Genomic DNA, 461,373 nt, shown 5'->3' with positions numbered 1-461,373 from the left:
TCCGTTCCCCATTGTAAAATCCAGTACATAGAGCAGTCTGCCGCGATGACTCCAACGGATCCGTTCACGAGAGCTGACTGTGCAGCCTGTGCACGTCCCGAAACTTGCTCGGCCAGAGCTGCACCGCCTCGAGTTATTCTTAAAACTCCCTGGCGATCGCCCTGAAGCACAACGTCTGGATCAAGTGCCGCTACCAACGAATCGAAATCGTCGGCGTGTGCAGCAGCATGAAAAGCGTCGACAAGTTCTCGTTGACGAGCAAGATCAGCTTCAGGCATTGTACCCGCTCCTCGCACTCTATGTCGTTCCCGGCTCACAAGTTGTCTGGCTGCGGTCTCGGATTTCCCCACAATAAGGGCAATCTCATTAAATGGCTATTGAAAACCATGCTAGTTCTTCAGTGGCCTCGATTGTTCCCTCCAAGGTTTTCATCATATATAAGTGTTCTACGAGTAGGTAAAAATCGGTAAAATTACGGTAAATAACGTACCCTCGCCAGGTTCGCTGGCGACTGAAATGCTTCCATGGTGCCGCTCGATAATTTTTCTGACGATGGCAAGTCCCAGTCCGCTTCCCCCCGATCCACGCTGTCTGGCGTGATCGGTTTTATAGAAACGCTCGAAGATCCGTTCCTGCTCCTCTTTCTTAATACCAATTCCGCTATCCTGGATGCTGATGACAACGCGATCCGTCTTGGCCGCAAGCTTTATTTGAATCGTTCCTTGATGCGGAGTGAACTTGATGGCATTGCCAATCAGGTTCGTCCACACCTGATTTAATTGATCCGCATCTGCAGATATTTTCACTCTGGGCAAATTCAAATCCAGCCCAAGCTCCTTCTCCGACCACTGGGGTTCGAAGAAAACGACCACGCGGCGAAGCTGCTCGTCGAGATCATATGTGGTGGGATGAAAGGGATGATGCTCTGATTCCAATGAAGCCAGCTTTAACAGGTTCTCACTTAGCCGAGACAAGTGCTCGCTTTCCCGCTCGATGATTTCCAAATAACGATGGCGTTCATCCTCCTGCAATGCCGATTGGCGGAGCGCCTTGGAGAATCCCCGTATTGAGGTCAGTGGCGACTGGATTTCATGCGATACGTTAGAGACGAAATCTTGCCTCATCTGCTCAAGCTGCTTCAACTCGCCCGCCATATGGTTGAAGCCTTCGGCAAGCAGACCGATCTCGTCACTTCTTTTTATATTCACATTCACGTTGAAATTGCCGCGCGCCAGCCGATTCGTTGCCAGTGTCAGCTTCTTGATCGGACTCACGATATACCGTGAAGCGACCAGTATGAGCAAACTTCCAATGAGAAGTACGATAAGCAAAGCAGTAATTATCGTGTTACGGGTCTGTTTCCTCGCTACCTCAGACACCTTGGGCGTTACGAAGAGGGCGTATTGCTTGCCGTTTACGCAAAGCGGGATGCCAATCATCAAATTCGTCGATTCCTTGAAGTCGGCGTAAATAAAATTCTTAGTTTCAATTTTGTAGATGTTCCCGTGCAGAACAGAGGTGACCCTTTGTTGATCCAGCTCTATCCTATCGTTATTCTTTTCAACCCCGAAGGAGGCCTGGTAACCGCTGTCGTCAAATAAGAACAAGGAATAGCTGTCATTGAATTGGGTACTGCCTTCAAGTAGAGTTTCCAATTTTATCGGCTGATACTCGTTGCTCATCTCAACAAGTTGGTTGCCCACTTTCAGCAAGCTAGCCTGCACCTCGGTTGTAATTCGGTTCGTATAAAGCAGCATGACGATGTGAAAAGTCAGGAATATACTGACGACGACGACGGCCGAGAACGTCAATACCAATCGTAGATAAAGGGTCTTGATCATGAGCCGCACACCTCGAGGCGATAACCGAGACCGCGAATTGTAGCGATTCTAAACTGATCGGTTAAGGGCTCGAATCGCTCACGCAACCGCTTGATATGAACGTCTACTGTTCTTTCGTCGCCTTCGAAATCCATCCCCCAGATTTGGCCGATCAGCTGCGTGCGGGTAAAGATTTGTCTGGGATAGCTGGCCAGCTTATACAGCAGCTCAAATTCTTTAAGAGGCAGTAAGAAGTGCTGCTCCTGCACGCAGACCTCGAAAGAGACGCGATCAATCGTCATATCGCCAATAGATATCAGCTGGGAAGAAGCGATCTTATATCGTTTAAGCAGCGCCTTCACCCTCATTACAAGCTCGACCGGATCGAATGGCTTGACGACGTAATCGTCCGTACCGAGCTGAAACCCTTTTAACTTGTGGGCCGATTCACTCTTCGCGGTAACCATCACCAGCGGAAGATCGCTAGAGTGACTGCGGAGCTCGCGGCACAAGTCCCAGCCATCCATGAGCGGCATCATCACATCTAGAACGACAAGATCGACTCGTGTCGATTCGATAAGCTTCAACGCTTCCTGTCCATTGCCGGCTTCAATCACACCAAGCCCTTCTCCAACCAAATATACGCGGATCAGCTCCCGTATATCCGGATCGTCATCGACAACCATAATCATCGCCATACTTTCCTCCCCCCTTGCTGCTCGAATACGAAGCAGTTTAGCTCTCTTTACAAATAAACTATCGATTCCTTGTAGCCCGCTTTATCACAAAGTAAATAATCTCTCCTTATCATGAGGCAACGATGATGATCTCGGAGATTAGGAAAAAGCCGAATGCGAAAACAGATGTTACTACGCGAACTATCGCAAGCCTCTCCCACCGTTCCACAAGAAACCGGAAGTTGCTTGGGGGAGCTTCAGGCCGCCACTCTAGTGCGGCGCTATTAATAGGAACCGTACCGATGAATGTAACTCCAAGCCAAATAATTAACATCATAATCCCGAGTAACCTGAGAACGAACGGAGTTCCGCTGTCACCTGTAAGAAGTGAAACTACTCCGAATAGGAGAGCCGGGAAATAAAATGATGGTGCTATGATGCGCAGTGTACGGATAAGCCCTTGTCGGACAATAATGTGCGAAGATTCTTCCAGCAGGTCCAGTGGACCTCGCATGCCAAATCGTACTGTAAATTCTGTACCTGCGAAGAGGCCAGCAAAGAAAATGCCGGCACAAGCAAAAATGGTATTTAACATAAGGCTAGTCACAGATTACTCATGCCTCCTTTAAGTTACTACTCTAATTCCGTTAACAGGTACCTTCATCATCGGTGCTTTTGCGGAACCAGTCATCATGTCACCGTTGACTGTCAGTTTGAAGGATACCTTCATCGGAAATGGTGAAGTCAAACGAGTCGTAAAGGTTACGTCGCAGCCATTAATTTTTCCTTGTTGAATCGGTTGTCCATCATAGGTGCCCGAAAGCTCTTCATTGTCGATAGCAAGCACAAGCTCGATATTATTTTCGCCACGTGGGGTTTTGAACGTAATTGTCCACCGTCCTTCTGTAGCGTGCAGGCTTTTCGTCGGAATGTGCAATACTTCGTTTGACTGGTTCCGTACGAGAGTTGTATCTGCTCCTTGTCGTAGGCGATAGGCTTCAGCCGCATCCCGGTATTGCTGATGCTCGGCCTCATGATCGGGCACCATACCGGATTTAGCTCCCTCGGGCGATAGAAACCGGAGGATCCCTGCATTGGCACCGACTGCATGTTCACTGGCACGTGGAAACATCTCTGATTCATATGCCGCGATGGCCTCCGCTACAGTTGCATGTTTGGCAACAGCATGTGCGATTTCGGCAGCGTCTAACATGGCGAGGTTGACGCCGAATCCTCCGAACGGTGCCATGGCATGAGCAGCATCACCTACAAGCGTTACACTACGGTTGCTCTTCCATGTAAGTGGCGTAGGCAGGATATGGATGGGTCGGTTCAGGTAGCCCGAATCGGTATCCGTTAGAAACGGGAGTAAGATCGAATCCCACTCCGAATACTCTTTAACTAGGTAACGACGGATTGCGTCGGTATCATCGAGAGAAATACCAGCATGAATATACCAGTCAACTGGTGCAAGCATTGCAATGTAGCCGCGGATATGTCCATTGCTATTACGCTGAACGACGAGTCCGTGACCTGCACCATCAGTGACGAACACATGGCCGGGACCGACAAGCTCGCTAAGTGCGGGATGATCGGTTTCTACGTCGGCGAAATCAATTTCGAGGTAAGAGACACCCGAATAGATAGGCTTTGCATCCGTGAGAAGAGGTCGGACCTTTGACCAAATTCCGTCAGCTCCAATAACCAGGTCAACCTCATCCATATGGCCGTTCTCAAATTCTAGGCGAATACGTCCATCATGGAGCTCAGTCGCGCTAACTAATTTGTGCCCCCAACGGATGGTGTTAGGTTTAAGATGTTCAGCGAGCATGGCACGAAGGTGGCCGCGATCGATCTCGGGAGCAGCAGAATCGTCTTCCTCTGGAACAAAAGATGCGACGAGCTTACCCGTGTGAGAAAGTCGTTTTTTTGCTTGTCCCTCCATTCTTGCACGTGCATGAAATGCTTCCTCGAGTCCAGCGTCTTCCAGTGCGATCTGCCCCGAATCCGCATGAAGATCAAGAGTACCACCAGCGTCACGGGAGTCAATAGACGTATCGATTTCGTACACAATTGGGGAGAAACCATATCCCTGAAGAATACGTGCGCTAGTGAGTCCAGCAGGGCCGCCGCCAATAATAGCTATGTGAGTGTCAGCAGAATTTTTCATGAGTATATATCCTCTCTTTGCCGGTTCAATTTATACACGGCTTTTTATAACTAAACGATCATTCGCATATAGTAACTTAACGACCGTTCGTTAACTAAATACTAAACGACTGTTCGTTAAGTGTCAAGGAATACATGAAAAGAACCATCTTAACCCAGCGCAGCAATGCTTCTTGGTACCGGTAAAAGCTTGACGAGGGTCAATTAGAAAGATAGTATGAGTTTAGATTTTAATTTTGGCTAATATTATGTGTAGGGAGTATATGTGTTGCTCCTGTTAAAGGAAGGAGCTAATATCATGAGCAACTCCATTTCGCCAGAGCGTCGTTCCGGCGAAGAAACGCGATCTCAGATATTGAGCATTGCTTTAAAATTTTTCATTGAAAAAGGGTACGAGAGAACCTCTACCCGAGATATTGCCGAGGCACTGGGTATGACAAAGTCTTCACTGTATTATCATTTCCGCAATAAAGAAGATATCCTGATTAGCCTTATTCAGCTGCGCCACACTCAGCTTGAGGAGCTGCAGGAATGGCTGGAAAACCAGCCGCTTGTTCCTGATCTACTCGAACGTACTGCACACCGATGGATTGAATGCACCACTCCTGAAAGATTACAGGTTATGATTCTCTCTCAAGCCAATCAGCCGATCATGCTCCGCCTCCATGAAACAGGTCAGGATATTCGTACTGGCTTTCAGGCTATCATCGACCGCTTCGTAGACAACAATAGCAGTGCTGAAGCACGTCTTTTGGTCCGCATGACCTTGGATACTATATCTTCTGCCCTGTCCGCTTCACGCGGCACGGATATCGACTTTTACGAAGTTCTCAGCGTAGCTCGGCAGACCGCATCGGCTCTCGCTAAACTGGCTGTTCGCGCTAAATCATCCGATCACCGTCAAAACCTGACAGACTGACTAAGAGTTTGCAATGTTAGTTATCTACACTTTAACGCTCAAATCATTTTCCGTACGTTCGTTGTTATTTTCGATACAAGTTAAAAGAGGTGTCTCCACATATGTAGAGATACCTCTTTTTTGAAAATATGAATTCAATTGAAACTAATTAGTAATAATTACTAATAATGCAGACCATAAATCTATTTTCTTCTATCGGCTAGCAATGTGATACTCGATCCATGGAAAATACGACGTTAGCGTGTCCGAAGCGATACCCGTCATTTCCATCACGATATATCGATCTGACTACTTTTTCTGACACCTACAATTTGATATAACACGAACTTTCTTATTATGGCATTTGCATTCAGAGCGTCTCTTAACGTTTATTTTTGCCATGACTAACCTTCTATGAACCGAACTCTTTTTAATAATCTTACTTAAGTCGCGATGTATTTGATTAAATATTTCATGATGAACTCTTTGATCATCGTCAATGCTCGTATGGTAGGCAAGAAGTGGAGCCTTATCCGTTTTACTGCATGGGATATTTGCTCCACTCCAAGTTCGCATGTATTTAACAGGTCTTTGCACTGCACCTGGCACACCTTGAAAACCACACGAAAAACCTTCTCGATCGGATGTACATGGCACTCTTAAATACGGTGGACAATCCGTTAATCCAGTAATGCCGTTATTTTGAAACCACTCAATGATCTTTTTCCCACGGGGCACATCTCCTGGTTTTTTTAATGTATTGGCAGGCCCGTATACTGGATCAACAAGACCAACAAAATCAGGGATTTTTAGAGTCACACTGGAGAGTCTACTTGCTGCCCACCCACCAAATGAATGTCCAATAAGTGCGACATACCTTGGGTTTTTAGTACGTCTAAGAATTTCTTTATTTATGTCACTTATTAAAGGAATATTTCTAGGGTTGCTGTCATTTTCTTGGTTCCATTTGATGTGAAAAATGTTGTTCGGATTAATCCCGTATTTTGCGGTGAGTTTTTCTCTTAAAGTGTCCCTTAGGCTGGTCATTCCATTGCTATTTCCACCACGAAAGCCACTAATGCACACTATGACAACATCTTCTGATGGCTTGTCAATATTATATACTGCTGAACGTGCTGATAGAGTAACGACTCTGGGGTTAAATAATGGCATACTAGACCCAGTTCTTCTGCTTTTAGCAACTAATCGTTTCATTTTTATTTTCAGCCTCCCAGACTTCTATAAGATGCTGTATCATACGTGGTGTTTTGACCAAGAGCAACTGTTACAAATGCGGATCTTAGTAACGTCTCTACAAGGCAGATGGTCAGCGCCCCGTCTCGGTGAGTGCAAGTTAATCAGTACGGACATAGATGACGGAGAAGGACGTCCACGATTGGGCGTCTTTCTTTTGTACCCTTACAGTCAAGTATCCTTGTTGTTGGAAAGCCACAATACGTTTTTTTGGATGACACCGATGCCGACTCCGACTATTTTCTTAATATTTCGTCACCGTCAAGTCATTGTGGGATGGTAAAAACCTCATGACATAACCAAAAAGCCGCCATTTAAGTTAGGCGACTTTTCATGTAACCCTGATTGTATTAGCTGTGCAAACCTCCTTCCAGACGAGGACGCTGACGATGGGGACCGATCGGGATCTGAATCAGACTCGTTTTGCCATGCTCAGCTAATTTGTACAGCTCATCACAGATAGCAGTATTAAATCCGAGCAATGGCCGCCCTCCCATATCCACGGTGGACGCCGCTAACAGTAAATTTTGTACAAGTATCCCCGCTTCCATCTGCTGAATGCGATATCCCCGATACCCTAGTACCGATTTGTTGTAGTCCTGTGCGCTTACCACATGCAGGCAGATGGGTACCTGAAACAAGTTGACGTTATTCATCGACATTCCCAGTTGCAGCCTCAGCCGATGATCTCCCGGACGTACCCGGCACAACAAATGGGCCGTGCTATCATAACGATAGGCACCGTCAGGAATGCCTTCAACGTTATACAAACAACAGTACAAGGAAATGCGAGCTGCATGATTTTCATTGGGAGCATTCAGGTCATTATAATAAGATAAAGAAGCCATCGCCTGTTGTAACAAAGCCGCCACTTCGGAATGGGTCACCTTGCTCAATACGAAATCCGATTCGGGTGAATACCGATTTTGGCAAATAGAGGTCAGATCATAGGATAACCGCTTCACGTGGGGCATATATACCGACTGTAGTCGGCTTTCAACATGCTTCGTCTCCCCAACATGTCGAAACGAACCTATGGAGTCCAGCATGGACGCTTCGTTCATCTGGGTCAGCATCGGGTACGCTTTGACTTTAAGCGACCGCTCAAAGCTTTCATGTCGAAGTTCCGGTAGTTCCCTGCACAATTGAACCGCAGAGTTCTCCCCCACTACATCAATCCCGTTGTGCAACCAAGATGTCATGGGCTTCGTCGAAAGTGGGATCACCGCATACACACTCTCATCCCTATCGGATATCCCAAGCAGATGATTAACCGCCCGATCCAGAAATTGAAAATACACCCGTGATTCGTAACCATACTGTCGGGTCACTTCAAGTAATTGAGCAATCATTACACCCGTATCCAATCCTTGCAATCGATAAGCAAAATTATTGTATTTATAAAAATTTTTCCAAAACATAACGGAAACCAAAACCGCTGCAAAACAGCCGGATATCTCACATCGACTTCCGAGTGCCTGATTCAGGTAGGCATCAAAGTTCCCCTCACGAAGCAATACCAGCCGATGGTGCGCTGCATCGTAATGATAGACACCAAGAGGAGAATCGGCCGTCTTCAGATATACATATAGCTCGTTTGGATACAACCCGCCGCCGGAAGGGACAAAACGCCGATACATCTGCAACGGGCCCAACTTTTGGTTCATGGAATGGGCCGCAGGGTATTGGCTCAATCGGGTCAGGCCGTATACATGCCATAGAAAATGACCGATTGTTGTCAGATCGGGATTGGCGGGCGATCGATTTCTATACAGCGACAACGGGATTTCCAGGGATAAAGGAAAGACTGGCAATCTGCGATATAGCTTATATGGAAGAGGCGCGTCATCCCAGTCCACTTCCCAGTCCTGAGGTCTGGACTCATTAGCATCCACATGGAGACTACGCAGGAATGTTTCCAGACTCATCTTCCTTCCTCCTCAGTCGTTTTAAGGGAACGGATGCGGATGTGGATTCAGTTGGTTCAAAAGCAGCGGCTGTTTGACATACCCGAGCAGCGCCGGTACCTTTAACACTCTGTCCAACCCTATCACACGGGTGAGATGTTGACCGAACGTCATTGGAAGCATGCCTGGAATCAGCACCTTCACGCAGTACAATTCATTTCGTTGTAATTCAGGCGTTGTCTGATCTACCACGATCACGTCGAGATTCAATCGGTGGAACGCCTGAAGAGCGTCCTTAAGGTCATCGGTCAAATCCGAATGCATCGGCACCCTATCGAATTCCTCCTGAAATGCCCGCAGAGGTCGGTTTTCTTCCAACAGAAATTGCAGACGATCTTCTGCTTCCGGTAAGCTGTAAAGCATCGAATGGTCTTCCATACCGGTCACCAGGGATGGGTCATACAGCATTTGCCTATACTGCTCCCGGTTTTCTTCGAACTTTCCATCGAGTGTCAACGTCATCCCCGATAATTCATGAACCGCACTTTTCGCAGCACGAACGGGGTCCGGGTGAGCTCCTGCAGCGCAAATCAGGTTGATTCCCTTTGACTTCATGTTTTTGGCCATTGCCCACACGCTTGGAATTCCATTTTCCATCGTTGCGTTATACAAATATACATCAAATCCGGCTACCGTCTGCAAGCGTTGGATCATGAGCTCCAGTTCCATATCCCCTGCAGAATAAGGATCCAGCCTCGGGAGCGGCAGTTCTGCGTACCAGGTCAACAGAAAAGAGTCGCGTTCCACCACTTCCATGATGCCGTAAAATATAGCCTCTTCTAAGCTTCCTCCCAATGCGCAGCCGTTGGACGTTTCATAGATAAATCCTTGACCACAGCTCGAACTGTAATATGCAAGCTGCTGCGGAATTAATATTGGATTTTGCCGCTCAAACGAATAGCCCCATACCCAATCGATCGGCTCGTCAGGATGAAATGGCTTGAAAGGAAAATGAGGCCGCTCATACTGTTCCTTCGCATACAAACCTACCGTAGCAGGATGAAGGGCATGCTCCGCCAGATTACGGTAACTGTCGTTGACCACCGGCCTTTTACCGCGGGGCGCCATACCGCAATATCGCTCCAAGCCCTCCATAATAGCAGTCAGTTCGCTTTCCGCATACGAGTGCGTACGGCCTGCTGTAGCTTCATCATGGTCGAACATCGGTAGATTTACACTCACATCAGCAAAAGGAGACATAAGATCAACCATTTTTCCATTCAAGAAGCCGGTCTTATAATCCAGATAATCTTTCACCAGAAAGCCTGCAAGTTCCTCTAACGACCGACTGCGGTAGCTTTTGGAGCTAATCTTGGGACTTGATTGAAGAGAGATGCGGGCCCTTGCTGGTGTATCTTCAGGCATATAGCTGCAAAATGGACAGAGTGGGTCCGGCAGAAAACAGTGGCTGGTGCTCCTTAATGTTTTCATATCCATGAAAAACACTCGTTCTTCCAAGCGGGAAGTGTTGCCCTGAAGCACATCCATCGTCTCTTTCACAATCAGGTGTGCCATCTGTGATAGTCCTGTACTTGATGACCAGGCGTCACGAGAATTCGCACCGGTCTTCAGACGCTGCTGCAGCATCCACGTCTCTTTGCGGTCACGTCCCGCCAAGAGGCGCCGAGTGTCAGCGCATTGTGTACACCCGGATAAATCAGGTCGGACTAGCGGTCCGATCACACCTTCGCCGAATGCAACAAAACCTCTCAGCCATGGAATAGCTTCTTTCCGGAAAAGCTCTTCCGCTTCCTGATGAACAGAGGGATGCCATGCATCGTGCAGCACCAAGGCGAAATCGACGTCTTCCTGTACTCCTCCCTTAAAGTCGCTCAGACATACAATCCTGCATAAGGCGGACAGCTCGCGGGTCACAAGATCCGCTAACCCTCCCTTTCCAATAACAGCCAGCCCTCTGTTCACCGGGACTCCCCCTCTCGCAGCAGCACGCCAAACACTCCTTTGAGTTCTTCTTGCAAAAACGGTTCTACGGCCAGATCCATAACAAAGAGCTGTTTGCCGTTCTTTTTCAATAGTTGTAAGGCATCCTGTAAAATTTCGGAATTTAAATTCCCTTCACTTGAGGGAATCACAAGGTCCACGGTATCCTTGCCAAATCTCAGGGATGAAGCTTCCAGCTCCAGCACCTGATTCGCAGGATATGCGGAATTATTTTGCACCTTCTGGAGTGCAGCTTGTAGTCCCTTCTGCAGCGCCATAGTTATATTCAAGTCCGTGCTGCCATACCAGTATTCCCCTGTACCGACCCATACTGCTGGGAAGCCCGACACTGGTTCTCCCAAGGCGATCACCGGCTCTCCCCTCATAGTGGTCAAAGCTTGTAAATAATACCGGCTGCGCTGATCCTCCACCCTATTTAACTGAACCCGAGTAACAATTTGCTCATGAACCTGCTGCATGGCGTGACGCTTGGCCAAATTGGCTTTTAATCCTCGCAAAACGCCTTCTGCTGCCGTTTCCCCTACACCGATTCCGACAACCTCTTGCGTGTTAAGGATGATGTCGGCCAATCGTGATACATAAGCTTCAAGCCCAAGCAGTCCCGATTCCCGCCGGGCTTCCTCGTGTGTCAATCCTGTACCGATCAGCTCCGGCAGCAAGTCAGCAGGACCCTGTGATAATGGATCAACCGTCTGAACACGACACTGCGAGAGTGGCAGCTGTCTCAAGTCCCCTTCTTCCCAAACATGGAGAATCCCTGATTGTGCCGAAGTCAATCGGTTCAAATAAGTCAGCAGTACACTTTTGTCCGCGTTCCCTTCACTCCCATCAAGCTGCAGCTTCAACTGAAGCTTCGATGCTTGAACCGTTCGGGCTTCCTCAAATCCATGAATCAGAGGATGCGGCATGAATGGGTGCCAACTGCCCTCCAACGTTTCCAGGTCCAGCAGAAAAAACGAATTTCTCAGCTCCGAATCCCCCGTAACGGTTTTAAACAGCTCGAACACAATCACATTGGCAAGCATCGCTCCCGCTGTAGATGAGAAAATGTGCAGCTCCGGGTCCTTAATAACGGCTGGCTGGTGGACCCGACGCCACGCTGATTCCCAGCACCCCTCCTCATCCGAATGTACAACCGGACCTGCCATCCCAGTCTGATGCAGGCACATTGCTGGCAGCAAAATCTTCTTCTCCGTTTTGCAAGCTGTATGGAGGTGCCGGAACTCCTCGATATCCCCCTCTTGAGATACATACAAAACCGATTGGAATGGCTGGACAACGTCCCTCCAACCGTCTGCTCCTTCCCTTTGTTTCATGATTTCCTTAAGAACCACATCAGGATCCGTACGGTGGGCCTGTTCTGCCAATTCCACAAGCCGTTCCCGGTTCGTCGGCACCGAGTCGGTTATCAGCATATTGATTTTAGGCAACCCTGACTCCATTAATGCGGAAATCAATGCAACGAAGATCGGACCTGACCCGACCGCTAATACGTCAGCCTGCCGATAACACTGAAACCGGTATGCGCCGGAATCGCCGATACTTTCTAAAAAGGCTATTTGTCCAGCGTACTTTTGGATAATCCCGTCCGTTAATTGATGCGTTAGGTCTTTACTTACATCCCGAACAAAGCCTTGTTGGTATAACACATTCGCGATTTCATAAACCCGTTCACGGTGCGTGTACGACAATCCGTCTGTCAAATCCTCCAAAGTATGTTCTCCACTGAACATAGGAACCAGCTTTTCAATCCACCGGTCGATCATCCCGCCCTCCATACGGAATGTGCCTACGTTATTACGGAAGTACACACCGTCGTTCGGAACAGGGAGAAAAAACGTGTCATCCTTAACTTTTAGGCGTGCAGCAGGGGTTAGACTTGTCATTTGTCTCCTCCTAATTGTTGCGAATTACGCTATTGTGGAACCCTCTCTTCATTATTGTATGTACGCTAATTCGTCCCACATGCCTTGCCTGTAATGAATAAATACCCCTGACAACCTGTTGTTGTAAGGGGCGGGCTCTTCTCGACAGCCGAAGCAATTTTATTTAACAACCCTGAAACAATAGAATTAACGACAACGATGAAAGCCGCCACATCCGCCACAGCGAAAGCCGCCGCATCCACCACAACGAAATCCACCGCATTGAAAACCGCCGCAAAAACCTACACAAGCGCCACCACAAAAACCACCACAAAAACCTACGCAAAAGCCCCCGAAGCCAACGCACAGCCGTGAAGGATCCACCTGATTGACGCCATTTGGATACTGAACTCCCGGGTACTGGCCCTGCTGGTTCCAAGGTGTCATCTCTCCAGCCTGAAACTGGGAAACACTTAATTGTTGAAGATCATTTTGAAATTGATTCATTGTAAAAGCCTCCTATAATTTTTTTTGTTCACAGATACAACCATGAAGGAAGGAATGAACATAACATACATTCAATCTATGGTAAATATCCGCATCTGTTACTGATTCAAACGCCCATTTTATGGGCATTTGTACCAAAGCAAGCTATTGTGGACAGAGGAACATAGCAAGAATCACCCAAATGAACCGATGTTTCGCGCAAATGAGTCTCTATAGGAATTGAAAGAAAGCTCTTATTGCTGTACAATTAGCCGTATTAAATGAGAATTATTCTCATTATTGTCTGGGAGGACAACCAAATGAGTATGGGTTTACATAATACGGAAACAGATATCGAGACCCTGTTCCAACAAACACTGCTTGAAGTCAGCGCTATCGAATATCTCGATTACGGTTCTTATCGGTCTGAAGAATCCTCAGAGCTTGACCACCATGTGCTGTTGTTTATTGTTGGGGGCAGCGGTGAAATGTTGTTACATGGTCAGATGCTGCAGCTTTCACGTAAACATGTGTTGTTACTGCTGCCCGGGATGAAAGCTGTAATCAACAGCATGCATCAGGCTAATCTAAAACTATATCGGGTCTCGTTTGAGCTATATCGCCAGTCCGAATCAACCGATTCTTACAGAGGGTATGAAAAAGAACGCTCCTTTCCCGTTCAAGGACAAATTGCGATACATCAGTATGGCTTATTTTCCAGGCTGATCAAGCTTTTATACGATAATCGCCACTCACTGGATGTGGCCATGAAGCTGCAGCAGTCCATTTACATGTACGCAATTTTGCGTATGCTGCTTAAAGAAGCACAGTCCGTGATTACCATCGATACCTGGAATGCGTTTGATCAGTCGGTACGCTATATGCAGGATGCTTATCACACGGATATTACTCTGGATAAGCTGGCCGACCTGGCAGGCTTGAATCCCTCCTATTATTCGACACTGTTCAAGCAAAAGATGGATAAAAGCCCGATTGAATACTTAACCGGCTTGCGAATGAACAGAGCCAAGGAACTGCTGCTGCTCTCACAAGACAAAATTCGCAATGTGGCCCGTGAGGTCGGTTACAAGGATGAATTTTATTTCAGCCGTCGGTTCAAAGCCCAGTATGGCGTCGCGCCATCCGTCTATCTAAAGCATCACCACAGCAATGTGGCCTCACTTTCTTACGCTTGCACTGATCATTTATACACACTTGGCATCGTCCCCTATGCGGCCAGAATCGATAAAGGACCGACTTCCATTACGGACCGTGTGTCGGAGCCGCTGGAAAGCTCCCAGTCCTGGGACATCTGGAGACAGAAGCTGATCCGGGCGAAGCCCGATATGATTATGTGCAAAGAAAATATATCCCTCCAGGCCAGAAACAACATAGGAGACATCGCCCCTATTATTGTGATCCCCTGGATGCAAAAGGATATTTTCTATCATATACAAGAAATTGCCCAGCTTGTAGATAAAGAGCAGGCGGCCAAGGAATGGCGGGAGCGCCACGAACAGCGAGTAGAGCTTGCACGCAAAAAAGTCGGGTCCGCTACCGGCAGTAAATCCGTTGTAATATGCACCTTTACCACCAATGGACTTCGAATATACGGTGCGCGCAATATGGGTCATGTTTTCTATCGTTCCTTGCAAATGCGCCCCCCTGAAAAGCTGCAAAGGCAAATCGATAAGTATGATATTGGAACCGGACTGGTATGGGTAGCCGCTTCTGCTGAGGAGATCGGCGATTACGAAGCGGATTACCTATTGCTTATCGCAAATTCAGAGCAGGAGGCAAGAGCTGGCATGAAGCAGCTTCAGGCCACTGAAGCATGGCTTCGTCATCCGGCTGTAAAGTCCGGCAGAGTGTTCTTCATGAGCTTCAATCAATGGCTGATTTACGCACCGGATTCAATTGACCGGCAGCTGGAAGAAGCTGTCGCCCTGTTGGCCGGTTCGGGTGGAAGGCAGCTCATCTAAAAATAATCCATGCAAAATAATCCCCCTTGTGTCATGGAATGCTTGTCACATTCCCTGTATAATCAACGAGAATGATTATCATTATTATAAGAGGAGGATCATGAATGAGATACGGAAAACAGCTTGGTATCGCCATCACCTATGTCATGATGGCTGTACTCATACTTGCCTGCGGCAGCACAGGCAGCAATCAGGCTTCAGGCTCTAACCCAGCTCCAACACCACCACCTGCTAGCACTCCGACTTCTGACAGCGCAGCAAGCGGGACTAAGGAAACAACAGCAGCCCCACAAGGAAACCGGATCATTAAGCATGATCTCGGAGAAACGACGATCCAGGGCACACCACAAAGGATCGTTGTGCTCGAGCTTGGTTTTATTGATGCACTTCTTGATGTAGGGCTGAAGCCTCTCGGTGTCGCTGACGATAACAAACCTAACCTGATTGTGGAGGATGCGCTCAAAAAGATTGAAGGCTACACAGCCGTCGGTATGCGAGCCCAGCCAAGTCTGGAGAAAATTAAAGTACTGAACCCCGATTTAATTATTGCCGATACCGATCGCCACAAAAACGTTTACGCGGAATTATCAAAAATCGCGCCGACCCTTTCACTCAAAAATCTTAATGCCAATTATCAGGAAACACTGGATGCTGCGGCAACGATAGGCATTGCTGTGGGTAAAAAAAGTGAAATGGACAAGGTCCTCGAAACCCATAAAGCCAAGCTGAAAGCATTACAGAGCAAAGCAGCCGGCATCAAAAAAAGTGTGCTGCTGATCGGCAACACGGATACGGAAATGACAGTCCGCCATGCTGAGTTTTTCTCATCACAGCTGCTGAGCACGATCGGATTTAACTATTTATTGAATAATAACTCCAAATTCGGAACGGTCGACCGTAATGTAAAAATGACAATTGAACAGCTGCTGGAGCTTGATCCGGACATCGTTATTTTAATGTCAGGTGATATTGACAAGAAAGATAAGGATGGCAATAGACCGGTTCATAAAGATCCCTTATGGCAAGAATTGAAAGCAGTCAAAACCAAACAAATGTTTGATGTGGATCGGTATGCGTGGTCTCTTCGTCGCAGTGTGCAGGGTGCTAATGTGATGTTGGACCAAACCGAGAAAGAGATTTTGAAGCTGAAATAACCACTAATAGGTGGTACACACTTTTATGAACAGATCTTTTGCTAATTTTGTCGGGAAGGAAGTATTGAAGTGAGCCGTCCAGCACAACAAGTTGCACCCTTATCTACCTGGCAGCAAATCGGCAAAGCCCTATGGATTTCAGCTGCCGGGTTAATCATCCTGCTCTTTGTCTTGTTTTTATCAGTCTCTTTGGGTTCGACCAACCTGTCACTCTCGACCATCTGGGCCTCCATCTTTCATAATGACGGCTCACGTGCACATATCATTCTCCAGAATGTGCGAATTCCGAGGATGATCGTAACGGCCTTTGTTGGAGCCAACCTGGCGGTCGCCGGCGCCTTGATGCAGGCTGTCACACGCAATGTGTTGGCATCCCCTGGCATATTCGGTATTAACGCCGGAGCAGCAGCAGCCGTCGTGTTTCTGACTGTTCAGGTCCCCTTTCTTTCCAGCGGCAATATGGTGTATGCAGCTTTTGTTGGTGGGGCTTCTGCGGCTGTCGTTGTCTATGCCATGGCTTCGGTCTTCAAGGGCAACCATATGGAGGTTCATCTTGCGCTTACTGGAGTTGCCGTTCAAGCGATACTCTCTGCGCTTACCCAGGGAATGATTATATTCAACGAGACACAAATGGATAGAGTGCTGTTCTGGTTAGCTGGTTCGGTGTCGTCGCGGAAATGGGAGCATGCCGAATTGATTATGTTATGGAGTGTGCCTGCTCTGCTCGCTGCGTTTTCCTTCGGGCGTGCAGCTTCCGTGCTCAGCCTGGGTGAGGAGCTGGCACGTGCGCTGGGGCAGCGGATTATGATCACACGAAGCCTTATGGCGATCATAGTTATCGTGCTGGCCGGAGTTTCTGTATCCATTGCCGGCCCGATCGGATTTGTCGGTTTGATTGTACCTCATATCGTCAGATATTTGATCGGGGTCGACTACAGGCTTGTCCTTCCATTATCCGCACTGTTCGGCTCGATCATGCTGGTGCTCGCAGATCTGGCTTCCCGTTACATCGTGTTTCCTTATGAAACACCCGTAGGTGTAGTAACTGCCTTAATCGGTACTCCTTTTTTTATTTATCTGGCTAGAAGACGTAAAAAGGAGGGGAAATAATGTCGTTTCCTGCCTCCAATTCGTTGCATAAATCCGTTAACCGACACGGCGCGGATCGCCGTAACTCTGCCATTATTACGCTTCTCATTATCGCTGTTGCGGTTAGTGTCATGATTAACATCGCCATCGGCGATGTGCGAATCCACCCCGAGCAATTACTCCGTATTCTTGCGGGCTCGGGCGATCCACAGCTAAGCTCGATCATTGTCAGCTATCGGCTGCCTCGGGTAGCACTGGCTCTCTTGGTCGGAGCCAGTCTGGCGGTAGCCGGTGTTATCGCCCAAGGTGTTATGAGAAATCCGTTGGCTGCTCCTGATACACTGGGACTAACCGGGGGTGCGGGACTGGCTGCGGTTGTTGTTACGCTGCTGCTACCGCATTCGGTGCCCTCTACATTAACTACAGCAGCATTTATGGGCGGCATTATTGCGGCCTGCGCGGTATATGCGTTAGCCTACCGGCATGGTATCATTCCGGTTCGGCTGGCGCTTGTAGGTGTCGCAATCAGCGCATTTTGTTCAGCAGGTATACAATTGCTGGTGTCCAAATCGCTGCCGAATGTCAATGCGGCTTTAATCTGGCTGAGCGGAAGCCTCTGGGGCCGAACGTGGGATCAGGTCCTTCATATGCTGCCCTGGGTAGCAATCGTCATTCCCTTGGCCTGGCTGATGGGGCTTCGGCTTGACATCATCAGGCTGGGCGATCTGTCTGCCAAAGGCTTGGGTATCCATCTTGAGGGAACCCGCGTCCTGCTGCTGGTCATGGCTGTTCTGCTGACCGCTGCCGCTGTTGCAGCTGCTGGAACGATCGGTTTTGTCGGACTCATTACTCCGCATATGGCAAGGCGTCTTGTCGGTGCCAGACATCGAGTATTAATACCGGTAGCGGCACTTTTGGGAGGCTTGTTGGTGCTGATCGCCGATGCGCTCGGCCGCGGACTCCTTCCGCCTCTGGAAATTCCGGCAGGCTTAATCGTATCGGTAATTGGTGGACCTTACTTTCTGTTCCTGCTCTGGCGTCATTCCAGACGCAGATAACCTGTTCCTATGTAAGCATATCTAACCATCCTAAGGAGGAATTATTAAATGCAATATGCTGTTCACTCATTTTCAGGACCAACTCTTACACTTTCCCAATTGATGGATACTGCCACAACCTACGGCTATGCAGGAGTAGAGCTGCGGGTCGGCGTTGGACATGCTCATGGTGTCGAGCTTTCTGCCGACTCACACCAAAGAGCAGAATGGAAACGTCTGGCTGTAGAGAGTGGAATCCCCATCATCTGCCTTGGCGTTTCGATCATATGCTCACGGCCCGATTCCGACAAAGAAATCGCTTCGGCCTTGGATTATATTAAGCTCGCCTCCGATGTCGGCGCTCCGGTCCTGAGGGTGGCTGGTGGCAAAATTCCTGCTGGCGGTACACGCGAGCAAACACTGGCCGCCATTGAGAGAGTGCTGAATGCCATCTTGCCATCTGCCCGTGAGCATGGCATCACGATTGCGATCGAAACCCATGATGATTGGTCAGATCCTGTACAGATGGCCAGCCTGATGCGAGCAGTCGATGATCCACAGGTGGTCGTCCTATGGGACGTACTGCACACGAAGCGTCGTGGACTGGCTGAGCCGGCGGAAGTCATCACCCATTTGGGGCCATGGATCCAGCATGTTCATTTTCACGATGCTTCATTTGATTCAGAGCACAAGGAACACAAGCCGATCGGAGAAGGTAATCTCGATTTTGCCAAAATTGCCGCTGCACTTCAAAGTATCCACTATAAGGGTTATGCCAGCGGAGAATGGTCCGGATGGGAGGAGCCTTACCAGACACATTTGCCTCGTGAACTGAAAGCCTTCCAATCCTTTGTAGAGCGCGCTGCCCATCCCTCTCTCGACTAGGATGAGCTTATTACACATATGTTGAAATTAATAAAAAGATTGCCAATTAACCGGTCCTCTGACCGACATCATTGGCAATCTTTTTAATATCAGTAGGGAATCACTGCGTCTTTCTTCCTTAGTCTCTTACCGTTATTCCATATAATACCCCGTTCAAAGGTAATGATCTTCCCGCTTTGACCTACGATCAACCAGGTATAGTCATCCTGTTCAGGTAACTAGCATTTATATTTCATTCCCGATACGGTGAGAGTACGGCGTTGGTTCCGATGGTCAATCACAGTAATAGTCTCGTCATGTTTGTCAATTCATAAATTCTGCAGCCGTGCAGACAAGCCAGGCTCCACTTTGTCCAAAAACGCCCTGGATGCTGCTTCTGTTTCCATTTTGCTTGGAAGCTCATCCATACATAAGCTTTGATCCAGCCATGAACTTTATACTTCTTGTATTTTGATGAAAAAGGATGAACATAAGGCAATGCACAAAACAACCGCCAGTGCTTCAAATGTTAGGAAGTAGCTTCCAATCTTCAGCAGGCTCAGTACGACAATCGGGCCAAGAGTTGCTCCTATGAATAAAATAAAAGAGTATAAGCTGATCGCGGTACCGCGTGCATGACCCGCAGTGCTTCCAACAAGCGAAATAAGCGTTGGAACCGTTACAGAAATCCCGCCAACAAAAATAACACTCATAACAATAAGAATGGATAGGTTAGAGCTAAATCCAACTATGGAAAGACCTGCTGCCGCCAGCCCCAATCCTGCCTGCAGTACCCTCTTCACGCCGAATTTGGCTACCAAACGACCTGCAAATAGAGATAAGATCATGCCTAAGATCCCCGCTGCACGTACCAGTAAAATCTGATCAGGATTTAATTGAAACGGGGTCTGCGTCAGGTAGCTTCCAAGCGCCGTATACATCCCTACAAACGAGAATAGTAGAGTCACGGTTATGATATAGCAAACAAATAGTGATTTTCGGAATAACACTGCTGCCATTTGTTTGAGTGGAGCTCTTGCACCTGCAGTTGTCTGATGAATTACTCCTTTGGGAACGAGTCTACCGAGCAGAATGGCACATAATAAATATAAACCTCCAAGAAAGTAAAACACATAAGGCCAGCCAAAGCTTTGACTAATGATACTGCTAAACAGCTGTCCAGCAATCCCCGCCAACAAAAAGCCAGTGCTTACAAACCCGATTGTGGTTACCCTTTTATGCGCAGGAAACATTTCCACAACATAGGCAAGTACAGCGGGGGCGAATGTTGCCGCAGCCAGGCCCTGTACCGCACGAAGAACAATTAAACTGGACAGGTTTGTCACGAAACCCAAGGTTGGCGTAATGAGTAATAACGCAACCAAACCGGACATCATCATTTGTTTGCGGCCATAACGATCAGATAAAGGACTGAATAATAAAAACCCTATTGCGTAAAAGAATGAAAACGCGCTGCTGGTCCATGCCGCTGTGGACGGTGTAACGTGGAAGCTACTTGCAAAAACAGATACCAATGGCAAGGTGATATATAAGCTGGACACAACAATCAGGCTGCACCATACAAGTATACCCGTCATCAAAGGATAGTTATTGGCAAGTGATTTACGTTGTTTTGCAACCCATTCCGTCATGAACAACCCCCTCTTTCATCTGAAGAAGCCCCCTTAATATGTCTAATGAGAAGGGGCTTCTTCTGAGCAAGCGATTATGCTTTCAATTTCAATTCAGTAATTCGACTGTTTTCCAAAAAGTCAGGATCAGCTGCGACAGCACCTGCCTGTCCCCAATTTATCAAGGGAGTGTCTCGCAAGATCACCAAGATTTTATCAGGCGGGATATTGAACAGCTTGTTTGTAACGACAGTCAACTCCTTAATCCATTCTTTCTTTTGTTCCTCGTTGAATCCTTCCCAGCAGTCAATATTGATAATTGGCATAACATCATCTCCCTTATTAGTCTAGCTAAATCAATTTAATAAATTAGCTGCATTTATTGTAACATATTTACAAACTAAGTCAATTATTTTCATGTGAGTAAATTAAAAAGAGTCACGATTTACGCGACTCTTCCTGTAATGGTGAATTAGATTTTCGAAAATGCTCTGAGTGTTGCTTATAATCCTTAACAGGACATATGAACCAAAGACTTTATGGCAGCAGTCCCATGTACATAAGCTCTGATGGATTAGCGGGGTTGTGGCCCAAGCCGACCCGATCTCCCGCACGCGGAATTTGGATTTTGGATACGATTGTTTCCAATGTCTTCTGGGATGTGCTCCCGTCGTTCTCTATCACATTCAACACGAGGACAACGACCGGATCGTAATTGATGAGCTTGCCCGTATCTGTTACCGATACAACAATGGCAGTTGCGCTAATCGGCACGGTGCCGCTTGATGCTAATTGTGCCTGTTTCGCCGATTCCAGGCTTTGGTTGATGAGATTCCTATGCTCCTTGGAAACCGTGCTTTTCATAAACAGCCCCGTCAATCCTTTATTCATCAGATTATCTGCCTGCTCCAGAGCATCCTGCGGTTTTTTATTTTTTCCGAATCCGAACATACGCATCACACCTCTCATTGTTTGGTTTGTCGTTGTATATTAAGTGTAAACGACCGTCATTAAGCTGACAATAGTATCAGCGACATACAAACAAGTCAGGGATAAGGCGATTTTTCCTGTTGTTCACGCTTCGCTTTTTTTCAAAAAGCGCTTATTTTGCAAAAATTTGGGTCTAAAACACCATTCATTGGTCCCTGTCGCTCCTAAGTTTTGTTTGCATTTTGTTTACATTGGACTGGAAGACCCCCCTCCTCCACTATTTCTTAACAAATACACAAGCTTCCGATAATACATAGATGATTCCTTGTAACGACGACCTTCCTCAGAGACGACTGCCAATGATTCATAAAGCTGCTCGAGACGCAATGCATGCTGACTGGCTTCGAAATAAGGCAAGCATTCCAGTGCCCGGCTTTGAAACATCTCCATATCCTCTAGCGCAAGCGCCAGTTGACTTTCATAAAAGGCCAGCTCCATTCTCTGATCCGTGCCTGTGTGGGAAATTCGCAGCAGCTCAATTCCTTGTGAAAGCAATCCCCAATTTTTCTGGGCAAAAGCGGCTTCACAGCGATAAATGGTTATAACCGGCTCGAGCAGCTGTTGGGATTCCACTGGCTCATTGGCGAGTATGGACTCGAATCGCGCGATTTCGTCCAACGCTTTATCCGACTCTCCCGTCATTGTTAGCATGACGATCCGATTGTTCATAATTGTCGTGTAAACATCACCCGGCTGTTGTAAATAAACGAGGTTAGCTTCGGCCATGGAAAGAGCACGTAATGCTTCCTGTACAAGCCCCATCGCAAAGCAGTAGCCGCTGTAAGCCACATACAGCCCGGATAGACGATGAAATAGTCGGTCATCAACAATTTGCCGCATCGTCTGCTCGAACACCTGCTTCGCCTGTTCGAACTGCTTCAGTAGAATGTATGCCTCCATCCTGATGTTTTGTACCGTCAGCCATATTTCCGTCCCCGGTTCCACAAGACTGTTCAAGCGTTGCACATCATTCAGCACGTCGTTGTAGCTGCTTTTGGAGCGAAAATGCTGGATTCTATATAGCAAAAGCGCTTTCTTCAAGGGCAACGGCAGATCGACTTCTTCGGACTTTCCGTATTTCTCTAAATAATGGTTCAAGTAGGACTGATGCAAATAGTCATAAGCGCTCTGATTGTTCATCTGTTGATAGTAGACAGCCTTCATTAAGGAAGTCGTCAGCTCGACGACGAGTGCATCATCCCGATCGTCTTGGGCATCCACGTAACTATCGGATACAGACTGCTCGGACATGGTCTGGAAAATATTCTCCGCCCGCTGCATCGTAGGCTCATCGGTTGCCGCCGCTTTGGTCAAATAGGTAACAGGGATGCCGAGACGGCCCGCGATTTGCTCCACCAAATCATCAGCGAATGGATACCTTCCTGCCAAAATGTTGGCAAAATGAGACTGCGTGACGAGTCCCTCCACGAGTTCTTTCCGTGATATTTGCTTCTTTTTGCACAGAAGCTCGATACGTTCCTTGAGCATGAGGCTCTCCCCCGCTTTCTGAAACCTATTGTACAAGCTAGCAGGTCCTAAATCCAAGTGCAAACAGTCCTATTCGTGGAATCATACGAGGACAGCAGAAAAAATCCCCGTATAGACACTGTAAAAGTGATACCTACGGGGAAAATCCGCTATTTATGCGTATGAACTACCATTGAGTACCAGAGTACAAATACTCCTCTTGTGGGGCATATCGTTTAGGAAAGCGTATCTTCGCTCTCCGAATTATCAGCCTGCATATGTTCTTGTCGGGCTTTATACAGCTGTTCTTTGGCATCCTGAACATCTTGGTCTTGATCAACATTACTATGTCTGGCTTCATTCAGTGCGTGTAATGCTTGATTCATAGCATTTTGGGCTTGTGTCCTTGCACTTTGTTCTTGTTCGTTCGTTTGTTGGTCTGTCATTGAACATTCCTCCTTCAAGTTTTACAGCAAAGTTAATATGGTCAAAATGTTCATTAGCAATTCATATTTTTGGAATTTGATGATTATTTAATTAAAGAAAGGTGGCGACTTTTTTGACAAAGACTACCACCATCCTTCAATCCGTTCAACCTAAAGAAGAAATCGATTCGGCAATTTGCTGTATTCGAGGAGCTTTTGCATCGGCTCGTCCGAATCTGTAATCGTCAAACCACCCGCAAGCCGGCCTTTCCTAAAGAATTGCTTATTGTTCTAAAGGGTCTGTAAAATTCACGAATGTCCTTAACCAGCAATTCCGGTTCTTCCAGTGCAGGAAAATGGCCACCGCGGGGCATTGCATTCCAGCGAGTTATATTCAGGTTGCGTTCAGCCCATTCCCTGGGTGGCAATAATATATCGGCTGGGAAAAGAGCGACGGCTGTTGGTACCTCTATGTGACCAAGAGGCGGCAAAGAATGCGAATTCTCATAATACATACGTGCTGTTGATCCTATAGTATTGGTAACCCAATAGATCATAATATGTGTGAGCAGTTCATCTTCGCTGAATCTCTGCCGCAGGTCACCCTTACAATCGCTCCATGCACGGAATTTGTCAATCATCCAACCAGCCAGACCTGCTGGCGAGTCGGACAGTCCGTAGGCAACAGTCTGGGGTCTTGTCGATTGAATGGAGATATAGCCACCTTCAAGGGCAAGCCATTCCTGAGCATTCTTCTTATATTGCAGTTCTTCCTCTGAAAGCCCTGCCGGATCTTGTGCAGTCATGAGATCTCTAATGATCCCGATATCGGTTAAGTGGATTCCGACAAGCAGCTCAGGATGGTTCGCCGCAAGATATCTGGTAACACCGGAGCCAATATCCCCGCCTGCAGCAGCGAATTTGTTATAGCCAAGTTCTTGTGTCATTAGTTTAGCCCACATCTCGGAGACATGAAAATTATTGACGCCACGATGGTCAGGACGGCCAGAAAAGCCAAACCCTGGCAGCGAAGGGACAATGACATCAAAAACGTCCTCAGGGTCACCACCGTGGGCAGCGGGATCAGTAAGAAACGGGATAATCTTCTGGTAACGCAGGTAACTGTCCGGCCATCCGTGAGTAAGGATTATAGGCAACGGATTAGGTCCTTTACCGCGCTCATGCACGAAGTGAACATCTATCCCATCAACATTACTACGAAATTGAGAAAAGCGGTTTAATTTCGCTTCTTGAACACGCCAGTCAAAATGGTCTCGCCAATAAGCAACGAGCGACTGTAAATAACTTAATTCAGTGCCTTGTTCCCAAGCGGAGTCTTCTAATTGATCCGGCCAGCGTACGTGATTCAGCCTGTATTGTAGATCGTCAAGCACTTCATCGGATACGTGGATTTGAAAACGTTCAACAGCCATAATGATTTCCTCCCACTAATCTTAATAGTTCAATCTTGACAGTTTGAGCAGCTGTTGTGGAAAATGTGGCTTATGGAATGTAGTCCTTCAGCTGCTCATTTTGGGTTGTTTCACAATCTAATTATAACCTTTGAATTTGTATGCTACACTGTTATAAGTGAAGCAACCAACTATACTATTTGATAGGTGAAAAAAATGCCGCAAATGGACCGACACAAAGAACGTACGGTGAAAATAGAATTTGTCGCAGTGGAGGATTTCAGTATTCTTCCTTATCCTGAACGGTATACGCTGATTTTTATTACGTCAGGAAGTATACATGGGATATTGAATGAACGTCCCATATCCATTAGCGCTCCTGGTGTCTTTTGCATGGCTGAGGACGATGATGTGCAAGTGATTGAAAAGATTAATGTATCGGCTCAATCCTTTAGTTTTCATCCCGAATTTCTTAACACCATTACTCTTATCGAAACGAAGGATTATTTTCCTGCAGCTCCCAGAATTCAAACTGGACTTCCCCTTTTTCAAAGGGAACATTTGTATACTGGTGTGCCTCGTGTAACCGAGAAAGCATACCCCCTATTGTTTGAATGGTTTTTCGTACTTGGCACCGAAGTGCAGGCGCAAAGTGATGCACTCTGGGTGTGCAGAATAAAAAAGTATCTCATCCAAATTTTAGGTTTGATGGAGGAATTAAATCAAAATAGTGAACATTCACCTGTCGATAAAGTATTAGATTATATACACACTAATTATTCGCGAAAGATTTCATTAAACGATTTGACGAATTGTGCTCATTTGAACCGTGTGACTCTGAATAAATTGTTTCAGGAGAGATGTGGAAAAACAGCATTTGGTTACTTGCTTACACATCGCTTAAAGGTTGCGAGTGATCTTTTGACACATACCGATATGAGCCTTAATGAAATTGCACATTCCACTGGATTCGAGTATGACACCTACTTTATCAAGCAGTTTACAGCTAGAAAAGGAATATCACCTACAACGTATCGAATTACATCCCGCAAGTTTGGTACTGCTCAATGACAACAGGCCTGTTGATTGAACATTTTATCGGGTTGACGGCTCTTTTTCTACCATTAAGGCCGCTATTTCACTAAAGGATCCATCTACCAATTTCATAAACGGTAATTTATGATATATTTTCAGACCATAATATACACCTTGTCTGTGTTTACGTATTAATTTAACTTGATCTGCAGGAGTAATGGTATAACCTAATTTTTCTAATACCTGAAACCCCTCATCCATTACGGAAATAGCTTGTTTTAATAGTTTCTTGTCCTTGGATGCCTTTTTCAAGTTACCGTCGTATAGATAGCTAATGGAGTTCAAAGCCACAATAGGGACGATATGCTTTTTAGCCAAGCATCCATACCTTCATGATAAGCTGACTTATATTTAACATGCTTAAAAGCATTTTCCAATACAGGCTTGAAAGGTATCTCACCATCTAGACTGCCCAGTATCATTTGTCCACCTCCGCGTATGCAGATAATGCGGCCGCTCTCTTCTCGGATTCCTCCGTTAAGCTGAAATCCAAAGACTACAGATTTTTCTACAGCGCTCATTTCCTTCAGGAGATTGCGCATGCCATGAGGATCAGCGTTATTACCAACAAGAACCATATTCCGACTCCGATTCTCAGCCAGAATAGGCAATACAGCAGGGAAATCATTGTATTTCATCACAACAAATACGAGATCATAGAGATCATCTGATTGAAGCGCATGGATGACTTTTACTTCATCGACAGTGATTTTACGCTGAAAATAATGGCGAATAACAAGTCCATCTTTATTCAATTGTTCAGCACGCTTCCCCCTGGCCAGTATTGTAACATCATTACCGCCGCGGACTAGAACATGAGCAAGATAACTGCCTAAAACTCCCGCGCCGAAAACTAATATTCTCATAGTTATAGCCCCTCCATTTAATTTAAACGATTGTTGTTTTTTAAACATTTGTTCGATATAGTCAAGTTATCAGCTTACACCACTATGGTAGGACTCTTCTGACGAACAAAGGCGTTCCTTCCTTCAGAAACCACTTACAAGAAATGATGAAACAAGGTATAAGGAAATGCATTGCCCTGTTCGGCAAAAGAGATAACAGAACAGTTATAGGCACATCTAGAGATTAATCGAGTGATCCCCCGTTCTGGTGTGCCGCCACACAAGCATGACCGATAACGCAAAAAAACTGCCGATCCCGGCAGCCTGCTAATTCAATAAACTCTTGACTGTAGATTTAATCCCATTGTAATTCTTGTTGGTACACAACCTGCTTGTTCCCCTCAACGATTTCACCGATAACATAACTTTTCAACCCGAATGCAGCTACGTGCTCCATCACACTTTGGGCTATTCCCGAATCTACAACCAGCACCAGGCCAACACCCATATTGAATGTGCGCAGCATGTCCTGTTCATCCACGTTCCCCATATTACGAATGATTTGGAATAAGGGCAGAATATCAATACGGGATAAGTCAATAAGCGCGTTCAACTGTTCCGGAATTACCCGGTTCAAGTTTCCTTCAATACCGCCACCCGTAATATGAGCCATTCCATGAAGTCCATCGATCCCAAACAAATCTCTCAGAGGTTTGTAATAACATAAGTGCGGCTTCATAATGGCATCCAAAAAGCTCTCATCACCTACCCACTGGTTTAGAACTTCAGGATGCTTGTCCATTATAGCCCGAACAAGTGTATACCCGTTCGTATGAACTCCATTAGACGCGACAGCTACAATAACATCTCCCTTGCGTATGGCTGACCCGTCTATGATTTTCGATTTGTCGACGATGCCAACAATACTGGACGTAAGTATATAGCAGCCTTTCTCCAGCACTCCCGGCTGGATCGATGTCTCGCCACCAGTGAGCACACAATCCTGTTCCTTACAAGCCGCAGAAACAGCGTCGACAATTTCGCTGATGGTTTCTTTATCGACAGCTCCACTAATGATTGCATCCTGAACTGCAAGCGGTTTGGCACCCATAACAATGATGTCATTGATCAAATGGTTAATCATATCGTAACAAATTGAACGTACCCGTCCATGTTGAAAAGCCAGCTTTTGCTTGGACCCAGGCTCCTCTGTTTTCATGACCAATACGGGATGATCGTACTCCGGAAATTTAAAATCGTACAGTGACGCGAACGCACCCAGCGAGTTTAATACGCGACTATCGTTCGTCTGCAGACTTTTAGCCATATTTCGCTTGACAGCATCGGTATCGTCAATATTAATACCGGTTTCTGCATAAGTGAGCTTGTCATTTCCCATTGATTTGCCGCCTCTCATTTACTTGTATTTCCAATTATAGTAACACACCTAATTAGTTAACAAAAGTTCTGGAGAAAGGCATCCAGAGCAAGCACGAACTTTAGTTTTTCGTCACAACAAACGAAACTACCGTGCCTTGACCTTGCTCGCTTTCGATTGTAAGACCTGTAAGCTAACCCGAAAGCAAGCTTCTACATAAGCAGTTTCCACAATCACGCGCACTCTTTTCTCCTCATTGTGTTGCATTGTCTACATATTTGCTAACATAATCGGTATATTTTTTTGATTTTCAGCAAGCCAAATCATTTCTTTTGCAAACCGAGCGGGAGGTACACTATGTTGATCCATGTTAGCATTGATCCACCATGTACTCTCCATATACCATAACAACTGTAATGAATAGGTTAAGTAACCCTCTTCCACGTTGCGTTCCTCCTTGTACCCTTCCATAAACGCTGCGGCCAGTGAGACTTCTATATGATCATCTACGGCACAGGACATCACAGCTCGAGCTACATCAAGCTGCGGATAGTCATATTTAAGTCGATCAAAATCCAGAATTGCCGTTAAACGGTTGTCATCAAATAAAAGGTTATCGACCCACAGGTCACGATGTGCCCATCCCAATTGAAGTAACTCCAGGATTTCCATATGCAAGTCTTCCGTTGCTTTTATTTGTGTTTCTATGTTGGCAAGTAAATGAGTTTTACCGGATTCCTTTGTTTTTACCCAAACTGAGTTCCAATGTGCTAAACGTTCCTCACGGCTAGGAGGGATAAACTGAGGGCTATTTTTAAAACCAATGGTCCCGTCGTTTAACAATCGATGCATTTTTCCTGTAGTTCGACCTAAATCGCATATTTGATGAACATTGGCTTTACCTGGCTCAATTAGCTTGCCCTGGCAATATTCCATCACCATGAAAAGTTCTCCATGATCCGACTCAAGCAATATTTTTTTGTTATACGATAACACATTGGGACACGCTAGACCTTTGTTATACAATCTAACCTGTTGAGAAAACGCAAACAACAGCTCCTCTGGTATATATTTTTTATATCTTTCCTTGTTATATTGTTTGAGTACAAAATCCCCGGCTTCAGTTTTTATTTTCCATTTTAAGTTTAGCCAGCCTCGTTTGATTGGAGTCGATTCAATTACATCCAAACCGAAGAAGCGATGAAATGATTGAAGCAGGTCATCCAAGATCATTTCCTCTGTCCATAATGTTCCCATTTGCCCAACTCCTAAATTTACAATGTCCATTTGTATATTCCTTATATAGACCACAATAACCTTTTTGATTAATACAATTTTTTTCATTATCCTGACCGTTTACCTCTTCGCGTCTAGTAGCTCATTGATTATTTGTCAGGATACATGACATCATTAACAGGTTATTCCGTCAAAAATGTAATCCAGAATTAATATTACGGCAAATCAGAACGATAATTACCACAAACAATAATATAAAAGTAAATAATAACGCTAAATGTTATATTGACAGATTTTAATTGAGCGTTTATGATAATTACATGTTATAAAACATGACTTAAAATCTTAACTGTTATTCTCTTGTATAAGCTCATTAATAGGTATGAGCGTCTCGACCAGGCAACCGTAAATTGCCCCAGGCTACAAGAGGCTGCATAAATTGGAGGTCCCTTTATTTCGAACGCCCATCCAGGCACCGAAGTATAAGGTCAGCTTCGTTATGCACCTCTTGCGTCTGGGGTTTTCCGCGTTAAGTTGCAAGACCCAATAATCCATGAGGTGATAAAAGATGAGTATGAATCCACAATTATCTGCTGAACCTGCCCAAATCCAACTCCCACGAGACTGTACATTCACACCTAATGACTGGCAGGTGCTTTCCCAATACTGGTTCCCGGTCGCTATTGCAAGCGATATTGCGGATAAACCTGTGGGTGTCACACTGTTGGATGTGAAGCTCGTCTGCTACCGGAGCCACGGCAAGGTCATTGTTGCTCGTGATCTTTGCTTCCATCGTGGAGCTCCCCTCAGCAAGGGCTGGGTGGAAAACGAAGAAATCGTATGCCCTTATCATGGCTTCCGCTACAATTGTGAAGGAACCTGCACCTCTGTTCCGGCACACCCGAATACCAAAATTTCACCAAAGCTGAAATTAATCGTGTACCCGACCGTCGAACGGTACGGTCTGATCTGGACTTCTCTGTCTTCTACCAGCGAGCAGATTCCGGATTTACCTGGATGGGACGATCCGGATTTCATCAATATTACACTGCCGAGCTTTGATATTGCAGGTTCTGCTGGACGCCAGATGGAAGGTTTTCTGGATGTATCACACTTCGCTTACGTACACATCGAGACCTTCGGAGACCGCAACAATACCGAGGTTCCGCAATATAAGGTCAAACGGGAGGGTGACCAGCTAATTGCCGACTATTGGAGCACCGTTAGCAATTATGGTAAAGGACAGGAAAATATCGCTGAAGAGGGATTCATGTGGCTGCGCGCATTCCGTGTTTTCCCGCCGTTTGCAGCTTCCCTTACCGTACATTTTCCAAACGACGGAAAGCTGATGATTCTGAACTGTGCTTCTCCGGTTTCGGCCCGCTATACTCGGCTTTTTTGTCCGATTTCTCGTAATTTCGACAAAAATGCTCCTGTAGAGGACACAATCAAGTTTAATTTACAGGTGTTTCAAGAGGACCGGGATATGGTCGAAGCACAGACTCCCGAAGATTTGCCGCTTGACCTCCAAGCCGAAGCCCATATACCAGCAGACCGTACATCCATCGCTTATCGGCAGCTGCTTAGTGAGATCGGGCTGGGAAGATCGTACACGTCTTAGGATGACTGATTCACACAATAGGTACAAAAAACCTCAAACCACTATTAACGTGGGTGAGGTTTTTTTGTAATTCCACAAAACCGAAAAGCCGACTTTTCACTTGGCATTTTCTTTAGAAAACAGTTAATGACAGCATTAAAATATTCGACTGTTCCAGCCTACCAGCTTGGCTATTGCTTCTACATGATAATAATCCCCGTAAATTAAAGAAACCTGGATATCACGCCCGGCTGGCTTATGTCCAGTAGCTTCCAGTAGAATACCTTCGTATTCCGGTTGGTCCAGTGTGCTATAATTGTGCGTCAAAGACAGCAGTATGGATTCAGCCGCAGTCCGGTATATCCAGCTCTCTTCAGCCGGAACCTGAGCCGCGATTTCGAGTAAACCGGATGCAGCAATGCTTGATGCAGAAGTATCTCTCGGCTCATTGGTGAAATCAGGAAGCCGAAAATCCCAATAGGCAACAAAATCATCAGGAAGGCAGCTCATAAAGTAGTGAGCCGTCCGTTTGGCGGCGCTCAAATACTTAACGTCTCCTGTATATTTATAAGTGTTGGCCATTCCATATATCGCCCAGGCCTGTCCACGGCTCCAGGATGATGTCGGCGAATACCCTTGGCCTGCCACGTATTCCTCGACATTTCCCGTATCCGCATCGAATACGGTGATGTGATGAGATGATCCATCCTCTCTGATCGTATGCTGCAAAACCGTATCCGCATGTGCACGTGCAATTTGTGCAAACCGGGGATCACCGAGCTCCTTTGAAGCCCAAAATAAGATCGACAGGTTCATCATCGTATCGATAATTGAAGCTCCCGGACGTGACGCCTGATTCTGAGCCCTTATAATGCCTCCGGCTAAATTAAACCTGCCAGCCAATATGTTCGCAGCCTGCAACCCTCTGCGCTTTGCGTCCGTGTCACCCGTCAGCTTGTATTTAATTACAGCCGTAGCCAGGAATTGAAACCCGACGTCATGATGAAAGCGGTTGTCCCGCATAAAGCATTGTTCTATTCGTTCATCCCAGGACCACGCTGCATCACGATATATCGCTTTGCCTGTCATATCGTTCAATATCCAAAGCATACCCGGCCAAAAACCGGAGGTCCACCAGTCCAAGGCAGCATCGTCGTAAATGCCTGAAACAGATACGTGAGGACTACGCTCCCCCAGCTGCTTTATCATACAGTCCACCTTGATTTGAATCCGACTCCAACAGTCTGACCAGGATTTCTCCTTAAGTTGGATCAAGTTATGATTCAATGTCAGTCCTCCTTTTTAATTTGCAGTTGTGCAGTCGAGCATCACATGAATCGTATCTCTCCTAAGTAAAGTCGCTGACAGATGATTTTAATTATAAAGCAACTCTTACATGGGGAATATCTACAATCCTCAGATGTTTTTGTCTGTTCTCACCTTCTTCAAGCCAAACACAACAACTATACGCAGCTCAAATGTGCCTCAACTTAGGAAAAGGAAAAGCGACGCTCCCTATGATTTAGGACCGTCGCTCACATTTGCCAAACTCTTATAACCATTCACACAACCCCTATCAGGCTGAGTGAATGGTTATTTGTATGTATCCTTGCGGGTTAGCGAGACTAACCAAAAGGATACTTATTACTTCGATGTAGAGATGTGCACGAGGTGTCCGTTTAATGCGGGATGCTATACCGAAGGAGCTAAGAGCAAAACGTATTCGGTGAGTTTTGACCCCCTCATAATTATCGTATTGATAATATCGATACGATATATTAACAAAAGGCGTATTTTGTCCATATGTGCACAACAAAAAAATCCCCTCAAGCTTAATGTCATTAAAACGTGACACTAAACTACTCGCATAAAGCCCAAAACCCTTGATATAGAGGAATTCAATGATCCTATTTTAATATCGCTATACATGGAATTTCAAAAGCAGTCTTAATTTTCTCCTTTTGCCGAACACTTTTTAGCAATGCATAAACTGTTGAAGAGAAGTCGGCTAACCTGCTGCCGGTTGCATATGCTTCTGGAAAATAGTACCTCGTAAACGACCATCCATTACCGGCGGGATATTCGCTCTTGTCTGGATCATCATAACAGGTTAATAGTGTTTGAATATCTTCTTCCGATCTTATACCGAAAAACTTATGTTCCATGGTCATAAAACGTTCTACAATTTGATCAGCATTTGCAGATTTAAAAATAATCTTCTGTGCGCTTAATTGTTGTAGTCCTACAAGATAAGTCAGCAATAAAGTTTTTTCTTTCTGCAGCTTGTTGTAGTAATCCATCAACCATTCGTAACGCTGTTCCGTTAGGCACTGGGCTTCATCAATTAGGGACACGACTACTTTATACCGATTTGATGTTCCTCTCTCCAGCATAAAGTTCATAAGTCTTTCACGCTTAGGAACCAATTTTCCATTAAAAGCGAATTTATATTTCATGTCATAAAGTATTGTTTCGATAAATTCTTCTTCCTTTACGATTTTAGGATGAAGACTTATTATATGGAAAATTGGTATTTCCTCACCAATTACTTTTGAGATATTCTCTATCAAATACTCGATCATATAGGTTTTTCCTAATCGAGGGCGACCGAAAATAATCGCACCTGTAACTCACTCTTCAATCCATTCACAGACAGATTGAAGAACAGTAATGATTTCATTCCCATTAGCGACAGGATTATCCTAACAATGCACATTCATTTTATATATTGGACATGAAAATACCGCTATTACATACAATGGGAAATGAAAATACCCCTAATATAAGCAGCTAGTAATATGACCATGTGTCGCTCGCAGCGCGGCTACCGTAGCTTAGCTATTTTTTCGAATAAATGAAAAAAGCAGTAGCCGCTGCCACTGCTCCCTAATTCTTGTTCTAACGTTTTCCCTTTAAGTCAATAACCGGCTAAGGAATTTATAACGACATTGATTTTGCTATGGGAAAAATCAAGAATTAAATCATGATGATTTAGTAGTTAAATATATTTTGGACAAATAACAAGGCAGTACCAAACTCTTCATGTCAAATGGAGTCGTATGTTACTTGGGAAAAAATATGGAAAGGTTGTACGAAATCATAGAGCGGAAAAAATCAGTAATATCTGGATAAGAAACCTCACCTCCTGCGCCTCTTTCATAATATAGGAGCGTTGCTTCACTTCTTCTAGCATCAACTGCTACTCGGATATTCGTTCGATAAATCATCCCGATTCTTAAAAGGAAATTAGGTTGTACCGAAATTTCACCGCCCAGATGGCCCAAAAATGTTCGGTATGGACGCCTCGAGTTTATAAACTCCTCCAACAACGGTCTCGAAGATGACGACTCCATTCTCCTGCCAGACATCGACCGGTGCTCCGTTAGCCGTTACCGCGACTTGGATGCTGCTACGCACCTTGCATAGGGCAGCGGCTTTACCAGAAACAACTCGAGCGGCTTGCAGCGCTCCTTCCGCCCACTCAATGTCGACCGAGAAGTCGCCTCTGGCGCGAAGACCTGTCACCTTCCCCGAATGCCACATCTGTGGTAGCGCAGGCAAAAGATGAATCTCGCCGGCATGGCTCTGAAGAAGCATTTCAGCGATCGCAGCCGCACCGCCAAAATTTCCATCGATCTGGAATGGCGGATGATTGTCAAAAAAATTTGGTAGCGTCGAATGCGTGAGAAGCGCGATAAGATTGTTTATCGCTTCCTCGCCATTCCTAAGCCTAGCCCAGAAATTGATGATCCACGCTCGACTCCATCCGGTATGGCCTCCGCCATTCACCAACCGCAGCTCCAGCGTGCGCAGTGCCGCTGCCGCCAGTTCGGGTGTACCGTCGGGCGTGATCTGGCTCCCGGGATGCAAGGCAAATAAATGGGAGATGTGGCGATGACCCGGCTCCGCCTCTTCATAATCTTCATACCACTCCTGAAGTTGGCCGTACCGTCCAATTTTCGACTGGGGAAGCTTCATCAGTACTCGTTGTAATTCCGGTCCTAGTGCCTCACTTTTCTGGATGCCGAGTGTCAGTTCGGTCTCTTGTACTGCTGTGAACAGTTCACGAATGATCTGCGTGTCCATCGATGGTCCGGCACATAGTACGCCAGATTCTCCGTTTGGAAGGATATATGTATTCTCCGGCGATACAGATGGGCAGGTAACCAGCTCGCCGCCCGGAGTTTCCACGACGTAATCGATCAAGAACAACGCAGCTTCCCGCAAGGTGTGGTACGCTCTGCCGAGAAATTCCACATCCATTGTAAATTGGTAATGCTCCCATAGATGCAGCGAGAGCCATGCGGCACCCATCGGCCAATACGTGGAGGGCAGCCATGTATCCTGTGGAGCAGTATCCGCCCAGATATCGGTATTATGGTGAGCAGTGAACCCCCTGCAGCCGTACATGACGGACGCCGTATGCCGGCCAGGTTCGCGCATCCGTTCCAGCAACTCAAAGAGAGGCTCGTGGCATTCGGAAAGCGCACACGATTCCGCCGGCCAGTAATTCATCTGCGCGTTGATGTTGATCGTATATTTGCTGTCCCACGGCGGAAGGAAGTGCTCGTTCCAGATGCCCTGCAAATTGGCGGGCAGTGAGCCAGGACGGCTGGAGGAGATGAGCAAGTAACGGCCGAACTGAAAATAAAGCGCAAAAAGGTCTGGATCGGACTCTCCACCGCTGAGCCTGTCCATGCGATGTGATAGGCTCACCCGTCCGATTTCCACGTCTTCCGTAACCATCGACAACGATACTCGTCCGAATAGTTCGCAATAGTCGTCTATGTGTCGCCGATATAGCGCTTGATAACCCAGACGGACGGCACTCTCCGCTTTCTCCCTTGCTTCTGCCAACGGATCAAGGAAACGGAATGTCGTTGCTGCGGACAGAACAAGTGTCACGCTATTTGCGTTCTCCACGACCAGGTGCTCGCCGACTGCTTTCACCGTGCCACCTTCAGCTGTTGCTCTCAGCACTACACCATACTGGCTGCCTCCCTCACCGCCGCAATTACCGCTCATCCAGATCGCGTTGTTTCCCTCTCGCCCGGCATGGTCAGCGTATCGCCAACGGCCACGCTCCAGGCGTGAGGTGAAACCGATTGCACCAGATCGATTTGCTGTAAGCCTCATGATAATTGCCTGATCAACGTAACTAGCAAAAAACTCGCGCCTAAATAAAACGCCGCCCTGACTGAAGGTAACCGAAACGGTACCTTTCTCCATATCTAGTGTACGCTCGTAATTATCCGGTTCGCCATCTGGAAGAGAGAAGTCAAGAAAAAGATGACCAAGAGGCAAATAATGCCGCTGTGATTCCGGCAAACCGGACAACGCCAAGACAGCGAGCCTCTCAGCTTCCTTCAACTTTCCTTCAAATATCAAACGTCGGATTTCCGGAAGATTTGCCTTTGCATCCGGATTATTACGGTCCCGTGATCCGCCGTACCAGACGGAGTCCTCGTTTAATTGCAATCGCTCCTGATGAGTCTGTCCATACACCATCGCTCCCAGCCTGCCGTTACCGATCGGCAGTGCCTCATCCCATTTCGTTGCCGGACTCTTAAATAACAGCTTAAGATCTGTCAACAGCTATCCCCTCCATCCGTAGATTCAGTCACTCCATCCTCACGATATGCTCCTGGAGTGATGCCCGTGTATTTTTTGAAAACCTTCGTGAAGTAATGCTTGTTCTCGAACCCTACCCTCTGTCCAATCACGTTTACAGGAAGATGCCAGCGAGCTTTCAGCAATTTCTGCGCTTCACGGATTCGCAGAGTGTTTAGATGATTTACAAAGTTATCACCAGTTTCCTTCTTGAACAATCTGCTGATATAGTGCGGATGAAGATTCATTAAATCTGCAAGATGCTCCAACGAAAGGTCCTGCATATAATGTCCCTCCATGTAAAGAAGGATCCGCTTGGCGTGAATTGTGTAATCCGAATCGGGAGGAAGATCCTCTGCAATTCTCGCCAGTAGATTCGCAATTTCATTCTTGTCAATCGGTTTCAATAAATAGTCCAAGACGCCCACGCGAAGTGCTCTACGAACATAATCAAAATCTTCATATCCAGTCAAAATAATAAATCGATCACACAATCCGCCTTCTCGAGCTTCCTCGATCAACTCAAATCCGTTTCTCTCCGGCATATTGAGATCCGTAACCGTGACATCCGGCAAATATGCCTGCATGACCACAAGTGCCTCAGAGACGTTATTTGCCACACGAACTTTCGTACCAGGAGGCGCCGCTTCATTAACAACCTTCATAAGACCCTTCAGAATCAGTGGCTCGTCATCGACAATCAGTATTTTCATCGTTTACTCGCCATCCCTTTTATCAATAATGATGGTCAGGCATGTGCCCTTTCCCTGTTCGCTTGTAAGTTCCAGCCGCGACGCGCCGCGATAGAAAGATTTGATACGCTCGCTAACATTGTAGAGCCCTAGCCCTCCCCCCTCTCCCTCACTCATTGGTTTCATCTCAATGTCCCGATACAATTTACTCTGAATGGTGTGCAATCTCTCTTGTGGGATGCCTGCCCCGTTGTCAATAATGTAGATACGAGTTTCATCCGCGGTTTCTTCTGCTTGAACCTGAATATGAACGGGCCGAATCACAGTTGACGCTCCGTGAACAATACTATTCTCAATAAGAGGCTGAAGCATGAATCTCGGACATGCAATTTTATCTGCATTCACATTAACATTAATTTCGTAGGTCAGCCTGTCAAGAAGCCGCATTTTATGAATGTTGAGATAAAAGGTTACCGTCTCAATTTCCCTCGCGAGCGCCGTTTCTTCCTTTTGAGAAGACAAGCTGTAGCGCATCAGTTTCCCGAACCAGAACGAGATGTTCGCTACCTCTTTGTTATTGGCGATTTCGGCGAGCATCCGGATCGTTTCCAGGGTATTATACAAGAAATGCGGCTTGATCTGCGCCTGAAGTACTTGATAGGCGGCTTCTTTATTTCGTAATTCAGCTCGATGGACGTTGTTGATAAGCTCATCCATTCGGTTGATCATGTTATTGTATGTGTTGATGAGAAATCCTATTTCATCTTGATTGTCATGGCGGTTGACAATCAACTTCATATTATCGTCACCAAGATTGCGCATATGTCTTGCAAGCCGAAGGATGCGCTTTGTGATGGTTGATGCAAGCAGATAGTAAGCAAAGGACAAGGCTGCCAGAAAAGCGAATATTGTTAAGATCAGTACAGCTTCCTTTTCTTTTACAGCGCGAAATACATCTTCTACCTTCCCCATAATGACGATTCGAACCCCAAGTTCCTTGATATCCAGTTGATTCACGATCGTTTGCCTAGTGATAACGTAAGCATTGCTTTCATTCGCTTCTAGCAGTTTCAGTGTTTTATCATCAAGTCTCGAAGTAGCTTCTCCATTGAAAAACGGCTTGCCGATCTCAGACAGTAAAGAGGACTTCCAGTTCCCTTCAACCCCTGCTGCTTTATAGAACCTATGAATCAAATCGCTGTTGATACGTATCTCTAGAAGTCCAAGTTTCTCGGTTATATTGTTATTATAAATATTCTGATAATAGATTAGCTGTGGTTCCGAAGCTTGTGGCTCGAGCAGTATCCACTTTCCATAACCCGGCTTCAACGAAAGGGAAATCTCATCAGCTTCTCCCCCCTGCAAGGATGTGTCGATAAACCGATCGGTGATTGTGAGTACCTGTTGCTTTATCTTATAAATTCTCAGCGATTCTATCTCCGGGTTGGAAAAAAAAGATTGTGTGAATATCGGATTGATATAACGTGTATAAGCAAAGATACTCTCGGCGTCCGATTCATAAAGGCCATCCAGATAATCAGTCACATATGGATTGTACTGTAGGAGACGATGGATGGATTGTATTCGTGTTAGATCTGCTTTCATATTTGAGTATGCTTGTTCCAGTATCTTTTGCCGGCTTTCAACGAATTGCTTTGTCAGATTTCCATAGATTTGATTGTAGTAGTAGTATCCAAAAACGATGACTGGAATAAAAATCAGTACGATGTAACCAACAATAATTTTACGGACTATGCTCATGATCACAGATACCTCTGCCTTCGGAATTTCCTTATAACCATATCATGAGCAACCAAAATCCGGTAGAGGCATAATTTCCTCTACCGGTTACCGTTTGCTTACTTGAATAAATCTTTCCTTTTCTGGTAGGTCTCATTAGCCCATTCAACGAGTTTTTGCAGTCCGAGCTGCTCTGCATTCTTGACCATGTTCTCGTAGTTGGCCATCGCTTCCTCCTCGGATTTGGCTAGATATACCTTGACCTTCTCGTTTTTGATCATTTCATCAATCTTGGTCCTCATTGTTCTCTCTTTTGAGTCCGGCCCTGCCTGAATCAGGCCAAGCTCAGGCTTATACTTGGTAATTTTCTTGATTTCCATGAGCGATTGGGTCGTCATCGTACCCGGTACGTAGCTCCACAGCCCTTCCGTTATGCCATCGTTATACAGATACCACCATTTAATCCCGTTGCTTTCGACAAATTGTCCGTTATTCGGATCATACTTCAGATTCGGATAACCTTCTTCGTTCCAGGTCCAATGCTCTCCCTCTATTCCGAACATCGTGAGCTTCTTACCTTCGTCGGTTGCCAAGTACTGCAGCAATTTGATCGACTTCTCAGGATTTTTATTTTTCTTCGTAATGAACGTACCTGCGAAGCCAACCCCTCCGCTGATAATTTTCGCATCACTCGACAGAGAGGTCGGCAGCATCTTGAATGTGAAGGCGCCCCCTTCTCGCTTGACCACGGCATTATCGCTGTCGGCGACACTCACCGTATACATGTGGGCAAACGCTCTACCGCTTGTCGCGTACTGATCGTCGATCTTATCGTTGGCATGTGCGAAGTTTTCCGCCATGATGTAGCCGCTTCGGTATAGCTTGTTCATAAACTTGAAATAATCCTTCATCTTCTGATGGCGAATGAAAAAGTCTACTTTGCCTCCTTGTTCGAACCAGGGGCTGCCAAAGGTCGCATCCACGCCAAACTGCATCAAAAAGTATTGCTCGATCCATTCCTTGTCCATAATCAGCGGTACCATGTCTGGATACTTATCCTTAACCATGCCCAGCACGTTGACAAAATCGTCCAACGTCTTAATCGGTGGGTTCCCGAGCTGCTTCAAGATATCCTCACGTACGGCAATGCCCGGATTGCCGTTGTTGCCAAGTGCGTATTTATTTGCCGCCCATTCTTCCTGAGTCGCGAAAGCATTGCGGATCGTATAGAAGTTGCCGTCATCCATCGTATGGATTGCAATCCGCGTCTTATCAATCTTAAAGTCAGGCGCATACTTTTCGATCAGCTCATTCCAGGGATAAGACAGTTTCGAGTCGGACAGCCGGCTAACGTTGCCATACGTAAACACTAAGTCCGGTAGATCTCCCGATGCGATCATCAGCGGCAATTGCTTGTCGTCCGTCGCTACTGTCACCTTCAGCTTAATTCCCGTCTTCTCGGTAATTTTCTCAGCGATTGGACCTTTCCACTCCTTGACAGGGTACCATGGTGCATCGATAAACAGTGTTAACTCCTCCGCCGTACTCCCCACGGAAGACGCATTGTTCTTTTCGGCTCCCTGGTTTGTATTCGAGCCACTGTTATTGTCCTTACTGCAGGCGGACAACAGCATCAGAACGAGTACAAATGCCAGTGCCGCGACAAGTACTTTGTAACCTTTTGTTTTTTTCAAGACGACCCCTCCAATGTTGTTGATTTGTATATTTAAAGCAAATGCTTTAATATCGATGCAAGCTTTCATCCTTTGACAGAGCCAAGCATGATTCCTTGGACGAAGTACTTCTGCAGGAACGGGTATATGCACACGATAGGCGCTATCGAGACGACCATCGCCGTCACCTGAAGCGAGAAGCTCGTTACTCCCGACGAGGAGCCGTTCGCGACTGCAAGCGCATCCATCGGCGAATTGAACTTGTTGATGATTTCCATCATGCGGTATGTGAGCGTACGCAGGCTCTCCGATTGTACAAAGTAAGCCGAATCCAGCCATGAGTTCCATTGACCTACGCCCATGAACAAGGACATCGTCGCGATGAGCGGCATCGAAACCGGCAGGACGATCCGGAAAAAAACGACAAATTCGCTCGCGCCGTCCATGTGAGCAGATTCCTTCAGTTCGCCGGGTATCTCACGGAAGAACGAGATAGCAATAAGCAGGAAGAAAGTACTGAGCATGGACGGGATGATATATACACCGAACGTATTCAGTAAACCGATCGAGCGTAGCACTACGTAGTACGGAATGAGGCCGCCGGAGAAATACATCGCAAAAATAATAACCGTGAAGTAAAATTTGCTGAATAACAGATTGCGATGTGAAAGACCATAAGCAACCAGACATGTAAATAGAACACCCAGCGTGGTGCCCAGCACCGTTCGGGAAACCGTAACCAGAAAAGCGCGAAACCATTTTGGATCTGCCAAGAATGTTTTGTAATTTTCTAAAGTAACACTTCGGGGCCACAAGTATACGCCTCCGAGAAGCGAATCGGCTCCCCTGTTGAACGATACGATCAGAACGTAGTAGAACGGATACAACATGGCGAGCATGATGATGAGTAGAACCACGTAGATCATGCTGTCTAGAAGAATGTCCTTCTGTTTTTGGTTATGTAGCACGAACGTTCCTCCTTTCACTAGAATAGGCTTGAATCCGACTTTCGCTTGGCGATGTAATTGCTGGAGAAGATCAACAAAACCGAGATGACGGATTGGATCAGGTCGATGGCTGCTGCGTATGAGAAACGACCATCCCGCAGGCCGACTTTAAATGCATAGGTCTGAACAATCTCCGAGGTTGGATTGTTGATGGTGTTGCCAAGAAGATACGCCTGCTCGAAGTTCGAGCCGACCAGACCACCGCCGAGAATACTTCCGATTGTGAGAATAAGTACGACAATGATCGTACCCTTCATGCCTGGAATCGTGATGTGGCGGATACGTGCCAGCCTTCCGGCACCGTCGATTTGCGCCGCTTCGTAAAGAGCCGGACTGATGCCAGTGATGGCCGCCAGAAAGATGATTGTCCACCAGCCCATCTCCTTCCACACGGCACTTCCGACCGCGAGTCCCCAAAAGTAGTTCGCATTGGTCAGAATGTCGAGCTGCTTGTCGATGAGACCAAGTCCCAAAAGCGCCTTGTTCACAAGTCCGACGTCTGCTGATAGAAAGAAAAAGGCGAGGCTGACGACGACAATCCAAGAGATGAAGTGAGGTAGGTAGCTGACCGTTTGCACTAATCGTTTGAAGGCCATGTGTTTCACTTCGTTAAGCATGATCGCAAAAATGATCGGCGCGGGGAAGGTGAAGATTACCTTCAGCAAGCTTAACACGAGTGTATTACGAACAATTGTTCCAAATTGATAATCATTTACGAATTCGTCGAAATATTTTAAACCGACCCATTCGCTGGTGAAAATGCCCTTAATGCCGGATGAAATGCTGTAATCCTTAAACGCCATGATGATGCCGAACATAGGCGTGTAGGAAAAAATCAGAAAGAAAATCATCCCTAGGCCAACGAATAAATGAAGCATCTTTTGCTGTTTAAACCGCTTCCATAAAAACGCTTTCCGATCGGCTTTGGCTGCGGGTCTTGCTAGCTGCGAATCCAATTCCATGTTCGTTCCTCCCTTAATCCCATATTACATCCCAGCAGTACTCACCGGTAAGCCAAAATTTTTGAGAAAGCGTTGTCAATTTTTGATCTAATCTCATCCGCACTAAAATGCGACTCCCCTCCATCGACACTATACCCGCCTGTGGCTCTAAGATCACTCACTTCACCCTACAGTTGTCTATATGCTTCCAGAAGACATTAACATTCAGTAATAGTAATATCATTAAATACTGCATCATAATTCGAATTTTCCCCTTTATATTGAAGACGTGCTTTTTTTTCAATTAAGGTTATTTTCCATTTATAACTACAATTCAACACTTATTGCACACTTTTCAGGGAGTTTCTTGTCGTTGGCACGCTTTGTAGGGATATTCATTTCATAAGAAAAATGTTAAGAATATCCCTACAAACACAAAGAACATTGATTTAACAAGGCTTCGTTAATGGTAAGCATTTTTTATTTGAGACGTTCTGAGTAGAACCTTTTCACTTATCGTTCGACGGTTCCTTAATATGCACCATAATTCTGACCAGATACTCCTCCGGATTTTGTAGCGACACCTCATCCTGCAAGTACTCCTCGTAAGCATCACCAAGCACAACATATTGTTTCTTCTCAATGTAATCAAAAATTTGCGGATAGATTTTATCTGTATCTCCATAATCCGCCCTAGTGTACGAAACCAAGTAGAACCCCTCCGGCATATATACTTTTTCTTGAAAATGAGTTGCCATGCGACTAAACATATGGGACACCATATCTCCGTCTCTCTTCAGTAAATCCTCCTTTTTAACAATTATGCCATTCGGATATCCGATTGGCGCATTCTCCCTCTGCAGACGCAGTTGAAAATCATCCCAGAGATATTCGGGAAATTGCTTCTTGGATGCGTGAACGCGGCAACTCAACAGCAAAGGAATCCTGGATTGCCAGATCACCTGGATATGGCTTGTGTTTACATTGATCGAAAGTTCAATATTCTCAGCTTGCATGATGATCATTTGTCGGGTTTGTTCAAGCTTGGCGATCTGCAATTGGATAATCTCTTCCTGTTTTCGCAGAAGTTCAAGTGTGCTAGCAGGAGTACGCTTGCCCAGATGCCCTCGAATTTCCTCAAGAGACATGCCAAGCTCCTTGAAGATATGAATCACACCGATCGTATCCAACTGGCTACGATGGTAATAACGATATCCGTTGTCGGCAACAAATGCCGGCTTGAACAGCCCAATACGATCATAGTAAATAAGTGTTTTGCGTGTAACATCTGACATTTTGGAAAAAGCACTAATGGATAGCATATCGGTTTGATACATGGCAACCTCCCAAAAAGAAAAACCTGATTGACTGTATAGTTACTATACAGTTTATAATAGCATCTATTGCTACACTTCATCTACAATGGATTGGGGAAAAAAGTTTTAACTACAAAAGAGGAGAATGTTTATGTTGGGAAAATTGCTCCGAAGCGTGAGAGATTACAAGAAGGATACATGGCTGACTCCCTTGTTTTTGCTTGGCGAGGTTGCAATGGAAGTCACTATTCCATTGTTTATGGCGGAATTAATTGATGGGGGAATTAGCGGTGGGAATATGAGTCTGATTGTGAAATATGGCTTGATCCTGGTGTTGTTTGCGCTGGTATCGCTTGTGTTTGGGGCACTCGCTGGCAAACACTCCGCAATCGCCATGGCAGGGTTTGGGAAAAACCTGCGCTACGACCTGTTTCGCCATGTCCAGCGGCTATCCTATTCCAATATGGACAAATTTTCAACCTCCGGCATCGTCACGAGGCTGACGACCGATATTACGCATGTGCAAAACGCCTTTTCAATGATCATAAGGATTGCGTTTCGCAGCCCTGTTATGATGATTTTTGCGACCGTAATGACCTTTGAAATCAGCCCAACCATTGCCGTATGGTTTTTAGTAGTCATTCCCGTTCTTGCGGTGGGGATGTTACTCATTATGAAGTATTCTTTCCCCATCTTCGAACGAGCCTTTGGCAGCTATGATGAACTAAATAAAGTCGTCCAGGAAAATGTCCGGGGTATTCGTGTAGTCAAATCCTATGTTCGGGAAAATTACGAGGTTTCAAAGTTCCAGGCCGTATCACAAAAGATATTCACGCAAATGGTCAAAGCGGAACGCATGCTATCTTATGAACTGCCACTTATGCAAGTCGTTCTTTATGCCGTGATGCTCCTCCTTTCATGGATTGGAGCCAAGCTGGTTGTCAGTGGCACAATGACGACCGGAGAGCTGACGAGCGTATTTGCCTACTCCATGCAGATTCTGATGAGCCTGATGACGCTCGGTATCGTAGTCATTGTGATCGCCATTGCCCGCGCTTCCACCAGGCGAATCAATGATTTATTAAACGAACAGCCTGACATTACGAGTCCGAATTCGCCAGTAACGGAATTGCATACGGGAGATGTGGAATTTCGCAACGTTTCGTTTCGTTACTCAACCAAAGTAGAGAAATACGCTTTATCCGGCATTAATCTTCGAATCCACTCGGGACAAACCATCGGTATCATTGGAGGAGCCGGCAGTGCAAAATCGACACTTGTGCAATTGATTCCACGCCTCTATGACGCAAGTGATGGCGAGGTGCTCGTTAGTGGAACGAATGTGAAACAGTACGATCTACACGTGCTCAGAAACCAAGTTGTGATGGTGCTGCAAAAAAATGTTTTGTTTGAGGGCACCATTAAGGAAAACCTTCTTTGGGGTAATGAATCGGCTACCGATGATGAGCTGATTGAAGCATGCAAAGCAGCCCAGGCCCATGACTTTATCTTGGCCTTCCCTAACGGATATGATACTCACCTGACTCAAGGAGGAAGCAACGTTTCCGGAGGTCAAAAGCAGCGGCTTTGTATTGCAAGAGCCTTGCTTAAAAAGCCCAAAATTCTTATCCTGGATGATTCGACCAGCGCTGTCGATACACGAACAGATGCAATGATCAGGAAAGTCTTCAAGGAAAGCATCCCCGACACAACCAAAATCATCATTGCACAACGCATCGCTTCCGTAGAGGAAGCAGATCAGATTATCCTGCTGCACGAAGGCAAAATGGTGGATATAGGCTCTCACCAGGAACTCCTGAGCAGAAGTGCTATTTATCAGGAGACTTATTATACGCAAACGAAAGGTGGTGGAGAATATGTCGGACAGCACGAATTACGGTAAAACCATTATGCGGCTATTGGCCTACTTCAGGTATTTTAAATTCAGATCTTGCCTGGTGTTGCTGTTCGTGCTGATTAGCGCCGCCGTATCGGTAGTATCTGCTACATTTTTAAAGCTGCTTATTGACGACTTTATCGTGCCTTTGCTGGGCGATCAAAATCCGGTGTTTGATGCCTTGCTGCAGGCATTAACGATTCTTGCTGTGGTCTACGCTGCTGGGGTCATCAGTACGTTTGCCTCCAAGAGATTGATGATTACGATCTCGCAACAAATCTTAAAAAAAATTCGCGACCATTTGTTCAGCCAAATGCAAAAGCTTCCCATTAAGTATTTTGACCGAAAAGCACATGGCGATATTATGAGCCACTATACGAATGATGTGGATACGCTTAACCTGATGCTGACCGACGGATTGCCACAATTGCTATCAACCGTTGTGACCATTTTAGCGGTGCTTGGGACTATGCTTTATCTCGATGTACCGTTAACGATTGTAGTGGTAATTGGCGCAATTGTGATGTTATGGGTGACCAAGACAGTGGGCACAAAAGCAACTAAGCACTTTTTCCAGCAGCAGGAATCGATTGGCGTTGTAGACGGTTATATGGAGGAAATGATACATGGTCAAAAAGTTGTGCAAGTGTTCAGCCGCGAGGATAAAGCAATTGAACAGTTTTCTCGATTAAACGAGGAATTGTTTAAAAACTCAACTACAGCAAATAAATATTCAAACATCCTGATGCCTATTAATGAAAATCTTGCAACCGTAATTTATGTGCTCGTTGCCATTGTCGGCGGAGCTACGGCGATATCTAGCTGGAATACAGGTTTGACACTGGGGAGCATCGCAGCCTTTCTGAGCTTGTCCAGAAATTTCACCATGCCGATCGCCGAAATCTCCTCGCAGATGCATATGTTTGTGGTGGCCCTTGCGGGAGCGCAACGGATTTTCAATTTGATGGATGAAAGTCCCGAAGAGGATGATGGGCGCGTGACGCTAGAAAAAAATCAGCATCATGCCGGATGGTCGTGGAGGCTGGGAGACGGTTCCGTTGTGGCTTTGAAGGGAAAAGTTGAGTTCAGGCAAGTATCCTTTTCGTATGGCGATAAAAAGCAGGTGCTTCAGGATCTAACGCTTTATGCTAAGCCTGGACAAAAACTTGCTTTTGTAGGTGCTACTGGTGCGGGGAAAACCACTGTTTCCAACCTGCTTAACCGCTTCTACGATATTACAGGAGGTGAAATCCTTTATGATGGCATCAATATTCAACGCATCCGAAAGGCTGATTTACGCCGTTCACTAGGAATCGTTCTGCAAGATACTCATCTTTTTTCCGGGACTGTGGCCGATAACATTGCTTACGGGCGCCTGGATGCGAGTGACGAGGAAGTAAAGAAAGCTGCCAAGCTGTCCCACGCTGCCAGCTTCATTGAACGCTTACCGGAAGGATATGATACCCGGCTGGATGGTAGCGGTAACGGGCTTTCCCAGGGTCAGAGCCAATTGCTGGCCATCGCCCGAGCGGCTATTGCTAATCCGCCTGTTATGATTTTGGATGAAGCAACATCATCAATCGATTCACGAACGGAAGCGTTAGTACAATTGGGAATGGACAACCTGATGGATGGCAGAACTGTATTTGTCATCGCTCACCGTTTGTCTACCGTACGGAATTCTGATGTGATTATGGTGATGGAAAAAGGCCAGATTAAGGAACGCGGTAACCACGATCAATTGATAGAGCAAAGTGGAATTTATCATCAATTGTATACGGGAGCTTTTGAATTGGAGTAACGGGAGTCCATGCAATTATCTCGCTTAAGTACCCGTTATCAAAATTAAGGAGTAGTTATAAATGACACAACAAAAAAAGAACAAACTACTAAAAATAATTTTACTCTTATTAGCCATTGTGTTGATTTTTCTATTTATTCGGTATGCCCCTGCTATTTTCGAAATATTATCATCCATGGATAATTTCAGAGATTTTATTCGATCTTCAGGAAACTGGGGGCCAGTATTGTTTATATTTTTCCAAATACTTCAAGTTGTGGTTGCTCCTATTCCAGGGGAAGTTGTGCAAATTGCAGGGGGATACATTTATGGTGTAAGTCTTGGAACACTTTATGCGACAATTGGCATGTTGTTAGGCGCAGCAATAGCTTTTTACTTCACTCGTTTTATCGGCCGTTCTTGGATTGAACGCTTACTAGAAAATAAGAAATACAAGTGGATGTCCGTTTTGAAAAATGAGAAAAAGCTGTCAGTATTTTTATTTATCTTTTTCCTTATTCCCGGCTTACCAAAAGATCTACTAGTATTTGTAGCAGCCCTTACACCGATCGGGTCTTTACGTTTCTTCACTTTGCTTCTTGTTGGACGTCTTCCATGGATCGTAGCCTCCGTTGTTGTTGGAACCACAATTCATCAGGAACAATATGGAGTCGCTGTCATTATTACACTCATCTCTATTGTTGCTTTCATGATCGGGTACTTTTACAAGAATAAATGGATTGAACTTTTTTCAAAATCTGAAAAGAAAGAAGAAAAATCGTAGTACGCATATGTGACGAAAAATTCATCACATAAAATATTTTTACCATGAGTCGAAGGAGATGAACTACACATGAAAATAATGGAAACCAATCGATTGAGGTTAAGAAATTTTTCCGTGACAGATGCTCATAAATTTTTGGAATATTCGGCTAATCCCAGAGTGAACTGCTTCCTTAGTGATAAAGTTTCGACATTGGAAGAAGCAGCTTTAGAGCTTCAAAAAAGAAGCTGTGAAGACTCTCATATTGCAGTCTGCCTGAAAGAGAGCAATGATCTAATTGGAGAACTATTCTATCTGACAGAAGAACCTGATACTTTTAGTATTGGGTGGAATTTCAATGCTAGATATGAAGGAGCGGGATATGTGCACGTGAAAGCGCGGAAGCTTTCTTCAATTATCTCTTTACGCAAAAAGAAGCAAGAAGGCTGTATGCGTATGTAGAGGATGATAACATGAGATCACAAAAATTATGTGAAAAATTATGTATGCGTAAAGAAGGTTGTTTTATAGAATTTGTTTCTTTTACTAATTACGAGGATGGGACACCAAAATATGAAAACACTTTTCAATATGCATTGTTAAAAAAAGAGTGGCTCAAAAATGTTTCAAACCGGAATGGTTTTGAATAGTTTGCGGGCACATGCATGAAACTCAACCATTCGGTCCCACGCGGTCAAAAGAGAAGATAATTAAAAATGACAGCGATTAAACATTTTGGAGTGACAAACATGAAGAAATTGATTCCGTCGATACTGACACTGAGTAATCTACTGCTAGGCTTCACTGCAATTTTGTTTACCTTTAAAGGCGAGATCTTAGCCGCTATATTGCTAGTGATGCTGGGATTATTCTGCGATTTTTTGGACGGTTACTGTGCAAGGAAGTTGAATGCCGTATCGTTGCTGGGTAAAGAGCTTGATTCACTGGCAGATCTTGTGACGTTCGCGGTTGCGCCTGCTATAATGGCTTATGTCGCTTCACTGCATGAGATCCGCATGTTTGGAGCTGCTTGCTGCCTGATTTACGTCTGCTGTGGCGCTCTGCGACTGGCGCGTTTCAATGCTACGCAAAGCCATATTTCTGGATTTGTCGGGATGCCGACACCACTGGCGGCCGTGTTCATGCTGCTGTTGACCGCGTCGCCGCGTCCGTCTGTTGTGGCGTTCGGCACCCTTCTGATTGGAGTATTGATGATCAGCAAGATTTCTTTTCCGAGTCTGAAAAAATGAACGCTGAAGTCGCGGAGGACCCAGTTTTGACGAAAGTTGTGTATTTCTTTTGTTCTTCCATTTTATTAAGTCCAATTATCCCATAAGGTTGGATTATCTATACTCTTTGTAGAGATAAACATATGAGATGGTAAGTCCCGTTACTAAAAAATATGCACTGAAGACCAAAACGCTTAACAAGAAAACCGGAACAGGCTCTCCCCTATAAAATCCGTCCAACCGAAGTTGTGGACTGTCGGTGATATAATAACCGCAATTGGTTCAGTTGGCTTAGTTATCCGGGCATATGAAGAACTCCCGAGTTCATCAAACCCCATGGTGCCAGAATTATATACCCATAATTTCCAATAAATAACACAGTTATTGATAATTGGATAGATTACTTAAATAGATACGCAACAATAAAGAAGAGCCGAAATTTTCCTTAGATTGAGGAACGTCGCTCACTTTTTCAACTGTGTTAAAGTAATGTGGAACTGACAACCACTTATCATAATCAAAAGAAGGACCCTTTATCTCCATTAAGCAGAACATGAACCGATACATATCACGGACAGGGGTTAAATCAGGGAAAGGCAGTACCGAACTGTATCCCCTCCTAAAACTATCTGCACCGAATTGATCAAGAGAACATTCCAAAAGAAAGAGTTCGTATTCACGCGGTCCTAGTACATAGGCTTCTGTATCCACTATTGCGCTTACTCTTCCCTAGTCCGAAAGGAATTGTCTTGGGTCCATATCTAACATGATGTATGATGAACTTTTCGGGATCGGTAATGCAGAGGCTAATGCGCAGTAATACTCTGTCTTTGGGTAACAGCATCATTAGAAAAGTAATATCAAGAGGAAAGAGTACGAATGGCTTGACTAAGTTTTTGAGGGAAATCCATTAAGGAATAACGATAGGTCTCGTTCAGGGCACCGCATTCATTGAATTCGCAGGCATGTATTTCAGCAATTGATCTTCCAAACTCTTCCATCATCTCGACTGGCTTATTTAAGAAATTTAAAGAAGAGCCCTGCGCTTTTTCTACGACTACAAATTGTCTTTCGCCAATTAATCCCTTTGAAAGAACTCGTGGCACAAAAAATTTGATTGTTGTTTGCTGTAAAAAAATATTAGTTTCTTCAATATCGTATGTATGACTTAATTCAATTCCGAATAAGTTCCTGCATACCCACAGAAACGGTGCTTCCACACTTTCATCCACTCCCGATGATCTTACAACATATTCACCAGAAATCGTATGGACAAGCCAGACATCGCTTGCATGGCCTCCTAAAGAAGACTGTGTAAGTATTTCTTCTTTGAAAAGTGATTGTAAATTCATATCGAGTACCTCCTGAGCAATACTATCCTTACTTTACATATCTGAATAATATTGTAATGAATTTTACCATTTAACCACGATTTTTACTAACATTTTTCTAATAATTTCACTATGATCATCTGGGACTACCATCTCACTCCATCTATATAACAGTCCAACACAAATAACCATTCACGTTACCTCCATCAGGCTGTGTGAATGGTTATTTGTTTATCGCCAAGCGGGTTAGAGAGACTGAGTCTACTTTTCCCCTACTGCTATCGGATTGTCCTTATAAGAAATCCAGTCACTCCAGCTGCCTGCATAGAGCTTCACATTCGTAAAGCCCGCTTCCTGCAGCGCAAGGACATTAGGCGTAGCGGAAATACCCGAGCCGCAATAAACAATGATCTCTTCTTCTCGCTCCAGCCCAGCGAAGTGCGCCTTCAGTTCTTCCGGCGATTTCCAATTTCCGTTCTGCTCCAGTCCGTCCTTCCAGAAGTAGTTAAGTGCACTCGGGATATGTCCGGCAATAGGGTCAAACGGCGCTTCCAGGCCCAGATACTGATTGGAATCACGGGAATCAACAAGCTTGATCCCATTGGTTTCGATAGCAGCCCGTACGGCATTCACATCTGCCAGGAGGTGTTCTTGGACAATAGGCTCCAGCGTACGTGATGTTAATGTGGGTTGTTCACTCGTCACGGATTGGCCCGCTTGGACCCATGCCTCATAACCGCCATCCAGTATGCGTACGTCTTCGACGCCTACATATTTCAATAGCCACCATAAGCGCGACGCTGCCGGTCCATTCACATCTTCATAAACAACTACCGTTGTTGATCGGTCGATCCCCAGATTTCCGAAAGTCTTCGCCAGATCTTCTGACGAGGGGATCGGGCTGCGCCCCCCATGCTCCTTAGGCGAATCGGTCAAATCACGTTTAAAATCAACGAACACTGCACCTGGCAAATGGCCTCTCTCATAAGCTTCCTTCCCATAAAGCGGTTCTTTCGGCGAAAAGCGAACATCTGCAACAACCGTATCTCCTGCTAAGATTCTTGAACGCACCCAATCAACATTTACAATGTTTGACATGTTCTTCTTAACTCCCTTCGGTTTATATCGTAAATTCAATGCTGTCTTCTGTCTTTACCTGATGAAGCGATGCATAGATGTCGTTTTGAATTTTCAGCAGCCCGGCATCGTCTCGTTTGCGCGGACGAGCCTGCGGTACCTGGAATATGGCATTAACTCGGCCTGGACGTGGCGATAAGATCACAACACGATCAGCCAGAAAGACGGCTTCTGCTACGTCATGGGTAATAAAAACTACAGTCTTTTTTTCCGATTCCCAGATTTGCAGCAGATCGTCCTGCAGCTGCAGCCTGGTGAGATGATCTACTGCACCAAACGGCTCGTCCATAAGCAGCACCTCAGGGCGATTAGCGAAGGCGCGTGCCAGACCCGCTCGCTGCTTCATACCGCCTGACAGCTGATGCGGATACTTTTGCTCGAATCCACTGAGCCCTACCATTTCCAGGTATCTCCGCGCGGCCGCACTTCGTTCGCGCTTATCCGTTCCTCTAATCTCCAGACCCAGTTCGACATTACGCTGCACCGTGCGCCACGGATAAAGCGAGGGATCCTGAAAAACGACTCCTCTCCGCTTATCCGTACCTTCCAGAGGACTGTCACCGAATCTCACATCTCCCTGGGTAGGCGCTTGCAGTCCTGCCAGAATCTCCAGCAATGTACTTTTTCCGCAGCCACTGGGTCCAAGAATGCAAAGAAATTCTCCGTCCTCAATAGCCAGGTTGATATCAGATAGTATTACCGCCGGCGCAGTCTCGCCGTATACCATCGACATATGGTTGATGGAGAACCCCGCCATACGCCCACCTCCTCTTCCTAATTATTTTTTGGGCACATAACGAAGATCAAGAATCTTGTCGATATCATATATCTGATCCTGGAAGCCTAATTCAAGCTGAGTTTGTTGGGTTTCCTGCAGTGACTGCTTGTTCACGTCAGGCTTGTTCTCCCACAGTACCATCTCACGCTCGAACGCTTTGTCAACCGCAGCTGGGTCAATCTTCACTTGCGTCAGGAAAAATTTCTTATACTCATCGAGATGGCTCTTGGCATATTCCTGGGATTTAAAATAAGCGCGCAGCAGCTTCTCCACCGCATCAGGATGCTTGGCAATAAAATCATTTTGGGATACCAGAACGCCTGTGTGGAAGTTCGGCAGATAATCCCATCCCTTGGCCAGCAGAGTTGCCTTACCGCTGAGCTCACTGAGGGAAACGAATGGCTCATGAATGATGGTGGCATCCACTTGTCCTGACGTCAGACTGGCGAACGCAGCATCGTTTACACCATTCGCAATCAGAGTAACATCATTTTTAGCAAGACCATGCTTTTTCAAAATTACTTGCGTATACACATCAAGCCCTGAGCCAAAAACGGCTGCTCCCACCTTTTTACCTTTTAAATCCTCAATTTTTTGAATTTCTGGACGTGCGATCAAATAAAATGCACCTTTTGTGCGGAACATGGAGGATACGATTTTGAGAGGCGCCCCTTTGCCCGCTGCTACTATAGCTTGTGTTGTGGCGAGATCGGCAATATCGATATCCTTGCTCGTCAGACCCGGAACTGGATTCTGGGTCGAAATGAATTCAACGTCCAGACCCTCTTCTTTAAAGAACCCTTTCTCTGCTCCGAATTGAACGGCCATGCCACTCACTCCATTGAAGGCCGCATACTTAACCTTCTGCAGCTGTTGGCTGCTGGTGGCAGGAGCAGAGGACGAATTGGAGGATGAACCCCCGGATGCTGGAGCTGCCTGAGTTGCGTTATTAGTTGCGTTGTTTCCGCAGCCTGCAAACAGGATTAAGGCAAACAGACTCATCAACATAGTTCCCATGCGTTTCTTGTTTCTTTTAACCATCCTATGATCTCTCCCTATGTGTGAATAAATCTGCAAATTTCTGTGAAACTTCAGTTTGACTTCCACTTGAGGACTACCTTTTTCTCCAGTAGATCGATGAGTGCGATAATAGCTACCGAGACAACCGTTACAATCGTAATAATGGCAAAAGCCTGCGCAGTGTCATACAACGACGTCGCCTTGACCAGAATATTCCCTAAACCGTCCTGCGATGCGATCATCTCGCCGAATAAGGCACCTACAATCCCGGTTGCTGCCGATACCCGCAGAGCCACGAAGATCGTTGGCGCAGCTGAGGGCAAAATAACCTTGATAATCGTTTGCCATCTGGAAGCCTGAAACACTCGCGCTACCTTCAGATGATTATCTGCCGTTTGCTTGATTCCGGTAATCGTGCTGAATGCAATCGTAAAGTAGCAAAACAGAAACACGACAGCGATCTTATGCGGAATACCAATACCCATCCACAGCATAATGAGCGGAATGATGGTAACCTTCGGCACAGCCATCAGAGCGGATAGAAACGGTCTGAATAAATCCTCCGCGTGTCGTACGAGTACAAGAAACATGCCAGTAGCAATCCCTAACCCTGCAGCTAACAAATAACCGATGAAAAATTCCTGCATCGTCACACGAAGATGGTGATAGATCTCACTATGGGTCAGCAGCACATAAATCTGCTTCACAACCTCTGTCGGCTCCGACAAATACAGTTTCCCTACGATCCCCATTCGAACAACTAGCTCAATAGCACCTAAGAGGAGCAGTGCGAGCGCGATTTGTCCAATGAGGATGATACCAAATCTTTTTGTTTTCTTGTTCTTCATCTCTAGCCTCCCTTGCGCCTTGAATCCCATGCTCCTTTGAGACGGGCTGCCCTACGTTCTCGCTTAATGATTTAGCTTTGTTGTAAAAGGCCTTTATGAGCGAAACGATTCTCGGGGCGTGCCAGTCCAAAATGATCGCGGAACGTGCTTCCCTCATATTCAGTACGGAACAATCCACGTCTCTGCAGCTCGGGCACGACAAGGTCGATGAACAGATTCAGACCATCAGGCATATAAGGCGCGCACAGGTTAAAGCCGTCCGCAGCCTCTCCTTGAAACCAATTCTCAATCTGATCGGCTATTCGCTCCGGTCCACCCACCAGAAGCAGATGTCCACGAACCGTAGCGGCAAAATAATGGAATAACTCACGGATTGAAATATCGTCATGACCTGATGCGTTCTGAGCCAGCTGTATGAAAGGTCTCGCCCCTTCTCCAGGCAAGGTAGACAGTGCCAGATCCGGCAGCGGACCATCGAACGGATACGCGGATAGATCGATGCCGATACGTGCAGACAATGGCTTCAAATCAAAATTTGTAACCAGAAGAGAACTTAGCTCCCGATATTTGGCATACGCCTCATCATCGGTCCTACCGACAATGGGCACCAATCCGGGCATAATGAACAGCTCGTCCTGCTTCCGACCGTACTTGGCCAGCTTGCTCTTAATTCCGGCATAAAATGCGCGGGCTTCCTCAAACAGGAATTGTCCGGTAAAGATGACATTAGAGAATTGCGCACCCAGCTCCTGACTCCGTTCTGAGGTTCCAGCTGATAAGAGTGGAAGCTGTCCCTGTGGTGGTCTCGCCACATTAAGCGGTCCAGCAACAGAGAAGTGGTCACCCTTATGATGAATCGCGTGAACCTTGCTTTCATCTACAAAGACGCCGGACGCCTTGTCCCTTATGAAAGCGTCGTCCTCCCAGGTATCCCACAAATCCTTCACGATTTGCACGAATTCATCAGCGTAATCATAGCGCTTCGTATTATCCCAATGCTTGTCACGGCTAAAATTTTGCGCTGCACGGGCATCGGCTCCCGTAACCACGTTCCAGGCTGTTCGTCCTTGGCTCAAATAATCGAGTGAAGCGGTCATCCGTGCAATGTGATAAGGCTCTGCATAAGTCGTGTTGGCGGTCACGATTAACCCGATTTTTTCCGTAACTGCGGCTAAATGGGCAATCATGGTGAATGGCTCCAGCCTGACCATCTGGGATGGGAATTGATACTGCATATCCGCACTGGATGCCAACGCGTCTCCAAGAAAAAAGAAGTCGAACTTTGCTGCCTCCAGACGTTGGGCCACTCCTTGCAGGAACTTGGGATCGAAAGCACCATCGGTTACCGATTCAGGAAGTCTCCAGCCTGCCGGATGGTAACCGGTCGAGAAAAGGAACAGGCCGAGATGAAGTTGACGTGGTTGATTTGAATGGCTCATAATGATTCATCCTCCTAACGAATTAATGAAATATTTTGTGAAAATTGGTCAATCGTGTTCAATTCTTCAATGGTCAGTCGTTGATCCGCAAATCGTAACGAATCGCGGACTTGCTCAGGCTTGGAAGCACCCAGGATTGCAGAAGATACGTAGCTGTGACTAAGTACCCAAGCGAGTGAAAACTGCGCTAATGTCCAGCCCCGCGCTTCAGCGAGCGGGCGAATGGCTTCAACGAGTTCATAAGCCGGATTCTTCTGCAAAAGCAGCTTCAGTCGCTGCTCTCCCGCTGCCAATCGTGTACCTTCCTGCGGTTGCTCACCCTGCTTGTATTTACCGGTCAGAATACCACGGCCAAGCGGACTGTAGACAATCATGCCAACCTTCTCCGATTCAGCGAATGGGACTAGCTCCTGTTCAATACCTCGTGAGATCAGACTGTATTCCGGCTGTACACTCTCGAACCGGCCCAACCGGTTCAACGCACTGATTCCATGCGCCTTGGCAAGCTGCCATGCCGCATAATTTGAGCACCCGATGTATCGGACTTTCCCCTGCTTAACCAGTTCATCCAGAACGCCAAGCGTTTCCTCTATTGGAGTGGCTGCATCAAATCCGTGCACCTGGTACAGATCAATGTGATCGGTCTGTAACCGACGAAGACTGTTTTCCAGTGCACGATAAATGTGATAGCGGCTCAAGCCTGAGTCATTCACACCCGTACCAACAGGTGCCTGCACCTTTGTAGCCAACACAATATCGTTTCTTCTCCCCTTCAAAAGCCGACCCAGGATCGCTTCCGATTCCCCAGTCCGGTTGGGATCACCAAGGTCCATGCCAGATCCGTATACATCGGCGGTATCTATTAGATTAATACCGGCTTCCAGCGCCTGATCCAGCACAGCTGCTGAGGCTTGCTCATCGATCCAGCGACCAAAAGCCATCGTTCCCAGACTGACCTCGGACACTTTGAGGCCAGTTCGGCCTAATTTTCTGTATTTCATTCGTAAGTACACTCCTTATACAACAAAATAAACAGCCAGAAAGACGCCTTGTTCCCATTCGCGTCTCTCCGGCTGTCCGGTAGAGTTCATATATTAGATTAATTATTCCGATGTGTTTAGTAGGGTAATAGCATGGAGTGATCCTATTGTCTATATGCTATAAGTTTCCTTATTCTCTCAGCATATCGGCTGCTGCTTGTTGTCCTTTACTTACAGCAAGCTCATAAGGCGTCTGTCCATCGGCATTTATAGCAGTTCGGTCTGCTCCGTGCTGCAGAAATATCCTGATTAGCGACTCACGGCCGAAGTAGGCTGCTACGTGAAGTGCGCTGTAGCCTAGCCGGATACTGCCTTCACATTTGGCGTTGACATCTGCGCCATGGCTGATCAGCAGCTTAATGACATGCTCGTAGTTGCCGAGAATCGCAGCATGGATCGCCGTGTTGTTCAGACTCCCGTCCTTGCTCCTGGCATTTACATCTGCACCCAGTTCGAGGAGCATTTTGACAATTTCCTCATTTCCAAAATGCGCTGCCATCGACAGCGGCATAAATCCATCTGGACTATATGCGGAGATGAGCTCGGGTGATTGCTCGAGCAATTCCTTAACCCGCCCTGTGCTACCGACCACCGAAGCTTCAAACACATCGAGCTCTGCACCGTTGTCGATAAGCAGCTCCTTGATATCGTTCGCACGCATGTAGGCAGCCATTAGAACAGCTGTTTCTCCCTTACTATTCGTAGCGTTCACGAGCGTAGAATCCTGATGAATCAGTTGGGTAACCTTCTCAAGGTTATTCAGCTTAACGGCCTCGACCATCTCATTGCGCAATTGCTGAACGTTGTCAGCAAGGAGTTGAGCCCTGCGCAATAGCTCCTCCGAAGATTGAATACCAACATTGACAAAGTGAGAGACAGCCCTCGATCGATTGGTCTCCAATCCTGAATCAACGAGCAGGTCCACCGCTTGAAGTGCCGTATCGTCCAATCTTATGGAGATTACGATACTTGGCTTTTTCTTAGCCATATACGCCTCCATTTAAACACTGTATTTTTGATTACAAAATTACAATATCACATTATCTCTTGAAATACTACCCCTTATTCACATTGTTTTACACGGAATTTGTGTGAAGATCGTTATACCTTGATCACAACAAAAGAATCGCACATGTGAAGCCGAAATACAAACAAAGCGGACTATATAACCATGTATCATTTTTAGCGAATGAAGTGTGATTGATGTTCTTAAAAAATCCTACATATTTAAAATCACCTATCGCACGAAGAAAGAAGACGGCTGCGCAAACGAAACACCCAACTCTTGTAAGGGTATTGGATACAAAGTAAGCTACAAAACCTCCTTGAACCAGAAGAATGAAACACACAACAAGAAGAAGCATAGCCACAAATAATGTACCCAGCCTACCAGGAACAAAAGCAGGTTTATACTCCCCCGCTCTCGAGGGTATAACGGCATGTGTACCCCAGCGACCCCCATATGCCCAATAAACATGCAGGATACTAATGATACCTAAAAGACTTACAGTTGATAAAGTCATCACAAATTTCAATTGAATGCCTCCCTGATCACCTTATTTCACTTTGCTCCATAGCCCTAACACAGTTTCCAAAAACATGAAGCCTACTAATAATTTCGTTTGCGGCCTTGGAAGTACACGAACTAAAAGAATTGAAAATATGAATATCAGTACATTATTGAATATGCAAATATAATTCAGCAAACTGGTTTCCAGCTTAACGTTAATCATGGCTAAATTAAGGCTAGCGTTTGAAATTACGGCCAACCCGCCACTTACGAACCATATCGATTCTTGGGTCATCGATTTGTATACTCGGGGTGTTATCCAGATGTGAATAATCCCCAAAAGCATAATCATCAGTGCTACAATCAGGTATAATGCTTGTATAGATAAGCTCCTTTCTACATTTTTTTGGGGTTTACTAGCAAACTTTCAAACATACGCATCCGTATGTTGATGGTTTTTTTATGTCCCTATGAATTGTACGACAACTCCTTAGGGACACGCAAAATCATATATTTTTTAATAGCATCGCAAACATTTTGCCAATATCAAAATTGGTATTAGCCTCAAACCGGGTCATCCATCCTACATAAATTAAATAAGTAAGTCTGGCCCTGTCTAATGCCTCTAAAGGTGCCAGACCTTGCTTTTGATACAGTATAGCCATAAAATTAATTCTTTGTTCCTCAATATCTACTAAACGAGATGCCACGAAAGGATCATGATGGGACCAACCATAAATGCCAATCTCAATTTGTTTGTCTCGAGAAATACTGATCTGAAGCAGCTGCTCCAATGAGGAGTTATTTTGCTCCATGCTTTGAATAATTCGTTTAGTTGCATGCTCCTCCCAAAAATCCAACATGGAATTCAGCAGTTCCTGTCGGTCCTGAAAGTAGTGGTAAAAACTCCCTTTACTTATTTTCAGCGTCCGAGCTAGTACTTCGACACGTACTTCATGGATTCCAGCTTCAGCTAATTTATTGAGTCCAGCCTTTACCCAGTCTTCCCTTGTTAATTGCATGATTCACCTCTAGATACGGTAGCGTATGTTTTTATAAGGTTACTCTTTCATTTTTATTTTGTCAATAGCGTATGAACCTCTCAACTTTGATTATGGAATTGTTCATTTAATTTCAGTCGCGCAGCAGCTTGATTCGTTACTTGGCTTCTCCTCACAGCACGTGGATGTTATTTGAAGGCTGCATACGCCTGTCTCTGGCAAGTCCAATTCTACGCTGCGGGCGGCCACCCAATCTCCGGTTAGACCTGCGACAACAGACCGAACCTGTTCATATCCTGTTGCCAAAAGAAAGGTTGGAGCTCTTCCATAGCTTTTTACACCGACGATATACAAGTTTTTCTCAGGCTGACTCAGTTCCTTTTCCCCATGAGGACGAACGGTTCCACAGCTATGCTCATTAGGATCGATCAGGGGAGCGAGCTCTGCAACACTTTCAATAGCAGCATCAATATTGATTCTAAGCTCTCTTAAGAAAGCAAAATCCGGTCTGCTACCTGTATTGCTAATAATTTCGTCTACGCCTACGATCTTATCGGCCTTTCCAGCTCCTATGACGTTAATCTGTCCATTCTCTAATTCAAAATTCCTGATATGAAACGGAGTCACGACATCAACAAATCCTTCATCCACCATTTTTTGTATGCGTGTCCCAAGGTCACCGCGGGCGGGGAGACTATCGTTATCTTGACCACCGTAAGCTTCTGTAACACTTTGTTTTCGCATAACCCAGGTGATATGCGTGCGCGGCTCCTCTATCTTTAAATCCTGAAGCTCCAGCAAGGTATTAATAGCAGAATGGCCTCCTCCTACTACAAGGACATGTTTACCTGCATAACGCTGCTTGTGCGATCCGAGAATATCAGGTATTCCATAAAAAAAATGCGCAGCGTTCGACTTTTCTGATTCGGTCCAGACTCCATCGGAGAGTGACGGATTCGGATGATCCCAGGTACCCGTGGCGTCGATAATAGCCCTTGCCTCAAATTGCTTAGGTTCTCCATCGATCTCCACATACACGGAAAATGGCAATTCATCACGGCCGCTTGTTTTTATTTTACTTAAGCCTTTTCTGCTAATGGCTTTAACGTTTGAATGATACCAAATATGATTTTTAATCTCGGGTATCTCCGCAAGTGGTGCTAAATAGGTCTCTACCAATTGTTGTCCCGTCGGAAGTCCAGCGTCGTCCGGGGCTTTCCAGCCATTCGATTCGAGAAGTTTTCTTGCGGCCTTATCCACGTTGTACTGCCAGGGTGAGAATAAACGAACATGCCCCCATTTTAAGATATTGGAGCCTACGGCAGCTCCTGCTTCAAATATCACAAAAGACTCACCTCGTAAGGATAAATGAGCCGCAGCTGCCAAACCCACTGGTCCCCCACCAATAATCGCAACTGGCAATGACTGCTCCGTATGCTGATTCCCCTTTACAATATCTCCTCCACAACAAGTCGCCTTCCCATTGTCCTGCTTGTTAGTTTCATAAAAGTTCATAATGATTCCCTCCAATTTTTATTTGCATTTTGCAAGTATTCATGAAAAAAATTACCCCAAAGGGGTTGTGCAGCATTGGCTGGATTTAGCCATGGCATCATTTAAAAGCTGGATCGAGCGAATGACGGTTTCTTTTTCAAAATCGTTCATGTGTGAAAAAACTTCATTCAGATACGCATTCATCTGTTGGTCAATCGTCGTTGCTACGTATTTACCTTCTGTCGTTAATGAAAGAACATATACCCTTCTGTCGTCAGGATCGGGTAACTTTTTTACCAGATTCATTTTGATTAATGCTTGAATCTGGCGACTGAAGGTCGTAATGTCGGTTCCCAATGCTTCTGCTATCTGCTGAATGGATGGCTTATGCTGATGGTCAATCTCATACAGGATGTGACTTTGAACTAATGAAATATCAACTCCACCGGCAGTACAGCAATTTTTATTGAGAAAACCAAAACGACGTGTCATGATTTGAAATAGTTCGCGAGTATTATCCATGGCAGCTCACCTCATGAATTAGTTATACAATATATATTTGCATTTTGCAAGTATTTAATTCCCCCTCACCTCTCGGGTTAGGGAGAATATTATGCACAGCCTCACATTCTATTCAATGAACTCATCCTCAAGTGTTCCATGAACAAGGACAACTTCGTTAACATCAAACTTATTCCCGTCCAAATCGAAAAATACAAAGTTGAAGCCGCAGCTGCCGCGGTCATGAAGTTGTTCGATTCTTACACCACTGGATTTCAGGTGGTCATGAAGCACTTCTATGCCACTCACCTCAAAGGTGAACCTGAACATTTCATTACCCAACTTATTAGGGAATTGGCTATCGATCTCCCCCTCTGTTTCAACCAAGTGCAGCCATTGTCCATCAGAAAGCTTCATAATTGCTTGAGCTTCTGCAGGATTGAAAGGTACTGCATATTCCAATCCAAAATGTTGCTGCCACCATTGAGCTGACTTGATCGGGTTGCTAACAGGCACATATACCGAACATATCCCCTTCAATGCAGTTCCTTGAAATACATTTGAAATTTGTGACATCCTCATCATCCCTTCAATTGTTTATTCGTTCTAGCTTAGGTTCAAACATCTTGTGTCACATCAACGGTATCCCTTGAAATCACTTGTAATCATCATGCTAAATTGGAATAATATGGGTTTATATGATCCTAATATGTATTCTATGACGAAGTGCTATTTCCTTTAATATATTCCTTTTCCAACAACAAAAAAGCCGCAATTTAAGCGACTTTTCTTCCATTTCATCAATTTTCCCTTTCCCCAATCCTCATGGGCACATAATTTCTGACGTATGATCCGACAAATCTAATCCTGCCTTTGTAAAATCCCTTGCAAGATCACCTCTAGCCCCCAACGAAACCGCTCTCCCGAGGAGAGTAGCTCGTCCCTCAAATTGGCAATCATCGGATATCGCATAACATCCAACGATTCATAAGAGGTTAAAATTGTATTCAGCGTTGTCCCTTTCTGATCACGGGAAGCTTGTTCGAATGCAACTGAAGTTGCATAGAGAAGTAATAAATCCACTCCCCATGCTGCGGACGTGGAACGAATTCCTCCTTCATGCAACCGCCCAAGGATATACTCCATGAGCGCTAACGAGTGTGATCCTACGGGAATCGTCGTTAGAGCGAGCTCGGCAATACCCGGAGATTCATATAGAACCGTTAGATACGAGTTCAGAGCATCGAACAGATTCGTTTTCCAGGATCCATCTTGAGCATCCGGCAATACGACTTTATCCAGCCCATAGTCCAACACATAAGCGCTTAGCTCCTGGAGGTTCGTGACATACACATATAGCGAAGAGGGACCTGTATCCAATGCTTTGGCGATTTTACGCATGCTCAGCCCGGACGAGCCTTCGTTCTTCAGTAATTCCAAGGCGGTCTTCACAATAAGATCTTTGCTGAGCGGCTCCTTGGCTGGCCGCGAACGACGACTGATTACGGTTCGATTTGAATTATTCATAATTCCCTTATAACATGTTCGTTTGAAATAGTAAACTATCAGCTGAAAGTTTCAATGATGATATTGGTACTAAACCCTGCATTTGTATGTAATAATTAATTTATATTCGTGTACCGGTTTATTATTAGGAGAGATATGTGAATCGGGATGGGTTGAAATAATTTGACTTCAATGAACATCACAATTAAAATTAGTTTAGTCAAACACTCATAAACCGTTATACTAAAACTAAGTTTTCCATACTTTTTCATTAGGAGTTCACACTATGAAACAGAAATCGACCATCTCGGATGTGGCCAAGTTAGCTGGTGTTTCCAAATCAGCTGTTTCTAAATATTTGAACAATATTCCGTATGTATCGGATGAAACACGCAAGCGTATTGAACAAGCGATTAAGGAATTGGATTATTACCCCAATAATTTCGCGAGAGCTCTGGTCCATAACTCGATTAAGCTGATTGGCTTGGTAATCTCCAATATTCATATCATGATTAATACCGAATTGATTAAATCCATTGAGGAAGAAGCCAATCAACTTGGTTATAACATTGTATTAGTTACTACGAATGATAATGAAGCGAACGATGAGCGCCTGTTGGAAATTTTAAAAGACCGGTTTCAGCATCTGGATGGTTTGATACTCGCCAATGCGAGAGAAAACCGACTGAATCTGGAAGCTTTAAAACAATCCTTCGAACACATTGTTATGGTGCATCGTCATGTTCCTACGGATTTTATTGATTATGTAGTCGTGGATAATTACACGGGTGGGAAACTGGCTGCCGAGTATTTGGTAAGGTTAGGTCACAAGCAAATTGGTATGATCCAGGGGCAAGAGGACATCTATCCGACTCGTGAAAGAGCACGCGGGTTCATTGAAGTGCTGCAGAAATATGAACTGTATAATCCAGAGTATATTATAGAGGGTGGAAAAACACTTGAGGATGGATACCGCGCTGCAGAAAAAATTATGCTATCGAATCATAAACCGACCGCAATCTTTGCGATAAGCGACGTGCTCGCTTTTGGCTTATTAGATGCCGCACGTGAGTATGGTTGGAAAATCCCCGAGGAAATATCACTCATCGGCTTTGACAATTTATTCTTCTGCAAATTGGCCAGAGTCCCTCTCACAACAATTGATTCTCGAATCAAAGAGCTCGGAACTCAAGCCGTGCAATTGTTGGTACAAAAGATTGAGGGCCAAATAGCAAAAGAAACGCTGCAGCAAGTGATGCTGGCTCCATCGTTAGTTTCGCGGGAATCCTGCAAAGAAATTTCACATCAATAATAAGTCGGAACCAGGCTTTCTGAGAAAGTATCCTGGTTCCGACTTGACGGTAGATGCTATTCACTTATAAAAATTTATCGATGTTTAAAATTCGCCGAGCGTTTACCGTAAAATGCAGCAATGCCCTCATGAATATCCTCACTTTTAAAGACGATTTCGCTCAGCTCTAACGATTTGGATTGTCCTGCGGCCGTTCCGGCCAGTAAACCATGATCTACTGCTTGTTTGATGCATTTCATAGCTACACCGGATCTTAGGGAAATCGTTAAAGCAAGCTCCATAGCTGCTTCCAGAGCCTTCCCCTCTGGAGCGATTCGGTTAATCAATCCCATACGAAAAGCCGTCTCTGCATTAATGGAATCCCCGATATACATTAGTTCCTTGGCCCTTGCCTCTCCAATCAATTGGGGCAATCTTTGCGTGCCTCCGCTCCCAGGAAATACGCCCAATTTACATTCTGGAAATCCAATTTGAGTCTGTTCCTCCATCACTCTGATATCGCAGCATAAAGCCAGTTCAGCACCTCCGCCCAAGGCAATTCCGTTGATAGCCGCAATGGTAGGGATCGGCAGCTTATCCAGCATATCGTATACGTAATTTTCGATGGCTAATTTGTCAACGATCACGGTGCCGGCCTTAACCAGATCAGCAAATTCTTTGATATCCGCGCCCGCACAAAATGCCCTGCTTCCTTCACCGGTAACGATAACAACGCGAATTTGGGGATCGGTCTCGATTTGTTTTAAAACTTGCGCAAGCTGAAGCGTCAACTCTCTTGATACCACATTTAATGGAGGATTGGATAATTGAATAACGGCTATGCCATTGGACTCCCGAATTAGCTTTATCGTATCACTCATCGATTATCTTGCCTCTTTTCCTTTTAATTCGTCTTTTAAATTCATCTGATTCGCGTTGAAAATTCGAGCATCCATCAAGGGAACCTCAGACGGTACGATAACTGGAAAATCGATTTTATCAAGAACATCACATTGAATATCCACTCCCGGTGCGATCTCCATCAGCATGATTCCATCCGGCGTCAAATCAAATACGGCTCGTTCTGTAATATATTTCGCTGTTTGTTGGCGCTCCAGGGCATACCCGCCGGACCATGTAATTTGCTCTACATCTTGAATGAATTTTTTAATGGAACCATCCTGATGGATGACCAATTTACCGTCTTCAATTCGAACATCGCTTTTTCCGGCTGTTAATGTACCTAGGAAAAATACTTTTTTGGCATTTTGGGTGATATTAATAAAACCTCCCGGGCCAACAATTTTATTGCCGAACCGGCTGACATTGACATTCCCATGCCGATCGACTTCCGCAAATGATAGAAATGCCAAATCCAGACCACCGCTGTCGTAAAAATCGAATTGATACGGTTGATCGATCATAGCCTCATAATTGGTCGCAGCTCCAGCGTCATTCCCCAAAGCAGGTACACCTCCAATTAAGCCTTGCTCGACGGTTAAAGTAAGATCGTTATAAAAGCCTTCTTCAGCTGCAACCAAGGATATTCCGTTCGCAACGCCAAAACCCAGATTCACAACAGCATCCTTAAACAATTCCATGGCTGCTCTACGGGCAATGATCTTTCTTGAATCAAGAGGAAGAACTGCTATTTCACTATCCAGCTTATGAATGTATCCGGCGTAGGCTGGGTCAAATTTCGTGACATATGTTTGCCAAGGCTCTTTATCAACCACAATATAGTCAACAAGAATGCCGGGAACTTTAACCTGCTTCCCCTGTAAGGTGCCATTTTTGGTGAGACGTTCCACTTGAGCAATCACGATTCCGCCCGTCCGACGCGCAGCCGTAGCAATAGATAGATTTTCACCGAATACGGCCTCGTGTTCCATTGTCAGGTTTCCCTTTTCATCAGCTGTTGTAGCCCGAATAAAAGCAACATCAATCTTGATGGTTTTGTACCGTAAATATTCTTTGTTATCAATTTCAACAACCTCCACTAAATCCGGACCTCGTTTGCTCCCTTGCTGTCCACCTTGCAAGCGAGGATCGATAAAAGTATGCAGTCCAGTTGTCGTAATTAATCCCGGACGTCCGCCTGCCATTTCCCTGGTCAATTGAGAAAGAACTCCCTGTGGGAATGTGTACGACTCGATTTCGCCCGATAATGCCATATCTGCAATCCGGGGACTATTGGTTAGCGTGCCGCATATTGAGCGTTTAATTAATCCCGAGTGCGCCAATCGATTCATTCCGGCTTCTTTCCAATCGCCTATCCCTACAGCATGGGCACATGTAAGGCTGCGCGGGAAACCAGATTTGACAAAACGGCCCTCAAGCCCTTCAATTAGCTTTTCAGGAACGGCATGACCACCTCCCGATCCCCCAATCCAAAGCGTATCATTGTCTTTAATTAGTGCTGCTGCTTCTTCGGTTTTGATAATTTGAACCATAACCTCCACTCCCTTACCATTTAATTGCAAGTAAATTCTTTATATTCCTTTAAAACACTGCGCATAATAATCAGACGATGAATTTGTGATGTCCCGTCATATATCTGACATATTTTAGCATCCCGCATGAACCTTTCTAAGGGGTATTCCTTGCTGTAACCGTATCCTCCGAAAATCTGAACGGCATTGGTCGTATGCATCATCGCATTGTCGGAGCAAAAATATTTGGCCATAGAAGCCTCTTTGGTATAAGGAATGCCGGCATCTCGATACTGAGCAGCTCGATAGAGTAAAAGTCTTCCCGCTTCAATCTCTGTTGCCATTTCCGCCAGCATAAAACCGACGCCTTGAAAATTTCCAATAGGCTGACCAAATTGTTTGCGATTAGCCGCATAATTCGACGCTAATTCAAAAGCTGCCTGGGAAAGACCTAACGCACACGCAGCTACATCAAGACGAGTACCATCAAGGCCGGACATCATAATTTTAAAGCCTTGGCCTTCTTCACCGAACATATTCTCCTTCGAAATCGTACAATCATCGAAATACACGGAGCTGACCGGTACGCCATGCTGTCCCATCATCGATTCTTTGGGACCTACCTTCAATCCCGGCGTCCCTTTTTCAACGATAAAGCAGGTGAGACCATGTACCCCTTTTGTGGGATCGGTTGATGTCAGGACAATCAGCATATCGGACACAGGAGCCAAAGTAATAAAACATTTACTGCCGTTAATGACCCAGTTATCTCCGCTTCTAACCGCACTCGTCTTAATACTCGCTGCATCCGAACCAGAATCCGGTTCCGTGATCGCAAAGCCTCCGATTTGTTTCCCACTGCTTAAAGCAGGAATCCATCGCTGTTTTTGTGCCTTACTACCAAATCGATGAAGAAGGCCAAGATGAAGATGAATAGCGCCTATAACGTTACTGACCGCTGCGCTTGCTCGAGATATCTCCTCATTGCACATCACGGATGCTAAAGTTCCGCAGTCAATCCCTCCTTCTTCTTCGCTGAGCTCCATACTTAAAATACCAAGCTCGCCGGCCTTTTCAACAATGTCAGGGAAAAATTCGTCCTTTTCATCGATTTCTTTGGCACGGGGTGCGATAACCTCTACTGCAAAATGACGGACCATGTCTCGAATTTCTTGATTCGTCTCATCTACTTGAAAATTCATCATACGACACTCCTTTAATTGACCATATGTTATTAACTAATCATTGACGGTAAACTCTGCCGATTTAGCGAAAGACGTAGTTACATGGTTAAAGCCTGATTGCTTTGCCAGCTCGTGAAGACTCGTAGATCGCCTCCAGTATAGTAAAGGTTTTGGCCGCTTCATCACCGGTAACAACAGGTGTGGATTGATTGCGAATGGCCGACCATACATCCTTATATTGTGCTTTCAATGAAGCAACAGATATGTTCCCATGATCCAAATTCGTCTCACCCTTTAATCCATGGGTTATACTTTTCTCCTGATCTAATCTGGAGCTGTAAAAGGAGACTTCATCTCCCACGATGCTGATGGAGCCAGAGCTTCCGAATATATCGAGTTGGGATGGATATCCGGGATAAGTACCTGTTGTAGCGCTTATCATCCCATGTGCTCCACTTTTAAATTTCAGGCAGGCTACCGCGGTATCTTCGACTTCAATGTCGGTATGAACAGCTCTGTCCGTAAATCCGAACACCGCCTCTACATCCCCCATATACCATAGCATCAAGTCGATGGTATGGATCGCTTGAACGACGAGAACTCCCCCGCCAGCCAGGCTTTTGCTTCTGTGCCATGAATCATAATAGGACTTTGGCCTATGCCAATGAACGGTGCAGTTAGCTGTGATAAGCTTGCCAAGCTTTTGCTGGTCGATTTTCTCACGAAGAAATAATGCCGAAGGGTCAAATCGATGCTGGGATACGACAGATAGTTGTGTTCCCTTTTGCTTGCACAAATCTACATACGTTTTTATTTTGTTCATATCAACGCCAACTGGCTTCTCAGCTAAAATATGCTTGCCGTGGCTGGCACAAAGCGAAATCAATTCCTCGTGATAATACGGAGGGGTTAATAACACCACCAGGTTGATGTCAGGATCTGAAACCAAATCGATACTATTCGGATAAGATTTCGTATTTGTTGATTCAGCAATACGCGCTGCCAACGAAACGTCGCGATCAGTAACGCCTATAAGGTTCAGATCGGGCAATTCCTGAATCGCTTGGATGTGCGCCTTGGAGATGGCACCACAGCCTATAAGACCAACACCTATTTTCTCTCCCATACGAATCCCTCTTTCTATTGAAGTATGTTGTACCACCGCAAGGGTGGTCTAACCCTCTACTTTTAGATTATCTTTTTGCATAATTCGTACGACTCCCGTGCTTTCGAGTTCGTTGATTTGCTCCATCCCATATCCAAGCTCCGTTAATATTTCCTCGGTATGCTCACCTAATCTTGGTGGCACTCTGGTGACAGCCGGAACCTTACCATCATATTTCACGGGATGTGCTAGAAGCTTCACCGTCCCTGCTCGCGGGTGATCAAAACTGACGAAGGAATCGTTCCATACGACCTGCGGATCGTTCATCACTTTTTCATAATTGTTGACTTCCGCATACCATATACCAATCTCATCAAACACTTGTGACCAATGATCGAAATCCTCCTTCTTCAGATGTTCCGTAACTCTGGAATTAATAAACTCACGCTTTTTGTATTGATCACTCGAAGTCCATTGCAGAAAATCATTGTCCGAAAAAGCTTTGGATAAATGACTCAATGAATTCATAGATAAACATATATGCCTGTCTGCCGTCTCATAAATGCCGTAAGGCGCTTGATGGAATTTCGTTGCAATACCCGAAGCACTCCGATCATAAAGTGTCGCATTGTTCGCAAAATAATTGATCGGTTCAATTTGCAAGTCAAGAGCTGCGCTGAGCAAGTTGCTTTCCACTTTTTTTCCGATGCCCGTTTTTGTTCTTTCATATAGCGCCACCAGCACACCCATTGCAGCCAATACAGCAGCATGTTGATCGACGATTGCCGTCCCGACCGGAATAGGCGGGTCACCGCTGCGTCCGCTTAGCATCGCCAATCCGCTCATTGATTGAATTAACAAATCTTGTCCAGGCCTATCTTTGTAAGGGCCAGAAGATCCAAAACCGGAGCATGAGCAATATACAATGCCCGGATTGAACTCGGATACCGCTTCATATCCGAACCCCAGCCGATCCATAACGCCTGGTCGAAAATTCTCGACGATCACATCCGCCTGCTTCATTAAATCCCAAATAATCGCTTTGCCTGCTTCATCCTTAAGATCGATACTTAAGCTCCGTTGGTTTCTTCCAGCCAGCAAAAAGAAAACGCTCTCAGAATGAATAAATGCTTCTGCCCCAGCCCATTGTCGCTCAAAGGCACCATTGACGTTCTCAATTTTAATGACATCTGCACCTAAATCACCTAAAATTTGCACTGCTGACGGGCCCTGAAGAAAGTGAGTGAAACTTAACAATTGAATATCCTTTAGCATGCGCCTCACCTCTATCACACATTTTTGTAACAGGACAAAACGGAATTTATTAGTAAACCGGTACACTACAATAGTGTAGTATTTTACTGTTTTACTGTCAATATTATTCTTTTGAACACTGATTATAAGGATCTTTCGACAATTTCCGTAATATCCAATGCTTTAACTGTGTTATCAGCTTCTTTGGCTTTGATCCCATCACTAAACATCGTCAGGCAATACGGACAATTTGACCCAATGATCGTCGGGTTCAGTTGAATCGCCTGTTCCGTCCGTTCGATGTTGATACGCTTCCCTTGCTTTTCTTCCAGCCACATCATCCCACCGCCAGCACCGCAGCATAATGCGTCCTGCCGGTTGCGTTCCATTTCAACGATCTCAATCCCGGGAATCATCCTTAAAATCTCGCGCGGAATATCATAGATATGGTTATAACGCCCAATATAACAAGAATCATGATAAGCAACGATTTCTTTGACTTCCTTGGTAGGTTGGATGCGTCCTTCCTGTAACAGCTTCCAGATAATTTCGGTATGATGAAATATTTCTGCCTTCAAACCAAATTCGGGATACTCATTTTTAAATGTGTTATACGTATGCGGGCATATCGTTACTATCTTTTTGATATCATAGAACCGGAAGACTTCAATGTTTTCCTGACATAGCTGCTGGAACAAGAACTCATTACCCATACGTCTAGCCGTGTCCCCGGAATTAACCTCCTCATTACCCAACACAGCGAACTTAATGCCGGCAACATTAAGAATCCTGGCAAACGATTGTGCGATTTTTTGGCTTCTGAGATCAAAAGAGCCCATAGACCCCACAAAGAATAAATATTCGAATTCGACAACCTCATCGATTATAGGAACCACGATGTCATCCCTTCCTTCTCGCCAACGAATCCTCTCATTCCTGTTAATGCCCCAAGGATTGCTTTGTCGCTCAATGTTTTGGAAGTACCGAGAAGCCTCTGACGGCATTTTCCCTTCAGTAAGCACCAAATATCTGCGCATATCTACAATCTTATCGACATGTTCGTTGGCTACCGGACACTGGTCCTCACAATTGCGACATGTTGTACATGCCCACAGCTCTTCCTCTGTAATGACATCTCCGATCAGATTTGCTGAAGCATTGCTTTGACTGGGAGCCATACCTGGAATCCATGGATTCCGGGAGGTGACCGCGGCTCCTTTATCCGTAAGGTGGTCTCTCATTTTCACAATAAGATCCATAGGAGATAGCGTCTTACCGGTACCCGAAGCCGGACACATATTCGTACAGCGACCGCACTCTACACAGGCATATAGATCAATAAGCTGATTTTGTCGAAAATCTTCAATTTTCCCAACCCCGTAAACCTCCTGCGTTTCGTCCTCAAAGCTAATGGTTGTCAATTGGCCTGCGGGCTTGGAGTCGCGTAAATAAATGTTAACTGGCGCAAAAAACACATGTGCATGCTTGGATTGTGGCACATAAACTGCAAACGCAAGCAGCGTGATCAAATGAACATACCAAAATACATAAAACCATGCTGCCGCCGCATGAGTGCTCATGCCTTGAAACAAAGAAGCAATCGCTGATGAGATCGGAGCCGCAAATGCGCCCGAATGTCCTAGCCAAAGTTGTTCAAAGGACAGGCTCATCAAGATGGAGAACATTAAAACCGATAGAAAGATAATGACTATTCCGGATTTGAATGTACGGTTCAATCGCTCCAATTTTTCGATATAACGCCGATAAAAAGCATACAGCGTAGCCAAAAGCACTAGAAAAGTTGTGATTTCCTGAAGGAAACTGAAATAGGGGTGTGTATCTCCCAGCGGATATTCGAACCCTTTGAAAAAACCTTTTAGAATCAGCTCCAGGGCTCCAAACTGTAAAATGATAAAGCCATAAAACATAATAACGTGCATCATTCCGCTTTTCTTGTCTTTTAATAATTTCTTTTGTCCGAAAACATTAACGAGCACTTCATGGATACGTTGTGCATAATCTTTTTGTAAATTCGCAGGTTTCCCCAATTTAATAAATGAAACACGGCTGTAGATCAAATTCGCGAATATATATAGCGCACAACCTGTTAAAAGGAGGACAACAACAAAGTTGAACAGGGATACCATACGTCCACTCCTTTCTTTCCCTTACAAAATGATTCTGAAATGTAAGCTTAATGGCTCAACTTTCGCAGCTTTTCCCTCAGGATAGGAATGACTTGAGATAAATCGCCAACGATTCCATAATCGGCGACTTTAAAAATCGGGGCTTCCGGGTCAGTATTAATAGCAACAATAGCTTTCGAGTTGGACATCCCTGCTATGTGCTGGATCGCGCCGGAAATCCCGCAGGCCAAATAGAGATCGGGGGTAACCACTTTCCCCGTTTGACCGATCTGTAATGAGTAATCGCAGTATCCGGCGTCACAAGCTGCACGTGAAGCCCCGACAGCACCTCCAACCACTTCGGCTAATTCGTAAAGTGGTTTAAAGCCATCTGCGCTCTTAACCCCTCGCCCACCCGAAACAATAATTTTCGCTTCGCTGAGGTCAATGCTGTCCGATGCTTTGCGGATGACACTTTTCAGCTCGGTTCGAACGTTTCTATGCTCGATAGCGTAGTTAATAATTTCTGCAGTACGACTCGTGTCAGGTTCCTCAATTCGGATGTTGTTGGGGCGTATGGTAGCCATAATAATCCCCTCTTTAATCCTTGCTTTGTGAAAAGCTTTACCTGAATAAATCGGGCTCGTACATACAACGGAGTCTCCATTTACCTCGATGTCAATACAATCGGAAATCAAGGCTGTTCCTATATGGGCTGCAAATAGCGGCGCTGCATCTTTGCCGATAGAGGTATGTCCGAGCAATATGGCATCCGGATTTACTCGGCTACTTATAGTCGCGAGTGCGTCACAACAAAGCTCAGTGGGATTGTTATCTTGTTGATTGGAGGAAACCGCGAATATTTGATCTGCTCCATAATGAGCCAATAGACTGAACAATTCTTGATTGTTATTATCGATGATAATTGCAGTAACTTTACCACCATCTGCCATCCTTTTTGCTGCACTGAGCACTTCCAGGGATACTTTTCTTAATTTCCCATCACGTATTTCGGTTACAACCAGAACGTTTTTTGTCATCTCTTTTCAATCCTTCCTATGGTTAATAACGTTAATTAATTCAGCTTTAATAGATTAGGAAAAAGTGCGATCAACTGGTCTACTTGCTCATCAGCATCGCCCTCCAGCAGTTTAACCTCACCTTTCTTCGGAGGCAAATACACATCAACATATTCTATCATCGAGTTCACATCCTCCGTGGAAAGACCCAAATCCTGCAGGGAATATCGATCGATGCTCTTTTTCTTCGCCTTCATAATACCTGGTAAAGATGGATAACGGGGTTCGTTTAATCCCTGCTGTGCAGTAATCAGGATAGGCAATGACGATTCTATGTTCTCCGTATTCCCTTCTGCATCTCTTTGTGCCAGCACCTTGTTTCCATCAATTTTCAAGTTCGTCACCGCAGAAATAAAAGCAATATCCAACTCTTGCGCTACACGGGGACCCATTTGTGTCGACCCATTATCAATGGTCATGTATCCACCCAGAATGATATCAAAGGACCCCTTTTTTTTAATTGCAGCAGCTAATATTTTGGACAATACGTAATCATCCTGTATAGACGATTCATCCTCTACACATACAGCGAAGTCAACCCCCATTGCCAATGCATGACGCAGAGCGCTATCCGTGCGAGCCGGCCCTATAGCCACAACTGTTACTTCTCCGCCATGGGATTCTTTTAACTGAAGCGCCTCCTCAACCGCATATTCATCATAAGGGTTAAGAATAAATTTGACCCCGTCTTCGTTAATTTTACCGTCTTGCAGCGTAATTTTTTCTTCCGTGTCTAAGGTTTGCTTGATTAATACGATAATATTCATTAAGACTCATCCTTTCTGACATAAATAAAATATTTAGTGTACCGGTTTACTAATTGTTATTTTTCTAGATTAAATAAACTAGATCAACGTACCCTTAGAAAAATAAAAATTTCGTTTAGATTACTAATCAGCGACGATGTTTAATTGTGTGATAGAAATATAAAATTTAGTAAACCGGTTTCCTCATCATTATATTTCGTGATGTTTTATGTGTCAATCCCCTTTTCACAAGATCAAACTAAAAAACCTCTGAAATTACAGAGGTTTTAGTTTGTATCTTATTATATTGCATTGAAGTATGATCTCACCGCTACTTTTTAGCTCCATAAGCGGACCCGTTATCCAATTGCTCCTGCCACTCCGGTGCTGCAAGTCCCGTCACCGTTCCATTCAGGAGAGGATCATTCGTAGTCTTCATCCAAACCTCCACCTTGTCTCGAAGCTCTTTCAATACCTGTTGGTATTCCGGAACGTGGACAAGATTGTTAGTTTCAAGAGGATCATCCTGCAAGCTGTACAGCTCCTCCGGCACATTAGGCTTGTAGTATTCCTCCCTTACGACTTGCCCCGAAAGGCTGCGGTGAATGTCTAGAGGAAGATAAACAGAAGGTCCGTCTTCAAAGTTGCGGATATATTTATAGCTTTCTGTTCTAACGCCTCTCATCGGATGGTATTGATCATGCCAGGTCAATTCGGAAAAAAAATGGTCTCTTGGCTTTACTTGTGTGTCCGACTTAAACAAACCGAGAAAGCTGCTTCCATCAAGCCCCTGAGGAATTTCCGCTCCCGCAAATTCAAGCAATGTGGGCATTAAATCTATATTACAAAGCAGCTGATTCATTACAAGTCCTCCGGCTATCTGTCCGGGATAATACATAATTAAAGCCGTTTCCAAGCCCGCATCCATCAGCGTCCCCTTCGCTCTCGGGAAGGCTATACCGTGATCAGTCGTATAAATCACAAGCGTGTTATCGCTCAATCCGCTTTCTTCCAATCCACGGAGTATGCGGCCTATGCTTTGATCCAGCACTTTGGCAGAGCCGTGCAGCAGCGCAAAATCTTCCCGAACCTGGGGTGTATCCGGCAAATAAGATGGCGGCACTACTCTATCCACCGGGTCAGCGACCGCTTCATATTCATCAAAATCCCGATGTGTTTCAAAAAAGCCCACTGACGCAAAAAAAGGCTTTTCATCCTTGGCTTCAGCTTTTTCATGTAAATAGTCCAAGACCCTGTCAGCGACTTGAGGTCCCCTGTCTCCAGGAACCGGCAGTACCTTGTCATAACCAAGTTTGGAGGTGGATGAGGTTAATCGGCTGTCCGGTTCGTCTATCGTTTCATGGCTGAAGCCAATCAATGCTGTTTCGTAGCCTTGTTTGCCGAGCTCCTTAGGCAAGGTCGCTACACCCGGATGCATTGAAAATCCCAAATGGGCTAAACCGATCATCCCATGGTTATGCGGATACAATCCGGTCAATATACTTCCACGGCTCGGACTGCACTGGGGAGCGGGGCAAAAATATTGATCGAAGCGTACCCCCTTTTCCGCCAAAGCATCAATCGATGGGGTTTCTACTGTTCGGCCATAGCAGCCCAAATACCTACCTGTATCGTGTGATATCATAAATAAGATGTTAGGTTTTTTCATTGTTTTGTCTCCTCTTGGCTGCTGCGGCGCTTTATTCTTTCACTGCACCGGAGGTTAAGCCTGAAATAATATGTCTTTGGAATATAAGCACCAGGATGACGATTGGTATCGTTACCGTTATGGCCGCTGCCGAAATCTCGCCCCATGGAAAAGTAAATTCTCCCTGGAACATCGCAATACCTACAGGTACTGTCATCATATCTTGTTTGGAGTTGATCGTTAAAGCGAAGAGAAATTCATGCCAGGCGTCAACAAACACAATAATCGCGGTTGTAAATAGTCCAGGTGCTGCGAGAGGAAGCAGGATTTTCCAAAAGGTTTGCATAATCGAGGCTCCATCGACCTTGGCCGCTTCCTCAAGCTCGTACGGTATTTTTTGAAAAAAGGTTGTCATATACCAAATGGATAATGGCAGCGCGAACGTCGTATAAGGGATAATAAGTCCCAAATAAGTATTCCGCAGACCTGTAGCCTGCATAAACAAAAAAATCGGAGAAATCGTGGCAATTTGCGGAAACATCGAAACAGCAAGCAGTACGCCCAAAAAGACAGATTTCCCCCAAAAGTGAAGCCGGGCAATCGCATATGCCGCAAAGGACGCGACGATCAGACTGTAAATCATGGTCAGACCTGCTATCGAAAAGCTGTTGAGCAAATAACGGCCAAACGGATGATTAACAAAAACGCGAACATAGTTATCCCATGTATAACCAGGGACGAATATATCAAAAGCATACGTTCCATACAGATACGCAGTTTGCTTAATGGAAGCCAGGAAAATCCACATGAAAGGAAACATGGCCGCCCCCACAAAAACCGTGACACCTAAATAGAAAAGAAAGCCTGCTTTTTTAACCATTGCGCATACCTCCTAACTCCCGCGTTTGCTGACTGCATCGGCGCCTAATATTTTTACATAGATCATACATATGATGGCGATACATAGAAACACGATAACAGACAACGCAGAGCCTGCCCCAAAGTTAAGCTCGGAAAACATCGTTTTGTAAGCATAGATGGATATCGATTCTGTCGAATTGGCCGGTCCGCCACCTGTCAGCACATAAATCAGGTCAAATACACGGAAGGCATCCAGTGTACGAAACATGACCGCAACGAGGATCGTGGTTTTTAAAGAAGGCAGCGTAATATGAATGAACTGTTTCCACCGATTCGCTCCATCAACCTGGGCCGCCTCATACAAGGAGCCGGATATGGTTTGAAGTCCCGCCAGCAGCAGTAGAGCGACAAAGGGTGACGTCTTCCACGTATCCGCAAGAACAATAGAGAACATTGCTCCAGACTTGGTAGACAGCAATGTACTCATTTGTGGTATAAAGCCCGTTTCAGCAAACAGCTTTGCCACAATACCGTTCTGACCATCGTAGAGAAAGTGCCAGATCATAGCCGAAATGGCAGTTGGTGTAGCCCAAGGGATCAGAACCGCCGCTCGCACAAGACCGCGTCCCCGGAAAGAACGATTGATCAGGAGTGCTATCAGCAGGCCAAACAGCATTTCCATCGAAACGGCATAAACCGTAAACAAGGATGTATTACCGATAGATTGCCATAGACGACTATCCGTCAGAAATTTTTTATAATGGTCCAAGCCGACAAAGTTCGGTTCGATAAAGGTCCCTTGGAGTGCGTTCGTTAATCCAATCGCATCGTCAGGCCGTTTCATCATTCCTTTTTCTTTCAACTGCACCAAGCTGCTGCGAATGACACTAAGCTCAGATTTCATCCGGGCTGCCTTGTCATTATCGAGTTTCATGTATTTCAGCTGCTCTGGTACCGGTTTAAAATCATATAATAGCCTGTCAATCTGCTCATACCTGTCTTTTATCGCCGGGTCTGTCTCCAATTCCTTGCGGATTTGTTCCGTTTTCAATCTTAACGGCTCTAATTCGGTACCCGCTCGGCCACCTGCACCCGCCTCGGTCTCCAGTGTTTTTAATAATATCGGTAAGGTTTCTGCGTATTTCTCCATATCCAACGCGTACACGGTATGAATCTCGCTTTTAGTCGGATCGTTTAACCGAATATCATATAAACTGATCCAGATGGAACGCATAACCGGCCAAATGGCAATAGCACAAATTAAAAGCACTGCGGGCAAAATCAATACATAGGCCGTCCTGCTTTCTTTTGTTAAACCGATTCGTTTGAACATTTCGGGGTCACCTGCCTTTAGCCGTATCGTAACAGGAAAAAATGAAGAGTCATCCTGCTGTATGACCCTCCATTCTATTGTTATTTCGCCTCTTTATCTTACTTCGCAGCAACTGCCTGCTTGATTTGTGTTTCCAGGTTAGTTAAAGTCTGTTCCGGTGTTTGCTCGCCTGCAATCGCTTTGGACACTTCCACTTGGATAATGCCGGAGATTTTTGCATATTGCGGTGTAATTGTCCTTGGAATCGCGCTGCTCAGACCGTTAACAAAATCACGATTCGCAAACAATGGGCTTGCTTTCTGCACGTCAGCATCGTCAAACAGTGGAAGATAGGTAGGCGTTTGTGTGCTGTTGATTGCGATTATCTTCTCCCCCTCAGCGCTGACCATGAATTTCAGGAACTCCCATGACTCCTTCGGATGCTTGGAGTATTTGTTAATTGCTGCAAGCCAACCTCCCAGTGCAGCCGCTGAACGCGCATCTCCTGAAGGAAGTGGAGCGATGCCAACATTGCCAGCTACCTTGGATACTTTCGGATCATTTGCTTGTGCGTATAAAGCCGGCCAATGGCGGGCGAACACAGCACTTCCTTCCATGAATGCGGTCAAGGTTTCTTTTTCCGTAAAGGTGTTCAGATTCGACGGTACTGCAGGAGACTTGGCGATTCTCACAAGCTGCTTCAATCCCTTAAGCGATTCTGGGCTGTTCACGGTTACATTGCCTTTATCATCGATAATTTTACCGCCGTAAGCACTAACCAGTTCTGTAAAACTGACCGATAATCCCTCATACTGCTTCGCTTGCGTAACAAAACCGTACTGAGTACCACCTTGGCCCTTCAACTGCTCTGCCTGCTTGATCAGATCATCCCAGGTTTTTGGTACGTCTTTCACCAAATCTTTCCGGTAGTACAACAACCCTGAGTTATTATAGCGTGGAAGCGCCCATTGCTGGCCGTTGAAATATCCGGATTCGACTCCTGCTTTAAGGTATTTGCTCAGATCTACATTATCGTCTTTGATCAACCGGTCAAGTGGAAGGATAAATCCGGCTTGTGCGAACTCCGCTGGCCATACCACGTCCAGATTGATAACATCCACCTCCGCCGATTTGCCGCCCAAAATCGTTACGAGCTGATCATGTGTTTGCGAAGAGTCATTCGGGAAGTCGCGCAATTCCACTTCAATATTAGGAAACTTTGCCTGGAACGCCGCAACTAGCTTTTTCGTTCCCTCGGTTTGATCTGCACCTTGTCCGAATACAATTTTCACCTTTTCAGCCGATGGTTTGGTTTCTTTCGTTGGACTGCTGTCTTGAGGAGCAGCTTGTTTGGAAGGAGCTTCTCCGCCGCAGGCAGCAAGCCCCGCAGACATGGATACAATTAATGCTGTGTTCAATAATTTGTTCTTCATTTGTTTTCAGACCTCCAAATTAGTTTTGTTTTCATTTTTATAAAAAAGAATGAAAGCTTCTCTGAAAAGCTTTTCAGAAACTGCAAGGCTCTTCATCAGAACCCCTTTCCAGTCTCCATTCTCAATTGCTACACCTGATTAAATTGTTTAACCGAATCCCGTTCCACGATCCAGTGGTTCATATAGGACCTCATTTCATCCAACGCAACGCCATTTATTAAACTGTCCAACATTTTAATTGCCTGCGAACCCATCTCATACAGAGGCTGGGCAACTGTAGTCAGCTTTGGGAAACACATTCCCGCCATCCGCGTGTTGTCAAAGCCGATTACTGAAACTTCATCCGGTATTTTCACCTTGTGTTCATGCAGATAGGAAATCGCCGCAAGTGCTCTTTCGTCACTAGTTGCAAATACGGCCGTCATCTCTGGGAACTTCGTATGTAATGCTTTCATCGCCTTGTAGCTGTCTTCAAAAAGGTATTTGCCATATTCAATGCGATCCTCCGGAACAAGTTCGATGTTATGTGCTCTATGAGCACGCAGAAAACCTTGAATTCTTGGCAAACCGGATATCGGATCGAGCATTGAACCACTGATCATTCCAATCTTCGTATGACCCTTCTTGATCAAATAATCAGTCGCATCATAGGCTGCTTGCTCGTCATCGACCTTGACCGATGGAATATCATACTCCAGACTGTGGGTAGCAGCAAGAACGATAGGGATATTTAAGCGTTTGAATACTTCATAGCTATCCGGAAATATAGGTTCACTGGTGAACACGATGCCGTCGATCTGCTTTTCGCTTAACACTTTCAGACTGGATAGCCTTCGCTCTTCATTATTATCCGTATTGCATATGATCAAGTTATTACCGCTTTCATGGGCCGCATCTTCCATACCCTTGATCACTTCCGCATAAAACAAGTTGGATATATCTGGAATGAGGACACCTAAAGTCTTCGTTCGTTTGTGAATCAGACCTATTGCCAAAGCATTAGGTGAATAATTCAGTTCCTTGACCGCCTGTAATACCTTATCGCGCTTATCTTTAACAACAATATCCGGATTATTCAATACTCTTGAGACGGTACTGATTGAGACATTGGCCATTCGGGCTACATCTTTAATGGTTGATTTCATTTAGTTTCACCTTATATTTGTAATGAAAAGCTTTTCACATCCATTATATCAAAGGTTTTTCGATTCAACCACTAAAATTCAGAATATAATTTGTTACTTAAGCAAGCTTCTATTCTTATACCAAGTATTATACTCGGTATTGTAAGTTTTTCAATAGGTAAATGAAATTTTTCCTTTTCACTTCTGTTTTCGCTGCTTGCGCCGTATTGGATTCTGATTTTCTAATAAACAAAAGCCCAGCCACAACACAAAAATAAAGTGTTAAGACTGGGTTTTGCTGCAGGTCAAAAACTCGTTTTTCCCACCATTCTAAAGGTTTTTACCTCTTGCATGCCTTGCAAGCTCTCTCCTTTAACCCGTATGAGTCCGTTTCTCCGACAAACGTCGATTAACAAATAGCATGAACACCCCTGCGGATACGAATACTGATACCGCACAAACGATGAACACAACCTTGTACCCGGTATATTGGGCAACCCAACCGAGAATGATCGAACCGAGTCCAATGCCGAGATCAAACGCGGTCATAAAAGAAGCACTGGCGACACCCCTTTTATCTGGAGGAGCTAGCGTAAGATTAGCCGCTTGAAGAGCTGGCTGCGCGGAACCGAAACCGATCCCGTAAAGAACGGCAGCGACAATAACACCGATCAGTCCGTTTGAGAAGCTCAGTACCACCAACGACAATGCTGTAACAATCAGGGCCGGCAATATCACATAGGCTTCGCCGAATCGATCGGAAAGTCTGCCTGCAACCGGCCTTGCCAGCGTTAGCGATACAGCGTATACCAAAAAGAATGTTCCGGAGTTTACCTGAATCGAAGCTCCGAATAACGGTAAAAAAGTCGTGATCCCGCCGTATGCGACAGCTACGAAGAAGAGCACTGCCGTAACGGGCAGTACGGATCTCTCGAATAATACGATCTTCCTATCGGTCGTTTGGGGGCTAAAAGGAATGCGGGTTGAAAAAACGAGTAATAATGCTGCAGCAGATAGGCCTGTTGCGAGTAAAAACAAGCCATGAAACGAGCTGTTCTCCAACACCCATATTCCCAGCATCGGACCTATCGCCATAGCGACCGTCATCGCCATGCCGAACCAACCCATGCCCTCCCCACGGCGCGAAGCCGGGATAATGTCCGTGATTGCAGTGCTGACTGCCGTCGTCGATAAAGCCCAACTGGCACCATGAAGCACGCGTAGAGCAAGTAAAATCGCCATTGTGCCTACCCAATCGTAAAGATACATCGAAAGGATAAAGAATAGCAGTCCCCAGATCATGAACGGTCTTCTGCCGTAACGATCCAGCAATCCCCCGACAATCGGACGAAAGACAACCGCCGTTAAAGTAAATACCCCTACCGCAAGTCCGACCTGCGATTCGTTGCCACCCATTTCTTTAATAAAAAGCGGCATTGTAGGCAAAAGCAAATAAAAACCCGTAAATAAGACCAGCATCCCCAACGTCATCTGGATAAAAGATTTCGTCCATATTCGTTCCATACGATCCTCCTTTTGACAAATGCCTTCATGTCCGATCATTCGTCCTGCTGTGTTCGGACTCGTTCGATTTCTTCCTTTATCCACTCGATTTCAACCTCGCCCAGACGCTTGCGATGATCGAATACCCGCAGCAGCTGGACGCGCTGCTTCTCAGGTTCCGGCTTTTGTATTAACAGATGCGACTCGAATTGTAATACATGTATTACGCTCCTCTCGAGAATAAGCAGATACTGTTTCAGACAAGCCAGGCGCACTTCTTTGTCCACATATTGAAAGTACACCATCTTGAACCGGAATGCATTTTGCGTTTCGGCATCCAGGATGAAATCAAGCGGCTCCGCCATCAACAGCTGAAAACGATCACGCCCTGCTTCGGTAATCTCATATATTTTTCTCGTTCGTCCTCCCTTCGTTTCCTCTTCGACCCGCAGATTGATCCATCCGCTTTCCGTCATGCGAGAGAGCAGTGGATACAAAGTCCCCGAACTGATCTTCCGACCAAGCCCGACCGCATTTTTAAGAACATCCTGCAGCATATAACCATGCTTCTCGCCCGTCATCAATTCTCCTAAGACAAACAATTCGTACAAGCCCGAATCACCACATTCCTATATGTGTCGTATCGATATATATTATATGTCGTATCGATATATTTATCTACTGTTTTTTCATTAAAAAAACGGCATCTCTGCCGTTATGGTATGAATATGAAAGGCAAATTATTATAAGCGCGATTTTCGAGCCGCCGCAAAGGATGTCGTACTTAGCCACAAGGCTCACACTGGTTATCACTATTTTGATCGAGGGAGTTGGTTATTTTACAAAGCATTGATTAATTTACCGAATATAGTTTAATATATTAATCAAACCGTTCATTTCATACCCTATAACCAGTTTACTATAGCAATGATACAAAGGAATACGATATATTTTGTTAAAATGACCTTAAAATTAAAGGAGGACATCCAAGTGGATCAAGTTGATAAACAAATCCTTTTCCATCTTCAAAATCAAGCAAGAATTTCGATGACAGAACTGGGTAAATCTGTTAATCTATCCCAACCTGCGGTAACAGAAAGAGTGCGACGCATGGAGGAAAAAGGAATTATTGAGGAATACCGCACCATCATTTCTCCCGAGAAAACGGGGAAACAAGCAGCTGCTTATTTCCTGTTTCAGACTAGAGAGTGTGATTCATTTCTCGAATTTGTCCGCACGTCTCCCCATGTCGCAGAGTGTCACCGGATAAGTGGGGAACACAATTATTTATTAAAAGTGATGACCGACTCCATTCGCTCTCTTGAACAGTTTGGCAATGACTGCAATAAATATGGCACGTACACGATTCTGATTGTCATGTCTTCACCTGTCGACCATAAACCTTTCATTCCAGCTGTTGAAGAATCAAATGAGCTCAACCATGCTTCTTTGAAGTGAACCCATGTTCTCTGGCGCTCCACGCTACCAGCAGAGCAAAGAGCAGCAAAATAAACAAGACCCACGGGAAGGAACGGACATCTATAGCTTCGAGTAAAATAGCGCCGATTAAGCCGCCCCCGCCGATGGCCAGATTCCATGCCGTTACCAGCATCGATTGGGCTACGTCTACACTCTCGCCAGCGGCTTCGGCCACTGCCGTTTGCAGCAGGGTACCCGCTCCGCCGAACGTCAGGCCCCACAAGGCAACCGCCAAATAGATCACAATAGGCTGACTGCTGCCAATGCCAAGCAGCATAGCGGCCAAGGCGAAAGCAGCAAGGCTGATCAGTACCAATCGACGCTGCATACGATCAATCCACATACCGGTAATCCAGAGCCCAACAATCGATGTCATGCCGAAAATAAGCAGTATCAAGTCAACGCGACGGGCAAGCCCGACCTGAGCAAGGTAAGGCGCAATATAAGTGTAAAGAATATTATGAGCCAGCACCCATACCAGAACAACAGCCAATACGGGGCGAATCCCCTTCATAACGAAAACTTTGTGGAGCGGTAATTTCTGTTCCGTTGACTGCCCTTCAAAGTCCGGCATCTTCCAGGATATCCAGGCAACCAGCAGTACAGTCAGCAGCGACATGATCCCGAACACTGTACGCCAGCCGACCATTGTGCCGAGGAATGTTCCGGCAGGAACACCGAGCGCCAGGGCGAGTGGCGAACCGACCATTGCCACTGCCAAGGCTCGCCCCTTGAGCGCATCCGGCACCATTCGACGGGCATAACCTGCTGCCATTCCCCATAAGACACCACCTGATACCCCAGCAAGGAAACGGGCAGCCAGCGTAAGTGTATAATTGGAAGACATAGCGGTGACGCTATTGAACACAAGAAAACCAACCATGATCAGCAGCAGCAGCGGCCGTCTCCGCCAACCTCTTGTTGCGGTTGTCAAAGGAATCGCGGCCAAGAGGGAACCGAACGCATACAAAGTAACTAGTTGACCAGCGAGGGCCTCCGAGATTCCCAGCCCTTCACTAATCTGGGGCAGCAAGCCGGCTGGAATGGTCTCAGTGAAGAGACAAATAAAAGCGGCCATAGCCAAGGCAAGTAAACCTGCCCATGGGAGACGGTCAGAAGACGTAGTGCTGGCGGTGGCACTTCGCGCGGCAGAAATATTGTGCTTTCTCAATTTGGAAACATCTCCTATTTAGATTTTGTGGATTAGTGAATCCATCTCCCAAGCGAGTATTCGCCGAGTAGGTATAAGTTTACAAAATAAATCCGCCATTTTACATACAGATATTAAGGCAATTATGACTCATGATCTACAATATTAAATTAAAAATTATACATTGACCTTTAATTTTAATGTTTTCTTATTAAAGGGCTTTCATCAAAAAAAGCTCAAGCGTCGTCTCCGCCTGAGCTTAGATATGTGTTTCCATTTCTCATACGAACTTCTGTGATCAAAGTCCTTGGGCCAAAACCCGTTTCAAGAACTTACCTGTGTAAGAAGCTGACACCTCGGCAACCTGCTCCGGTGTACCTTCGGCTACAAGCCGGCCACCCGCTGCACCTCCTTCCGGGCCAATATCAATCACCCAGTCAGATTCCCGGATTAGTTCCAAACTGTGCTCGACAACGACAACGGTATTTCCCGTTTCGACCAGCTTATTTAGCAGCACTTGAAGCTGTTTGATGTCAGACGGATGGAGGCCAGTTGTAGGCTCGTCCAACAAATAGAGTGTATGACTTTTGGACGGCTTACTCAGCTCTTTCGCCAGTCTGATCCGCTGTCCTTCCCCACCCGACAACGTTTTGACCGATTGGCCCCATTTCAGATAACCAAGCCCGACCTCACACAGCATCCCAATGATACCCGCAATCTTCGTCTCCGACTTGAGGATTGGCAGGCTTTCCTGCACCGACATATTCAGTAGATCCGAGATGGAGAAACCCTTATACTGGACGCTCAGCACCTCATCCGTAAACCTTCTCCCTTTGCAGTCGTGGCACTTTACCTCCAGATCCGGCAGGAAATTCATATCAACGGATAGCACACCCAAGCCTTGGCATGTCTCGCAACGACCTCCCGGAGTATTAAATGAAAAATGCTTCGAAGTCAGCTTTCGTTCCCTAGCTTCAGGCAATCCAGCAAACAACTGGCGCAGTTGTGTAAACACATCCGTATAAGTGGCGACATTCGAGCGTTGAATTCTCCCCATTGGCGTTTGATCAAAAATAACGATATTACCAACCTGCTCCAAACCCGTCATTTCTTTGCATCCCGTCTGCTCATTTCTTTTGGGATTTCCTTGTGCAAGGATATCGAATACAAGCGTAGATTTGCCTGATCCTGAGACCCCTGTTACGGAAACTAATCTGCCAAGTGGAAAGGAAACAAGCGGAATATGAATATTGCGAACCTGTGCCCCCTTGATCGTGATATATTGTCCACTCCCCTTCCTGCGGACGCGTGCAGAAGTCGGGAGACTTTCTTCTCTTAAATAAGCCCCCGTAACCGAAAGCTCGCTTGCTATCAAATCCTCCAGACTGCCTTGCCCTACTACGGTTCCGCCGTATACTCCAGCTCCAGGGCCGATATCGATAATGTGATCGGCAGCACGCATCATCTCGATATCGTGCTCGATAACAAGCACGGTATTGCCCAAATCTCGCAGCTCCTGCAGCACCCGAATAAGGCCAACTGTATCCCGGGTGTGAAGCCCCGTTGTTGGTTCATCCAGAATATACAGCACACCTGTCAAACCTGAACCAAGCAGCGATGCAAGCCGCAGCCGTTGTGCTTCTCCTCCGGACAGTGTTACGGTCTGTCGGTTCATAGAAAGATAGCTGAGTCCGACATCCATATTGCGTTTTAGCCTTGTAGGCATATCGTGGAGAATAGGCTCAAGCAGATGAAGCCCTTCGGGCGGAAGCGCCGCCTGCAATCCTTGGGTCCACTCGTATACATCACCGAGCGACCAATCCGAAACATCGGAGATTGAGGCGTCAGCTACATGAACTTGACGAATTTCTTTCTTCAGGCGAGCGCCAGAGCATCCTGGACATAGCTGTTCATGAAAAAAACCTCCGTCTTTTTCATGGCCGCTAGACTCACCCTCCTTCTCCTTGTAACGCCGCCACAAACCGGGAATGACACCTTCAAATTTAGTACCTTGGGCAGGCTTCACATTCGGATAATGGCGCTTGAATGCCTCGCTCTCCACTCCGTAGTACAGCAAGTCATGCTGAATATCACCGTATTCCTTCAAGGGCTGATCAGGGTCAAGGTCAAATCCATAATGCTTCGCGGCAGCCATTAATATGCGGATCTGTATATCCCGATGGACACCATTCAGAGAAGCGACTCCCCCGTCGCGCAAGCTGAGCTCCGGATTAAAAACCGCAGCTTCATTAATACTTGCCACATGACCAAGTCCACTGCAAGCTTCACAGGCGCCCTCAGGCTTGTTGAACGAAAAGTGGGACATTCCCAGCTTCTCAAGCTCTATATGGCAATGTGGGCAACGCATCATCCGCCGTTCCATGTCCTCGTCTTCCTCTGCCAGCAGTCCTGCAGGTTCAAAAGAAGGCGGGATGCTGCCGCTGCAAGAGGGACATATCCGATCACCCAGTCTGGAAAAAATAAAACGGACATACGTGTATATGTCTGTCACCGTCCCGACCGTTGAGCGCGGGTTGCGGTTGGTAACATGCTGTCCAACGCTGATGGAAGCGGACAAGCCTTCAATAGATTCGACCTTCGGCTTGCCGATCGAATCCGACGTCAAGCCCATGGATTCCATATACTGTCTTTGACATTCCCGCTGAAGCGTATCCATAGCCAATGTCGATTTGCCGGAACCCGATGGCCCTGTCAGCACAACCAGCTTGTACTTAGGAATCGAAAGCGAGACATTTTTCAGGTTATTCTCCCTTGCACCCTTGATAACAATGGATTCTTTCACAAAAATCCTCCTCATTTTATGCCTAGCCCCTTTGCAAATTAGCAAGAAGTTCGATAAAATAAACTCAATCAAATATACGTCCATCTAGTATCTTTGTTATCTAATATCTCGATAGTCAAGATATATATATATATATATATCTTAAAAGGAGGGTTTTCTTTTGTCAAGCGAAGACCAAGATCAACCAACAGAGTTGCAGGAGAATTTCACCTTACGCATGCGAGGCTTGGGAAACCGAACTGTATTATATCAACAGCATGTAGCTGCCTCTCTGGGGTTATACAATAATGATTTTTTATCCGTAGATATCCTGCACGAAAAAGGTCCCATCACCGCCGGTGAGCTCTCCAAACTAACCGGGCTTGCTACTGGCAGCGTCACTGCATTAATTGATCGGCTTGAAAAAAATGGTTTTGTTCGCAGGGAAAATGACCCCAATGACCGTCGCAAAGTGATTATTGTGCCTATATATGAAAATAAAGAAGAGGTCAGCAATACCTACCTCCCCCTTCACACTGCGATGGTTAAATTGGCTTCGTCCTATACAGATGATGAGCTTGAGTTCATCACACAGTTTCTTGGTAAAGCAAGTATGGTCCTTGAAGAGCAAATTCATCATCTCAGTTCCACGACACATAGCAAATCTTCTACCTGAACCTTATAACCTTATAAACCAAAATGGACGATATTCCGGATAGTCTCAATAACTTTGGTACATCAAAAGCCCTCATCCTTCTGGAATGAGGGTTGGCTGTCTATCTTCCAAGCCTCGAGTAGCGCATGATGGTGCGAAACATCCTCTTATCTGTAAGAGCATTGAAGATGTATTTATCCGGCGAGGTATTGACCTCAATTATCCACGGCTTCAATTTTCCATCAATTCCTATATCCACCCCGTATGACCGAAACCGTGGGAAAACGCCTCTCATATGTCTGCTGATCTTGACACTCAACGTCTTGAGTCCAGCTACATAGGTTACTTGCTTGTTTTTGGGCATAAAAGGGGCCAGCAATTCATGGGCAGGCATCGGCCTCCCACCGCTATGATAGTTGGTCACGACCTTATGGGGTCGAGCTAAGCGTCCCACAATTCCTGTTGCTTCCCACTTTCGCTCTGGACTGCGTTGTACCATGACTCGTAGATCGAACGGACGACCATGGAAGTGGAGTAATGGGATGCCTTTTTGAACGAGGTAGGTTTTCTTCCCCTTTTCTTTGACGAAAGCTGCATAGGCCCCATCGAACGTGGTATAGAATCGGCTTCGTGTGCCATTCTGCAGTCGATAGCCTTTTGCACTGCGAGACAATTTAAAAATACCAAAGCCCCCTGTGCCGTGGCTTGGTTTTAGATACACAGCACGATATTTCTCAAGCATCCCTCTTACGTTTGTTTTATTGACAAGGCTCGTCGGTGGCAAGTGATGGGCCAATTCCTTATTATTCATCAGCGCCCGATATTTTCCCAGCTTATTATTCCAGTACTTCAAGTCATCACCCCAAATCATCAGATATCTCCACGTTTTAGTTATATGCGGAATGTTATTCTGTGTTTGGACGTTTTGACTGTCTACCCGTGTATCCTTGTCATGATCGATCTTGAACTCAAGAGGAATTGCACTTCACCCTGCATTCGTATTACAGTAGTATCAAGCAATTGTTGTCGTTTCAGCTGCATACCTGGTTATATGTTCCCTGAATCCCTCTATATTGCCCACACTGCTACCATTTAACATTACATTCCACCTGAGGTTATGTAATAATTAAGGTAGCCTATATAAATCCAGAGTAAAGGAGTCCTGACCTATGCAAATATCTTCTTTTTTGTTTCCCAAAGATCATGTTGCTTATATTACCACCTCCATGTCCATGAAAGAAGCTATGGAACATTTGGAGCATCACCAATACTCGGCAATCCCCATCATTGACAGTGAAGGGAAGTATGTAGGCACCCTATCGGAAGGCGATTTGCTATGGAAGCTGAAAAATACCCCTGGCCTAGATTTTGATAATATGAATAGTGTCTCCGTAATTGACATCAAAAAACGCCTCAAGATCGAATGTGTTTCGATTAATGCACAAATGGAGGACATGCTGGCACTTGCGGCTGATCAAAACTTTGTACCTGTCGTAAACGATAATCGTGTGTTTATCGGTATTATTCGCCGTAAAGATATTATCGAATACTACACCAAAAATATTACCGATTAACATGGCATCTTTGATTACAGTCGATTCCGCTCTAATATTCCTAATACGGTCACTGCAACGAGGCTGCTGTTTCATTGGCAGCCTCTTGCATACATAAGATTGGTGAAATCAAGCATAATAAGTTGATCATTGAAAGTGAGGATCTGTGCAGCCTATGAGTATCGAATCATCGCGATTATTTATCGCCATTCCTATAGACGAACTATGGAAACAACAATTGACTCAACAGATGACAAGACTCCAACCCAAGCTTCCTTTTCAAAAATGGACACACCCTGAGGATTATCATATTACGCTGAAATTTTTAGGGGATACATCCGTTGAACAATACGAGCGGCTATCTAAACTGTTAACTCACGTTGCTGAAACGACCCAGCCCTTTCAACTAACGCTGACAGAATGGGGAACCTTTGGCCCTCACGCTTCACCCAGTATTTTATGGGCAGGTGTGGGAGGTGATCTGTTACCATTAATGAACTTACAGCAAAATATAGATAATAGTATGACTGAACTCGGATTCCTCAAGGAAAACCGCGATTTTCACCCTCATTTGACCATCGCTCGACGCTATAAAGGTGACTCTATCCCATTCTCTATTACAAATTTGGTCCCACACGTATCGGAGTCTACTTTGTACAAGTCGGTCAATGAATTTAAGCTATATGAAAGCCATCTTAAAAAAACACCGATGTACGAGCCCATTGCTTCTTTTACATTCAGTAAATAAAAGAGTCGCCGTTCTGCACAGCGACCCTCTACCTTACTTTTTCTTTGCAGCGATGAAAGCATCGACCTGTTTTTGAACCTCAACAATAATCCGATCCAAGCCTGCTGCTTTTTGCTTCTCAATATACTCGCTTACTGCTTTATCCGCATCTTTTACAGCACCGGCTTCAATCGCCCGGCCTAGTTCGTTTTGAACCTGATCGCGCTGCGCCAGCTCGTTCTTGATCTTGTCGCTGACCACAAAGAAGCCATCCAGCGGGTTCGTAATATTGCTTGGGTCGTTGGCGAATTCTGCCTCTTTTACCCAGAAGCCTTCTTTATAAGTCGGATTCGGTCTCATAAATTGCGGCTTCCAGAGCGCCCATTGCCCGCCCCATTCCATGTAATTACTTGTTGTGGCGTTCATCCCAGCCGGATAATTCGCTGTTTTGCCATCCAATATATAGTTTTTGCCTTCGACCCCATATTGCACGAGATCATACAGCTTTTGGTCTGTCTCAATCATATCCAGGAAACGAAGAACCAGATCCGGATGTTTCGAGTTTTTATTGATTGCTACAACATTTGCCAATGCTGTACGGTTCGGGAATTTTTTATCGGGATACAGCTGGGAAGATGAACGCTCAGACGATTTATCCGAGAAATTTTCTTCTGCATTTGCCCATTCGTGGGAGCTGTTAGCGAGCAGCATTTTACCATTTCTAAACTTAGGACCCGGATCTTCTTTATCAACCAGAACATCTTTATTAATAATGCCATCGAGATACCATTTCTGCGCGTATTTAGCCATGTCGCTGTAAGTTTTCGTTTGCTCCAAGGCTTTTACTTTAAAGGTTGAATCATTCAGCTCCACGACGAGCTGATTGCCCCCCTGCGCCGACAAATCATTCAACTCATCGCGCAATTCAAAGAAACCGGATAGCACAGTTGGAACTACAGGGAAAGCCACCTTCATGTCAGGGTAAGCTTTTCTGATTTGATGCGCCAAATTGTCGAGATCCTCCAAGGTTTTGATGGAACCCGGTGCTGGCTCAATACCCGCTTTTTTCGTTAAATCAGCCCGCCATTTCACAAAAGGCCTTTGACTCATTTTCATCGTCCATGGCAGTGCCACCACTTGCCCATTCACCGTAGCAGCCGCTAAAGTCCCTTGTTCTTGATACTTTTTATTCAAATTCGGCGCATATTTGGGAAGCAAGTCGTTAAGCCCCAGATACGCACCCTTGGAAGCCATTTGGCGGTAAGCCAACCAATCCCCATCGTAATTCATATCCCAATCATCACCGGATGCTGACATGACAAGCAATTTTTCTTTATAGGGGTCGCCAAAAGGTATTACATTCACTGTAAATTTAACATTTAAGCCTTTGGATTTCACATAGTCGCTGACAGCCTTCCATACTTCATCTGTACTTGACTTCTTATCCCCGCCAAAATAAAATTTCAGTGTGACCTCCTCTTCTTTGGATGTCGGCTTTTGGGTATCAGCTGCTGCTGTTGGTGTTGTTGGTGTACTCCCTGATGGTTTCGTATCACTGCTGCACGCGGTCAAGGTCACACCGCTCAGGAGCATGGTCGCTGCAAGCAGCGTAGTAAACGGTTTCTTGTTCATATGACTCTCCCCTTCAATTGATTGGATTCAATATACTAAACAGCGATGGCTGCAATAGCTTGGATTCATCCTTTAACGGCGCCTACCATTAAACCTTTGACAAAGTATTTTTGCAGGAATGGATATAGAAAAATGATCGGTCCAATCGTGATTACGGTTACAGCCATCTTGACACCCTCGGTAGGAAGTGTTGCCGATACCCGCTGCATTTCAGCCGAATTGGTGGAGCTTTTGAGAAACTCGACGTTGCTTACAATGGTCCGCAGCATAAGCTGCAGAGGCTGAAGCTTTTGATTATCGACGAACATAAGCCCAAGAAACCAGTCATTCCAATAATTCAAAGCGACGAATAAAGATATCGTTGCCAGTACCGGCTTGGCTAGCGGAGCTATAATTTGCAGCATGATTCTCCATTCGCTTGCACCGTCAATCTTCGAGGATTCAAAAAGCTCTTCCGGAATCGACTGCAAGAAATTACGAATCAGGAATAAATTAAAGCCTTGCGCCAGCGGTGGCAAAATCAATGCCCAAACGGTATCCTTCAAGTGCAGATAATTCACACAAATGATGTACCAAGGCACCAATCCCCCATTGAACATCAGCGTTAGCAGAGCAAAGATCGATAATGCATTGCGATACTTCAATGTTCTCCTTGCCATCGCATAGGCGCCGAGATAATTGACGATAACAGCCAGCACAGTGCCTACGATGGTTACGAAAATACTGATTTTATAACCATCAATGATACGTTCTGCACCCAGAAATAACATACGATAAGCGGTTAGATTGGGATGAAGCGGCACCAGTGTGTAACCATGCTTGGCTATGTCCGCCTCCGTGCTTAAGGAACCACTAATGACCATCACAAAAGGGATGAGACAGAACAAGCAAAATAGGGAAATCCATATCATCATGATAAGCTGAGAAAATTGAAATCGTTTCATTGTCATGAATCTAACATCCTTTGTCGTCAATTAGAACAGCGCGGAATCTTTATCGATTTTTCTGGCGATCAGATTGCTTCCCAGCACCAGGATGAAAGCGCCAATCGATTGCAGAAACCCGGCAGCAGCTGACATTCCGATATCACCGTTCACTCTCAGACCCCTGTATACGAAAGTATCGATGACGTCTGTGGTTGGATACAAGGTCGAAGCATCGCCAATAACTGCATAGAACATGCCGAAGTCAGCGTTCATAATCCGTCCGATAGCGAGTAATGTTAGAATAATAATAGTTGGCTTCAGCATCGGCAAGCTGATATAGCGGATTTGCTGCCATTTGTTCGCTCCATCGATTGCAGCTGCTTCAAAGTAAGAAGCGTCGATCCCCGTCAATGCGGCCAAGTAAATGACACTGCCATATCCTGTTACTTTCCAGCGCATAATCAACACCAGGATTGCCGGCCATAGGCCAGGATTGCTGAAGAAGTCTATCGGTTCAAATCCAAAAAACGAGATGATGGAATTGACAGCCCCAACATCTGTCAGCAGATTGTAAGTAAACACACCCACAACGATCCATGAAATAAAGTAGGGCAGAAACGTTAAGGATTGAGCTACTTTTTTGAATGCTTTGTTGCGGATTTCGTTGAGCAGCAGCGCCAGACTGACTTCAAATATCAATCCTGAGAAAATAAATAATAAATTCAGGAAAATCGTATTCCTTAGCGCCCGAAGCGCGTATTCGGAATTGAACAGGAATTTAAAATTGTTGAAGATCGGATTCGCCCAGCTGCTGCCAAATATGCCTTGAGTAAAATCGAAATTTTTAAAGGCAATGACGAGCCCTCCCATCGGCATGTAATTAAACACAAGAAGCAGCAGCCCAACAGGTACAAACATCAAGTAGACAGACCCATTCCTCGCCATTTCCCCCAGAAATCTCTTCGTCACACCCATTCTCTTCCTCTCCTATCCTAATCTCTCTATCATGAAGGTGTGTTGCTTGATGTCTTTATTGTACGGTCTGGGCCATTTATAAACTATGAGGCAGACTTAAACTTTCACCCCGCATTATTAGCCTGATGAATTGAATGTCCGCTGAAAACACAAATGACCCTTAAGCCGGCACTTTCTTCCAAAGTGTCCAGCTCGTGGGTCACCATCACTCCAAGTAGAGTTTCCTTCACTTCATTTGATCTCTGTATCCTGCTGCAGGATGGGATGCCTGATCGTTATATGCGTTCCTTCCATCGGCGCGGATACAATGCTCAGCCCATATTCTTCGCCAAAATAGAGCTTGAGCCGTTGATGCACATTCCACAATCCTACGCCCTGACGAGTCCCACTGCGCTCCTCTCCGATTCGGCCATCATGGATTTGTTGCAAAACCTGCTCTGGAATCCCTTTCCCGTTGTCTGACAGCTCGAAGATGAGCTGACCCCCATCACATTTACCGGTCAGTACGATCTTCCCCTTGTCCAATTGATCGCGTATCCCATGATGAATCGCATTTTCCACTAATGGCTGCAGCAGCAGACGCAGGACTGGCAGTTCCATCAAGCCCTCATCGACAAGCACCACAACGCGCAGCGGACGATCCAATCGGGCAGATTCAATGTGCGTATAGGCTTTCAAATGATCCAACTCTCTGCGTACAGTCGTCAATTCCTTCCCTTGATTCAAGCTGAGTCGCAAAAGATTTCCCAGCGAAGCAACCATTTCGCTAATATCAGCCATGTGATGAGACTCCGCTTTCCAACGGATGGATTCAAGCGTGTTATACAGGAAATGAGGATTGATTTGGTGACTGAGCACCTGAAATTCCAGTTCCTTCTTGACCTGTTCCGACACATATACTTCTTGAAGCAGCTGCTGGATCTTTTGTGTCATCTGAATGTAACCGTTGTAAAGCCACCCGATTTCATCCTGTCTGTTCGTTTGAACGAGCGTCGTTTGAAAATCACCCTGTTCCAGCTTTCGCATGGATCGAACCAGCCGCATAATCGGATTGGTAAAATGCAGCGTTATGTAGATGATCACACCCACACAGGAAACGATATAAGCCACAACAAATACGACCGTCAGCTTCGTTATTTCCTGAATGGGACTCATTAAAGTCGCTAGCGGAATGCTGCTGACCATGACCCAAGGCTCATCGGTTAAACGGGCATACGTAATCAGAGATTGGGAATTGCCAAGATTAATAATTTCGGTTCCTTCATTGTGTTGTTTAATGACATTTAATAAGGCAGCCGAATTGATATTGGAACCGATCAGCTCTTTCTTCGTGTGCGAGAGCACGCGTCCTTCATCATTGAGAATGAAAGACTCCTGCCCCTTGAGAGATTGTGGTGGCGTTACAAATCGATACATTTGATCTTCCAAAATATCTACCGCAATAATTCCCCGAGGTTCATTATCATACAAGCCTGTAAATTGTTTCATCCTCGTTATTAACGGTGTCGGGTAAAAAGACGGATTGTCTTGTGGTAAAAACAAACGCCAAGTTGGCTTTCCATGTGAAATTTCATCGCGGAACCATGCCTGCTCAGCTAAGCCGCTGCCATCATCCAAATTTTTAGTGAACGTCGGGTAGTCCTCCAGATGAACCGGATATATACGCAAACGGAACGCGCCTGCGCTGCCAAGCAGGAGTTGTTTCTGATAAATGAAGCTCGCCATCTCAACGGCTACATTGCTGTCCTCTTCCGGTGTTTGTGGTTTCGTATCCAGCAGCTGTTGAAGCTGTTTGGTTCCAATAATATCGTTGATGCTATTGTTTAAACCGTCTAGATAGGCATCAAAATTTTTCCGATTTTGCATGAAGTAAGCTATGTAGAAAGATTCACTGGCGTCCGATATGCCTTTAGTAGACTGATGATACGAATAATAGGAAAAAAATAAAAAGGGCGCAAGAATTAGACAAAAGAACAAAACGATAATTTTCCTGCGAAATGAGCCATTCGGTATGAGTCTTGAATTATTCATCCTGAATGCCTCTTAAGTTGCGATATTCCTTAGGCGTCATGCCTGTCGTTTTCTTAAACAATTTGGCAAAATGAACGGGATCCTTATAGCCTACAAGCTGTGATATTTGATAAATTTTATAACGAATATCGCCCAGCAGGTCTTTGGATTTCTCCATTCGAATATCCGTTAAATATTCCAGAAACGTGTTTTGTTTTTCCTTTTTAAATAACTTGCTAAGCCATACAGGCGTCACATACACTTGTTCTGCCACGCTTTGCAGGGTTAAGCTGTCTGCGTAATTTTTCTTCATATATTGCTCAGCTGTCATTAAGATCTGGTTATGCGATTGGGATAGCTGCCCAAAGCCACGGGACACTTCCATTAGATATCTCGTTGTCTGAATCTGAAGAGACTCCATCGTATCGTACTGCTCCAACTGCTCCCATAATGCTATGACATTATGCTCCCACCAGCAATCTTTATATCCCGCAGCCGATGCCTTTTTAAAAAATTCAAGCAGCCATTCAAAGGTCTTCTGTTGAATATCACGGATATTCGTATAGGACCAAGTACGAACCAACTCAGGGAATTCGTCCATCTGCTGCACAATTTCCTGCTCCGACCCATACTTGACGAGATCCAGAAGCGCATCCAGCTCGCTCAAATGAATCTCAGCGAATTCTTTATCCTCTCCATGCTCTCCAGTCATCAGGACCCGATTTCCACCATAGATTACTTTGTGCTCCAGTGTTTCCAAGGCCTCGTTGTAGATCATTGCCAGTTTGGAAAATTTGTCGGATGCCGCGCTCGTTCCGATACTGACGTTTACTTTGACATACTTATTAATACGTTCAATCAGAAGCTCTGCCAATTGTAGACTGGTTGTTGTGTCTTCCCCTTGTGTATGCTCTAACATAATGACACAGCGATCCTTGGCATCGCGAAAAATCGTAAATTGGCGTTGACTCTCCTCTTTCAACGTTTGCACGATCACATTGTCTGTGGCGAAAAGAACCAGCTCTTTTTCGTGTTTATACCGTTTGGATTGCTCGATGGCCTTCATATTATCAATTTCGAGCAGAAGCAGAACAACCGAGCTTTCCAGAAGCCAATCCAGATTCACACTCGTTAGGCGATGCCGAATACGCGAGTCCAGCTGGTTCTGGTTATCCTTCTTAATTAATTCTTGCAGCAGTTGTTCCTGGATGCGAGGCATCGCCTGCTTCACATTGTTTTCCAGAAAATCCTGATTGAATCTGCGAAGACGTTCTGCCCGTACTAGATCAACCGCTCTTTGTACGACTCCTTTCAATTCATCCAACCGAATTGGCTTTAATAAATAATCCATGACACCAAGCTGCAGCGCCTGTTTAACAAAATCAAAATCATCATAACCGCTGACTACGATTGAACTGCCCATAGGGAAGCCTTCGTTATACAGATGTTTTAGACATTCAATTCCCGACATTCGATTCATTTTGATATCAGTAATCAGAATATCGGGCCTCATATCACGAAAAATTTGGAGTGCTGTATCTCCGTCATCAGCTGCGATCACTTCATCAATACCGTAATCCGACCATGGGAAAACTTTTTTCAGACCTTCACGAATTTCTTTTTCATCATCCACAAGCAGCACTCTAATCATGATTCCAACTCCTAGTTGTAGTCCTTCCCCCTTTAACTATACCAACCAAACCGCTCATGCAAATAAGACAATATTAAATTTTCAAGGGGAATGCCAATCATTTGGGCGTCTTGTCCTCCTGGAGCCTGTCCTCAACTTTAAGCAAATGCGAGACTTTACCAAGACTCTTGTTAGTAACGACATCCAGCATTTCTTTTTTTAATACACGAACGTTTTCTTCGAGTGCTTTGGCTTTTACAATCAACGCCTCTGATGACTGCACACCTATACCAATAAACTGAGACGCTGCTTCCGAACGGCTCTGCGCGAGCCCTGAATTCACTAATAAATCCACTGCAGCCAACGAGGTGACATCCAACCTTACAGAAATGACGATACTTCTTTTAGATTTTTTACTCATCATTAACACCTTTGTCTAATAGTGTAACACTTATTACAAAATACTTTAGCACACCATCTATTAACTGTCAAAAATTTCCTTTTAAAAGTTTATCAAACATCGCAATCCTATCATTATCCAAATATTCACAAGTAGATTGTAGTTAAAAAATTCATTGCATATAGTCCCTTATTTGTGGAAATAATGTAAATACTTTACGTCTTTTCCCTGTATGGAGGTGCAGCATGCGGAAAAATCCAAATGATAACAGCCTACCGCCCAGTCATCCGTCCGCTCCACAGACAGATCCTGCTTCTGCATCAGAATCCCTGAACTCCAATGCTATTTCTTCGCGATTAGAAGACAATTTGAGGCGCATCGAAGATTATTTTGCCAATTGCAAGGATTTGAAGATTTTCCCTTGGGGCTATGGTCCGAAGCTGGAGCAAACGGCATTTTCTGTTTATTTCGAAACGCTGATCAAGCCCGATCATAAGAATTACCTTAAACAGACATTGCAAAATCTCGTTGCCCACGAGATCGGTCCCGCTACGACGGTTACGGTCGACAATTTGATTGATTTTTTTGAGAACGATGGAGTCGCCTCCCCCTCAGCTGAACTGATGGAAGATATGGATCAAGCCGTCAAAAGCATTCTGGATGGAGAAGTCGTCATCTTTTTTAATGGATGGAATAAAGCAACTGGTTATGTTGCCCTCGATGTGGAACAACGTCAGGCTTCTGAACCGATTACAGAGCCTGCTGTACAAGGCCCCCACGTAAGCTTCATTGAGAGTCTTGATCGCAATATCGGCGTCATTCGCAGCTTGCTTAAATCGCCAAACCTAAAATTCGAGTTTTTTACAGCAGGTCAGCAGAGCCAGCGAAAGGTATCGTACGGTTATTTGGATGGAACTGTGAATCCTGATACGTTAAGCGATTTCAAGCATCGTATGGCCAAAATCGATAAGGAAGAAATTCTCGAAGTTTCCTATCTCGAAGAGTGGATCGGGGATTCCCGCTATTCCCCTTTTCCGCAGGTTCGATATACGGAACGTCCAGATACTGCCATTACGGCTCTGCTGGATGGCAAGATCATCGCTATGGTGAATGGAAGCCCCTCTATGTTAATCTGTCCGGGTAATTTCGCAGAGTTCTTCATGACAAGCGAAGATTATTATTATCGAACGATTTTTTCTTCATTAATACGGTTGATTCGGGTAGCGGCCTTTATAATTGCTCTGATGCTTCCGAGTACCTACATTGCTTTGTCCACCTTCCATTCCGAGCTCATTCCAACCGTTCTGCTTCTTGCGATATTGAACACGCGGGAGGGAATTCCGTTTCCGGCTGTAATCGAGGCGCTCATTATGGAATTTTTCTTTGAACTGCTACGGGAAGCAGGTATCCGCTTGCCTCGGCCGATCGGCTCTGCCGTAAGCATCGTTGGAGCGCTGGTCATCGGACAAGCAGCCATACAATCGCAGATCTCATCCCCGGTTATGGTGATTGTCGTCGCCTTAACGGGCATCGCTTCCTTTGCGCTCCCTCAATACAATATGGCAATCGCGATTCGAATATTGCGGTTTCCGTTAATGATTATCGCAGCAACGTTCGGAGGACTCGGTATCATGGTCAGCTTCATACTGATTTACCTTCACTTGGCAACATTGACTTCTTTGGGACAGCCGTACCTTTCGTCAATAGCTCCGCTGGACATCAACAGACTGAGGGATGCCATTATCGTTTTACCGCAACGGGTACTGCTTCATTCGCCGCGTAATCGACACTTGCACAAAAAGACCTCAGAAGGGAAGAAGGTGCCGTGAAGCCGTTTTATTCCATTCTCGTTTCCTTAGTTATCCTTGGGTTGACCGCTGGATGCTGGGATAATAATGAATTGGACGAATACGGATATGTCCAAGCGGTGGCCATTGATCGGACCAAGGACGATCTCATCCAGTTAACGACCCTTTTCTATAATCCTTCAAGCAAGAAAGAAACGGGCGCAAGTGGGAAGCCTGCAGAGAAGGGCATCAATATCCAAACGAGCGGAGAAACGATCTTTGAAGCCATTAGGGACATCACGAAGAAGTTCGGACGCAAGCCCAAGTGGGATCATATGCGTGTTATTCTAATCGGAGAACAGTTGGCCAAAACCCAAAACATACGGGAAGTTCTTGATTTTTTCTCCAGAGACCAAGAACCTCGCGGCACGGTCCTCCCCTTGATTGCAGAAGGATCAGCCGGAGATTTTTTGAAAATTCAACCCTTTATTGAGCAGACTATTGGCCAACAATACAAAAAGATGGAAACCAGCGGTTCCCTTTATTCCGCCAAAACCTCCAGCATCCCGTTGTATGACTTGGCGATTCAATTGAAAAGTCCCTCTAAAACCTCCGCCATCCCTTACATTCATAAAAACGGCTCGCAAAATAAAGCGGAGGTATCTGGAGTCGCGTTTATCAAAGACGGCAAGCTGGTTCACATCCTTGAGGAGACGGATACGGAAGCGTTCATGATGCTGACAGACAAATACATGAGTGGGATACTGGAATTTCCTTGTATCAACATCGCCAAAGATCAAGTTCAAAACAAAGAATCGTTTGAAGTTCTCTCTTTCAACAGCAAAGTAACGCCTATAGTAGAAGATGATGTCGTGTCGATAGGGGTAAATATTCGAATCGAAGGAACTGTTGGAGAGCTGCGATGCTCCCTTTTAAAAACGAAAGAAGACGTAGAACGTTTCGAGCATACAATCACAGACATGGTCAAAAAACAACTTCAGCATGCGATCTCGATTTTCAAGCGACAGGAGCTGGACGCCATCGGAATCGGAAATCAAATTTACAGGAAAAATCCCAAGCTCTGGAAACGCCTTGAGCCGACATGGAATAAGCGACTTGCCCAAAGTCAATTCCAGATCGATGTGGATGTCGAAGTACTGAGTACTGGCATGAATGTAGGAACCCCGTTTGGAACAAAGGAGAAGTAGCCATGATTGGTAAATTAGTCTGCTTCTTGTTACTGGCTACCGCTATGCTTGTCTGCGACATACCAAAGTTCAGAGGAGCCTGCCCCCGCGATCGGCTTGTCTATGGGGCGATGCTGGCGCCTCTTCTTTATCTCGGTTTTCTATTTGTTACCACCAAGTCGTGGCCTAATCTTGACACCATCTTCAATCTATTAAATGGCCCGGCCAAGCAAATCGTCCAATGGCTTGATCCTGCAAAGTCTTCATAATGCACTAACCTGGAATCGGGAGGAACCTATGAATAAGCAAGAACGTGTTAGCTCTGTCCAGATGACCATGCTATTCCTCTTCTTTATGACAGGCTCTTCCATCGTCATCATCCCTGCGCCCCTGACGAACGTTGCCGGCAATGGAGCATGGATTTCTCTTCTGATCGCTTTGGCAATGGGAATGATCCTGTTAGCAGGCGTTCTTTATTTATATCGACAATTTCCGAATAAATCACTTATTGAATACAGTCGCATTACGCTGGGGAACGTATTAACCACGGTGCTGCTCATTCCACTTACCTGCGTGATGTTCTGGCATGTAGCTGGCATCGTGATTGAGATTGGAACCTTTTTTAAAAGCACGATGTTAAAAGAGACGCCTACCTATGCCGTAAACTCTCTACTATTCGTGACGATAGCTTTGACGGCGCTAGCTGGCATTGAGGTTATGGCCCGAATGGCCGCTGTCTTACTGGCTCTGATGTTTGGATTCATCGTCATCATCTGGGTGCTCGTCGGGAATTTGTTTCATCTGGAATACCTTCTTCCTGTCATGCCCGATGGGATCGGGCCCATTCTTAAAGCTGCATATATCGTTTATGGATTTCCCTATGCCGAGCTTGTGGTCTTTTCCATCATATTGCCTTACGTGCAGCAAGAGGATACATCTAAGGTCGGGAAGCACTTGTTTCTTGCGCTCATTGTTAATGCCATGACGTTGCTGACCTCGGTCATTTGCAGCATTATGGTACTGGGGCCTCTGTCAGGTGAACTCAAATATTCCTTATACCAGCTTGCACGGTTGATCTTTGTTCAGGAAATCATCGAAAGAATCGAATCGGTCATCGGATTCTCGCTTATTATCGGCTTTTACTTCAAAGCGTCCATCCTTCTGCTTATTCTTATGAGGGTTCTGTCGCAATGGCTCAGATTAAAAAACGAACGTTTCCTGGTCTTTCCCGTCGCTTTTATCTGCCTTCTGCTATCGCTCACTACCTATACCAAAGAATCCGCGCTTGAAGAAATCGTGAATACAACATGGCCGTTGCTTAATAATATCGCTTATATTTTTCCGCTCCTTCTGATCTTCATCGTTACATTAATTCGACAACTCAGCAGACGAAACAAAAATCAAGATGTATGAATTAAAGTCAGTATTGGATATGTGTCCAATCACCGACGAACAGCATACTATACTTCAAACCAACATTTGAGGTGAGTATAGTGAGTAAAAAAGCCACAAAGAAAAACACGCCACCCTCTTCGATAGATAAATATAAATTTAATATGAAGGTAGTTACCTCCGATGTCTGCAGCCGATGCAAAAAATGTGAACGTGGTCGTCGTTACCTGGAGGAGATGTCCCAGCCTGGTGCGATTGGTAAAGGAGTTCCGTGTATACTAACCAGGGGAAGAGCCTATGTGTAAATGGAGTATGCCGACTATACTTTAAAACGGTCGATAGACAGCTGCAGTTGTCCCGCCACATCACTTAAATGCCGGATCGAGCCTGTCATATGTCCCATGGATGCAAGCTGCTCTTGTGTCGATGCAAGAATATGCTGCGTGCCGTTCGCATTCGCTGCGGCAACCTCGGCAATCGCATGGATCGCTTGAGCAACGTGAACCGTGTCTGTTTCCATCTGGCCGGATACCTCGGTGACCTCTATCATTTCCTGATCGATCTCACCGATGGATTGAACGATGGAGTTGAACGACGCTCCCGCATGGTTCACGTCCTGCAACCCGGAATCGACAACCTTCGTACTTTCGTTCATGAGCATGGCCGCTTTCCGGGTTTCTTCCCGAATCGTTGCAATCAGCTCGACGATCGTTTCCGCCGATTGTGCCGATTGAATAGCCAAGCTGCGTACTTCCCCTGCGACGACTGCAAATCCTCTGCCCTGTTCACCTGCACGCGCTGATTCAATCCCGGCATTCAAAGCCAGCAGATTCGTTCTACGGGCTATATCGGTGATAAGCTCGATCGATTTCTCAATCTCCAAAGCCCTATCCTGAAGCCCGCCAACGACTTCATTCATCGAAGTCATCACCTTGTGAGCCTCGGTCATCTGCTTCATGGCCGTTCTTATCGCATCATGACCCTGATAAGCCGCTTCCTTTGCATGGTCTACGGTCAAGGACATATGACTGGATTTGACGGCAATCCTCTCGGCATGTCGTGAGATCACATCGATGATGCGAGAGCTCTCTGCTACGCTTATATGCTGCTTCACCGACCCGGCTGCGACCTCATGAACCGTGGTAGCAATTCGCTCTGACGCCTCCCCCGTTTCTGCAGCACTGGAATTTAACTGTACGGAATGCGTTGCGAATTGCTCCGCATGGGTACCCACCTGTTGAATAAGCTCACGAAGCTTATACACCATCTGATTGAATGATCCAGCGAGTTCTCCAAATTCACCCTTGGATCTGATCACGATTTGTCGGGTCAAATCGCCTTCCCCCTCCGCTATATCTTTCAATTGGCGGTTAACTACAGCCAATGGTCGGGAAATACGAGCGGCCAATATCATCCCGAACGTTAGCGCAATCAGGATCGCGGCGGCGCTGGCAATGACAATCATTTGACGTGTCGACTCAACAAGCTGCGCATTCGTCCGATAAGCTTCATTCATCAATTGCTCCTGCTGGTCAACGATTGTTTTGGTCACATTTTTGATTTCCGAGCCGGTCGGAAGCACTTCCAGACTAATGAGCCTTTTCGCTTCTTTCGGGTCTGTTTTCAGGAGCGCTGCGACTTTATCTGCCTGAGTCTGCAGCTTCTTATTCAGTTCCGAAATATCTTTCGCCGTTACCTTCCCTTCCTCCGACAAATTGTTTGACACTTTCCCCACCAGTTCGTTCAGATCTGCATTGGTCGATTGAAACCCTTGCAAGTACTGGCTCTCATTGACTACAAAATAAGCGTTAAGGAAATTCATTTGCTGAGCCGCGTCGAACTGAATAACATGTGAATCAAAGGCAGCACGTGCCTGTACCTCCACCAGTGCCGTATACGATTCATTGACCGTCTGTAAATACCGATAAGACATACCTCCAATGACACCGAGCAAAAGCGGAGCGATTAGAAAACCAATGATGATTTGTTTACCAATGGACAATTTCAACTTGTAACCCCCCGTGTCCAAATTCGTACAAGAACGATTAGATTGTGCTTTACATATCTTATCGCAATGCATGTAAAGTTTGTGTTAAAAAAAGAAACGCCAAGCCTGAGTGGTTCCAGAGCTTGGCGATTTCTTCTATTGGGCAATCAGTTCTTGACTACAATTTGTACAGAAGCTTCCTTAAGTATACCATCCAATTCCAGATCGGGAAGTCGATCGGAGATAATCCGATCTACAGCTTCAAGAGCCGCGAACGAGAACAAATCCTTCAACCCGTACTTCGTATGATCCATGACAATATTCACTTCTGAGGCATGCTCGATGACGAGCCGTTTAATTTCGGCTTCATGCATATTGGAATTACTAAAACCATGCTTGATCGATACGCCAGTGGTACCGATGAAGACACGGTCAAATGCCATTTGGGCAATGGAGCCTGCGGCAATAGGACCTACCAAAGTCGATGTTTTATCCAGAAGCATGCCTCCAACTACGATTGTAGAAATTTGCTTGGCCTGAAGCTCAGCGGCAATATTAAGGGCATTCGTGACGACGGTAATGCTCATTTCCGATTTCAAATATTTGGAAACTTGCAGCGTTGTTGAGCCGCCATCCAAAAATATCGAATCACCAGACTTAACTAGCTGAGCAGCTAGCTGGCCAATGCTCATTTTTTCATCCATCATGATACCCGTTCGATCCTGCAGTGCAATATCCTTGCCGACGAGAATGGCACCTCCGAATGTACGCCTAAGCAGTCCCATGAACTCAAGCTTTTCCAGATCTCTGCGCAGCGTCATTTCGGTAACGTCAAACGTATCCTTCAACTCAGCAATTTTTACTTCGCCGTCCAGAGCCATTCGATCCAAAATTTGCTGCTGACGTTGGTTGATGATTGGATTATGCGTCATGGTGAACCCCCGTTACTTTTCTTCAATCCCTCTATTATCCACGGAACTTAGATCAGGAGCAACCTTAAGCTATATTTCACTGTCTCACCGGGCTCCAGAAAGACAAGAGTTCCTTGCTCACGCTCTTTATGACGGCCTTCCACATGGCAGTTAGCAGGCTCTATGCCAAGCACATGGGTTCCAGCTCCTGGCATTTTCCATTGAACAAGCTTCGGTAAGGTGTCTGATGACCATTGAAGCGTAGCCTGTACCTTAGCATCCCCGTTATGAAAAGGGAAATGGTGATTGATAATTTGCACTTCCGGTTCGCCTTGCAATTCGTGATAATAGACTCGTTCTTGATAATTTGCATCCGGAGCGTGCCACTCCTTATAGCCATGAATCGAATTACCGTTTTCTCGCGCTTGCACATAGGTATCCTTGAAATGGATTTCTGTTTCTTCGCTTAACAATGGAAATCCGAAATTGAAATGGTAGAGGATCATATGCGGACAGCGCTGAAAGCCCATATTGCGTACTTCGTCCTGAATGAATATTTCGTTCTTCCCGAGACGACTGCTAATTTGGCGCGATAAGCGAAGACACCCTCCAAAGATCGAGGTTTCTTCCAGCTCGCCAGAAATGTTCATATCCATTTCGTCATCAGACCAGCTGCTTACAGCCGCGACCTGCTTTGCTATAGTATGGTGAATTCGACCATGCAAACCAAGGCTTTCCCCATCATCCTTACCAGATGAGCCTACTTGCATCAATCCGCAGGTCATAAGCAAACCACCGGATGCTGTTCGAAGCCAGCCGTTGTCAGCAGCATCATATAAAGCGGAGTGAGCATCCCCATTGGGAGATTGCCAGCTAATCGGCACTCCATGGAATTCAGCTAGAGAGATGTCCAAGCCCTTGGATGGGGTTACATAATAGGTCAAGCCCGCTCCCGTTCGTACCTGAATCTGCTCAACACCCGTTTCATTTCCCTCTATGCCTTTGAAGCGTTTAATACCAGCGATTTGTTCAATTTTGCCTACACGTGCTTCGAGTTCGCGTCTCGACCAGCTTTTTCCGTATAGAATCATGGGGTGATATCCTCTTATTCATCTTCCGTAACGATTGGTATCCGTTCGATACGGGGGTCTGTAAAGATATCATACTCATCACGGCTAGTGCTGGAAAATTCGGAGACAATCGCACCCAAGTCGCCCGCTTGAAACCAATGCTTAGTACCAGGATCTATCGTATATTGTTCACCGGGAAGTAATTCGATCTCATGAAACACGGTGTAATAAGGCTCGCTTCCTGGCGGAATCGTCGACTGGATGTTTGCCGCAGCTGCACCCTCGACATACAGGAATACTTTTCCTGAGCGGCAGCGAAAGGTTTCCATTTTGCCAGGATCATCGCCAACTGGTGGGTGTATATGCTCCGGGCACGTCTGGCGTGGAAACAATACTAATTCTTTAGCGCAGTAGCGGTCATTATTCACATAAGTAATGAGCTCCAAGCCTTGAATGTCAAGCTCGCCAAGTCCAAAACCCGCCACTTCAATATGCTCCTGCTCCTCTTTCGTTAATGCAATACCGCTAGACTTCAACATCGCGGCTGCACGCTCCTGCGCTTTACCCAATTCACTTCGTTTCATAGATGATCCCTGCCCTTCTCCACAGATTTGTGATGAGGTCCAACCCAAAGGCCATCCTCATTGTTGCTCCAATTATGCAAATTAAGCTTCATTTCATGCTTTGTCCAACCACTGCTGATTCGACTCCACACAACGGATCCATCCGGAATGCCACTTGTAGCATCTGCCTGTTCAACATTACACGCACCGACACCGACAGCGGTATGTAGTGTATCATCTAAAGTTAAACCCCTTATCAGGCCATGTAAAAATCCTGCAATCGTACAATCGCCGGCACCTGTGGTCCCCACAACATCCACCTTATAGCAAGAAGTTATCAACTCACTATTCGTCCAATTGACGAGATGTTCTTGAGCGGGTGAGCAGCGTCCCATAGTCAACAGCCGACTTTCATTGGACGTTGTTCGCACATACAAGCCATGCTCGCCAAGCTTCAGCACTACGATAGCAGCACCCATTTCCAGCAATTGCTCCGAAATTTCAGATAGGAGGGCACCACTTGCAAAGGGTAAAAGATCCCCAGACAGACATTCTTGTTGAAACTGTTCGTAATAATCAGGATGCAGCATATAAAGAATTTCCTCAAAACTCGGCAGAAACACATCGACATAGGGGAGTACTTTTGTAAATATAGCACGCCAATCGGCTTTACCCGCATTGGACTCAGGATCAGGCTTAGCCAAATCAAGCGATACGGTCAACCCGCTATCCTTGACCTTCTTTAGCAATAGAACCAATTCAGCACCATCATTTTCGTACATCCTGCGCATTAAAGGAGGGTATCCAAAATGAAACAAGCGTGCACTCTGGAGCTGTTCAGAAGTTAGGTCTGAAGCTGAATACGTATCGTTAGCTCCTGTTGAGTGCAGGAAGGTCCGGTCTATGTGTGGCGGGCTAATCACGATAGAGTAAGAGCTGTGCTCGTCAGGCGATACAATCATACCATCGACTAATGTCGAACTATGCTGTCTCAGCAGGTTTAGAATAGCATCACCGAACTGATCTTTACCGATTTTGCCCATTAACTTAACCTTGCTGCCCAGCCGGTGAAGCGCAATTCCCGTATTGGAGACAGCACCTCCCGTTGAAATGACGGCAGGACCTATATCCACCAGTTTACCAGGAACCAGCAAAGCCTCCATTCCAGCCTGCTTCTCGTAGATAGTCGGTATGATATCCAGACAGATGTGCCCCGCGACGATCACTTCTGCTTCGTTGCCACTCAAAGCTAATCCCTCCAGTCAATCGATATCGTTTGCCCTGTCCGGTTTGATTCCAATGCAGCTGTAAAAATCTTATGGCTGCCCGCTGCCTCTTCTGGAGTTGCACAGTAGAAAGGCTGCTGTGTATCCTTTCCATGCGCCAGTTCGTCACAAAAAGCTGCCCACATTTGGAGAATTGAATCCGAGAAGCCGAACTCAAAGATACCTCCGGTAATTGTGCCATACGCTGATTTATAGGGAGCATCTACTACATGCCATGCTTGAGGACCACCTGGTGTATACGGTAAGGAAGCTACCTGCTTAGGATTTTTCGTTGTAAATTCTGCAGAGAAATCCGTACCTGATATCCGAATAAACCACGTATTCGCATGACCCGGGGCAATCCGCTTGGTGGAGAGAATCATAGGAAACTGTTGGTTTTCAAGCTCCACCTCACAAGCAAGGATGGCATTGTCCCACGTCTCGCAGGGCACCATGTTTCCTTTACCGTCCGGTCGTTCCGGTATGATTTTGGACAATAAGGCTCTTACAGACTTCGGCTTCCAGCCATAACGCATCGGTAGGTGTAGGACATGCATGCCTAAATCCCCCATACATCCATATTCGCCATTGGTGGCGATTCGCCTTTTCCAGTTAATCACTTTTGTTGGGTCGAGATCGCTGGAATGCCAGAAGCCCGCTTCGACTTCAATAATTTTACCGAATTTATTGTCTTGGACCCACTGAAAGATTTGTTGAGCTCCCGGGTAAAAAGGAAATTCAGAGGAGCAGCGAACGATGACCTCAGGATGATTAATAATGGCTTCTGAAATAAGTCGGTTTGCTTGCTGGTCAATACCAAACGGCTTTTCTCCCAATAAATGCTTGCCTGACTCGATAATATCGATATAAATTGTCGCATGAAGCTGATGGGGAACCGCGCAATAAATGGCATCTACAGAAGGATTGGCGAGAAGCTCCTTATAGTCGGTGTATGCGGCTTCCACGCTTGAAATGTTATCCTGAAACCACTCCGTCGCCACAGAATTCGCATCGCATACAGCCACAATCCTTGGTTCAAAATCAACATTAGTAAGATGACACCAACGGGCTGCCGCGCTGGCAAATTCTTTCCCCATTAAACCGCAGCCAATAACCCCAAAGCGAATGATTTTTTTCGACATTTACTATGATCTCCTTCTCAATGTTATTGAGTTAATAAAGCCTGGGCTTGCTCTGCGGAGGCTCCGTGGTGGACAATCGACATCAGGGCTTTGGTCATACCCGCTGGATTCGGATGCTGAATGACATTGCGGCCATATACAATTCCTGAAGCGCCTTGCTTCATCAATTCTACGGTACGGTTCATAATTTCCTCATCGCTGGCTCTTCCACCGCCACGAACTAGTACTGGAATCCCGGAAGCAACTTCAATGACACGGTGATACTCTTCTACATAGTCACAAGGATCTGCTTTTATCACATCTGCGCCTAATTCAACAGCTTGACGCACAAGCGGCAAGATTTTGAGAATATCACCATCTACCATATAACCACCCTTATCTTGACTCGCCATAACCAAAGGCTCCACCATCAGGGGCATACCGTATTTCTCACATTCTGTTTTTAATAAAGATACGTTTTTAATGCATTGATAGTGCAGCTCTGGCTGATTAGGCAGCAGTAAAAGATTTACACACACCGACACCGCATCCATTCGAACAGCTTGCTCGATGGCCTTATCGATAAGCTCACTAAACAAGAAACGCGGCAGCACACTTCCATAAATATTAGCTACATCTGTACGAAGCACGAGCCCGGGCTTCTGGCTGCCATGGATCGATTGGAGGTGTCCAGCCTGGCCGATGCTAAGTTGAATACAATTGGGACCTGCTTCCACAATCGTTGCGATCGCTTGCTTCATATTCTCAATTCCAGCCAAAAATCCAAACTCGTTAAAAAAACCGTGATCAACAGCCACATCAAAGCATTTTCCTTGCGCACTGAACATACGATTTAATCTTGGTTTTAGTTGTAGCGACAATTAAATCCACTCCCTTAAACTCATAGTTTAAATTTATTAAAGTTCGATTATAACTTTAAATGTTTGTTTACAACATTATAATACGTTATTTTATAACATTCGTCTACAGAAAAAAATCACCCAGAATGAATCAGGGTGATCTATTAGTAACACTATCAATTAATGCCCGTACATTATTCGAATTCCAGGCAAATCGATGCAACCGAATAGGCTGGCACTTCGAATGTAACCGTCTTGCCGCTAGCCTGAATCGAACCATCGTTGGATACCTTGCGTTCGTTCATATCTACGTAATAAGCTGCTGATACGGCTTGGAACAGCTGCAGTGTTGCTGTCGTTCGCTGCCCCTCTGTTTCGTAAACACGGATGATCCACCGTTTATCCGTATCTTGCTCCGGCATTTTCACAGCGGCTACAACCACCTTGCCTTCCGTCAGCTTCAAAAAACTTCCGTCAAACGTCCGAGTACCTGTATGTGGAGTACCCGACAATACGTTGAACGGATGATTGAAACGGTATGCGGTTTCGATCAGTTCATGATCGCAGGCTGATTCCACAACGCATACCCCAATGCTGATTCGGTGATGATTACCGAGCTCCGGATACGGGTCCGGATCATAAGAGCTGCGGATTAATGAAACCGACAACGCATTGTCCGCCCCGCGAAACCCGTATTTGTTGTTTTTATGGATCATCGATATGACCGTTGCATCGACGGGATGAAAGGTGACCCGCAGTACGTCGTTTTCAAGCACATACTTATTCTCTCGTTCCACCCTCGGATCAGTTGGCAGAAAAGGATTCACCGAGCCTTCACCCTCCGAAATGGTGTATGTGCTATAACCGCATGCCGGGGCTTTGACATATACGAGCAGCCGCATGTAATGATGTCCCCAATATGGGTTAAAACCTTCATCGATCACTTGATGTGCAGTATCTCTGCCTTCGCTATCCCTGACAATCAGTGTTTTAATTGGGCTATTCCAATCCCAAAGTACGAATTCAGCAGTCTCCTCGCGGTTGTATACAGAGGGATTGAAGAAATGAACGATTCGCGTATTACCGCGGCCCCGTTCGACTTGCGTAATTTTGAACTCGCGTGTGCCATAACCGACACCTGCACCTTCGGACACCGTGAGCTTGTCTTCAGGTCCGCTCCATTGTGACGTATCGATCGTGGCGGCAATACTTTCAAGCGCAAGCTTACGGTTCGTGCTCGCGATCGCCATCGTATTTTGAAACAGACCGAGCGCATGCTCTCTGGTTTCGATGACACCGGAGCCGGGAAGAATATCATGAAACTGGTTGAACAGCACATTTCTCCAAGCTTCCTCATACGCCGCTCCCGGATATGCGGACCCCGTTGCAACCGCCGCCACCGAGCTGAACGTTTCAGCTTCGTTTAACGTCGCTTCTCCGATCCGATTTGCTGTCTTGATCCTTGTCTGTGATGTATAACAGCCAGTAAAGACGAAGTTGATTTCACCGGTCACGACAGGCAGCTTATCGGCAATCGGTTCGACGAGCTTATAATACTCACTGAAGGTGCCAAAGCGGATTTGAGGATAAATCGGCCAGTCGTTCATATCCATGATACGTTCCAAATCGCGTCTCGTCGGGCCGCCGCCGTGATCGCCAACACCGTAAACGTTCAAATAGGTTTTCAAGCCGGTTTGGCGGCAAATTTCCGGGACATACGATCCGAGAATGGGCTGTACGCTATCGTTATACCACGTCGGCTCACGATAAACGATAACCGACTTACCAGAAGGCGCTTGCCAGCGATATACAATGTGTCCGTCATTACCACGGCAGTGGTAGTAAAACTTAACGCCGCCGTTCGCCAATATTTCCGGCACGTTGACGCTGTGCCCGAATGTGTCCGGCTCAAAATCGAGATTTAGACTGTCCGGGTCTATATCGAATAGCTGCGACAAATATCGTTTTGTATAAAGCAAATGCCGGGCCAGACTCTCGCCGTTCGGCATATTTTTGTCTGCTTCCACCCAGTGCGACGCCGTCACTTCCCAGCGCCCTTCCTTAACACGCTTCTTGATCTCCTGCAGCATATCCGGCGCGTACTGCTCGACGATTCGATAAATGGATGCCTGTGATTGGGAAAATCTAAAATCGGGATACTCGTTCATCAAATTCAGCATCGTCCGGAACGTATCGATGGTAACTGCGACCGTCTCATCCCATGGCCACATCCAATTCATGTCGATATGGGCGTGTGCAGCGCAGATGATATCGTAACTTTTCGCTGCAGCAGCAAGCTCGCTCAGCATGCTCTCAACGTGCTGTGATGTATGCTTGCCAATGACACCCTCTTCGGCGATTTGTTGTTCTACATAGGATAGAGCCGCTTCAATCGGTTCATTGTACCTGTACCCCTCCACTTTAGAAACTTCATGAGCAAAGACCATCTGCGACAGGATACGCTCTCCCCAATAACCTGGTTTTGAGCTTATTTTTTCTTCCCAATAGGTTTTAGGCGCGTCTCCAAGAAGCTTCCTAAGCCGAGCGTCGATCGATTTCATATAATTCCCTCCACTATTTTGATTTCAAACATATCTAACATACAAATATACATATCTTACAACCTAAATATAAATCTAACAAATATACTTGTAAAGATTTATTTTTCAACCTCATACATTAGATATACTCGCTATTCACTGCTAAAAATACAACAAAATAAATTTGTATATTGGTATTATTTTTGATAGGATGTGTATGTATATTTTGGACAGAGGAGGCCCTACATTATGATACGTGAAGCGAAACGCGCTCCGCTGTACTCGCAAATCAGAGACTACATCCTTGAACATATTCATCAAAATAAATGGCAGGCAAATGATCGGTTACCCACGGAAGCGGAGCTGGCCAAGCAGTTCGGAGTCAGCCGATTCACCGTCAAAAACGCACTGTCCGATTTGGTTAAGGAAGGGTTGATTTACCGCATTCAAGGTAAAGGCTCTTTCATTTCGCAGGCTGTAGCTGATCAGGATAACATCTCTATGCCTCAGGAACGTGCGGTGGGAGCAGTAGGTGCATTCAGGCCCATTGTCTTTTTGACCCCCAGTATTCAAAGCTCTTTGTCTGCAAATATTTTGGCTGGAGCTGAAGAGTTGCTATCCGAGCATGGATATCCCATCATGTTCCGTTCAACACGGAATGATCAGGAGAAAGAGCGGCAATTACTGCAGGAGTGCTCCAGGATGGGAGCCAGAGGCTTCATGATTATACCGGTTGACGGTGAATCCTATAGCGAAGATATTTTGCGACTGACGTTGAATAAATTTCCGGTTGTCGTCATAGACCGTTACTTGCGAGGGGTCGACACGAATTGCGTCTGTTCGGACAATATAGGAGGTGCATATGACGCGACTTCCCACCTTATTGAACTCGGTCATTCCAACCTCGCTTTTGTCGCCCTGCACAATCGGTCAACTACGAGCCTGGAAGACCGTTTGACAGGTTTTGAAAAAGCGCTGACCCAGCATCACATTCCGATTGACCATCACCGCTGTCTGATCGAGTTGTTTAGCGAACATCCACCGAAGGCTGAACAAGGCGACACCTTTGTTGAACATAAATCTCTCGTTCGGTCTTTTTTGGAACGGAATCCCGATGTGACTGCCGTGTTCGCGGCGACGAACAGCAGCGGAATTGCAGTGCTCGAAGCGGCAGAGGAGCTTGGGATCAAGGTACCTGAACAGCTGTCCGTCATATTTTTCGACGATTACGAGCATTCTACGCTCTCTCGTATCCCGCCCAGCTGCGTCATCCAGCAGGATAAAGAAATCGGCGCTGCCGCTGCACAGCTGCTCATGTCTGTCATTGAAAATCCGCTGCTGGAGCGTAAGCAATTGACGCTGCCGACTCAATTGATACTGCGGAAGTCTACCGCCCGGGTAAGGCCATCATAAGTATCACACGATTAAAGCCTGATTTGTCAGCGGGACCTGCTGCATGAAAAAGCCACAATACGAGAATTATCGCATTGCGGCTTTTTGGAGATTCGTAAGGCATATACAGGAGACAGAACTATCTCCATTACAAGTAATGTTTAACTGGCACTTTTCAAAGCTTCTGCAGGCACTTTAATCTCAGTTACTTTGTTATGATTGGAAAAGGTATTGTCCATTTTCATATCCATGGAAATTTTTTGTCCTTGTTGGTCCATATCCATGGTCATTTCGACATTCATACTCATTGGGATATACTCATCTTTTTTGATAGCATACGTCATCTTCATACTCTTAATATTCATCTGCTCCATCATCGCATTCATTTGCGGATTATTGCTGCCTGAGCTGTTCATCAGCTTCTTAGCCAGCTCTTTAACGCTATCGCCGGATATCGTCGCGCTCATCACATAATTGCCTCCATCCTCTGTAACCTTTGTATCCTTGGTTATAGAGTTGAATTGCTCCAGCTGCTTATCCGGGCTTGCCTGATTTTTAATCGTTGCCATTAATTGATCCTTGGTGTTGTCAGGCAATTTAGTCCAGGTTCCCTGCGACTGCATGTATATTCCCTCTTGTGTGATGTATTGCTTAATGTCTTGAGTTTGACCATTGCCTGGCATCGCCATTTTGATTTCCTGGTACATGGCAATCGGCTCTTGAATCACATCTGTTTTCATATTCATATTTACTTTCTGATCTTGCTTCTTGCCGTCCACCGTAACGGAAATATTCTGATCCATCTTCGTATCCATGGAATAGCTTTTCAGCTTTTGACTGGCCTCCGATGTTTTTTTGATCAGTTCTTCGACTGTTGGCGTCCCTTTAGTTGTTTCAACCTTACTTGTTGCCGTTGGTTGATTCATGCCAGCCGCTGGCTGACTGGCCCCTGCAGGAGCAACTTCACCTTTTTGCCCACACGCAGTGATGCTCAGCAGCAACGGAACGGTTAATAACATTGATGTCCATTTTCTCAAAATAGTTCCCTCCCAAAATTTCTCTATGTAATAAGCTCCTTATGTATTTACCCCTATCAAATAAAACTAAACGGTAAATCCTACCAAATTGGTATTTACTTCTTGAACAATGCAAATAGACCCTGGAGCAGGGTCTTAGGATCTTTAAGCATTAGCTGTTTCGTTTAGTACGCGCGTGTTAGTCGTTGTCGATCTGTATTTACAAGCTTTTATCTGTGAATCGTATTAGTGCACGTATCGCATTAAAGTGCATGCCCTCGTGATAAAGTGTATAGTTTAAGAATTCACCTATTGTACTTAAAGTTAAACCACTGCCTGTTGTTAATGGTTCTTTCACTTGCTCGCCAAAGCGATTGGACAAGGTCACCTGAATCCGTTTCGGTTGCTCTGCAAGTATTTCAAGTAGTATGTCCAGTTTTGGAGGCCCCTCGTTCCAATCGGCTGGTTTGGTACCTTTTGCAAATAATCGACCATAATTATCAGGCAATTGCACAGGCTCACCAGCGTAATGAAAGGCAAATCTCTCTTGAACCAAATAAATATGTCCCAGATTCCATCTCACATTGTTATTAAACCCTTCTGGAATGAAATCCAGAGCTTTTTCTGATATTCCCTCCACAGCATCGATTGTAAGACGGCGTACAAATTCAAGTTGATTGAACACTATTTGTTCCATAGGATCCCCCATTCTTTAACCATAATACCAATAGTTTACCATATAACAAAGGTGAAGAGGGAAATCGTCCGTATTCAGGTACCACAATAGGTTCGGTAAGGTCGGTTTGATGGCTCAGGTAGTGTAGAGTAATCAGCCTGTTCAGGAGTGTGCGCGTATGGGTTTGAAAGCACATCAAGAAGTCGCTCCATCACGCTGTAGTCTCCTTCTTTCTCTGCAGCTTCCAGTGCTTCTTCGACCCGATGGTTGCGCGGAATTATCGCAGGATTGCTGTTTCTCATTAACTGATGCGAGGAAGCTTGTGATTCCTGCTGCCTGCCAAGTCTCGCCTGCCACAGCTCTTGCCACTGAGCAAATCTCTCGGTGCCAAACAGGATTATATCCTCCGTTTTATCAATAGTTAATGCTCGGAAAGTATTGGTGTAATCTGCACGGTATTTCTGCATCATACTTAATAGGTCTTCAATCAGTGATGCATCCTCTGGCTCTTCGTTAAACATCCCGAGTTTTGCCCTCATTCCCTTCAGCCAATTACGGTGATACAGCTCGCCAAAATTTGAAATCGCATCCTCGGCCAATTTGACAGCCTGTTCCTCGTTGACATGCAGCAGCGGCAATAGGCTTTCAGCCAATCTGGCAAGATTCCACACCGCAATATGCGGCTGATTACCATAGGCATAACGACTATTACTGTCAATAGAACTGAATACAGTGGCTGGATCATAGGCATCCATGAAGGCGCAAGGACCATAATCAATGGTTTCTCCGCTAATGGCCATGTTGTCGGTGTTCATCACCCCGTGAATAAAGCCCACAAGCTGCCAATTGGCAATCAGCACAGCCTGACGCTTGATCATTTCCTGAAGTAGGCTCAAATAGCGGTTCTCAGCAGCGTCAACTTCTGGAAAATGCCTTTGTAAGGCATAATCAGCCAAGGCCCGTAGATCCTCGTCATTCCCCCATCTTGCAGCGTATTGAAAGGTTCCGACTCGCAGATGACTGGCAGCCACGCGGGTCAGAATTGCGCCAGGAAGACCGATTTCGCGGTTTATGGTCTCACCTGTTGTCACCACTGCAAGGCTGCGGGTGGTAGCAATACCAAGCGCATGCATGGCTTCGCTGATGATGTATTCGCGCAGCATCGGTCCAAGCGCCGCTCGACCATCGCCTCCCCGGGAGTATGGTGTACGGCCTGATCCCTTAAGCTGAATATCCAACCGCTCACCTGATGGTGTACTCTGTTCGCCAAGCAGCACAGCTCGGCCATCCCCTAACATGTTAAAATACCCGAACTGATGCCCTGCATACGCTTGAGCAAGAGGCAAAGCTCCATCTGGGATCTGGTTGCCAGCAAGCACTGCTACACCTTCATTGCTTTGCAGCGCTTGGACATTCAACCCCATAGATGTGGCCAACGGATTATTAAGAATGATCAACTTTGGTGAGCGTGCAGGTGTTGGGTTGAATCTGGTATAAAATGAATTCGGCAGACGAGCGTAGCTGTTATCGAAATTCCACCCAGTTTCTTTTTCTGGTATTGCTTTATGTTCTGTCATTGTATCTCCTTATAATTTCCATATTTTAGAGTTTCAGTTTTGTTTTGCACGAAATATAAAATGACCTTACGTCATTCTGTCCGTTAAATCCTGAGCCGCGATAATTTGAAGAAACTTAACCCATCTAATCTACCCATATTGTAGCATTATATGAAATACACGCAAAATAATTTATGATGATGGGAATCAGCATCACAATCGACTTTCCATCCCTAAATGAAACAGAAAAAGGCCCCCATGTACGGTGAGAGCCTCTTACCTCCGATATTTTTAAGCTTCGTCAGTCTATCGGCCTTAACTCATATAAATCCTGTACATTGCATCCGACTGAGTTGGCTATGGAGATTGCCGTTTTTAGTGGCATCACTCTTTGGTTATCTATATAATCTAAAATGCGTTCAGGTTTGTAACGAAGCTGCCGCGAGAGTTCCTCTAATGTCATATCTGATTCGTTCAAGCGCTCCTGAAGCAAACAACGTCCCAACTCAAACTTCATCATACACCTCCTCAAAGGTACACTGTGTATATCAGATATCTTTGCCATTACAGCATATTTCAATTCGCACCATTCGTGTTACCGCTCGCTCGTCCATATCCACCTGTGCACAGTTTCACTTTCGTTCTTATCTTTTACCTACAAGAATTTCCCCTGCCTCCAGCTTTGTTAACTTTTCCAGATTGAGCGTTTGAATTTTTCCATTATCCAGCTTACGAATAGCTTCAATTTGTGTAGTTGTGGCTGGTTGATCGCGAATAAGAGAATACAGATTATCATAGGCAATCATTGTGGCAATCTTTTTGTCTCCGAGCTCGTCAATCAGACGGTACATACCTTCGATCGCTTGTTCCTCACTTTTCAAACCGAACCCCGAGTCTGTACTCAGTACAAAGCGGTCAGGGAATTCTTTCATAACGGGTATAAAATCTTTGAGCTTATTGGAACTTTCTGGATTAAATGCTGTGAACCCTGCGAAGAAATCAGCATACACATTAGGATATGTTTTCAAAAGCTCACGGATGTTGCCCGGAGAATTAAAGGCATTTGCATGCGCGAAAATAAAAGTCGTGTTCGGATAGGACGCTAATGCGTCTTTGAATTTCTCAATTACAAATCCGTTGGGAGGGTCGATATGAAGCAGGACGGGGGCTTTGTACTGGGCACACAGTTCATAAATTTGTGGCAAGAAGCCGTCCATCGGATCTTTCGTTTTCCAGGCAACCTTGGACAAAACCGGTGAATTTGTGGACGCGGCTGCAATTTCCCCGATTCCGAAATATCCTTTTTCCAGCATCGTGCGAGCGGCATCCACCCCTGAAGATTCAAGCAAGTTGATTCCGGAGAAAAAGGGAATGATGACTTCCGGGCGATCACGGTAGGCTTCCCACGCAATCTCATCTGTTTTTACTGCCGAGGGCTCAGAGACGTCACCGAATAAAACGATTCGATCGACCGCGGTCGTTTCCCACATATTTTTCATTCTGATATATTTATAATCGCTGGCATCATGATTATGAGCATCGATCAAAGGAATATCCCCATATGCTCTAATCAACTCTATTAAACTTTTATTCGCTGTTTGTGGAGCCGTATTTTCGGTTGTGACAGGCTTGGGTTCTGTTATAGGAATGATTTCCTGCGTTGCAGTAGTATCACTCAAAAAAAGCACCTTACCTAAAAGCACGGCACCGATACATGCAAAAAATAGGATGAGTAACAAATAAGAGATCTTTTTTTTCGACCGCACTTTATTCCTCCATTCTTTGGCAATATGAAAATTACATTTATTACCTTTACTTTAAAATTAATAAATACTTTTGTAAAGAAGTATTGTTGGTCACAAACTATGTATTCACTACAGCACAAAAAAAGCTATTCTTTTTGTACATAAAGGATAGCTTTTTTCGTTTGAGATATTCAGTCTATTAAAATGATTAGTCCAGGCAATATGTACTGTTATTCGCCGTAAGTCTTCGGATCCAGACGAAATGCAAGACCCTCCCAGTTGAAGTCACCGCACTCTCCTTTGAGTTGGTTTTCTTGAGCAACTTTTCGATAGAGCTGAAGCGCAGCTCTGTCGTCCAACAAGGAGGTGTCCTGGCCAAGGTGTTCCGACAGAAGTTGATGGCGTAACGCACGCACCACTTTCGGATCCCATATGGCAGCGTTCATCTCCGTATGACCAAAGAGCGAATTCGAGTGAAGATTGCAGGACCCAATTGTCGCCCATGCATCGTCCACCAGCATGATTTTGGCGTGTACATAGATATTGCTGCGCCCACCCTGACCATCGGGTCCGGCAATTCCGACAAGCGTGAAATTTTCATAGTCACCAAGTGCTTCTATGTGAGCAAAGAAGCCTTTGCGGTCCCGGTTCCGGCGGGCTGCGCGTACATATTCCTCGGGTTCGGCTGGAACGAGGACAACAACATCTACACCACGCTTAAGAGCTTCCTCAAGACTGACCGCTATCTCTGGAATCGGGAGTGCCTGATTCTCAATATAGATCGAACTGCTTGCAGCGTAGATTGCCTGATTGTACTGATCGAAGATAGTTCGCTCCCCTGCGGCGATATCGTAGGGAAGCCCTCCTGGAGTCGGGTGACTATCGTTGTAACGGCCCGCATGGACATTGCGCTGGATCTGTACGAGGCTGTCGCCTCGGGGATCCGTAACGTGCATCGGAAAGGACAGTTCATCATCTCCGTTGTGACCCCACACACCGTCTTCCAGCATTCTCTCGCTGGCCTCGTTCCATCTTTGGACGAAATTGTGGTGCACATCGGTCGCAGACGGTCCCATCACTTCGACGTAGACATCGTGACGATGACCTTCTCCCACGTGGCCGGGCTCGAAGGCTTTGAAAGTTGGATTAATTCCACCAACAAATGCTGTCTCGGACGGTTGGCCTGCATCTATCAGCCAAATTTTTTGGTGTTGGCAGTAGGCGGCGTGAGCACGGTCCCAACGGGCGCGGAAGCTCGAATAACGCTCATCAAGCATGTCACGGTCAGCAGGCGATCCAGCAAATGCTTGGCCATACCCACTGCTCTCTTGATTAGGGCGCCAAAAAATGATCCGAACGTCTAACCCACGTGCGACCGCCCGATCCAGCACATCGAACAGCGTGCCACGTCCGTCCGGCATCTGGTAATCCGGCGCCGCGAAGGTGATCGTGAGCCAGACACTGTGCCTCGCGGTCTCAACTGCCTCGCAAATCCGTCTGAAGGTTGGGGCGCTATCCACAAGAGGACGAACCACATTACCGTGCCGCGCGGGATAGGTGGCTGATATGATGCAAGCTATTTGCGGCTCGGAATCGGCTGTCGTTGAGACTTGGGGTTGGATCATAATATTACAGACTCCTCCTTTTAACTTCATACAGTTGATTTTCCATATCAAGCATAATCAACTTCGGTCAGCTTTTTGAATTTCCCCAAGTCTCACTAAATATCAGATCATTCAGGCCCCTGCGTTTTTCCCAATTGGCTGTCTCCAAAATCGGTTTCTCTGGATAATGGTCTGTATATCCTACCGATAGCAAGGCTACCGGGTCAATATGAGGTGGTATTCTCAAGATATCTCGAACATCATTTTTTTTATAGAAACTTACCCAGCCCATAGCCAAACCTTCTGCACAAGCCGCTAACCACATGTTTTGTATCGCACAAGCAACGGACATAATATCTGTCTCGGGTATCGAATTTCTTCCTAGAACATGAGAGCCGCCCCGAGTTGGGTCACAAGTCACGCAAATCGTATAAGGAGCCTGCTTGATCCCCTCGATCTTTAGACTTAGAAACTCGTCTTGTCGTGTCTCTTCATAATGAATTGCTAATGCCCTTCTCTCTTTATCTGCTGCCCAAGCCAAACGCTCTTTGACTTGATCAGTAGAAACTAGGATAAAATTCCATGGTTGCATAAACCCTACTGAAGGTCCATGATGTGCGGCATCCAGCAATTTCATTATGGTTTCTTCCGAAACAGGGTCCGGTAAAAATGTCCGCACATCCCTTCTCATATAAATACACTTGTACAAGGCTTCCTTTTCTTGTTCAGTAAACATCTTTTTACCCCCCGTCCTTTTCTTATGTTGCATGGAAGTAAAATAACAGCATTAATGTAAAAAGTAAAGAAACACTCCAGGCAGCCTTCAATTGTTTGATTACGATCAGATTTCCCTTCATCCCTACCCTAAAAATAGTGGTTCAGTCTAGTACAACCTTTGTACAGCCGCATAAAGTATATAAAAAAGGAGCTGAGTAGGATATGGAACATTTTAATTACACAAAAATCACTGCAAACTGCTTGGAATTGGCCCTTAAAGACTTAACGGAAGCCTTATATTTATATGAGCAGGAACAATACTTACTTTCTGAAAAAAGAATATTCGAGGCCATTTATAACGCTTCATCTGTACTGCATTTAATTGCCCTAGAAAGAAATGAAATCGCTTCGAATGATTAATCGTCAACAATTCATGGAAGCTTAACATGGTGAAGCACGCCTTGCAACTTCTCTGGAGGCTTCTGCTTCATTTCTTGTGTCAAGAAACAACGATTGCAGTTTGATACATAATGACATACCGACATTCCTTAAATTTGAAACCATTCCCTGTATATTCTATACTAAGACTAATCTATAATTATACTAACTAAATAGTTATACTTGAATGGACAACAAATTTGGAGGTATGGCCCTAATGAAAAAAAAGATTTCTATGATCGCCGCTGCTACTCTAGCCTTATCGATTATGGCTTCCACAGCAATGGCTGACACTTTAAAAACTACAGCCGATTACAAGGATCTGACGAATGTGGATAGTGCACTAAAATCCAAAATTGACGCGCTTCTGGCCAAGCAAGTATTCGAAGGCGTATCTAGCGACAGCTTTGGTATCACCCAAAATATGACCAGAGCCCAATTTGCCAAAGTCGCTTCATTAATCTTCGAACTTCCAATAGATTTAACCAACCAAACCTCCAGCTTCGCAGATGTTCGTGTCAGTGACGCTGCCAATGGTTGGGCTATTCCTTACATTGAAGCCGCTAAAAAAGCAGGACTCATTGATGGCATGACAGACACCACCTTTGCCCCAGGCGAGAATGTAACCATTGGACAATTAGATACTGTCCTTGTCAAAGGTCTTGGCAAAACCGTCAATACGTCATCATCTCCATGGTACACGGATGCTGTCAACCAAGCCACTTCATTAAGCATTCATCCTGGCGATAAGGTTGGCAGCGCAATAGCGACGCGTTCTGATCTGGTTGTCGGTGCCTATGGTTCTTCCCAGGCATTCAACGCGGCCAAGACTCCTACTCAGGGTCAAGGTCAGGGTCAAAATCAGTCACAAGGTCCAGCCATCCTCTCATCCAAAGCATCCGGCGACCAATCAATTGTCGTTACTCTGGATCAGCCAGTCGATACAGACCTTGCACTGTGGTCGATTAACAAGGAAGGTGCGGAGCTGTCCAAGACCGTAAGCTGGTCACTTGATAAAAAAACAGCAGCACTAAAATTGTCTAATACCGTTTTGAGTCCCGGCTCTTATATTATAACGTTAAGTGGTGACGGTCTTTCATCCATTCGGACCGTATCCAGTACACTTGCAATCGGTTCGTCAACAGCATCAGGTACGTTGAACTATGAGATTACAGGCTCATATGATCTGAGTAATGTTATTGACAGCGGAATAACGCAGGCAGCAACAGGCTTGTCCGGGTATACAACAAAAGCCGATGCAGAAAACCCTGTGTCCAGTAAATTTGCCAAAAAAATTACGATGAATGCAACCAATTCATCCGGTGAACAAATAGCAATACCCGGCATTATTCAATCAATCACTTCTTCCGATCCTTCCATAGTCAAGGCTGCTGTTTCATCCGATCATAAAGGATATATTCTTGGTAACAAAGCGGGTACAGCTACGGTAAACATCATTTACTCAACCCAGAACGGAGAAAATAAACAAACAGCCGTTTCCGTTCAGGTCAAAACTGATGCCGTGGCAGGACAAAAAATTGAAGCCAGAAAATCCTCCTATACCCATACTGCAACGGTAACCGGAGGAGTCTATTATGGTCTGTTTAACGCTTATGATAAAATGGATTTAAAGATTACCGACAATTATGGCATTGAATACGAGCAGAATGAAGCTCAAAACTATAACTTTGCACTTAACACATTTTTCAATCCGGAGGATATTGTCGGAAATCCGAGCAATGGAAGTGTGGGTACAGTCACAGTTGATACGGCTGGAAATGTGCTTGTTACCGGCAATGTAACCCGTTTTACTTTGGTAGCTATCCTGCCTAACGGGAATAGAGCCTACACGGATGTGACTGTTCGCAGTAACCAGTAACAAAGGACTGAATCAAAGCTATCTTCCAAAATAGCATAATGCACACTTCAAGAAATGTCGCTCTGATCTATCTAACCCGTTTGTATACAAAAATAAAGAAGCTCCCAGCCTCGCTGAGTGCTTCTTTATTTTGTGCTATTATTCATTCCTTTAACCCTTCACTGATGGTACTTCTCCTCTAAGACGAGTACGGCTTCGATAGCCGTTCGGCGTCAGAGCAGTAAACCGCTTGAAAATTTTAATAAAATAATTATCGTTCTCATACCCGACCTGCGTGCCGATTTCCGAAATCGTCATGTTGGACTGCTCCAGCAGACGTCTAGCCTCATCGATTCGAAGCTGATGAAGAAATTGAATCACGTTGCTTCCTGTTTTTTTCTTAAACAAGGTGCTGATATATTTCTCATCCATAGAAACGTGCTCAGCCAGCATCCTTAATGAAATCATGCTGCGAAAATTTTCTTTCATGTACGAGATCAGCTTATCCACCTCACGGTGCCCGGTGTCAGCCTGCTGCTGTGTATCTATCCGTGAAGGGGGTATCGACAGTCCGGAAGCCTGCTGCTTGCTTAACTCCACCTCAACCTTGACGAGCGCATCCATCAACGACTGAACATTCATGGACAGCTTAAGTATATAATTGGAAGCGCCATACTCTAACGCTTTCCGCACATAATCAAAATCACTGAGGCAGGACAGCATAATAAACCGACTGCCGATCTCCAGTTCTCTTACCCGCTGCAGCAGTTCCACACCATTCATTTTGGGCATAAGAATATCACAGATGATCAAATCAGGCAGATGCTGCTCAATAAAGCCCAGTGCTTCTTCACCGTTCCCGGCTTCGCCGATCACATTAAAGCCAAGACTTTGCCAATCCACAATCCGCCTGACCGATTCTCGAACGAACACCTCATCCTCCACCAGCAATACGGTCCACATGTTCCTCACCTCCTGATTTTGTGTACTATAGCCGCGTACGCCTGATCCGTAAGTTCCGCAGCACGGTCAACAATCCGCACGATTCACAGGCTATTAATTTTTGCCGTAGTACAATTTTAAATTCTTGATATCTACCAGGTACAATATATCGATCCCGTTAGCATTCCGCTCTACAGCCAGCCGTTCAATGGGCTTCCCGGGAGCAATCGATGTTGAAGTCCAGGTCGATCCGCTCGTATTGACTGCCATGAAAGCTCTATCGGTACCCGTATCGGTTACATAATATACTCTTTTATCCGATCCTGTCCAGGTTATATCAATAGCAGCTTTCGTTTGACTGGTATCATATACCGTTTGAACATTCCATGCACCACTGCTCACGTAGCCATACTTCACGGAGAAAATCGAGCTTCCGCTTTCCCGATATCGGTAAGCAACCTTGGGACTGTTTGATGAATCCACCGCCAGCTTTGCGCTCTGTACGCCGGGCCCGTCCGGAACCCCTGAGTCTGCAACGTAAATTTCGCTGCCAGTTAATGGTTGAATAATATCAACCGTTGCATTCGTTACAGGAAGGGTTACTGCCGATCCATTTGCCTTGGAGAAGATTCCTGTTGAAGGACTGTATTTTAAATAGGATAGCTCATGACGCAGTCCACTGGAAGGAAAGTTCGACCATTCGAACAAAATATGCAGATCTCCGTTGGAGTCAAAGACCAGATCATCCGGATATACCGATCTGTTCGCTGCTGATGCGATGACAGCCACTTTCCCCCATGTACTGGCACTGTTGTTCCAGCGGTACAAGACTCCGTTACGACGCGTATTGGCATCATCACTTCCCCGAACCATCAAATACAAATCACCATTCGGTGCTGTCGTCAATACGGGGTAGGTGACCTTGAGCGTCGAGTCCGGCATATCCGGTGAATGATATTGAGGACTACCGCCTACTGAATCCGAACGAAAATATCGCCAGGTGTTCGTATGCATAGAACCAAATACGTGGAATCTGCCGCTGCCGTCTCTGGCCATAGATGGTTGATTATGCCCAATATCATCGCTGTACTCAGCAGCCGTGGTTCCGTTCATTACCGGAATATTCGTCCAGCTTCCTGAATTATCTCTTCTGGCAATATTAATTTTATGTGTGCCTGCTGTGCTGCCTGGTGCATTGTAGGCCATATACGCATATTCGTTTCCCGTGACATAAGTATCCAGTGGTGTCCACCAGCCGGCCTGGTTGCTGGAATCAATCGAGTAAGGGACTTCCGTTAATACCGCCGCGGCGCTGCCTATACTTGCCGGCAACAGCAGGGTCATTAGAGTAGCAGTAACCACGAGCTTTTTACCTAATGTTAACCATTTCATTGTTCATACCTCCACTTGTTTAGTAAGAAGCCTATACTTCTACCAAATACGGGTGTACTCACCTCCTGGATTTACGATAAAAGCGTTTGCATGCTAGTCTTCTACAAAATAGATTCCACATAGCTGATTGCAAACTCATCGTATCACAGGAGAAATAAACGGGTTAAGTGTCAAATTCGTCTGGTTATAGAACAATATCCCGTGATTCCATAGTATTGTAGGATCAGATAGAACATTTTCCACAATGCTCCGTTTATCTTTCATCAGCTTGGACAGGCAGATTGCGCTCGTCAACATACGGCTCGGAAATCAGAAGCGGAAAATAAAAGCGTACCCGAGTTCCCTGCTCCAATACAACCATTTCAAGACCTGCGTTACTTTTAAATAACAGCGCCAGTCTTTCTTTCAGATTGCTGATCCCGATACCCCCTCGTTGGCGATCCGATTTAATCGTTTTGCTTGTAGGCTTCCCAGCTGATCCTGATCCATTATCCTCAACCTCAAGGTACAACTTTCCTTCTTTTCCATACGCTCTAATTGTAATAAGTCCCTTCTGCTCCCTTTCCATAAAGCCATGCTGAATACTATTTTCAACAAGTGGCTGTAGGCTTAGCTTGGGCAGCAGTGCATATTCCAGACCTGGCTCCACCTCGTATTGCACATCAAACAACTGCTTGTAACGAAAATTTTGGATATAAATATACGACTCCACCAGACCAAGCTCATCCTTCAAATAAATCAATTCGCGCTCTGAATTTAAGCCTGCCTCAAGTAATTTCCCCAAGGATACACAAATCTCGGCGATATCCGGCTGATTCTCAACCAATGCCAACCATTTAACCGTATTGAGTGTATTTAACAAGAAATGCGGATTCGTTTGCGAAAGCAGCATTTGGAACCTGACCGCTTCTTTGTTCCGTTCCTCTTCCTTAAGTCGCTGGATCAATTGCTCCATATCTGCCATCATCTGATTGAAGGTACGGGTTAGCTGCAGGATTTCCCCCTGGTATTTGGATTCAGGCAGCTGGACTCGAAATCTATTGTCTACTGCATTGGCCATCTTGCGCTGTAAATTGTGCAGTGGTTTGGTGATCGTAGACGCAATCAGCAATGTTATCGTAATAAAGGCCAACGTAAACGTGATCGATGCAGTAAAAAACGACTTCTTCAGACGATCTACTTCAGCATAAATCTGATTCATCTGCACACGCTTCATCATGTATTTATTGATTCGGGGCAGCTCCGTATAAATATGTAAGTACTCACCCTCCACGTAATAGCCTTTATGATCCAGCTTATGGCCTCCAGCAAGCCTCTCCGTCTTCTCGATTCTCCCGCTCTTGCTATCAGCAAGTATCGTTCCATCCGATTCCAGCAGCAAATACGTCTCTTCATTAAATTGGGTAGCTGCACGAAACCACTCATATACGTCAACACTTGCCCGCATAACAGCATATCGGGTTCCGTCTCTATCCCGCAGGGGTGTTGAATAAGTAAGCAGCTGAGGGCTTCGTGACAAATCACGGCTTACGTAATTCTTGTCCCAGTTCCAGACGTAACGATAAGGCTGCTGCAAGATTGCGGTATACCAGGGCTCCTGCGTCAATTGGCTATAGGACAAGCTCTCATTCGGTGTATAGGAGGCATAGACGTTACCGGAACCATCCAACAATGTATAATAAACCGGCGACAGGCTAATAAACAGACTGTTAATGATCGACTTGAATTTGGTATCAATCATATATACCCTTCGCAGACTGTCATGCTCATTAGGTTCACGAAGGATCGAGGTTACCAACACATCCTGCTCTATCAGCGTTACGGTTTTGTACACAACGTTCAGCAGATCCTCCAATGACTTCTGCAGCGTAGTCATCTGCTCCAGGCTTTGATCGGCGGTCTGCTTTCTCAAAACCCCTTCAACACTATTGAAATTGTAAACATTCAAAAAAGCATAGGGAAGCAGTATCAACATAACGAATGCCAGAAACAGGCGATTCTTGAGCGTTTTGGGAAATAAGGCAAACAGCTTGCTCGACACGGAATCAACCCCTTCCTGAAATTCAACCGACTTACATTTGTATCACAAGCTATTATAGCATGTCCGATCACTCCAGGAATCGAGAAAAACAAGCCCCCTTCAAGAAGGCCTGTTCCTGCATCTGAATCTCGTTATCCTTTTACAGCGGTACTGGATAAACCTTCAATAATAAATCGTTGACCGATTAAAAACACAACCAGCATCGGCAGTATGCCAGCTGCAGCCGCGGCCATCATCCCGTTATAATCGACGTTAAATTCGAGAATGAAATTTTGCAAACCAAGCGGCACCGTGTACAATTCGCGTTTAATAATAAAAACGAGCGCATTTTCAAAATCGTTCCAGTGCCAGGAAAAATCGATTACCGCCAGAGTAGCGAGCGCAGGCTTCGACAAGGGAAGCATAATACGTGTAAAAATCTTGAAATGTCCGGCCCCATCAATAAACGCCGATTCGGAAATATCCTTGGGGATCGAGATAAAAAACTGCCTCATCATAAAAACCCCAAATATCGTAATCATACCCGGTAAAATGAGCGCCCAATGTGTATTGAAGATACCCATCCATTTAAACATAATAAATTTGGGAACAAACAGCACCTGAGGTGGAATCATCATCATCGCCAGATACAGCATGAACAACGAATCTCTTCCTTTAAATTCCACTTTCGTGAAACCATAGGCTGCCAGTGCCGAGAGCAGTGTCGCCCCCGTCATGCTGATCAATGCAACCTTTAAGGAATTGAGATAGTACGGTACAAAGCTGTTGGTTCCCGTCCATACCTTGATATGATGCTCCCATACCAGGTGTGTAGGAATCCACTGAATCGGATATTCGAACACAGCTGCAGGTGTTTTGAAGGATGTCGAAATCATCCATATAAAGGGCAGCACCATAATGATAGCAAAAGCAGCCATCACGAGTGTGAGCAATCCTTTTTGCAAACCCCGGAGGGTGGATCTTCGATTTGTGGCAAGCACCGGGCTGCGTCGTGGAATAGAGTAATCAGCCTTGGAATTCATGATCAGACGAGCCTCCTTAATAATGTACCCATTTCTTTTGGCCAAACCATTGAACGCCCGTAATGACCAGAATCACTGCAAATAAGGCCCAGGACACTGTGGAGGCATAACCCATTTCATAATAACGGAACGCGGTTTTATAGACGTATAAGGATAAGATCAGCGAGCCATTACCCGGTCCGCCCTGAGTCAATGCTTCTATAATGCCAAAGGTTTTGATCGTCATAATTAATCCCGTAACCACAAGCATGAAGGTGGTAGGACTTACGAGCGGCAGCATAATGCTGAACACGCTTTGTCTAACCGAAGCGCCGTCTATTTTGGCTGCTTCCAACAATTCCGGTGAAATCTCCTGAAGTGCTGCCAAATAAATGATCATGTTATAGCCAAGCATAAACCAAATCCAAATGATGTCGATCGCGATCATAACGGTATCCGGTGAAGTTAACCAGCCTGGCGGGTGATCGAAGCCCAATTTCATTAGCATCATATTGATGGGACCTTGCTTCGGCTGAAATAACAGCATCCATACGAACGCCACCGCCACACCGCTCGTAATATACGGCATGAAATAGAGCGCGCGAAGCAGTGATTTCATATATACGGAACGATTGAGAACAACGGCAACCACAAAAGCTAATATGACGGAGATCGGCACACTAATAAGGAAAAAAATCGTGTTTTTCAGCGAGAGATAAAACAGTTCATCATGAAATAAACGCTTGATATTATCCAATCCTATAAAGTGATACGTCTTGCTCGTAAATTGCCAATCCGTAAACATCAGAACCGCAGAGAATATAGCCGGTATGATAAAGAATAGAAGCACCCCAATCAGGTTAGGCAAAATAAATGCATATCCGACCCATCGCTGCTTACTTCCCATTGATTCCACCCCAATCCGTCATGAGTGAATGTCGAGGGAAGAGTCGCTGCTCCCCCCTCGCTTCATTCGATTATTTTTTTGTTTGTTTGATATAATCATTATGTCTTCTGGCTATGGAATCCAGTGTACCCTTCACATCCTGCTTCCCTGTGAAAAACTTCTCATATTCCTCTTGACGTAAATCCAAGACCTGCTTCGGAAGCGAACGTGCATATTTCGGAACGTCGTTGAATAAAACCCTCTTTAACGACTCCTGATCATACGTTGCCGCATTATCTCCAAGCAGCAGCTTCATTACCTCATCCTGATTTACTGATTTGGAAGCCGGGAAACGTCCTCCAGGTACCATCGGAAGCATACCTCCGTCTGCATACCACTTAAGGAAGGTCCATGCTGCTTCCTTATTTTTGGATTTGGCATTGATCGATATCGAATCTCCGGTACCTCCACGCGAGATGAATTCTGCTGCATTGTCCGTTAATCGAGGTACTGGCGCAAAAGCGACTTTGAATGTTCTCGGGTTATCCTTCATATTATTCGAGCTGCGGAATATCCAGGTACCCGCATTCAGCATTGCAGCTTCACCCTTCAGGAAGACGGTATCCACTGGCATTTTTGAAGTTATTTGCTCAGCATATGGAGGTGTCGCACGGCCATCGGCCATCATGGCTTTCATCGTTTCCAGCCATTTGCCGTACAAGGCATGGTCCATATTGGAGGAACCATCCGGCTTTGTATACCCATACTTGACCGAAACAGAGTCCAGCGGATCCGGCAGCGGTTCCGTGTGCTGTACAAGACCATATCGCTTATCGCTTTTCAGCTTGTCCGCGTAGGCGCTCATCTCGGCCCAAGTCCATTCGGTCGGCACCTTGAGGCCAGCCTGATCAAGCAGGTCCTTGTTGAACCATACAAAGTAATGACTTTTACTGGTCGGCATGGCATAATATTTACCATTTATTTTCCATTCGCTGGAACCTTGAATCTTTTCTTCAATATTGTAGTCCGTGTAAGTGCCAAGATCTTGAGTAAATCCGGCATCAATCCGCCGCTGCAGCTGTGTCTGTGAGTAGTTAACAAACAAATCTACATCCTGCTCGGTCGCCAAAGCCGTATCCAGCTTCATATTACCTGCGTCATCGTTAACGTACCGCTCATATTTGACCTGAACATCGGAATTTTTGGCATTCCATGCGTCTACTACGCCTTGTGGGCCAGACTCTGCGGGTACGCCGCCCCACATCGTTAAGGTGATTTTTTCTTTCTTGGCAGTCGCAGTATTTGCAGCTGGTGCTGCTGTATTGGATGCTCCCCCTGAATTATCCATCCCTGTCGAACAGCCTGTTGCTGCGACCATACATGCCGCTATGGCAGCGATCATGCTGATTGTGTGATTTTTTTTCATTGAAACCCCTCCGGACCTATTATGGTTGTTTCCACAAATCAACTATAGCATTCACAACAGCAGCCTGATAATGAACAGTTTCTCTGGAATTGTAGAACAATCTCTTGGAACTATTTGCGTCAATAGAACGATTTCGTTATTTATACACTAATAATGAAGCCGAGGATCGACAAAAAGACTCCTGAATCCCACTTCGGGAACAGGAGCTGTGTTTAACCTATATAATGAAATTGAGCTTATTTTAGAGACTTTTATTAACCATATCCAAGGTATTATTTATAAACTCTTGATACGGCGTTCTTGGGAGCGGGCCTATATTACTAGCTGCCCTTGCCGCGCAGATCGAAGCTTCTTCGACTCTTCCAAGTTGCAAAAGGCAAATAGCCTTATACGCATCTGCGGTGTAGAGGATAGATAATTCAAGAGGGTAACTTATTGTGGTGGGCATTTCGAATTGGTCCAATTCTACTAAAGCGTCTTCCACCTGTCCTATTCCTAAAAGTGCTTTACCTTTTTCCAGATAATAATAGTCACTACCGATCTCACCCTTCAACAAGGTAGCAAACTCATTTAAATAAAAAAGGACTTGTTCATAATCCTTTGATGTTTGATTGTGATAATGAGCTTGAAGCAACAGCGTAAAAGCCAGCGACCTATCATTTTCGCTAAAAACAGCAAACTGCTCAGACTTCTTTATATAGTAAGCATAATCATTTTCATTGTTATGAATAAGGGATTGAAACGCTGCAATTCGAAAAATATCATCCATCTTGTAAAAGACCCTTTTCCTCTTGGACAGCTCAATTAAATGATTCAACCTAATCTTTCCTGATTTATAATCACCTACCCCGAAGAGCAAGACCACTTCAACGTAATTCGCTTCAACTTCAACTACCGTGTCAATCACCGCTGCTTTTTCATGATACTTTTTTTGTATACTTCGCAGCAATCTAAGAGCATCACCGTAATTACCCTTTTTAGCACGATTTTCTACCACATGTACTTTCGCTGTTACGCAATGACTAAATAGGGAAAGCTGCTCATAAATTGCCACTGCTCGTTCGATCAACATTTCTCCTTGTTCCTGATCGTTCTTAACAACCGTTCGGCCACCAATTTCTAATATTCTGGCAGACTCAAACGATGTTGGAAGCTGCTGATCAAACAAGCCTCGTGTCAAGTTAGTAATCTGCTCATCATTATTTTTGTGGAATGCTTCCTCTACTTGGTTAAATAAGTATTTCAACTCATCAGATGTATGATTTTCTAATAAATAATGAGGATCACAGTTCAACTGGCGTGCAATAAATTTTAAGCTCTCCATCGAAGGGTTCGCACGACCATTTTCAATCATGCTTAGCATTCCCTTCGTCATTTGATTACCAGCTAAATCTACAAGTGTCATGCCTCTTTCTAATCTTAATTTATGTATTCGTTTTCCAAGCTCAATCATTTGCAGCATTCCTTTTATTAGAATCGATTAGTTCAATTATATTAAACTTGACTTGAAAAGGAAATGAGTAAATGCTAAGATAAGTTCAATTACATTGAACTTGGAGGATTGGATATGAGCAAAGCTGCTCGAAATGAAATGGACAACAAATTAGATATTGGTGAAATCGAGCTTAATTATCAATTTTCAGGGGCAAGCAATGACGGTCCAACTCTTGTTTTTGATTCTGGATATGGTTGTGCTTTAGAAAACTGGAATTCAATCCGAGAAGACCTATCAAAGTTCTCAAAAATGTTTACTTATGATAGAGCTGGTATTGGTAAAAGTGAAAAGGACGACAGACCTCGCCATAGTCAGCAAAGTGTCGAAAATCTGCGAGCTTTACTTAGAAAAGCAGGTATAAAACCTCAATATGTATTAGTTGGACATTCATTTGGAGGACTAAATGTAAGATTATTCGCAAGTACATATCCGGAGGAGGTTGCAGGAGTAATCCTCTTAGACTCATGTCATGAGGACCAGAATAAAATAATGGCGCCTTTATTTTCAAAAGAAGTTCAGGAAGCTTATTATAATCAATTTGTTGTGGAAGGCTCATTTAACGAGGTCGAAGAAAGTCTGGAGCAAGTTCGTAGTGTTAAATCTCTTGGAAATCTTCCTCTTATTGTGTTAACGGGAGGTCTACAACCTTTTCATACGAAGGAATCTATGACTGTTTGGTTGAAATTTCAAAAAGAGCTTGCTGATTTGTCAACTCGTTCCCAACATATGATTGTTGAAGATGCCGGGCATGCAATCCATATAGATCAACCACAAGCAGTTGTTCATGCAGTTAGAGATATGTTAAAAATGGTATACAACACCAAGTAATTTTCTGTCCTATAACAAGCTGTCAGCGTTAGTTGTTATACCTAATTTAATCCCCCTCATGAACGTGTTTAGTAAAGTTCTATGAAGGGGATTTATTGCCTGCTCAAAGACTCACAGCGATTGATTTAAATATCTTTCCTTGACCGTGTTCATATGATGCAGCTCATGACCGGCAATAATGTAAGCCCACGCTTTAGTGGAGGATTCATTCCCATTAACAATGCCTCTTCTGGCCCATGCGTCCTCAGACAGCCCCCTGAGCAAAGTAAGAGTGGCCTGACGTACAACCGCGTAATCCTCCAAGAGATCTGACATAGGGCAGGTATCGAAGGAAGCACCGCTCATCAAATCATCCTGATCATAACCAGACAACGGCGTTTTGTCCCCTCTTGCAATGCGAAGCAGCCGGTAGCTCATGATCCGTTCGTTATCTGTAATATGGCCCAGTACTTCTTTTAGTTTCCACTTTCCGGGGGCATATTGGTAATTGGCTTGATCCTCCGTAATCGTTGAAAAAACATCCGTGGTACGCTTGAGGGATTGAGTAAGAATCTCTCGGATATTACCTTCTGGAACCAACTTCACATACCGCTCAAAATATTCGTTATACTCATCGTAAGCAGGCCGTATAGACATGAATGAATCCTCTCCTCAAAGGTTTTACCCAGTATATCATTTCATTGGGCCCGCTTGTTTAAAAAAGTAATTTTTCTTTAAAAGTAACAGTTTCCTGTGAAGTTTCATTGACTCGCAATTGAAACACATCAGGACGGCTGTAATGACCGACTGCATCAAAATCATAGCGGCTTTTCGGAACGAGAGCCATATCCAGATCTCCGAAAAGCAAGCCCTCTTTGTTAAAAAGCGGAGGCGCGACATAAGCGCCAAGCGGATTCACAATCGCACTCCCACCCCTTGACAAAATATCCGGATCATTCAAGATGTCCTTATAATAAGCCAGATCCTGAGGATAGCTTTCCTTGGTCACATATTGATTGCTGGAAAGAACAAAGCATCGGCTTTCAACAGCAATATGCTGCAGGGTCGCCTGCCAGGTATCGCGAGCATCAGCAGTCGGAGTAACCAAGATATCAATTCCTTTGGCATACATAGCCATTCTGGCGAGCGGCATATAATTTTCCCAACATATCAATCCACCGATCCGGCCAAAGGGCGTATCGATCACACTTAGCGTGCTTCCATCCCCCATCCCCCACAGCAGTCGTTCAGAGCCAGTAGGCATCAGCTTTCTATGCTTCCCCAGCAGCGTTCCATCCGGTCCCCAATAAGCGATTGAATTATACAGAGTAGACTGACTAAGGCCAGACTCCCTCTCGACGACTCCGACTACCAGATAAACACCGGCTTCCTTTGCTATTTCACCGATCAGCTCGGTATCCGCACCTGGAATCTGAATCGAGCTCTCCCAATATCGATACCAGTCCTCTCGTCCCTCAGGACTGCGGCTCCCGACACGGGTACCAAAGCTCAATCCTCTTGGATAACCCGATACGAATACTTCTGGAAACACCACAAGCTTCGCCTTTTCCTTGGAAGCAGCCTGGGTCCAAGAAGCAATCTTCGCAATAGCATCCGCCTTATCAAACAATAGGGGTGCAGATTGCACCACAGCTACGCGAACAACTTGTCGTTCTGTACGTTCTGTCATCAGATCCACTCCTTTTTCACCATCTTAGATGGATTTCATGGATCTGTAACCATCCACTCACTTGGTGTTTTCACCACCCATTTGGTAGAAGCACGCTGTAGACAAAGTCAAAGCAGGAAGCGGATGGGTTAAAAGCAGGCAAAATGGAGGGTCACGACTTCATTTGTACTTGATATAGTAAGAGTATAAAACACATGTGTCGGGGTGATCGCCAATGTCGCTATATATCTACTACTTGTTATTTGCCACCATCTTGTTACTGGCTACTGCTGCTACCTTTCTCGTCGGATTTTCGAAGAAAAACAAAGAAGGGAACCCCAAATATGATACTCGAACCAAAGGAAACTGGTCCCGACTGTCATGGATTTATTTGATTGTTATTGTATCGGGATATGTTGCATTTTTCATTTATATTGTCAGGCTGAACCCTTAAAAGGACTATACGATATCGAGCGGAATTTTCCGCGTCGGCTTTGGATAGGCAGCATCCAGCTTACTTAAGTCCTCTTCTGTTAGTTGAATGCGCGCTGCCTCAGCATTCTGGATGACATGCGCTTCAGAGGATGCCTTCGGTATCGCTATCACTTGGCCGCTTCGAATACACCAAGCCAGAAGCAGTTGAAAAGGATTTACCTGATGCCGCTCGGCAATTTCCTTAACGGTTGGATGGCCAATCAAACCTTTTCTTAAGGATCCGGCCTGTGCTAGCGGACAATAGGCCATTACAGGCATTCCATGCTCTTGCTGCCACGGAAGCAAATCATATTCAATTCCCCTTGAGCCCAGATGGTACAGCACCTGATTCGTCACACAATGCGTGCCCTTGCTTAGACGCGTAAGCTCCTTCATATCGGACGTATCCAGATTGGACACACCCCAGCGCAATATTTTGCCGTCTTCAACCAATTTCTCCATGCCTTCTATCGTTTCACTTAAAGGAACGCTGCCTCTCCAATGAAGCAGATATAGATCCAGACGATCGGTTTGCAAGCGCCGCAAGCTGTTGTCACAGCTTTGAACGATATGATTTAGGCCGGCATGATGCGGATACACCTTGGATACAACAAATACCCGATCCCTGATTCCCTGGATAGCTTCCCCGACAAGCAGTTCTGACTTTCCATCGCCATACATCTCAGCGGTATCGATCAGATTCATACCCAGCTCCACGCCAAGCTGCAAAGCTCTGATTTCTTCGCTTTTGTGAGATGGTCGATCCCCCATATACCATGTCCCTTGCCCAAGTCTCGGCACGATGGCACCATCGCTAAGGGGTATGCCAGCTATATTGTGGTTAGTCGTCATTGTTTGACCTCCGTATGAAAGAATGGTTATGCAATCCATTAAATCGATAACGTAATTTCGCAAGAAAAGCAGGCGCCACTGCTGCTTGATTGCTCAAGCCAGATACGGCCATTCATCAGTTCAACCAACTGCTTACTAATATAGAGTCCAAGTCCGGTTCCGGTTCCCGTATCGGATTCTGTGGAGTCTGCCACATGGATCTGGGTAAAGGTCACTGCAAGTAAATTAGCCTTTTCCTCAAGCAGGTCTATATTGGACTGCTCAGCCTCTTGCAGGCTCTTGGCGGTTTCCTCCAATTCAAGCACATTGGCAAAAAATATGGCCAGCGATTTCAGCAATGCCACATCTTGATCCCGGTACTGATAGTAATTATGATCAAACGCGCAAAGCGATCCAAAGATGTTCCCTCGCGGGGTAACGATTTTTACCCCCATAAACGAGCACCCCCCCACAAACCGTGTCGCATCCATATCTTTTGTCAACGGATGGGTTTATTGTCCTGAATGACCAAAGGGCCGACCGATTTTTCGATGACCAGATGACAATATGACTGCTCATTATCAACAATCAGACCTTCCTCAAGCATAGTCACTTCCCGATTAAAGGTTTTTAATACGGTTGTCGTTAACCTGTCATTAATCGCGATACAGAACGTATTGGCATTAATCATTTCGCTTGCAATCTGCATAACCTGCTCGGCAGATTTGTATAAGTTATTGGAGATTATCGATAAAATATCGATGTAATCCGTACGCATGGCAATCCCTCTTCCAAATTATCAAAACTTGTATTTATTTGGTGTAACGCGACTCCAGCCTGCGACCTGCATACCAAATCAAAGCAAAAACGAGCAGGATCGCAACCATTTTCCAAGGCTGCTTGATCAAATTCCCCAAGTCATGTCCTGCTACAGATACGATTAGGATCATGACAGCTTTCCCACTAGCTGTTGCTATCAGAAATACACGTCTCGGTAACTTCGATATACCCGCTACAATATTTACGAAAGCCGATGGTGTAAATGGGAAGCAGGCCAGCACAAAAATCGGTGTAAAACCATGCTGCTCCAGCCATCCGATAAAAGTTCCGGCTTTAGGATATTTGCGTTCAATAAAATTGCGAAATCGAACCCCGAACCTGCGAAAAAACAAAAACACACAAACCGCACCACTAACAACACCGATCCATGACCATAAAGCACCTTCCCACAAACCATAGGCATTTACATTGGCGATTATAATCGCAATTAGTGGCAGTACAGGGATTAGAGACTCTATGAAGGGTGCAAGAATCCCAGGTAAGGGACCCAACGCTTCGTAACGATTCAGATAATGCTCGACGTCTTCCCAAGTTAACCCGGCTAGTTGGTCTATCCAGTTCATGTTGCCTTATCCCCTCTTCTATCAGGCATCTGCTTCATCCGTACCGTATATCATTCATCATCTCGACATTTGCACATTGCTCTCTATAAAGTATACTAAAATAGTTGGACGACCATTACAAGCCCTTGATGTCAAGCGGCTAACAAAATAAGAGGGGATCATATACAATGAACATACTTGTGATGACCGCAGTTGAAGTTGAGAGGGATGCGGTGTTACGTGGACTTCATAATTGTTCGAGCTTTCATGTCGGCATTGCTGGTGTGGGAGCCGCATCGGCAGCTGCTCGAACCGCAACTTTATTAGCAGCAGCACCTTATGATCTGGTCATTAGTGCCGGTATTGCCGGCGGCTTTGCAGGTACAGCCGAGATTGGATCGCTCGTTATGGCTGATGAGATCATTGCCGCGGATCTCGGCGCTCAATCTGCAGACGGATTTCTCAGTCTCGATGAGCTTGGATTTGGTTCATCCCGCATCCAGGTGGACAAAGAATGGCCCCAACGGATCACTGAAGCGTTGCAGGGCGCAGGGCTTTCCGTTCACACGGGCCCTATTCTAACTGTATCCACCGTGACGGGTTCAACAGCAACCGCAACAGAGCTTACTAAGCGTATCCCTGGAGCAGCAGCCGAGGCCATGGAAGGTTACGGTGTGGCTATAGCAGCCCAATATGGCGGAGTTCCTTTTCTGGAGCTTCGTGCAATTTCCAATCCGGTAGGTCCAAGGGACCGCAGTGCCTGGCGTATCCAGGATGCACTACAAGCATTACAATCAGCCAGCAATGTATTAATGGAGGTATTAACATGAAAATCGCTTTTTCACCTTGTCCCAATGACACCTTTGTCTTTCATGCCTGGGTACATGGCCTCTTGCCTGGCGCGCCTGAGCTTGATGTGATGTATGCAGATATCGACATAACGAATGGACTGGCGGCACATGGAGGCGGACCGGAGGTTATGAAAATTTCCTACGCGGCATTGCCATGGGCTTTATCTGAATATGCTCTACTCCCTTGTGGAGGAGCACTCGGCAGAGGTTGTGGCCCACTCGTACTGAGTGCTGGTGGAGTGAACGCCATCAAAGACCCGGCAGCTTTGAAAGGTCTTAAGGTTGCCGTACCGAGTGAACGCTCCACTGCTTACATGCTGTTCCGCCTTTGGGCAGCTCAGCATGTACCTGGAGGCGTAGGTGAAATCGTAATCCTGCCCTTTCATGAAATTATGCCGGCAGTTCGGGATGGTCTGGTTGATGCCGGACTTGTTATTCATGAGGCCAGATTCACCTATCCTAATTACGGATTGAACATGTTGGTCGACCTGGGCAGCTGGTGGGAAGCAGATACAGGCTTGCCTATCCCACTCGGAGCGATCATTGCTCATCGATCTTTGGACCTGGCAGCCATCAGTAAATGGATTCGGGCTTCAGTGGAGTATGCGTGGGCACACCCAGAGGTTTCGCGCGACTATGTACTAAGCCATTCTCAGGAGCTTGCCCCTGAAGTAGCTCAAGCCCACATTGATTTATATGTTAATGAATTCAGTGCCGATTTGGGTGATGATGGATATGGGGCGATCACCGCACTGCTAAAGCGTGCTGCGGAAGAAGGCTTGGTTCCACATATGGATTGGGAGGCATTACGGTTGTTTAAAGATGTTTAAATAGAAATGGCTGCCAAGCATAATCGCTGGCAGCCTCTTTCTTTACAACAAGTTATGTAGCTTGTAATTTAAAGGAACATATCAAGCTATTAATTTTTGTTAAAAACCTCAGTCAATACAGGTACGATTTGTGATTTGCGTGAAACGACACCTTTTAGAACTGCTTTGTTATCGACCAACTTTACATTGTAGGCTTGCTCAACTGCTTGAGTGGAACCGCCCAATGCCAATGCAACGGAATCGTTATTTAAAATATCCGTAACTACGAATACAAACAAATCCAGGCCCTTGTCAGCAATAATTGTAGTAAGAGCCGCTTCCAGCTCAGGCTGACGAACCAGAATATCGTTCGTATCAACCGCATTAACTTGTGCAATTTCAACCTTGCTTGAGCCCATTTGGAATTCCTTGGCATCAAGAGAAATCAATTCAGCAATCGTTTTGCCGCTCAGATCTGCTCCTGCCTTCAACAGCTCCAAACCATAGCTTTCCAGGTTAATGCCTGCAATCTCGGCTAATTCACGTGCTGCAGCCACATCCTGCTCTGTGCAGGTTGGTGATTTCAACAAAAGTGTATCGGAAATAATAGCAGATACCATAAGTCCGGCGATTTCCTTGCGAATTTGCACGTTATTTTCTTTGAACAGCTTGTTCAATATCGTAGCTGTGCAGCCAACAGGCTCAGCACGATAGTACAAAGGATGACTCGTTTCGAAATTAGCGATACGGTGATGATCAATAACCTCAAGTACACGCACCTTATCAATATCGCTAACACTTTGCTGACGCTCATTATGATCGACGAGAATTACGCTGTCCGTTTCATTTGCTACGGTTTCAACCAACCGCGGCGCTTTTACCTGAAAATGATCCAGGGCAAATTGCGTTTCTCCACTGATCGTTCCTAACCGAACAGGCTCAACCTCAAAGCCAAGGCTTGTCTTTAAATCCGCATAAGCAATTGCCGAGCAAATCGTGTCCGTATCCGGGTTTTTGTGTCCAAATATAAGTGTTTTTGCCATCATCTTACTCCTCAGTTAAATTAATTGTCCATTTAATTATACATTTAAATACGTCATATTCCAATAGTTTTACAGAGTTCAAACGTTCTCATATCCGTCAATAATCATCTCTAAGGCTCCTGTTTCGGCGTCCATAATAAAACCATGTACAGGAACATGAGCTGGAATCAGTGGGTGGTTACGGATAATTTTGACACTATGCGCCACACCTTCCTCCGGGCTGTTAAAGCCCCTCAGAAAACGTTCCATCCGAATACCGGAGTTTTCCAGCGTGGAGAGTACGGCATCGGAAATGCCGCCAGCACGAAATTTATCAACCATCTTTCCCGTGTCCAAGTTGGTCATACCGCAATTGGTATGTCCGATGACCAATACTTCCTGAGCTCCCATTTCATATATAGCAATCAAAATACTGCGCATGGCGCTGCCAAAGGGCTGCGTGAGAATAGCGCCGGCATTTTTAATAATTTTCGCGTCACCATTGCGAAGATTCAGTGCCTTGGGTAGTAATTCAACAAGACGTGTATCCATACAGGTCAAAATCGCTATTTTTTTATCAGGATATTTGTCCGTTAAATACTCTTCATACTGCTTCTGTTCAACAAACTGCTTATTAAATTCCAAAAAGCTAGAAACTATCGTCATATGCTCTCTCTTCTCCTTAAATCCGATTATACACTAGCGTTTCTGACTACATTAGCCATCATGGCTGCATTGGGATATTGAACCTTCTCATACTGCTGAACGACTCGCTCAATATCCACCGGTACTCGTACAATCGAAGTTTGAACAACTCCCTCTGTAATTTCCACCGTTGCATACGAAGCCATCGCCAGCTTGTCGAAGGGTAAACCTACACTACCGGTATTCATAATCATCTTACCATTTAAGTATCGAATATAAGGCTTATGGATATGTGCGTAAATAAAAATTTGCGAGCTTGCTTCCTGCATGAGCTTGGATTCAACAATAGCATCATCTGCACCTGGTAGAACAACATCAAATAGACTATCCGGCGTCGCATGGAAGGCCTTAATTGTGATTCCATCCACAGTGAGACTGAGCTCTGTCGGCAATTGGTTTAAATAATCGATATCGGCAGCCTCAAGCTGAGAAACGGTCCAATCCCTTTCCCGGTTCATCATTTCTATGGCTTTAGCTGGCACCTCTCCTTCACGAACGCCGCGGACAACCCATTCATCTGCATTTCCTTTGATAACCTCTGTGTTCAGGGATCGAACCAAATCCAGTGACCGCCTGGGCTCTGGGCCGCGATAACAAAGATCCCCCAGTACATAAATACGATCGATCTCTTTCTTTTGGATATCAGCCAACACACTGTCTAACGCAAGCGCGTTACCATGAATGTCTGCTATAAAAGCGATTTTCATTCCTTTATCCTCCTTTCTGTTTCTGTTATGGTTCTGCTCCTTTGCAGCCAACTCCTAATGATCGCGGCATTCGCTTCCGGAGTCTGACTTATCGAGTTGATCGTGATCTCGGCTTGCTCCGGCGGCTCATAGACGTCTGTAATTCCTGTAAAATGTTCAATTTGATGCTGTCGGGCCTTCCTATAAAGTCCCTTTGGATCTCTGCGTTCACACTCTTCAAGTGGACAATCGACGTAAATCTCCACAAACTGTTGGAGCTCCTTGCGAGCATATCGTCTCATTTCATGATAAGGGCTTATCGTCGAAACGACAACTGTAATTCCGTTGCGTGACAGCAGCTTGGCGATATAAACGATACGTCGAATATTTTCCATACGATCCTCGCGGGAAAATCCAAGCCCACTCCCGTACGAAGCTCATCACCATCCAAGAGCTCAACCTTCCGTTGATCCTTGCGCAGGGCATCCGTCAACGCCAATGCTGTTGTTGTTTTACCTGAACCGGATAAGCCAGTGAACCAGCATATCCAGCCTTCTTGTGCAGCTTCCTGTTTCAAGATAATACTCCTTAATGTGCAAATGACTCGGGAATCCGCTCCAACAGACTGGCTCCATAGACCGCTTGCAGCGATAACTCAGGCATATGCACATACCCGATGTAGCAACCGCATTGTTTGAGCTGACACGGCCTTTCCTTGGACAATGCAGCCAGCCCGTCCCGATATAAATGTCCGATCATTCGTTTATCCTTGTAGCAGCGTTTGACTTGTCCTGAGCCTAATACGAAGAACACATCCTGCCCCGTTCTGCACCTTCGTCCCAGGCTGGCATAGTCCGCCAGATTATGCTCAAAATACGGATCAACAGCTTGCAAAATCGCTACATCCTCAGCCGTATAATAACGAGATTTGTCTTTAAAAGCATTCACCCATAGGTAAACATCCTCAGGCAGTGATCTACGCATGGACTGAATAGCTTCAAAATACGGCTTTAGCCCCACTGTACCTACGCTGAACGAAATTCCCTGTTTATACAGCTGCATCCCCTGCGACAAAAATCTCGATTCCGTCGTTTGCTCAGGATGATAGGTTGCCCAAAAAGCGGCTTTTTCCCGATTTAATTCGGTCATCCAGTCCAGCTTGACAGACAAATTGGTTTGAACAGCCACTTTGTCCACATGCTCCATATGCGATAGTTCAACCATAGCCTCTCGGTACCAGCGATGAACCAATGCTTCACCATACGGATTGAAAAAAATCGAAAACCGTGATCCGCTTCCCGCCTGCCCCTGGATCCATCCTACAAATCGCTGCAGCTGAGCACGATCCTGAGCAAGCACCTCGGCACTATCGGTCGTTTTGCTAAAGGGACAGTAAGGACAGTCATAGTTGCACGAGGATAAAGCACCACGATAATAGAGTGTACTCATAATAACACATGCTCTTTCATTAAATCCTTGACTTCACCCGAAATAAACCAATCTCCTATAGCATCTGAATAGGCCAAGCCCTGATCCGTTAACAGAAGAATGCCATTCGCAGTTTGAGCCAAATCGCTTTTGATAAGCAGGTATAATTCCGGATAATCGTTCAATGCACCCGTCCCAAAGCGCTGCTCATAGGAAGCGAGCTCCAAACCCTCGCGATGCAGGATTGCTTTCAAAATAAATCGACGCTTCTGCTCGGCAATATTCAGCACAAATCCAAAATCCGCCTTAGTGTAATCGGTAGTAGCTACATAATCGGCAATGATGCTCTTCGTAGCCTTGTAGCTGACACCATATCGAGAAGCATAATGGACATTCCTTGTGTAGGAACGAGCGCCGCAGCCAAGCCCGATCATCCCCTCCTCCTGACAGCTGAAGGGAAGCAGCTCTTTAACAGGGGCCGCATCCGGTTTGGCAAACCTACGCATCGAATATTGGACGTATCCTGCACTCGCTAACCTATCACAGGCCGCCCGGTAACAATCCATTCGAATATCGTGTCCGCTTGCCGACACTTGTTCAGGTTTCAAGAACGTATTCTCACGTGTGTAGAGCGGATAAATAAAGATTTCCTCAGGCTCGTACGCAATTGCACTGTCCAGCGAATACAGCCACGATACCATGGTTTGCCCAGGCAATCCATAAATCAAGTCGAGATTAAGGATTGGAAAATCAGCTTGCTTCAAGAGCTCAAGCGCTCTGACAACCTCCGCTTTTTTCTGTGGACGATGTATGGCTGTCGTTTCCGTATCGGTAAAGCTCTGAATGCCCATGCTGACGCGATCCACCGTTCGCTGCTTCAGCAGCCTTATGCGGCCCTCGGTTACCGTATCCGGCGAAGTCTCAACAGATATCGAGGTTCTGCTCAAGTCCAATCCCATCACTTCTTCGGCGATCACAAACAATCGATCGAGCAGCACTTCATTCAATAAGGTCGGTGTTCCTCCGCCGATTGCAAACCGCGAAGCGGGACGATGAGTAACGAACGGTGCCCACTGGCGGGCTTGTCGTTCCAAAGCCGCAACATACTGCTCATGTACATCATCACGACGGTCAGGCAGTGTGAATAAATTGCAGAATCCGCAGCGCATTGCACAAAAAGGAATATGCATATACAAAAAGAAAGACTCACCCTGCTCCTTCTCCCATAGCTCGGACAATGATAATGGAGGATCAAGCTCGCGATAAGTTGTTTTATGAGGGTAGGCATAGAGATAGGATAAATAGGGATCAGCCATCAGCTGTTTCTTCCACAGTTCAAGATCAAGCTCTTTTTGAATAGGAAGCATGTTGTTCTCCTTTCATCACTATAATTGCGGGTCCAATATTTTTTGCAGCTCCTCTATAATACAAACTCCCTGTAAGGGACTGTCCATACAACATCGTGCGCAAGCCTGTGACCATTATAGCCACCCTCGCCAAAAGCGGTTCCGTGATCAGAACAAACGATGCAAAAAGTCGGGCCTCTGCTGCGCATGGCGTCCATAAGTGGACCAAGCTGAGCATCGACATAACGCAATGCGGCTCTTTGGGTTTCGGGCGAATCCTGTCTCGCGCCAGGCACAAAGTAATGATTAGGACCATGGATAGCCGATACATTCATAAACAAAAACAAACGTTGCTCCCGGTCATACTTGCCAATCAGCTTCAATGCATGGTTCACCTGGTGCTCGGTAGATCGGGGTTGAGTAACGCCAAAGGTTTGACGCCAATAGCTTTCCTGAAAATAGGACGGAAGCACTTTGGCTAAGGGTACTTTTTTTGTAAAAAAAATAACGCCCCCGATACAAATCGTCCGATATCCGGCGGATTGTAAACCCGATACGATATCGGGCGTATCAAATAACCAGGTATTCGGCTGTGTCTTGAGTCCTGTTCCTTTGGAATGAAATAACCGCGTATGCTCCCTTTTATTCGTCGTTGCCGGTGTCGGCAAAAAACCTCCAAAAAAAGCATGATGAGCGGCATAAGTGAAGCTTCCTGGCGTGTGCCTCTTCTCCCAAGAGCCTGATCCACATAGATTCGGACAGTTGTGCTCCTCGAGCTTGGCTACATCATAACGTAAAGTGTCCAGTGTAATAAAGAGAATGTCATGTGTGCCAACAATCTCGTTCATATTGATCATACAGATTTCATCCTTTATAGATACAAGTCATTTCCCATTCATAGGTGCTGCATCCGTTAAATTGCACATCATATACAAGATCACCGAACGGGTTGATGTCAGCGATGTATGGCTTAAGGGAGTCACGTGATAACAGAACATCGATGCCCGCAACGAAGGAAGATGGGAATAGAGCCATCGTTGCCTGAGCAATCTCTTCAATACGATCGATAGTTTCCGGTGTAAGGCCTATGTCAGCAGGGTCTGCACGATCATTGCGCAAATGCAGATTGGTGATGGGTGTACGACTCAGACGGGCAACCCTGTGACAAGCCTGCCCACCTACAACCAGCTGACGAATGTCAAATACTTGCTTGTGCAGCGCAGCTGGTGCAGAAGCTTTCTCAATCCAGCGCTCGACATGAACACCCTGCTCACATAGCCAATTCACAATAGTTTTGATGATTGTGGTATCGGTATATTTTCTTAATGAGCCTGCGTTATAGTAGACGGGTTGCTGGTCACGATACTCCTGACCAATCGTCGTAACCATAACCTCGGCACCCGTGGATGGATTTATCTGATAAGCCGCTATACCTGATGCCGAAGAGCCAAAGGCCAGCTTAATAAAAACACGGTGCATTCGACCGGTCCGCATAGCTTCCCTAAGCTCTTCATAATTACCGATGCTGCCCAGAGCTGCAGGTATGGGCGGGACCGGAACACCATGAGCTGTGAGAAGCTGATGACAGCGGCGTTTATCAAACATCAGGGCAATTTCTGCCGGGTCATTCATCCAACGAACGGATGGCGACAGCGCTTCGGCCTGCTGCTTGATCTGGTGCAGGAGTCTACAGAAACCACGAAACCATTGGGCAGGGTGGTAAATGCGTCCCTGCTCCTGAATAAGATAACGCGCCTCTTGTGGGGAAATCCGTGCTGCAGTACTTAAATGGTGCAGCGGATGAAAGGCATCTAAAGCAGCAGCGGATTGATATAAAGCCTCTGTTGATGGATCCATTCGATTCCCTTCCTCCGCACACACCGCTCCAAGCGCAATCAGCTCCCGTTCTACTTCGAATTGCTCGCCAGGAGAATCGAGGCGAATTAGAGGCAGTTGCTTGCCGTCCTGTAAATAAGGCCGTAATAACTCTCCTGGACTTCCCTTATACCTCAACCAATCGAGATAGGAAATGAGATGAGCTGGAGGAAGTCCAAGACGGGTACGAGCCTTTTGTAAGAAAGACGTTCTTTTATTCCCTGGATTTCCGATAACAATCAGCTGACGGTTCGTTTCCAAGCAGTTCGACACTTTACTCAGTTACTGCCGGATAACGCCAATCATCCTCATCGGCACCACCCTGCTCGTCACTAACATCAACCTGAATGCCTGATTCCTTCCAACGCTTGATCATCGCTTCAGACATGTAATGATAACTTAAATTGAGGAATGAGAGCTTTTGAATCCGGCTGCTGACAAGGAGAGCTTCCGCTCCGATATCGCTTAAAGTTCCTTGTGATAAATCAAGGGTATGAAGTTGGTCCAATATGGGAGCATCCGCGATCGCAATCGCAATTTCATCTTGAATTTCACTGTTCTTCAGACCCAGATAAGTAAGCTTGGGGAACAGCGCTTTGCTCATAAATGGTTTCAGATCGTCCAGGCTGCCATTCCATCCATAATTGTCAACGCCCAAATATAATTCCAGCTTTTTTAATTCCGGCAGCTCGGCAGTCTGGATGTCTTGGATCACTTCCAGAGGCAGTCCCCCACATATGATTATAAGCTCCTCCAGGTGAGCATGCTTTAGCTGAGTCAGCCGCAGACCCTCGCTGCCTTGAACGGTAAAGGACTGCAGCTTCGGATAAGCGTCCAGCAGCGGTGTGAGATCGGATTGCTTGATCCAGGAAATCTCACACTCTTCCCCTTCCATATCGCCAATAAACAGCTTTGTCAAATTCGGAAATTGCTCACGCGCCTGAATAATGGCCTGTGCCAAAGCACTTGAATCATTCTCGTAAGCATCCCCCCAGGAGCCTATAATCAAGGAATGCAGCTCTCGACTTTCTGGTTTGACGGCAAGTTCCTCAATTAATTTTTCCATCGTCTGACCTTGTTCGTGATCATCATAGTCAAGCACTAATCGGACTTCAGTCATTAATAGTACCTCCTTGGAAATGCGGTTTTTGAACTCTGAAATACGGTGTTGCTTCTATTTATGTTACCTGCTGATCATCTGCAAATCAAATTTTACCAATCTCGCTGCCACCTCTACAGCTGATCGATAATATCGCTCGCTATTAAGGAAGCCATATAGGGTCTGCTGCTCGCCGCGCGATCTCCGGCTGAACCATGCAAGTAGACACCGAGAGCGGCCGATTGCGTGGCTGACATGCCTTGAGCGAGCAGTCCGGCTATGATTCCTGCCAACACATCTCCTGTACCTCCAGTAGCCATTCCCGCGTTACCGGTACGATTAATGTATATCTCACCTTCTGGAGTAGCGACAACAGTTCGCGCACCTTTGAGAACTAGGGTAACGCCAAACTTCCAGGCAAAGGAGCGTGCGGTTTCAATTCGGTCTCCTTGAATTTCAGGAATCGATTTACCGCACAGACGAGCCATTTCTCCGGGATGTGGTGTCAAAATAACAGGAGCCGATCGCCGCGACAGGGCATCTAGTCCGATGGAGGTACCCAGCATATTCAAAGCATCAGCATCCAGAACAAGCGGGCAAGTTGTATGTTCCCAGATGTCCCGGAGCCAATGGGTATCATTGTCAAAGCGTCCTATACCCGGTCCGAACACGATCGCGGCCTTATTTGCTGCCAGCTCAAGGATCCATTGTGTGGAAATCTTCCCCCAATCACCACGGCCTTCATCAGCCATGCCTCGCATCATAATCTCTGGAATTTGTCCCAGCATCCCATCAAGCAGACTTTCTGGCAGCGCCCAGGTCACCAAGCCACTTCCTGCTCGCAGGGCTGCTTTGGAGCACAATAAACCTGCACCACTCATAGAGCGGCTCCCTGCAGCGACAAGTACATGCCCGAAGGTACCTTTATTGGAATTGGAAGCACGCCGTCTATAGCTGCTCAGACCCAGTGTATCCGAGAGCAGTGGCTCTTCAATTCGGTAAGTACGAACCTTCAATTGTTCGGCTGCAGATTGCGGGATTCCGATAGAACGAACACTCACACGCCCTGCCTGCTCTACACCTGGCTCCTGCTCCAGTCCACGCTTGGGGAAGGCTAATGCAATGGTGCAGGTGGCGCGAATACAAGCATCATGCACATACCCTGTGTTCGGATCCAGCCCACTTGGAATATCGACAGCATAGATAGGAAGGTCGCTCTCATTAGCCTCTAGAATAAGTTTTGCAACGACTTCACGCGGCGCTCCACGGCTGCCTGTGCCCAGTAATGCGTCGATAATCAAATCATAGCTGTGCCATTGAACACATAATTCTGCGTAAGTAGAGGAAGGAATCCGCAAATTATGGACGATATCTCTCTGTACTGCCGCTTCATCCACAAAGCCTGCTGGATCTGTCGCGTAGATGATTTCCGCCTTATGTCCAGCTTCCTGTAAATGCCTGGCAGCGACAAGTCCATCCGCACCATTGTTGCCTTTGCCAACCAACACTGCAATACGTTGAAGCCGCTCACCTGCATAAAGCGATACCTCCTCGGCAACCGCTCTTCCTGCGTTTTCCATCAGCACCATAGCCGGGATGCCGATTTGTTCTATCGTATATTGATCAATAGCTCTCATTTCCTGCGAATTGACGACATACATGCTTGTTGCCCCTCCTCTGTAACATCAATCCTCGTAATAGGCCAATACTGAGCTCTCGCTAATACATGTACCTGTACTGGTTCCCTCAAAAATTTCTTTCATCGAGCCAGGTTTATCGAAATTAAACACATAAATGGGTAAATGAAAGTCCCGTGCCAATATAAAAGCTGATTGATCCATAACCCGCAAATCATGGCTAATCACATCATTGTAATGCAGTGACTTGTACTTCTGCGCATCCTTATGAAGCTTTGGATCCTGATTATAAACACCATCCACACCCTGCTTGGCAACCAGAATCGCTTCACAGTTTACCTCGATGGCTCTTTGCACTGAGGGATAATCCGTCGTGACATATGGCTGTCCATTACCACCTGCAAAAATCACGATAAAACCCTTTTCCAAATGGTGAATGGCTTTTAAACGAATATAAGGCTCGGCTACGGAGGTAACCGGAATTGCTGCCATCACTCTGACCTCAGAGCTGGTTTTGGCTTTAAGAACGCCTCTGAGCATCAGACTGTTAATCACAGTTGCCAAAGTGCCGATATTGTCAGCCTCTGCTCGTTCAATGCCCCAATTTTCACCCATATTTCCACGAAATATATTACCCCCGCCAATCACGAGGCAAACCTCGACGCCCATACGCAATACCGTCATAATTTCATTGGCTATATGCTCAAGCCGCTCAGGATCAAAACCAAATTCACTCTTGCCAGCAACGGCCCCGCCGCTAAGCTTGATCAAAATTCTTTTATACTTCACTAACCATGCACCTCCAAAAAATTTTCATACTGCTCGGGCGCTGCTGATTGTTAAGGGTACATAAAAATAAAAGACACTCAAGCAATAAATGCCTGTAGTGTCTCCAATGGAATATAAAAGGGAATGAAAGGAATATGAATACAAATAGCCTTGCTCCACACGACTTTATCCCATATGGCTTCAGAAGGCTATCCATAGTCCCACACCTTTCCCGCTTGACGAATTCGTATATTATTTATTGTAAATTGAAGCTTATAAAACGTCAAATTTTGCTTGTTGATTGTCATATTGAATCTTCCAATCAAGATGTCAATAACCTGATTATGTCATTCGATTTTGAGATATGATAATCTCCATGTTATGATTAATACGAAGAAACTGTACCATCTGTTCAAAATAGCTTAATGAGGGGACAACGATGATAGGTCTAAATTTGGTCATGATTTTGGTATTACTATTAGCAACAGCATTTTTTGTTGCCGCAGAATTTGCATTTCTCAAAATCCGCCCAAGCCGGGTAGATCAGCTCGTTACCGAAGGAAACAAGAAGGCTCGATCCGTTAAACGTGTGATTAGTAATTTGGATGGGTATTTATCCGCATGCCAATTAGGCATCACCATCACGGCACTCGGTCTCGGTTGGCTCGGTGAACCGACCGTAGAGTTAATTTTACATCCACTTATCGGACCTATCGGGCTTCCTTCTCAGGTCGAAGCCACACTCTCCTTCCTGATCGCTTTTGGACTCGTCACCTACTTTCATGTCGTACTGGGTGAATTGGCTCCCAAATCGATAGCCATCCAAAAAGCGGAATCCATCAGCTTCATGCTGGCGGCACCTATGATCGGGTTCTACAAAATCATGTATCCGTTTATTTGGCTGCTGAATGGCTCAGCTACTCAATTTATCAGACTGTTCGGCATGAGACCTGCGAATGAGCATGAGGATGCCCACTCTGAGGAAGAACTGCGGATTATTTTGAGCGAAAGTCTGGAAAGCGGAGAAATTAACCAAACCGAATACGGTTACGTAAGCAGGATCTTTGAGTTTGATGAGCTGAAAGCCAGAGAAATCATGGTCCCCCGCACCGAAATGGTCTGCTTATTCCTAAATAATACCCTTGAAGAAAACATGAATATAATTAAAGAAGAGCAATACACTCGATTCCCGGTCGCTGGAGAAAGTAAGGATGACATTATCGGGATGATCAATACGAAGCAATTTTTCTTAAAATATATCGATACTCCCCAAATCAACCTGCTTGATCTGATCAATCCGGTTGTGTCTGTACCTGAATCCATGCCTGTCAAATCTTTGCTCAAAGAAATGCAGAAGCAAAATGCCCACATTGTCATGCTGCTTGACGAATACGGCGGGACGGCAGGCATGATTACGATTGAAGATGTGCTGGAGGAAATCGTCGGAGAAATCCGTGATGAGTTCGACTCGGAGGAACGGCCAGAGATAGAGCGTATGGGTGATCAGCGTATTATTGTCGATGGCAAGGTACCTATTGGAGACATCAATGACATTTTCGGCAGCGATTTGGATCAAAGCGAATTGGATACCATCGGCGGCTGGCTGTATGCCAAGCATCCGCTTTTAAGAGAAGGCATGGAATGGGAATTTGATGTCCTGCACTTCAAGATTTTGAAAAAAGACGGACTGAGCTTTCGCAAAATTGAAATCAAACCGCTTGGCAAAAAAGAACCGATTTCTATTGATCACAAATGAATTGAATAGATGGCAAAAAGAGCCTGATCTCATCTGAGATTTGGCTCTTTTTTAGGTATGCGGATAAATCCCCTGTTAGGTTGACTAAGGCAGAAAATATAACAAAATCATAAAGAAATGCAGAATCGATCCACCAAGCACAAACATATGCCATACAGCATGGTGATAAGGAAAGCTTCTCCACACATAAAACACCGTGCCGAGCGTATACAACAGACCGCCAATGACAAGCAAGGTCATACCTGCCGTGGGGAGTGCCGCAGACATCGGATTCCAGAGAAACACAACAATCCAGCCCATCGCAATGTAGATCAAGGTCGAGGTAAACAAAAATTTTTTGGTGAAAAACGCTTTAAATACGACCCCTGCCGCGGCGATTGCCCATATCATAATTAACAATGCCCAACCGAGCGTTCCATGAATAACCGTTAGCAAGATCGGCGTGTACGTCCCGGCAATGAATACATAGATGAAGGAATGATCCAGCACTTCAAATACATCCTTGGCTCTACCCGCAGGAAGGCTGTGAAGCATGGTCGATGCGACATACAGCAGCAGCATGCTTACGCCATAGATTGTGAAGCTGGTTACGTGCCAGGCTGTTCCCTTTGAAGCAGCAAACACAATCAACACGACAAGTCCAACCAAGCTAAGTAAACTCCCGATACCGTGTGTAACGGCATTTGCAAGCTCTTCTCTTTTGCTATACGTATGTGTCATTGCCATCTGTGGATCGCCTCCTTTATTATGTTAAAGGGTCCAATTGAACCGCAGCCTGCTTGCCGCTCAGTTGAATGCCGGTTTGCTTGCGCCCTGCAAGCTTTAAATCGTCTATCAGGCTCTCCAGCAGCGTCTTGGCCTCTGGTCCTTCCTTACCCTGGATACGTACGACCAGCAGCACCGCATCTCCGGATTTGAGGATACGTTCCGCCTGTTGTTTTTTCGTATCATAATCATGAGCTTCAATATGCGGAGTCAGCCGGATTTCCTTCACCTTGGGAGCTTGCTCCCGCTTACGCTGCTGCTGCGCCTCTTCCCTCGCCTTACCCGCGCCCACCAGCTTGCAAGGCGGCGGACTGCTCATCATCGATGTGCATACCAAATCCACTTTAAGCTTCTTGGCGAGTGCTAATGCATGTGAGGTTGGCATCACGCCCAGGTCCTCACCATCGATTCCGGTTAGCTGCACCTCGGATGCTTTTATCTTTTCATTCATGATCATTAGGCAACCACCTGAACTTTCGTTATAATGAGTAAGCATATCAAATTGAAGGGAGCTTATCCATGAGCCAAAAAGAATTGGAAGAGCAGCTTATCCGCAATTACCAGCGCGACGAATCGTTGATGGTTCATATCTTTGCCCAATGGTGCGTTAATCACGACCTCGACCCTGCCGATCTGTACAGACGTGCCTATCCTGAGCAAGAAGCGAATCCATTATTGCAGCAAGTTCAAGATTTGATCGTGCCGAAGGAAGAAGCCGGCGATATTCCTGATGAAACCTTGCTCGGTGTCTTATCGTTGTTCGGTAATGAGGAGCTTGCTTTTATTGTAACCGAAGAAATCGCACGACGCAGCCAACGATCCGAATAATTTTTTACAGAAATAGCTAACTTCGATAAGCCTTCACTTTCATGATTATTGCCGATGCAGCTTACGATATTCATGTGGCGTCAGCTTGGTCAGCTTTTTAAACATACGTCCAAAATGGGCGATATTCTCAAAGCCGACACTATCGGCGATATCAATGATTTTACGGGTAGATTCACGAAGCAGTAATTGAGCCTCACGAATTCGCGTCATATTTACATACTCTATAAAGGTAAAGCCGGTTATTTCTTTAAAGGTACGACTCATATAATACGGACTCATATAGAATTGCTCCGACATACCTGAAAGCGTCATCGGCTGCGCATAGTTTTTATTAATGTATTGGACGATCTCCGAGATTTTGCGATGCAAGGGGCTCGCGTGCTCGAAAGGCGCTGCTTCGTTGCGCTCCGCATAACGGCTGGAGAACAGCAGCAGCTCTACCAGCAGCAGCTTGATATAGGTTTCAAAGCCGGTTGCTTTCTCCTTGAGCTCCTTATCGAGCTTATCCAGCACGGAGCGCGTAAATATCTGGTCCTGCAGCTTGAGGCTGAGTACATGCGCAGGCTGCTCAAACACATTAAATAATGAAGGATGATATAAGGATTGATCCTTGTCGATAAACTTATCGCTAAAATTGATCACAACCCGTTCATGTCCCGGCTCTCCGACATCTGAGGTTTTGTGAACATCATATTTATTAATAAATACCAGATCACCCGGGCCGATCAAGTAAGAACGGTCTTTAATGAAATAGGTCCGGTGACCTGATAGCAAATAATAGATTTCATAAGTGCTGTGAAAATGGTTATTTCGCTCAAACAGCTCCGTGCGTTTAATATGCTGCATATAAAAATCGCCTTCCTCTGACCCATAGGTAAGGGAAACCGTCTCGCTCATCTTGCTTCACCGCTTTCTATCCTAGCTGCTAACCCCTCTATTGTAACAGAAAGAACGGTTCGATCATAGCAAGATATGCATACAAGGAGATAAAACAGACAAAATAGGTAAAGATTATAAACTGATTTTGCGTTATGATCGAGTTACTCAATTATTGAAGGAGGCTCTATTCATGAGCACATATCAACCCATTGTCGACGCTCTGCAAAAAGGCAGTGTAGACGGCATCGAAATCCCTGCCAGCTTTAAAGTGTATCCGCATTCATTTGCCGAATCCGGTGCCGTTAAAATCGTCCTAGTTAAACATGAAGCGACCAAATATTTGGTTTCCATTGGTTCTGGTCCCCTATTCGATGAGTTGCAAGGTGAAATTGAAGGCGGCGCCAAAATCAGTCCGTTGACCCATGAGAACCGTCTCGTAATTAACAAATTTTTTGACTATACCGTACCGCGTGCATTTGGTACACAGGTTGCAACGATTGGTCTGGGCGACCGTCTTGGTATTGCTTCCCCAGGACATATCAAAACTGTTAAAGGCCATGATATCCGTCCGATTCTGGCTCAACAAAGCATCCGTGAGTTGAATCTCACCGGTCGTGATTACAAGCAAGTGGTTGATGCGGCATGCTTCGCTGTATTCCAGGAAGGCTACAAAGACGGCTTTGGTGCTGACGGCGATCACTTGAAAGTTGAAGCAGATATTGAACTGGCACTTGGTCTTGGCTTTACGATGCTGACACTGGATTGCTCTGAATATATCGATAATTCTATTGAAGGCTTATCTGCTGATGAACAGGCGGACAAGTATGCTCAGCTTCCAGAAGCAACGCGCAATCACTATGAAAACCGTTACCTGAATGAAAGCTTTCAAGTAGCTGGCTCCTCTGTAACTTTTGACAAAGCAACCTTGATCAAGAACGTATTGATCTATGGTCCTGCCGTTGATTTTATGGAGCATATTTACAACACCTATATTAAAAATGCCGGTCGTGAGATCGACTTTGAAATTTCAATTGATGAGACTGCGACACCAACAGATCCGGAATCCCACTTTTTGGTGGCCAAGGAACTGTATGCCCGCGGCTTAACGATTTACAGCATGGCCCCGCGCTTTATCGGTGAATTCCAAAAGGGAATCGACTACATCGGTGATATCGCAAAATTTGAGGAAGAACTGATCATCCATGCCGGAATTGCTGATGATTTTGGTTACAAGCTGAGTATTCACTCAGGCAGTGACAAATTCAGCGTATTCCCATTGATCGGCAAGCACACCAAAGGACGCTTCCATATCAAGACTGCCGGTACGAACTGGCTCGAAGCTGTCAGAACTGTAGCCAAAGTGAAGCCGGACCTGTACCGTAAGATGCACCAATACGCTTTGGATCATTTTGAAGAAGCAACTGTTTACTACCATGTTACGACCGATCTAAGCAAAATTGTTCCACTTAATCAAGTTGCCGATGCAGATTTGGCCGATGTATATATGAACGAGAACAATGCGCGTCAAGTAATTCACATTACGTACGGAATTTTGCTGCAAGCGAAGGATGCACAAGGTAATTCCCTGTTCAAGGACGAGTTCTTCAGCACATTGAATGAGCAAGAGGATGCTTTTGAGCAGTCGCTGATCTCCCATATCGGCAAGCATTTGGAGCTCTTAGGTAAATAATCATATCTGAATAAGGCGGTGTACAGGCTCATGAAGAAATTTTTAGATGAAAACTTTTTGCTAACGAATGAAACGGCCGTTCGCTTGTATCACGATTATGCAAAAAAACAGCCGATTATCGATTACCATTGTCACTTAAGCCCGCAAGAAATTTATGAGAACAAAACATTCAAGAACTTAACTGAAGCTTGGTTGTATGGCGATCATTACAAGTGGAAAGCTATGCGCGCGAATGGTGCTACGGAAAACCTGGTAACAGGCGGCGAAGGCACGAGCGATTACGACCGTTTTCTGGAATGGGCCAAGACTGTTCCGATGACTATCGGTAACCCGCTTTATCATTGGTCACACCTGGAGCTTCAGCGTTTCTTCGGCGTCTACGATCTGATCAACGAAAAGAATGCACCTGCAATCTGGGAAACTGTTAACGCGCAATTGAACGGAGAAGGCTTTGGAGCCAGAGATCTGATCAAAAAGTCTGACGTCAGAGTGATCTGCACCACTGATGATCCGACCGACTCCTTGGAGTATCATATTAAAATCAAGGAATTAAATGATTTTGACGTTGCTGTCCTCCCTTCCTTCCGTCCGGATAAAGGTCTGGAAATTAACCGTCCTACCTTCGTTCCTTGGGTACAGAAGCTGGCTGAAGTTGCCGGACAACCGATTGGTGATTACGATCAGCTCTTGACTGCTCTCGAATCCCGGGTTCGTTTCTTTGACTCCATCGGCGGGCGCGTTTCCGACCATGCCTTGGACTATGTTGCCTATGCAGACACGACCAAGGAGCAGGCAGCAGCCATATTTGCCAAAGCGCTTCAAGGGGCTTCCGTAAGTCTTGAAGAAGAAAAACAATACAAAACGTACACGCTCGTATTTTTGGGTAAGCTTTACTCCGAGCTCGGATGGGCCATGCAGTTCCATATTAATGCACACCGTAACAACAATGTACGGATGTTCAATAAATTGGGTCCCGATACCGGTTTCGATTCCATTAACGACAGCTCAACGGCACAACCGATTGTTCGTCTGCTTGATGCATTGGATAGCGACGATGCCTTGCCAAGAACGATTTTGTATTCCTTGAATCCTAAAGATCATTATGTGTTGGGTTCGATTATCGGGAGCTTCCAAGGCGGAGGTATTCCGGGGAAAGTTCAACTGGGTGCAGCCTGGTGGTTCCTCGATACAAAGGATGGTATGCTGGAGCAAATGCAGGCATTGGCCAATCTTGGCCTGCTGAGCCGTTTTGTCGGGATGCTTACAGATTCGAGAAGCTTCCTGTCTTATACGAGACATGAATACTTCAGAAGAATTCTGTGCGATATGATTGGAAAATGGGTGGAAGATGGCGAAGCTCCAAACGATATCGAGCTGCTGTCCAGTATGATTGAAAATATTTGCTATAACAATGCCAACCAATACTTTGGTTTTGGCAAATAAAAAAGCTTGTGCTGCACGATACTTGAAAGTTGCGGGTATCGTGGCAGGCTGTGCCGCACAAGCATCGTGAAATAAGACTGTCGCAATTTGATATGCTCCCCTTTAAGTAGACAGGTTTTTTTAAAAAACCGGCTACTTAAAGGGGAGTATTTCTTTGTCAAAGAAGAAAAAGCAATACGCGCGCTCTACCCCTCAGCATGTGGCTGAGAACCTGCTAAAACGAGAGTTCCACGGCAATAACCTTATTTCCTATGTACTGGGGCATTCGAACAACAACAAACTGGTATTTGAAACGCTGGACCAGGCGCTTGGGGCTGTACCGGGCTTTTTATAATAATGAGCGATTTCAGGCAAAATTAAACGACCTCAGTCCCGTGGAATTCAGGGCTAAGGCCGCCTACCAGACATAAGGACATATTTTTCAAGCCTTTTCGTTTTTCAGACCATCTTAGCTTTCCACAATATTAGAATCATTTCTCTTCGCTCTTTGCCAATCTTGCATGTATTTTCCCAAGCAATCGATCCATGACAACCGGCTTGGTATCGAAATCATCGCATCCCGCTTGGTATGCTTCCTTTTCATCTCCTGCCATTGCATGAGCTGTTAAAGCGATGATCGGAATACCCTTCGTTTCAGGAGAATTCTTGAGCATTCGGGTTGCCTCCCACCCATCCATAACAGGCAAACTCATATCCATCAAAATCAGATCAGGGTGTTCCTTCATCGCCAAATCAACGCCTTGCTTGCCGTCTTCAGCTGTGATAACCTGATACCCTTTGCGGGTCAGACGCCGAGACAGCATATCGCGATTCATCTCATTATCTTCGACCAGAAGAATAATATTCATAGGGATTAAAGCCTCCTAATTCTACGTAATAGATCAACTTCGAGCTTGCCAAGCGCTGTGTTGGCTAGCTATTCTTATTCGCGGTGGTAGTAATGAATTGGCGAATTTCCGCCAGCAACGATTTGTGATTAAACGATCCTTTTTGAATGACGCTCTTCACATAACCGTTCAACTTTAACCGATCTTCCGCTGTGATTGTCTTGGCGGTTAACACCACAATCGGAATTTCGCTCCAAGCATCCTGTTTACGAAGCTCTGCAACGAATTGAAAGCCGTCCATTTCCGGCATCATCAAGTCAAGTAAAATCAATGTAGGTATTTCTCTGGCGATACAATCCAAAGCGATACGACCATTTCCAGCTTGAGTAACCGCATACCCCTCTTTATGCAACAGCTTTGTCATCAATTCGCTTGTCGTCGCATCATCCTCAATCACCAGAACAGATTGCAAGGCACGATTCGAGACATACTTGTCCATCACATCGATCAGCCGTTCCCGCTGCACCGGCTTCGTCAGAAATTCGGAAGCGCCGAGCGTGTAACCCAAGTGTTTATCATTTGTCATCGACCAAATTACGACGGGGATGTCCTGCAGTTCCGGATCGCTCTTAAGTGCCGACAATACGCTCCACCCATCCATACTTGGCATGAGGATATCCAGACAGATCACCTTGGGGCGAAGCTTCTTGGTCAGACGAAGCCCTTCCTGACCGCTTTCGGCAAATGCCATTGTCCATCCCTCTTTGTCGAGATATCGTCGCATCAATTGCTGGTTGAAGGGCTCGTCATCGATGAGCAGAATGCTCACTTGACTGGCTTCTTCTTCCTTCTCGCGATAGGCTACAGACGGTTCCTCGATCTCCTGTCCGGCGGGAGAAACAGGAAGCCAGCACGTAAATGTACTGCCAGACCCAAGTTCGCTTTCGACAGAAATTTCGCCCCCCATGATGTTGCAGAAGCTTTGACTGATGGCTAGCCCAAGACCGGTGCCTCCATATTTGCGTGTCGTCGAGGAATCAGCTTGTGTGAAAGGCTGAAAAAGCTTTTCCACTTGCTCGGGTGTCATACCAATTCCCGAATCCTTGATACGGAAGCAGTAACCCGATTTGTTATCTCTTGTTTCGCGGTATACATCGAAGTCGATCGTGCCATCCTTTGTAAATTTGCTTGCATTGCTTAACAAATTGATTAAAATTTGCCGCAGCTTCGTCACATCTGTTGTCATCTCGCTTTCTATACTGCGAGTTTCCAACTGATTTCCATTGCCTTCAATAAGTGGTCTGACCGTCGTCATCACATCCTGAATCAAATCCGTCAAATCGCAGGTCTCGAAGTACATCTCCATTTTGCCAGCCTCGATTTTCGAGATATCCAAAATATCGTTGATCAGGGCGAGCAGATGGTTACCCGATTTGCTGATTTTCCCAAGATCCTCCACAAATGTTGGCTCGCCAAGTTCTTCCGCTTCTTCCTTCAGCATTTCGCTGTATCCAATGATAGCATTGAGCGGTGTTCGCAGTTCGTGACTCATATTGGCTAGAAACTGGCTTTTGACCCTGTTCGCCTTGATGGCTTCATCATGGGCTTTCTCCAGCTGGGATGTGCGTTCCGCCACCAATTCCTCCAAATGGTCGTTCAACTGCCGTAGCTCCTGATTTATGATATAAATTTCATCTGTTTTTTCCTGAATTTCCGAGTCTTTATGGGAAAACCGTTTGGAGATAAATATCCCGAGCAGAGACAACCCAAGCGTAAACAATGTACCTCCTGAGATGAAATAAGCCAGCCACTTTTGCTCCAGGACCCTACCGGAGGATAAAGCCAATTTATCTCCAAAATGAAAGTTGGCTGCCATCATTCCCGTATAATGCATGCCAACGATCGCGGCGCCCATTATTAAACCACTTCCGAGCTTTTTCCAAACTTCACTGCGATCTCCTCCTTTGTGAAAATAAAACGACAACCATAATGCAGCGTTGGAGGCCGCAATTGCGATAACGATGGAAAGTGCAAAGTAGAAAGGATTATACGTGATATCGACCTGCAAAGCAGCCATTCCAATGTAATGCATCGCTGAAATGCCAACGGCAAGCAGCATGCCGCCGCCAAGCAATTGACGCAATGTCAGATGACTGCGACCAACAACATTTAAAGCAATGAAGGACGCGGTGATCGCTACCACCACGGACAACAGAACAAGCCAAAGATCATAAGTGACCGGAACAGATAATGAAAAAGCAAGCATTCCAACGAAATGCATCGACCAGATGCCCATCCCCATGGCAACTGCGCCGAACAGGAGCCACAACCATCGGTTTCTCCCTTGAGATGTGCTGATTCTCCCTGCCAAATCAAGAACGGTATAGGAAGCAACAACAGCTACGACGTAAGAAAAAACGACAAGTACCGTATCGTACGAGCCATGAACATGTTCCACTCGACATCCCTCACTTCAATATGTAAAAAATAACTATACTCGAAAATAAGATCCATTCTAAATGATACAACAACGATTTGAAACATTTATGAAACTGCCTCGAACCGTTCTCAACGGGACAAAAAAGGCTTTTTCCACAGTGTCAGCAGACAAAGGTTGGCTATATATAGTAGCCTTGAATCTCCTTCCAATCGTTGTCCATCAAATTATCGAGCTGTCCCTTTGTTTCGAGGCCTTCTGCAATCAATTCCATATTCAGATGCTGTGCCATCGAAATAATTGTAGCCACAATTGCTGTATCGTTCTTGTTCACGGTAATATTCCGGATAAAAGTACGGTCTAATTTGAGCTTGTTAATGAGGGAATAGGTTTAAAAAACTGAGCGAACTGTAAGCCCGTGCCAAAATCATCCAAACTGATCCGGATTCAAACCCGGTTTCCTCAACGCCGGATATAGGCAACCAGATTGGATTGATAGAATTGCTTTGATAGAATTGCTGGGACGATAAATTAACCGAAACGGGGATGAGTGGCATCCTGCCTCATGTCACTCCCGCATTTGCCGGCAAGCTTCTCGCAATACCCAGGTCCCCAAATCATAAATCATTCCTGTCTCTTCCGCAATGGGGATGAACATACTTGGAGATAATATACCTCTGGTTGGATGCTTCAATCGTGACAGAGGCTTCAACCCCGATCATTAGATTATCCCACTGTTCGAATCTGCGGCTGGTAGTAGAGCAGAAACTCGTCGCGTTCGGTGGCTGACCATCGGCGTTTCTGGATCGAATAGCGGGGATCCAGATCCACTTCCTGACGAAGCATCTTTTTCAGAAGCTCATATTGCTTTTCTTCCGAGCATCGATCTTCCAAGCGATCATAGAGACGCATCAGTTCAAAATGACAGAACTACAGCCAGCCAAAAGATCTCAGCGTTCGCAGACGCTCTACGGTAAGATGCCCTCTCCATTCGCATTCACCTGCAGTGCTGACAGCGAGCCAGCTTATCGGCCACCCTCCGTCTGGCTGCTGCTGGCTAACCAAATAAGAGAGATGCCGTTCTATGTCTGAGGTGGAGACCACTTGTGCGGCATAGCTGTTCGGGGATGGCACCCAATCCAGCACTTTGTGCACGTATCCCTCGGCTTCAGTATCCCGTTCAATAATGTCCGGTTGAGCCAGCCACTTTTGAATAGATGTTAAATGTGCTGCTGCCCGTTCATACTCTGGTGTATGCTCCAGAAACGAGATCCACTGCACGCCGTCATGATAATCAGAAGGCAAGCCCTTGTTCATCTCCTTCCAAATAAAATCCGTCGCGTTCTGAAACCACTTCTCTTCATAAATATCGGTTAAAACTGATTGCTTGTATAGCAGGCCCATGATACGTCCTGTCGGGTTCATATGAGCCTGACTGTCCTGATCCGTGTTCCACCATGGTGCGTGAGGATAATCGTTAATATGGCAGAAAGCCAACGGAAAGCCCCCTGTTGGTATGCTATTCGCTTGTAAAAAGCCGATCACCCCTTTCAGTATGGAAGGGTCAAAGCATTCGATCTCGTCCATGAGGATCAATGCTGATTCAGTCGGGACAGGCTGACTGTGTGGGCTGCGTATATCCGGCTCAAGCCCTTGCCCAAACCCTCCATCCGGGTTCTGATAAGCAGCCAATGCGGCTAATACAGCTTCTTTTGAACCATTTTCAAAAAAATATTCGAACCGTCGCCGATCCAATAATCGTCCATTTTGATATATAAATAATTTAGCTTGAACTAATAAATCCGAGGGTACACGCATAGCTGACAGCTCCTTTTTACGAAAAATATCATACACAGTCTTAAGTTGTATCGATTTCATATTGCTGATACAGCTGTTTAGCTAGCTGACCAATCTTCTGACGCAATATCTCTGGCTCCATAACCTCTGCATGCAAGCCTATCGAAAAAAAGAACCGTATCGCCCACTCCCATTCGGATGCCGGACATGCAAAGTCAATTTCCCATACGTCATCGCTGATCCATCGGACCATCTCACCAATGTGGGCATCCTGTTCTACGACCAGCATTCCTTTGTAAGTAAGCCTGGCCACTATTCTTATCGGATTATTGTCCGCAGGAGTTGCATTGCGCGCTGTGACGTGTCCAGGTTCACACTGGAGTTGTTTTGGAGGGTCCATTTCCTTAATCCTGTCAAACCGATCTACCCGAAACAAACGGTCCTCCTGATGAGTTAAGGAATACGCCTCACAGTACCAGAACCCATTGGCTGCATATACCCGTTTGGGTAACAAGTGGAGCCAACGTTGGTGGTTCGAAGAACGATAGAAAACTTCCAGCCATCTGGATTCCGACATCAAAGCCAGTAGTGACGTCAAATGTGGAGTTTTAAAGCTGCGTGCAGGCACTTCCATTTCCAGCTTCTCCAGAATCGGTTCAATCTGCTTAAGGATAGTCTCGGGAATCAAGGCTCGAATTTTGTCCATGATAGTAAATCGCGCTTGATTAAAAGGTGTATCCGCCATTCGGATCATTGCCTTTAATGCAAAAAGTACAGTTAACGCTTCCTGCGTATCCATTTGCAGAGGAGGCAACTGGAAGCCTTCCATCAGACGAAACCCACCCTTAGGCCCGGCCACCGCATACAGTGGGATTCCCATCTCGGATAATGCCTGCATATCTCGTAAGATGGTTCTTTTCGAGATTTCAAACTTGTCTGCTAACGATTGTGCCGTTTCGTTTCGCTGCTGCAGCGCGATCAGAATCGCCATCAATCTATCTAATCTTCTCAGAAACTGTTCCTCCTTCAACATCATTACCGTAAGAAGTACAGTGAATATACCCGCTATGTGGTCGAGCGCTCGCAATCGGTTTTCATTCCTGCACATCCAGCATACCATTCGATTGGTGACATCATAGATGTCATCATTAACGAAGTCCATATAAGAAAACCTCCATCGAGGCCTTTCAAAGATGAGCGACCGCGGTTCAGAGGTAGGTTTTCTTGAAACATAAGAATCCTTCAGCTCCGCTGAAAACTTATAAATTCTTATGTTATAAGAAAAGCTTCTGATCGGAGCCTATTCGGTGAAGATACATTCGTGTTATAAATGTTGCTTTTCTTGCGAGATATCTCTAAAAAAAATAGCCGTGGCACTAAAGCTCACAGGCTACATCCTTCTCATCATCCGTCTGTACCCATAATAATCGATCCACACTGCTAACAGAACGCCCACCGCGTATCGAACTAAATCCAGCTTTAGAAAACCTTGTCCCAATATTAAAGCTCCAATAAAGGTATGTCTGATCTCATTAATCCAATCTGCCTGATACAGTTGGCTAAATTCAATGGCACAACAAAAGATCAAACTAATCATAACAGCAACGATCAAAGGTTTGTCTATAAATATAAATCGAAATCCAAAATAAATCATGCTTGCCCAGCATACATCTCCGGCATGCTCCACAATAAATACAGGCAACGCCTCGGGAAATTGTCGGGAACCCATCCCCAACAGGATTACGATCAGAATTGAGCTTATATAAAAAATTCTTGCCTTCATTGCATTCAACTCACTTTTGGTTAGTTAGATCTCGATGACAATCCTGCCGCGAATTCGGCCATCCAAAATTTTCTCGGTATACACTGGAATCTCTGTCAAACGTATCCTGCTGCTGCCAATCTGATTCAGCTTTCCACTTGATTTTAAATCTACGGCAATTTGTTCCCATAAGGGGTACCTTCGTTCAATGGGATAGTGAACCGAATCAATTCCGAGCAAATTCGCACCACGTAAAATAAAAGGATGCACCGTTGTCGGAAGATCGCCCCCTCCTGTCAGCCCACTTACAGCCACTGAGCCGCCATACTGCAAGGATGCGAGAATATAGGCAAGCGAGCTGCCACCTACTGGATCAACAGCAGCGGCCCATGCCTGCTTCTCAAGCGGTCTGCGAGACGCCGGATTGAGCGCTTCCCGGCTGATGATCTCACTCGCACCCAAGCTCCGCAAGTAGTCATGTTCCGCTTCCTTGCCTGTGGAAGCTGCCACCTGATAGCCGCGTGCGGCCAGCAGGGCAACCGCAAAGCTGCCAACACCACCTGTGGCACCGGTAACCAGTACGGTTCCACGCTGCGGATTCAGCCCATTATACTCCAGACGTTCAATGGATAACGCGGCTGTCAGACCGGCTGTACCAATCATCATCGCTTCGTCCAGCTCCAATGCAGGAGGAAGCGGCACAACCCAATCGGCAGGGACGCGGGCAATGCTGCTGAAACCACCGCTATGGGATACTCCGAGGCCAAATCCGGTTACGATCACCTTCTGATCTGTGGAAAATCGCGAATCCGTCGAAGACAAGACGGTACCTGCAAGATCGATACCTGGTATGTGCAAATAGCTGCGAACGATACCGCCATTCGCCATACAAGCCAGACCATCTTTATAGTTCAAGCTGGAATAGTGCACACGGATCACAACTTCGCCCTGTGATAGATCCTCCAGCTTCATCTCCTGCAAACCGATCTTGAAATCATCCCCCTGCTTATCAACTACCAGCGCTTCAAAGCTGTTAGTGTCCATAACAAACCTCCCTATAGTTTTTCGTGCATTGGAATTTAATGTACCTACAGTTCAAATCAGATAACTTTATATATGGTAATTATATCAACTTCTAGCTGAATGTACATTTGCATCGCTCATTTCATCTTACAGAGCTTTACAACTAAAATATAAAAAGACGTACTCCATCTACCATCTGATCTCGCTTCTTAGATGATGGTTTGGGGCACGTCTATTTTTCAACCCATATTATCGATGGGTAAAACTCGTTCTTGGCTAAACTGGATTCGCATCTTCCTCGACAGCAAATTCAAAATCATCCATATCAAAGATGTGAACCGGTAACCGCGCTTCAATAATTCTGTCTACCAAATCCGGCTGATCCGTCATAATGGGAGCTTTCTCGCGCAAGGAGGTCAATATCAGCTCCGTCTCAATAGGGTCAAACTCTTCACCGTACTCTGTATTATCGTAGGCATTCACCACAGTAAACGAAACATTGTCGTTGAATGGCAAAGGCGGACTTTTTCCCCAAGGTGTGGCTAAGGCGCGCTCCAGCTTTTTCTTGTTAAAAGGCTCCTCGAGCATCGCAATTAACTCGCTAATTTTCGAGCGAACATGTGCCTCATCAATAGATAAAGGCATCACAGGTTCCTTGCTTTCTATCATTTCGTACAATTCACTTATCGTTGTATAAGGAACCAGGTATTCCACGGCCTGACTCGGCACGAGCATTTCTCCGTACACGGCAATCATTACAGCCTCAATCACAAAACGCTTGCGCAAAACTTTGTCCCCCTTAAAATGGATGAAAATCTCATCGGTCACACAGACTATAATCTCATCATTATAGCACAAGGAAGACAAGTTCGCAGAACGTTTGTGTGTTCGGCGGCACCACACCGACTTAAAACGGGAAGGACTGGTAACCTCCATCAACTTGGTTTAACTTGATTTCCTATAAATCTCGGATAACAGACGGACCAATCGGCCTTATCCCATCTTCAAAGTGCGGGGACAATCCGCATATTGCTGAAACTCATGAGAAATAGGATCCCACCCTTTAACGGTGAGATCCCTAATGAAAAGTCCTTTAGTGGTTTTACAATTGTTCCAGCAGCTTAGCCAAATTGCTGATCGAGCGTGCCGATGCCTGCCTCTGATCCTCGTTCCCTTCATACTCGACGGACAACCAGCCCGTATAACCAGCACGTTTCAAACTGGATAACACAAACGGTAGATCGACGTCTCCTTCTCCGGGAACCTGACCGGCATACACGTCTCCACTAAGCGAAGTATACGTTCTGCCCTTATGCTCACTTTCCGTAATTTTCTTGAAATCCTTCAAATGGACATGAGATACCAAATCAATCAGCTCGACAATAGCTCCATTCGGCTGCTCGTCTACGAGCAGGAAGTTCCCCGTATCAAAGGTTTGACGCAAATATGGGGAACCGACCTCAGCTATGATTTTGGATACCTGTTCAACCTTACCGGCAAACAGGCCATGATTTTCCAGGCATAGCGTAATTCCCTTGGTTCCGGCATAAGCTGCAGCCTCTCTCAAACCATCCAGTATCCAATCCTTGGCTTGCTCGAAGGTCATATCTCCCGACTTATCACCTGAGAATACACGTACAACCTTTGCTCCCAGCAGTACAGCCATATCGACGCTTGAGCAAATATCCTGAACCTGCTCCTTGCGCTTCTCCTCATCAATTTGCGCCAGATTATTGCTAGCCCCAAAGCAGGCCAACTCCAAGCCATTGCGTCTGAGTGCCTCTTGCACGGGTTCAATATCTGTATCCGAATTCCAGAACATACTGAGAAGCTCCACACCATTTGCACCTGTTGATGCAGCATAATCGATGAAATCGGCGTTCGTCCACGTTTTATCATAAAAGCTCTGATGGCAGCTCCATGCGCTTAATGCTATCTTCATCTATACGTGCCTCCTGTCTATTGATAATTACGAATAAAAGTGACTGCTTTGCGAATATCCACCTCGGGCTGGTCGCCCACTTCACGCTCTATTGTCAAATAACCTGTATATCCGATTTGCTGCAGCGCTTGAAAATATTCCGCGAACTTGACTTGTCCTTCTCCTAATGGAACTTCCTCAAAAGCTTTGCCGGACGCTGCCAATTGGGCAATATGCTCATGTGTCATTTGGCTGTAACCCAAATACCCGTATACTTCCTTCGGATCGATTTCCCGAACCCTGATTCCGTCCTTCACATGCGTATGCACGATATAATCCTTTAGCAGCACAACTCCCTGAACGGGATCATCTCCAGTCACCATCACCATATTGGCCGGATCAAAATTGACAGAAACCCCGTTTTGTGTCAGCGAATCCAGAAAAGTCTTTAATCTGGCCGCAGGCTCCGGACCTGTCTCAATAGCAAAATAGGCATTCATCCCGTGCGCATAGCTACTCAGTTCCTCGCAAGCGGACTGCATGGCCGCATAAATCCGATCATTCGGATCCTCAGGCACAATCCCGATGTGAGTAGTCACTATATTCGTTCCAAGCTCAAGCGCCAGATCGAGAATTCGCTTTGATTGCTCGATCTTAACAGGATTCGCCGCTGCATCCTGAAAGCCATGGCCTCCCAGATCTCCACATAATGCCGAGATTTCCAAACCTAATGAATCGATATAGCTTTTGAGCTCACGTCGAGCCTGCGCTGATAAGCCCGCTGGATCCATCTCACCAGAAACCGCGTAAATCTGCACGCCATCGGCACCAACCTCCCGCGCTTTCTTTAATCCTTCACGAACGCCGATCCCAAAGCTATCGACGATGACTCCGACTTTGTTGGTAAGCTTCATATCTTGAGCCCTCCTTCATCTATTTTTCCAATTACTTTAGAACTGTATTTCCTTACCTTCGGCTGCGGATTGATAGATCGCACTTAATATTTTAATCATCTCGACGCCATCCTCTACTGGACATATCGTTTCCGTGCGGCCGCGGCAGCAATCAACAAAATGAGCAATCTCCGCATTAAAGCCAGGCTGGAATTGAAAGCTGGGATGATCGATCTGTGGAGTTATATTGATAATCGTATTCAGCTGCTCGGATATGATCTGAAGCTCAGGTTCGATCTCTGCTCCACCCTTATCTCCGTACAGTTTAACAGTGAGTTCATCCTTGCGCGCATGCAACGTAAAGCTGACATCCACCATTAACGACGCTCCATTGTCAAAGCGGATCAGTGCATTCGCCAGATCCTCTACATCATTATGCTCAGCATTGAAATCAGCTGCCTTGTAATAGGATAAATTGTCAATATGCGCGCGGTTTCCAAGCTTGCGGTATGTATTGCCGCTAACCGACTTTACCTTCGGCTTGCCCATCAAATACCAGCATAAATCGATCACATGCACCCCAAGATCGATCAACGGTCCACCACCAGAGCGTTCACTATCCGAGAACCAGCCGCCAGGATTACCAAGTCGGCGCAAGCAGGAAGCTTTTGCATAATAGATTTCACCCAATTGCCCGGCGTCCACAAATTTACGCAGAGTCTGTACATTCGTGCCATAACGTCTGACATAACCGACCTGAAGTACCTTACCAGAATCATGAACTGCCTTTTGCACATTTAGCGCTTCTTCTACCGTCTTGCAAAGAGGCTTTTCACATAACACATGTTTCCCCGCTTCCAGAGCCGCAATGGCAATCTTCGCGTGCATGTGATTCCAGGTACAGATGCTGACTGCCTCAATATCGGGATTTTGCAGTAGCTCCATATAATTCGTATACGTAGTACCCGCACCATAACGTTCTGCCTTTTCCTGTGCTCTCGTTTCATTCAAATCACAGATTGCGATTAATTCAACTTCCGGGTGTACGGAATATGCGGTCAAATGGGCCTCGGAAATCGATCCGGCACCGATAACGGCAATTTTCAATTTAGACATGGCGTCAGCTGCCTCCAATGTATGTTACAATAGGATGAATACCTAACAACCATACCATGGAGCCGAGATGGAGTGAATGCACAAAGTGACACGATTCATGGATTATATGATCAGTCCACAGCCACTTCGGACCATTGACTGCAAAGTCGATTCAAGTAAGCTGTATGTTCAATCTCTGAGAATAACCAATGTCGGTCATCTTCCTGGAAGAACGATGATTAGACAGCAGGCCACTTTCAGTAAATGGGCGATTGTTTATATTACTGGGGGTAAAGGAAGCTATCAGGTGAACGATGGAGTCCGGCAGCCTGTTGAGCAGGGAAGCTTGTTCTGGTTCTATCCGGGCGCCGAATTTCATTATGGTCCTGATCGTAACGGGTATTGGGATGAGTTTTATTTTACAATTGAAGGTACTCGCATTCAGGAATGGATCGATCATTGGGGAATCAAGCGGGATAAGGTACTGAAGGTAGGTACAGATGACGCCCAATACAATAAAATTGAACGTATCTTTTTATTGATGGAAAGCGGTGTTCCGGCAAGTATTGATCGGGCATCCCTGCTGCTTGAATCGATGCTGTACGAGTTCATCTTGAACGCTAACGAGCAGCCGGAGAGCAACAGGATGCATAAAATGATCCCGATCATGGACGATATTTCAAATTTTCTTAACGAACCGATTGATGCTGACAAAATAGCGAAGCGGCACCACATCTCCGTATCCACACTGCGCCGCAACGTATCTGAATATACAGGTTATCCGTTTAATGAATATGTTCATCGATTAAAAATTGCTGAAGCCAAAAATATTTTGATTAATTCTGAGCTGTCCATCAAGGAAATTGCTCATCAATTGGGTTATACGGACGTCTTTTATTTCTCTCGCCTATTCAAGCAGTACGTGGGCGTTGCCCCAAATACGTACCGCAAGCATATGTAAGCAAGACAGAAGATTTGCAAATAATCATGAGTCTAAGTTAGCTGCAAAATCCATTTGTCCACGGCGTAAGCGATACCGTCTTCACGCAGTGAGCGAGTGACGAAGCTTGTTTTTTGCTTCAAGGTATCATCAGCATTACCCATAACGATACCAAGGCCAACTTCCTCAATCATTTCCCAATCGTTAAGCCCATCGCCAAATGCTGCAGCTTCATTCGTGGAAATACCTAGATGGTCAAGCAGCCTTTGCAAGCCGATTGCTTTATTCATGCCACCAGGATTAATGTCGAGTGCCCAGGAACGCCAGCGGTGCATATAATAGGTGTTACTTTCTTCACCCACATAGAGGGACTCATCCTGTTCGTTACAAAATACAATGCATTGATATATATCAGGCACATCCTGATTAAATTCCAACAGGATTGGATTCATGAAGCCGATCTCCTGCTGAGCTTGCAGAAAATAGGGAGCATCCTGACGATTTGTAAACATTTTCTCTGAGCCATACAACAGAAGCGTTTGGTTCAAACGATCAGCTTGCTCAAGCCACTCGCGTACAGTATCTTTGGCGAAGGCACTGCCGAAGACGGTTTCTCCTCGATAACCTATATGTGTGCCGTTGCAGGTAATAGCCCAATCGATACCAAGCTCCTCGCGCAGCGAAGCCATTTCGTACTCACTACGACCTGTACATAAGGTAAGAATTATACCTTGCTCTTGTAAACGCTGAAGCGCCAAACGGGTCGATTCGGGCAAATAATCCCGGTCCCGCAAAGTTCCATCCACATCAAATGCTACAAGCTTGATCATCTCTGCCACCTCACCTATCTATAAGGCTTATATCTATAAGCTGATCTTATTATAGCAGAGATGTCGCTTGTCAGGAACGATAGATTAAGCTCATGCTTGAACAGGAGGATGGATAACTTCTTCTGCAAGTGTACGCATCTGATCCAGATGCTCCCAGGGCTCGCCATCGCCCAGATAAGTAAGTGACAGTGGACCACGGAATCCCGCATCTACCAGCAGCTTCATGCAGCGGCGAAAATCTGCCGTATCGATCGTACCGTTATCATTAAGGGCCGCTTTGACGTGTACAGTCTCAGCAAGTGGCAATACGTCAGCAAGCTGCCGATATTTGTCCTCTTCGAAGTTGCCGAAGTCTGCCGTAAAGCCAACCTTGGCATCGCACAAATCGAGGAAATAACGGCAGTTCTCAGAGGTTGACAGCAGCTCATCCAAATTTTCGGTCATGATCCGGATTCCCAGCCCTGCCGCATAGTTGGACAGCTCCACAAAGCCTTCGGCGGAGCGTTTAAGCGCTGCTTCATCATTGGCAAATGATTCACCGGCCGCAATACGAACCCGGTGGGCCCCTGCTTTGGCCGCAATGTCCAGCCATGTTCGGCACCATTCGAGATCAGCCGCGCGGCGGACAGGATCGACCGACGACAGATCCGCATAGTCGAGCAGCAGCGAAGCGAAGTCTACACCTGCCTGCTGAAACGCGGTTCTTAATTGTTCAACATACAGCGTATCCGTTTGCGGAAATTGCGAATAGCTAACCTCGGCAGCGGTATATCCTTTTTCTTTCAATGTGGCAGGCAGATTCAGCAGCGACAAGACTTCTGGCTGTTGCTCAACCTTTGTCCTAAGCTGCTTGCCAGCTTCGTCCCATTCTGTCATTGTTAAGGTTCCAAGCTCACTTTCCAGACTAAACGTATTTATTGACCAAAATGCCATTTTGAATCCCCTCCTGTTTGTAATCAGCAAGCGTGTTATACTATTATTACTACTATTAACCCTCAAGGAACAAAATCATTCACAAAATAGAGATTGCTTACGAATATTGTGAATAGCAGGAGGCGCTATGATGGATACCCATACCTATAAACGTTATAACAAAGAACAGCAGCTACAAAAACAATCCTCAGGGAATTTATATAAAGGCCGTGATTCCATTCTGCATCGAGATGTGATGCTCTATATTTCGGAATTTAATGAGAACGAAGGTCCACGTCTGGATGTGATTCAATCGATCAAGGATGGCTCACAGTTGCCGGAAGACCGCTTTATGCATGTCTGGGATATTGAACTCGATTCACATTCGATTATGATTGTACTGAAGCCTGAGCTCGGCTATTTTTTGGAAGAGGAGCTTGAATCACATTCCTTAAGTGTATATGAAATACTTGTTCTCATTCGCACTCTTGGGCAAAGTATGCAGGATGCGGCCAAGGATGGCATCTCTGGCTTTTCGGTTCATGCCAACAACATTTGGATTCAAGGCGCGAATCAGCCTATCATTATTAACTATTGGAGCAACGAAGATCCGCTCTGGAGTGAAGCCGGAGGATTGGGGCGTTTGCTGTATCAGTTGATCGCAAAAACTTCTATTATTCCCGCTAATGTGGAGGCTATGGGGCTGCTGCTCGTAGATGCTTTAGGCAAAATGCCTGTGGACGAAAAAGAGGTCATAATCAAATGGATTCGTGCTGCCGTTCTCGATCGCAAGAGCTTGACAGTGCTGCTGAAAGGCCTTGATCAAATGCTGCTAACGTATCCTGAACATCTGGATATGGAACGGACTCTTTCCGAAAAAAAGCTGATCCCGCCTATCCCACCCGATCCTGATCTGACGAAGAAAATGGCCGCGGTTCAATCGCCTCAGGAGCAATTTCAAAGCCGTTCGTTTCAGGATACTATCATTAGTCCACCTAAATCGGCTCCATACCAGGCAAAACCCGTTCAACAGCAAGCCAGACCCGTTCAACACCAACCACAATCCGATCCTGAGGAACTGGAGACTGCTGTACGACGTAGTGGAACTAAAAAGAAGTGGATCCTTGCAGGCCTTATCATTCTTGTTCTACTGATTGCAGAAATGTTAACTGTACATTTGCTTAGAAAACCCGATCAGCCATCGAATCAGCCAGTGGTTGTCGAAAAACCAGCCGTTCCGAATCCGACTCCACAACCGACCACTCCGACGCCTGCACCTGCCACTCCAAAGCCGGTCAACGAAGGGGATATCGTAGTCGTTCCGAATTTAAAGGATATGCCATTAAAAGAAGCGGAAGCACTTCTTCTCGCAAACAATTTGCGTTATCAATTTTTCCTGGAGGCTAATGAAGCATCAGCAGGTAAAGTCATGAGACAAGATCCTCCGGCGAATCAAAATGTGGAAAAAGGCACTGAGGTTACCTTTTACGTGGGGAAATAAGAAAAGCTCTATCGAGGCCTTTCAAAGATGAGCGACCGCGGTTCAGAGGTAGGTTTTCTTGAAACATAAGAATCCTTCAGCTCCGCTGAAAACTTATAAATTCTTATGTTATAAGAAAAGCTTCTGATCGAAGCCTATTCGGTGAAGATACATTCGTGTCCAATAGGTTGCTTTTCTTGCAATATCAGAATATTCAGCTCTGCTGAAAACTTGTAAATTCTGATATTATAAAAAAATAGCAATAGCGAGCAAGGTCAGTGTCGATATGCCTGGCCTGCTTTGCTATTGCTTGATAGGCTCCATGTTAAGTCCGCCCTTGATACGCAGCGAGACGAGAGGCTCTGGCTGAACCGGCAGCGAATCTGTCCGACGAAAGCGAAATCTTTTGCCGACTGCTGCCAATATCAGGGTTGCTTCCATCATGGCGAAGTTAGAGCCGATGCAGCTTCGCGAGCCCCCGCCAAACGGAAAATAAGCAAACCGCGGCCAAGATCCTGCTCCCTCTGCGAATCGTTCAGGACGAAACGTCAGTGGATCCTCAAATACATTCCCATTTCGATGAATGGAATAGGGACTGATTAGAAAGGAGCTGTGCGGAGCAAAGGTCTCACCCAGCATCGTCACTTCACGTTCGGCTTCCCTCAATATGGTCCAAGCTGGTGGGTACAGACGAAGTGCCTCTTGAATGATTTGGTTCGTATAGGTGAGCTTGCGGTACTGCTCCATAGCTGAGCCTACGGTCAGCTCGACATTCTCCAGCTCTTTGTGAAATTTGGCCTCCACCTCTGGGTGCTCGCCCAGTGAATACCAAATCCAGGTGAGCAAATTCGCGGTTGTCTCATGTCCGGCCAGCAGCATGGTCATCATTTGATTGCGCATTTCCTCTATCGGTATGCCCTCACCGTTCGTATCCTTCGTATCCATCAGCAAGCCCAGCAGGCTTAACTGATATTTGTCGGGATGGATTTGGGCATCATTAATAACTTCATAGACCATCGTCTCCAGCGTACGAATGGCTCTTCGATGCACAATATTTCCCGGAGTGGGCATACCTAGCGGCATAATAAAGGGTGAAAATAAAGTCCGTGCAGAGCGCTCAATCGTATCATTCACAGCTGCAGCCAGCTCCGATTTGCGTTCCTCCAGATCGGTGGCAAACATCGTCTGGGCTATTACCGTCAACGTAAGCTGCATCATCGTATCACTGATGGAGAGGGTTTGTCCTTCTGTGAGCCGGTTAGCGAACGCTTCTGCTTCCCTGAGTACGATTTGGGCATACGACTGAATGCGTTCCTTGTAAAATACAGGCTGCATATACTGACGCTGCTTCTGGTGACGCTCATGCTCTGATGTAAGAAGTCCATCCCCTATCGTTCTGCTCAATACCGAGGAAGATCGTCCTTTAACGAAAAAGGCGTCCTTGCTGACGAGAATTTCATGGACAAACTCTGGCGAATTCACAATATAGGCTGGCCGTTTGCGTCCATTGCCCAAGTAAACCATATCGCCGTCATGGAGAGTGCTCTCCAGCAGATGAAGCGGATCCTTTTGAAATGCCATAAACACCTGCAATCGGGACTTATCGATTTCTGTGACTCGGCTTATGGTCGTCGCCTCCTTACTCTGCTTGGCCGCAATAAGCAACAACATCCTTGTAGGATAAGCTTCCGCCAAAAATATCCAAAGCGCTGCCTACGGTTATATCCATATTTCCATGTACAATGGATCTGAACAGCTCCAAATCTTCCATCGAACGAGCTCCACCCGCATAGGTTGTCGGAATCGTTACCCAATCAGCCAAATGACGAACCAGACTTTCATGAATGCCTGTACGTTTGCCTTCTACATCGACCGCATGAACAAGAAATTCATCACAATAGCTTGCCAGCTCACGTATATTTGCTTGATTCACTTCAAAGCTGCTGAACGTTTTCCATTGGTTCGTTACTACATACCATACCCCGTCTTTAGCTTTGCAGCTTAGATCGATGACAAGTTTTTCCTTGCCTACAGCTTCTACAATCCGACGCAAATTATGCATGTCCAGCTCGCCATCACGGAAAATGTATGAGGTCACGATCACATGCGACGCACCTTGCTCCAGGTAGGAAACTGCGTTATCCACAGTGATGCCTCCACCAATCTGAAGACCACCCGGATAAGTGCCAAGCGCCTGCTTAGCCGCCTCTTCATTACCGCCGCCAAGCATGATCACATGCCCGCCCCGCAGTTGATCCTGTTGGAACATGGAGGCATAGTGCGCAGAATCGTACTCGGAAACGAAATTTTCTACAACATCATGGTTAGCCGCACTTAAAGTTTCACCTACTATTTGTTTGACCTTACCTTGGTGTAAATCAATACAGGGCCGAAATTTCAAATTAGTTACCTACCTTCTATCTGATCATGCTGTTCATCCTGATCACTCTGTTTATATTTGTAATCATAATTGTGGAATCGACGTGATTATAACCGCGATGCTTTCTTGGGAACACTAAGCTGCTGCCAATCCGCATCCTTGATCTGCTTGCCGATATACACAATTTGTCCCACATGATAACCATAATGTTGAATCTGTCTGGATATGGCCTGAATCACGTTATGTACCTCTCCGCGTATTGTGATGTTACTCAGCAGGTCTTCTTCCTTCAATTCTTGTAAGGTCTCAAACGTAAGCTCCCAGCCTGAGCGCCAAGCTTCCAGAAGTGCTTCGCGGGTATCATAACCTTCTTCAAACTCGGCATCCCGATTACGGCTTGGCTTTTCCCCATCTGTGGTAAGAAAATCGGTCCAGCGTGAAAGCATGTTTCCATGGAGATGTTTAACGATAATCGCTATGGAATTCGATTCAGGACTTGGTTTCAAGTGCAGTTCCTCATAGGATAATTGCAATAATGTTTTATAGCCCAGCCTCTCTGCACTCTTGAAGGTATCGATAGACGTTTGCAATAATATGCTGCCTATACTCATGTTTCCCTCTCCTTGATACCGTATTTTCCTATCTATCCTATCATACTATGTCAGGCCAAATATAGAAACTACAGCAAGAAAAAACCGGAGAATCCTGCAGCCGATTACAAGAGCGATGCGTTCGCCTTGATTCCAGCCTGATTCTCCGGCTTGTTTTATTATAACTTCCCCCTATGAGTCCAGGGATATTTGGTTTACCAGCCTAACGATTTCTTGCCTGCTTCCAGTGCCGTTACGATTCGTTCCACATCATAGATGCTTCCCCGCCAAGTGCCGCCGCTAACCGCTTGCAGTGCTGCCCATAATCGGGTATCATCCGGCAGTTTCGCATCGGGAGCCAGATCAGGATGCGGGTCACGAGCCTGAAGAATGAGCGCACCCTCCTCCGGACTGACGAGATCATCGCCGTGACCGATAAAATGGACGCTGCCTTCAAGGGTATCACGGTTCACTACGATATCAATCGTATCGCCATTACGCAGCTTCCCGATCGGACCACCAGCAAGTGCCTCGGGTCCGACATGACCAATACAAGCTCCTGTTGATACCCCCGAGAATCGGGCATCAGTAATGAGCGAAACGTATTTGCCAAAAGGCAGATGCTTAAGCGCTGATGTTAATTGGTAGGTTTCTTCCATTCCGGTTCCAGAAGGACCGCGACCGATCAGCACCATAATATCACCAGCCACTACGCCTCCGCTTTTAATGGCAAAGATCGCTTCGCGCTCAGAGGTATACACCTTTGCTTGGCCGCGGTGACGATAAACACCATCCTCACCAACAACGGATGCATCGATAGCTGTTGATTTAATTACTGAGCCTTCCGGAGCCAGATTCCCCATCGGAAAGGTTACGGTTGAAGTAAGCCCTCTTCGTTTGGATTGCTCTGGTGTCATAATGACATCATCCGCTTCAACACCATCGGCATCCAGCAGCAGCTTCTTAAGCGCTTGCCGACGCTCGCTCGTTTCCCACCAATCGAGAACCGTCGACAGCTTTTCCCCTGTAACTGTCATTACATCCACATCCAATACACCGAGCCTTCTTAGATGCAGCATCACTTCGGGTACGCCACCCGCCAGAAATACGCGTACTGTCGGATGATAATCCGGTCCATTCGGCAGCACACTGACCAAACGCGGAACCGATTTATTGATCTTAATCCAATCCTGAACCGTAGGCACAGGCAGCCCCGCCGCATGGGCAATGGCCGGAATGTGCAGCAGCAAATTGGTCGAACCGCCAAAAGCGGCATGAACTGCCATCGCGTTGCGGATAGCCGATTCCGTCAAAATATCCTTCATCTTGATACCCTTGGCTTCCATCGCCATCATAGCTCGTGCGGATTGGCGGGACATCTCCTTCCAAATCGGCTGACCAGAGGGAGACAAGGCTGCATGCGGAATGGTCATGCCAAGCGCCTCAGCAACGACCTGGGCCGTTGCTGCCGTTCCGAGAAACTGACAGCCACCTCCTGGGGTTGCACAGGCGCGACAGCCCAAATCGGCTGCATCTTCCAGCGATAGCTCCCCATTCGAATAACGGGCGCCTATCGTCTGAATCTTGCCTGCATCCTCGCCATTTGTTGGAGGGAGCGTCACACCTCCTGGAACTATAATGCAAGGCAAATCATGTATACCAGCAAGCGCCATCATCATCGCGGGCAGCCCTTTATCACAGGTCGCTACGCCAATGACCCCTCTGCGGGTCGGTAATGAACGAACCAGCCGTCGAAAAACGATAGCCGCATCATTACGGTAAGGCAATGAATCGAACATTCCGGTCGTTCCCTGGGAACGGCCATCGCAGGGATCGCTCACATAGCCGGCAAAAGGCAGACCGCCGTTATCGGCGATCTCATTAGCTGCTTCTTCCATAAGCAGACCTATTTCCCAATGGCCCGTATGATAACCAAGAGCAACCGGAGTCCCATCATCCTTACGGATTCCACCTTGCGTGCTCAGCAGCAGAAACTGCTTGCCACTCAGGCGAGAGGGCTTCCAGCCCATTCCAACATTTTGCGAGAGCCCGAATAAATCACCGCTCGGTGAATTCAGCAGCATCTCCCGTGTTAACGGAAGCGAGCCCTCGGGACCGGAAGCATGGGTATGAATTTCATATATTTGCGAATGGTCGGTGCCCATAATCTGATTTAACTGCTCACTCAATGTGGAACCCTTCTTTCCTGACGTTCTGTACAGTATGGATATCCTTCCATATGCAGCTCTATGATTAAAATTATTTGGGCAGGATGACTAGGATTTTAAAAATACGGTTTTTATCGCAGTGAAAAATTCAATAGCCGCTTGACCCTGCTCACGTGAATGTGAGCTTGATTGTTTCATTCCACCGAATGGAGCTTGCAGCTCAACACCAGCTGTTTCCGCATTAATTCTTACCAGACCTGCATCCATATCCTGAATAAAGGCCAATATATTGCTAATGTTTTGTGTGTAAATCGAGGCGCTGAGTCCATAATCGGAGTCATTAGCCAGTGCAATCGCCTCTTCCATCGTGTCGACCTTGATTAAAGCGAGCAAAGGTCCAAAAACCTCTTCGCGGGCAATGGCCATATCTGGTGTTACTTTATCGAATACCGTAGGTTGAATATAGAACCCATCGGCCAGATCCGCCTGATCAGGACGTGCGCCTCCAACAAGCAGCTCTGCGCCTTCGGCAATCCCTTTTTCAATGTAAGAAACAACGGTATTTAGCTGATTTTCATTCGCACAAGGTCCTAACCAGGTTCCCTGCTCCAAACCATGACCTACCTTCAAATCCCTAACTTTGGTAACGAGCTTGTCTTTGAACGCTTCATAAATCCCGCTCATCACAATAACCCGCGAAGTCGCTGTACATTTTTGCCCAGTTGATTTGATACCGCCGCTGATCGTACCATCTACTGCCAAATCCAGATTCGCATCGTCCGCGATAATGACCGGATTTTTCCCGCCCATTTCCAGCTGATACTTGGCACCTCTCGCCAATGCTGCTTGACCGACGCTTTTACCTACCTGATTGGAGCCGGTAAAGGTAATGCCGTTAACATCTTTATGCTCAGCAAGACCTTGACCGATAACGGAGCCGCTGCCTGTAATTAAATTGATAACGCCTGCCGGAAGACCCGCTTCAGCAAAGCATTCGATGATTTTGGCTGCAGTAACTGCAGTTTCTGTTGCGGGCTTGAGAACAACTGTGTTTCCGTAGATCAACGCAGGTGCCATTTTCCAAATGGGAATCGCCACCGGGAAATTCCAAGGTGAAATGACACCGACCACACCAAGAGGAACGCGGGTCGTGAACATGAGTGCTTCGCTATCTGTAGAAGGAATCACATCGCCGATTTTACGCATGCCTTCTCCGGCATAGTATCGTAGAATCGCTACACCACGAGCGGTTTCACCTTTGGCTTCCGGCAACGTTTTGCCCATTTCTCTGGTCATCGATTCAGCAACCTCATCCAAGCGACGTTCGAGTACGTTGGCCGCTTTGAATAAATAATCGCCTCTTGCTGCACCGGAGAGCTTTCTCCATGCTTTGGCCGCGGCTTTCGCTGCAGCTACGGTTTCGTTCAAATCCTCGGCGGACGAGGATTGGACATAACCCACCACTTCATGGCGGCTCGCCGGGTTGATACTCGAAATGGTTTTGCCTGTAGAGGCTGCTTTCCATTCACCATTGATATAATTCAAATAGGTTTGTTCGCCTGCAAATGTTCCCATCGTAATTCCTCCTTAGAATTGTCATTGGTTAGAACGGATAATTGGATTAAAATGGCGTATTCGGTGTAATTGGTATGGATTAGTCCGCGCTTTTGACTGGATTGATCAAGGTACCAATACCGGAAATTTCAATGTCGATACGGTCCCCATTTGCAAGTGTAAATTCATTAGGAGGCACAATGCAAGTTCCGGTCAGCAATACGGTTCCGGCAAAAACCTCGTTGTCCCTCACCAGAAAAGATACCAGCTCCTCCAGCTTCCTTTTTAGCTGACCTGTACTGGCTGTACCCTCTACAACCTTTTCCCCATCACGGTAAATGGTACTGGTGATTTGGAATTGATAAGGATCAGCAACTGCTTCCTTCAACAGTATAGCTGGTCCAATTGAGCAAGAACGCTTCCACATCTTGGCCTGAGGTAAGTACAATGGATTCTCACCCTCGATATCCCTGCAGCTCATGTCATTACCGATGGTATAGCCCAATATCGTGCCAACGCTATCCAATACGAGTCCAAGCTCCGGCTCTGGAACCTGCCACTCCGAATCGCTGCGAAGCTGAACATAATCGCCAGGCCCAACTGTGCGTGCAGCCGTCGATTTGAAGAAAATTTCCGGACGTACCGCATCATACACTTTGTCATAGAAGGTCGATGCGTCCATTTTGCCACCTGTTGCTTCATAGTTACGTGCCTCACGGCTCCGTTCATAAGTAACACCAGCAGCCCATACCTCGGGGGCTTCGATGGGTACGAGCAGTTCAAGCTGATCAAGCTTCTCTGTTACAGGTGATTTACCCGAAACCAGCGCTTGCACAAACTCCAGAATCGACTTTCCTGCATCCCTTGCTTCGTTTACTAATGAAATAAAATCAGCTTGCTCCAGATTATACACCGCTTCATGTTCGTTCACAGCTGCTAGTTGTGGTAAGGATTGTGCATTCGTATATCGGATAATTCTCATCGATAACTCCCTCTTCCATTCGAAATTGATTTTTGTTAAAGCTAAAATGCGATTTTGTTTGACATTATAAAACACAGTTTTCGATTCGTTTTAAAATAAAATGCCTATTCAGGCATTCATGAATCCTAAGGACGATAACCCATAAGCTTGGAAATCGTCTTCGTTTCTTGCAGGAGCAGTTCAATCAATTGTTGAAACTGGCTATCGTCTACAGCAGATAATAATGTGGATACGCTCATAGCCGCTGCGACTTGACCATTATGATCATAGATTGGAGCAGCAGCGCAACGTACGCCTGGCTCGTTCTCCTGATCGTCTACCGCATAGCCCTGACTTTGGATCCTGGAGAGCTCAGTGAGAAAAGCTTCCTTATTCGTGATCGTTAAAGAAGTTTGAACGACATAGCTGTAATCCTTCAACAACAGCTCTATCTCTTCTTGTTTACGAAAAGCGACTAAAGCCTTCCCAACGGCACTACTGTGAAGCGGCACTCTACGACCTATTCGTGAGTAGCGGATCGCTGCCTTCTCACCCTCAACCTTATCAATATAGACACCTTCCTTGCCATCCAAAATAACGAGATGCGTGGTTTGTCCGGTTTGATCGGTAAAAGCGGCAAGATGCTTACGTGCTAACGACCGAATATCAAGCCGCTGCAGCAGGAGCTGACCCTTTTCCAGCAGTCGCATGCCAAGCCGGTACTTGCCTGTTTCCTCATCCTGTTCGATATAGCCGTGTAACTGTAAGGTTTTCAACAGCGAATGCACCGTGCTCTTGTGAAGGTCCATCCGGTTGCTGATCTCGGTGATCTTCAATTCAGTTGTGTACTCATCGAACAAATCGAGAATGTTTAAAGCACGGTCCAGGGATTGAATAATTGGCATGGCTACTCCTTACGATTCAACCAAGTGTTTTATAATGTAGAACGATGGTTGATATTATGCGATACGTTTATCATAAACAATATTTTGTTTTCTTTCAAGCTTTTTTAAAAGACAATTTCACATCCGTTTGGGTGTTGGTAATCCTAGCACCTGTAAGGCTTGATGTAACGTATCTTTGAATCTCTGAGTAAGCCACAGGCGAAGCTCACGCTGCTCCTCAGATGCTTTCATTATTGGGCAGACGCTATAAAAGTTGTTGAACGTAGAAGCCAGTTCGAAAGCATAGCTGCAGATCAAGTTAGGGGCAAGCTGGTTGATCGATGATTGCAGAGTTTCGGGCCAGTATGCAAGCTGTCTGAACAATAGCTGCTCCTGAGGTTCCAACTCTGACAAGCGGTTGGAGTCTGGTTGTAACGGAAATCCGTTAGACAGATGCTGAGCCTTAGCCGCCTTGTCCAGAATGCTATTAGCTCTTGCATACGAATACAGCAGATAGACACCAGAATTACCGGATACCTCTGTAGCCTGCTGTAGATCAAAGACTACTTCAGTCTGCAGATGATACTTTAGCAAATAGTAACGAATCGCCGCTGCTGCTATCGATCTGCTCGACAAACCTTGTTTTCTTTTACGCTTTGAATGAATAATGTGCTCCATCTGATCCAGCAGGTCGGATACCTTAATTCCGATTCCTTGACGACCCGACATCGCGTATGAGCTTTTGCCATCCGAGATATCTACACCCAAGCTTGCGGCTGTTTCCGGGCTTAGCGATACGACTCCATAGCTTACATGCTTTAATTGCTCGGCTTGCTTCGGATAACCGAGTACTTCAAGAGCCAGCTTCACCATGGCTTGTGGATATTGCTGTCGCTGATCAATGACATTGATCACGGTATCCGCTCGACCAAATGTTTTCCTGACACCCTTTGGATGTGTTGTCCACACACGCTCGGCGAATTTGGTATAGGTAAAATCCTTTTCAAGAATACCGAATTTCCACATATGGTAGGCAATATCTTTAGCTGTATACGTTAAAATCCCGTTCGATCTGACCAATACTTTATCTGCCTGATAATCCGTATCTCCACCCGCCTCCGGCAACTCCTCTGATTGCTTGAGCACCCAACAACCGCTCAGCTTCCCCACCGTGACTTGACGAAATACAGCCGTCTGCTGCAGCAAATCAAACGTTGATGCCCAGAAACCTTCTCTCACAATATTGCTTTCCCAAACCAGCACGTCATATCCAATGCCAAACTGCTTCATTTCATCCAACTGCTCGCGAACGATACGTTCAGCAACCAAAGAACCGATCCATGCCATATTGGAATGCCCCGCTTCCAACTGCTGCAGCACCTGAACACGTGCTTCCTGCAGCTCCGTGTTGACCTTATAAGCTTGATTAACCTTTGCGTACGTATCCCAACAATAATCTCCAAAACGAACATGAGCTTGCTCCACAGACGTATTCAGAATCCCGACCACCGTATCTGCTAATTGATTACCCAGATCATCAATATAATTATGAACCTCAACCTCATGTCCTGCGTATCTCAGCATGCGGGCCAGTGCATCCCCGATGCAGGAGTTTCTTAAGTGGCCGATATGAGCTGATTTGTTAGGGTTGATCGATGTGTGTTCGATGAGCACCTTGGATCCTGAGCCATTCGGGGCTTCGATTTGATTGGCTGCCCAAACGGTCCAATTCAGATGAAAATTTAAAAAACCGGGTGCTGCCACTTGAATCTGTGCAACCATTCCCCCTATATTCCCTTTCTGCTCCAGCCTTTGCTGAAGCTCCTCAGCAATGTGCAGGGGGGATTTGCGTAAAGCTTTAGCCAGCTTCATGGCAATGTTCGTACTGTATTCTCCATGCTCAGGGTACATCGGATGCTCAATTTGGATATTCAGCTCAGGTTCAGGTTCAATTCCCTGTGCAGCCAGCATTTCACGTACATGCAGTTCAATTTCAGAGCTCAATATCGTGTTTAACATATCTTATTCCTCCTTATTTATGGCTAAAACACAAAAAGCCCCCGTCTCTAAATAAGAGACGAGAGCTCGCGCTTCCCGTGGTACCACTCTAAGTACTGGTCCTCTGTCACAAGGCCAATCACTCTGCTGATAACGGCAGTTACCGGATCCTCCTACTTGGTTGTGTTCGGAGGACCATTTCCCGAGTCCGCTTCATTCCAATCATCCGTACCGGATCTCACCTATTCCGGCTCACTGTGACTCTTTGTCTGGAATTACTGTCTCGTTCATTAATATTGGGATATCGTAAAAAGCATACATTGTGGCAATAGCGTCAAACTGTAATATCTGAGTATTTCTTAAATTTGTTGGCTAATCTCAAATTTGAATTATACATATTTATACATGAAGTATATCTGTATGTCAAGCCGTTATTCAGAGCTCTACTTACTTAAGTGATTATCAAGGAATTTTAACATCGCCTGATAGAAGTCAACTCGATTGGCATATGTCTGGAAGCCATGACCTTCATCATTTTTAATCATATAAGGGGCGTCAATACCACGCTGACGTAGCGCCAATACGATCTGATCCGACTCGCTCTTCTTTACCCGTGGATCGTTGACGCCTTGAGCGAACATGATCGGTGTTTTAATTTGGTCGGCATGCAGCAAAGGCGATCTGTCCTCCATCTGCTTCTTATCCTTCTCAGGATCACCAACCTGCTTGTACAATTTTTGACGATCAGGCTCCCAGTAAGACGGCATCGTATTAAGGAAGGTGAACAGGCTGGAAGGCCCCATATAATCAATTCCGGCGGCATACAAATCAGGGGTAAACGTTACTCCCGCCAATGCTGCGTAGCCTCCGTATGACGCACCATAAATTGCGATTCGCTTCGGATCCGCGTACCCTTGCTGTGTCAACCAGCTCACGCCATCGGTAATATCATCCTGCATCGATTTGCCCCATTGCTTGTCCCCAGCCAACTTGAATTCCTTACCGTAGCCTGTAGAGCCGCGGAAATTCATCTGCAGGACGCCGTAGCCGCGATTAGCTAACAGTTGAACCTCACTATCGTATCCCCATGAATCACGTGCCCAAGGTCCACCATGTGGAAGGATGACAAAAGGCAAGTTGGTGCTACCGGTTTTGGGTAATGTCAAATAGCCATTGATTGTATACCCATCACGCGATCTGTAGGAAATCGGCTTCATTTCAGCCATCTGCTCTTCTTTGATCCATGGTTTGCTATCTGCGATTTTATCCAGTGTGTCTTTCTTGCGGTCATAGTAGTAATAGGCTCCCGGCGATTTGTCGCTGTAGGTTCTGAGCAGCACCTTCGTATCCGGCAGAGGATTACCCAAAATCTGGTACGATTGATTGGGAAGCTTATTTGCAATCATTACATTTAACCGCTCGTATTCCTTGTCCAGATACTCATAGTAGACTTTGTCGGTCTCATATTCAACGGCCAATATCGCTTCCTTCTGGTAGGAAATGATAATATTGGTCACATCGGCCTTCGGATTTTCATAAACGGTATCGCCCATTTCTTTGGTATTCATGTTGTACTTGACCAAGGCCAGCTTGTCCCTGCCAATATTAGATAAAGCAAACAGTTGGCTGTTATCAAACGAAAACATAATGGGAATGAAGGAATCTCCATAATTCAGCTTCAATATGGGTTTAAATGGCTGAGCAGGTGTCTCTCTGTACAGCATAGACGTATTAATACCATCTGTATCCATGGCCACCCTGACTTCTCCATACAAGTCTGTAAGCCAACTGGTTACATTGCCAGGATTTTGAGCGACAATTTCCATTGCACCTGTTTTGACATTCAATCGATACACATCAAAGCGCTGCGAAGACCTTTCATTCATGCTGATTAAGATATCAAATTCGTGGCCCCTCATGTAAGATAACGACTCCATATATTGGGCTCGTACCTGATCAAAGGGGGTCAAGTCCTTTTCATCCGTCCCATCCGCATTTACTACGTGAATATGATGATCTTCCGTTCCGTACATATCGGTTATGTATAAAATTTTATCATTGCTAAACCACAAAAATCCAATGATATCTCGGTTGGTCAAGCTGGTGATACGTGTTTCCGAGGCTTCTTCCCCAGTTTTTTTCAAATAGATGTGTGTCTGGTTGTTAGCTGTCTTCAGGTAGGCCATCTTCTTGCCATCAGGTGACGACTTGAAGCTGGACTGTGCAGATCCCCTCAGAAAATCATCAAGTGGTAATTCATTATCCTTCAACGTGACCGTTGAAATCGCTCTGCTGAGAAACAGGACAAGCTGTGCTCTGGTTACCTTGTTCTTCGGCATAAATTCCAGCTGCTCGGTGATAAAGTGTTGTTTGAGTCTGACGACATCGATAAAGTGACTATCGCCTATGGCCTTTTCGTCCTTGAACCATATGTTCATATGGTTATCCTTAAGCTGAAAAGCTCGTGCCAGCAAGCTTGCCATTTGCTCACGGGTTAATGGTTCCTCCGGACTAAATCGACCTTGATCGCCTTGTACAATGTCTTTTTCCTTCAAGGCATTAACTGCCATGGCGTAGGGACTTGAGGCTGGGACATCTGTGAATCCGTTCAAGCTGTTAGGCTGTCTAAGCTTTAAGGCTTTACTGAGCCACACGGCAGTGACACCGCGCGTAATTTCCACATCCGGTTGAAATAAGCCCTGCTCATTCCCTTCGATGATTCCGCTCTCTGTAAGCTTGGCAATTTCTTTACTTGCGTAATACTCGGCGGGAACATCCTTGTAAATGGTCGGTGCTGCATAAGCTTGACCACTTAACGGTCCCACAAGGGTCGATAGAAAGACTGTAATCAGACCCATAGATAAACATGCTGCCAATGAACGGATCATACGATACCCCTTTTGCAAAAACATATTTGTAAGCATGTACATTATAATAAAATTTACACAATTTTGATAGATTGTTTTATTATCTGGTAACCATTCAAACGAACAAATACCCTTAACATCTCCTAGCGAAGGTGTTAAGGGATTATCACTTCTCCAACCTATAGCTACAGCTTCAATCTCTCAATATGTTTGGCTTGGATAGGGCTGTGTGTAATAATACGGTTGCGCGGGAAGTTGATACCCGATTGGGTTGTGCTGCCCATGATTGGGTTGCGGCTGTTGGGTATAGGCTGGATAAGGCTGCGGTTTACCAGCCATGCTCCCGTGAACCTGAGAGGGGTTGCAGTCTCTCGGTGGGCCAATGAAGACTGAATCATTAATTGGGGCAAGCGTTTGTTTAACTGCAGCTTCATTCAAGCAATAGGTATGTGCCAGTACATTGGCAGGCGTTAATCTCAGAATGTCAGATCCCAGTATCACTTCAGGAACCGGTGCATCAAAGATCGCCAACAAATGAGTGTTATCAACCGAGGCAATTTCGTAATGCCACCAGCCTTGGGGGACATTCGCCACTTGACCTGGTGTTATCGGAAAATTGAGCAGATCATTGGTGAACGGATTGATTATTGAGACAATTGCTGCACCCGAGATACAATAAACAAGCTCTGCAGCATTTTGATGATAGTGAGGCTCAACTACATTACCAGCACTGAGAAAAATATCAAGCAGTGATGTATTCTCCAATGTATTCAGCTGCTTGTTGGACAGTACATTGATGTAGTTACGAGCATCCTTTCTAAAAAGCGTGCTATTATTTACGTCAAAGCTGAACTGTACGGATGGGGACTTGTAATCCATATATAAAGTCATTCAAGCTCCTGCCCTTCTCTAATTAAGTAATGGTGACTTACTTATGTGGATAAGGTATGCAGATGCCTATAAGTAGGTGCAGATTAAACCGTATGTGATCAGATGAAGGCTCGTCAGTTTCTATATATAGGTCAGGTTCAGTTCAATCCCAGCATTTGGGAATTGTTTTAACCTTATTCGTTCTTGTAAGTAAACGCTGCAGTCGACTTTTTTTCTTCTTATCCGCCAGCATTTTTTTGGCAGCTTGCATCAGAATCATTTCCCTGAACTCATTGTTACGCTTCATACCTTTAAGCTCTTCAAAAAAAGTAGGTCTCATTGCGGTTCCCTCCTGTTGTGCTGGTTCTTCTAACGAATAGAACACATGTTCCCTTTCTGGATTATACACATAAACTCTCATTTAATCAATAACTATCGTCCCCAAAAAAGCGCCATCCAGCTTATCACCGGTTCTGTACGCCTTAAGGAATTAACCAATATTGACAATCATTTGACTCGCGTGCTACTTTTTATGAGAGTTTATTGTTGCTCAAATAGATAGAGACTGGAGGTAACGATCATGGATTTGGGTTTAACCGGAAAAGTAGCACTCATCACAGGGGGCAGTAAGGGAATTGGACTTGGAACTGCCTTGGCACTGGCTGCTGAGGGAGCACGTGTAGCCATATGTGCACGCAATGAGGACGATTTGCGTACAGCAGCACAACAGATTGTGGAAAGAACCGGTGCAGAGGTGCTCTATATCCAAGTGGATATTACCTCTGAAGAGGACTGCAAAAAAGCTGTACAAGAAACTGTGGATCGCTTTGGCAGTTTGGATATTCTGGTGAATAACGCAGGAACGTCTGCAGCTCGTCCTTTTGAAGAAGTCGAATCTGAAGGCTGGGCTTATGATTTGGATTTAAAGCTATTCGGTGCAATTCATTGCTCCAAGGCAGCCATTCCCCATATGCGAAAAGCGGGAAAAGGCGCGATAATTAACATCTCTACCTCATCTGCCAAGACCCCTTCCGCTTCGTCTTTACCGACTACAGTCAGTCGTGCTGCCGGAATGGCTCTAACCAAAGCAATGAGCAAGGATCTGGCCTCTGCCAATATTCGAGTGAATGCCGTCTGCATCGGGATGATCCGGAGTGATCAAATCGAAAAGGGCTGGAAAAAGCAGCACCCTGAGCTGACTTGGGAGCAATTCTCACTGCATCCGAATCATCAAATTCCGATGGGTCGCATCGGCGAAACCGAAGAAGCGGCAAAAGTTATCACATTCCTGGTTTCAGACGCGGCTTCCTATGTAACAGGAACCTCGGTTAATGTGGATGGCGGCAAAGGCGCTGCGCTTTAAGCTCTGGCATATAATAGCAAAAACCTTCCATGACCGTACATAACGGAAGGAAGGTTTTTTCAGCTTGGTTCACGATTCAGTTTACGATTCAATAGCGGGGATAATCCAACCTCATAACATCCAGAAAAGGAATCCATTTAAAGCCATCCTCCAGATTGACTCGTATTTGACGCTTTCTGGGGTCTAACTCCACAATAATCCCTACAACAGGCTCTTCCACGCCCCAGACGGTCAGCATGACCTGCTCCTTATTATCCTTGGCCTCTACAATCTGGTTTCCCAGGTCCTCGAGCTCGAATTCATCGCGTGTCGGTCTTTTTTGTTTCGCTTTTGCCACCACTCACATCTCCTCATAGCCCTGCAGCCCTAATCACTCTATATTACAGAACACCAACTATGTTATCAATGTTAATTTTTTGTGGTCAGTTCAGGTCGCATCCGCTCATCATCAATAAAGCTGTGTCTGCTATGCTCAAATAGGTTCACTCCGGAACCTGCCATCTCCTGGATTAGCATTCATACTCCGAATAAATAAGCCGGCCCGGACATAGGATAGGATTAAAAAGGAGTTGGCCTATGGGCAACAAAGAAAGGAGCACGGATATGGCTATTGATATTAGCGTAGTTGCGGCAAGTGCGGCTTTTGTGACTCTGACTTTTTATCTGATTCGCATATTGCAAAAAGGAATGACGTCGCTAGACGAAACCAACAGGACCTTAGCCGAGGTCCGAACAGCTGCCCATGATCTTACAGGAGAGGCCAAGCAGCTCATCCATACGGCCAACCAAATTTCCCGGGATGTAAAAGGCAAAATAAAAACGGTAGAGCCCTTGTTGGAATCGGCTCATGATATGGGTGAAGCCCTGCACAGTGTAACCCACTCGGTTAAACAGGCCGCTGCCGTATTGGGAAATGAGCTGACACCCAAAAGTCAGGGTGCCAACAACAAGGTTCAAATTAAAGTCAGATAGTAAGAACGGAACATTGTGATAAGCTGAACCAACCAGGAGGTTTCCATGATCCCTACGATTCTTGTTCAAGTTGCACTCATCATCATCATTATCCGGTCTTTATATGTAGTGATTCAAAAAGCAAATTTACCGAGCAAATTTTGGCTTGATATTTTGTTCCATATCTCTGTGGCCCTTATCGCTCTACATTTTTTGTTATAGTCGGATTCTGAGCTACGACTCCGGTGCATAAGAAAACGAGTGCAGCTTATTCACCGGATCTCCCTTGCCAATGTATTACGCGAGTACACAGCCTTTGAATCAGACTGGGCTCATGACTGATCATCAGGATACCCAGGTTGCGACGCTCGGCAATGTCCATCACAGTATGCCAGATTTGCGCCTGTGTGATGGCATCGAGCATCGTGGTCATCTCGTCCGCGATCAAAAACCGCGTCTGCGGCCCCAAGGCTCTCGCCACACAAAATCGCTGAAGCTCTCCACCGGACAGCTCATTAGGCCAACGATCCAGCCACTCCTCCTCAATACCGAGCATGTGCAAAAATGCCGAGTCTGGCAGCCAGCCCTCCCGAATCGTCTGACGCATGCGCCAACGCGGATTGACAGCCTTTTCCGGGTGCTGGAACACCAACTGCACCGGCTGAACACCACTTGCTGTAAGCGGAGTTCCATCACAGGTGACACTGCCGGTCTGCGGTTTATCATAGCCGGCAAGCAGACGAGCAAGCGTAGTTTTACCGCTACCGCTCGGTCCAACAAGACCGACCACTTCACCCTGCTTGATGCTGATATCAATCTCCTTGACAATCCATTCTCCCCGTCCATAGCGAAACCCAAGATTCTTTCCCTCAAGAAGCATGAATGCACCTCACTGAACCACCACGAATATGACGTGTCTCCGGACGTAGACGACTACACTCATCAGAGGCATGATCACATCGTGGAGCAAACAAACACCCTACTGGCAAGGACCCCGCAAGCGGTTGTGAACCAGGAATCGGCTTAAATTCATTTTGCGGAAGTGACTTCCATAACGCCTGTGTGTAAGGATGTCTAAGCTGCTCGCCACTCCCGCTAAAATCTGCTGCAAGAGCCATCTCCATGATCGTCCCCGCATACAATACCGCTACTTTATCCGCTACTTGCAAAGCCGATTCGATATCATGCGTGATTAACAGGATACCGCAGCCTTCGTCGGCAAGCTCTCTAAACTGGCGCAGTGTTTCCTGGGCAACATCCTGATGAAGCCCTGGTGTCGGCTCGTCTGCTATGATCAATCGGGCACCGCTAATCACAGCTGTGGATAGCAGAACGCGTCGCGCCATACCGCCTGAGAGTTGGAACGGGTACATCCGTTCCACATCGTCCGCTAATTGATAACGAGCAAACACTTTTCTTTGTGCATCCAACGACAACGTCTGCTGATCCACCGATGAACGCACCTGCTCTCCCACCCGCATAAGAGGATCGAGATAATTAACAGACTGAGGGACCAAAGCGATTTCCTTTCCTCGTAGAGCTACCTGCCTGGCAGCGTCCAATGGCTCTCCATTATAGCGCAGGGTACCCGTCACACTCGCATTTCCAGGAAGAATACCCATGATCGCATGAGCGAGCAAGCTTTTGCCAGAACCGCTGGAACCAACAACCGCAACGATCTCTCCTTCTCCAATCGAAAGCTGCAGTTCATGAATGACCTCGGTTGTACGTTGACGCAAAACGCTTGTATAGCGGGTAAAAGCAATACTTAATTGGTCAATTTCAAGCAGTGCCAAACGTGACACCTCCTAAAAGTTTTCGTAGAAAACTTACTTCCCTGCTTACTCCTGCGATTGGCGTGGGTCCACGAGTACACGTAATTGCTCGCCCACCCTATCAAACGAACGGACAACCAGCAGTAAACAGATACCAGGGAAAAATGCCAACCACCACATGCCAGTCGACAAATAACGCATGGACTCGGATAAAATGATGCCTATAGCTGGCTGATGTGGCGATAGACCCAAACCGATAAAGGTAACTGCCGCTTCATGTAGAATAGCATGTGGGAATAGCAGCAATAATCCGACGAGCAGCTGCGGAAGCAAATGCGGGAATATATGACGGGACGCCACCCACAGGCGAGATTTACCAAGCTTACGAGAGATCAGTACATACTCGGCTGACCGAAGCTGCAGTACCTCTGCACGAATAATACGCGCAAGGCTCGGCCAATGCGTGAAGGCAATTCCGATAATAATCCCCTTCATGCCACCACCAAACACGAAAGCAATAAGAATAAGCGAGACCAAATGCGGCACACTTAAAAACAAATCAATCAACCAAGAGACAATCGCGTCCGCAGTCCTTCCCATTGCAGCCGTCAGCCCGAGTATGGCGGCTATTAAACAGCTGCATGCAGAAGCAATAAAACCAACTTGAATACTTATGCCAAGCCCCATGACCGTTCGTGAGAACATATCTCTTCCCAACCAGTCTGTGCCGAACAAATGAGCGAATGATGGCGACAGGTTTCTGTTTGCCAAATGTGTATCCAATACCGCCGAATCTACCAAATAACCACCAAGCCAGGCACTCAAAATAAACAAAGAGACAAGTCCACTATAAACAAACGAACGCTTTCTGCGATTCACACGAATTTTAACAGGTGCGCGGGATGGTATGTCACTCCATGATCGACTCATCGGCTCCCTCCTGCAGCAAGCCTTGGGTCCACTAACCGATAGATCAGATCTGCTACCGCATTACCGGTAAATACGAATAATGAACTGCACAGCACCATGCCCAGCAGCAGCGGTACATCGCCCCGCAGACCAGCTTCTACAGTCGCTTGTCCCAGCCCCGGATACGCAAATACTTGCTCTGCCAGAACAGCACCTCCAAACAGCTCACTGAAAGAGGTGAATTGTAAGGAAATCGCAGGAAGTGCGACATTACGTAATCCATGTCTCCAAAACAAACGAAAACCGGATTCCCCTCTCGCTCTCGCAAAGAGCACGTAGTCGCTTGTCAACACCTCATTCAGCTTTTGTCGTGTATGTAGAGCAATATTGGAAATACCAACCACACTTAAGGTCAATGCCGGTAAAATCATATGCTGAACTCTATCGGCGAAAGTAACATCTTCGGCCAGCACACCTGCAGGCACGCCCAGACCGACCGGAAACCATCCTAGCCAGACTGCAAAAACAATCAATAACAATAACCCTAGCCAGAACGTTGGGGTAGAAGCCAAGGTATAACAGTACCATTTGATCAACCTGTCTATCCACTTATCCTTGTTCATAGCCGCAACTGTGCCAGCGACAAATCCAATCACACCTGACAACAACCACGATACGCCCATGAGCGCTACCGAGTTCATAAACCTTTCCCCAATGACTTCCACTACCGGAATCCGGTGGATCATCGATGTGCCTAGATCACCACGCAGCAGCGCCGAGCCCCAGCGCAGAAACCGCTCTACAGGAGGCTTATCCAACCCCCAATATTCGGCAATCAGCACACGCTGCTCAGGACTTACCTTCATAGCATCCGCGCCCACATAAGCTTGTATAGGATCAATAGGCGATTGCTCAACAAGCCAAAACGAAATCACACTGACAGCGAACAAAAGGGATAAAAGCCGAATCGCCTTCCGTCCCCAAAATGCTGCTGTACGGTTCTGCAGAATCCAACCCTGCTTCTCTATTCCTTCCATCTCCAATCTTCGATGTTATCAGTCACAGGCCAACCATGTCCATGTGGATGAATCTTTTGCTTGCCTATATCGAGCTTATCCTTCACCAGGTACAAATGATCGACATTCACGAGCCATGCCCAGGACGCGTCTCCTTTGGCGCTTGAGCCGGTTTTACCATCCCACTGCGACTTCTTCCAGTTATCCCACGCCGCTTCCTCCGTTCTTGCCAGCATCGCTTTATTCATCCATTCATCTACGGTCGGGTTGCTGTAATAACCTGTATTGTAATAATCAGCACCTTTATATTTACTGCTGTACAAATTATACATTTCCAGAGGGTCACGACTGCCCCAGCCAAACATCACGGCGTTTGAATACATCATTTTTCCGATGTCATCCCAGCTTTTACCCTCGACATTGATCTTGATCCCGATAGGCTTGATCATATCAGCGGCAGCCAGTGCAAGTGATTGCCGGGAAACATCTCCTGAAGGATACACCAATGAAAATTGCGCTTTTAAAGCATCCTTTTCAACAATGCCATCCCCATCGGAATCCTTCCAACCCCCATCTGCTAACAGCTTCTTCGCCTCGTTCACATTGGCATCAGCGAATACCGTTTCAGGGTTCCACCAAGGTAAGCCATCATTCACTGTATAAGCGGGTGAACCGTAGCCTTCGAGCACCCCTGTAACGAGTGCTTTTCTGTCCAAGGCAACATTAATTGCTTTACGAATGGATAGATCTGCCGTCACGTCATTACCAACGGCAATGCCTTCCTTCGTTTTTTGTCCGGATTTTACATAAGGAAACATAATGCCGCGGTTATCTACGGTTTTTAGCGCTTCAAGACGCATACCCTCAATCTTTTGCTTGCTAAATGCTGATGGAATATAGGATACATCCACTTTTCCTGCCTTTGCAGCCGCAAACGAAGCGTCTTCATTTAGAAATAAAAATGTTATTTTTTTGAAAAATGGCTTCTTCCCGTAATACTCAGTGTTCGCCTCAACAATGACCTGCTGTCCTTTGTCCCATTGAACCAGCTTAAAAGGACCTGAGCCAACCGGATGGCTTGCGTAATCCTTGCCGTATGCATGCTTGGGCACAATTCCTGTTGAAACGAGCAAAGAAATGAAAGTTGATTGTGGTTCTTTAAGCTTGAACGTTACGGTAGCTTCATCCATAGCCTTAACACTTTCCATATTGGTCAAATCGATGGCTGTACCGCTTTTGGCTGCTGTTTCAAAAGTGAATTGCACGTCTTCAGCGGTTAGCGGCTTGCCATCTGAAAATTTGGTGTCCTTGCGCAGCTTCACGGTCCAGGTTTTGCCGTCACTGCTAATTTCATATCCGGTGGCCAGATCATTCTCAATCTTCATTTCGCTATTCCTATTAAGCAGCGTGCTTTGGAACAATGGCGAGCCGTAACGACCCCAGCCTGTCGTAGGATCGAATCCGCCCTCCGGCTCCGCACCAACGGATAGAATGAGTTGATCCTTAGCGTTACTTGTTGGGTTGGCGGCCTTTTCTTTGGTATTGGACATACAGCCAGATACCATCATGCAGCCTGCAAGCAGCACCATCCCCATCCATTTACTTGTCTTCAGTTTCACTTCAAACACTCCTTGTCCTTATGGTTCTTTATATGTATCGTGTTACGAACTTCATAAATTGTAACACACTTTTGGAATAAGGGCACTCTTTTTTCAGTCAAAGCTCACATAAACTCACGGTGTTCCTCACATAGAAAAACATCTCACGCCCTGATACAGGTGAATGAGATGTTAGTTATATGATAGTATTCAGTTTTTGTTGGTTAAGCTGTCTTTATTTTATAAGCTTTTCTTATCTAATGAGCTCCAGCAGCATCTCATAATGATCAACGACCTCATACTTGAAGTGCGCGGTATTAATCTTCTCAAAATGTTTTCGGGCACATTGGATCTTGGCATTCTCTGTCCCTCTAATGTCCATAGAGCTCATGGAACCCTTGGTCTCGGCTACCAAGTACATCACTTTCGACACCCCTTTGTTAAACACGATCGCCCAATCGGGATTGTAATCGCCAACAGGCGTTGGTATGAAAAAACCTTTAGGCAGCTTGGCAAAGACGTAAACTTCCTTGCTGACATCCAGCTCTTGGGCAAACTTTTTTTCAATCTCCGAATCGGTAACGATATAATCATAAATGTGACGATTCACTGACATTGCATTGAGACCAGCTTGTCCGCTCTTTGGATTCATCGTGAAGATAGCGGAATCAAAGGTTTCATTAACTACATCATACGTAATTTGTTTAATAATTGCTGTCGCCTTTTGTTCATTGATCAGCCTTGATGCCCGGATAATAAACGCCTCAGGATTTTTTCTGAACAAAAGAAACGTCTCAGGCTGGATACCCCTTATCATGTTAACGATCGTTTTCCGGGTCAGCCTTGTTTCGTTAACGAGCTTACCGATCAGATCATATTTAACCTGTGACGCTGTACGGGGTTCAACCGTTTGTGTGTAGGTTTCGTGAAGCTCAAAGCCCTCGCCTATCTGCAGCTGCTCTTTGGAGCGAATCGCTCCTAGCCCGCCATGCTCAACCCGGTAATAGGCCTCAGGAACAGTAAGCTTTGTATCCAATTCATACACACATTGCTGAACAAGCTCTGCCGAATCAAAATTTACCGTATACGTGGTCTTATATCGAATTCGATTCCATAGCTCCTGAAACTCTGGTGTATAGAAATTAGGACTCAGCTGCAATTGTTTGATATTGTTTGTGCGATCATTGTTGATCCAATCGGCCGGGAGATCTGAATAAATCGTCGCCACCCAATCCATAACAGTTTGCTGGTATGCATGAAACTCTTCCGGAAGCACAACACGATTATTCGCTGCAGCCTCATAATAATCGTGGGTAAGCTCATCGTCATCATTGATGTAGTTACTCCTGATGAATGATTTGTTCAGCCTTTTGGCAAGTGATTCATCAATTTGTAGGGTTTCACCAAGATCATTAATCAATAAATGACCGAGGAAAAATGAAACATCTGCTTTCTGCGGCCTGTCCGACAGGATCGAGGCAATTTCACTCTGAAGCTGCCGGGCAAACGAATCGTACGATTCACTGGCGACAATCGTCAATACATTGATATCATGAACATCGATCCCTGGCATCGAAGCATCTATACGATCACCATATTGGTTGACGCACAGCCTCAAGCCCCTGCCAACCTCCTGGCGTTTTTTCATCATGGAATCACTGTGCTTTAATGTGCATATTTGAAAAACATTCGGATTGTCCCAGCCTTCCTTGAGCGCTGAGTGAGAAAAAATAAACCGGGTCGGTTCCTTGAAACTGAGAAGCCTTTCCTTATCCTTCATAATGAGATCATAGGCATCGGCATCATCCGAATCGGTTTCTCTAGCCGCTACCTTGGAATCCACGAACCTGCTGCTTTTTTTATCAATCGAAAAGTAGCCTTTATGCGTCTGCTGCACCCAAATGCTGTCAAGATATTGGATATATAGCTGCTGATCCGTATGTTTAACCTCATCATTCATGACGTTAGCATATTCCTCTTCAAAAATCCGTATATAAGCGCCGCTGACTTCCTTACCATCCGAGTCATACTGACGATACTTGGCAACCTCATCGATAAAAAACAAAGACAGCACCTTAATTCCCTGATGAAATAGCACCCGTTCCTTTTCAAAATGGGATTTGATTGTTTCACGGATCTGGATTCTTCTGAAGCTCAATTCATCGATATCTCCCAGAACCTCTCCTGCGGACAGAGTTATCCCGTTCGTAAAGCTAATTGTGTTGCGGACTCCGTTGATCTCGGTTAGGGTGTATCCTTTGTAAACTTCAAGGTTGTTGGACAGTCGGTAAAGATCATCGCCAGCCTTCATCCTGCGAGTTACCCGCTTCGAGCCGGTTTTGGTTTTCTGTTCCAACTCTATCCTCACAGCGGGTGCCTGCTTGTGACTCAGATCCAGACCTTCCACGTACACATAAGCTTCAGTTCCGGCCATACCTTTAACGGAAATGCCTTTGACGTTGATTTTTTTGACGAGCTTTCTGTTATAAGCATCCAACGCATCCAAACGATAGATTTTGTTAAATTCCTGATCCTTCCGATGCGTTGCCGAATATCTCACCGTAAACAGCGGCTTAAATTCCTTCAACCCTTCCTTTGTCTTTTCCCCTTCGACTGATTGTGGCTCGTCGATGATCAGTATCGGATGGGTTGAGGCTATAACGTCTATCGGTCTCCTGGATTGGAACTCGTCGAGCTCCATATGAATTCTTCTCGCATCCTTCCCCCTTGCAGCGAAAGCTTGCGAATTAATAATCATCACATTGATACCGGGATCACTCGCAAAGCTTTCGATTTGGTGAAGCTGCCTGGAGTTGTATATAAAATAGCGGGCCTTTTTCCCGTACTCAGCCATAAAATGATCTTCCGTAAGCTGGAATGTTTTAAATACACCCTCGCGAATCGCTATCGAGGGAATGACGATAATGAACTTGCTCCAGCCATACTTTTTATTAAGCTCAAACATCGATTTGATGTAGGTATACGTTTTACCTGTACCCGTCTCCATCTCAATCGTCAGATTGTATTGACCTTCAAGCTTACCTGAGGGCTTGAGACCGCGATGAATCTGCACTTTTTGGATATTGGCCAGAACCTGCGGAGGCATCAGCTCGATCTGATTATTTTTAATTCCTGTATGCGGGGTAGCTTGGGTCTCCCACATCATCTGCTCGATCGCAGGCGGTTTTCCCGGATCCAAGGTAAATCGGGACACAACGCTCGGCTGTCCATCAAAACAGTCTACCACACACTGTACAGCATCCGTCTGGAATTGCTGATGTTTGAACTTAAGCTTCACGCTTCACTCACCTGCCTATATGACTTTAATCTCGGTGCCCGCGGATAGAGATTTGAACATTTCCTCGACATGAACCCGATCGGCATCACTTGCAAACGAGCTGTCGCGAAATACGGCCCGAATTGGCTTCTCTTTAGCAATCTCCTTCATCACGTTCCGTGTAATCCGTTCCTCAAAACAGCAGACGAGCGAATTTCCAGCGACCAGATACACCTGCCTACCCTCGATCACCTTGATGACCATTGGCAAAGACAGCTCCAGTCCCAATTCAAGCATCACCTGAATCAGCAAATCCTCGTTTGAACGATCTTCCTTGATATTGGATTCCAGCTCAAGCACAAACTGCTGTTCCAACTGCTCCGGCACGTAATAAACCTCTTTCATATTGGAAGAATCGATCCGATATACACGAAATCCATAGTCGATTACTGCATCGGTTTCTACTTTAATTTTACGGGCAGCTCTACGTATTCGTTCTTTCCCAATGTCACATATCGTCTCATAGCCAGCACGCCGAGCCTCGCTGCGATCCGCACAAGGTTCTGGGAGCTGCACCAAAATATATTTGCGATTCCCCCCATCCTCTGCATTCAGCTGCATGACCGCATCCGCTGTTGAGGCCGAACCCGAGAAAAAATCAAGTACGATATCGTCATCGATCGTTCCCGTTTTCAACAAAATTTTTAGCAAAGAGGTAGGCTTGGGAAACTCGAACGTGTCTTTGTCAAAAAGCGCCTTCAATTCTTTGGCCGAATCGAATGAAAAACCTCCATTTTCAATAATGGTAGGCAGCGTTACACCGTCTCTAACCTCCGACAAATATCTTTTCAAATAAGGCGCACCTGAATTTTCTCTAAAACCAATTCTCCCGTCAGCCAGCAGCTCATCCATCTTTTCTTTATTGTACAGCCAGCACTTGTTAGCCGGCGGCATAAAGCCCTCTCCGGTCTGTGGATGGAGGATAGGATATATACAGCTTTCTACAAGTCTTCCGCCCTTGCCGTTCGCACTCAAATCCGAAGCGACCCACCGACCCCTGGGATCATGGTCCGGATTGCGATATCTGGCATTCAGTTCCTCGGAACGAGGTTGCAAGTATAATTGCACCTGACTCGCATTTTTGGCATACACGACGATATATTCATGATTTCTACCGATAATCCGATCATTGGGAGGTGTCGCTCGACGTTTCCATACAAGCTGTTCAATAAAATTCATTTCTCCGAATAGTTCATCGCACACCTTTTTCAAATTATCCACTTCATGATCATCTACCGATATAAAGATTACACCCTGTTCATTTAACAAATTTCTGGCAAGCTTTAATCTTGGATAAATCATCGTAAGCCAGTCGCTATGGAATCTTCCGTTAGACTCTGTATTGTGAAAATACCGAAGCCCTTCACCATTAACTTGACCAGATGCCTCGGCATACTGCTCGACCGTCTGGCTGTAATCATCTCTATAAATAAAATCGTTTCCTGTATTATAAGGAGGATCTATATATATGCACTTGATTTTGTTCAAATACGATTCCTGCAGGAGCTTCAATACATCCAGATTGTCACCTTCGATATACATATTATGGGTATTATTCCAATTTGAACTATCCGCTTGAATCGGACGAAGTGTTTTCTCAACCGGTTGATTGGCCTGAAGAATTGCCTCTTTCTTACCAGGCCAGGTTAGCTGATAACGCTCTTTCTCGCCTTCAACAATGTGGGGTGACAGCTCCTGTTTTAACAGATCAAAATCTATCACACGCCTAAGTATGCCATCTTCACCCTTGACTTCAGTCATGACATTCGGAAACAGTTGTGCGATGGCATTCGTATTTATTTGTTCCGTACCCTGTGGCTTCATCGTAAGCTTATCCATAGTTACCCTCCTCGCTTGTATAATATAACAAAAGCTTATTATTGAACTTCTCGAAGTCATAATGATACATTCGTGTTATAATGTAGCTTTTCTTGCGAGATAAGAATCGTTCAGCTTCGCTGAAAACCTATAATCCTTATCTCTAAAAAAAAGCCAGCCTGTGAAGGTTGGCTTTTTTCATTATATCCCATTCTCCAGCTCAAGTGTCACCGCTTCGATCATATTGACAAACGAGTTTAATTCCTCGGAAACCGCCGCCTGATCGCGCGCCTGAGCCGACGTTTGCTGGGTATCGTGCATGACTTCATTTAACACTGTGGATATATCCTCCAAGGTCCCTTTGATCAAATCCAGCGAGTCCTTGGAATGTGCTGCAAGCTTGCGAATCTCATTGGCCACCACGCCAAACCCTTTTCCATGGTCTCCGGCATGAGCTGCCTCGATAGCGGCGTTAAGCCCGAGCAAATGGGTCTGATCGGAAACCTCCTGAAGCAAGTTGCCTACCGAATGAATTTCGCCAATTTTAACCTGAAGCTGCTCAACCTTGTTCAATGCATGATCTTGAATCTCTGCACTCAAATTAGCCGAGTTCGATACGGACAAGCTGCTTTCGCTCAGCTCTACGATCATCGTTGCAAGCTCCTGGACTGCCTTATTCACCTTAACAATTGTTGCTTGCCTATCGTTGGATAATTCTTGTATTTTCTGCTTTTCATCGGCTTCATAAGCTTCCAGGACGAGCTGGGAATCAAAGTTAAACATCTTTGAGAGGGACAATATGATCTGCATCCAATTGTCAGGAGCAACGATTTTAAAATTACTCACAGCAATATCAAGATAAAGCATATAAGTGCCCAAATACCAGTCGGTCGTTAATCCAATGCGGGAGTGAATCTTACCAATATGTATTCTTCTCTCAATAAATTCTGTGTCAATAACCCCTTCTACCATCGATAAAAAGTACCATCTCTGCGTTTGCTTGAGGCGTTCAATCGTGCTGTTGGCATTAATTATTTTAACTAGCTCCGGTTGTAGATTCACTTGATCATACAGCTTATCGACGACAATTTCGACAATTGCCTGAAAATGTTCATTTTGACTTTTCAAAAAAGTCAAGTCGTTCTCTGTGATACCCGTATAGGCAAGCTGTTTCCTTCTTCTCTCGTCAACGTGAATCATGCACATACCTCCTGAAATCATGAAAGATACCCTTTCAAACTTACACTAGTATATAAGATTTACTAGAGCGGATGCAATCTAGATTTGAAAATGCTCCCAGCATCGGCAGTGCAAATAATTGTTTGAATGTTCTGAATATAGATTAAGTAATATAATCAGGACATCAACCACGATAAATCGTCATATAGTAAATTATGGCAAGGGAGGTGTGAGAACGATGCTAAATGAAGATGCATTATTCACTGTTGTGACAGAAGATCAAACGTATCTTTTTGAAACAGAAGAAGAATTTTACAATTTTATGTCAGATACCAACTCACTGCTTTCCATCAATCGGATCGAAAAACACGAAAATTAAATCAACCCGAATAAAAGCCATGTTTTTCTACAATATGTAGAAATCATGGCTTTTTTAGTACCTGCTGAAACAGACGTTGGACACTGGAGGGATTTATTTTAGCTTGCTGAGTGCTAACAAGAGTGTAACAGCTTCTGCACGGGTTGCTCCTGCGTTGGGTGCATACAGATTATTGCCCCGTCCGCTAATAATCCCTTTGCTGGACGCGGCAGCAACCTCCGCATATGCCCATTGTGGAATATCTCCTTCATCGGCAAAACTCAGCTTCTGGCTGGTATCACGCTGCAATCCGAGCGCACGAACGATCATAACAGCAATCTCCGAGCGAACAATATTACGGTTAGGTCGAAACGTATTATCCTCATAGCTGCCGATAATGCCCGCCCCAACAGCCTGCTCCAGATAAGAACGGGACCACTCTGGAATTTGGGTGCGATCCGAGAAAGCGAGCTCAGCTTTTTTCCCTTCCAGCTTCAGAGCACGGCCGAGCAGCACAGCAAACTCGGAGCGGCTGATTTCCCCATCAGGATGGAATGATCCATCCTCATAGCCGCTCACAATCCCTTGTGCTACCGCCTGTTCGATCGCAGTCTGAGCCCAATGGCCGTTAATATCGCTTAAAGCTGGTTTAGTCACAGCTTGTTCACTATCCTTTGCTTTTACGTTGTTATCAACCACTGGCTTCTGTTCAATAGGAGCTGAACCTGCAGGAGTATCTGCTTTAGATGAAGGACCGGAGCTCCCTTCAATCAGCTTGGCGCTGTCTTTGTCAATGGAAATCTCAATGTCGTATTCATGAAAATAGTTGACCTCGGCCCAATCGATTTTTACCCATGCCTTCAGCTTTTTGGAAAGATCAGTAACCTCGAATCTCACATCTCTTGTATTCTTAGCTTCGTTCGTTCCGACAATCTCCGCATCTTTCAGCGTCCCGTTATGCTCGACTTTGAATGCGGTGATTTGTTTTCCCTGCTTCAACGTCACCGTCATGTAATATTTACCGCCAGCGACTGTTAAGGTTCCTGGTGTTATCACATAATCCTGCATCACTGATGCCTGTTCTGTACCAAATTTCTTAATCATATAGGAGATCTTATAGCTTCCGTCTTTTATTGCACCGGTACCTACACCTGTACCGACCTCAGCAGCAAATGCTTTATCGTACGAAATCGAATCGGGCAAGCCCGCAACAGGTAGTGCCATCGCCAACAGCGATGCCAAACACATCCCACACATAACCTTTTTAATTGAATGACTCATCGTTAACACTCCTCAAAACTAATGAATGGATCGTTCTCTCAGCACACCATGAATGACTAGCCGACCCTCGACAGCATCCAGTGTATAATCACAGGTAGATAAAGTAAGAATCGGTTCAGGCTCGTTCAATACGATATCCGTTTTGTGTATCGATTTGTTCTGGACGCTGTGCAAAAATGACAAGTAATCGGCATCGTCAGAAAAAGCTGTTTCAATATAATTGAAATCGGTCGTCGTATAATAGAAGGAAAAAATCTCAACATTATAGCTTTTGTACAACGTATCGTAACGAAATGTACGATGATTATCGAAAAAATATCGGTCTCCATAAGCCTTCAAAGCCCCAAACATCGAGCCGTTTTTCATCCGATGTCCATACAATATGGTGTTCATGTCATTCGCCATTATGGTATTGCGATAATCCATAAAGATGCTGCCTGATCTGGAAGCTTCTTTTTTATAATTACGATCCAAATAATAATCGTTATCCTGCGCCTGAACGATCGGATCATCGACCGATGTCCCCGCTATGTTCAACCAACCTACAATATCCGTGTTCACATCCAGCAAGCCGCGGAAAGCAGGACGAATCTCGGGAACAGACACATCTTTTGCAGCTGCTTCAATACGAATATCCTCCAACGTTTCGCGGTTCGTAACGACTTGCTGGTAGTAAATTTGTCTGGCCTGTGCAGCCAGCTCTTCTTGCTGCTGATAACCGAGAAAGATACGACCCAGCGCGAACAGGCAAAAAACAAACATACCCAAACTCAGTATAGTCAGTGCCCTGTGAACACTTACGGTTCTCATCAAGACATAAACCGGTTTGTACATATTTCCAGCGCCACCTTCTTAAATGCCAAGCGGCACCATATACAACCCGGCATCTGTGTCCTCTCTGACAATAACATCGACTCCGTATATTTGCTTGATTGTCTCCACAGAAATTACCTCGGCAGGCGACCCTTTTCTCACAATTTGTCCATCCTGCATCACGATGATGCTGTCGCTATAACGAATGGCTTGGTTAATATCGTGCAGTACCATGACGATCGTCAATCCGTAATCTACATTCAGACTTTTAATTAAATTCAAAACCTCAAATTGGTAATAAATATCCATATAGGTCGTTGGCTCATCGAGAAACAAAAAAGGTGTGCTCTGCGCGAGCGACATCGCTATCCATACTCGCTGCCTTTCTCCACCCGATAATTGATCAATGGTCAAATTCCTTTTGGCTAGCAGGTTAGTGCGGGTTAGCGCCTGCAAGACTGCTTCAGTATCCTCATCTGAATGGGGAGCAAACATGCTTTTATGCGGCAGGCGTCCAAAACCGACAAGCTTCTCAATAGTTAAATCCGATGGAGCATCGTTGTGCTGATGTACAACGGCAAGTTTTCTGGCGAGTTCCTTGGGTTTGTACGTGTTAATAAACTTGCCATCCAAAATCACATTCCCGCTGCGGGGCTTATGGTTATTGGACATGATGCCAAGAAGCGTAGACTTGCCGCATCCATTCGTGCCGATAATCGTGGTGATTTTCCCGATCTCGATGCTGCTGCTCACGGATTTCAGATGATCGTTTTTTTTGTCATAAGAAAATGTGACCTCTTTAATGTCCATGAGTCTGCCCACTCTTTCTCAGTAAAAATATTAAAAAAGGTCCACCGATTACCGTCATAATAATAGAAGCTGGAACCTCCGAAGGTGCCAATATGGTACGTCCAAGCGTGTCAGCTGACAAAATAAGAAGTGCACCAGCCAGAGCCGAAAAAGGAATCAGCAGCTTATGGTCAGAGCCTACCAATATTCTGGCGATATGTGGAATTAACAAGCCTACAAAGGCGATTAAACCGCCAATGGCTGTTGCGACAGCTGCAAGCATCACCGCTACGATCGAAATCAGCAGACGTGCTTTTGTTACATTAAGGCCAAGGTTCTGGGCGGATTTATCCTGCAGCGACAGCAGGTTGCACCAGGAATACAGCAGCATCGCTAACACCAGTCCGATTGAACCATAGAGGACCATGATTTGTACATCGCCCCATGTTTTCATCGCAAAAACCGATGTGGTAGCCTGATTAATGCTCGTAACGGCATAGCTGCCTCTGTAATTGAACGACTGCCCCAGACCCGTAAAGGTTGCATTGACCGCAATTCCGACCAGAATGATTCGAATTGGGGTTAAACCCGATTTCCAGGACAAGGAATACACAAGAAAACAGGCGATAGCCCCTCCTATAAAGGCAGCCAAAGGCAGCCAAAAAAAGAACTGCGGGAACAGGGTTACAAACAGCAGCGACAGGACACCCGCTCCGGAAGAAATCCCGATAACGCCGGCATCGGCCAAGGGGCTCCGCATAACTGACTGCAGCAGCACACCAGACACCGCAAGGGCTGCGCCTACGAATACGGCGATAATAATTCGCGGTAGCCGCAAATCTTTAATGATCTGTACACTTTTATTTGTTCCACTGAACAAACCCTGTATAAGCTCCAGGCTCCCTACCTTGATACTGCCGGTAGTTGCTGATATAAGGGCAGCTGCCACAAGTAAAATAATGACGATAATCATACTCAACCATGCTTTGCTCATTTCAAACTTCCTTTATTGGCAAAATCGTAAACGTTCGTATTCATGGGTACAGCATCGGCATCAAGGCGTCCAGAGCCTGGACAGCAGCTAAATTACCGGTAGTACCAAATAATTCCTCAGGTAAATCGTACACCCTGTTCGTCTGTACAGCTGCAAAATGTTTCCAGATATCATTTTTCTTAAATTCCTTGTCAAACATGATGACCACTTCATCGGGCAGCCCGTGAGCAGCGCGTAGAATGACATCGGGGTTGGCCTTCTGTAAATATTCGGTGTTGGAAGCGAGATATTCAACCTTCTCACCTTGAACAATATTTTTGCCTCCTGCAAGCTTGACAAGATCACCGATATAGGAATTTTCCGTAGCAACCAGATAGCTGCCTGGAACGCCCAGCAATATGAGGACGGAAGGCTGCTTTTTACCCTCAGATTGTTTCCTGATAGCAGCAAGTTTGTCATTAAACTTCGCTATTATCGCGTCAGCTTGCGCCTTGCGATCATATTTATTTCCAAGCGCCTGAATTGCACTGTTCATTTTGTCAACGCTGGTCAAATCCATAAAGTTCGCTCCGACACCGGCATTTTTAAACACAGGCGCCAAATCATACTCGAGTGTCGTGACCGACAGCACGTCTGTAGGATCAAGCGATTTGACGACTTCCATATTGGGACTCATCGGATTGCCTACCTGTGTTACACCTTCATACCGTTTCGGCAAGCTTTTGTAGCTCTTGGGTATGCCCACCAGATCAACGCCGAGCGCATCCATCATTTCAGTTGCCGCCACGGTTGTCGCAATAACGCGATAGGGTGCTGATGAACTCTTGGCATCAGGGGACACTGCCTCCGATACAACATCATTTGTGGAACAGCCTGCGGTTATTAACAATACAAGAGCGATTAATGCTGCGCTTATTCTTGTACGCATTCCAGTTCTTGTCTCCTTTACCGCTGCAGAACGGTCATCGACTCGCCTACAGTTTAAAATTCACGAGGACACCGGATTTCCGGTATCCCCGTTTACTTGCTATTCACTTTTCAACTTCTATGACTTACTTGGCGTGATCCAACATCGCCAGAATCAGTGTGACAGCTTCCGCTCTTGTCGCTTGATCCTGTGGAGCAAACAGGTTGTTATCCCTGCCGTTAATAATTCCTTTCTTGGCTGCAGCCGCAACCGGGGCAGAAGCCCAGTCCGGAATTTGCCGTACATCTGCAAATGTTGGTGCTTCATTGGTATCAAGAGGGAGCTTTAATGCCCGTGCAACCATAACTGCGATTTCCGAGCGTGTAATTTTCCGATCAGCACGGAATGTGCGGTCTTCATAGCTGCTAATAATTCCAGCTCCAACCGCTTGTTCCAAGTAAGGCTTCGCCCATACTGGGATGTTATTGTTATCGGCAAAGTTAAGTTCTGTACCGCTGCCCTCCAGCTTAAGTGTACGACCCATCATCACAGTAAATTCGGCACGGCTGATCTCACCGTTAGGACGGAAGCTTCCATCCTCGTACCCGTTGACGATACCAAGTGATAAGGCACGCTCTACGGACGCCTTGGCCCAATGATTCTGAAGATCACCAAAGCTGGAACCGGAAGCTGGCAGTGTACCACCGTTCGGGTTAGTTGCAGCTTGATCCGGCTGTGCACTTACCTTGTTGCCAAGTGCCTCGATATCGAACACAAGATCGATATCTTCCAATTCAACCTTTTTCTTTAGTGTCGGAACATATCCCTCTTCCGCTTTTTGAGCTTTATCCACCTCGTCCTGGTGCTTCTGCAGCTCTTCTTCTGTATGAGGCACAATGAGACTAAGCTGAGCATGGATAGGCGCAGTCAAATCCTTAGGTTCAAAGCTGACAACGCGTGAGTCCGCCGATTCGTCCTTGCTTAATACTGCTGCCGCTTGAAGTACCTTTTGCATCGTTGTTTCGGTACCGGATTTGTTAGCAACAGCTTGATCTTCCTCTACCTTGAAATCGTCCACCAGCTTATGCTTGGTTATCGTCAGCTTCACGCTTTTCTTGTCGCCCTTGACTACAAGCTTGGCAGGATACGCGACCACATTGCTATATTTGGATTCAAGGCTGTTTTTATACTGCAGCATTTTGTAATCCAGATCATATTCTCCGTCTTTGAGCGATGCGATAGCCGCACCCGCACCGCCACCAAGCACTGTATCTGCACTAACCTTCGTCATGCTTGATTTATCAAAAGCAATATCTATATCGTACTCGTGAAAATAATTCATTTCCGCCCAGTCGATTTTTACCCACCCTTTGAGCTTCGATGACAAGTCCTTCACTTCGAACTGTACAACCCGGGTATTGTTGACATCATCCCTGCTGATCACAGTAGCATCAGTCAATGAACCACCGCTATCCGTCTTAAACGAAGTAATCTCCTTGCTCTGCTTGAGCGTGAATGAAAAATATTGCTTGCCGCCCTGAACGGTCAAAAGTCCTGGTGTGATTACGTAATCCTGCATCACTGAACGTTGATCGGTTTCATATTTTAAAATCTTATAGTTTACCGTATATTTACCGTCAAGGACCGGATTGGACACGACACCACCGCCGCCACCTCCGGTACCACCTGTGCCGCCCGTTCCTCCAGTACCGCCACCACCTGTACCTGGATTAACCGGATCCGGTGTAATCGCGCTTACTGGAGAAACAGTGCTGAACTGCAGCTTATAGGTTGTTTCCGTTCCGTCAGCAGCCGCCAGTGCAAGAGCATATATAGCAGTCAAATCATCGACTTCCAGCTGTAAGCTGGTCGTAGTATCATTCGCCAACACTTTCACTATACCTGACTGTTTGGCTGCATACTGCGGTGTAATCTCTTTCTTAAAGGTTCCGTCAGAGTTGTATTGCGTAATTTTCTTGGCGGTTACACCGCTTTTTAATTTAAAGGTCGCTGTTTTCTTACCATTCTGTACTTTCAGGCTGCCCGCATTTTCCACATAATTGCCTATCGGGGCCGCCCCAGGATTATCGGAAGTAGCTGAGAATCCGAAGCTGTATTGACCGTCCTTAACTGGCTTCGTCAAATCAATTGTAATGCCCGTGATCCCGATTTCTACATCGTATTCATGGTCATAGAGGAAGGTCGGTGTTACCTGCCAGTAGATTTTGACCCAGCCGTCCAACCGCTTTGTCAAATCAGCCACTTCGAATTGTACAACTCTTGTATTTTTCGTCGCATCACTGCTCACCACTACCGCTTCAGTTAGTGCTCCATTCTGTTTCGTTTTGAAGCTGGTAATTTCAGCGCTTTGCTTCAATTCGAACGACGCGATTGCTTTACCGCCTTGAACCGTCAGCTTACCGCTGGTCTTGTCTACATAGTCGTACATAACGGAAGCCTCATCGGTCCCTTTTTTATAAATCTTATAGCTCAACTGGTAATCCCCATCCGGCAAAGTTCCCGATACGTTAATGACCAACGCCTGGAACTGTTCGAATGCACTTTGCAGAGCAGTTTTGGCATCATTCAGCTGCTGCTGCGTTGCCGTCAAATTGGCAGCTACAGCCTTGGCTTGTTGAATCGCTGCCAGCAGCGTACTTTTGGTGCCTGCCGGGTATTGACCACCCGCACTTCCCTCGATGGCTGCGTCATGTGCTTCCTGGACGCTGGCAATCAGAGAATTCAGCGCGCTTGCTGCTGGTGCATCGCTAAACCCAATCTCGACATCGTACTCATTGTCATACAAAAATGTTGGATTTACTTGCCAATAAATTTTAACCCAGCCGTTTAATCTCTTAGTCAAGTCTTTATTGACTTCGAATTTAATCAAACGTGTGTTGTTAACAGGATCAATACTCACGATTTCCGTTTCCGCCAAAACGCCAGCATTCTCGGTCTTAAACGATTTGATTTCTTCACTTTGCTTTAAAACAAAGGAAACATACCTTTTATCAGCAGCAACCGTTAATTTCCCGCTTGTTTTATCTACGTAGTCATACATAACTGAATTTTCATTAGTGCCTTTTTTGTAAATCGTAAAGTTAATCGGATAGTCACCGTCTGCTAAATCAACAGGTGCGGCAACAACTGATAATTTGAATTTAGCCAAAGCTTGCTGCAAAGCGAGCAGTGCTGTTGCCGTCTGTGCTTGTGTACCATTTAAGTTGGACGCTTCAGAACTGGCCGTGTCAATGGCTGACTGTATAGCAGTTTTGGCCACTGCGGGATATTGGCCCGGCTCTGTGCCTGCTGCTGCTGTTTTATTAAAAGCGGAAGCAGCAGTTATAGCTTGCGATAGCGCACTGTTATCCACATTGTTAAAGTTCAAACGAATACTATGGGTTTGATCATAATTCTGTGCAGGCACCACTGTACGCACTTGGGCATCGACGAGTGCTGATAAATTGTCGACTTTAAATTTAACAATTTTCTTATTAGCTGTGGGATCCGAGCTTACAGTAATTGCATCTACGAAACTACCATTTTGCTTGATCTTGATTTCAGGAACCGATGCACTGTTATTTACCGTTAAGGATGCGTAAACCGAGCCATCCTCTTCCGTGGTCAGAGTCGCCGGCTTCGCCAAATAACTTTCCATAGCGGAGAAAGCATTGTTTGTTGCATGAACGGTTGAGTAATATATCGTGTGTACAGCTGTCAATTTGAAAGCATCAACTGCAGTTTGTAGTGCTTTTACAGCCGCTGTTATTTGCGGCCTTTGAGCAGCTAGATTGTTTCCAACAATTTCTGCAAGACCGATTGCCTGCAGCAGCTTGGTCTTGGCACTTGCGGGATATTGCCCGATTCCAGTACCTACTACAGCTGAACTATTCAACTGCTTGGTAGCAGTAATGGAAGCATTTAAAGCCGTAAGCTGATCGGCGTTGTAGCTGATGTAGACATTTTTAGTTACACTGTTAACCGTGTAATTGAACCATGTGAAACCTTGCCATTTGGAATCATCCGCAGAAGGATGTCTTGTGTATATCTGTAAAGTTTTATTATTCGTATCTGAACTGCTGTTTACCAATGGCGCATCTGTAAAATTAAGAGCTCCATATAATCCTGCTGAATTAGGCTGCGAGCGTTGTATAGCAATTTGGCCTGCAGGATTTAAAAACGTGATATTAGCGTAGGTCTTATAATAAGGAGCTACTTTTTGTTCCAGCAAGATGGCTGTTTGCTTAAAATCATTAGAATAAACAGAACGTGTAGTAGTTGCACTAAGTGTATCCAGTACAATTATATTGGTAGCTGCCGAAGCATGATATTGTTGTGCTTTTGCAATATCAAATTGAGTTTTTAACGTATTGTATCCAGTAACTACACTATCAGCAGTAGCGTTGGTGTTATCTCTAAGAGTCGCAGCGTCTGTAATTTTACTAGTAAGCGTGCTAATAACTGTAGAATCGTATTCCCCGTCGGATGAAACCGTGCTTCCTCCTCCTTCGGCAGTTCCGGATATTTTAGCTGCTGCTTTAAACGCTTCAGCTTCAATAATCAGTTGCTTCAAGCTTTCCTTGTTAACAACTGCTCCAGGAGTTGTCGTCTCCAGCTTGCTAATATCCAATTCTAATCCCACGTTGTACCAATAGTTATACGTTGGATTCATATTAAAAATATTTTGCTTGTCGTCAATATGCATTAAGATATCCTGTATTTTGCCGATATCCTCAATATCCACTTGTACTACGATGTTGTTGGCATCAGCAGCTTGCCTGGTTGTTACGGGCTGATAACCTTCTATACCAGTAATAACGGGTGTTTTACCCGCTTCTTCTTTGATTGTTGCCTTATCCTTACCTGCAATTCGCGAACCAAGGTAGGCAAATGCAGTATAGTCCGTCTTTTTAATCTCATGCTCCAGCTTCGCCTTGCCATTATTTACAATTAATTTCCCTGTATTCGGTATCATAAAAAAGTTGGCAGCTGAGGTTTCCGTGGTTCCGTTCTTGATGTATCTATAGGCAATAGGGTATTCCCCGTCAGCTACTAGAGTCGCAGCGTCGGCCGTCGAAACCGGTCCTATATGTAGGGCAGACAGCAATAAAACGAAGGCGATCAGTATTGCCATTGTTTTCCTGAATGATTTGGTCAATTCAATTACACTCCTTAAACATTCTATATGAATCATATTTTTGAATTCTGCTTTGTTTTGTTTGTATTGTATAAGAATAAAAATGTCATTATCGACTTAAATGCAAAAACTTAATCTTCCTTGTTAATCAAAATTACCTCGTAAATATGTAGATGGATAACATCATGAGTAAAGAACGGCTCCAATACATGCAAGCCATTCTTTACTCCGTACAGGGTTAGCAGCTATTGATAGCTACTGTGTTAGTCCTACAGCCATTCAATAAATAAATCCATATCTCCACTATGAGGACCAGCATTAATTCCAAGCTTCACAGGCAGAGTCTCAGTGAAATCAGCAACAGTAAACGTGAACGAAATGACACCAGATACTGATGTATCAGGAGTAATAGTTACATAACCAGAACCGCTATCTACCTTTAAGCCAGTAACAACAGAGCTGTCATAGGAGACTTTAACGGATGATCCGGTAATAACTGCATCCGAAGTGAATGAATTAGCATGAGAAGAAGGATTTCCGGATGAATCCAAAAATTGATAGTTGGAAGCAGCAGCGAAAGCAGGAACAGCCAGAGCAAACACCAGTACGAACAGAGCTAGCATCGATACAACGGATTTTTTCATGGATCTCATCATTAGTAAACACTCCCTTAGATAATTTGGTTTAGTTTGTAATTTGCTACAAATGAACGACGGCAACTGTTATTCTTGCTTTCAAATGAATTTCCCTCTTCGATCCCCCTTTCCTGAATGCAATTATGGGTGCCACAGAAAAGTAAGTTTAAAGATAATGATAATCATTATCAACAATGATGTAAAAAAAAACTTCTGCGACTGAGGTACTTGATTACCGCGTTATAAGCAGGCACCTCTTTTACTCATTTCGTCGATAACGTGTACAGCGTCCACCGACAACCCAATTTTATACATAAATAAAATATTATGTCAATCATTAATTTTTTATTGATTTACCTGCCGGATCTTCTTGTTTTTACTGTATACCCTAGGTATAAACCTGACAATAACAGCAGAACAGTCAGTAAAACAACCGGAGCCGTATCTCCAGTCTGGGGATTTGTTATTTGACTACGCGAGCCTGTGGAGTCGCCAGCTTCTGCAGTTTTATTGGACGAGTCCTTCGCCGAAGCCTCGACCGCTGGTGACTTTGGTGCCGGAGTCACTACCTTGGATAGAGCGGTAGTGCTTACGCTGGACACAGCTGCTGCAGGATTGCTTTGGGGAGATGCTGTTGAGGCCGAAGTGGCCGGAGCTTCCGCCTTGGGGGCTGCCGAACTGTCCGCTGCTACACTTTTAATGCTTTTTTCGTCCACCAAAAAACGAATCGTATAATCATGGTCATAATCGATGGATTCAACAGTGACATGAATTTTTGAAATAATCGGCTTGGACAAATCAGCAACTTGAAAACGGGTGGCTCTCTTGTCTTCAGCACTGTCACTACTAATGATTTTCGCATCTGTAAAGCTCGTATTGTTCTGCACCTTAAACTGAGTCACCCATTTGCTGTGATTGATAGTAAGCTGCATTTCGATCTGGCCATTTTTCACAAATACAGTTGCAGGCTTTTCGAAATAATCATTTGCCATCGATGCGGAATCATTTTCCGCTTTGGTTACCGTGTAATTTAACGTGTACGTACCATCCGCCAATGCAGCCTCCGCTTTAGGCAGACTAAACAACATCAACATACTGAGAACTGTAAAGCATACAATTTGCAATCGCCAACTTGTTTTCACAATCTAATCTCCTTCTCGATAATAAAACTTAATAAATACTCACTTTTGGCTGTAGATTCAATTCAATGATACCGATAATCATTATCAATGTAAACACAAAAAAATAACCGATAATCGGTTTATCAGATTGAATTTATGGTATCAGCCCCCTTATGTACTCATATGTTCACAATATGATACCGGTGGAAAAATAATACAAATTTGATGATAGCTTACTACGCTCTGCCTTGTCAATCCATATCCACCAATATAAATTTGGAACAAATTGCCACAAAACGATTGACAACGATAATGAGATTGATTATCATTCTCCTTGTGAAGGGGCAACGCTACTCGTTTCCCATATTATCATTTGTTCTAATTTTTTGCTATTGAATTCTGAATAGGAGGACGCTTTTTTTATGAGAAAACCTTTGCTGATGCTTGTATTGGCCGCTGCCCTCAACGGACTAACGGCCTGTGCATCGGCTCCGTCTGCGGACCTTGGGTCTGCGCCGGGTGTGAAAGAAGGTTCTACCCCATCGAAGGGGAGTACCCTAATTATCAAGGATTTTGCCGACCGCAGCATAACCTTTCCCAGCGCACCTCAAAAAATTGTCGCTCTAGCAAACGGTGAAATGGATATCGTCTATGCGCTAGGGGGGACGCTGGTAGGACGCCCAACCGCAACAGTTCCCGCAGCGCTGCAAGCGGCCCAAAGTGTAGAACAGGTTGGTTCCACACATGGGCTTGATCTGGAAAAGATCGCGCTCCTCAGTCCGGATGTTGTACTCGGTAATCATCCGTTGAATACCAAAGATATACCGGGTGTTGAGGGTGTAGGCTCCAAGATGGTATTGACCAGCGCCAATTCGATTGATGACATCAAGAAGCAAATCGGTTTGTTCGGTCAGCTGCTGCAGAAAGAAGACAAGGCCAAGGAGTTAACTCAAGCCATTGATCAAAAATTGCAGGAGCTCAAAACCACTCCAAGTACAGCTAAAACGAGGGTACTGATGGTGTATGGGGCACCGGGCACCTATATGGCCGCTCTTAACAATTCATTAAGTGGCGATATACTCGTATCTGCCGGTGGTGAAAATATTGCCGCAGACTACCCCAAGCTTGACAATTATCCCCAGTATGCGCAGGTGAATACTGAGAAGATAATGAAATCAAATCCGCAGTTGATCGTTATTATGACCCATGGAAGCCCGGAGAAAGTGAAGGATGGATTTATGAAAGAGATGCAGCAAAATGCGGCCTGGAGCAGTCTAGATGCCGTGAAGAACAACCATATTGAGATACTTCCCGCTGACCTGTTCGGCACGAATCCCGGCACCAAAGTTGTCGAGGCACTCGATCTGATGAGCAAACGGCTGCAGGCGGCCAAGTGACAACGATGAATCAAAAGCAGCGAAGCTCCAGAAGAAAGCTGATCATCATTGTTATTCCCGTTCTTCTTATCATTGTCTCCTTCTACGGCTTGACCTATGGCTCGGTACCGATATCGCTTCGAGACATATGGGCGGTATTCACCAACGGCGGACAACCGATTCACGAAAAAATCATCATGAATCTAAGGCTGCCCCGTGTATTAATCGGGATTTTAACGGGTGCATGTCTGGCGGTCTCCGGTGCGCTGCTGCAAGGTGTGATGAGAAATCCTTTGGCTGACCCGGGAATTATCGGCGTATCCGCTGGCGGTGGTTTGGCAGCCGTCATCACTATGATCGTACTGCCACAGTTCAGCTATTTGCTGCCGCCTCTCGCCTTTGTCGGCTCTTTTGCGACTGCACTGCTCATTTACGGTCTTGCCTGGGATAAAGGCTCGTCACCACTGAAAATCATTTTGGCTGGTGTTGCAATTAATGCGCTGCTCGGGGCTGTCATGAACGGCATCATGGTATTTTACAGTGATCGCGTTCAAGCCGTTTTGCCTTGGCTGGCAGGGGGACTAAGTGGACGAAGCTGGCACCATCTTGGATTTATGGCCCCGTATGCGATCATTGGGCTTTTGCTGTCGCTGTTGACAATCAAATCGGCCAACCTGCTGCTGCTGGGGGATGATTCAGCCAAGCTGCTCGGTATGAAGATTGAGATGCACAGAGTCCTGCTAATCCTGTTGGCTGCTTTTTTATCTGGAATTGCTGTCAGTGTTGCCGGTCTTATCGGTTTTGTGGGTTTAGTGGTGCCGCATGCTATCCGCCTGCTTACAGGAGAGGATTACCGCTATTTGCTGCCACTGTCGATGCTTGGAGGCGCCGTACTTGTCGTGTTGTCCGATACGATTGCTCGTTCATGGTTCGATCCCCTGGAGCTTCCTGTTGGTATACTGCTGGCCTGCCTGGGCGCCCCGTTCTTTTTATATTTGCTCAAGAAACGGAGAATCGTATAATGTCGGCAATCCTTACTGACCGAATCCAGCTTGATGTAGGCGCGTTTCAGCTGCAGCATATCACCGTATCGATTCCAAAAGGAAACGTGACTGCCATCGTCGGTCCGAACGGCTCTGGTAAATCAACGCTGCTGAAAATCATAACCCGGTTGCTTGAAGCCGATTCGGGAACTGTGAAGATAAACGGCAAACTGGCGCATACTTACAAATCGGCTGAAATGGCGCAAACCGTTGCCATGCTCACCCAGTCGAAAAACGGGCTGCCCGAGATGACAGTCAAGGAGCTTGTCGCTTACGGCAGAGCTCCCTATAAACGGTTGTTTGATCGCATGACCGACGAAGACCACGGAATTGTGGACTGGGCTATGCAAACAACCGGGACCAAAAAACATGAAGACCGAATGTTCCATACATTGTCTGGTGGTGAGCAGCAAAAAGCACGCATTGCTATGGCATTAGCACAAAAAACGACGATTATTTTGCTGGATGAGCCTACCACATTCCTGGATATTGCCCACCAGCTGGATTTGATGGAAATGCTGCAAACCATCAACCGGGATTACGGAATAACCATCGTTATGGTGCTTCACGACCTCCAGCAGGCAGCCCACTATTGTGACTACATAATCGCCATGAAAAATGGAAGGATCGCGGAAACGGGCAAACCGACTGAGATTATTTCATCACATTTTTTGGAAAGTATTTATAACGTTCAGGCAAAAGTCAGATTTGAAGACGACTATCCCGTCATTATTCCTTTAAAAACATTATCAAACTCTAGGAGGCTATAATATGATTATTATTACAAACACATCGCAAATTACGAAAGGAAACGCCCACTTGCTGATCGAGCGTTTCGACAAGATCGGTAAAGTGGAGTACATGAGCGGCTTTTTGGGATTGGAAGTGCTGCTGACTGAAAACACGAAGGAACACGATGAGGTTACGGTCGTTACCCGTTGGGAGAAAAAAGAGGATTTCCATGCATGGACAAAAAGTGATGCCTTTAAAGAGTCGCATGCCCACGGTAGGGAAATTCCGGAATATATCGTCTCCAATAAAATTTCATTCTATGAAGTAAAAATCGTCAGACAGCCGATTGCTGCTGCTCAATAATATGTAAAGTTATCAAGTTATACATAAAAGATCCTTTCCTACAGGAGAGGATCTTTTATACATGTTTCTCCAGCAAAATACTAACTTTCAGATTAGCCAATTACTTCAGCTTACTCAGAAGATGATCTGAAAGCTTCTTCTGTTGGCTCTGTAGTCTCTCCACAATGGCTGCATATTGTACCGCTTTCTCACCTATATCCTCGGCTGTGTGCACTTGTAATCTTTCTGCAAATTGCACGAATGCTTCTTCTCCTCTTGGAGAAACACCATTCAGCAATTGTTTACAATCGATAAATCCACGCCAAAGCGGCCAAATACATTCCCTTGGATAGCCCATGGAGATCATGGTCTGAATGCCGAGAACATGGTACTCACGCTTAACTAATTGAACCTCTGGGCACAGACTGGCTACATGGGAATATAAATCACTCAACAGCCGATTCCATTCTTCAACCTCTACAGCCGTTATCGCATCCGCTCCCAAACAACGCAATATCGATTCACTAACATCAGGCAAGCCGCACAATAGACTGGTTTGGGTTATTTCCATCAATCCTTTGCGCGCAGCGCTAGGCGGGCGCAAGTCTATTGAATCCAGCAGTCCCACCGTCGGGCCAACAACCGTTCTTACAAAGTCAAATGCATGATGATTATCTTTATTATTCTTGCAATATATAGGGTCTAACCAATTATTCGCATGTACGGTCAACTCCGATAAGGATCGTTCAATCGCTGCCTCTACCCATTGCGCATTTCGCAGCAGCCCTCGCGTTTGTTGCTGAGGATTGGAGAATCTGCCTTCTTTCTCCCACAAAATGTGAGCACGGTTCAAAGATACAATAACCGAAAGACGCATGGTCTCAGGTCGTGACAAATCTCCCCAAAAATAATTGGCCATCTCTATCGTAATTCCCGCCTCCTGAAAGATACTATGTGGATTCAGACGCGGATCGTTGATGCTATCGTTTTTGGTACCATGCCAATTAATATCAATATCTGAATGGGGCAATTGAGTGTCTGGATTCCAAATGGAACCCGTCAGGATAAATCCGTCGATACCAGGATGAAGTGAAATAATGTCTTGAATTAAGTTCTCGACGAGATGTGCCCGACCAGGTGGTAAAGCTTCAGTGTGGATGAATACTGTCATTTAAACTCTCTCCAATTCTGAATGTAAAATATTACCATTAACTTACTGCCATATGTATCTTCCTTCAATAAACAGCAGTGTACCACGCACTAAACCCGCCTCTTCATCCAACAAAAAAAATAATTAGAATTCTAACTATGATACAAAAAATTTACTCGGGGTTATTCTTAATGTGTTGTAGATGATTGGTCATCTTGTTTAACAACGTGCTCAGCTGTAGCTTTTCTTCCTCCGTGAAACAAGATAAAGGATCAAACTTCTCCTCCTCTTGCAGCGCTTGGTTCAAAGACGCTAGCTTGTCTCGTCCTTCCTCCGTGATCTCAATGTTAACCATCTTTCTATTTGTCGAATCCTTACTCTTTCTAACCCAGCGCTGCCGCTCTATGTTGTTAATAATGACGGTTGCGGTAGGACGATCACAGTAAAGCAGCTCAGCAATTTGCGAAGGGTTTAGACCCGTTTTAACGACAAGTTTGCGCAGTACATACTGCTGCTTTAATGTGATTTGATGAGGTACAAGCTGCTTTTGTAAATATCGCTGCCACGTTAGGAAATTGACACCTATGCGAGACATTATAGAAAGTTTATCTGACATTTCGTATGGACTCCCCACAGTTAGTGTTCTAATCATAATATACAATATCCTAAATAAGAGCACAAGACAAGACGTGAGGAAAAAGAGTTGAACGTATAAGCCTGTTTTTACATATATTTAGCCAGTAAAAACTAACTTAAATTGTTAGTCTAAAAAACAAAAAAAGCCTTGATATACAAGACTTTTTTCTTTATATGCGGTCGGCGGGATTTGAACCCGCACGTCCATGGGACACTACCCCCTCAAGATAGCGTGTCTGCCGTTCCACCACGACCGCTTATTCACAATAATGACGAGGATTACCATTTCATCAGTCTGAGCTATATGCCAAGCGCTGCGCTTACACTTTCTCATGACCGAATTAGACTATATCATATTTGCTGACACAATAGCAAGGGGCCGCATATTAGTTAATGATGGCAAGCCTTTCACACGAAATAGCCCCTGCCTGCCAACGAACAGGAGGGGCTATCTAGTAGTTCCGCTTTATGATAATCCACCCTAGAATGTGCTATTTGGTGTCGTGCTTGCGCACCAGCGGGAGTCTCGCAGAAATTTCAACAAAATATCCTTAGCCTTATCCGTATTCATACTATATAGAGCATCAACAGCTGTCGCACGTACATATCGGTTCTCATCATTCAAAGCATGAGCAATAACCGGTATTGCGTTTTGAGCCTTCGAGCCCATTTTGGTCAGAGCCATCCCCGCCATAAACCGCACTTGGTCGTCCGCATCCTGAATACCAAGCTCAAGTCCCTTAACAGATGGCTCGGATGCACTTCCTATGAGACCAATCGCCTCGACCGCGTTCCTGCGGACAATTTCATTCTGAGCATGCATAAGCTCCACCAGCTTCGGTACCGCTTCAGTCGCTGCCTCCCCCATCTCACCTAGCGCAAACACCGCGCAGCCCACTGCTTGAACATTGTTGCTATCCAAAATATGCATAAGCCCTTTCACAGTCGCCTTACCTGCTGATGACGCTCCATAGGCAGCCGCACGCGATACGTGAACCGAATCATCTAGCAATGCCTTAAGTAATTGATCTATTCCCGCTTCGCCAAGACGAGCCAATCCGTAAGCAGCATTCAATGCCACAGGCTCAAAGGCATCATTCAAAGCTTGAGTCAAGCCGTTAATTACTTCATTCGATCCATTACCTGACAAGCCCAATTGATCAGCCGCTCGCACGCGAATCGCCTTATCTTCACTTTCTAACTCGTTCAACCAGCCTGCAAGCTGCTCCTGTGAAGCATCACTCTGTGTCACATCGTTCTCTTTGCCAAGCAGCCAATTCCACGTATCCCGCCAAATCACTTCATGCTCATATATGGGAGAGGTGTAGGATTCCGGATTTACCCAAGTGTCAGCATCTTCATGATGATCCCAGCTGGCTTTAGTTGGTGCTAGTCTGCGCATGAATTGGAACTTAAGCATGTAACGATCCTTACCGGCGATGTTAGCATTGGCCCGATGCCATATATCATAATGCACCAAAGCAAAAGTTCCCGCGCGGCCAGTCGCTTTCCGCTCTTCTTGTGTTTCATTCTCGGCAAAGGTCCTGGTTTGATAACACTGTGTACCAGGCATAATTCCGGTAGGCCCCATATCCAGCGTCACTTCCTGCGGATAATAGAAGATCATCGCCCACCAGGGATGATGATTGCGCATTTTGTAATGGCCCCAGTAGCTGTCCTTGTGCCAACCACCCGCTTCCGCGTTTCGGTTAAAATGTCCATGACGGTGCGGATGCATCATATAATCTTCACCCAGCACACTGCTAAGCGCACCGGAGATCACCGGATGATCGAATACCTTAGCCAAATCCGGAATACGCGGCAAAATATTGTTACCCGGATTGCCTTCCTCTTTATATACCTGATCCAAGGTTTCACTCAGCTTCACATGGAATTCATCAGCAAAATCCGCTTTCAAAAATACATAACCCTCCGTAACAAACTGGCGCATCTGCGCATCCGTTAACAATTGTAAATCCCCCATCGTTCAGCCTCCTATACATGATTAAGTCCACAATAAATGAATGAATTCACCATCTGCAACTTATTATAGAACTGCGTCAGCCATAGATAAATTCACAATCATCACCTAAATTTGCACAATACTAAGCTTGTTTTAACAAAAAAATCCCACAGGCATAAGCCCATGGGATCATCTTTATATCAATATCATTAATGAATATCTTTCTTATTGAATCTGCCGCCCTTAACGTCATGAATATTACCAATCGCCAGAAACGCTTGCGGATCAACTTCCTCAACAATCGATTTTAGCTTGGCTTCCTCCAAACGGTTGATTACACAAAAGATAATTCTTTTGGAATCACCAGTAAACCCGCCTTCACCATTCAAAAATGTGACACCACGCCCAAGCCGCGCTGTAATGATATCACCGATGGCTTGATAACTTTCACTTATGATCCACACCGATTTGGACTCGTCAAAGCCCTCGATAATGATGTCCATCATTTTAAAAGCGATAAAGTACGCCATCAAGGAATACATCGCATGATCCCATCCGAATACAAAGCCCGCACTTGCCAGTATAAATAAGTTAAAGAACATGACAATTTCGCCAACTGAGAACGGGCTTTTTTTACTTACTAGAATCGCAACGATCTCCGTTCCATCCAGGGATCCCCCTGAACGAATAACCAATCCTACCCCTACCCCAATGATAATCCCGCCAAATACCGACGCGAGCAGCGGGTCAATCGTTAGTGGTGCCACCGGGTGAAGCAGCGATGTACCGATCGACATGATAATTACAGAAAATAGAGTCGAAAATGCAAACGTCTTACCTATTTGCTTATAGCCTAGATACAGAAACGGTAAATTGAAAAGAACCAGATAAACACCGAGCGGCAAGCTGGATAAGGCCGAGGCAATAATCGAGACACCGACAATACCACCATCAATAATTTTGTTCGGAACCAGAAAAATTTCCAGTCCCACAGCGACCAAAGAAGCACCAAGCGTCATAAAAAGTATTTTCATGAGCAGCTTTGTTTTGGATAATTGGGTGTGCTGTTGGACCCCTTGCTGAGAAGAATGATCAATCATACATTGGTTTCCTCCTGTCGTGTTTGCTAAATGAATTGTGATCAGGCCCCCACTCAACCTTCAAACGAAAACATAACTCAATTCATATATAAGCTATTCTTATATTGTAAGTTAATGTATGCATTTTTGCAAATGAACTTGCCCACTTTTTTTCACAGAACCTTGGTGAGCGGCCATATAAGCACGTCCAATTTATTGGCATAATGAAGCAGCGGTTTCCTTGCAGCACATTGAATGCCTTGACCGCTAGCCATTATATTGGTCCTGATCTCCGCTTCTGCAAGCTGCAGCTCCCAAGGCAGATGATGAATATCTCCACGGTAAATATGATGATTCGCATTCATGCTGTACAAACAATATCTCTCTGTCAGCCAATGCTCGAAGGATTGCTTCGTGCTTGCAAAAGGTGCTGATACCGGCATATAGCTGCCTTCAAAAGCAACCTGCGCGCCTCGCTTGTCCTTACGGACACTCTTGTAATAAATTTGCTCTTCGACTTGCTTGGCTTCCATGTCCGCATGGTAATAAGGCAAGTAAAATAACAGTCTCGCCGCTTCGACGGCTATTTTGCTCGCCGCATCCAAACTAAAAAAATACACACCTGGCTTGTCCCCTACCTTAACGTAGGTCCTTACATTCAGCTCGGCGAATTGATTGGTGTATGGAATTTCGGGCATCGCCCTCATTCTGATTCCTTCCATTGAAAATGGAACTACACCTACCCATGCATAACCGTCATAAACTTCCAGCTCAAGCTCCTGGGGGACCATTGGCCGCAGCTGTTCATAAGGAACCGGCCAATGGGCAAACAACAATCCTACCCAGGTTTGCTTCATAACCCAAGGTCCATTCGGCAGCGGCCAAGGACGATGTGATTGTGTGGCCAGCAGCACCTTCATCCGATCACTCCTCTTTTTATGTGACAAACTGACGGAAATGCTTAACTCTGGCTTCATTTTCTATTTGGCAGTTCGACCCAACCTGCAAAATAGAGGAGGTGGAGACCGCCAGTACACGAATACAGTTGACCTGGATGTAATCGCATAGATTTTCCACCTTCATATCCACCTGCTCATACACCTCAGGGATGGGTATAATACGGCTGAATAGCTGATAAGCTTCCAGATTTCCCTCATTCTCCTGAAAAGTCGCTACCTGCCGCTGCACTGCCAATGCTTTAGTTTTTGACTTTATAGACTCATTATCCCCTATTTGTAAAATAGACGCCAACGAAATGTTAGTTATATTCATTTGCCGAACTATAGACCAACGGCTCATTCACTTTTCTCCTCCTCTTCAGGAGGTAGTGGCGTTAACGGACCCGACGAGACGGATTCAGGCGGCGTATCGAATATGGAAGAGCAGACGATGGTCTGGGTATCCCCAATGAGAAATACTGAGGAGGTGGATACCCCGATAATTCGAACATCTCCTACGCACAAAGCATGGTTCGTAACGTGAAAATTCATTTGGCTTCTCCACCTTTAGTCGGCATTTTTTGAAAATATTGCTGAAGTGCTGAGCGGATATCCTGCTGGGTGCGGAATAATACGGAATCCTTGATCGAAGACACCTGATCCACCGTTACACCTTGGCTCATCTGCCGCAAGTAATAGTCCATCCGCCCGTCAAGCTGCTTGCTTAAATCCTGCTGAACCATTTTTCTATGCCATTCGTCCAACTGCTTGCCGCTTTGCTGCTGTAGCAGATCAATCTGCTTGGGCACCTGCTCTTCCATGAAGTGCTGCATCTCCTTGCTAATATCCTCACGAATACCAAGCGGAGGCATAAAGGGCTGATCACCATTTGTCGTTTGGAATCCATTAGCATTCCCTGTATCCGATGTTATGGTGCTTTTATCATCATTGTCTCCATTCACAGCAAGGTTTTCAAGCGCTCCGGGAGACATTCCAATATTCATCGTTCCATCGAGCTTCTCCACTTTGAGCTGATCAAATTTATATTCGATTTTATCGATATGAATACGTTTCTGCTCCTTGCAGGCTTTTAACTCGGTTTGCAAAACATCTACAGCCTTTTCGAGCCGTTCTATTCTACCCATCTGCACCTGCATCTGCGCTTGCAGCTGTTTGGCATATGATACCCACTGCTGGAATTGCTGGAATTGCCATTGCGGACCCACTAACATCCTAAACACCTCCTTACCTATCCTATGCCAAAACCCGCGTCTGGGTGTTAGCCCATTAATCAGCAGCAACCCACGATAGCCGGCACCTATATATATGTGATCATCAGCGGCTTCACCCGCATTCAGGTTGGACTGGGCAACGGCACCAATGATATTTCATTGCCCGCAGTGGCCAATTGCTCTGCTGGCCCCGTAAAGCCGCCTGTATTATATATATTTGATAAGGACTTGATCAACCCGGCACTGCCGATCTGCAGGACAGAAGAATTGGTCACAGCATCTACACGAAGCTGATGTATAACAATATGCTGATTAACAACGAGATTCATATTATACAACCCCCTGATTGCCCGCTTCTGCAGTTGTGGAATCATTCACATCTTGATCGTTCGTATTGGTACTGCTTACCGCATTATGGGTATTGGCAAAATCCCCTGTATTAAAGGACCCCGAGCCCGCAAAGGTTTTGGAGACACTGCTTGGCGCAAGCTGTACGGCATCCCCAATCTGAACGATCGAACTAGGTCCGACGTTAACTACTTTAAAGTTTCCAACAATCGCTGGCATCGGCAAGCTCCTTTACTCATCATGCTTACAGTAGTGTATGCAGGCAGCCGCCCAGATGGCACTTTAGCTTTTCTTATTTGGTTATTGCTGATTTCCTTGTGTCAACTGCCCAGCCTGCTTCATATCCTACTAGCAATCAAGGCAGAAAAGGAGTGTGACGAAATGTCTCATAGTGGCAGTTCCAGTCCACAATCCCGTTGGAAACAAGTAGAAGCCTTGCTCGGAACTAAGCTGCCAGAACTTCCGGAAGTATCTGATACGTCTCCATTGACAGATACCTCATGGGTGGACGAATACGTCCAGCAAATGTTGAAGAAAACCATGCCTGTGAATGGCATGTTGAGCGGGCTTAAAAGTAAAGCCGAAATATTCGAAACGCATCATTATGTCATCGTCAAGTTCAAGCTTCCCCAACCAGCGAATCCCATCGTCAGAGCAAGAGCTGACCGTGTCAGCATCGAGGATAGTCCTCTGGTGAAAAAGCAAAATATTAAACTGCCGTGCCTTGTCGTCCCGCGTTTAAGCAAAGCTTCGTACAAAAACGGAATTTTGCAAATCAAAATGCGTAAACAGAAAATAAATCAAACTGCTTATGACATTTATGTAAGGTATTTATAAGGCAACTATCTATTAGGTAAGGAGTGAACACATATGATTCGAATCATCATCGACTTATCGGATCGGATGCTCTATCTGCTTGATGACAATAAGGTAACACGCGGTTTTCCCATTGGCATTGGTAAAGTATTAACCCAGACACCGGTAGGCGTGTACACGATCATTAACAAGGTACCCAATCCGGGTGGACCCTTCGGGGCTTTTTGGATGGGCCTATCTCGTCCGCATTATGGCATCCACGGTACCGACAACCCCGCCTCGATCGGCCAGTTAGTTTCACATGGATGTGTACGCATGTATAATCAGGATGTACTGACACTCGCCTCTATGGTATCCGTAGGCACAGAGGTTACAATTCGCCAATAAGCCATCCGAGCTTCCATCATTCCTACAACTCATAATCTGCGTAGTATTAGTTAAATTTATATTTTCATACGTGAATAGAAATAACCACCCTGCCAACCGAGGTCAGCAAAGTGGTCTATTTATTTAATCCTATTAATAATTAACATAGTTTATTTCGAACCTGTTTCTACAGCAACCTTGTCAGATACCGTATCACGAATGATAGACATGACAAGCTGCAGCAGGTAGTTAATATCCTCTTGAGATTGACGGAACTCATTCACTATTGGAATCGAATCCAGTTGATCCTGCAGCTCGACGATCTCTTTCTCTATCTTATCCACCATCTTGGCATTATTGAAGGATTCGAAGGCAACGATTTCTTTTTGTTTTTTCTTAATAGCACTGATCAATACTTGAATCGTATCGTTTGAAGAAATTTGCACTTCGGCCTTTTGGAAAAACTGTACTTCATTGGAAGTCGAAATCAGCTCAGCCAATTCTTTGGCCTTGGCCAAAATATCCTCGCGTACGATTAACTCCGTATTTGTATAATGTGCCATTTCATCACAATGAAGATGCTCCTGATCATGGTCGTGATTGTGGTTGTCATGTCCAGACATTGCCGGTCACGCTCCTTACTTTTTTTATGGAAAAGTTGATTGATTATCTATGGATATATTACTGAGCAACAGCAGTAGCTGGAATCCATTCACCCTTCATGTACCATGTTTGCGAGCCTGTAATTTTCACAGGCACAATTTTACCAATTAATTCCTTGGGACCAACCAGATGCACCAGTTTATTTTTACGAGTACGTCCTGCCAATACGTCAGGGTTATTCTTGCTTTCACCCTCAACCAATACATCCAGAACTTCGCCTACCGAGCCTTCGTTGTCCTCTTTACTATATTGAGCCAATTGATCATTCAAACGGTACAAACGGTTTTTCTTGACCTCCATCGGTACATCATCAACCATACTGGCAGCAGGTGTACCCTCACGAGGGGAATATATAAAGGTATAGGCACCGTCAAATTGAACCTCACGCACCAGAGAAAGCGTCTCTTCAAACTGCTCCTCCGTCTCGCCCGGGAATCCCACGATAAAATCAGAAGTAAGTCCTACACCAGGAATAGCCTGTTTGATTTTGGCAACCAGATTCAGATAATGCTCGCGTGTATATTTGCGGCTCATACGTTTCAGGATTTCATTGCTTCCCGACTGCACAGGCAGATGAATTTGCTCTACCAAATTACCCTTTTTCGCAAGCACTTCTATCAAATGATCGTCAAAATCACGCGGATGCGAGGTCGTAAATCGTACACGCGGAATGTCGATCTTGGAAATATCGTCCATCAAATTCGCAAACCGATAATCACTATCCTCAAAGTCCTTGCCGTAGGCGTTCACGTTTTGACCGAGCAGCATAATTTCCTGGAAGCCCTGCCGCGCCAAATCTCTCACCTCTGCAATGACATCCTGGGGAAGGCGACTGCGCTCCTTACCGCGTGTGTAAGGGACGATACAGTACGTACAGAACTTGTCACAGCCATACATGATGTTAACGGAAGCCTTGATCCCTTCACGCTTCTTGGGAAGGTTCTCAACAATGTCCCCTTCCTTCGACCATACCTCGATGACCATCTCTTTGCTGAAAAATGCCTCCTTCAGCAGAACCGGCAGCCGGTGAATATTGTGCGTTCCAAAAATTAAATCAACAAAAGGATGCTTCTGTAAAATTCGGTTGACAACCGCTTCCTCTTGTGACATACAGCCAGATACACCCAGTACAAGTGACGGCTTCTCAGCCTTCAAATGCTTCAGATGCCCCAGCTCGCCAAATACCTTATCTTCGGCATTCTCGCGAACTGCGCATGTATTCAGCAGAATGACATCAGCCTGACGGCGATCTTCTGTAGCTGTATAGCCCATTTGCTCCAGCAACCCCATGATCGTTTCCGTATCATGCTCATTCATTTGACAGCCGTAGGTTTGAATTAAATAATACTTGTCCTTCCCGAACTGCTGCATTTCATCGGGAATAACAAAGTCATAATGAACCTTGATATCTTCCTTGCCCCGTTTCTTCGCGTCCGTAAGGGAGGGCGGCTGAAAAAACTTTTCATAGTATTTCGTATCTTTAGGCAATGGAGCACCTTCCTTCTATCCTGACAATAAAGAGATTTTGAACCCTTGACAACATATTATATCATGAGTGTTAACCCAAACTCAATTTATTTTCATGATAAGATCCAGGCCATATCCCCATTCTTGGCTCCTGCAGCATTCGCCTCATCCGTATCAATATGCATATCCAATGCGTATTGGTCAGATACACGGGCTATCACGCCTTCCAGAATGAGTGCGCGCTCGCCATCGATCTTGACGCTCAGCAGTTGTTTGTCCACAATTCCCCATTTGGCTGCATCATCGGTATGAAAATGGATATGCCTGGCTGCCACAATAACTCCCTCAGCAATCGTTACTTCACCAGCAGGACCTATCAATGTGATTCCTGGTGTTCCATTAATGTGACCCGATTCTCGAACCGGTGGGTTTAAACCTACGCTAAAGGCATCGGTGCGCGATATTTCCAGCTGGGTTTGGCTGCGAGCAGGTCCCAGTATTCTTACTTTGTCAAAACGTCCCTTAGGTCCTACGACAGCAACCGTCTCCGCAGCTGCGAACTGCCCCGGCTGTGACAAGTCTTTTAATACCTGTAATTGATATCCTTCACCGAACAATTGTTCGATGTGTTGTTCAGATAAATGAATATGTCTGGCTGATACGCCAATGGGTACTTGATTCATGTGAAAGCCACCTCAATTCATAGTATTAACAAAAAAAGCATACGGCATCGCCATATGCTTGTAAAGTCTTTATCGAATTATTTGAATTCTGCCACCAATTTATTAAACTCGTCTTCAGTAATTTGAATATTTTGATTGGCCAATCCTTGCTCTTTAAAGCCTGGAACATGACTTTCATAGCTGGTTTTGGCTGTGTTTTGATAAATCAAGCCAGTCAGCATGCTGCCAGTCTCCATAATTTTGGTCATCGCCATCACACGATTGGTTGGATCGTAGTCCGGAGTTTCCTCCAGGTTCACGATATTTTCTTTAAACCAGTCATACGTATTCACCTTGTTGAAGGTAACACAGGGACTGAATACGTTGATAAAGGAAAAGCCTTTGTGCTGCATGCCTTGCTCGATCAAAGAAGTCAGCTGCTTCAGGTTGCTTGAGAAGGATTGAGCAATAAAGGTTGCACCTGCAGCTAGTGCCACTTCCAATGGTGAAAGAGCGGATTCAATGGAGCCTGCCGGTGTACTTTTCGTTTTGAAGCCTTCAGCGCTTCGCGGCGAGGTTTGACCTTTGGTCAATCCGTAGATTTGGTTATCCATTACGATATAAGTGATGTCGATGTTACGACGAATTGCATGAACAGTATGTCCCATACCGATTGCAAAGCCGTCACCATCGCCGCCTGCTGCCAATACGGTCAACTCACGGTTAGCCATCTTAACACCTTGTGCGATAGGAAGCGAACGTCCGTGAACACCATGGAAGCCGTATGCATTAATATAACCGGAAATACGCCCAGAGCAGCCGATACCCGAAACGACAGCCAGATCTTCCGGCTCCAACCCTACATTCGCAGCAGCTCTCTGAATTGCAGCTTGAATGGAGAAATCTCCACAGCCTGGACACCAGTTTGGTTTGATATTGTTACGAAAGTCTTTTAACGTTGCCATACTAGGTTCAACTCCTGACAAAATGTTGTGATTTCTGCCGGTAAAAATGGATTACCGTTGTATTTTAGCAAGTTTTTGATTTTATCGGCATAGCCTACGTTTAGCTTGATCAAAGAAGCCAATTGTCCGGTAGCGTTATTTTCAAGAACAACGACGGTTTTGGCCTTTTCCATATAAGGTCTTAGTTCTTCAGCAGGGAACGGGTGCATCAAACGGACCGTTACATGATTTGTAGCGATGCCCTTCTCAGTCAGGCGTCCTCTAGCCTCATCAATGGTACCTCCGGTCGAGCCCATACCGATAATGAGCACATCTGGTTCTTCGTGTGGCGCATCTACAAGGATCGGGTTGGTAACCTTCACATGCTTGAGTTTGTCCATCCGTTTGTCCATCATGCTTTTACGATTCTCAGTGCTCTCGGACGGACGTCCTTCCTGGTCATGCTCTACGCCGGTAACATGGTGAATTCCGTATTTCTGTCCTGGCACAACACGAGGCGAAATACCGTCTTCAGCAAACTCGTAACGTTTGAACAGCTTGTTAACTTCCGTTGGAGACAGCTCACCTGTCATTAATCTTCCGCGTTCAATCTTGACCCGATTGAAATCCAACAGCTCACAGGATTGTTTACCTAACGATAACTGAAGATCCGTCAGCAAAATAACTGGGCATTGGTAAATTTCAGCCAAATTGAACGCTTCAATCGTGTCATAGAAGCACTCTTCTATCGATGACGGCGAAAGCACAATCTTCGGAATTTCACCATGTGTTCCATAAATCATTGCATATAAATCGGATTGCTCCTGCTTGGTAGGGAGACCTGTACTTGGACCGCCGCGTTGTGTATCTACAATAACAACCGGAGTTTCCGTCATACCGGCAAGGCCGATTGCTTCCATCATCAGAGACAAACCAGGACCCGCTGAAGCCGTCATTGTACGTACGCCAGCATAATTGCCGCCGATTGCCATAGTTACAGCTGCGATCTCGTCTTCCGTCTGAATGACGGTACCGCCGAATTTAGGAAGCGTTTTAATTAAGTACTCCATAATTTCCGATGCCGGCGTAATCGGGTAAGCCGGCATGAATCTACAGCCGCCCGTAAGCGCACCCAAACCAATAGCATCATTACCGATCATGAACAGCTTTTGCTTGCCGTCTGCCGGCTCCAATTGGAATTCAAGCATCGGTCCGCCATTTTGTTCCAAAATAAATTCAGCCGCTTTACGAACTGCTTCGATATTTTTCTCTACGACAGCAGCACCTTTACGCCCAAATTCTTCTTCAACCGCTTTATTAAATACTTCCAAAGGCAAACCAAGCAGCGCCCAAGATGCTCCGGAAGCAGCCATGTTTTTGAATAGAGATGTTCCTAAGTCTTCTGCAATAGCTGTAATCGGCACAGGGAACAAACGTGCTTTTACGCCTTCAGGCACAACAGGATTAAATTTTGCATCCGCAACAATAACTCCATTATCACGAAGCTCAAAAGCATTCAGATCGATTGTTTCTTGGTCAAATGCAACAAGGATGTCCAAATCGTCAGATATAGCGCGGATAGGCTTTGTGCTAATTCTGATCTTGTTATTGGTATGCCCCCCCTTGATTCGTGAGGAGAAATGACGGTACCCATACAAATAATATCCAAGACGATTCAATGCCGTCGAGAATATTTTGTCGGTACTTTCCACACCTTCTCCTTGTTGTCCTCCGATTTTCCAAGATAATTGGCTAATCACCGCTGCCCACTCCTTTAAATGTCACTAAACATTGTTCCTAAAAGCTCATTTGCTTAAAACAAAATTCACAAACAGATAAAAAAATTCTTTCAGTCATCACTCAAATTCTATGCTGATAAGAGTTAAAAAGCAAGTATTATAATCAAATATAAAGATAGCTATTTTAGATGAGAATCATACCAAATTGAGATTAATTTACCAACCAACTATATCTAATAAAGATGTAAACGGTTAATAAGTCGGAAGGTTTTGCTGCAGATATCGATGCCAGTTTCCGTGAAGGAAACCTTCAATCGTATCGTCTTTATAGTATTTACTCAAATGCTGCGCCAGTTGATCGAATTGCCCTGCATGCTCAAGTCCAGGTATCCATTGGTCAATGCCATCAAAATCGGAGCCTATAGTAATATGTGCTTCTCCACCCAGCGCACAGATATGCTCAATATGCTTCAGCAGCCCTCCAATAGTGGCATTTTGTTTGTCTCCTACAAACCAGGGAACAAAGGTCATACCAATCCGTCCTGACTGGCCGATTATAGCCAGCAGTTGATCGTCATCCAGATTTCTTGGGTGATCACAGACCGCTTTGGCATTGGAGTGAGAAGCTACGAAAGGTTTAGTCGAAGCTTCGGCCAGATCCCAGAACGAGCGTACCGACAAATGAGATACATCTAATAGGATGCCCAAATTATTGCATTCTTTAATAAATATTTTCCCTTTTTTTGAAAATCCGCCTTTTCTCGGCTCCAAAATTCCATCTGCTGCCCAATTCGCATAGTTCCACGTAATACCGATCATCCGAACTCCGAGATGGTACAAGGTTTGAGTGTATAAAGGGTTATCCTGAATGGCATCCGCGCCCTCCAGGGTCAAAATGGCCCCTCTCTCATCTCCACTCATGACCCGAACCAAATCAGCTTGATTTTTAATAACCGTCAACAAGCCTGGCTTTAACACCTTCTGATAAAAAATATTTATGTATTTGAGATAATGCTCAAAGACGGGCTGCCGGATCGATTCGGCCAAATAAATCGCAAAAAATTGAATTTTGATATTGGATTCCATCATTTTAGCGTAGGTCACATCCAGTTCAGTTGTATCTGAATCATAAAAGTCGATCCGCGGATTATCATACATCTTCCACAGCACATCACAGTGTCCATCTATAATCTTCATTTGCTTTTCCCCCGAATTCATCAATTTTGGGCATAAAAAAACCTGTTTACAGGCGTAAACAGGCGTCTTCCGCGTTTTATCATGAATAAGTTAGCTATCTGGGCTCGACAATCAATTTGATGGCCGTACGGTCCTCTCCATCAATTACAATATCGGTAAAGGCCGGAATGCAAATCAGGTCAACTCCGCTGGGAGCGACGAACCCTCGAGCAATCGCCACGGCCTTGACTGCTTGATTTAAAGCACCGGCACCTATGGCTTGCAGTTCGGCCGCGCCGCGCTCACGCAGCACCCCCGCTAATGCGCCTGCTACGGAATTTGGATTGGATTTTGCTGAAACTTTTAATACATCCATGAAAAGTACCTCCTCGAGAATGATGAATGGCTTCCATTTATCCTATTCGGCCCATTTCACGTTAATTCCATCTTCCCAAAGATGATCTCCTCTTCACGCCATGCAGCGTCCATTTCAAGCATTATCCCATTGATTATTCGAATAGAATTTGATCTTCGTCCTTGCGGATCAGCTGAATTTTCTTGGCCAGCCCCGTCGTTGGATCCAGATCGATACAAACCGCATGAAAATGCCATTTACCTTCATCTACGACAAATCTTACAGGCAGCTGTGTTTTGAACTTTTGCATAACCGCTACCTTTTCCATTCCCAGTATCCCATCACGCGGGCCCGTCATGCCAACATCCGTCACATAGGCTGTTCCCAAAGGCAGCAGTCGCTCGTCATGGGTTTGTACGTGGGTATGTGTCCCTACAACCGCCGAGACCTTACCATCCAAATGCCAGCCCATCGCCAGCTTCTCCGAAGTTGCTTCAGCATGGAAATCGACGAGAATATGTTTATTCCGTTTCTTCACGGCATCTATGATTTCATCTGCTTTTTCAAAAGGACAGTCCAAAGGCGGCAGAAACGTACGGCCCTGCAAATTAACGATGACCAGTTCATGACCTTTCACTTTAATTGTTGTATAACCTCTTCCCGGTGTTCCCTTGGGAAAATTCGCAGGTCGGACCATACGTTCCTCATTATCGATAAAATCAAAAATTTCTTTTTGATCCCAGGTGTGGTTGCCCATCGTAATACCATGGACCCCCATTTCGAATAACTCCTTCGTAATCGGTAAAGTGATGCCTCTGCCTGCAGCAGCATTTTCACCATTGGCAATAATAAAGGTTGGATTCAGCTTCGTTTTGAGTCCTGGCAAGCAAGCCTTTAAAGCCTTACGCCCAACAGATCCAACAATATCCCCGATAAATAATATTCTCATGTGATACAAGCTCCTCTTCTTCGCCAGCACTTGTAAATGCTCTGCAAGTCAAAAGAAAAGTGGCTTATTCAGCCACTTTTCTCTGATCAAGTATGAAATTCTTTATTTAGCATATTCAACGGCACGCGTTTCGCGAATAACTGTAACCTTGATGTGCCCCGGATAATCCAGTTCACTCTCAATTTTCTTCGTAATATCACGAGCCAAACGGAAAGCTTCCGTATCATCCACCTTTTCAGGCTGAACCATGACACGTACCTCACGCCCTGCCTGGATTGCGTACGACTTTTCAACACCTTCGAAGGACTCTGAAATTTCTTCCAGCTTTTCAAGACGTCTAATGTACGTTTCCAATGTTTCACGGCGCGCTCCCGGACGAGCAGCGGATAAAGCGTCTGCTGCACCTACCAGCATCGCTATGACCGAAGTGGCTTCACAGTCACCATGATGGGAAGCAATACTGTTGATTACGACTGGATGCTCTTTATATTTCTTACCGATCTCTACGCCAATTTCAACGTGAGATCCTTCAACTTCATGATCCAAGGCTTTACCGATATCATGCAGGAGACCGGCACGTTTCGCCAATGTCACGTCTACCCCGAGTTCTCCAGCCATCAATCCTGTTAAATAGGCAACTTCCATGGAATGCTTCAATACATTTTGTCCATAGCTGGTTCTAAATCTCAATCTACCCAATATCTTGATCAGGTCTGGATGCAATCCATGAACGCCGGTTTCAAAGGTTGCCTGTTCTCCGTATTCACGAATCCGTTCGTCCACTTCCTTGCGGGACTTCTCAACCATTTCTTCAATACGGGCAGGATGGATACGTCCATCTGCAACCAGTTTTTCAAGAGCAGTGCGGGCAATTTCACGACGAATCGGATCAAAACCGGACAAAATAACAGCTTCAGGGGTATCATCAATAATAAGATCAATCCCTGTGAGTGTTTCAAGCGCGCGGATATTTCTACCCTCACGTCCGATAATTCGTCCTTTCATTTCCTCATTCGGCAATGTTACCACCGATACCGTTGTTTCCGCTACGTGATCAGCAGCACATCTCTGGATGGCTAACGTGATGATTTCACGGGCTTTCTTGTCGCCTTCTTCTTTGGCTTGCTGTTCGATCTCTTTAATCAATTGAGCTGTTTCATGCCGTACTTCCTGTTCCACATTGGTCAAAATAATTTGTTTGGCATCTTCCGTGGTCAATGCGGAAATACGTTCCAACTCGGTAACCTGGTTCTTATAAATCTCGTCAATGTGTGATTGGGTTTCTTCAATCCGCTTCTCTTTGTTGGCGACTTGCTCTTCTTTTTTCTCAAGAGATTCTAATTTTTTATCCAGCGATTCCTCTTTTTGCAACAATCGTCTCTCTTGTCGTTGTGATTCATTTCGACGATCACGAATGTCTTTTTCAGCTTCGGTTCGGAGCTTGTGAATCTCATCCTTGGCCTCCACAACCGCTTCTTTCCTTAGTGCCTCCGCCTCTTTTTTAGCGCCATCCTTGATTAGCTCAGCGGCTTGCTCAGCACTTGAAATTTTCGCTTCTGCAATGGACTTGCGGATAAAATAACCAATCCCTAAGCAAATAGCACCAACAACGAGAATGATTAAGATCCAGATGGCTGGATGTATGTTCATCCAGTTCACCTCCTCGTTGTTTCTCCAAGGGGTAAGCTTGGGGGTCGTATGGTTTTTAATCCGTTTAACAAGCAGTAAGAAAAGTAAAAATTGGCGATTTTACTTTGCCAACCTTCCTGTTTAGGCATAACAGAGAGGTTGATTGTACAAAATTATACATGCTCATTTTATCTTTTGTCGAAGAAGCTTGTCAAGGTGTATGACATGAGAAATGCTTTACTTTGTAGAAATTATTAATTTCCTGCCAAATTTTAAAGCCAATCCGTACTCAAACCAGGTTTCCTGCCTGATTAGTTTACATTATTAACTATTCGTATCACAAATGAATTTCATTCTTCAAATTCAATCTCCCAGTCCTCATTATCTATTCCACGACTGACGACATCTGTTAATTCGCGGACAGCACGAGAGGTCACACTTGAACTGTAGCCTCTCCTTTGCAGCAGAGCATAAGCTTTTCTTTTAATATTTTGCACATCTGAGTCCGGCTTTAAACTGGAACCATATTTTTTATAAATCAGATTATAAGCATTACTATACTCCATTTGTTCATCAATTTGACCAATCGCACTTGTAATATGTTCAGATTTGAGCCCCTTCTGCTGAAGCTCCTGCTTAATCCAATTACGTCCCTTCTTCGCTGAATGAATGCGCTGCTGTGTCAACTGCTCAGCAAACAAGGAATCATCTATATACTGCTCCCGTCTAAGACGGTCCAGCGTGTCTTCAATTGTGGGAAGCTCATAGTTCTTTTGAAGCAAACGTGCCTTTAGTTCATGCTCGGAACGCAGCCTGAACGATAATAAACGAATGGCATCCAAATAAGCCTGCTGTTTGTCTTGAGCATCTACAATCGCTTTCAGCTCTTTTTCATCGATTGCAGTACCCTTGGCCAAACTGTATTTGATCAGCACATCCTCATGTATAGAAAATACATACTGCTCTTCGATATATAAATTGTAACGATCCTTGGCTCTTTTTTGTCGCTCTATTTTGGTTATTACGCCTTCTTTTAAAGGCAGCTCATTCAGTTCATTTACTTCTTCATCCATGATCTATCACTCCGAATGCAACGGAAGGGCACCTGAGTAAGGTGCCCTTCATCTGCTTTATTCAACTTCTTCCAAATCTTCATCATCTTCTTCGTTATTTAGCAAGTCGGCATCGACGGTCGCTGACAAGTTGGCGTTTTCGCGAATTTTATTTTCAAGAATATCAGCAACTTGCGGATTATCCTTTAAGAATTGCTTAGAGTTCTCACGGCCTTGACCCAATCGGTCACCGTTGAAGGAATACCAGGCGCCACTCTTTTGAATAATATCCATTTCAGCACCGATATCGATAATGCTTCCTTCTTTGGAAATACCTTCGCCATACATAATATCAATATCTGCCTGCTTGAACGGAGGCGCTACTTTATTCTTAACTACTTTAATTCTTGTACGGTTACCAACCATATCATTGCCTTGCTTGATGCTCTCTACACGACGTACATCCAAACGTACGGAGGAATAGAACTTCAATGCTCTTCCGCCCGGGGTTGTCTCCGGATTACCGAACATAACACCGATCTTCTCACGAAGCTGATTGATGAAAATTGCAATCGTGTTCGATTTGTTGATAGCACCGGATAACTTACGCAATGCCTGTGACATCAAACGTGCTTGCAGACCCACGTGGGAATCTCCCATGTCTCCTTCAATTTCCGCTTTAGGAACCAGTGCCGCAACCGAGTCAATAACGATAATATCTACAGCTCCACTGCGTACCAATGCTTCGGCAATTTCCAACGCCTGCTCACCCGTGTCCGGTTGGGAGAGCAGCAGCTCGTCTATATTAATTCCAAGCTTACTTGCATAGGAAGGATCTAGTGCATGCTCAGCATCGATAAAAGCCGCTGTTCCGCCTACTCGCTGTACCTCAGCAATAGCATGAAGCGCAACTGTTGTTTTACCCGATGATTCAGGGCCAAAAACCTCTATAATTCTACCACGTGGGAATCCTCCTATGCCGAGGGCAATATCGAGGGCCAAAGATCCGCTGGGAATAACATCAATCTTCATATGGGCGGATTCACCCAGTTTCATAACCGATCCTTTACCAAATTGCTTTTCAATTTGACGAAGGGCATTGTCTAGTGCTGCGCGCCGATCTGACAAAACACTCACTTCCTTTTCCGTATTGGATAAGTATAATAATAACCTATTTTGTTGGTGTTGCCAAGCATTTTTACGAACATACATTCTGTTTATGGTCCAAAGAAAAACCGTAACAAAATGTGATCCATTGTTACGGTTCTTCCGCTTCCTCTATTATATTACATTGGCTGAGCGCTTTCAAGTTCTAATTATATCAATCCCAGCTCTATCAAACCACCAAACGCTTCCACAATTGGTATAATGCCGCCTTTGCAGCACGAAGCTTGATATTGTCCCGATTACCGGACAACTGCAGCCGCTCCACAACCGGCAGCCCTTCTTTGCAGGCAATAGCCAGATACACAAGACCTACCGGCTTTCCTTCGGATTCATCCGGTCCGGCCACCCCAGTGATAGCAACTGCATAATCGGTATCTGCCTTAAGTCGCATCTGTTCTGCCAGAATACCGGCTGTTTCCGCGCTGACTGCACCTGGAGCTCCTGCTCCTTCCAGAATGCTCATCGGCACATCCAGCAGCTTATTCTTCAACATATTTGAATAACAAACGATACCTCCACGGAATACGGCAGAACTTCCGGGAACTGCGGTCAGCATATGGCCGAGGAGCCCTCCTGTACAGCTCTCAGCAGCTGCCAGGAGCAATTTGCGCTCCTTCATGATACGTATGACCTCTTGCTCAATAGGAACGTCTACAGAGGCGTATATGTAGTCTCCAAGCCTGCTTCTGATTTCCTGCTCCAGCGGCTCCAGCTTTACATCCGCTTCCGCTTGTGAAGAGGCGCGAGTGGTAATGCGTATCGTAACCTCAGACTCCTTGGCATAAGGAGCTATGGTCGGGTCTGTTTGAGCATGAATAAGGTCTAAAAGTTCATGTTCAAGCGTAGATTCACCAATTCCCGCAAATTTCAACATCCTCGAGAACAAAGGATGAACCCCGCTCATCTTCGACGCAATCCATGGTGCTGCGTAAAGATCGAACATGGGTTTCATTTCTTTAGGGGGACCGGGTAATAGTATGTAATGCGTGCCATCCTGGGTCAAAGCGATACCTACGGCCATTCCTGCATCATTCGTTAAAGGATCACTGTGCTCCAGCATTAGCGCCTGCCTACGATTGCTTTCGACCATATGAATGCCCCTTGATCCAAACACTTGTTCGATATGATCCATTGAGGGCTGATGGGTGACTATCTTTTGTCCCAGAAAAGCGGCAAGCGCATCCTTGGTCAGGTCATCCTGAGTCGGTCCAAGTCCGCCAGTACAAATGATTAAATCGGCACGGCTTTTAGCAATTTGCAGGGCGTCCGCCAAGCGGCTTTCATTATCACCGACAACGGTCTGGTAGTATACACTCACACCCAAATCTGCGCACCCTTGGGCCAAATACTGAGCATTGGTGTTCACAATCTGTCCTAATAAAAGCTCTGTTCCAACAGCTATAATCTCAGCTCTCATCCAAATTACCTCCCGAATGGAACAAAAAAACAATAGGAAGCTCCTACTGTTTATTCGTTAAAGTTAATGACATGTTTATTTTTAATAAAATAATCCAAACCGGAATACAAGGTTATGATGGCCGCAACCCAACTTGCAAATAAATCAAAGCGCAGATTAATAAAAGCAAATGGAAAATTATTGATCAGCAGTGCAATAATTGCCGTAATTTGGGCTGCTGTTTTCCATTTACCCCATTTACTAGCCGCAATGACATGACCCTCAAGCAGGGCGATCTGTCGTAATCCTGTAACAGCAAATTCCCGGCTAATAATCACAATCACGATCCATGCGCCGACCTTATCCATCTCAACTAAGGATACGAGCACAGCAGATACAAGAAGCTTATCAGCCAAGGGGTCAAGCAATTTCCCCAGATTCGTTACCAGCTTACGCTTCCTGGCAATATATCCGTCCAGACCATCTGTCCAAGCCGCAATGATAAAAATAAGCGCAGCAATAATTTGGTTGTAGGTGATGCTGAACTGATCCATTTCAATTTGAGGAAATTTTAAATTAACAAGCAAAAAAAACATAATGATAGGTACTAAAAAGATCCTCGCCAAAGTGATCCGATTGGCCAGGTTCATGCCACAACCTCCCCGGACAAATCAAACTCGAATGAGTGGGTAATGTGAACCTTGGCTAACTCTCCAATCTTAAGCTGTGTCCCTTTTACAAATACTTCTCCATCAATCTCAGGAGCATCGTATTGGGAACGGCCAATATAGACATCATTTCTGCCGTCATACTTTTCAATCAATACATCCACGGTTTGGCCTACCCGATTTCCGTTACGAATATTAGATATACTACGCTGAATTTCCATGATGGTATTAGCCCGATATTCCTTTACATCATCCTGAACCTGATCCGGCAGACGTGCAGCTGGTGTATCCTGCTCTTGAGAGTAGGCAAACACACCCAAGCGGTCAAATTCAACTTCTGTAACAAATCTCTTCAAATTCTCAAAATCCTGCTCAGTCTCACCCGGGAACCCTACAATAAGCGAGGTACGAAGTGAAACATTAGGAATTCGTGAACGAATTTTGTCAATCAATGCTTTGGCGTCCTGCTGTCTGCCTGGTCTTCTCATCCGCTTCAAAATAATATCTTCACTATGCTGCAGAGGCATATCGACATATTTACATACCTTTGGGTTTGAAGCAATTGTGTCGATCAATTCGTCGGTAAAAAATCCCGGATATGCATAGTGCAGTCTGACCCATTCAATTCCAGCTACTTCCGTAACCTTGTTCAACAAAGCAGGCAGCATAAAGCCGTCATACAAATCTGTACCATAATTTGTGGAATCCTGTGCAATCAGACTGATTTCCCTAACACCTTGAGAAGCCAATTGCTCAATTTCCGCAATAATGGATTCCATGCTTCTGCTGCGGAACTTACCGCGCATGATCGGAATACTGCAGAACGTACAGGCATTGTCACAGCCCTCAGCAATTTTCACATAAGCGGTATAACGCGGAGTCGTCACACGACGTGGAAGTGGCTTGTCATAGTTAAAAACCGGGTTCCCCACCAAGACCGGCTTTTTCCCAGCAAGTGCTTCTTCAATAATTTCATTGATTTTGTCAAAATCCCCTGTGCCTACGATACCATCAATTTCAGGCATTTCTTCCATGAGCTCTTTCTTGTAGCGTTGAGTCAAGCATCCGGAAACAATCAGTGCCTTCAAATTAGCAGTCTGCTTCAAGTCAGCCATATCCAATATCGTATTAACGGATTCTTCCTTTGCTGCATCAATGAACCCGCAGGTATTAACTATAATTACAGTAGCTTCTTCCTTATCCGATACTAATTCGTAGCCACGTCCAAAAACAAGTCCTGACATGATTTCGGAGTCAACGAGGTTCTTCTCGCAGCCGAGCGTAACTACTTTTACTTTCTCTGTCATATCCATATCCTCCAATAGTGAATCAAGCCTATGGGTCAAGTATAAACGAACCGAATGAATAGTGTCAAAAATGTATATTAACGAAAATTTAAAAATTGCAGATCAAGAGGCAGATCTGCTTTGCGAAGAAGCTGGATAACCTGTTGTAAATCGTCTTTGCTTTTGCCAGAAACTCTGATTTGATCGCCCTGAATTTGGCTTTTCACCTTTAGCTTGGAATCCCGGATCATGATATTGATTTTTTTGGCATTATCCTGATCGATTCCTGACTTGAGCTTCACCTTTTGCCGAACGGTTTGGGATGAAGCCGGTTGAATTTTATCGTATTCGAGGTTTTTCAAGGAAATTCCCCGTTTAGCCATCTTGGAATGCAAAATGTCCATTACGTTTTGCAGCTTGAACTCATCATCGGAGACGATAACTAATTCATCTTTTTCAACTGCGATACTGCTTTTGCTATTTTTAAAATCAAATCGGGTCATAATTTCTTTCTCCGCTTGATTAATCGCATTGTTCAATTCCTGCATATCCATTTTCGAGGCAATATCAAAAAAACTTTCGTCAGCCATGGTCGCACTTCCTTTATATAATTAAATGACTTACACTTTTTGTAAATCGATTTGAACCCGTTTAGCATTTGGAGTGTCGCCTAGCACAATAAGGGTTCCATTCACATTCAATTCAACTGCATTGGAGCGGCCAAAAATCATAAATGCCGAGTTGGTAAGCTCCCAGCTTTGCTCTTTACCCTTGGTGAAGGTGCCTTGCTCGAGCATATCTCGTTGTTCTCCTAATGAGTCAATCTGCATCCAGCAAGCATCGCCTACAACCTTCATTTGGATCATAAGCTTATCTGCATTGGAAACCAAATAGTAATCGGTGCCACCTTGGCTTTTGACAAGCTTCACTTCTGTTTTAACTACAGAAACAGGCGGTGGAGCAGGCACTGCTGGTGCTTTTTTGTCGTAAACGGGTGTAGTCACACTGCCGCTGTTGGCATTAGGATCCACTTTATCCGTGACCCGATTCGGTTCATTTACAGGGTTAGCTTCATGCGGCTTACTATTATAATTCGTTATTATATAATAATAGATGATCCCCAGGATGAGAACAAAAAAGGCAATCATCATAACAGTGGAAACCCATTTGCCCATTCTTTCCGTATTTCGTGTCGTTCTCTTGGAGCGAGTAGGTTCAATATGGTCTGGCTCTGCCGCGGGAATCACATTTTGATATAAGCTCAATATTTCATTAGGCTCCAGCCCCACCGCTTCGGCATAACTTTTGATAAATGCTCTGACATAAAAATTACCCGGTAATATTTTGTAGTTTCCATCTTCAATCGCTTCCAAATAGCGCTTACGAATTTTTGTGCTTTCCTGCAAATCTTCTAATGAAATCTTTTTTTCCAACCGTGCTTTTCGCAACAATTGCCCAAGATCAGACATGTTCTCACCCCTTTCGGAACGTTCTTTGTAATGGATTATTAATAATCATTGATACCGTTTGTTATGGCATCGTAATTGATTTCTTCATCAGGTGTATTGCGCAGCTCTACAATGTAATTGAAATGCTCATACGTATATTCCGAATCCCGCACAAAAATATCCGGATGCTCGATGACTTTCGTCGAAGGCATACTCATGATTTGCTGTAAAAGGGAGTGATGCTTTTCATTGGAACGAATGGTCGATACGATACCATCAATAATAAAAATATTGTTCGGGTTCATTTCCTCCTCAGATAATTGACTGCGAACCGTTTGGCGTAACAGTGTTGAGGATACAAAATTCCAACGTTTATTTGAGCAAACGCTCCCGGCTATGATCGATTCCGTCTTTCCTACGCGCGGCATGCCTCTGAGTCCAACGACCTGATTGCCGTCACGCTTGAAAATTTCACCCAGAAAATCGACCAGAAGACCCAACTCATCGCGCGTAAAGCGGAATGTTTTACGATCATCCGAATCTCTTTCAATGTATCTGCCATGGCGAACAGCTAATATATCAACCAATTTGGGCTCTCTGAGTGCCGTTATAGTTATATTATCCACTTTTCGCAACATTTTACCCATCAAGTCAATTTTTTCATTATCATTGGTTTGCAGCAGCATACCACGGGTCCGGTCTTCTACCCCGTTAATCGTAACAATATTAATATCCAGCATCCCCATCAGGGAAGCTACATCCCCCAATAAGCCAGGACGATTTTTATGTATTCTGTATTCCATATACCACTGCTTTGTTTCCATTATAGGCACCTCATATCGATGATAATCACACATCAACTCAAATTTTTGGAGCATGTTACAAAAATATTCTACAATTTTCGAGAAATTCCTTCTTACTTCTTAAAGAAATCTTTATTATTCTTGATTAAGGCTTAATGATTTGTATTTCCTGGGAAGTATATTCCTGATTTCCATTCGCCCATGTCTGGGTTTCTATGGTTTGCAATATCGAGGTCATAAGGAAGCCCCATTGCAGCTCTATGGAAACTGCTGTCATATCGATTACTGGCACCTTCAGGTTTTTAACCCGTTGCAAGGAACTGGCGTCCAAAGGAGAATAAATAGCTATCCAGCTGGGCCCATGTCTCCTGACCTGATTCTGAAATTGCGGGAACCAGCCTTCGGCATCGGACACTCCTATCGTTTCAGCCTCCTCGGAAGGTGCCCACAACGATGGTATCGGCCTGGCGCCGACTGTCACCCATTCAATGGATTTACCCAATATTTGCTGCTGCTTAACCCACTCGTCCCATTGCTTGTCCATAAAACCTTGTCCCGTCTGTTTCCATACGATATGTTTATCCGTGACTGGCGGATTATCACCCGATACCGTATCATCGAGCAAAATCCATTTTTTGTCGGGAATTGCTGTAGCAATAGGCAGTACTTTTCGAGCAAGCTCGTTTCCTATGACAATTATGTAAGTATAGGGTCTCGTTTTCAGAGCGGTAATCTGCGCTTCCTTAAGCACTGCTGTATCCGCCATCCAATCAAAAGCAATATGATGACTGTCACGCCAAGATATCAATGTATTTTGTAAAGTTGATTTTGTAGAATCCGATACATGTTCTTTGGAAATAATTAAAACGGAAACCTTGGATTCCAGTAAAGCGGGGTCAATTGCGGGAATGTTCTTACCACAGCCTCCAAGTACAAATAGTATACATAAAGTAAAGAGCCCAGTTGTCCATCTCTTCTTACTCAACTACCTCTAGCCGCCTTTCCAATCAAATTAAGTTAAGTATACCACAAAAGTAACGAAAAGCCCCCTTGGAAGGAGGCTGCTAACAATTGCATTTAGGTTCCCGGTGTAACCAGCTTTACCATCAGCTTGGCGATTGTTCTCTTTTCCTGCTCATCAGCAACATCCCAGAGCTCTTTAAGCACTCGTTCTTCATTATTTTCCGGGTCCACCTTGTCAGATAGAAACTCCCCGATTTGAAAGGCCAGCTTGTTGATCGTTTCATCCTTCATGCCAGCTTTTTCTGCCTGATCGATGCGTTCATTCAAAAATTGCTTCCAGCGGTCAAATACCTTTAGTACAGTTGCCATTGCTCATAGCCTCCTTGGAGTCAAAGTGTATTACCACTTTTACTATTCGCCAAATCGAGGTCTACTATACCATGCTTATGTTAACCAACCGCCATTGGGACTAATAATCTGTCCGGTAATATAGCCGGATTCCGGAAGTGCCAAAAAATAAACCAAGGAAGCAATTTCGTTCGGCTGGGCAAACCTTCCAGCAGGAATTTCATTCTCTATGGCTGCTTTTTCCTGGGAGTCAAAGTTGGCCATCATCAGTGTGTCAACCGCACCTGGGGCCACCGCATTCACGGTTACTCCAGAAGGGGCTAATTCTTTGGCTAAAGCTTTCGTAAAGGCATTGATACCGCCTTTGGTTGTGGAATATAAAACCTCGCAGGAAGAGCCGGAAATCCCCCAAATTGAAGACACATTAATAATTCTTCCATATTTTTGCCGAATCATCGGTTTCATGAACTGCTGACTGATCAAAAATGATCCTTTCAGATTAATGTTCATGACATCATCCCAGAGCTCCTCGCTCACATCCGAGAGCATCCCGTAATGGGAAACACCCGCATTGTTAACGATAATATCAGGTGTCATCTCATGATGATCCAGTTTCTCCTGCAGCCGTAGAATCTGCTCCTTGCTGCGTAAATCAGCCGTAGCCGTAAGTACCTTTGCACCTGTTTTCATACATCTGCGTGCCGTATCATTAGCCGCCTCATGGGACTGCATATAATGGATCACGACATTCATTCCCACGGAAGCGAATCTTTCGGCAATCGCAGCACCAATACCGCGGCTGCCACCCGTAACAAGTACGGTTTGCTCGTTAAAGGGACGGATCGGATCATTCATTACGCTTCACTTCTGACAATGGATACGGCCAACTGGTTCCAGTCAAAATGCTCGTTCAGCATTGTCGTTACATCCTCAATTGTCAATTGCTCATACACAGGCAGTATGTCAAATAAATCGATTTGTTTAAAACGATATTTGGTGAATTCATTGGCAATGGACTCTGGAGAATTCAACTGCCGCAGAAAACCTCCAATTTTCTTTTTACGGCTTCTCTCAAAATCGGTTTGCGCAATCCCACTCTCCTTCACTTTATCGATTTCCTCACGAACACGTGAAACCAATTTGTCAGGGTCTGGCGTATCACCACCGATGATAGAAAAGGCATAATTCTCTGCAATATTGTACTCACTTCCGAAGCTGTCAGAAATGATTTGTTCTTCGTATAGCTTTTGATAAATAGCCGAGCTTGGACTGAGCAAAATATCCAGTAAAACCTTCATAACCAGTTCCCGCTTCAGAAGTTCCTTGCCACTAGCATCCTGCTTCGGTTCCTTGCAGCCGAACAAGCATTTGGGAAGAGAAACCGGCAGTACGGTTACTTTCTCCTTGTTCTTGACGGTGGTTGGCTCTTGCTCAAATAAACGATGAATTTCACCCTGGGGCTTATATTCCTTGGCAGCCTGATTGCTCCTGATCAATTCCATCGTTTCCTCGGGATCGACACCTCCAACCACAAACAAACTCATATTGCTGGGATGATAAAAAGTGTGATAACAATCATACAGCAGCTCTTTGGTAATCTTGGCAATAGACTCTACGGTACCAGCGATGTCAATATGTATCGGATGGTGGTGATACATCGTCTCTATCAATCCAAAATAAACGCGCCAATCCGGATTATCCTGGTACATTTTGATTTCCTGACCGATAATGCCTTTTTCCTTGTCTACGTTCTCATCCGTAAAATATGGATTTTGCACAAAATTTAACAAGGTAGTCAAATTTTCAAGAACATACTCAGTTGCTGAAAATAAGTAGGCTGTCCGGTCAAAGCTGGTAAACGCATTGGCAGAAGCACCATTGGAGGCAAATACGGAAAAAATATCGCCAGTCGGTTCCTCAAACATTTTATGCTCCAAAAAGTGGGCAATTCCGTCTGGGACTTTAATCTCGGAAGCACCCTCCACGCGGAAATGATTGTCAATCGATCCGTAGTGGGTAGAAAAGGTTGCATAGGTTTTGGAAAATCCTTCCTTCGGAAGTATAAAAACGGTCAATCCGTTAGAAAGCTGCTCTGTGTAAATAGTTTCCTTCACATGAGGATACGGTATCGCCTTCATTTCTACACCCCCTCCTTTCGGTCACGTAAGAAGTAAATCGTATCGAGCTTGACCTTGCCTGCTGCTGCTTGAATTTGCGCTTTGTCGACAGCAAGAACATCATTAATCAAGTCAGGTACCGTACGCTCTACACCCGACAATATATTGTTAAAATCAAAAGAAATCAGTTCGAACGCGGAATCCTGAAGCTGACGCAGATGTCCTGTAATCATGGCCTGTGTCTGCTGCAGCTCGATATCATTGATATCACCCGCTGTCATCGCGTCCAGCTGCTGGCGGATAATCGCCACGGCTTTCTCATAATTTTCGAGTTCAATGCCTGATTGTATGGTAAGTATTCCCTTATGCCCATCCAGCCTTGAAGAGGCATAATAAGCGAGACTTTCCTTTTCCCGCACGTTGATAAACAGCTTGGAGTGCGGATAGCCTCCTAAAATGCCATTATACATTAGCATCGTTGGATAAGCCGCGTCCGCATAGGTGGTATGAGTTCGCAAACCCAAATTCAGCTTGCCCTGCTTGACGTCAAGCTCTTCTATAACCTCGCGAACCTCAGCTTCTTTGGATTGACCTTGAAGCGTGGAATAACCTCCAGCAACCTCTCTTTCTCCACCAAAGCTGCTTTCCACAAGAGCCATGACTTCCTTAAGCGTGGTTTTGCCCACTACATAAATGTCGATAGGCGATTCTTTCAGCCATTGCTTATAATACGTATACAGCTCCTTGCTGGTCAGCTGCTTTAAGGCTTCAATCGTACCAAGCGGGTGCAGACGGTAGGGCTCACCCTTACACATTTCCTCTATACAACGCTCGGCTGCATATTTTACCTTATCGTTAATGATCGACTCGATACGTTTTTGCAATGTTGTTTTTTCGGAATCGACGTATTTGGAGGTAAATTCGCCATCTTGGGCAGCAGGTTGGGTAATCGCCTCTCCAACAAAACGCATGCCTTGCTCCAGCAATGACTCGGTGCTGTTCACGAAATCATCCTGGATCAGGTCCATCCGAAACTGTACCATCTGATAATCGCCGCGCTTATAAATATCAAACCCAAAGCCTGCACCGTATAAATCGTCCAGTCGTTCCCGGAACTGCTTGGTTTCTGGATAAACCTTTGTACCGCGACGCAATACAAATGGAATTAATGCTGTCGGTGTTACCGTTTCTTCCTGTAAGCGACTTCCGACATAAACCGATATGGCATATGTTTTAAATTGCTCTGTGGGCAGCACGTGCACCCTGATATTATGAACCGTACCACGTTGAAATTGAACATTTTTCAAAAGGGAGCAGCTCCTTTCAGCCTGTAATCGAACTCCATACCATTATATTCCTTCATAAACAGAAGAAGCAAACGAACTTCGTTTGCATCCCCTTTTCTGCTTATCCATTTATTTGCAAAAAATATGCTTGCCGATGGTTTTGACCTGCGGACGTCCCCATATCCATTTGGAGGTTGCTGTTTCCGGATTAAAATAGTATATGCAGCCTCCCGATGGATCCATGCCATTTAACGCTTCCTGTACGGCCTTCTTGGCATTTTCATTAGGTGTCAGCCATATTTGTCCATCAGCTACTGCTGTAAACGCACCAGGCTGAAATATGACACCTGATACAGTGTTAGGAAAGCTTGCCGATTTAACTCGATTCAATATGACAGCAGCTACAGCAACTTGACCAATATAGGGCTCACCTCTTGCCTCGCCATATACCGCATTGGCCATCAAATTCAAATCCTCTGTGGATAAGCCCATATGATTGTTCGGCGCCAGGTTGGCATTCTTATCCGGGGCTGGCTGGGTATTTCCTCCGCCATCTGCAGTATTTGAGGATGGGAGTTCATTGGCTGTCGGCTTGTAGTCCTTGGTCGCTTCCCATAGTTTCAGCTTCGTTTTAGAACCAGCTATACCGTCAACCTTCATACCGAATTCGGATTGAAACCATTTTAATGATCGCAGTGTATTGTATCCAAAGTCTCCATCTACAGCGCTGTTATAGAAGCCGAGGAATTTTAATCGTCCCTGCAGCTCGTACACATCTTTCCCTGCTGCTCCATATGCAATATCATTCTTGCTGAAGGTTTGCATGGTTTCAAGCTTCTGTTTTAATTGATAGCCTGTAAACAGCACGAGTAATAAAGCTGCAGTTATAAGCACCAGTCGTTTGTTCATTTGCATTACGTGCACACTCCCACTTCATAATGGTAAACATTTATGGTTATTATGAGAAAGGCGGCACGCTTATATGCATACGGAAGCTTAAAAGCAAAATGAACAAAAAAACATGCCGGATCCATCATCCGACATGCTCATTTTACGAACTCATCCTGCCTTGATACTGTTCCAAGGAAACCAGCACCTCACGCGGTTTACTGCCTTCATAGGGCCCTACAACACCTTTGGCTTCCATCGAATCAATTAATCTGGCAGCCCGTGTGTAGCCTACGCGCATCCTGCGCTGAAGCAAAGATACCGATGCCTGCTTGGCCTCCAAAATAATTTGCACGGCCTGGTCATATAATTCATCCTCAACCTGATTGGTTCCCTCAGCCTGCTCTTCAACCTGTGGAACCATATCCTCTACATAATTGGCCTGCTCTTGATTCCTCACGAAGTTAACAACATCTTCCACTTCATTGTCGGACAAAAAGGCACCCTGTACACGCACAGGCTTGGAAGCTCCCATGGGCAGATACAGCATATCCCCACGACCCAACAGCTTCTCAGCACCAGCCATATCCAATATCGTACGGGAATCCACATTAGACGATACACCAAATGCGATACGAGATGGAATATTAGCTTTGATAACACCCGTAATGACATCAACAGATGGTCTCTGTGTAGCAATAATTAGATGAATTCCCGCCGCGCGCGCCATTTGCGCTAATCGACAGATTGCATCCTCCACATCATTCGCAGCTACCATCATTAAATCGGCAAGCTCATCTACGATTACGACAATATAAGGGAGCGGGGCTCCAGATTTGGTTTCCAGCAGCATCGCATTGTAGCCTTCTAAATTACGCGTTCCGCTTTTGGAAAATAGCTCGTATCGTTTTTCCATTTCAACAACGACCTTTTTCAAAGCAAGCGAGGCCCGCTTCGGGTCAGTAACAACAGGGGCAAGCAAATGGGGAATTCCATTATAAACGTTCAATTCCACCATTTTCGGGTCAACCATCAAGAAGCGTACCTCGTTAGGTTTTGCCTTGTACAAAATGCTTGTAATGATCCCGTTAATACAGACTGATTTACCTGATCCCGTTGCTCCTGCTACAAGTAAATGCGGCATACGTGCCAGATTTCCGACTATTGGCTGTCCGGCAATATCGCGCCCTAATGTGATCGACAGCTTGGCACTCGAATCCTGGAAAACAGCGGTTTCCATAACCTCTCGCATCGTTACTATCGACACCTCAGCATTCGGCACCTCAATCCCGATTGCAGCTTTACCTGGAATAGGTGCCTCCATCCGGATATCCTTAGCTGCCAGAGCTAAGGCAATGTCGTCCGTAAGGCTTACAATCCGGCTAACCTTGACACCAACATCCGGCTGTATTTCATATCGAGTTACAGAAGGTCCGCGTACAACCTCCAGTACCTTCGCCTTCACTCCAAAGCTTTCCAGTGTAGCCTCCAGCTTGCGGGCAACCGCTTTATAATCCAGTGAATCGGCACCCTTGAGAAGGCTTGGCTTGGCCAACAGATCCAGAGAGGGTAGCACATACGGCTTCTGAGGCTTGACTGGGGTATCCATAGTAGCTATATCCCCTGATTCTTCCCCAGCTACTTCATTGTTTTCGTGAGTTGGAGACGGGTCTAGCGAAGGAGCCGCGGTTACCGTTGGTATTGGCATGTTCGATATTTCCTGCTGCACCTGCTCTTGAAAATCACGAATAATCGGGATTGGAGACTCCTGCTCGACTTCTCTTTTGTAAACCGTCTCTTCCACAATATTCGGTTCACTCACCGCTTCAGGCTGAGCCGATACCGGAAGTTCGTCATCGAAACCTTCAGGCTCAAATCCCATAGCCGTGGTTGGCTTTGGCTTCGGATGTACCCGATCCATGAATGAAGTAAAGGCTTTATTCGGCCTCTTTATTTTACGCTCCGGCTTCAACGTTTCTTCATCAAATTCATTATCATCAGGCATGAGCGGAGCCACATAGGCTTTCTTCTTGACAGCAACGACCTCAGCTGCTGCCGCTTTCTGATTCCGTTCTTCCCACCAACGACGTATGTATTGGCCAAGTGCTGTGTCTGCGAATGTTTTCTTTCCTTTTATTTTTCCCATCATATCGCCTAGAGTAAGACCGGTAAGCAAAATAAACCCGATAATGAAAAGCGTGTATTGGATCAATTGAGCACCTATTTTTACGAACAGAAAATATAGGGTTCCATATAACGCAGCTCCGAGCATTCCGCCGCCAACCTGATGAGTAAGAATAGCCTGTCCTTTGTCAGTCGCACTGAAGCCATCCACCATACTGGCCCATGTTTGTGACCAAATCATACCGGCTGTATATGTACCTTTCGGGTAAAGCTGCTCAAACAAGCTGATGTGACTCATAATGAGCAGGGCGATAATCATCAGCAAAATTCCCGTCTTGCGGGACGTCCGCCAATTCGGCCATTGCCGTTTCACCATTACATACAAGCCTGCATAAATAAAAACAAGCGGAATGATGAAATCCCACGTCCCGATTAAAAATCGAAACAGATAGCTTAAAGCACGAGCAACCGGACCTTCCCGGGAAAGTGCGATTACCGATAGCGTTAATATTATAATTCCATAGAGCTCATACTTTAAATTCGTTTTTATCGATTTTACAGAAGCCTTACGTTTCTTCTTTGGCCTGGCCAAGACGGCTCACCCCCAAGAATAAAGTATACCATACTTTGGGGATAAGCTTAATCGTCTTGTAAAAATCGGACTTCAGAACTAAAAAACAGGTCGAAATTCGACAATTTTGCCAGGACTGTAGTTTGGATTCAGATAATCCTGCGGATTTCCACTTCTTAATCTCACAATGGTTGCTTGTGTAGCATTCAACTGTTGAACCTCCAGTTCAACTCCGTTAACCTTAATGTCCATACTTGCAGTATCCATAGAGTCCAAGCCGCTCATTACTACCTCCATAGGCATGATCGTATATAGTGTCACTGTACCACTCCTCCGGGCATCAGCTTTCTGTTCGCCTCAATACGTCGATTCAGCTCTCTGATTCCATCACCCACACCACCTATGGTGTCGATAAGTCCATATTTAACGGCATCAGCGCCAATAACGGTCGTTCCGATGTCACGGGTTAATTCTCCGGTTTTAAACATCAATTCCTTCAGCTTTTGTTCGGAAATTTCGGAATGGCTGGTTATAAACCGGATTACCCGTTCCTGCATTTTATCCAAATATTCAAAGGTTTGTGGGACGCCGATGACAAGTCCATTCAATCGGATAGGATGGATCGTCATCGTAGCGGTTTCCGCAATGATCGAAAAATCTGACGAAACTGCGATCGGAACGCCTATGGAATGCCCTCCACCCAATACGAGCGTAACTGTAGGTTTGGATAATGTCGCGATCATTTCTGCAATGGCAAGTCCTGCTTCCACATCTCCGCCTACGGTGTTCAGCACGATAAATATGCCTTCAATCTTGGGATTCTGCTCAACAGCGACTAGCTGCGGTATTAAATGCTCATATTTGGTAGTCTTATTTTGTGGCGGAAGTACCAGATGCCCTTCTACCTGTCCAATAATCGTCATACAAAATATATTGGATTCGCTTGCAGGTACCGCCGTTTGGCCTAGCTGCTGTATCGTATCCAAAACGGACGGCTTTTTCAGTTCTTCATTCGGGCCGGGATTTACAGGCTCCTGCTCTTGCTGCTTGGAATTGTCCAACTGGGATACCCCCTTCAAATTCTGTTGATCTTTCGTAGTATGGATGAATGCTGCCGAAAACATGCAAAAAAACCACCCAAGTCGCCGTAATCGGCATCTTAAGTGGTTTTGATATTTCGGGCATACAATGGATTTCAATAATTGGTTTATTGTGAAAGGTATCAAGTATAGACTGGTGGTCTTGGATCAAACTTCCATGATAATTGGAAGGATCATAGGTCTTCTTTTGGTTTGTTCATACAAGAATCGTCCTAAAGCATCTTTGACATGAGTCTTCAGCGAAGCCCATTCATTTACATTTTCGCTCATTAACCGTTTCAGCGTACTAGCTACAATACGGTTGGCTTCATCCAGCAAGCCTTCGGATTCTCTAACGTATACAAATCCTCTGGATATAATATCAGGTCCAGACAAAATAGCGCCATCTTGCTTACTTAACGTAACGACTACGACCAAAATACCATCCTGAGACAACAGTTTGCGATCTCTGAGTACGATATTACCTACATCGCCAACACCCAGTCCATCGATCAAAATGTTCCCTGCTGTTACCTTCGAGCCTTTACGAGCAGCACCGTCAAGAACCTCCACAACATCTCCGTTATCTACAACAAAAATGTTTTCCTTAGGAATTCCAACCGATTCTGCAAGTATTGCATGCTGACGAAGCATCCGGTACTCACCATGGATAGGGATAAAGTATTTCGGTTTCATTAAATTAAGCATCAGCTTCAATTCTTCCTGTGAACCATGTCCGGATACGTGAACGCCTGTAATCGAACCAGGACCATAGATAACATGAGCACCTATGCGCATCAATTCGTCAACCGTTCTTCCGACGTACCGCTCGTTACCAGGAATCGGTGTTGCTGCGATGATGACAGTATCTCCAGGCAGAATATCAACCTTGCGATGTGTGGACCGTGCCATACGGGTTAGTGCCGACATCGGCTCTCCCTGCGAGCCTGTCGACAATACGACAACACGATCTGCAGCCATTTTATTAATTTCTTCAGGCTCAATGAGCATACCTTCAGGAATTCTCAAATAACCTAACTCCCCAGCAATCGAAACGACGTTCACCATGCTGCGACCGATAACGGTTACTTTTCTCTTCGTAGCTTCAGCTGCATCAATTACCTGTTGAATCCGATGTATGTTAGAAGCAAATGTAGCAATGATTACTCTTTGCTTGGCTTTACGGAAAACATCCTCAATCTCGGTACCTACGCTTCTTTCTGATCCGGTATAACCAGGACGCTCTGCATTCGTACTATCGGATAGCAGTGCTAGAACTCCCTTACTTCCCAATTCAGCCATGCGATGAATATCCGCATATTGTTCATTAACCGGAGTTTGGTCAAACTTGAAATCTCCTGTGTGAACTACATTGCCTTCAGGTGTGGCGATGCATACACCTACAGAATCAGGAATACTATGATTCGTTTTGAAGAACGACGCAGTCATGCAGCCAAGAACCAATTCAGATTCTGAATTGATCAGGTTTCGTTTGGTATCTCCCAGTAAACCGGCTTCCCTTAGCTTGGTTTCGATAAGACCCAAAGTCAATTTGGTTGCATAGATAGGAACATTCAGCTGTCTCAGCACATACGACAGACCACCGATGTGATCCTCATGTCCGTGTGTGATAATAATGCCTCTAACCTTGTCCCGATTCTCAAGTAAATAACTAATATCCGGTATAACAATATCGATGCCGAGCATGTCCTCTTCAGGAAATTTCAAACCGCAATCAATTACAACAATGTCATTTGCATACTGAACCACATACATATTTTTTCCGATTTCACCCACGCCGCCCAGGGCAAAGATCGAGAGTTTATCTACAGTTTTCTTAGACAATTAAAAATACCTCCTATTTTAAGATTGACGACGAATTTGTATGAACCTTTAACCTAAACCAAAACCGCACCAGTCACTTGCCACCATTATACATGAACAAAAAGTACAAATACAAGCTACCGCGTTTGCATCCGCAATTATTGCCTAAATAAATAAAACCGATGCTTAAAGAAAGCACCGATTTCAAGAATTTCATTTTAACAAGGAGTCAATGAATCTTCCTTCTTCTTCGGTTGCGTTCAATAATGGCAGACGTACTCCGCCTACCTCCACACCTTTGCTGTTTAAAGCATATTTGACGGGGGCAGGATTCGGAACTCTGTGAGGACAATTAAATAACCCCTTCATTACGGGGTGTATCTTAGCATGAACTTTTGCCGCTTCACGAGTATCGCCTTGTAAGTAACAGTTTATCATACTTTTCATTTCTTTACCAACTACATGACTGGCTACGCTAATTATGCCATGTCCGCCAACGGACAATACGGGTAATGCCATCGTGTCGTCACCACTGTATACCAGAAATCCAGGTGCTGCACCACTAACAATTCTTGTGATCTGATCCAGATCTGCACAATCTTTGGTAGCTACAATATTCGGTATTTGCGATAGTCGAATTGTAGTATCGGCATCAATATTAACACCTGTTCTGCTTTCTACATTGTACAAAATACATGGTATCGAAACCGACTCGGCAATGGCTTTAAAATGCTGATATAAACCTTCCTGAGATGGACGGTTATAATAAGGAGCCACCAGTAACAGCGCGTCAACTCCAAGCTTCTCGGCTTCCCGGGATAAATGAATGGAATGAGCTGTATCGTTGCTGCCTGTTCCTGCAATGATCTTGCAGCGCCCATTGGCACGTTTGATAGCGAATGCAAAGAGCTCCAGCTTTTCCTCTTCCGTTAACGTAGGTGATTCACCTGTTGTCCCACTAATAACCAAACTGTCGTTACTTTGCTCTTCTAGTAAATAATCAATTAAAATTCCAGTTTGAGTCCAATCGATTTGCAAGTTGGAATCAAAGGGTGTAACCATTGCTGCGATTAATCTTCCGAAATCCACGGCAAACTCCTCCTAGGTTTATTATAGATGTAATTGAAATTTTTTGTGCAGCGCACGAATCGCCGTCGCCATATCCGATCCTTGTACGAGCACCCATATCGTCGTATTGGAATCCGCTGACTGTAAAATTTGGATATCTTCTTCTGTCAAAGCTTCAACGATATGTGCCATGATGCCTGGGACACCGTTCATACCTCCACCAATGATTGAAACCTTGGCACAATTGGACATTAATACAGGCTGATAACCCAACTCGCCCAAGATGGCTTCGGTTCTTGTCGCCTCATCGTCAAAGACAGTATAAGTAACTCCAGATGGATTTACATTGATGAAATCCACACTAATATGATGCTTGGCCATAGCTTTAAAGACTGTAAGTTGTAAATCATAAATGCCTTCCGCAGCAAAAACCTGCACTTGTGTGAGGTTAGCGAAATTGGCAATTCCAGTTATTACTCGATCCCCAATACAATCCGTATCAGGTACAATTGCCGAAGGGTGAGTCACCAGTGTCCCGAGTGATTTACTAAATGTAGATCGTACACGGACAGGTACATTGCCACTCATGGCGACTTCTACTGCCCTTGGGTGAATAACTTTAGCACCGTTATGGGCCATATTACATATTTCCATATAGGATACCTGAGACAAGGGACGCGCTTCTTTAACGATCCTTGGATCTGCTGTTAAAATCCCGTCCACATCGGTAAAAATATCTATGAACTCTGCATGAAGCGCTACACCGAGTGCCGTTGCCGAAGTATCACTACCCCCTCGTCCGAGAGTCGTAAAGTCCTGATTGGAGGTTTGACCCTGAAAACCAGCCACAATGACAACGTTTCCCTGATCCAGCAAATCCAGGATTCGCCTTGGCTGTACAGACACAATTTGCGCATTGCCGAAGTTGTCGTTAGTGATAATTCCTGCCTGTGCACCCGTAAGAACTGTAGCCGCTATATGGTGTGCTCGCAGCAAGCTGCATAAAGTGGCAGCCGAAATAAGTTCACCACAGCACAGCAGCATGTCTTGTTCTCTTGGAGGCAGCTGGTTCCCGTTGTTATGGATCCAATCCAATAAAGTATCTGTTGCATAGGGCTCGCCTTTTCTCCCCATCGCCGATACAACGACTACTAGTTTGAATTGTTGTTTCAATGCATCCTGGATATGTTCAATGACGTGTGCTCTGGCTTCGACGCTGGAAAGGGACGTGCCTCCGAATTTCTGCACGAGAATTTTCATGAGGTCCCCTTTTCCGTTGGAAACTTAATTATAGATTTATATATGAAAATAGGCTTCCCTTAAGAAGCCATCTCACATTTAGTTTTGTTCGATTGCAATATATTCAGCAATCTGCACAGCATTCCAAGCAGCACCTTTGAGCAGGTTGTCGGAAACAATCCACATATTAAGTGCACGTGGATTGCTTAAGTCGCGACGAACGCGCCCCACAAAAGTATCCAGCTTTCCAGCTGCATCTGTAGCTAACGGATATTGCTGTTCTGCCGGATTATCAACCAATACAATTCCAGGAGCGTCAGCAAGCAGCTGCTTAACTTCTTCGATATCAAAGTCCTGCTTCAGTTCTACATATACGGATTCCGAATGACCATAAATAACAGGGATACGTACGCAGGTTGTTGTAACCTCCAAAGTATCGTCACCCATAATTTTTTTTGTTTCATTGATCATTTTCATTTCTTCGTAGGTGAAGCCATTTTCCGTAAACTTGTCAATTTGCGGAATCGCATTAAAAGCAATTTGATGTTTCACAGGTAAAGAAGCTGCCGGTAAAATCTTTGGATCAACCGCATTCCCTTCCAATACTTCTTTAGTTTGACGAAGTGTTTCTTCAATAGCAAGTGCACCCGCACCCGATACAGCCTGATACGTCGATGCGATAATCCGTGAAATCCCATAACGATCATATAATGGCTTTAAAGCTACTACCATCTGTATGGTTGAGCAATTCGGATTGGCAATAACACCTTTATGCTCGCTGATTTTATCTATATTCACTTCGGGAACGACAAGTGGAGTCTCTGCGTCCATCCGATAAGCACTCGTATTATCGATACAAACCGTACCGCGTTTAATCGCTTCTGGAATTAAATCTAGGCTGACACTTCCTCCAGCACTGAATAAAGCTATATCAACACCTTCGAAGCTGTCAGGTGTAGCCACTTCCACTTCAACGGGATTGCCTTTAAAATTCAGCTTAACTCCAGCAGAACGTGGAGAAGAAAGTAATTTTAGAGTTTGAATGGGGAAATTGCGTTCTTCCAACAAACGAAGGATTTGCTCTCCTACGGCACCTGTTGCTCCAACAACAGCAACATTGAATAATTTCTGATTCGACATCTGTTCGTCTCTCCCCTGTGCATAATAAGCAGTAATTAATTATTAGTAATTAAAACGTTCAATCACCATAGGTTGAAGCTGCTTTCCTTGAAGTGCGTCCTCACAGGTTTCCATAATCAAATCCATACGAGCTACCAGCGAGTTCGGCTTTAAGGCAGGTGCATCCTGACCGAATGGAACAAAATATATGTTTTTGGTAATTAACAATTTACTAATATTCATGGCATTGAGCCCTAAGCCATCATTGGTGGAAATCGCCAATACCAACGGTCTGAGATTGCGCATCTGTGCTTTGGCGGCCATCAATACAGGACTTTCCGTCATTGCATTGGCCAGCTTGCTGGTCGTATTGCCCGTGCAAGGAGCGATAACAAGCACATCCAGCAGCTTTGAAGGTCCTAATGGTTCAGCATCCACAATTGAAGTAATGATATCATTACCTGTAATCTCTTTCAACTGCTTCTGCCAATCTTCAGACTTGCCAAATCGCGTATCCGTTGTAAGTATCGTGTAGGAAACGATGGGAATGACCCGCGCACCTGCATCAACAAACCGCCTGATTTGCGGCATGACCTCTTCAAATGTGCAATGTGACCCCGTTAAAGCGAAGCCTACCGTTTTCCCTTGCCAATTCATTCCGCTTTCCTCCCTTGTCCTGCATCCTCAAGAATCATACGACTCAAGGTATCAGCAATGATGCGACCGGCTGTCTTCGGTGCAACAATTCCGGGGAGTCCAGGTGCGAGCATTGCTTTGATACCTCTCTTCTCGGCAAAACGAAAATCCGTTCCCCCGGGTTTGGAAGCCAAATCAATGATCACAGCTCGATGTGGAATATTGGCAATAATTTGCGCTGTGACTATCATAGACGGAATTGTGTTAAAAAGCAAGTCAATATTAGCTACCTGAGCGTACAAATCATGGGTGTAAAAAGGTAAAAATCCCATCTCTAAAGCTCTCGCAAAATACTCTGGTTTGTTGACACCTACCTTAACTTTTGCACCAAGTCCATGCAGCGTCCTGGCGAGTGTGATCCCCGTTCTTCCGAAACCGAGCACCATTGAAACCGATCCGTGAATCGTAAAATCGGTATTTTGAATCGCCATCATAATGGCGCCTTCAGCTGTTGGAATGGAGTTGTAAATGGCGACCTCGTTCAAGTCGAACAACTCTATGAGCTGGATCGAGGCTTGCGCACACAAATTACGCAAATACGGCTTTGCCATACCCGTGAATACTTTGGCATTCTTCGGCAGCGCCTGAATATGCTGCTCAGTTAGCTGCAGCTCGGATATAGAAAATATACTTTCGACATAGCCCTTGTCATCGGTGCCTACAGCAGGCAAAATAACCGCGTCCATCGTCTCCAGTACCTTGGGACTCAGCTCTGCTTTGGTAATTCCGCTGAAAACGTTTTGTAAATTATCAAATCCGATTAGAACAACGGAAGCATCCAACTCGGTGCATTTATTTATGACTTCAAGCTGCCTGGCGTCACCGCCGATCAAAGCCACTTGAATTCCTGTAAGCATGCGTTCTCACCTCTTTCTAATCGCTGTCGCTAACTCATCTTATGCGCTGGCCTAATGATGGGTTACTGTACGCAAAAAACACCTTTTCGCCCGATGAATCATCAAGGCAAAAAGGTGTTTGTGGTTTCACAATCATTGGGTACCTGTATGTCCGAAGCCACCAGTACCACGTTCTGTGTCTGTAAGCATATCCACTTCTATGAGCTGTACAGAAGGCACGATCTGGAATACCATTTGAGCAATCCGTTCGTTTCTTTGAATGATAAAGGTCTCTGATCCATGATTGATCAACAGTACCTTCACCTCGCCGCGATAGTCTGCATCAATCGTTCCTGGTGAGTTTAAACATGTGATTCCGTGCTTTAAAGCCAAGCCGCTGCGCGGACGAATTTGCGCTTCGAGCTCGGGCGGCATGGCCAATGTCAACCCTGTAGGAATCAATATCCTTTGACCTGGCCCAATCTCTACAGGAGATGTTACTGCTGCATAAAGATCAAAGCCGCTGGCTGAAAGCGACATTTTTTGTGGCAGCTGTACATCCTCGTTACCTGGCAGCCGTTTCAATTGAACATTAAACAAGCTGATCCCTCCTGAAGCCTTCCAATACTTTATCCGTTTGTCCCACCATCGAAAGTGCAAATGGGGTCGCTAGCATTTCCAGCGTAAGCTCTTGAATCTGATCAAGCTGTACACTTTCTATACGCTCTATAATTTCATCCATATCATAATGACGATCAAGCATCAGCTCGTTTTTGCCTAACCGATTCATACGACTGCTGGTGCTCTCCAGACTCAGGATCAAGCTTCCTTTCATTTGCTCCTTGCCTTTTCTGAGCTCGCCAGCCGTCAGTCCCTTGTCCTTAAGTTCGCTTAACAGCTCCATCGTCACTTTCAATACATCTTCAGTCTGTTTAGGTGCTGTTCCGGTATAAATCGTGAACATCCCACCATCCTGGTAAGAAGTATGATACGAATAAACGGAGTACGCCATACCGCGTTTTTCTCTGATTTCTTGAAATAATCTGGAGCTCATACCGCCACCAATTGCATTGTTCAGCAGCACCATAGCATACACACGATCATCCTTGGCAGACAAACCTGGTAAAGACAAGCAGATGTGGTTTTGTTCCGTTTTCTTCTCGTGATATTTCAGATTACTGTGAAAGGTTGGCGGTGTATATAAGACTTCCGAACCCTTGTTCTGCAAGCCGGAAAAATGCTGCTCCATGAGCTGCACAATCGAATCATCAATATTACCTGCTATCGCAATAACCGTATTTTCAATCGTATATTGATTTTTCATATATTGCTTTAAGGTATCCGAATTCATCGCCGTCAAATTCTGCTCAGTTCCAATAATCGTGTAACCGAGTGAATGATCCTCATAAGCAGCACTTGCGATTAGATCATGAACCATATCGTCAGGTGTGTCTTCATACATCGAGATTTCTTCGAATATTACATTTTTTTCCTTTTCTAACTCCGTTGGATCAAATGTTGACCGAAAGAACATATCGGCTAGCGCTTCCACTGCGATGGGCAGATGCTCATCCAACACTTTGGCATAATAACAGGTATATTCTTTTGAGGTAAAAGCGTTCACATTGCCACCTATGCCATCGAACAGCTCTGCAATATCTTTGGCAGAATACTTATCTGTACCCTTAAATAGCATGTGCTCGATAAAATGGGAAATTCCGTTGTGGTGCTGCTGCTCGTTTCGAGAGCCTGTTTTGACCCAAATCCCAAAGGCTACAGAACGGCACGTGGGGATAGGCTCCACGACAAGCCGCAGTCCATTGCTTAAAATATGTTTATTCAATAAAAGGAGCCTCCTTGTAAAGATGTTCGGTTAGTAACTTTATGATCTTACCACTATTGGGTAATAGACTCAACTTCGTCAATCCTTTTTGTTGAGATTAACTCACTTACAGTTCCGAGCTTCATTTTTTTGCGTTTAATCGTACGGATGATTTCCTGCAGCGCTTCACTCGATGAGTAGGTTGGATGCATTAATATCAGAGCTCCCGGTTCCACACGAGCTGCTACTTTTCGAACAATTGACGATGGTTGCGGTTTTTGCCAGTCCACGGTATCCAACGTCCACAAAATAGTTGTAAGCTTGAGCTCGCGCGCTATGTCCACCGTCGCTTGATTAAAATCGCCTGAAGGCGGTGCAAACAAATGATTTGTTACCCCGAGTTGCTCCTTCAACAGTTGTTCCGTTTTGGTGATTTCCGCTGTGGCCTGGGTTCTGGTAAGCTTGCTCATATCTTTATGGGAATACGCATGATTGGATAACTCATGTCCTTTTTCTTTGATGAGTTGGGCAGTGGGGATATTTTGCTTTAACCAGCTCCCATCGAAGAAAAAGGTTGCGTGGACCTGTTCATCGTCCAGCACTTTAAGCATTTTGGGCAAATATTCATTTCCCCAAGCAACGTTAATCATTAGCGAAACCATCGGTTTCATTGGATTGCCTTTATAAACCGGATGCGAACCGAGATGCTCCAATTGAACCGCGGGTTCAACCTCTCGCATAGCCAAACGAAGCTGATTTCTGAATAGTAGCTGTTCATTGAGCGCAAGAGATTTTTCCACATCGACCTCCAGACCATTATAGCCTGGAATGGCCTTCCATACCCGATCCAATCTGGCATCGACAGGAGCGATATTTCTTTTCGTCGCCTCGGCTTGAATTTGCTTCAGCAGTTCGTCCCGGTCTCCGCTTGACTGCACCTCTTTCATCGCATCAACAGACGAGATTGTTTTCCTGCTAGAATCAGCCGCGGAGGCATGTGTATACTGCTGTTTACTGTGTTGAACGAATGAACCAATACTGTCGGATTTGTACAGCATCAGCGTCGCTGTTACGAACAATCCACAGAGAATAACAACCTGTAAACGTTCCATGAACCCGCTCCCATCATTAGATCGTTTGTCCGATACATATGCAGGGTGGGACAAGAATAGACCAAAAAAAAGAGACAGACGAATCTGCCTCTCTTCTCCTTGCTTACCTACGGCCTCTTAGGATTGTGCAGGTGCTTCTGTCGTTAATACTGCTTTACGAGATAGATTGATACGGCCTTGCTGATCGATTTCAGTAACCTTTACCGTTATGGTATCGCCAATCGCCACAACATCCTCTGTTTTGGCAACCCGCTCTGAAGACAGCTGAGAAATATGTACCAAACCTTCCTTGCCCGGCAAAATCTCTACAAATGCACCGAACTTCTCTACCCGTTTAACCGTACCCAGATAGATTTCACCAATCACAACTTCTTTTACAATACCTTCAATAATAGCACGCGCTTTGTCATTCATCTCTTGATTAGAAGATGCAATGAACACACGACCATCTTGTTCGATATCGATTTTTACGCCTGTTTCTTCAATGATTTTATTGATGATTTTACCGCCGGCACCAATAACATCACGGATTTTATCCGGATTGATAAACATCGTAAGAATTTTAGGTGCATATTGGGAAAGCTGCTTCTTCGGCTGTTGGATACGCTCCAGCATTTTACCAAGGATATGCATCCGACCTACTTTGGCTTGCTCTAAAGCTTGATTCAATATATCACGGTCAATACCGTCAATTTTGATATCCATTTGCAAAGCTGTGACACCCTTGGCTGTTCCCGCAACTTTAAAGTCCATATCGCCAAGATGATCTTCCATCCCTTGAATATCACTCAAAATCGAGAAATGATCGCCATCCTTGATTAAGCCCATCGCTACGCCGGCAACAGGGGCTTTAATAGGAACGCCTGCATCCATCATCGCTAAAGTACTTGCACAAATACTTGCTTGCGAGGTTGAACCATTCGATTCCAGCACCTCAGACACAAGACGGATCGTATAAGGGAAATCCGTTTCTGATGGCAGAATTGGTTCCAAAGCACGTTCGCCCAAGGCACCGTGTCCAATTTCACGACGGCCCGGAGGACGAAGTGGTCTTGCTTCACCCACGCTGAACGGAGGAAAGTTGTAGTGATGCATAAAGCGTTTGGTTTCTTCCAGATCCAGCCCGTCCAGGATTTGCACATCACCGAGTGCACCCAGCGTACAAATACTCAATGCTTGCGTTTGTCCGCGTGTGAATAGTCCCGAACCATGGGTACGAGGCAGTAAATTAATATCGCATTCGATAGGACGGATTTCATCCAAAGCGCGTCCATCTGGTCTTACTTTGTCGTGAGTGATCAATCGACGAACTTCATCTTTTACGATATCGTATAACGTCTCCTTCACATCACCAAGCTTCTCCGGAGTTTCTGCGTATTCGATTTTGAAATGAGCAACCGTATCCGCATTGACCAAATCAATAGCTTCTTGTCTAGCATGCTTCTCAGCAATTTTGACAGCATCAACCAGTCTGGCTTGTGCAAAAGCACGAACTTCACTGTTTACAGCGTCGTCAACGCGGTGAAGTTTAACTTCCATTTTAGGTTTACCAACTTCTTGAACAAGCTGCTCTTGAATGGCAACGATTTTCTTGATTTCGTCGTGACCAAACATGATAGCTTCCAGCATAACTTCTTCCGGCACTTCGTCTGCGCCCGCTTCAACCATCATAATCGCATCTTTGGTCCCTGCAACAACCAGATGCACATCGCTCTTATCGGCTTGCTCCAAAGTTGGATTAATCACGAATTGACCACCGACACGGCCTACAATAACACCGCCAACAGGTCCGTTAAATGGAACGTCAGATATGCTTAATGATGCAGATACTCCGATCATCGCAGCGATTTCTGGTGAACATTCCTGATCCACACTCATCACGATTGCAACGACTTGAACATCATTACGGAAGCCTTCAGGAAATAAAGGACGAATCGGACGATCCGTCAAGCGGCTTGCCAAAATTGCTTTTTGACTAGGACGGCCTTCTCTTTTGATGAAGCCTCCTGGAATCTTACCTACTGCGTACAAACGCTCCTCATAATTAACCGTTAAAGGAAAGAAATCCAAATCCTTAGGTTCTGCTGATGCTGTTACTGTACATAATACCACCGTATCCCCATAACGTACGGTTACTGCGGCATTCGCCTGTTTGGCCAATCGGCCTGTCTCAAGGATGAACGGACGACCGCCCAAATCCATTTGTACTCTATTTTCCATAAAATCCTCCTGTACCTTTTCATGAAATCGGTTAGTATTAGCTTGATTAAATCCTATTGTCAGACCTCTGCTAATTTATCTATCTAATCATTTCTGCATACTGCTTAGTATTTCCTTCTTTTATGAAATAAATCTGTCGTCTTTTCATGAAAAAAAGCTCATCCATGCTTGTCCACTAACCTACATGCACCCCTAAACGACCGTTCACCTGTAGTGTTATGACGATCAAGCTGCACTCAGCTCGTAAAAGCCGACATTATGAAAAAACAACCTTGCTGTCTCTGCCCAAGTCCAATCCGGACCCGAACAGCAGACAACCATGGTTGCTTTGTAATCAATCCTATTAGCGACGAAGACCAAGCTTTTCGATCAATGCGCTGTAACGTTTAACTTCTTTACCCTTCAAATAAGCTAACAGCTTACGGCGTTGGCCTACCATTTTCAAAAGGCCGCGACGGGAATGGTGATCTTTCTTGTGAGTCTTTAAATGACTTGTCAAGTTTAAGATGTTTTCTGTAAGAATCGCGATTTGTACTTCAGGAGAACCGGTATCGGATTCATGAGTCTTGTGCGTTTGAATCAATTCCTGCTTACGTTCTTGTGTCAATGCCATTGTTCATCCACCTCCATAGTTTGTATATCGCCATTGGCCCAGAGAAAAGTCGGAGTTCTCAATTTTCCATGCCAAGGTTCTAAAAATGTTTGTCTTATTGACAACTTTGATATTATAACACAAAGATAGAAACAATGTAAAGGCGATAAATTTATTGAAATATTGAAACCAGCTGCTGCTTCGCTGTATCGGCATCTCTATGAATCTGCTCTATCAGCTCTCCGACAGAAGCAAATTTGCGTTCAGGACGGATGAAGGAAATCAAATCAACCGAAACCTCTCGCCCATATATCGATTCCGAAAAATCAAACACATGTGCTTCAAAAGTAGGTTTATCCAGGTCCTCGACAAAAGTCGGCTTCTTACCCACGTTCATCACCCCATTATAACTGCGGCCATCAACATGGAAACGAATAGCATATACACCAAGTGCAGGCGTAACAAATGCTTCCGACAAGTCGATATTGGCAGTTGGAAATCCGATCGTTCTCCCTCTGCCGTCACCCGTTACAACCGTGCCTGTAATTGAATAAGGCCGTCCTAGCAGTGCATTGGCCTTATCGATTTCTCCTGCATGCAAATGCTGACGGACCATCGTACTGCTGACCTTATAGCCATTTTGATGAAAGGGTCGAATAATCTCCACGGCAAAACGGCCTTGTGCCAGCTCACACAAATCGTCAGGTGTTCCCGCACCCCGATGACCAAAAGTAAAATCAAAGCCAACGATGACGGTTTCCACCTGCATAGGAATAAGCATGTTTTCTACAAACTGCTCAGGAGTCACTTTCATAAATTCAGGGTTGAAGGAGACCAAATACGTATCATCCACGCCCAATTGCTCTAAAATCTGCAATTTGGTATTCACGGGTGTTAGCAGGTTCGTGTATTTACACTGTCCAAGCACTTCCCTGGGATGCGGATGAAAGGTCATAATAGAAGCTGAAATGTGCAAGCTGTCTGCTCTTTCCCTGGCCCGCTTGATCACTTCCTGATGACCTAAATGAACACCGTCAAACTCCCCGATAGCCAGTACCTGAGGTTTTATCGCTAACGCATGATTCGACTTGGTTATAGGGTAGTTCAATTCTGTGGACAACATAAATACAACGTTCACCTACATTCTATCATTACGACAACACACTATGAGAATACTTTCACTGGCTGCAGCTCCAATGTGTCCTGATTCCACTCAAAAATGCCCAGAAATCGGGAGTCAGCAGAATAAGCTGTAACCAATTGTTGTGCATGTGTCGCGTACAATGAATTATTTTCCGACGTAAGAATAAATTTTTGACCAAGAAGCGCTTTGCGGGTTTGCGTTTCATTCAAATGCACAGCTGGAATATGTGCAAGTGCCTTTTCGACGGGAACAAGCTTATCGAAAAGCGTTCCTTCGCTGTGAAGCAGTTCAATCTGTTCAAAGGTTAAACACTGCTCCTGCTCGATACTTCCGGTAGAAGTTCTGACAAGATGCGACATTACCGCAGGGTAGCCCAAGGACTTCCCAATATCTACACACAAGGTACGGATATACGTTCCTTTGGAGCATCGTACACGAAAGCGAATTTCTGGATGATCAAGATCAAGATTCATATGTAAAATCCGGATGTCGTGAATCGTAACTACACGTGATTTACGCTCAACTTCCAAACCTTGACGGGCCAGTTCATAGAGCCGTTTACCGTCTACCTTGACAGCTGAATACATAGGTGGCACTTGATTGATATCACCTATAAACGACATCATCGCTGCGGTCACTTGTTCTTCATTCAATTGGACATTGTCCACCTGATCGATCACTTGACCCCCAGCATCTTCTGTATCCGTAGCAAGTCCAATTTTAATCGTCGCTTCATATTCTTTAGGAAGCTCCTGAATATATTCCACAAGACGTGTAGCCCGTCCGATACAAAGCGGCAGTACACCTGTGACCTGAGGATCTAAGGTTCCGGTGTGACCAATCCGTTTGATCTTCAATATCCCACGTACTTTGGCAACTACATCATGAGAGGTAAAGCCTTGTGGTTTCCAGACAGGCAAAATGCCTTCAAACAATTTCTCTGTCATTCCAGTGCCAAACCTACTTCCTTAACTACACTTTCGATAGCCTCATGAAGAGAGCCCTTGACCGTACAACCTGCAGCACGTATATGACCTCCACCACCAAAGGATTTGGCAATATGCGCAACATCAACCGTACCGCCTGAACGTAAGCTGACTTTGACCTGGCCTCCAGCCCGTTCCTTGAACAATAGCCCAACTTCAACACCTTCCACATTTCTCGGATAATTGACGAGTCCATCCAGATCGTCATTGGAAGCCCCGCTGTCCTGAAGATCCTCCAGTGAAACTGCGAGCCAGCCAATTCTCTTGCTGGAATCAAATGTGAGCGTGTTCAAGCTGCGCTTGATTAAGGATATTTGGGGGTAGGATAGCTTTTCCAATAAATGCTCTGCAAGTTCATGACCTTTCACACCGTGCTGCAGCATATCCGCAGCAATTTGCATCACCTTGGGTGATGTATTGGCATAACGAAACCCTCCGGTATCCGTTAAAAGGCCTGAATAAATACAAATATTCAACTCATTGGAAAAAGAAATACCCAACACCTTGCCAAGATCATAAAGCACCTCAACGGTAGCTGCGGCTTCCGCCAATACCAGATTCACACTGCCAAAAAGATCGTTTGTAGCATGATGATCTATATTGAGGATTGCCGCATCCTCGGCAAATAATTGGTTTACACGGCCTATTCTTGAAAAATCAGCACAATCCACACTTATCACATATTTATATGTTAACGGAATCGCGTCGGCATCATAATTAAGAATCGTCTGTTGGGAGCCTGCCATGTACATATATTTCTTCGGCATTTCCCCTTCATTAACCAGTGTAAACCGCTTGCCAAGTGATGACAGTATCCAAGCAACTGCAAAGGTGGAACCAGCGGCATCCCCATCCGGTTGGATATGGGATACCACCAAGAAATCATCCTTTGTTTGAATAAATTGTGCCGCTTCATTCAATTGGACGGAATAAGAATCCGAATGAGTGAACACGGTCATGGCTGGGAATTCTCCAAATTAAGCTGACCAAGCAGCTTTTCAATATGACTGCCATAATCGATGGAAGAATCCAAACCAAAAATCAAATCAGGTATTTTGCGAAGACGAATTCGTTTGCCAAGCTCAGACCGAATGAATCCACTGCCGCGGCTCAACGCCTTAAGAGTTTCCACCTTCTGCTCGTCGGTACCGAGAACACTTAAAAATATTTTGGCCTGAGACAAATCATTTGTTACTTCCACACCGGTTACGGTAATGAAACCGATTCGCGGATCTTTAAGCTCGGATTGAATGATTTGACTCAATTCCTTCTTAATTTGTTCGCCGACTCTTCCTACTCTAACTCGCGCCATTCAGATCACCTCTCGACTGATTCCATGATGAAAGCTTCAATAATGTCGAATTCCTTAATATCATTGAATTTTTCAAGGGATATACCGCACTCGTAGCCCTGCGCAACTTCCTTGACATCATCCTTAAAGCGTTTCAACGAATCAATGTTGCCTTCAAAAACAACGATACCACCACGGATCAAACGCATTTTTGCATTACGAGTAATTTTCCCGGATGTGATCATGCAGCCCGCAATAACACCGACTTTGGTAACTTTGATAACTTGACGTACTTCGGCTTGACCAAGCACGACTTCTTTGAAGATGGGATCAAGCTTGCCTTTCATAGCATGCTCAATTTCCTCAATAATTTTGTATATAATGCTGTGCAGACGGATGTCAACCTTTTCCGATTCTGCCGTATTTTTGGCTTGTGGCTCAGGACGAACGTTAAAACCAATCACGATGGCATTGGAAGCAGAGGCCAAAATAACATCAGACTCCGTAATCGCTCCTACGCCATGATGAAGAATCTTGACGCGAACACCCTCAATTTCAATTTTGGCAAGTGAACCTCTAAGAGCTTCAACCGATCCTTGAACATCACCTTTAATGATAACGTTAAGATCTTTAATCTCACCATCTTTAATATGCTTATACAGATCATCCAAAGTTACGCGGACATTGGCACCCATTTCGGATTGTCTTAATGTAACCGAACGTTTTTCTGCTATAATTCTTGCTTTACGCTCATCCTCGAAGCAGATAAACGGATCTCCCGCTTGCGGCACCTCTGTCAAACCTGTAATTTCTACCGGTGTCGATGGGCCTGCTTCCTTGAGTCTCTTGCCCTTGTCGTTAACCATTGCCCGTACACGTCCAAAGTTAACGCCTGCTACGAAGCTATCACCAACACGCAGAGTTCCGTGCTGTATCAATACGCGAACTACAGGACCTTTACCTTTGTCAAGCTCAGCCTCAATAACCGTTCCTCTGGCACGCTTGTTCGGGTTAGCTTTGAGCTCTTGAACTTCAGCTACAAGCAGAATAGTGTCCAGCAAATTGTCAAGACCAATACGCTGCTTGGCAGAAATGTTGCAGAAAATGGTGTCTCCGCCCCATTCTTCCGGTACAAGCTCATACTCGGTCAATGCTTGTTTGATTTTCTCAGGATCGGCATCTGGCTTATCAATCTTATTGACGGCTACGATAATCGGAACTTTTGCTGCTTTTGCGTGTGCAATAGCCTCAATCGTTTGTGGCATAACACCATCGTCTGCTGCAACCACAATGATGGTAATATCTGTTACCTGTGCACCACGTGAACGCATGGAAGTAAACGCTTCGTGACCTGGTGTATCCAGGAACGTAATTTTCTTATTATGAGTCTCAACCTGGTAAGCTCCGATATGCTGGGTAATACCGCCAGCTTCTCCTTCGGTGACACTTGTTTTTCTAATTGCATCCAACAATGTTGTTTTACCGTGGTCAACGTGTCCCATAATTGTAACTACAGGAGGACGTTCGATCAGATCCGCTTCATCATCGATTTCTTCAAAAGTTTCAAACCGATCTTCCGCAACTGGAATCTTCAGCTCGACTTCAACGTTGTAGTCACCTGCAAGCAATTGAATCGCATCCAGATCCAACTCTTGATTGATGGTAGCCATAACTCCAAGGAATAACAGCTTTTTGATAACTTCGGAAGCATCCTTATGCAACGATTTCGCCATTTCACCAACCGTCATCGTTCCGCGAACGATAATCTTTTTCGGTGTATTGTCAATTTTTTCTTTTTTCACTTCTTGGAATTTACCGCGTTGTTGGTTCCTGTTGTTGCCGCGGCCATTTTGTGGACCTCTGGATCCACCCGATCTGCCATCATCAAAACGTTTATTGGGACCAGCCGTATTTTTCTTGACAGGTTTGTTTCTGTTATCATCATTGTCTAATGACGGTCTTTGAGGCCCAGCACCTGCTGATTTATTGAACGAACTCGGAGCGCTAGAGCTAAATGGTTTTCTATCTGCAGATGAAGTTGCCGGGCGTGGCGAGCGCTGCTCTCCTGGACGGCTGCTTGCACTGCTGGTACCTGTAGCTGGACGGCTGCTGCCGCCAGTACTGCCTGCGGAACCGCTGCGATTACCTTGATATCCACTACCTGCTGGACGGCTTTGCCCACCTGATTGGCTGCTGCTGCCTTGCGAGCTGCGGTTCTGATAGCCTCCGCCTTGGGAGCTTCCACCAGCCTGCGAGCTGCGGTTTTGGTACCCACCTTGGGAGCTGCTTCCGCCTGGCTGTGAACTGCGGTTTTGATAGCCTCCGCCTTGGCTACTGCCTTGACTGCTTCCACTGCTTGGACGTTGATTATAGCTGCTGCTTCCACCTTGTGAGCCTTGACCCTGTGGACGACGATTTTGATCCTGTGACGGGCGATTAGATCCAGCCTGATCAGGTCTGCGCGGTGCTCCACTACCTGTTGTGGAAGTCGTTGTTGGTGTTGGTGCTGACGTTGATGACTGTCCTTGTGGAGTACTGCTGCTTGAGGTACTAACAGTCGCAGCCTGATCTTGCGTGGTTGGGGCTGGCTTAGACTCCATCTTGATGGAAGCTGCCTCTTTGGGTGCCGAATTCGTACTGCTTGAACTGCTGCCTGTATCGCTTGTACGCTTAGCTGCCGCGTTCGCCTTTACATCCTTGAAAAACTTCTCTACACTGCTCACTGTATCATTCTCCATTACGCTCATATGGTTGTTAACGGGTATATCCAGTCTTTTTAAAATGGTGATAATTTCTTTACTGCTCATATTTAAAGACTTGGCATATTCGTATACCCGAAGCTTATCTTTATTATTGTCTTGTTTATTCAATACCGTCCACCTCCGTACGATTTTCCAGACTTTTCTTTAGCATTCGTGCAAAACCCGCATCGGCAACAGCAATAGTGACTCTTGATTCTTTTCCAATACTCGCCCCCAAACGTTCCCGACTTCCAAACTGGATGACCGGAACTCCAAAGGTCGTACATTTATCACTTACTTTTTTACATGTATTAACTGCGGCGTCTTCCGCAACAATGACAAGCTTAGCTTCACCCTTACGTACGGAATCAATAACGGACTCCTCACCCGTAACAATTTTGCCTGCTCGCATGGCCATACCCAGGTTGTTATAAAATTTGTTATTCATCGTCCACCAACGTTTCCTTGCCAGCAATAAACTCATCTTCGACTTTGATGAAATCTTGCTCCAAAGCGTCGTAGATGTCCGGACTTACCGGAGACTTGAGCGCACGGTCTAATGCGCGGCTTTTTTTGGCCAGCTTAAAGCACGACTGTTTGCCGCACAGGTAAGCCCCGCGTCCCGCCTTTTTACCGCTCAGATCGATCAGTAATTCATCACTCGGCGTTTTTACAACGCGAATCAGTTCTTTCTTCGCCTTCATTTCCTGGCAGGCTACACATTTGCGAAGAGGAATTTTTCTTGGCTTCATCCGATATCACCCTCTATATATGCCAATTGCACTTATTAATCAATACTGATCGAATCCTGATGCATTTCTTCACTGTAGGTTTTCTGACGGCCATATTCCTGCTCGGCCTGAGTCTCACTCTTGATGTCAATTTTCCAGCCTGTCAATTTGGCAGCCAAGCGAGCATTTTGACCTTTGATTCCGATAGCCAGGGAGAGTTGGTAATCAGGTACAATCACCCGAGCCATTTTTTCATTTTCAAATACATTGACTTCAATAACTTTCGAAGGACTTAGCGCATTAGCGACGTATTCGTCTACCTGCTCCATCCAACGAACGATGTCTATTTTTTCACCTTTAAGCTCATTTACAATCGTCTGTACGCGAATTCCCTTAGGACCCACACATGATCCCACCGGATCCACTTCCGCGTTACGGGAATGCACCGCAATTTTGGAACGAAAGCCAGCTTCGCGAGCGACAGAACGAATTTCAACGACACCATCAAAAATTTCAGGAACTTCCAACTCGAATAATCTTTTTAGAAGTCCAGGATGCGTACGGGATAAAATAATTTGCGGTCCCTTGGTCGTATTCTCTACCTTGGTGATATAAGCTTTAACCCGATCACCCTGCTTGAATTTATCTGTAGGCATCAATTCAGTCAGAGGAAGAGCAGCTTCAATCTTGCCTAAATCGATATATACATTGCGTAAATCCTGTCGCTGAACAATTCCTGTAACAATGTCCTCTTCTTTATCGACAAAGGCATTATAGATAAGTCCGCGCTCTGCTTCGCGTATCCGCTGCGTAACAACCTGCTTCGCAGTTTGTGCGGCAATACGCCCGAAATCACGAGGTGTGACTTCGATTTCCACAATGTCCGTCAACTGATAGTTTGGGCTGATTTCCCTGGCGGCTTCCAGCGAAATTTCCAATCTCACATCGAGCACATCATCCACAACGGTTTTGCGTGCGTAAACTTTGATCAATCCTGTATGACGATTAATGTCAACACGGACATTTTGTGCGGTATTAAAATTGCGTTTGTAGCTGGAAATCAGAGCCGCTTCGATTGCATCGATCAATACTTCCTTGGCGATTCCCTTCTCCCTTTCGATTTCCGATAGTGCATCAATAAAATCCATATTCATCGGATGGAGTTCCCCCTCTCAAATAATCCATATAATTGTGTAGCTTCTAAAAAACGATAGCCAAACGGGCACTGGCTACTTTGTTAAAGGGAATCGCATGCTTTTTTTTACCCGATTCGATTTCAATCGTTTGCTCGTCAAATGAAAGCAGCTTTCCCTCGAATTCCTTCAATCCATCAAAAGATTCGTAGGTGGTTACAAATACGTGATCTCCTACAGCTTTGTAATAATCCTGCACCTTTTTCAGGGGGCGTTCAGCACCGGGTGAAGAAACTTCCAGAAAGTAGGCTGTAGGAATCGGATCGTTTTCATCTAATTTTTCACTTAAGAATTCACTAATCCGGCCGCAATCGTCAATATCGATGCCGCCTTCTTTGTCAGCATACAACCGCAGAAACCAGTTGCTGCCTTCCTTGACGTATTCTACATCAACCAGTTCGAATCCATTTTCATCCATGAACGCCTGCATTAGTGATTCTACTACGGATTTTATTTGTGCGCTCAATCCGTTTCCTCCTATCGTAAACGAGAGTCAGAACGCTCTCAGGTCTATAACAAAATGTAAAGAGTGGGTTTCCCCACTCTCTAAGATCGGAATCTATAACATTGTTGCCAAAGAAGATTATACCATAAGGCTCATATCTATGCAATGAGGTCTGCAGTCAGCTGCCATTCGCATTGTTTAGAAAAGCGACAATTGGTTCGTTTCCGGCAGTCCGCGGAAGCAGCCCATGGAGTTCAACAGTTCAATAATCGTTTTGGATGCTTTACTGCGATTCTGAAAATCCTCTATCGACAGAAAAGGTCCATCGTTCTTGGAAGCCGCTATGTTTTTGGCCGCATTTTCCCCGATTCCCCCAAGTGCCGAGAAGGGTACGATTAGTGAGTCGCCATCGACCAGAAATTTAGTGGCATCTGATTTGAACAAATCGATTCCTTTAAAGGAAAAGCCTCGTGCCGTCATTTCCAGAGCCATTTCCAGGATGGAAATCATGGCCTTCTCCTTAGGCAAAGCCTGAAAACCTTTATCCTCGATCTCGATCAATCTGCGTAATATAGCATCATAGCCCTGACACAGCAGTTCAACTTCAAAATCCTCAGCCCGGACCGTAAAATAAGTCGCATAATAGGCTATCGGGTAATACAGCTTAAAGAAGGCAGTACGAACAGCAGATATGACATAGGCAGCCGCATGGGCTTTCGGGAACATGTACTCAATTCGCTCACAGGATTCGATATACCAACCAGGTACCTTATGTTTCTTCATATCTTCCTTCCACTCCGCGGTTAGACCCTTACCTTTACGCACACTCTCGGTTATTTTGAACGCCAGTCCGGCATCCATACCAGCCTTGTAAATTAAATAAAGCATGATATCATCCCGACAGCCAATAACGGTTTTAATCGTGCAGGTATCTTTGCGGATCAACTCCTGCGCATTACCGAGCCATACCCCTGTTCCGTGGGATAGTCCTGAAATTTGTAGTAAATCGGCAAACGTGGACGGCTGTGTTTCCTGAAGCATCTGGCGCACGAATTTGGTACCCATTTCCGGCACGCCGTAAGTGGCAACAGGTGTACGTATTTGTTCTGGTGAGACTTCGAGCGATTTGGTTGAATTAAAGATGCTCATAACCTTCGGATCATTCATCGGAATAGTCGTCGGGTCAACACCTGTCAAGTCCTGCAGCATCCGCATCATGGTCGGGTCATCATGACCCAATATATCCAGTTTCAGTAAATTATTTTCAAATGCATGGTAGTCAAAATGGGTCGTTTTCCATTCGGCATTCGTGTCATCAGCTGGAAACTGAACAGGTGTCACATCATTCACATCCATATAATCAGGAACAACAACGATACCACCTGGATGCTGCCCCGTGCTGCGCTTTACACCTGTAAAGCCCGAAGCAAGCCTGTTAATTTCAGCACCACGCCATTTCTTACCTTGCTCCTCTTCAAACTTCTTCACATAACCAAATGCTGTTTTTTCGGCTATCGTACCGATTGTGCCTGCACGAAATACACACTTTTCGCCAAACAATTCTTTCGTATAATTATGGGCTACTGACTGATATTCACCAGAGAAATTCAAATCGATATCGGGAACCTTATCCCCCTTAAAGCCAAGAAACGTTTCAAATGGAATATCCTGACCTTCACCCTTCAATCTCTCACCACAGGTTGGGCAGCTCTTGTCCGGCAAATCAAATCCACTCATCAAGCTTCCATCCAGAATCCATTCACTATGCTTGCAAGAACCACATATATAATGAGGTGGTAACGGATTAACCTCGGATATTCCCAAAAAGGTTGCCACTACTGACGATCCTACTGATCCCCGTGATCCAACCAGATATCCATCCTCATTAGACTTTTTAACGAGACGCTCCGAAATAAGATAGTTGGCAGAAAATCCATATTTAATAATTGGAATGAGTTCTTTTTCAAGCCTTGCCGTAATGACCTCGTGGAGATCGTCTCCATATATGCGTTTGGCCGTATCGTAGCATTTTTGACGAATCTCTTCATCGGCACCTTCGATAATCGGTGTAAATAGTTTGCTTGGGAAAAGCTCTATTTCCTCAAAGCGATCAGCAAGCTCCGCTGTGTTTTTGACTACAACCTCATGTGCGGTCTCTGCCCCCAAATATTGAAATTCAGCAAGCATTTCCTTGGTCGTCCGAAAGTGGACCTCCGGCTTTTTCATGTCTTTCAATGGACTGAATCCGGTAATCCCATTAATTGCAATATCACGACATATTTTTAATCTTGGGTGTAAATAGTGCACATTACCGGTTGCGATAACAAGCTTATCCAGCTTACGTCCGATTTGTAATACCCGCTGATTGGCATCCTCAAGATGTTCCTTGCTGCCTACCAAGCCTTTATCCACCAAATGCATATTAACGCCGATAGGCTGGATTTCAAGCACATCATAAAACTCGGCTACACGCTCGGCCTCTTCCATCGACTTATTCAGCACCGCTTCGAAAAACTCGCCTTTTTCGCAGCCAGAAGCAATGATTAATCCTTCACGCAATTCAACAAGTTTACTTCGTGGAATGCTGGCAACTCTCTGAAAATATTCAGTATGCGAGAGAGAGACCAAAGTAAACAGGTTTTTCTTGCCAACCGCATTTTGCGCATAGATGCAGCAATGAAACGGTCTCTGGTTTTTCAAGCTCTTACCCACATTATCATTAAGCTGCGGCATATTAATTAACCCGCGTTCAACGGCTTCTTTGATCAAATGAAATAAAATATAACCCAGTGCTATCGAGTCATCAATCGCTCGGTGATGGTTGTCCAAACCGACCTTGAACTTATCGGATAATGTGTTCAAGCGATGATTTTTCATCGTCGGGAATAGCAATCTTGCCAGCTCCAACGTATCCAACGAAGGATTCGTTACCGGCGCCAAACCAAGCCTTTTACAATTCGCATGAATAAAGCCCATATCAAACCGTGCGTTATGTGCGACAAGCACGCAATCCCCAATAAAATCGATAAATTTAGGCAGTACCTCTTCTAGCTCAGGGGCATCCACAACCATATCATCTGTAATATTCGTTAATTGCTGTATGTTATAAGGAATTTTTTCATGTGGATTAACGAAGCTGGCAAATCGGTCAACTTCCTTGCCATCCTTCATTTTAACGCCGGCTAATTCTATGATTTTGTTGTTAATAATGGATAAACCAGTTGTTTCTATATCAAAAATAACATATTCGATTTCGCGCAAATCTTCGTTACGTGGATTGACTACAATCGGTACCGCGTCATCCACCACATTGGCTTCCAGTCCAAAAATCACTTTGATCCCATTTTTCTTGGCAGCTTTGTCAGCTTCCGGGAAGCATTGTATGCCGGCATGATCCGTGATGGCAATTGCTTTATGTCCCCATTTGGCGGCAGTTTTTATGTACTGATCGACGGAAGTAATTCCGTCCATTGTACTCATTGTTGTATGGAGATGAAACTCGACCCGCTTCTCTGCAGCATCATCCTTACGATCCGGAGGCGCCATAACCTCATTGATATCATTAGGCATCAAAACCAGCTCAGGGGTTTGCATAAACCGGTCATATTCCACCTTGCCCCGCAGTTTAAGCCAAGTGCCATTTTGAATCAGACTATAAATTTTAACGTCCTCTTTGTTTTTGGCAAATGCTTTAACCATCATGGAATCAGTGAAATCCGTTATATTAAACGTGAACAAGGTCATACCGTTTTTAAGCTCTTTGGAATCCAGCCCGAAGACAGCGCCCTGCAGTGTTACTTTCTTTTCCTCATCCTGCACCATTTGAATAGGAACTGGAGCATCCTTAATGTCATAGCCAACCATCAGCTTGATCTCTGCTGCATTCAGCGAATCCGCTTCCTGTTCAGCTTCGATGGATGTCATCATTTCTTCCGTAACCATTTTGTTTTCTTCTTTAATCTGCTGCTCAAATTTCTTGATTTCTTCTTCAGGCTTCTCATTCTTACTGTAGCGAACCTGGAACTCAGCGCCAAAATACGTATGGTAATAGGTTTGAACCCACTGCCCGATATTTTTTTTCTTGGCCATCTCCAGCCCCATTGAATCGAGCATCACTAACGTTAGCACATTGCCCTGCACTTCTATATGCGCCTTATTCATCCATCCGTTAACGGACGTTTCCTCTCGCTGAACCCATTCAACAAACATGGACCAATATTCGTGGGCTATCGATTCCGCTGTTACTTGATCTGTGTATTTTAGAATAAAACGAATGGCCGCAATGTGTGCAAATTTATCACGAATTAATTTACAAAAGGAAACATAAACTTCCCTGGGAACGATGCTGCTTTTCCCGATATAAAGTGTCCACTCCTTGTTTTTATGACTGGTTTCTACTTTATCGATATACCCATCCACAAAAAAAGATCCGACTACATCCTGAGGTACACGTGCTTGCTCCATCAGCATCTCAAATCGCTGTCTTTTTTCTGCCGTTTCGCTCATGAACATCCTCCTAAAACATACAAAGGGCAAAAGGAAGTTGGTAGCTCTCCGCTTTGCCCTATTGTCACTTTACATTAATAAGCTTTGCCAAAAACGACGGTATGCTGTGCTTTATCTCCACAAACAAAACAAGTTTCCTTGTGCTCTGCAGGTTCGAATGGAATGTTACGGCTCGTTGCACCCGTTTCTTCCTTGACTTGTGCTTCGCATGCTGCAGAACCGCACCAGCCTGCTAATGCAAAGCCGCGCTTTTCTTCCAAAAATGCCTTAAACTCATCCAAGGTGTCAACTGAACTGAAATTGTCATCGCGGAACTGCTTGGCTTTATCATACATCTGCTGATGAATTTCTGCCAGCATGTTTTGCACTTCTTCTACCAAATGTTCCTGCGCAACCATTTTCTTTTCGCCGGATACTCTGGATACGAGAACAACTTGTCCATTTTCCATATCACGAGGCCCGAGCTCAAGCCGAATCGGCACGCCGCGCATTTCGTATTCATTGAATTTCCAGCCAGGGCTTTGGTCAGCACGATCATCCACTTTAACGCGGACTCCGGCTTTCTTCAGCTGCTGGAACAGCTCATTCACACGGGCTACGACGGGTTCTCTAGTTTTTGGAGGTCCAATAGGAATCATAATCAGTTGGGTTGGTGCAACCTTCGGAGGCATTACCAATCCTCTGTCATCTCCATGGACCATAATCAAGGCTCCAATTAGGCGTGTACTTACACCCCAAGAGGTTGTATGGCAAAATTGATGCTGATTCTCACGGTCCAAATATTTGATGTCAAAAGCGACAGCGAATTTAGTACCCAAATAATGTGAAGTTCCTGCCTGAACCGCTTTGCCATCTTTCATCATCGCTTCTATGGAGAAGGTGTCTACAGCACCGGCAAATCGTTCCGAAGGTGTCTTTGCACCGAGGATAACTGGAATCGCTAAGAAATTTTCAGCAAAATCTTTATAAATATCTAGCATCTGCATCGTTTCACGACGTGCATCAGCTTCGTCCTCATGAGCGGTATGGCCTTCCTGCCACAAAAACTCGCTCGTCCGTAAAAACGGCTGGGTTCTCTTCTCCCAACGAACTACGTTAGCCCACTGATTGATCAAGAGCGGCAGGTCGCGGTACGAGTTAATCCATTCGGCATACATATGGCCAACCATCGTTTCTGAAGTTGGACGAATAGCCAGCCGTTCCTCCAGCTTCTCCCCACCTGCCTCAGTTACCCATGGCAGTTCAGGGTTGAAACCCTCGATATGATCTTTTTCCTTCTGGAAAAAGCTTTCAGGGATGAACAATGGGAAATAGGCATTTCTATGACCTGTTTCCTTGAATCGGCCATCTAATTCTTTTTGAATATTTTCCCAGATTTCATAGCTATCAGGTTTAAATACGATACAACCACGAACCGGCGAATAGCTCATCAAATCTGCTTTTTTGATAACATCCAAATACCATCTGGAGAAATCCTCACTTTGAGGAGTGATCTCTTTTACGAATTGCTTTTCTTTTGACATGGGTGATCCTCCTGAAAACTCTTTGCTTTAGCAAAGTTACTTCGTAAGCATTAACTTAAACTTTGCTTCAGCAAAGCTACTTCGTAAGCATTAACTTAAAGCTTGCTTATCCCTTAACCAAACGCAGTATATCATTATAAGTAACAGCTATCATTAACAGCATCAGCATCGCAAATCCAACGAAATGGACGATGCTTTCACGGCTTGGATCCACGGGTTTGCCTCGTACCGCCTCAAAAGCAAGGAATACCAAACGACTGCCGTCCAAAGCAGGAAAAGGAAGCAAGTTGAACAATCCGAGATACAAACTCATTAAAGCAGTCCAGAAAATATATTGAGCCCAGCCTGCGCTAGCCTGCTCACTTGTAAATTCAACGATACGAACGGGTCCCCCCAGGTCATCCATCTTGAACTGCAGCGTTGCCAGTTTCCCGAAGCTGTCCAGTATGGAGACAGTAGCCATGGAGAAGCTGCTCCAGCCGCTTTTAACGCCATCCAGGACAGTAGCTTTACGATTTTCAGGCATCAGGGTCACTCCGACGATACCGCCGTCTTTATCTTGCGGAGTAACCTCCTTGCGTATCTGCTCACCATTGCGCTCAATGATCCAAAGCATCGGTTTATTGGCTGATTGTTTAATTAAATTTTTCAGCTTGTTGGCATCTGCTCCGATAACCTCATCATTGATTTGAAGAACAATGTCATTAGCAATCAGCCCACTTTTATCTGCGGGAGTACCTGGCTCTGTGCTGCGTATTTTGATCTTGTCAGGCACACCTGCCATCAAAACTACAGTCACAAACAAAATAAATGCAAGAATAAAGTTCATCATGGGACCAGCAAAAATCGAAAGTGCGCGCTGTGTCACTGTTTTACTGGCAAATTGTCTGTCGAGTGGAGCAATCTGGGTTTCTTTACCCTTTACGATGAGTAAAGCTTGAGGATGAATGGCAAATTGACGCTGCTCTCCATCCAAATCGAGTCTGACAAAAAGCTTACGCTCCAAATCAATCTCTTCCACAACCCCAATCAAGCTATCCATACGCTTGTCAAAATCACCCGTGTAAATGTGGCTGACCTGATCGTCCTGTAACGCCACCGAGATGCGCTGACCTGGATTGATCTGAACCATTTCCGGGTCTTCTCCAGCCATACGTACAAAGCCACCAATTGGCAGTAAGCGAAGCGTAAATCTGGTTTCATCCTTTTTGAAAGAGAGGATCTTCGGTCCGAAGCCTATAGCAAATTCTCTTACCAGGATGCCTGCTCTTTTGGCAAAATAAAAATGTCCCCATTCATGAATCGTAACCAGGACAAAAAATAAAAGCACAATTTGAAACGCATTTTGCAACGTAGCCAATTCGCAACGTCCTCCCTTAAGCATCGGTTAGTCAAGTTTATGTTCCATGGCTATGCTTATCTTTTGATTAAGATTAACATTTTTTGCGACACAAATACAAGCCGCTCCATGTAATGAACATATTATCCTGCTGGTGGAATGATGCTTACAGAATTGGACAGACATCATTAATCATTCATTTTTCTGCTGCAGCTCTTGCCCAGGTGTCAGCTGCCATAATTTCTTCCAGATTGGGACTCGCCACAACCTCATGCTGATTCAGCACGCTGTCAATTGTCCACTCAATTTGCAAGAAATCAATAGCACCCTTTAAAAACCTGGCTACTGCAACTTCGTTGGCTGCATTGTAGACTGTGGTAGCAGTGCCTCCAGCTCTTCCACTATCAAAAGCCATTTGCAAACATGGAAATCTCACATAATCCATTTCACGGAAGTTCAACTTTCCGATCTGGGCTAAGTTCAAAGGCTTAGAGGGGGTTGATAAACGCTGGGGATACGTAAGCGCATACTGTATAGGAACACGCATGTCGGGATTTCCCAGCTGGGCGATAATGCTATTATCAACAAACTCAACACAGGAATGAATAATGCTTTCCGGATGTATCAGCACTTCAATTTGTGAGTAAGGCAATCCAAATAACCAATGCGCCTCAATAACCTCAAGCCCTTTGTTAACCATAGTAGCCGAATCAATAGTAATTTTGGCTCCCATCGACCAGTTCGGATGCTGAAGAGCTTGTTCGACTGTAACACCTTTCAGTTGTTCGCGAGTCCGGTCTCTGAACGAACCGCCTGATGCTGTTAAAATGATTTTGTTAATGTCCTGTATTGATTCTCCGTTCAAGCATTGAAAGATCGCAGAATGCTCACTGTCTATAGGAAGCAGCTTGACCCCACGCTTCTTCACGAGCTCTGTAACCAAGTGACCAGCACTTACAAGGGTTTCTTTGTTGGCGAGTCCGATGTCCTTGCCTGCTTCTATCGCAGCAAGCGTTGGACGCAATCCTTGGCTGCCTACCAATGCGGTAACTACATAATCCGCATCCGTCCCAGCGGCGATCTCCATTAAACCTTCATCTCCGTAGAAAACAGAGGTTTGTGCTGAAACATGGAGCTTTAGCTCATCCGCCAAGCTTTTGGTGGCTACTGATACCTTTTTGGGCTTGAACTGCTTGATTTGCTCAAGTAATAAAGGCAAATTGTGTCCACCCGCAAGTCCTTCCACCTTGTACAGCTCGGGAGAATGTGCCAGTACATCCAGGGTTTGCGTGCCTATGGACCCTGTAGAACCGAGTATAGCAATATGTTTCATGATTCACCTCAATAACAATTTATACGTGCGGCAGCAGAGCTAAGATCTGGACCATCGGAAATACAATCAACCAGCTGTCTACACGATCCAGAACCCCGCCGTGGCCTGGTAAAATCGTTCCTGTATCCTTAATACCTTTGATACGTTTATATGCAGATTGGATCAGATCTCCCATCTGACCCACAACAGCAATGATCATTCCAATAACAATTGCCTGCTTCCACGATAGTAATTCAGGATGCAATAGAGAGAAGCAAATAGCGACCACTACCGAGATGATAATGCCGCCTATTGAGCCTTCTATAGATTTTTTCGGACTGATCGTTGGCCATAACGGAGTTTTACCAAATTTAGACCCGGTAAAATATGCACCTGAATCCGTAGCCCAAATACAGAAAAATATGAGCAAGGTCCAAAACAACCCATTATGCTCAATCATTCTCGTTTCTATCATATAGTGAAAGCCAATACCGATATAAACGACACCCAAAAATAAGGTAGATATATGATCAATGGTCACTTTGTTTTTGGAAAGTACCGTAATACATAATAAAACAAATAGAAACAGCCAGATCAAATTTGTAGAAGAGCTTAAAGCTGAAATGGTTGTTAAGGTCCAGGGCAAGCATAATAAACCAACCCCCAAATATCCAACAAATGAAGTTAAGGAAAAGGGGTTGAGTTTGTTCATTTTCACATATTCATAAAAACCGACTAATGAGGTAATGACAATTAGACCGGTAAACCAATAACTGCCCAAGTATAAAAGGGTCAAGAACACAATCGCTGCTATGATTCCTGTTACAATTCGCTGCTTCAAGTCTATACCTCCGTCGCCTGCTACAGGCCGCCATATCTGCGGGCCCGCCGCTGATATTCTTGAACAGCCTCAAAAAAATCCTGCTCGGTAAATTCCGGCCAGCACAACTCAGTGAACCACAGCTCAGAGTAAGCCAATTGCCACAACATAAAATTGCTAATGCGCAGCTCACCACTCGTGCGAATTAATAAGTCAGGATCCGGAAGTGGATGGGTTAACATATACCTTGAAAACACAGATTCATCGATTTCATCCGCATGAAGCTTACCGGATTGCACATCCTCGGCAATTTGCTTCACACCAGATAGCATCTCCTTACGACTACCGTAATTTAATGCAAAATTCAAAATGAGTCCATCGTTGTTCTTGGTTTGTTCTATCGCATCTTGAATTGCCTTTAACGTATAATCCGGCAAGCCCTCATGCCAGCCTGTCATGCGAATTTGAACATTATTAGCAATTAATTCTTCGATCTCCTTTGGAAAAAACTCAATTGGAAGCTTCATCAAATAATCCACTTCTTCTTTCGGCCTTTTCCAATTTTCCGTAGAAAACGCATATAAGGTTAATACACTGACGCCAATGGAGTCCGCAGCCATCGTTATCTTTTTCACATTTTTCATACCTGAGTGATGCCCTGCAACACGCGGCAATCCGCGCTTCTGAGCCCACCGGCCATTGCCGTCCATGATAACTGCCACATGGTTTGGTACATTATCGGCATCTAACCGTTCCATTTGCTCGGCGCTCAGTGGCTTGCTTCCAAACCATTTTTTGAAAGGTATCATCTATTGCTTCCTCCAATAAGGAAAGACTAAAAGCCCCCTTACAAGGGGGTCTCTATGATTATACTTCCATAATCTCTTTTTCTTTAGCCACAAGAACCTTATCGACTTCCGAAATGTATTTATCGGTGAATTTTTGGATATCTTCTTGATATTTACGTGATTCATCTTCAGATATACCATTTTTCTCAAGCTTTTTGATTTCATCATTCGCATCGCGGCGAACATTTCTGATCGCAACCTTGGCTTCTTCACCGAATTTACGAGTCATTTTCACCAATTCTGATCTACGTTCTGAAGTCAACGCCGGAATCATAATACGAATCATCGATCCATCGTTCGATGGGGTCAACCCCAAATCCGATTTCATAATTGCTTTTTCAATGGCCGACATCGAACTCTTATCCCAAGGCTGAATCATCAGTGTACGAGAATCAGGTGTACTGATGTTAGCCAATTGGTTAACAGGTGTCATGGCACCGTAATACTCTACCTGAACACGATCCAGTAGCGCCGGTACAGCTCTTCCAGCACGTAAACTGGAAAGCTCTTTCTTTAGAGAACCAATGGCCTTCTCCATGCGATCCTCTGCATTTTTCTTTATCGATTGAGGCATATCGTTAGACACTCCCTTTTACAATCGTTCCAATTTTTTCTCCCAGTACCACACGTTTAATATTACCACTTTCCGTAATCGAAAATACGATTAATGGAAGATTATTATCCATGCAAAGTGATGAAGCTGTTGAATCCATAACGCCTAAATTTTTATTTAAAACTTCCAAATACGTAAGCGTTTCATATTTGATTGCGCTTGGGTCTTTGAAAGGATCTGCCGAATATACACCATCCACTTTATTTTTGGCCATGAGTATCACTTCAGCTTCAATCTCCGCAGCTCTCAGTGCCGCTGTCGTATCCGTTGAGAAGAATGGATTGCCTGTCCCTGCCGCGAAAATGACTACTCTACCTTTTTCCAGATGTCGAATGGCTCTTCGACGTATGTAAGGCTCAGCTACCTGCTGCATGTTAATAGAGGATTGTACACGAGTTGGAACATCAATGGTTTCAAGCGCATCTTGAAGGGCCAATGAATTCATGACTGTTGCCAGCATTCCCATATAGTCGGCTGTAGCTCTGTCGATTCCTTTTTCACTTCCAGCTATGCCTCTCCATATATTGCCGCCGCCCACAACGATTGCGACTTCAACGTTTAATTCAACCACTTGTTTAACCTGCTGAGCTATTGAGGAAATCGTCTCAGAATCAATACCAAATCCTTGCTGTCCTGCCAAAGCTTCTCCGCTCAACTTCAGAATAACCCGTTTGTAAATAGGACGTTCCAAGCTTATCCCCCCTGTTCGAAAAAGCAGCTATTGATGTTTATGTTTAAAAAAGAGGAACACAAAGTGTTCCCGCTATCTGATCATGGACTATGAATTTATTTCTTGACTTGAGCCATAACTTCTTCTGCGAAGTTTTCTGTTTTCTTCTCTAAGCCTTCACCTAGTTCAAAACGTACAAAGCGGCGGATCGTGATGTTTTCACCAATTTTGGATACTTTTTCGTTGATCAATTGGCTGATTTTTTTGTCAGGGTCTTTGATGAACGTTTGTTCCATCAAGCAATATTCTTCGTAGTATTTGCCAATACGACCATCAACCATTTTTTCAACGATGTTAGCCGGTTTGCCTTCGTTCAATGCTTGATTCGTCAGGATTTCGCGTTCTTTGTCAAGAGCTTCCTGCGGCACTTCTTCACGACGAACATACAACGGGTTAGCAGCAGCAATTTGCATAGCTACATCTCTAACAAAGTCTTTGAACTGATCTGTTTTGGCAACAAAATCGGTCTCACAGTTAACTTCAACCAATACGCCGATACGACCACCAGCATGGATATAAGATTCAACAACACCCTCTGTAGCAATACGTCCTGCTTTGTTAGCTGCTGCAGACAATCCTTTTTCACGCAGAAGCTCCGCCGCTTTTGTCAAATCACCGTTTGCTTCTTCCAACGCATTTTTACAATCGAGCATACCTGCTCCTGTACTTGCACGTAATTCCTTTACTGATGCTGCATTAACTGCCATGAACTTGGCCTCCTTCATATATGTTGAACCTTGGTCCTTAAAAAAGGGGCGGTGAAAGGATTTTGCACCTTTTAACCACCCCTTTCTATTCACTATTTAAGCTGTAGTTTGTTCGCCTTGATGTGCTTCAACCACTGCATCGGCAATTTTAGCTGTTAACAGCTTAACCGCACGGATTGCATCGTCATTACCAGGAATGACATAATCGATTTCATCTGGATCGCAGTTTGTATCTACGATACCTACGATTGGAATACCCAGCTTGCGAGCTTCTGCAACCGCGATACGCTCTTTACGAGGATCGATGATGAACAATGCACTTGGAAGGCCCTTCATATTCTTGATACCGCCAAGGAATTTCTCCAAGCGATCTTTTTCTTTACGAAGGATGATAACTTCTTTCTTAGGAAGAACTTCAAAAGTACCGTCTTCTTCCCATCTTTCCAATTGTTTCAAACGATCAATACGCTTTTGAATCGTTTGGAAGTTTGTCAATGTTCCACCCAACCAACGTTGGTTTATGTAGAACATACCGCAGCGAGCTGCTTCTTCCGCAACTGAATCTTGCGCTTGTTTTTTTGTTCCTACGAACAAGATTGTACCGTTTTGGTCGGCTACTGATTTAACGAAGTTATAAGCTTCCTCAACCTTTTTCACCGTTTTTTGTAAATCGATAATGTAAATCCCGTTTCTTTCAGTGAAGATGTAACGATCCATTTTCGGATTCCAACGACGAGTCTGGTGACCGAAGTGTACTCCAGCTTCTAATAGCTGTTTCATGGAGATTACTGCCATCTTCACACACCTCCTCTAAATTGGTTTTGGGTCTCCTCCGCTATAGTCGCATCTTCGACATAAAACTTCCCACCGGGAAGCACCCTTATGCGAATTGACCAGCGTGCGTTTTAACACCGTCAATAACTATACCACAACTGAAATGGGTATGCAACAGTCATTGTTATTATTCCTATGATATAAATATATTTTTCGTGCATACAAAAAACCAAACCTATTAACAGGCTTGGCTTATGGACGAGTTGTTATATTTGAAACCACACGCGCAAGCTCCATTGGACCTTTGAAAACATGAACGCCGGATACAATCTTCTCATTTAATTGTTGCTGGTACATCATATCCTCAAATGCTTTACGGTCTGTAATGACACCGCTGGTCACTAATAAATCGCCCACATTGCCTGCATTCAGACCACTGGACACAAAAATGTAGGTTTCCTTGACGACTTCCTTCACAGGCGCAGGCGGCTGTTCTGCGGGCTGCTTGTCCTTCTCCTCTTTCACCTTCTGCAGCACAAGAGCATCCACCTGTGTCTGGCTCAACATCTTCTGATCGTTGTCAAAAACCTGAAAGTATTTGGATGCTGCTTCCTTCAATTGAACACGATCCATCTCACTTATCGTTGCGCCTTTAATTAAATCCGTTTTGACTGCCGATGGTTTGGCAACGTTCATCAGCTGGAGCAAGGAGGCACCTATAATTAAACCAATGCCTAGACCGTATAAAAGAGATTTGTTAGTGAGCATTGAGTTTTTCCTCCTGCTTCGCCAACTGAAAGATCAAATTGATCTCTCCTTTATTCATATTAAGCTTTTTGGCAATATACTCTACCGATTTCCCCTGTTCAAATAAGGAAAACAGCTCCTCATAGCGAGATTTCAAGTTCATTGCAACAGGCAGGTCTTCAACATCGACAATCTTCTCTTCAACCCTTGTGTTCTGCAGCTCGACCACTGGAACCTTCTCTGGTTGATGCGCAGCCTTTTTCTGAAGCTCCTCATATGCAAAACCAAGCTTGTTGAGCTCTTGGTTAGTGAGTGCCGATTGTTTCTCAACAATTTCGAGACGTGAGGTTAGCTTGGCTGTTTGTACTTCGTAATCTCTTTTCGTTTCGGCTAGCAGCTGTATCAAGGCTTTGTTTTGCTCATCTAGCTCTGCTGTAAAATGCTCCATTGCCTCTTCAATTTCATGAAGGGTCGGATTGGCCTGACCTTTTGTTGCGCTTGTTCTCGGAATGATTTTTGCATAAATAATGAACACGAGTCCAAATAATACAATATAAACCCAGGGTTGATCCACTTGATTCACCTTTTTCCGAAATCTATCATTTCCCCTGATTACAAGTGCGAGTTCCAAAGTCGACATTTCAGCACTGAGAAGGTTGCAAGAAGGTAAAGGAGGAGGGACGGAGTTTAGGCAAAGCCTAAATAAGTACCGCACTTCGAGCCTGAATGCAAGATTCGATGCCGAATAAGCTTTCTGTGAAACTTCGTGATCAAATGGGGACTTTTTGAACAACCTTTACAAGGATAAATCAATATGCTTCCCTTTAAAAGGATGAACTCGCCTCTCCGTCGACGGCTTCTCCCCATCGTTTTCAGTGGAACTGCTTTTTGCTCTTGGCTTGTTCTTGTTCTGCTTTGAGTTTTCCTTTTCTTGGTCGCGTATGGAGGACTGATTGACGTCATCTGCTTTTCCAGTTACATGACGTTCCTTTTCCGTTTGCTTGGCGGCAGCACCCGCAAGTAAGGTTTGATCCTGTTGCGGCTTGTTATTCAGTTGATTCTGCTTGAGACCAACTTCCTCGTTTTTGTGCAATGCGAATTGCAGCTCTACCGGCCTTAAACTCATACTATCCAGCCCCCCTCAGCGACATCTACTACTAAACTAATGGAATAGCCGCGATATCCCCATCTGCCAGCTGAAATCTGACATGAGATACCGCATCCTTAACAAATTTCGTATAACGGCCTATCACGATCTTGGAACCGCTGTAAATCGTAGATGCCACATCGACCTTCGCTTTTTCAGAATCCTCTAATGATTTTTCAATTTCGAAAATACGTTCTCTGGACGTAATACGTTCTTCAGTAAACTGTTTTTTGGTATGATTAAGCTTGATGCGCATCGATACTTTATCGGGCCCTAATTGACCTATTGCTGCCAATTGATCCAGCATGGCCAGAGCCTTATCCGTCTTCTCCAGGTTATCGTTAATAGAGCGCAGCTGAGTTCTTAGCTGTACCAATTCATTGCGCATCTCCGGCAGTACACCCACCTCAATTACGGTTACTGTGGACATCGAATTCCCAACGGTACGCACCATCACTGACTCACCGGCCTGAATAACTCCACCAACAATGAGTCCTTTCGAACCTTTACAAGCCACGCTATGGATGGCATGTACATTGGAATGCATAATGCTCAAACTGACAATAACCTCTTCCGCATAAACGGTTGCGTCCTGTATAAATGCACTCTTGACATGTTTGCCAGCACGAATTACACCTTTGTTGTGACCCAAAATGCCCGCACTGATTTCAATCGAGCCATCCGCTTCTAAATCTGCACCTTCCACACTGCCGGTAATTCGAATATCACCTGAAGCTTTTATTCTAAATCCTGAGAGAACGCTTCCTCTGATGACGACAGTACCGACAAAATCGATATTGCCAACATTGTAATCTACATCTCCGTTAACTTCGTAAACCGGAAATACATTGATTTTATCACGATCCGTTTTGGCAACCATGCCATCTATCGCTGCATATAAGGAGTTCTGGGTAGGATCCAAAACCACATTTTTTCCTACTTTGATTCTTGCTTCCTTACCATCCTTCGTATTGATAAGCTCCCCCGTTACAGCCTGGCCTGGTGTGCCAGGCGTAGAAGGAATGCGCTCAGCGATTAATTGACCTTTTCTAACATTATTAATGGATGTTACTTCCTTAAAATCAACTTTTCCATCCTGCATTTCCACGGGCCGTTTGGCATCATTGCTCAAGTCATATAGAAAGTTGATGCTGCCGTCCACGCCTTTGACAGGTGCAGTACCGGTTGCAATGAGTGTTTTACTTAGAAAAAATGATTGGGGAGCCCTTACGATCTCACTTAATTTACTGCGATTGACTCCGTGGGTAATTTTATATGATTCCAAAACTTCCTCTAACTGTGCCATACTAAAGCTTAGTTTTTCATCACTATTTTTAAACTGTAAATAGGCGTTAAGCTTATCTTCGGATAAAGTAATCTCCATATAAAAACTAAGCGGAACAGCCTGCTCGCTCATTATTCCCCCCACTTTCCAGTTTCAAGAGTCTTCAAACAACTGTGATTTATGCCTTCCAAGCGAACCACGAAGTCGCAATATCGCTTTGGAGTGTAGTTGTGAAATACGTGAAGGTGATAAACTCATGACTTCTGCAATTTCACTTAATGACAGTTCTTCAAAATAAAATAAGGATACAACCGTTCTTTCTTTATCGGTTAATCTTTCAATCGCTTTGGCTAACGTTTCTTTTAAATAAAATTCGTTAACTTTATATTCAGGATTCTTGGCTTTTTCATCTATCAACAAAGACAACCGAGTCTCAGAATCTTCTTCACGAATAGGATCATCAATGGAACAAACTGTTGTAATCGCGATCTCTTGTACCATTTGGCGGAAATCATGTTCACTTACTTGCAAATAATCGCTTATTTCATCATCTGTAACAGATCTTAAATATTGCTGCTCAAGCTTCTGATACGCTTCTTCAATCTTTTTTGATTTTTCTCTTACTGATCTTGGAACCCAATCCCCCTGACGCAAGCCATCGATGATAGCCCCTCGTATACGCCAGGAAGCGTAAGTTTCAAATTGCAGACCACGAAGATAATCAAATTTTTCGATAGCATCGATAAGTCCCATAACGCCAAAACTCGATAGATCGTCTCTCGATACATTTTTGGGTAAACCGATAGCTAAACGGTTCGAAACATATTCAACCAGAGGTAAATAAGTTTCGATGAGCGACTGTTTTGCTTCAAGTAAGCCGAATTCTTTCCATTGCTTCCAAACATCCATGTTGGTCAAATGCGACTTTTGTTGAATCATGAACCGTTGCCACCACCTTTATTCTTCGGACATCTGACGCAGCGCTTGAACCATATCTCCGGTTTCCAAATTGACTTTACTCGTAAGCTTCGGAGGATTCAAAGGCGCGAATCCGTTCTCACCCTCAGATGCATGAGGATCCCTTGAACCCTTTACCATCTGATTCAAAGATTCTTCTTCGTCTGGTGTAGTCAAATCAAGTGTAGTACCTTTACTGTCATCTTCTGCTACGTCGGTATCGATTATTTTATCAATTCCTGCGAATGTACCCAGAATCCAACGTACGAGAAAAACGAGAAGAAATAAAAGAACAAAACTATAACAGCTTCGAATGAGTGCAGTACTCCAAATATTATTAATTAAGGAGGTTGACAGTGTAACGACAAAAGATACGGCACCTAATAGTAAATTCCAACGAATAGTTCCTATCATAGTCTACAGTTCCTTCACTCCTTGTTGAACGCTGCGGATTAACAGGATACCTGTTTCACAGTTAAATTCAACTGTTCTCCCGTAATTGGAACCCGTATCCTCCGACTTTAGCGGAATCGAATACTTGGTCAACATGATTTTGCATGATTCGACATTTCTCGGACCGATTCTCATCGTGTCAGAGTTGCCTGCAAAGGCGAACATTTGTGCCCCACCCGCCATTTTAGCTTCCATTCTTCTGAGAACTGCACCTAATTTCAGCATTTTCTCAATCATTTCTGGAATTGCGGTGTCCGCATACTTGGCAACATTTAAATTGCCTTCCCTTGCAATATCTGAGGTTGGCAGCATGACATGCGCCATTCCAGCAACCAACGCCTTGGGGTCATACAGTGTAATACCTACACATGAACCTAATCCTGTTGTCTTTAGCACCCCGGTCAAATGCGTAACATTGAGATCAGCCATGCCTACCTTAATAAAATTGTCTGGAATCATGGACCTTGTACTCCCAAGGCAATAAAAATTTTGTTAAAAGATTCGGGATCCGGGATCAGGAAAAAGTGTCCTTCAATCTCGTCATTCCCATCCAAAAACTTGGTATCAATTAACAAAGCATGATCTCCCATTTGACCGAATTGAATAAGACCGTAGCTTAGAATGGCCCCGGCCATGTCAATTGCGAGTGCCGGGACGGTTGGTGACATGTACAACTGCGTAAAATCAGCCAATGAAGACAAATATGAACCTGCAAGTATATTACCAATCTCACTTAAGGCAGAAAGCTCCATATCTGTATAATGTTCGTCATCAACTACCTCAATCCCTACCAAATTTCGCAATAATTTTTTTGCAGATTCGAGAGATAATATAAAAAATAGATTTCCGGGTGTTTCCCCTTCAACTCGAAGGAAGATGGCGATCACAACCCGTTCAGCCCCACCAACGCTGTCAGCAATTTCTTCAAACTCTACCATACGAACCTTGGGCACAAGCATATCAACCGGTTTATCCAAAAGTCTGGATAGTGCGGTGGCCGCATGACCAGCTCCAATATTACCTACTTCCTTGAGAACATCCAATTGAAAATCGGCAAACCCATTAAATGATTCCACACGGTTACTCCTCTTGGTTTTCTAATTGAATAATTTCGCTTTTGTTCAGAACTTCTTCTAAATTCAAAAGCACCAAAAGACGCGAATCCCCAATCTTTGCGATCCCTTGTAAATATTTAGCTTTGATTCCGCCTACCACTTCTGGAGGATCATCAATGTTATCCGTGTTGATATCCGTAACATCATTCGCTGAATCTACAATTAAACCAACTTCCATTTCTTTCACAGAAACGATAATAATGCGAGTATTGTCTGTATAGTCGCTTTCTGCAAAACCGAATCTTCCACGCAGATCAATAATAGGAGTAACGACACCGCGCAAATTAATAACGCCTTTAACGAACTCTGGCGTTCTTGGAACACGTGTCATCGGCTGCATCCGCTCGATTGTTCGAACTTTTTCCACTTCTACTCCATATTCCTCGTGTGCCAAAGCAAAAACGATAACCTTCATTTCTTCGCCCATATTCCCGTGCCTCCCTTTGAAATCCCTTATGTAATCTTGATAAAACTTATTTAATTAAAGCATTGGTATCAATAATAAGCGCGACCTGTCCATCACCAAGAATAGTTGCACCGGATATAGCGAATAAATTCGTGAAATATTTGCCCAAAGATTTCAAAACAATTTCCTGCTGACCAATAAATTCATCTACAATAAGTGCGGCAAGCTTTTCACCTTTGCGGATCACTACGATTTGTGTTTCTTTTTCAGCTTCTTTGCCATTTTTGTTAGGAACACTAAAAACTTTTGCCAATGAAACAAGGGGGATCACGTTCGAACGAAAATTCACCATCCGACTTCCGTGTACAGTAAGAATCTGGTCGGATGCAATGGCTGATGTCTCCACGATGGAGGACAACGGTATCGCATACTTTTCCGCACCTACACGGATGAGCATTGCAGAAATAATCGACAGCGTAAGCGGCAGCTGGACTGAAAACTTCGTTCCCTTGCCAAATTTCGATTCTACTTGAACACGTCCGCCGAGGCTTTCTATCTTCGTCTTAACGACATCCAAACCTACACCACGTCCTGATATATCGGAAATCTTATCAGCTGTGCTGAAGCCTGAAGCAAACAGGAGAAGGTATACCTCATTATCGGATAATTTGGAAGCCTGCTCGGGTGTGACGACCCCTTTTTTAATGGCTGCATTGAGAACACCATCACGGTTGATGCCGCGGCCATCCTCTTCAATTTCGATAAAAACATGATTCCCACTATGAAAAGCACGTAAATAGATTGATCCTGTTTCCGGCTTGCCTGCTGCTATTCTGTCAACTGTAGGTTCAACCCCATGATCCACTGCATTACGAAGTAAATGGACCAAAGGATCGCCGATCTCATCTACAACAGTACGGTCCAGCTCTGTATCTGCGCCAGTAATGATCAAATCGACTTTTTTGTCGAGGTTTTTGGCAACATCACGAATCATCCGCGGGAATCGATTAAATACGGTATCAATGGGAACCATCCGCAGCTTGAGTACGATATTTTGTAGATCACTGCTAACCCTTGACATGTGTTCAACCGTTTCTGTCAGATCATTTTTTCTAATTTCGCTGGCCAATTGCTCTAATCTGGAGCGATCAATCAACAGCTCACTGAACAGATTCATCAATGCATCCAGTCGTTCTATATCCACACGAATCGTTCGGTTTGCCACAGGAGCATTAGCAGCAGCCACAGGCTTTCTTACTTCTGCCGCTGCTGTCTGAACAGGAGCAGCCTCTTGAACAGCTGCAGCTGCTGCGATTTCAGGAACCGCCGCCATTGCCGGCTTCAATAATTCTTCGAGTTTTTCGTGTGTTAGCAAGGTAACGTCAGCCTTATCAATCTCTGATACATTAGCAACTTGTTTTTGCAAAGATTCCTGATCTGTACCGGAAATGAAAAAGACCGAAAAATTATTGTCAAACCGTTCCTGTTCAATGTCCTCTACGGGAGGATCCGATTTAATGACCTCACCGTTTTGCTCCAACACGTTAAACACCATATACGCTCTGGCTGCCTTCAATACACAATCTTGACGAACGCCTACTTCGATATAAAAAACCTGCATGCCTGCATCTATCGATTGCTGAATAATCGACAACTGAAATTCATCCAGGATGGATGAGGCGGCTGTATTGGCATCCGCAGTGCCTGACTGTGCTCCTGCAGCAGTACCTGCCTTTAAGTAATCCCCTGTCACTATCGATTTCAGAGAAAGGACAATGTCACTCACATCCGCCTTACCCGTACCGCCTTGAATAATGTCCTCTACCATCGACTCCAGAGCATCCAAACTCTTGAAAATACAGTCGAATATAAATGCGTCCATCTTCAACTTATCATTACGAACGAGATCCAGTACGTTTTCCATTTCATGGGTCAATGATGCCAAATCTTCAAAGCCCATCGTCGCTGACATACCCTTAAGGGTATGGGCCGAACGAAAAATATTATGTACAATGCTGATGTCCTCAGGACTGCCTTCTAAAGCCAGTAAATTATCGTTTAAGGCTTGCAGATGCTCTCTGGATTCATCAATAAACATTGAAAGGTATTGATTTAAGTCCATAACCTCACACCTCCGTCAATGGATGATTTGTATTACTGATGTCTCTATGCTACTTACAAACGACCTGAGCTAGCTTTGGAGCTATTTCTTGCTGTGCCAGAACATGCATCACACATTTTAGTTCTACTGCTGCCCGAGGCATCCCATACACAATACAGGTTTCTTCGGATTCAGCAATAGTCGTAACAGCACCCGCATTCTTTAGTGCCAGCATCCCCTTTGCCCCATCGGCTCCCATTCCAGTCATGAGAACGATGTGTCGCTTTAGCTCTTTCAAAGGCAGAAGTGACTCAAAAAGTATGTCTACAGAAGGTCTATGCCCTCCTCTGGCTTCTTCTTTGCTTATATGAATTTTGTAAACTCCAGGTCCATTGCGTGCTACCGTCATATGAAAACCACCTGGAGCCACATAGGCATGTCCATTTTGCAAAATCATACCCTCTTCCGCCTCCACAACATGCAGCTCGGAGACCGAGTTCAATCGCTGTGCCAACGATTTAGTAAAATTGGGTGGCATATGCTGAACGATAACAACTGGGGCAGGAAGGTGTCCCGGAATATGAGAGATGACCTGATGAAGTGCTCTCGGACCGCCAGTAGAAGTGCCTATGGCCACGATTTGCTGAACCTGACTCGATCCCTGTTGATGGGACAAATGTGGCACTGTATGCTCCTTAGTTACCTTAGGCAACTCCTCAATCCTGGGCACCGCTTTGGCTCTGGGTATTGGTGGTGTCACTACAGGATTGGAACGAAACTTCAACACATTCGTTTTGACTGCGATATGCAGCTTTTCGAGCAACAATTCCCTTACTCTGTGTAAATCCAATGATATCGAGCCCGAAGGTTTACCGACAAAATCAACGGCTCCTCGTTCGAGCGCTACGATCGTTTCCCTTGCCCCATCCTGAGTTAAACTGCTTAACATGATCACTGGAGTGGGTTGTATATCCATAATGATCTTCAGGGCGTCCAGACCATTCATTTCCGGCATTTCAATATCCATAGTGATAGCGTCCGGCTTCAGCATTTTAACCATATTCACTGCTTCTTTGCCGTTTTTTGCAGTGCCTATCACTTGAAATTGAGCATCCTCCGTAATCATGTCTGTTATCATTTTCCTCATAAAGATCGAATCGTCAACAACCAATATTTTATAAGGGTTCATCTATATTCACTCCTCCAAGTTGTCTGTTTCACTAAGTAAGAGGACGCTAGTGTCTTAAAAGTCTCATCATTTTCGACATGAAGCCTTTTACTGCACCCTGCTGTTCCCCCGTAGGAGTTTGTCTGGCAATAAAATCATCGACTAATCGATAGATCGACTGAGAGGCTGCGCTGGTAGGATAAGCCACCGTAAAAGGAATTTGTCTTTTCACAGCCTTGGACACGTTGTTATCGTCGTCTACAAAGCCTAAGGTCGGGATATCTATGTGTAAAAATTGTTTGGCAACCATAATGATCTTGTCGGCAGTTTGTTTGCCTTCCTTGCTGTCCGTAGTACGATTAACGACCAATTTGAAATTCACAGGTTCATTCATCGAGTTAACCATTTTAATAATAGCGTAAGCATCAGTTATTGAAGTTGGCTCTGGGGTAGTTACCACAATGGTTTCTTCTGCTGCCAAAATGAATTTTAACGTTTCCTTCGACAAACCCGCACCTGTATCAAAAATAATGAAATCCACAGTGCCATTTAATTGATTAACCTGATCAGCAAAATATTCTAATTGATCGTCAGTAAGTCTGATCAAATCATTAAATCCAGAACCACCTGCAATGAATTGCAGATCATGTGGACCTCTCTGGATAATTTCCCAGATCGTTTTTTCTTTTTTCAGCAAGTGATACAAATTGTATTTAGCGCTAACTCCCATCAGCACGTCGATATTCGCTAGCCCAATATCAGCATCAAATACCAATACATCAAAACCCTTTTTTTGTAAAGTGAGTGCAAAATTCAGTGTAAAGTTGGACTTCCCCACACCGCCCTTGCCACTGGTTACTGTAAGTATGCGAGTTGGCTTGACAGACTTCTGGACATGTTGATTGGAAACCAGATTGCGAAGTCCTTGTGCCTGGTCAGTCATGATGATCAACCCCCAGTATCAGGTCAACAATATGCTGCTCCGCCAACAGATTGATATCATCTGGAACACTTTGTCCATTGGCAACATAAGAAAGTTGCAGCTTGAAGTCATGTACCAGATTGACGACGGCTCCATACGAATCGGTTTCGTCCATTTTCGTAAATAGCACTTTATCCAGCTTGAATTTCGAGAAATTTTCTGTAATTGCTTTCATATCTTTGTATTTGGTTGTCAGGCTCAGCACCAGATACGTTTCGCTTTTACCACCGTACTGCAGCAACGTATTCAATTCCGATACATACATTTCATTGCGAAAATTCCGCCCTGCCGTATCCATAAATATGATATCACGATCTTTAAGCTGCTCGAATGCTTTGGATAAATCCTGAGGCGAGAACACGACCTCTAAAGGTACATTCAGGATAGTGGCATACGTCTTGAGTTGTTCCACGGCCGCGATTCGATAAGTGTCCGAGGTAATGAAGCCTACCTTACGATGATATTTGAGCACTTGCTCTGCGGCCAGTTTAGCGATGGTTGTTGTTTTGCCAACACCAGTAGGTCCTACAAAATGTGCAATGCGCGTATCGGCAGCCATCGCATTGGATCGACCCTGGTTGAACAACTCAAGCAGCTTTTTTCTTGCTGATTCCATCGCTGAATCATCCGTTATCGTAAGCCCAGCATCCTGAGCTTCCTGAGTAATAGAGGTAATGATATCATCCACTAGCAGAGGCTCTACTTCCTGCTCGATCATTCGCTGTTTCAGTACGATTAAAGAGGGATCACTCACTTGTTGGCTTCCTTGAACAGATAGCTTATGCATGAACTCTTTCATCTGCTTCAATTCTTCCATCAGCATGTCTTCTCTTGCCTTAACAACAACAGCTGCAGCAGGGATTTTTGCAGGTACAGCCGGACTTGGAATAATAACATCCGGAACTTCAGGAAAAGCAAGAGCTTCCCGTTTCAAGTCGGTAATTTGCTGCTGCGCCGCTAAACCGTTTGGGCGTGCATATGCATTTTTAGCGGTCTGTGGTGTGTTAAAGCCTGTACTTACAGGCTGTGGTCTGTCTATCGGTGCGGTTGTCTTTACAGGTGAAGGCGCCGTTGCCGCGGATGTGTCTATAGCGGCAATGACCTCGATTTTCTTTTTGGAAAACATACCAAGAAATCCACCAGAGCGAATTTCTTTCGTATTTAAAATAACAGCATCCTTACCAAGATCGGTTTTAATTTTTTGCAGTGCATCTGGCATTGAATCGACAATATATCGTTTCACTCTCATAAATTAACTACCCCCATGCTTTGAATTTCAACGTTGGGTTCGAGCTCACTGTAAGAAAGAACCGGTATATCCTGCATCGTTCGTTCCAAAAGCTGCCTAAGATACATGCGGATCGTCGGAGAGGTCAAAACAATCGGCTGTTGTCCCGATTGGATCAGCTTCGTTACCTGATCCGTAATACGTTGATAAATAATCTGGGTTGAACTAGGGTCCAGAGCCAGATAGCTCCCTTGATCGGATTGCTGAACAGACTCGGCTATCTTCTTTTCAAGGCTCGGACCCACCGTAATGACCTTGAGAGAATCGCCAGTTACAGCAAACTGCTGCGTAATCTGACGTGAAAGCGACTGCCTCACATATTCGGTCAATATTTCCGGATCTTTGGTATAAGTACCATAGTCCGCTAACGTTTCCAATATAGTGACCAGGTCGCGAACCGATATTTTTTCTTTTAACAATTTAACCAGAACCTTCTGCACATCACCTATGGACAATACGCCAGGTATTAAGTCATCCACCAGAACCGGGTAACTTTCCTTGACATTTTCGATCAATCCTCTTGTTTCCTGACGTCCAAGAAGCTCATGCGCATGTTTCTTGATGACTTCTGTTAAGTGAGTCGCAACAACCGAAGGCGGATCAACCACTGTATAACCGGATAATTCAGCTCTTTCTTTCATCGCCTCATCAATCCATAACGCCGGTAGCCCAAATGCAGGCTCCAAGGTGTCGATCCCGCTGATAGAATCGTCCTCGATTCCGGGACTCATGGCCAAATAATGATTCAACAGCAGATCTCCACGTGCGACCATGTTCCCTTTGATCTTGATCACATATTCATTAGGCTTCAATTGAATATTATCTCGAATCCGAATAACCGGTACGACAACTCCCATCTCCAGAGCACATTGTCGGCGGATTAAAATAATTCTATCCAACAAGTCGCCGCCCTGCTGTGTATCAGCCAAAGGGATCAGTCCATAACCAAATTCAAATTCGATAGGATCCACCTGCAATAAGCTAATAACACTTTCGGGACTGCGAACCTCTTCGATTTGCTGCTCTTCCTCCAACTGCTCATCCTTGGCCAGCTTCTTCACCAAACTCTGCTGCATTTTCATAGCGGCATAAGCGAGTAAAGCAGCGATAGGTAGTGTAGTAATAAGATGAATAGGAGTGAATATACCGAGCAATGTGATTGTTCCTGCAACAATGTAGAGCAATTTCGGATAAAGTAAGATCTGCTTTGATAAATCGTGCGCCAAATTACCTTCTGAGGTTGCTCTGGTAACGATTAAGCCTGCTGCTGTAGAAATTAACAGAGCCGGTATCTGGCTGACCAATCCGTCACCAATCGTAAGAATCGAATACAGCGCTCCTGCTTCTGCAAGGCCCATACCTTTCATTGTCATACCAATAATTAATCCGCCCAAGATATTGATAAACAGGATGATAATTCCGGCGATGGCATCACCTTTAACAAATTTACTGGCACCATCCATCGCTCCATAAAAATCAGCTTCCTTAGAAATTTTCTCTCTTCGCTCTCGAGCTTGAATCTCATTAATTAAGCCTGCATTCAAATCCGCATCGATAGCCATTTGCTTACCTGGCATTGCATCCAATGTAAATCGTGCAGCTACCTCGGCAACGCGCTCAGAACCTTTGGTAATAACGATAAATTGAACGAGCACAAGAATTATAAAGACGACAAAGCCTACAACGATATTCCCTTGTGCAACAAACGAACCAAAGGTTTTGACCACATTACCGGCATCCCCATTCGCTAAAATATTTCTTGTAGTCGAGACGTTTAACGCCAGCCGGAAAAGGGTAGTAATCAATAGAAGTGAAGGAAAGATAGAAAATTCTAAAGGATCCTGTGTATTCATAGCTACCAGAATAATTAAGAGCGCAATAGAAATATTAATAATTAACAGAACATCTATCAACCAGACTGGAACCGGAACAACCATCATCAATACGATTCCAATAATACCGATGAGTACAACCAGATCTTTAATTTTCATAGCACATGTCCTCCTCTCTTATTTAGTTGGCCTTACCTTTCATCTTATATACATATGCTAGCACCTCTGCGACAGCCTGGAACATGTCTGCTGGAATGGCTTCGCCAATTTCTACTTGTGCATACAAGGTCCGTGCCAAAGGTTTATTTTCTATAGTCACAATACGGTTTTCCTTGGCTATTTGTTTGATTTTCAATGCAATATATTCAGTTCCCTTGGCTATAACGGTTGGAGCCTGCATATTGTTGGAATCATATTTTAACGCTACGGCAAAATGGGTAGGGTTTGTAATTACAACATCGGCCTTAGGAACCTCTTGCATCATCCGCTGCATAGCCATTCTCCGCTGCTTTTCACGAATTTTCCCTTTAATCAAGGGATCGCCTTCCGATTTTTTATACTCGTCTTTAATATCCTGCTTGGACATCTTAATACTTTTTTCAAACTCGTATTTCTGATACATGTAATCAAAAAGAGCCAAAACAATTAATATCAAGCCAATTTTCAATCCTAATTTCAATGTAACTGAAGCCATAAATACGAAAATATTTTCCAAGGGCAGTCGAGCTAGTTCCATTAAGGAACTTTTTTCAGCCCAAAGCGTATCATATACGACGTAGCCAATAATCGACATCTTCAGCACAGATTTCACAAAATCTACCAAGGTGCGTGCCGAAAATATTTTCTTCGCTCCCTCGATCGGGTTTAGCTTGCTAAATTTCATCTTAAGCGGATCTCCGGTAAACATGACCCCAATTTGTAGGTAATTGCTAAATATAGCTGTAACCATAGCTACCATGAGTACAGGAACAATGATCATGATACTTTGCATAAACAACTGTTGAAAAAGTAGATTCACATTGGCCGTAGTAATGTCCATCAACAAGTAATCGTAAAAGATAGAACGGAACACCAGCGTTAACTGGTTTTTCATGTAACCGCCAAATATGTAAAAGGAAAGAAAACAAAAAAATAAAATGAATGCAGCGGGTAGTTCCATACTTTTGGCTACTTGACCCTTTTCCCTTGATTCCTGCCGTTTCTTAGGGCTAGCCGGTTCTGTTTTTTCTTGGGAAAACATCTGCAAATCTAGCTGCATTCTTAAAGAAACCACTTCAATTCCTCCCGGTTAACCAGTAAACATGCCGATAAATTTTTGCATATAGTCAAACATGGATACAAAGGATCCCTTAAAAATGGATTCATAAGCGGGAAACAACAATATTAAAAGCAAGAACCCGATTAACATCTTGAGCGGCGCACCGATAACGAGAATATTGAATTGTGGAGCTACTCTAGCCAGCAATCCAAGACCGACATCGGTCAAAAACAATGCAGCAATAAGTGGTGCCGCCATTTGAAAACTGAGAGCAAATACAGTCGAAAATGACTTAATGACAAACTCGGTAATTTGTCCATTATATATTTTGGTGAACAGCTCATTGGATAATGGAATCCATTCATAGCTCTCCATAATGGCTTTTAACAATAGGTGATGCCCATTTAAGGATAAGAAAAGCAGCATTGCGATCATATACTTTAAATTGCCGAGAATTGGACTAGAAGCACCTGTCAAAGGGTCAAATACATTCGCAATACCAAAACCAATTTGAATATCGACAAACGAACCTGCAATCTGCACGACTGTAAAAAACAAATAGGCAATGAAGCCAAGAAAAATGCCTACCAATATTTCTCTGATGATGGAAAGGAAATATAGTGAATCAAATGTAGCCAGGGTTGAAGATCCTACAACGCTGAAAGCCATTAACGTAACAAAAAAAGCAAGCCCAATTTTAAAGTGTGCCGGTACATTTTTGGCTGAAAACACAGGAACGACAACAAAAAACGATGAAATCCGACAAAAAAAGAGCAAAAAGCTAGGAAAATATTGTTGTATCCATTCCATACCTTCACTACCTAGCCCACAAATTTATAAAGGTTATTCAAAATGTTATAAGTGAAATCTATCAATGTAGTCAAAATCCATGGTCCAAATATTAAAAAAGCTAATAATACGGCAACTATTTTAGGAACAAAAGCCAACGTCTGCTCTTGGATTTGTGTTGTTGCCTGAAAGATACTAATGGCCAACCCCACTACCAATGCAAGAACCAGCATGGGGGCACTGGCCTTCAAGACCGTGTATACAGCCTCACCGGCCAAGCGAATAACAAACTCCGAGCCCAAGGTTTATTCTCCTCCTGCATGGTCATCAATTCTCATTATGTGTTGAAGCTAAGTAACAATGATCTTACTACCAGATACCAACCATCCACTAAAATAAACAGCAATATTTTAAATGGAAGTGATATCATGACGGGCGGTAGCATCATCATCCCCATTGCCATCAAGGTGCTGGCTACGACCATATCAATAACCAAAAAAGGAATGAAAATCATAAAACCCATCTGAAAAGCCGTTTTTAATTCACTAATCGCATATGCGGGTACCAAAGCAGTCAACGGTGTATCTTCAACTCCACTTGGTGGCTGAGCCTTGGAATAATCAAGAAACAGCTTCAGATCCTTTTGTCTTGTGTGTTGAAACATGAACTTTTTCATGGTGACCGATGCCTTGTCCAAAGCATCTGTTTGATTCATGCTTCCTTTCAGATAAGGCTGCAGCGCTTGTTCATTCAAATCGCCAAGCGTCGGTGCCATAATAAAAAAGGTCATGAACAGTGCTAATCCAATCAGAACCTGGTTAGGAGGCATTTGTTGTGTCCCAAGAGCTGTCCTTACAAAGCCGAGAACAATAATAATTCTCGTGAAACTAGTCATCAATACCAGAATAGCTGGAGCGATACTCAGGATCGTGATTAATATAATAATATTGACAGTATTGGATGCTCCAGCTGCAGAGCTTGAAGATCCAAAATCAATATTAATGCCCGGGATAGGATTAGCCGCATAGACATGGGATGTTGACAACATGATCATTGCGAGCAAAGATACTACAGTGTAGATCATAGCCTTCCATTTCATTGTTTATCATTCAACCGATCTTTATTTTTGTCATCCATCAGTAGATCCTCCACCATTTTCTTTCGGTCTGATAAATGGTGCATTTTATTATGAAATATTTGCTGAAAAGAAGCTGTTACCTCTTCGTCTGACTCCTCAATGATACTTTGCTTTTTTCTCAGCTTGGAAAGCCAGCCTGTGAAAGTTTCAAAGCTTGCTGCGGTTTTGGCATTCGAAGAATTTAACATATCCGATATATAGGAAACTTCATCCTCATCTTCAATTTTTTCCAGCAGCTGCACATTTTCCCCAACTCCTACTATGTAGAGAGAACGACCAATTTCCACGACTTGAATCGATTTGTTGGGACCCAGTGGTACGCCTCCTAAGGAGCGCATGGAGCGACCAAATAAAAATTTATTTTTCTGGGAAAGAAACTTAATAATAATAAAAAATAATCCGATAATAAGAATAAGAAAGAAGATAACTTTTATAATCATCCATATGGTTTCTGAAGTACTAACTCCCGAGTAATTTAAATCCGATATCCCCTTCGTTGGTTGATCAGGGGAGGTACCGGTTTCCCCAAAACAAATCTTAGAGAAACCGGCGATTTGAATACTTCCAATAGCAATAAGAGAAGACAATTTGGTAAAGAGTCTTTTCAAGTTTCACATTCCTTTCGGTCTATGCCAGACTCCCCTTGAATCTATTATCCCAAAGTTTTCTTAATAGCCTCAATAACTCGGTCAGCTTGAAACGGCTTAACGATAAAGTCTTTCGCACCCGCTTGAATTGCATCAATAACCATAGCTTGCTGACCCATCGCAGAGCACATAATAACTTTGGCTGAAGCATCGATTTTTTTGATTTCCTTCAGCGCAGCAATACCGTCCATTTCTGGCATTGTAATATCCATTGTGATCAGATCGGGACGCACTTCTTTGAATTTCTCAATCGCTTGAGCTCCATCGTTAGCTTCTCCACAGACTTCATAACCATTTTTAGTCAAGATATCCCGAATCATCATTCTCATAAAAGCTGCATCATCTACAATTAATATTCTATTTGCCATGTGTAAACAATCCTCCCAAGTTTAATTAATACTGTAGTTTTTGAATGCGATCCCACTGATTAACAATGTCTGTAACGCGTACACCAAAGTTCTCGTCAATAACGACAACCTCACCCTTCGCAATCAACTTATTGTTAACCAGAATATCAACAGGCTCACCTGCAAGCTTGTCTAATTCAATAATTGAACCTTGAGATAATTCAAGGATGTCTTTAATTACTTTCTGAGTTCTACCTAACTCTACCGTTACCTTCAAAGGTATATCCAATAACAAATTCAGATTCGTATCCTCTGGAGGTGTTAATTGGTGTGGTGCAAAGTTTGAAAATTGTGCAGGTTGAACATTAACATCACGACCTAGTCCATTCCCATATGCAGCAGGTGGTTGCTGATACATCGGTTGCTGCGGTGGATACATGGGCTGCTGATACATCGGCTGTTGTGGCGGATACATCGGCTGCTCATACATGGGCTGCTGCTGCATAGGCGGTTGCTGATACATCGGCTGAGCGTAAGGGTCTGGTTGTCCCATTGGCGGAGCTATAGGTTGTTGTGGCTGCTGAGCAGCTGGAGCAGGGGTTGGTGCTGGTGCTGACGCCTCTTGCGAGTCCTCCCCACCTCCCATAAGAATAGATACCATATCCTTCGCAAATGACACAGGTAAAAGCTGCATGAGTGTAGAATCAATTAAATCTCCAATGATGATGCGAAAAGAGATTTTAATGAATACTTCTTCTGGAGGAAGCGACGCCCCTCCTTCACCATCCGACAAGTTTAATATATCAATTCCTGGCGGAGATATATTTACGAATCGATTAAAAATCGTCGACATGGATGTTGCAGAGGAACCCATCATCTGGTTCATAGCCTCTTGAACTGCACTAATATGAATCTCAGACAATTCTTCAGCGTAGGCCGTTCCATCCCCACCCATCATTAAATCAGCAATAACTTGTGCATCGCGAGTTTTGATGACTAACAGATTAATGCCATGAAATCCATCAACATAATTAACATGGACCGCAACGTGAGGCAGAGGGAATTCTTTTACTAATTCATCCTTTGCAACTGCTGAAACTTTCGGTGTAGTGATGTCTACTTTCTTTCCTAATAAAGTGGATAAAGCTGTTGCCGCGCTTCCAAAGGTAATGTTTCCAATTTCGCCAAGTGCATCTTGTTCCAAAGAAGTTAAATAATTATCAACATGAACATCAACACTTGAGCTCTCCGAGCTGTCACCTGAAGATTGTCTCAACAAAGCATCAATTTCTTCTTGAGACAAATAATCCCTATTATTCGTCATTGTCTTCTGCTCCTTCACTAACAATCTCGCTTATTTGCATAGCCAGTTTTCCCTTGATGCTGCCGGGACTGCCCAAAAACTTCAGTTTTTCTCCGATTCTGATGTTTAGCAGCTCATCAACCGGTTTGTTCAGCGTTATTACATCGCCAGCACTTAAGTTCAAGAATTCCCTGATCGATATTTGAGTTTCACCTAACTCAGCAATAATGGGAAGCTTAGCTTTATGTAAGCGAGATTGTAAAGCCATAACTTCTTCAGGTGCTATCGTTTTTTTCTGAGAAACAAACCAATGATGCACGGATAAACGCGGCATAATGGGTTCGATGACGACATGAGGAATACAAAGGTTAATCATTCCTGTGGTGTCACCGATTTTGGTGCTTAGAGAGATTAATGCAATCGTTTCATTCGGAGACACGATTTGCATAAATTGTGGATTTGTTTCCAACGCCTCAAGACGAGGAGACAAATCGATAACACTTTTCCAAGCTTCTTGAAGGCTTTCAAAACATCTGCTAAAAATACGTTCCATCACAATAGTTTCAATTTCGGTTAAAGCATTTATTTTTGATGGCGATGTCCCAGCACCCCCAAGCAGTCGATCCAGCATTGCAAACGCTACATTAGGATGTACTTCAAGAACCATACGGCCCTCCAAAGGCTCGGCTTCAAAAATATTGAGAATTGTCATTTTAGGAATAGAACGAATAAACTCATCATACGGCAATTGTTCGACTTGTACCACATTTATTTGCACAAAAGTTCTTAATTGTGCTGAAAAGTATGTCGTTAGGTAACGGGCGAAGTTTTCATGGATTCTGGTTAAGCTTCGTATATGATCCTTGGAAAACCGAACAGCTCTTTTAAAGTCGTATGCTCGTACTTTTTTCTGCGTTTCTTCCTTCTTGAGTTCTTCAGCATCCATCTCACCAGATGAAAGAGCTGCCAGCAGAGCATCGATCTCATTCTGCGAAAGTACATCTACCATTTAACGTCACCTCCTTCGTACGACTTTATATAAGAAAATCATTATTGAAGCACATTATCCGTGATCCAAATTTGTTTGATCTTCCCGAGGGTTAGTAATGGGTTCATTTTATTCATAAGGGTCGAAGTCAGATTATCCAAGCCTTTGCTGCCTTGTACCTGCTCCGGAGTCATATCGGAGAGAGTTTGTACAATAATAGCTTTCATTTTAAAATCAAGCTTTTCAAATTCGTCCTTCGCCTTCGCATTTTCCAATTCAATGGCAAAACTTGCTTTAATAAATCGATTATTGGTTGCAAGATTTGTCAAAATATCTTTTAGGATAACTGTATTGGCTTTCGTTTCTTCCGGTGTCGCTTTTTTAGCCTGTTTAACTTCTTTGGCTGAGCTTTGCGCTAACTCCTGTGGATCCTGATTACCTTTGTCCATATAATTCCATAAAACAAATGCTGCTGTTAATATCAAGGTTATAGCAATGAGTATAGCAACTACCATCAAAAACATTTTGCTTTTAAACAACTAAGACCCCTCCGAATCGATACTCTTTATTGTTCCAGCAATTGACCCTATCGTTTGCATATATTGGGTCACAAGCTGGACCACATCCGTCATTGGCTCCAAAACAGTAATTTTTTTACCAGTTATTAAAGTAATGATAGTGTCGGGTGTTTCTTCAATACTTTCGATCAGTAATGCGTTCACTAAAAGCTGTCTCCCATTTAAGCGGGTAAGTCTGATCATTGTCAGCCTCCGATTTAAAAATTTAGGGGGAGATCAACTCCCCCTTACCTTAAGTTGTGTTAATGTTTCAAGTTAACAACTTCCTGCAAGATTTCATCGGATGTCGTAATGATACGGGCATTAGATTGAAAACCACGTTGAGCAACGATCATTTCAGTAAACTCTGCCGTCAAATCGACATTGGACATTTCTAATTGACCCGAAACAATCGCCCCAGTACCTCTCGCAGCATCATTAGCAAGTCCAAGGAAATCGGATATTGGCGTTCCTGAATCATTGGAGTTTGGTGATTGACGATACAAATTCCCGCCAATTTTTTCAAGTCCAGCCGGATTTGGAACTTTAACTACACCGATAAAAACACCTGTATTGGCTGTAGCCCCAGTATCATCTACGGTTATAAGCTCACCCGCGTTGGATATCGAAAAAGCCGTTACGTTACCGATTGTATCCAAATCTATGATCGCACCGCCGCTATCCGTTACGTACATACCATCTACAGTAACCAATTGATTGTTAGCATCAAACGTGAAATTCCCAGCTCGGGTTAGATAGGGCTGCTCTTGATCCGGTGTGGCTTTAATGGCAAAGAATCCATCTCCATCTATACGAAGATCGGTTGGAACGTTAGTTGTCATCGCACTGCCAGGTGTGTGAATCGTATCAACCGCACTGATAGAAACACCTAGTCCGATTTGTTTAGCATTGACACCACCCTTTGTTCCATCTATAGAAGGTGTCACTCCCGCCACAGTCTGACTCAGAATATCTTTGAACATTACGCGCCCGCCTTTAAAGCCGACCGTATTTACATTCGCAATATTATTTCCGATAACATCCAGCTTTGTTTGAAAACCTCTCATACCGGAAACGCCTGAATATAGTGATCTTAGCATTAATAAATTGCCTCCCTATGGGTAATTGCCTTATTGTGCTGGTTGCTTCGGTCATTCCACAACCATGGGCTTCCTTTATGGTCCAGCCCCGTTATTACGATATGATGACCGCACTATCAATCTTGGTAAACAAGTTGTCTTTCATAGATGCTTCATCCATAGCAGTCACTACGGTACGATTTTTTATGTTTACAATTAATGCAGTATCATTGATTAACATCAATGAATCCTTTGCTCCTTTTAATGCTGCCTTGTCGATAGCCGCATCAATTTTCGCTAAATGCTCCGGCTGAAATTCAATACCTCTTTGACGTAATCTCTCTTCGGCATGATGACTAAATTTGACGAGCTTAGTCTGCAAAACATCCTGGAATGAGCTTTCCTTACTCTGAACAGCCAGGTCGTTACGCTTGAGCTGAGATGCTCGAATACTGCCAGGATATAACTGACCGACAGATATGGGTTGGTTCATTCCTTGACCGCCTCCGGCACCGGATTCGAAATTCTCAAGATTGAATCCAGATTGACTTGCTCATCTTTTATCAGAGCATATTGAGAACCCTCTTTCATAATGATGGATTCTACAACACCAGTTCCTATTTTCGGCTCTTCATTGGTCTTGGTGCTTGGAATGGACCATTGAACTTCTTTGCCGATCAGAGAAGAAGCTATACCCAATGATTGCCTCATAAGCTTTAATTCCGAGGTCATGTTGCTCAACTGCTCAACAGAGGTAAATTGGGCCATTTGCGCAATAAATTCTTTGTCTTTTAAAGGATCCGTAGGATCTTGATTTTTCAATTGAGTCATCAGAATCTTTAAAAATTCATCTTTCCCCAATTGACCCTTTGTTGCCGTATCTTTTCCCGCTTTATCCACATTACTTTTAGCATAATAAGGATAAATATTTTTCGTGCTTACTGGTGAATCTGCCATATTATCACCTCCCGATTATGGTTGTTTCTACTAGGCGGTAATATCGATAGAAGTACTGCCTGATCCATTGGCTGTAGGACTTGCATTCAATTGGCTTTGTACAGCTTCATCATCTACAACGGTAATAGTATCGATGTTATTTCCCTTTTGCTGTTTAGCGGATTGTTGAGATTGCTGCTGTCGTTGTTGTTCCTGAAACATTCCGGATTGAAAAGCCTGATTCTGGGATACTTCCAGTTTTTCGACTTGAATGCCTTGACTTTGCAGCGTTGTTCTCAGCTGAGATAGCTGACTTTCGAGCATTTCTTTACCTAAGGAGCTATCTGCCATAAACTGTGCAATAAGCTGACCATTGTGCATAGTCAATCTTACGTCAACCTGACCCAAATTCTGAGGGTACAAAGAAAGCTTGGCTTCTGTAAAACCATCCTGCTTCGTTTCCAGTGTAAAGGATTTAACGACTAATTGTGTCATTTCTTCTACAAAATTAGGCGCCTGCATTAAAATCACAGGTGGCTTGGTAACGGCTTGTGTATTTTGTACATGCTTCAAAAACTCATGCATCGGTATAGCCGGAGATTCATCGGAAGAATCATTTGGCAGATCAACCAAAGGTTCAAATAGCGGACTTTCTGATCCATTGCTGTCCACAATTAATTTCGGCTGCACAGATTTAGCTGCTAAAAACTCAAGCTTGGAATTAGCTGTTGGCACTATAACCGGAATGGCGTCTTCCACTTTGTTGCCTTTATGCGAGCTAGTACGAACACTAGCTGCAAGATTTCCAATGACACGTGCAGCAGGTTTTTCGTTAACTACAGCAGCTACGGTGTCAGTGCTCACTGCTTGCTCTGTCATGATAGTAGAATTGACTTGGGCTGCAACCGGTTGTTGAACCAGCGAAGCCATGAGCTTTTGCAGGTCATTCAAAGCTGTTTGTATAGCCTTCTCAACCTGTGGTGATGCTGATTTTTCACCATTTGCTTGTAGTAATTGGTTAAAGCTCTCCAACAGCTTAAAAGCTTCTTCCTTGACAATTACTTTGTTGGAATCCCCGGGTCTCGAACCTGAGGCTTCAGTTGTAACATTGCTCGCGTGGATTGGAACAAACAATAGCGGATTAAGCTCATTGTCAGCTAATGAATTATTTGCTGCATTATCAATTACCTCGGACGTTCCAGAATTGTCATCTCCCGAAACTACTGGCTGCGATTGAGTCTGATCTGTAGTTGCTAGTGGCTGTAACAGCAGTATCGCTTGAAGACCTGCTAACCATGATTGAACATCCGGGTTATCTAAAAGAGCTGTTACATCCTCCGAATCAGATCCCAATAGTTTAATTAAAGCGTCTAATTGCTGGGAGGAGCCTTTAACCTCTTCATTACTTAGTGCGGATTCGTTGTTTGCAGCTCCTAATAATTGGACCAATACATTCAGACCTGTTAATGCAGCCTGATTGGATAATGCATTCCCAGCTGGCGCTGAACTTGTGAGTAATCCATTTAATGTTGACGAAAAACCTCCCGTGGCTTGTCCATTTGATGAATTGGAAGCACCGGTACCTAAACTGCCACTGGTTGTAGAAGCAGTAGTAGATGAACTACCTGATGAAGTAACCGGAATTTGGGTTTGTGCCTGAATTTCCATTTTTTTCACCTCCCTTCATATGATTTATTGAATCAGACGAGCAGATATGAGTGCAGCCACTTCTTTAGATTGTTCGGATATTGCTGTAATAATTTTCGACCTCCCTGCGCTTTCCATTGAACTTAGAATAGAAATCACCTTGTCCGGATTTGCATTTTGCATTTCCATCAAAACAATAGCTGCACTTTTTGGAGTCATATTGGAAAACGTTGCTCCCAAATCATCTTTAGTCAGCTTTTGGGTAGCTTTAGGGTCAGGAATAGTGACCTGCTTAAGACGTTCCTGCAATGCGGCAATTTGTTTGTCCTTGGCCGTTGATTGGTCCTTTAACAATATAGAAGCTTCAGCAGCTTTCTTTGGATCCATTTTCTCAAGGATCTTGACCTTGTCATCTGTTTTCATCGAACTCAGGACAAGTACCATCTCAGGGATCGTCAAGTTTTCCATGATAGGTGCGGATTTTGAAGGAGACATCTTGGCATACATCGTTGCAAGCTGTTGAATTTGTGCTGAATATTCTTCATCTGAAAGAGCTTTGGCTTTGGTTTGCTCCTCCAAAGAGCTATTTTTCGATTGCAGTTCTTTAATCGTTTGATCACGTTGAACAACAGCAGCATCACTTTTTTTCAATTCCTGATCTTTTTGATCTAATTGCGCACTTAAAGCCTGAACATTTTCTTCGGCCGTTGGTGGTGAAGCTGCCTGTCCAGTTGATGCCTTCTTATCTGCAGGCTTGCCATCAGTAGCTTTGGATTTAGGTTCAGGTACAATACTGCTAATTACCGGTATATTCTTTGCCGTTCGAAGTACGTTGTTCATGACATCATAATCGAAAATGGTAAGTAAAACGCCAAGCAGAACAGCAGTGAATACAAACGGTATCAGAAACCAAATTAAAAACCGTTCCATTCCCCCATACGAGGAGCTTCCTTCCACATCAACATTTGCCATCATCATCGCCTCCCGTCTTCTGCTGTTCTATGACAATCTCCTGAATCGGTTCGTTGCCATCTCGTCTAGCTGCTCTTGTTCTTTTTTCAGCACAGTGGCTGCAAAGCTTTGATGTGCCTTATCCTTGGCTTTACTCCAAATTTTCTCTTCAAGTACTTTACCTGCCAATACATCCTGCTTGGTCACCACGACTCGTTTGGCACGCTCCAGATCGTTGTTTTTCATCACAATCTGATTACTGACTGTGTCAACAAAATGCTGCAGCAGCATAATTTCCGAAATTGTCGTTTTGCCTACAGAAGTCGAATGCAGCTGCTCTTGCAGTCCATCTTTTTCCGAACAGAGCACAGACATCGAGAATTCCTCCTCACGCACTTTGCCGATTGCTTCAGACAACATCCATTCCGCTTGTGTCTTTTCATTTGCTTTTAAATCAACAATTTTTTGAAAAGCATATTTAAAGCGTCTCATTTAATCTCATCCTTTATGAAATTGTTGGATTAAGCTTTCCTGAGCTTCACTGAAGGTTAGCTTCTCACTGACTTTTTGCTTAGTGAAATCCCAAATCGATTGAATATATTGCAGAGAAAGATCAATATCCGGATTCGAACCTTTTTGGTACGCCCCTATATTAATGAGATCTTCCGAATCCTTATATATGGACATCAATCGTTTCAAATTTTCTGCTGCAGACATATGCTCAGAAGTTACAATTTCCTTCATTACCCGACTGACGCTGGACAATACATCAATAGCTGGATAGTGACCACGGTTGGCAATTGAACGATCCAAAACAATATGTCCATCTAAAATACCACGTACAGCATCTGCAATGGGCTCATTCATATCGTCCCCATCAACGAGAACGGTATAAAATGCTGTAATCGAACCTTTGGGTCCGGTACCGGAGCGTTCTAATAACTTGGGCAGCATGGCGAATACAGAAGGTGTATATCCTCTTGTAGCAGGCGGCTCACCAACAGCAAGACCTACCTCACGCTGAGCCATCGCAAACCTTGTCACTGAATCCATCATCATCATGACATTCAGGCCGCGATCTCTGAAATATTCGGCAATACTGGTTGCAATTAATGCTCCTTTAATACGAATCAGAGCGGGCTGATCGGAAGTTGCCACAATGACTACGGACCGAGCAAGTCCCTCTGCTCCTAAATCCCGTTCGATAAAATCCAATACTTCACGCCCACGCTCACCTATAAGCGCAATCACATTGACATCAGCAGAAGTATTTCTGGCAATCATACCCATCAATGTACTTTTTCCGACACCAGAACCAGCGAAAATCCCTACACGCTGACCTTTACCTATCGTTAGCAAGCCATCAATACAGCGGACACCTACACTGATAGGATCCAATACCCTTGGTCTTTTCAACGGATTACCAGGTATATTGTTAGTTGAATACTGTGTCATTCTGGAAGGAAGAAAGGTCCCATCCAAAGGCTGACCAAGACCATCCAAAACTTTTCCCAGCAATTCATGTCCCACCTGTACGGTAAGCGGCTTTCCTGTTCCAACAACATCGCAGCCAGGACCTATGGATGTTAGCTCACCCAACGGCATAAGCAGAACCCTGTTGTTCTTAAAGCCAACAACCTCAGCTTTTAACGGTTTATTTGATTTAAAAGGATAAATATAACAAACATCACCAATGCTTGCATCCGGACCTTCTGATTCAACAGTTAATCCAATAACCTGAGTTACTTTTCCATTAACCCGAATCGGGTCCAGTTGTCTTAAGTGTTCAATATATTTGGATGCATTCGGTACTTGGATCATCTACGACCCCTCGCTTCGTACTGCAAGATGTTGTAGAGCATTTTTAATTTCTTTTAGCTGCGTATCAATTCTCGCATCAATACTTCCAAACGTTGATCTGACGACACAACCATGGTCATGTACAGAAGGATCGGGGATAATTTGCAATTCCGCTTGTGAATCAATATGTAGCAGAAGCTCTTCACGTGCATCCTGAATATAAGGAAATTGTGAAGGCGATATGCAAAGGGTTATAATTCCTTTTTCTCTCCTTCGGGCAAGAACAGTTTTAATTAGGTCAGTCACCCATTCGGATTCTACTGTAAGCTGTCTGGAAACAATCTTCTCTGCTATGGAACAACTCATCTCGATCAGAAAGGGCTCTGCTTCTTGTATGATTTGCTGTTTGAGCAAATACGATTGCTCCAATATGGTGGATGACTCCTGCAGCATCTCATTGTACTGATTACGAAGCTCTAATTCTGCCTGTGCGGCTCCTTCTTCAAAGCCTTTTTGATAGCCTTCTTCCTTCAACTGTGTTTGCAACTCAGCGTCATGCTGCCTCTGTTCATTCCACCACAGTTCAATTTCAGCTTGTGCCTGCTGCCTTATAGCTGCTGCTTCATCCATCGCAGCTCTTACCTGCTCTTCGGCAAAAGCTTCTGCATCCTGAAGAATTTGCTCCTTAATTTGAGAAGCTGTTGCTAGCTCTTCTAATTCTTCTTGGGAAAGCTCTTCCTCTTCATTTGATGTTTCATCAAACAGCTTCGGCTGAGCAGCAATTTCCACAATTTTCTTCTCTTCCAACGATACATATTGGGAAATCTTGATGACATTAGACAATAATATCATCTCCTCCACCACGTGCAATGATAATTTCTCCGGATTCTTCTAAACGACGTATGGTAGCCACAATACGTGTCTGCGCTTCCTCTACATCGCGCAATCGAACGGGTCCCATAAACTCCATCTCTTCCCGGAATGTTTCGGACATCCGTTTGGACATATTTTTGAAAATAGCCTCTCGTACTTCCTCACTTGCTACTTTAAGTGCCAGCTGTAGATCCGCATTTTCAATATCGCGTATGATGCGTTGGATAGAACGATTATCCACATTAACAATATCTTCAAACACAAACATTCTTTTCTTGATCTCTTCAGCCAACTCTGGATCCTGAATTTCGAGAGAGTCTAAGATCGTCCTCTCTGTTCCTCGGTCAACACCGTTCAAAATCTGAACGATGGCAGATATCCCGCCGGCATTTGTATAATCTTGAGTTACGGTAGCAGATAGCTTTTGCTCCAACACCCGTTCAACCTGACTAATAACTTCAGGTGAAGTGCTGTCCATCAGAGCAATACGTTTAGCCACATCTGCTTGCTTGTCCTGAGGAAGCGATGAAAGAATAATGGAAGATTGCTCAGGCTGCAAGTAAGCCAATACCAGAGCAATCGTTTGAGAATTCTCATTCTGAATGAAATTCAAAATTTGAGCAGGGTCGGCTTTTCTGGCAAAGTCAAAAGGCCTTACTTGCAAGGTCGCCGTCAAACGATTGATAATATCAAGCGCCTTCTGCGATCCCAGTGCCTTCTCAAGTATTTCTTTGGCGTACGAGATACCGCCTTGAGAAATAAATTCCTGAGCTAGACAAATCTGATGAAACTCGGACAATATCGATTCTTTTTCTATATTGTCTACTTTTCTAACATTGGCAATTTCCAATGTTAGCTGCTCGATCTCTTCATCTCGAAGATGCTTGAAAATTTGAGCAGAAACCTCCGGTCCCAGGCTTATCAACAGAATAGCTGCTTTTTGACGACCTGATAACCCTTGTTGCTGAACTTTAGCCAAAAAAGCACACCCCTATTCGTCTACTAACCATGTACGAAGCAAATTAACAAATTCTTCCGGCTTTCTTTTGGCCAGGGTCTCGAGTTGCTTACGCACTTGATTATCATTAGTCACATTATCAATATCAATGGTCGGGAATTCCACCTTAGCTGGCTCAAGTGCCAATTCCTCTTCAGCTTCACGCTTCAATCTCCGACGTCTTACAAGCAAGTACCCGCCTAATACTAACAAAGCAAGCGCAAGTCCGCCTAGACCACCATACAACAGCATAGCATTGGAACTAACAGCAGTTGCATTAGGTCTTGCAAAATTATGTGCAAATACAGTTACCTTTTTAGTCAAATCGTCGTCAGTCAGTGTTTGCTTGTTATCAGCAAGTGCCGCTCTTACCACGTTTACCAATATGCGTTGTACAGCATCTTTGGTTTCCTGAGTTAATGAATTAGGATCTTCAGGATTAGGTGGTTCAATTCCTACATTTATGGTTAAATCTTTAACAATGTAGGGAGTTGCAACGATATCATTCGTGATCCGGTTAACTTCATAATTGACTGTCTTTTGAAGCTCCTCGGATTTGGCTGTACCACCATTGTTACTGCCAGGATAACCTGGTACATCAGATTGCCCCGTACCTGGAACGCCAGCAGCAGCCGAACTTCCATCACTGTTATAATTTTTTTGAATTTCTTGAACTGATATTTCCAAACCTTTTTGATCCACCACATTGGGTGCAGTCACAAGCTGCTGCTTCGTATTGGTTTGATCAAAATTCATGGTAGAAAACACCTGAACAATCACTTTATCTTTTCCAAGCAGGGTAGCCAGCATTTGTTGAACATTCTTTTGAATATCATTTTTGAATTGATTATTGATTTCAAAATTTTGCGTCGCCATGCTGGTGTTAGTGATTTTCCCCTTGCCTTTGGAATACTCCAGCAGTTCCCCGTTTTGATCGGAAATCGTAATGTTCTCAACTGGCAATCCCTTGATACTATGAGATACGAGATTGTACATCGTGTCAACTTTCGCCTGGTCCAGACTGTACCCAGGCTTCAAATTTAGAACAACCGAAGCCGTCGCTTTTTCCTTTTCGGCTCCTTTGGGTAGAAACACGGTCTCTTCTGGTAAGCTGATCAACACTTTGGAGCTGCTCACTGCGCTGTTCGAATTGATAAGCTGCTGAAGCTCTCCTTGTATTGCATTCACATACTTAACATTAAATTCCTTGTCCGTTGTCCCAAATGTGCTGTTTTGATTAAAAACCCCGTATCCGATATTTCCGCTTTTATTGATACCCTGCGATTCAACAGCCAATTTCACATTGGCAACCTCGCTTCGCGGAACACCAATACTTTTCCCATCTTCGCTGAGTTGGTAGGGAATTTTCGCCCCATCCAAATAAGTCTTTATTGCAGCAGCATCAGTAGCTTGTAAATCCGTGTAAGCCAGGGCGTACTCTGTTTTTGAAAAGTTATAGCTAATAATTCCAATCGTTAGTAAAACCAGAACAACTGTTGAAACAAAAGTGATTTTCTGTGTTTTACTAAATTGATTCCAGTATTGGGTTATCTTGTTCCAAAACTGGGTTAGATTCTCATTCACTCTTCCACCCCATCTAAAGACTCAAGCTAAGATTCAAAGTGCTTTTATACTTGCATCCTCATGACTTCCTGATATGCATCAATCACTTTGTTACGTAATTGTACCGTCAGCTCTAATCCAAGGGATGCCTTCTCCGAAGCGATTATCAACTGATGTACATCAGAGATCTCTCCTTTGGCAAATTTATCATTTAACTGATCGACCTGCTGCTGCTGAGTATTGAGCTTGGTAATTGCATCCGATAAAAAGCTTCCAAACTGATCGGTCACTTCCGACGCACTCAAGCCTTTAGCAGCAGATTGAGGAATGATGGCTTGTAAAGGCTGGAGCCCCATTTTTTCTACCATGGTGAAGTCCCCTTTCTATTAAAATAATTGTTATCTGCCTATCTCCAACGCTTTTGCGATCAATGATTTGGATGCATTGAGTGCAGTTACGTTGGCCTCATAAGAACGGGAAGCAGAAATCATATCTACCATTTCCTTAAGCACGTCAACATTGGGCATCATTAAAAATCCGTTCTCGTCTGCGTCGGGATGCGTTGGGTTGTAAACTTGCTTAAAGGGAGAAGTATCCTCAATAATTTGTGTCACTTTAACCCCTTCTCCAGCGGCATTGGTTTGTGCATTTTGGAGAGCTTGCTCAAACGAAGGTTTCTTTGGCTCAATAGTAACCAGCTTCCTTTGATAAGGTACCCATTTTCCGTTGACTAGTTTAGCTCTCGTTGAGTCAGCATTGGCAATGTTAGAAGATATAACATCCATTCGGAAACGTTGCGCCGTTAATGCAGAGGAGCTAATATCAAACCCGTTCGTAAGCTTCATTGGTTACCCTCTCCCTTGAATTGCCGTTCTTGCCTTTTTAATATCATTGCTGATCTGTTGAACCATCACATTATACCGAAGTTGGTTCTTAGCCATTAAAGACATCTCCGAATCAATATCCACATTGTTTAAATTGTTATTGATCGTCGATTGCTTGTCTTTGACAATCTGTGCTTCTACTCTGGCAGGTCGCCCGATGTAAAAATGTTTAGGATCCGTTCTGTACCCTTCAAAAGAAGACACATTCAATTCCTGCTGCAGTAGCTCTTCAAAACGAACCTCTGATTTTTTGAAATAGGGAGTATCTGCATTAGCCACATTATCTGCGATGACACGCTGGCGTAAAGTTGCAGCATCCAAAGATCGTTCCATTTGATTAAAGCCGGCTTTATTAAGAATATCCATGTTTGTTCCTACCTTTTTTCGGTAATGTTAAATTGTACTATTCAACAAGTCTAATACATATTCCTCCTTTTCTCGACATATTAATCGAAATAAAATATAACAAATTTCGTTGATAATCATAGTAAAAGAGACCTATAACTATATTGATGATATTTGGGAATTATTACAATGAGAAAAAAGCCCTATATTTTATATATAGGGCTTATAACCTGTAATTTAACTATAACTTTATACTTTGCAATCCGGTCATAAGTTGATCATTAAGAACACGAATATAGGTGCCTTTCATACCTAAGGATCTTGTCTCAATTACCCCGGCACTTTCGAGCTTTCTCATCGCATTAACAATCACAGATCTTGTAATTCCGACACGATCCGCTATTTTACTTGCGACAAGCAGCCCCTCACTTCCTTCCAGCTGTTCGAAAATATGTTCGACTGCTTCCAGTTCACTGAACGATAAGGAACCAACAGCGACCTGTACAACCGCTTTACTTCGAGTTTCTACCTCTATCTGCTCAGCTTTTTCGTGCAGAATTTCCATTGCCACTACAGTTGATCCATATTCAGCCAATATAAGGTCGTCATCGATAAAGGCATGATTCCAGCGAGTCAAAATCAAGGTGCCTAATCTTTCGCCGCCCCCAATGACAGGTACAATGGTAATGAAGATGTTAGCCTCTTCCCCGAAAACATGATATTCACTATCCGCACCCATATTTGACGATGTTTCGTTGATTTTGAGCAGCAATTGATTGTATTCGTCCGGAAATCGGTTCTCACTTCCAAGGGTTGCGGACAATATTTCATCCTGAACATCCGTATCAAATGCTCTGCCGAGCACTTTCCCCTTACGACTAACTACATATATATTGGCATGCAGAATGTCACTCAGCACACTAGCCATATTCAGAAAACTGACCGGGTTCCCCGCTTCTTTTTGCAGTAATCTGTTCAAAGTTCGTGTTTTTTCTAATAATGTCATGAAACTGCCTCCCAGTGCGTCCAACGGTTATAATAAGGGTTATAAAATGTATTGGCTTAAATCTCGGTTTTGGACAATATCCGAGAGCTTCTCTCTTACATATTCAGGAGTAATGAGAATTTGTTCAAGAGTGATCTCCGGAGCTTCGAAGGACAGATCCTCCAGTAATTTTTCGAGTATCGTGTGTAAACGTCTGGCTCCGATATTGTCTGTGTTTTGATTAACCTCTGCAGCAATACGAGCAATTTCTTCAATTGCAGCATCAGAAAAATTGACATGGATGCCTTCAGTTTCCAAAAGAGCCGTATACTGCTTTGTTAATGAATACTGCGGTTCTTTTAAAATGAGTATAAAGTCCTGCTCGGTTAAACTGCTTAATTCCACCCGAATTGGAAATCTTCCTTGAAGTTCAGGAATTAAATCGGACGGTTTGGCAATATGAAAAGCACCTGCAGCAATAAAGAGAATATAATCGGTTTGAACCGGTCCATATTTAGTCATCACTGTCGAGCCTTCAACGATAGGCAATATATCTCTCTGCACACCTTCCCGTGAAACATCAGGACCGCTGCCGCGGCCGGAGCTGCAGATCTTATCGATTTCATCTATGAATATAATCCCAAGCTGTTCGACACGCAGAATCGCTTCCTGTATGACCTCATCCATTTCCAGCAGCTTTTGGGCTTCTTCCTGAGTCAATACTTTTCGGGCTTCCTTGATAGTCAGCTTACGCTTTTTCATTTTCTTGGGCATCAAGCTTCCAAACATTTCCTGCATATTCATTCCGGACTGCTCGTTACCCTGACCCGATAACATATCCAGCATATTGGGTGCACTATCTTCCACTTCAATCTCTATCGTCTTATCCTCAAGAAGACCTTTCAGCAGTTGCTCCTTTAGCTCCTGCTTACGGGAAATCAGATTATAGTCTTCCTCTTGTTCCTGTGGCTCTGAGCTTCCGGCATTGCCAAATAACATTTCCAAAGGATTCCTTTGTGTTTTCTGCTTATTGGCTCCTGGTATTAAAATAGAAACAATCCGATCATTTGCCAGCTGTTCCGCTTTATCTTTTAATTTTTCCGTGCGCTCTGCTTTGACAATGCGAATCGAAGTCTCAACCAAATCTCTGACCATCGCTTCGACATCACGTCCAACATAGCCAACCTCTGTAAATTTGGTCGCTTCGACTTTAACAAAGGGAGCATTGACCAATTTGGCTAAACGTCTGGCGATCTCTGTTTTACCGACTCCTGTAGGTCCAATCATTAAAATGTTTTTAGGCACGATTTCGTTCTTTATGGATTCATCGAGCAAGCTTCGACGATACCGATTACGAAGAGCGACGGCAACCGATTTTTTGGCATTTTTTTGACCTATAATGTACTGGTCTAACTTGGCGACCACCTCTCTGGGGGTCAAAGCTGTATGCTTCAAGAGAATACCTCCCTCATCCTATTCGATTTCTTCCACTATAATGTTGTGATTGGTAAACACACATATCTCAGCAGCCATGGTTAGAGCAGCCTGCGCAATTTCCTTAGCACTCATTTGCGGAGCATAACGATGAAGCGCACGTCCAGCCGCTAGCGCAAAAGAGCCACCTGATCCAATTGCCAAAATCCCGTCATCAGGCTCAATAATTTCACCATTACCTGAGATCAAAAGAACATAGTTGGCGTCCATTACGATCATCATCGCTTCCAGCCTGCGCAGCACACGATCAGACCGCCATTCCTTGGCAAGCTCAACAGCAGCCCGTTGCAGATTGCCTTGATGCTCCTCAAGCTTGGCTTCGAACTTTTCAAACAAAGTAATCGCATCCGCAACACTTCCTGCAAAACCTGCTACCACTTTGCCACGGTACAGTCTTCTCACTTTTTTTGCTGAATTCTTCATGACCATGCTGTTGCCAAAAGTTACTTGCCCATCGCCGGCAATCGCACCTTTACCTTGATGCTTAATAGCAAAAATCGTTGTTGCATGAAAGGTTTGCTCCATCCAAAACCTACCTCCAAAAAGTAAACTTTATACCGGGATCATACAATAGAAAAACCTCGATCGAGTCGCACAAATCAGGCAGCCGCGATAAGAGGTTAATGTATTCACAATATTATCTTATTTATTTAAGCCCAAAACTTATATTATCATAGTAACGCTTTTCGTTTCAAGTTAAATTGTATTCGTTTTGTGAAAAATTCTGAATTTTCTCAATAGCACGTTGAGCTATTTTTTCATTTTTGAGCTTTTTACTTTTAAATCGCTCACCCAAAGGTGGTAAAAGTCCGAAGTTGGCATTCATCGGTTGAAAATGATTGAAATCAGCAGTCGTAATATAATTAGCCATGCTGCCCAGTGTCGTATCCAGCGGTAATACCACACATTCTTTACCCTTTGCAAAACGTCCTGCATTTATTCCTGCTATTAATCCGGAGGCCGCAGATTCGACATAACCTTCAACACCGGTCATCTGACCCGCAAAAAACAAATTGTCCCTGTTGACGAACTGATAAGTCGGCTTCAGCAACTTGGGAGAATTAATAAATGTATTGCGATGCATGACACCGTAACGGACAAACTCGGCATTTTCCAATCCGGGAATTAATGAGAATACCCGTTTTTGCTCTCCCCATTTTAAGTGAGTTTGAAAACCTACCATATTATATAGGGTTCCTGCAGCATTATCTTGACGCAATTGAACGACAGCATAGGGAAGCTCATTCGTATGCGGATTGATCAAACCTACCGGCTTCATAGGGCCAAATAATGCCGTTTGCTTGCCTCTTTGTGACATGACCTCTATGGGCATACAGCCTTCAAAATAAATCTCTTTTTCAAAATCTTTGATCGGCGCTACCTCAGCTGACACAAGAGCATCATGAAACTCATTAAATTCTTCTTCAGTCATCGGACAGTTCAGATAAGCAGCTTCCCCTTTATCGTAACGCGAAGCCAGATATACCTTGCTCATGTCGATGGAATCCTTCTCGATGATAGGAGCAGCAGCATCATAAAAATATAAATACTCTTCCCCCATTAGCTGCTGCAAATGTGCAGAAAGTGCAGGTGATGTTAGCGGACCCGTTGCCACCACCGTTATCCCCTCAGGCAGCGATTCCAGCTCCGCATTCCGCACCTCAATCAACGGATGATTGCGCAGCATGGAGGTTACTTCTCCTGAGAAACCGTCACGATCCACTGCCAGCGCCCCGCCAGCAGGAACCGCATGTTTGTCAGCACAACGAAGAATCAACGAATTAAGGTGACGCATTTCTTCCTTTAATACACCAACAGCGTTAGCAAGTCCATTCGCACGAAGCGAATTGCTGCACACCAATTCAGCAAACTGATCTGAAATATGCGCAGGTGTTTTCTTCACAGGACGCATTTCGTATAAAATAACAGGGACACCTTGATTAGCAATTTGCCATGCAGCTTCACTACCAGCCAAGCCAGCCCCGATTACGGTAACACTTGGTAATTCTGACACCATCATATCCTCCTAAGCTTATCTTCAAAAATTGAATCGCCAGCTTAACTTTTAGTTAAGTCATTCCCGGGAATGGCGATTAATTAGTCATTTTCCTGAACCTCTTCTTTAAAATCACATTGAACACATTGATGGAATACACCGTTCTTGTTTCTTTTTTCGATCAACATGGAACTGCATTTGGGGCAAGGCTGCTCCACCGGCTTATCCCAGGATACGAACTCACAGGCAGGGTACTGATCACAGCCATAAAAAATTCTACCCTTTTTACTGCGACGTTCAATGATATGACCCACCTTACAGGTTGGACAGATCACGCCGATGTCCTTCACGATTGGTTTCGTATTTCGACAGTCAGGAAATCCCGAGCAAGCAAGAAACTTACCAAAGCGTCCCATTTTATATACGAGATGAAGTCCGCATTTTTCACAAATTTCATCTGAGACTTCATCTTTGATTTCGATTTTTTCCATTTCTTCTTCGGCAAACACAAGCCGCTTTTCGAAGGATTCATAGAAATCTCCAAGTACCTTAACCCAATTCTCGGTTCCGCCTTCTACATTATCAAGCTCACCTTCCATGTGAGCCGTAAATTCGACATCCAGGATTTCAGGGAAATACTCGATCATTTGCTGGATAACCAGTTCACCAAGCTCCGTAGGTACGAATTTTTTCTCATCAATGGCCACATAGCCGCGCTTCTGAATCGTTTCCAGAGTCGGTGCATATGTACTTGGCCGGCCGATTCCCATTTCCTCCAGAGCCTTTACCAAACGCGCTTCCGTATATCGCGGCGGTGGCTGTGTAAAGTGCTGTTTCGGCTCAAGCTGGTTTTTCTTCAGCTTATCTCCCTTTTGCAATGGGGGGAGCAGCTTGTCTTCTTCTGTCGTACCATCATCGTTTCCTTCAACATATACTTTCATAAAACCAGCAAATTTCATTTTGGACCCTGCTGCACGAAACACAGCATCTCCTGCCGAGATATCCACTGTCATTGTATCGAGAATGGCTGAAGCCATCTGGCTAGCTACAAATCGTTCCCAGACAAGCTTGTATAAACGATGCTGATCACGACTCAGGTGCTCTTTCATTTGATCAGGTTCCCGTAAAATTGAGCTGGGACGAATCGCTTCATGCGCATCCTGAGCATTAGCTGCTTTCTTGATATATACACGGGGTGTTTCCGGATAAAAAGCATCCCCATATTTGTTCGCAATAAAATCCTTGGCTTCTTCTTGAGCAATAGGTGAAACTCTTGTTGAGTCTGTACGCATATAAGTAATTAAACCGACAGTACCTTCGCTCCCAAGCTCAATGCCTTCATATAATTGTTGAGCTACTGACATCGTTTTGGATGCGCGGAAGTTCAGCTTACGGGCAGCTTCCTGCTGTAAGGAGCTCGTGATAAAAGGTGGCGACGGATTGCGTAAACGCTCTTTTTCTTTAACCTCTTGAATGACATACTTGGCTTTCTCCAAGCCTTTTAGGATTTCATTGACCTCTTGCTCATTATTCAGTTCTTTCTTTTCACCATGTATACTATGAAACTTGGCTTCAAACTCGCTGGTTCCGGCTAGGAGTTTTGCGGTAATGGACCAATATTCTTCTGGAACAAAAGCTTTAACTTCATTTTCACGATCATAAATAAGCTTTACGGCTACAGATTGAACCCGTCCGGCAGATAAACCTTTTTTGACTTTTTTCCAAAGCAGTGGACTGATTTTGTAACCAACAAGACGATCCAGAATACGTCGGGCCTGTTGGGCATTAACAAGATCTAGATCGATCTTACGTGGTGTTTTAAAAGCATCCTTGACTGCCTGCTTGGTTATTTCATTAAATACAACGCGGCATTCTTCTGCTTCATCCAACTCCAAATAATGGGCCAGATGCCAAGCGATCGCTTCACCTTCACGATCCGGGTCAGCTGCGAGATAAACTTTTTTCACTTTCTTTCGAGCATCTTTAAGTTCCTTAAGAATGGAGCCTTTTCCGCGGATCGTAATGTATTTAGGTTCAAAATTATTATTTATTTCAACACCAATTTGGCTTTTCGGAAGATCACGTATATGGCCCATTGATGCTTTTACAATAAACTTGCTGCCTAAGTACTTGCCGATTGTTTTTGCTTTTGCGGGTGACTCCACAATGACTAAAGAATCTGCCATAAGCGTCCTTCCCCCCTCAATTTTGATATATATATTTAACAAATAGCGTATAGAGAACCAGGTAATTGTTCCACGCGCTTAGTCAATAGTAAATTTAACAGAACTGCGTGCAAATGTCCAAAGGTAAATTGACTTCCCGCTAGCAGTTCATCAATACTTAAGGGCCTTTGCTGCAGAAGCTTAGTAATGGTTTGTTCATCTACTGACAGCTTTTGCGGCTCTTCTTGTTCATGCTTACTATGTCTCGTCGGGTCTGATGTTATCCGATGACGGTATTCCTCCAAGATATCATCTACACAGCTGACAAGCTTCGCGCCTTGTTTAATAAGAGCGAGCGTACCTTGGCTTTTGGGTGAAGACACAGGACCAGGAATCGCAAATACATCACGAGATTCTTCCAAAGCCTGGTCAGCTGTAATGAGTGAACCGCTTTTGAGTGCTGCTTCTACAACAACAACGCCAAAGCTCAAGCCAGCAATAATCCGATTTCGCTGCGGAAACATACCGGGATGTGATTTGGTGTTAAGCGGGTATTCACTTACCAGCAAGCCTTGCTCGGCTATCGTCATATAAAGCGACTTGTTCTCAGGGGGATAAATGTGTTCTATGCCACATCCCAACACTGCGATCGTACTGCCTTTTTGGCGAAGAGCACCTACATGTGCTGAACTGTCAATCCCTCTAGCTAATCCGCTGATCACGCATACATTTGCCGCAGACAGCTCTTCAGAAAATTGCTCTGCGATTTTACGGCCATATACAGTCGGATTTCGTGTTCCTACTATTCCTATACTTGGCGAATTTAATAATTCTAAACGTCCTCGAACATAAAGAACCCAAGGCGGCTCAGCCGTTTGCTTCAATAAATAGGGGTAATTGGCATCAAATATCGTAATAATCTCAATTTGTCTGCTTCTATACTTTTCCATTACGGCTTCTACTCGCTCTGTTGTTGCTTCCATAAAACCTTTTGCAACCGCATTTGCTCTAGCTTCCGTAAGTCCCAACTGCATCCAATCAGCAGAAGTTACATGCACAGCCTCAATCAATTCAGAAAAAAGACTGACGATTCGTAAAATGGTTTTCCAGCCTATCGCATCGGTTTGATGCAGCATGATAAGTAGGGTTCGATTGTCCATAGTATATATCACTCCTCCATTGAGAACAACTTTTGGTCTGTTTGGTATATAAAAAAAGCCTCCTAATCCTGTTAAGGAGTAGAAGGCTTCTTGCCTATTAATTGATATTTATTTAGTGATACATTTTTCCAAAAGCCCTTTTTCTTCCAAAACGCTGACTAAAGTAGAACCCATTTCAGAAGGGGTTGGGGCTACTTTAAGTCCGCAGCGCTCCATGGTTGCTACTTTTTCAGCTGCTGTGCCTTTACCACCGGAAATGATTGCGCCAGCATGGCCCATTCTTTTTCCTGGAGGAGCCGTTTGACCACCGATAAAGCCTACTACCGGTTTCGTCATATTAGCCGCGATCCATTCAGCTGCTTCTTCTTCAGCTGTTCCACCGATTTCACCAATCATAATAACGGCATACGTATCTGGATCGTCATTGAACAATCGTAAAATATCAATGAACTCAGAACCTTTAACAGGGTCTCCACCGATACCAACAGCTGACGATTGACCAATACCACGTGTTGTCAATTGATGAACAGCCTCGTAAGTCAATGTTCCACTACGGGAAACAACGCCTACGTGACCTGGTGTATGGATGTATCCTGGCATGATTCCAATTTTGCATTCACCTGGTGTAATTACGCCTGGGCAGTTAGGACCGATTAAGCGAGTTTTCTTGCCTTCCAGGTAACGTGCTACTTTTACCATGTCCAGTACCGGAATACCTTCAGTGATACAAATAACCAATTCAAGCTCAGCATCGATAGCTTCCAATATAGCATCTGCTGCAAAAGCAGGAGGTACATAAATAACGGAAACTGTCGCGCCTGTTGCTTTTTGAGCTTCGACTACAGTATTAAATACAGGAAGGGAAGCGGTAGTGCCATTTTCCAATTCGATATCAATCTTCGTTCCGCCCTTACCCGGTGTTACGCCGCCTACCATTTGTGTTCCGTAATCAAGACCACCTTTAGTGTGGAACATACCTACGGAGCCAGTGATCCCTTGAGTGATAACTTTTGTATCCTTATTTACTAAAATACTCATTTGGTATAGGTCACATCCCTTGATTAATTAATTATGATTAGGAAACCAGAGCCACGATTTTTTGCGCACCATCCGCCATCGAGTCAGCTGTTACGATATTCAAACCGGATTCATTCAAGATTTTTTTGCCGAGCTCAACATTAGTACCTTCCAAACGAACCACAAGCGGACGCGTCAAGCCTAATTGCTTGGCAGCTTCAACAACACCATTGGCGATAATATCGCATTTCATAATACCACCGAAGATGTTTACAAAAATACCTTTAACTGCTTCGTCGGAAAGGATGATTTTGAACGCTTCTGTAACCTTCTCCGTTGTTGCACCGCCCCCTACGTCCAGGAAGTTGGCCGGATTTCCGCCGTAATATTTAATAATATCCATTGTTGCCATGGCAAGACCTGCACCATTGACCATACAACCGATGTTTCCTTCAAGTGCGATATAGCTCAAATCATACTTGGAAGCCTGAATTTCCTTCTCATCTTCTTCTTCAAGGTCACGAAGCTCCAAAATATCTTTGTGACGATACAAAGCGTTGGAATCAAAATTAAGCTTAGCATCAAGTGCCATTACATCTCCGCTACCTGTTACTACCAACGGATTGATTTCTGCAATGGAGCAATCTTTATCAACAAACGCAGTGTATAAGGCAACCATGAACTTCACGGCTTTATTAACTAATTCATTAGGAATCTTGATTGCATAAGCAAGCTTACGTGCCTGGAATGCTTGCAATCCGATAGCTGGATCAATAACTTCTTTAAAGATTTTTTCAGGGGAATGCTCAGCTACTTCTTCGATCTCTGTGCCGCCTTCTTCAGACGCCATCATTACAACGCGTCCAGTTTCACGGTCAACAACGACCCCGATGTAGTATTCTTTTTTAATGTCACAGCCTTCTTCAATTAAGAGACGCTTGACTTCTTTACCTTCGGGACCTGTCTGATGAGTAACCAGAACTTTGCCCAGGATCTGTTCTGCATATGTACGAACCTCATCCAAGCCTTTGGCTACTTTAACGCCGCCTGCTTTACCGCGTCCGCCTGCATGAATCTGTGCCTTAACGACAACGACTGGAGTTCCGAGTTGTTGCGCAGCCTCAACCGCTTCTTCCACTGTAAAAGCAACCTTCCCATTAGGGACGGCAACTCCGTATTGCTTCAGCAACTGTTTGCCTTGATACTCATGGATATTCATTTAGCAAAATCCTCCTATCAGTAATAGCTTGCCAATTTCTATATAAGCAAGAACTGCAGCGAATGTGCAAGCTCCTCATCAAACGAAGGAAATATTCGCTGTGATGCATACAAAATCCTGCCGAGTGCAGACAACTCAACAAAACCTTAACCATTGTACCATTATTTTTCGATAGTTTCCTTCTTTTTTCACGGAAAGCTGTCATTTTTCAATTAAACTTTTTTATGGTACTGAAAAAAATCCCGTATTATATCATTCCCGAGGAAATAATAAAGCATGTAGCCAACCACAATTCAATTGCCATCAAGTTGATTTATGGTACAATAAGGAAAATCATATGGACGATGAGGAAGCACCTTTTGCCCGAATGGAATGACGATGAGGGAAGGTGTTTTTTTGTGTATGGAAAAGTAATGAGTGCCTGCCTGCACGGTGTTGAAGGTAAGCTTGTTGAGGTAGAGGTGGATTTAAGTAATGGTTTGCCGCAAATGAATATCGTCGGGCTTCCCGACAGTGCTGTCAAAGAGTCCATAGAACGTGTAAGAGCTGCCATTAAAAATTGTGGATATACGTTTCCATTGCAGCGTATAACGATAAATCTTGCTCCCGCTGATGTACGCAAGGAAGGTTCGGCATTCGATTTGGCAATTGCTATGGGCATTTTATATACAAGCGGCCAGTTGCAGTTGGAATTACCCGAACAAATCCTTATTTTAGGTGAGCTGGCCTTGGACGGAACAGTGCGTGCAATCCCGGGTGTGTTATCTATGATCGCTTCGGCCAGTGAGCAAGGCATACGCCGCATTCTGATACCGAGACCTAATTATCAGGAGGCAGCGTTAATCCCGGATATTGAGATTGGTTGTCTTTCTCATTTGAATGACCTTCACAATGGAATCGCCCATCTCTTTAATATGACTAATTATTCGCCATCTAAATCAAAATCGCCCGACGCCAGGATTTCAGCATCCATTGAAGATTACGCGGATGTTCATGGTCAAATGCAAGCCAAACGAGCACTGATGATTTGTGCAGCCGGGATGCATAATATCCTGCTTCTTGGTCCCCCGGGCACAGGCAAAACCATGCTTGTCAAAAGACTGCCCTCGATACTTCCCGTCATGTCCGATCAGGAAGCTCTCGAGGTAACGAAAATCTACAGTGCGTCTGGTAAATTTGCCGACCGCAGCAGCTTGATACGCGAGCGTCCATTTCGAATGCCGCATCATTCTGTTTCTTCGGCTGGCCTCGTCGGTGGAGGCGGTATTCCCAAACCAGGAGAGATTAGCCTGGCACATCGCGGCGTATTATTTTTGGATGAACTGCCTGAGTTTTCCCGAAATGTTCTTGAGGTTCTGCGCCAACCGTTGGAAGAACGCTACGTCACAATAGGAAGGGCACGCGCCACCTATCGCTTCCCGTCTAATTTTATATTCGCAGCGTCAATGAACCCTTGCCCTTGCGGTTACTGGGGCGCCGAAACACCGGCACATGTATGCACTTGCAGTGAGCTTAAAATTGAGCACTATCGATCTAAAATATCGGGTCCTCTGCTGGATCGAATCGATTTGCAGATCGAAGTGCCGCGTATTGAATATGGTCAAATCGTTGAAAAAACAGCTCAACTCTCTTCTCAGGAAATGAAAGCTCATGTCGACCAAGCTCGTCACATTCAGCTTCACAGGTATAAGCATGCTTCCATTACATTTAATAGTGAGCTTTCCGGTAAATTGTTAAAGCAGCACTGCCAGCTGAGTATGGAGGCCGAGCAGTTACTCCAAAAATCGTTTGAAATCCTTGGCTTGAGTGTGCGGGCCTATGATCGCATTCTCAAAATTGCACGCACGATTGCCGACCTGGATGGCAGTCCACAGCTGGGGATTCCTCATTTGGCTGAAGCCCTGCAGTATCGCAGTCTGGATAAAAAAACGCATTCACCGACCAACACCCGCCAGTCAACTGTATAGGTCTCTCATCCTGCCTCATAAAAGACGAATCTATATAGATTTGTCTTTTTTTGTTACAAAAAATCAAATATTAATACTAATTACCTAAATTTTCATTCAAATTGCGACATTTTTCAACAACAATGTAGTATAATAGCATTACCCGAAAGTATAGGAGTGAACATGTATGATGCTGGGATTATGGAATGCATTGGGTTTTATTTTTCTTGCCTCCACCGTGTACTTGTCTCTTAAAACTGTTTTTGGAAAGGATACTCACCGTGAGTAAATATGCATATACAGAACTACGCAAGGTCAGTACAGAGGACGAACGATTGAGATTGGTTATGGAGGAGATAAATCGGATTATGGAAACAAAAAAACACCGAACGATTGTTCAACGAATATTTAACCAAAAGCCGAAAACCCAACCTAAAGGATGGCGCTGATCGGCTCTTTTTTTGATTGAAATTGACTTCTCTTTTAAAAAGCATTGACCAGATGATCCAAAGAAACTTGCTCACCTGTCTTAGTTGTTAAGATACTAATGACATCAAATCGAAGTTGAAGCTGCTGTTTCTGATAACGATGAACGTAGAACTGAGCAGTCTCCATCACCTGCTGCTGCTTTTTGGCATTAACCGATTCTTGGGGCGTTCCAAATTGCGGGCTGCCGCTGCGTGTCCGCACTTCCACAAACACAAGAAAGCTGCCATCCTTCACAATCAGATCGATTTCCCCGGTTCGACAGCGCCAGTTTTTCTCAATGATCTCATAATGCAGTCCCTCGAGATACTTCCAAGCCAATCCTTCTCCTACATTACCCAGTTGTTTACGTGTTAAGGGATTATTCATAGGATTTAACCTGTATTTGTTTGGCTCGTCCATCAGACCGATAAACAAAGCTTAAAATTTCAGCAACCAGCTTGTAAAGTTCTGGAGGAATTTCCTGATCCAATTCCAATTTGGAAAGAACCTCAACGAGTGAGGAATCCTCCTGTATGGGCACTCCGTTTTCTTTGGCCTTTCTCATGATCGCTTCAGCCATATGCCCTTTGCCTTTGGCTACAAGCACCGGGGCAACTTTCTCTCCCGGCGCATACTTCAGAGCGATAGCTTTTTTTAATGGATTGGGGTTTTTAGGCTTCATACGCGTACATCCATTCCTTTGTAAGGTTTTTTACCATACAACGATTTTATTTGGCTCGATAGATTGGATTCGGTTCTGCTCCCAGCAGCTTTCTCTTCCGTAGGTTGAGCCTTTTCCGGATAAGGGCTGCATTTCAGAGAAATAAATTGATAACCAATTTTCGATAAACTCGCAGCTATTTCCTCACGATGGGATTCCAGTAACGGCTGTATAAAGGGCTGGTCATTTAATACACGCAGGCTGACAATGCGATCCACCACCTGAACATCAATCATCGTATCCCCTAAAGCTTTCATCCGCAAATCAAACACAAGTCTGCAGTTATTCGCATCAATTTCACCACGCGCACCTTTTCGGGATTGAATATGAATAGCTGCTGTCTGTTCCCCATTGGCATTGATGATCGGAATAAACATCGTAATATTGGAAAAAGCCGAGGTTCTGTCCGTATTCAGCAGCAATTGCTGTCCCGTTATTTGTTGGATCGCCTGCTGTGCCGTCTCTTTCAGAGCAGCCGGTGTATCGTCGGATTGCACGAGCATGAGAAGTGCACTCTTCAGAGTATCCACGGATTTCAACGGATCCTGCTGAGTACCAGCGGGTGCTTGTAAATCTGAACTTCGATCGCTTAAGCTTGCAGCAGACAACAGCTGACTATCAAGGCCGTTTTTTTCCGGCAGCTTAAATATCGCTTGCTCATGCTCTACACCTACCGCCTTGATCAGCTTGGAAATCCAATGTTCGCTTGTATCCGACTGAATGTCGGAAGGTAGAGTAGGAGCTGTCCCATTATTCGCCGTCGATTGCGTCTGATTAGGACGAACGGCGGTTTCCCTCAGCTGCTCCGAAGTCATCTGCTCAGGATTTATCTTCAAAGTGTTGTTCAGTGCTGCAGCTGTTGCACTGTTAGTGACAGTAGGCTGTACAGGGGTAACCTCAACAGCACGACCGGAATTATCCGTTAAAATGCCAGTACCTGATCCGAGTAGGGATGATGGCAGAGTCTGGGTCTGTGTGAGATTAGCAGCTGATTTTGTTAACGTCGAAATCTGCTCTAAGCTCTGTGACCCCGTTTTTGATATTATTGCTGAATTCGACGGACCGTCTTCTGCCGCAGCATTGAAAGCCGGGTCAGGCTTGGTTAATAAAGTGTCAGCTTGTAACAAAGTCGATTTGGGACTTGTCGAGCTTGCTTCACCTGCAAGTAATGTAGATCCAGCCTGATTGAACCCCGCAGCCGCACCTGAAGGGCTCGTACCGGACATTTTAGCAGCCTGTTGAATATCTGCATCCATATCATTTGGAGCGGCTACAGACGCTTGTGATGCATTCTGCTGACGCCCAGCCTCCTTGGTCGCGGTTAACATATTCTCAACTTCCGTATCCGAAAGCAGGGAAGCCACATTGGGCATCAACTCGCTGGAAGCCTCCTTTACAACTGCAACAACACCTTTAAAGGCATCTATGGCTGATCTTGTCGAAGTCGACAAGTTCTGGTTATCGGATAAAAGCTTGGTCATCTGGTCGTCCAATTGCTGAAGCGTCTCATGAAAAGCAGGTCCTGTAATCACCTGTTTTAGCGCTGTAACGGTTTCTCCTGAAAGTGGAATTCCTTTTTGAAAAGCAACCACGGCTGCTGGAATCCAGTCTTCCTGGGAAACAGCAGCAGGTAGCTGGGACTGGAGCTGAGAAAAAGCCTGAACATTATCCCTGGAAAGTGGTACTCCCGATTGATGGAGGGTCTGGATGATTTGACGGTTGATAGCATTGTCCGGCAGCCCGACATTTTTTAATACCTCGGCTAAAGAACCGTCGGCAATTTGTACGACCGATGCACCCAATGGTTTTAAAACCATTTGTCCAGAGCTGTTCTCAGGCTGCACCTGAAGCAGAGTGACCTCTCCTTGCTTTAAGGGAGTTTCCAGCTTGGCTCGTACTTGTACACCACCTATGTTGATGATAGCATCCGTTTCGGACAGAAGCTGCAATACCATTCCTTTAACGACCTCTCCCACCTTGAGCTCTAATACTTTAGGTTCGGAAGCTTGCATGTCGTTCAGAACGCTTCTGATTAATCCGCTGATATTCAAGTGTGGGCACCTCCTCATGGGAATTAATCAAGCTATGTATATATATCGGCATTTGGCCCGTCACATTTCATAATAAAGTCTTATTAAAACCATTCAAGCTGCTGAGATTCCAACAATATATTTTTGAGAAACGTTTTGCGGTGCATCGTTGTTGAACCCAACTCCAAAAGCTTCTCCCGATGCAGCTTCGTCGCATAACCTTTATGTAGTGCGATTCCATAGTCTGGATATGTTTTATCCCATTCCAAACACATTCGATCTCGCGTAACCTTGGCAATAATTGAAGCGGCTGCAATCGATTGACTAACCGCATCTCCATGAATGATAGGCTGCTGCGCGAATTCTACCTCTACTTGTTCAGCATCTACCAACAAATAATCGGGAGCAGGGTCAAGCCCTTCGACTGCTAGCTTCATAGCCAGGCGCGATGCCTGTTTGATATTAATTTGCTCAATCATCCTTACATCAACAATTCCAATACTGATGGCTACTGCTTCTTGCTGAATAAGTTCATACTGCTGCTCACGTTTTTTGGCAGATAGTTTCTTAGAATCATTCACATCCTCCAAAATGAGACCCGGCGGCAAAATAACGGCTGCTGCCACAACATCCCCGAACAAGCAGCCTCTTCCCACTTCATCGACACCAGCAATACACTGATAGCCTTGATCCCATAATGACCGTTCATATTCCAACATAGCTGATATCGCTTCCTCTCCTGCGGACGTGCATGTATGGCTTATTATACTCGAAATTGGCTAATGCGGAAACGAAAAAAAGCCACCCAGATAAGAGTGACTTTTTGTTATCGTGCATCAGACTGTCTGACATCACTTGGCGATTCAAGGCTGATTCGGCCCATTTTGCCTGCCCGCAGCTCGCGCAATATGGTAAGTGAAGCTTTCTCGAGATCTACACGGCCACCACTTATTAAAGCACCACGCTTGCGGCCAATAGCTTCCATAACCTCGATCATAGCATCTGTATCCTGTGGGTCGTCCGGCAATTTCTCAATGCTGAACCGCTCCTGCAGGGAAGCACCATAATGTACGGTTAAATATCTGACCACATACAAGGCAATATCGGCGATATTGAGAAGCTCCTCTTTTATAGCTCCTGTGGCGGCAAGCCGCATACCCACCATTTGATCCTCAAATTTAGGCCATAAAATTCCGGGTGTATCCAGCAGCTCCATCTCAGAGCCAACCTTGATCCATTGCTGCCCTTTGGTCACCCCAGGACGATCGCCAGTTGCTGCAATCTTCTTACCAGCCAAACGATTCGTCAATGTTGATTTGCCTACATTAGGAATACCGACAATCAATGCACGAACCGGTCGCGGATTAATTCCTTTCCGAACCTGTGTAGCAATTTTATCGCCAAATAGCTCTTTACAGCGAACCATAATATCCTTCGTTTGATTACCGTTTGCAGAGTCCACAGGTAATGCCTGAAGTCCTTTGTCAGCAAAATAAGCTACCCACTCAGCTGTTACTGCAGGGTCAGCCAAATCATGCTTGTTCAACAGCACCAAACGCGGTTTGTTTTGCAATATTTCATCAATCATCGGGTTTCTGCTGGACATCGGAATACGTGCGTCCAACAGTTCAATCACGACATCAATCAGCTTCAACTTCTCCTGAATCTGACGGCGAGCTCTTGTCATGTGACCTGGAAACCATTGAATCGTCATACGGTCACCTCAGCTTCTATTCCAAGCCTGTATTCTTTGTTAAAAATGAACCAGACTGATTTTATTAAATGGCCAGAAAATCAAATCGGCCCTTCCTACCACTTTCTCATATTCAATAAATCCGATATCACGACTATCGGCACTGTTGGAACGGTTGTCCCCCATGACGAAGATCGTACCGTCAGCAACCTTCTTTTCGGGAAAGTTCCTTGTATTATAAGGGACTCCTTTTTTGGCCGCGTCCTCCAAAGCTTTTTTCAAATAGGGCTCGTCTAGCACCTGATTGTTGACATACACTTTGTCGCCTTCTACTTTAACGGTTTCCCCAGGAAGCGCGATAACTCGTTTTATGTAATCTTTGTCTTTGGTTGCATGGAATACAATGACCTCTCCACGCTCCGGTTTCCGCATTGAATAAATAATTTTATTGACGATCAATCGTTCGCTTGTATAAAAATTCGGCTCCATGGACGGCCCTTCCACAATAAAAGGAGCAAAAATCAACCAGCGAATAATAAAGACGAGAGCCGCTGCGATCAAAAGCGCTTTAGCCCATTCCCAAGCTTCTTTTTTGAGTGGACTTGATTTTTCAATGGTATTTTCCTGCTCCATCCCAGACCTGCCCTTCCCGATACTGCGTTTCTGTAAAAAACGAAAAGGAGCTTGGTAAACAAGCCCCCGTTTGTTCTCTTCTTATCGAATCTCTTGAATTCTAGCCGCTTTACCACGAAGACCACGCAAGTAGTACAGCTTCGCACGACGAACTTTACCGCGACGAGCCACTTCAAGCTTATCAATCTTCGGGGAGTTAAGAGGGAACGTTCTTTCAACGCCTACACCGTAAGAAATCTTTCTTACAGTGAAAGTTTCGCTGATTCCACCACCGTGGCGTTTAATAACAACACCTTCAAATAGCTGAATACGCTCGCGAGTACCCTCGATAACTTTAACGTGAATCTTCACTGTATCGCCTGGACGAAACTTAGGCAGATCCTGGCGAATTTGATCCTTGGTAATCTCTTGAATTAAATTACTCATAATTTACTTCCTCCTTCCACACAGGTGTTCATTCCGCCTCTGATGTCGATACTTGGGTAGTTGTGCGTAGAGGACCACCTTAATCGGGCAATATTGCCACAACGTTATACATAATATCATACTTAATAGTGGATTACAACAGCCTTTTTAGTAGAACCTATGCATAGCATTCATCCAACTGCTATAGGCTCGAATCAGGCTGATTTTTCTTCAGTTCCAGCTCTGCTAACCATCGCTTCTCCTTCGGGGTCAAAGGGAAGTTGTCAAGCAACTCCGGTCGTTTCATCCACGTTCGCAGGATCGCCTGCTCTCTGCGCCACTGCTCAATATTAGCATGATGTCCTGAAATTAGAATATCAGGCACCAGCCAATCGCGAAACTGCACAGGTCTTGTATAATGCGGATACTCCAGCAGTCCGGTACTAAAGGAATCTGTTACAGCTGAAGTCTCGTTCCCCAGCACACCTGGCAGCAGTCGCACGACACTATCAATTACAGCCATCGCAGGAAGTTCTCCACCGGTTAACACATAATCTCCAATGGATAGCTCATCTGTCACCAAATGCTCCCTTATGCGCTCATCGTAGCCCTCGTAGTGCCCGCATATGAAGATCAGATGCTGCTCCTGCGCCAATTCCTCAGCCTTTCGCTGCGAGAACGGCTCACCTTGTGGACACATAAGGATAATACGGGGTTTGGGTGCTGCAGTCTGAGCGGGATCCCATAACGACTCTACAGCAGAGAAGATCGGCTCTGCCTTTAAGACCATACCGCCACCGCCGCCATATGGATAGTCGTCAACCGTATTATGTTTATTATTGGCAAAATCACGAAAATTAACCGTATTCAATCCAACGATTCCTTTATCACGAGCCTTGCCTAATATACTGGCTGAAAACACACCTTCAAACATCGGTGGAAATAAGGTTAGCACATCTATTTTCATCAATCCAGCAAACCTTCCAGTACATGAACTTTGATCAGCTTGTTTTCAATATCGACATCCAGTACCACATCATCGATATAAGGCAGCAATACAGGCTTGCCGGATGGCCGATCCACCACCCATACATCGTTAGCTCCTGGTGATAGTATCTCGCTGATGGTTCCAAGCTCTTCGCCTTCATCTGTTACCACGCGGCAGCCAATAATCTCGTGATAATAAAATTCGTCTTCCGGCAGCTCGAGCATATACTTTTCTTCCACTTTCAGCAGCCAGCCTTTGTATTTCTCAACCTCATTGATGTGTTGAAACCCTTTAAATTTAACGATAAACATTTTTTTGTGCTCACGTGCTGAATTAACCGTCACCGGAATCTGTACATTCGTCTTGGGATCAACAAATACCAATTGACTTCCATTGGCAAAACGCTCATCAGCAAAATCCGTTTCCGGAAAAATCCGTAATTCTCCCAGAAGACCATGCGTATTGACTATTTTACCGATTGTATATAATTTATCGCTCATACATAGGCCCCTCCGAAAATGAAACATCAAATTGTTTAGGCTGTATCTTTCTGTATCTTTATATGAAAAAGAGTTAGGATTTCTCCTAACCCTCATGGTATCCATTAAGAAACAATTTCAACCGAAACTCGTTTACTTGTCTTGACTGCAGCCGAAGTCACTACGGTTCGAAGCGCCTTGGCAATACGTCCCTGCTTACCAATTACTTTCCCAACATCGTCAGGATGCACGGATAGCTCATACGTAATGCTGCGTTCGTCCTCTACCGCATTGACCAGTACATCATTGGGATGATCAACCAACGCCTTAGCGATAACGGTTATTAGATCCTGCATAACACCCTCCGAATCGGCAGATTACTTCTGCAGTTTGGACTCGTGAAACTTCTTCATAATGCCCGCTTGACTGAAAAGACTGCGAACAGTATCAGAAGCTTGTGCACCGGTTTGAAGCCATTTCAACGCTTTTTCTTCATCAATGCTTACAGTTGCCGGTTTAGTAATCGGGTTGTAAGTACCAATTTCTTCGATAAAGCGACCATCACGCGGAGAACGGGAATCCGAAACTACGAGACGGTAAAAAGGAGCTTTATGAGCACCAATACGTTTTAGACGAATACGTGTTGCCATTTAAAAATCACCTCCTACATAGAATAAACAAGCAGTAACGCCGTTAATGTTAACCAAACGGGAACTTCATACCTTTGCCCATTTTGCCCTTTAAACCTTTAAGCCCTTTGGGACCCTTTGGACCCATCATGCTGGAAAATTGCTTCATCATCTTACGCATGTCATCAAATTGTTTAATAAAACGATTAACATCCTGCACGGAATTTCCGCTACCTGCTGCCAATCGTTTACGTCGGCTTGGAGTCAGCATATCCGGGTTTTGGCGCTCCTGCTTGGTCATCGATTTCACGATGGCAGCAACACGAGCCATTTGCTTATCGTCAACCTTGATGTCCTTGATACCCTTCATCTTGTTGGCACCAGGAAGCATATCCAGAATCTGATCAAGCGGTCCCATCTTCTTGACTTGCTCCATTTGATCCAAAAAGTCATCGAAGGTAAATTCAGCGGTGCGCATTTTGCGCTCCATTTCCTTGGCCTTCTCTGCATCAATACCTTCTTGCGCCTTCTCAATCAGCGTAAGCATATCGCCCATACCCAGAATCCGTGAAGCCATTCTTTCTGGATGAAACGGCTCCAGCGCATCCATCTTTTCACCAACACCGACAAACTTGATCGGACATCCAGTCACTGCTTTAACCGAGATAGCAGCTCCACCGCGCGTATCGCTATCAAGCTTGGTAAGAACTACACCTGTCAGAGTCAATTGGCTATGAAAGCTCTCAGCTACATTGACAGATTCCTGACCGGTCATGGCATCGACGACCAAGAGCGTCTCATCAGGCTTGACTGCATCAACAATCTGCTTCAGCTCGTCCATCAAAGCTTCGTCTATGTGCAAACGACCTGCAGTATCGATGATCAGATAATCATTTCCGTGATCCTTCGCATGCTGCAGCGCATTTTTGGCTATTTCCACCGGACTGACCTGATCACCCATAGTAAATACAGGCACCTTGATCTGCTCACCGAGCACCTGCAGCTGCTTGATCGCGGCTGGTCGATATATATCTCCGGCAGCGACCAACGGACGATGATTTTGCTGCAAAAGCATTTTGGCCAACTTACCGGTCGCAGTCGTTTTACCAGCACCCTGCAAGCCTACCATCAAAATTACGGTTGGAGGTCGATTGGACCTGGCCAGCTTGCTCTGTGTACCACCCATAAGCTCGGTCAGTTCTTTATTAACGATATCCACAACGACCATTGCAGGAGTGAAGCTTTCGAGCACTTCCTGACCTATCGCACGTTCCTTGACCTTTGCAATAAATTCCTTGACAACTTTAAAATTGACATCCGCTTCAAGAAGCGCCAGACGAACCTCACGCAACGCCTCATTAACATCGTCTTCTGTTAGCTTTCCTTTACCTCTCAGCTTACTGAACACCTTCTGAAGCCGAGTCGCTAAACTTTCGAACGCCATACAAACATCACCTCTTGAGCGTTACTGTGAATCTTTGAATGTAGCCAATTTAACCTGTTATTCTATGCCTGACAACTGCTCGAGTACTGATTGCGCTTGTTCCTTTGTTTCAGAATGCCACATAAACATCAGAGCCTCTAGCTGCTGTATATATACTTTTCTTTGTTCGTGCTTGCTTAGTAACTGCAGCTTGGATTCGTATTCCTCAAGCATTAATTCAGCACGTTTAATGTGTTCATAAACAGCCTGGCGACTGATTTGATACTCTGCTGAAATCTCACCGAGTGAGTAATCATCGTGAAAATAAAGCTTTACAAACATCTGTTGCTTCTCCGTCAAGAGCAGCTCGTAAAAATCAATCAATAGATTCATACGATTTGTTTTGGCGAGCATATTTTCTTCCGTCATCATGCTAAGCCTCCGTTAAGGTAAAACCCTTTACAGTAACAACAGTACTTATCATACTGAATACCGGATACGATGTCAAGTCTTTTTCCTTGTCACTGTATTCCTTCGAAGTAATCGCTAAAACAGGCGTATCCCTCTAGCTGACCGTATCGGCATCCTTGATCCAGTTGCTGAACAAGGCGTGTACAAATTGATCCGAGTCAAACGGTTGCAAATCATCTATCTTCTCACCCAAACCGACGAATTTCACGGGCAACTTCAGCTCTTGACGAATCGCAACCACGATCCCGCCCTTGGCTGTACTGTCCAGTTTAGTAAGCACGAGACCAGTTAAACCGGACTTCTCATCGAACATTTTGGCTTGACTTAAAGCATTTTGTCCTGTCGTTGCATCCAGTACAAGTAAAACCTCATGGGGGGCGTCTGGAACCTCACGGCTGATGACACGATAAATTTTGTTGAGCTCTTCCATTAAATTCACTTTGTTTTGCAAACGGCCTGCGGTATCACACAATAGTACATCGACACCACGACTTTTCGCTGCATGCAGCGCGTCGAACATGACCGCCGCCGGATCTGAACCGGATTGCTGCTTGATCACATCTACACCCGCGCGCTGCCCCCATACCTCCAACTGCTCGATCGCTCCAGCACGGAATGTATCTCCGGCCGCGAGCATCACCTTTTTACCTTGAGATTTTAAAAGATGTGCCATTTTGCCGATTGTCGTTGTTTTCCCTACACCATTCACGCCAACAAACAAAATAACAGTCAGACCGGAACTGGCCATTTTCAACGTGGATTTCTCGTCACCCTTCAACAAGGCAATGATCATTTCCGACAAAATCGGCTGCAGCTCGCTTGGCTGTTCAATTTTTCGTTTACGTACCTCTGCACGAAGGCTCTCAACAAGCTTCATAACTGTATTGACACCGACATCGGCACCAATCAATATTTCTTCCAATTCCTCATAGAAATCCTCGTCAATTTTTTTACGTCGGCTGAACAAATCCTCTACACGCTCAACAAACACATCACGTGTTTTGGTCAGTCCTTCCTTGAACTTATTTGTCACTGCCTCCGCTTTAGAGGAAATACTTTCTTTTAGCTTCTTAAAAAAACTCATTCCAGTTGTGACCTCCTCTTGGGCTTTGGGTTCTAACTTGCAATAATTGCTTCATCCTCTTCCAGACGAACGGACACCAGCTTGGAGACGCCGCCTTCCTCCATAGTTACCCCATAGAGAACATCGGCTTCTTCCATCGTGCCTTTGCGGTGTGTGACTACAATAAACTGTGTTTGCTGCGAGAACTCCCGCAAATATTCAGCAAAACGCGTCACATTGGCTTCATCCAAAGCTGCTTCTACCTCATCCAGCACACAAAACGGTACCGGTTTAACACGAATAATTGAAAATAATAATGCAATTGCCGTCAGTGCGCGCTCTCCACCGGATAATAGCTGCAGGTTCTGCAATTTTTTCCCTGGTGGCTGTGCTACGATTTCAATTCCTGTACTCAACAGATTGTCGGGCTCGGATAAAATCAAATCTGCACGCCCACCTCCAAAAAGCTTGGCAAACACAATCACAAAATGGGTGCGGATCGCATCAAAGGTGATCCGGAAACGTTTGGACATTTCCTCATCCATCTCATGAATAACCTGATAGAGTGTCGTTTTGGCATCCACCAAATCATTTTTCTGCTCACTTAAAAACTCAAAGCGCTCGTTCACTCGCACGAATTCTTCTATCGCTCCCAGGTTAACTTCACCCAATATAGCAATTTCACGCTTGAGCTCCCTTACCTTGTTTTGCGTGCCGAGCACGTCTTCTGGTATTGGATAACGCTCCTTGGCTAACTCTATGCTCAGCTCATAATCATCTGCAAGCTTTTTCAGCAGGTTCTCAAGCTCTACATCAAGACGTGTCACGCGAACCTCGGTTTGATGAAGCTGTTCCTGCGCTTGCCGCAGCTGATTGCGCTCCTCACGTGTCTTGTACTCTTCCTTCTCCAGCTTGCCCTGCCATTCTGCGCGCTCAGCACGTTTGAGATCCAATTGCTCCGAGCAGTGCTGCTTTTTCAGAGATACGCTATTGAGCTGTTCAATTTGAAGTATGGATTCCTTTTCAAGCCCTGTCATATCCTGATCCATCTGCTGCAAAATACTGCGGTTCAAGTCAAGCTCCGTGTGAAGCTCTGTAAGCTCTATCCTGAAACGCTTTTCCTGATCCAGCAAGGATTGCTTCTCCTGGGAGAGTGAGGCCACCTTGATTTTCAGATCCGTAAGCTGTGTCTGCAGCTCTTCCTTCTCCAGCTCACCCGCTTTACGTGCCGTAGCTGCCTCACGTATAGCCTGCTGAATCACAATTTCTTCTTCCAAAAGCTGCTCCAGCGATTGCTGTGCCGCTTCCCGCCGAGCCTGCAGCTCCCGCCGTTCCGTATCCATTGCGGTTCCGTCCTGGTTGTACAACGCAAGCTGGTCGGCAACTTGTCTGGATTCCTGATCAAGTGGCAGAAGGCTAGCCCGAATTTGCTGCTCTTCAACCCGCAAATTTTCGCCAGTTTGACGCAATTGCTCCAAGGCTTGTGTCTCCGATACAATTTCCTTACGCACCAGTTCTCCCCTGCTGCGCACCTGCTGAAGCTGCTTGCCCGACTCCTGTATTTCCTCGTCCATCTCTTCAATCTGCCGCTGACGGCCGAGGAGGCTTGAGGTTCGCTTCTGCTGGCTTCCGCCTGTCATCGATCCACCCGGATTGACGATATCCCCTTCCAGGGTGACCACGCGATAACGGTACTGGATCTTCGCGGCAATCCGATTGGCCATATCCAATTGGCTGGAAATGATCACATTGCCCAGTAAGCTGCCGACAATTTGACGATATTGTTCATCATATTGAACTAAATCTATACCGATCCCAACAAAGCCTTCCATCGATTCGATCGATCTTTTTTCGGATTCCTGAATAGATCGTCCCCGAATAACATCTAAAGGTAAAAATGTAGCTCGTCCAAGCTGCCGCCGCTTCAGGAAAGCAATCGCTTCACGCGCGTTACCTTCACTATCGACCACGATATGCTGCAAAGCGCCGCCAAGCGCTGTTTCCATCGCTGTCTCTACATGTGCAGGCACCTTCATCAGCTCGGCAACCGCTCCGCGAATACCACGAAGCTCATTGCGGTCCTTCGCCTTCAATACTTCCTTGACCCCATGTATAAATCCATCATAATCGTTAGCCATCTCACGCATCGTATCGCGTCTGGAAACTAAAGCATCCAGCTTCTGCTCCCATTTGCGAACAGCGTTGTTGGCTTCCTCTGAGAGCTGCTGCTTCGTTTTTAAGCTCTGGCTCAGATCGAGATATTGATTACGCATCTCGTCGACTTTCTTCAAAGTAGCCGCGAGGCGCTTTTCCAGCTCCTGCTTACGTGCCGTAATCGTATCCGCTTGTTCCTTCCACTTACGATGCTCGTCACCAAGCCTGTCCAGTCTTCGCGTCAAACCTTCGGTTTGCTGCTCGGTATAACGGATTTCATTGCGTGCATTGGCCATACGATTCAATGTTTCTAACAGATCGCTTTTCAATCGATCCTCGTCACCACTACTTACCCCTCCAGCGACACCAAGAAGTCGGGTCTCCTCAGCCAACACCTTCGCCTGATATTGAATCAGCTCGTTTGAAATGAGTGTGAGCTTGTCTCTGAATTGGAGCAGCTCCGCTTCCTTCTCACCCATTCGCTGGCTTTGTTGGGCGGCCGTCTGTTTCAGCTGGGTCTGATTCCCTACATAATTTTTCTTGCGTTCTCTCAATACTTCGCCTTGACCCTCACACTTTTCAAAATCCTCACTCAGCTGCAGTAACTGCTCCTGTAGACGCTCAATATCCGTTTCTAACCGTCGCGTTTCCCAGCGGTGCTTCTCAAGATGGGCATCATGCTGACTCACAATCGTTGATAACCCTTCCTGTTCCTTCTTCAAGCGCTCCAGATTCGTGTTGGTATCGGTCCAGGCTATGTAAATTTGCTCGATCTGGTACACATACATCGCAATTTCGCTGCTTTTTAGCTGCTCCCTTAGGTCCTTGTAACGGACAGCCTTCTCCGATTGCTTGCGAAGCGGTTCGATCTGGTCCTCGAGCTCCGATACCAAATCGTGAATACGCAGCAAATTTTGCTCTGTTTCCTGCAGTTTTTTTTCGGTTTCACGTTTGCGCGATTTGTATTTGACAATACCCGATGCTTCTTCAAAAATCCCGCGGCGGTCTTCTGACTTGGTGCTTAAAATTTCTTCAATACGTCCTTGCCCAATGATCGAATATGCTTCTTTTCCAATCCCTGTATCCATGAACAGCTCAGTGATATCTTTTAGCCGACAAGGCTGTTTATTTATTAAGTATTCACTATCGCCATTACGGTGCACCCGGCGGGTCACTGTGACCTCATTAAAATCAAGCGAAAGCGATTGACTTGTATTATCAAGTGTTAAGGAAACCTCACCAAAGTTAACTGCTTTGCGGTTATCGCTCCCAGCGAAAATAATATCTTCCATTTTGCCGCCGCGTAAGCTTTTTGCGCTTTGCTCCCCCAGTACCCAACGAATCCCGTCGGATATATTGCTTTTGCCGCTGCCGTTCGGCCCTACTACCGCTGTAATTCCCTGGACGAATTCAAGCTCTGTCCGGTCGGCAAACGATTTAAATCCGGTCAGTTCAATACGTTTTAAAAACATCGTCTCACCTCTACGTTATTGTACCATACAATTCCTATTCATAGAATCGTAGAAGAACCCTTGGCACCCCATAGAAAAATGCATCGGCAGCAGCCTCTCAGCTGCCCGATGCATTCGTCAAAACCCTCTGGTTGTGTTACCAAAATCAACTTTCAACGCTTCCAAAGCTTGAGCTGCGGCTTGCTGTTCAGCTTCCTTCTTGGACCGGCCGGCGCCTTGCCCCAAAAGCCTGTCGTTGATTTGAACCTGGGCCACAAATTCCCGTTCGTGCGCAGGTCCGCGCTCATCGATAATTTTGTATTCCAATATGCCCAAACTGTGCTGCTGTGTGTACTCTTGCAAATTGGTTTTGAAATCTACGGTCAGCAGCTTGCCCTGATTCGGAATATTCGGAAAAAGATGCTTGCGCAAAAACGTGTTAACGACTTCAAGACCTTGATCCAGATAGAGGGCCCCAACAAACGATTCAAACACGTCCGCAAGTAAAGCCGGCCTTGTTCTGCCACCTGTTAATTCCTCACCTTTGCCCAACAGTACATAGGATCCAAAATCCAACTGTTCGGCAAAGCTTACTAATGAAGGCTCACAAACAATCGATGCTCTTAGCTTCGTCAGTTCTCCCTCAGGCCGCTGTGGATACATTTCGAATAAATACTCAGAGACGGTTAGTTCGAGGACAGCATCTCCCAAAAACTCCAACCGCTCATTATCCTTATGATTACCTATACGGTGCTCGTTCACATAGGAAGAGTGTGTAAACGCCTGCCTTAACAGCTCTGGTTTGCGAAACGATATGTCCAATGCGGTTTGCAGCTGTTTCAGGTTTCGATGCATATCCTCACCACCTACTTCGAACATCCGTTTATGGTTCATTTCCCTGATCATCCAACATCATGAATATATTTATTGTTCAAACTTCTTCAAAATAATTGTGGCATTATGGCCACCAAAGCCGAATGAATTGGACATTACAATGTTGAGGTCCGCTTTTCTCGGCGTATTCGGTACGTAATCCAAATCACATAATGGATCCTGGTTGTCCAAATTAGCCGTAGGCGGAATCACCCCGTTCTTCAAGGCAAGTCCACAAATTAACGCCTCAACACCGCCTGCTGCACCCAGCAAGTGGCCCGTCATTGATTTGGTTGAGCTCACAGCCAGTTTGTAAGCGTGATCGCCAAAAGCCTTCTTAATAGCTGTTGTTTCGGAACGATCGCCTACAGGTGTAGAAGTTCCATGTGCATTGATGTAATCGATCTGTTCCGGTGTAATCCCGGCATCCTTAATCGCTTTCACCATACATCGAGCAGCACCATCAGGATCGGGATCAGTCATATGGTGAGCGTCGCCACTCATTCCATAACCTACCACTTCGGCATAGATTTGAGCACCACGACTGGTCGCATGTTCCAGAGATTCCAGTATGAGAACACCAGATCCCTCACCCATAACGAATCCATCACGATCTATATCAAACGGACGGCTAGCATGGGTTGGATCATCGTTGCGGGTTGACATGGCACGCAGCGCACTAAAGCCTGCGACTCCTGTTGGAGTTATCGTTGCCTCGGCACCGCCGCAAATCATTACATCCGCATCCCCACGTTGAATCATTTTAAAGGAATCACCTATTGAATGTGTTCCCGTTGCACAAGCGGTTACCGCTGTGCTGTTAGGTCCTTTGGCTCCGGTCATCATTGAAATTTGGCCAGAAGCCATATTCGCAATCATCATCGGAATAAAGAACGGACTTACACGCTTGGGGCCTTTTTCCAGCAAAATCTTGAACTGTTCCTCCCAGGTAGACAAGCCGCCAATCCCGGACCCTACATAAACTCCGACACGCTCCGGATCTGTATCTTCCTTGACGTTAAGCTTGGCATCCCGCAAAGCCAATAAACTCGCAACCACTGCGAACTGCACAAATCGGTCCATACGGCGCGCTTCTTTTTTGTCAAAAAACGGCTCATAGTTGAAATTTTTGATTTCAGCAGCGATATGTGTTGGATAATCGGTTACATCAAACAATTCAATTTGACCAACACCGGATTTCCCCTCGAGTAAATTCCCCCAAAAAGTGTCCAGATCTTGCCCAAGGGATGTCATGACACCCATACCCGTAATAACAACTCTTTGATTCATTGTAACCCACCTCTATCTAAAATAACAATATCGTTATGTATGATAAGTCATATTCTTGTCAAGTATACATCCGCCGTTTCAATGAGCGGCTTGAAAGGAGATAAGTCCCGCCAAATAATTAAACGGGACTTACAGTCAATTAAGTATGAGATTTTATGTACTCAACTACTTGACCTACCGTAGTAATTGTTTCTGCATCTTCGTCAGAAATCTCCAAATCGAATTCATCTTCAAGCTCCATAACTAATTCTACGACATCTAAAGAATCAGCGCCTAAATCATCTTTAAAAGATGCTTCGAGGGTAACTTCGGCCTCTTCAACACCAAGACGATCGATGACGATACGTTTTACGCGTTCCAAAACATCGGACATCCGGTTCACCTCCTCCATGGTATTATACTGGACTTATGGACAAATTGCCATAGCTAGCGCAAGCTCCACCTAAAAAAACCAAATCTTCGCTTTTTAACCTTCTCTGCACATTATCAACCAAGCCTACATATACATGCCGCCATCAATATGAATGGTCTGGCCTGTCATGTAGGAAGCATCGTCAGAGGCCAGAAAACGAACTGCTTTGGCTATATCGTCCGGTTTCCCAAGACGGGCCAAAGGGATCTGCTGCAGCAGCCCTGCAACCGTATCCTCCGAGAGCTTATCGGTCATGTCCGTCTCAATAAAACCGGGTGCTACCGCGTTAACGGTAATACCACGGGATGACAGCTCCTTCGCACTGGCTTTGGTCATGCCGATTACGCCCGCCTTGGCGGCAACATAATTGATCTGACCGGGATTGCCAAGCACACCAACCACGGATGAAATGTTGATGATACGACCTGAACGCTGCTTCATCATCGGGCGTGTGGCTGCTTTGATACAGTTGAACACGCCTTTCAAGTTGATTGCAATCACCTGATCGAACTCATCTTCCTTCATACGCATAATCAAGTTATCTCTAGTGATTCCTGCATTATTAACCAAAATGTCAAGCTGACCAAACGTTCCCAGCACCTGCTTGAACATGTCGTCCACCTCTTGAGATGAGCTCACGTCGGCTTTGACCTTAAACGCTTTGCGTCCCATGGCTTCAATCAAGCTGACAACCTCAGCTGCAGACGCTTCACTTCCAGCATAATTAACTGCAACGTCAGCCCCTGCCTCTGCCAGAGACAAGGCAATCGCTCGGCCAATACCACGTGAAGCCCCGGTTACGAGTGCCGTTTTACCTGTTAGCATGATGGTAATTCCTCTCCTAAAAGTTCTCTGTAGGAAAACTTACTTGATAAGCATGAAACTAAGCTTCTAGTAATAGCTGCTGCGTTGGCATAAGTTATTGAAGCTGCTCAATCGCATTTTTGCTATTGATACCGATGACTTTTACCGACCGGTCGATTTTTTTGATCAAGCCAGCCAACACAGTACCTGAGCCTATTTCAACAAAGGTATCGACTCCTTGTTCAATGAGCCATATTACCGAGTCTTCCCAAAGTACAGAAGAGTGAACCTGATCAACCAACAAGGCGCGGATCTCACTCGGCTCCGTAACAGGAAGCGCAGTCACATTGGCAACGACGGGTACACTTGCGTTTTGCATGGAAACAGCTGTCAATACGGCTGACAGCCGCTCTGATGCCGGCTTCATCAGTGAGGAATGGAAAGGCCCACTGACTTCCAAAGGAATGACACGTTTGGCGCCGATTTCTTTACCTCGTTCCACAAGTGCCTGTACCCCGGCAACACTACCTGACACCACGATTTGTCCAGGACAATTCAAGTTAGCCAGTTCCACAACGTCAATCTCATTAGTGATGGTTTGACACAATTGAAGCAATGCATCACGCTCTGCTCCAAGAACCGCCGCCATAGCACCTTGTCCACTGGGTACAGCTTCTTCCATGAATTCACCACGCGCACGAACCGTACGCACGGCATCCTCAAAACTAAGTACGCCTGCAGCAACAAGCGCTGAATATTCGCCCAGGCTGTGCCCGGCTACAAAGTCCGGCTGGAGGCCCTTGGCCTTGAAAACCTCCAGATAGGCGATACTCGTAGTCAGCAATGCTGGTTGTGTGTTATAGGTTAATTTCAATTCGGCTTCGGGTCCTTCGAAAATAATCGAAGACAGGGAATACCCTAAAGCTGCATCCGCACTTTTAAATATACGTGCAGCAGCCTCTTCTGTTTCAAAAATATCCCGGCCCATTCCAACAGCCTGAGCACCCTGTCCCGGGAAAACAAATGCGATCTTACCCATAATTCAATTCTCCTTAAAGTTTTCGTAGAAAACTGACTTCTTAAGTATTCACTGAGTTTTCATAGAAAACAGAATTCGCAAGTATAAACCGAGTACATGTATACTGGTTTTTGTGAAACGGAGCTTACCAAATGACTACAGAAGCTCCCCAAGTCAAACCGCCACCGAAGCCGACCATAACCAGGCAATCGCCTTCATTTAATCTTCCTTGTTCAACGGCTTCAGCTAATGCGATTGGAATAGACGCAGCAGATACGTTGCCATACTTGTGAAGATTGATCATACATTTATCCTCACTAAGCTCAAGTCGATTCAACGCTGACTGAACAATCCGAATATTCGCTTGGTGGGGTACGAGCAGATCAATATCACTTTTCTGCATGTCGGCCTTACGTAAGGCTTCCTCGGCAGCGTTACCCATAATACGTACAGCGAATTTAAAAACTTCACTTCCTGCCATATATATAAAATGCTGTTTAGCCTCAATACTTTGTGTGGAAGAAGGACAACGTGAACCACCACCGGCTACCTTCAACAATTCTCCACCGGATCCATCAGCACCCAGCTCAAAGGATTTGAAGCCTCGTCCTTCCGGTACCACACCGATGACTACAGCTCCTGCTCCATCTCCAAACAATATGCATGTATTACGGTCCGTGTAGTCCGTAATTTTGGATAAACATTCTGCACCTACAACCAAGGCATATTGATACATGCCTGTAGCAATAAAATTAGAAGCGTTCGCTAATCCATATATAAAACCTGAGCATGCCGCCGACAGATCATATGCAGCAGCTTTCTTCGCACTGAGCTTATTTTGTAAAATACAGGCTGTAGAAGGAAATGCCATATCTGGCGTTATCGTTGCCACTACAATCAAATCCAGCTGTTCAGCACTAATTCCTGCCATTTCCAGCGCCCTGAGGGACGCTTCGTAAGCCAAATCGGAAGAAGCCTGTTCAGGACTCACGATTCTTCGTTCACGAATACCCGTCCTGGATACGATCCATTCATCATTGGTCTCGACCATATGTTCTAATTCTTGATTCGTCAAAACACGATCAGGCACATATTTACCAGACCCAATGATGCCAACCGGTCGTAAGCTCATAATAGTAACAACTCTCTTCCGTTTACTTATTTCCGTTATTTATTTCCGATTTTATAGTTGCAAGCACATCGCTCTGGATCGAAATACGAGCCTGACGAATCGCATTTTTGATCGCCGTAGCGTTCGATGAGCCATGACTTTTCAATACCATCCCATTAATTCCAAGCAACGGGGCAGCACCATACTCGGTATAATCGAGCTGACGCCTGAATTTCGTTAAACCCGGCTTTAAAACAGCCGCTGCCAGCTTGGTCAGCAAATTTCGGGTGAACTCGGTTCTCAAGGCTGTAAAAATCGTTGCCGCCGCACCTTCAAGTGATTTCAACATAATGTTGCCGGCAAAGCCATCACATACGAGTACATCACAAGGACCTGATAGCAAATCACGCGATTCCACATTCCCAACAAAATGAATAGGCGCTTCCTTAAGCAATGGATACGCAGCCTTTGTCAGTTCATTACCTTTGAGTGCTTCCGTACCTACATTCAATAAACCTACTCTTGGACTTACAACACCATGCACTTTTTTTCTGTATATACTACCCATAATTGCATATTGAACCAGTTGCTCAGGAGATGCGTCCATATTAGCTCCCATATCGAGAGCTACCATGCCTTTGCCATCCATAGAAGGAATCGTCAAGGTCAGGGCCGGACGATCAATCCCTTCAATTCGACCTACTATCAATAAACCTGTAGTCATCAATGCTCCTGTATTACCTGCCGAGATCATAGCATCCGCTGTGCGCTCCTGCACCATTCGACCTGCTATAACCATGGAAGCGTCTTTCTTCCGTCGAACAGCCTTGACAGGCTCGTCATCGGCTTCGATCACTTCAGAGGCATGAACAATTTCCAAATTGCTTGGTTGATCGCCAGCCTGACGAACAAGCGGTTCAATCCGGGCCTTGTCTCCGATCAAGATGACCGTCGTATCCTTCCATTCCCGTACCGCTTCCAAAGCCCCGGCCACCACTACATCGGGGGCATGGTCTCCACCCATTGCATCAATCGCTATCCGCACCAGGCTCCCCTCCCTCTGAACGATCCTTTGTTGAATGGTAAATAATAAAATTACCTTGAAACACGATTTCATCACCAACGTAAGTAAACACTTCAACTTTGGCCTTACCTTTGGTGATTGAACGTACATAAGCTTTGGCTATGCACTTTTCCTCCAGCTTAACAGGCCGCACAAATCGAATATCCGCTGCAGCCGTCAATGCGATCTGATCATTAATCAAGGCAACTGCCAATGAATTGGCTTGAGAAAAAATATGATGCCCACGGGCAATCTTCGTTCTCGAAAAAACATGCTCGTCCTTAATTTCAAACATCGAAATGCCGCTTTTGTCGAGCTGCAAATCAATCACATCACCGATGACCTCATGCAGCGGCAATGACCGAACCTGGTCATAGGAAAGCTCCGCCATGAGCTTGATACGCTCTCGCAGCTCCGGAATGCCAAGCTCCAAACGATCCAAGCGAATAGTTTGGATACTGACCTGAAAAACTCGCATTAGCTCTTCGTCCGTAATAAAAGGATTGTCCTCAATTGCTCCGGTCAACTGCTGCTGACGCTGACGTTTAGGAAGGCGTTCGATACCAAACACCGCCTTTATCTATGATCTGAATTTCCACGATTTCCTAGCTTGATATGTACACCATTCATACTCATTAGATCTTATGACCAAGTAATAAGAGATAGTATAATGGATTGTTTACGAAAAGGGAAGAGCAAAAAAATAGCACTTCACCAAAGGATGAAGTACTATCTTTTCATTGTGATTAGAGAACTATTGCTTGATAACTTCTCTGCTCTTGTACGAACCGCAAACTTTGCAAACGCGGTGAGACAATTTCAATTCACCACAACTGTCACATTTAACCATGCCTGGTACTACTAATTTAAAGTGAGTACGGCGCTTATCGCGACGAGTTTTGGACGTTCTTCTTTGTGGTACTGCCATATTCCCCACCTCCTTCAACGAAATCAACCTAAGTTGTTACAATTCACTTTATTCTTTGAAAAAATCAGCCAGTCCGGCAAGTCTGGGGTCGATACTAGTCCGGTTGCAGTTGCAAGCCTGTACATTACGATCCACTCCACAAACAGGACACAAGCCAAGGCATTCTTCATCGCATAAAGGGACATACGGTAAAGCCATCATTACATTTTCGATCAAATAGGGCAGCAATTCTATCTTGTCGTCCTTAACGTAATGAGTTTCCTCATCCTCGTCTTCAGACTCCGATTCATCTGCAGCTCGGGCGAACGTTTCATGAAAAGGAATTACCAGCTTTTGCTTTACCGGATTCAAGCAGCGGGAGCAAGGCTGTTCCACGTCAATACTCAATTGTCCCGTCACTTCAGCAACCTCATCTTGATGCAGCGCTTTGAGGCTAACATGGAGCGGACTCGCATCGAGTATATCATTGCTTTCCTTCAAAGCATCGGACAGATCAACAGTTTCATCAAAATGTACCGCGTCGGCTTTCTGCGCCAACTCTTTTAAACGAATGAACACAATAATCACCCCAAACAAACAAAGATTATTATATCGATAATACCTGCATTTTGTCAACATTTTCAGGACGTGTTATAGTAAAATAATTCTAAAGGAGTCGTTCACATGAAAACAACAGGTCTTATTGTCGAGTACAATCCCTTACATAACGGACACGAATATCACTTTCTTGAATCCAAAAGAGTCTCCGGTGCTGATGGTACAATCGCTGTTATGAGCGGTCAATTTCTGCAGCGCGGCGAACCTGCGATGGTTGGCAAATGGGCAAGGGCCGAAATGGCACTTCGAATGGGCGTAGATCTCGTCCTGGAGCTTCCGATAGCTTATTCTACGCAGCCTGCCGAATGGTTCGCTTACGGAGCCATGTCTGCTCTACATGCAACTGGAATCGTCGATAGCCTATGCTTCGGCAGTGAGAGCGGCGAACTTCAATGGCTGCAGGCTGTCGCCGATGCAATGTGTGATGAGCCAGAAGCATTTCAGAGGGCACTTCAGGATGAATTAAAAACTGGCCTTCCCTACCCAGCCGCTTACAGCAGAGCCATTGCCCGTCATCTCCCTGGAGTGGACCCGTCCGAGCTGGCGAAGCCCAACAACACACTCGGATTGCATTATTTGATCGCCCTTCAGCGCTTGAACAGCAGCATTAAGCCTTTGACTATTACAAGGCAAAAATCCGGTTACAATCAAACTGAAATTACAGATCAATCCATAGCAAGTGCAACAGCCCTTCGTCGCATACTGTTTGAACGAGGTACGCTTGAAGAGCTTGTTCCCTTCGTCCCATCAGGTACCATGAAGGTGCTGCAGCGTGAAACGGCAGTTGGTCGGGCACCTATCGAATGGGAACACTATGCAAAGCCGCTTCTTCTCCAACTGCTGCATCATAGCACCCACCAGCTTGCAGAGCTTCACGAAGTAACTGAGGGACTGGAGCATCGCATCAAACATGTTCTTCCCCAACTATCCTTATCTGGAGGATCAGGTCGTATCGTCGAGCAGCTTATCGGACTGCTCAAAACCAAAAGATATACGCGAACCAAGCTGCAGCGAATGCTGCTGCGTATATTGCTGAATCAGACAAAAGCACAGCTTTCACCCGCAGTGCTTCGCCAAGGTGTACCTTACTTACGCGTGCTGGGCTTCAGCCCTGCAGGCAGGCACCTGCTTAAACGAATGAAGCATGTCTCTAAGGTACCCATAATTACGAATGTGAATGCGGCTTCTTCAGAAGCCTATCCGTTTTTACAAATGGATGTACAAGCTACCTCCGTATATGCACTTGGTTTTGATGCTGCAACCAAACATGATCTGTTTCGCGACTATTATGAGCCGCCCGTACAATTAAGTCAATCGGAATAAGTGAATCTATGGTCCTAGCTGGCTTTGGCCGGCTGGGATGCAGCTGTTTTGGGTGGCAAGGTGCTTAAATAATTCATCGCATCGTCTAGTGTAGCGACAGGAATAACCTTCATATGTGAATGAATTTCCTCAGCCCGCTTAACCGCATCCGAATAATTCGGAATATTTCCCGTTGCTGCCGATACTTCATCTTTGGGAGCAAAAAAGATATCAGCACCCGCTTTATCGGCTGCAATAATTTTATGCTGAATGCCTCCGATCACACCTACTGCCCCCTTTTCGTTGATGGTTCCTGTACCCGCAATGGTATACCCCTTCGTGATATCCTCAGGCAGCAGACGATTAATAATTTCCATTGAGAACATAAATCCCGCCGAAGGCCCGCCGATTTCCCCAGCTTTTATTGTGACCTGCTTGGACTCATCATCTGTTTTGATGGTTTGCACAGTTGCTGGTACAATACCAAGCCCTGCACGTCTTTCCTCTGGCTTGGCGGCAGAAGCTCCATCATCGGCTGGAAGTGCCTCGAGCTTGATCTGGGCTACTCTCGTTACTTGCTTCCTTTTGTAAGAAACCGCAACAGTGTCACCGGCCTTTTTGCTTTGCAGCAGCTTTTGCAGCTCCTGACTTTGTTCAATAGGCGTGTCATCCACCTTCACAATGTAATCTCCAGCCTGAAGCACCTCGTTAGCTGGATAATTTTTGAAAACCTGCACAACAACTACGCCATCATTCATAATTTTATAAGGAATACCTAGCTTATGGTAAGCAGCTTGCAGAGCACTAGACTGCGAGGACAGCATGTTGACCTCCTGCCGCTGCGAATACTCCTGTTCGGTCTCATCCTTGCGCAGCAGCTCCGTCTTCATCCGCAGCTCATCATAAGGCCGAACGAACGTCATCAAATAACTGAATATAGTCGCATCCGATACTCGTACTGTTGTAAGCATAAAAACTCCCTTATCCGGATCGCCCGTCTCTTTGGCTTGAACCATAGGGTGAATGACCTCGGCAGTACCGGCTGAGAAAATAAACAGCGGCAGCGGCATTAAGTACACAACATATACAATGACAATGGCAATAAATACAGAAACAACAATTCTAGAAATACGTTTACTTTGTCTAATGTCTTGCATAATTGATTCCCCCTGGGCCGAGTGTGCTTACTCGAATCGTCAGCTCGCATACATCTCATCAGGTTTGACCTGCTTGGTCTAAACCATACGAAAAATGCGTAAACATGTACCATCCTGTGTTCCGGAGTGAGGCTGATGTTTACCGCGAAACGCTTGACAACTCTCTTGCTGGGATGTCTGGCAATGCTATTGGTTTTTTGTATGATCGTGTTTCCTGACCGTATATTTCAAGCTTCCCTACAGGGCTTATCCATTTGGTGGAAGCTAGTATTCCCAGCATTGCTACCTTTTCTAATTATAACGGAGATCCTCCGTGGTTTGGGCTTTTTGCATGCACTTGGCACTTTGCTTGAGCCGCTTCTTCGTTACCTGTTTCGCCTGCCAGGTGCAGGTGGATGGCCTCTCTCTATAGGACTCACTGCTGGCGCTCCCTCTGCAGCGATCGCTATAGGAGAATTAAGACGCAATAAGCTGGTAACAAGAGGTGAAGCTGAGCGACTGCTCTCCTTAAGCCACGTAGCAAGCCCGATGGTACTTGTAACCGTCATTGGTGTCGGTTTTATGAACAATGCCAAATTAGGCATGGCGCTGGCCCTGCTCCATTATGGTGCTGTGCTGATTATGGGACTTCTAGAGCGATTGAAACAGACAAGCGTGGCTGAGGAGGAGCCAGCCATTGCCACGAGTCGTCTCTCTTACCAAGCTGCGCATTCTACACACAGCACGGTACGTAAAAGTATAACCGCATTAAGAGCCGCCCATGCCAACGATGGACGAACTTTTGGCAAGCTGCTCGGTGATTCAGTAACTCACAGTATCCAGCAATTAATGGTCATCGGCGGAGTTATGATCATATTCTCCGTACTTGCACAGGTAATTGCCCTCAGCTCGATCACCGAATATGCAGCAATGGTACTTGCAAAAAGAGATTGGATTCCTTTACATGAGGCAACCTTGCTATTAAATGCCTTGCTGTCCGGTATACTTGAAATCCATTTAGGTGCATTTGCGATGGGCCAGAACAACTTGTTGGCTGGCAATTGGCAGTACGCCATCCTGAGTGCCTTACTTGGCTGGGGAGGATTATCTGCACATGCACAGGTAAAAAGCTTTACCCTATCGACAGATATTCGTTACCCGATGTTTTTGCGCTCTCGATTACTTCATGCCGCTATTTCTTTTATTTTGACAGCTGTGTTCTGGAATCCGCTTAATCAATGGTTAGCCGGAATTGCATCCCCTGTATTTCTCTCCCATCCAATACTGACGCAAGCGGTCCATTCCGGTCAGACTGGTGCACGTTTGACTAATGGCAGTCAAGCCTTTGATGTATGGATGCTTATGAGTCCGATCATGCTGTGGCTCGGTATCGTATTGCTGCTGCTGTTACTGCTATCTGTCATTATCGCATTCGTTGTGCAATCCTTGGGGCGGAGCGCTCCGAACAGCAAGAGGTAGTAGCCTTAGCTCATCGCGTTTACGAACTTGGCACGCATAGCTTTATCGACCACATCCGGCACCAAATCGACCACAGGACCATGAAAACGCGCGATTTCCTTAACAATACTGGAGCTCAGATAGGAATATTTGGGCGTAGATGTCATAAAAAAAGTTTCAATATTTTCGTCCAGCTTCTGGTTCGTTGATGCCATTTGAAGCTCATATTCAAAATCAGACACCGCACGCAAACCGCGTACGATGAGATGTGCATTTTTTTTCTTCATATAATTAACAAGAAGGTCACGAAAGCTGTCAATCTCCACATTCGGTACATCACTGGTGACCTTTCTCAGCAGCTCTACACGCTCTTCTACCGTAAATAATGGATTTTTACTCGAATTGTTCAGTACGGCAACCACCAGCTTATCAAAAACCTTGGCAGAACGACGAATAATATCCAAATGACCGTTCGTCACCGGATCAAAGCTGCCTGGATAAACCGCAATCTTGACTCCAAAATGTTCAATACTCATTATGTGATGACCTCCTTCTGAAATAGAACATTACTTAACCGCATCCGCGTCATTTTTATAAATGGTTACCGCCGTGTCGCCATACTCAGCGCGCCGAACCCATTGTAAACGTCCGATTGCATGCTGATATGTATCCTCAATATCATGCTCCACAACGATCGTAGCTAATGGATTCAACAAATTGTGCTGATCCAGCTGTTCAAGCAGCTCTTGTGCGAGCTTAATACGATAAGGCGGATCCACAAATACAAGATCAAATTTGGCCTCACGCTTAACTAGAGCCTTCAACGCGCGTCGCGCGTCGGTACAGTAAATACCTGCCTGCTCTATAAACCCAGTTGCTTGCAAATTTTGTTTTATAATGTCGATACTCTTTTTATCTATATCCGTGAGGACTGCATGATCCATTCCTCGGCTGAGCGCCTCAATGCTTAAACCGCCCGTCCCTGCGAATAAATCGAGCACCTGTCCCCCTTCAAAATAAGGACCGATCATGCTAAAAATCGCCTCCTTGACCTTATCGGTCGTTGGACGCGTTCCTGTACCGGGCACAGATTTCAACTGTCTACCCTTTGCAATGCCTGAAATTACTCTCATGTAAATCCACCTTCTGCTCAATAGTGATCCTATCGTACCATAAACGGAAACTTTTGCACAAAATTTTGTTACTTTATGTATATTTGTTTCTTTAGCTGTGAATACTTGGATTATCGGCATCCGAAATGTCGTAGACAACCGCGGAGAAGACTTACGTTCCCCATAAGCTCTTCATCCGGTTTCTCCTCTCCCATTGTTTAGGACCCTGCGAAGGGTCCTAAATTTTTGTTGTCGAAATTTATTGCTGTTCACACTACGCCTAAAATTATCGATTAATACAAAAAGGTAGTGCTAATAATAACTAAAAGTATAAACAGTACAAGAATAGCACCTGTGGAAGTAAAACCGCGATGTCCAGCTATTTCACTCAATGTTAGCTCCCCCTTTCAATGGAAATCATTAGGATATGGAACATAATCATAATATGAAATAAATGGCTCTAAAGATTGGGCTTCAACTAAAGGGATGTAACCCATCTACGTTGTTTATTCATATATTTTTCGAAAATATTAATTGAGCGGTATTATCAAAGATGTAAGCACTTGCATATAAATATAATGTGCCCCAATATGGTCGCATTAAATTTATTGGAGGTGTACGATGAGAACAAGAAATTCATTAACTGCCTTATTCGGCTTTTGGTTTGTTATCTCCCCATGGGTTCTTGGCCTATCTAACCTTTCTGTAGTTGTGTGGACTAGTGTTTGTTTAGGAACGCTTCAGCTTTGCGCTTCCCTGTTGGCTCTTAAGAAATCAAAATTTAATGTTTTGGAAAACTGGTTCACGTTACTTACCGGATTATGGTTCGCCATTTTTTCAATAAATTTCTCATTAAGCTTCAGCCAAACCTGGAGTGTAGGAATACTCGGTTTGCTAACCGTGGCGCTAGTTTTGTGGAATATGGATACCACTTTATAAATTTGTAAACGATTTCATTAACTGGTTCATATTATGCTCAAGCCGATTGCTGAATGTGATTATTATGCCCTCTACAAACTTTTAACAAAAAGCCAGTTAATATTTTACAATTGGATGCTACTCTAAAGTTACATTCAAATAAAAGTGAGGTCATACTATGAACATTGTATTAGAGGAAATAGAGATACATCCTTCTAACAGCTGTTTGGCTGATTACAACAGGTTCACTAAACTCTCATCATCGGAACTAGCTGCTGTCCAAGGACGCTATTATCGTGAGCTTCATCAACTACAGCATGAACTAGACGAATTATTAAATGATCTGCGTCAGTGTATACTTAACAATAAAAGAAAATAAGCCCTTACTTCTTTTTGAAGATTAGAAAAAACCTAAAGTGAATTGTTCACTTTAGGTTTTTCAATTTGTGTCCCTACACGTTCTGAATGAGACATTTCTTAGATTAGCTGCTTGATGGCGATTGATCTATCTTCGAAAGCTATTTTCAAGTACAAATTAAACTGACTCTATGTTATTCTGATGAAAGTATACAAAAGGAGCCACCCCAATATGACTTTTGATAAGATGACCTCCCTTTCATTGTGTATCGTTGTACTGATTGTCATCACCGGCATCATCCTGGTTGTCATGAAGCGGCAGCGTAAAAATCAGAATCCATTCGCTGTACACGCCAAAAATTCCTCCCGAAAGCAGAGACAAACGGATTCATCCGGAAAACCTTCAAGCCAGCAGCAAAGCTGCTCCTACTGCAAACGCAAGGTAAATCCGAAGGAGCTCGCGTTTTATTCCGGACATGAGAAGGTGGTTGGCGTATGTAAAACCTGCAGACCGATTGCAGAGCGTCAATCTTTACTTAGACTATAGATAGAATGATGACCAACACAGAGGAGCGAAACCAAATGAGCTTTATGCTGGATAAAATGGAAAACAAGATCGAGTTTTTTGAAGCTTACGATCTCAAAACGCTAGAAAGAAAAATTGCTGAGCAGATTGATAATAATAAAGCCTTGTTATTAGGCGTCCATTCCATCAGCCATAACATCGTCTTCAACCCGCTTCATAATAAGATGCTATACAGCGCGGTCGTTCATTTTAAAGCCTTGTAATTGGGTGAATTTCTCAAGTTAAGCTGATTATTTCTCAAATAATACATATCATTACAGTACGAATATTCTGACTATTTGATCTGTAGTTATGCTATAATAAGCTTGTAAGCCAATCTCGCAGAAGGGGTGATTAAAGTGCTATTTACTAAAATCCTTGTTGCGTTTGATGGTTCTAATCTCTCTAAAAAAGCACTCGAAAAAGCAGTCAGCTTGGTTCAAGAGCAAACCCGTATTTCTCAAGCACCGCATTTAGATATTATCCACGTTTACCATTACCCTTCTGTCGCTAGCACTCCCTACTTTGTGGATGCGACTGCAAGCACTTACATTATTGAGCAGGGGAAAGCGATTATAGAAGAAGCCAAGTCCTTCGTACCCGCTGAACTTTCTGTCAAGTATGTTCTTCTACAAGGTCCACCTGCTGCAACCATACTTCAATATGCCGAAGAGAAGCATCACGACCTCATTATTACCGGCAGCCGCGGCTTGGGACCTATAAGAGAATTCTTTCTGGGCAGCGTAAGTCATCACATTGTTCACAATGCTAAGGTACCTGTATTAATTGTAAAATAAACCGAAAAGCACGTACTCTCTTTTTTTGGGAGTACGTGCTTTTTTATTGAGTTATTATAAATGAATGATTGCCTATTGTCTTACCGTGGTGTGTCCAGCAGTTGGGAATGGGCCTTCAAAAAGTTGTAAAAGAACGTAGCAGCTTGCGCACGGGTTACTTTCTCATAAGGAGAGAAGGTTTCACCATTCAACGTGACGATATCCAAGGCGCTCACGATCGCAATGGCTCCTTGATTGGGCAGCTCATTCACATCTGTTGCCTTGGTCGTGAACAAGCCTTTAACCTTGGACAGATTACTATATCCAAGTGCCTTGACAATCAGATCGGCTACTTCAGATCGAGTCAATGCAGCATCTGGATCAAATGTGCCGGATGCCCGGTCAATCAGATTATAATCAATTGCATTTTCTACGTAAGGAAAATATTTGGAATCCTTGGTTACATCAGAGAAGCTGGCCGAACGATCGGCATAATCAGAAGCAACCGGGAAATAACCGCCATTCAAAGTTGTAATAAACATTTGCACCAATTCACCACGCGTAATCAATGCATCCGGCTGTACTTTGCCATCCACCAGATCCAGTGCCTCATAATCGAGCATAAGTTTTAAAGCTTCTTCTGCCCAATTTCCCTTTAGATCAACGGGATCGGTAATACGCGGATGTACGATCTGGTTGGTTTCGTTATTTCTCCATTCCCCGGTACCTGCATCCAGATAAGTCAGCTCACGGAATTGAAAAATTGGCTTCAGATTATACACAAGCTTAGTCTCAATCTGTGCCATCGGAAGCGTAAGGTCTTGCTGCTGAGCATACTCCTTGTCCTTATCCACAACGATATATTGCTGTTCCACCTTATACTGGGACATCCAAATATCTCTGGCCTTCTGGACGGATATAACCTTCGGCGGCTCGGCCGGATAATACGAAGTAAGCAAATTGCTGTTGAATTCCTGGATTTCTGCCGTTTGTCGATCAAAGCTGATCGTAACGGAATCATTGGGGATATCAACTCCATTGATATTGCGTCGGAAATAATACTCAAAGGTTTGCATTTGTTGGAGTTCTTCTTGTGTATACCCGCCATATTGAGGATCCAGATACAATTCATGAGCATAATCTGGCAGCAGCTGTTTGACCGACTCCAGTGCCTTTATTTTTAGCTCGTCATAGCTGGGTGTGCCTGATTGGGAAGTTACCTTTGAGTCCGCATAATTAAATGCATACCTGGAATAACGCAGCACAGCGCCTGTACTGCTGTCCACAGTTGCATATATCGAAGAATCATCGTATTTCTTATCTGAAGCAACTGACCAGCTTAAATCCCATTCAAAAGAAGTCACGCCTGTAATCGGATCGGTGTTTTCTTGATAATCGGTTGCTTGCAACTTCGCACTGGCCGGAAGGGGGATGACTGATGATACTTGCGCTGCAGCCTGTTCCTTGGTCAGTTTCTGCGCCTTAGGTAATCCATTCGTAATACGCTTGTCGCTAGCCGGAATCGCTTTGGGCTGCTTCTCTTTCTTTAATCCTGAGGGCAGGAGTGCTTCCCCTGTCTCGGCATCCAGCAAGAAAGCATCCGTCTCATACGCCACAGCAGGCGCAGCAAATCCGTTTGGAGTATTAGGAACGATATATTGGAGACGAGGCTCTGCCAATTTATTGAATTGCTCAGCAGCTTGTCCAAGTGAGATCGGGTTACGCGGTGCCTGGAAAGTAAGCTGCTCGTCCCATTGCAGCATGTAAGAAAGAATTTTGCCTTCGCCATTTACAGTCATCACAACATAATTTTGCGGGAATACGACTCCGTTCACGACTCTCAAATAACAAAGTGGATATTCTACGTTGCCATCAAGCGGTTTACGGAAGCTTTTCTCATAATCCTCATCATATAGAAGCTGGTTTATTTCTTGCGGATTGGTCTTGGTTATGTAATCTAGAGCCGTTTGCTTGGCATGCTCCAAATCGATCTTGGGCGGGAACGTAAGTTTCTTGTCAGTGTCCATTTCATTAATATAAAAGGAGAGCAGCTTTCCGGTATCTGACTCTATCGTCACGCTGATATCCCCATAGCTTTTCTGATCCTTTTTCGAAAAAGAAATGATCCACGAGCCGCGACTGTTGCTTATTGTGTACAAATTGCTTTGATAACCTACCCCCTCAAGAATGTAGCCACTTGGGATAGCCACATACTGTTTGGCCAGCTCGATGGCCCGGTCACGCTTTATTATTGTATCTGCAGGTGCCTCGTCGCTTCCCTCATACTCTAATTCAAGCAGTTCGGCTTCCTTATCAGCCACAGTCTGTGCTTGTAGGCCTGGGTACACATGATTGGCATATAAAGATTGTGCCGAGGCAGGAGCAACGGAACCTAGGAGCAGAACGCTCGCGATACTGGCAATTCCGATTGTTTTCATAAGATTCCTGTCTCCTCTCGTTCATGGCTTTAATTAACACTTTCTAATTATAACGTTTATTCAGGAAAAAGGTTGCATATTTCTTCCAAAACAAAAGAACCTCTACCCAATTACTCGGTAAAGGCTCCTTAAATACCCGTCCAACTGTTAGAAACAACCTGCAATCCAACGCTTGCAGCAGTACTTAAGTCGTTGGAAACATACCCGTCGATATTGCTATACGGTTCCAGCTGTTGATCGTGTTGATCGCCATAATCAAATTAACAAACTCGGTTTCATCAAAATGCTCCCGAACCTTTTCATACAATTCCTGTGAAACCCCTTCTTTGGATATAAGCGTTACAGCTTCTGTCAATGCCAGAACGGTTTGTTCGGCCTCTGTATAGAATGGAGCTTCACGCCAGGCACTTAGCAAGTAAAGACGCTGCTCCGTCTCACCCATTGAACGTGCATCCGCGGTATGCATATTGAGGCAAAAAGCACATCCGTTAATTTGTGAGGCTCGGATTTTGATCAGCTCATACAGCTTTTTATCCAAACCGCAGCTTTGGATGAAGCTTTCCATTTTCAACATCGCTTGTAGGGCTTGGGGTTGGACCTCACGATAATTTAATCGGGTTTGCATCCAAATCTCTCCTTTGGTAATCTCTTTTATTGGAACTACACTAATAAGACCACTAAAGGCAAGATTCTGTGACCAAAAGTGAAAAGATTGTATCCCGATATCCCGAGTACTATCGGTAGTGCTTAAGCTTATCAGGATTGGATACCTTGTAAATCGTTTGAATAGCAGAGAGGTCCTCCGTCATCTCGAAACAAACCAAACATTTAAGCTGCCCTTGTTGAATGAGTACAATCCCAAGTTCGCCATTGATCTGTACCAGGCGGTATTCACCTGCAAGAGCTCCCTTCTGGAATATGCCTTCCCAAAAGGCTTGAATCCGAGCTCTTCCATAAATGGGATTAAGCGCCGCCCGTACTTTGCCACCTCCATCGGTAAGCAACGTACTATCTTCAATCAGCAAATGAATAAAAGCTTCGAAGCTGCCAGTTCTTGAAGCCTGGATAAATGCTTGAACAAACGCTTGCATCTGTTCGCCGTTTAGAGGAGTAGTGGCAGCCGCTTTATCCCGATCAAGTTTCGGCTTCAGACGACTCATCATCTTGCGACAGCTTACTTCGCTTTTACCCAACATCTCGGCGACATCCTTGTATTCAAATTCAAGAACCTCCCTCAGCACGTACACAGCCCGCTCCATCGGAGACAGCTGCTGGAGCAGCACAAGCAATGCATAAGTAACGGTTTCTTCCAGCACGATTCGGTCCTCTGGACTTCGCTCATTCATCTCGATGTCCGGTTCCGGAAGCCATGGACCGATATAAATTTCTCTTTGCTTACGAGAAGAATTCAACAAGTTCAAGCAGCGATTGGTCGTGATCTTGGCCAAATACGCTTTGATATGATGCACATCCTCCAGGCTTGTCTGCTGTAAGGATACAAATACGTCCTGAACGATATCCTCTGCGTCCGTTATCGATCCCAGCATTCGGTAGGCAATGGATAAAAGAAGGGGCTTATATGTTGTATACACCTGTTCAAATTTCATGAGTCTGTTTCTCCATTATTGGGTAGATTTGCGTACAGCAGCTATATCTTGACTTGTATCCGTATACCGATTTCCATTTACAACAATTGCATAATAAGCTATAGTATGATCTATAATATGATAATGCATGACCCGGAGGAGCCTGCCACTGCAGGCTTCTTTTTGTCTTTTTTGGAGTTCTGAGTGGGCTGTGGCAGGTGCACGGAGTCAGGATCGCACTATCTCAAGGAGGACATCATGGACAATCAGGCAATATTAGCAATTGGCATTTTTTTAATTAGTTACGCGCTTATTACCTCGGAAAAGATTCATCGTACCCTTGCCGCCATGCTGGGTGGTATCGTGATGATCATCTTGGGGGTCGTTAGTCAGGAAACGGCTTTACATCATATTGACTTCAACACATTGGGTTTGCTCATTGGTATGATGATTATGGTATCGATAACTTCTGAAACCGGTCTTTTTAAATATCTGGCTATATGGGCTGCCAAGAAAGGCAAAGGTGAACCCGTAACCATCCTGATTTATTTGGCTCTGATCACAGCTTTTGGATCAGCCTTGTTGGATAATGTGACCACTGTACTGTTGATGGTTCCTATTGCCTTCAGTATAACTCGCCAATTACAGGTAAATCCTTTGCCCTATTTAATTGTCATCATTATTACTTCTAATATCGGTGGCACCATGACCATGATCGGTGACCCACCCAATATTATGATCGGGAGTGCCGTCAAGGAACTCACTTTTATGGCATTTATTAATAATTTGTCTCTCATCTCAATATTCATATTGATCGTTACCTTAGTCATCTTTGTACTTATTTATCGCAAGCAGATACAAACGACTCCGGATTTGAAAGCCGGGATCATGCTTATGGATGAAAAAAGCGAAATCACGGATCCACTTTTACTCAAAAAATGCTTAAGTATGCTTGCACTAACGATTGGCGGTTTTTTTATTCATCAAATTATTCATGTGGAATCCGCAACAGTAGCGTTAACGGGTGCGTTCCTGCTGCTGCTTTTAACAGGCGAGCATTACCTGGAGAAATCTTTGAGCCGAGTTGAATGGACCACCGTCTTCTTTTTTATCGGACTGTTCGTCATTGTCTCTGGACTCGTTGAAACCGGAGTTATTGCAAGCCTCGCCAAGCAGGCCGTTCAGCTTACAGGCGGAAATGAAGTAGCGACCGCGATGCTGATCTTATGGCTCAGTGCTATTGCTTCAGCTTTTGTCGATAACATCCCTTTTGTGGCAACCATGATTCCCTTGATTCAGGATATGGGTACGATGGGAGTCACCAACCTGAACAGCTTGTGGTGGAGTCTTGCCTTAGGCGCATGCTTGGGAGGAAACGGCTCCTTGGTTGGCGCCAGTGCCAATCTGATTGTCGCTGGAATGGCAGCCAAGGAAGGACGCCCGATTACTTTTCTAGCCTTCCTGAAGATCGGATTTCCATTGATGATTCTTTCGATTGTTATATCCAGTGTGTATATTTATTTGCGCTATCTGATTTAAAAATGGAACAACAAATGAGCGGATTGCCCTATTTGAAGGACAACCCGCTCTTTTTTTAAAAGCCTGCTGTTACTGTTTCCATTCCATTGTCCGTCAGACCAGCTGTATTATCAAATCCTGAATTACTATGAACCATATTGGACTGGCAACGGTTCGAGCCAATCTTCACAGCTGATGTCGAACATTGAAATAAACTATTACCGGTAACCACATTTTGTTTGGCAATAGAAGCATTACCTTCGCCGATCGTATCGATCAGAATACCTAGCTCGACCCGACGCACCTCGTTTGCCTTCAGCGAATTGTCAGAACCATTGAGCACAACGATACCACGCACACTGGTGTCGATTTTATTACCCGTCATTACATTTCCATAAGGCCGATCATCCCCAGCGTTGTCTGCCGCCTCCAGTTGAACACCTGCGAATGTCGCACGTGTGATCGAATTGTTCACGATGTGATTATAGCTGCAAGCATCCTTGAGTCTAATTCCATAGGTACAGCTTATCTGCTTGTCGATCAAACCAAATGCCGTGATCGCATTACCATCTATCACATTGTACATGCATACGGAAAGCTTGGAAGACACCGTAATCGCTGCTTCGAGACAAGCTTCCATCACATTGCCCGCAACCAATGTGTAGGAGCAGCCTGCCGTTAGTTGAATGCAGGACCTAGGCAGACTTTTAAAATGATTCCCTTGAATGATATGATTCGCTCCACCTTCTGCCGTCACCCCATATCCCTCATAAGCACTATCTCCAGCTACGAGCGAGATGAACGAACAATCCTCAATGGTGACATGCTCAGAACGAGCCAAGTGCACACCATTAGCTATTCCTTTAAATAAGCATTTGCTAACACGAATAAACGATGCCTCTAGAATATGAATACCACGCTCAACCATAGAAGTTACTGAACTGGTAATATTGCCGATTCCTTCAAAAGTCAATCCTTCAATAGAAGCTTGTTTACCCTGAGCGGGACACATCACCATCTGTATGTTCACCAGACCCGCTTTAAGAACCGAAGCTTCCGCACCTGCCCCAAGCAGATGAACCTTGGAACGCAAAAACAACCCCGTTTTGATTATATATCGACCAGCAGGAAAATAGACCGTTCCTCCAGAAACAGCCGCCGCGTTAATGGCTGCCTGAATGAACGGGCTATCGTCCTGATCACTGCGATCATTTCCCTGAGCGCCAAAATCTTTAACGTTATACCACCATGTATTCGTATTCCCAACAGGGACCGTAACGGCCGCCTGGGCTCCACCCGGAAATCCGGCACCTGCAGCAAGTAACACACCTGCGGCACTTAAGCCTGCCAGCAGTTGCCTGCGGGTTATCGGTTTATTCGTATGTTTGTCCGTATCTGTAGGTTCCAATGGCAACAATGAAGGTTCCTCCCCCTGAGCAATCTACCCAAATTATAACTTGGGAGCGATCACTCTGGCAACCCGTCCAAGCATTTCTCTGCCATCTTCCATACCGCAAGCAGAACACCTTATTAACGGAACATACTCCACAGCTTAATTAAATGAAAAGTACTGTTCGGGTCAATCTTTTGTGCAATCACAAAGCTGATCATATTCTCTGTCTGCTTGTCTGTCAATTTCTCGCCTAGTACCTTGGATAGCATACCAACAAATCGCCTCACCTTGGAGCGATCCTGCAGATCATATTTGGTTACTCCTTGCAGCATCATTTTGATTCGTTCCTTGGTGTCAGGATTTTTCATTTTCAGCTTTACACGTTCTACAAAAGCCGGCTCAAATCCATATTTTTGATAGCTCATTCCTGCGAACACCTCCGACCGAGAAAATAGAACCCATAGTAAGTCTATGTCGGAGGAAACGAATATGTGCTTTTAAAATAAGTTAAGCATCAATCCAATAGTTCGCTGTCAAATATGTGTTCGCGACGTAAAAATTCACGCAATATACTGTAGGATGCACCCGTCCAAAAATCGGGCCGTTTTACAAGCTCGGCTGCATCATCGCGAGCCTGCTCCATCGTTTCAAAATCAGCCACCATATCCGCAAGTCGAAAGTCGGGCAAACCGCTCTGCTTCGTGCCAAAAAAATCTCCGGGACCACGAAGCTCGAGATCGCGGCGGGCGATTTCAAATCCATCATTCGTATCTGTCATCGCCTTCATTCGCTGCTTCCCGATCTCATTCTTGGGATCAGCGATGAGTACGCAGTAAGACTGGTGCTCTCCACGTCCGACACGACCACGCAGCTGATGCAGTTGGGAAAGTCCAAAACGGTGCGCATCGTATACGATCATCAGTGTCGCATTAGGGACGTCTACACCAACCTCGATAACTGTAGTCGACACGAGCACCTGAAGTCGATTGGCGCTAAACTCTCGCATAACCCCATCCTTATCAGCTGCGGGCATACGACCATGCAATAAACCAACCTGATAATCGGGAAAAGCAAATTGCAGCTGCGCATGAACATCAATGGCATTCTGCACATCCAGCTTTTCAGATTCCTCAATTAATGGACAGATTATATAAGCTTGCCGCCCTTCCGATACCTCACGGCGAATGAAACCGAGCACTCTTTCCAGCATATCATGGGTAACCGAATACGTCTTGATGGGCTTACGACCCTTCGGAAGCTCGCGTAATGTCGACACATCCATATCGCCAAATGCCGTAATCGCCAGCGTCCGTGGAATTGGAGTTGCTGTCATCGTCAGTACATCGGGATTCATGCCCTTGCGTCGCAGTATACTCCGTTGATTGACACCAAACCGATGCTGCTCGTCCGTAACGACAAGACCGAGACTGCGGAAGTACACATCCTCCTGAATCAATGCATGTGTCCCCACGACTATATCGATCAGGCCCATTTGCAGGGATGCCAAGAGATCACGCCGTTTTTTGTCCGAAACACTTCCGGTCAATAGACCGACCTGAATCCCATAAGGTTCAAATAAGCGGTCCAAAGAACGTTTGTGCTGCTCTGCCAGGATTTCTGTCGGGACCATGAGCGCTCCCTGATAACCAGCCTTGACGACAGCAAACAGCGCTGTAGCGGCTACAACGGTTTTCCCAGCACCTACATCTCCCTGAAGCAGCCGGCTCATACAGAACGACTGCTGTAAATCGTGCAGGATTTCTGCCAGTACATTCTTTTGTGAATCGGTGAGTACAAACGGCAATGCCCTGACAAAAGCGCGTACCTCCGGCAAATCCAGAGGATGGGCTACGCCATCTGCTCTTTCATGATTCAAGGCTCGGTATGCCTGCATCTTCAGCTGAAATAAAAACAGCTCCTCGTAAACCATCCGTTTACGTGCTCGCACTCCCTCTTGAACTGAGCCTGGCATATGCAGCAGCGAAACCGCCTGCTTACGGGACATCAGCTCATAGCGGTCCAGCAGCTCCTGTGGCAGTACTTCAATCAGAAGATCACCATACTGCTCCAGTGCCTGTCTGGTGGTCTTGCGCATCCACTTTTGCGTAATAGGTCCTGCAATCGAATAGACAGGCTGCAGCGTACCCGTCTGTGAGGATCCTTTACCGGGAAATTCAGACTCGGATACGGTAAGATGCAATCTTTTCTGATCCCACTTCCCGGTCAGTACAACCTCGGTTCCCGCTACCAGCTGGTCTTTCATAAAATGGCGGTTAAACCAGACAGCTGTAATAAATAAAGGGTCAACAACAATTTTACAAGTAAGACGGGACTTGATCCGACCATACATCTGCACCTGCGGTATTCCGACGATTGTACCCTGGACGGTAATCCGGTCGCCATCCTTCACCTCCGTGAGGTCACGAAGCGTATAATCTTCATATCGAAATGGGTAATAGTCGAGAAGCTCCCCCACCGTTGTTATGCCAAGCGCCAATAACTCTTCAGGCTTTTTCCCTCTGACTCCCTGTACCTGTTTAACTGGAATTTCATACACATTCAGCTTCATATTAAACCGGGCAGACGAACACAGCTACGGTTCCCGGACCGGTATGTGTGCCGACAACAGGACCAATTTGCGTAAGCTGCTGATGCTTCACATTAAAGTGCTGTTCCATCATCAAGCTGAATTCTTCCGCTCCTGCTTTACTATTTGCATCTGCAATTCCGATTTGCAGAGGTCGATCACCAAAATCTCGCTTCAGCAGCTCGACGATTCTTGCCAATGCTTTTTTATGACCACGGACCTTGTCCACAGAATACACCTCACCATCTGCATTCATTGACAAAATCGGCTTGATATTCAATAAAGAACCGAGTAGTGCAGCAGCTTTTCCGATACGACCACCCTTTTGCAGGTACTCCAGTGTATCAACCAGAAAATAAAGCTTCATTTCTTTCCTCATTCTATCTACGAGCTGTATAATCTCATCCTTGCTCTTGCCTTCTCTTGCTGCCTCTGCTGCTGCCACAACGTGCATGCCGAATCCGTAAGAACACAATTTGGAGTCAATCACAGTTACATCCACCGGCACCTCCAGCATGTTTTGGGCCAGAATAGCCGATTGATACGTACCACTTAATGCCGATGACAAATGAAAGGAAAGGATCGGTGCGTCCGACTCCTTCGCCAGCCTTTTGAAGGTTTCGAGAAATTCTACCGGAGACGGTTGAGAGGTGGTGGGCAGTACATGGGAAGCAACCAGCTTCTCAAAAAAAGCCTCAGATCTCATATCCACACCATCCTGATAGGTGTCAGCTCCAAAATGAACTTTCAAAGGAACCACGTGTATGTCAAGTGTGTGCTGCAACTCTGCCGGAATATCCGAAGTGCTGTCCGTAACGATGCGAACCTGTCTCAATCGATATCCCCCATTCTGTGCAATTTCATATTAAAACAATGCTTATTCTGCAGATATGATATAGAAATAAACAGGCTGGCCACCCCGATGAATTTCCACTTCCACGTCACTGTAGGTTTGTTCGATGTACTGTACCAGCTGTTGGCTCTGCTGTTCGTTCGCTTCTTCCCCGGTATAGATCGTAACCACTTCACCGCCATTGACAAGCAAGCTGTCGATTAACGCCCTGCAGGCTGTGAGTAAATTTTCATCTGCCGTAATAATTGTGCTATTATGGAGCCCGATATAATCTCCCTGCTTAATGTCCAGACCATCCAATGTCGTATCACGAACTGCATAAGTGACAGCTCCCGATTCAACCTGCTCTGCTGCCTGCTGCATAAGATTAATATTAACCTCAGGCTCCTCATTTTCCTGAAAAGCAATCATAGCCGCTATGCCTTGTGGAATGGTACGGGTTGGAATAACGACAAGATTTTTTCCTTCTACCAGTTGGACGGCTTGCTCTGCAGCCAGTAAAATATTAGAGTTGTTCGGCAATACAAAGACGGTCTGTGCATCAATCTGGTTTACAGCCTTAACGATATCCTCAGTACTTGGATTCATCGACTGGCCACCATGAATCACCTGATCCGCACCTAAACTTTTAAAAATTCCACTTATTCCTGCTCCCGCTGATATTGCCATGAAACCATAAGGCTGCAGCTTCACCGCTTCCTTTAGAACTTGCTGAGAAAGGACTGATGCCGAGGCTTCATGATGGTTATGCTGTGCCTGCTCCAATTCCTCCATCAAAATATGTGAATGCTGATCACGCATATTCTCGATCTTGATGCGACTCAGTTCGCCATACTCCATTGCCGCATTCATCACTGTACCTGGATATTCCGCATGAATATGGACTCTGACCAAGTCATCATCGGACACGACCAGAAGTGAATCACCGAATGCAGAAAGACGTTCACGGAAATCATGTTCCTCAAACGGGCGAGCCTTCGCCTTTTGCGTATTCAGTGTCACCATGAATTCGGTGCAATAACCGAATAAGATGTCCTCAGTTGCAAGCTTGGCTTGTGCGCTTACTGGCTCATGATGTCCCTGCTGCTTGTCGGTAACGCTTGCACTGCTAATAGCTCTTGGAGCCACTGCTAAATACCGCGCGCTGCTGGGTGTATGCCCAACGACGGTGTGAGTTGTGTCTATAGCCGAATCTGTCAATGCATGAACAAAACCATTATAAATAAACAGCAGTCCCTGCCCTCCGGCATCAACAACCCCAACCTGCTTCAATACAGGTAATTGCTCTGGCGTGTGAGCCAGGGCCTCACTTGCTCTATTGTAAATTTCATTCATCAGTGATTGAATGTCCGACGGCCGTTTGACATGCTGTATACCTTGTTTGGCAGCTTCCTTCGCTACGGTCAGAATCGTTCCCTCAACCGGCTTTACAACGGCCTTATATGCCATATCTACACCTTGCTGAAAAGCGGCTGCCAGCTGCTCGACATGGACCTCTTCCATATTCGCGATAGACTTGGCAAACCCACGAAACAACTGTGATAAAATAACTCCCGAGTTGCCTCTGGCTCCCATCAACAGCCCCTTCGCCAGAGCTTCTGCCGCTTTACCGATATGAGAAGAAGGACGTCGGCGCAGCTCTTCAACACCGGATGTAAAAGTCAGATTCATATTCGTTCCTGTATCCCCATCAGGTACAGGAAATACATTAAGCGCATTGACCTTATCCGCATTTTGACGGAGCTGTTCAGCACCCATTTCGACCATTCGAATAAAATCCGTTCCGTTTAGTACATTTAAGCGCTTACTCAAATGATTCCCTCCTTCTGCCACAAGTACCCTGCTCAGCACCAACAATAACCGCTTTTCAAGCTACTGAGCTACACGTACTCCTTGTACATAGATGTTCACAACGTCTACCTTTAGTCCAACAACATCGTTTAATATATATTTGACTTTCCTTTGTACATTTTGGGCGACCACTGATATTTTTGTACCATAACCGACAATGATGTAGAGATCGATGATGGGTGTTTCCTGACCATTTCGATGAACGACAACGCCTCTGCTCGAATTGTCACGTCTGAGTATTTCAGAAATTCCATCCTTTAATTGATTACGTGTTGCCATACCTACAAGTCCATAGCATTCCAAAGCAGCCGAACCCGCCAACATGGCGATGACCTCATCTGCTACATATATTTTTCCATATTCCGCATCCAGTTCAATCGTCATCTTCCCAGCCCCTTTGGTTTACAAGTTATCCTTGTCTCATTCTACTATAATAACATGAATAAATAAATAAATACGCCAATTGTCCACACAAAATCATCATTGTGACATTGACGGCATTTATTGTGCTGTGATATGATATTCAAGTATGTTTTTGAATACTCTTTGCTTATAGAGAGATCGCTTCCGAGGACAAGACTTAAGGGTCTTCGAGGCTTTTAAGGAGGTGTAGTACAATGTCCCGCAAATGTTTCATTACTGGCAAAAAACCTGGAACAGGCAACCACGTTTCTCATGCGAATAACAAGGCGAAACGTACTTGGGGTGTTAACGTTCAAAAGGTTCGTATTCTTGTGGACGGTAAACCAAAGCGTGTTTATGTTAGCACAAGGGCTTTGAAATCCGGCAAAATCGCACGTGTGTAGTTTCACTTCCACGTACAAAAAGCACCTGCTCTCAGGTGCTTTTTTTGGTGTTCGTACAGAGGCGTCCACGATTTCTATTCGCATCCATGTATCAATTTTTGCTGAATGTATGAAGTACAGCCTTTACAAGACCGCCCAAAAACCTTGGTAGCTTGATTGTATAAAATTTCACTTCTACCCCTCCTTCAGCTCACTCGATTGTTCGTTTTCCTGACATTGCATTCCTCATTTGACCAGGAACATGGCTCATCATACTCCATTATATTCCGCAGCTTGGAAAAAGTGCCTAACATTTAACCAAGTCCAAAATAAAACAAAAAAAGGCCACAAAAGCCGTAACTTTTGTAACCAGTTTATGAGGCATCATGCCGATTTATGACAAAACCATTGAACTAATCCGTCTTGTCTAACTAGGAGCAGGAACATCACCATATTGTAGGTATCGATAAAAAGCATAAACAACCGCTGCAATAAAATACAGAATAATCGTCAATATGACAAATGTAATCCGCATCCATTTTTCATCATGCTTTTTGAAAAATTGAATACCCAGATACAAGGCACCTAAAGAAAATAAATATTTAAGCAAGTCCTGAATTTGCGAAAAAAGATTAAGCAGCACCGCGCACAGCAAACTGTACATCAATACGATCAGGAATTTCAAAGAACGATCACTCCCTGCCTCGTATTAACCTGATCGCTTCTGCACGATCCGCATGTCCAAACACGGCATTGCCCGCTACAAGAACATTGGCTCCAGCGGCCGCAACCTGACGCGCTGTCTCAGCATTCACACCACCATCCACTTGAATATCGACATGGTGAAGCCCCCGCTCATTCAGCATTTCGCGCAGCTTGGAAATTTTCGGCAGCATTCCTTCAATAAATTGTTGACCGCCAAAACCAGGATTAACGGTCATTAACAGCACATAATCCAGGCTCTCGTTCATTACATACTCAATTGAAGATAGCGGTGTTGCCGGATTCAGCACGACACCCGCTTTGATTCCCTGTTCTTTTATAAATTTCAAAGTCCGATGCAGATGCTTGCAGGCTTCTACATGAACGGATATGTGATCTGCTCCCGCTTGGACGAAAGCAGGAATATATGCATCCGGATTCTCGATCATCAAATGGACATCGAGAGGAAGCTGTGTGTGTGGACGGATCGCTTGCACGATAAGGGGTCCGATCGTAATGTTAGGGACAAAATGCCCGTCCATGACATCAACGTGGATCCAATCTGCTCCCCCTTTTTCCACATCAGCAATTTCGGCTCCCAATTGGGCAAAGTCTGCGGATAATATGGATGGTGCAATAATCAGCATATCAGTACCTCCTTTTTCTGTCTTTAATTTCCCCTAAAAAATGCAAGTAGTGTTTATACCGCGAAGGTGCGATATGCCCAGCTTGTGTGGCTTCAATCACTTTACATTCCGGCTCATGCAGATGCACACAGCCTCGAAACTTGCATTGTGCAGAGTAGGGCCGGAATTCCTTAAAGCTGTCACTCAGATCCTCGGCTTCCTTCACCTGCATAAAATCAAGTGAGCTGAAGCCCGGTGTATCTGCGACAAGTCCTCCATTGTGCAGTCGAATCAGCTCCACATGACGAGTTGTATGCTTTCCTCTGCCAAGCTTCATACTGATCTGATTCGTTTCCAGCTGCAGCCCCGGTACCATAGCGTTCAGCAATGAGGATTTGCCGACACCAGATTGGCCTGCAAACACGCTGATATGGCCTGCCAAGCGATCCAGAACGGTATCGATGCCTATTCCCAGCTTGGCGCTTGTTACCACTACCTGATACCCAATCGCTTCATACATACGAACGACCTCTTGCATCGTTTGCGGGATATCCTTTTCATCCAGCAGATTTACCGAGCTTTCTTCTTCCAAAGAAACAACGGGACAAGGAATTTCTTCAATCAAATCCTGCTTCGTTAAGCAGATGATCGTATGCAGACCGGAGCTTTCGGTATGCACCAGAAATTTGTCCAGCAGCTGCAAATTCAAAGCTGGCTCCTGTACAGCGAATACAAGAACAGCCAGCTCTACATTGGCAATCGGTGGACGTACAAGTTCCGAGATGCGCGGCAAAATCTCATCTACAGTGCCTTCTCCATTATCAGTCAGCTCATACTTGACACGGTCCCCTACAAGAGGGGACTCGCCTCGTTTTTTGAAAATACCACGGGCACGACACTGAATCGATACCATGTTGTGCTCATCTTCAGGAAGGACATAATAAAAACCACTTAGTGCCTTGATAATTAAGCCGGATGGCATCTATCTTAGCCCCCTGTATTAGTTGGATTACTTGGTTTGACATTCGTTGGTGCTGCCGGATTGGCTGCCGGGGCAGCGGGAGGCGTTCCCCCCGTTGTCGGTGTTGTTCCAGTTCCAGCCCCTGTTCCTGCACCGGTACCTCCGGGAGCTGGAGTTCCAGGATTGGCTGGAGTTGTGTTCCCACCCGGTTTCGCTCCTGCTCCCGTGTCTGGCGTACTGGTACCGGTTCCTGGAGCTTGCGGTGTTGTTGGCTTGGTAGTATTACCAGTTCCGGTTGGATTCTGTGTAGAAGAGCCTGCTGATCCCGACGCTGGCGGACTAAACGGCTTGCCGCTCTTCTGAGCCAGGTAATCCTGGTAAGTAACTGTAATCAGATCAGTGAGCTCATTATCCTGCCTAACTTTAATAATCGCATTTTTATCAGGAGCAACAACCAGCTTGACCTCAACCTCTGAAGGCTTTGTCACATTAGGAATCGATTTGTAATCAAATTCATCATACTGGGCATCGGTCAAATTAATCTTGATCGTGCTCGCTTTCCCTTCGACAGCTGGCTTATACGGAATTTTAATGGTCATAGGACCCGCATTCTCAGGAAAACCTGAGGAAATAATCAATTGGGTGATCTCCGAACCCGGAGAAACCTCTTCATCATGCTCATAAGGGAACTGTCTGACAACTCTGCCTTTGGGCTGTTTATAGCTCGCTTCCGTCGTCACATTACTGGCTGCCAGCTTCAGCTTGTTAGCCGTAATCCAGGCTCTTGCTGCCTCCTCGGTTAAACCGATCAGGTCCTTCATCTTGAACGTTTCTTTGCCCTTGCTTATGACCAGTTTTACATTTACCTTCAGCGGATCGATCTGTTCATTAGATACCGGCGTCTGCTGTAGTACAGTTCCAGGGTCCTTTTCTTCAAATTGCTGCTCCACGGCAATTCGTTCTTGATTAATACCCATTGCCATTAAAGCTGTTTTGGCATCTGCTAAATTGGAGCTAACCAGATTAGGCATCTTCTGCAATTCAATACCTTTACTTACATGCAGTGTAATTTTGCTATTTATTAATTTTTTCATATTGCTGGAACTTTGGCTGATAACGACATCTTTGGGAACATCTTTGGAATCTTCCCTAATAACATCATTATCCAACTGAGCATCCTTTAGCATCTGTTGGGCTTCTGCCAGAGGCTTGCCTACTACATTAGGCACCATAACCTCTTGAACCTTCATACTGGCCTTGACATATCCCACCATATACCACATACCGCCCAATAATCCGATCAAGACAACTATCCAAATGACAGGCTTGACCCATACTCGTTTCTTTTTTTCATTGTATGAAGAATCCGCCTTGGAATAGCCCTCATCATCATCTTCTTCATTCATGGGTACATATTGACCCGGACGTATGGCTGGTATCACTCTTGTTTTTTCCTCATCCAGCTCATCAATATCTTTGAAAATCAGCTTGGCTTCATTCCGTCTATGCGGAAGCAAGCAGCTTTCCAGATCCTCAAGCATTTGACTGGCTGAGCTATAACGATCAGATGGATCTTTACGCACTGCACGTAAAATCACGTTTTCCACACTTTGCGGAATTAATGGATTAACGAGGCGTGGATCCTCTACATTTTCCTGCAGATGCTTGAGGGCTACGCTAATCGGACTTTCTCCGATAAAAGGCAGCTTTCCAGTCAACATCTGATACATGACAATTCCAAGTGAATACAGGTCTGATTGTTCCCCTGTAAAGGTTCCCTTCGCATGCTCAGGGGAAAAATAATGAACAGAGCCCATGACAGAGCCTGTTTGTGTGATGGTAGACGAGGTAACAGCTCGCGCGATTCCAAAATCCGTAACCTTCACCCTGCCATTTTTGCCGATAAGTATATTATGAGGTTTGATATCACGATGAATGATTTGATTATGATGGGCGTGCTCAAGAGCTTCACAAATTTGGCTGGCTATTCGAATCGCTTCCTCCACCTGAAGCGGAGCTTTATCTTTGATCAAATCGTTTAGCGTTGTACCTTCAATGTATTCCATCACAATATAATGGATTTCTTCCTCTTGTCCCACATCATAAATACTAACGATATTCGAGTGTGATAATGAAGCCGCTGCTTGTGCTTCCCGACGGAACCTTTCAATAAATTCCTCATCATGCACATATTGCAGACGGAGTATTTTAACGGCAACGTGCCGGTGCAGCAAAATATCCAGAGCCTTGTATACGATGGCCATTCCGCCTCCGCCTACGCGATCCAGAATTTCGTAACGGCCTCCCAGCTGCTTGCCCTTCATTCATCATCACCTCTTTTCATCATTAACATCATCTGCCGCTTTCTGGGTATCGGACTCATTACTGACAAGCACCACAGTAATGTTATCATCCCCGCCTGCTGTCAAAGCTTCATTAACAAGCTGCTGAGCAATTTCCTCCAACGATCCTGCTTCCTGCTGGATGGGCGCTACAATCTGCTCGCTGCTGATCAAGCTGCTAAGCCCGTCGCTGCATAATAACAAAGTGTCTCCATGCTGCCAGCTCAGGTCCTGAATATCGATCTCAATCGTCGATTCTGTACCAAGTGCACGCGTTAACACGTTTCGACGCGGATGATGTCCGGCTTCTTCCCGTGTAATCTGACCGCTTTTCACAAGAACGTTGACCAAAGAATGGTCCTCTGTCAGCTGTTCAATCCCACTCTGGTTAATCCGATACACTCGACTGTCGCCGACGTGCCCGATCACAACCGTATCCTCGTCAGCCATAGCTACCACAACCGTGGTTCCCATGCCGTGGTAGTTTTCTCGTTGAGAGGCGAACTCAAAAATTTTCTCGTTAGCAAGCTCCACAGCATCTTTAAGGCATGATTTGCGTTCATGTACAGACGCCTCAGCCGCTAAGGACTGCAGGTGCTGGTGAATAATATCTACAGCCATCTGACTGGCAATATCACCAGCCTGATGTCCTCCCATACCATCCGCCAAAATAGCAAGCGCAACCCCATTTATATCCTCTTGAACAACCGCCCGGTCCTCATTAACCAAACGAACGCGTCCAACGTCTGTTAAAGCAGCTGTTTTTAACATCTTTCGCTTCACCTCGCACCTGACTCCATATGCTTCGCCCGCAATTGTCCGCAAGCCGCCGCGATATCGCTGCCTTGCTCTCTACGTATTGTGGCGTTGACCTTGTTTCGTTCCAAAATACGTTGAAACGTAAAGATATCATCCCTCGGAGTTCGTACATAATCACGCTCCGTTACAAAGTTGACAGGAATTAAATTCACGTGAGCCATGGGAAACGACTTAAGCACCTGTGCGAGTTCTTCTGCATGCTCTGGCTGATCATTGACTCCACCCATCAAGGCATATTCGAATGTAATCCGCCGTCCCGTTTTGGCCACATAATATTGACAGGCTTCAATCAATTGTGCAAAAGGGAACCTCCGATTAACCGGCATCAGCTTCGAGCGGAGCGTATCGTTGGGTGCATGGATCGAAATCGCCAGATTTACCTGTGTCTGCTCATCAGCAAATCGATAAATATTCGGTACGATACCGCTCGTTGACACGGTAATGTGCCGCTGACCGATATTCAAGCCTTTGGGATGGATCATCACCTTCAAAAATGTCATCATGGCGTCATAATTTTCAAATGGCTCGCCAATTCCCATAATAACGATACTACTGACCCGTTCACCCGTTGCATCCAGCAGCTGTTGGGATTTCACAACCTGAGCAATGATCTCACCCGGTGTCAGATTCCGCTTTAATCCCGTCAGTGTTGATGCACAAAAGGTACAACCGATGCGACAGCCCACTTGGGTTGTCACACAAACACTGTTACCGTAGCTGTGCTTCATGATGACTGTTTCGATGGCATTTTTGTCAGACAGCTCAAATAAAAATTTGACAGTTCCGTCCTTTGATGCGTACTTGGCCACCTCGGTCATCGTCACAAAATCAAAATGCTGGCTGAGTTTATCCCGCAGCGTTTTCGGCAAATTGGACATTTCTTCGAAGCTTGAAATTCTTTTCACATAGAGCCAGTCAAAAATTTGTCCCGCACGAAATCCAGGCTCACCATTCAATTTAATCCACTCTTGCCATTCCTCAAGACTTAAATCATATACATAAGGCTTGGTTCCGTCTTGTTTATCTCGATCTATTAATTTCATCCATCATCACGACCTGTTTGGTTAATTCGTGCTTGATTATAGTACACAAACACGGCACATAGTTTTAATTTTAACATAGTTCCAGAACTTACGCTCGTTTCCGGAGCCTTGCAATAAAAAAACCATCCGATAAATGCTCATAAGGATAAATTTCGATCGGTTTGGGCAGATCCCACTCGAAATTAGGGTGATTGTCCAGAAACTCCCGAACCTGGCCTTCATTTTCGTTATATTCCAAAGTACATGTGCTGTAAATGAGTATGCCCCCGACTTTTAGCAAAGGATGAATGCTATTCAAAAGCTCTTTCTGGATCAGGCAAACCTCGTCTAAATCCTGTTCACGCTTATTCCACTTCATTTCCGGCTTACGACGGATTACCCCTAGTCCAGAGCAGGGCGCGTCGAGCAAAATACGATCAAAGCTTTCTTGGGCCCAATGCTGCGGCAAATCCCGGGCATCGGAAACCAGCGTATGCACGGAAGTTAATCCTAACCGTGTCGCCTGATCACGGATCAGCTTTTCTTTATGCTCGTGAATATCGCAAGCCCATATTTCTCCATGGTTGCCCATTTTTTCTGCTATATGAGCCGTTTTGCCGCCAGGAGCTGCACAGCAATCCAGAATTCTCTCGCCCGGCTTAGGCTGAAGCGTTTCGGCTACCAGCATGGAGCTCTCGTCCTGAATGGAAAACAGTCCGGCTTCAAACCAAGGCGTCAAAGCCATGTTACCACCGTTTTTGACCAAAATTCCATCGCCAGCAAGCTCGGAAGGAACAGCATCCACTCCCGATTCATTTAGTATAATAATCAATTCATTCCGGCTCAGCTTCATCGTATTCGTGCGAATGCTGACATGCGGTGGTTTGTTATTGGCTTCACAAAGCAATTCTGTTCGGGCTTCACCAATTTGATCCATCCAGCGTTTAACCATCCATTGCGGATGCGAGTGTGTCAAAGCAATACGTTCTACAGCAGGCAGATCGGCCGGAATCTGTAAGGTTTCTTTTTGACGAATCACATTCCGTAAAACCCCGTTAACCATGCCAGAAATACCTGTATGACCCTTTTTTTTGGCCAAATTGACTGCTTCGTTCACTATAGCATGATCTGGTACCCTATCCAGGTAAAGCATTTGGTAAAAGCTTAGCCTTAGCAAGCTTCGAACCCAGGGCTCCAGCTTGGCGAGACCTTTGGCAACAAAACGATTCAAAAAATAATCGATCGTATTCAACCGTTGTATGGTACCATAGACGATTTCAGTCGTTAATCCAACATCCTGCTTGTCCAGATGATATTGCTGTAAGATTTGATTCAGGAGCAGATTGCTGTAGGAACGATCCTGTTCCGTACGTACCAGCACCTCAAGCGCAGCCTCCCGGGCACTGCCTTTGGTCTTTGCTGTGCTTGTCTTGACTTGAGATTTGTTTGCGGATTGAGGATGCGTACCCGACTTCTTTGAATGATGTTGGTTTGTATTCGAATTGCTTGTGCCACGATTGTTTCTCTTCGGTTTACCAGCATTTCCACTGCCGTTGTTCGTATGATCAAAACTTTGCTCCAATTGTTGTAGCCCCCATTATTAGATACCCTTAGCTACCGAGCTTACACAAACGTAGTACCAACCACAAGTCGGCCACCAAGTGCGAATTGCGCTGCCTGCATCGCCTTCTTGCCAGCTGGCTGCAGCTCTGTAATCGTCAATATACCAGCGCCTGTAGCCACCTGTATACCCTGCTCACTAATAGCAACAACCGTTCCAGGTGTATTCGCAACCTCTGACTGATTAGGCTTGTCGCAGGACCAGATTTTCAAAACCTCTCCGTTCCATGTCGTATAAGCACCCGGTCTTGGATTGAGACCACGCACCTGATTCCATAAGGAGATAGCAGGCCTGCTCCAATCGATTCGCTCTTGTTCCCTGCTTACATTCGGTGAATAGACCGCTGCCTCATGATTTTGGGCAACGGCCTGAATACGACCAGCAAGCAGATCAGGTAATGTATCCAGAAGTAGTTGAGCACCTGCAGCACTCAGCTTATTAAACATAGTGCCTGTCGTATCCGAATCCCCAATAGCAAGCTCGACGCTGCTGATCATGTCTCCGGTATCCAAGCCTTCTGCCATATACATAATCGTCACACCTGTAGACGTGTCTCCATTCATCACGGCATGATGAATGGGAGCCCCACCACGATAACGTGGCAGCAGCGAAGCATGAATATTGATGCAGCCGAGCCGTGGAATCGCGAGTACTGACTTTGGCAATATTTGTCCGTAGGCGGCAGTCACGATCAAATCAGGCTGAAGCTCCCGCAGTTCCTCCACCGACTCAGGTCGGCGCAGCTTTTCCGGTTGCAAGACTGGAATCCCATGCTTGATGGCCTCTTCTTTAACCGGAGTTGGCGTTAACAGCCGCTTCCTCCCAACCGGACGATCCGGCTGGGTAACCACCCCAACGACTTCAATCGCTGAATAGTTGACCAAAACTTGTAAAGCAGGCACGGCAAATTCGGGTGTGCCCATGAAAACGATTCTCATACTTCACCGCCCTGAGGCTCGTTACGATACATCTTTTCCGCTAAATCCGTGTATAATACCCCATTAAGGTGATCCACTTCATGCAGGATGCAGCGTGCCAGCAATTCCGTCCCCTCTACAACAATTTCTTTGCCGTCACGATCAAGGCCTTTGACCACGACTCGCATAGCACGACGAACATCTCCATTCATGCCAGGAATGCTCAGGCAGCCTTCGGACCCGAACTGCTCGCCTTCCTCTTCTATCACTTCTGGATTAATCAATTCAATCAAGCCCTGCTCATTGCCGACATCCATAACAATAACCCGCTTTAAGATACCGATCTGCGGCGCGGCCAAACCGACGCCTTGGGCATCATACATCGTATCAGCCATATCCTTGAGCAGCTTATGAATGTTAGGAGTAATTTTCTTAACTGGCTTGCAAATTTCGCGCAGCACAGGGTCTGGATCTTTTACAATTAATTTAATGGCCATTGGATGAGCACACCTTTCGTTAATAGGGATAACCAATTTATATGGATTTTTCATCCAACTAGAAGACAGAATCAACTGCAGCGTATGATGAATTACATCAACACCTGCGGATCCACATCTATACTGATCGTCAGCTTATGCTGCTTTACTACATCACCAAGTGTGGCCGCTGCTTGCTGAACAAGTCCCGCTATCGAAACTTCTTCACGATATTTTACCATGCATTGAAACCGATATCTATCCTTGATTCGTGAAATAGGTGAAGCTACCGGTCCAAGAATATCAATGGGCGTAGGCGCCATAGACTTGGCGAGCTCTTTCAATTTGGCAGCTAACGTCTCTGCCGAGCGCATGAGCAGTGGTATCTGTTCATGTGACAACGTTATTAGTATAAGTCTATGAAAAGGCGGATAATCATGGAATTTACGAAAAGTCATCTCTTTTTCCATAAAACTTTTATAATCATGATTGCTGGCACTAATGATACTATAATGCTCCGGCGTGTAGGTCTGAATAAAGACTTCACCTGGCAGCTCATGCCGCCCAGCACGTCCACCTACCTGAGTCATAAGCTGGAAGGTCCGTTCCGCTGCGCGAAAATCCGGTAAATTCAGTACAGTGTCCGCTGCCAGAGCGCCAACCAGTGTAACCTGCGGAAAATCCAGGCCCTTAGCCACCATTTGTGTCCCTAACAGCACATCGGCCTGCTGATTTCGAAAAAGAGTTAGCCATTTCTCATGAGAGCCCTTCTCCGTCGTCGTATCCACATCCATCCGAATCACACGAATGCCAGGGAACAGCTTGCCCAATTCTTCTTCTACTCGTTGGGTTCCGGTGCCAAAATGACGTATATGCTCGCTTCCACAGCTTGGACAAGTCGTCGCCTCACGTTCTGTGTACCCACAATAGTGGCAGCGCAGCGTTCGAGCGGACTGGTGATAAGTTAATGAAATATCACAGTGAGGACAACCTGCGACGAACCCACAACTGCGGCACATCACAAATGTGGCATACCCGCGACGATTCAGCAGCAGTACAATCTGCTCTTTCTTTTCCAATCTGTCTTCGATCGCTTTATGTAAGCCACGGCTGAACATCGATCGGTTGCCCTTGCTTAGCTCCTCACGCATATCAACAATGTGAACCTTAGGCAAAGGCCGCCCTTCAACCCGCTCTTTCATCGTTAAAAGCTCAATCGGTGCACGGCCATTAGGTGTGTCCTGTGCCGCTTCGGGCAATGTCCCGTACATACTCTCAAGCGATGGAGTAGCAGAACCCAATATAACAACAGCTCCATGCTGCTTAGCTCTTGCTATAGAAACATCACGTGCGTGATATTTCGGACTTTCTTCTTGCTTGTAAGAGGATTCATGCTCCTCGTCAATAATAACCAAACCAATCTTGGTAAATGGAGCAAAGATGGCAGAGCGGGCACCGATCACGACACTGACCTGCTTGAGCATGATTTTACGCCACTCATCATAGCGCTCACCTTGAGACAAGCGACTGTGCAGCACCGCGACTTGATTGCCAAAACGACCTTTGAACCGCTCTACCATCTGAGGTGTTAAAGAAATTTCCGGCACCAGCACAATGGCCTCTCTGTCTTGGTCAAGACAGGTTTGAATCGACTGCAGGTAAACCTCTGTTTTTCCACTTCCTGTCACCCCGTGCAGCAAGAATACCTGATGATTCCGCTCGTGAACAGCTTCCGAAATTCGATTAAATACCTGGCTTTGCTCCGGTGTTAAGGTCAGCGGTTTGGTACGCGGAAAATTCCTTTCTGCATACGGGTCCCGAAAAACCTCAACTTCCTTAATCGTGAGATAATCCTTGTCCGCCAAACTTTTGACCGTACTGGCGCTAATCCCCAGCTCATTAAGCAGATCCGTCAGCTTGATCGGATAAGGCTGTTCCGCCAAGTACAGCAGCACTTCCTTCTGCTTCATGGATCTGGCTGCAAGCAGCTCAGCCCACTGTCTCAGCTGCTCGGGCTGCCCGGATGGAAAAACCGTGAGTACCTTTTTCGCTGACATCCGGTCTTTAATCATTTGTACTTCAACGAGTTGGCCTTGCGTGATCATCTGCTTGATCAGACCGCCCTGATCCGTGTATTTTTCTAATAAAGCCCCAATCTCTACCGAGCCCTTATCGCGGATAAAAGCAGCGATTTCCTCCTGAATCGGCAGCAGCATCGTACGCTGACCTTGTAAAAGCAAATTGCCATAATCACCATTCGTATGAATATCACTCACCTTGACATGCCGTTCGTATTTGGCTTTCAAGGCACCAGGAATCATCGCCTGCAGCGCTGTAATTTCGTGACAAAGATAGGTTTTGCTTACCCACTGAGCGAGCTCCACCAAGTCGGGAGTTAATGGGGGATACAAGTCCATAACCTCTGAAATCGGCTTTAATTTCGCTGGATCAAAGTCTGGACGATCATGCAGCTCAACGACAAATCCCTGAAGCTTTCTCGGGCCAAACGGGACGCCTACCCGACTTCCAATCGCAACCCACTCCCGCATCGTTTCGGGTATCAGGTAATCAAAACCGCGGTTTGTGTGCTTGGATGGAACATCCACAATAACTTTTGCATACATCAGCGCGATTCTGCTCCTTTCGCCATCCGTTCTGCAATTCGTAACAACAGCTCACGTGCCACACCAAGCTTACTCATGATTGGTAAAATATCGACCAAGCCAGCTGCATCATAAATTCTTACTACATTCGTATCCGTGCCAAAGCCTGCACCCTCCTGCGTAACATCGTTAGCGACAATCAAATCACAATGCTTCCGTCGCAGCTTATCCAGGGCGTGCTCTTCAACATTTTCGGTTTCCGCTGCAAATCCAACGATAAACTGCTTCGTTTTACGTTGACCGATAGTTTGTAAAATATCTGTATTTTTAATCAAAGTTAAAGTCATTTCTTCCGACTTTTTCTTGATCTTTTGTTGTGCACGCTCCAAAGGACGATAATCGGCAACCGCAGCTGCTTTAATAATCACATCGGAATCGTCAAACCGCTCCATGACGGCTTCCAGCATATCCTGTGCAGATTCAACTTTCACAACACGTATGCCTGAGGGGACAGGTACGGACGTTTTGCCCGCGATCAGCGTGACATCAGCACCCATGCTCTGAGCTACTTCCGCGAGAGCTATGCCCATTTTACCCGATGAATCATTCGTTAAATATCGCACAGGATCTATACGCTCCACGGTACCACCAGCTGTGATTACCATTTTCTTACCTTCAAGTATTTTTTTTTCGCCAAAAAATCGGATAATGGCTGCAACTATATGCTCAGGTTCTTCTAATCTTCCCTTGCCTACATAACCACAAGCCAACTGGCCAGTACCTGGCTCAATAAACTGTACTCCACGAGCAGCAAGCACATCCAAATTGGCTCGAACTGCAGGATGTGCATACATGTGAACATTCATCGCAGGAGCTATCCACACCGGTGCCATCGTTGCCAGCAATGTCGTGCTCAGCATATCGTCAGCAAGACCATGGGCCATTTTGGCAATGATGTTAGCTGTTGCGGGGGCAACGATGATTAAATCTGCGCGATCTGCCAGATCAATGTGGGAAACGACCGATGCATCTTTTTCATCGAATGTGTCAACAATAACGTCGTGTCGGGATAAGGTTTGAAAGGTCAAAGGTGCAATAAATTTGACTGCCGATTCCGTCATAATGACACGAACATCCGCTCCCGCCTGCACCAGCTTGCTGCAAATAGCAGCTGCCTTATAAGCCGCGATCCCTCCACTGACACCAAGAATAATCGTTTTACCCTGCAGCATAGCCGATCCCTCCCCATTTATCGAGAAAAAAATAACAACCACAAGGGTTGTCGTTTAAAATGTTCCTTAGGTTTCTTTATACAGCTTCTCGTAAGAAATCAAATCTTCATAAATTTCTTCAAGTGCAAGACCTACCTGCTTGTAGGACTTTTTGTTACGAATTTCCGATTTAGCACCATCACGCAACATTCTTGCCCGCTTGGATGCCGCTACTACCAAGGAATACTTACTATCCACTTTCTCTAAAAGCTCATCAATCGAAGGATACAACATGTTATTTCACCTCAACCATCCACTGTTTTATTTTACTGAATACTCGATCCTTGCGACAGTGCTCGGCTACAATAATCGATTGAATTCGCGAACAGGCATTTTCCACCTTATCGTTTACAATCGCATAGTCATAATAATCCATTAATCGGAATTCGTCCATAGCCACCGACATCCGGCTCCTTATCGATTCCTCCGATTCGGTACCGCGGCCAACAATCCGGCTTTCCAATTCATCTAATGAAGGAGGAAGCAAAAATATGAATACACCTTGAGGAAATTTTTGTTTAACTTGAAGTGCACCCTGCACTTCGATCTCAAGAATGATATCTTTACCGGAATTTAATGTTTCTTCCACAAACTGACGTGGGGTTCCGTAGTAATTACCTACATATTCCGCCCATTCCAGTATTTGATCGGTATCGATCAACTTCTTAAATTGTTCCCTAGTTTTGAAGAAATAATTCACACCATCCACTTCGCCCTCTCGAGGAACGCGAGTTGTAGCGGATACAGAGTATACCAGGTCAGGCGCACAACCGCGCAAAGCTTTACAAACAGTTCCTTTGCCAACGCCGGAAGGCCCCGATAATACGATTAATATTCCTTTTTCCTTACTCGTCATGATCATCGTCCTTATTGGAAAGTCGATGGGCCACCGTCTCGGGCTGCACCGCAGATAAAATAACATGGTCGCTATCCGTAATGATAACCGCCCGTGTACGACGTCCATAGGTTGCGTCGATCAGCATATGCCGGTCGCGTGCTTCCTGAATAATTCTTTTGATTGGCGCCGATTCCGGACTAACAATGGAAATGATTCGGTTGGCAGACACAATGTTCCCGAAGCCAATATTGATAAGTTTGATAGCCATCTGGTTTCCTCCTACAAGCTTTGCTTTAGCAAAGCTGCATCGTAAGCATAATCTTTGGCTTTGCTTTAGCAAAGCTACTTCGTAAGCACTTGATTATTAAACTTGCTCTCCTATGGAAAGCTGCTAACTGAGCATTAGCATATGACTACTCTATATTTTGAATTTGCTCTCTCAATTTTTCCATTTCAGCCTTCATCTCCACAACTATCGTGGTGAGTTCTGCATGATTCGCTTTCGATCCGATCGTATTCACTTCCCGATTCATTTCTTGCAGGAGGAAATCAAACTTTCTGCCGATCGGTTCTGACTCGCTTATAAGCTGAACGCATTGCTGAATATGGCTTTGCAAACGCACTAATTCTTCATCAATATTGGAACGATCCGCTAATAACGCCACTTCCATAGCCATGCGTGCTTCATCCATTATTGGCTGCTGCTGCATCTCCTGAATTCGAGTACGAAGCTTGTGTGCATAATGGTGTACCACCTGCGGAGCCAGCTTCTGCGATTGTCCCAAATAACGATTCATGGTATCGATCCGCTTTTCGATATCCACACATAAATGGGCACCCTCGGATTCACGCATCTGGGTGAGTTTCAGAACTGCCGCTTCTGCACAAGTCAGTAATTCACTTTGAAACTCTTCATCCGTTACTAGAGCAGCTTCCTTGAAGGTAATCAAATCTGGAATAGACATATAATCCCGTACATCCATTGATGATTTCAAACCGAATCTTGTCACAAGCTGTTCCGCTGCTGCCTGATAGGCTTCCACTAGCTGCCAGTTCAGCTCTACCGTACGAGATGCCTCGGCACTTCGCTCAATCGTCACAAACAAATCGGCTCTACCGCGCTTCAAATGCTGCTGCACGGTTTTTTTGAGCAAATCCTCATATTTCATATATTCACGAGGGATTCGCACGTTGACCTCACAATAGCGATGATTCACCGATTTCAGATCCATTTGCACGATATATCCGGCAAACCTACAGCTTGCTTGTCCGAATCCGGTCATACTTTTCATCAAGCTGTTCACATCCATTAGCTTATTTTAATTCATTTTGCTAGAGGGTACAAGTGGAAATCGCGCTTTCTGATTTCCCCCATACATATTTCGTCAGATCTGCTGTCATCTCATAAGATAAGAAAGGAGTCATCAAATATATTCCGTTAAAGTACGGCATCGCCGCATCCAAAAGCTCCTTCGCGATTTGCACGCCCATCGCCCGACCCGCTTCACCCTTCAAGTCGCTCATACGCTGACGCACATTATCCGACAATTGAATCCCTGGAACCTCATTATGCAAATACTCTGCATTACCGCCGCTTGCAAGCGGCATGATACCGAGAAAAATCGGGATATTCAAATGCTTGGTAGTCTCATATATTCGTTCAATCAGCTTGGCATCATAAACCGGCTGCGTCATGATATAATCGGCACCTGCTTCGATTTTCCGTTCCAGACGCTGCACGGCCTTCTCCAAATATTTAACATTGGGATTAAAAGCTGCTCCGACAATAAAATTCGCCTTCTTCTTCAGCTGCTTACCTGAGAAAGCTACTCCTTCGTTCAACTGCTTGATCATTCGAATGATTTCAAAAGAAGTCAAATCGTAGACAGAGCTGGAGCCAGGAAGATCGCCAAAACGTGCCGGATCTCCAGTCACAGCCAACACATGGTCGATACCCAGAGCATGCAGCCCCATCATGTGCGATTGTGTACCAATCATGTTGCGGTCACGACATGCGATATGAATAAGAGGCCGTAGTCCGGTCTGCTCTTTCACCAGGTAGCCCAACGCCAAGTTGCTCATCCGCGTAACAGCCAATGAATTGTCGGCCATCGTCAAGGCATCAATACGCGCTTCCTTCAACGCATGTGCACCCTTCATGAATTTATCAATATCCAGATCACGAGGAGGATCCAGTTCAACAATAACGGTATGACGCTGTTTGACCAATTCAATGATATTCGGTTCAGTAGCAGGCGGTAATCCAGCAGTATCATTAGCTGCCGTAGACACCGATTCAGTAATCGATTCGACTGAAGCACCCTTTGAAACAGTTGGTAAGCCTGTATCCCTTATATCGGACTGCAGTTTGTCAATACGTGATGGGTCCGGCTTGTAGCCATTCAATGCTTTCGCCATAAAAGCGATATGCTCAGGTGTCGTACCGCAGCAGCCACCGATGATTCTCGCACCCAAATCAGCAAACTTCAAAGCCGTCTCGGCAAAATATTCAGGTGTGGCTGCAAAAGTAAAGCGACCATCAACATAATCGGCGATTCCTGCATTCGGAAATACAGAATATGGAAGTTCAGGTCCGGACGCCGCAGCTTTTTCCAAGGAACGTAATAACCCATTGGGACCGCTGCGGCAGTTAAATCCAACCACGTCGGCTCCATAGTGTTTGAGTTTGGCAAAGGCTTCGTTCAGCAGAATACCATCCTCGGTAGTCCCTGCACCTTCAGTTGCAAATTGACAAATTACTGGAATATTGCTGAGCTTGCGTATGATTTTCAAAGCCAGCAGCATTTCTTCCAGATCCAGAAAGGATTCCAGCAGCAAACCATCCACCTGTGTATCCAGAAGAACCTCGATTTGTTGACGCAAATCTTCTTTAAGCTTGGTTGTACGCACATTTTTGCGCTTACCCGCACGGATAGATCCCATCGCCCCAACGACATAAGCATCGCTGCCCACCGCTCTGCGTGCTAATTCCACACCAGCACGGTTGATAGCTTCTACTTCCTGCTCCAAGCCGTATTTGGACAGCTTCTCACGGTTTGCCGAAAATGTATTCGTTTCGATCACGCGCGCGCCTGCCTCATAATAACGGCGATGCACATCGGCGATAACCTCCGGTTTGAGCAGATTCAACTCCTCATACGAAATCCCGACCGGAAATCCCATCTGATATAAAAATGTCCCCATCGCTCCATCACCGACCAAAATATCCTGATGGAGTGCTTCCCTTAAGTCAAGCTTCATTTGCTTTTGTCCGCCCTTTCCACTAAGCTGCGATCCTTCTATATTACTATCATCCGTTTATACTTTTATATAGATAAGTTGCCTTCATAAACCTGCTCTGCAGGTCCTGTCATATATACATGATTGTCAGCCGAACTCCATTCAATGAACAAGTCGCCGCCTTTTAAAGAAACCGTCGCTGAACGATCCGATACTTCGTTTAACACCGAAGCTACCAGTGATGCACAAGCTCCGGTACCACAAGCAAGCGTGGGGCCTGCTCCACGTTCCCATACACGCATATCTATCGCATTGCGAGCCTTGACTGTTGTAAATTCTACATTCACACGTCGCGGGAACATCGGATGCTTTTCCAGCTTTGGCCCCCACTCAGCCAAATCAAATCCCACTGCATCGTCAACATAGATGACACAATGAGGATTGCCCATCGAAACGGCAGTGAAATGAAACTCTTGTCCATCCACCTCAATCGGCTGATTGAGCACTTGTTCCTGATCCAGTGCAGTAGGAATTAAGGCACCCTGCAGGATTGGCTCACCCATATCGACTCGCACCGCCGTTACTTTACCTTCAACTACAGTGAGCTGCACCTGCTGTGCGCCTGCCCCGACCGTCTCAACGGTTAATTCAGTTGCTGAGGCATCCATCATGCCATATTCATAAATATATTTGGCAACACAACGAATAGCATTACCACACTGCTCGGACTCCGAACCGTCGGAATTGATGATCCTCATCTGATAGTCGGCGATTTTTGAAGGAAGTATATATACAAGCCCGTCTGCTCCTATACCAAAAAAACGACTGCACAAACGGATTGCAAGCTCATTTGCATCGACAGGAAGCTCTTGCTGACCTGCAACGACAATGAAATCATTCCCAAGTCCATGCATTTTTGTGAAATTCATAGCCGTTCCCTACTTTCTAACCTGATCCCTATAGTGTTGATAGCCATTATCATAACGCAAAATGACAGGTATGCATAGTTTTTTGACAAAATTCCGCTTACTATTAATGTACAAAATACGAAATGCCGAGACCTGGAATTTAACCCCAGGCCTCGGCACGAATCAAAATATTAACGAATAACAGGTTTTGTCGTTCCATAACGAATGGGCTTGCGTTTGGACGGCTTGCTCATCAAGCTGCCAAATCCCATTAGGAAAGTTGGAATTCCAGCAAATATGAGGACGACAATCCAATCCTTAATATTCAGTGGAACGGTTTTAAAGATAGGCTGTAAAGGTTCAATGTACAGCACTGCCAGCATCAGCAGTAATGAGGACAGCACTGCCAGAACCAGATAACGGTTTTGCAGCGGATTGCGATGAAAGATGGAGCGTGAACTGCGGCAATCAAATACATGAATCAGCTGCGCCATAACCAATGTGGCAAAAGCGACCGTCTGCGCTTTAATCAATGTTGACGCGTCATCATGCAGCCCCTGCTGCAAAGCAATCAGAAATGCAGCCAAGGTGCAAACACCGATCAGCATACCTCGAGAAATAATTTTCCAGCCCAGCCTCCGAGCAAAAATATTTTCACGTGCACCACGCGGCTTCTGCTGCATTAAATCCTTTTCGGCTTGATCGACTCCAAGTGCCATCGCCGGAAGTCCATCTGTAACCAGATTAACCCATAAAATCTGGATCGGAACGAGCGGCAACGGCAAGCCTGCCATCATAGCTAAAAACATCGTCATGATCTCGCCGACATTAGATGCCAGCAAATACCGGATAAACTTACGGATATTTTCGTAAATGCCGCGCCCTTCCTCAATAGCGGATACAATCGAGGCAAAATTATCGTCACTTAACACAAGCGATGCCGCTTCCTTGGATACATCGGTTCCGCTAATTCCCATCGCAATTCCGATGTCTGCCGCTTTAATGGCCGGAGCATCATTAACACCGTCCCCCGTCATCGCGACCACATGGCCTTGTCGCTGCAAGGATTTGACTATCCGCAGCTTATGCTCTGGGGAAACTCTTGCATAGACGCTTGTGTCCTCGACCAACTTGTCGAGCTCATCATCACTTAGCATGGTTAACTGCTGTCCGTTCAGGGTTAATCCGTTTGATGCTGGCATAATCCCCAGCTGCTTGGCAATCGCTTCGGCTGTTCCTTGATGATCACCAGTGATCATTACAGTTTTGATGCCAGCCTTGCGGCATTTTGTTATGGCATCCCGCACTTCCCGGCGCGGTGGGTCAATCATTCCCGTCAAACCGATGAAAACCAGTCCGCTCTCAACTTCAGCTTCCTCCGTGCAGCTCTCCGTTGGCTTCAGATCACGGTAAGCAAGTCCCAGAACACGCAATGCGTTGTTGGCCATACCTTCATTGGCGGCGAGTACCTTTTGCCTAAGCGTTGGAGTAAACGGAATCACTTTATCATCCCACAATACATAGCTGCACTGCATGATAAGCACATCCGGAGCACCCTTGGTGCAAGCCATACGCCCTCCCTGATGCTCCACGAGCACAGACATTCGTTTACGCTCGGAATCAAATGGAAATTCGCTGGTGCGGTTGAACAAACCAGATAAGGAAGGAACGGTCAGTCCTGCTTTGGCTCCCAGTACGATAAGTGCGCCTTCAGTCGGATCACCCTGCAGACTCCATACGCTTTTCGCCTCTTCCATCGTCTGCTTTTTACGCTTCGTCACTTCTGTCTGCTCTGAGAGCTGTGCATTGTTACACAAAACAGATACTTGCAGCAGCTTTCGCAGCATCAAATGGTTGCGCACATCAACACGTTCGCCTTTCAGCTTGATATCCCCCTGCGGTTCATAACCTTCGCCTGTTACCTCAAGAATATCTCCACCCAGCCATAAATGGGTAACGGTCATTTTGTTTTGTGTCAAAGTTCCTGTTTTATCCGAGCAGATCACGGAAGCACAGCCCAACGTCTCAACAGAAGGCAGCTTGCGAACGATCGCCTTGCGCTGTATCATCCGCTGAACTCCCATAGCCAGCGCGATCGTTACAATTGCCGGAAGTCCTTCCGGAATCGCTGCTACCGCCAAACTGACTCCTGCCAAAAACATGCTGTAAGGCTCTTGTCCATGCAGAATGCCAGCTACTACAACCAAAAGGGTTAGCACCAATGCAACGATAATCAATATTTTCCCTAACTGCTCCAAACGATGCTGCAGTGGCGTTTCGGTCGATTCTGTATTTTGGATAAGATCGGCAATTTTGCCCATTTCCGTTTGCATCCCGGTTCGAATAACTACAGCCCTGGCTGTTCCACGTGTGACCATTGTACCCATGAATCCCAGATTACGCTGATCGCCAAGCGAAACCTCTTCCCCTTTCAAAGCTTCCGTGTGCTTATTAACTGGCACCGATTCACCTGTCAACGCCGATTCTTCGGCATACAGGCTGTTCGCTTCAATAAATCGCAGATCTGCGGGAATTCGGTCTCCACTTTCAAGCAGGACTATATCTCCCGGGACCAGTTCGCGGGCTGGAATTTGCAATATCGTCTCATCACGAAGGACACGGGCGTTTGGAGCGGACAATTCTTTTAACGCCCGTAGGGAGCGCTCAGCTCGATATTCTTGAATAAAACCAAGAATGCCGTTCATAATAATGATCGCAACAATTGTAATTGCATCCAGATACTCCCCAAGCAAACCTGAAATTAAGGTTGCCCCAACGAGAACAAGCACCATAAAGTCTTTAAACTGGCCCAAAAATAAAGTAATTGGAGACAGCTTGGGACCATCAGATAGTTCATTTTTGCCATTTTGCTCCAATCGCTTCTCTGCCTCTGACGAGGTCAGTCCCAGTAAGGTCTGCATGTTTTGGGCTTCCATCGTTTCCTCGCTTGTCATTTGATACCACTTCTTCTGACTCATTCCGTATTACCTCCCATAAGGTTGCTCTGATACCGCCTTGCGAAAGGCTGCAAAGCTTAATTTTCATTACAAATTCCTCATGAGTAAATGTATTCAGACAAGCTGCGAAATAGCACAAATGAAAAGTCGCTTAAGTTTTTGTTCAAAGTATGGCATGATAGAGGGTGAACTATAAGTTCATGTTCAAAAAGTCAAATTTTCAGTACCGAGAAGTTAAAGTTTTCTCAGAAAACTCGCTTCGTAAGCTGGGAAGAAGGAGGAGCGGAGTTTAGGCACACCTAAATGAGCACCGCACTTCGAGTCTTATTGCAAGATTCGATGCCGAATGAGCCTCCTGTATAACTTCGTGATCAAAAGGGGACTTTTTGAACGACCTCTATAAGTTCATTAAAATTATAAGTACGAACGGAGTTGTAATCGATATGTCGTTAGACGGTCTCGTCGTCCATAGTTTGGTGCAAGAGCTTCAAGCCTGCGTAGGCGGCCGAATTAATAAAGTTCATATGCCCTCAGGCAACGATATCATACTGCAGCTTCGCGCTCAGGGCAGTAATCTTAAGCTGCTGTTGTCTGCTAATCCAACTTATCCCCGTGTACATCTTACGGAGAAGTCCTATTCCAACCCACTGGACGCGCCCATGTTCTGTATGCTGCTGCGCAAGCATTGCGAAAGCGGTATTATCGAGAGCATTACACAGCCCGGTTTGGAGCGGGTCATTCACATCGGCTTGAGACAGCGCGATGAGCTTGGGGATGTGAGCATCAAAACGATCATTATTGAAATCATGGGACGGCATAGTAATATTATTTTGCTGGATCCATCGACAGATACGATCATTGACGGAATCCATCATGTAACCCCTGCGATCAGCAGTTACCGTATCATTATGCCTGGCAGCCGTTATACGGCACCTCCTAAACAACATAAGGAGCAACCTTTTCACATTGAACGTGACTCCTTCATTGAGCTGATGACGCAGGCGCCGCCTGTCCAACCCGAGCAGGACGACCCTTTCAAAGCACCTGCCAAGCCTGCTCAGCTTTGGGATGATCTCACCTGGGAGCAGCGTCTTGTCGCTCGGTTTAGCGGCTTCAGTCCTTTGATAGCCAAAGAAATCGTATACCGGACTCAGCCCAAGATAACGGTTGCGCATACCCCTGTTGAGAGCGCCTCGCGTCTTTGGGAGCCCTTCTTTTCGATCATTAATCAACTGAGGTCAGACTGTGGTGCACCTAATATTTGTGAGCAAGAAGAAACCGGCAAAGCTTATTTTTCTGTTATCAAACTGACACATTTGCAAGGGGAAATCCAATATTATGACACAGTAAGCCAATGTCTGGAAGCCTTCTACGGAGATAAAGCCGAGCGTGATACCGTCAAACAGCGGGTGTCCGATCTACTGAAGTTTCTTCAAAATGAACGAAACAAAAATGCGAAGAAACTGGAAAAGCTGCAGGAGACGCTGAACGAGGCTCAGGACTCTGACAAATTGCGCATACTTGGCGACTTGCTGACAGCTTCCATGCATCAGATTCAGAAAGGCACTTCCGCCATTGATGTCATCAACTATTATGATGAAGAGCAGCGAATGATCACCATTCCACTCGATCCTCTGCTCACTCCTTCGGAAAATGCACAGCGTTATTTTAAAAAGTATACCAAAAGCAAAAACAGTCTCATTGCGGTAAAAGTTCAAATGGAGCAGACTCACGAGGAAATCCTCTACTTGGACAGCTTACTGCAGCAGTTGGGTACTGCCTCACTCAGCGATATTGCCGAAATCCGTGATGAACTTATTGAGCAAGGCTACATTCGCGACCGTAGTAAAAAAACACGCAAAAAGAAGCAAAATCAGCGACCTCTGCTGTCTTGCTTTACGTCCAGTGAAGGTATACCCATCTATGTCGGGAAAAATAATACGCAGAACGAGTACTTAACGAATCGGTTGGCCCAGTCCGCAGATACCTGGCTGCATACGAAGGATATTCCCGGCTCTCATGTTGTTATTCGCAGCATACAGTTCGGGGATGCAACCCTACATGAGGCCGCCCAGCTCGCCGCTTATTTTAGCCAAGCCAAGGCCTCCAGCCAGGTGCCAGTCGATTATACGATGATCAAGCATGTCCGCAAGCCAAGCGGTGCCAAACCTGGATTTGTGATTTATGATCATCAGAAAACTTTATTCATCACACCTGATGCTGATGGGATCAAACAGCTGCCTGTGAGTATAAAATAGTTCGCGTACCCTCCCAAACCCTCCCTATAGGGAGGGCCCCAAAGGGCGCCGCCCTCTGGACTCCCTCTCTGTGTGCGGACTGTAGTGTTCTCGGGGCGCTTTTCGTCCCTGCGGGACACGCTGGACTGCGGTGAGGGTAACTTCGAGTGGGTGCGGACTGTAGTGTTCTCGGGGCGCTTTCGTCCCTGCGGGACACGCTGGACTACGGTGTATTTCGGGTGGGTGTGGCTTTTGTGGGATTGAGACGCATCGTCCCTACGGGACTCGCTTGGTGCTGACTTAAGATACTTTGTTAAGAATGCCAGGTGCTTGTTAGCTTTTTTAAATATGCCTTTAGGGCGTCTTGAAGGTCTTCGCGCTGAAGTGCGATTTCGATGGTTGCTTCGAGATATCCGAGCTTATCTCCGACGTCATAACGTCTGCCTTGGACCGGGCAGATGACCATAGGGCTCTGGCTGTTCAGTATGCGCAGCGCATCGGTCAGTTGGATCTCACCGTTTCTGCCAGGCTCACAATTTTCCAGTATGCCGAAAATCTCTGGTTGAATGATATATCTGCCGATGACAGCCAGGTTCGATGGTGCATGGTCGCGGTCCGGCTTTTCGACCAAATCCTCGATATACCGATAATAAGGGTGGACCACAGAGGAAGGCGAAACGATTCCATATTTGTCCACATCCTCCCACGGTACCTCCGATACAGCAATGATGGATGTCTCCGTATGCTCATACAGCTCGATCATTTGCTGCAAGAACGGAGGCTCTGCCTGAATAATATCGTCGCCAAGCAGCACGGCAAACGGTTCATTGCCTATAAATTTACGTGCGCACAATACGGCATGCCCGAGACCAAGCGGCTGCTTTTGGCGAATATAATGAACATCCGCAAGGTTCGACACATCCTGCACGAGCTTTAACAGCTCAAGATTCCCTTTTTCCTCCAGCATCATTTCCAGCTCAACGGATTTGTCAAAATGATCCTCAATTGCTCTTTTATTACGACCAGTAACTATCATAATATCTTCAATGCCGGAGGCAATCGCTTCTTCAACAATATATTGAATCGCCGGTTTATCGACGATCGGTAGCATTTCTTTGGGCTGGGCTTTGGTAGCAGGTAAAAAACGGGTTCCCAAACCTGCGGCTGGTATAATTGCTTTACGTATTTTCATCCTAATCCTCCTGAACTTCTACCTTGCTCCTCTATTCACAGCTTTTGTTTAGCCTCAATAAGCTGTTGAACAACTGATATTTCGATTTTTTTGGAGCCTATAGGAGAATGGAATACAACTCCGCCTCGCTCACCATGAAAATCCGATCCTGCCGTCACAATCAGCTGATACTGCTTGGCGATAGACAAATAATGCTGCTCTTGCTCGACTGTATGATCCGCATGGTATACCTCGATGCCTGCTAAACCGCTTTCGACCAGCTCACCGATTAATTGATCCTGCCCATACAGACCAGGATGGGCAAGCACGGGAACCCCTCCAGCATCACGGATCCATCCAATTGCAGTTGCAGGTTCAATCCGCGGCGGATTGACATAGGCGGCACCATCTTTTCCGAGAAATCGATCAAATGCTTCAGCAATAGAGCTAACATGTCCCTTGCGCAGCATTGCATCGGCGATATGTGGCCTGCCAAGTGTTTCATCGACTTTTTTCGATGCTTGCAGAGACGCACGCACCTCTTCCATCGTGAGTGGAACACCGAGTTCATTCAGCTTCTCAAGCATCATCTCGTTCCGTTTGTCCCGAACACTCCTCAGATTCGCCAATCGCTCCAGAAACAGTTCATTTTCGTAATCTATCCAATACCCAAGAACATGGATATCTTCGCCGCCAGCTATCGTGCTGATCTCCACGCCAGGGACAACCTGAATTCCATATTGCTCACCAGCAGCTATCGCTTCCTTAAGCCCTGCTACTGTATCGTGATCGGTTATCGCTATAGCCCCGAGTCCTGCCGCTACAGCAAGCCGTACATTTTCAGCTGCTGGCTGCATCCCATCCGATGCCAAAGTATGACTGTGCAAATCCGCGTATACCATTTGAACCCTCTTTTCCTGATTGGATTGTTATATGCATTTGGATAATCCAGAATATCCCATTCTATGCTATTCGGTCAACCTGTCCCTAAAGCCATTGACTCAAATCCCGTTCGCGCAAAAAGGTCAAGAAGGTAACCGCCGATATCGGCAAAATGGTTGAATTCAGATAAATCGCATGAAAGCTGCGTGTAAAGCAAACGCCTTCGATTTTCTTTACGACTAATACACCCAATGCCGCTTCATGCTTGAGAGAGGATTGGGACAATATAGAGATACCAAGATCAGCTTCTACAGCCGATTTAACAGCTCCGGTACTGCCAAGCTCCATAACGATCTTCATATCGCCGGGGTCACAGCCTGCACGTGCAAGCTCTTCCTCCATAACTGTTCTTGTGCCCGAGCCCTGCTCTCTTAATACAAATGGATACTTCAGCATCTCTTCTAGCGTAACGACTGGCATGTCAGCTAAAGGATGGTCCTTTGGAACAATAAGCATCAATTCATCATTCATCACAGCTTCCACATGTACATCAGGGTGATGCACCTCTGCTTCCACAATACCAAAGTTCAATTGGTGGTTCAGCACTTCATCAAGTATTTGTCTCGTATTGATGACCTTCATGCTAATCGATATGTTCGGGTATTCCTTTCCAAAAGGCCCGAGCAAGCGAGGCAATATATATTCCCCTACAGTCATACTCGCTCCTAAGTGAAGCCTTCCTTCCAGCATATGCGTAAATTTGGACATACTGATGTCCGTTTCTTTTATTAAGTCAATACTCCGCTTGGCAAATGGCAATAAGGTTCTGCCTGCTTCCGAGAGTTCAATCTTTTTCGTGGAACGGTGAAACAGCTTCGTACCAAAATAATCCTCTAACGATTGCACCTGCATCGTAACAGCAGGCTGGGTCATGTGAAGGGCTTGTGCCGCATAAGAAAAACTGCCTTTCTCCGCGACTGTATAAAAAATATGAAGCTGATGAAAATTAAGTGCCATGATCTGCGTACCTCCAACATGCTTTGGTAGACCTATTATAGCAAATAAAAAAAGAGCATGCTGCATCCGCGCAGAATACTCTTTGTAATTATCCATTATCGGCGTTTTCGGCTGTTTTTGATCAATGTCATTCGACGTGAATGACGCAGCCATGAGTAATACGATTTCAAATCTCTGAGCTCAATCGTTTCAGACATACGTCCAAGAAAAGTTACAATGACCATCCGATGCAGCTTGGGACCAGTCTCACTTAGGTTCTCCATCTCTGTGAATTCAGCGATTAACACCAGATCGTCATCCACAAGATAAGCATCTTCGCCATTCTTGTAATAAGACTTGATCTGACCCGCTTTTAAGCGGTTCCATAAAAAAGCACAAATATCTTCAAAACCCGTTTTTTCATGCTCAACGCGGTCATTCCAACGGATTTGGGCATGATTCGTGATAACGATATCCGTGATGCTTTTGTTACCTAATGAAACAAAAAACGGTTCACAACCATTTGATCGTTCTATCGTTCTATCTCTCATAAATCACAACTCCCCACCCATGAAATTAGTTCTTTAAACCTATGTACACTAAAGCGTTTCTACTTATTCTACATTACTGGAGAACGATTGACAAATTAATTATTCTTTAGTTAAATCTTGTAAACTTGATACTTCACAGCAAAAAAAGCCCCTGGCATCAGAAGCTTTTCCCCCAAAAATGTATATAATAAACTAATATACCTCATTATATAAACAAATTACATACCACTTACAGGGTATAAAAGCTTGATTTATCAGCCCCGTTGTTACTATACTCGGTTTGAATTTCATTTCGGTAGGACCGTTCAACTTTTTTGACAAAAGCCAGCTTTTGCAACTGCTTCATCGTTTCCTCCAGCTTGCTCGCATGGACATACATGGCTGCATAATGTAACCTTTTGGAAATAAAATGCACACTTCCATAACGCTCCAAATGCTTATTCGCTGCTTTGAGATCTGTCACCCAAACAATAAGACCGCTTCGATCGGTTAACATCAGCATTACCTACTTTCTATAGAGTCAAATGAAAGGATGATTGACTGTGGACAACGGAGAATTGAATATTCACATCGTACGCGGTGCGCTAACGGAAAGTCGGCACATCGTTCATCTCGCTGTCATGGATATCAACCGCAAGCTGATCGTCTCCGCGGGAGATTCCACTTTGTATACTTTTGCACGTTCAACTGCCAAGCTGCTACAGGCTATTCCACTGCTGGAAGCTGGTGGAGCAGAGCGCTTACATCTTGATGATAAACAAATCACCTTATTATGCGCTTCCCACAATGGCGAGGATGAACACGCCAGATTGGTTGATCATACCCTGCATCAGCTGGATCTTGATGAATCCGCATTGTGCTGCGAGGTTCATGAACCGTTTCATGAACCTACAGCAGAACGTTTAAAGCAGGCCAACCAGCCACCCACTCCACTGCGCAATAATTGCTCAGGAAAGCATACAGGAATGCTGGCGTTAGCTCAAATAATGGGAGTATCCAATCAATCCTATATAGAGATCAATCACCCTGTCCAGCAGCGTATGCTTCACGTTATCGCGGACATGAGCAGAATGATGCCAGAGCAGATAACTCTGGGCACAGACGGCTGTGGCGTTCCCGTATTTGCAATGCCTCTGGAAGCATTGGCATTTGCCTATGCGCAGCTGGGGAACCCTGTAAATCAGAGTGCCTCCCGTAGTGAAGCTTGCAACCGTATCATCGGGGCCATATCCAGAGAGCCTTATTATATCGCAGGGAGTGATCGATTCGACACTCGACTGATTGAGGTCACTAATGGACGTATCATTGGAAAAATGGGCGCTGAGGGCTTGTTCGCCCTCACCATACCCGAGAAGAGCTGGGGAATTGCACTCAAGATTGAAGATGGTGCCCTACGAGCACTTTATCCAGCTGTCATGGAAACGTTAATTCAACTAAATCTGCTGCAGGAGCAGGAAATCGTGGCCTTGCATTCTTTTCATCGTCCAGCTATTAAGAACTGTCACGATCAAATCGTAGGCAGCATCCAACCGAATGCCCTGCTAAAATGGCATTAAGATTGAACCTCTCAAACGGAAAAAACGTGTATCATCTCTGATTCCTAATATACTATGAATTAGCTGCAGCCTCCGCTGCAGCTTCCTCCTGTAGAGCAACTACCTGTTGAACAACTACCACCGCTTGCAAGCGGATCATTACTCGGTACTTTGATCGTATCCGAAACACTATGCGCTATCGTTTGCGATATGGAATACAATAAATTGTCAAGTCTCTCCTCAGCTAGCTTAAACCTTCTAACGGACTCCAGGCTATCTAACTGATTTTGAATTTCCTGTACCTGTCCCAATGCAGCATGGTAATCAGGATGAAAATGCCCAAATCTTTGGCACTCCTCAAACAACTCTTTCTTCTTGTCAAACTGACGTACCAATCCGCTTACCTGTGTATCCTGATCAATCCGCTGCTTCCAATATAGAAACTCCGCTGTCTCAGCGGAACTTTTTATCATGTCCCCCAAATCATACGCCTGCATGAGAATAGCAGACATGTCCAAGGTTTGCGCTTCTGTTACTGCCATCATCGCACCTGCCTTTTCGAATGTTTATGACTGTTGTACTCCCTACTATCATAACACACAAAAGGCCCTTATGCAGATCAATATTTCTCGTATATTCCTGGTACTATGATCCGCATTTCTTCACAATCACTGAAAAACAAGTTAATTTCATTTCCATGTGGCACCTCAAAGCCCGTTATCTTCCAGCTCGCATCAACTTCCTGAAGCGTTCTTGGAATGATTACTCGATCTATCCCGTTACCGCGGATCTGAAGCGATGTTTTCCATTCCATAGCCTTCAGCGTGATCTCCCTTCGGGTACTCGAATGGTATGTTCGATATTCCTTCATCCAAGCCGCTGGAACCGCACGAAGCTCTGGATACAGCTCTGCTAATGAGGGCATCTGAAGTTCCATTTCCAATTGGATAAAAGAATGGCGTGAATCCAGAAACCCTGTTCTATGGGTAAACTGTGGGTATACATCCATCTCAGGTATGGCTAACTCCGATGTGTCCATTATTATGTCCTTATCGATTTCAAACACACCTGCCTTAAATCCAAGCTCTCCCGCCCACTGGTCGATTGTAAATTGCACATGTTCTGGAATACCATCAGCGGAATGTCGTTCAAGAAAAGCAAGAATGTATTCGACTCGTCGCCCCGTTTGGATACCACGCAGTAAGCTCTTCTTGGTTATATGATAAAGGGACATTGAGTCCGTATATCGATGATCAGCCACGGCTGATAGCTCCCAGCGTACGGCAAACCCGACATTGGGCGGAACCAGCACTTCAAAGTCCGGCTGAATATACAAATATGGTTCCGACTCATCCTTGTTTACGACCGCAGCCAGAGGATGTTGACTCCAACGATAACAATGTACCTGTTCCTGCCTACTAACACCCTTTTCCAGCCAGCCGAACGCCAGTAATGGATCAAGCCAACCTACTTCTAATTGCTCCACAAGCATTTCATCATGGAGAACTGAGTTTATCGGTATAACTTCACAATCCTTTAGCCATCTTAAAATATCATCTCCACTTATCCATTCCTCATTCGGCAGACGCTCCAACCAAAGAACGGCATGCTGCAGCCACGACTCTGCGGGGAACATCAGCTCCTTCCATAACAGGTACAGTCGTTTATTTTGCTCTGCTTCACTTGTGCGCAGCCAGCGTCTGGTCTCCTCAGCCTGAAGCACGAGCTCCTCGTCCTGCTGCCGGACAATTTGCAGCCTGATCATGAAATCCAATATAACCGCAATTGATTCACTATACACATTCATATAAGCATACTTAATTCCGCATGCTTTGAATGTATCATCATGGAGGGGAAGCAGTTCTTTCCATTTGTGCAAGGTTCTTTTGGACAATGTGCCGCTTTTGGTCAGCTTCATTTCATTCTGGCTCATATATACCATAGATTGAAATATATTGTGGGCAAGCCCCGTTCCACCTTGATCTGTCAGCTCGATATCTTTATCTTTCATTCGTTCTTTTCTCATGGGTGCAAGATGTTCATCACCATGCTCAGATAACCTTTCTTGATCAGGATTCCACATAATCTGCTGCCACATCGCCAGCCCATCACGAGCCATAACGTACAGCTGCTCTCCCCACGATTTACGGAATGCGTATAGAAATCCCTTTTCAACAAGCAGCAGCAGTCCAACCCGAGCTTCAGCTCCAGACATTAAAGAATGCGTAATCCGCTCAAGCTTGGGCCAATCAAAGGGCTCACAGCCTACATGGGTGACAAGCAGCTGCAGCAGGCGGCGTTCCCTTTCGGACAAATGCCCGTATATCGACTTCATGATTTCGATATCGCTCCAAATGGTCACAAGTTGGTATCCTTGCTGAATCCATGGTGCATAAATGCGTTCGATCTCCAGCTTTTTTATAAAACCCGGCTCCATTCGACCCAGATAATATGAATGGTTCATAATCGAACGACCTCGGACTGCACGGATTGCCAGGACTGAATTCGGTAACGATACCCCTGCTCGACCAAAAACAACTGACGGTTCAGCGCGTAATCCTGCTCTTTGGTGTTATCTGAAACAATCGAGTAAAAAAAAGCCTCATTCCTATTTGCTTTGGGACGTAAAATCCGACCAAGCCGCTGCGCCTCCTCCTGCCGCGAGCCGAAACTGCCCGAAATTTGGATCGCAACCGCTGCATCCGGCAAATCGACAGCAAAGTTAGCCACCTTCGATACAATAAGCACCCTTATCTTACCATTTCGAAACTTTTCAAACAGCTCCTCACGTCTTTCCTGAGAGATCTCACCGTAAATCAAAGGAACCTGCAGGATATCAGATATTTGCTTGAGCTGTTCGATATATTGCCCGATAATAAGGACCTGTTCGGTCGAATGCCTCTTTAATAGTTCTTGAATAACGTCATATTTGGCGCTGTTCATGCTGGCCAATCTCATTTGCTGCCTCGACCCTGAGACATCATACCGCACCCTCTCGGCCTCAGTTAGCTCTACACGGATTTCATAACAGTTTACAGAGGCAATCCAGCCCTTGCCCTCCAATTCCTTCCAAGGCATGTCGTATCGCTTGGGACCTACAAGTGAGAACACATCCTCTTCTCTGCCATCCTCCCGAATGAGGGTAGCTGTCAGCCCAAGCCTTCTTGTCGCTTGAATATTTGCAGTAACACGAAAGACAGGAGCCGGCAGCAGATGCACCTCATCATAGACGATCAATCCCCAGTCACGTTTATTGAACAGATCCATATGCACAAACAAATCATCCTTAGACTTCCGGTAAGTCAAAATTTGATAGGTGGCAATTGTAATCGGCCGAACCTGCTTGATCAAACCGCTATATTCCCCAACCATATCCTCCGTTACGTTCGTTTTATCTAGAATTTCCCGCTTCCATTGCTTGACCGATGTACTATTCGTCGTAAGAATCAAGGTAGCGCAATTAAGCTTACCCATTGCTGCAATACCTATGAGTGTCTTGCCCGCCCCGCAAGGCAGCACCAGCACGCCGCTTCCTCCAAGCGTACTACCTTCCTGGTAAAATGAATCGACAGCAACCTGCTGGTAATCCCGCAATTCAAAAGACTGACCCTGTTGAGTGGAATGCTTTAGATTTATGGGCAGTTCTTCGCCACGAGAATAACCAGCCAAGTCCTGTACAGGGTAACCCAGTTTGATTAATTCCTGCTTCAGTACGCCCCGAAATGTCGAAGAGAATCGCAGTGTTCGCGAATCAATCTGACACAGACCATAGGAGCGAAGTGATCTATATGACACCATTTCTTTAATAGCATCCACATCATCAGAAACTAACAGCAGGTCCTCGCCCAAACTTTCTATTCGCACTAACCCGTAACGTTCAACGAATCTCCGTATATCCTGCTTAACATGTACAGATACACCGAATTTTGCGTACTTATCCAGAAACTCAACGATTTCCGCTGTCGTCATCCCGGCCGCTGCCGCATTCCATAGAGATAGCGCAGACATCCGGTAGGTGTGAATCGCTCCTGGAGTCTTCACCAAATCGGCAAACCGGGTCAACATAATTCGGACCTGTTCCGAATCAGGATGACGTGCTTCAAGAAGCACCGTAAAATCGTTTTGCACAACTAGCGGCTTTTTCGAATCTATCTTCATGTGTTCCCTCCCGTCCATCTGGCTTTCGTTTGCAAAGCCTATCTCATCTAGTATGAAAAAAAAGGGAATAAAATAAACATCTTTTCTCTTTACAAGCAATTTCTTCAGGCTCTACAATGAGGAACGGAGCAGAATTAGATAAATACGAACTGCATAGGGGGACTCATGAGACAACGATCAATCATACTGGCTTTATTACTTTGTTTTATCCTCATCACAGGATGCCAGCAGCAAGAGCAAGCGGCTTCCTCCGAGCAAAATCGTCAGCAAGTTAAAATCGAACGCGTGGTCGATGGCGATACACTGGAGATTCAGCTGAACGGCAAAAAAGAGAAATTAAGACTGATTGGCGTCGACACGCCCGAGACGAAGAAACCAAATACACCAGTCATGTTTTATGGTGAAGAAGCCTCGAACTATACGAAGAAACGTCTTGATAAAAAAACAGTAGAATTGGAATGGGATGTTGACCGCAAGGATCAATACGACCGACTGCTCGCTTATGTGTGGGTTGGGGACGAGTTGTTCAATCGCACTTTGGTAAGCGAAGGTTACGCACGAATAGCGACCTTTCCACCAAACGTGAAATATGTGGACTTGTTCAAAAAGGCTCAGGAGGAGGCACGACAAAAGCAAAAAGGTTTATGGAAAAATTACGAGGCCGCATTTGAAAAAAGGTGACCAGGAGGGAGCAATCCCACCAGTCACCTTTTGTTATTGAGCGTATAGAATGTAGATTAATGTGTGCCTTTAACGTCCAATTGCAGTTCCTTGGTTTCCTTAACCAAAGTAGAGCTTTTAATACGTTCCTGCAGCTTCTCATAATACAGGTCTTCATTGATTGGCAGATCTACCCAATTGTCAGTCCATGACGACAAGTGCATTGCATTGGATAACGTCAAGCCTTTAATACCCTCTTCACCAGGAGCCAACAGCTTGGTTCCTTTTAGGATATGGTCAACAAAGTTTTGTGTAATACCCTTATGTTGTGGTCCTGGAGCTCCTATTACAGGAACTTCACATTTCCAGCATTCAGGAGAACCGAAGCCACCTTTAAACTCACGGTTAAAGTCAGGCTCGGATTGACGCAGGCGCCAGAAGGTCAGCTTGTCATCTTCGATCACGATTTTACCGTTGTCGCCGCTAACTTCGTAACGATTTGTTCCTGGTGCTTCGCCTGTCGTTGTCACGAACAGCCCTGTAGCACCATTTTCATATTCTACGTACGCCGTTACATCATCTTCAACCTCAATGTTACGGTATTTACCAAAGCCGCAAAACGCTCTTACACGCTTCGGCATCATATCAACAGTCCACTGCCACAAGTCCAGCTGATGCGGATCCTGATTGATAAGAACACCGCCGCCTTCTCCAGCCCAGGTTGCACGCCAGCCGCCTGAATCATAATAGCTCTGGGAACGGTACCAATTGGTAATAATCCAGTTCGTACGGCGAACTTGACCAAGTTCACCAGAAGTAATTAAATCTCTCAGCTTTTGATAGAGTGGATTGGTACGCTGATTGAACATAATACCAAATGCCTTATCGGATTTAGCCGCAGCCTCATTCATTTCACGAACCTGCTTCGTGTATACGCCAGCCGGTTTTTCGACCAGAACGTGGTACCCATGAGCAAGTGTTTGAATAGCGGATGTCGGATGGTCATAGTGCGGAGTTGCTACTATTACAGCATCGAATGCTTTGGATGCGAAAAATGCCTCCGCGTTATCGAACAATTGAATATTTGCATTGCCATGATGGGCTCTAACCCATTCGAGTCGGGTTGGGTCTGTATCCACAATGGCGGTCAACTCGGCGCCATTTACTTGGCCTTTGGTCAAGTAATCGATATGGCTTTTTCCCATGTTGCCTACACCGATAATACCGATGCGTACTTTATCCATTCGTATTTCCCTGCCTCTCATTTAAATTAAAAAGAATAATTGTAAGCATTTTCTTGCACTCGTTTATTATACCTTGCACACGTTAACATTACAACAAAAAAAACGTTCCCCCTTCACAATCAGGGAGAACATTAGTCTTCACCAAATGTTGAATAATAGCAGAGTTAAGTTAAATCTTCACTTTTTCTTTTTCAGAAATCTGGTTTAAAGCTTCGCCAGCTTCATCAGCGAATTTGTCTCTTACAGCAAGGTCACCAATCGATACGATCCCGACCAGCTTTCCGTTGTCCACAACAGGTAACCGGCGAATTTGCTGCTTGGCCATCAGCTTGGCAGCCTCGTCGATTGTTGTTTGAGGAGTTGCACTTGTAATTTGCGTGCTGCTCATCACCTTTTCAACTGCTGCTGAGCCTTCTTTTTTCTCGGCCAAGCCACGAATGACAATATCCCGGTCGGTGATTACACCAATTAATTTAGTTCCTTCAACGACGGGTATGAATCCAGTATCCTCCTGCTTCATCTTTACCGCAACTTCATACACGTTATCCTTTAGCGTGACCGTAGCAAATTGCTTTGTCATGATGTCTTTTATTAGTGATGCACCCATGCGAATTACCTCCAGGAGTATAGTCTGACGCAAGCTGGTTTATTATCAACAAAAAACACCCTGCTCCCGCCGCAGACATAGATTTCCCCGAACTGTCCATTCCCATTCGATTAACCTCTAACCATTCTGACAATCCATAACCATTGCAATAAATAAGCGAGCTGCGTCTCTCATCGAGCTTTCATCAATATCAAATTTAGGGTGATGATGCGGATGAATGATTCCTTGTTCCGGATTACCCGCACCCACAAACATAAAGCAGCCCTTACGCTCATGTAAGTAATAAGCAAAATCTTCTCCAGCCATAATGAGTGGTGAAGGTTTCACGGGAACAACCTTTTCTCCGGCCCGCAGAAATCGGTTCGCCTCACCCTCATCGTTGACAACAGGCGGATAGCCCATTTTATAATCAAAGCTGTACTCCGCCCCATACATCTCACAGGTTTGTCCAACAATTCTTTCCATCCTGTCTTTTACATCCAGACGAAGCTCAGGATCATAAGTCCGCACGGTTCCATTCAAAGCGGCGGACTCAGCAATCACGTTAAAGCTGCTTCCACTATGAAAAGAGCCTACAGAAACAACACAGGGCTCCGTTGGGCTCACGCTTCGACTCACTATGGTTTGCAAATTACCGACAACCTGGGAAGCGATGACGATACTGTCGATCGTTTGATGCGGAAGCCCTCCGTGCCCACCCTTGCCTTTTACCACGATTTCAAACTCATCTGCCGCGGCCATCATCGGACCCGGTTTGGAATAAGCACTGCCTACAGGAAATGGTGTCCACAGGTGAATTCCGTACACATAGTCAACCCCATCCAGCGCGCCTTCCTTGATCATATTTATCGCACCGCCGGGACTTTGTTCTTCTGCAGGCTGAAATATGAAAACAACATCACCCTTAAGAACCTCTGGATGCTCAGACATTACCTTGGCCACACCTAACAAAGTAGAAGTGTGCGCATCATGACCACAGGCATGCATAATACCTTTATTTTTTGATGCGTATTCACAGGTTTTCTCATCCTGAATAGGCAGTGCATCCATATCAGCACGCAGGGCCACTGTAGAGCCATTGCCATTTCCCTTTAAACGGGCAACAACACCATGCCCACCGACATGGGTACGAACCTCCAGTCCCCACTGCTCCAAGTGCTGTGCCACAAAGGCCGCTGTCTGCTGTTCATAGTAGGACAACTCCGGATGCTGATGTAAATAACGCCGCCAGCTGATCATCTGGGGAACGAGAAGATCTATCGCTTGCAATAAAGATTCCATCATCTGATACCTCCGGTTTGTTAGGATGTTCCTATTTTATCAAAAAAGCCAACAGCTTTCATCTATGTGTCACAAGAACTTCAAATTTTATTGTCATGAAACCTTCACAAGTAGCAATAGGCTTGCACAAGTTTGGGAAACATACTATCATGAATAAAGGATTATAGAGATCGTTTTTCTGCGAAAAACTTTTAGGAGGACTTTACAATGATTATTGAAAAAAACGGTTTATTAGGACTTAAAAGCGATTTGGCTCATTTAGATGATGTTTCATCCAAATTAGGTTTTGTTCGTTGGCAGTGGGAATATACGCGTGCAACTTATGACTTGAAGCTGGTCGACAAAACAGATCAAAGCGAATATTTTTTGCGAATCAATACTCGCACAGAATCCGGCAAGCTCGAATCCCCTTATGCCATTCTTTACATAGAGCATATTTATATTGGAAGGGCTACATTCCCGCACGGTCTGGATTATCAATCACCCGTACCGGATAGCATCATGAAAATTGCAACACAAAAGCTTACACAGCTAAAAACCGAATTGTCCTTGTAATGGGCAGGGCCTCATGACTTCCCAGCGAAGAGGAACACCGGATTTTCTGCTGCTTTTTTTAGCCTTTTCCTTAGTATGCTTCGGATTAGCCATGGTTTTCAGTGCCAGCATGGCCTACTCGCGTTATGATTCCGTTACGGCTACTATGCTCAATGATCCGTCGTATTTGGCGATCCGCCAGGCAGCCGCGATCGCATTGGGCACGGTAGCCATGTTTTTTTGTATGAATATTAATTATAATGTTTTGAAAAAATGGATTGGTCCAGCATTTATCATAGTCGTTATTATGCTGGTGCTGGTTCCTATTTTCGGAAACAAAGTAAACGGCGCTCGAAGCTGGTTCGTAATTGCCGGTTTCGGGATACAGCCGGCCGAATTTGCCAAGCTGGCGGTCATTCTCTATTTGGCTGCCTTAATCAGCAAAAAAGATGAAAAGTTTCGAAGCTTTAAAAAGGGTCTGCTTCCTGCGTTGACAATTGTCGGCTTTATATCAGCCTTAATCCTTCTCCAGCCCGACCGCGGCTCGACAATGATTCTTGTTCTCTGTGCTACCATCGTGATAATAGCCGGAGGAGCCAATTTAAAGCATATCTTTTTGTTAGGCGCTGCAGGTGCATTTGTGATGTCGATCGGTGTTGCGATTTATGTTATAAAAACCAAATTGAGCGGTCAAAGCTATCTTTTGGATCGGTTTACCTCTTTTATGGACCCCTTTGCAGATCCACTCGACACTGGCTACCAGTTGGTACAATCTTTGTATGCCTTTGGCCACGGCGGCATCTCCGGTGCAGGCTTTGGACAGGGCATTCAAAAGCTGCATTATCTTCCTGAAGCTCATAATGACTTTATATTCTCTATAATCGGGGAAGAGCTTGGTTTTATTGGGAGCTCCCTGTTTATTCTCATTTATTTGGCATTTCTATGGAGAGGCCTGCTCATAGCCATTCGTTGTAATGAACTATTTGGAACCTTGGCAGGGGTTGGAATTATCGGCATGATCGCCATACAAGCACTTATCAATCTGGGCGGGGTTACGGGGAGCATTCCCCTGACAGGTGTTACTTTGCCTTTAATCAGCTATGGAGGCTCATCCATGCTGGTTACGCTCATCAGCCTCGGCATTCTTCTTAGTATATCCCGGGAATATAATAAGCCGGAAAAGGAAACAAAAAAGAGAGCCTAGATTCGTGCAAAGGCTCTCTTTTTGTGCGGCTTCTATGCCAGTCCATTGATCGATTTGATTACTTCACTCGAAGTGCTTCTTCCACATGTACTTCTTCTTCGCGGAAAGCAACCCCTTCAACCTTCACATTAACTTCGACAACGGATAATCCTGTCATGTTTTCAACGGCATCACGAACGTTCTGCTGCAGCTCGCTGCATACTTCTTGAATCTTGGAGCCATAATTCACTATAACACGTAAATCGATGGCAGCCTCTACTTGACCTACTTCGACCGAGACACCTCTTTGCACATTTTTACCACTCAGTCTTTTAGCTAACCCTTCAGAAATGCCTCCCGACATCGCAGCGATCCCGGAAGTTTCCAACGCAGCTAAGCCTGCGATTGTTGAAACAACATCATCTGAAATGCGGATAATACCTGTTTGTATTTCTTCGGACATATGGATCACTCCTTAGTGGGTTATATTCATATTGTAATGACTTCCTATAGGGAAAGCAACTTTATTCGGACAAACTTCGGCTTATTTTGCACTGTACGTACACGATACTGCATGTTTACGGAATCCCTTAAAATGGGTATAGTAGAATAGGTTTTATTGTTTACAGGTATACTTTAGGTAAAGGGGGATAAGCATGAAGCGTCATTTTTTTACCATTGGGCTGATTTCCAGTTTTTTGCTAAGCGCAGTGGCCCATTATTCAGGGATATTCCCTTCTGCCGTGCAGCTAGCATTTTCTTGTATCGCTATCATCTTTGTTGCGGGATTTCTCGGTAAAGCTACAGAAAGCGTGGCCCACTATGCAGGGGAACGGGTTGGAGGGTTTTTGAATGCCACTTTTGGTAACGCAGCTGAACTGATTATTGCCTTTTTTCTGGTCAAGGAAGGTAAATTCGAGATAGTGAAAGCTAGCATTACCGGTTCTATTATTGGCAATCTGCTGCTGGTTCTCGGTCTTAGCCTGTTAATCGGAGGATTGAAGTACAAGGAACAGAACTTCAATATCAAGCTGGCAAGCCATAATGGTTCCTTGATGCTGCTTGCTGTGATTGCCTTGTTTGTTCCAGCTGCTTTTGCCAGCTCTCTGACAACCATTAAAATGTCCACCCTCAGCATAACGGTCGCAGTCGTGTTGATAGCTGCTTACTTGCTCTGGTTGTATTTTTCGATGGTTACCCACAAGAATGAGCTTGCGGATGAAGCTGTAGAGCATGGTGAGCCAGCCTGGTCCAAAGGATTATCAATTTTCTTTCTGGTTCTGGCAACGGCAATGGTTGCTGTACAGAGCGAGTGGCTTGTCGGAACTCTGGAAGTATTCACACATCAGTTTGGATTATCAGAACTATTTGTCGGTGCCTTCGTTATTGCGATTATCGGTAACGCCGCCGAGCATAGTGCTGCTATCATGCTCGCTCGCAAGAACAAAATTGGTGCCGCTGTAGAAATTGCTGTCGGCAGCTCCTTACAAATAGCCCTTTTTGTTGCTCCTGTGCTTGTGCTCATTTCTCTGTTTTTTGGTAAAACCATGGATATCGTATTCACCACATTCGAGCTCGTTGCCATTGGCGTTGCGGCGATTATCGCTAAATCCATTTCCCAGGACGGGTCGACCAACTGGTATGAGGGCGTGCTCTTGCTAGTCGTTTATTGTATACTGGGCATCGCATTTTTCCTCGTATAAAATTACATACCATCTGCCAGTCTGCTGTGTGGCAGCTCATTTCAAAAAAAAGAGCAACCTTCTGTATAGGAAGGTTACTCTTTTTTGCTTAATGCCTCGTACAGTTCAGCCAAATTCCTCTCGAGCTTGATCAAAATTTGCTTCCCTGTTATTTCTGAGATCAATTCAGCACGAATGGCAAAGTCAATTTCCCTTGACAAGCCGTACATCTGTGTATCTAACACCTCTTCATACAAAGGGCATTTGCGCGTGGTCAAATTCTCCATCTGTACTTCGATGAGCTTTTCGATTTTATCAGCATCCTCTTGAAGAAGAAGAAATGCTTTCTGTGATAGGCTGAGTAACAAATCGGATGATGACATCGAGCTTCCCCCCTGAACGAACTTCATAGCTTAATATTAGTCGAAAATGTCCCAATACACAAGAGAGTCGTCCATCATCTTCTCTGATAATCGTCCAAAATGGAGCATTTAAAAGAAAAAAGCAGCTCCATCCTAGGATGGAAGTGCTTTTGACCATTATTCTTGGATACTGTTAATTTGCAAGTTATGCTTAGCGAACACTTCTGCCATAGCTTTCTTAGCATCTTCCGCGTCAGGACCGTGCACATGAAGATCATAATCACTGCTAGTCAATAAAGTCGTGAACAATCCCAGAATACTTTTAACATCGATGTACTTGTTCTCATACTGTAAAACAATGGATGATCTGAATTTGTTAGCAGTTTGGGAAATTTCAACGATTGCTGCGTTATTGGCACTTGACATTTTGAATCCCTCCATATGTATCAGCGACATCAAAACAACTAAAAATAAATCGCTTTCTTTCTTTGATTTTACCTCGGATAACCGCAAATCGCAACTACTATTTCAAATGCTCAGGATTTAACCCTTCCAGCTCCTGGATCACAAAACGGCCATTCTTACGGATCAGCACATCGTCAAAATATATTTCACCACCGCCATATTCAGGGCGCTGTATCAATACAAGATCCCAGTGAACGGATGAGCGATTTCCATTGTCAGCCTGCTCATAAGCCTGCCCTGGAGTAAAGTGAAGGCTCCCATCAATCTTTTCATCAAACAGAGTGTCCTTCATTGGAGTTAATATATGAGGGTTGAAGCCCAGACTGAATTCTCCGATATAGCGCGCCCCTTCGTCCGTGTCCAGCACCTGATTCAAGCGCTCGGTATTATTACTTGTGGCCTCCACGATCTTGCCATTTTCAAAACGGAAAACAATTTGCTCAAAGGTAACTCCTGATTTTACACTTGGAGTATTATAGGAGATCGTTCCGTTGACTGAATCGCGAATGGGCGCCGTGTAAACTTCACCATCTGGAATGTTCCGTTTGCCACAGCATTTGACCGAACCGATGCCTTTAATCGAAAACTCAATGTCCGTACCCGGCGATACAATCCGTACACGGTCCGTCCGGTTCATGAGCGCCTGCAGCGGGTCCATCGCCTTCGACATCTGTGCGTAATCCAAATTGCATACATCAAAATAAAAATTTTCGAATTTGGCTGTACTCATTCCGGCGAGCTGCGCCATCGAAGCATTGGGATATCTCAGGACGACCCAACGTGTCTTCTTGACCCGCTGCTCCAAATGTATCGGTTTGCGATAATAGAGGTCATACAGCTTCATCTGCTCCTCAGGTACATCCGACATTTCACTTACATTAGAGCCCGCACGAATGGCCACATAACAGCTCATATCCTGCATACGCTTCAGATCCAACTCTGCCCAATGCTCAATCTGCTCTCGGGTTATCGAACGCAGCATCGCGCTTTGCACAACAGGATCTATCAGTTCAACATATGGAAGACCTCCTCTAGCGTATACCTCTTCTACCAAGCAACTAACGATCTCCCTTTCCGAACCGATCATTTCTATCAATACTTTCTCCCCTGGCTGAACATCCAGAGAATATGTAACAAGGTTTCGAGCCAACAATTCCAAACGCGGATCACGCATACCTATCATCTCCTTTTAATTATGAACCTAATAATTCTTATGTTCGTTCATCACTGCCAAGCCACTTTTTCTTGCAGATATGACCTACAAAAAGCAGGAACACAAAAATGCCCAGCATAATCAACAGACGTATTTTATTATGTTGAAAATGTAGCAAATCATGCCCAATAAATGATTCCAGTAAAATCATGGGAAGCTTGCCCACAATTGTACCGAGAACAAAATCCATAGTTTTCACACGCATTACAGCAGCACCCAGATTAATGCCGAACGACGGAATAACCGGAATGATCCGGCTGATTGTGATGTATATAAAACCGTGATACTCGATCTGTTTATTGAATTTTTGAATATAAACATGATTGGCGATCTTCTTTTCGACCCAAGCACGTCCATAATTTCGAGCTAGCCAAAATTCAGTTATGGCTCCAAGAACAGCCATCACATAGTTCACGACAAAGCCTAACCATAAACCAAATACAAGAACATTCACTCCTGCAACCACGACAAAAGGCATAAAAGGAACAACGGGTTGAACAAAAGCAAGCAGCGCCCCCAGAAAATGTCCCCAGAGTCCCCACGCCTCCAACAGGTCGGATACATGCTGGACATTCCACTTTCCCAATGCAATCCCTCCTGTTAGCATAGTGTAACATTTTATTGAATTAAAATAAATCGGTGCGCCACTTGACATAGAGGGGTGTCGTCTTATAAAATAGGAAGTCGAGAACGTACTTAGCCTAAATTGTATTTAGGTTAGTCGTTTATGGTGGAAGACATGTGTTCACCCTCACCGATTTTGTTGCTAGCAGGACAGCGGCTGTGACTCCTGACAGATGCCGAGCGATCCCTTTCGCTTATGGCTTCAAACAAAATTGGGCACATGCTTCACCCGAAGAAAACCTACAAACAAAAATTAAATCCATTAATGGAACGAAGGAGCTCGTATACATGTCACGCTACACAGGCCCTAAATTTAAATTAAGCCGTCGTCTGGGTATTTCCCTAAGCGGTTCCGGTAAAGAATTGAAACGTCCTTTCCCTCCAGGTCAACATGGCCCAGGACAACGCAAAAAATTGAGCGGTTATGGTATTCAGCTTCAAGAAAAGCAAAAGCTTCGCCACATGTATGGTATGAACGAGAAGCAGTTCCGCAACTTGTTCGACAAAGCAAGCAAACAACAAGGTATCTCAGGTGAAAACTTCATGATCTTGTTGGAAAGCCGTCTGGACAACCTTGTTTACCGTCTAGGCTTTGCTCACTCCCGTGCAGGAGCTCGCCAATTGGTCGCTCATGGTCACATCACTGTTAACGGTAAAAAAGTAGATATCGCTTCTTACACACTAAGCATTGGTGATGTAGTTAGCCTTCGTGAAAGAAGCCGTAACATTGCTTCCGTTAAAGAAGCTTTGGCTAACCGTAACTACTTGCCTGCTTATGTTGAATATAACGAAGCTGCTCAAGAAGGTAAATTTACTCGTTTACCAGATCGTTCCGAGCTTCCACAAGAAATTGACGAAAAGCAAATCGTCGAGTTCTACAGCCGTTAATTCTTTATTTCAATCAGATACAAAAAACTGGATGCCAAGGCATCCAGTTTTTTTGTTCATCTTCAACCTACTCGACTATCTTCTAAATTAAGGATTAGCTTGAATTTGTATGACTTGTATCAGCCCAGCTTAATTTTAGCAAATTTACGCTTACCCACCTGAATGATATCGTCTTCCTGCAAAGTAAGGTTGATGTTCAAGTCCTCGATTTTTTGCTCATTAATCTTGACTCCGCCCTGCTGTATGCTGCGACGAGCTTCACTGTTTGAAGCAGATAGTCCCAGTGTTACCAACAGCTTTATGATACCGATTTGACCATCTTCCATAGCGTCTGCAGCTACTACAAATTCCTCAATATCCTCGGGCAGCGCGCGCTGTTGAAATACGGTAACAAAGTGCTGCTGTGCCTCGCTTGCTGCTTGCTCTCCATGATACATGCTTACAAACGTACGCGCCAGTTGCATCTTGGCATCACGGGGGTGAACCTTGCCGTCAAGCAATCCTTCTTGCAGCAGCTTCAGATCTTCATTACTCATGCTTGTTGCCAGCTCATAATATTTGGGCATCAGCTCGTCGGGAATAGACATGGCTTTTCCGTATATTTGATTGGGCTCCTCATCGATTCCGATGTAATTACCTAGGCTTTTGCTCATTTTATTAACACCATCAAGCCCTTCCAAAAGAGGAGTCATAATGGTTACCTGAGCTGTAACGCCATATTCTTTTTGCAGCGTACGTCCCATCAGCAAGTTAAATTTCTGATCCGTTCCTCCCAGCTCTACGTCACTTTTCAACGCAACTGAATCGTACCCCTGCATCAGCGGGTAGAAAAATTCATGAACATGGATGGCTTGCCCCGTTGCATAACGTTTGGAAAAATCGTCCCGTTCCATCATACGTGCTACGGTAACTTTAGCTGACAGCTGGACAACATCTACAAAGCTCATCGGCCCAAGCCACTCAGAGTTGTAGTAAAGCTGGGTTTTGTCAGCATCCAGAATTTTGTAGATTTGCTTCTGATATGTCTCAGCGTTACGTTTGACGTCCTCTTCGGTCAACTGCTTGCGTGTTTCCGATTTACCTGTCGGGTCACCGATACGCCCTGTGAAATCCCCGATGATCAACTGCACTTGATGTCCCAACTGCTGGAACTGTCGAAGCTTATGCAGAACTACCGTGTGACCGATATGAATATCGGGAGCAGATGGATCTAAGCCCAACTTTACTTTCAACGGTTTGCCTGTGACCACAGACCCGATAATTTTTTGTTTAAGCTCATCCTCCGGTACAATTTCGACTACACCGCGACGAATCCACGACAGCTGCCTTTCCACTTCCTGCTGCTGCTCTGCTGTTAGCTCTTCCCATTTTGCCATGATTTGCTGCCTCCTCAATGTTATGCATACATACAAAAAAAGCCCTCTCATCCACAAGGGACGAGAAGGCTATTGCTCGCGGTACCACCCTAATTAAAGCCGGCACTAAAGCCTGCAACAAACGCAGCTTTGCCTAAGCTTTCACTCGACAACGATAACGGGTCTAACCCGACAGAAAGCTACTGACAGTGAGAATGTCTCGACAAAATCTGAGCATCATTCCATGCGTTCCCTTTCCCTGCTCCGGACGGTAATTCGAATAAGATCAAGTATCGGTTCGCACCACCCACCGACTCTCTGCCAAGCTATGTACCTTATTCTACTGATGTACGAGCTCTGTGAGGAGCCAATTCAAAAGTCCATCAATGCATTTTCCATATATGGTTACATGATTTATATCATAACCTCATTGCGTTGTCAAACATAATACCGAAGTAATTGTCGAACACTAGTGTCCATCGTGAGTTCCTTTGTGGTATAATAAACCACGTATGTCGTTCCAAAATCGGGAGGAATTGTTATCGGTATGGAGATGGAAATGGAGAAAAAGAAATCTACAGCTTGGCATGTAATATGGAGTATCGTCAAATATACGCTCATCACCTTCAAGTGGATACTGATCATTTGCGTAATAGCCGGATTTTTGGGAGGCGGCGTGGCCTTTGGTTATGTCTCCGCACTCGTCAAGGAAGAACCTATCCGAAGTAAGGAATCCATGACCGCACAGGTTCAGGAAAACGCACTCTCGGGTTTTGTTTATTTCAATGATGGCTCCATTATCGGGCAGCTCCGTGGAGAAGAAGACAGGCTTATGGCCAAGCTCGAAGACATTCCTCCACAAGTTATTGATGCCGTCTTTGCCATTGAAGACAAAAATTTTTACGAACACAATGGAATAGACTTTAAAGGAACAGCAAGAGCCATTTATCAAAAGCTGATGAAGCAAGATATTCAAACAGGAGGCAGTACGATAACCCAGCAGCTCGCACGGCGTGTGTTTTTGACGCTAGATCGTGAGGATAGCCGGAAAGCCAAGGAAATCTTTTTGGCGATGCGGATGGAAAGACTGATGTCGAAAGATGAAATCCTGCTCGCTTATTTGAACAAAATCCCTTATGGGAATGGTTCGTCCGGTTACAACGCATACGGGATCAAAGCGGCAGCCAAAGGGATATTCAATATCACTGATTTGAAGGAGCTTAACATCGCCCAAGCTGCCTATTTAGCTGGTGTCCCTCAGCTTCCAAGCAATTATTCTGCATTTTCAAGTAAGGGACAATTCGACGGAGCTGCGTTCAAACGTGCTACTACCAGACAACAGCTCGTACTGCGGCGTATGCTGGAAGAAAACAAGATCAATCAGCAGCAATACCAGGAGGCACTTGATTTTGACCTGCAGGGTTCATTGGCAGAACCGGTTAAGAAGGCTTACTCCACCTATCCGTATCTGATGATCGAAATGGAAAAGGCTGCAGCCAAAGCGATCCTCTCCGTACAGGATCCGAAGCTGAGCGCACAGCCGAATTCCGATGCTTACAATGAAGCTTTGAGAAATACCCAATCCCAATTAGGGCGGGCAGGCTACAAGATTTACACGACGCTCGACAAAGACATTTACGAGTCCATGCGGGATATTGCCGAAAATCCGGACAATTTCACTCCAGAGGACCCTGTTAAGGGTATAGAACAAATCGGAGCTGTTATGATGGATTCGAAGAGCGGGGCTATTCTTGGCATGATGGAAGGCCGTGACTTCTTTACAGAGCAAATGAATCATGCTACTCAAGCTTACCGTCAACCAGGTTCGGCAATGAAACCAATTGCTGCTTTCATTCCCGCTATGGAAAAAGGTGCCATACAGCCTGGTTCGATTATTGACGATGTTCCTATACTCTTGAAAGACCGAGGCAGCTATCATATACCTGAGAATTGGGATAACCAGTTCCATGGTTTAATTACAGCACGCAGAGCCTTCAATCAATCCTATAATATACCGGCCATCAAAATATTTTTGGATATTGTCGGCATTGAGAATGCGTGGGATTTGGCCAAAAAAATGGGGATTACATCCATTGCCAAAGAAGATTACTCCGCACAAACAGGCGTTATTGGCGGTATGCGCAATGGAGTTTCGGTTAAAGAATTAACGAACGCCTACAACACGATTTCCAATAAGGGTGTTCATAATGAAGCGTTCATGATTCAACAAATTACCGACTCCACAGGAAAGGTTATTTATGAGCATGAAGCCAAACCGACTCCTCTATTCTCTGAGCAGACTGCCTATCTGATGACAGATATGATGCGAACGGTCGTTACGGCTGGTACAGCAACAGATTTGATGAGCAAATTTAAACAATATGGAAAAATCGCTATTGTTGGTAAAACGGGCTCAACACAGGATGATGCTGATGCCTGGTTTATGGGCTACACACCAGATATTACATTAGGTGTCTGGGCCGGCTACGATTCTCCAGTTCACAAACTAAGCAGTCGCACAGGAGGCACCTCGCGTGCCAAGAACATCTGGGCGTTAGTTATGAATGAAGCTATAAATAAAAAGCCTGAATACTTTCCAACCAAGACATTCAAGCGGCCAGAAAATATTGTTGAAATGACGGTTTCCGGATATTCAGGAAAGCTTCCGAGCGCAGCATCATCCAAATCCGGGAAGCTGGTAACTGATTTATTCAACAGAAAGTATATTCCCACTGTTGAGGATAATGTATTTATAAATCTATCAATTATTCCATTTAATGGAATTAACTACATTGCTCAGGAATCAACCCCTGCCGAATTCGTGACCGAAAAGACGGTAATCAAACGCGAAAAATCTGTCAGTGGGATTCTCAAGCAAATTCAGGAAATTATGCAAAAGGTCTCACCTGATCGTCGTCGTTCCATTGATCATTACCGTCCCATTGATTACGAGGATGATGCACCAACAGAGAATGATCCACGGGTTGATGACGGCAAGCCACCTGTCTCACCCATCACAGTTGTGGCAACTCGTGCAGGTGATACAAGCGTTATTACATTTCAAGCTAGCAGCAGTCCGGATACCGTTGGTTATCGTCTATACCGTTCTCTCAATCGCGGTCCTTTCGAGCGTCTTGGCGGCAAAATTACATTTGCAGGCGAAGAAACCAAATTTACAGATCAGGCTGCAGGAAATGGTGTATTCGGATATTATGTAACTGCAGTGGATGTTGGAGGTCAAGAATCGGCTCCAAGCAAAGCCTCCTTTACAGATGGTTCTATTGTGGATCCTTTGTCGCTCATTCCTGACGTGTCTGGAGCTATTCTGCCACCTCCTTTAACAGGCAGTCCTACAGGAGCTACTTCAACAGGCGGAAACACGGCAACAGGCTCAGGTACGGCTACGCCAGGAACAGGGAATGGCAGTAACAATGGTGCAGGTAAACCAGGAACAGGCACCGATGGAGCAGCCAATCCAGGAACAGGTACTAACAACAACGGCACCAATAATGGTGCAGCTCCAGGTACTGCGAATCAGGGAGACTCTTTATTTTCTCCAGGACCGCCACTAGCAGTTCCCGAAACACCTTCAGGCATGTCCATCAAAGCGGTTGAAGCTGGCCTGGTTATAAGCTGGAAAGCTAATGCAGCCAAAGACAAGGTTAAACAGTACACCATTTTTTACAGCGACAAAGAAACCGGTGCTTACAGCAAACTTGGCACAATAAGCAGCGGTACGGAATTCCGATATTATGCGGCAGTTTATGATGGCTTTTATAAGATAGCAGCTACGAACGATTTAGGTGAATCGAAGCAGTCGGCTGCAGTCAGATTCAAAAAGTAAATGAACAAAAATACCCTTTCGCGATCAATGTTCATGTAGATGAACTTTAGATCCGAAAGGGTATTTTTATTGTAAAACGATTCAATATCAAGCGAATGCTATTAATCTTCTATCGTTGACAAGTCTCCGGTCGGCAGATTCAGTTCCCAAGCTTTAAGAACTCGACGCATTATTTTGCCGCTGCGTGTTTTGGGAAGCTTATCTTTGAATTCAATTTCACGAGGCGCTGCATGTGCCGACAGCCCTTCTTTTACAAACTTGGATATTTCCGCCTTCAGCTCATCAGAGGCTGTGTAGCCTTCACGTAATGCAATGAATGCTTTAATAATTTCACCGCGCATCGGGTCTGGTTTACCTATCACTCCTGCTTCAGCTACGGCCGGATGCTCAACCAGCTTGCTTTCTACTTCAAACGGACCTACCCGCTCGCCTGCGGTATTGATGACATCATCCACACGACCTTGAAACCAAAAGTAACCATCTTCGTCATAATAGGCGGAGTCGCCCGAAATATACCAGCCCGGGATACGGAAGTATTCTTCGTATTTGGCAGGGTTGTTCCAGATTTTACGCATCATGGAAGGCCAAGGCGTCTTAATTGCCAAATTGCCCATCCTGTAAGGAGGAAGAACATTGCCGGAGTCATCAACAATTGAAGCTTCAATACCTGGAAGCGGCTTACCCATAGAGCCTGGACGTATAGCCATGCAAGGGTAATTGCAAATTAATTGCCCGCCCGTCTCCGTCATCCACCATGTATCGTGAATACGTTGGTTGTAAACCTTTAATCCCCAACGAACCACTTCAGGATTTAACGGTTCTCCTACACTCAGTACATGGCGAAGCTTAGATAAATCAAAGCTTGTGGATACCTCATCCCCAGCTCCCATTAGCATTCTAAAGGCAGTTGGAGCACTATACCAAACCGTTACACCGTATTTCTCCAGAGTACGATACCAGTCCTGTGGACTGAAGCGACCGCCGCGAATAACATTGGTAGCCCCATTCAACCAGGGACCGAATATTCCATAAGAGGTGCCCGTAACCCAGCCTGGGTCCGCTGTACACCAATATACATCCGCTTCCTGCAAATCAAGTACTACGCGGCCGGTGTAGTAGTGCTGCAGCATCGCATTATGCGCATGAAATACACCTTTGGGCTTGCCTGTTGATCCTGAAGTATAATGAATCAATAAACCATCCTCACGGTTCACCCACTCGATATCCAACTGGTCTGTCGCTTGCGCCATCTCCTTGTGGAAATCGACTTGTCCCTCGGATAGCTCAAGATTATCGCCTACAATAATAATATGCTTCAAATCGGGAAGCTCAGCTACAGGGATTCTCGATACAAGCTGAGGTGTTGTGACGATGGCAATGGCACCACTATCCTGCAGACGATCTTTAACTGCGGTTTCCATGAAGGCTTCGAACAACGGGCCTACCACTGCACCTACTTTAATGGAGCCAAGCAATGCAAAATAGAGCTCAGGCGTGCGCGGCATAAAAATAAATACACGCTCTCCCTTGGTGATGCCGAGCTTGCGCAGTACGTTCCCAAACCGATTGGATTGCTCCTTCATCTGCTGATACGTATAGGATTCTTCACGCTTGTCATCACTGTAATGAAGAGCAATTTTATCCTTTCTGGAGGACTCGGTGTGTCTGTCAATGGCCTCATATGCGGCATTTACATTACCCGTAGTCGACCAGGTAAACTGTTGTTCAATCTGTTCCCAACTGAAATTCGCACGTTCCTGTTCATAATCTTTCATATTCGATGATGTCGAAACAGCTTCAATACTCTCAATATTCGTATGATCCATATCAAGTGCCTCCTGAATTTTAACGATTGATCTCGATAAAACGCTTACAAGCCCCTTATCGAAGCGATAGCTTTTATACAATGGCTATTATACCATATCCCGTTTTATCCGACTAACCCTTCTTGCACAAAATTTTGGGTTACCTATATACTGCGTCTCTCCCGTGCAGTTGGCTCGGCCTGACAGCTTCCAAGAAACTACCACACATGCTATAATCTGCGATAAGGTAACCTATGAACCTCGCTTTATCTCTGAAAGGAGAAGAACGGCATGCAGCATATAAAAATATACCATTCGCAGCTTGTCCCAAGCAGCAATTCTTCTTCGATTGTTGTAGAAGGCCCTGTTCCGCCTGAACAATTAGCGCAATACCGGATGCATCCCGACCTGGATGCGTTTCGACGTCCTCCCGAGCAGTTCATTGCTCTCGTTGAAATCGCTGAGCTTCCAGAAGGCCGCATCATTGTATCAAGGATTGAAGATCTCATCATTGGTTATGTAACCTTTCATTATGCAGACGAAATGGAACGCTGGTCACAAGGTCATATGGAGGATCTAGTAGAATTAGGAGCTATCGAGGTTGCCGATGATTATCGTGGACTTGGACTCGGAAAACGTATGATCCGACTTGCCTTTGAGGATGGCCAACTGGAAAATGTCATTACTTTTACTACTGAATATTATTGGCACTGGGATCTGGAAAAAAGCGGGTTGAATGTGTGGGATTACCGCAAAATGATGGAAAAACTGATGCAGAGTGTAGATATGGTCTGGTTTGCTACGGATGATCCCGAAATATGCTCACATCCCGCAAACTGTCTGATGGTACGTGTAGGTAAACAGGTGCCATTGACTTCCGTTGAGCAGTTTGATCGTGTCCGATTTCAACAACGTTTTATGTACTGATTTGTATCCATACCCGGGGGCGTAAATGATGACGATTCCAGCTTTTTTTATTTATGATGAAAGTGAAACGGGATATCGCTTTAATGAGGATCATCCCTTCAATCAAAAGCGGCTGACGCTGACCGTTGATTTGCTGCGTAGTCTGGATACGCTGCCTGATCAAGCTATATTATCTCCTTCCGCAGCCCTTGATGAGCAGCTGTTAGCCGTTCACAGCGCTGACTATGTAAGCGAAGTAAAATTACTAAGTGAAGCAGCGCCAAACCCGGAGGCCGTTAATCAGGCCAGTCGTTACGGACTTGATACGGAGGATACGCCTTTTTTTCAGGGTATGCATGCCATAACCTCGACAGTGGTTGGAGGCTCCCTCCTGGCTGTCGATACCGTAATGAGCGGACGCTCCTCGCATGCCTTGCACTTGGGAGGTGGACTCCATCATGCACTATCAAACAAGGGAGCCGGCTTCTGTGTGTATAATGATGCGTCTGTAGCCATTGAGCATGCCAAGAAGCAGTACGGCGCCCGTGTGCTGTATATCGATACTGACGTTCATCATGGCGATGGCGTACAGTGGAGTTTTTACACCGACCCGGAAGTATGCACCGTATCCATCCATGAAACCGGAAAATATTTGTTTCCCGGGACTGGTGCTGTTAATGAACGTGGTGAAGGCATTGCATTCGGAACTTGTATCAATATTCCTTTGGAGCCTTATACTGAGGACGCCTCATGGCTGGAATGTCTGGAGGAGATTCTTAACAAGGCTATCGACCATTTCAAGCCCGATCTGATCGTGTCCCAACATGGCTGTGATGCCCATGCATTTGATCCCTTGTCCCACATCCACTGCAGCATGAATATTTACAAAGCGATGCCGCGGCTGATCCATCGGCTTGCCCATCAGTATTGTGAGGGGCGTTGGGTAGCGCTCGGCGGCGGCGGATACGATATCTGGCGGGTCGTTCCTCGTGCCTGGAGTCTCCTCTGGCTTGAAATGAACGATCATCCGCTGATTGGCCAGGTAGAGCAGGACCCAACGCTAAAACTGCCATCAGCCTGGCTGTCCCAGTGGCAAAACGAGTGCCCTGTCATACTGCCTACTACCTGGCTGGATTGTACAGATGAGTGGGAACCCATGCCACGCCGTCATGAAATCACATTGAAGAATCGCCATATCAAGGAATTAGCTGCGCTTTATTTACCTTGATCAACAGTATGCTGCAGGATAATGACGACTTCTGTTATTCAAAAAATTAAGCCCGCATTCCATAAGTCGAATGGAAGCGGGCCTTTGTATTTTCTTTATTGCTGCAGCTTAAAACTGGATCTTTTCTTCGATAAACGCCTTCAGCTCGCTGATCGGCATTCTTGTTTGTTCCATCGAATCGCGGTGACGCACGGTCACTTGACCATCCTGCTCGGAGTCAAAGTCGTATGTGATACAGAAAGGTGTACCAATCTCATCGTGACGACGATATCTTTTACCGATTGAACCTGATTCATCATAATCAACCATGAAATGTTTGGATAGCCCCTCAAACACGCTCTGAGCACCCTCTGAGAGCTTCTTGGACAGTGGGAAGATTGCTGCCTTAATCGGCGCCAAAGCGGGATGGAAGCGCAATACCGTCCGGCTGTCATCGCCTTCCAGCTGCTGCTCTTCATAAGCATCAATCAGAAATGCCAGTGTAACCCGGTCAGCCCCAAGTGAAGGCTCGATACAATAAGGAACATAGCGGTCACTGCTCTCTTGGTCGATATAGTTAAAATCCTCGCCTGAGTGCTGCATGTGCTGCTTCAGATCGTAGTCGGTACGGTCTGCAATGCCCCACAGTTCTCCCCATCCAAAAGGAAACTTGAATTCGATGTCCGAAGTTGCATTACTGTAATGAGACAGCTCATCATCAGAATGATCTCTCATACGGATGTTGTTTTCTTTCAATCCAAGATTGAGCAGCCATTGGAAGCAATAGTTTCTCCAGTACTCAAACCACTGCATATCTTCGCCAGGCTTACAGAAAAATTCAAGCTCCATTTGCTCGAACTCGCGGGTACGGAACGTAAAGTTACCTGGAGTGATCTCGTTACGGAAGCTTTTACCGATTTGTCCAATACCGAACGGGAGCTTCTTTCTCATCGTACGCTGTACGTTTTTGAAATTAACGAAGATGCCTTGTGCCGTTTCCGGACGCATGTAGACAACATTCGAGCTAGCTTCAGTAACACCTTGAAAAGTTTTGAACATCAGGTTGAACTGACGTATTTCCGTGTAATCAAAAGCACCGCAATCCGGGCATACAATATGGTGCTCAACCATCAAAGCACTCATTTGATCGAACGACAAACCGTCGACAACCATTTCAATCCCTTTTGCATCTAAGGCATTTTCAATAATTTTATCCGCGCGATGGCGAGCTTTACACTGTTTACAGTCGATCATAGGATCATTAAAGTTACCTACGTGACCCGAGGCCACCCATGCTTGTGGGTTCATCAGAATTGCTGCATCCAAGCCTACGTTGAATGGAGATTCCTGAATAAACTTTTTCCACCAGGCTTTTTTGATATTATTTTTCAATTCAACACCAAGCGGACCGTAATCCCAAGTGTTGGCTAATCCGCCATATATCTCTGATCCCGGGAAAATAAAGCCTCTATGTTTAGCTAAAGCTACAACCTGTTCCATGCTAACTGTCATGATTCGTTCTCTCCTTCTATATGGTTACAAATGCTTCAGCATATGATCGACAATTCGATATGAATTCTCGGATGCCTGCAATGTAAATTGAGCAAAATTCACTTCTGCCGATCCATCGGCTTTATCCGACATCGAACGGATCACGACCTGCGGGATACTGTTCATTGCACACACCTGTGCAACAGCGGCACCCTCCATTTCAGTGCACGTCCCCTGCAGCTCACTATAGAGCTTGGCAACGGTGTCTCGGCTGGCAATAAACTGATCACCAGACAATACTCTGCCTACTTGAACTTGACCAGGAAAAAGCTCATTGCTGGCATCGAGCGCTGCTTGCTTGAGACGTTCATCCGATACAAACAACGAGACTTCTTCATAAGGAATCGTCCCACGCGGAAATCCTAACGCCGTAACATCCATATCATGCTGCATAAGCTCGGAAGAAATAACGATATCTCCAACATTTAAATCCGGATGAACTGCCCCGGCAACTCCTGTAAATATAATGGAATCAACTCCATATGTATCAATCAATATTTGAGTGGTCACAGCAGCATTAACTTTGCCGACACCCGATTTGCACAGTACGATTCTTTGGTTATGCAAGAGCCCCTCCAGAAATTGAATTCGGGCTTTTTCCGTAGTCTCAACCTGCTCCATATGTTCTAGAAATAATGCAATTTCTTCTTTCATTGCACCTATAATGCCAATTTTACCATAAGACAAAAGGGTATCCTCCTAAGAAAGTATTGCCGCTGAACAATCGAAACTTGCATCATCTTGGTGAAGCTAAGCTTACGCCCCAGTTCCCTCGGTGTTGCTTGTTCTATGAACTCTTAAATGCCCCATAAAAAGAAAGGAGGCTCATATTAGAGATGAGCCACCGAATTTCTATGAATAAGCTCATGGGGTAAAATTACCTGCATGAGTTCCGAAGCATCCTTGGTCTCTTTGTTCATCAGTTTCGTTAGCAGTCTCATTGACACGGCACCAATATCGTACATTGGCATTGCGACCGTTGTTAACTGAGGCCTTACCATGGAAGCCATGCGAATGTTATCTACACTAATGACAGATACATCTTCCGGTACACGTAAACCACTATCCAGCAAAGTGTGCATCGCACCAATGGCCATTTCATCTGTCGCAGCAAAAATCGCCGTTGGACGTTCACTTAGCTCCAGAAAATGCTTGGCAACTTCCAAGCCAGATTCATAACGATAATTTCCTATTCTTACGTAATCTTCACGCAGCGGAATTTCGGCAGCCTCAAGCGCCCTCTTGTAGCCTTGGTAACGGGCAAATCCATTAGCAGGATCCTGTAGCGTTCCTGAGATCATAGCAATGTTTCGGTGCCCATTCTGGATCAATAAATTCACTGCGTCAAAGGCCGCCTGCTCATGATCAATGTCAACAGAAGCAAATGCATTATTGTCATCCTTGGTAGCACATAATACAATCGGAACCGACGATGTTTTGAACGCTTGAAGATGCTCGTCCGTTACAGCTCCGCCCATAAACAACAGACCGTCAACCTGCTTCTCCAATAATGTGTTAATAACACGTATTTCTTTATCTTTCTTCTTATCTGCATTACACAATATGATGTTATAGTGATACATGTTCGCAATATCTTCAATACCTCTAGCAAGCTCTGAAAAAATAGTGTTGGAAATGTCGGGAATCACAACGCCAACCGTTGTTGTTTTCTTGCTGGCAAGTCCTCTGGCTACGGCATTTGGGCGGTAACCGAGACGTTCGATGGCTTCAAATACCTTCTTGCGCGTTTGCGGCTTCACGTTGGGATTGTTATTCACAACCCTCGATACGGTTGCCATGGAAACGCCTGCTTCTCTGGCTACATCATAAATGGTTACAGTCACGGACATTCTCTCCAGTATGTAAAGTGTATTAAAACAGCGTGCTTTACTTATTTGATTTTATCATACGACAAAATACGGTTTTTCGCAATGAAAGGAACGATTTCTTTCATTTATAGTATCAAAAAAACACAAAAAAAGCCAACTGCAAGGCAGTTGACTTCACAATTTACGTTAATTATGGAGAATCATTCAGTGATAATGATTGCTTGGAGATTTGTTCGAGCCGCTTACGGACATCCTCTACCCATGGCTCATCCTGTAACGATTGTGCGAGCAGCAGCAGATCCAGCAGTTCATTGATACGCTCTTCCACAATTTTTTCGACCGGATCTGCAGCATACTGCTTCTCTGTCACTTTAAACATCAGATGAGCAATCTCACTGATGTCATTAAAATGAATATGCTGCTTATTGGTCGTCTGTTCCAACTTTCCAATCACTCCGGTTAACTCGCTCTTCACCTCTGCAAGCACTTCGCTTCGGCGACAGTCTTCACAAGAAAAAACCGGAACATTCTCAATCTCAACCTTGTTTTTATAAATGACAGTACGCAGCTTTATATTCATGGTGCTGCCACATTTGCATTGCTTATGCAACTCATACCACTCCTTCATCGCTCCAGCAGGACCTTACGCTGTTATGACCTTCTAGAATTATTCTACTTCCAGAGGTAAAATCCTTCTCGATTCAGGCTAGTAATATTTAGCACCTTTCCATCTTTCAAACCGAATACGAATGCTCGGTATAGTTACGAAAAGCATTGCCAAAGCAGCACCGATGGCATCATTGCGAATATCCATCACATCCGGAGTACGGCCAGGCACAAAGGATTGATGAATCTCATCTGTAACTCCATACAGCGTACATAACAATACAACTGCCAATTTGATAACCCATGTCAACCTATGAATTCCAAAAGCCCAGGCATAGGTCAGGGACAAAATAAAATAAGCAAGAAAATGTCCCCAATCCAGCCCTTCCATAAATGGAATGAATCGTTGAAATTGGCTAAGCCAGCCCCCCATATCATCTCCAGTTCTTGCAGACAAATAGAAGATGGCTAGCATCCACAGAAGAGCAGGCAAAAAACGAACGGTAATTCTCATATCAATGCTTCGTTGTATATTCGGCAAGCACCTGAATATAGGCTTTCATAAAAGCAGGAAGATCAGGAGGTCTCCGACCAGAAACAATATTACGGTCAACCACGACTTCCTCATCGACCCAGATCGCACCGGCATTCTCAAGATCATCCTTGATTCCAGGTGTGGATGTCATCGTATATCCCTCACATATTTTGGCGGAAGCTAGCACCCAACCAGCATGGCATATATGGGCGATCGGCTTCACAGCCTCGTGGAACTCTCGAGTCAAGCGCAGTACATCAGCATAGCGACGAAGCTTGTCAGGTGCCCAACCACCCGGAACATAGAGTCCGATATAATCATTGGATTGAACCTCACTGAAAGCATATTCGGTTGTCAAAGGCACCCCGTATTTGCCGTAAAATACTTTATTAGCGGCTGGTCCGACAAGATGGACCTCAGCTCCCGCTTCGCGGAGACGCAGTACAGGGTACCACATTTCCAGATCCTCAAATTCTTCATCTACAAAAGCGAGCACTTTATATCCTTGTAATACCATTGTAATAATCCCTCCATTGTTTCATAGGTATGTTCATACACCTGGCTGTTGTCCGCCGTCTATAACGATTTCAGTGCCCGTGATGGAAGGCACGCGGTCAGATACAAGCAGCAAAGCCATGGATGCTATTTCATCAGGGTCCACCAGGTGCCCGAGCGGTATTGACTTATTCATAAGCGCCTTCTGATCATCATAACCGATACCGTTAGCCTGCGCATGTTGCCGGGTTAATGTCTCTGACCTTTCCGTAGCTGTCGAACCTGGTGAGATTGCATTGATTCTGACATTGGATTTAGCCAATTCCTTGGAAATCCCTCTTGTGAAATTAAGCAGAGCAGCATTAGCGGTACTGCCTGCCAAAAAGGTAGGGCTAGGCGTTCTACCCGCACCGCCGACGATATTCACGATACGACCATCCTTTTGATTGATCATATAGGGAGCAGCCTCCTTGACCAAGCGTATGTAGCCGAGCAGCTTTAAATTCCAGGCTTCTGTGAATACATCTTCGGATAACTCGAAAAATGCTCCTGCTTTCGCCGACCCTGCATTATTGATTACAATATCAATGCGGCCGTAATGATCCAAAGCAGTAGAAACAACCGTTCTGCTTGTAGCAGGATCTCCCATATCACCAGCAACCATCACAATACGTGAAGGACTCTCTGCCGTATAATTTCCCACGATGGAATCGACGGCTTTCTGCAAGCGTCCCGAATCCCGAGCCACCATAATGACAGAAGCCCCTTCCTTATACAGCGCCTTGGAGCATGCAAGTCCAATTCCAGCACTTGCCCCCGTAACAATCGCAATTTTACCGCCAAGTCCGAGATCCATCCGAACCCCTGCCTCTCCTCTTGTCATCGATCTACTTATCGATTACTTCGCTATGACATCCTCATGCAAATGCTTGTTTAACAAATCAATCACGGCAGTACTTGTGCTGCATCGAAGCAATTGTTCCCATATGTTCGAACTTTGATTGAAGTGGCTTTGCAGCAAGCTATTTTTAACCCGTAATATGGACTGTATCGACATACTCAATTCTTTAACATCCAGACCAAGCCAGATAGGAAGCGCCCGAATGTCTCCTGCCATTTCACCACATACGCTGACGTGTATATTAGCCGCTTTGGCAGACTCTACCGTGCTCTTAAGCATCCGCAGTACAGCCGGGTGAAAAGGATTATACAAGTGGGCTACGGTCTCATTCATGCGATCCACTGCAAGCACATATTGTACGAGGTCATTTGTTCCTATACTGAAGAAGTTCACCTTCTGTGCTAACAAATCGGCTATAATGACGGCTGCAGGAACTTCAATCATAATCCCTACTTCAATATGTTCCTGAAAAGGAATCTGCTCTGAACGCAGCTCTTCCTTGGCTGATTCCAGCACAGCATTCGCTTTATCCAGCTCTTCGATGGATGCTATCATCGGATACAAAATTTTTACATTGCCATAATAGCTGGCACGGAGTATGGCACGAAGCTGCGTTTTGAACAAATCGATACGATCCAGTGAAATTCGGATAGCGCGATAACCAAGTGCAGGATTATCCTCCTCGGGAAGTGCAAAATAATCGAGGCTTTTATCACCGCCGATATCAAGTGTCCGGATAACTACACGCTTACCGCCAAGTTTCTCGGCTACCTGCTTATATACCCTGAACTGCTCTTCTTCAAGCGGTAAATTATCCCGATCCATATACAAAAACTCCGTTCGGAACAGCCCCACCCCGGAAGCTCCATTACTCAACACCTGATCCAGCTCTTTAACGGTACTGATATTAGCCGCCAGTTGAACAGCCACGCCGTCCTCGGTTTGAGTTGGAATATGGGCAAGGACCTGCAGCTTATCGCGCATTTTCAGCCAATTGGATTTGCGTTCTCGATACATTTCAATCTGCTCTTCCGAAGGATTGATGTATACCTGCCCTTCATCGCCGTCAATAATAAGAAAATCTCCATTCTGAATTGGCGTTGCCAGCTTGCCTTCCAGACCCAGCACATAAGGAATACCCATTGCACGAGCCATGATGGACACATGAGAGGTTTGTCCACCGAGCATCGTGACAAGACCCAATGCGTTAATCGTATCCAAATGAACCATTTCGGACGGAGAGAGCTCTTTGGCAACAACAATGTAAGGCTGCTCCTTAGGCGGTATCGTTTCTTCCAACGCACCAAGCAGATGCTTTAACAACCTGTTTCCGACATCCTTGATATCCAGAGCTCTTTCCTTCATATATTGATCATCCAGCAGATCAAACATATTCACAAACTTCTCAATAGCCTCTTTAACCGCAACCTCAGCCGCTTTATATTGCCGCTGCATGATTCCTTGTACCTCATTCATGAAAATCGGATCTTCCAAAATGGCCAGGTGTGCGTCAAAAATTGACGTTTTATCGTCACCGAGCACCGTAACAAACTCCTGTTTGATACACTCGATTTCATCCTTCGAGTTCCGAATTCCATCATACAACCGTTCAAATTCGAATGCCAGGTCCTTCACATCAATCAGCTTTTCAGGGAAGTCCCATTCCCAGGTCGGTATGACAAAAGCTTTCCCCATCGCAATACCTGATGCAGCTCCGATCCCCTCAACCATGAGCGTTTCCTCCCTTTATGCTTGGCTCTTTCATGACTACGGACATTACGGATGCCTGTCCTTTTTTTACTGCTTTATAAGGCGCGAAGCTCCATGACTTGACCTTGTCCACATTCGTGATCAGCATAGGAGTTGCGAGCGATTTGCAGTTTTTTTTCACCTTTTGCAGATTAAACTTCACCAGCAATTGGCCCACCTCCACCCTATCGCCTTCCTTGATAAAAGCTGTAAACCACTTGCCCTGCAGCTGTGCGGTATCGATTCCAATGTGAAGCAGAACCTCAAGACCCTCATCAGTCTCAATGCCTATTGCGTGCAGCGATGGGTATAAGATAATGATTTTACCTGCTACAGGAGCAACTAGCTCTCCTTTTTCAGGCATAAAAGCTACCCCATTCCCGACAAGCTTACCGGAAAAAATCTGATCCGGAACTTCCTCCAGCGGAATCATCTGCCCCTGCATTGGCGCATTGAACAGCACTTGCTGAATATCCTTGCGCATCAGCTTTTTGATTTCCTCACGTATTAACTCGGAGTACGTACCAAACACAACCTGTACATTGCCTCCACCTAATCGGATGACGCCAGCCGCACCTAAATGCTTCAGCGCAGCAATGTCCATCAATCGATCATTGGTTAAGGTGAGTCTCAGCCTTGTAATACAGGCTTCAATGTTCTTGATATTGTCCTTGCCCCCGAGGGATTGCAGGATTAGTGGAGACCGGTAAGGGATATCACCTGCCCACTCTTCAAGCTTGGAGCCCTCTTCCCTACCAGGAGTCGGAATCCGAAAGCGGCGAATCGCCCAGCGAAACAAAAAGTAATAAAGCAAACCATAAGCAATACCAATCGGTATCAGCATCCATCCATTATGCGACAAATGAAAATTGATAATATAATCAATCGCACCTGCCGAATATGAAAAGCCATGATGGATATTTAAAGCGTACGCAATCCACATGGAAAGCCCGGAAAGAAGTGCGTGAATCACAAATAAATAGGGCGCTACGAACAAAAAAGCAAATTCAATCGGCTCTGTGACTCCAGTCAAAAACGATGCCAGAGCTGCCGTCATAAAGGTTGCACGGATTTTGGGCTTGAGGTCCTCGCGAGCCTCCTGAATAATAGCCAACGCAATAGCCGGAAGCGCAAACATCATGATAGGATATAAACCTGCCATGTATGCGCCAGCATTAGGATCACCTGCAAAATATCGCGGCAGATCCCCAAACACCATTTCACCACTTGGCTTCTCAAAGGCACCAAGTTGAAACCAAAAGAAGTTGTTAAACACGTGATGCAAGCCTGATGGCACCAGTAATCGGTGGATCACCCCGTTTACAAACGTGCCAAAGCCCCCCAGCCCGATAATAGCGGTGGATAGCCATTCCATGAATTTTTCCATATATGGACCCACTTCAATGGTTATCAAGCTAAGTATAAAGATAGCAAGGCCCATCAATAATGGAACCATTCTAGGTCCACCGAAAAATTGTATCGATTCCGGAAGCTGAATATTTTTACAGCGATGAAACAAAATCGCGGCAATAAGACCGATTAATATACCTCCAGGAACACCAAGATGAAATTCTGCACCTAAGTAATGCCGGGTTGCCTGTATAAACATCAAGTGTCCAATGAGTGCCGACATCCCTGCAATACCAGCACTTTCCGTTAATCCGAGAGCAACCCCAACGGCAAAGATCATAGGAAGGAACGTAAAGATGGTGTTACCACAGAACAACAAAATTTCCCCGAACTGAGACATATGTATTTCTTGCCACGGAAGAGCTCCAAGCCATAACAAAATAGCAGCAACGGGAAGAATCATGGTCGGAAGCATTAACGACCGGCCTAACTGCTGCAAACTACCCATTAAGTTCAAGCCAATCATCCCCTCCTTTCTATTTCGATGGTAAAGGTAAAGCCTGATTTTGTCAAACAAATGAACCTCATTCATACACGTTTTGAATGGGTAAGGAAAAGCGGGCCAATGGCCCGCTTTTGTGAAGCTTGAATTAAAATTGGTAGCGGCTAAACGAATTGTTGGACTGGCTGTATTGGCTTTGTGATGGTTGTGTAGAGTCTGATCTCAGATAGGCATCGTGGCCTTGTTGGTTACCACGATAGTTAGCTGTGTAGTAGGACTGTGGACTTTGAAATTGACTGTACGATTGATTTTGTTGATTTTGATTTTGCTGGTTTTGTTGATTGGATCCGTATTGGCTGCTGCTTCCTGCATTGTATGAATTCATGCCTGATGCTCCGATACCATACTGACTTTGCGCTGTTTGTGTGGAATCTGATCTCAGATAGGCGTCATGCCCTGGTTGATTTCCCATATAGCTTGCGGTGTGAAAAGAATTCGGGTTTTGTGTTTGATTTGAAAACTGGTTTTGATAGCCATACAATGCATTGTTATTGATGTTTCCATACGATGATGCCTGATTACTATAGCCTGTACCCATACCAAATTGGCTTTGTGCTGTTTGTGTGGAATCCGATCTCAGGTAAGCGTCATGTCCTTGCTGATTGCCACGATAATTGGCCGTATGGAACGCATCCTGACTTTGTGTTTGGTTGTTGGCAAATTGATTGTTGTACGGAATACTATTTTGAAAGTTATTCGAATTACCCATCCCAAGCGATTGATTATATTGAGACTGCACATTACCTATCGGCTGGTACTTGGTCTCCATACCACGGTATTGAGAGCCTGAATTGGATGAACCGAACTGATTTTGATAAGCGTTTTGCTGGTTGTTTTGATACATGTACAATTCCTCCTAGAGATCCACAAGTCTTCCGGAGCCATCAGGACTAGGCCCTGCTTTTCCAGAAGCTTTTTATATTGTCTCTTAGGATGACGACCTTTATGAATGGAAGCTGCTGGAATACGTTTAAAAAATGACAAAAGACAAGAACAGAGATTCTTGTCTTATAGTTGCCTTTATGCCGGATATGAATCCGTTAGCTGATCAGACTTTGTCAGAGCTCTCCCGCACTATGCGCAGTAAGGAACGGGCCGCATAGCCTGGTTCCGGATGGTTATATATAGCAGAAACTACTGCAATTCCGTTAGCTCCAGCACGGATCACTTCTATAGCGTTAGTTTCATCAATGCCACCAATCCCTACGACAGGAATTGACCATCTGGCCGCAATATCACGAATTAAATTTCCACCAATAGCATGACCGGCATCCAGCTTTGTAGAAGTTGAATAAATAGGGCCAACACCTAAATAATCGGCTCCATTGGATATTGCCCAATCGGCTTCCTCCATCGTCCCTGCCGATATTCCGATAATTTTATCGGGACCCAACAAACGACGTGCTTCTGTACCGGGGATATCGTCCTGGCCCACATGAACACCATCTGCATCTAGAAGCATGGCGACATCGATCCGATCATTAACAATGAATGGAACCTTATATTGTCGGCATAATGCCTTCAACTCGGCCCCCTGCTCCAAAACCTGCTTTAGCGGCGCTTTTTTCTCCCGTAGTTGAATCATCGTTACTCCGTCAGCCAAAGCCTCCTGAGCAATCTCAAGGGCGGTTCGTTCTCCGAAGCCATCCAGACCCATAACCAGATAAACTCGTAAATCCTGTGACAGGCGATTCTGAAACACCGTTATTTCCCTCCAGGCAGTAATATAGCATCTTCAACCTTAATACAACGATCCATAATGACTTCAAGTCCACCGCTTTTGGCAATCTCTGCCGCTTCATCATTAAAGATGCCTAACTGAAGCCAGAATACTTTCGCATTAATTTTCACAGCTTCTTCAGCTACAGGTACAACCTGGTCACTGCGCCGAAAAACGTTGACAATATCGACTGGCTCTGGAATATCGGAAAGAGAAGGATAACATACCTCTCCAAGGATATGCTTCGCATTGGGATTAACCGGGATGATCCGGTAGCCCTTGCTTTGCATGGCTTCAGCTACCATATATGAGGTGCGATCAGGCTTATCCGATAAACCTACAACTGCAATGTTACCGGCATTCTTAAGCAGCTCCTTGATACGATCTCTTGAAGGATTTTCAAACGCCATAACGACCAGCTCCTTGTAGTTTAGATTTGAAATTACTTGGATACTTATAGTTTATAGCTTAAAGCTTGACGTCCCATCGCTTCCCAGGTTGCGAGAAACTGCGCTTTATCAATTTTCACATTGCTTTTACCAGTAGAAGGATCGTTGACATATACATTTTGCTCATCAAATCCGACAAGCAATACAGCATGCTCCATAAAAGTTGTCTCAATCGGTCCTATCGGTGTATCCCAAACTACCCAATTATCGGGCACTTGAAAATTGATCGTGGTCCAGACCAGCGACGGAATGCCATCACGAAGCTGCTGTTCCAGCATGTCGAAGGATTGATTCGTTAGATCCATAGCGGTCGGGATATATTTTTTTTGCAATTCAAATAATGCTCCATGATAAATACCAAAGCCTTTGGCAGAACCGGTAACCTCTCCTACAAACCCTAAATTTGGATTCCCCCAATAAGCGATTGAACCATCCTTGTTCCGCTTTAATGGCGTGTTATCACGCTTCATCTCGGGCACCAGCTCCAGTTTACTCTTTGCTACACCGTAATATTGAAGCATCATCGTCAGGCTTGTGATTTCACAGCCAGACGGAAGCTCCGGATGTTGACGGATCGCCGGAGCCTTCAGCATAGCTGAAGTAGCCAATGGTACCGGAATCAGTGGTGGCGGTGAAGCGGTCGTGATGATGGGCTGTCTGCCCCCCAAAGTATCCGCATAGGCAATCGTCGAAGCTTCGCTGAACCAGCCTTGTCCGGTAATTTTGGCGTACAGCAGCATCGAAAAAACACCACTGGCAAACAGGAGACCCAGTATGAGAAAAAAGCCGAATGTAACTTGGATTCCTTTCCAAAGTACAGGCATGACCATCAACTCACTTGTTTATAATATTTATTAATCTACAAACTCAATTTGCGCGCCCAAGGAGATCAGATGCTCGAAATAATGTGGATATGATTTCGCTACATGATGCGCATCGTTGATCGTAAGTCCCTTCTCTGAACGAAGACCTACAATGGTCAAAGCCATAATGACACGATGATCATAATGGGCATTGATTTCAACGCCTCCGGTTACTCCCTGAGGACGACCATGAATAATGATTTCACTTTGTCTTTCTTCCACATCTGCCCCCGCTTTGCGCAATTCGTTTACGAAATCTGTGATACGATCACATTCCTTGTAACGCAAATTTTCTACATTATAGAACCGGGATGTTCCTTCAGCAAACACAGCAGCAGCCACCATGGCCAATACACCATCGGTAAAATGATCACCGTCAAATTCGCCGGCCTTCAACTGTTGGTTCCCTCTAACATGTACAATACCGTTCTCATGTGTCAAATTAACACCCATCGCACGAAGAACGTCTACAACCGCTTTCTCACCCTGCTTGCTGTTCTCTTCCAATCTGAGTACCTTAACATCGGAATGGGTAACTGCCGCGGCAGCCAATATTGCGGCAGAGCCGGGGTAATCGCCTTGTACGACATACTTTTGCGGTTGATACTTTTGGCCACCACGGATGGTGTAATGCATCAGATCTTCGGAAGCCTGAATCTGAATACCTGCCTGTGCGATCACTTCCAGTGTTTGTCCCACGATGACTTTGGACTTCAAATCGTGAAGCACCTCGATCTCGCTATCTTCATCAAGCAAAGGTGTCATAAACAACAGCGAGCTAAGAAACTGCGAACTTACATTTCCAGAAACCTGGATTTTGCCTCCATGCAGCTTACCCTTGCCAATCGTAATCGGCAGCTTTCCTTGATTATCATCGACCTCTACACCCATCTGTTTAAGTGCATCAATTAAATCATTATGCGGTCTTTTTCCTAGAGAATCCGGGTATGCATTAATAAAGGTCACTTTAGGACAAAATGCAGCAACAGACATTAAGAAACGAAGCACGGCTCCCGCATTGCCGACATTCAGTTCCGACACATCACGAGGATTCCTGCCAAATCCCTGAATGGTCATCTTTTCTTCATCTTCCTCAACGATAGCACCCAAATCACGGATACAACGACGCATAGCATCACTGTCTTCGCTATGTGCAGGGTAATATATCGTGCTTGTCCCCTCTGCCAAAGCACCGATTAACAGGTAGCGAGTAGTGTAGTTTTTAGAGGAAAGTGCATTTATTGTACCTTCTAATAGATTTGTCGGTTTTACAATGGCTTTCATGAATATGTATCTCTCCTGTTCAGCAAATAATTCCTGTTGACTTTGATCAACACGCAGTTAGTTTAAGTTTACCATAGTGATTCGAGGTTGCAAACCGTGAAGTTGACACTCGCTTGCGATTATCGATATCATAGACCTATAGAGATCCAAATCACTTAGGAGGGTTACACAGATGGAAACAATTACGACAGATCAGCTAAAGGCTCGCTTGAACAACAATGATAAATTACACATTATTGATGTACGTGAGCCTGAAGAAACGGCTCTGGGTGTCATACCAGGCGCAGTCCTCATACCGCTCATGCAAATTCCAGAGCGATTGGATGAAATTCCTCCGGGTCAAGAGACGATTCTGGTGTGTCGCAGCGGTGGCCGCAGCGGAAAGGCTTACGATTACTTACAAGCACAAGGCTATACGAATTTGAAAAACCTGACCGGCGGGATGCTGGCCTGGGACGAATCCTAAGCCTGCTCAATCCAGGGTTGATGCTATAATCTGCTCCACGATCTCCTCGACAGAAACCCCTGTCGTATCAATAATAAGATCAGCGAAGTCGTATGCATTCCGACGCGATTCCAACAACTTATGAACGCGTTCTTCGACGTCACCCTGCACCAAGGGACGGCTTTGGTCATGCTTGACCCGCTCGATGATCGTTTCTGCAGCGGCCTTTAAAGCAATGACATAGCCGTCCTTTTTCATACTCAAGCGGTTACGTTCTGCCAATATGGCACCGCCTCCTGTAGATATAACCTGAGAGGATTGTTCAAGAACACTGTCTAGAGTCTCACTCTCTGTCTGGCGAAAAGCCGACTCCCCAAGTGTCGCAAACATTTCACTGATTGTCATTCCTTGACGCTCTTCAACCTTTTGGTCGGTGTCAACGAACTGCCAGCCAAGTCTCCCCGCAAGCACTTTGCCTACTGTCGACTTCCCTGTTCCCATAAAACCGATCAAAACAACATTTTTCACTCTCATTATTCTGACACCTCACCATGAATAGAAACTTGGACAAAGTCATAAGATGAATGGTACCTACACCCCAAGCTAAGGAGTGTTATGATGAAATCTGATGTATCGAAGCAAAAAATCGAGCAGATTCTCGATCCCGCTCATTTGCTGTGTAAAGATGATATTGTGTGGATATTGGGATTTATCAAAAAAAAGGTGGCTGAGAAGAACCCTCAATTACTTGAGCTCTCTCAGCCACGCTTACTGCAAAACTTTCATTATTTTGCAGAAATATCTTTGATGCTGATTCAGCGGCGCAACGGCTTCGATCAAGAGGCGGATCGTCTTAAGACCTGGATAGCAGAAGCCGTATACGGATTGCAATCCGATCCATTGACGGATCAATCTCTTCCCGTCTCTCCTAATTCTCCATCCAGTTAAAGTGGAAAGAACCCTCTTTATCCAGACGTTGGAAAGTATGCGCTCCAAAATAGTCTCTTTGAGCCTGAAGCAGGTTTGCAGGCAAACGCTCTGTGCGGTAGCTATCGTAGTAAGCCAGGGCAGAAGCGAATGCTGGAGCAGGGATACCGCGAGTTACGGCAGTTGCAATTACATTTCTCCATGCATCCTGGTAGTTGCTCACAACATCCTGGAAATAACCGTCAAGCAGCAGGTTTTTCAACTCAGGATCGCGGTCATAAGCGTCCTTGATATTTTGCAGGAAGCGGGCACGAATGATGCAGCCACCACGGAAGATCATGGCGATACTGCCGTAATCCAGACTCCAGTTATATTCAACAGAAGCGGCTCTCATTTGAGCGAAGCCTTGTGCGTATGAGCAAATTTTGCTTGCATACAGCGCTTTGCGAACAGCTTCGATGAACTCTTTGCGATCGCCTGTATATTTGGAAACGTTAGGTCCGTTTAATACTTTGCTAGCAGCTACGCGCTCTTGCTTCATAGCGGAGAGGAAACGTGAGAATACGGATTCCGTAATGATGGACAATGGTACTCCAAGGTCCAAAGAGCTTTGGCTTGTCCATTTACCGGTTCCTTTTTGACCTGCGGAATCAAGAATCACATCAACCATAGGCTTGCCGGTTTCTGGATCTTTTTTCGTAAAAATGTCTGTAGTGATTTCAATCAGGTAGCTATCAAGCTCGCCTTTATTCCACTCGGAGAAAATTTCGTGCAGCTCATCCGTGCTAACATCCAATACATCCTTCAACAGCTGGTAAGCTTCGCAGATTAGCTGCATGTCGCCGTACTCGATGCCGTTGTGAACCATTTTCACGTAGTGACCAGCACCGTCAGGTCCGATGTATGTGCAGCAAGGATCGCCGCCAACCTTAGCCGAGATAGCAGTCAAGATAGGTTCAACCAGCTCGTAAGCGTCTTTTTGGCCGCCTGGCATGATCGAAGGACCTTTCAAAGCGCCTTCCTCACCACCGGAAACCCCAGTACCGATAAAGCGAAGACCGTGTGCTTGCAGGTCTTTGTTTCTGCGCTGTGTATCAGGGAAATAAGCGTTACCGCCGTCAATAATAATATCGCCTTTATCCAAAAGCGGTACAAGCGAATCGATTGTTGCGTCTGTTCCAGCACCTGCTTGTACCATGATCAGTACCTTGCGAGGCGTTTCCAGAGAAGCTACGAATTCTTCGATGCTGTATGTACCAACCAGGTTTTTGCCTGCTGCTTCCTCAATCAGGGCATCCGTTTTTTCACGGGAACGGTTGTACACAGAGACAGTAAATCCTCTGCTTTCAATGTTCAATGCCAGGTTCTTACCCATAACTGCTAATCCGATTACGCCAACTTGCTGTTTAGACATCTGTTTTCTCCCTCTCCTGCATATAGTTTCGTTACGACTCACTTGTAATTATAAACATTTCTCGATGAATTTCAAAAGATTATTAGTACGAGTTCAAAAAGTCGACTTTTCAGCACCGAGAAGATTGCATGAAGGTGAAGAAGGAGGAGCGGAGTTTAGGCAAACCTAAATGAGCACCACACTTCGAGCTTGAATGCAATATTCGATGCCGAGTAGGCTTCTTGCATGTCTTCGTGATCAAAAGACGACTTTTTAACAACCTTTATTAGATTGTCATTGCTGTGAAGCCGCCATCAACTGTCAAAAGTGAGCCTGTTACGAAGCTCGAAGCCTTATCGGAAGCCAAAAATACAGCCGCTCCCTGCAGCTCTTCTGCTTCCCCAAATCGATTCATCGGTGTATGGCCCATAATAGACGCCGTACGCTCAGGAGTCAAGAGCTTGCGGTTTTGTTCTGCCGGAAAGAAACCAGGAATAATCGCATTCACGCGAACGTTCGCAGGTGCAAATTCACGGGCAAGAAATTTGGTTACACTATTAACGGCTGCTTTGGAAGCCGAGTAAGTGAATACGCGTGATAAAGGAACCTGTGAAGAAGCCGACGAAATGTTGATGATACTGCCGCCCTCACCTTTATCAACCATATGTTTTCCAAATACTTGACTGGCTAGTACGACACTTTTCAGGTTTACGTCCATGATAGAGTCCCATTCTTCCATTTTCAAGTCAAAAAACGGAGTTGGGCTGTTCTTGCCGGGACAATTCATCAAAATATCCACACGGCCTGTCCATGCCAACACATCAGCCAGCACTTTTTGTAAGTCCTCAGCAAGTGTAGCGTCTGCGGAAAAAATTTCTGCTTTGCCACCAACCTCCAAAATACTTTGTTTCACGATTTCGGATTTTTCCTGATTACGGCCAACAATCGCAACATTGGCTCCATGTCCTCCTAGAGCTACTGCCATAGCACCGCCCAAAGTACTGTTACCCCCGATAACGATTGCTGTTTTTCCTGTCAGATCAAATAAATTCATGATGAACCTCCTCAAATTTGTCAAAAATTATTAGTTTTCATTACTTCGTATGCGCATGTTGAAAAGCAGCGATCGATTCGAACTCATCCTTCAGCTGATGGTAGACACGACCATAAATACCGGTCAGCTGCTTGTACAGCTCAAAATGTTCCTGATTGGCTGAATAATTGTGTTGCACCTGCATCCAATCGTGAACGACCGAGAAATCTTTGATTTCGCCCATAGCAAGTAAACCGAGCTGAGCCGCACCGAGTCCCGAGCTTTCAATCGTATTCGGCACCACAACAGAGCTCCCTGTTACATCAGACATCATTTGCAGCCAAAAGCTGGACCGAGCAAAGCCGCCGGATGCGCGTATTTCCTTGGTAGGACCTGAAAGCTCTTCTAACGCGGAAAGAACGGATTGTATCCGGTACATAACACCTTCCATAACGGCTCGGATCATATGCTTTTTCTGGTGATACAAGGACAATCCAAAAAATACGCCTCGAGCGTTGGCATTCCAATAAGGAGCCCGTTCTCCGGCAAGCAGCGGCAGGAAAATAAGACCGTCAGAGCCTGCTGCGACTTCCTCTGCAATAGAGGTCAAATAGTCATAAGGATCGAGGCCGCGACGCCGACCTTCCTCAGCTTCTGCTGTAGCCAATTGATCGCGCACCCAGCGGAACATGATCCCGCCGTTATTAATCGCTCCTCCAACGACCCAGAAGTCTTCCTTGAGGGCGTAGCAAAACAGCCGCCCTTTCGGATCGGTAATAGGCTCCCGTACAACACCACGAACAGCACCACTCGTACCGATAGTAACCGCGTATATGCCCTCTTCAAAAGCACCTACACCCAGGTTTGCCAAAACTCCATCAGCAGCACCGAGTACAAACGGCGTATCCGCGTGAAGTCCCATAGCTTGAGCGTACTGCTGCTTCATACCTGCGAGATGATGCGTCGTTGAAACCGGGTTTGGCAGCTGCTCCCTGCGAACACCGCAGGCTTTCATAGCTTGCTCGTCCCAGTCCAGCTTACGCAGATTGAAAAGTCCGGTGGTACTCGCTATCGAATAATCGATCACATACTGCCCGAACAGCTTGGCAAATATATATTCCTTGATACCGATAAACTTATGTGCATGCTCAAAAACATCCGGTTGGTTGTCCCGAAGCCACATCAGCTTAAGCAGTGGGGACATCGGATGTATCGGCGTGCCAGTATTCATGTAGATCTGATGACCGTCAAGCTGTTCGTTCAATACCTTCACATAACCAACACTACGATTATCAGCCCAAATAATATTAGGAGTCAGGAGATTCAATTCACGATCGACCGCAATCAAGCTATGCATGGCCGAGCTGAACGATACACACAAAATCTGGCTTGGCAAAATTCTTGCCTTAGCAATGACGGCCTGAACCGAAGTTAAAAGCGCTGCAAAAATTTCATCCGGGTCCTGCTCCGCCATATCCGGGCGCGGAGTGTACATCGGATATTCTACGGAATGTGAAGCCAACACCCGGCCATCCCGGTCAATAACCAGCGTCTTAGCGCTTGTTGTACCGAGATCGGCCGCTATGATGTAAGGCTTTTGTGACGACAAGCTCATTGTACCAAATTCCCTTCACTATCAAATTGGAGATCGAAAGGCTCGCTTAAAATCTCAATATCCGCATGCTTTTTAGCGTCCTCCAGCAGGTTCACCGAAATTTCGATTTCACCCAAGTGCAGCGTATCCTGAATGCGGATAAGACGACATTTGGTGTAATCCAGAATATTACAAGTTTTGACAGCGGCTTTGATTGCATAGAAGTCGTTATCGAGCGTAGTCGAAATTTTGGTTGGTGCACATACCGTTGAAGTCAGCCCATTAACAAAAGTTGCAGCCAAATCCATTTTATCTACTAAACGCTGTGTCGTAAAGTCTGCAGTTCCTACCCCATTGGCATTCCCTTTGGTTTCAGGTGTCAAATCAAGCACAACCATTTTGGATACATCAGGTCCACCATGTGCATAAGGCGTTGGATACCTGCCTGTTACATTCGGGTCCATACCGTCTCCACTAATGTTTTTGCCAATGTAATCGATCACCAGCACATCGACCTGGTCGAACAGAATCTTCGGAAGTCTTTCCTTCGCTTCCTTAAGCAGTTCTTCTTCACGTGCTTCGATTTGTTCAGCAGGCAATACTTCAATGCGGCAGGTTTGATCATAGGCGTTCTCAACAAGAGCAACGCCGAACACAATCGGCAGCTTGTCGATCATAATGGTAGCCATAGCTGGCACATTTTCAGCCATATATTTAAATCCTAGCTGATGGCAGGCTTCCGCCCCCTTTTGTTTACCCAGACCGATCGCGATCATTTTCATAATCCCGCTCTCAATTCTCCCGCGAAAAGCCGTATGGGGCTTCACTCGATTAATCACAACAATCGCGTCCGCTGTCGAAGCAATTTGATCCACATAAACAGGTAATCCGTTAGGAAGCTCGTCAAGCTTGATAACCTCCATGGAAGAACGGATTGGAGCTCCCATCAATTCCTCTGTAACACCCAAATGATGCAGCACATCCTTCTGACCTTCAGCCGTTGCCCCACCATGACTTCCCATGCAAGGAACAATGTAAGGATGACCACCTGCTTGTTTTATGGCATCAATCGTAATTTTCGTAAACAGATCAATGTTCGCAACGCCCCGGCTCCCTACGGCTACAGCAACCTGCTGTCCGGGCTTGATCCGGTCGATCGTACCAGGCTTTTGCAGCTCTAGCTTCAGAGATTGTTCCAGATTGTCGAGCTTGGTGCCATCGAATTTTTGACGGATACGCACCATTTGTGGAATCGGAATGTCTTTGAGAACTTCTCTTAAGATACTCATCGTTGTAAACCTCCTGTTATGTTGGTTACGGATTCCCGAATCACGAGCTCCGTATGAAAAAAAATAGTTTCTTTTTCTACCTGCTTCGATTCAATAAAAGATAACAGCTTGGCTGCGCCTTCTCTGCTGATTTGCTCGATCGGCCGTCGAACCGTCGTCAGCGCTGGTGTCATAAAGCCTGAGAAAATATGATCATCGAAGCCGACCACAGAGATGTCACCCGGAACACTCAGCTGTTTTTCTGTTATGGCTTTGATCGCACCCAATGCCATATCATCATTGCAGCAAAAAACGGCGGTCGGTTGATTCTCGAGCTCCAACAGTCGGTTCATCGCGGTATGACCGCTTTCTAAATCATAGTTCCCTTGCTGCTGATAATCCAAACTTAACGGAACCTGATAGGTTTCCATTGCTTCCTGATAACCCTCGCGGCGGGCTTGTGTCGATTTGAAATTTTGCTTTCCCTCAATAATCGCGATTTGCCGATGTCCCTGGGAAATCAAATATTCCACGATCAAATATGCGCCGCGCTTGTCGTCTGGAACCATATTCATAACCTGAACATGCTCAATCTGGCGGTTCAGCACAATAAGCGGAATCTCGAGCCCAGCCGCATATTCAATAAAAGGTTGGTCGGTTGCGCTCTGACTCATGACGATAATCCCATCATAGCTTTTGCGATTAACCTTGTGAAAGCTGGTATAGTCGTCGATTCCACGTACAATCAGGTTGTATCGATCTTGAATCACATCGTTAACACCTTTAATGGCTTCGTATAGAAAACCCGCCGATGTACCCGTGTGTAGAGTTGAAAAAAACAAGCCAAGATTGTAAGATCGATCAAGTACAAGACTTTTGGCGTTATAATTCGGTGTATAATGCAATTGTGCCGCTAGCAGTCTGATTTTTTCCTTTGTTTCCTGGTTGATTAAAGGGCTGTCGTTCAAAGCACGGGAAACCGTTGTATGAGAGACGCCTGCCAGCTTGGCGATATCCTTGATTGTAACGCTCAATCCTACCACCTCGAAATTTATCATATCATATTGCTGCACACGTTAACAACGAGCAATTTTTGCGCTCCATACACACTTTTTGCTGTTTCTATACATGAAAAATGGCCTGTGCAGAGTTCCACAGACCATTTAATCAAACTGTTTACATTTCGAGTTGCAACATTTCATGCCTGAGCTCCAACAACCTTTCTTTGCTAGTATGAATGGCTTCCGAATCCTTGGCTTGAAGCGCATCCTGTAGACTCATCAGCTCGTAATCGAGCTCCATTCGCAGAACCGGGATACGCTCTTCCAGACGCTTCGATCGGAACGCTTGCATCATTTCATCCAATGTAACTCCAGATTCCTTTTGGAATAGCACCTTATGCTCCACCCCCGAGATTTCGACCATCCGGATAATTTCACCAAACATAATATTTTCGATCAAAATTTGTCTGTCCTTGAAGCGTTTGACGATTGCATGACCGCGGGTATCCCCAATCATTTTTTCCATCAGTTCAGCAAGCTTCTCATCCTTAAAGGAATAGTTGCCAACAATTTTATAGCGATCTCCCAGCCTTTGGAATTTCAGCTTTACCAGCTTTCTGCCGGTACGAATCGATACGATAAATTGCTGCTCGCTTTCATTCCAATACAATGAGTAGCCTTCCTGGATAAGCGACTTAATGAAATTACGGATTAGCCGACGGTCAAATCGTAACTCAAGGTTGCAGTATTCAACTTCATGACTCTTACTCACGGCAATCCCCTCCAATATGTGCTTGGCACTCACTGTGAATTTGCTGCTGCACGAATGATGCACGAACAATAACAACACCATGACTACATTTCCATAAAATAGTCAGAAGATTCAGTTACTTATTGTTATTTTATTATGAATTCTATGTTTTGGCAACTTGCTTTATTAATTAATTGTTATTTATTTTTTGGAAAAACAAAATAAACCGTCCGGACAGTGCCCAGACGATTCGCTAAATAACAATTCTTATACTTATTTTTGGGCAGCCTGTCTTATTGCTTCCTCATCCTTGGCTTTTCTCGCTTCATCTTCTTTACGTGTAACTTCACGTTCCAATTTATCATCCAAATCCGTCCAACCATAATTATTAATCGTATAGCCATCCGAGCCATCCACCAATTTTTCTTCCATTTTGGTTAAAATCAGCTTGGTTGAAATATAATGGCTAATCGTAAATTTGGATGAGGTACGGGTTTGGAAATATAAGTATTCATACATGTTCTCTGTATCCATCTTCTCGATCATGACAGGAATGTTCGTGAATGTAATATCGTCAGTACGTGTGCTGCCATTTTCTTTTACATACGTTTGCAATGCCTTAATTCTATTCGTGTTAATTTCACCAGCTATCACATACCGCTCACTACCATTATAAATCGGTGTTGGCATTTGCTTCAGGCGTTTTTTCATTTCAGGCTCACTTATGTATAGGGCTCCGGTCAGTTTTTCTTTGGATTGCTTCAAGCCATTCGTATCAATACCCATCTTCCTCACATCGGAAAGACGGTAATAAATCAAATTATTTCTCACACCTGTACCCTCATCAGCGTAGGCCAGCATCAATGGATACTCAGCTCCCAGGTAGTTTACTTTGATGGAGTAAGGGGTACGGAATTTGAATTCTTCTATGGACTGATCCTTCTCGACAACCTGCTGCTCGGGATTAATCCGGCTGTTGATATAGATGGTCTTATTCACATCTTTCCAAATAACACTAGCCCCCAACAGATTACCAAGCTCCTTCAAAGATAAGTAGGTTTTATCCGCATACACTAATGTTGGACTTTCTAATTGGATCTGTTTACCGTCGAGCACCACGTTGAAATCAGGTCGCAAATAGGCGTCGACCCGTTGAAGCACATCCTCAGCATACACGCCGGCCGTGAAGGCAGTTGTCAATAGAGTTCCTGTAATCAGCACGCGTTTCCATCGTTTCATTCGCTATCCAAACCTTTCTTGTTCATGAATTGTTGGTATCGTGTAAGACTGTAAATACTTGAATGAGACTACTTCGGCACGATGACCCTTTTTTCCTTCATAAAGTTTATATTGACAAATATGTTAATTCCGATAGAATAGGTTGGTATATACTTTTAGTGTGATCTTTCAGAAGAAAACTAACTTGTACGGAGTTCATGAAGGAGTGAGCAACACATGATTGAAATCAAGAACATCAGCAAGACGTTCCAGCAGCGTACAGGCGGCACATTCACTGCAATTGACAACGTCTCACTGACCATTCAAAAAGGGGAATTCGTCTCCTTGCTGGGACCATCGGGCTGCGGCAAATCTACACTCTTAAATTTGGTAGCAGGACTTGAGCATGCGCAGCAGGGAACTATAACCGTCAACGGTAAAGACTGCAGCACACCCGGACCCGACCGTGTCGTCGTATTTCAGGAGCACGCCTTGTTTCCTTGGCTAACCGTGCTCGACAATGTAGCATTTGGGCTTAAGCAAAAAGGATTGGGCAAGAAGGAACGCGAGGAGCTTGCGATGGAGCAAATCAAATCCGTTCACTTAAGCAGATTTGCAGATCGTTATCCGCATGAGCTATCAGGCGGGATGAAACAGAGAGCGGCTATTGCCCGCGCTTTGGCGATGGACCCTGAAATTCTGTTGATGGATGAGCCGTTTGCGGCATTGGATGAACAAACCAGACTTATTTTACATAAAGAACTGGAAGAAATCTGGATGCGGACCAAGAAAACGATTCTCTTCATCACCCACAATATACGTGAAGCCGTTATTTTATCTGACCGTGTTCTCGTCATGTCGACGAGACCTGGAACCATAAAAAAAGAATTCGTCGTTCAGGCAGAGCGTCCGCGGGATGCGTCTGACCCCCTTCTTCACCATACGGAAACCAACATCATGGAAGTTCTTGCCGATGAGTTGGAAAAAGTCGTAAAGGAGGAGATGGGCGATGAGTACAGCCTTAAGAAGAACACTCTTTCTGATCGTAGTTCTAATAGCATGGGAAGCGGGATTTAGAATATTCGATTGGGGCTGGAAGTTCCCCTCTGTTGTCCAGACCGCGCAAGCATTTTATGACGGCTTTGTGCACGGACAGCTGCTGGAAGTGACGCTACAGAGCATACGAAGGCTGCTGACAGCTTTTGTGCTGGCCATATCGATTGGAGTTACACTTGGCTTTTTATTCGCCAGATACCGCTTTCTGGACGATACTATCGGCTTCCTGGTCGTTGCCTTGCAAACCGTCCCAAGTATCGCCTGGCTGCCTTTTGCTATCATCTGGTTCGGAATGAACGACTTTTCTGTCGTATTTATCACTACACTTGGGGCAACCTGGACTATGGCAATGTCAAGCCGAACCGGTATTATGAATATTCCTCCTTTGTACCTGAAGGCTGCACGAACGATGGGCACAGGCAATGGCTTTCGAATGTTTTATCAGGTTATGGTGCCTGCCGCCTTTCCTCATATGATCACGGGAGTTCGTGTCGCATGGGCATTTGCCTGGCGTGCATTAGTATCGGGCGAGCTGATTGCCAAAGGCGTTGGCCTGGGTCAACTTCTTCAGGATGGAAGAAGCTTATCGGATACTGCATTGATGCTGTGTGTAGTTATCATTATTGCCGTTCTGGGTACCCTCTCCGACCATTTTTGCTTTAAACGGTTGGAGGATACGATTTTGATTCGCTACGGCCTAGCCGAGAATAAAAATAAAAAATAGCGACATTTTATAAAAGGGAGAGTTAAACGATGAAAAAACAAGGATCACTATTATTGGCCCTGCTGCTGGTTACCGTATTGGTTCTGTCAGCATGCGGCAAAAAAGAAGAGCCTACCGCACCTACCGCACCTGCCGCTGGAGGAGCTGCTGCTCCACAAGCGCCAACAGCATCTACCGTTCGCATCGGAATTTTCAAAAATGTCACACACGCAGCCGGTTATGTTGCTTTGGAACAAGGGCTGTTCCAAAAAGCTTGGGGAGATAAAGTTAAGATCGAGGTTGTCGGCTTTGACAACGGCTCCGATTTCTCCACTGCTTTAGCTACAGATCAGATTGATCTGGGGTACACAGGACCTGGGCCTGCTACCAACCAATTCGTTAAAAGTAAAAACTTCCGTATCGTCAGCGGGTCTACCAATGGTGGAGCTGTACTGGTAGCAGCCAAAGATTCCGGAATTACAAGCCCTAAGGATTTACTTGGTAAAACTGTTGCGATCCCGACAAAAGGCAGCACGAACGAAATTTCTTTGCGTCTGCTGCTTCAACAAAATAATTTGAAAATCACTACAGATAAAACCGGTGTGAATATCATTGCACGTGCACCTGCTGACACTATGGTAGCGATGAGACAAAAAGAAATTGATGCCACTCTTGTTCCAGAGCCTTGGGGTACACAAATGGAGCAAGAAGGCGTAGGCAAAATCATCGTAGATTGGGACAAAATCCCCCCTAATAATGGTAACTATCCTTTGACCTTGCTGGCTGTTAGCGACAAGTTCCTGAAGGATCACCGTGAAATGACGAAGCAAGCAATTAAAGCCAATGCAGAAGCTGTTGACTTTATTAAGAAAAACCCTGATAAATCTTACGAGCTTATTAACAATCGTCTAAAAGCTTTGAGTGGCAAAGGTATGGATATCAACCTGATTAAAGCATCTCTGGGCCGTTTTAGCCTCACCACAGATGTTAGCAAGGAAGCCATTGAAGAAATGGCCAAGGTTTCCATTGATGCTGGCTATATTAAAGACGTTAAAAAGGAAGAGCTTGATCTAAGCAAATTTGTAGATTTAACCCTGTTAAATGAAGTGAAAGCAGGCAAATAAGCTTGTATGAATTAAAAAAGCCCTTTGAGCATCCAAGCGATGCTTCGAAGGGCTTTTTACTATGATCTCGTACTTGGAGTCAAGACTACTACAAATCCATGCGTACCATCCAGACGAATCAGGTCACCATCATGAATCAGCCTGGTTGCATCATCTATGCCTACTACAGCTGGAAGACCATATTCGCGCGCTACGACGGCACCATGCGTCATTAATCCGCCTACTTCCATCACCAGACCCGCACACGAGTGAAACAGCGGCGTCCACCCTGGATCTGTAAATGGGGCGATCAAGATTTCTCCTTTGTTCAGCTTCGCATCCTCGGGTCGTAATACTACGCGAGCAATCCCTTCTACGATTCCTGCGGACACCGGAGTTCCGAGTAGTGCATGCTCTGGTGCATCCTGGTGACTTCGACGACCCGTAATGATCTCACCTTCACTTGTCATCAGCCGCGGCGGAATGAGTGACTTGTAATGCTCATATTCCTGTTTGCGGCCAGCTATTATTTGGGAGAGATGCTCGATCGGTCTGCCTTTCGTCAAGTGCAGCAGTTCATCCAAGGTCAAGTAAAAGACATCCTCTTCTTCAAACAGAACTCCTTCCTGCACCAAATTTTGCGCTTCCTTCAGAATAGCCTCTCGAAACAAACCGAAGTACTGCATCATCAAATATTTGGGATGCTCCCGAATGCTCATTAAATCGCGAAATACTCGCAGTAAGCGACCCATTAATCTCTTTTTAAAACATCCGAAGGGCAACTTCCCAAGACGATCCAATAAGTCGTCAGCAGCCGTTTGAGCCTCTACTGCGCCTTGTGCAAACCGCTCCCTGTGTTCCTTATGCCTCATCGTTCTGATATGGCTTTCAATCGAGGGCAACAGTGAGCTGGCGTCTTCTCTCCATCTTGGGCGTGTAATATCGATTTCACCTGCACAGCGCATGCCATACAGCTGAATAAAATGGTCCCATGCTGGTAAAAAAACAGAACCGCCTTCAACCGTCGAAAGATCCTCACGAAAGCTTGATGCCCTGCCCTCATGAATCAACGCGGTGACCTCGGGATACTGCCTGGCGATATCCGCCAAATCTCCGATCATCAGTCCCATCTCACTGGTGACGTTGCCAATTAGCGATTTATTCAAAATGTGAATGACTTCATTGTCTTGTAACCATCTTACAGCAAGTCCATGAATCAGTCTTGATGCAATAACACCCGACAACGGATAGGCCATCAGTTCTTGAAACAGGCTACGCAGCAGCTTCCCGGCATGCTCCTGCACTTCAAGTACTCTATTCGCTCCACTCACATCTGACAATTGATTCTTGCTCGATTGGAACGAGGATCTTAACCATGTATTAACGGTGTGAACTGCCCTTGAGGTATCAGCAAACAGCAGATTGTTAACGACTCTCCCGAGCAAGGGAACGACAAATCGAGCCACCTGTATAGCAAGTCCTTTAGGCCGCTTGATGCCTTGAATAAATACATCCCGTTGAACGTATTCGCCCACACCGCTGCCCATCATTTCGTCAACACCTTTTAGAACCTTGGGTACAAGGCTCCGTGCTGGTTTAAGAGTTAGTATGGGGGTGATATCAATAAACATTCTTCCGCCAGCACGATACGTCAACCTGCTTTCTACTTGAACGGCAGGTTTCCCGAAAGGAAACATCGTCTGCCAGATCGACAGCGCCATCGGCTTCATTGCATCTGTCATCATCTGCTGGTGCCCGAACGAGAGTAGAATATGGGGGGATTCTCCAGCTGCCGTCAACACTTGGGGAAGCGGGTATAACGACGTAATCGGCCGGCTCTGGACAATATAGATCGAACCTCCTGCGTAACACCATTCGATATCCTGATCCGTTCCATAATGATCCTTGATTTTTACACCGAGAGAAGCCAGTTGTTCAATTTGCGAATCTTCAAGTGCCTGCCTGCTTTGCATATCTTCAGGCAAATCCCTTGTAAGCGTACCTCCCTCCGGTAATGAGAAAATGGCGAGCTTCTTTTTGGCTATTTTCTTAGAAATGATCATTCCCGCATGCACCTGATATAAATCCGCTGAGACCAGTCCCGATACGAGAGCCTCTCCTAGTCCATAGCTGGCATCAATAGAAAGGATTCCCCGATGACCGCCAATCGGATCAGCGGTGAACATAATACCCGATACTTCGGGAAACACCATCTGCTGGACAACTACCGATAACTGCACCGAGCGGTGATCGAATCCATTCTTGGCCCTGTAGGAGATGGCCCGATCCGTGAACAGTGATGCCCAGCATTGACGGATGGCCAGCAGCAGCTGTTCTCTTCCTTTTACATTCAAATACGTATCCTGCTGCCCGGCAAATGAGGCATAAGGAAGATCCTCAGCTGTCGCGCTGGAACGAACCGCATAGGCATTTTCTTTAGCTGATTGCTCCCAGCTGCCTATAATTTCAGCAACAATGGCTTCCGGAATGGCTAACGTCACCAGATGCTTGCGGATACTTTGGCCAAGCTCGGATATCGCATTCAGTTGGTTGGCCTTAATCCCATCCAGCTGGTCAAAATAGGCTTCCATCAGACTGCTTTGCCCGATAAAATCGCGGTAAGCGCTAGTCGTTACACAAAACCCGGGGGGCACCGGAAAACCTGCTCTCGTCATTACACCAAGATTCGCACCTTTTCCACCTACAATGGGTATGCTGTCTTCATCGATCTGTGTAAAGTCAAGAACGTATCCTTTCATCACACACACGCTCCTCAATGATCGTTATGGATTCGAAGACCTTCTGTGAACATGACAAGTAAGGTTTCAGCTACATCAATCGTCGTAAATCCATGCTTCGAGGCAAAATCCGGACGCAAAAAGGTCTGCACACTTTCTGACATAAGAACAGCAGCAACTCGCGGATCGACATTTCGAATCAATCCTGCCTGCTGAGCCTGAACCAGCAGCTTCTCAATAAAAGTAAGCTGTCCAGCGCGAAAAGCTTCAATACGATCCCATAGCTCTGGAATATATTTCTGAATATCCCCCAGAAACATCGGATTCAGCTTCACAAGCTCTTGTTTGACTCCATAGAGTGTATTTCTTAATAAATGTAGCGGATCTCCAGCCTGCCGCGTCGATTCGTCAATCCTGGCGCTGATCGCTGCCATCGTGTTCTCCAGCACGGCCGCTGCAATCTGCTCCTTCCCACTGAAATACACGTATAAGGTTTTCTTGCTCATCCCAAGCTGTGCCGACAGCTCACTCAAAGTCATAGATCGATATCCTTTTTTATGAAACAAATCGGCAGCTGTCTGTACGATACGTATGCGCATAGCTTCATCCACAATGATACTCTCCCCACCTTGAAACCAAGGAAACCAATATAGTTTTTATGGTTTCCATTTTACAAAAAAAATGTGTACCCGTCAATCATTCTTCTTACAGCTACTTGTCCTCTAGCATCACAGAAAGTCGAACGGCAGCTAACCCTAAGGATGAACTGCCGTTCTCTCTCCACAGCTTAATAAGGCTTAGGAATCTCTACCTTATGTGTAACTCCATCTTCCGTAAAGTAAATATGCACACCATGACCTTGATCATCCATGAAGTAGGATACATACTTGGGCTCATCCTTACGGAGTGGCACCAGCAACGTGGCAATGCGATGACTACGGGCTGATTGCGTCGCAGCCGTCAAATGCCAATGGCGGTCCAGGCCTTCTATTTCAGCTGAGTCTACGTCTGTAAACTCGTCATGCTGTGACAGCGAGAGATCACCGGAGGAGCTGTACACAAAACGTCCATCCATGTCCGCCTTTTGCCCATGAACCTTAAAGGATTGTCCATCCAGCTCCATCTCATACAGCGTATGAAACAGCCAATCGACACGTCCCGGCTGTGACAGATCAATCTGATCCACAACTACGATATAGGAACCCTCATAAAAATACAACTCTCTGACATATCGCTCCAGGTAAGGAACCTGCTCCTGATAAGCAGCAGTCGCATTACAGCGGGAATACGTATAGCCCTTATGGGTTTCGACAGCTTCCACCGTGCCGGATGCCGACATATTCAGTACTTTGTTAGTTCCTGCATATTGCCCCTGACCATCGATTAGTACATTATTAGTAGACCTTGTCTGCTTGCGCCAATTCATGTGCATCGTGCTACCGAAGGCAACATAATAGCCGCTCTCAATTGCGAGTGGTTCCCCATAGGCATGCAGCAGAAAGCCGTTCTGGTCTCCATGGCTGTGACTGATTGAGCCGTAAGGACTACTTTTGGTCAACAGCATGATATGGTCTTTCGGACGATCCATATGGGCATGAAAAGCTACCCAGCCTATATCGCGGAACCATTTTACAGGTTCGATATCTGTAGGTGCTTTGGCTTGTACTGCCGGATAATCATGCATATACATCATCTCGTCAAAACGGAAATCCCACCAGCCATAATTGTAAAACTTCATCTCGGAGTCCGTATCGATCGCCCTAGTCTGCTCATAGTACCATTGATGATGTCCATTATTGGTAATGCCGGCAAATTGACGAATATTAAAGCCCGTTTTCAAGCTTACCGGATCGCCAAGTGTGGATTGATCGCCAAAGCTGGCACGAAGTGTATCCGGGCTAAAGCAATACAGAGGAAAATCACCCGTATGCTGAAAAAAAGGACGACGGTAAAAGTTAATTCCGGTATATTTGTTCAATAGATTCATAGCTTCTGTTACAAAAGCCATCCCGGTTGTCCAATACATCGGACCTTCCGCCCAACCTCCATCTACCCCGCCCCATGGAGAATACAAGCATGCATAATACTCCAGCGTATAATCAAGCCATTCCTCTGCCACTACGGCCTCGCCAAGCAGAGCCAAGCCACTTGGAACGATAACCGACGATAAAGAGCGAACTGCATGACTGTCAAAAGGAACATGGTGGATTTTGGAACGTTCAATCACGTGGAACGCAACCTGACGGGTGCGTGTCAACAAATTGTTACGTACCTCTTCGCGTTCTTCCTCCGTCAGCTCCTGATAGAGCCAATCATAACCCCATGCAAGCGCTCCGGCAATACGAAAGGAAGCTTCATCATTATAGTCCCGACTCGTTGTGCCTTCCGGGTTCCATGAGGTAATGTGAAGCAGCCATGCTTTGGCCCGTGCAATCAAATCCGCATCCTCAAGAATCACACCAGCAACACTAAGATGACGTACTGCGTATAATGCTTCCTGACAATCGATATACATTTGACGCCATAGGTTGGCTACACGCTTATTGTTTGGATAAGGCAAGGGCTCCGGGATCAGTTCACGGTCGACCCATGGTTTTACCGAACGCTCCAAGAATACATCCCAGCCGTATTTAGATGGCTGTTCACGAACCGTACGGCGAAATTCCGGCAGCTCTTCGGCTTGCAGCCACAATCTGGGATGCTTCATGGAAATATCCGTATATCGGTGTCCGCGCGATGGCAGTGGTGTTTCTGGCAAACCCTCCTGTACCGTAAAGGTGCGAATGTGGCTCCATTCCGTAGGTTGCCCTTCTCCTCGCTGCAATAGCGCATACCGCCAATAGTAAGTTCCTGCAGTGAAAACATGATCAGGTGTATACAAATTGTAAGGAATCGGTTGAACCGTTATGGTATCCTCTGGTGTGAATTGTGAGGATGTAGAATACTGCAGTATATACTGGTCATGCTCAAGCTGAGCCGGAATCCATGTAAACCGCGGCGGATTCTCGATTAAAACGGTCTGTTCATCTGGTGCATATTGCACAGTCAATAGTCCGCTTTGCGGTTGGTATAATGCTTTACTCATGTTTGTCCCTCCAGGTCACAACCAGCCCTTGCTCACGATCAAGCACGCAAACCGCTTCCTGCGACCGGGTGCTTATCACCAGTTGTCCATGACTAGAATTCATACCGATTACATGCGCATGTTCGATTGTCGAAGCTTCATTATTCGTTTCAACGGTACCCGTGGCTTCACTTGCCTCCCAACTGGCGTGAACAGCTGGACCCAGCTTATAAATCTGTATAAAGTTAGCTTGCTTGCCCATCTGCCGCTGCAGCAAGCCACTTAATGCTTGGCTCGGATCTATAGAGGTCCCTGGTGTTTCTACACGCAGCAGTGACATTCCCGGAAAAGCAACAATCGATTGATGCAGTGATTTCGTTGTGTCGCTATCGGGCGTATATTGGAGCGTCAGCATCTTGGGTGTCAAAAGCAAATCGAGTTGTTCCGCCAGCCCCAGACTATCGCCTTCCTCTGTTTCATAATAGTCTGTAAGCTTCACCTGATCGTATCCGTGACCAGCGTAGCCCAATGCACCTAACCCATCACTGTTTCTCACCCAGGCTCCGTCTGCAGCATGAGGTTTAACGAGCGGATGCATCCACCAATCGATCGTACGCTCTTCAGACAGCTGAACCTCAAACCAATCGAGCAGCCACTCTCCACTTAAGAGCAAATGCCTGTTTAATATACAGCCTTCATAGGCTTCATCTGATTGCAGCCAAGTATATACAGCTTGCTCCGACTCCGTGAACAGCTTACATAGACCTGAATGCTCAGCCTGGGATTGCCCATCGATCGAAACCGTATTATGACTGACCGTCTCGGCAAACCACTGCTTACGCAGGGAAGATCCATAAGGAACCACACCCAGATCCGGTGTAAATGTCCCTCCTTCGTACTGAATGGATACATGCAGCTTATCATAATGCCCATGTGAACCACCATGTGGACCAAAATCTGCAAGGTAGGATAATGGATTGCCCGCTTTCCGTCCAACAATAAATCCCGAATCCTTCAACAGCAGTGTGTTTCTTCCTGCTAATAGACCTGCATTTGTAAGATTGGCATCGCCTTCTCCATAGACAAGTGCTTCCAATGAAATTCGACGAGCCTCTCCGTCCATTTGCCGATAAGCTTCACCTAACAACGGAGCATAAAGCTCATTGCCATAATGAGCAAGGCCAATTTCCATAATCTCCGCGATCTCTCTGGCAAAGGGAACCCTGGCTAACGGACCATCATGCAGTGCCGGAAGCATACCTTGATCATCTGCCAGCCCTACTAGCACATCAAACATCCCGCGCATGGACTGATCCTGCTCCGCCTGTATATGATATAAATCCACACCGAACCGTTCCGCCATCTCCGCTGAAATCAAATACGCACGCAATACAAAAATATGATAATAAGTGCTGCCTTCAAATTCGAATTGATCCGGTTTTACGCCAATGGAAAGATGGTGCTTCCAACCGCCTTCTCCATCAATCAAGCCCTGTAGAAGCTCCTGCTGTCCACGAATGGCATAAACGCAGGAAAGTGAAGCATTTAGCCAGGCAGTATAATTATTTTCCGCATTCTGACGATCATGAATCAAGATCTGGCGGTATTGCACCATGCTCTCTTCCAGCATGGAAAGGAACGCATCCAATGTCGCTTTTTCCGTTTCGTTAAAGCCAACTCCTTCATCATGAAGCAGTAAATAGGCGCGCAAAATCGTCGTAGACCAGATCGCCTCCGTTAATGCCTGATGAAAGGCGCGCCCCTTCAACATCCAGGGCTGGGCATCCGGGTGCACCGGATATTGTGGAAATTGTGCAGCATAATTGATAATAATTTGCTTGGCCAGCTCCGCGTAGCTTGGTTCATTGATGCCCGCATATATGGCCGCGGCTTGCAGCGCGTACCTTGCCATGGACTGGTGCTTAAACACGAGCCATGCCCCGCGATACGCCTCACCTTCAATACGGCAGCCATGCGGACATTGGAAGCTATGAGCATCACGCTCGGCAGGATCGAACAGCAGTTCGACATGATGCTCTGGGCATACATATTGATGCCACCAGCCGCCAGGCTCTTTCGGAATATGGAGACTGTCGCTGGAAAGAAGAGCATCGAGCTCTTCCTTCAGCTTCTGCAGGGCTTCATTCGCCCATAAGGTGGATTGCAGCTTCTGTTCTATTCTCATCGCATGAACA

General features: G+C 45.2%; 433 protein-coding genes, 1 tRNA gene, 3 pseudogenes, 1 riboswitch and 1 other annotated feature (2 of these 439 running past the window's edge). Of the genes and pseudogenes, 72 read left to right on the top strand and 365 right to left on the bottom strand.

Annotated elements, in window-relative coordinates; translation table 11 throughout:
* From OB236_RS26080 to OB236_RS26060, 5 genes are all read right to left on the bottom strand, one after another.
* Positions 1-278: the 5' portion of a hypothetical protein gene (locus OB236_RS26080; RefSeq protein WP_262686572.1), read on the bottom strand. 103 nt of this gene lie to the left of the window's left edge; only the first 278 of its 381 coding nucleotides appear in the window; its start codon is at positions 276-278; the stop codon falls past the left edge of the window.
* A gap of 168 nt (positions 279-446) precedes the next feature.
* Positions 447-1,841, bottom strand: coding sequence for a sensor histidine kinase (locus OB236_RS26075; RefSeq protein WP_262686571.1), 1,395 nt, complete (start codon positions 1,839-1,841; stop codon positions 447-449).
* The gene (locus OB236_RS26070; protein WP_262686570.1) at positions 1,838-2,518 is read right to left on the bottom strand and encodes a response regulator transcription factor; all 681 of its coding nucleotides are present in this window, start codon (positions 2,516-2,518) and stop codon (positions 1,838-1,840) included. Before OB236_RS26070 ends, OB236_RS26075 begins: the two co-directional genes overlap by 4 nt.
* Before the next feature lie 109 nt (positions 2,519-2,627).
* A complete protein-coding gene (locus OB236_RS26065; RefSeq protein WP_262686569.1) occupies positions 2,628-3,104 on the bottom strand; it encodes a DUF1772 domain-containing protein in 477 nt (158 codons plus the stop codon).
* 18 nt (positions 3,105-3,122) lie between these two features.
* A complete protein-coding gene (locus OB236_RS26060; RefSeq protein WP_262686568.1) occupies positions 3,123-4,667 on the bottom strand; it encodes an FAD-dependent oxidoreductase in 1,545 nt (514 codons plus the stop codon).
* Positions 4,668-4,964: 297 nt separating this feature from the next.
* Between OB236_RS26060 and OB236_RS26055 the strand changes: the two genes are divergently transcribed.
* Positions 4,965-5,585: a TetR/AcrR family transcriptional regulator gene (locus OB236_RS26055; RefSeq protein WP_262686567.1), complete on the top strand. Its 621-nt coding sequence runs from the start codon at positions 4,965-4,967 to the stop codon at positions 5,583-5,585.
* A gap of 288 nt (positions 5,586-5,873) precedes the next feature.
* On the opposite strand, the gene OB236_RS26050 is transcribed toward OB236_RS26055, so the two are convergent.
* From OB236_RS26050 to OB236_RS26030, 5 genes are all read right to left on the bottom strand, one after another.
* A complete protein-coding gene (locus tag OB236_RS26050; protein WP_262686566.1) occupies positions 5,874-6,779 on the bottom strand; it encodes a hypothetical protein in 906 nt (301 codons plus the stop codon).
* Positions 6,780-7,168: 389 nt separating this feature from the next.
* A complete protein-coding gene (locus tag OB236_RS26045; protein WP_262686565.1) occupies positions 7,169-8,746 on the bottom strand; it encodes a SagB family peptide dehydrogenase in 1,578 nt (525 codons plus the stop codon).
* A gap of 21 nt (positions 8,747-8,767) precedes the next feature.
* Positions 8,768-10,708, bottom strand: coding sequence for a TOMM precursor leader peptide-binding protein (locus OB236_RS26040; protein WP_262686564.1), 1,941 nt, complete (start codon positions 10,706-10,708; stop codon positions 8,768-8,770).
* Entirely contained in the window at positions 10,705-12,633 is a 1,929-nt protein-coding gene (locus OB236_RS26035; protein WP_262686563.1) for a putative thiazole-containing bacteriocin maturation protein, read from the bottom strand. Before OB236_RS26035 ends, OB236_RS26040 begins: the two co-directional genes overlap by 4 nt.
* A 186-nt stretch (positions 12,634-12,819) precedes the next feature.
* A complete protein-coding gene (locus tag OB236_RS26030; protein ID WP_262686562.1) occupies positions 12,820-13,119 on the bottom strand; it encodes a heterocycloanthracin/sonorensin family bacteriocin in 300 nt (99 codons plus the stop codon).
* Between the two features lie 299 nt (positions 13,120-13,418).
* Here OB236_RS26030 and OB236_RS26025 point away from each other — a divergent pair, with 299 nt between their 5' ends.
* From OB236_RS26025 to OB236_RS26005, 5 genes are all read left to right on the top strand, one after another.
* Positions 13,419-15,080, top strand: a complete 1,662-nt coding sequence (locus OB236_RS26025) for an AraC family transcriptional regulator (RefSeq protein WP_262686561.1) — start codon at positions 13,419-13,421, stop codon at positions 15,078-15,080.
* A gap of 104 nt (positions 15,081-15,184) precedes the next feature.
* Complete coding sequence (locus OB236_RS26020; protein WP_262686560.1) at positions 15,185-16,234, top strand: ABC transporter substrate-binding protein; 1,050 nt, start codon at positions 15,185-15,187, stop codon at positions 16,232-16,234.
* 117 nt (positions 16,235-16,351) lie between these two features.
* Positions 16,352-17,344 (top strand): FecCD family ABC transporter permease, encoded by a 993-nt coding sequence (locus tag OB236_RS26015; protein ID WP_262686625.1) that lies wholly within the window; start codon positions 16,352-16,354, stop codon positions 17,342-17,344.
* On the top strand, positions 17,344-18,381 hold the full coding sequence (locus OB236_RS26010) for a FecCD family ABC transporter permease (RefSeq protein ID WP_262686559.1): 1,038 nt from the start codon (positions 17,344-17,346) through the stop codon (positions 18,379-18,381). Before OB236_RS26015 ends, OB236_RS26010 begins: the two co-directional genes overlap by 1 nt.
* Positions 18,382-18,429: 48 nt before the next feature.
* Complete coding sequence (locus tag OB236_RS26005) at positions 18,430-19,245, top strand: sugar phosphate isomerase/epimerase family protein (protein ID WP_262686558.1); 816 nt, start codon at positions 18,430-18,432, stop codon at positions 19,243-19,245.
* 434 nt (positions 19,246-19,679) lie between these two features.
* On the opposite strand, the gene OB236_RS26000 is transcribed toward OB236_RS26005, so the two are convergent.
* The 6 genes from OB236_RS26000 to OB236_RS25975 all read right to left on the bottom strand — a co-directional run bounded on the left by OB236_RS26000 (position 19,680) and on the right by OB236_RS25975 (position 25,170).
* The gene (locus OB236_RS26000) at positions 19,680-20,876 is read right to left on the bottom strand and encodes an MFS transporter (RefSeq protein ID WP_262686557.1); all 1,197 of its coding nucleotides are present in this window, start codon (positions 20,874-20,876) and stop codon (positions 19,680-19,682) included.
* Between the two features lie 74 nt (positions 20,877-20,950).
* Positions 20,951-21,181: a tautomerase family protein gene (locus tag OB236_RS25995; protein WP_262686556.1), complete on the bottom strand. Its 231-nt coding sequence runs from the start codon at positions 21,179-21,181 to the stop codon at positions 20,951-20,953.
* A gap of 211 nt (positions 21,182-21,392) precedes the next feature.
* Positions 21,393-21,806 (bottom strand): hypothetical protein, encoded by a 414-nt coding sequence (locus tag OB236_RS25990; RefSeq protein ID WP_076234285.1) that lies wholly within the window; start codon positions 21,804-21,806, stop codon positions 21,393-21,395.
* Between the two features lie 225 nt (positions 21,807-22,031).
* Positions 22,032-23,333, bottom strand: a complete 1,302-nt coding sequence (locus tag OB236_RS25985) for a helix-turn-helix domain-containing protein (protein WP_262686555.1) — start codon at positions 23,331-23,333, stop codon at positions 22,032-22,034.
* A gap of 215 nt (positions 23,334-23,548) precedes the next feature.
* Positions 23,549-23,758 (bottom strand): hypothetical protein, encoded by a 210-nt coding sequence (locus tag OB236_RS25980; RefSeq protein WP_076234283.1) that lies wholly within the window; start codon positions 23,756-23,758, stop codon positions 23,549-23,551.
* A 224-nt stretch (positions 23,759-23,982) separates the two neighbouring features.
* Positions 23,983-25,170 carry an epoxide hydrolase family protein gene (locus tag OB236_RS25975; RefSeq protein ID WP_262686554.1) on the bottom strand — a complete coding sequence of 396 codons (1,188 nt, stop codon included), beginning with the start codon at positions 25,168-25,170 and terminating at the stop codon, positions 23,983-23,985.
* Positions 25,171-25,542: 372 nt separating this feature from the next.
* Here OB236_RS25975 and OB236_RS25970 point away from each other — a divergent pair, with 372 nt between their 5' ends.
* A complete protein-coding gene (locus tag OB236_RS25970; protein ID WP_262686553.1) occupies positions 25,543-26,220 on the top strand; it encodes a helix-turn-helix domain-containing protein in 678 nt (225 codons plus the stop codon).
* Between the two features lie 24 nt (positions 26,221-26,244).
* On the opposite strand, the gene OB236_RS25965 is transcribed toward OB236_RS25970, so the two are convergent.
* The 4 genes from OB236_RS25965 to OB236_RS25950 all read right to left on the bottom strand — a co-directional run bounded on the left by OB236_RS25965 (position 26,245) and on the right by OB236_RS25950 (position 29,724).
* A complete protein-coding gene (locus OB236_RS25965; RefSeq protein WP_262686552.1) occupies positions 26,245-26,562 on the bottom strand; it encodes a hypothetical protein in 318 nt (105 codons plus the stop codon).
* A complete protein-coding gene (locus OB236_RS25960; RefSeq protein WP_262686551.1) occupies positions 26,526-27,110 on the bottom strand; it encodes a ketopantoate reductase family protein in 585 nt (194 codons plus the stop codon). Before OB236_RS25960 ends, OB236_RS25965 begins: the two co-directional genes overlap by 37 nt.
* A 334-nt stretch (positions 27,111-27,444) precedes the next feature.
* Positions 27,445-28,488: a phosphoribosylformylglycinamidine cyclo-ligase gene (purM, locus tag OB236_RS25955; protein WP_262686550.1), complete on the bottom strand. Its 1,044-nt coding sequence runs from the start codon at positions 28,486-28,488 to the stop codon at positions 27,445-27,447.
* Between the two features lie 249 nt (positions 28,489-28,737).
* Positions 28,738-29,724, bottom strand: a complete 987-nt coding sequence (locus OB236_RS25950; protein WP_262686549.1) for a phosphotransferase — start codon at positions 29,722-29,724, stop codon at positions 28,738-28,740.
* Positions 29,725-30,043: 319 nt separating this feature from the next.
* A riboswitch (purine riboswitch) is annotated at positions 30,044-30,146 on the top strand.
* Between the two features lie 125 nt (positions 30,147-30,271).
* Between OB236_RS25950 and OB236_RS25945 the strand changes: the two genes are divergently transcribed.
* A complete protein-coding gene (locus OB236_RS25945; protein ID WP_262686548.1) occupies positions 30,272-31,324 on the top strand; it encodes an aromatic ring-hydroxylating oxygenase subunit alpha in 1,053 nt (350 codons plus the stop codon).
* A gap of 135 nt (positions 31,325-31,459) precedes the next feature.
* Here OB236_RS25945 and OB236_RS25940 read toward each other — a convergent pair whose 3' ends face one another.
* The 9 genes from OB236_RS25940 to OB236_RS25900 form a co-directional block, all read right to left on the bottom strand.
* Positions 31,460-32,512 carry a glycoside hydrolase family 88 protein gene (locus tag OB236_RS25940; protein ID WP_262686547.1) on the bottom strand — a complete coding sequence of 351 codons (1,053 nt, stop codon included), beginning with the start codon at positions 32,510-32,512 and terminating at the stop codon, positions 31,460-31,462.
* A 698-nt stretch (positions 32,513-33,210) separates the two neighbouring features.
* Positions 33,211-33,918: an AAA family ATPase gene (locus OB236_RS25935; RefSeq protein WP_332843782.1), complete on the bottom strand. Its 708-nt coding sequence runs from the start codon at positions 33,916-33,918 to the stop codon at positions 33,211-33,213.
* 649 nt (positions 33,919-34,567) lie between these two features.
* Positions 34,568-36,898, bottom strand: a complete 2,331-nt coding sequence (locus OB236_RS25930; RefSeq protein ID WP_456299785.1) for a glycoside hydrolase family 95 protein — start codon at positions 36,896-36,898, stop codon at positions 34,568-34,570.
* Positions 36,892-37,626, bottom strand: coding sequence for a response regulator transcription factor (locus tag OB236_RS25925; RefSeq protein WP_262686544.1), 735 nt, complete (start codon positions 37,624-37,626; stop codon positions 36,892-36,894). Before OB236_RS25925 ends, OB236_RS25930 begins: the two co-directional genes overlap by 7 nt.
* A 3-nt stretch (positions 37,627-37,629) precedes the next feature.
* Entirely contained in the window at positions 37,630-39,366 is a 1,737-nt protein-coding gene (locus OB236_RS25920; protein WP_262686543.1) for a sensor histidine kinase, read from the bottom strand.
* A gap of 98 nt (positions 39,367-39,464) precedes the next feature.
* Positions 39,465-41,039: an extracellular solute-binding protein gene (locus OB236_RS25915; protein ID WP_262686542.1), complete on the bottom strand. Its 1,575-nt coding sequence runs from the start codon at positions 41,037-41,039 to the stop codon at positions 39,465-39,467.
* 65 nt (positions 41,040-41,104) lie between these two features.
* Positions 41,105-41,944: a carbohydrate ABC transporter permease gene (locus OB236_RS25910; RefSeq protein WP_408638516.1), complete on the bottom strand. Its 840-nt coding sequence runs from the start codon at positions 41,942-41,944 to the stop codon at positions 41,105-41,107.
* 59 nt (positions 41,945-42,003) lie between these two features.
* Positions 42,004-42,987 carry an ABC transporter permease gene (locus tag OB236_RS25905; RefSeq protein ID WP_076234275.1) on the bottom strand — a complete coding sequence of 328 codons (984 nt, stop codon included), beginning with the start codon at positions 42,985-42,987 and terminating at the stop codon, positions 42,004-42,006.
* A gap of 488 nt (positions 42,988-43,475) precedes the next feature.
* A complete protein-coding gene (locus OB236_RS25900; protein ID WP_262686540.1) occupies positions 43,476-44,303 on the bottom strand; it encodes a MerR family transcriptional regulator in 828 nt (275 codons plus the stop codon).
* A 130-nt stretch (positions 44,304-44,433) separates the two neighbouring features.
* Here OB236_RS25900 and OB236_RS25895 point away from each other — a divergent pair, with 130 nt between their 5' ends.
* From OB236_RS25895 to pssA, 5 genes and pseudogenes are all read left to right on the top strand, one after another.
* Positions 44,434-46,185 (top strand): ABC transporter ATP-binding protein, encoded by a 1,752-nt coding sequence (locus OB236_RS25895; RefSeq protein ID WP_262686539.1) that lies wholly within the window; start codon positions 44,434-44,436, stop codon positions 46,183-46,185.
* Positions 46,160-47,980 carry an ABC transporter ATP-binding protein gene (locus OB236_RS25890; protein WP_262686538.1) on the top strand — a complete coding sequence of 607 codons (1,821 nt, stop codon included), beginning with the start codon at positions 46,160-46,162 and terminating at the stop codon, positions 47,978-47,980. The genes OB236_RS25895 and OB236_RS25890 overlap by 26 nt, the downstream gene beginning before the upstream one ends.
* Before the next feature lie 61 nt (positions 47,981-48,041).
* Positions 48,042-48,743, top strand: a complete 702-nt coding sequence (locus OB236_RS25885; RefSeq protein ID WP_262686537.1) for a TVP38/TMEM64 family protein — start codon at positions 48,042-48,044, stop codon at positions 48,741-48,743.
* Positions 48,744-48,812: 69 nt separating this feature from the next.
* A pseudogene (locus OB236_RS25880) lies at positions 48,813-49,372 on the top strand (GNAT family N-acetyltransferase).
* A gap of 66 nt (positions 49,373-49,438) precedes the next feature.
* Complete coding sequence (gene pssA, locus OB236_RS25875) at positions 49,439-49,972, top strand: CDP-diacylglycerol--serine O-phosphatidyltransferase (protein ID WP_262686536.1); 534 nt, start codon at positions 49,439-49,441, stop codon at positions 49,970-49,972.
* Positions 49,973-50,332: 360 nt separating this feature from the next.
* On the opposite strand, the gene OB236_RS25870 is transcribed toward pssA, so the two are convergent.
* From OB236_RS25870 to OB236_RS25800, 15 genes are all read right to left on the bottom strand, one after another.
* Complete coding sequence (locus OB236_RS25870; RefSeq protein WP_262686535.1) at positions 50,333-50,662, bottom strand: hypothetical protein; 330 nt, start codon at positions 50,660-50,662, stop codon at positions 50,333-50,335.
* A 149-nt stretch (positions 50,663-50,811) separates the two neighbouring features.
* Complete coding sequence (locus OB236_RS25865) at positions 50,812-51,303, bottom strand: protein kinase family protein (protein ID WP_262686534.1); 492 nt, start codon at positions 51,301-51,303, stop codon at positions 50,812-50,814.
* Positions 51,304-51,543: 240 nt separating this feature from the next.
* Positions 51,544-52,380 carry a sulfurtransferase gene (locus OB236_RS25860; RefSeq protein WP_262686533.1) on the bottom strand — a complete coding sequence of 279 codons (837 nt, stop codon included), beginning with the start codon at positions 52,378-52,380 and terminating at the stop codon, positions 51,544-51,546.
* Positions 52,381-52,402: 22 nt separating this feature from the next.
* Positions 52,403-53,176, bottom strand: a complete 774-nt coding sequence (locus OB236_RS25855) for an ABC transporter ATP-binding protein (protein ID WP_262686532.1) — start codon at positions 53,174-53,176, stop codon at positions 52,403-52,405.
* 21 nt (positions 53,177-53,197) lie between these two features.
* Entirely contained in the window at positions 53,198-54,238 is a 1,041-nt protein-coding gene (locus OB236_RS25850) for an ABC transporter substrate-binding protein (RefSeq protein ID WP_262686531.1), read from the bottom strand.
* A gap of 50 nt (positions 54,239-54,288) precedes the next feature.
* Entirely contained in the window at positions 54,289-55,065 is a 777-nt protein-coding gene (locus OB236_RS25845) for an ABC transporter permease (RefSeq protein WP_262686530.1), read from the bottom strand.
* A gap of 71 nt (positions 55,066-55,136) precedes the next feature.
* The gene (locus tag OB236_RS25840) at positions 55,137-56,504 is read right to left on the bottom strand and encodes an LLM class flavin-dependent oxidoreductase (RefSeq protein ID WP_262686529.1); all 1,368 of its coding nucleotides are present in this window, start codon (positions 56,502-56,504) and stop codon (positions 55,137-55,139) included.
* A gap of 14 nt (positions 56,505-56,518) precedes the next feature.
* Complete coding sequence (locus OB236_RS25835; protein ID WP_262686528.1) at positions 56,519-57,505, bottom strand: aldo/keto reductase; 987 nt, start codon at positions 57,503-57,505, stop codon at positions 56,519-56,521.
* Between the two features lie 169 nt (positions 57,506-57,674).
* Positions 57,675-58,532: an ankyrin repeat domain-containing protein gene (locus tag OB236_RS25830; RefSeq protein WP_262686527.1), complete on the bottom strand. Its 858-nt coding sequence runs from the start codon at positions 58,530-58,532 to the stop codon at positions 57,675-57,677.
* A gap of 124 nt (positions 58,533-58,656) precedes the next feature.
* The gene (locus OB236_RS25825) at positions 58,657-59,079 is read right to left on the bottom strand and encodes a DUF3995 domain-containing protein (protein WP_262686526.1); all 423 of its coding nucleotides are present in this window, start codon (positions 59,077-59,079) and stop codon (positions 58,657-58,659) included.
* A gap of 481 nt (positions 59,080-59,560) precedes the next feature.
* On the bottom strand, positions 59,561-60,076 hold the full coding sequence (locus OB236_RS25820) for a TetR/AcrR family transcriptional regulator (RefSeq protein ID WP_262686525.1): 516 nt from the start codon (positions 60,074-60,076) through the stop codon (positions 59,561-59,563).
* A 102-nt stretch (positions 60,077-60,178) separates the two neighbouring features.
* A complete protein-coding gene (locus OB236_RS25815) occupies positions 60,179-61,570 on the bottom strand; it encodes an NAD(P)-binding domain-containing protein (RefSeq protein WP_262686524.1) in 1,392 nt (463 codons plus the stop codon).
* A gap of 51 nt (positions 61,571-61,621) precedes the next feature.
* Complete coding sequence (locus tag OB236_RS25810; protein ID WP_262686523.1) at positions 61,622-62,071, bottom strand: MarR family winged helix-turn-helix transcriptional regulator; 450 nt, start codon at positions 62,069-62,071, stop codon at positions 61,622-61,624.
* Between the two features lie 108 nt (positions 62,072-62,179).
* A complete protein-coding gene (locus tag OB236_RS25805) occupies positions 62,180-62,626 on the bottom strand; it encodes a VOC family protein (RefSeq protein ID WP_262686522.1) in 447 nt (148 codons plus the stop codon).
* A 285-nt stretch (positions 62,627-62,911) separates the two neighbouring features.
* The gene (locus tag OB236_RS25800; protein WP_262686521.1) at positions 62,912-63,577 is read right to left on the bottom strand and encodes a TetR/AcrR family transcriptional regulator; all 666 of its coding nucleotides are present in this window, start codon (positions 63,575-63,577) and stop codon (positions 62,912-62,914) included.
* A gap of 265 nt (positions 63,578-63,842) precedes the next feature.
* On the opposite strand from OB236_RS25800, the gene OB236_RS25795 reads away from it, so the two are divergent.
* On the top strand, positions 63,843-64,868 hold the full coding sequence (locus OB236_RS25795; RefSeq protein WP_262686520.1) for a LacI family DNA-binding transcriptional regulator: 1,026 nt from the start codon (positions 63,843-63,845) through the stop codon (positions 64,866-64,868).
* 74 nt (positions 64,869-64,942) lie between these two features.
* Here the strand turns inward: OB236_RS25795 and OB236_RS25790 are convergent, their stop codons facing one another.
* From OB236_RS25790 to OB236_RS25720, 15 genes are all read right to left on the bottom strand, one after another.
* A complete protein-coding gene (locus tag OB236_RS25790; RefSeq protein ID WP_262686519.1) occupies positions 64,943-65,728 on the bottom strand; it encodes an enoyl-CoA hydratase/isomerase family protein in 786 nt (261 codons plus the stop codon).
* Between the two features lie 3 nt (positions 65,729-65,731).
* Positions 65,732-67,300 carry an acyl CoA:acetate/3-ketoacid CoA transferase gene (locus tag OB236_RS25785; protein WP_262686518.1) on the bottom strand — a complete coding sequence of 523 codons (1,569 nt, stop codon included), beginning with the start codon at positions 67,298-67,300 and terminating at the stop codon, positions 65,732-65,734.
* Between the two features lie 20 nt (positions 67,301-67,320).
* Entirely contained in the window at positions 67,321-68,484 is a 1,164-nt protein-coding gene (locus tag OB236_RS25780; protein ID WP_262686517.1) for an acyl-CoA dehydrogenase family protein, read from the bottom strand.
* Positions 68,485-68,569: 85 nt separating this feature from the next.
* Positions 68,570-69,589, bottom strand: a complete 1,020-nt coding sequence (locus OB236_RS25775; RefSeq protein WP_262686516.1) for a Gfo/Idh/MocA family protein — start codon at positions 69,587-69,589, stop codon at positions 68,570-68,572.
* Between the two features lie 48 nt (positions 69,590-69,637).
* Positions 69,638-70,843: a CaiB/BaiF CoA transferase family protein gene (locus tag OB236_RS25770; RefSeq protein ID WP_262686514.1), complete on the bottom strand. Its 1,206-nt coding sequence runs from the start codon at positions 70,841-70,843 to the stop codon at positions 69,638-69,640.
* 122 nt (positions 70,844-70,965) lie between these two features.
* Positions 70,966-72,969, bottom strand: coding sequence for a (Fe-S)-binding protein (locus tag OB236_RS25765; protein WP_262686513.1), 2,004 nt, complete (start codon positions 72,967-72,969; stop codon positions 70,966-70,968).
* A gap of 47 nt (positions 72,970-73,016) precedes the next feature.
* Positions 73,017-73,988 carry an electron transfer flavoprotein subunit alpha/FixB family protein gene (locus OB236_RS25760; RefSeq protein ID WP_262686512.1) on the bottom strand — a complete coding sequence of 324 codons (972 nt, stop codon included), beginning with the start codon at positions 73,986-73,988 and terminating at the stop codon, positions 73,017-73,019.
* Positions 73,989-74,023: 35 nt separating this feature from the next.
* Positions 74,024-74,794, bottom strand: coding sequence for an electron transfer flavoprotein subunit beta/FixA family protein (locus OB236_RS25755; protein WP_262686511.1), 771 nt, complete (start codon positions 74,792-74,794; stop codon positions 74,024-74,026).
* A gap of 310 nt (positions 74,795-75,104) precedes the next feature.
* Positions 75,105-76,442 (bottom strand): sulfatase family protein, encoded by a 1,338-nt coding sequence (locus OB236_RS25750; protein ID WP_262686510.1) that lies wholly within the window; start codon positions 76,440-76,442, stop codon positions 75,105-75,107.
* Between the two features lie 31 nt (positions 76,443-76,473).
* On the bottom strand, positions 76,474-77,301 hold the full coding sequence (locus OB236_RS25745; protein ID WP_262686509.1) for a carbohydrate ABC transporter permease: 828 nt from the start codon (positions 77,299-77,301) through the stop codon (positions 76,474-76,476).
* Between the two features lie 12 nt (positions 77,302-77,313).
* A complete protein-coding gene (locus OB236_RS25740; RefSeq protein WP_262686508.1) occupies positions 77,314-78,615 on the bottom strand; it encodes a carbohydrate ABC transporter permease in 1,302 nt (433 codons plus the stop codon).
* A gap of 98 nt (positions 78,616-78,713) precedes the next feature.
* Positions 78,714-80,027: an ABC transporter substrate-binding protein gene (locus OB236_RS25735; protein ID WP_262686507.1), complete on the bottom strand. Its 1,314-nt coding sequence runs from the start codon at positions 80,025-80,027 to the stop codon at positions 78,714-78,716.
* Between the two features lie 128 nt (positions 80,028-80,155).
* A complete protein-coding gene (locus tag OB236_RS25730; protein ID WP_262686506.1) occupies positions 80,156-81,172 on the bottom strand; it encodes a LacI family DNA-binding transcriptional regulator in 1,017 nt (338 codons plus the stop codon).
* A gap of 351 nt (positions 81,173-81,523) precedes the next feature.
* Entirely contained in the window at positions 81,524-82,675 is a 1,152-nt protein-coding gene (locus OB236_RS25725; protein WP_262686505.1) for an MFS transporter, read from the bottom strand.
* Between the two features lie 35 nt (positions 82,676-82,710).
* Entirely contained in the window at positions 82,711-83,265 is a 555-nt protein-coding gene (locus OB236_RS25720; protein ID WP_262686504.1) for a PadR family transcriptional regulator, read from the bottom strand.
* 379 nt (positions 83,266-83,644) lie between these two features.
* Between OB236_RS25720 and OB236_RS25715 the strand changes: the two genes are divergently transcribed.
* A complete protein-coding gene (locus OB236_RS25715; protein ID WP_262686503.1) occupies positions 83,645-84,112 on the top strand; it encodes an Lrp/AsnC family transcriptional regulator in 468 nt (155 codons plus the stop codon).
* Here the strand turns inward: OB236_RS25715 and OB236_RS25710 are convergent.
* Both OB236_RS25710 and uvrA read right to left on the bottom strand, forming a co-directional pair.
* A complete protein-coding gene (locus OB236_RS25710) occupies positions 84,090-85,304 on the bottom strand; it encodes an MFS transporter (RefSeq protein WP_408638514.1) in 1,215 nt (404 codons plus the stop codon). The two genes, OB236_RS25715 and OB236_RS25710, sit on opposite strands and share 23 nt — an antisense overlap.
* Before the next feature lie 277 nt (positions 85,305-85,581).
* Complete coding sequence (uvrA, locus tag OB236_RS25705) at positions 85,582-88,086, bottom strand: excinuclease ABC subunit UvrA (protein WP_262686502.1); 2,505 nt, start codon at positions 88,084-88,086, stop codon at positions 85,582-85,584.
* Positions 88,087-88,303: 217 nt separating this feature from the next.
* Here uvrA and OB236_RS25700 point away from each other — a divergent pair, with 217 nt between their 5' ends.
* Entirely contained in the window at positions 88,304-88,741 is a 438-nt protein-coding gene (locus OB236_RS25700; RefSeq protein ID WP_262686623.1) for a MarR family transcriptional regulator, read from the top strand.
* Between the two features lie 100 nt (positions 88,742-88,841).
* Here the strand turns inward: OB236_RS25700 and OB236_RS25695 are convergent, their stop codons facing one another.
* Positions 88,842-89,591 carry a YheC/YheD family protein gene (locus OB236_RS25695; protein WP_262686501.1) on the bottom strand — a complete coding sequence of 250 codons (750 nt, stop codon included), beginning with the start codon at positions 89,589-89,591 and terminating at the stop codon, positions 88,842-88,844.
* 298 nt (positions 89,592-89,889) lie between these two features.
* On the opposite strand from OB236_RS25695, the gene OB236_RS25690 reads away from it, so the two are divergent.
* The gene (locus OB236_RS25690; RefSeq protein ID WP_262686500.1) at positions 89,890-90,294 is read left to right on the top strand and encodes a CBS domain-containing protein; all 405 of its coding nucleotides are present in this window, start codon (positions 89,890-89,892) and stop codon (positions 90,292-90,294) included.
* Positions 90,295-90,448: 154 nt separating this feature from the next.
* Positions 90,449-91,021, top strand: coding sequence for an RNA 2',3'-cyclic phosphodiesterase (thpR, locus tag OB236_RS25685; RefSeq protein WP_262686499.1), 573 nt, complete (start codon positions 90,449-90,451; stop codon positions 91,019-91,021).
* A gap of 33 nt (positions 91,022-91,054) precedes the next feature.
* Here thpR and OB236_RS25680 read toward each other — a convergent pair whose 3' ends face one another.
* The 6 genes from OB236_RS25680 to OB236_RS25655 form a co-directional block, all read right to left on the bottom strand.
* Positions 91,055-92,632: a DUF3502 domain-containing protein gene (locus OB236_RS25680; protein WP_262686498.1), complete on the bottom strand. Its 1,578-nt coding sequence runs from the start codon at positions 92,630-92,632 to the stop codon at positions 91,055-91,057.
* A gap of 65 nt (positions 92,633-92,697) precedes the next feature.
* The gene (locus OB236_RS25675; RefSeq protein WP_262686497.1) at positions 92,698-93,582 is read right to left on the bottom strand and encodes a carbohydrate ABC transporter permease; all 885 of its coding nucleotides are present in this window, start codon (positions 93,580-93,582) and stop codon (positions 92,698-92,700) included.
* A 24-nt stretch (positions 93,583-93,606) separates the two neighbouring features.
* The gene (locus tag OB236_RS25670) at positions 93,607-94,533 is read right to left on the bottom strand and encodes an ABC transporter permease (RefSeq protein ID WP_262686496.1); all 927 of its coding nucleotides are present in this window, start codon (positions 94,531-94,533) and stop codon (positions 93,607-93,609) included.
* 231 nt (positions 94,534-94,764) lie between these two features.
* Entirely contained in the window at positions 94,765-96,564 is a 1,800-nt protein-coding gene (locus tag OB236_RS25665) for a cache domain-containing sensor histidine kinase (RefSeq protein ID WP_262686494.1), read from the bottom strand.
* Positions 96,557-98,194 carry a response regulator gene (locus OB236_RS25660; protein ID WP_262686493.1) on the bottom strand — a complete coding sequence of 546 codons (1,638 nt, stop codon included), beginning with the start codon at positions 98,192-98,194 and terminating at the stop codon, positions 96,557-96,559. The genes OB236_RS25665 and OB236_RS25660 overlap by 8 nt, the downstream gene beginning before the upstream one ends.
* 97 nt (positions 98,195-98,291) lie before the next feature.
* The gene (locus OB236_RS25655) at positions 98,292-98,594 is read right to left on the bottom strand and encodes a hypothetical protein (RefSeq protein ID WP_262686492.1); all 303 of its coding nucleotides are present in this window, start codon (positions 98,592-98,594) and stop codon (positions 98,292-98,294) included.
* Between the two features lie 224 nt (positions 98,595-98,818).
* On the opposite strand from OB236_RS25655, the gene OB236_RS25650 reads away from it, so the two are divergent.
* The 5 genes from OB236_RS25650 (at position 98,819) to OB236_RS40160 (ending at position 103,244) form a co-directional block, all read left to right on the top strand.
* Complete coding sequence (locus tag OB236_RS25650; protein ID WP_262686490.1) at positions 98,819-100,402, top strand: spore germination protein; 1,584 nt, start codon at positions 98,819-98,821, stop codon at positions 100,400-100,402.
* Entirely contained in the window at positions 100,399-101,568 is a 1,170-nt protein-coding gene (locus OB236_RS25645; protein ID WP_262686488.1) for a Ger(x)C family spore germination protein, read from the top strand. The genes OB236_RS25650 and OB236_RS25645 overlap by 4 nt, the downstream gene beginning before the upstream one ends.
* Positions 101,569-101,570: 2 nt before the next feature.
* Positions 101,571-101,816 carry a hypothetical protein gene (locus tag OB236_RS25640; protein ID WP_262686486.1) on the top strand — a complete coding sequence of 82 codons (246 nt, stop codon included), beginning with the start codon at positions 101,571-101,573 and terminating at the stop codon, positions 101,814-101,816.
* A 28-nt stretch (positions 101,817-101,844) separates the two neighbouring features.
* Entirely contained in the window at positions 101,845-102,960 is a 1,116-nt protein-coding gene (locus OB236_RS25635) for a GerAB/ArcD/ProY family transporter (RefSeq protein ID WP_076234229.1), read from the top strand.
* Between the two features lie 80 nt (positions 102,961-103,040).
* Positions 103,041-103,244 (top strand): hypothetical protein, encoded by a 204-nt coding sequence (locus OB236_RS40160; RefSeq protein WP_076234228.1) that lies wholly within the window; start codon positions 103,041-103,043, stop codon positions 103,242-103,244.
* 14 nt (positions 103,245-103,258) lie between these two features.
* Here the strand turns inward: OB236_RS40160 and OB236_RS25630 are convergent, their stop codons facing one another.
* The 8 genes from OB236_RS25630 to OB236_RS25595 form a co-directional block, all read right to left on the bottom strand.
* The gene (locus OB236_RS25630; protein ID WP_262686483.1) at positions 103,259-104,947 is read right to left on the bottom strand and encodes a methyl-accepting chemotaxis protein; all 1,689 of its coding nucleotides are present in this window, start codon (positions 104,945-104,947) and stop codon (positions 103,259-103,261) included.
* 146 nt (positions 104,948-105,093) lie between these two features.
* A complete protein-coding gene (locus OB236_RS25625) occupies positions 105,094-105,858 on the bottom strand; it encodes a DeoR/GlpR family DNA-binding transcription regulator (protein ID WP_262686481.1) in 765 nt (254 codons plus the stop codon).
* A gap of 47 nt (positions 105,859-105,905) precedes the next feature.
* Complete coding sequence (locus OB236_RS25620) at positions 105,906-106,928, bottom strand: aldose 1-epimerase family protein (protein ID WP_262686480.1); 1,023 nt, start codon at positions 106,926-106,928, stop codon at positions 105,906-105,908.
* A gap of 14 nt (positions 106,929-106,942) precedes the next feature.
* On the bottom strand, positions 106,943-107,491 hold the full coding sequence (locus OB236_RS25615) for a D-lyxose/D-mannose family sugar isomerase (RefSeq protein WP_262686478.1): 549 nt from the start codon (positions 107,489-107,491) through the stop codon (positions 106,943-106,945).
* The gene (locus OB236_RS25610) at positions 107,488-108,717 is read right to left on the bottom strand and encodes a carbohydrate kinase family protein (protein WP_262686476.1); all 1,230 of its coding nucleotides are present in this window, start codon (positions 108,715-108,717) and stop codon (positions 107,488-107,490) included. The genes OB236_RS25615 and OB236_RS25610 overlap by 4 nt, the downstream gene beginning before the upstream one ends.
* A gap of 2 nt (positions 108,718-108,719) precedes the next feature.
* On the bottom strand, positions 108,720-109,877 hold the full coding sequence (locus tag OB236_RS25605; protein WP_262686474.1) for a Gfo/Idh/MocA family protein: 1,158 nt from the start codon (positions 109,875-109,877) through the stop codon (positions 108,720-108,722).
* A 23-nt stretch (positions 109,878-109,900) separates the two neighbouring features.
* The gene (locus OB236_RS25600; protein ID WP_262686473.1) at positions 109,901-110,737 is read right to left on the bottom strand and encodes a class I fructose-bisphosphate aldolase; all 837 of its coding nucleotides are present in this window, start codon (positions 110,735-110,737) and stop codon (positions 109,901-109,903) included.
* 173 nt (positions 110,738-110,910) lie between these two features.
* Entirely contained in the window at positions 110,911-113,277 is a 2,367-nt protein-coding gene (locus OB236_RS25595; protein ID WP_262686472.1) for a glycoside hydrolase family 38 N-terminal domain-containing protein, read from the bottom strand.
* A gap of 228 nt (positions 113,278-113,505) precedes the next feature.
* Here OB236_RS25595 and OB236_RS25585 point away from each other — a divergent pair, with 228 nt between their 5' ends.
* Positions 113,506-114,669, top strand: a complete 1,164-nt coding sequence (locus tag OB236_RS25585; RefSeq protein WP_317259383.1) for a GntR family transcriptional regulator — start codon at positions 113,506-113,508, stop codon at positions 114,667-114,669.
* A gap of 140 nt (positions 114,670-114,809) precedes the next feature.
* On the opposite strand, the gene OB236_RS25580 is transcribed toward OB236_RS25585, so the two are convergent.
* From OB236_RS25580 to bluB, 7 genes are all read right to left on the bottom strand, one after another.
* Positions 114,810-115,685 carry a DUF6612 family protein gene (locus tag OB236_RS25580; protein WP_262686470.1) on the bottom strand — a complete coding sequence of 292 codons (876 nt, stop codon included), beginning with the start codon at positions 115,683-115,685 and terminating at the stop codon, positions 114,810-114,812.
* A 199-nt stretch (positions 115,686-115,884) separates the two neighbouring features.
* Positions 115,885-116,361, bottom strand: a complete 477-nt coding sequence (locus tag OB236_RS25575) for a DinB family protein (protein WP_262686468.1) — start codon at positions 116,359-116,361, stop codon at positions 115,885-115,887.
* Positions 116,362-116,435: 74 nt separating this feature from the next.
* Positions 116,436-117,917 carry a protein adenylyltransferase SelO gene (locus OB236_RS25570; protein WP_262686466.1) on the bottom strand — a complete coding sequence of 494 codons (1,482 nt, stop codon included), beginning with the start codon at positions 117,915-117,917 and terminating at the stop codon, positions 116,436-116,438.
* A 280-nt stretch (positions 117,918-118,197) separates the two neighbouring features.
* Complete coding sequence (locus OB236_RS25565; RefSeq protein WP_262686464.1) at positions 118,198-118,413, bottom strand: helix-turn-helix domain-containing protein; 216 nt, start codon at positions 118,411-118,413, stop codon at positions 118,198-118,200.
* A gap of 127 nt (positions 118,414-118,540) precedes the next feature.
* Positions 118,541-119,662 carry an amidohydrolase family protein gene (locus tag OB236_RS25560; protein ID WP_262686462.1) on the bottom strand — a complete coding sequence of 374 codons (1,122 nt, stop codon included), beginning with the start codon at positions 119,660-119,662 and terminating at the stop codon, positions 118,541-118,543.
* A 209-nt stretch (positions 119,663-119,871) separates the two neighbouring features.
* A complete protein-coding gene (locus tag OB236_RS25555) occupies positions 119,872-121,266 on the bottom strand; it encodes a phospholipase D-like domain-containing protein (RefSeq protein ID WP_262686460.1) in 1,395 nt (464 codons plus the stop codon).
* 67 nt (positions 121,267-121,333) lie between these two features.
* Positions 121,334-121,981, bottom strand: a complete 648-nt coding sequence (gene bluB / locus OB236_RS25550; protein ID WP_076234213.1) for a 5,6-dimethylbenzimidazole synthase — start codon at positions 121,979-121,981, stop codon at positions 121,334-121,336.
* A gap of 203 nt (positions 121,982-122,184) precedes the next feature.
* Between bluB and OB236_RS25545 the strand changes: the two genes are divergently transcribed.
* Both OB236_RS25545 and OB236_RS25540 read left to right on the top strand, forming a co-directional pair.
* Positions 122,185-122,382 (top strand): hypothetical protein, encoded by a 198-nt coding sequence (locus tag OB236_RS25545; protein WP_076234212.1) that lies wholly within the window; start codon positions 122,185-122,187, stop codon positions 122,380-122,382.
* Positions 122,383-122,617: 235 nt separating this feature from the next.
* Positions 122,618-124,279, top strand: a complete 1,662-nt coding sequence (locus OB236_RS25540) for an S-layer homology domain-containing protein (protein ID WP_262686457.1) — start codon at positions 122,618-122,620, stop codon at positions 124,277-124,279.
* 150 nt (positions 124,280-124,429) lie between these two features.
* On the opposite strand, the gene OB236_RS25535 is transcribed toward OB236_RS25540, so the two are convergent.
* The 7 genes from OB236_RS25535 to OB236_RS25505 all read right to left on the bottom strand — a co-directional run bounded on the left by OB236_RS25535 (position 124,430) and on the right by OB236_RS25505 (position 133,399).
* On the bottom strand, positions 124,430-125,221 hold the full coding sequence (locus tag OB236_RS25535; protein ID WP_262686456.1) for a response regulator: 792 nt from the start codon (positions 125,219-125,221) through the stop codon (positions 124,430-124,432).
* Positions 125,222-125,314: 93 nt separating this feature from the next.
* Positions 125,315-126,592 (bottom strand): BNR repeat-containing protein, encoded by a 1,278-nt coding sequence (locus OB236_RS25530; RefSeq protein WP_262686455.1) that lies wholly within the window; start codon positions 126,590-126,592, stop codon positions 125,315-125,317.
* A gap of 253 nt (positions 126,593-126,845) precedes the next feature.
* On the bottom strand, positions 126,846-128,633 hold the full coding sequence (locus OB236_RS25525) for a cache domain-containing sensor histidine kinase (protein ID WP_262686453.1): 1,788 nt from the start codon (positions 128,631-128,633) through the stop codon (positions 126,846-126,848).
* A 131-nt stretch (positions 128,634-128,764) separates the two neighbouring features.
* Complete coding sequence (locus OB236_RS25520; protein ID WP_076237920.1) at positions 128,765-129,550, bottom strand: carbohydrate ABC transporter permease; 786 nt, start codon at positions 129,548-129,550, stop codon at positions 128,765-128,767.
* Between the two features lie 121 nt (positions 129,551-129,671).
* Positions 129,672-130,541, bottom strand: a complete 870-nt coding sequence (locus OB236_RS25515; RefSeq protein WP_076237915.1) for a carbohydrate ABC transporter permease — start codon at positions 130,539-130,541, stop codon at positions 129,672-129,674.
* 70 nt (positions 130,542-130,611) lie between these two features.
* Positions 130,612-131,946, bottom strand: coding sequence for an ABC transporter substrate-binding protein (locus OB236_RS25510; RefSeq protein ID WP_262686452.1), 1,335 nt, complete (start codon positions 131,944-131,946; stop codon positions 130,612-130,614).
* A gap of 241 nt (positions 131,947-132,187) precedes the next feature.
* On the bottom strand, positions 132,188-133,399 hold the full coding sequence (locus tag OB236_RS25505; RefSeq protein WP_262686450.1) for a helix-turn-helix domain-containing protein: 1,212 nt from the start codon (positions 133,397-133,399) through the stop codon (positions 132,188-132,190).
* A gap of 114 nt (positions 133,400-133,513) precedes the next feature.
* Between OB236_RS25505 and OB236_RS25500 the strand changes: the two genes are divergently transcribed.
* A complete protein-coding gene (locus OB236_RS25500; protein ID WP_262686449.1) occupies positions 133,514-134,269 on the top strand; it encodes an alpha/beta fold hydrolase in 756 nt (251 codons plus the stop codon).
* A 111-nt stretch (positions 134,270-134,380) separates the two neighbouring features.
* Here the strand turns inward: OB236_RS25500 and OB236_RS25495 are convergent, their stop codons facing one another.
* Positions 134,381-134,905, bottom strand: a complete 525-nt coding sequence (locus OB236_RS25495; RefSeq protein ID WP_262686448.1) for a DinB family protein — start codon at positions 134,903-134,905, stop codon at positions 134,381-134,383.
* A gap of 58 nt (positions 134,906-134,963) precedes the next feature.
* Positions 134,964-135,938, bottom strand: a complete 975-nt coding sequence (locus OB236_RS25490) for a carbon-nitrogen hydrolase family protein (RefSeq protein WP_262686447.1) — start codon at positions 135,936-135,938, stop codon at positions 134,964-134,966.
* 214 nt (positions 135,939-136,152) lie between these two features.
* On the opposite strand from OB236_RS25490, the gene OB236_RS25485 reads away from it, so the two are divergent.
* A complete protein-coding gene (locus OB236_RS25485) occupies positions 136,153-136,371 on the top strand; it encodes a hypothetical protein (RefSeq protein WP_262686446.1) in 219 nt (72 codons plus the stop codon).
* A 5-nt stretch (positions 136,372-136,376) separates the two neighbouring features.
* Here the strand turns inward: OB236_RS25485 and OB236_RS25480 are convergent, their stop codons facing one another.
* From OB236_RS25480 to OB236_RS25465, 4 genes are read right to left on the bottom strand one after another with little or no spacing between them, the layout of a single operon-like run.
* Positions 136,377-137,243 (bottom strand): aldo/keto reductase, encoded by an 867-nt coding sequence (locus OB236_RS25480; protein WP_262686443.1) that lies wholly within the window; start codon positions 137,241-137,243, stop codon positions 136,377-136,379.
* Positions 137,244-137,281: 38 nt separating this feature from the next.
* A complete protein-coding gene (locus OB236_RS25475) occupies positions 137,282-137,677 on the bottom strand; it encodes an ATP-binding protein (protein WP_262686441.1) in 396 nt (131 codons plus the stop codon).
* A 44-nt stretch (positions 137,678-137,721) separates the two neighbouring features.
* Positions 137,722-138,000: a hypothetical protein gene (locus tag OB236_RS25470; RefSeq protein ID WP_262686439.1), complete on the bottom strand. Its 279-nt coding sequence runs from the start codon at positions 137,998-138,000 to the stop codon at positions 137,722-137,724.
* A gap of 34 nt (positions 138,001-138,034) precedes the next feature.
* Positions 138,035-138,625: a TVP38/TMEM64 family protein gene (locus OB236_RS25465; protein WP_262686437.1), complete on the bottom strand. Its 591-nt coding sequence runs from the start codon at positions 138,623-138,625 to the stop codon at positions 138,035-138,037.
* A gap of 167 nt (positions 138,626-138,792) precedes the next feature.
* Between OB236_RS25465 and OB236_RS25460 the strand changes: the two genes are divergently transcribed.
* Positions 138,793-139,434, top strand: a complete 642-nt coding sequence (locus tag OB236_RS25460) for a futalosine hydrolase (protein WP_262686436.1) — start codon at positions 138,793-138,795, stop codon at positions 139,432-139,434.
* Positions 139,431-140,285, top strand: coding sequence for a 1,4-dihydroxy-6-naphthoate synthase (locus tag OB236_RS25455; RefSeq protein WP_262686435.1), 855 nt, complete (start codon positions 139,431-139,433; stop codon positions 140,283-140,285). Before OB236_RS25460 ends, OB236_RS25455 begins: the two co-directional genes overlap by 4 nt.
* An 89-nt stretch (positions 140,286-140,374) precedes the next feature.
* Here the strand turns inward: OB236_RS25455 and OB236_RS25450 are convergent, their stop codons facing one another.
* The 11 genes and pseudogenes from OB236_RS25450 to pyrH (OB236_RS25400) all read right to left on the bottom strand — a co-directional run bounded on the left by OB236_RS25450 (position 140,375) and on the right by pyrH (OB236_RS25400) (position 150,851).
* Positions 140,375-141,307, bottom strand: coding sequence for a manganese-dependent inorganic pyrophosphatase (locus OB236_RS25450; protein ID WP_262686434.1), 933 nt, complete (start codon positions 141,305-141,307; stop codon positions 140,375-140,377).
* Between the two features lie 78 nt (positions 141,308-141,385).
* Complete coding sequence (locus OB236_RS25445; RefSeq protein WP_262686432.1) at positions 141,386-141,952, bottom strand: beta-class carbonic anhydrase; 567 nt, start codon at positions 141,950-141,952, stop codon at positions 141,386-141,388.
* Between the two features lie 26 nt (positions 141,953-141,978).
* A complete protein-coding gene (locus tag OB236_RS25440) occupies positions 141,979-142,698 on the bottom strand; it encodes a metallophosphoesterase family protein (RefSeq protein WP_262686431.1) in 720 nt (239 codons plus the stop codon).
* Positions 142,695-143,170: pseudogene (gene cysC, locus OB236_RS25435) on the bottom strand (adenylyl-sulfate kinase). Before cysC ends, OB236_RS25440 begins: the two are co-directional and overlap by 4 nt.
* Positions 143,171-143,265: 95 nt before the next feature.
* The gene (locus OB236_RS25430; RefSeq protein WP_262686621.1) at positions 143,266-144,129 is read right to left on the bottom strand and encodes an STM4011 family radical SAM protein; all 864 of its coding nucleotides are present in this window, start codon (positions 144,127-144,129) and stop codon (positions 143,266-143,268) included.
* Entirely contained in the window at positions 144,123-145,472 is a 1,350-nt protein-coding gene (locus tag OB236_RS25425) for an STM4012 family radical SAM protein (protein WP_262686429.1), read from the bottom strand. The genes OB236_RS25430 and OB236_RS25425 overlap by 7 nt, the downstream gene beginning before the upstream one ends.
* A gap of 53 nt (positions 145,473-145,525) precedes the next feature.
* Positions 145,526-146,308: an STM4013/SEN3800 family hydrolase gene (locus OB236_RS25420; RefSeq protein ID WP_262686427.1), complete on the bottom strand. Its 783-nt coding sequence runs from the start codon at positions 146,306-146,308 to the stop codon at positions 145,526-145,528.
* A gap of 7 nt (positions 146,309-146,315) precedes the next feature.
* Complete coding sequence (locus OB236_RS25415) at positions 146,316-147,587, bottom strand: STM4014 family protein (RefSeq protein ID WP_262686426.1); 1,272 nt, start codon at positions 147,585-147,587, stop codon at positions 146,316-146,318.
* A 13-nt stretch (positions 147,588-147,600) separates the two neighbouring features.
* On the bottom strand, positions 147,601-148,446 hold the full coding sequence (locus tag OB236_RS25410) for an STM4015 family protein (protein WP_262686425.1): 846 nt from the start codon (positions 148,444-148,446) through the stop codon (positions 147,601-147,603).
* A 113-nt stretch (positions 148,447-148,559) separates the two neighbouring features.
* Positions 148,560-150,086: an NAD(P)H-hydrate dehydratase gene (locus OB236_RS25405; RefSeq protein ID WP_262686423.1), complete on the bottom strand. Its 1,527-nt coding sequence runs from the start codon at positions 150,084-150,086 to the stop codon at positions 148,560-148,562.
* Positions 150,087-150,110: 24 nt separating this feature from the next.
* A complete protein-coding gene (pyrH, locus tag OB236_RS25400; RefSeq protein WP_076237893.1) occupies positions 150,111-150,851 on the bottom strand; it encodes a UMP kinase in 741 nt (246 codons plus the stop codon).
* Between the two features lie 418 nt (positions 150,852-151,269).
* Between pyrH (OB236_RS25400) and OB236_RS25395 the strand changes: the two genes are divergently transcribed.
* Positions 151,270-152,586, top strand: a complete 1,317-nt coding sequence (locus OB236_RS25395; protein WP_262686420.1) for a hemolysin family protein — start codon at positions 151,270-151,272, stop codon at positions 152,584-152,586.
* 84 nt (positions 152,587-152,670) lie between these two features.
* Here OB236_RS25395 and trhA read toward each other — a convergent pair whose 3' ends face one another.
* The gene (trhA, locus tag OB236_RS25390; protein WP_076237891.1) at positions 152,671-153,312 is read right to left on the bottom strand and encodes a PAQR family membrane homeostasis protein TrhA; all 642 of its coding nucleotides are present in this window, start codon (positions 153,310-153,312) and stop codon (positions 152,671-152,673) included.
* Positions 153,313-153,331: 19 nt separating this feature from the next.
* A complete protein-coding gene (infC, locus tag OB236_RS25385; protein WP_262686416.1) occupies positions 153,332-153,808 on the bottom strand; it encodes a translation initiation factor IF-3 in 477 nt (158 codons plus the stop codon).
* A 62-nt stretch (positions 153,809-153,870) separates the two neighbouring features.
* Between infC and OB236_RS25380 the strand changes: the two genes are divergently transcribed.
* Complete coding sequence (locus OB236_RS25380; RefSeq protein ID WP_076237889.1) at positions 153,871-154,179, top strand: hypothetical protein; 309 nt, start codon at positions 153,871-153,873, stop codon at positions 154,177-154,179.
* A 45-nt stretch (positions 154,180-154,224) separates the two neighbouring features.
* Here OB236_RS25380 and OB236_RS25375 read toward each other — a convergent pair whose 3' ends face one another.
* Positions 154,225-155,076: an AraC family transcriptional regulator gene (locus OB236_RS25375; protein ID WP_262686414.1), complete on the bottom strand. Its 852-nt coding sequence runs from the start codon at positions 155,074-155,076 to the stop codon at positions 154,225-154,227.
* A gap of 172 nt (positions 155,077-155,248) precedes the next feature.
* Between OB236_RS25375 and OB236_RS25370 the strand changes: the two genes are divergently transcribed.
* The 4 genes from OB236_RS25370 to OB236_RS40155 all read left to right on the top strand — a co-directional run bounded on the left by OB236_RS25370 (position 155,249) and on the right by OB236_RS40155 (position 158,601).
* The gene (locus tag OB236_RS25370; protein ID WP_262686413.1) at positions 155,249-156,748 is read left to right on the top strand and encodes a tagaturonate epimerase family protein; all 1,500 of its coding nucleotides are present in this window, start codon (positions 155,249-155,251) and stop codon (positions 156,746-156,748) included.
* A gap of 30 nt (positions 156,749-156,778) precedes the next feature.
* Positions 156,779-158,191, top strand: a complete 1,413-nt coding sequence (gene uxaC / locus OB236_RS25365; RefSeq protein WP_262686412.1) for a glucuronate isomerase — start codon at positions 156,779-156,781, stop codon at positions 158,189-158,191.
* 154 nt (positions 158,192-158,345) lie between these two features.
* Entirely contained in the window at positions 158,346-158,525 is a 180-nt protein-coding gene (locus OB236_RS25360) for a hypothetical protein (protein ID WP_262686411.1), read from the top strand.
* Positions 158,479-158,601, top strand: a complete 123-nt coding sequence (locus OB236_RS40155; RefSeq protein ID WP_408638513.1) for an IS3 family transposase — start codon at positions 158,479-158,481, stop codon at positions 158,599-158,601. Before OB236_RS25360 ends, OB236_RS40155 begins: the two co-directional genes overlap by 47 nt.
* Before the next feature lie 60 nt (positions 158,602-158,661).
* Here OB236_RS40155 and OB236_RS25355 read toward each other — a convergent pair whose 3' ends face one another.
* The 11 genes and pseudogenes from OB236_RS25355 to OB236_RS25300 form a co-directional block, all read right to left on the bottom strand.
* The gene (locus tag OB236_RS25355; protein ID WP_076237884.1) at positions 158,662-159,039 is read right to left on the bottom strand and encodes a response regulator; all 378 of its coding nucleotides are present in this window, start codon (positions 159,037-159,039) and stop codon (positions 158,662-158,664) included.
* Positions 159,040-159,103: 64 nt separating this feature from the next.
* Entirely contained in the window at positions 159,104-161,476 is a 2,373-nt protein-coding gene (locus tag OB236_RS25350; protein WP_262686410.1) for an MHYT domain-containing protein, read from the bottom strand.
* A 57-nt stretch (positions 161,477-161,533) separates the two neighbouring features.
* Positions 161,534-162,217 (bottom strand): annotated as a pseudogene (locus OB236_RS40150) (EAL domain-containing protein); the annotation flags it as partial.
* A 168-nt stretch (positions 162,218-162,385) separates the two neighbouring features.
* On the bottom strand, positions 162,386-163,273 hold the full coding sequence (locus OB236_RS25335) for a prenyltransferase/squalene oxidase repeat-containing protein (RefSeq protein WP_262686408.1): 888 nt from the start codon (positions 163,271-163,273) through the stop codon (positions 162,386-162,388).
* A gap of 40 nt (positions 163,274-163,313) precedes the next feature.
* Positions 163,314-164,414, bottom strand: coding sequence for a helix-turn-helix transcriptional regulator (locus tag OB236_RS25330; RefSeq protein ID WP_262686407.1), 1,101 nt, complete (start codon positions 164,412-164,414; stop codon positions 163,314-163,316).
* Positions 164,415-164,642: 228 nt separating this feature from the next.
* Positions 164,643-165,035 carry a ribosomal maturation YjgA family protein gene (locus tag OB236_RS25325; protein ID WP_262686406.1) on the bottom strand — a complete coding sequence of 131 codons (393 nt, stop codon included), beginning with the start codon at positions 165,033-165,035 and terminating at the stop codon, positions 164,643-164,645.
* Between the two features lie 24 nt (positions 165,036-165,059).
* Positions 165,060-166,058: an acrylyl-CoA reductase family protein gene (locus OB236_RS25320; RefSeq protein ID WP_262686405.1), complete on the bottom strand. Its 999-nt coding sequence runs from the start codon at positions 166,056-166,058 to the stop codon at positions 165,060-165,062.
* 255 nt (positions 166,059-166,313) lie between these two features.
* Complete coding sequence (locus OB236_RS25315; RefSeq protein WP_262686404.1) at positions 166,314-166,823, bottom strand: ADP-heptose synthase; 510 nt, start codon at positions 166,821-166,823, stop codon at positions 166,314-166,316.
* Positions 166,824-167,139: 316 nt separating this feature from the next.
* Positions 167,140-167,979, bottom strand: a complete 840-nt coding sequence (locus tag OB236_RS25310; protein ID WP_262686403.1) for a sugar phosphate isomerase/epimerase family protein — start codon at positions 167,977-167,979, stop codon at positions 167,140-167,142.
* A gap of 17 nt (positions 167,980-167,996) precedes the next feature.
* Positions 167,997-168,872, bottom strand: a complete 876-nt coding sequence (locus OB236_RS25305) for a sugar phosphate isomerase/epimerase family protein (protein WP_083689399.1) — start codon at positions 168,870-168,872, stop codon at positions 167,997-167,999.
* A gap of 36 nt (positions 168,873-168,908) precedes the next feature.
* Positions 168,909-169,967: a Gfo/Idh/MocA family protein gene (locus OB236_RS25300; RefSeq protein ID WP_262686402.1), complete on the bottom strand. Its 1,059-nt coding sequence runs from the start codon at positions 169,965-169,967 to the stop codon at positions 168,909-168,911.
* Between the two features lie 85 nt (positions 169,968-170,052).
* Here OB236_RS25300 and OB236_RS25295 point away from each other — a divergent pair, with 85 nt between their 5' ends.
* Positions 170,053-170,907: an AraC family transcriptional regulator gene (locus OB236_RS25295; RefSeq protein ID WP_262686401.1), complete on the top strand. Its 855-nt coding sequence runs from the start codon at positions 170,053-170,055 to the stop codon at positions 170,905-170,907.
* A 32-nt stretch (positions 170,908-170,939) separates the two neighbouring features.
* Here OB236_RS25295 and OB236_RS25290 read toward each other — a convergent pair whose 3' ends face one another.
* The gene (locus OB236_RS25290) at positions 170,940-171,716 is read right to left on the bottom strand and encodes an HAD family hydrolase (protein WP_262686400.1); all 777 of its coding nucleotides are present in this window, start codon (positions 171,714-171,716) and stop codon (positions 170,940-170,942) included.
* Positions 171,717-171,806: 90 nt separating this feature from the next.
* A complete protein-coding gene (locus OB236_RS25285) occupies positions 171,807-172,649 on the bottom strand; it encodes a sugar phosphate isomerase/epimerase family protein (protein WP_262686399.1) in 843 nt (280 codons plus the stop codon).
* A gap of 130 nt (positions 172,650-172,779) precedes the next feature.
* On the opposite strand from OB236_RS25285, the gene OB236_RS25280 reads away from it, so the two are divergent.
* Complete coding sequence (locus OB236_RS25280) at positions 172,780-174,129, top strand: PASTA domain-containing protein (protein WP_262686398.1); 1,350 nt, start codon at positions 172,780-172,782, stop codon at positions 174,127-174,129.
* Positions 174,130-174,411: 282 nt separating this feature from the next.
* Here the strand turns inward: OB236_RS25280 and OB236_RS25275 are convergent, their stop codons facing one another.
* From OB236_RS25275 to OB236_RS25225, 11 genes are all read right to left on the bottom strand, one after another.
* Complete coding sequence (locus OB236_RS25275; protein ID WP_262686397.1) at positions 174,412-175,779, bottom strand: cytochrome P450; 1,368 nt, start codon at positions 175,777-175,779, stop codon at positions 174,412-174,414.
* Positions 175,748-176,509: a phosphoribosylformimino-5-aminoimidazole carboxamide ribotide isomerase gene (hisA, locus tag OB236_RS25270; RefSeq protein WP_262686396.1), complete on the bottom strand. Its 762-nt coding sequence runs from the start codon at positions 176,507-176,509 to the stop codon at positions 175,748-175,750. The genes OB236_RS25275 and hisA overlap by 32 nt, the downstream gene beginning before the upstream one ends.
* Before the next feature lie 86 nt (positions 176,510-176,595).
* Positions 176,596-177,099, bottom strand: a complete 504-nt coding sequence (locus tag OB236_RS25265; RefSeq protein WP_083689396.1) for a DUF1572 family protein — start codon at positions 177,097-177,099, stop codon at positions 176,596-176,598.
* A 194-nt stretch (positions 177,100-177,293) separates the two neighbouring features.
* Entirely contained in the window at positions 177,294-179,243 is a 1,950-nt protein-coding gene (locus OB236_RS25260) for a YjhG/YagF family D-xylonate dehydratase (RefSeq protein WP_262686619.1), read from the bottom strand.
* A 111-nt stretch (positions 179,244-179,354) separates the two neighbouring features.
* On the bottom strand, positions 179,355-180,821 hold the full coding sequence (gene gucD, locus OB236_RS25255) for an alpha-ketoglutaric semialdehyde dehydrogenase GucD (protein WP_262686395.1): 1,467 nt from the start codon (positions 180,819-180,821) through the stop codon (positions 179,355-179,357).
* A 79-nt stretch (positions 180,822-180,900) separates the two neighbouring features.
* A complete protein-coding gene (locus tag OB236_RS25250; RefSeq protein WP_262686394.1) occupies positions 180,901-181,782 on the bottom strand; it encodes a fumarylacetoacetate hydrolase family protein in 882 nt (293 codons plus the stop codon).
* 125 nt (positions 181,783-181,907) lie between these two features.
* A complete protein-coding gene (locus tag OB236_RS25245) occupies positions 181,908-182,666 on the bottom strand; it encodes an IclR family transcriptional regulator (RefSeq protein WP_262686393.1) in 759 nt (252 codons plus the stop codon).
* A gap of 117 nt (positions 182,667-182,783) precedes the next feature.
* Positions 182,784-184,664, bottom strand: a complete 1,881-nt coding sequence (locus OB236_RS25240; protein ID WP_262686392.1) for an arginine--tRNA ligase — start codon at positions 184,662-184,664, stop codon at positions 182,784-182,786.
* A gap of 51 nt (positions 184,665-184,715) precedes the next feature.
* Positions 184,716-184,943 (bottom strand) — a binding site (T-box leader).
* 143 nt (positions 184,944-185,086) lie between these two features.
* Positions 185,087-187,531, bottom strand: a complete 2,445-nt coding sequence (locus OB236_RS25235; protein ID WP_262686391.1) for a S9 family peptidase — start codon at positions 187,529-187,531, stop codon at positions 185,087-185,089.
* Positions 187,532-187,711: 180 nt separating this feature from the next.
* Positions 187,712-188,401, bottom strand: a complete 690-nt coding sequence (locus tag OB236_RS25230) for a cupin domain-containing protein (RefSeq protein ID WP_262686390.1) — start codon at positions 188,399-188,401, stop codon at positions 187,712-187,714.
* Positions 188,402-188,543: 142 nt separating this feature from the next.
* On the bottom strand, positions 188,544-188,720 hold the full coding sequence (locus OB236_RS25225) for a hypothetical protein (protein ID WP_179097527.1): 177 nt from the start codon (positions 188,718-188,720) through the stop codon (positions 188,544-188,546).
* Between the two features lie 240 nt (positions 188,721-188,960).
* Here OB236_RS25225 and OB236_RS25220 point away from each other — a divergent pair, with 240 nt between their 5' ends.
* On the top strand, positions 188,961-189,743 hold the full coding sequence (locus OB236_RS25220; RefSeq protein WP_262686389.1) for an SDR family NAD(P)-dependent oxidoreductase: 783 nt from the start codon (positions 188,961-188,963) through the stop codon (positions 189,741-189,743).
* A gap of 88 nt (positions 189,744-189,831) precedes the next feature.
* Here the strand turns inward: OB236_RS25220 and OB236_RS25215 are convergent, their stop codons facing one another.
* Positions 189,832-190,080, bottom strand: coding sequence for a YolD-like family protein (locus OB236_RS25215; RefSeq protein ID WP_076232981.1), 249 nt, complete (start codon positions 190,078-190,080; stop codon positions 189,832-189,834).
* Between the two features lie 239 nt (positions 190,081-190,319).
* Between OB236_RS25215 and OB236_RS25210 the strand changes: the two genes are divergently transcribed.
* Positions 190,320-190,715 (top strand): DUF948 domain-containing protein, encoded by a 396-nt coding sequence (locus OB236_RS25210; RefSeq protein WP_262686388.1) that lies wholly within the window; start codon positions 190,320-190,322, stop codon positions 190,713-190,715.
* A 45-nt stretch (positions 190,716-190,760) separates the two neighbouring features.
* Complete coding sequence (locus tag OB236_RS25205; protein WP_179097519.1) at positions 190,761-190,916, top strand: hypothetical protein; 156 nt, start codon at positions 190,761-190,763, stop codon at positions 190,914-190,916.
* Positions 190,917-190,962: 46 nt separating this feature from the next.
* Here the strand turns inward: OB236_RS25205 and OB236_RS25200 are convergent, their stop codons facing one another.
* From OB236_RS25200 to OB236_RS25165, 8 genes are all read right to left on the bottom strand, one after another.
* Complete coding sequence (locus OB236_RS25200) at positions 190,963-191,574, bottom strand: ABC transporter ATP-binding protein (protein ID WP_262686387.1); 612 nt, start codon at positions 191,572-191,574, stop codon at positions 190,963-190,965.
* Positions 191,564-192,490 carry an ABC transporter ATP-binding protein gene (locus OB236_RS25195; RefSeq protein ID WP_262686386.1) on the bottom strand — a complete coding sequence of 309 codons (927 nt, stop codon included), beginning with the start codon at positions 192,488-192,490 and terminating at the stop codon, positions 191,564-191,566. The genes OB236_RS25200 and OB236_RS25195 overlap by 11 nt, the downstream gene beginning before the upstream one ends.
* Positions 192,491-192,535: 45 nt before the next feature.
* A complete protein-coding gene (locus tag OB236_RS25190; RefSeq protein WP_262686385.1) occupies positions 192,536-193,399 on the bottom strand; it encodes an ABC transporter permease in 864 nt (287 codons plus the stop codon).
* Entirely contained in the window at positions 193,396-194,415 is a 1,020-nt protein-coding gene (locus OB236_RS25185) for an ABC transporter permease (protein WP_262686384.1), read from the bottom strand. Before OB236_RS25185 ends, OB236_RS25190 begins: the two co-directional genes overlap by 4 nt.
* Entirely contained in the window at positions 194,403-195,959 is a 1,557-nt protein-coding gene (locus tag OB236_RS25180) for an ABC transporter substrate-binding protein (RefSeq protein WP_408638515.1), read from the bottom strand. The genes OB236_RS25185 and OB236_RS25180 overlap by 13 nt, the downstream gene beginning before the upstream one ends.
* A gap of 286 nt (positions 195,960-196,245) precedes the next feature.
* Positions 196,246-199,290 (bottom strand): type III restriction-modification system endonuclease, encoded by a 3,045-nt coding sequence (locus OB236_RS25175; RefSeq protein ID WP_262686383.1) that lies wholly within the window; start codon positions 199,288-199,290, stop codon positions 196,246-196,248.
* 15 nt (positions 199,291-199,305) lie between these two features.
* Positions 199,306-201,168, bottom strand: a complete 1,863-nt coding sequence (locus tag OB236_RS25170) for a site-specific DNA-methyltransferase (protein ID WP_262686382.1) — start codon at positions 201,166-201,168, stop codon at positions 199,306-199,308.
* Positions 201,169-201,348: 180 nt separating this feature from the next.
* A complete protein-coding gene (locus OB236_RS25165) occupies positions 201,349-202,347 on the bottom strand; it encodes a globin-coupled sensor protein (RefSeq protein WP_262686381.1) in 999 nt (332 codons plus the stop codon).
* 217 nt (positions 202,348-202,564) lie between these two features.
* Here OB236_RS25165 and OB236_RS25160 point away from each other — a divergent pair, with 217 nt between their 5' ends.
* The gene (locus OB236_RS25160) at positions 202,565-202,705 is read left to right on the top strand and encodes a hypothetical protein (protein WP_179097526.1); all 141 of its coding nucleotides are present in this window, start codon (positions 202,565-202,567) and stop codon (positions 202,703-202,705) included.
* Between the two features lie 93 nt (positions 202,706-202,798).
* Here OB236_RS25160 and OB236_RS25155 read toward each other — a convergent pair whose 3' ends face one another.
* The 8 genes from OB236_RS25155 to isdC all read right to left on the bottom strand — a co-directional run bounded on the left by OB236_RS25155 (position 202,799) and on the right by isdC (position 214,382).
* Entirely contained in the window at positions 202,799-203,965 is a 1,167-nt protein-coding gene (locus tag OB236_RS25155; protein ID WP_262686380.1) for an S-layer homology domain-containing protein, read from the bottom strand.
* 18 nt (positions 203,966-203,983) lie between these two features.
* The gene (srtB, locus tag OB236_RS25150) at positions 203,984-204,799 is read right to left on the bottom strand and encodes a class B sortase (RefSeq protein WP_262686379.1); all 816 of its coding nucleotides are present in this window, start codon (positions 204,797-204,799) and stop codon (positions 203,984-203,986) included.
* 18 nt (positions 204,800-204,817) lie between these two features.
* Positions 204,818-205,588, bottom strand: coding sequence for an ABC transporter ATP-binding protein (locus OB236_RS25145; protein WP_262686378.1), 771 nt, complete (start codon positions 205,586-205,588; stop codon positions 204,818-204,820).
* Positions 205,578-206,561, bottom strand: coding sequence for a FecCD family ABC transporter permease (locus tag OB236_RS25140; RefSeq protein WP_262686377.1), 984 nt, complete (start codon positions 206,559-206,561; stop codon positions 205,578-205,580). Before OB236_RS25140 ends, OB236_RS25145 begins: the two co-directional genes overlap by 11 nt.
* Before the next feature lie 40 nt (positions 206,562-206,601).
* Positions 206,602-207,489, bottom strand: coding sequence for a heme ABC transporter substrate-binding protein IsdE (gene isdE / locus OB236_RS25135; RefSeq protein WP_262686376.1), 888 nt, complete (start codon positions 207,487-207,489; stop codon positions 206,602-206,604).
* A 124-nt stretch (positions 207,490-207,613) separates the two neighbouring features.
* Complete coding sequence (locus tag OB236_RS25130) at positions 207,614-212,626, bottom strand: NEAT domain-containing protein (protein WP_262686375.1); 5,013 nt, start codon at positions 212,624-212,626, stop codon at positions 207,614-207,616.
* A 248-nt stretch (positions 212,627-212,874) separates the two neighbouring features.
* Complete coding sequence (locus OB236_RS25125; protein WP_262686374.1) at positions 212,875-213,261, bottom strand: cadherin-like domain-containing protein; 387 nt, start codon at positions 213,259-213,261, stop codon at positions 212,875-212,877.
* Between the two features lie 332 nt (positions 213,262-213,593).
* Positions 213,594-214,382 carry a heme uptake protein IsdC gene (gene isdC / locus OB236_RS25120; protein ID WP_262686373.1) on the bottom strand — a complete coding sequence of 263 codons (789 nt, stop codon included), beginning with the start codon at positions 214,380-214,382 and terminating at the stop codon, positions 213,594-213,596.
* Between the two features lie 401 nt (positions 214,383-214,783).
* On the opposite strand from isdC, the gene OB236_RS25115 reads away from it, so the two are divergent.
* Genes OB236_RS25115 through isdG form a run of 4 tightly spaced genes read left to right on the top strand, consistent with a single transcriptional unit; the run spans position 214,784 to position 217,875 of the window.
* Positions 214,784-215,758: an ABC transporter substrate-binding protein gene (locus OB236_RS25115; RefSeq protein WP_262686372.1), complete on the top strand. Its 975-nt coding sequence runs from the start codon at positions 214,784-214,786 to the stop codon at positions 215,756-215,758.
* Between the two features lie 5 nt (positions 215,759-215,763).
* Positions 215,764-216,759, top strand: a complete 996-nt coding sequence (locus OB236_RS25110) for a FecCD family ABC transporter permease (RefSeq protein WP_262686617.1) — start codon at positions 215,764-215,766, stop codon at positions 216,757-216,759.
* The gene (locus tag OB236_RS25105; RefSeq protein ID WP_262686371.1) at positions 216,759-217,550 is read left to right on the top strand and encodes an ABC transporter ATP-binding protein; all 792 of its coding nucleotides are present in this window, start codon (positions 216,759-216,761) and stop codon (positions 217,548-217,550) included. Before OB236_RS25110 ends, OB236_RS25105 begins: the two co-directional genes overlap by 1 nt.
* 1 nt (position 217,551) lies before the next feature.
* Entirely contained in the window at positions 217,552-217,875 is a 324-nt protein-coding gene (gene isdG, locus OB236_RS25100; protein ID WP_076232964.1) for a heme oxygenase, read from the top strand.
* A gap of 100 nt (positions 217,876-217,975) precedes the next feature.
* On the opposite strand, the gene OB236_RS25095 is transcribed toward isdG, so the two are convergent.
* The 11 genes from OB236_RS25095 to OB236_RS25045 form a co-directional block, all read right to left on the bottom strand.
* Positions 217,976-219,025, bottom strand: a complete 1,050-nt coding sequence (locus OB236_RS25095) for a hypothetical protein (RefSeq protein ID WP_262686370.1) — start codon at positions 219,023-219,025, stop codon at positions 217,976-217,978.
* Between the two features lie 151 nt (positions 219,026-219,176).
* A complete protein-coding gene (locus tag OB236_RS25090; protein WP_262686369.1) occupies positions 219,177-219,620 on the bottom strand; it encodes a MarR family winged helix-turn-helix transcriptional regulator in 444 nt (147 codons plus the stop codon).
* Between the two features lie 195 nt (positions 219,621-219,815).
* Positions 219,816-219,897, bottom strand: a tRNA-Leu gene (locus OB236_RS25085).
* A gap of 224 nt (positions 219,898-220,121) precedes the next feature.
* Positions 220,122-221,624, bottom strand: a complete 1,503-nt coding sequence (locus tag OB236_RS25080; RefSeq protein ID WP_262686368.1) for a HEAT repeat domain-containing protein — start codon at positions 221,622-221,624, stop codon at positions 220,122-220,124.
* Positions 221,625-221,812: 188 nt separating this feature from the next.
* On the bottom strand, positions 221,813-222,703 hold the full coding sequence (locus tag OB236_RS25075; RefSeq protein WP_262686367.1) for a YitT family protein: 891 nt from the start codon (positions 222,701-222,703) through the stop codon (positions 221,813-221,815).
* Between the two features lie 152 nt (positions 222,704-222,855).
* Positions 222,856-223,602 carry a YqjF family protein gene (locus OB236_RS25070; RefSeq protein WP_262686366.1) on the bottom strand — a complete coding sequence of 249 codons (747 nt, stop codon included), beginning with the start codon at positions 223,600-223,602 and terminating at the stop codon, positions 222,856-222,858.
* 16 nt (positions 223,603-223,618) lie between these two features.
* Entirely contained in the window at positions 223,619-223,981 is a 363-nt protein-coding gene (locus tag OB236_RS25065) for a spore germination protein GerPE (protein WP_262686365.1), read from the bottom strand.
* Complete coding sequence (locus OB236_RS25060; protein WP_262686364.1) at positions 223,978-224,172, bottom strand: spore gernimation protein GerPD; 195 nt, start codon at positions 224,170-224,172, stop codon at positions 223,978-223,980. The genes OB236_RS25065 and OB236_RS25060 overlap by 4 nt, the downstream gene beginning before the upstream one ends.
* Complete coding sequence (gene gerPC, locus OB236_RS25055) at positions 224,169-224,852, bottom strand: spore germination protein GerPC (RefSeq protein WP_262686363.1); 684 nt, start codon at positions 224,850-224,852, stop codon at positions 224,169-224,171. Before gerPC ends, OB236_RS25060 begins: the two co-directional genes overlap by 4 nt.
* Positions 224,853-224,974: 122 nt before the next feature.
* The gene (locus OB236_RS25050) at positions 224,975-225,181 is read right to left on the bottom strand and encodes a spore germination protein GerPB (protein ID WP_076232952.1); all 207 of its coding nucleotides are present in this window, start codon (positions 225,179-225,181) and stop codon (positions 224,975-224,977) included.
* A gap of 1 nt (position 225,182) precedes the next feature.
* Complete coding sequence (locus OB236_RS25045; RefSeq protein WP_076232949.1) at positions 225,183-225,419, bottom strand: spore germination protein; 237 nt, start codon at positions 225,417-225,419, stop codon at positions 225,183-225,185.
* Positions 225,420-225,581: 162 nt separating this feature from the next.
* On the opposite strand from OB236_RS25045, the gene OB236_RS25040 reads away from it, so the two are divergent.
* Together OB236_RS25040 and OB236_RS25035 are read left to right on the top strand one after the other, a co-directional pair.
* Positions 225,582-226,037 (top strand): Hsp20/alpha crystallin family protein, encoded by a 456-nt coding sequence (locus OB236_RS25040; RefSeq protein ID WP_262686362.1) that lies wholly within the window; start codon positions 225,582-225,584, stop codon positions 226,035-226,037.
* 33 nt (positions 226,038-226,070) lie between these two features.
* Positions 226,071-226,403, top strand: a complete 333-nt coding sequence (locus OB236_RS25035; RefSeq protein WP_076232944.1) for a L,D-transpeptidase — start codon at positions 226,071-226,073, stop codon at positions 226,401-226,403.
* Between the two features lie 149 nt (positions 226,404-226,552).
* Here the strand turns inward: OB236_RS25035 and OB236_RS25030 are convergent, their stop codons facing one another.
* The 101 genes from OB236_RS25030 to sucC form a co-directional block, all read right to left on the bottom strand.
* Positions 226,553-226,945 carry a RicAFT regulatory complex protein RicA family protein gene (locus OB236_RS25030; protein WP_262686616.1) on the bottom strand — a complete coding sequence of 131 codons (393 nt, stop codon included), beginning with the start codon at positions 226,943-226,945 and terminating at the stop codon, positions 226,553-226,555.
* Positions 226,946-227,063: 118 nt separating this feature from the next.
* A complete protein-coding gene (miaB, locus tag OB236_RS25025) occupies positions 227,064-228,533 on the bottom strand; it encodes a tRNA (N6-isopentenyl adenosine(37)-C2)-methylthiotransferase MiaB (RefSeq protein ID WP_262686361.1) in 1,470 nt (489 codons plus the stop codon).
* A gap of 92 nt (positions 228,534-228,625) precedes the next feature.
* On the bottom strand, positions 228,626-229,195 hold the full coding sequence (gene pduL, locus OB236_RS25020; RefSeq protein ID WP_262686360.1) for a phosphate propanoyltransferase: 570 nt from the start codon (positions 229,193-229,195) through the stop codon (positions 228,626-228,628).
* 77 nt (positions 229,196-229,272) lie between these two features.
* Positions 229,273-230,139, bottom strand: a complete 867-nt coding sequence (locus tag OB236_RS25015; protein ID WP_076232937.1) for a 2-oxoacid:ferredoxin oxidoreductase subunit beta — start codon at positions 230,137-230,139, stop codon at positions 229,273-229,275.
* Positions 230,127-231,878 carry a 2-oxoacid:acceptor oxidoreductase subunit alpha gene (locus OB236_RS25010; protein ID WP_262686359.1) on the bottom strand — a complete coding sequence of 584 codons (1,752 nt, stop codon included), beginning with the start codon at positions 231,876-231,878 and terminating at the stop codon, positions 230,127-230,129. Before OB236_RS25010 ends, OB236_RS25015 begins: the two co-directional genes overlap by 13 nt.
* Positions 231,879-232,109: 231 nt before the next feature.
* Positions 232,110-233,054 (bottom strand): dipeptidase, encoded by a 945-nt coding sequence (locus tag OB236_RS25005; RefSeq protein ID WP_262686358.1) that lies wholly within the window; start codon positions 233,052-233,054, stop codon positions 232,110-232,112.
* A 94-nt stretch (positions 233,055-233,148) separates the two neighbouring features.
* Positions 233,149-233,409, bottom strand: a complete 261-nt coding sequence (locus OB236_RS25000) for a stage V sporulation protein S (protein ID WP_028597363.1) — start codon at positions 233,407-233,409, stop codon at positions 233,149-233,151.
* 133 nt (positions 233,410-233,542) lie between these two features.
* The gene (locus OB236_RS24995) at positions 233,543-234,337 is read right to left on the bottom strand and encodes a TIGR00282 family metallophosphoesterase (RefSeq protein WP_076232930.1); all 795 of its coding nucleotides are present in this window, start codon (positions 234,335-234,337) and stop codon (positions 233,543-233,545) included.
* Positions 234,338-234,439: 102 nt separating this feature from the next.
* Complete coding sequence (gene rny / locus OB236_RS24990; protein ID WP_275900822.1) at positions 234,440-235,987, bottom strand: ribonuclease Y; 1,548 nt, start codon at positions 235,985-235,987, stop codon at positions 234,440-234,442.
* 329 nt (positions 235,988-236,316) lie between these two features.
* A complete protein-coding gene (locus OB236_RS24985; protein ID WP_262686357.1) occupies positions 236,317-237,039 on the bottom strand; it encodes a RecX family transcriptional regulator in 723 nt (240 codons plus the stop codon).
* Positions 237,040-237,096: 57 nt separating this feature from the next.
* Complete coding sequence (gene recA / locus OB236_RS24980) at positions 237,097-238,146, bottom strand: recombinase RecA (RefSeq protein ID WP_076232926.1); 1,050 nt, start codon at positions 238,144-238,146, stop codon at positions 237,097-237,099.
* A 208-nt stretch (positions 238,147-238,354) separates the two neighbouring features.
* Positions 238,355-239,602 carry a competence/damage-inducible protein A gene (locus OB236_RS24975; protein ID WP_262686356.1) on the bottom strand — a complete coding sequence of 416 codons (1,248 nt, stop codon included), beginning with the start codon at positions 239,600-239,602 and terminating at the stop codon, positions 238,355-238,357.
* 50 nt (positions 239,603-239,652) lie between these two features.
* Positions 239,653-240,231 (bottom strand): CDP-diacylglycerol--glycerol-3-phosphate 3-phosphatidyltransferase, encoded by a 579-nt coding sequence (pgsA, locus tag OB236_RS24970; protein WP_076232922.1) that lies wholly within the window; start codon positions 240,229-240,231, stop codon positions 239,653-239,655.
* Positions 240,228-241,556 (bottom strand): 30S ribosomal protein S12 methylthiotransferase RimO, encoded by a 1,329-nt coding sequence (gene rimO / locus OB236_RS24965; RefSeq protein WP_076232919.1) that lies wholly within the window; start codon positions 241,554-241,556, stop codon positions 240,228-240,230. The genes pgsA and rimO overlap by 4 nt, the downstream gene beginning before the upstream one ends.
* Before the next feature lie 77 nt (positions 241,557-241,633).
* Positions 241,634-242,125: a YajQ family cyclic di-GMP-binding protein gene (locus OB236_RS24960; RefSeq protein WP_076232917.1), complete on the bottom strand. Its 492-nt coding sequence runs from the start codon at positions 242,123-242,125 to the stop codon at positions 241,634-241,636.
* Positions 242,126-242,155: 30 nt separating this feature from the next.
* On the bottom strand, positions 242,156-243,004 hold the full coding sequence (locus OB236_RS24955; protein WP_262686354.1) for a helix-turn-helix domain-containing protein: 849 nt from the start codon (positions 243,002-243,004) through the stop codon (positions 242,156-242,158).
* A gap of 38 nt (positions 243,005-243,042) precedes the next feature.
* The gene (locus OB236_RS24950; RefSeq protein WP_076232911.1) at positions 243,043-243,807 is read right to left on the bottom strand and encodes a DUF3388 domain-containing protein; all 765 of its coding nucleotides are present in this window, start codon (positions 243,805-243,807) and stop codon (positions 243,043-243,045) included.
* A gap of 124 nt (positions 243,808-243,931) precedes the next feature.
* Entirely contained in the window at positions 243,932-244,771 is an 840-nt protein-coding gene (locus OB236_RS24945) for a type 1 periplasmic-binding domain-containing protein (RefSeq protein ID WP_262686353.1), read from the bottom strand.
* 92 nt (positions 244,772-244,863) lie between these two features.
* Positions 244,864-245,118, bottom strand: coding sequence for a DUF3243 domain-containing protein (locus tag OB236_RS24940; protein WP_076232906.1), 255 nt, complete (start codon positions 245,116-245,118; stop codon positions 244,864-244,866).
* A 75-nt stretch (positions 245,119-245,193) separates the two neighbouring features.
* Positions 245,194-245,952 (bottom strand): elongation factor P 5-aminopentanone reductase, encoded by a 759-nt coding sequence (ymfI, locus tag OB236_RS24935; RefSeq protein WP_076232903.1) that lies wholly within the window; start codon positions 245,950-245,952, stop codon positions 245,194-245,196.
* Positions 245,952-247,235, bottom strand: a complete 1,284-nt coding sequence (gene yfmH, locus OB236_RS24930; RefSeq protein WP_262686352.1) for an EF-P 5-aminopentanol modification-associated protein YfmH — start codon at positions 247,233-247,235, stop codon at positions 245,952-245,954. The genes ymfI and yfmH overlap by 1 nt, the downstream gene beginning before the upstream one ends.
* A gap of 2 nt (positions 247,236-247,237) precedes the next feature.
* On the bottom strand, positions 247,238-248,521 hold the full coding sequence (yfmF, locus tag OB236_RS24925; protein ID WP_262686351.1) for an EF-P 5-aminopentanol modification-associated protein YfmF: 1,284 nt from the start codon (positions 248,519-248,521) through the stop codon (positions 247,238-247,240).
* A 108-nt stretch (positions 248,522-248,629) separates the two neighbouring features.
* Entirely contained in the window at positions 248,630-249,409 is a 780-nt protein-coding gene (gene sleB / locus OB236_RS24920; RefSeq protein ID WP_262686614.1) for a spore cortex-lytic enzyme, read from the bottom strand.
* A gap of 142 nt (positions 249,410-249,551) precedes the next feature.
* Entirely contained in the window at positions 249,552-252,104 is a 2,553-nt protein-coding gene (locus OB236_RS24915) for a DNA translocase FtsK (protein ID WP_262686350.1), read from the bottom strand.
* A gap of 78 nt (positions 252,105-252,182) precedes the next feature.
* On the bottom strand, positions 252,183-252,404 hold the full coding sequence (locus OB236_RS24910; RefSeq protein WP_076232895.1) for a YlzJ-like family protein: 222 nt from the start codon (positions 252,402-252,404) through the stop codon (positions 252,183-252,185).
* A complete protein-coding gene (locus OB236_RS24905) occupies positions 252,401-253,144 on the bottom strand; it encodes a ClpP family protease (protein ID WP_076233012.1) in 744 nt (247 codons plus the stop codon). The genes OB236_RS24910 and OB236_RS24905 overlap by 4 nt, the downstream gene beginning before the upstream one ends.
* A gap of 186 nt (positions 253,145-253,330) precedes the next feature.
* Positions 253,331-255,007 carry a ribonuclease J gene (locus OB236_RS24900; protein ID WP_076232893.1) on the bottom strand — a complete coding sequence of 559 codons (1,677 nt, stop codon included), beginning with the start codon at positions 255,005-255,007 and terminating at the stop codon, positions 253,331-253,333.
* Between the two features lie 192 nt (positions 255,008-255,199).
* Positions 255,200-256,075, bottom strand: coding sequence for a 4-hydroxy-tetrahydrodipicolinate synthase (dapA, locus tag OB236_RS24895; RefSeq protein WP_076232890.1), 876 nt, complete (start codon positions 256,073-256,075; stop codon positions 255,200-255,202).
* A gap of 21 nt (positions 256,076-256,096) precedes the next feature.
* Entirely contained in the window at positions 256,097-257,314 is a 1,218-nt protein-coding gene (dapG, locus tag OB236_RS24890) for an aspartate kinase (RefSeq protein WP_262686349.1), read from the bottom strand.
* Positions 257,315-257,392: 78 nt separating this feature from the next.
* Positions 257,393-258,433, bottom strand: a complete 1,041-nt coding sequence (locus tag OB236_RS24885) for an aspartate-semialdehyde dehydrogenase (RefSeq protein ID WP_262686348.1) — start codon at positions 258,431-258,433, stop codon at positions 257,393-257,395.
* A 42-nt stretch (positions 258,434-258,475) separates the two neighbouring features.
* Positions 258,476-259,069, bottom strand: a complete 594-nt coding sequence (locus OB236_RS24880; RefSeq protein ID WP_076232884.1) for a dipicolinate synthase subunit B — start codon at positions 259,067-259,069, stop codon at positions 258,476-258,478.
* Positions 259,066-259,965: a dipicolinate synthase subunit DpsA gene (dpsA, locus tag OB236_RS24875; protein WP_262686347.1), complete on the bottom strand. Its 900-nt coding sequence runs from the start codon at positions 259,963-259,965 to the stop codon at positions 259,066-259,068. Before dpsA ends, OB236_RS24880 begins: the two co-directional genes overlap by 4 nt.
* Positions 259,966-260,097: 132 nt before the next feature.
* A complete protein-coding gene (gene dut, locus OB236_RS24870) occupies positions 260,098-260,544 on the bottom strand; it encodes a dUTP diphosphatase (protein WP_262686346.1) in 447 nt (148 codons plus the stop codon).
* Positions 260,537-261,787, bottom strand: a complete 1,251-nt coding sequence (locus OB236_RS24865) for a M16 family metallopeptidase (RefSeq protein ID WP_262686345.1) — start codon at positions 261,785-261,787, stop codon at positions 260,537-260,539. The genes dut and OB236_RS24865 overlap by 8 nt, the downstream gene beginning before the upstream one ends.
* A 53-nt stretch (positions 261,788-261,840) precedes the next feature.
* Positions 261,841-262,878: a polysaccharide deacetylase family protein gene (locus OB236_RS24860; RefSeq protein ID WP_262686344.1), complete on the bottom strand. Its 1,038-nt coding sequence runs from the start codon at positions 262,876-262,878 to the stop codon at positions 261,841-261,843.
* A gap of 117 nt (positions 262,879-262,995) precedes the next feature.
* Complete coding sequence (pnp, locus tag OB236_RS24855) at positions 262,996-265,098, bottom strand: polyribonucleotide nucleotidyltransferase (RefSeq protein WP_076232874.1); 2,103 nt, start codon at positions 265,096-265,098, stop codon at positions 262,996-262,998.
* 343 nt (positions 265,099-265,441) lie between these two features.
* On the bottom strand, positions 265,442-265,711 hold the full coding sequence (gene rpsO, locus OB236_RS24850; RefSeq protein WP_076232872.1) for a 30S ribosomal protein S15: 270 nt from the start codon (positions 265,709-265,711) through the stop codon (positions 265,442-265,444).
* 151 nt (positions 265,712-265,862) lie between these two features.
* Positions 265,863-266,813, bottom strand: coding sequence for a bifunctional riboflavin kinase/FAD synthetase (locus OB236_RS24845; protein ID WP_262686343.1), 951 nt, complete (start codon positions 266,811-266,813; stop codon positions 265,863-265,865).
* A gap of 41 nt (positions 266,814-266,854) precedes the next feature.
* A complete protein-coding gene (gene truB, locus OB236_RS24840) occupies positions 266,855-267,781 on the bottom strand; it encodes a tRNA pseudouridine(55) synthase TruB (protein WP_262686342.1) in 927 nt (308 codons plus the stop codon).
* Positions 267,778-268,779 (bottom strand): DHH family phosphoesterase, encoded by a 1,002-nt coding sequence (locus OB236_RS24835; protein WP_262686341.1) that lies wholly within the window; start codon positions 268,777-268,779, stop codon positions 267,778-267,780. The genes truB and OB236_RS24835 overlap by 4 nt, the downstream gene beginning before the upstream one ends.
* Complete coding sequence (gene rbfA / locus OB236_RS24830; protein WP_076232862.1) at positions 268,776-269,132, bottom strand: 30S ribosome-binding factor RbfA; 357 nt, start codon at positions 269,130-269,132, stop codon at positions 268,776-268,778. The genes OB236_RS24835 and rbfA overlap by 4 nt, the downstream gene beginning before the upstream one ends.
* A 5-nt stretch (positions 269,133-269,137) precedes the next feature.
* Positions 269,138-271,981 carry a translation initiation factor IF-2 gene (gene infB, locus OB236_RS24825; protein ID WP_262686340.1) on the bottom strand — a complete coding sequence of 948 codons (2,844 nt, stop codon included), beginning with the start codon at positions 271,979-271,981 and terminating at the stop codon, positions 269,138-269,140.
* Entirely contained in the window at positions 271,974-272,300 is a 327-nt protein-coding gene (locus tag OB236_RS24820) for a YlxQ family RNA-binding protein (RefSeq protein WP_083689390.1), read from the bottom strand. The genes infB and OB236_RS24820 overlap by 8 nt, the downstream gene beginning before the upstream one ends.
* Positions 272,293-272,604: an RNase P modulator RnpM gene (gene rnpM, locus OB236_RS24815; RefSeq protein ID WP_076232854.1), complete on the bottom strand. Its 312-nt coding sequence runs from the start codon at positions 272,602-272,604 to the stop codon at positions 272,293-272,295. Before rnpM ends, OB236_RS24820 begins: the two co-directional genes overlap by 8 nt.
* Before the next feature lie 35 nt (positions 272,605-272,639).
* Entirely contained in the window at positions 272,640-273,737 is a 1,098-nt protein-coding gene (nusA, locus tag OB236_RS24810; protein ID WP_076232852.1) for a transcription termination factor NusA, read from the bottom strand.
* A 46-nt stretch (positions 273,738-273,783) separates the two neighbouring features.
* Positions 273,784-274,242 carry a ribosome maturation factor RimP gene (rimP, locus tag OB236_RS24805; protein WP_076232849.1) on the bottom strand — a complete coding sequence of 153 codons (459 nt, stop codon included), beginning with the start codon at positions 274,240-274,242 and terminating at the stop codon, positions 273,784-273,786.
* A 177-nt stretch (positions 274,243-274,419) separates the two neighbouring features.
* The gene (locus OB236_RS24800) at positions 274,420-278,727 is read right to left on the bottom strand and encodes a PolC-type DNA polymerase III (protein WP_262686339.1); all 4,308 of its coding nucleotides are present in this window, start codon (positions 278,725-278,727) and stop codon (positions 274,420-274,422) included.
* Positions 278,728-278,801: 74 nt separating this feature from the next.
* Complete coding sequence (proS, locus tag OB236_RS24795) at positions 278,802-280,250, bottom strand: proline--tRNA ligase (RefSeq protein ID WP_076232844.1); 1,449 nt, start codon at positions 280,248-280,250, stop codon at positions 278,802-278,804.
* Between the two features lie 106 nt (positions 280,251-280,356).
* Complete coding sequence (gene rseP, locus OB236_RS24790) at positions 280,357-281,610, bottom strand: RIP metalloprotease RseP (protein WP_240417577.1); 1,254 nt, start codon at positions 281,608-281,610, stop codon at positions 280,357-280,359.
* Positions 281,611-281,785: 175 nt separating this feature from the next.
* Complete coding sequence (locus tag OB236_RS24785) at positions 281,786-282,922, bottom strand: 1-deoxy-D-xylulose-5-phosphate reductoisomerase (RefSeq protein ID WP_262686338.1); 1,137 nt, start codon at positions 282,920-282,922, stop codon at positions 281,786-281,788.
* A gap of 19 nt (positions 282,923-282,941) precedes the next feature.
* Positions 282,942-283,742 carry a phosphatidate cytidylyltransferase gene (locus tag OB236_RS24780; protein WP_262686337.1) on the bottom strand — a complete coding sequence of 267 codons (801 nt, stop codon included), beginning with the start codon at positions 283,740-283,742 and terminating at the stop codon, positions 282,942-282,944.
* 20 nt (positions 283,743-283,762) lie between these two features.
* Positions 283,763-284,530 carry an isoprenyl transferase gene (locus OB236_RS24775; protein WP_076232834.1) on the bottom strand — a complete coding sequence of 256 codons (768 nt, stop codon included), beginning with the start codon at positions 284,528-284,530 and terminating at the stop codon, positions 283,763-283,765.
* A gap of 58 nt (positions 284,531-284,588) precedes the next feature.
* Positions 284,589-285,143 carry a ribosome recycling factor gene (frr, locus tag OB236_RS24770; RefSeq protein WP_076232831.1) on the bottom strand — a complete coding sequence of 185 codons (555 nt, stop codon included), beginning with the start codon at positions 285,141-285,143 and terminating at the stop codon, positions 284,589-284,591.
* Between the two features lie 4 nt (positions 285,144-285,147).
* Positions 285,148-285,873 (bottom strand): UMP kinase, encoded by a 726-nt coding sequence (pyrH, locus tag OB236_RS24765; protein WP_076232828.1) that lies wholly within the window; start codon positions 285,871-285,873, stop codon positions 285,148-285,150.
* Positions 285,874-285,968: 95 nt separating this feature from the next.
* On the bottom strand, positions 285,969-286,619 hold the full coding sequence (gene tsf / locus OB236_RS24760) for a translation elongation factor Ts (RefSeq protein ID WP_076232825.1): 651 nt from the start codon (positions 286,617-286,619) through the stop codon (positions 285,969-285,971).
* Positions 286,620-286,715: 96 nt separating this feature from the next.
* Positions 286,716-287,414 (bottom strand): 30S ribosomal protein S2, encoded by a 699-nt coding sequence (gene rpsB / locus OB236_RS24755; protein ID WP_076232822.1) that lies wholly within the window; start codon positions 287,412-287,414, stop codon positions 286,716-286,718.
* Between the two features lie 231 nt (positions 287,415-287,645).
* Entirely contained in the window at positions 287,646-288,161 is a 516-nt protein-coding gene (locus OB236_RS24750) for a hypothetical protein (RefSeq protein ID WP_262686336.1), read from the bottom strand.
* Entirely contained in the window at positions 288,151-288,714 is a 564-nt protein-coding gene (locus OB236_RS24745; protein ID WP_262686335.1) for a hypothetical protein, read from the bottom strand. Before OB236_RS24745 ends, OB236_RS24750 begins: the two co-directional genes overlap by 11 nt.
* Positions 288,715-288,936: 222 nt before the next feature.
* Positions 288,937-289,266 (bottom strand): hypothetical protein, encoded by a 330-nt coding sequence (locus OB236_RS24740; protein WP_262686334.1) that lies wholly within the window; start codon positions 289,264-289,266, stop codon positions 288,937-288,939.
* Positions 289,267-289,297: 31 nt separating this feature from the next.
* Positions 289,298-290,704: a FapA family protein gene (locus OB236_RS24735; protein ID WP_262686333.1), complete on the bottom strand. Its 1,407-nt coding sequence runs from the start codon at positions 290,702-290,704 to the stop codon at positions 289,298-289,300.
* Between the two features lie 21 nt (positions 290,705-290,725).
* Complete coding sequence (locus OB236_RS24730) at positions 290,726-291,511, bottom strand: FliA/WhiG family RNA polymerase sigma factor (protein WP_076232809.1); 786 nt, start codon at positions 291,509-291,511, stop codon at positions 290,726-290,728.
* An 18-nt stretch (positions 291,512-291,529) separates the two neighbouring features.
* The gene (locus OB236_RS24725; protein ID WP_262686332.1) at positions 291,530-291,943 is read right to left on the bottom strand and encodes a hypothetical protein; all 414 of its coding nucleotides are present in this window, start codon (positions 291,941-291,943) and stop codon (positions 291,530-291,532) included.
* A gap of 3 nt (positions 291,944-291,946) precedes the next feature.
* Complete coding sequence (locus OB236_RS24720; protein WP_076232803.1) at positions 291,947-292,441, bottom strand: chemotaxis protein CheD; 495 nt, start codon at positions 292,439-292,441, stop codon at positions 291,947-291,949.
* The gene (locus OB236_RS24715; RefSeq protein WP_076232801.1) at positions 292,438-293,058 is read right to left on the bottom strand and encodes a chemotaxis protein CheC; all 621 of its coding nucleotides are present in this window, start codon (positions 293,056-293,058) and stop codon (positions 292,438-292,440) included. Before OB236_RS24715 ends, OB236_RS24720 begins: the two co-directional genes overlap by 4 nt.
* A gap of 4 nt (positions 293,059-293,062) precedes the next feature.
* Positions 293,063-293,524: a chemotaxis protein CheW gene (locus OB236_RS24710; protein ID WP_076232798.1), complete on the bottom strand. Its 462-nt coding sequence runs from the start codon at positions 293,522-293,524 to the stop codon at positions 293,063-293,065.
* A gap of 46 nt (positions 293,525-293,570) precedes the next feature.
* Complete coding sequence (locus OB236_RS24705) at positions 293,571-295,625, bottom strand: chemotaxis protein CheA (protein WP_262686331.1); 2,055 nt, start codon at positions 295,623-295,625, stop codon at positions 293,571-293,573.
* A gap of 49 nt (positions 295,626-295,674) precedes the next feature.
* Positions 295,675-296,793, bottom strand: a complete 1,119-nt coding sequence (locus OB236_RS24700; RefSeq protein WP_262686330.1) for a protein-glutamate methylesterase/protein-glutamine glutaminase — start codon at positions 296,791-296,793, stop codon at positions 295,675-295,677.
* A 46-nt stretch (positions 296,794-296,839) separates the two neighbouring features.
* On the bottom strand, positions 296,840-297,715 hold the full coding sequence (locus tag OB236_RS24695) for a MinD/ParA family protein (protein ID WP_262686329.1): 876 nt from the start codon (positions 297,713-297,715) through the stop codon (positions 296,840-296,842).
* Positions 297,708-299,003: a flagellar biosynthesis protein FlhF gene (flhF, locus tag OB236_RS24690; protein ID WP_262686328.1), complete on the bottom strand. Its 1,296-nt coding sequence runs from the start codon at positions 299,001-299,003 to the stop codon at positions 297,708-297,710. The genes OB236_RS24695 and flhF overlap by 8 nt, the downstream gene beginning before the upstream one ends.
* Positions 299,000-301,033 (bottom strand): flagellar biosynthesis protein FlhA, encoded by a 2,034-nt coding sequence (gene flhA, locus OB236_RS24685; protein ID WP_076232783.1) that lies wholly within the window; start codon positions 301,031-301,033, stop codon positions 299,000-299,002. The genes flhF and flhA overlap by 4 nt, the downstream gene beginning before the upstream one ends.
* Before the next feature lie 22 nt (positions 301,034-301,055).
* Positions 301,056-302,132: a flagellar biosynthesis protein FlhB gene (gene flhB / locus OB236_RS24680; protein WP_076233010.1), complete on the bottom strand. Its 1,077-nt coding sequence runs from the start codon at positions 302,130-302,132 to the stop codon at positions 301,056-301,058.
* A gap of 30 nt (positions 302,133-302,162) precedes the next feature.
* Positions 302,163-302,942 (bottom strand): flagellar biosynthetic protein FliR, encoded by a 780-nt coding sequence (gene fliR, locus OB236_RS24675; protein ID WP_262686327.1) that lies wholly within the window; start codon positions 302,940-302,942, stop codon positions 302,163-302,165.
* An 11-nt stretch (positions 302,943-302,953) separates the two neighbouring features.
* Positions 302,954-303,223 (bottom strand): flagellar biosynthesis protein FliQ, encoded by a 270-nt coding sequence (gene fliQ, locus OB236_RS24670; protein WP_076232777.1) that lies wholly within the window; start codon positions 303,221-303,223, stop codon positions 302,954-302,956.
* Between the two features lie 35 nt (positions 303,224-303,258).
* Entirely contained in the window at positions 303,259-304,005 is a 747-nt protein-coding gene (fliP, locus tag OB236_RS24665) for a flagellar type III secretion system pore protein FliP (protein ID WP_372237359.1), read from the bottom strand.
* A gap of 11 nt (positions 304,006-304,016) precedes the next feature.
* Positions 304,017-304,667: a flagellar biosynthetic protein FliO gene (locus OB236_RS24660; protein ID WP_262686326.1), complete on the bottom strand. Its 651-nt coding sequence runs from the start codon at positions 304,665-304,667 to the stop codon at positions 304,017-304,019.
* Positions 304,668-304,711: 44 nt separating this feature from the next.
* Entirely contained in the window at positions 304,712-305,074 is a 363-nt protein-coding gene (locus OB236_RS24655; RefSeq protein ID WP_076232770.1) for a response regulator, read from the bottom strand.
* A gap of 25 nt (positions 305,075-305,099) precedes the next feature.
* A complete protein-coding gene (gene fliY, locus OB236_RS24650) occupies positions 305,100-306,377 on the bottom strand; it encodes a flagellar motor switch phosphatase FliY (RefSeq protein WP_076232767.1) in 1,278 nt (425 codons plus the stop codon).
* Entirely contained in the window at positions 306,367-307,365 is a 999-nt protein-coding gene (gene fliM / locus OB236_RS24645; RefSeq protein WP_076232765.1) for a flagellar motor switch protein FliM, read from the bottom strand. The genes fliY and fliM overlap by 11 nt, the downstream gene beginning before the upstream one ends.
* A 41-nt stretch (positions 307,366-307,406) precedes the next feature.
* The gene (locus OB236_RS24640) at positions 307,407-307,883 is read right to left on the bottom strand and encodes a flagellar basal body-associated FliL family protein (RefSeq protein WP_076232763.1); all 477 of its coding nucleotides are present in this window, start codon (positions 307,881-307,883) and stop codon (positions 307,407-307,409) included.
* Positions 307,884-308,105 (bottom strand): flagellar FlbD family protein, encoded by a 222-nt coding sequence (locus OB236_RS24635; protein ID WP_076232760.1) that lies wholly within the window; start codon positions 308,103-308,105, stop codon positions 307,884-307,886. It abuts the gene before it with no gap.
* Positions 308,106-308,164: 59 nt separating this feature from the next.
* Positions 308,165-309,001, bottom strand: a complete 837-nt coding sequence (locus OB236_RS24630) for a flagellar hook-basal body complex protein (protein WP_076232758.1) — start codon at positions 308,999-309,001, stop codon at positions 308,165-308,167.
* A 94-nt stretch (positions 309,002-309,095) separates the two neighbouring features.
* Positions 309,096-309,473, bottom strand: a complete 378-nt coding sequence (locus OB236_RS24625; RefSeq protein ID WP_076232756.1) for a TIGR02530 family flagellar biosynthesis protein — start codon at positions 309,471-309,473, stop codon at positions 309,096-309,098.
* Positions 309,470-309,937 (bottom strand): flagellar hook capping FlgD N-terminal domain-containing protein, encoded by a 468-nt coding sequence (locus OB236_RS24620; RefSeq protein WP_262686325.1) that lies wholly within the window; start codon positions 309,935-309,937, stop codon positions 309,470-309,472. Before OB236_RS24620 ends, OB236_RS24625 begins: the two co-directional genes overlap by 4 nt.
* A 30-nt stretch (positions 309,938-309,967) precedes the next feature.
* Positions 309,968-311,584: a flagellar hook-length control protein FliK gene (locus tag OB236_RS24615; RefSeq protein ID WP_262686324.1), complete on the bottom strand. Its 1,617-nt coding sequence runs from the start codon at positions 311,582-311,584 to the stop codon at positions 309,968-309,970.
* A 24-nt stretch (positions 311,585-311,608) separates the two neighbouring features.
* Positions 311,609-312,493, bottom strand: coding sequence for a MotE family protein (locus tag OB236_RS24610; RefSeq protein WP_262686323.1), 885 nt, complete (start codon positions 312,491-312,493; stop codon positions 311,609-311,611).
* A 69-nt stretch (positions 312,494-312,562) separates the two neighbouring features.
* Positions 312,563-313,006: a flagellar export protein FliJ gene (fliJ, locus tag OB236_RS24605; RefSeq protein ID WP_262686322.1), complete on the bottom strand. Its 444-nt coding sequence runs from the start codon at positions 313,004-313,006 to the stop codon at positions 312,563-312,565.
* A gap of 6 nt (positions 313,007-313,012) precedes the next feature.
* A complete protein-coding gene (gene fliI / locus OB236_RS24600; protein WP_262686321.1) occupies positions 313,013-314,335 on the bottom strand; it encodes a flagellar protein export ATPase FliI in 1,323 nt (440 codons plus the stop codon).
* The gene (locus OB236_RS24595; RefSeq protein WP_076232742.1) at positions 314,336-315,157 is read right to left on the bottom strand and encodes a FliH/SctL family protein; all 822 of its coding nucleotides are present in this window, start codon (positions 315,155-315,157) and stop codon (positions 314,336-314,338) included.
* Entirely contained in the window at positions 315,150-316,166 is a 1,017-nt protein-coding gene (gene fliG / locus OB236_RS24590) for a flagellar motor switch protein FliG (protein WP_076232739.1), read from the bottom strand. The genes OB236_RS24595 and fliG overlap by 8 nt, the downstream gene beginning before the upstream one ends.
* A gap of 12 nt (positions 316,167-316,178) precedes the next feature.
* Positions 316,179-317,768 (bottom strand): flagellar basal-body MS-ring/collar protein FliF, encoded by a 1,590-nt coding sequence (gene fliF, locus OB236_RS24585; RefSeq protein ID WP_262686320.1) that lies wholly within the window; start codon positions 317,766-317,768, stop codon positions 316,179-316,181.
* Between the two features lie 44 nt (positions 317,769-317,812).
* Entirely contained in the window at positions 317,813-318,115 is a 303-nt protein-coding gene (fliE, locus tag OB236_RS24580) for a flagellar hook-basal body complex protein FliE (protein ID WP_076232734.1), read from the bottom strand.
* Between the two features lie 30 nt (positions 318,116-318,145).
* The gene (flgC, locus tag OB236_RS24575) at positions 318,146-318,592 is read right to left on the bottom strand and encodes a flagellar basal body rod protein FlgC (RefSeq protein ID WP_076232732.1); all 447 of its coding nucleotides are present in this window, start codon (positions 318,590-318,592) and stop codon (positions 318,146-318,148) included.
* A gap of 3 nt (positions 318,593-318,595) precedes the next feature.
* Positions 318,596-318,997 (bottom strand): flagellar basal body rod protein FlgB, encoded by a 402-nt coding sequence (gene flgB / locus OB236_RS24570; RefSeq protein ID WP_076232729.1) that lies wholly within the window; start codon positions 318,995-318,997, stop codon positions 318,596-318,598.
* Between the two features lie 220 nt (positions 318,998-319,217).
* Positions 319,218-319,982: a GTP-sensing pleiotropic transcriptional regulator CodY gene (gene codY, locus OB236_RS24565; RefSeq protein WP_262686319.1), complete on the bottom strand. Its 765-nt coding sequence runs from the start codon at positions 319,980-319,982 to the stop codon at positions 319,218-319,220.
* A 39-nt stretch (positions 319,983-320,021) separates the two neighbouring features.
* Positions 320,022-321,416 (bottom strand): ATP-dependent protease ATPase subunit HslU, encoded by a 1,395-nt coding sequence (hslU, locus tag OB236_RS24560; protein ID WP_262686318.1) that lies wholly within the window; start codon positions 321,414-321,416, stop codon positions 320,022-320,024.
* A gap of 18 nt (positions 321,417-321,434) precedes the next feature.
* Entirely contained in the window at positions 321,435-321,980 is a 546-nt protein-coding gene (gene hslV, locus OB236_RS24555; protein WP_262686317.1) for an ATP-dependent protease subunit HslV, read from the bottom strand.
* A gap of 166 nt (positions 321,981-322,146) precedes the next feature.
* Positions 322,147-323,469, bottom strand: coding sequence for an FADH(2)-oxidizing methylenetetrahydrofolate--tRNA-(uracil(54)-C(5))-methyltransferase TrmFO (trmFO, locus tag OB236_RS24550; RefSeq protein WP_262686316.1), 1,323 nt, complete (start codon positions 323,467-323,469; stop codon positions 322,147-322,149).
* Between the two features lie 83 nt (positions 323,470-323,552).
* Entirely contained in the window at positions 323,553-325,637 is a 2,085-nt protein-coding gene (gene topA, locus OB236_RS24545) for a type I DNA topoisomerase (RefSeq protein ID WP_262686315.1), read from the bottom strand.
* 35 nt (positions 325,638-325,672) lie between these two features.
* Positions 325,673-326,776, bottom strand: coding sequence for a DNA-processing protein DprA (gene dprA / locus OB236_RS24540; protein WP_262686314.1), 1,104 nt, complete (start codon positions 326,774-326,776; stop codon positions 325,673-325,675).
* A 108-nt stretch (positions 326,777-326,884) separates the two neighbouring features.
* On the bottom strand, positions 326,885-327,814 hold the full coding sequence (sucD, locus tag OB236_RS24535) for a succinate--CoA ligase subunit alpha (protein ID WP_076232716.1): 930 nt from the start codon (positions 327,812-327,814) through the stop codon (positions 326,885-326,887).
* 37 nt (positions 327,815-327,851) lie between these two features.
* The gene (gene sucC, locus OB236_RS24530; RefSeq protein ID WP_076232713.1) at positions 327,852-329,012 is read right to left on the bottom strand and encodes an ADP-forming succinate--CoA ligase subunit beta; all 1,161 of its coding nucleotides are present in this window, start codon (positions 329,010-329,012) and stop codon (positions 327,852-327,854) included.
* 398 nt (positions 329,013-329,410) lie between these two features.
* Here sucC and OB236_RS24525 point away from each other — a divergent pair, with 398 nt between their 5' ends.
* Positions 329,411-330,979 (top strand): YifB family Mg chelatase-like AAA ATPase, encoded by a 1,569-nt coding sequence (locus OB236_RS24525; protein WP_262686613.1) that lies wholly within the window; start codon positions 329,411-329,413, stop codon positions 330,977-330,979.
* A gap of 462 nt (positions 330,980-331,441) precedes the next feature.
* Here the strand turns inward: OB236_RS24525 and OB236_RS24520 are convergent, their stop codons facing one another.
* The 25 genes from OB236_RS24520 to OB236_RS24400 all read right to left on the bottom strand — a co-directional run bounded on the left by OB236_RS24520 (position 331,442) and on the right by OB236_RS24400 (position 353,623).
* Positions 331,442-331,813, bottom strand: a complete 372-nt coding sequence (locus OB236_RS24520; RefSeq protein ID WP_262686313.1) for a YraN family protein — start codon at positions 331,811-331,813, stop codon at positions 331,442-331,444.
* Positions 331,806-332,108, bottom strand: a complete 303-nt coding sequence (locus OB236_RS24515) for an EscU/YscU/HrcU family type III secretion system export apparatus switch protein (RefSeq protein ID WP_262686312.1) — start codon at positions 332,106-332,108, stop codon at positions 331,806-331,808. Before OB236_RS24515 ends, OB236_RS24520 begins: the two co-directional genes overlap by 8 nt.
* The gene (locus OB236_RS24510) at positions 332,105-334,198 is read right to left on the bottom strand and encodes a hypothetical protein (RefSeq protein WP_262686311.1); all 2,094 of its coding nucleotides are present in this window, start codon (positions 334,196-334,198) and stop codon (positions 332,105-332,107) included. The genes OB236_RS24515 and OB236_RS24510 overlap by 4 nt, the downstream gene beginning before the upstream one ends.
* 83 nt (positions 334,199-334,281) lie before the next feature.
* On the bottom strand, positions 334,282-334,941 hold the full coding sequence (locus tag OB236_RS24505) for a ribonuclease HII (RefSeq protein WP_262686612.1): 660 nt from the start codon (positions 334,939-334,941) through the stop codon (positions 334,282-334,284).
* Between the two features lie 62 nt (positions 334,942-335,003).
* Positions 335,004-335,891, bottom strand: coding sequence for a ribosome biogenesis GTPase YlqF (ylqF, locus tag OB236_RS24500; protein ID WP_262686310.1), 888 nt, complete (start codon positions 335,889-335,891; stop codon positions 335,004-335,006).
* Between the two features lie 39 nt (positions 335,892-335,930).
* A complete protein-coding gene (gene lepB, locus OB236_RS24495; protein ID WP_076232698.1) occupies positions 335,931-336,503 on the bottom strand; it encodes a signal peptidase I in 573 nt (190 codons plus the stop codon).
* Positions 336,504-336,584: 81 nt separating this feature from the next.
* Positions 336,585-336,929, bottom strand: a complete 345-nt coding sequence (gene rplS / locus OB236_RS24490; RefSeq protein ID WP_076232696.1) for a 50S ribosomal protein L19 — start codon at positions 336,927-336,929, stop codon at positions 336,585-336,587.
* A 181-nt stretch (positions 336,930-337,110) separates the two neighbouring features.
* The gene (gene trmD / locus OB236_RS24485; protein WP_262686611.1) at positions 337,111-337,875 is read right to left on the bottom strand and encodes a tRNA (guanosine(37)-N1)-methyltransferase TrmD; all 765 of its coding nucleotides are present in this window, start codon (positions 337,873-337,875) and stop codon (positions 337,111-337,113) included.
* Positions 337,875-338,396 carry a ribosome maturation factor RimM gene (rimM, locus tag OB236_RS24480; RefSeq protein WP_262686309.1) on the bottom strand — a complete coding sequence of 174 codons (522 nt, stop codon included), beginning with the start codon at positions 338,394-338,396 and terminating at the stop codon, positions 337,875-337,877. The genes trmD and rimM overlap by 1 nt, the downstream gene beginning before the upstream one ends.
* A gap of 104 nt (positions 338,397-338,500) precedes the next feature.
* Positions 338,501-338,731 (bottom strand): KH domain-containing protein, encoded by a 231-nt coding sequence (locus tag OB236_RS24475; protein WP_076232689.1) that lies wholly within the window; start codon positions 338,729-338,731, stop codon positions 338,501-338,503.
* 21 nt (positions 338,732-338,752) lie between these two features.
* Positions 338,753-339,025 carry a 30S ribosomal protein S16 gene (rpsP, locus tag OB236_RS24470; RefSeq protein ID WP_076232687.1) on the bottom strand — a complete coding sequence of 91 codons (273 nt, stop codon included), beginning with the start codon at positions 339,023-339,025 and terminating at the stop codon, positions 338,753-338,755.
* Positions 339,026-339,074: 49 nt separating this feature from the next.
* Positions 339,075-340,448 carry a signal recognition particle protein gene (gene ffh / locus OB236_RS24465; RefSeq protein ID WP_076232684.1) on the bottom strand — a complete coding sequence of 458 codons (1,374 nt, stop codon included), beginning with the start codon at positions 340,446-340,448 and terminating at the stop codon, positions 339,075-339,077.
* Between the two features lie 57 nt (positions 340,449-340,505).
* Positions 340,506-340,856 (bottom strand): putative DNA-binding protein, encoded by a 351-nt coding sequence (locus OB236_RS24460; RefSeq protein ID WP_076233008.1) that lies wholly within the window; start codon positions 340,854-340,856, stop codon positions 340,506-340,508.
* Positions 340,857-340,992: 136 nt separating this feature from the next.
* Entirely contained in the window at positions 340,993-341,982 is a 990-nt protein-coding gene (gene ftsY, locus OB236_RS24455; RefSeq protein ID WP_262686308.1) for a signal recognition particle-docking protein FtsY, read from the bottom strand.
* 32 nt (positions 341,983-342,014) lie between these two features.
* The gene (gene smc, locus OB236_RS24450; RefSeq protein ID WP_262686307.1) at positions 342,015-345,587 is read right to left on the bottom strand and encodes a chromosome segregation protein SMC; all 3,573 of its coding nucleotides are present in this window, start codon (positions 345,585-345,587) and stop codon (positions 342,015-342,017) included.
* 117 nt (positions 345,588-345,704) lie between these two features.
* Complete coding sequence (rnc, locus tag OB236_RS24445) at positions 345,705-346,421, bottom strand: ribonuclease III (protein ID WP_262686610.1); 717 nt, start codon at positions 346,419-346,421, stop codon at positions 345,705-345,707.
* Positions 346,422-346,490: 69 nt separating this feature from the next.
* A complete protein-coding gene (gene fabF, locus OB236_RS24440; RefSeq protein ID WP_262686306.1) occupies positions 346,491-347,729 on the bottom strand; it encodes a beta-ketoacyl-ACP synthase II in 1,239 nt (412 codons plus the stop codon).
* 139 nt (positions 347,730-347,868) lie between these two features.
* Positions 347,869-348,102: an acyl carrier protein gene (locus OB236_RS24435; protein ID WP_076232675.1), complete on the bottom strand. Its 234-nt coding sequence runs from the start codon at positions 348,100-348,102 to the stop codon at positions 347,869-347,871.
* Positions 348,103-348,225: 123 nt separating this feature from the next.
* Positions 348,226-348,966: a 3-oxoacyl-[acyl-carrier-protein] reductase gene (gene fabG, locus OB236_RS24430; protein WP_262686305.1), complete on the bottom strand. Its 741-nt coding sequence runs from the start codon at positions 348,964-348,966 to the stop codon at positions 348,226-348,228.
* 94 nt (positions 348,967-349,060) lie between these two features.
* On the bottom strand, positions 349,061-349,984 hold the full coding sequence (fabD, locus tag OB236_RS24425; protein ID WP_076232670.1) for an ACP S-malonyltransferase: 924 nt from the start codon (positions 349,982-349,984) through the stop codon (positions 349,061-349,063).
* A gap of 124 nt (positions 349,985-350,108) precedes the next feature.
* Complete coding sequence (locus OB236_RS24420; RefSeq protein WP_262686304.1) at positions 350,109-351,095, bottom strand: beta-ketoacyl-ACP synthase III; 987 nt, start codon at positions 351,093-351,095, stop codon at positions 350,109-350,111.
* Positions 351,096-351,117: 22 nt separating this feature from the next.
* Entirely contained in the window at positions 351,118-352,119 is a 1,002-nt protein-coding gene (gene plsX / locus OB236_RS24415) for a phosphate acyltransferase PlsX (RefSeq protein ID WP_240417505.1), read from the bottom strand.
* Positions 352,103-352,708 carry a transcription factor FapR gene (gene fapR / locus OB236_RS24410; RefSeq protein ID WP_144026495.1) on the bottom strand — a complete coding sequence of 202 codons (606 nt, stop codon included), beginning with the start codon at positions 352,706-352,708 and terminating at the stop codon, positions 352,103-352,105. The genes plsX and fapR overlap by 17 nt, the downstream gene beginning before the upstream one ends.
* A 183-nt stretch (positions 352,709-352,891) precedes the next feature.
* Positions 352,892-353,065, bottom strand: coding sequence for a 50S ribosomal protein L32 (gene rpmF, locus OB236_RS24405; RefSeq protein ID WP_076232660.1), 174 nt, complete (start codon positions 353,063-353,065; stop codon positions 352,892-352,894).
* A gap of 48 nt (positions 353,066-353,113) precedes the next feature.
* On the bottom strand, positions 353,114-353,623 hold the full coding sequence (locus tag OB236_RS24400; protein ID WP_262686303.1) for a YceD family protein: 510 nt from the start codon (positions 353,621-353,623) through the stop codon (positions 353,114-353,116).
* A 105-nt stretch (positions 353,624-353,728) separates the two neighbouring features.
* On the opposite strand from OB236_RS24400, the gene OB236_RS24395 reads away from it, so the two are divergent.
* Entirely contained in the window at positions 353,729-354,985 is a 1,257-nt protein-coding gene (locus OB236_RS24395) for a nucleotidyltransferase (protein WP_262686302.1), read from the top strand.
* 14 nt (positions 354,986-354,999) lie between these two features.
* Here OB236_RS24395 and OB236_RS24390 read toward each other — a convergent pair whose 3' ends face one another.
* Positions 355,000-356,121, bottom strand: a complete 1,122-nt coding sequence (locus OB236_RS24390) for a SepM family pheromone-processing serine protease (protein ID WP_262686301.1) — start codon at positions 356,119-356,121, stop codon at positions 355,000-355,002.
* 135 nt (positions 356,122-356,256) lie between these two features.
* Here OB236_RS24390 and OB236_RS24385 point away from each other — a divergent pair, with 135 nt between their 5' ends.
* Complete coding sequence (locus tag OB236_RS24385; protein ID WP_262686300.1) at positions 356,257-357,579, top strand: nucleoside recognition domain-containing protein; 1,323 nt, start codon at positions 356,257-356,259, stop codon at positions 357,577-357,579.
* Between the two features lie 5 nt (positions 357,580-357,584).
* Here OB236_RS24385 and coaD read toward each other — a convergent pair whose 3' ends face one another.
* The 3 genes from coaD to OB236_RS24370 form a co-directional block, all read right to left on the bottom strand.
* Positions 357,585-358,094, bottom strand: coding sequence for a pantetheine-phosphate adenylyltransferase (coaD, locus tag OB236_RS24380; RefSeq protein WP_076232647.1), 510 nt, complete (start codon positions 358,092-358,094; stop codon positions 357,585-357,587).
* A 30-nt stretch (positions 358,095-358,124) separates the two neighbouring features.
* A complete protein-coding gene (rsmD, locus tag OB236_RS24375) occupies positions 358,125-358,691 on the bottom strand; it encodes a 16S rRNA (guanine(966)-N(2))-methyltransferase RsmD (RefSeq protein ID WP_262686299.1) in 567 nt (188 codons plus the stop codon).
* A gap of 272 nt (positions 358,692-358,963) precedes the next feature.
* On the bottom strand, positions 358,964-359,062 hold the full coding sequence (locus OB236_RS24370; RefSeq protein ID WP_256711359.1) for a YjcZ family sporulation protein: 99 nt from the start codon (positions 359,060-359,062) through the stop codon (positions 358,964-358,966).
* A 229-nt stretch (positions 359,063-359,291) separates the two neighbouring features.
* Between OB236_RS24370 and OB236_RS24365 the strand changes: the two genes are divergently transcribed.
* From OB236_RS24365 to OB236_RS24350, 4 genes are all read left to right on the top strand, one after another.
* On the top strand, positions 359,292-359,609 hold the full coding sequence (locus tag OB236_RS24365) for an SPW repeat domain-containing protein (RefSeq protein ID WP_262686298.1): 318 nt from the start codon (positions 359,292-359,294) through the stop codon (positions 359,607-359,609).
* 568 nt (positions 359,610-360,177) lie between these two features.
* Positions 360,178-360,492 carry a hypothetical protein gene (locus OB236_RS24360; RefSeq protein WP_262686297.1) on the top strand — a complete coding sequence of 105 codons (315 nt, stop codon included), beginning with the start codon at positions 360,178-360,180 and terminating at the stop codon, positions 360,490-360,492.
* A gap of 35 nt (positions 360,493-360,527) precedes the next feature.
* Positions 360,528-360,734 carry a DUF2536 family protein gene (locus OB236_RS24355; RefSeq protein ID WP_076232636.1) on the top strand — a complete coding sequence of 69 codons (207 nt, stop codon included), beginning with the start codon at positions 360,528-360,530 and terminating at the stop codon, positions 360,732-360,734.
* A gap of 135 nt (positions 360,735-360,869) precedes the next feature.
* The gene (locus OB236_RS24350; protein WP_076232634.1) at positions 360,870-361,307 is read left to right on the top strand and encodes a universal stress protein; all 438 of its coding nucleotides are present in this window, start codon (positions 360,870-360,872) and stop codon (positions 361,305-361,307) included.
* 80 nt (positions 361,308-361,387) lie between these two features.
* Here OB236_RS24350 and OB236_RS24345 read toward each other — a convergent pair whose 3' ends face one another.
* From OB236_RS24345 to OB236_RS24335, 3 genes are all read right to left on the bottom strand, one after another.
* Positions 361,388-363,724, bottom strand: coding sequence for an S-layer homology domain-containing protein (locus tag OB236_RS24345; RefSeq protein ID WP_262686296.1), 2,337 nt, complete (start codon positions 363,722-363,724; stop codon positions 361,388-361,390).
* A gap of 184 nt (positions 363,725-363,908) precedes the next feature.
* Positions 363,909-364,349: a carboxymuconolactone decarboxylase family protein gene (locus OB236_RS24340; RefSeq protein ID WP_262686295.1), complete on the bottom strand. Its 441-nt coding sequence runs from the start codon at positions 364,347-364,349 to the stop codon at positions 363,909-363,911.
* Between the two features lie 109 nt (positions 364,350-364,458).
* Positions 364,459-365,331: an RNA polymerase sigma-70 factor gene (locus OB236_RS24335; RefSeq protein ID WP_262686294.1), complete on the bottom strand. Its 873-nt coding sequence runs from the start codon at positions 365,329-365,331 to the stop codon at positions 364,459-364,461.
* Positions 365,332-365,568: 237 nt separating this feature from the next.
* Between OB236_RS24335 and OB236_RS24330 the strand changes: the two genes are divergently transcribed.
* Positions 365,569-366,849, top strand: a complete 1,281-nt coding sequence (locus tag OB236_RS24330) for an ArsB/NhaD family transporter (protein ID WP_262686292.1) — start codon at positions 365,569-365,571, stop codon at positions 366,847-366,849.
* Positions 366,850-366,904: 55 nt separating this feature from the next.
* Here OB236_RS24330 and OB236_RS24325 read toward each other — a convergent pair whose 3' ends face one another.
* The 6 genes from OB236_RS24325 to OB236_RS24300 form a co-directional block, all read right to left on the bottom strand.
* Complete coding sequence (locus OB236_RS24325) at positions 366,905-368,245, bottom strand: glycosyl hydrolase family 28-related protein (RefSeq protein WP_262686291.1); 1,341 nt, start codon at positions 368,243-368,245, stop codon at positions 366,905-366,907.
* Positions 368,246-368,358: 113 nt separating this feature from the next.
* The gene (locus OB236_RS24320) at positions 368,359-368,646 is read right to left on the bottom strand and encodes a stage VI sporulation protein F (protein WP_076232620.1); all 288 of its coding nucleotides are present in this window, start codon (positions 368,644-368,646) and stop codon (positions 368,359-368,361) included.
* Between the two features lie 89 nt (positions 368,647-368,735).
* Entirely contained in the window at positions 368,736-370,790 is a 2,055-nt protein-coding gene (gene recG, locus OB236_RS24315; protein ID WP_262686290.1) for an ATP-dependent DNA helicase RecG, read from the bottom strand.
* A 1-nt stretch (position 370,791) separates the two neighbouring features.
* The gene (locus OB236_RS24310) at positions 370,792-371,643 is read right to left on the bottom strand and encodes a DegV family protein (RefSeq protein ID WP_262686289.1); all 852 of its coding nucleotides are present in this window, start codon (positions 371,641-371,643) and stop codon (positions 370,792-370,794) included.
* A 42-nt stretch (positions 371,644-371,685) separates the two neighbouring features.
* Positions 371,686-373,473, bottom strand: a complete 1,788-nt coding sequence (locus OB236_RS24305; RefSeq protein ID WP_262686288.1) for a DAK2 domain-containing protein — start codon at positions 373,471-373,473, stop codon at positions 371,686-371,688.
* Positions 373,474-373,533: 60 nt separating this feature from the next.
* Entirely contained in the window at positions 373,534-373,896 is a 363-nt protein-coding gene (locus OB236_RS24300; RefSeq protein WP_262686287.1) for an Asp23/Gls24 family envelope stress response protein, read from the bottom strand.
* Between the two features lie 233 nt (positions 373,897-374,129).
* Here OB236_RS24300 and rpmB point away from each other — a divergent pair, with 233 nt between their 5' ends.
* Positions 374,130-374,318, top strand: coding sequence for a 50S ribosomal protein L28 (rpmB, locus tag OB236_RS24295; RefSeq protein WP_076232610.1), 189 nt, complete (start codon positions 374,130-374,132; stop codon positions 374,316-374,318).
* Between the two features lie 91 nt (positions 374,319-374,409).
* Here the strand turns inward: rpmB and spoVM are convergent, their stop codons facing one another.
* The 19 genes from spoVM to OB236_RS24200 all read right to left on the bottom strand — a co-directional run bounded on the left by spoVM (position 374,410) and on the right by OB236_RS24200 (position 395,621).
* Positions 374,410-374,490, bottom strand: a complete 81-nt coding sequence (gene spoVM, locus OB236_RS24290) for a stage V sporulation protein SpoVM (protein ID WP_076232607.1) — start codon at positions 374,488-374,490, stop codon at positions 374,410-374,412.
* A 234-nt stretch (positions 374,491-374,724) separates the two neighbouring features.
* The gene (locus OB236_RS24285; protein ID WP_076232604.1) at positions 374,725-374,982 is read right to left on the bottom strand and encodes a hypothetical protein; all 258 of its coding nucleotides are present in this window, start codon (positions 374,980-374,982) and stop codon (positions 374,725-374,727) included.
* 7 nt (positions 374,983-374,989) lie between these two features.
* Entirely contained in the window at positions 374,990-375,646 is a 657-nt protein-coding gene (gene rpe, locus OB236_RS24280; protein ID WP_262686286.1) for a ribulose-phosphate 3-epimerase, read from the bottom strand.
* A gap of 1 nt (position 375,647) precedes the next feature.
* Positions 375,648-376,607 carry a ribosome small subunit-dependent GTPase A gene (gene rsgA, locus OB236_RS24275; RefSeq protein WP_262686285.1) on the bottom strand — a complete coding sequence of 320 codons (960 nt, stop codon included), beginning with the start codon at positions 376,605-376,607 and terminating at the stop codon, positions 375,648-375,650.
* Between the two features lie 5 nt (positions 376,608-376,612).
* Positions 376,613-378,910: a Stk1 family PASTA domain-containing Ser/Thr kinase gene (gene pknB / locus OB236_RS24270; protein ID WP_262686284.1), complete on the bottom strand. Its 2,298-nt coding sequence runs from the start codon at positions 378,908-378,910 to the stop codon at positions 376,613-376,615.
* A gap of 6 nt (positions 378,911-378,916) precedes the next feature.
* Positions 378,917-379,699 carry a Stp1/IreP family PP2C-type Ser/Thr phosphatase gene (locus OB236_RS24265; RefSeq protein ID WP_076232594.1) on the bottom strand — a complete coding sequence of 261 codons (783 nt, stop codon included), beginning with the start codon at positions 379,697-379,699 and terminating at the stop codon, positions 378,917-378,919.
* Positions 379,700-379,707: 8 nt separating this feature from the next.
* Positions 379,708-380,790 (bottom strand): 23S rRNA (adenine(2503)-C(2))-methyltransferase RlmN, encoded by a 1,083-nt coding sequence (gene rlmN, locus OB236_RS24260; RefSeq protein ID WP_262686283.1) that lies wholly within the window; start codon positions 380,788-380,790, stop codon positions 379,708-379,710.
* 88 nt (positions 380,791-380,878) lie between these two features.
* Entirely contained in the window at positions 380,879-382,351 is a 1,473-nt protein-coding gene (gene rsmB / locus OB236_RS24255) for a 16S rRNA (cytosine(967)-C(5))-methyltransferase RsmB (RefSeq protein ID WP_262686282.1), read from the bottom strand.
* A gap of 41 nt (positions 382,352-382,392) precedes the next feature.
* Positions 382,393-383,328 carry a methionyl-tRNA formyltransferase gene (gene fmt / locus OB236_RS24250; protein ID WP_262686281.1) on the bottom strand — a complete coding sequence of 312 codons (936 nt, stop codon included), beginning with the start codon at positions 383,326-383,328 and terminating at the stop codon, positions 382,393-382,395.
* Complete coding sequence (def, locus tag OB236_RS24245) at positions 383,325-383,804, bottom strand: peptide deformylase (RefSeq protein ID WP_076232587.1); 480 nt, start codon at positions 383,802-383,804, stop codon at positions 383,325-383,327. Before def ends, fmt begins: the two co-directional genes overlap by 4 nt.
* A 92-nt stretch (positions 383,805-383,896) precedes the next feature.
* Positions 383,897-386,407 (bottom strand): primosomal protein N', encoded by a 2,511-nt coding sequence (gene priA / locus OB236_RS24240; RefSeq protein ID WP_262686280.1) that lies wholly within the window; start codon positions 386,405-386,407, stop codon positions 383,897-383,899.
* Positions 386,407-387,618, bottom strand: a complete 1,212-nt coding sequence (gene coaBC, locus OB236_RS24235) for a bifunctional phosphopantothenoylcysteine decarboxylase/phosphopantothenate--cysteine ligase CoaBC (protein WP_262686279.1) — start codon at positions 387,616-387,618, stop codon at positions 386,407-386,409. The genes priA and coaBC overlap by 1 nt, the downstream gene beginning before the upstream one ends.
* Positions 387,619-387,684: 66 nt before the next feature.
* Complete coding sequence (gene rpoZ / locus OB236_RS24230) at positions 387,685-387,891, bottom strand: DNA-directed RNA polymerase subunit omega (RefSeq protein ID WP_076232580.1); 207 nt, start codon at positions 387,889-387,891, stop codon at positions 387,685-387,687.
* 1 nt (position 387,892) lies between these two features.
* The gene (gene gmk / locus OB236_RS24225) at positions 387,893-388,513 is read right to left on the bottom strand and encodes a guanylate kinase (protein ID WP_076232578.1); all 621 of its coding nucleotides are present in this window, start codon (positions 388,511-388,513) and stop codon (positions 387,893-387,895) included.
* Positions 388,503-388,763 carry an extracellular matrix/biofilm regulator RemA gene (gene remA / locus OB236_RS24220; RefSeq protein WP_009672664.1) on the bottom strand — a complete coding sequence of 87 codons (261 nt, stop codon included), beginning with the start codon at positions 388,761-388,763 and terminating at the stop codon, positions 388,503-388,505. The genes gmk and remA overlap by 11 nt, the downstream gene beginning before the upstream one ends.
* A gap of 145 nt (positions 388,764-388,908) precedes the next feature.
* Positions 388,909-389,790: a YicC/YloC family endoribonuclease gene (locus OB236_RS24215; RefSeq protein ID WP_262686278.1), complete on the bottom strand. Its 882-nt coding sequence runs from the start codon at positions 389,788-389,790 to the stop codon at positions 388,909-388,911.
* A gap of 37 nt (positions 389,791-389,827) precedes the next feature.
* Positions 389,828-391,756, bottom strand: a complete 1,929-nt coding sequence (locus OB236_RS24210) for a bifunctional homocysteine S-methyltransferase/methylenetetrahydrofolate reductase (protein WP_262686277.1) — start codon at positions 391,754-391,756, stop codon at positions 389,828-389,830.
* A gap of 65 nt (positions 391,757-391,821) precedes the next feature.
* A complete protein-coding gene (gene dapF, locus OB236_RS24205; protein WP_262686276.1) occupies positions 391,822-392,664 on the bottom strand; it encodes a diaminopimelate epimerase in 843 nt (280 codons plus the stop codon).
* A 170-nt stretch (positions 392,665-392,834) separates the two neighbouring features.
* Positions 392,835-395,621, bottom strand: a complete 2,787-nt coding sequence (locus tag OB236_RS24200; RefSeq protein ID WP_262686275.1) for a calcium-translocating P-type ATPase, SERCA-type — start codon at positions 395,619-395,621, stop codon at positions 392,835-392,837.
* 422 nt (positions 395,622-396,043) lie between these two features.
* Here OB236_RS24200 and OB236_RS24195 point away from each other — a divergent pair, with 422 nt between their 5' ends.
* Positions 396,044-397,858: an Rqc2 family fibronectin-binding protein gene (locus OB236_RS24195; RefSeq protein ID WP_262686609.1), complete on the top strand. Its 1,815-nt coding sequence runs from the start codon at positions 396,044-396,046 to the stop codon at positions 397,856-397,858.
* Between the two features lie 292 nt (positions 397,859-398,150).
* Here the strand turns inward: OB236_RS24195 and galU are convergent, their stop codons facing one another.
* The 5 genes from galU to OB236_RS24170 all read right to left on the bottom strand — a co-directional run bounded on the left by galU (position 398,151) and on the right by OB236_RS24170 (position 401,933).
* Complete coding sequence (gene galU / locus OB236_RS24190) at positions 398,151-399,029, bottom strand: UTP--glucose-1-phosphate uridylyltransferase GalU (RefSeq protein ID WP_262686274.1); 879 nt, start codon at positions 399,027-399,029, stop codon at positions 398,151-398,153.
* Positions 399,030-399,064: 35 nt separating this feature from the next.
* The gene (locus OB236_RS24185; RefSeq protein ID WP_076232559.1) at positions 399,065-399,910 is read right to left on the bottom strand and encodes a PHP domain-containing protein; all 846 of its coding nucleotides are present in this window, start codon (positions 399,908-399,910) and stop codon (positions 399,065-399,067) included.
* 85 nt (positions 399,911-399,995) lie between these two features.
* Complete coding sequence (locus OB236_RS24180) at positions 399,996-400,907, bottom strand: selenium metabolism-associated LysR family transcriptional regulator (protein ID WP_262686273.1); 912 nt, start codon at positions 400,905-400,907, stop codon at positions 399,996-399,998.
* A gap of 95 nt (positions 400,908-401,002) precedes the next feature.
* On the bottom strand, positions 401,003-401,437 hold the full coding sequence (locus OB236_RS24175) for a hypothetical protein (RefSeq protein ID WP_076232555.1): 435 nt from the start codon (positions 401,435-401,437) through the stop codon (positions 401,003-401,005).
* Positions 401,438-401,666: 229 nt separating this feature from the next.
* On the bottom strand, positions 401,667-401,933 hold the full coding sequence (locus tag OB236_RS24170) for a YlbG family protein (protein WP_076233005.1): 267 nt from the start codon (positions 401,931-401,933) through the stop codon (positions 401,667-401,669).
* 46 nt (positions 401,934-401,979) lie between these two features.
* On the opposite strand from OB236_RS24170, the gene OB236_RS24165 reads away from it, so the two are divergent.
* Positions 401,980-402,993, top strand: coding sequence for an asparaginase (locus OB236_RS24165; RefSeq protein ID WP_262686272.1), 1,014 nt, complete (start codon positions 401,980-401,982; stop codon positions 402,991-402,993).
* Positions 402,994-403,052: 59 nt separating this feature from the next.
* Here OB236_RS24165 and OB236_RS24160 read toward each other — a convergent pair whose 3' ends face one another.
* The 3 genes from OB236_RS24160 to OB236_RS24150 all read right to left on the bottom strand — a co-directional run bounded on the left by OB236_RS24160 (position 403,053) and on the right by OB236_RS24150 (position 407,130).
* A complete protein-coding gene (locus tag OB236_RS24160) occupies positions 403,053-403,514 on the bottom strand; it encodes a YlbF family regulator (RefSeq protein WP_262686271.1) in 462 nt (153 codons plus the stop codon).
* A 77-nt stretch (positions 403,515-403,591) separates the two neighbouring features.
* Positions 403,592-405,436, bottom strand: a complete 1,845-nt coding sequence (locus OB236_RS24155) for a helicase-associated domain-containing protein (RefSeq protein ID WP_262686270.1) — start codon at positions 405,434-405,436, stop codon at positions 403,592-403,594.
* The gene (locus OB236_RS24150; protein WP_262686269.1) at positions 405,433-407,130 is read right to left on the bottom strand and encodes a DNA repair helicase XPB; all 1,698 of its coding nucleotides are present in this window, start codon (positions 407,128-407,130) and stop codon (positions 405,433-405,435) included. The genes OB236_RS24155 and OB236_RS24150 overlap by 4 nt, the downstream gene beginning before the upstream one ends.
* A gap of 165 nt (positions 407,131-407,295) precedes the next feature.
* Between OB236_RS24150 and OB236_RS24145 the strand changes: the two genes are divergently transcribed.
* Positions 407,296-407,811, top strand: a complete 516-nt coding sequence (locus OB236_RS24145; RefSeq protein WP_262686268.1) for a thermonuclease family protein — start codon at positions 407,296-407,298, stop codon at positions 407,809-407,811.
* 56 nt (positions 407,812-407,867) lie between these two features.
* Here OB236_RS24145 and OB236_RS24140 read toward each other — a convergent pair whose 3' ends face one another.
* The 3 genes from OB236_RS24140 to OB236_RS24130 all read right to left on the bottom strand — a co-directional run bounded on the left by OB236_RS24140 (position 407,868) and on the right by OB236_RS24130 (position 410,922).
* Positions 407,868-409,034, bottom strand: a complete 1,167-nt coding sequence (locus OB236_RS24140) for a Gfo/Idh/MocA family protein (RefSeq protein WP_076236005.1) — start codon at positions 409,032-409,034, stop codon at positions 407,868-407,870.
* A gap of 169 nt (positions 409,035-409,203) precedes the next feature.
* Positions 409,204-409,641 (bottom strand): CBS domain-containing protein, encoded by a 438-nt coding sequence (locus tag OB236_RS24135; protein WP_262686267.1) that lies wholly within the window; start codon positions 409,639-409,641, stop codon positions 409,204-409,206.
* 117 nt (positions 409,642-409,758) lie between these two features.
* A complete protein-coding gene (locus tag OB236_RS24130) occupies positions 409,759-410,922 on the bottom strand; it encodes an amidohydrolase (protein WP_262686608.1) in 1,164 nt (387 codons plus the stop codon).
* A 207-nt stretch (positions 410,923-411,129) separates the two neighbouring features.
* Here OB236_RS24130 and OB236_RS24125 point away from each other — a divergent pair, with 207 nt between their 5' ends.
* Positions 411,130-411,477, top strand: a complete 348-nt coding sequence (locus OB236_RS24125) for a YugN family protein (protein ID WP_076236003.1) — start codon at positions 411,130-411,132, stop codon at positions 411,475-411,477.
* A gap of 13 nt (positions 411,478-411,490) precedes the next feature.
* On the top strand, positions 411,491-412,660 hold the full coding sequence (gene ftsW / locus OB236_RS24120; protein WP_262686266.1) for a putative lipid II flippase FtsW: 1,170 nt from the start codon (positions 411,491-411,493) through the stop codon (positions 412,658-412,660).
* A 58-nt stretch (positions 412,661-412,718) separates the two neighbouring features.
* Here ftsW and OB236_RS24115 read toward each other — a convergent pair whose 3' ends face one another.
* A complete protein-coding gene (locus OB236_RS24115; protein ID WP_076236001.1) occupies positions 412,719-413,102 on the bottom strand; it encodes an Asp23/Gls24 family envelope stress response protein in 384 nt (127 codons plus the stop codon).
* Between the two features lie 193 nt (positions 413,103-413,295).
* On the opposite strand from OB236_RS24115, the gene cax reads away from it, so the two are divergent.
* Complete coding sequence (gene cax / locus OB236_RS24110; RefSeq protein WP_076236000.1) at positions 413,296-414,342, top strand: calcium/proton exchanger; 1,047 nt, start codon at positions 413,296-413,298, stop codon at positions 414,340-414,342.
* A gap of 74 nt (positions 414,343-414,416) precedes the next feature.
* Here cax and OB236_RS24105 read toward each other — a convergent pair whose 3' ends face one another.
* From OB236_RS24105 to OB236_RS24090, 4 genes are all read right to left on the bottom strand, one after another.
* Positions 414,417-414,704, bottom strand: a complete 288-nt coding sequence (locus OB236_RS24105) for a DUF1507 family protein (RefSeq protein WP_076235999.1) — start codon at positions 414,702-414,704, stop codon at positions 414,417-414,419.
* 156 nt (positions 414,705-414,860) lie between these two features.
* Positions 414,861-415,109, bottom strand: coding sequence for an HPr family phosphocarrier protein (locus tag OB236_RS24100; protein ID WP_076235998.1), 249 nt, complete (start codon positions 415,107-415,109; stop codon positions 414,861-414,863).
* Positions 415,110-415,206: 97 nt separating this feature from the next.
* Entirely contained in the window at positions 415,207-416,322 is a 1,116-nt protein-coding gene (locus tag OB236_RS24095; RefSeq protein WP_262686265.1) for an aminopeptidase, read from the bottom strand.
* A gap of 37 nt (positions 416,323-416,359) precedes the next feature.
* Entirely contained in the window at positions 416,360-416,947 is a 588-nt protein-coding gene (locus OB236_RS24090; protein WP_262686264.1) for a TVP38/TMEM64 family protein, read from the bottom strand.
* Between the two features lie 326 nt (positions 416,948-417,273).
* Between OB236_RS24090 and rpsD the strand changes: the two genes are divergently transcribed.
* Entirely contained in the window at positions 417,274-417,873 is a 600-nt protein-coding gene (gene rpsD / locus OB236_RS24085) for a 30S ribosomal protein S4 (RefSeq protein ID WP_076236022.1), read from the top strand.
* A 119-nt stretch (positions 417,874-417,992) separates the two neighbouring features.
* Here rpsD and tyrS read toward each other — a convergent pair whose 3' ends face one another.
* On the bottom strand, positions 417,993-419,249 hold the full coding sequence (gene tyrS, locus OB236_RS24080) for a tyrosine--tRNA ligase (RefSeq protein ID WP_262686263.1): 1,257 nt from the start codon (positions 419,247-419,249) through the stop codon (positions 417,993-417,995).
* A gap of 526 nt (positions 419,250-419,775) precedes the next feature.
* Here tyrS and OB236_RS24075 point away from each other — a divergent pair.
* Positions 419,776-423,072 (top strand): transglycosylase domain-containing protein, encoded by a 3,297-nt coding sequence (locus OB236_RS24075; protein WP_262686262.1) that lies wholly within the window; start codon positions 419,776-419,778, stop codon positions 423,070-423,072.
* Between the two features lie 101 nt (positions 423,073-423,173).
* Here the strand turns inward: OB236_RS24075 and acsA are convergent, their stop codons facing one another.
* Complete coding sequence (gene acsA, locus OB236_RS24070) at positions 423,174-424,898, bottom strand: acetate--CoA ligase (protein ID WP_262686261.1); 1,725 nt, start codon at positions 424,896-424,898, stop codon at positions 423,174-423,176.
* Positions 424,899-425,168: 270 nt separating this feature from the next.
* Between acsA and OB236_RS24065 the strand changes: the two genes are divergently transcribed.
* On the top strand, positions 425,169-425,804 hold the full coding sequence (locus OB236_RS24065; RefSeq protein ID WP_262686260.1) for a GNAT family N-acetyltransferase: 636 nt from the start codon (positions 425,169-425,171) through the stop codon (positions 425,802-425,804).
* 28 nt (positions 425,805-425,832) lie between these two features.
* Entirely contained in the window at positions 425,833-427,011 is a 1,179-nt protein-coding gene (locus OB236_RS24060) for an acetoin utilization protein AcuC (RefSeq protein WP_262686607.1), read from the top strand.
* 108 nt (positions 427,012-427,119) lie between these two features.
* On the opposite strand, the gene OB236_RS24055 is transcribed toward OB236_RS24060, so the two are convergent.
* The 14 genes from OB236_RS24055 to aroA form a co-directional block, all read right to left on the bottom strand.
* Entirely contained in the window at positions 427,120-428,502 is a 1,383-nt protein-coding gene (locus OB236_RS24055) for a glycine--tRNA ligase (protein ID WP_262686259.1), read from the bottom strand.
* Between the two features lie 24 nt (positions 428,503-428,526).
* A complete protein-coding gene (locus OB236_RS24050) occupies positions 428,527-429,228 on the bottom strand; it encodes a 5'-methylthioadenosine/adenosylhomocysteine nucleosidase (RefSeq protein WP_076235989.1) in 702 nt (233 codons plus the stop codon).
* A 143-nt stretch (positions 429,229-429,371) separates the two neighbouring features.
* Complete coding sequence (ccpA, locus tag OB236_RS24045) at positions 429,372-430,391, bottom strand: catabolite control protein A (protein ID WP_076235988.1); 1,020 nt, start codon at positions 430,389-430,391, stop codon at positions 429,372-429,374.
* A 169-nt stretch (positions 430,392-430,560) separates the two neighbouring features.
* A complete protein-coding gene (locus OB236_RS24040; protein ID WP_262686258.1) occupies positions 430,561-430,950 on the bottom strand; it encodes a hypothetical protein in 390 nt (129 codons plus the stop codon).
* A 126-nt stretch (positions 430,951-431,076) separates the two neighbouring features.
* The gene (locus OB236_RS24035) at positions 431,077-431,490 is read right to left on the bottom strand and encodes a VanZ family protein (RefSeq protein ID WP_262686257.1); all 414 of its coding nucleotides are present in this window, start codon (positions 431,488-431,490) and stop codon (positions 431,077-431,079) included.
* Between the two features lies 1 nt (position 431,491).
* Positions 431,492-432,028 (bottom strand): type 1 glutamine amidotransferase domain-containing protein, encoded by a 537-nt coding sequence (locus tag OB236_RS24030; RefSeq protein ID WP_262686256.1) that lies wholly within the window; start codon positions 432,026-432,028, stop codon positions 431,492-431,494.
* 33 nt (positions 432,029-432,061) lie between these two features.
* A complete protein-coding gene (locus OB236_RS24025; protein WP_083689735.1) occupies positions 432,062-432,862 on the bottom strand; it encodes an SDR family oxidoreductase in 801 nt (266 codons plus the stop codon).
* A gap of 42 nt (positions 432,863-432,904) precedes the next feature.
* Entirely contained in the window at positions 432,905-434,638 is a 1,734-nt protein-coding gene (gene ptsP, locus OB236_RS24020) for a phosphoenolpyruvate--protein phosphotransferase (RefSeq protein WP_262686255.1), read from the bottom strand.
* Positions 434,631-436,523 carry a glucose PTS transporter subunit IIA gene (locus OB236_RS24015; protein WP_076236021.1) on the bottom strand — a complete coding sequence of 631 codons (1,893 nt, stop codon included), beginning with the start codon at positions 436,521-436,523 and terminating at the stop codon, positions 434,631-434,633. Before OB236_RS24015 ends, ptsP begins: the two co-directional genes overlap by 8 nt.
* A gap of 133 nt (positions 436,524-436,656) precedes the next feature.
* Positions 436,657-437,412, bottom strand: a complete 756-nt coding sequence (locus OB236_RS24010) for a hypothetical protein (protein WP_262686254.1) — start codon at positions 437,410-437,412, stop codon at positions 436,657-436,659.
* A gap of 204 nt (positions 437,413-437,616) precedes the next feature.
* A complete protein-coding gene (gene thiE / locus OB236_RS24005) occupies positions 437,617-438,270 on the bottom strand; it encodes a thiamine phosphate synthase (protein ID WP_262686253.1) in 654 nt (217 codons plus the stop codon).
* Between the two features lie 2 nt (positions 438,271-438,272).
* Positions 438,273-438,698, bottom strand: a complete 426-nt coding sequence (locus OB236_RS24000) for a CoA-binding protein (RefSeq protein ID WP_076235980.1) — start codon at positions 438,696-438,698, stop codon at positions 438,273-438,275.
* 44 nt (positions 438,699-438,742) lie between these two features.
* The gene (locus OB236_RS23995) at positions 438,743-439,561 is read right to left on the bottom strand and encodes a C39 family peptidase (RefSeq protein ID WP_262686252.1); all 819 of its coding nucleotides are present in this window, start codon (positions 439,559-439,561) and stop codon (positions 438,743-438,745) included.
* A 30-nt stretch (positions 439,562-439,591) separates the two neighbouring features.
* Complete coding sequence (gene aroA / locus OB236_RS23990; protein ID WP_262686251.1) at positions 439,592-440,884, bottom strand: 3-phosphoshikimate 1-carboxyvinyltransferase; 1,293 nt, start codon at positions 440,882-440,884, stop codon at positions 439,592-439,594.
* 172 nt (positions 440,885-441,056) lie between these two features.
* On the opposite strand from aroA, the gene OB236_RS23985 reads away from it, so the two are divergent.
* A complete protein-coding gene (locus OB236_RS23985) occupies positions 441,057-441,350 on the top strand; it encodes a rhodanese-like domain-containing protein (RefSeq protein ID WP_262686250.1) in 294 nt (97 codons plus the stop codon).
* A 6-nt stretch (positions 441,351-441,356) separates the two neighbouring features.
* Here the strand turns inward: OB236_RS23985 and OB236_RS23980 are convergent, their stop codons facing one another.
* On the bottom strand, positions 441,357-441,863 hold the full coding sequence (locus OB236_RS23980; RefSeq protein WP_262686249.1) for a shikimate kinase: 507 nt from the start codon (positions 441,861-441,863) through the stop codon (positions 441,357-441,359).
* A gap of 84 nt (positions 441,864-441,947) precedes the next feature.
* Between OB236_RS23980 and OB236_RS23975 the strand changes: the two genes are divergently transcribed.
* A complete protein-coding gene (locus tag OB236_RS23975) occupies positions 441,948-442,277 on the top strand; it encodes a hypothetical protein (protein WP_317259374.1) in 330 nt (109 codons plus the stop codon).
* Here OB236_RS23975 and gndA read toward each other — a convergent pair.
* The 7 genes from gndA to OB236_RS23940 form a co-directional block, all read right to left on the bottom strand.
* The gene (gene gndA, locus OB236_RS23970) at positions 442,258-443,670 is read right to left on the bottom strand and encodes an NADP-dependent phosphogluconate dehydrogenase (protein ID WP_262686247.1); all 1,413 of its coding nucleotides are present in this window, start codon (positions 443,668-443,670) and stop codon (positions 442,258-442,260) included. The genes OB236_RS23975 and gndA overlap by 20 nt on opposite strands.
* 265 nt (positions 443,671-443,935) lie before the next feature.
* Positions 443,936-444,703, bottom strand: a complete 768-nt coding sequence (locus tag OB236_RS23965; RefSeq protein WP_076235974.1) for an SDR family oxidoreductase — start codon at positions 444,701-444,703, stop codon at positions 443,936-443,938.
* A 40-nt stretch (positions 444,704-444,743) separates the two neighbouring features.
* The gene (gene gntK / locus OB236_RS23960) at positions 444,744-446,297 is read right to left on the bottom strand and encodes a gluconokinase (protein WP_262686246.1); all 1,554 of its coding nucleotides are present in this window, start codon (positions 446,295-446,297) and stop codon (positions 444,744-444,746) included.
* Positions 446,294-447,565 carry a nickel pincer cofactor-dependent isomerase, group 22 gene (locus tag OB236_RS23955; protein WP_262686245.1) on the bottom strand — a complete coding sequence of 424 codons (1,272 nt, stop codon included), beginning with the start codon at positions 447,563-447,565 and terminating at the stop codon, positions 446,294-446,296. The genes gntK and OB236_RS23955 overlap by 4 nt, the downstream gene beginning before the upstream one ends.
* On the bottom strand, positions 447,562-448,578 hold the full coding sequence (locus tag OB236_RS23950; protein WP_262686244.1) for a LacI family DNA-binding transcriptional regulator: 1,017 nt from the start codon (positions 448,576-448,578) through the stop codon (positions 447,562-447,564). The genes OB236_RS23955 and OB236_RS23950 overlap by 4 nt, the downstream gene beginning before the upstream one ends.
* Before the next feature lie 142 nt (positions 448,579-448,720).
* Positions 448,721-449,317 (bottom strand): hypothetical protein, encoded by a 597-nt coding sequence (locus OB236_RS23945; RefSeq protein ID WP_076235970.1) that lies wholly within the window; start codon positions 449,315-449,317, stop codon positions 448,721-448,723.
* A gap of 252 nt (positions 449,318-449,569) precedes the next feature.
* A complete protein-coding gene (locus OB236_RS23940; RefSeq protein ID WP_262686243.1) occupies positions 449,570-450,535 on the bottom strand; it encodes a copper amine oxidase N-terminal domain-containing protein in 966 nt (321 codons plus the stop codon).
* A gap of 216 nt (positions 450,536-450,751) precedes the next feature.
* Between OB236_RS23940 and OB236_RS23935 the strand changes: the two genes are divergently transcribed.
* Genes OB236_RS23935 through OB236_RS23925 form a run of 3 tightly spaced genes read left to right on the top strand, consistent with a single transcriptional unit; the run spans position 450,752 to position 453,397 of the window.
* Positions 450,752-451,591, top strand: coding sequence for an ABC transporter ATP-binding protein (locus OB236_RS23935; protein ID WP_262686242.1), 840 nt, complete (start codon positions 450,752-450,754; stop codon positions 451,589-451,591).
* Positions 451,524-452,294: an ABC transporter permease gene (locus tag OB236_RS23930; protein WP_262686241.1), complete on the top strand. Its 771-nt coding sequence runs from the start codon at positions 451,524-451,526 to the stop codon at positions 452,292-452,294. Before OB236_RS23935 ends, OB236_RS23930 begins: the two co-directional genes overlap by 68 nt.
* Before the next feature lie 29 nt (positions 452,295-452,323).
* Complete coding sequence (locus OB236_RS23925) at positions 452,324-453,397, top strand: ABC transporter substrate-binding protein (protein ID WP_262686240.1); 1,074 nt, start codon at positions 452,324-452,326, stop codon at positions 453,395-453,397.
* A gap of 59 nt (positions 453,398-453,456) precedes the next feature.
* Here the strand turns inward: OB236_RS23925 and OB236_RS23920 are convergent, their stop codons facing one another.
* From OB236_RS23920 to OB236_RS23900, 5 genes are all read right to left on the bottom strand, one after another.
* Entirely contained in the window at positions 453,457-456,135 is a 2,679-nt protein-coding gene (locus tag OB236_RS23920; protein WP_262686239.1) for a phosphoenolpyruvate synthase, read from the bottom strand.
* 14 nt (positions 456,136-456,149) lie between these two features.
* Entirely contained in the window at positions 456,150-456,725 is a 576-nt protein-coding gene (locus tag OB236_RS23915) for a TetR/AcrR family transcriptional regulator (protein WP_262686238.1), read from the bottom strand.
* 176 nt (positions 456,726-456,901) lie between these two features.
* Complete coding sequence (locus OB236_RS23910) at positions 456,902-459,199, bottom strand: DUF4962 domain-containing protein (RefSeq protein WP_262686237.1); 2,298 nt, start codon at positions 459,197-459,199, stop codon at positions 456,902-456,904.
* Positions 459,192-461,363 (bottom strand): heparinase II/III domain-containing protein, encoded by a 2,172-nt coding sequence (locus tag OB236_RS23905; protein ID WP_262686236.1) that lies wholly within the window; start codon positions 461,361-461,363, stop codon positions 459,192-459,194. Before OB236_RS23905 ends, OB236_RS23910 begins: the two co-directional genes overlap by 8 nt.
* A protein-coding gene (locus OB236_RS23900; protein ID WP_262686235.1) for an SDR family NAD(P)-dependent oxidoreductase crosses the window boundary here: on the bottom strand, positions 461,360-461,373 show its 3' portion. It continues 754 nt past the right edge of the window; 14 of the gene's 768 nt are visible here — the last part of the coding sequence; its start codon lies beyond the right edge, outside the window; its stop codon occupies positions 461,360-461,362. The genes OB236_RS23905 and OB236_RS23900 overlap by 4 nt, the downstream gene beginning before the upstream one ends.

The organism is Paenibacillus baimaensis, from assembly GCF_025567575.1.
The sequence above is the reverse complement of the archived record's forward strand: the minus strand, read 5'-3'. Positions and strand labels throughout refer to the sequence as shown.

Coding starts and splice junctions, on each gene's coding strand:
- OB236_RS25780 (WP_262686517.1), bottom strand. CDS start 68,484: ATGATGAATTTTCAAGTAGATGAGACGAATCAAGAAATTCGAGACATG.
- OB236_RS24700 (WP_262686330.1), bottom strand. CDS start 296,793: ATGAACCCTTATAAAATATTGGTTGTTGACGATTCGATCTTTATGAGG.
- OB236_RS25680 (WP_262686498.1), bottom strand. CDS start 92,632: ATGAACAAGAAACCGTTTACTACGCTGCTTGCAGCGACCATGCTCCTG.
- OB236_RS25950 (WP_262686549.1), bottom strand. CDS start 29,724: ATGGGAACATTATGGACAGAGGAAATGATCTTGGATGACCTGCTTCAA.
- OB236_RS25410 (WP_262686425.1), bottom strand. CDS start 148,446: ATGACTGAAGTCCGATTAGTGCTTGACTATGATGATCACGAACAAGGT.
- OB236_RS25530 (WP_262686455.1), bottom strand. CDS start 126,592: ATGAAATGGTTAACATTAGGTAAAAAGCTCGTGGTTACTGCTACTCTA.
- pssA (WP_262686536.1), top strand. CDS start 49,439: ATGACAGCGATTAAACATTTTGGAGTGACAAACATGAAGAAATTGATT.
- OB236_RS23980 (WP_262686249.1), bottom strand. CDS start 441,863: ATGAGAGTGAAAAATGTTGTTTTGATCGGTTTTATGGGAACAGGGAAG.
- gndA (WP_262686247.1), bottom strand. CDS start 443,670: ATGTCTAAACAGCAAGTTGGCGTAATCGGATTAGCAGTTATGGGTAAG.
- gmk (WP_076232578.1), bottom strand. CDS start 388,513: ATGACGAGTAAGGAAAAAGGAATATTAATCGTATTATCGGGGCCTTCC.
- OB236_RS25595 (WP_262686472.1), bottom strand. CDS start 113,277: ATGAAATCGATCGACGCTCGGCTTAGGAAGCTTCTTGGAGACGCGCCT.
- OB236_RS24040 (WP_262686258.1), bottom strand. CDS start 430,950: ATGAATATAAAGCTGCGTACTGTCATTTATAAAAACAAGGTTGAGATT.
- OB236_RS24170 (WP_076233005.1), bottom strand. CDS start 401,933: ATGTTAACCGATCGAAGCGGTCTTATTGTTTGGGTGACAGATCTCAAA.
- OB236_RS26000 (WP_262686557.1), bottom strand. CDS start 20,876: ATGACGGAATGGGTTGCAAAACAACGTAAATCACTTGCCAATAACTAT.
- OB236_RS25980 (WP_076234283.1), bottom strand. CDS start 23,758: ATGACAGACCAACAAACGAACGAACAAGAACAAAGTGCAAGGACACAA.
- proS (WP_076232844.1), bottom strand. CDS start 280,250: ATGTCAAAAGAAAAGCAATTCGTAAAAGAGATCACTCCTCAAAGTGAG.
- ftsY (WP_262686308.1), bottom strand. CDS start 341,982: ATGAGTTTTTTTAAGAAGCTAAAAGAAAGTATTTCCTCTAAAGCGGAG.
- OB236_RS25095 (WP_262686370.1), bottom strand. CDS start 219,025: ATGACAGTATTCATCCACACTGAAGCTTTACCACCTGGTCGGGCACAT.
- OB236_RS24390 (WP_262686301.1), bottom strand. CDS start 356,121: ATGCAAGACATTAGACAAAGTAAACGTATTTCTAGAATTGTTGTTTCT.
- remA (WP_009672664.1), bottom strand. CDS start 388,763: ATGGCTATCAAACTTATCAATATTGGCTTCGGGAACATTGTGTCTGCC.
- OB236_RS25900 (WP_262686540.1), bottom strand. CDS start 44,303: ATGTATCAAACCGATATGCTATCCATTAGTGCTTTTTCCAAAATGTCA.
- recG (WP_262686290.1), bottom strand. CDS start 370,790: ATGAAGCTGAATGTGTATGAAATTCCAGTTAAACAGGTACAGGGAGTC.
- OB236_RS24615 (WP_262686324.1), bottom strand. CDS start 311,584: ATGGAAATTCAGGCACAAACCCAAATTCCGGTTACTTCATCAGGTAGT.
- OB236_RS24025 (WP_083689735.1), bottom strand. CDS start 432,862: ATGGATCTCGGACTTGGCGGTAAAATTGCGATTGTTACGGGGGCAAGT.
- OB236_RS25865 (WP_262686534.1), bottom strand. CDS start 51,303: ATGAATTTACAATCACTTTTCAAAGAAGAAATACTTACACAGTCTTCT.
- gucD (WP_262686395.1), bottom strand. CDS start 180,821: ATGGGAACATTTGCAGGCGAACAAACCTATTTGAATTATATCAATGGT.
- OB236_RS25210 (WP_262686388.1), top strand. CDS start 190,320: ATGGGCAACAAAGAAAGGAGCACGGATATGGCTATTGATATTAGCGTA.
- OB236_RS25205 (WP_179097519.1), top strand. CDS start 190,761: ATGATCCCTACGATTCTTGTTCAAGTTGCACTCATCATCATCATTATC.
- flhB (WP_076233010.1), bottom strand. CDS start 302,132: ATGCAGCTAGATTTGCAGATGTTTTCCCAAGAAAAAACAGAACCGGCT.
- OB236_RS25035 (WP_076232944.1), top strand. CDS start 226,071: ATGATTCGAATCATCATCGACTTATCGGATCGGATGCTCTATCTGCTT.
- OB236_RS25140 (WP_262686377.1), bottom strand. CDS start 206,561: ATGAGCAAAGCATGGTTGAGTATGATTATCGTCATTATTTTACTTGTG.
- pknB (WP_262686284.1), bottom strand. CDS start 378,910: ATGAAGGGCAAGCAGCTGGGAGGCCGTTACGAAATTCTGGATCGCGTA.
- OB236_RS25605 (WP_262686474.1), bottom strand. CDS start 109,877: ATGTCGAAAAAAATCATTCGCTTTGGGGTTATTGGCTGCGGTTTAATG.
- gerPC (WP_262686363.1), bottom strand. CDS start 224,852: ATGTTAGTGGGTCCGCAATGGCAATTCCAGCAATTCCAGCAGTGGGTA.
- OB236_RS25770 (WP_262686514.1), bottom strand. CDS start 70,843: ATGCTAAAGGATATTCAATTGTTAAGTTTCACTCACTTTCTTCAGGGC.
- OB236_RS25485 (WP_262686446.1), top strand. CDS start 136,153: ATGTCGCTATATATCTACTACTTGTTATTTGCCACCATCTTGTTACTG.
- OB236_RS25325 (WP_262686406.1), bottom strand. CDS start 165,035: ATGAAGGCAAGAATTTTTTATATAAGCTCAATTCTGATCGTAATCCTG.
- OB236_RS25330 (WP_262686407.1), bottom strand. CDS start 164,414: ATGGACTTCGTTAATGATGACATCTATGATGTCACCAATCGAATGGTA.
- OB236_RS25855 (WP_262686532.1), bottom strand. CDS start 53,176: ATGGCGGGGTTCTCCATCAACCATATGTCGATGGTATACGGCGAGACT.
- rpsP (WP_076232687.1), bottom strand. CDS start 339,025: ATGGCAACACGTATTCGTCTAAAACGTATTGGTGCTCATAAAGCTCCT.
- nusA (WP_076232852.1), bottom strand. CDS start 273,737: ATGAATATGGATTTTATTGATGCACTATCGGAAATCGAAAGGGAGAAG.
- OB236_RS25425 (WP_262686429.1), bottom strand. CDS start 145,472: ATGCTTCCTATTCAAAAAGAGCTTGATCTTGAACTGTGGAAGAAACAG.
- OB236_RS24065 (WP_262686260.1), top strand. CDS start 425,169: ATGCAGCATATAAAAATATACCATTCGCAGCTTGTCCCAAGCAGCAAT.
- OB236_RS24885 (WP_262686348.1), bottom strand. CDS start 258,433: ATGTCGAATCAGAAATTATTCAATGTTGCTGTTGTTGGAGCAACAGGT.
- OB236_RS25075 (WP_262686367.1), bottom strand. CDS start 222,703: ATGATTGATCATTCTTCTCAGCAAGGGGTCCAACAGCACACCCAATTA.
- bluB (WP_076234213.1), bottom strand. CDS start 121,981: ATGTTTACTGAACAAGAAAAGGAAGCCTTGTACAAGTGTATTTATATG.
- OB236_RS25790 (WP_262686519.1), bottom strand. CDS start 65,728: ATGAGTGATACGATAAAGCTAATTCGGGAGTCCAATGGCATAGCCGTT.
- coaBC (WP_262686279.1), bottom strand. CDS start 387,618: ATGCTGCAGGGTAAAACGATTATTCTTGGTGTCAGTGGAGGGATCGCG.
- OB236_RS25585 (WP_317259383.1), top strand. CDS start 113,506: ATGATACGTGAAGCGAAACGCGCTCCGCTGTACTCGCAAATCAGAGAC.
- OB236_RS24985 (WP_262686357.1), bottom strand. CDS start 237,039: ATGGATGAAGAAGTAAATGAACTGAATGAGCTGCCTTTAAAAGAAGGC.
- rpoZ (WP_076232580.1), bottom strand. CDS start 387,891: ATGTTGTATCCTTCGATTGATGAGCTTTTAGAGAAAGTGGATAGTAAG.
- OB236_RS24360 (WP_262686297.1), top strand. CDS start 360,178: ATGACTTTTGATAAGATGACCTCCCTTTCATTGTGTATCGTTGTACTG.
- fliM (WP_076232765.1), bottom strand. CDS start 307,365: ATGGTAGATGTACTTTCGCAGAATGAGATCGATGCTCTGCTGGCAGCT.
- OB236_RS24475 (WP_076232689.1), bottom strand. CDS start 338,731: ATGCAGGATCTAATAACCGTTATCGCTAAGGCGTTGGTTGATCATCCC.
- OB236_RS24710 (WP_076232798.1), bottom strand. CDS start 293,524: ATGGGCGAAGAAATGAAGGTTATCGTTTTTGCTTTGGCACACGAGGAA.
- OB236_RS25200 (WP_262686387.1), bottom strand. CDS start 191,574: ATGCTTCTTGAGGGAAAGAATCTTGGGTTTCGCTATGGACGGGGAGAA.
- OB236_RS25760 (WP_262686512.1), bottom strand. CDS start 73,988: ATGACAAAAAACGTTCTGGTTGTAACCGAAATACGTGATGGGAAATTA.
- OB236_RS25740 (WP_262686508.1), bottom strand. CDS start 78,615: ATGTTCAAACGAATCGGTTTAACAAAAGAAAGCAGGACGGCCTATGTA.
- OB236_RS25805 (WP_262686522.1), bottom strand. CDS start 62,626: ATGTCACAAATTTCAAATGTATTTCAAGGAACTGCATTGAAGGGGATA.
- OB236_RS25000 (WP_028597363.1), bottom strand. CDS start 233,409: ATGGATGTATTAAAAGTTTCAGCAAAATCCAATCCAAATTCCGTAGCA.
- OB236_RS25565 (WP_262686464.1), bottom strand. CDS start 118,413: ATGAAGTTTGAGTTGGGACGTTGTTTGCTTCAGGAGCGCTTGAACGAA.
- OB236_RS24695 (WP_262686329.1), bottom strand. CDS start 297,715: ATGACTGACCAGGCACAAGGACTTCGCAATCTGGTTTCCAATCAACAT.
- rsgA (WP_262686285.1), bottom strand. CDS start 376,607: ATGCCATCCGGCTTAATTATCAAGGCACTAAGTGGTTTTTATTATGTC.
- OB236_RS25125 (WP_262686374.1), bottom strand. CDS start 213,261: ATGATGAGATCCATGAAAAAATCCGTTGTATCGATGCTAGCTCTGTTC.
- rpmF (WP_076232660.1), bottom strand. CDS start 353,065: ATGGCAGTACCACAAAGAAGAACGTCCAAAACTCGTCGCGATAAGCGC.
- frr (WP_076232831.1), bottom strand. CDS start 285,143: ATGCCTCAATCGATAAAGAAAAATGCAGAGGATCGCATGGAGAAGGCC.
- rpmB (WP_076232610.1), top strand. CDS start 374,130: ATGTCCCGCAAATGTTTCATTACTGGCAAAAAACCTGGAACAGGCAAC.
- OB236_RS24740 (WP_262686334.1), bottom strand. CDS start 289,266: ATGAGTTTAAGGCCGGTAGAGCTGCAATTCGCATTGCACAAAAACGAG.
- OB236_RS25045 (WP_076232949.1), bottom strand. CDS start 225,419: ATGCCAGCGATTGTTGGAAACTTTAAAGTAGTTAACGTCGGACCTAGT.
- OB236_RS25190 (WP_262686385.1), bottom strand. CDS start 193,399: ATGAGTCGATCATGGAGTGACATACCATCCCGCGCACCTGTTAAAATT.
- OB236_RS24330 (WP_262686292.1), top strand. CDS start 365,569: ATGGACAATCAGGCAATATTAGCAATTGGCATTTTTTTAATTAGTTAC.
- cax (WP_076236000.1), top strand. CDS start 413,296: ATGAAGCGTCATTTTTTTACCATTGGGCTGATTTCCAGTTTTTTGCTA.
- codY (WP_262686319.1), bottom strand. CDS start 319,982: ATGACATTATTAGAAAAAACACGAACTTTGAACAGATTACTGCAAAAA.
- fmt (WP_262686281.1), bottom strand. CDS start 383,328: ATGAGAATCGTTTTCATGGGCACACCCGAATTTGCCGTGCCTGCTTTA.
- ylqF (WP_262686310.1), bottom strand. CDS start 335,891: ATGACGATTCAATGGTTTCCAGGTCACATGACAAGAGCTCGCCGTCAG.
- rlmN (WP_262686283.1), bottom strand. CDS start 380,790: ATGAAATTAATAGATCGAGATAAACAAGACGGAACCAAGCCTTATGTA.
- OB236_RS25290 (WP_262686400.1), bottom strand. CDS start 171,716: ATGATCAAGCTTGTAGCATTTGATGTGGATGGAACTTTGCGGGACCGG.
- OB236_RS25845 (WP_262686530.1), bottom strand. CDS start 55,065: ATGAAGAACAAGAAAACAAAAAGATTTGGTATCATCCTCATTGGACAA.
- acsA (WP_262686261.1), bottom strand. CDS start 424,898: ATGGATCATACGAATATTGAGAGTATTGAAGCTGTTTCGACATCATCG.
- OB236_RS24345 (WP_262686296.1), bottom strand. CDS start 363,724: ATGAAAACAATCGGAATTGCCAGTATCGCGAGCGTTCTGCTCCTAGGT.
- OB236_RS25640 (WP_262686486.1), top strand. CDS start 101,571: ATGATTGGTAAATTAGTCTGCTTCTTGTTACTGGCTACCGCTATGCTT.
- OB236_RS24860 (WP_262686344.1), bottom strand. CDS start 262,878: ATGGAACGTTTACAGGTTGTTATTCTCTGTGGATTGTTCGTAACAGCG.
- OB236_RS25015 (WP_076232937.1), bottom strand. CDS start 230,139: ATGGCAACGTTAAAAGACTTTCGTAACAATATCAAACCAAACTGGTGT.
- OB236_RS24100 (WP_076235998.1), bottom strand. CDS start 415,109: ATGTCAAGTGCCAATAACGCAGCAATCGTTGAAATTTCCCAAACTGCT.
- OB236_RS24880 (WP_076232884.1), bottom strand. CDS start 259,069: ATGAATTGGCAAGGGAAAACGGTAGGCTTCGCTTTAACGGGGTCACAT.
- OB236_RS25310 (WP_262686403.1), bottom strand. CDS start 167,979: ATGAAGATAGCATTAAGCGCATGGAGCTGCCATCAGAGCTTTTATGAT.
- isdE (WP_262686376.1), bottom strand. CDS start 207,489: ATGCGTACAAGAATAAGCGCAGCATTAATCGCTCTTGTATTGTTAATA.
- OB236_RS24125 (WP_076236003.1), top strand. CDS start 411,130: ATGATTATTGAAAAAAACGGTTTATTAGGACTTAAAAGCGATTTGGCT.
- rplS (WP_076232696.1), bottom strand. CDS start 336,929: ATGAGTAATTTAATTCAAGAGATTACCAAGGATCAAATTCGCCAGGAT.
- gntK (WP_262686246.1), bottom strand. CDS start 446,297: ATGAGCTTGTCGTCACAAAAGCCTTACATCATAGCGGCCGATCTCGGT.
- OB236_RS24720 (WP_076232803.1), bottom strand. CDS start 292,441: ATGATTCCAGACAATTTTATTAAGGTAGGCATGGCTGATCTCAATGTT.
- OB236_RS25505 (WP_262686450.1), bottom strand. CDS start 133,399: ATGATTGAGCTTGGAAAACGAATACATAAATTAAGATTAGAAAGAGGC.
- fliP (WP_372237359.1), bottom strand. CDS start 304,005: ATGATCTACACTGTAGTATCTTTGCTCGCAATGATCATGTTGTCAACA.
- OB236_RS25735 (WP_262686507.1), bottom strand. CDS start 80,027: ATGAAGAACAAATTATTGAACACAGCATTAATTGTATCCATGTCTGCG.
- OB236_RS25370 (WP_262686413.1), top strand. CDS start 155,249: ATGAGCACATATCAACCCATTGTCGACGCTCTGCAAAAAGGCAGTGTA.
- OB236_RS25285 (WP_262686399.1), bottom strand. CDS start 172,649: ATGGCATTTTGGTCAATAAATACGTTTAGTCTGGAAAGTGAGCTTGGA.
- srtB (WP_262686379.1), bottom strand. CDS start 204,799: ATGTACAAACCGGTTTATGTCTTGATGAGAACCGTAAGTGTTCACAGG.
- OB236_RS25670 (WP_262686496.1), bottom strand. CDS start 94,533: ATGGGTGTGACGAAGAGATTTCTGGGGGAAATGGCGAGGAATGGGTCT.
- OB236_RS25775 (WP_262686516.1), bottom strand. CDS start 69,589: ATGGGAGAGAAAATAGGTGTTGGTCTTATAGGCTGTGGTGCCATCTCC.
- OB236_RS24035 (WP_262686257.1), bottom strand. CDS start 431,490: ATGAGAATTACCGTTCGTTTTTTGCCTGCTCTTCTGTGGATGCTAGCC.
- OB236_RS24385 (WP_262686300.1), top strand. CDS start 356,257: ATGTTTACCGCGAAACGCTTGACAACTCTCTTGCTGGGATGTCTGGCA.
- dpsA (WP_262686347.1), bottom strand. CDS start 259,965: ATGCTTACAGGAATTCAAGTGGCTTTGATCGGCGGTGACGCCAGGCAG.
- rimO (WP_076232919.1), bottom strand. CDS start 241,556: ATGACAGAGAAAGTAAAAGTAGTTACGCTCGGCTGCGAGAAGAACCTC.
- flhA (WP_076232783.1), bottom strand. CDS start 301,033: ATGAAAATTAAAGATCTGGTTGTACTCATCGGTATTATTGGAATCGTA.
- OB236_RS24435 (WP_076232675.1), bottom strand. CDS start 348,102: ATGTCCGATGTTTTGGAACGCGTAAAACGTATCGTCATCGATCGTCTT.
- def (WP_076232587.1), bottom strand. CDS start 383,804: ATGGCCATTAAATTAATTGTAAAAGATCCAGACCCTGTGCTGCGCGAA.
- rnc (WP_262686610.1), bottom strand. CDS start 346,421: ATGCATCGAAACCTGAAACAGCTGCAAACCGCATTGGACATATCGTTT.
- OB236_RS24055 (WP_262686259.1), bottom strand. CDS start 428,502: ATGACAGTTAGCATGGAACAGGTTGTAGCTTTAGCTAAACATAGAGGC.
- OB236_RS25440 (WP_262686431.1), bottom strand. CDS start 142,698: ATGAAAATCGCTTTTATAGCAGACATTCATGGTAACGCGCTTGCGTTA.
- OB236_RS23940 (WP_262686243.1), bottom strand. CDS start 450,535: ATGAAACGATGGAAACGCGTGCTGATTACAGGAACTCTATTGACAACT.
- OB236_RS25945 (WP_262686548.1), top strand. CDS start 30,272: ATGAGTATGAATCCACAATTATCTGCTGAACCTGCCCAAATCCAACTC.
- OB236_RS25470 (WP_262686439.1), bottom strand. CDS start 138,000: ATGCGTACGGATTACATCGATATTTTATCGATAATCTCCAATAACTTA.
- OB236_RS25690 (WP_262686500.1), top strand. CDS start 89,890: ATGCAAATATCTTCTTTTTTGTTTCCCAAAGATCATGTTGCTTATATT.
- OB236_RS24995 (WP_076232930.1), bottom strand. CDS start 234,337: ATGAGAATATTATTTATCGGGGATATTGTTGGATCTGTTGGGCGTAAG.
- OB236_RS25320 (WP_262686405.1), bottom strand. CDS start 166,058: ATGGACACTAACAGCTTTGAAGCGCTGGTAGTTGATAAGCAGGGGGAT.
- OB236_RS24180 (WP_262686273.1), bottom strand. CDS start 400,907: ATGGCACTTAATTTTCATCAGCTTCATATTTTTTATACAGTCGCGGAG.
- OB236_RS25765 (WP_262686513.1), bottom strand. CDS start 72,969: ATGGTATCCCTGTTCAACTTTGTTGTTGTCCTCCTTTTAACAGGTTGT.
- OB236_RS26045 (WP_262686565.1), bottom strand. CDS start 8,746: ATGAGTCTGGAAACATTCCTGCGTAGTCTCCATGTGGATGCTAATGAG.
- OB236_RS23930 (WP_262686241.1), top strand. CDS start 451,524: ATGAGTACAGCCTTAAGAAGAACACTCTTTCTGATCGTAGTTCTAATA.
- OB236_RS24460 (WP_076233008.1), bottom strand. CDS start 340,856: ATGACGGAAGAAAATATGCTCGCCAAAACAAATCGTATGAATCTATTG.
- OB236_RS25220 (WP_262686389.1), top strand. CDS start 188,961: ATGGATTTGGGTTTAACCGGAAAAGTAGCACTCATCACAGGGGGCAGT.
- rimM (WP_262686309.1), bottom strand. CDS start 338,396: ATGAGCGATAAATTATATACAATCGGTAAAATAGTCAATACGCATGGT.
- OB236_RS25070 (WP_262686366.1), bottom strand. CDS start 223,602: ATGAAGGTGCTGCTGGCCACACAATCACATCGTCCTTGGCCGCTGCCG.
- OB236_RS25695 (WP_262686501.1), bottom strand. CDS start 89,591: ATGATTTGGGGTGATGACTTGAAGTACTGGAATAATAAGCTGGGAAAA.
- OB236_RS25660 (WP_262686493.1), bottom strand. CDS start 98,194: ATGATTAGAGTGCTGCTTGTGGATGATGAAAAAGAAATTCGTGAAGGT.
- OB236_RS25465 (WP_262686437.1), bottom strand. CDS start 138,625: ATGAACTGGATAGACCAACTAGCCGGGTTAACTTGGGAAGACGTCGAG.
- OB236_RS25145 (WP_262686378.1), bottom strand. CDS start 205,588: ATGGACATTAAAGAGGTCACATTTTCTTATGACAAAAAAAACGATCAT.
- OB236_RS25065 (WP_262686365.1), bottom strand. CDS start 223,981: ATGAGCCGTTGGTCTATAGTTCGGCAAATGAATATAACTAACATTTCG.
- OB236_RS25030 (WP_262686616.1), bottom strand. CDS start 226,945: ATGGCACATTATACAAATACGGAGTTAATCGTACGCGAGGATATTTTG.
- OB236_RS25665 (WP_262686494.1), bottom strand. CDS start 96,564: ATGAATAATTCAAGACTCATACCGAATGGCTCATTTCGCAGGAAAATT.
- OB236_RS24705 (WP_262686331.1), bottom strand. CDS start 295,625: ATGGACTTAAATCAATACCTTTCAATGTTTATTGATGAATCCAGAGAG.
- OB236_RS25540 (WP_262686457.1), top strand. CDS start 122,618: ATGAAAAAAAAGATTTCTATGATCGCCGCTGCTACTCTAGCCTTATCG.
- OB236_RS25970 (WP_262686553.1), top strand. CDS start 25,543: ATGGCTGAGGACGATGATGTGCAAGTGATTGAAAAGATTAATGTATCG.
- OB236_RS25910 (WP_408638516.1), bottom strand. CDS start 41,944: ATGATCTACGTGGTTCTACTCATCATCATGCTCGCCATGTTGTATCCG.
- OB236_RS25060 (WP_262686364.1), bottom strand. CDS start 224,172: ATGAATTTTCACGTTACGAACCATGCTTTGTGCGTAGGAGATGTTCGA.
- rbfA (WP_076232862.1), bottom strand. CDS start 269,132: ATGGCGCGAGTTAGAGTAGGAAGAGTCGGCGAACAAATTAAGAAGGAA.
- OB236_RS25820 (WP_262686525.1), bottom strand. CDS start 60,076: ATGCAATTAACAAGGGAAGACTGGGTAAAGGCTGGACTCAATAAATTA.
- OB236_RS25500 (WP_262686449.1), top strand. CDS start 133,514: ATGAGCAAAGCTGCTCGAAATGAAATGGACAACAAATTAGATATTGGT.
- ptsP (WP_262686255.1), bottom strand. CDS start 434,638: ATGGTTGAGGGGATCGGAGCTGCATCAGGTATTGCGATGGGGAAAGCT.
- OB236_RS25725 (WP_262686505.1), bottom strand. CDS start 82,675: ATGGAACGAATATGGACGAAATCTTTTATCCAGATGACGTTGGGGATG.
- OB236_RS25450 (WP_262686434.1), bottom strand. CDS start 141,307: ATGGCAAAAACACTTATATTTGGACACAAAAACCCGGATACGGACACG.
- OB236_RS25155 (WP_262686380.1), bottom strand. CDS start 203,965: ATGAGTCATTCAATTAAAAAGGTTATGTGTGGGATGTGTTTGGCATCG.
- rny (WP_275900822.1), bottom strand. CDS start 235,987: ATGAACATACATCCAGCCATCTGGATCTTAATCATTCTCGTTGTTGGT.
- OB236_RS25420 (WP_262686427.1), bottom strand. CDS start 146,308: ATGATCAATATGAACGAGATTGTTGGCACACATGACATTCTCTTTATT.
- fliR (WP_262686327.1), bottom strand. CDS start 302,942: ATGGAATGGATACAACAATATTTTCCTAGCTTTTTGCTCTTTTTTTGT.
- OB236_RS24725 (WP_262686332.1), bottom strand. CDS start 291,943: ATGATAGGAACTATTCGTTGGAATTTACTATTAGGTGCCGTATCTTTT.
- OB236_RS25090 (WP_262686369.1), bottom strand. CDS start 219,620: ATGTCAGATAAACTTTCTATAATGTCTCGCATAGGTGTCAATTTCCTA.
- OB236_RS26020 (WP_262686560.1), top strand. CDS start 15,185: ATGAGATACGGAAAACAGCTTGGTATCGCCATCACCTATGTCATGATG.
- OB236_RS24955 (WP_262686354.1), bottom strand. CDS start 243,004: ATGTCTGATCTTGGGCAATTGTTGCGAAAAGCACGGTTGGAAAAAAAG.
- sucD (WP_076232716.1), bottom strand. CDS start 327,814: ATGAGTATTTTAGTAAATAAGGATACAAAAGTTATCACTCAAGGGATC.
- OB236_RS25905 (WP_076234275.1), bottom strand. CDS start 42,987: ATGGAATTGGATTCGCAGCTAGCAAGACCCGCAGCCAAAGCCGATCGG.
- OB236_RS24635 (WP_076232760.1), bottom strand. CDS start 308,105: ATGATCAGACTTACCCGCTTAAATGGGAGACAGCTTTTAGTGAACGCA.
- OB236_RS23905 (WP_262686236.1), bottom strand. CDS start 461,363: ATGAGAATAGAACAGAAGCTGCAATCCACCTTATGGGCGAATGAAGCC.
- OB236_RS23955 (WP_262686245.1), bottom strand. CDS start 447,565: ATGAGTATCTTAAGAGAAGTTCTCAAAGACATTCCGATTCCACAAATG.
- sleB (WP_262686614.1), bottom strand. CDS start 249,409: ATGAACAAACGACTGGTGCTTATAACTGCAGCTTTATTACTCGTGCTG.
- OB236_RS24355 (WP_076232636.1), top strand. CDS start 360,528: ATGAGCTTTATGCTGGATAAAATGGAAAACAAGATCGAGTTTTTTGAA.
- OB236_RS24145 (WP_262686268.1), top strand. CDS start 407,296: ATGAGACAACGATCAATCATACTGGCTTTATTACTTTGTTTTATCCTC.
- trhA (WP_076237891.1), bottom strand. CDS start 153,312: ATGGCAATGACACATACGTATAGCAAAAGAGAAGAGCTTGCAAATGCC.
- rsmD (WP_262686299.1), bottom strand. CDS start 358,691: ATGAGAGTAATTTCAGGCATTGCAAAGGGTAGACAGTTGAAATCTGTG.
- OB236_RS25515 (WP_076237915.1), bottom strand. CDS start 130,541: ATGGGAAGTAAGCAGCGATGGGTCGGATATGCATTTATTTTGCCTAAC.
- OB236_RS25815 (WP_262686524.1), bottom strand. CDS start 61,570: ATGAACTTTTATGAAACTAACAAGCAGGACAATGGGAAGGCGACTTGT.
- yfmH (WP_262686352.1), bottom strand. CDS start 247,235: ATGAAGGCGATACCGTATCCTCATGTGAAGGAAACTATTTACACAGAG.
- OB236_RS25755 (WP_262686511.1), bottom strand. CDS start 74,794: ATGAATATTATCGTATTAATCAAGCAAACCTTAGACACGGAAGAAAAA.
- OB236_RS25040 (WP_262686362.1), top strand. CDS start 225,582: ATGTCTCATAGTGGCAGTTCCAGTCCACAATCCCGTTGGAAACAAGTA.
- OB236_RS24210 (WP_262686277.1), bottom strand. CDS start 391,756: ATGAAGCTTGACTTAAGGGAAGCACTCCATCAGGATATTTTGGTCGGT.
- OB236_RS24750 (WP_262686336.1), bottom strand. CDS start 288,161: ATGCTCACTAACAAATCTCTTTTATACGGTCTAGGCATTGGTTTAATT.
- OB236_RS25380 (WP_076237889.1), top strand. CDS start 153,871: ATGAGCCAAAAAGAATTGGAAGAGCAGCTTATCCGCAATTACCAGCGC.
- OB236_RS24835 (WP_262686341.1), bottom strand. CDS start 268,779: ATGACCGTGTTCACTCATTCGGATTCTTATTCCGTCCAATTGAATGAA.
- OB236_RS25395 (WP_262686420.1), top strand. CDS start 151,270: ATGATAGGTCTAAATTTGGTCATGATTTTGGTATTACTATTAGCAACA.
- OB236_RS25795 (WP_262686520.1), top strand. CDS start 63,843: ATGAAACAGAAATCGACCATCTCGGATGTGGCCAAGTTAGCTGGTGTT.
- infC (WP_262686416.1), bottom strand. CDS start 153,808: ATGATCATGAATGAAAAGATAAAAGCATCCGAGGTGCAGCTAACCGGA.
- rnpM (WP_076232854.1), bottom strand. CDS start 272,604: ATGAAGCCAAGAAAAATTCCTCTTCGCAAATGTGTAGCCTGCCAGGAA.
- OB236_RS24340 (WP_262686295.1), bottom strand. CDS start 364,349: ATGCAAACCCGATTAAATTATCGTGAGGTCCAACCCCAAGCCCTACAA.
- purM (WP_262686550.1), bottom strand. CDS start 28,488: ATGGGAAATGACAAGCTCACTTATGCAGAAACCGGTATTAATATTGAC.
- ymfI (WP_076232903.1), bottom strand. CDS start 245,952: ATGAATGATCCGATCCGTCCCTTTAACGAGCAAACCGTACTTGTTACG.
- OB236_RS24095 (WP_262686265.1), bottom strand. CDS start 416,322: ATGCGTGATCCGCGTTTGGAATTGTTGGCTCGAAACCTTGTTACATAT.
- rpe (WP_262686286.1), bottom strand. CDS start 375,646: ATGCTGATTATTGCACCATCCATATTATCCGCAGACTTTGCCCAATTG.
- OB236_RS24200 (WP_262686275.1), bottom strand. CDS start 395,621: ATGAGTCAGAAGAAGTGGTATCAAATGACAAGCGAGGAAACGATGGAA.
- OB236_RS26050 (WP_262686566.1), bottom strand. CDS start 6,779: ATGAAACGATTAGTTGCTAAAAGCAGAAGAACTGGGTCTAGTATGCCA.
- OB236_RS25235 (WP_262686391.1), bottom strand. CDS start 187,531: ATGATCCGTTCATTGGCAGCATGTTTATCTATGGGTCTGATTACAGTC.
- OB236_RS25570 (WP_262686466.1), bottom strand. CDS start 117,917: ATGACAGAACATAAAGCAATACCAGAAAAAGAAACTGGGTGGAATTTC.
- OB236_RS25675 (WP_262686497.1), bottom strand. CDS start 93,582: ATGACAATGAAACGATTTCAATTTTCTCAGCTTATCATGATGATATGG.
- OB236_RS25895 (WP_262686539.1), top strand. CDS start 44,434: ATGTTGGGAAAATTGCTCCGAAGCGTGAGAGATTACAAGAAGGATACA.
- OB236_RS24010 (WP_262686254.1), bottom strand. CDS start 437,412: ATGTATCAAAACAACCAGCAAAACGCTTATCAAAATCAGTTCGGTTCA.
- OB236_RS25975 (WP_262686554.1), bottom strand. CDS start 25,170: ATGGCTGTTGAACGTTTTCAAATCCACGTATCCGATGAAGTGCTTGAC.
- OB236_RS25080 (WP_262686368.1), bottom strand. CDS start 221,624: ATGGGGGATTTACAATTGTTAACGGATGCGCAGATGCGCCAGTTTGTT.
- flgB (WP_076232729.1), bottom strand. CDS start 318,997: ATGGATATTCTTAATAAAGCCGGCTTTAATCAAATGGAACGATCTTTG.
- OB236_RS25355 (WP_076237884.1), bottom strand. CDS start 159,039: ATGAATATTATTCTTCTGGTCGAAGATAATGAGATGAATCGCGATATG.
- pnp (WP_076232874.1), bottom strand. CDS start 265,098: ATGGAAAATAGAGTACAAATGGATTTGGGCGGTCGTCCGTTCATCCTT.
- rpsD (WP_076236022.1), top strand. CDS start 417,274: ATGTCACGCTACACAGGCCCTAAATTTAAATTAAGCCGTCGTCTGGGT.
- OB236_RS25555 (WP_262686460.1), bottom strand. CDS start 121,266: ATGATCCAACCCCAAGTCTCAACGACAGCCGATTCCGAGCCGCAAATA.
- OB236_RS25280 (WP_262686398.1), top strand. CDS start 172,780: ATGGATACCCATACCTATAAACGTTATAACAAAGAACAGCAGCTACAA.
- OB236_RS25185 (WP_262686384.1), bottom strand. CDS start 194,415: ATGGAAGGAATAGAGAAGCAGGGTTGGATTCTGCAGAACCGTACAGCA.
- OB236_RS24300 (WP_262686287.1), bottom strand. CDS start 373,896: ATGACGATTGAACTGGATGCGGAATATGGAAAAATATATGTAGCAGAT.
- OB236_RS24140 (WP_076236005.1), bottom strand. CDS start 409,034: ATGGATAAAGTACGCATCGGTATTATCGGTGTAGGCAACATGGGAAAA.
- OB236_RS25535 (WP_262686456.1), bottom strand. CDS start 125,221: ATGTGGACCGTATTGCTGGTGGAGGATGAGGTGTTCGTTCGAGAATCG.
- OB236_RS26055 (WP_262686567.1), top strand. CDS start 4,965: ATGAGCAACTCCATTTCGCCAGAGCGTCGTTCCGGCGAAGAAACGCGA.
- OB236_RS25480 (WP_262686443.1), bottom strand. CDS start 137,243: ATGACGACTAACCACAATATAGCTGGCATACCCCTTAGCGATGGTGCC.
- fliJ (WP_262686322.1), bottom strand. CDS start 313,006: ATGAGACGCTTTAAATATGCTTTTCAAAAAATTGTTGATTTAAAAGCA.
- OB236_RS25750 (WP_262686510.1), bottom strand. CDS start 76,442: ATGAAAAAACCTAACATCTTATTTATGATATCACACGATACAGGTAGG.
- OB236_RS24625 (WP_076232756.1), bottom strand. CDS start 309,473: ATGAACCAACCCATATCTGTCGGTCAGTTATATCCTGGCAGTATTCGA.
- OB236_RS24395 (WP_262686302.1), top strand. CDS start 353,729: ATGAAAACAACAGGTCTTATTGTCGAGTACAATCCCTTACATAACGGA.
- OB236_RS23910 (WP_262686237.1), bottom strand. CDS start 459,199: ATGAGTAAAGCATTATACCAACCGCAAAGCGGACTATTGACTGTGCAA.
- OB236_RS25245 (WP_262686393.1), bottom strand. CDS start 182,666: ATGCCAATTATTCAATCCCTGGACCGTGCTTTAAACATTCTCGATTTG.
- OB236_RS25275 (WP_262686397.1), bottom strand. CDS start 175,779: ATGTTGTTGCTTATTGCGGCCAAGCAGAGTAAGGAGGCGACGACCATA.
- OB236_RS25160 (WP_179097526.1), top strand. CDS start 202,565: ATGCTAAATGAAGATGCATTATTCACTGTTGTGACAGAAGATCAAACG.
- OB236_RS25810 (WP_262686523.1), bottom strand. CDS start 62,071: ATGGATAATACTCGCGAACTATTTCAAATCATGACACGTCGTTTTGGT.
- OB236_RS24800 (WP_262686339.1), bottom strand. CDS start 278,727: ATGAGCGAAACGGCAGAAAAAAGACAGCGATTTGAGATGCTGATGGAG.
- OB236_RS24150 (WP_262686269.1), bottom strand. CDS start 407,130: ATGAAGATAGATTCGAAAAAGCCGCTAGTTGTGCAAAACGATTTTACG.
- rpsB (WP_076232822.1), bottom strand. CDS start 287,414: ATGGCAGTAATCTCCATGAAACAGCTATTAGAAGCTGGAGTACACTTC.
- isdG (WP_076232964.1), top strand. CDS start 217,552: ATGATTATTATTACAAACACATCGCAAATTACGAAAGGAAACGCCCAC.
- OB236_RS26005 (WP_262686558.1), top strand. CDS start 18,430: ATGCAATATGCTGTTCACTCATTTTCAGGACCAACTCTTACACTTTCC.
- OB236_RS25650 (WP_262686490.1), top strand. CDS start 98,819: ATGCGGAAAAATCCAAATGATAACAGCCTACCGCCCAGTCATCCGTCC.
- OB236_RS25105 (WP_262686371.1), top strand. CDS start 216,759: ATGTCGGCAATCCTTACTGACCGAATCCAGCTTGATGTAGGCGCGTTT.
- OB236_RS24195 (WP_262686609.1), top strand. CDS start 396,044: ATGTCGTTAGACGGTCTCGTCGTCCATAGTTTGGTGCAAGAGCTTCAA.
- OB236_RS25745 (WP_262686509.1), bottom strand. CDS start 77,301: ATGGTTAAAAAAGCAGGCTTTCTTTTCTATTTAGGTGTCACGGTTTTT.
- OB236_RS24420 (WP_262686304.1), bottom strand. CDS start 351,095: ATGAGCTTACGACCGGTTGGCATCATTGGGTCTGGTAAATATGTGCCT.
- OB236_RS24845 (WP_262686343.1), bottom strand. CDS start 266,813: ATGTTGTCCACAGAATTGAACTACCCTATAACCAAGTCGAATCATGCG.
- OB236_RS24060 (WP_262686607.1), top strand. CDS start 425,833: ATGACGATTCCAGCTTTTTTTATTTATGATGAAAGTGAAACGGGATAT.
- OB236_RS26060 (WP_262686568.1), bottom strand. CDS start 4,667: ATGAAAAATTCTGCTGACACTCACATAGCTATTATTGGCGGCGGCCCT.
- fabD (WP_076232670.1), bottom strand. CDS start 349,984: ATGGGTAAGATCGCATTTGTTTTCCCGGGACAGGGTGCTCAGGCTGTT.
- OB236_RS24630 (WP_076232758.1), bottom strand. CDS start 309,001: ATGCTAAGATCACTATATTCAGGCGTTTCCGGTATGAGAGGTTTTCAA.
- priA (WP_262686280.1), bottom strand. CDS start 386,407: ATGTATGCAAAAGTTATTGTGGATGTTCCATCCAAGCACACAAACCGC.
- OB236_RS24975 (WP_262686356.1), bottom strand. CDS start 239,602: ATGAGAGCTGAGATTATAGCTGTTGGAACAGAGCTTTTATTAGGACAG.
- OB236_RS24950 (WP_076232911.1), bottom strand. CDS start 243,807: ATGGAAACAAAGCAGTGGTATATGGAATACAGAATACATAAAAATCGT.
- OB236_RS25990 (WP_076234285.1), bottom strand. CDS start 21,806: ATGTTCGGATTCGGAAAAAATAAAAAACCGCAGGATGCTCTGGAGCAG.
- OB236_RS24520 (WP_262686313.1), bottom strand. CDS start 331,813: ATGAATAATCCCTTAACACGTAAACAACTGGGTAATGTAGGAGAAGGA.
- hslV (WP_262686317.1), bottom strand. CDS start 321,980: ATGGAGCAAACCTTTCATGCAACAACGATTTTTGCTATTAAGCATCAA.
- OB236_RS25460 (WP_262686436.1), top strand. CDS start 138,793: ATGAACATACTTGTGATGACCGCAGTTGAAGTTGAGAGGGATGCGGTG.
- OB236_RS23985 (WP_262686250.1), top strand. CDS start 441,057: ATGGAAACAATTACGACAGATCAGCTAAAGGCTCGCTTGAACAACAAT.
- OB236_RS24365 (WP_262686298.1), top strand. CDS start 359,292: ATGAGAACAAGAAATTCATTAACTGCCTTATTCGGCTTTTGGTTTGTT.
- OB236_RS24785 (WP_262686338.1), bottom strand. CDS start 282,922: ATGAAACATATTGCTATACTCGGTTCTACAGGGTCCATAGGCACGCAA.
- rpsO (WP_076232872.1), bottom strand. CDS start 265,711: ATGGCATTGACACAAGAACGTAAGCAGGAATTGATTCAAACGCACAAG.
- OB236_RS25835 (WP_262686528.1), bottom strand. CDS start 57,505: ATGAAATACAGAAAATTAGGCCGAACTGGCCTCAAAGTGTCCGAGGTC.
- OB236_RS25700 (WP_262686623.1), top strand. CDS start 88,304: ATGCGAGGCTTGGGAAACCGAACTGTATTATATCAACAGCATGTAGCT.
- OB236_RS24175 (WP_076232555.1), bottom strand. CDS start 401,437: ATGAGAGATAGAACGATAGAACGATCAAATGGTTGTGAACCGTTTTTT.
- OB236_RS24160 (WP_262686271.1), bottom strand. CDS start 403,514: ATGGCAGTAACAGAAGCGCAAACCTTGGACATGTCTGCTATTCTCATG.
- OB236_RS26035 (WP_262686563.1), bottom strand. CDS start 12,633: ATGACAAGTCTAACCCCTGCTGCACGCCTAAAAGTTAAGGATGACACG.
- OB236_RS25840 (WP_262686529.1), bottom strand. CDS start 56,504: ATGAGCCATTCAAATCAACCACGTCAACTTCATCTCGGCCTGTTCCTT.
- OB236_RS25050 (WP_076232952.1), bottom strand. CDS start 225,181: ATGAATCTCGTTGTTAATCAGCATATTGTTATACATCAGCTTCGTGTA.
- OB236_RS25445 (WP_262686432.1), bottom strand. CDS start 141,952: ATGACGATAGTTTCTAGCTTTTTGGAATTTAATAAGCAGTTTGTTGAA.
- OB236_RS24515 (WP_262686312.1), bottom strand. CDS start 332,108: ATGAAGCCTAAAAACCCCAATCCATTAAAAAAAGCTATCGCTCTGAAG.
- sucC (WP_076232713.1), bottom strand. CDS start 329,012: ATGAATATCCATGAGTATCAAGGCAAACAGTTGCTGAAGCAATACGGA.
- coaD (WP_076232647.1), bottom strand. CDS start 358,094: ATGAGTATTGAACATTTTGGAGTCAAGATTGCGGTTTATCCAGGCAGC.
- OB236_RS25830 (WP_262686527.1), bottom strand. CDS start 58,532: ATGGCTAAGAAAAAGCCAAGTATCGTAATCTCCATAAGATTGGACGAT.
- OB236_RS25995 (WP_262686556.1), bottom strand. CDS start 21,181: ATGCCAATTATCAATATTGACTGCTGGGAAGGATTCAACGAGGAACAA.
- uxaC (WP_262686412.1), top strand. CDS start 156,779: ATGAAGAAATTTTTAGATGAAAACTTTTTGCTAACGAATGAAACGGCC.
- flgC (WP_076232732.1), bottom strand. CDS start 318,592: ATGAAGCTTACGAACGGGTTTGATATTAGCTCCTCTGCATTAACGGCG.
- OB236_RS25375 (WP_262686414.1), bottom strand. CDS start 155,076: ATGAGCGAGACGGTTTCCCTTACCTATGGGTCAGAGGAAGGCGATTTT.
- dapF (WP_262686276.1), bottom strand. CDS start 392,664: ATGAATTTCACAAAAATGCATGGACTTGGGAATGATTTCATTGTCGTT.
- OB236_RS26025 (WP_262686561.1), top strand. CDS start 13,419: ATGAGTATGGGTTTACATAATACGGAAACAGATATCGAGACCCTGTTC.
- OB236_RS25110 (WP_262686617.1), top strand. CDS start 215,764: ATGAATCAAAAGCAGCGAAGCTCCAGAAGAAAGCTGATCATCATTGTT.
- fabF (WP_262686306.1), bottom strand. CDS start 347,729: ATGAATCAAAGAGTTGTTATTACGGGTATGGGTGTCATGACATCCCTT.
- OB236_RS25165 (WP_262686381.1), bottom strand. CDS start 202,347: ATGATTCACGTTGACGAGAGAAGAAGGAAACAGCTTGCCTATACGGGT.
- OB236_RS24655 (WP_076232770.1), bottom strand. CDS start 305,074: ATGGCAAATAGAATATTAATTGTAGATGATGCAGCTTTTATGAGAATG.
- OB236_RS25475 (WP_262686441.1), bottom strand. CDS start 137,677: ATGGGGGTAAAAATCGTTACCCCGCGAGGGAACATCTTTGGATCGCTT.
- OB236_RS23995 (WP_262686252.1), bottom strand. CDS start 439,561: ATGCCTGTACTTTGGAAAGGAATCCAAGTTACATTCGGCTTTTTTCTC.
- OB236_RS25305 (WP_083689399.1), bottom strand. CDS start 168,872: ATGAAGCTTACCAACAAAGTCGGAGTCATCGTCGATAGCTTTGGGATC.
- ccpA (WP_076235988.1), bottom strand. CDS start 430,391: ATGTCCGTGACTGTAACCATTTATGATGTAGCCAGAGAAGCAGGCGTT.
- OB236_RS24335 (WP_262686294.1), bottom strand. CDS start 365,331: ATGAAATTTGAACAGGTGTATACAACATATAAGCCCCTTCTTTTATCC.
- aroA (WP_262686251.1), bottom strand. CDS start 440,884: ATGAAAGCCATTGTAAAACCGACAAATCTATTAGAAGGTACAATAAAT.
- OB236_RS23965 (WP_076235974.1), bottom strand. CDS start 444,703: ATGAATTTATTTGATCTGACAGGAAAAACAGCAATCGTTATCGGGGGT.
- ffh (WP_076232684.1), bottom strand. CDS start 340,448: ATGGCGTTCGAAAGTTTAGCGACTCGGCTTCAGAAGGTGTTCAGTAAG.
- OB236_RS25575 (WP_262686468.1), bottom strand. CDS start 116,361: ATGGAACAAATAGTGTTCAATCAACTTGAATTTGTACGCCGTCTTACA.
- OB236_RS25335 (WP_262686408.1), bottom strand. CDS start 163,273: ATGCGTGTACCCTCGGATTTATTAGTTCAAGCTAAATTATTTATATAT.
- dprA (WP_262686314.1), bottom strand. CDS start 326,776: ATGGACAATCGAACCCTACTTATCATGCTGCATCAAACCGATGCGATA.
- OB236_RS25230 (WP_262686390.1), bottom strand. CDS start 188,401: ATGACTTTATATATGGATTACAAGTCCCCATCCGTACAGTTCAGCTTT.
- OB236_RS26075 (WP_262686571.1), bottom strand. CDS start 1,841: ATGATCAAGACCCTTTATCTACGATTGGTATTGACGTTCTCGGCCGTC.
- OB236_RS24620 (WP_262686325.1), bottom strand. CDS start 309,937: ATGGCAGATTCACCAGTAAGCACGAAAAATATTTATCCTTATTATGCT.
- pgsA (WP_076232922.1), bottom strand. CDS start 240,231: ATGAACCTGGCCAATCGGATCACTTTGGCGAGGATCTTTTTAGTACCT.
- OB236_RS24735 (WP_262686333.1), bottom strand. CDS start 290,704: ATGAGCGAGCAGGCTGTTCCGCTTAGTTTTTATATGGAGATTACTTTA.
- OB236_RS23975 (WP_317259374.1), top strand. CDS start 441,948: ATGAAATCTGATGTATCGAAGCAAAAAATCGAGCAGATTCTCGATCCC.
- OB236_RS25850 (WP_262686531.1), bottom strand. CDS start 54,238: ATGGTTAAAAGAAACAAGAAACGCATGGGAACTATGTTGATGAGTCTG.
- galU (WP_262686274.1), bottom strand. CDS start 399,029: ATGAAAATACGTAAAGCAATTATACCAGCCGCAGGTTTGGGAACCCGT.
- truB (WP_262686342.1), bottom strand. CDS start 267,781: ATGACAGAGAAATTGTTTGAAGGCATTTTGCCTGTCTGGAAACCACAA.
- OB236_RS24105 (WP_076235999.1), bottom strand. CDS start 414,704: ATGTCATCATCCGATTTGTTACTCAGCCTATCACAGAAAGCATTTCTT.
- OB236_RS25490 (WP_262686447.1), bottom strand. CDS start 135,938: ATGACAGAACGTACAGAACGACAAGTTGTTCGCGTAGCTGTGGTGCAA.
- OB236_RS25620 (WP_262686480.1), bottom strand. CDS start 106,928: ATGATTCTATACGGAAAAAGCTGGTCGAGACGCGAACTCGAAGCACGT.
- OB236_RS24320 (WP_076232620.1), bottom strand. CDS start 368,646: ATGAGCTATCAAAAATATGGATTTGAGCCGGCTTTTGTAGAACGTGTA.
- OB236_RS26070 (WP_262686570.1), bottom strand. CDS start 2,518: ATGGCGATGATTATGGTTGTCGATGACGATCCGGATATACGGGAGCTG.
- OB236_RS25985 (WP_262686555.1), bottom strand. CDS start 23,333: ATGCTCAAGGAACGTATCGAGCTTCTGTGCAAAAAGAAGCAAATATCA.
- fliE (WP_076232734.1), bottom strand. CDS start 318,115: ATGGTAGAAAAAATGGGGCTCCAGCCTTTACAAGCCATCATTCCTCAA.
- trmD (WP_262686611.1), bottom strand. CDS start 337,875: ATGAAAATAGATGTGCTAACCTTATTTCCACCGATGTTTGAAGGTGTG.
- OB236_RS24820 (WP_083689390.1), bottom strand. CDS start 272,300: ATGAATAACAAATTTTATAACAACCTGGGTATGGCCATGCGAGCAGGC.
- OB236_RS25170 (WP_262686382.1), bottom strand. CDS start 201,168: ATGGATAAGCTTACGATGAAGCCACAGGGTACGGAACAAATAAATACG.
- dapG (WP_262686349.1), bottom strand. CDS start 257,314: ATGAAAATTCTCGTGCAGAAATTCGGAGGCACGTCCCTTTCCAGCGTC.
- topA (WP_262686315.1), bottom strand. CDS start 325,637: ATGGCAGATTCTTTAGTCATTGTGGAGTCACCCGCAAAAGCAAAAACA.
- OB236_RS24185 (WP_076232559.1), bottom strand. CDS start 399,910: ATGGTATACGCGGATTTGCACAGTCATACTTTGGCATCGGATGGGATG.
- OB236_RS26010 (WP_262686559.1), top strand. CDS start 17,344: ATGTCGTTTCCTGCCTCCAATTCGTTGCATAAATCCGTTAACCGACAC.
- OB236_RS25265 (WP_083689396.1), bottom strand. CDS start 177,099: ATGAGTATAGGCAGCATATTATTGCAAACGTCTATCGATACCTTCAAG.
- OB236_RS25860 (WP_262686533.1), bottom strand. CDS start 52,380: ATGTCAAACATTGTAAATGTTGATTGGGTGCGTTCAAGAATCTTAGCA.
- thpR (WP_262686499.1), top strand. CDS start 90,449: ATGAGTATCGAATCATCGCGATTATTTATCGCCATTCCTATAGACGAA.
- OB236_RS25455 (WP_262686435.1), top strand. CDS start 139,431: ATGAAAATCGCTTTTTCACCTTGTCCCAATGACACCTTTGTCTTTCAT.
- fliI (WP_262686321.1), bottom strand. CDS start 314,335: ATGATCCAAGTACCGAATGCATCCAAATATATTGAACACTTAAGACAA.
- OB236_RS25300 (WP_262686402.1), bottom strand. CDS start 169,967: ATGTCTAAATTGAAAATTGCCGTTATCGGTGCCGGATCGATTTCCGAG.
- OB236_RS25635 (WP_076234229.1), top strand. CDS start 101,845: ATGAATAAGCAAGAACGTGTTAGCTCTGTCCAGATGACCATGCTATTC.
- pduL (WP_262686360.1), bottom strand. CDS start 229,195: ATGAATCAAGTACCCATTGGCGTATCAGCCAGACATATTCATTTATCT.
- OB236_RS25890 (WP_262686538.1), top strand. CDS start 46,160: ATGTCGGACAGCACGAATTACGGTAAAACCATTATGCGGCTATTGGCC.
- OB236_RS25510 (WP_262686452.1), bottom strand. CDS start 131,946: ATGAAAAAAAATCACACAATCAGCATGATCGCTGCCATAGCGGCATGT.
- OB236_RS24155 (WP_262686270.1), bottom strand. CDS start 405,436: ATGAACCATTCATATTATCTGGGTCGAATGGAGCCGGGTTTTATAAAA.
- OB236_RS25225 (WP_179097527.1), bottom strand. CDS start 188,720: ATGAGACCTACTTTTTTTGAAGAGCTTAAAGGTATGAAGCGTAACAAT.
- OB236_RS25545 (WP_076234212.1), top strand. CDS start 122,185: ATGGAACATTTTAATTACACAAAAATCACTGCAAACTGCTTGGAATTG.
- ftsW (WP_262686266.1), top strand. CDS start 411,491: ATGACTTCCCAGCGAAGAGGAACACCGGATTTTCTGCTGCTTTTTTTA.
- OB236_RS24730 (WP_076232809.1), bottom strand. CDS start 291,511: ATGATTCAACAAAAGTCGCATTTGACCAACATGGATGTTTGGAAGCAA.
- OB236_RS23935 (WP_262686242.1), top strand. CDS start 450,752: ATGATTGAAATCAAGAACATCAGCAAGACGTTCCAGCAGCGTACAGGC.
- OB236_RS26030 (WP_262686562.1), bottom strand. CDS start 13,119: ATGAATCAATTTCAAAATGATCTTCAACAATTAAGTGTTTCCCAGTTT.
- fabG (WP_262686305.1), bottom strand. CDS start 348,966: ATGCTAACAGGTAAAACGGCACTCGTAACCGGGGCTTCACGTGGTATT.
- OB236_RS24115 (WP_076236001.1), bottom strand. CDS start 413,102: ATGTCCGAAGAAATACAAACAGGTATTATCCGCATTTCAGATGATGTT.
- OB236_RS25800 (WP_262686521.1), bottom strand. CDS start 63,577: ATGAATAATTCAAATCGAACCGTAATCAGTCGTCGTTCGCGGCCAGCC.
- OB236_RS24000 (WP_076235980.1), bottom strand. CDS start 438,698: ATGGCGTTTGAAAATCCTTCAAGAGATCGTATCAAGGAGCTGCTTAAG.
- OB236_RS25730 (WP_262686506.1), bottom strand. CDS start 81,172: ATGAAATCAACCATTAAAGATGTAGCCCGAATGGCCAATGTCTCAATC.
- OB236_RS25625 (WP_262686481.1), bottom strand. CDS start 105,858: ATGACGCATAATCCAATCATCAACCAACGTCAGCAGCAAATTTTGGAT.
- smc (WP_262686307.1), bottom strand. CDS start 345,587: ATGTTTTTAAAACGTATTGAACTGACCGGATTTAAATCGTTTGCCGAC.
- OB236_RS25115 (WP_262686372.1), top strand. CDS start 214,784: ATGAGAAAACCTTTGCTGATGCTTGTATTGGCCGCTGCCCTCAACGGA.
- OB236_RS24075 (WP_262686262.1), top strand. CDS start 419,776: ATGGAGATGGAAATGGAGAAAAAGAAATCTACAGCTTGGCATGTAATA.
- OB236_RS25960 (WP_262686551.1), bottom strand. CDS start 27,110: ATGAGAATATTAGTTTTCGGCGCGGGAGTTTTAGGCAGTTATCTTGCT.
- OB236_RS24130 (WP_262686608.1), bottom strand. CDS start 410,922: ATGGAATCTTTATTGCAAGCGATAGATCTTCTCGTTCCCCAGATGATC.
- OB236_RS25940 (WP_262686547.1), bottom strand. CDS start 32,512: ATGATAAAGCAGCTGGGGGAGCGTAGTCCTCACGTATCTGTTTCAGGC.
- OB236_RS23925 (WP_262686240.1), top strand. CDS start 452,324: ATGAAAAAACAAGGATCACTATTATTGGCCCTGCTGCTGGTTACCGTA.
- tsf (WP_076232825.1), bottom strand. CDS start 286,619: ATGGCAGTTAATGCAGCATCAGTAAAGGAATTACGTGCAAGTACAGGA.
- OB236_RS25520 (WP_076237920.1), bottom strand. CDS start 129,550: ATGGCTGCTTTTGCTATCATTATGGTGCTGCCCTTTATATGGATGATT.
- OB236_RS24960 (WP_076232917.1), bottom strand. CDS start 242,125: ATGGCTGACGAAAGTTTTTTTGATATTGCCTCGAAAATGGATATGCAG.
- lepB (WP_076232698.1), bottom strand. CDS start 336,503: ATGGAGCAGGAAAATACCATTGAAAAATCAAGTCCACTCAAAAAAGAA.
- OB236_RS25615 (WP_262686478.1), bottom strand. CDS start 107,491: ATGAAACGAAGTGAATTGGGTAAAGCGCAGGAGCGTGCAGCCGCGATG.
- OB236_RS24030 (WP_262686256.1), bottom strand. CDS start 432,028: ATGGTATTACAAGGATATAAAGTGCTCGCTTTTGTAGATGAAGAATTT.
- OB236_RS25885 (WP_262686537.1), top strand. CDS start 48,042: ATGACACAACAAAAAAAGAACAAACTACTAAAAATAATTTTACTCTTA.
- OB236_RS24775 (WP_076232834.1), bottom strand. CDS start 284,530: ATGATACCTTTCAAAAAATGGTTTGGAAGCAAGCCACTGAGCGCCGAG.
- OB236_RS25655 (WP_262686492.1), bottom strand. CDS start 98,594: ATGAGTAAAAAATCTAAAAGAAGTATCGTCATTTCTGTAAGGTTGGAT.
- OB236_RS25920 (WP_262686543.1), bottom strand. CDS start 39,366: ATGAGCATAGTCCGTAAAATTATTGTTGGTTACATCGTACTGATTTTT.
- OB236_RS25785 (WP_262686518.1), bottom strand. CDS start 67,300: ATGGTTCAAATTATCAAAACCGAAGAAGCAGCAGCACTAATTAAAGAC.
- OB236_RS25925 (WP_262686544.1), bottom strand. CDS start 37,626: ATGAAAATACTGATTGTCGATGACGAGCCACTGATTCTGAAGGGTCTT.
- OB236_RS25260 (WP_262686619.1), bottom strand. CDS start 179,243: ATGGGCACCGACCATTCGCAAATATATGAAATTCATACCCATGCTTCC.
- tyrS (WP_262686263.1), bottom strand. CDS start 419,249: ATGGCAAAATGGGAAGAGCTAACAGCAGAGCAGCAGCAGGAAGTGGAA.
- flhF (WP_262686328.1), bottom strand. CDS start 299,003: ATGAGAGTGAAACGATATATTGTCGATTCAATGCCAGATGCACTGCAA.
- OB236_RS25180 (WP_408638515.1), bottom strand. CDS start 195,959: ATGGTATCTGGCTGTATGTCCAATACCAAAGAAAAGGCCGCCAACCCA.
- OB236_RS25250 (WP_262686394.1), bottom strand. CDS start 181,782: ATGAGAATTATCCGATATACGAATGCACAATCCTTACCACAACTAGCA.
- OB236_RS25405 (WP_262686423.1), bottom strand. CDS start 150,086: ATGTATGTCGTCAATTCGCAGGAAATGAGAGCTATTGATCAATATACG.
- OB236_RS24135 (WP_262686267.1), bottom strand. CDS start 409,641: ATGGGTGCATCACTAATAAAAGACATCATGACAAAGCAATTTGCTACG.
- OB236_RS24940 (WP_076232906.1), bottom strand. CDS start 245,118: ATGGCAACTGTACTAAAGGTATTTGACCGCTGGAAGCAATTTTTGAAT.
- OB236_RS25005 (WP_262686358.1), bottom strand. CDS start 233,054: ATGAAGATTATAGATGGACACTGTGATGTGCTGTGGAAGATGTATGAT.
- OB236_RS24610 (WP_262686323.1), bottom strand. CDS start 312,493: ATGGAACGGTTTTTAATTTGGTTTCTGATACCGTTTGTATTCACTGCT.
- OB236_RS23920 (WP_262686239.1), bottom strand. CDS start 456,135: ATGAAAGGATACGTTCTTGACTTTACACAGATCGATGAAGACAGCATA.
- OB236_RS25240 (WP_262686392.1), bottom strand. CDS start 184,664: ATGTTAAACACGATATTGAGCTCTGAAATTGAACTGCATGTACGTGAA.
- OB236_RS24265 (WP_076232594.1), bottom strand. CDS start 379,699: ATGTTAAAAACAGCTGCTTTAACAGACGTTGGACGCGTTCGTTTGGTT.
- fliY (WP_076232767.1), bottom strand. CDS start 306,377: ATGACGAATAATAGGGATTATTTGTCTCAAGAAGAAATTGATGCTTTG.
- OB236_RS25495 (WP_262686448.1), bottom strand. CDS start 134,905: ATGTCTATACGGCCTGCTTACGATGAGTATAACGAATATTTTGAGCGG.